Origin of the sequence: Kitasatospora sp. NPDC008050 (assembly GCF_042957465.1) — a bacterium.
GTDB lineage: Bacteria > Actinomycetota > Actinomycetes > Streptomycetales > Streptomycetaceae > Kitasatospora.
Genome location: NZ_JBIBIJ010000001.1, coordinates 1 through 457,371, shown reverse-complemented (window position 1 = coordinate 457,371; position 457,371 = coordinate 1). Strand labels below are relative to the sequence as shown.

Annotated in this window: 379 protein-coding genes, 1 tRNA gene, 5 pseudogenes and 4 riboswitches (1 of these 389 only partly in view); of the genes and pseudogenes, 216 read left to right on the top strand and 169 right to left on the bottom strand. The window is 72.7% G+C overall.

The window, feature by feature from the left end:
* Positions 1 to 1,015, top strand: the 3' portion of a protein-coding gene (locus tag ACFZB9_RS01925) for a glycosyltransferase family 2 protein (RefSeq protein WP_391442911.1). Its footprint begins 368 nt before the window's first position; 1,015 of the gene's 1,383 nt are visible here — the last part of the coding sequence; its start codon lies off the left edge, out of view; its stop codon occupies positions 1,013 to 1,015.
* A 28-nt stretch (positions 1,016 to 1,043) separates the two neighbouring features.
* Here ACFZB9_RS01925 and ACFZB9_RS01920 read toward each other — a convergent pair whose 3' ends face one another.
* Positions 1,044 to 1,865 (bottom strand): beta-glucanase, encoded by an 822-nt coding sequence (locus tag ACFZB9_RS01920; protein WP_391442910.1) that lies wholly within the window; start codon positions 1,863 to 1,865, stop codon positions 1,044 to 1,046.
* A gap of 204 nt (positions 1,866 to 2,069) precedes the next feature.
* On the opposite strand from ACFZB9_RS01920, the gene ACFZB9_RS01915 reads away from it, so the two are divergent.
* A complete protein-coding gene (locus tag ACFZB9_RS01915; protein WP_391442908.1) occupies positions 2,070 to 5,096 on the top strand; it encodes a bifunctional [glutamine synthetase] adenylyltransferase/[glutamine synthetase]-adenylyl-L-tyrosine phosphorylase in 3,027 nt (1,008 codons plus the stop codon).
* 70 nt (positions 5,097 to 5,166) lie between these two features.
* On the opposite strand, the gene ACFZB9_RS01910 is transcribed toward ACFZB9_RS01915, so the two are convergent.
* Positions 5,167 to 6,126, bottom strand: coding sequence for a phosphatase PAP2 family protein (locus ACFZB9_RS01910; RefSeq protein WP_391442906.1), 960 nt, complete (start codon positions 6,124 to 6,126; stop codon positions 5,167 to 5,169).
* A gap of 335 nt (positions 6,127 to 6,461) precedes the next feature.
* Here ACFZB9_RS01910 and ACFZB9_RS01905 point away from each other — a divergent pair, with 335 nt between their 5' ends.
* A complete protein-coding gene (locus ACFZB9_RS01905) occupies positions 6,462 to 6,800 on the top strand; it encodes a P-II family nitrogen regulator (RefSeq protein ID WP_391442904.1) in 339 nt (112 codons plus the stop codon).
* Between the two features lie 17 nt (positions 6,801 to 6,817).
* Here the strand turns inward: ACFZB9_RS01905 and ACFZB9_RS01900 are convergent, their stop codons facing one another.
* Positions 6,818 to 7,561 carry an SDR family oxidoreductase gene (locus ACFZB9_RS01900; RefSeq protein WP_391442902.1) on the bottom strand — a complete coding sequence of 248 codons (744 nt, stop codon included), beginning with the start codon at positions 7,559 to 7,561 and terminating at the stop codon, positions 6,818 to 6,820.
* Between the two features lie 186 nt (positions 7,562 to 7,747).
* On the opposite strand from ACFZB9_RS01900, the gene ACFZB9_RS01895 reads away from it, so the two are divergent.
* The 5 genes from ACFZB9_RS01895 (at position 7,748) to ACFZB9_RS01875 (ending at position 13,453) form a co-directional block, all read left to right on the top strand.
* Positions 7,748 to 9,025 (top strand): ROK family protein, encoded by a 1,278-nt coding sequence (locus ACFZB9_RS01895; RefSeq protein ID WP_391442901.1) that lies wholly within the window; start codon positions 7,748 to 7,750, stop codon positions 9,023 to 9,025.
* Complete coding sequence (locus ACFZB9_RS01890) at positions 9,022 to 10,164, top strand: enolase C-terminal domain-like protein (RefSeq protein ID WP_391442900.1); 1,143 nt, start codon at positions 9,022 to 9,024, stop codon at positions 10,162 to 10,164. The genes ACFZB9_RS01895 and ACFZB9_RS01890 overlap by 4 nt, the downstream gene beginning before the upstream one ends.
* Before the next feature lie 347 nt (positions 10,165 to 10,511).
* A complete protein-coding gene (locus ACFZB9_RS01885) occupies positions 10,512 to 11,603 on the top strand; it encodes an alpha/beta hydrolase (RefSeq protein WP_391442898.1) in 1,092 nt (363 codons plus the stop codon).
* Between the two features lie 230 nt (positions 11,604 to 11,833).
* Positions 11,834 to 12,553, top strand: coding sequence for a hemerythrin domain-containing protein (locus ACFZB9_RS01880; RefSeq protein ID WP_391442897.1), 720 nt, complete (start codon positions 11,834 to 11,836; stop codon positions 12,551 to 12,553).
* Positions 12,554 to 12,820: 267 nt separating this feature from the next.
* Entirely contained in the window at positions 12,821 to 13,453 is a 633-nt protein-coding gene (locus tag ACFZB9_RS01875) for a hypothetical protein (protein ID WP_391442895.1), read from the top strand.
* Between the two features lie 109 nt (positions 13,454 to 13,562).
* Here ACFZB9_RS01875 and ACFZB9_RS01870 read toward each other — a convergent pair whose 3' ends face one another.
* Positions 13,563 to 14,120, bottom strand: a complete 558-nt coding sequence (locus ACFZB9_RS01870) for a DUF1697 domain-containing protein (protein ID WP_391442894.1) — start codon at positions 14,118 to 14,120, stop codon at positions 13,563 to 13,565.
* Positions 14,121 to 14,190: 70 nt separating this feature from the next.
* Positions 14,191 to 14,574: an ArsC/Spx/MgsR family protein gene (locus ACFZB9_RS01865; RefSeq protein ID WP_391442892.1), complete on the bottom strand. Its 384-nt coding sequence runs from the start codon at positions 14,572 to 14,574 to the stop codon at positions 14,191 to 14,193.
* 59 nt (positions 14,575 to 14,633) lie between these two features.
* On the opposite strand from ACFZB9_RS01865, the gene ACFZB9_RS01860 reads away from it, so the two are divergent.
* On the top strand, positions 14,634 to 15,863 hold the full coding sequence (locus ACFZB9_RS01860) for a cytochrome P450 (RefSeq protein ID WP_391442891.1): 1,230 nt from the start codon (positions 14,634 to 14,636) through the stop codon (positions 15,861 to 15,863).
* 121 nt (positions 15,864 to 15,984) lie between these two features.
* A complete protein-coding gene (locus tag ACFZB9_RS01855) occupies positions 15,985 to 17,208 on the top strand; it encodes a PP2C family protein-serine/threonine phosphatase (RefSeq protein WP_391442889.1) in 1,224 nt (407 codons plus the stop codon).
* A 162-nt stretch (positions 17,209 to 17,370) separates the two neighbouring features.
* Here the strand turns inward: ACFZB9_RS01855 and glnA are convergent, their stop codons facing one another.
* The gene (gene glnA, locus ACFZB9_RS01850) at positions 17,371 to 18,786 is read right to left on the bottom strand and encodes a type I glutamate--ammonia ligase (protein WP_391442888.1); all 1,416 of its coding nucleotides are present in this window, start codon (positions 18,784 to 18,786) and stop codon (positions 17,371 to 17,373) included.
* Between the two features lie 305 nt (positions 18,787 to 19,091).
* Between glnA and ACFZB9_RS01845 the strand changes: the two genes are divergently transcribed.
* Positions 19,092 to 19,559 (top strand): RDD family protein, encoded by a 468-nt coding sequence (locus ACFZB9_RS01845; RefSeq protein ID WP_391442886.1) that lies wholly within the window; start codon positions 19,092 to 19,094, stop codon positions 19,557 to 19,559.
* A 189-nt stretch (positions 19,560 to 19,748) separates the two neighbouring features.
* Here the strand turns inward: ACFZB9_RS01845 and ACFZB9_RS01840 are convergent, their stop codons facing one another.
* From ACFZB9_RS01840 to ACFZB9_RS01820, 5 genes are all read right to left on the bottom strand, one after another.
* Complete coding sequence (locus ACFZB9_RS01840) at positions 19,749 to 20,441, bottom strand: DUF4191 domain-containing protein (RefSeq protein WP_391442885.1); 693 nt, start codon at positions 20,439 to 20,441, stop codon at positions 19,749 to 19,751.
* Positions 20,442 to 20,667: 226 nt separating this feature from the next.
* The gene (locus tag ACFZB9_RS01835; RefSeq protein WP_391442884.1) at positions 20,668 to 20,829 is read right to left on the bottom strand and encodes a hypothetical protein; all 162 of its coding nucleotides are present in this window, start codon (positions 20,827 to 20,829) and stop codon (positions 20,668 to 20,670) included.
* Positions 20,830 to 21,012: 183 nt separating this feature from the next.
* Positions 21,013 to 21,966, bottom strand: coding sequence for a lipoyl synthase (gene lipA / locus ACFZB9_RS01830; RefSeq protein ID WP_391442883.1), 954 nt, complete (start codon positions 21,964 to 21,966; stop codon positions 21,013 to 21,015).
* 173 nt (positions 21,967 to 22,139) lie between these two features.
* Positions 22,140 to 22,910, bottom strand: coding sequence for a lipoyl(octanoyl) transferase LipB (lipB, locus tag ACFZB9_RS01825; protein ID WP_391443313.1), 771 nt, complete (start codon positions 22,908 to 22,910; stop codon positions 22,140 to 22,142).
* Between the two features lie 189 nt (positions 22,911 to 23,099).
* Positions 23,100 to 25,076 (bottom strand): helix-turn-helix domain-containing protein, encoded by a 1,977-nt coding sequence (locus ACFZB9_RS01820; RefSeq protein WP_391442881.1) that lies wholly within the window; start codon positions 25,074 to 25,076, stop codon positions 23,100 to 23,102.
* Between the two features lie 300 nt (positions 25,077 to 25,376).
* Here ACFZB9_RS01820 and ACFZB9_RS01815 point away from each other — a divergent pair, with 300 nt between their 5' ends.
* A complete protein-coding gene (locus tag ACFZB9_RS01815; protein ID WP_391442880.1) occupies positions 25,377 to 27,368 on the top strand; it encodes a regulator in 1,992 nt (663 codons plus the stop codon).
* A 216-nt stretch (positions 27,369 to 27,584) separates the two neighbouring features.
* Here the strand turns inward: ACFZB9_RS01815 and ACFZB9_RS01810 are convergent, their stop codons facing one another.
* Complete coding sequence (locus tag ACFZB9_RS01810; protein ID WP_391442878.1) at positions 27,585 to 28,913, bottom strand: NAD(P)/FAD-dependent oxidoreductase; 1,329 nt, start codon at positions 28,911 to 28,913, stop codon at positions 27,585 to 27,587.
* Positions 28,914 to 29,278: 365 nt separating this feature from the next.
* Here ACFZB9_RS01810 and ACFZB9_RS01805 point away from each other — a divergent pair, with 365 nt between their 5' ends.
* A complete protein-coding gene (locus ACFZB9_RS01805; RefSeq protein ID WP_391442876.1) occupies positions 29,279 to 30,649 on the top strand; it encodes an LAETG motif-containing sortase-dependent surface protein in 1,371 nt (456 codons plus the stop codon).
* Between the two features lie 99 nt (positions 30,650 to 30,748).
* On the opposite strand, the gene ACFZB9_RS01800 is transcribed toward ACFZB9_RS01805, so the two are convergent.
* Positions 30,749 to 31,654: a TIGR01777 family oxidoreductase gene (locus ACFZB9_RS01800; protein ID WP_391442875.1), complete on the bottom strand. Its 906-nt coding sequence runs from the start codon at positions 31,652 to 31,654 to the stop codon at positions 30,749 to 30,751.
* 107 nt (positions 31,655 to 31,761) lie between these two features.
* On the opposite strand from ACFZB9_RS01800, the gene ACFZB9_RS01795 reads away from it, so the two are divergent.
* Positions 31,762 to 33,177: a DUF2510 domain-containing protein gene (locus ACFZB9_RS01795; protein WP_391442874.1), complete on the top strand. Its 1,416-nt coding sequence runs from the start codon at positions 31,762 to 31,764 to the stop codon at positions 33,175 to 33,177.
* A 105-nt stretch (positions 33,178 to 33,282) separates the two neighbouring features.
* Here ACFZB9_RS01795 and ACFZB9_RS01790 read toward each other — a convergent pair whose 3' ends face one another.
* The 7 genes and pseudogenes from ACFZB9_RS01790 to cobU all read right to left on the bottom strand — a co-directional run.
* Positions 33,283 to 33,798 carry a DUF4240 domain-containing protein gene (locus ACFZB9_RS01790; RefSeq protein ID WP_391443312.1) on the bottom strand — a complete coding sequence of 172 codons (516 nt, stop codon included), beginning with the start codon at positions 33,796 to 33,798 and terminating at the stop codon, positions 33,283 to 33,285.
* A gap of 189 nt (positions 33,799 to 33,987) precedes the next feature.
* Complete coding sequence (gene sucB, locus ACFZB9_RS01785; RefSeq protein ID WP_391442873.1) at positions 33,988 to 35,772, bottom strand: 2-oxoglutarate dehydrogenase, E2 component, dihydrolipoamide succinyltransferase; 1,785 nt, start codon at positions 35,770 to 35,772, stop codon at positions 33,988 to 33,990.
* 68 nt (positions 35,773 to 35,840) lie between these two features.
* Positions 35,841 to 37,229: a dihydrolipoyl dehydrogenase gene (gene lpdA / locus ACFZB9_RS01780; protein ID WP_327069521.1), complete on the bottom strand. Its 1,389-nt coding sequence runs from the start codon at positions 37,227 to 37,229 to the stop codon at positions 35,841 to 35,843.
* A 472-nt stretch (positions 37,230 to 37,701) separates the two neighbouring features.
* Positions 37,702 to 39,195: a leucyl aminopeptidase gene (locus ACFZB9_RS01775; protein ID WP_391442872.1), complete on the bottom strand. Its 1,494-nt coding sequence runs from the start codon at positions 39,193 to 39,195 to the stop codon at positions 37,702 to 37,704.
* A 237-nt stretch (positions 39,196 to 39,432) separates the two neighbouring features.
* A complete protein-coding gene (locus ACFZB9_RS01770) occupies positions 39,433 to 40,209 on the bottom strand; it encodes an adenosylcobinamide-GDP ribazoletransferase (RefSeq protein ID WP_391443311.1) in 777 nt (258 codons plus the stop codon).
* Positions 40,206 to 41,318 (bottom strand): nicotinate-nucleotide--dimethylbenzimidazole phosphoribosyltransferase, encoded by a 1,113-nt coding sequence (locus tag ACFZB9_RS01765; RefSeq protein WP_391442870.1) that lies wholly within the window; start codon positions 41,316 to 41,318, stop codon positions 40,206 to 40,208. The genes ACFZB9_RS01770 and ACFZB9_RS01765 overlap by 4 nt, the downstream gene beginning before the upstream one ends.
* A gap of 25 nt (positions 41,319 to 41,343) precedes the next feature.
* Positions 41,344 to 41,913: pseudogene (cobU, locus tag ACFZB9_RS01760) on the bottom strand (bifunctional adenosylcobinamide kinase/adenosylcobinamide-phosphate guanylyltransferase); the annotation flags it as partial.
* 257 nt (positions 41,914 to 42,170) lie between these two features.
* Here cobU and ACFZB9_RS01755 point away from each other — a divergent pair.
* Positions 42,171 to 42,371, top strand: a complete 201-nt coding sequence (locus ACFZB9_RS01755) for a hypothetical protein (protein ID WP_391442869.1) — start codon at positions 42,171 to 42,173, stop codon at positions 42,369 to 42,371.
* A gap of 135 nt (positions 42,372 to 42,506) precedes the next feature.
* Here the strand turns inward: ACFZB9_RS01755 and ACFZB9_RS01750 are convergent, their stop codons facing one another.
* Positions 42,507 to 43,223, bottom strand: a complete 717-nt coding sequence (locus ACFZB9_RS01750) for a class I SAM-dependent methyltransferase (protein WP_391442868.1) — start codon at positions 43,221 to 43,223, stop codon at positions 42,507 to 42,509.
* Between the two features lie 311 nt (positions 43,224 to 43,534).
* A complete protein-coding gene (locus tag ACFZB9_RS01745; RefSeq protein WP_391442867.1) occupies positions 43,535 to 44,134 on the bottom strand; it encodes a DUF3043 domain-containing protein in 600 nt (199 codons plus the stop codon).
* Between the two features lie 250 nt (positions 44,135 to 44,384).
* Here ACFZB9_RS01745 and ACFZB9_RS01740 point away from each other — a divergent pair, with 250 nt between their 5' ends.
* Positions 44,385 to 45,194: a PspA/IM30 family protein gene (locus ACFZB9_RS01740; RefSeq protein ID WP_327069527.1), complete on the top strand. Its 810-nt coding sequence runs from the start codon at positions 44,385 to 44,387 to the stop codon at positions 45,192 to 45,194.
* A gap of 34 nt (positions 45,195 to 45,228) precedes the next feature.
* On the top strand, positions 45,229 to 45,522 hold the full coding sequence (locus tag ACFZB9_RS01735; protein ID WP_391442865.1) for a hypothetical protein: 294 nt from the start codon (positions 45,229 to 45,231) through the stop codon (positions 45,520 to 45,522).
* A gap of 159 nt (positions 45,523 to 45,681) precedes the next feature.
* Here the strand turns inward: ACFZB9_RS01735 and nadA are convergent, their stop codons facing one another.
* A complete protein-coding gene (gene nadA / locus ACFZB9_RS01730) occupies positions 45,682 to 46,863 on the bottom strand; it encodes a quinolinate synthase NadA (protein ID WP_391442864.1) in 1,182 nt (393 codons plus the stop codon).
* A 220-nt stretch (positions 46,864 to 47,083) separates the two neighbouring features.
* On the opposite strand from nadA, the gene ACFZB9_RS01725 reads away from it, so the two are divergent.
* The 3 genes from ACFZB9_RS01725 to ACFZB9_RS01715 all read left to right on the top strand — a co-directional run bounded on the left by ACFZB9_RS01725 (position 47,084) and on the right by ACFZB9_RS01715 (position 50,133).
* Complete coding sequence (locus ACFZB9_RS01725; RefSeq protein ID WP_391442862.1) at positions 47,084 to 48,013, top strand: NADP-dependent oxidoreductase; 930 nt, start codon at positions 47,084 to 47,086, stop codon at positions 48,011 to 48,013.
* Positions 48,014 to 48,130: 117 nt separating this feature from the next.
* On the top strand, positions 48,131 to 48,601 hold the full coding sequence (locus ACFZB9_RS01720; protein ID WP_391442861.1) for an Lrp/AsnC family transcriptional regulator: 471 nt from the start codon (positions 48,131 to 48,133) through the stop codon (positions 48,599 to 48,601).
* A 161-nt stretch (positions 48,602 to 48,762) separates the two neighbouring features.
* Positions 48,763 to 50,133 carry a pyridoxal phosphate-dependent decarboxylase family protein gene (locus ACFZB9_RS01715; RefSeq protein ID WP_391442860.1) on the top strand — a complete coding sequence of 457 codons (1,371 nt, stop codon included), beginning with the start codon at positions 48,763 to 48,765 and terminating at the stop codon, positions 50,131 to 50,133.
* Between the two features lie 15 nt (positions 50,134 to 50,148).
* Here ACFZB9_RS01715 and ACFZB9_RS01710 read toward each other — a convergent pair whose 3' ends face one another.
* Positions 50,149 to 51,030 carry a GNAT family N-acetyltransferase gene (locus ACFZB9_RS01710; RefSeq protein WP_391442859.1) on the bottom strand — a complete coding sequence of 294 codons (882 nt, stop codon included), beginning with the start codon at positions 51,028 to 51,030 and terminating at the stop codon, positions 50,149 to 50,151.
* A gap of 237 nt (positions 51,031 to 51,267) precedes the next feature.
* Between ACFZB9_RS01710 and erpA the strand changes: the two genes are divergently transcribed.
* Positions 51,268 to 51,621 (top strand): iron-sulfur cluster insertion protein ErpA, encoded by a 354-nt coding sequence (gene erpA / locus ACFZB9_RS01705; protein WP_035850108.1) that lies wholly within the window; start codon positions 51,268 to 51,270, stop codon positions 51,619 to 51,621.
* An 80-nt stretch (positions 51,622 to 51,701) separates the two neighbouring features.
* On the opposite strand, the gene ACFZB9_RS01700 is transcribed toward erpA, so the two are convergent.
* Positions 51,702 to 52,427, bottom strand: a complete 726-nt coding sequence (locus ACFZB9_RS01700; protein WP_391442857.1) for a hypothetical protein — start codon at positions 52,425 to 52,427, stop codon at positions 51,702 to 51,704.
* Positions 52,428 to 52,553: 126 nt separating this feature from the next.
* Positions 52,554 to 52,772 (bottom strand): hypothetical protein, encoded by a 219-nt coding sequence (locus ACFZB9_RS01695; RefSeq protein WP_391442855.1) that lies wholly within the window; start codon positions 52,770 to 52,772, stop codon positions 52,554 to 52,556.
* 235 nt (positions 52,773 to 53,007) lie between these two features.
* Here ACFZB9_RS01695 and ACFZB9_RS01690 point away from each other — a divergent pair, with 235 nt between their 5' ends.
* Entirely contained in the window at positions 53,008 to 53,982 is a 975-nt protein-coding gene (locus tag ACFZB9_RS01690) for a carbohydrate kinase family protein (protein ID WP_391442853.1), read from the top strand.
* A 27-nt stretch (positions 53,983 to 54,009) separates the two neighbouring features.
* On the opposite strand, the gene ACFZB9_RS01685 is transcribed toward ACFZB9_RS01690, so the two are convergent.
* Positions 54,010 to 55,425, bottom strand: coding sequence for a cysteine desulfurase/sulfurtransferase TusA family protein (locus ACFZB9_RS01685; RefSeq protein WP_391442851.1), 1,416 nt, complete (start codon positions 55,423 to 55,425; stop codon positions 54,010 to 54,012).
* A 351-nt stretch (positions 55,426 to 55,776) separates the two neighbouring features.
* On the opposite strand from ACFZB9_RS01685, the gene ACFZB9_RS01680 reads away from it, so the two are divergent.
* From ACFZB9_RS01680 to ACFZB9_RS01665, 4 genes are all read left to right on the top strand, one after another.
* Entirely contained in the window at positions 55,777 to 56,631 is an 855-nt protein-coding gene (locus ACFZB9_RS01680) for a cytochrome c oxidase subunit II (protein WP_391442849.1), read from the top strand.
* Positions 56,628 to 58,409, top strand: coding sequence for a cytochrome c oxidase subunit I (ctaD, locus tag ACFZB9_RS01675; RefSeq protein ID WP_391442847.1), 1,782 nt, complete (start codon positions 56,628 to 56,630; stop codon positions 58,407 to 58,409). Before ACFZB9_RS01680 ends, ctaD begins: the two co-directional genes overlap by 4 nt.
* Positions 58,409 to 58,825 carry a cytochrome c oxidase subunit 4 gene (locus ACFZB9_RS01670; protein WP_391442845.1) on the top strand — a complete coding sequence of 139 codons (417 nt, stop codon included), beginning with the start codon at positions 58,409 to 58,411 and terminating at the stop codon, positions 58,823 to 58,825. Before ctaD ends, ACFZB9_RS01670 begins: the two co-directional genes overlap by 1 nt.
* Before the next feature lie 280 nt (positions 58,826 to 59,105).
* The gene (locus ACFZB9_RS01665; protein WP_391442843.1) at positions 59,106 to 60,329 is read left to right on the top strand and encodes an Ig-like domain-containing protein; all 1,224 of its coding nucleotides are present in this window, start codon (positions 59,106 to 59,108) and stop codon (positions 60,327 to 60,329) included.
* Positions 60,330 to 60,377: 48 nt separating this feature from the next.
* Here ACFZB9_RS01665 and ACFZB9_RS01660 read toward each other — a convergent pair whose 3' ends face one another.
* The 5 genes from ACFZB9_RS01660 to ACFZB9_RS01640 form a co-directional block, all read right to left on the bottom strand.
* The gene (locus ACFZB9_RS01660) at positions 60,378 to 60,764 is read right to left on the bottom strand and encodes a GntR family transcriptional regulator (RefSeq protein ID WP_391442841.1); all 387 of its coding nucleotides are present in this window, start codon (positions 60,762 to 60,764) and stop codon (positions 60,378 to 60,380) included.
* A gap of 128 nt (positions 60,765 to 60,892) precedes the next feature.
* Complete coding sequence (locus tag ACFZB9_RS01655) at positions 60,893 to 62,548, bottom strand: cytochrome bc complex cytochrome b subunit (protein ID WP_391442839.1); 1,656 nt, start codon at positions 62,546 to 62,548, stop codon at positions 60,893 to 60,895.
* Positions 62,545 to 63,627 (bottom strand): Rieske 2Fe-2S domain-containing protein, encoded by a 1,083-nt coding sequence (locus ACFZB9_RS01650; protein ID WP_391442837.1) that lies wholly within the window; start codon positions 63,625 to 63,627, stop codon positions 62,545 to 62,547. The genes ACFZB9_RS01655 and ACFZB9_RS01650 overlap by 4 nt, the downstream gene beginning before the upstream one ends.
* An 8-nt stretch (positions 63,628 to 63,635) precedes the next feature.
* Positions 63,636 to 64,445, bottom strand: a complete 810-nt coding sequence (locus tag ACFZB9_RS01645) for a c-type cytochrome (protein WP_327069544.1) — start codon at positions 64,443 to 64,445, stop codon at positions 63,636 to 63,638.
* Positions 64,446 to 64,583: 138 nt separating this feature from the next.
* Positions 64,584 to 65,204, bottom strand: coding sequence for a heme-copper oxidase subunit III (locus tag ACFZB9_RS01640; protein WP_327069545.1), 621 nt, complete (start codon positions 65,202 to 65,204; stop codon positions 64,584 to 64,586).
* 466 nt (positions 65,205 to 65,670) lie between these two features.
* Here ACFZB9_RS01640 and ACFZB9_RS01635 point away from each other — a divergent pair, with 466 nt between their 5' ends.
* From ACFZB9_RS01635 to ACFZB9_RS01625, 3 genes are all read left to right on the top strand, one after another.
* Positions 65,671 to 66,096 carry a hypothetical protein gene (locus ACFZB9_RS01635; protein WP_391442836.1) on the top strand — a complete coding sequence of 142 codons (426 nt, stop codon included), beginning with the start codon at positions 65,671 to 65,673 and terminating at the stop codon, positions 66,094 to 66,096.
* A gap of 153 nt (positions 66,097 to 66,249) precedes the next feature.
* Positions 66,250 to 67,323 carry an anthranilate phosphoribosyltransferase gene (gene trpD, locus ACFZB9_RS01630; protein ID WP_391442834.1) on the top strand — a complete coding sequence of 358 codons (1,074 nt, stop codon included), beginning with the start codon at positions 66,250 to 66,252 and terminating at the stop codon, positions 67,321 to 67,323.
* Positions 67,324 to 67,436: 113 nt separating this feature from the next.
* Positions 67,437 to 67,556: riboswitch (SAM riboswitch) on the top strand.
* Between the two features lie 50 nt (positions 67,557 to 67,606).
* A complete protein-coding gene (locus ACFZB9_RS01625) occupies positions 67,607 to 68,977 on the top strand; it encodes an aminotransferase class V-fold PLP-dependent enzyme (protein ID WP_391442832.1) in 1,371 nt (456 codons plus the stop codon).
* Positions 68,978 to 68,986: 9 nt separating this feature from the next.
* Here ACFZB9_RS01625 and ACFZB9_RS01620 read toward each other — a convergent pair whose 3' ends face one another.
* Positions 68,987 to 69,268 (bottom strand): Lrp/AsnC ligand binding domain-containing protein, encoded by a 282-nt coding sequence (locus ACFZB9_RS01620; RefSeq protein WP_327069549.1) that lies wholly within the window; start codon positions 69,266 to 69,268, stop codon positions 68,987 to 68,989.
* On the bottom strand, positions 69,265 to 70,089 hold the full coding sequence (locus tag ACFZB9_RS01615) for a rhomboid family intramembrane serine protease (protein ID WP_391442830.1): 825 nt from the start codon (positions 70,087 to 70,089) through the stop codon (positions 69,265 to 69,267). The genes ACFZB9_RS01620 and ACFZB9_RS01615 overlap by 4 nt, the downstream gene beginning before the upstream one ends.
* Before the next feature lie 198 nt (positions 70,090 to 70,287).
* Between ACFZB9_RS01615 and ACFZB9_RS01610 the strand changes: the two genes are divergently transcribed.
* The 6 genes from ACFZB9_RS01610 (at position 70,288) to ACFZB9_RS01585 (ending at position 77,465) form a co-directional block, all read left to right on the top strand.
* Positions 70,288 to 70,533, top strand: a complete 246-nt coding sequence (locus ACFZB9_RS01610) for a hypothetical protein (protein WP_391442828.1) — start codon at positions 70,288 to 70,290, stop codon at positions 70,531 to 70,533.
* 143 nt (positions 70,534 to 70,676) lie between these two features.
* Positions 70,677 to 72,191 carry an NYN domain-containing protein gene (locus tag ACFZB9_RS01605; protein WP_391442826.1) on the top strand — a complete coding sequence of 505 codons (1,515 nt, stop codon included), beginning with the start codon at positions 70,677 to 70,679 and terminating at the stop codon, positions 72,189 to 72,191.
* 181 nt (positions 72,192 to 72,372) lie between these two features.
* Positions 72,373 to 73,407 carry an NlpC/P60 family protein gene (locus ACFZB9_RS01600; protein WP_391442824.1) on the top strand — a complete coding sequence of 345 codons (1,035 nt, stop codon included), beginning with the start codon at positions 72,373 to 72,375 and terminating at the stop codon, positions 73,405 to 73,407.
* A gap of 287 nt (positions 73,408 to 73,694) precedes the next feature.
* Positions 73,695 to 73,845, top strand: a riboswitch (cyclic di-AMP (ydaO/yuaA leader).
* A 3-nt stretch (positions 73,846 to 73,848) separates the two neighbouring features.
* Entirely contained in the window at positions 73,849 to 74,997 is a 1,149-nt protein-coding gene (locus ACFZB9_RS01595) for an NlpC/P60 family protein (protein ID WP_391442822.1), read from the top strand.
* A 243-nt stretch (positions 74,998 to 75,240) separates the two neighbouring features.
* The gene (locus ACFZB9_RS01590) at positions 75,241 to 76,281 is read left to right on the top strand and encodes an NlpC/P60 family protein (protein WP_391442821.1); all 1,041 of its coding nucleotides are present in this window, start codon (positions 75,241 to 75,243) and stop codon (positions 76,279 to 76,281) included.
* Between the two features lie 83 nt (positions 76,282 to 76,364).
* Positions 76,365 to 77,465, top strand: a complete 1,101-nt coding sequence (locus ACFZB9_RS01585; protein WP_391442819.1) for a hypothetical protein — start codon at positions 76,365 to 76,367, stop codon at positions 77,463 to 77,465.
* Positions 77,466 to 77,493: 28 nt separating this feature from the next.
* Here ACFZB9_RS01585 and ACFZB9_RS01580 read toward each other — a convergent pair whose 3' ends face one another.
* The gene (locus ACFZB9_RS01580; protein WP_391442818.1) at positions 77,494 to 78,888 is read right to left on the bottom strand and encodes a glycosyltransferase 87 family protein; all 1,395 of its coding nucleotides are present in this window, start codon (positions 78,886 to 78,888) and stop codon (positions 77,494 to 77,496) included.
* Positions 78,889 to 79,161: 273 nt separating this feature from the next.
* Here ACFZB9_RS01580 and ACFZB9_RS01575 point away from each other — a divergent pair, with 273 nt between their 5' ends.
* Entirely contained in the window at positions 79,162 to 80,319 is a 1,158-nt protein-coding gene (locus ACFZB9_RS01575) for a glycosyltransferase family 4 protein (protein WP_391442817.1), read from the top strand.
* A gap of 23 nt (positions 80,320 to 80,342) precedes the next feature.
* Here the strand turns inward: ACFZB9_RS01575 and ACFZB9_RS01570 are convergent, their stop codons facing one another.
* Positions 80,343 to 82,133: an AMP-dependent synthetase/ligase gene (locus tag ACFZB9_RS01570; protein WP_391442816.1), complete on the bottom strand. Its 1,791-nt coding sequence runs from the start codon at positions 82,131 to 82,133 to the stop codon at positions 80,343 to 80,345.
* Positions 82,134 to 82,406: 273 nt separating this feature from the next.
* Here ACFZB9_RS01570 and ACFZB9_RS01565 point away from each other — a divergent pair, with 273 nt between their 5' ends.
* The 6 genes from ACFZB9_RS01565 (at position 82,407) to ACFZB9_RS01540 (ending at position 89,179) form a co-directional block, all read left to right on the top strand.
* On the top strand, positions 82,407 to 82,877 hold the full coding sequence (locus tag ACFZB9_RS01565) for an SRPBCC family protein (RefSeq protein ID WP_391442815.1): 471 nt from the start codon (positions 82,407 to 82,409) through the stop codon (positions 82,875 to 82,877).
* A gap of 7 nt (positions 82,878 to 82,884) precedes the next feature.
* A complete protein-coding gene (locus tag ACFZB9_RS01560) occupies positions 82,885 to 84,057 on the top strand; it encodes an ArsA family ATPase (RefSeq protein ID WP_391442814.1) in 1,173 nt (390 codons plus the stop codon).
* A gap of 78 nt (positions 84,058 to 84,135) precedes the next feature.
* Positions 84,136 to 84,405 (top strand): DUF5304 family protein, encoded by a 270-nt coding sequence (locus tag ACFZB9_RS01555; RefSeq protein ID WP_391442813.1) that lies wholly within the window; start codon positions 84,136 to 84,138, stop codon positions 84,403 to 84,405.
* A 187-nt stretch (positions 84,406 to 84,592) separates the two neighbouring features.
* Entirely contained in the window at positions 84,593 to 85,537 is a 945-nt protein-coding gene (locus tag ACFZB9_RS01550) for an ROK family glucokinase (protein ID WP_391442811.1), read from the top strand.
* Positions 85,538 to 85,599: 62 nt separating this feature from the next.
* Entirely contained in the window at positions 85,600 to 86,349 is a 750-nt protein-coding gene (locus ACFZB9_RS01545; protein WP_391442810.1) for an endonuclease/exonuclease/phosphatase family protein, read from the top strand.
* 283 nt (positions 86,350 to 86,632) lie between these two features.
* On the top strand, positions 86,633 to 89,179 hold the full coding sequence (locus ACFZB9_RS01540; RefSeq protein ID WP_391442808.1) for a collagenase: 2,547 nt from the start codon (positions 86,633 to 86,635) through the stop codon (positions 89,177 to 89,179).
* A gap of 108 nt (positions 89,180 to 89,287) precedes the next feature.
* On the opposite strand, the gene ACFZB9_RS01535 is transcribed toward ACFZB9_RS01540, so the two are convergent.
* Entirely contained in the window at positions 89,288 to 89,881 is a 594-nt protein-coding gene (locus tag ACFZB9_RS01535; protein ID WP_391442806.1) for a hypothetical protein, read from the bottom strand.
* A 26-nt stretch (positions 89,882 to 89,907) separates the two neighbouring features.
* Positions 89,908 to 90,690, bottom strand: a complete 783-nt coding sequence (locus ACFZB9_RS01530; protein WP_391442804.1) for an alpha/beta hydrolase — start codon at positions 90,688 to 90,690, stop codon at positions 89,908 to 89,910.
* 187 nt (positions 90,691 to 90,877) lie between these two features.
* Here ACFZB9_RS01530 and ACFZB9_RS01525 point away from each other — a divergent pair, with 187 nt between their 5' ends.
* From ACFZB9_RS01525 to ACFZB9_RS01515, 3 genes are read left to right on the top strand one after another with little or no spacing between them, the layout of a single operon-like run.
* Positions 90,878 to 91,738, top strand: a complete 861-nt coding sequence (locus tag ACFZB9_RS01525) for a lysophospholipid acyltransferase family protein (protein ID WP_391443310.1) — start codon at positions 90,878 to 90,880, stop codon at positions 91,736 to 91,738.
* A gap of 31 nt (positions 91,739 to 91,769) precedes the next feature.
* Positions 91,770 to 92,975, top strand: a complete 1,206-nt coding sequence (gene macS, locus ACFZB9_RS01520) for a MacS family sensor histidine kinase (RefSeq protein WP_391442803.1) — start codon at positions 91,770 to 91,772, stop codon at positions 92,973 to 92,975.
* Positions 92,975 to 93,649, top strand: a complete 675-nt coding sequence (locus ACFZB9_RS01515; protein WP_391442801.1) for a response regulator — start codon at positions 92,975 to 92,977, stop codon at positions 93,647 to 93,649. Before macS ends, ACFZB9_RS01515 begins: the two co-directional genes overlap by 1 nt.
* A gap of 15 nt (positions 93,650 to 93,664) precedes the next feature.
* On the opposite strand, the gene ACFZB9_RS01510 is transcribed toward ACFZB9_RS01515, so the two are convergent.
* Together ACFZB9_RS01510 and ACFZB9_RS01505 are read right to left on the bottom strand one after the other, a co-directional pair.
* Positions 93,665 to 94,321, bottom strand: coding sequence for an NADPH-dependent F420 reductase (locus ACFZB9_RS01510; RefSeq protein ID WP_391442799.1), 657 nt, complete (start codon positions 94,319 to 94,321; stop codon positions 93,665 to 93,667).
* A gap of 91 nt (positions 94,322 to 94,412) precedes the next feature.
* Positions 94,413 to 96,356 (bottom strand): anthranilate synthase family protein, encoded by a 1,944-nt coding sequence (locus ACFZB9_RS01505; RefSeq protein ID WP_391442798.1) that lies wholly within the window; start codon positions 96,354 to 96,356, stop codon positions 94,413 to 94,415.
* 298 nt (positions 96,357 to 96,654) lie between these two features.
* Between ACFZB9_RS01505 and ACFZB9_RS01500 the strand changes: the two genes are divergently transcribed.
* Together ACFZB9_RS01500 and ACFZB9_RS01495 are read left to right on the top strand one after the other, a co-directional pair.
* Positions 96,655 to 97,989 carry a class II 3-deoxy-7-phosphoheptulonate synthase gene (locus tag ACFZB9_RS01500; protein ID WP_391442796.1) on the top strand — a complete coding sequence of 445 codons (1,335 nt, stop codon included), beginning with the start codon at positions 96,655 to 96,657 and terminating at the stop codon, positions 97,987 to 97,989.
* Between the two features lie 181 nt (positions 97,990 to 98,170).
* Entirely contained in the window at positions 98,171 to 98,473 is a 303-nt protein-coding gene (locus ACFZB9_RS01495; RefSeq protein WP_391442795.1) for a bacterioferritin-associated ferredoxin, read from the top strand.
* Positions 98,474 to 98,503: 30 nt separating this feature from the next.
* Here the strand turns inward: ACFZB9_RS01495 and bfr are convergent, their stop codons facing one another.
* Positions 98,504 to 98,983, bottom strand: coding sequence for a bacterioferritin (bfr, locus tag ACFZB9_RS01490; RefSeq protein ID WP_391442793.1), 480 nt, complete (start codon positions 98,981 to 98,983; stop codon positions 98,504 to 98,506).
* Between the two features lie 197 nt (positions 98,984 to 99,180).
* Here bfr and ACFZB9_RS01485 point away from each other — a divergent pair, with 197 nt between their 5' ends.
* Positions 99,181 to 99,840 (top strand): sulfite oxidase-like oxidoreductase, encoded by a 660-nt coding sequence (locus ACFZB9_RS01485; protein WP_391442792.1) that lies wholly within the window; start codon positions 99,181 to 99,183, stop codon positions 99,838 to 99,840.
* A gap of 35 nt (positions 99,841 to 99,875) precedes the next feature.
* On the opposite strand, the gene pknB is transcribed toward ACFZB9_RS01485, so the two are convergent.
* From pknB to thiO, 4 genes are all read right to left on the bottom strand, one after another.
* On the bottom strand, positions 99,876 to 101,831 hold the full coding sequence (gene pknB / locus ACFZB9_RS01480) for a Stk1 family PASTA domain-containing Ser/Thr kinase (RefSeq protein WP_391442790.1): 1,956 nt from the start codon (positions 101,829 to 101,831) through the stop codon (positions 99,876 to 99,878).
* Positions 101,832 to 101,910: 79 nt separating this feature from the next.
* The gene (locus ACFZB9_RS01475; RefSeq protein ID WP_391442789.1) at positions 101,911 to 102,720 is read right to left on the bottom strand and encodes a thiazole synthase; all 810 of its coding nucleotides are present in this window, start codon (positions 102,718 to 102,720) and stop codon (positions 101,911 to 101,913) included.
* A gap of 6 nt (positions 102,721 to 102,726) precedes the next feature.
* On the bottom strand, positions 102,727 to 102,936 hold the full coding sequence (thiS, locus tag ACFZB9_RS01470; protein WP_391442787.1) for a sulfur carrier protein ThiS: 210 nt from the start codon (positions 102,934 to 102,936) through the stop codon (positions 102,727 to 102,729).
* Complete coding sequence (thiO, locus tag ACFZB9_RS01465; protein WP_391442785.1) at positions 102,933 to 104,120, bottom strand: glycine oxidase ThiO; 1,188 nt, start codon at positions 104,118 to 104,120, stop codon at positions 102,933 to 102,935. Before thiO ends, thiS begins: the two co-directional genes overlap by 4 nt.
* Positions 104,116 to 104,228, bottom strand: a riboswitch (TPP riboswitch). (Overlaps the previous gene by 5 nt.)
* 81 nt (positions 104,229 to 104,309) lie before the next feature.
* On the opposite strand from thiO, the gene ACFZB9_RS01460 reads away from it, so the two are divergent.
* The 3 genes from ACFZB9_RS01460 to thiE all read left to right on the top strand — a co-directional run bounded on the left by ACFZB9_RS01460 (position 104,310) and on the right by thiE (position 106,580).
* Positions 104,310 to 105,503 (top strand): NAD(P)/FAD-dependent oxidoreductase, encoded by a 1,194-nt coding sequence (locus tag ACFZB9_RS01460; RefSeq protein ID WP_391442783.1) that lies wholly within the window; start codon positions 104,310 to 104,312, stop codon positions 105,501 to 105,503.
* Between the two features lie 67 nt (positions 105,504 to 105,570).
* A complete protein-coding gene (locus ACFZB9_RS01455) occupies positions 105,571 to 105,927 on the top strand; it encodes an Rv2175c family DNA-binding protein (protein ID WP_391443309.1) in 357 nt (118 codons plus the stop codon).
* Positions 105,924 to 106,580 (top strand): thiamine phosphate synthase, encoded by a 657-nt coding sequence (thiE, locus tag ACFZB9_RS01450; RefSeq protein ID WP_391442782.1) that lies wholly within the window; start codon positions 105,924 to 105,926, stop codon positions 106,578 to 106,580. Before ACFZB9_RS01455 ends, thiE begins: the two co-directional genes overlap by 4 nt.
* 35 nt (positions 106,581 to 106,615) lie before the next feature.
* On the opposite strand, the gene ACFZB9_RS01445 is transcribed toward thiE, so the two are convergent.
* Positions 106,616 to 107,743: a polyprenyl synthetase family protein gene (locus ACFZB9_RS01445; protein ID WP_391442780.1), complete on the bottom strand. Its 1,128-nt coding sequence runs from the start codon at positions 107,741 to 107,743 to the stop codon at positions 106,616 to 106,618.
* 175 nt (positions 107,744 to 107,918) lie between these two features.
* Between ACFZB9_RS01445 and metF the strand changes: the two genes are divergently transcribed.
* Positions 107,919 to 108,833, top strand: coding sequence for a methylenetetrahydrofolate reductase [NAD(P)H] (gene metF / locus ACFZB9_RS01440; RefSeq protein ID WP_391442778.1), 915 nt, complete (start codon positions 107,919 to 107,921; stop codon positions 108,831 to 108,833).
* Between the two features lie 94 nt (positions 108,834 to 108,927).
* Positions 108,928 to 109,854 (top strand): hypothetical protein, encoded by a 927-nt coding sequence (locus tag ACFZB9_RS01435; protein ID WP_391442777.1) that lies wholly within the window; start codon positions 108,928 to 108,930, stop codon positions 109,852 to 109,854.
* Between the two features lie 64 nt (positions 109,855 to 109,918).
* Here ACFZB9_RS01435 and ACFZB9_RS01430 read toward each other — a convergent pair whose 3' ends face one another.
* Entirely contained in the window at positions 109,919 to 111,313 is a 1,395-nt protein-coding gene (locus tag ACFZB9_RS01430) for a phytoene desaturase family protein (protein ID WP_391442775.1), read from the bottom strand.
* Positions 111,314 to 111,324: 11 nt separating this feature from the next.
* The gene (locus tag ACFZB9_RS01425; RefSeq protein WP_391442773.1) at positions 111,325 to 112,104 is read right to left on the bottom strand and encodes an alpha/beta fold hydrolase; all 780 of its coding nucleotides are present in this window, start codon (positions 112,102 to 112,104) and stop codon (positions 111,325 to 111,327) included.
* A gap of 56 nt (positions 112,105 to 112,160) precedes the next feature.
* Between ACFZB9_RS01425 and ACFZB9_RS01420 the strand changes: the two genes are divergently transcribed.
* The 4 genes from ACFZB9_RS01420 to ACFZB9_RS01405 all read left to right on the top strand — a co-directional run bounded on the left by ACFZB9_RS01420 (position 112,161) and on the right by ACFZB9_RS01405 (position 114,747).
* Entirely contained in the window at positions 112,161 to 112,688 is a 528-nt protein-coding gene (locus ACFZB9_RS01420) for a PadR family transcriptional regulator (RefSeq protein WP_391442771.1), read from the top strand.
* A 139-nt stretch (positions 112,689 to 112,827) separates the two neighbouring features.
* Positions 112,828 to 113,328, top strand: a complete 501-nt coding sequence (locus ACFZB9_RS01415; RefSeq protein WP_391442769.1) for an SAV_6107 family HEPN domain-containing protein — start codon at positions 112,828 to 112,830, stop codon at positions 113,326 to 113,328.
* A gap of 28 nt (positions 113,329 to 113,356) precedes the next feature.
* On the top strand, positions 113,357 to 114,109 hold the full coding sequence (locus tag ACFZB9_RS01410; protein ID WP_391442768.1) for a methyltransferase domain-containing protein: 753 nt from the start codon (positions 113,357 to 113,359) through the stop codon (positions 114,107 to 114,109).
* Positions 114,110 to 114,351: 242 nt separating this feature from the next.
* Positions 114,352 to 114,747, top strand: coding sequence for a DUF3040 domain-containing protein (locus ACFZB9_RS01405; protein ID WP_391442766.1), 396 nt, complete (start codon positions 114,352 to 114,354; stop codon positions 114,745 to 114,747).
* Between the two features lie 177 nt (positions 114,748 to 114,924).
* Here the strand turns inward: ACFZB9_RS01405 and ACFZB9_RS01400 are convergent, their stop codons facing one another.
* The 4 genes from ACFZB9_RS01400 to ACFZB9_RS01385 all read right to left on the bottom strand — a co-directional run bounded on the left by ACFZB9_RS01400 (position 114,925) and on the right by ACFZB9_RS01385 (position 120,522).
* Positions 114,925 to 117,351, bottom strand: coding sequence for a transglutaminaseTgpA domain-containing protein (locus ACFZB9_RS01400; protein ID WP_391442765.1), 2,427 nt, complete (start codon positions 117,349 to 117,351; stop codon positions 114,925 to 114,927).
* A complete protein-coding gene (locus tag ACFZB9_RS01395) occupies positions 117,348 to 118,679 on the bottom strand; it encodes a DUF58 domain-containing protein (RefSeq protein WP_391442763.1) in 1,332 nt (443 codons plus the stop codon). Before ACFZB9_RS01395 ends, ACFZB9_RS01400 begins: the two co-directional genes overlap by 4 nt.
* Before the next feature lies 1 nt (position 118,680).
* Positions 118,681 to 119,742 (bottom strand): AAA family ATPase, encoded by a 1,062-nt coding sequence (locus tag ACFZB9_RS01390; protein WP_391442761.1) that lies wholly within the window; start codon positions 119,740 to 119,742, stop codon positions 118,681 to 118,683.
* Positions 119,743 to 119,979: 237 nt separating this feature from the next.
* Positions 119,980 to 120,522: a beta-class carbonic anhydrase gene (locus ACFZB9_RS01385; RefSeq protein ID WP_391442760.1), complete on the bottom strand. Its 543-nt coding sequence runs from the start codon at positions 120,520 to 120,522 to the stop codon at positions 119,980 to 119,982.
* 345 nt (positions 120,523 to 120,867) lie between these two features.
* Here ACFZB9_RS01385 and rsmH point away from each other — a divergent pair, with 345 nt between their 5' ends.
* The 15 genes from rsmH (at position 120,868) to ACFZB9_RS01310 (ending at position 138,703) form a co-directional block, all read left to right on the top strand.
* Positions 120,868 to 121,842 (top strand): 16S rRNA (cytosine(1402)-N(4))-methyltransferase RsmH, encoded by a 975-nt coding sequence (gene rsmH, locus ACFZB9_RS01380; RefSeq protein WP_391442758.1) that lies wholly within the window; start codon positions 120,868 to 120,870, stop codon positions 121,840 to 121,842.
* Positions 121,843 to 121,914: 72 nt separating this feature from the next.
* A complete protein-coding gene (locus ACFZB9_RS01375) occupies positions 121,915 to 122,520 on the top strand; it encodes a cell division protein FtsL (protein ID WP_391442757.1) in 606 nt (201 codons plus the stop codon).
* Complete coding sequence (locus ACFZB9_RS01370; RefSeq protein WP_391442756.1) at positions 122,517 to 124,631, top strand: peptidoglycan D,D-transpeptidase FtsI family protein; 2,115 nt, start codon at positions 122,517 to 122,519, stop codon at positions 124,629 to 124,631. The genes ACFZB9_RS01375 and ACFZB9_RS01370 overlap by 4 nt, the downstream gene beginning before the upstream one ends.
* 4 nt (positions 124,632 to 124,635) lie before the next feature.
* Positions 124,636 to 126,312, top strand: coding sequence for a UDP-N-acetylmuramoyl-L-alanyl-D-glutamate--2,6-diaminopimelate ligase (locus tag ACFZB9_RS01365; RefSeq protein WP_391442754.1), 1,677 nt, complete (start codon positions 124,636 to 124,638; stop codon positions 126,310 to 126,312).
* Positions 126,309 to 127,712 carry a UDP-N-acetylmuramoyl-tripeptide--D-alanyl-D-alanine ligase gene (gene murF, locus ACFZB9_RS01360; RefSeq protein ID WP_391442752.1) on the top strand — a complete coding sequence of 468 codons (1,404 nt, stop codon included), beginning with the start codon at positions 126,309 to 126,311 and terminating at the stop codon, positions 127,710 to 127,712. The genes ACFZB9_RS01365 and murF overlap by 4 nt, the downstream gene beginning before the upstream one ends.
* Complete coding sequence (mraY, locus tag ACFZB9_RS01355; protein WP_391442751.1) at positions 127,709 to 128,770, top strand: phospho-N-acetylmuramoyl-pentapeptide-transferase; 1,062 nt, start codon at positions 127,709 to 127,711, stop codon at positions 128,768 to 128,770. The genes murF and mraY overlap by 4 nt, the downstream gene beginning before the upstream one ends.
* Positions 128,755 to 130,239, top strand: a complete 1,485-nt coding sequence (gene murD, locus ACFZB9_RS01350) for a UDP-N-acetylmuramoyl-L-alanine--D-glutamate ligase (protein WP_391442749.1) — start codon at positions 128,755 to 128,757, stop codon at positions 130,237 to 130,239. The genes mraY and murD overlap by 16 nt, the downstream gene beginning before the upstream one ends.
* A 29-nt stretch (positions 130,240 to 130,268) precedes the next feature.
* Entirely contained in the window at positions 130,269 to 131,678 is a 1,410-nt protein-coding gene (gene ftsW / locus ACFZB9_RS01345; RefSeq protein WP_391442747.1) for a putative lipid II flippase FtsW, read from the top strand.
* A 6-nt stretch (positions 131,679 to 131,684) separates the two neighbouring features.
* Positions 131,685 to 132,791, top strand: coding sequence for an undecaprenyldiphospho-muramoylpentapeptide beta-N-acetylglucosaminyltransferase (gene murG, locus ACFZB9_RS01340; protein WP_391442745.1), 1,107 nt, complete (start codon positions 131,685 to 131,687; stop codon positions 132,789 to 132,791).
* A complete protein-coding gene (locus ACFZB9_RS01335) occupies positions 132,784 to 133,569 on the top strand; it encodes a cell division protein FtsQ/DivIB (RefSeq protein ID WP_391442744.1) in 786 nt (261 codons plus the stop codon). Before murG ends, ACFZB9_RS01335 begins: the two co-directional genes overlap by 8 nt.
* Positions 133,570 to 134,050: 481 nt before the next feature.
* Positions 134,051 to 135,241: a cell division protein FtsZ gene (ftsZ, locus tag ACFZB9_RS01330; protein WP_391442743.1), complete on the top strand. Its 1,191-nt coding sequence runs from the start codon at positions 134,051 to 134,053 to the stop codon at positions 135,239 to 135,241.
* Positions 135,242 to 135,314: 73 nt separating this feature from the next.
* Entirely contained in the window at positions 135,315 to 136,085 is a 771-nt protein-coding gene (locus tag ACFZB9_RS01325) for a YggS family pyridoxal phosphate-dependent enzyme (RefSeq protein ID WP_391442741.1), read from the top strand.
* A gap of 255 nt (positions 136,086 to 136,340) precedes the next feature.
* Positions 136,341 to 136,943 carry a cell division protein SepF gene (locus ACFZB9_RS01320; RefSeq protein ID WP_184942333.1) on the top strand — a complete coding sequence of 201 codons (603 nt, stop codon included), beginning with the start codon at positions 136,341 to 136,343 and terminating at the stop codon, positions 136,941 to 136,943.
* Positions 136,944 to 137,040: 97 nt separating this feature from the next.
* Complete coding sequence (locus ACFZB9_RS01315; RefSeq protein WP_110665401.1) at positions 137,041 to 137,331, top strand: YggT family protein; 291 nt, start codon at positions 137,041 to 137,043, stop codon at positions 137,329 to 137,331.
* Positions 137,332 to 137,380: 49 nt separating this feature from the next.
* Positions 137,381 to 138,703 (top strand): DivIVA domain-containing protein, encoded by a 1,323-nt coding sequence (locus ACFZB9_RS01310; protein ID WP_391442740.1) that lies wholly within the window; start codon positions 137,381 to 137,383, stop codon positions 138,701 to 138,703.
* A gap of 198 nt (positions 138,704 to 138,901) precedes the next feature.
* Here the strand turns inward: ACFZB9_RS01310 and ileS are convergent, their stop codons facing one another.
* Complete coding sequence (ileS, locus tag ACFZB9_RS01305) at positions 138,902 to 142,030, bottom strand: isoleucine--tRNA ligase (protein WP_391442739.1); 3,129 nt, start codon at positions 142,028 to 142,030, stop codon at positions 138,902 to 138,904.
* Positions 142,031 to 142,628: 598 nt separating this feature from the next.
* Here ileS and ACFZB9_RS01300 point away from each other — a divergent pair.
* The 5 genes from ACFZB9_RS01300 to ACFZB9_RS01280 all read left to right on the top strand — a co-directional run bounded on the left by ACFZB9_RS01300 (position 142,629) and on the right by ACFZB9_RS01280 (position 145,922).
* Positions 142,629 to 143,153 (top strand): TraR/DksA family transcriptional regulator, encoded by a 525-nt coding sequence (locus tag ACFZB9_RS01300; RefSeq protein WP_391442738.1) that lies wholly within the window; start codon positions 142,629 to 142,631, stop codon positions 143,151 to 143,153.
* Between the two features lie 52 nt (positions 143,154 to 143,205).
* Complete coding sequence (lspA, locus tag ACFZB9_RS01295) at positions 143,206 to 143,889, top strand: signal peptidase II (RefSeq protein ID WP_391442737.1); 684 nt, start codon at positions 143,206 to 143,208, stop codon at positions 143,887 to 143,889.
* 66 nt (positions 143,890 to 143,955) lie between these two features.
* The gene (locus ACFZB9_RS01290; protein WP_391442736.1) at positions 143,956 to 144,894 is read left to right on the top strand and encodes an RluA family pseudouridine synthase; all 939 of its coding nucleotides are present in this window, start codon (positions 143,956 to 143,958) and stop codon (positions 144,892 to 144,894) included.
* Entirely contained in the window at positions 144,884 to 145,366 is a 483-nt protein-coding gene (locus tag ACFZB9_RS01285; protein ID WP_391442734.1) for a GNAT family N-acetyltransferase, read from the top strand. Before ACFZB9_RS01290 ends, ACFZB9_RS01285 begins: the two co-directional genes overlap by 11 nt.
* Positions 145,367 to 145,418: 52 nt before the next feature.
* Positions 145,419 to 145,922 carry an LURP-one-related/scramblase family protein gene (locus ACFZB9_RS01280; protein ID WP_391442732.1) on the top strand — a complete coding sequence of 168 codons (504 nt, stop codon included), beginning with the start codon at positions 145,419 to 145,421 and terminating at the stop codon, positions 145,920 to 145,922.
* Positions 145,923 to 145,940: 18 nt separating this feature from the next.
* Here the strand turns inward: ACFZB9_RS01280 and ACFZB9_RS01275 are convergent, their stop codons facing one another.
* Positions 145,941 to 146,942 (bottom strand): mechanosensitive ion channel family protein, encoded by a 1,002-nt coding sequence (locus ACFZB9_RS01275; RefSeq protein WP_391442731.1) that lies wholly within the window; start codon positions 146,940 to 146,942, stop codon positions 145,941 to 145,943.
* 109 nt (positions 146,943 to 147,051) lie between these two features.
* On the opposite strand from ACFZB9_RS01275, the gene ACFZB9_RS01270 reads away from it, so the two are divergent.
* The 3 genes from ACFZB9_RS01270 to ACFZB9_RS01260 are packed head-to-tail and all read left to right on the top strand — an operon-like array spanning position 147,052 to position 151,317.
* On the top strand, positions 147,052 to 149,820 hold the full coding sequence (locus tag ACFZB9_RS01270; protein ID WP_391442730.1) for an alpha/beta fold hydrolase: 2,769 nt from the start codon (positions 147,052 to 147,054) through the stop codon (positions 149,818 to 149,820).
* The gene (locus tag ACFZB9_RS01265) at positions 149,817 to 150,671 is read left to right on the top strand and encodes an ABC transporter permease (RefSeq protein ID WP_391442728.1); all 855 of its coding nucleotides are present in this window, start codon (positions 149,817 to 149,819) and stop codon (positions 150,669 to 150,671) included. The genes ACFZB9_RS01270 and ACFZB9_RS01265 overlap by 4 nt, the downstream gene beginning before the upstream one ends.
* Positions 150,672 to 150,717: 46 nt before the next feature.
* A complete protein-coding gene (locus ACFZB9_RS01260) occupies positions 150,718 to 151,317 on the top strand; it encodes a dienelactone hydrolase family protein (RefSeq protein WP_391442727.1) in 600 nt (199 codons plus the stop codon).
* 7 nt (positions 151,318 to 151,324) lie between these two features.
* Here the strand turns inward: ACFZB9_RS01260 and ACFZB9_RS01255 are convergent, their stop codons facing one another.
* From ACFZB9_RS01255 to ACFZB9_RS01245, 3 genes are all read right to left on the bottom strand, one after another.
* Positions 151,325 to 151,939, bottom strand: a complete 615-nt coding sequence (locus tag ACFZB9_RS01255; RefSeq protein ID WP_391442725.1) for a hypothetical protein — start codon at positions 151,937 to 151,939, stop codon at positions 151,325 to 151,327.
* Positions 151,940 to 152,116: 177 nt separating this feature from the next.
* On the bottom strand, positions 152,117 to 155,665 hold the full coding sequence (gene dnaE / locus ACFZB9_RS01250; RefSeq protein ID WP_391442724.1) for a DNA polymerase III subunit alpha: 3,549 nt from the start codon (positions 155,663 to 155,665) through the stop codon (positions 152,117 to 152,119).
* Between the two features lie 149 nt (positions 155,666 to 155,814).
* Positions 155,815 to 155,964 (bottom strand): hypothetical protein, encoded by a 150-nt coding sequence (locus ACFZB9_RS01245; RefSeq protein WP_391442722.1) that lies wholly within the window; start codon positions 155,962 to 155,964, stop codon positions 155,815 to 155,817.
* Positions 155,965 to 155,975: 11 nt separating this feature from the next.
* On the opposite strand from ACFZB9_RS01245, the gene ACFZB9_RS01240 reads away from it, so the two are divergent.
* Positions 155,976 to 156,428, top strand: a complete 453-nt coding sequence (locus ACFZB9_RS01240; protein WP_391443308.1) for a Scr1 family TA system antitoxin-like transcriptional regulator — start codon at positions 155,976 to 155,978, stop codon at positions 156,426 to 156,428.
* On the opposite strand, the gene ACFZB9_RS01235 is transcribed toward ACFZB9_RS01240, so the two are convergent.
* Together ACFZB9_RS01235 and ACFZB9_RS01230 are read right to left on the bottom strand one after the other, a co-directional pair.
* Positions 156,415 to 157,146: an RDD family protein gene (locus tag ACFZB9_RS01235; RefSeq protein WP_391442721.1), complete on the bottom strand. Its 732-nt coding sequence runs from the start codon at positions 157,144 to 157,146 to the stop codon at positions 156,415 to 156,417. The genes ACFZB9_RS01240 and ACFZB9_RS01235 overlap by 14 nt on opposite strands.
* Before the next feature lie 75 nt (positions 157,147 to 157,221).
* Positions 157,222 to 158,130, bottom strand: coding sequence for a LysR family transcriptional regulator (locus ACFZB9_RS01230; RefSeq protein ID WP_391442718.1), 909 nt, complete (start codon positions 158,128 to 158,130; stop codon positions 157,222 to 157,224).
* Between the two features lie 71 nt (positions 158,131 to 158,201).
* On the opposite strand from ACFZB9_RS01230, the gene ACFZB9_RS01225 reads away from it, so the two are divergent.
* The 6 genes from ACFZB9_RS01225 to ACFZB9_RS01200 all read left to right on the top strand — a co-directional run bounded on the left by ACFZB9_RS01225 (position 158,202) and on the right by ACFZB9_RS01200 (position 164,797).
* On the top strand, positions 158,202 to 159,104 hold the full coding sequence (locus ACFZB9_RS01225; protein ID WP_391442717.1) for a dihydrodipicolinate synthase family protein: 903 nt from the start codon (positions 158,202 to 158,204) through the stop codon (positions 159,102 to 159,104).
* A gap of 88 nt (positions 159,105 to 159,192) precedes the next feature.
* Positions 159,193 to 160,218, top strand: a complete 1,026-nt coding sequence (locus ACFZB9_RS01220; protein WP_391442715.1) for an aspartate-semialdehyde dehydrogenase — start codon at positions 159,193 to 159,195, stop codon at positions 160,216 to 160,218.
* A gap of 349 nt (positions 160,219 to 160,567) precedes the next feature.
* Positions 160,568 to 161,761, top strand: coding sequence for an NYN domain-containing protein (locus tag ACFZB9_RS01215; protein ID WP_391442713.1), 1,194 nt, complete (start codon positions 160,568 to 160,570; stop codon positions 161,759 to 161,761).
* 82 nt (positions 161,762 to 161,843) lie between these two features.
* On the top strand, positions 161,844 to 162,797 hold the full coding sequence (locus ACFZB9_RS01210; protein WP_391442711.1) for an ABC transporter ATP-binding protein: 954 nt from the start codon (positions 161,844 to 161,846) through the stop codon (positions 162,795 to 162,797).
* Positions 162,794 to 163,600, top strand: a complete 807-nt coding sequence (locus ACFZB9_RS01205; RefSeq protein ID WP_391442710.1) for an ABC transporter permease — start codon at positions 162,794 to 162,796, stop codon at positions 163,598 to 163,600. The genes ACFZB9_RS01210 and ACFZB9_RS01205 overlap by 4 nt, the downstream gene beginning before the upstream one ends.
* A gap of 36 nt (positions 163,601 to 163,636) precedes the next feature.
* Entirely contained in the window at positions 163,637 to 164,797 is a 1,161-nt protein-coding gene (locus tag ACFZB9_RS01200) for a hypothetical protein (RefSeq protein ID WP_391442708.1), read from the top strand.
* Here the strand turns inward: ACFZB9_RS01200 and ybaK are convergent.
* The gene (gene ybaK / locus ACFZB9_RS01195; RefSeq protein ID WP_391442706.1) at positions 164,750 to 165,244 is read right to left on the bottom strand and encodes a Cys-tRNA(Pro) deacylase; all 495 of its coding nucleotides are present in this window, start codon (positions 165,242 to 165,244) and stop codon (positions 164,750 to 164,752) included. The two genes, ACFZB9_RS01200 and ybaK, sit on opposite strands and share 48 nt — an antisense overlap.
* A gap of 81 nt (positions 165,245 to 165,325) precedes the next feature.
* Positions 165,326 to 166,054, bottom strand: a complete 729-nt coding sequence (locus tag ACFZB9_RS01190) for an LON peptidase substrate-binding domain-containing protein (protein ID WP_391442705.1) — start codon at positions 166,052 to 166,054, stop codon at positions 165,326 to 165,328.
* 191 nt (positions 166,055 to 166,245) lie between these two features.
* Here ACFZB9_RS01190 and ACFZB9_RS01185 point away from each other — a divergent pair, with 191 nt between their 5' ends.
* Complete coding sequence (locus ACFZB9_RS01185) at positions 166,246 to 167,598, top strand: alpha/beta hydrolase family protein (protein ID WP_391442703.1); 1,353 nt, start codon at positions 166,246 to 166,248, stop codon at positions 167,596 to 167,598.
* A 261-nt stretch (positions 167,599 to 167,859) separates the two neighbouring features.
* On the opposite strand, the gene ACFZB9_RS01180 is transcribed toward ACFZB9_RS01185, so the two are convergent.
* Positions 167,860 to 168,090 carry a hypothetical protein gene (locus ACFZB9_RS01180; protein ID WP_391442702.1) on the bottom strand — a complete coding sequence of 77 codons (231 nt, stop codon included), beginning with the start codon at positions 168,088 to 168,090 and terminating at the stop codon, positions 167,860 to 167,862.
* Between the two features lie 206 nt (positions 168,091 to 168,296).
* On the bottom strand, positions 168,297 to 168,530 hold the full coding sequence (locus tag ACFZB9_RS01175) for a hypothetical protein (protein ID WP_391442700.1): 234 nt from the start codon (positions 168,528 to 168,530) through the stop codon (positions 168,297 to 168,299).
* A gap of 333 nt (positions 168,531 to 168,863) precedes the next feature.
* On the opposite strand from ACFZB9_RS01175, the gene ACFZB9_RS01170 reads away from it, so the two are divergent.
* From ACFZB9_RS01170 to ACFZB9_RS01150, 5 genes are all read left to right on the top strand, one after another.
* Positions 168,864 to 169,724, top strand: coding sequence for a helix-turn-helix domain-containing protein (locus ACFZB9_RS01170; RefSeq protein WP_391442698.1), 861 nt, complete (start codon positions 168,864 to 168,866; stop codon positions 169,722 to 169,724).
* Between the two features lie 7 nt (positions 169,725 to 169,731).
* The gene (locus tag ACFZB9_RS01165; protein ID WP_391442697.1) at positions 169,732 to 170,082 is read left to right on the top strand and encodes a DUF397 domain-containing protein; all 351 of its coding nucleotides are present in this window, start codon (positions 169,732 to 169,734) and stop codon (positions 170,080 to 170,082) included.
* Positions 170,083 to 170,207: 125 nt separating this feature from the next.
* Positions 170,208 to 170,525: a hypothetical protein gene (locus ACFZB9_RS01160; protein WP_391442695.1), complete on the top strand. Its 318-nt coding sequence runs from the start codon at positions 170,208 to 170,210 to the stop codon at positions 170,523 to 170,525.
* Positions 170,526 to 170,960: 435 nt separating this feature from the next.
* On the top strand, positions 170,961 to 172,958 hold the full coding sequence (locus tag ACFZB9_RS01155) for a serine/threonine-protein kinase (protein WP_391442693.1): 1,998 nt from the start codon (positions 170,961 to 170,963) through the stop codon (positions 172,956 to 172,958).
* A gap of 455 nt (positions 172,959 to 173,413) precedes the next feature.
* The gene (locus ACFZB9_RS01150) at positions 173,414 to 173,635 is read left to right on the top strand and encodes a DUF397 domain-containing protein (protein ID WP_391442691.1); all 222 of its coding nucleotides are present in this window, start codon (positions 173,414 to 173,416) and stop codon (positions 173,633 to 173,635) included.
* Between the two features lie 49 nt (positions 173,636 to 173,684).
* Here the strand turns inward: ACFZB9_RS01150 and ACFZB9_RS01145 are convergent, their stop codons facing one another.
* The 4 genes from ACFZB9_RS01145 to ACFZB9_RS01130 form a co-directional block, all read right to left on the bottom strand.
* Positions 173,685 to 173,831 carry a hypothetical protein gene (locus tag ACFZB9_RS01145; RefSeq protein ID WP_391442690.1) on the bottom strand — a complete coding sequence of 49 codons (147 nt, stop codon included), beginning with the start codon at positions 173,829 to 173,831 and terminating at the stop codon, positions 173,685 to 173,687.
* Between the two features lie 2 nt (positions 173,832 to 173,833).
* On the bottom strand, positions 173,834 to 175,213 hold the full coding sequence (locus ACFZB9_RS01140; protein ID WP_391442688.1) for a diaminobutyrate--2-oxoglutarate transaminase family protein: 1,380 nt from the start codon (positions 175,211 to 175,213) through the stop codon (positions 173,834 to 173,836).
* Between the two features lie 52 nt (positions 175,214 to 175,265).
* A complete protein-coding gene (locus ACFZB9_RS01135; protein ID WP_391442686.1) occupies positions 175,266 to 179,306 on the bottom strand; it encodes a Pls/PosA family non-ribosomal peptide synthetase in 4,041 nt (1,346 codons plus the stop codon).
* Positions 179,307 to 180,058: 752 nt separating this feature from the next.
* Entirely contained in the window at positions 180,059 to 181,924 is a 1,866-nt protein-coding gene (locus ACFZB9_RS01130; RefSeq protein ID WP_391442684.1) for an oxidoreductase, read from the bottom strand.
* A 95-nt stretch (positions 181,925 to 182,019) separates the two neighbouring features.
* Here ACFZB9_RS01130 and hisD point away from each other — a divergent pair, with 95 nt between their 5' ends.
* The 8 genes from hisD to hisF are packed head-to-tail and all read left to right on the top strand — an operon-like array spanning position 182,020 to position 187,773.
* On the top strand, positions 182,020 to 183,327 hold the full coding sequence (gene hisD, locus ACFZB9_RS01125) for a histidinol dehydrogenase (RefSeq protein WP_391442682.1): 1,308 nt from the start codon (positions 182,020 to 182,022) through the stop codon (positions 183,325 to 183,327).
* Positions 183,324 to 184,421, top strand: a complete 1,098-nt coding sequence (locus ACFZB9_RS01120) for a histidinol-phosphate transaminase (RefSeq protein ID WP_391442681.1) — start codon at positions 183,324 to 183,326, stop codon at positions 184,419 to 184,421. The genes hisD and ACFZB9_RS01120 overlap by 4 nt, the downstream gene beginning before the upstream one ends.
* A gap of 6 nt (positions 184,422 to 184,427) precedes the next feature.
* The gene (gene hisB / locus ACFZB9_RS01115; RefSeq protein ID WP_391442679.1) at positions 184,428 to 185,021 is read left to right on the top strand and encodes an imidazoleglycerol-phosphate dehydratase HisB; all 594 of its coding nucleotides are present in this window, start codon (positions 184,428 to 184,430) and stop codon (positions 185,019 to 185,021) included.
* The gene (locus tag ACFZB9_RS01110) at positions 185,018 to 185,167 is read left to right on the top strand and encodes a hypothetical protein (protein WP_327069634.1); all 150 of its coding nucleotides are present in this window, start codon (positions 185,018 to 185,020) and stop codon (positions 185,165 to 185,167) included. The genes hisB and ACFZB9_RS01110 overlap by 4 nt, the downstream gene beginning before the upstream one ends.
* Before the next feature lie 24 nt (positions 185,168 to 185,191).
* Positions 185,192 to 185,827 (top strand): imidazole glycerol phosphate synthase subunit HisH, encoded by a 636-nt coding sequence (gene hisH / locus ACFZB9_RS01105; protein ID WP_391442677.1) that lies wholly within the window; start codon positions 185,192 to 185,194, stop codon positions 185,825 to 185,827.
* 31 nt (positions 185,828 to 185,858) lie between these two features.
* Positions 185,859 to 186,581: a bifunctional 1-(5-phosphoribosyl)-5-((5-phosphoribosylamino)methylideneamino)imidazole-4-carboxamide isomerase/phosphoribosylanthranilate isomerase PriA gene (gene priA / locus ACFZB9_RS01100; RefSeq protein ID WP_391442675.1), complete on the top strand. Its 723-nt coding sequence runs from the start codon at positions 185,859 to 185,861 to the stop codon at positions 186,579 to 186,581.
* Complete coding sequence (locus ACFZB9_RS01095) at positions 186,578 to 187,006, top strand: RidA family protein (protein ID WP_391442674.1); 429 nt, start codon at positions 186,578 to 186,580, stop codon at positions 187,004 to 187,006. Before priA ends, ACFZB9_RS01095 begins: the two co-directional genes overlap by 4 nt.
* Positions 187,003 to 187,773 (top strand): imidazole glycerol phosphate synthase subunit HisF, encoded by a 771-nt coding sequence (gene hisF / locus ACFZB9_RS01090; protein ID WP_391442672.1) that lies wholly within the window; start codon positions 187,003 to 187,005, stop codon positions 187,771 to 187,773. Before ACFZB9_RS01095 ends, hisF begins: the two co-directional genes overlap by 4 nt.
* A gap of 27 nt (positions 187,774 to 187,800) precedes the next feature.
* Here hisF and ACFZB9_RS01085 read toward each other — a convergent pair whose 3' ends face one another.
* Entirely contained in the window at positions 187,801 to 188,340 is a 540-nt protein-coding gene (locus tag ACFZB9_RS01085; RefSeq protein ID WP_391442671.1) for a hypothetical protein, read from the bottom strand.
* A gap of 97 nt (positions 188,341 to 188,437) precedes the next feature.
* Between ACFZB9_RS01085 and hisI the strand changes: the two genes are divergently transcribed.
* The 17 genes from hisI to ACFZB9_RS01000 all read left to right on the top strand — a co-directional run bounded on the left by hisI (position 188,438) and on the right by ACFZB9_RS01000 (position 206,995).
* Positions 188,438 to 188,821: a phosphoribosyl-AMP cyclohydrolase gene (gene hisI, locus ACFZB9_RS01080; protein ID WP_391442669.1), complete on the top strand. Its 384-nt coding sequence runs from the start codon at positions 188,438 to 188,440 to the stop codon at positions 188,819 to 188,821.
* 57 nt (positions 188,822 to 188,878) lie between these two features.
* Positions 188,879 to 190,396, top strand: a complete 1,518-nt coding sequence (locus ACFZB9_RS01075; RefSeq protein WP_391443307.1) for an anthranilate synthase component I — start codon at positions 188,879 to 188,881, stop codon at positions 190,394 to 190,396.
* Between the two features lie 49 nt (positions 190,397 to 190,445).
* Positions 190,446 to 190,991 (top strand): Uma2 family endonuclease, encoded by a 546-nt coding sequence (locus ACFZB9_RS01070; RefSeq protein WP_391442667.1) that lies wholly within the window; start codon positions 190,446 to 190,448, stop codon positions 190,989 to 190,991.
* Between the two features lie 47 nt (positions 190,992 to 191,038).
* Complete coding sequence (locus ACFZB9_RS01065; RefSeq protein WP_391442665.1) at positions 191,039 to 191,686, top strand: TIGR02234 family membrane protein; 648 nt, start codon at positions 191,039 to 191,041, stop codon at positions 191,684 to 191,686.
* A 198-nt stretch (positions 191,687 to 191,884) separates the two neighbouring features.
* A complete protein-coding gene (locus tag ACFZB9_RS01060) occupies positions 191,885 to 192,178 on the top strand; it encodes an HGxxPAAW family protein (protein ID WP_391442664.1) in 294 nt (97 codons plus the stop codon).
* A gap of 199 nt (positions 192,179 to 192,377) precedes the next feature.
* Complete coding sequence (locus ACFZB9_RS01055) at positions 192,378 to 192,815, top strand: DUF2752 domain-containing protein (RefSeq protein ID WP_391442663.1); 438 nt, start codon at positions 192,378 to 192,380, stop codon at positions 192,813 to 192,815.
* Between the two features lie 269 nt (positions 192,816 to 193,084).
* The gene (gene trpC / locus ACFZB9_RS01050) at positions 193,085 to 193,894 is read left to right on the top strand and encodes an indole-3-glycerol phosphate synthase TrpC (protein ID WP_391442662.1); all 810 of its coding nucleotides are present in this window, start codon (positions 193,085 to 193,087) and stop codon (positions 193,892 to 193,894) included.
* 103 nt (positions 193,895 to 193,997) lie between these two features.
* Positions 193,998 to 194,186 (top strand): tryptophan biosynthesis modulator TrpM, encoded by a 189-nt coding sequence (gene trpM / locus ACFZB9_RS01045; RefSeq protein WP_391442661.1) that lies wholly within the window; start codon positions 193,998 to 194,000, stop codon positions 194,184 to 194,186.
* 64 nt (positions 194,187 to 194,250) lie between these two features.
* Complete coding sequence (gene trpB, locus ACFZB9_RS01040) at positions 194,251 to 195,489, top strand: tryptophan synthase subunit beta (protein ID WP_391442659.1); 1,239 nt, start codon at positions 194,251 to 194,253, stop codon at positions 195,487 to 195,489.
* Between the two features lie 2 nt (positions 195,490 to 195,491).
* Positions 195,492 to 196,304, top strand: coding sequence for a tryptophan synthase subunit alpha (gene trpA, locus ACFZB9_RS01035; protein ID WP_391442657.1), 813 nt, complete (start codon positions 195,492 to 195,494; stop codon positions 196,302 to 196,304).
* Between the two features lie 225 nt (positions 196,305 to 196,529).
* The gene (locus ACFZB9_RS01030) at positions 196,530 to 196,718 is read left to right on the top strand and encodes a hypothetical protein (protein ID WP_391442656.1); all 189 of its coding nucleotides are present in this window, start codon (positions 196,530 to 196,532) and stop codon (positions 196,716 to 196,718) included.
* Positions 196,719 to 196,844: 126 nt separating this feature from the next.
* On the top strand, positions 196,845 to 197,336 hold the full coding sequence (locus ACFZB9_RS01025) for a MauE/DoxX family redox-associated membrane protein (RefSeq protein ID WP_391442655.1): 492 nt from the start codon (positions 196,845 to 196,847) through the stop codon (positions 197,334 to 197,336).
* A gap of 114 nt (positions 197,337 to 197,450) precedes the next feature.
* The gene (locus ACFZB9_RS01020) at positions 197,451 to 198,323 is read left to right on the top strand and encodes a DsbA family protein (protein ID WP_391442653.1); all 873 of its coding nucleotides are present in this window, start codon (positions 197,451 to 197,453) and stop codon (positions 198,321 to 198,323) included.
* A 141-nt stretch (positions 198,324 to 198,464) separates the two neighbouring features.
* Entirely contained in the window at positions 198,465 to 199,448 is a 984-nt protein-coding gene (gene lgt, locus ACFZB9_RS01015; protein ID WP_391442652.1) for a prolipoprotein diacylglyceryl transferase, read from the top strand.
* Between the two features lie 233 nt (positions 199,449 to 199,681).
* Positions 199,682 to 200,425 (top strand): VIT1/CCC1 transporter family protein, encoded by a 744-nt coding sequence (locus tag ACFZB9_RS01010; RefSeq protein ID WP_391442651.1) that lies wholly within the window; start codon positions 199,682 to 199,684, stop codon positions 200,423 to 200,425.
* Between the two features lie 437 nt (positions 200,426 to 200,862).
* A complete protein-coding gene (gene gltB, locus ACFZB9_RS01005) occupies positions 200,863 to 205,542 on the top strand; it encodes a glutamate synthase large subunit (protein WP_391443306.1) in 4,680 nt (1,559 codons plus the stop codon).
* Positions 205,535 to 206,995: a glutamate synthase subunit beta gene (locus ACFZB9_RS01000; protein WP_391442650.1), complete on the top strand. Its 1,461-nt coding sequence runs from the start codon at positions 205,535 to 205,537 to the stop codon at positions 206,993 to 206,995. The genes gltB and ACFZB9_RS01000 overlap by 8 nt, the downstream gene beginning before the upstream one ends.
* A 178-nt stretch (positions 206,996 to 207,173) precedes the next feature.
* Here ACFZB9_RS01000 and ACFZB9_RS00995 read toward each other — a convergent pair whose 3' ends face one another.
* Complete coding sequence (locus ACFZB9_RS00995; protein ID WP_391442648.1) at positions 207,174 to 208,193, bottom strand: hypothetical protein; 1,020 nt, start codon at positions 208,191 to 208,193, stop codon at positions 207,174 to 207,176.
* Between the two features lie 146 nt (positions 208,194 to 208,339).
* Here ACFZB9_RS00995 and ACFZB9_RS00990 point away from each other — a divergent pair, with 146 nt between their 5' ends.
* The 3 genes from ACFZB9_RS00990 to ACFZB9_RS00980 all read left to right on the top strand — a co-directional run bounded on the left by ACFZB9_RS00990 (position 208,340) and on the right by ACFZB9_RS00980 (position 211,151).
* The gene (locus ACFZB9_RS00990) at positions 208,340 to 209,212 is read left to right on the top strand and encodes a helix-turn-helix domain-containing protein (RefSeq protein ID WP_391442647.1); all 873 of its coding nucleotides are present in this window, start codon (positions 208,340 to 208,342) and stop codon (positions 209,210 to 209,212) included.
* Positions 209,213 to 209,256: 44 nt separating this feature from the next.
* A complete protein-coding gene (locus ACFZB9_RS00985) occupies positions 209,257 to 210,714 on the top strand; it encodes an aldehyde dehydrogenase family protein (protein WP_391442645.1) in 1,458 nt (485 codons plus the stop codon).
* 128 nt (positions 210,715 to 210,842) lie between these two features.
* Positions 210,843 to 211,151, top strand: a complete 309-nt coding sequence (locus ACFZB9_RS00980; RefSeq protein ID WP_391442644.1) for a hypothetical protein — start codon at positions 210,843 to 210,845, stop codon at positions 211,149 to 211,151.
* Positions 211,152 to 211,224: 73 nt separating this feature from the next.
* Here the strand turns inward: ACFZB9_RS00980 and ACFZB9_RS00975 are convergent, their stop codons facing one another.
* Genes ACFZB9_RS00975 through ACFZB9_RS00965 form a run of 3 tightly spaced genes read right to left on the bottom strand, consistent with a single transcriptional unit; the run spans position 211,225 to position 214,614 of the window.
* A complete protein-coding gene (locus ACFZB9_RS00975) occupies positions 211,225 to 211,764 on the bottom strand; it encodes a hypothetical protein (RefSeq protein WP_391442643.1) in 540 nt (179 codons plus the stop codon).
* Complete coding sequence (locus tag ACFZB9_RS00970; protein ID WP_391442641.1) at positions 211,751 to 213,463, bottom strand: substrate-binding domain-containing protein; 1,713 nt, start codon at positions 213,461 to 213,463, stop codon at positions 211,751 to 211,753. The genes ACFZB9_RS00975 and ACFZB9_RS00970 overlap by 14 nt, the downstream gene beginning before the upstream one ends.
* A gap of 20 nt (positions 213,464 to 213,483) precedes the next feature.
* Positions 213,484 to 214,614, bottom strand: coding sequence for a hypothetical protein (locus ACFZB9_RS00965; protein WP_391442638.1), 1,131 nt, complete (start codon positions 214,612 to 214,614; stop codon positions 213,484 to 213,486).
* A 296-nt stretch (positions 214,615 to 214,910) separates the two neighbouring features.
* Here ACFZB9_RS00965 and pyk point away from each other — a divergent pair, with 296 nt between their 5' ends.
* The 3 genes from pyk to ACFZB9_RS00950 all read left to right on the top strand — a co-directional run bounded on the left by pyk (position 214,911) and on the right by ACFZB9_RS00950 (position 218,715).
* Positions 214,911 to 216,338 (top strand): pyruvate kinase, encoded by a 1,428-nt coding sequence (gene pyk, locus ACFZB9_RS00960; protein WP_391442637.1) that lies wholly within the window; start codon positions 214,911 to 214,913, stop codon positions 216,336 to 216,338.
* Between the two features lie 168 nt (positions 216,339 to 216,506).
* Positions 216,507 to 217,679 (top strand): damage-control phosphatase ARMT1 family protein, encoded by a 1,173-nt coding sequence (locus ACFZB9_RS00955; protein WP_391442635.1) that lies wholly within the window; start codon positions 216,507 to 216,509, stop codon positions 217,677 to 217,679.
* Positions 217,680 to 217,755: 76 nt separating this feature from the next.
* A complete protein-coding gene (locus tag ACFZB9_RS00950; RefSeq protein ID WP_391442633.1) occupies positions 217,756 to 218,715 on the top strand; it encodes a polysaccharide lyase family 7 protein in 960 nt (319 codons plus the stop codon).
* 20 nt (positions 218,716 to 218,735) lie between these two features.
* Here the strand turns inward: ACFZB9_RS00950 and ACFZB9_RS00945 are convergent, their stop codons facing one another.
* Positions 218,736 to 219,359 carry a hypothetical protein gene (locus ACFZB9_RS00945; protein WP_391442632.1) on the bottom strand — a complete coding sequence of 208 codons (624 nt, stop codon included), beginning with the start codon at positions 219,357 to 219,359 and terminating at the stop codon, positions 218,736 to 218,738.
* A gap of 260 nt (positions 219,360 to 219,619) precedes the next feature.
* A tRNA-Leu gene (locus ACFZB9_RS00940) sits at positions 219,620 to 219,692 on the bottom strand.
* Between the two features lie 98 nt (positions 219,693 to 219,790).
* Between ACFZB9_RS00940 and ACFZB9_RS00935 the strand changes: the two genes are divergently transcribed.
* Positions 219,791 to 220,444, top strand: coding sequence for an ANTAR domain-containing response regulator (locus ACFZB9_RS00935; RefSeq protein WP_391442630.1), 654 nt, complete (start codon positions 219,791 to 219,793; stop codon positions 220,442 to 220,444).
* 78 nt (positions 220,445 to 220,522) lie between these two features.
* On the opposite strand, the gene ACFZB9_RS00930 is transcribed toward ACFZB9_RS00935, so the two are convergent.
* The 6 genes from ACFZB9_RS00930 to ACFZB9_RS00905 form a co-directional block, all read right to left on the bottom strand.
* Positions 220,523 to 221,242, bottom strand: coding sequence for an ABC transporter ATP-binding protein (locus ACFZB9_RS00930; RefSeq protein WP_391442629.1), 720 nt, complete (start codon positions 221,240 to 221,242; stop codon positions 220,523 to 220,525).
* Positions 221,239 to 222,132: an ABC transporter ATP-binding protein gene (locus ACFZB9_RS00925; RefSeq protein WP_391442627.1), complete on the bottom strand. Its 894-nt coding sequence runs from the start codon at positions 222,130 to 222,132 to the stop codon at positions 221,239 to 221,241. The genes ACFZB9_RS00930 and ACFZB9_RS00925 overlap by 4 nt, the downstream gene beginning before the upstream one ends.
* 3 nt (positions 222,133 to 222,135) lie before the next feature.
* Positions 222,136 to 223,911 (bottom strand): branched-chain amino acid ABC transporter permease, encoded by a 1,776-nt coding sequence (locus tag ACFZB9_RS00920; RefSeq protein ID WP_391442626.1) that lies wholly within the window; start codon positions 223,909 to 223,911, stop codon positions 222,136 to 222,138.
* A 19-nt stretch (positions 223,912 to 223,930) separates the two neighbouring features.
* Positions 223,931 to 224,860, bottom strand: coding sequence for a branched-chain amino acid ABC transporter permease (locus ACFZB9_RS00915; RefSeq protein WP_391443305.1), 930 nt, complete (start codon positions 224,858 to 224,860; stop codon positions 223,931 to 223,933).
* A gap of 161 nt (positions 224,861 to 225,021) precedes the next feature.
* Entirely contained in the window at positions 225,022 to 226,245 is a 1,224-nt protein-coding gene (locus ACFZB9_RS00910) for a branched-chain amino acid ABC transporter substrate-binding protein (protein WP_391442624.1), read from the bottom strand.
* A gap of 640 nt (positions 226,246 to 226,885) precedes the next feature.
* Positions 226,886 to 227,380, bottom strand: a complete 495-nt coding sequence (locus ACFZB9_RS00905; RefSeq protein WP_391442623.1) for a PaaI family thioesterase — start codon at positions 227,378 to 227,380, stop codon at positions 226,886 to 226,888.
* Between the two features lie 241 nt (positions 227,381 to 227,621).
* Between ACFZB9_RS00905 and polA the strand changes: the two genes are divergently transcribed.
* On the top strand, positions 227,622 to 230,321 hold the full coding sequence (polA, locus tag ACFZB9_RS00900) for a DNA polymerase I (RefSeq protein ID WP_391443304.1): 2,700 nt from the start codon (positions 227,622 to 227,624) through the stop codon (positions 230,319 to 230,321).
* Positions 230,322 to 230,506: 185 nt separating this feature from the next.
* Here polA and hrpB read toward each other — a convergent pair whose 3' ends face one another.
* A complete protein-coding gene (hrpB, locus tag ACFZB9_RS00895; protein WP_391443303.1) occupies positions 230,507 to 233,032 on the bottom strand; it encodes an ATP-dependent helicase HrpB in 2,526 nt (841 codons plus the stop codon).
* Positions 233,033 to 233,114: 82 nt separating this feature from the next.
* Complete coding sequence (locus tag ACFZB9_RS00890) at positions 233,115 to 233,999, bottom strand: class I SAM-dependent methyltransferase (RefSeq protein ID WP_391443302.1); 885 nt, start codon at positions 233,997 to 233,999, stop codon at positions 233,115 to 233,117.
* A 440-nt stretch (positions 234,000 to 234,439) separates the two neighbouring features.
* Here ACFZB9_RS00890 and rpsA point away from each other — a divergent pair, with 440 nt between their 5' ends.
* Both rpsA and ACFZB9_RS00880 read left to right on the top strand, forming a co-directional pair.
* Positions 234,440 to 235,930 (top strand): 30S ribosomal protein S1, encoded by a 1,491-nt coding sequence (gene rpsA, locus ACFZB9_RS00885; protein WP_391442621.1) that lies wholly within the window; start codon positions 234,440 to 234,442, stop codon positions 235,928 to 235,930.
* Positions 235,931 to 236,201: 271 nt separating this feature from the next.
* Positions 236,202 to 238,418, top strand: coding sequence for an MMPL family transporter (locus ACFZB9_RS00880; RefSeq protein ID WP_391442620.1), 2,217 nt, complete (start codon positions 236,202 to 236,204; stop codon positions 238,416 to 238,418).
* On the opposite strand, the gene ACFZB9_RS00875 is transcribed toward ACFZB9_RS00880, so the two are convergent.
* Complete coding sequence (locus ACFZB9_RS00875; protein WP_391442618.1) at positions 238,408 to 238,611, bottom strand: hypothetical protein; 204 nt, start codon at positions 238,609 to 238,611, stop codon at positions 238,408 to 238,410. The genes ACFZB9_RS00880 and ACFZB9_RS00875 overlap by 11 nt on opposite strands.
* Positions 238,612 to 238,688: 77 nt before the next feature.
* Entirely contained in the window at positions 238,689 to 239,108 is a 420-nt protein-coding gene (locus ACFZB9_RS00870) for a MarR family winged helix-turn-helix transcriptional regulator (protein WP_391442617.1), read from the bottom strand.
* Positions 239,109 to 239,170: 62 nt separating this feature from the next.
* Between ACFZB9_RS00870 and ACFZB9_RS00865 the strand changes: the two genes are divergently transcribed.
* The gene (locus tag ACFZB9_RS00865) at positions 239,171 to 239,821 is read left to right on the top strand and encodes an MBL fold metallo-hydrolase (RefSeq protein WP_391442613.1); all 651 of its coding nucleotides are present in this window, start codon (positions 239,171 to 239,173) and stop codon (positions 239,819 to 239,821) included.
* Between the two features lie 9 nt (positions 239,822 to 239,830).
* Positions 239,831 to 240,427 (top strand): dephospho-CoA kinase, encoded by a 597-nt coding sequence (gene coaE / locus ACFZB9_RS00860; protein ID WP_391442612.1) that lies wholly within the window; start codon positions 239,831 to 239,833, stop codon positions 240,425 to 240,427.
* Here coaE and ACFZB9_RS00855 read toward each other — a convergent pair.
* From ACFZB9_RS00855 to soxR (ACFZB9_RS00845), 3 genes are all read right to left on the bottom strand, one after another.
* Complete coding sequence (locus tag ACFZB9_RS00855) at positions 240,387 to 240,788, bottom strand: VOC family protein (RefSeq protein WP_391442610.1); 402 nt, start codon at positions 240,786 to 240,788, stop codon at positions 240,387 to 240,389. The genes coaE and ACFZB9_RS00855 overlap by 41 nt on opposite strands.
* 81 nt (positions 240,789 to 240,869) lie before the next feature.
* Positions 240,870 to 241,721 (bottom strand): SAM-dependent methyltransferase, encoded by an 852-nt coding sequence (locus tag ACFZB9_RS00850; RefSeq protein ID WP_391442609.1) that lies wholly within the window; start codon positions 241,719 to 241,721, stop codon positions 240,870 to 240,872.
* Between the two features lie 52 nt (positions 241,722 to 241,773).
* The gene (soxR, locus tag ACFZB9_RS00845) at positions 241,774 to 242,262 is read right to left on the bottom strand and encodes a redox-sensitive transcriptional activator SoxR (RefSeq protein ID WP_391442607.1); all 489 of its coding nucleotides are present in this window, start codon (positions 242,260 to 242,262) and stop codon (positions 241,774 to 241,776) included.
* Positions 242,263 to 242,317: 55 nt separating this feature from the next.
* Between soxR (ACFZB9_RS00845) and ACFZB9_RS00840 the strand changes: the two genes are divergently transcribed.
* Positions 242,318 to 242,998 carry a transketolase gene (locus tag ACFZB9_RS00840; protein ID WP_391442605.1) on the top strand — a complete coding sequence of 227 codons (681 nt, stop codon included), beginning with the start codon at positions 242,318 to 242,320 and terminating at the stop codon, positions 242,996 to 242,998.
* Between the two features lie 33 nt (positions 242,999 to 243,031).
* On the top strand, positions 243,032 to 243,925 hold the full coding sequence (locus tag ACFZB9_RS00835; RefSeq protein ID WP_391442604.1) for a transketolase family protein: 894 nt from the start codon (positions 243,032 to 243,034) through the stop codon (positions 243,923 to 243,925).
* On the opposite strand, the gene treZ is transcribed toward ACFZB9_RS00835, so the two are convergent.
* The 3 genes from treZ to glgX form a co-directional block, all read right to left on the bottom strand.
* Complete coding sequence (gene treZ, locus ACFZB9_RS00830) at positions 243,903 to 245,615, bottom strand: malto-oligosyltrehalose trehalohydrolase (RefSeq protein ID WP_391442602.1); 1,713 nt, start codon at positions 245,613 to 245,615, stop codon at positions 243,903 to 243,905. The two genes, ACFZB9_RS00835 and treZ, sit on opposite strands and share 23 nt — an antisense overlap.
* Positions 245,612 to 247,870 (bottom strand): malto-oligosyltrehalose synthase, encoded by a 2,259-nt coding sequence (gene treY, locus ACFZB9_RS00825; RefSeq protein WP_391442601.1) that lies wholly within the window; start codon positions 247,868 to 247,870, stop codon positions 245,612 to 245,614. Before treY ends, treZ begins: the two co-directional genes overlap by 4 nt.
* A 66-nt stretch (positions 247,871 to 247,936) precedes the next feature.
* On the bottom strand, positions 247,937 to 250,042 hold the full coding sequence (glgX, locus tag ACFZB9_RS00820) for a glycogen debranching protein GlgX (RefSeq protein WP_391442599.1): 2,106 nt from the start codon (positions 250,040 to 250,042) through the stop codon (positions 247,937 to 247,939).
* A 358-nt stretch (positions 250,043 to 250,400) separates the two neighbouring features.
* On the opposite strand from glgX, the gene ACFZB9_RS00815 reads away from it, so the two are divergent.
* The 4 genes from ACFZB9_RS00815 to ACFZB9_RS00800 all read left to right on the top strand — a co-directional run bounded on the left by ACFZB9_RS00815 (position 250,401) and on the right by ACFZB9_RS00800 (position 256,187).
* Complete coding sequence (locus ACFZB9_RS00815; protein WP_391442598.1) at positions 250,401 to 251,666, top strand: SAV2148 family HEPN domain-containing protein; 1,266 nt, start codon at positions 250,401 to 250,403, stop codon at positions 251,664 to 251,666.
* A gap of 147 nt (positions 251,667 to 251,813) precedes the next feature.
* The gene (efeU, locus tag ACFZB9_RS00810) at positions 251,814 to 253,925 is read left to right on the top strand and encodes an iron uptake transporter permease EfeU (protein WP_391442596.1); all 2,112 of its coding nucleotides are present in this window, start codon (positions 251,814 to 251,816) and stop codon (positions 253,923 to 253,925) included.
* Positions 253,925 to 255,259 carry an iron uptake transporter deferrochelatase/peroxidase subunit gene (efeB, locus tag ACFZB9_RS00805; protein ID WP_391442594.1) on the top strand — a complete coding sequence of 445 codons (1,335 nt, stop codon included), beginning with the start codon at positions 253,925 to 253,927 and terminating at the stop codon, positions 255,257 to 255,259. The genes efeU and efeB overlap by 1 nt, the downstream gene beginning before the upstream one ends.
* A gap of 124 nt (positions 255,260 to 255,383) precedes the next feature.
* Positions 255,384 to 256,187: an exonuclease domain-containing protein gene (locus ACFZB9_RS00800; protein WP_391442593.1), complete on the top strand. Its 804-nt coding sequence runs from the start codon at positions 255,384 to 255,386 to the stop codon at positions 256,185 to 256,187.
* A 33-nt stretch (positions 256,188 to 256,220) separates the two neighbouring features.
* On the opposite strand, the gene ACFZB9_RS00795 is transcribed toward ACFZB9_RS00800, so the two are convergent.
* From ACFZB9_RS00795 to ACFZB9_RS00785, 3 genes are all read right to left on the bottom strand, one after another.
* Positions 256,221 to 257,246 (bottom strand): polysaccharide deacetylase family protein, encoded by a 1,026-nt coding sequence (locus ACFZB9_RS00795; protein ID WP_391442592.1) that lies wholly within the window; start codon positions 257,244 to 257,246, stop codon positions 256,221 to 256,223.
* A 177-nt stretch (positions 257,247 to 257,423) separates the two neighbouring features.
* The gene (locus ACFZB9_RS00790) at positions 257,424 to 258,359 is read right to left on the bottom strand and encodes a phosphotransferase enzyme family protein (RefSeq protein ID WP_391442590.1); all 936 of its coding nucleotides are present in this window, start codon (positions 258,357 to 258,359) and stop codon (positions 257,424 to 257,426) included.
* Between the two features lie 68 nt (positions 258,360 to 258,427).
* On the bottom strand, positions 258,428 to 260,716 hold the full coding sequence (locus tag ACFZB9_RS00785; RefSeq protein ID WP_391442589.1) for an MMPL family transporter: 2,289 nt from the start codon (positions 260,714 to 260,716) through the stop codon (positions 258,428 to 258,430).
* Positions 260,717 to 261,224: 508 nt separating this feature from the next.
* Between ACFZB9_RS00785 and ACFZB9_RS00780 the strand changes: the two genes are divergently transcribed.
* The 4 genes from ACFZB9_RS00780 (at position 261,225) to ACFZB9_RS00765 (ending at position 266,273) form a co-directional block, all read left to right on the top strand.
* Positions 261,225 to 263,390 (top strand): MMPL family transporter, encoded by a 2,166-nt coding sequence (locus tag ACFZB9_RS00780; protein ID WP_391442588.1) that lies wholly within the window; start codon positions 261,225 to 261,227, stop codon positions 263,388 to 263,390.
* A gap of 328 nt (positions 263,391 to 263,718) precedes the next feature.
* The gene (locus ACFZB9_RS00775) at positions 263,719 to 263,922 is read left to right on the top strand and encodes a cold-shock protein (RefSeq protein ID WP_184934859.1); all 204 of its coding nucleotides are present in this window, start codon (positions 263,719 to 263,721) and stop codon (positions 263,920 to 263,922) included.
* A gap of 161 nt (positions 263,923 to 264,083) precedes the next feature.
* Positions 264,084 to 265,787 carry a DEAD/DEAH box helicase gene (locus tag ACFZB9_RS00770; RefSeq protein WP_391442586.1) on the top strand — a complete coding sequence of 568 codons (1,704 nt, stop codon included), beginning with the start codon at positions 264,084 to 264,086 and terminating at the stop codon, positions 265,785 to 265,787.
* A gap of 111 nt (positions 265,788 to 265,898) precedes the next feature.
* On the top strand, positions 265,899 to 266,273 hold the full coding sequence (locus ACFZB9_RS00765) for an MmcQ/YjbR family DNA-binding protein (protein ID WP_391443301.1): 375 nt from the start codon (positions 265,899 to 265,901) through the stop codon (positions 266,271 to 266,273).
* Here the strand turns inward: ACFZB9_RS00765 and ACFZB9_RS00760 are convergent.
* On the bottom strand, positions 266,259 to 267,941 hold the full coding sequence (locus ACFZB9_RS00760; protein ID WP_391442584.1) for a carboxylesterase/lipase family protein: 1,683 nt from the start codon (positions 267,939 to 267,941) through the stop codon (positions 266,259 to 266,261). The two genes, ACFZB9_RS00765 and ACFZB9_RS00760, sit on opposite strands and share 15 nt — an antisense overlap.
* 226 nt (positions 267,942 to 268,167) lie before the next feature.
* On the opposite strand from ACFZB9_RS00760, the gene ACFZB9_RS00755 reads away from it, so the two are divergent.
* Positions 268,168 to 269,841 carry a serine/threonine-protein kinase gene (locus ACFZB9_RS00755; protein ID WP_391442583.1) on the top strand — a complete coding sequence of 558 codons (1,674 nt, stop codon included), beginning with the start codon at positions 268,168 to 268,170 and terminating at the stop codon, positions 269,839 to 269,841.
* A gap of 48 nt (positions 269,842 to 269,889) precedes the next feature.
* On the opposite strand, the gene ACFZB9_RS00750 is transcribed toward ACFZB9_RS00755, so the two are convergent.
* Positions 269,890 to 270,564 carry a PhzF family phenazine biosynthesis protein gene (locus ACFZB9_RS00750; protein ID WP_391442581.1) on the bottom strand — a complete coding sequence of 225 codons (675 nt, stop codon included), beginning with the start codon at positions 270,562 to 270,564 and terminating at the stop codon, positions 269,890 to 269,892.
* A gap of 115 nt (positions 270,565 to 270,679) precedes the next feature.
* Here ACFZB9_RS00750 and ACFZB9_RS00745 point away from each other — a divergent pair, with 115 nt between their 5' ends.
* A complete protein-coding gene (locus ACFZB9_RS00745; protein ID WP_391442580.1) occupies positions 270,680 to 272,233 on the top strand; it encodes an MDR family MFS transporter in 1,554 nt (517 codons plus the stop codon).
* A gap of 2 nt (positions 272,234 to 272,235) precedes the next feature.
* Here ACFZB9_RS00745 and ACFZB9_RS00740 read toward each other — a convergent pair whose 3' ends face one another.
* The 11 genes from ACFZB9_RS00740 to ACFZB9_RS00690 all read right to left on the bottom strand — a co-directional run bounded on the left by ACFZB9_RS00740 (position 272,236) and on the right by ACFZB9_RS00690 (position 282,236).
* Positions 272,236 to 272,976 (bottom strand): sirohydrochlorin chelatase, encoded by a 741-nt coding sequence (locus ACFZB9_RS00740; protein WP_391442578.1) that lies wholly within the window; start codon positions 272,974 to 272,976, stop codon positions 272,236 to 272,238.
* 25 nt (positions 272,977 to 273,001) lie between these two features.
* Positions 273,002 to 273,979, bottom strand: coding sequence for an ABC transporter permease (locus tag ACFZB9_RS00735; protein ID WP_391442576.1), 978 nt, complete (start codon positions 273,977 to 273,979; stop codon positions 273,002 to 273,004).
* On the bottom strand, positions 273,966 to 274,769 hold the full coding sequence (locus ACFZB9_RS00730; protein ID WP_391442575.1) for an ABC transporter ATP-binding protein: 804 nt from the start codon (positions 274,767 to 274,769) through the stop codon (positions 273,966 to 273,968). The genes ACFZB9_RS00735 and ACFZB9_RS00730 overlap by 14 nt, the downstream gene beginning before the upstream one ends.
* 155 nt (positions 274,770 to 274,924) lie before the next feature.
* Positions 274,925 to 276,082: an aliphatic sulfonate ABC transporter substrate-binding protein gene (locus tag ACFZB9_RS00725; RefSeq protein WP_391442573.1), complete on the bottom strand. Its 1,158-nt coding sequence runs from the start codon at positions 276,080 to 276,082 to the stop codon at positions 274,925 to 274,927.
* A gap of 235 nt (positions 276,083 to 276,317) precedes the next feature.
* Positions 276,318 to 277,685 carry a sulfate adenylyltransferase subunit 1 gene (locus tag ACFZB9_RS00720; protein ID WP_391442572.1) on the bottom strand — a complete coding sequence of 456 codons (1,368 nt, stop codon included), beginning with the start codon at positions 277,683 to 277,685 and terminating at the stop codon, positions 276,318 to 276,320.
* Positions 277,685 to 278,623, bottom strand: coding sequence for a sulfate adenylyltransferase subunit CysD (gene cysD, locus ACFZB9_RS00715; RefSeq protein WP_391442570.1), 939 nt, complete (start codon positions 278,621 to 278,623; stop codon positions 277,685 to 277,687). The genes ACFZB9_RS00720 and cysD overlap by 1 nt, the downstream gene beginning before the upstream one ends.
* Positions 278,620 to 279,204, bottom strand: a complete 585-nt coding sequence (cysC, locus tag ACFZB9_RS00710) for an adenylyl-sulfate kinase (RefSeq protein ID WP_391443300.1) — start codon at positions 279,202 to 279,204, stop codon at positions 278,620 to 278,622. Before cysC ends, cysD begins: the two co-directional genes overlap by 4 nt.
* A 79-nt stretch (positions 279,205 to 279,283) precedes the next feature.
* Complete coding sequence (locus tag ACFZB9_RS00705; RefSeq protein WP_391442568.1) at positions 279,284 to 280,003, bottom strand: phosphoadenylyl-sulfate reductase; 720 nt, start codon at positions 280,001 to 280,003, stop codon at positions 279,284 to 279,286.
* Positions 279,987 to 280,166 (bottom strand): hypothetical protein, encoded by a 180-nt coding sequence (locus tag ACFZB9_RS00700; protein ID WP_391442567.1) that lies wholly within the window; start codon positions 280,164 to 280,166, stop codon positions 279,987 to 279,989. The genes ACFZB9_RS00705 and ACFZB9_RS00700 overlap by 17 nt, the downstream gene beginning before the upstream one ends.
* A gap of 64 nt (positions 280,167 to 280,230) precedes the next feature.
* The gene (locus ACFZB9_RS00695; protein ID WP_391442566.1) at positions 280,231 to 281,955 is read right to left on the bottom strand and encodes a nitrite/sulfite reductase; all 1,725 of its coding nucleotides are present in this window, start codon (positions 281,953 to 281,955) and stop codon (positions 280,231 to 280,233) included.
* Between the two features lie 197 nt (positions 281,956 to 282,152).
* On the bottom strand, positions 282,153 to 282,236 hold the full coding sequence (locus ACFZB9_RS00690) for a putative leader peptide (protein WP_329492070.1): 84 nt from the start codon (positions 282,234 to 282,236) through the stop codon (positions 282,153 to 282,155).
* Positions 282,237 to 282,444: 208 nt separating this feature from the next.
* On the opposite strand from ACFZB9_RS00690, the gene ACFZB9_RS00685 reads away from it, so the two are divergent.
* From ACFZB9_RS00685 to ACFZB9_RS00675, 3 genes are all read left to right on the top strand, one after another.
* Positions 282,445 to 283,839, top strand: a complete 1,395-nt coding sequence (locus ACFZB9_RS00685; RefSeq protein ID WP_391442565.1) for a YhjD/YihY/BrkB family envelope integrity protein — start codon at positions 282,445 to 282,447, stop codon at positions 283,837 to 283,839.
* A 280-nt stretch (positions 283,840 to 284,119) separates the two neighbouring features.
* Positions 284,120 to 285,298, top strand: coding sequence for a ribosome small subunit-dependent GTPase A (rsgA, locus tag ACFZB9_RS00680; protein ID WP_391442564.1), 1,179 nt, complete (start codon positions 284,120 to 284,122; stop codon positions 285,296 to 285,298).
* Positions 285,299 to 285,441: 143 nt separating this feature from the next.
* A complete protein-coding gene (locus ACFZB9_RS00675) occupies positions 285,442 to 286,992 on the top strand; it encodes a DNA-3-methyladenine glycosylase 2 family protein (RefSeq protein ID WP_391442563.1) in 1,551 nt (516 codons plus the stop codon).
* 49 nt (positions 286,993 to 287,041) lie between these two features.
* On the opposite strand, the gene ACFZB9_RS00670 is transcribed toward ACFZB9_RS00675, so the two are convergent.
* The 4 genes from ACFZB9_RS00670 to ACFZB9_RS00655 all read right to left on the bottom strand — a co-directional run bounded on the left by ACFZB9_RS00670 (position 287,042) and on the right by ACFZB9_RS00655 (position 290,043).
* Positions 287,042 to 287,650: a MarR family winged helix-turn-helix transcriptional regulator gene (locus tag ACFZB9_RS00670; RefSeq protein ID WP_391442562.1), complete on the bottom strand. Its 609-nt coding sequence runs from the start codon at positions 287,648 to 287,650 to the stop codon at positions 287,042 to 287,044.
* Between the two features lie 156 nt (positions 287,651 to 287,806).
* Positions 287,807 to 288,409, bottom strand: a complete 603-nt coding sequence (locus ACFZB9_RS00665) for a DUF305 domain-containing protein (RefSeq protein WP_391443299.1) — start codon at positions 288,407 to 288,409, stop codon at positions 287,807 to 287,809.
* Between the two features lie 155 nt (positions 288,410 to 288,564).
* Positions 288,565 to 289,305 (bottom strand): DUF3105 domain-containing protein, encoded by a 741-nt coding sequence (locus ACFZB9_RS00660; protein ID WP_391442561.1) that lies wholly within the window; start codon positions 289,303 to 289,305, stop codon positions 288,565 to 288,567.
* A 177-nt stretch (positions 289,306 to 289,482) separates the two neighbouring features.
* Complete coding sequence (locus ACFZB9_RS00655) at positions 289,483 to 290,043, bottom strand: hypothetical protein (protein WP_391442560.1); 561 nt, start codon at positions 290,041 to 290,043, stop codon at positions 289,483 to 289,485.
* 220 nt (positions 290,044 to 290,263) lie between these two features.
* Here ACFZB9_RS00655 and ACFZB9_RS00650 point away from each other — a divergent pair, with 220 nt between their 5' ends.
* Positions 290,264 to 291,544, top strand: a complete 1,281-nt coding sequence (locus ACFZB9_RS00650) for a hypothetical protein (RefSeq protein ID WP_391442559.1) — start codon at positions 290,264 to 290,266, stop codon at positions 291,542 to 291,544.
* Positions 291,545 to 291,614: 70 nt separating this feature from the next.
* Here the strand turns inward: ACFZB9_RS00650 and ACFZB9_RS00645 are convergent, their stop codons facing one another.
* Genes ACFZB9_RS00645 through ACFZB9_RS00620 form a run of 6 tightly spaced genes read right to left on the bottom strand, consistent with a single transcriptional unit; the run spans position 291,615 to position 296,605 of the window.
* Positions 291,615 to 292,721 carry an HAD-IIIC family phosphatase gene (locus ACFZB9_RS00645; RefSeq protein ID WP_391442558.1) on the bottom strand — a complete coding sequence of 369 codons (1,107 nt, stop codon included), beginning with the start codon at positions 292,719 to 292,721 and terminating at the stop codon, positions 291,615 to 291,617.
* 49 nt (positions 292,722 to 292,770) lie between these two features.
* On the bottom strand, positions 292,771 to 293,748 hold the full coding sequence (locus tag ACFZB9_RS00640; protein ID WP_391442556.1) for a 3-oxoacyl-[acyl-carrier-protein] synthase III C-terminal domain-containing protein: 978 nt from the start codon (positions 293,746 to 293,748) through the stop codon (positions 292,771 to 292,773).
* A complete protein-coding gene (locus ACFZB9_RS00635; RefSeq protein WP_391443298.1) occupies positions 293,745 to 294,824 on the bottom strand; it encodes an acyl-CoA dehydrogenase family protein in 1,080 nt (359 codons plus the stop codon). Before ACFZB9_RS00635 ends, ACFZB9_RS00640 begins: the two co-directional genes overlap by 4 nt.
* A gap of 13 nt (positions 294,825 to 294,837) precedes the next feature.
* Positions 294,838 to 295,119: an acyl carrier protein gene (locus tag ACFZB9_RS00630; RefSeq protein WP_391442554.1), complete on the bottom strand. Its 282-nt coding sequence runs from the start codon at positions 295,117 to 295,119 to the stop codon at positions 294,838 to 294,840.
* A gap of 11 nt (positions 295,120 to 295,130) precedes the next feature.
* The gene (locus ACFZB9_RS00625) at positions 295,131 to 295,796 is read right to left on the bottom strand and encodes an O-methyltransferase (RefSeq protein WP_391442551.1); all 666 of its coding nucleotides are present in this window, start codon (positions 295,794 to 295,796) and stop codon (positions 295,131 to 295,133) included.
* Entirely contained in the window at positions 295,796 to 296,605 is an 810-nt protein-coding gene (locus ACFZB9_RS00620) for a 3-hydroxyacyl-CoA dehydrogenase family protein (protein WP_391443297.1), read from the bottom strand. Before ACFZB9_RS00620 ends, ACFZB9_RS00625 begins: the two co-directional genes overlap by 1 nt.
* A gap of 1,005 nt (positions 296,606 to 297,610) precedes the next feature.
* Between ACFZB9_RS00620 and ACFZB9_RS00615 the strand changes: the two genes are divergently transcribed.
* Genes ACFZB9_RS00615 through fabD form a run of 5 tightly spaced genes read left to right on the top strand, consistent with a single transcriptional unit; the run spans position 297,611 to position 333,232 of the window.
* Positions 297,611 to 311,524 (top strand): SDR family NAD(P)-dependent oxidoreductase, encoded by a 13,914-nt coding sequence (locus ACFZB9_RS00615; RefSeq protein WP_391442549.1) that lies wholly within the window; start codon positions 297,611 to 297,613, stop codon positions 311,522 to 311,524.
* On the top strand, positions 311,521 to 320,385 hold the full coding sequence (locus ACFZB9_RS00610; RefSeq protein ID WP_391442548.1) for an SDR family NAD(P)-dependent oxidoreductase: 8,865 nt from the start codon (positions 311,521 to 311,523) through the stop codon (positions 320,383 to 320,385). The genes ACFZB9_RS00615 and ACFZB9_RS00610 overlap by 4 nt, the downstream gene beginning before the upstream one ends.
* A gap of 16 nt (positions 320,386 to 320,401) precedes the next feature.
* Complete coding sequence (locus ACFZB9_RS00605) at positions 320,402 to 324,016, top strand: beta-ketoacyl synthase N-terminal-like domain-containing protein (RefSeq protein WP_391442546.1); 3,615 nt, start codon at positions 320,402 to 320,404, stop codon at positions 324,014 to 324,016.
* A 40-nt stretch (positions 324,017 to 324,056) separates the two neighbouring features.
* Positions 324,057 to 329,966 carry an amino acid adenylation domain-containing protein gene (locus ACFZB9_RS00600; RefSeq protein WP_391442544.1) on the top strand — a complete coding sequence of 1,970 codons (5,910 nt, stop codon included), beginning with the start codon at positions 324,057 to 324,059 and terminating at the stop codon, positions 329,964 to 329,966.
* Positions 329,963 to 333,232: an ACP S-malonyltransferase gene (fabD, locus tag ACFZB9_RS00595; protein WP_391442543.1), complete on the top strand. Its 3,270-nt coding sequence runs from the start codon at positions 329,963 to 329,965 to the stop codon at positions 333,230 to 333,232. The genes ACFZB9_RS00600 and fabD overlap by 4 nt, the downstream gene beginning before the upstream one ends.
* A 7-nt stretch (positions 333,233 to 333,239) precedes the next feature.
* On the opposite strand, the gene ACFZB9_RS00590 is transcribed toward fabD, so the two are convergent.
* Positions 333,240 to 333,857 (bottom strand): TetR/AcrR family transcriptional regulator, encoded by a 618-nt coding sequence (locus ACFZB9_RS00590; RefSeq protein WP_391442541.1) that lies wholly within the window; start codon positions 333,855 to 333,857, stop codon positions 333,240 to 333,242.
* 129 nt (positions 333,858 to 333,986) lie between these two features.
* Between ACFZB9_RS00590 and ACFZB9_RS00585 the strand changes: the two genes are divergently transcribed.
* Entirely contained in the window at positions 333,987 to 334,631 is a 645-nt protein-coding gene (locus tag ACFZB9_RS00585; RefSeq protein ID WP_391442539.1) for a peptidoglycan recognition family protein, read from the top strand.
* Between the two features lie 187 nt (positions 334,632 to 334,818).
* Here the strand turns inward: ACFZB9_RS00585 and ACFZB9_RS00580 are convergent, their stop codons facing one another.
* On the bottom strand, positions 334,819 to 335,358 hold the full coding sequence (locus tag ACFZB9_RS00580) for a flavoprotein (RefSeq protein WP_329584274.1): 540 nt from the start codon (positions 335,356 to 335,358) through the stop codon (positions 334,819 to 334,821).
* Between the two features lie 86 nt (positions 335,359 to 335,444).
* Here ACFZB9_RS00580 and ACFZB9_RS00575 point away from each other — a divergent pair, with 86 nt between their 5' ends.
* The 9 genes from ACFZB9_RS00575 to ACFZB9_RS00535 all read left to right on the top strand — a co-directional run bounded on the left by ACFZB9_RS00575 (position 335,445) and on the right by ACFZB9_RS00535 (position 340,597).
* Positions 335,445 to 336,212, top strand: coding sequence for a helix-turn-helix domain-containing protein (locus ACFZB9_RS00575; RefSeq protein WP_391442538.1), 768 nt, complete (start codon positions 335,445 to 335,447; stop codon positions 336,210 to 336,212).
* The gene (locus ACFZB9_RS00570) at positions 336,103 to 336,369 is read left to right on the top strand and encodes a hypothetical protein (protein ID WP_391442536.1); all 267 of its coding nucleotides are present in this window, start codon (positions 336,103 to 336,105) and stop codon (positions 336,367 to 336,369) included. Before ACFZB9_RS00575 ends, ACFZB9_RS00570 begins: the two co-directional genes overlap by 110 nt.
* On the top strand, positions 336,350 to 336,865 hold the full coding sequence (locus ACFZB9_RS00565; RefSeq protein ID WP_391442534.1) for a DUF6879 family protein: 516 nt from the start codon (positions 336,350 to 336,352) through the stop codon (positions 336,863 to 336,865). The genes ACFZB9_RS00570 and ACFZB9_RS00565 overlap by 20 nt, the downstream gene beginning before the upstream one ends.
* Before the next feature lie 27 nt (positions 336,866 to 336,892).
* On the top strand, positions 336,893 to 337,744 hold the full coding sequence (locus ACFZB9_RS00560; protein WP_391442532.1) for a helix-turn-helix domain-containing protein: 852 nt from the start codon (positions 336,893 to 336,895) through the stop codon (positions 337,742 to 337,744).
* A gap of 62 nt (positions 337,745 to 337,806) precedes the next feature.
* Positions 337,807 to 338,010, top strand: a complete 204-nt coding sequence (locus ACFZB9_RS00555) for a hypothetical protein (RefSeq protein ID WP_391442530.1) — start codon at positions 337,807 to 337,809, stop codon at positions 338,008 to 338,010.
* A complete protein-coding gene (locus ACFZB9_RS00550) occupies positions 338,010 to 338,927 on the top strand; it encodes a hypothetical protein (protein WP_391442529.1) in 918 nt (305 codons plus the stop codon). Before ACFZB9_RS00555 ends, ACFZB9_RS00550 begins: the two co-directional genes overlap by 1 nt.
* 146 nt (positions 338,928 to 339,073) lie before the next feature.
* Positions 339,074 to 339,316 carry a DUF397 domain-containing protein gene (locus ACFZB9_RS00545; RefSeq protein ID WP_391442527.1) on the top strand — a complete coding sequence of 81 codons (243 nt, stop codon included), beginning with the start codon at positions 339,074 to 339,076 and terminating at the stop codon, positions 339,314 to 339,316.
* Positions 339,317 to 339,401: 85 nt separating this feature from the next.
* Positions 339,402 to 340,247, top strand: coding sequence for a JmjC domain-containing protein (locus ACFZB9_RS00540; protein ID WP_391442526.1), 846 nt, complete (start codon positions 339,402 to 339,404; stop codon positions 340,245 to 340,247).
* 116 nt (positions 340,248 to 340,363) lie between these two features.
* Positions 340,364 to 340,597, top strand: a complete 234-nt coding sequence (locus ACFZB9_RS00535) for a hypothetical protein (RefSeq protein WP_391442524.1) — start codon at positions 340,364 to 340,366, stop codon at positions 340,595 to 340,597.
* A gap of 142 nt (positions 340,598 to 340,739) precedes the next feature.
* On the opposite strand, the gene ACFZB9_RS00530 is transcribed toward ACFZB9_RS00535, so the two are convergent.
* The 3 genes from ACFZB9_RS00530 to ureA are packed head-to-tail and all read right to left on the bottom strand — an operon-like array spanning position 340,740 to position 344,240.
* A complete protein-coding gene (locus ACFZB9_RS00530) occupies positions 340,740 to 341,777 on the bottom strand; it encodes an agmatine/peptidylarginine deiminase (protein ID WP_391442523.1) in 1,038 nt (345 codons plus the stop codon).
* 28 nt (positions 341,778 to 341,805) lie between these two features.
* The gene (locus ACFZB9_RS00525; protein WP_391442522.1) at positions 341,806 to 343,533 is read right to left on the bottom strand and encodes an urease subunit alpha; all 1,728 of its coding nucleotides are present in this window, start codon (positions 343,531 to 343,533) and stop codon (positions 341,806 to 341,808) included.
* Positions 343,530 to 344,240, bottom strand: a complete 711-nt coding sequence (gene ureA / locus ACFZB9_RS00520) for an urease subunit gamma (RefSeq protein WP_391442520.1) — start codon at positions 344,238 to 344,240, stop codon at positions 343,530 to 343,532. Before ureA ends, ACFZB9_RS00525 begins: the two co-directional genes overlap by 4 nt.
* Positions 344,241 to 344,442: 202 nt before the next feature.
* On the opposite strand from ureA, the gene ACFZB9_RS00515 reads away from it, so the two are divergent.
* The 3 genes from ACFZB9_RS00515 to ACFZB9_RS00505 all read left to right on the top strand — a co-directional run bounded on the left by ACFZB9_RS00515 (position 344,443) and on the right by ACFZB9_RS00505 (position 348,126).
* Positions 344,443 to 345,048, top strand: coding sequence for a carbonic anhydrase (locus ACFZB9_RS00515; RefSeq protein ID WP_391442518.1), 606 nt, complete (start codon positions 344,443 to 344,445; stop codon positions 345,046 to 345,048).
* 229 nt (positions 345,049 to 345,277) lie between these two features.
* Positions 345,278 to 345,733, top strand: a complete 456-nt coding sequence (locus ACFZB9_RS00510) for an ATP-binding protein (protein ID WP_391442517.1) — start codon at positions 345,278 to 345,280, stop codon at positions 345,731 to 345,733.
* A gap of 185 nt (positions 345,734 to 345,918) precedes the next feature.
* On the top strand, positions 345,919 to 348,126 hold the full coding sequence (locus ACFZB9_RS00505; RefSeq protein WP_391442515.1) for a SpoIIE family protein phosphatase: 2,208 nt from the start codon (positions 345,919 to 345,921) through the stop codon (positions 348,124 to 348,126).
* Positions 348,127 to 348,168: 42 nt separating this feature from the next.
* On the opposite strand, the gene ACFZB9_RS00500 is transcribed toward ACFZB9_RS00505, so the two are convergent.
* From ACFZB9_RS00500 to ACFZB9_RS00480, 5 genes are all read right to left on the bottom strand, one after another.
* Complete coding sequence (locus ACFZB9_RS00500) at positions 348,169 to 349,191, bottom strand: DUF2637 domain-containing protein (RefSeq protein WP_391442514.1); 1,023 nt, start codon at positions 349,189 to 349,191, stop codon at positions 348,169 to 348,171.
* Between the two features lie 186 nt (positions 349,192 to 349,377).
* The gene (locus ACFZB9_RS00495; protein WP_391442512.1) at positions 349,378 to 350,259 is read right to left on the bottom strand and encodes a (2Fe-2S)-binding protein; all 882 of its coding nucleotides are present in this window, start codon (positions 350,257 to 350,259) and stop codon (positions 349,378 to 349,380) included.
* 119 nt (positions 350,260 to 350,378) lie between these two features.
* Positions 350,379 to 351,473, bottom strand: coding sequence for a hypothetical protein (locus ACFZB9_RS00490; protein WP_391442511.1), 1,095 nt, complete (start codon positions 351,471 to 351,473; stop codon positions 350,379 to 350,381).
* A 215-nt stretch (positions 351,474 to 351,688) separates the two neighbouring features.
* Positions 351,689 to 352,699: a hypothetical protein gene (locus tag ACFZB9_RS00485; RefSeq protein ID WP_391442509.1), complete on the bottom strand. Its 1,011-nt coding sequence runs from the start codon at positions 352,697 to 352,699 to the stop codon at positions 351,689 to 351,691.
* Positions 352,700 to 352,816: 117 nt separating this feature from the next.
* On the bottom strand, positions 352,817 to 353,494 hold the full coding sequence (locus tag ACFZB9_RS00480) for an NTP transferase domain-containing protein (protein ID WP_391442508.1): 678 nt from the start codon (positions 353,492 to 353,494) through the stop codon (positions 352,817 to 352,819).
* A 130-nt stretch (positions 353,495 to 353,624) separates the two neighbouring features.
* Between ACFZB9_RS00480 and moaA the strand changes: the two genes are divergently transcribed.
* From moaA to ACFZB9_RS00465, 3 genes are all read left to right on the top strand, one after another.
* The gene (moaA, locus tag ACFZB9_RS00475) at positions 353,625 to 354,638 is read left to right on the top strand and encodes a GTP 3',8-cyclase MoaA (RefSeq protein WP_391442506.1); all 1,014 of its coding nucleotides are present in this window, start codon (positions 353,625 to 353,627) and stop codon (positions 354,636 to 354,638) included.
* A 50-nt stretch (positions 354,639 to 354,688) separates the two neighbouring features.
* A complete protein-coding gene (locus ACFZB9_RS00470) occupies positions 354,689 to 356,350 on the top strand; it encodes an alpha/beta hydrolase (protein ID WP_391442505.1) in 1,662 nt (553 codons plus the stop codon).
* A 147-nt stretch (positions 356,351 to 356,497) separates the two neighbouring features.
* Positions 356,498 to 358,630: a prolyl oligopeptidase family serine peptidase gene (locus ACFZB9_RS00465; protein ID WP_391442503.1), complete on the top strand. Its 2,133-nt coding sequence runs from the start codon at positions 356,498 to 356,500 to the stop codon at positions 358,628 to 358,630.
* 7 nt (positions 358,631 to 358,637) lie between these two features.
* Here the strand turns inward: ACFZB9_RS00465 and ACFZB9_RS00460 are convergent, their stop codons facing one another.
* Positions 358,638 to 359,795 (bottom strand): alpha/beta hydrolase, encoded by a 1,158-nt coding sequence (locus tag ACFZB9_RS00460; protein ID WP_391442501.1) that lies wholly within the window; start codon positions 359,793 to 359,795, stop codon positions 358,638 to 358,640.
* 221 nt (positions 359,796 to 360,016) lie between these two features.
* On the opposite strand from ACFZB9_RS00460, the gene ACFZB9_RS00455 reads away from it, so the two are divergent.
* Positions 360,017 to 361,003 (top strand): hypothetical protein, encoded by a 987-nt coding sequence (locus ACFZB9_RS00455; protein WP_391442500.1) that lies wholly within the window; start codon positions 360,017 to 360,019, stop codon positions 361,001 to 361,003.
* Positions 361,004 to 361,043: 40 nt separating this feature from the next.
* On the opposite strand, the gene ACFZB9_RS00450 is transcribed toward ACFZB9_RS00455, so the two are convergent.
* On the bottom strand, positions 361,044 to 363,119 hold the full coding sequence (locus ACFZB9_RS00450) for a CocE/NonD family hydrolase (RefSeq protein WP_391442498.1): 2,076 nt from the start codon (positions 363,117 to 363,119) through the stop codon (positions 361,044 to 361,046).
* A 260-nt stretch (positions 363,120 to 363,379) separates the two neighbouring features.
* Between ACFZB9_RS00450 and ACFZB9_RS00445 the strand changes: the two genes are divergently transcribed.
* The 4 genes from ACFZB9_RS00445 to ACFZB9_RS00430 all read left to right on the top strand — a co-directional run bounded on the left by ACFZB9_RS00445 (position 363,380) and on the right by ACFZB9_RS00430 (position 368,759).
* Complete coding sequence (locus ACFZB9_RS00445) at positions 363,380 to 365,035, top strand: FAD-binding dehydrogenase (protein WP_391442496.1); 1,656 nt, start codon at positions 363,380 to 363,382, stop codon at positions 365,033 to 365,035.
* Positions 365,036 to 365,161: 126 nt separating this feature from the next.
* Positions 365,162 to 366,829, top strand: a complete 1,668-nt coding sequence (locus ACFZB9_RS00440; protein ID WP_391443296.1) for a fibronectin type III domain-containing protein — start codon at positions 365,162 to 365,164, stop codon at positions 366,827 to 366,829.
* A gap of 197 nt (positions 366,830 to 367,026) precedes the next feature.
* The gene (locus ACFZB9_RS00435; RefSeq protein ID WP_391442494.1) at positions 367,027 to 368,115 is read left to right on the top strand and encodes an S-(hydroxymethyl)mycothiol dehydrogenase; all 1,089 of its coding nucleotides are present in this window, start codon (positions 367,027 to 367,029) and stop codon (positions 368,113 to 368,115) included.
* Positions 368,115 to 368,759: an MBL fold metallo-hydrolase gene (locus ACFZB9_RS00430; RefSeq protein WP_391442492.1), complete on the top strand. Its 645-nt coding sequence runs from the start codon at positions 368,115 to 368,117 to the stop codon at positions 368,757 to 368,759. Before ACFZB9_RS00435 ends, ACFZB9_RS00430 begins: the two co-directional genes overlap by 1 nt.
* A 25-nt stretch (positions 368,760 to 368,784) precedes the next feature.
* Here the strand turns inward: ACFZB9_RS00430 and ACFZB9_RS00425 are convergent, their stop codons facing one another.
* Positions 368,785 to 369,261, bottom strand: coding sequence for a peroxiredoxin (locus tag ACFZB9_RS00425; protein ID WP_391442491.1), 477 nt, complete (start codon positions 369,259 to 369,261; stop codon positions 368,785 to 368,787).
* Between the two features lie 75 nt (positions 369,262 to 369,336).
* On the opposite strand from ACFZB9_RS00425, the gene ACFZB9_RS00420 reads away from it, so the two are divergent.
* The gene (locus ACFZB9_RS00420; RefSeq protein WP_391442489.1) at positions 369,337 to 369,894 is read left to right on the top strand and encodes a TetR/AcrR family transcriptional regulator; all 558 of its coding nucleotides are present in this window, start codon (positions 369,337 to 369,339) and stop codon (positions 369,892 to 369,894) included.
* A gap of 416 nt (positions 369,895 to 370,310) precedes the next feature.
* Here ACFZB9_RS00420 and ACFZB9_RS00415 read toward each other — a convergent pair whose 3' ends face one another.
* From ACFZB9_RS00415 to ACFZB9_RS00405, 3 genes are all read right to left on the bottom strand, one after another.
* Positions 370,311 to 370,643, bottom strand: coding sequence for a YnfA family protein (locus tag ACFZB9_RS00415; RefSeq protein WP_391442488.1), 333 nt, complete (start codon positions 370,641 to 370,643; stop codon positions 370,311 to 370,313).
* A gap of 83 nt (positions 370,644 to 370,726) precedes the next feature.
* Positions 370,727 to 373,042, bottom strand: a complete 2,316-nt coding sequence (locus tag ACFZB9_RS00410; RefSeq protein ID WP_391442486.1) for a germacradienol/geosmin synthase — start codon at positions 373,040 to 373,042, stop codon at positions 370,727 to 370,729.
* A 176-nt stretch (positions 373,043 to 373,218) separates the two neighbouring features.
* Positions 373,219 to 374,430 carry a pyridoxal phosphate-dependent aminotransferase gene (locus ACFZB9_RS00405; RefSeq protein ID WP_391442484.1) on the bottom strand — a complete coding sequence of 404 codons (1,212 nt, stop codon included), beginning with the start codon at positions 374,428 to 374,430 and terminating at the stop codon, positions 373,219 to 373,221.
* A gap of 91 nt (positions 374,431 to 374,521) precedes the next feature.
* Here ACFZB9_RS00405 and ACFZB9_RS00400 point away from each other — a divergent pair.
* The 3 genes and pseudogenes from ACFZB9_RS00400 to ACFZB9_RS00390 form a co-directional block, all read left to right on the top strand.
* Positions 374,522 to 374,872 (top strand): annotated as a pseudogene (locus ACFZB9_RS00400) (winged helix-turn-helix transcriptional regulator); the annotation flags it as partial.
* 119 nt (positions 374,873 to 374,991) lie between these two features.
* Positions 374,992 to 375,459: a GNAT family N-acetyltransferase gene (locus ACFZB9_RS00395; RefSeq protein ID WP_391442483.1), complete on the top strand. Its 468-nt coding sequence runs from the start codon at positions 374,992 to 374,994 to the stop codon at positions 375,457 to 375,459.
* 77 nt (positions 375,460 to 375,536) lie between these two features.
* The gene (locus ACFZB9_RS00390) at positions 375,537 to 376,331 is read left to right on the top strand and encodes an SGNH/GDSL hydrolase family protein (RefSeq protein WP_391442481.1); all 795 of its coding nucleotides are present in this window, start codon (positions 375,537 to 375,539) and stop codon (positions 376,329 to 376,331) included.
* 22 nt (positions 376,332 to 376,353) lie between these two features.
* Here the strand turns inward: ACFZB9_RS00390 and ACFZB9_RS00385 are convergent, their stop codons facing one another.
* Positions 376,354 to 377,250: a hypothetical protein gene (locus ACFZB9_RS00385; RefSeq protein WP_391442480.1), complete on the bottom strand. Its 897-nt coding sequence runs from the start codon at positions 377,248 to 377,250 to the stop codon at positions 376,354 to 376,356.
* Positions 377,251 to 377,369: 119 nt separating this feature from the next.
* Between ACFZB9_RS00385 and ACFZB9_RS00380 the strand changes: the two genes are divergently transcribed.
* Positions 377,370 to 379,049: an AMP-binding protein gene (locus ACFZB9_RS00380; protein WP_391442478.1), complete on the top strand. Its 1,680-nt coding sequence runs from the start codon at positions 377,370 to 377,372 to the stop codon at positions 379,047 to 379,049.
* A 51-nt stretch (positions 379,050 to 379,100) separates the two neighbouring features.
* Positions 379,101 to 381,578, top strand: a complete 2,478-nt coding sequence (locus ACFZB9_RS00375; RefSeq protein ID WP_391442476.1) for a Tex family protein — start codon at positions 379,101 to 379,103, stop codon at positions 381,576 to 381,578.
* Between the two features lie 51 nt (positions 381,579 to 381,629).
* Here the strand turns inward: ACFZB9_RS00375 and ACFZB9_RS00370 are convergent, their stop codons facing one another.
* On the bottom strand, positions 381,630 to 382,190 hold the full coding sequence (locus ACFZB9_RS00370; protein ID WP_391442475.1) for an NUDIX hydrolase: 561 nt from the start codon (positions 382,188 to 382,190) through the stop codon (positions 381,630 to 381,632).
* Positions 382,191 to 382,289: 99 nt separating this feature from the next.
* Between ACFZB9_RS00370 and ACFZB9_RS00365 the strand changes: the two genes are divergently transcribed.
* A complete protein-coding gene (locus ACFZB9_RS00365) occupies positions 382,290 to 383,927 on the top strand; it encodes an isovaleryl-CoA dehydrogenase (RefSeq protein WP_391442473.1) in 1,638 nt (545 codons plus the stop codon).
* Positions 383,928 to 384,001: 74 nt separating this feature from the next.
* On the opposite strand, the gene ACFZB9_RS00360 is transcribed toward ACFZB9_RS00365, so the two are convergent.
* The 4 genes from ACFZB9_RS00360 to ACFZB9_RS00345 form a co-directional block, all read right to left on the bottom strand.
* A complete protein-coding gene (locus ACFZB9_RS00360; protein WP_391442472.1) occupies positions 384,002 to 385,525 on the bottom strand; it encodes a carbohydrate binding domain-containing protein in 1,524 nt (507 codons plus the stop codon).
* Between the two features lie 165 nt (positions 385,526 to 385,690).
* Positions 385,691 to 386,293 carry a GNAT family N-acetyltransferase gene (locus ACFZB9_RS00355; protein ID WP_391442470.1) on the bottom strand — a complete coding sequence of 201 codons (603 nt, stop codon included), beginning with the start codon at positions 386,291 to 386,293 and terminating at the stop codon, positions 385,691 to 385,693.
* A 68-nt stretch (positions 386,294 to 386,361) separates the two neighbouring features.
* A complete protein-coding gene (locus tag ACFZB9_RS00350) occupies positions 386,362 to 387,018 on the bottom strand; it encodes a nitroreductase family protein (RefSeq protein ID WP_391442469.1) in 657 nt (218 codons plus the stop codon).
* A 29-nt stretch (positions 387,019 to 387,047) separates the two neighbouring features.
* Entirely contained in the window at positions 387,048 to 388,685 is a 1,638-nt protein-coding gene (locus ACFZB9_RS00345) for an ABC-F family ATP-binding cassette domain-containing protein (RefSeq protein ID WP_391442467.1), read from the bottom strand.
* A gap of 326 nt (positions 388,686 to 389,011) precedes the next feature.
* Here ACFZB9_RS00345 and ACFZB9_RS00340 point away from each other — a divergent pair, with 326 nt between their 5' ends.
* The gene (locus tag ACFZB9_RS00340; RefSeq protein WP_391442465.1) at positions 389,012 to 390,622 is read left to right on the top strand and encodes an ABC-F family ATP-binding cassette domain-containing protein; all 1,611 of its coding nucleotides are present in this window, start codon (positions 389,012 to 389,014) and stop codon (positions 390,620 to 390,622) included.
* 64 nt (positions 390,623 to 390,686) lie between these two features.
* On the opposite strand, the gene ACFZB9_RS00335 is transcribed toward ACFZB9_RS00340, so the two are convergent.
* Positions 390,687 to 391,496 (bottom strand): hypothetical protein, encoded by an 810-nt coding sequence (locus ACFZB9_RS00335; RefSeq protein WP_391442464.1) that lies wholly within the window; start codon positions 391,494 to 391,496, stop codon positions 390,687 to 390,689.
* Between the two features lie 66 nt (positions 391,497 to 391,562).
* The gene (locus ACFZB9_RS00330) at positions 391,563 to 392,102 is read right to left on the bottom strand and encodes a SigE family RNA polymerase sigma factor (protein WP_391442462.1); all 540 of its coding nucleotides are present in this window, start codon (positions 392,100 to 392,102) and stop codon (positions 391,563 to 391,565) included.
* Positions 392,103 to 392,202: 100 nt separating this feature from the next.
* Between ACFZB9_RS00330 and ACFZB9_RS00325 the strand changes: the two genes are divergently transcribed.
* Positions 392,203 to 392,430, top strand: coding sequence for a hypothetical protein (locus ACFZB9_RS00325; protein ID WP_184934788.1), 228 nt, complete (start codon positions 392,203 to 392,205; stop codon positions 392,428 to 392,430).
* Positions 392,430 to 392,801, top strand: a complete 372-nt coding sequence (locus tag ACFZB9_RS00320) for a toxin Doc (protein ID WP_327069764.1) — start codon at positions 392,430 to 392,432, stop codon at positions 392,799 to 392,801. Before ACFZB9_RS00325 ends, ACFZB9_RS00320 begins: the two co-directional genes overlap by 1 nt.
* Positions 392,802 to 392,913: 112 nt before the next feature.
* Here ACFZB9_RS00320 and ACFZB9_RS00315 read toward each other — a convergent pair whose 3' ends face one another.
* Positions 392,914 to 393,600, bottom strand: a complete 687-nt coding sequence (locus ACFZB9_RS00315) for a Pr6Pr family membrane protein (protein WP_391442461.1) — start codon at positions 393,598 to 393,600, stop codon at positions 392,914 to 392,916.
* 336 nt (positions 393,601 to 393,936) lie between these two features.
* On the opposite strand from ACFZB9_RS00315, the gene ACFZB9_RS00310 reads away from it, so the two are divergent.
* The 4 genes from ACFZB9_RS00310 (at position 393,937) to ACFZB9_RS00295 (ending at position 399,254) form a co-directional block, all read left to right on the top strand.
* Positions 393,937 to 395,136 (top strand): CaiB/BaiF CoA transferase family protein, encoded by a 1,200-nt coding sequence (locus ACFZB9_RS00310; RefSeq protein ID WP_391442460.1) that lies wholly within the window; start codon positions 393,937 to 393,939, stop codon positions 395,134 to 395,136.
* A complete protein-coding gene (locus ACFZB9_RS00305) occupies positions 395,133 to 396,344 on the top strand; it encodes an acetyl-CoA C-acetyltransferase (RefSeq protein ID WP_391442459.1) in 1,212 nt (403 codons plus the stop codon). The genes ACFZB9_RS00310 and ACFZB9_RS00305 overlap by 4 nt, the downstream gene beginning before the upstream one ends.
* A 32-nt stretch (positions 396,345 to 396,376) precedes the next feature.
* Positions 396,377 to 398,545 carry a 3-hydroxyacyl-CoA dehydrogenase NAD-binding domain-containing protein gene (locus tag ACFZB9_RS00300; RefSeq protein ID WP_391442458.1) on the top strand — a complete coding sequence of 723 codons (2,169 nt, stop codon included), beginning with the start codon at positions 396,377 to 396,379 and terminating at the stop codon, positions 398,543 to 398,545.
* 238 nt (positions 398,546 to 398,783) lie between these two features.
* Entirely contained in the window at positions 398,784 to 399,254 is a 471-nt protein-coding gene (locus ACFZB9_RS00295; RefSeq protein WP_391442457.1) for a calmodulin-binding protein, read from the top strand.
* Between the two features lie 110 nt (positions 399,255 to 399,364).
* On the opposite strand, the gene ACFZB9_RS00290 is transcribed toward ACFZB9_RS00295, so the two are convergent.
* Positions 399,365 to 402,349 carry a lantibiotic dehydratase gene (locus ACFZB9_RS00290; RefSeq protein WP_391442456.1) on the bottom strand — a complete coding sequence of 995 codons (2,985 nt, stop codon included), beginning with the start codon at positions 402,347 to 402,349 and terminating at the stop codon, positions 399,365 to 399,367.
* A 133-nt stretch (positions 402,350 to 402,482) separates the two neighbouring features.
* A complete protein-coding gene (locus ACFZB9_RS00285; RefSeq protein ID WP_391442455.1) occupies positions 402,483 to 402,680 on the bottom strand; it encodes a thiazolylpeptide-type bacteriocin in 198 nt (65 codons plus the stop codon).
* A gap of 494 nt (positions 402,681 to 403,174) precedes the next feature.
* On the opposite strand from ACFZB9_RS00285, the pseudogene ACFZB9_RS00280 reads away from it, so the two are divergent.
* Positions 403,175 to 403,303, top strand: a pseudogene (locus tag ACFZB9_RS00280) (serine/threonine protein kinase); the annotation flags it as partial.
* A gap of 126 nt (positions 403,304 to 403,429) precedes the next feature.
* On the opposite strand, the gene ACFZB9_RS00275 reads toward ACFZB9_RS00280, so the two are convergent.
* The gene (locus tag ACFZB9_RS00275; RefSeq protein ID WP_391442454.1) at positions 403,430 to 403,792 is read right to left on the bottom strand and encodes a hypothetical protein; all 363 of its coding nucleotides are present in this window, start codon (positions 403,790 to 403,792) and stop codon (positions 403,430 to 403,432) included.
* 254 nt (positions 403,793 to 404,046) lie between these two features.
* Here ACFZB9_RS00275 and ACFZB9_RS00270 point away from each other — a divergent pair, with 254 nt between their 5' ends.
* Positions 404,047 to 405,570, top strand: coding sequence for an alpha/beta hydrolase (locus ACFZB9_RS00270; RefSeq protein WP_391442453.1), 1,524 nt, complete (start codon positions 404,047 to 404,049; stop codon positions 405,568 to 405,570).
* A 70-nt stretch (positions 405,571 to 405,640) separates the two neighbouring features.
* Here the strand turns inward: ACFZB9_RS00270 and ACFZB9_RS00265 are convergent, their stop codons facing one another.
* From ACFZB9_RS00265 to ACFZB9_RS00245, 5 genes are all read right to left on the bottom strand, one after another.
* The gene (locus tag ACFZB9_RS00265) at positions 405,641 to 406,015 is read right to left on the bottom strand and encodes a GNAT family N-acetyltransferase (protein WP_391442451.1); all 375 of its coding nucleotides are present in this window, start codon (positions 406,013 to 406,015) and stop codon (positions 405,641 to 405,643) included.
* 149 nt (positions 406,016 to 406,164) lie between these two features.
* The gene (locus ACFZB9_RS00260) at positions 406,165 to 407,043 is read right to left on the bottom strand and encodes a HEAT repeat domain-containing protein (RefSeq protein WP_391442450.1); all 879 of its coding nucleotides are present in this window, start codon (positions 407,041 to 407,043) and stop codon (positions 406,165 to 406,167) included.
* A 122-nt stretch (positions 407,044 to 407,165) separates the two neighbouring features.
* Positions 407,166 to 407,744 (bottom strand): hypothetical protein, encoded by a 579-nt coding sequence (locus ACFZB9_RS00255; protein WP_391442448.1) that lies wholly within the window; start codon positions 407,742 to 407,744, stop codon positions 407,166 to 407,168.
* Between the two features lie 352 nt (positions 407,745 to 408,096).
* Positions 408,097 to 409,017: a DUF2797 domain-containing protein gene (locus tag ACFZB9_RS00250; RefSeq protein ID WP_391442447.1), complete on the bottom strand. Its 921-nt coding sequence runs from the start codon at positions 409,015 to 409,017 to the stop codon at positions 408,097 to 408,099.
* Entirely contained in the window at positions 409,014 to 409,406 is a 393-nt protein-coding gene (locus tag ACFZB9_RS00245; protein ID WP_391442446.1) for a MerR family transcriptional regulator, read from the bottom strand. The genes ACFZB9_RS00250 and ACFZB9_RS00245 overlap by 4 nt, the downstream gene beginning before the upstream one ends.
* A gap of 251 nt (positions 409,407 to 409,657) precedes the next feature.
* Between ACFZB9_RS00245 and ACFZB9_RS00240 the strand changes: the two genes are divergently transcribed.
* From ACFZB9_RS00240 to ACFZB9_RS00220, 5 genes and pseudogenes are all read left to right on the top strand, one after another.
* Positions 409,658 to 409,900 (top strand): hypothetical protein, encoded by a 243-nt coding sequence (locus ACFZB9_RS00240; RefSeq protein ID WP_391442444.1) that lies wholly within the window; start codon positions 409,658 to 409,660, stop codon positions 409,898 to 409,900.
* A 5-nt stretch (positions 409,901 to 409,905) separates the two neighbouring features.
* Entirely contained in the window at positions 409,906 to 410,418 is a 513-nt protein-coding gene (locus tag ACFZB9_RS00235; protein ID WP_391442442.1) for a DUF6879 family protein, read from the top strand.
* Positions 410,419 to 410,427: 9 nt separating this feature from the next.
* Positions 410,428 to 410,778: pseudogene (locus ACFZB9_RS00230) on the top strand (helix-turn-helix domain-containing protein); the annotation flags it as partial.
* A gap of 538 nt (positions 410,779 to 411,316) precedes the next feature.
* Positions 411,317 to 411,751 (top strand): VOC family protein, encoded by a 435-nt coding sequence (locus tag ACFZB9_RS00225; RefSeq protein ID WP_391442440.1) that lies wholly within the window; start codon positions 411,317 to 411,319, stop codon positions 411,749 to 411,751.
* A 76-nt stretch (positions 411,752 to 411,827) separates the two neighbouring features.
* Positions 411,828 to 412,157 carry a VOC family protein gene (locus ACFZB9_RS00220; protein ID WP_391442439.1) on the top strand — a complete coding sequence of 110 codons (330 nt, stop codon included), beginning with the start codon at positions 411,828 to 411,830 and terminating at the stop codon, positions 412,155 to 412,157.
* An 81-nt stretch (positions 412,158 to 412,238) separates the two neighbouring features.
* Here the strand turns inward: ACFZB9_RS00220 and ACFZB9_RS00215 are convergent, their stop codons facing one another.
* Positions 412,239 to 413,192 carry a zinc-binding dehydrogenase gene (locus tag ACFZB9_RS00215; RefSeq protein ID WP_391442437.1) on the bottom strand — a complete coding sequence of 318 codons (954 nt, stop codon included), beginning with the start codon at positions 413,190 to 413,192 and terminating at the stop codon, positions 412,239 to 412,241.
* Between the two features lie 252 nt (positions 413,193 to 413,444).
* Between ACFZB9_RS00215 and soxR (ACFZB9_RS00210) the strand changes: the two genes are divergently transcribed.
* Complete coding sequence (soxR, locus tag ACFZB9_RS00210; RefSeq protein ID WP_391442436.1) at positions 413,445 to 413,930, top strand: redox-sensitive transcriptional activator SoxR; 486 nt, start codon at positions 413,445 to 413,447, stop codon at positions 413,928 to 413,930.
* Between the two features lie 233 nt (positions 413,931 to 414,163).
* On the opposite strand, the gene ACFZB9_RS00205 is transcribed toward soxR (ACFZB9_RS00210), so the two are convergent.
* On the bottom strand, positions 414,164 to 414,619 hold the full coding sequence (locus tag ACFZB9_RS00205; RefSeq protein WP_391442434.1) for an ATP-binding protein: 456 nt from the start codon (positions 414,617 to 414,619) through the stop codon (positions 414,164 to 414,166).
* A 272-nt stretch (positions 414,620 to 414,891) separates the two neighbouring features.
* On the opposite strand from ACFZB9_RS00205, the gene ACFZB9_RS00200 reads away from it, so the two are divergent.
* From ACFZB9_RS00200 to ACFZB9_RS00190, 3 genes are read left to right on the top strand one after another with little or no spacing between them, the layout of a single operon-like run.
* Entirely contained in the window at positions 414,892 to 415,743 is an 852-nt protein-coding gene (locus ACFZB9_RS00200; RefSeq protein ID WP_391442432.1) for a Scr1 family TA system antitoxin-like transcriptional regulator, read from the top strand.
* Between the two features lie 8 nt (positions 415,744 to 415,751).
* The gene (locus ACFZB9_RS00195) at positions 415,752 to 415,943 is read left to right on the top strand and encodes a hypothetical protein (protein WP_391442430.1); all 192 of its coding nucleotides are present in this window, start codon (positions 415,752 to 415,754) and stop codon (positions 415,941 to 415,943) included.
* A gap of 53 nt (positions 415,944 to 415,996) precedes the next feature.
* Complete coding sequence (locus ACFZB9_RS00190; RefSeq protein WP_391442429.1) at positions 415,997 to 416,188, top strand: hypothetical protein; 192 nt, start codon at positions 415,997 to 415,999, stop codon at positions 416,186 to 416,188.
* A 15-nt stretch (positions 416,189 to 416,203) separates the two neighbouring features.
* Here the strand turns inward: ACFZB9_RS00190 and ACFZB9_RS00185 are convergent, their stop codons facing one another.
* Complete coding sequence (locus tag ACFZB9_RS00185) at positions 416,204 to 417,301, bottom strand: RICIN domain-containing protein (RefSeq protein ID WP_391442428.1); 1,098 nt, start codon at positions 417,299 to 417,301, stop codon at positions 416,204 to 416,206.
* A 183-nt stretch (positions 417,302 to 417,484) separates the two neighbouring features.
* Here ACFZB9_RS00185 and ACFZB9_RS00180 point away from each other — a divergent pair, with 183 nt between their 5' ends.
* The 3 genes from ACFZB9_RS00180 to ACFZB9_RS00170 all read left to right on the top strand — a co-directional run bounded on the left by ACFZB9_RS00180 (position 417,485) and on the right by ACFZB9_RS00170 (position 421,257).
* Positions 417,485 to 418,450 carry a LuxR C-terminal-related transcriptional regulator gene (locus tag ACFZB9_RS00180; protein ID WP_391442426.1) on the top strand — a complete coding sequence of 322 codons (966 nt, stop codon included), beginning with the start codon at positions 417,485 to 417,487 and terminating at the stop codon, positions 418,448 to 418,450.
* 191 nt (positions 418,451 to 418,641) lie between these two features.
* Positions 418,642 to 419,556: an AraC family transcriptional regulator gene (locus ACFZB9_RS00175; RefSeq protein ID WP_391443295.1), complete on the top strand. Its 915-nt coding sequence runs from the start codon at positions 418,642 to 418,644 to the stop codon at positions 419,554 to 419,556.
* Between the two features lie 414 nt (positions 419,557 to 419,970).
* Positions 419,971 to 421,257: an NAD(P)/FAD-dependent oxidoreductase gene (locus ACFZB9_RS00170; RefSeq protein WP_391442424.1), complete on the top strand. Its 1,287-nt coding sequence runs from the start codon at positions 419,971 to 419,973 to the stop codon at positions 421,255 to 421,257.
* On the opposite strand, the gene ACFZB9_RS00165 is transcribed toward ACFZB9_RS00170, so the two are convergent.
* The 4 genes from ACFZB9_RS00165 to ACFZB9_RS00150 all read right to left on the bottom strand — a co-directional run bounded on the left by ACFZB9_RS00165 (position 421,236) and on the right by ACFZB9_RS00150 (position 426,873).
* Positions 421,236 to 423,242 carry a serine/threonine-protein kinase gene (locus ACFZB9_RS00165; protein ID WP_391442422.1) on the bottom strand — a complete coding sequence of 669 codons (2,007 nt, stop codon included), beginning with the start codon at positions 423,240 to 423,242 and terminating at the stop codon, positions 421,236 to 421,238. The genes ACFZB9_RS00170 and ACFZB9_RS00165 overlap by 22 nt on opposite strands.
* A 49-nt stretch (positions 423,243 to 423,291) precedes the next feature.
* Complete coding sequence (locus ACFZB9_RS00160) at positions 423,292 to 424,317, bottom strand: CU044_5270 family protein (RefSeq protein WP_391442420.1); 1,026 nt, start codon at positions 424,315 to 424,317, stop codon at positions 423,292 to 423,294.
* The gene (locus tag ACFZB9_RS00155; protein ID WP_391442419.1) at positions 424,317 to 424,937 is read right to left on the bottom strand and encodes an RNA polymerase sigma factor; all 621 of its coding nucleotides are present in this window, start codon (positions 424,935 to 424,937) and stop codon (positions 424,317 to 424,319) included. Before ACFZB9_RS00155 ends, ACFZB9_RS00160 begins: the two co-directional genes overlap by 1 nt.
* A gap of 175 nt (positions 424,938 to 425,112) precedes the next feature.
* Complete coding sequence (locus tag ACFZB9_RS00150; protein ID WP_391442417.1) at positions 425,113 to 426,873, bottom strand: hypothetical protein; 1,761 nt, start codon at positions 426,871 to 426,873, stop codon at positions 425,113 to 425,115.
* A gap of 350 nt (positions 426,874 to 427,223) precedes the next feature.
* On the opposite strand from ACFZB9_RS00150, the gene ACFZB9_RS00145 reads away from it, so the two are divergent.
* Positions 427,224 to 427,514, top strand: a complete 291-nt coding sequence (locus ACFZB9_RS00145; protein ID WP_391442415.1) for a hypothetical protein — start codon at positions 427,224 to 427,226, stop codon at positions 427,512 to 427,514.
* A gap of 43 nt (positions 427,515 to 427,557) precedes the next feature.
* Here the strand turns inward: ACFZB9_RS00145 and ACFZB9_RS00140 are convergent, their stop codons facing one another.
* The 5 genes from ACFZB9_RS00140 to ACFZB9_RS00120 form a co-directional block, all read right to left on the bottom strand.
* The gene (locus ACFZB9_RS00140) at positions 427,558 to 428,274 is read right to left on the bottom strand and encodes a MerR family transcriptional regulator (RefSeq protein WP_391442413.1); all 717 of its coding nucleotides are present in this window, start codon (positions 428,272 to 428,274) and stop codon (positions 427,558 to 427,560) included.
* A 120-nt stretch (positions 428,275 to 428,394) separates the two neighbouring features.
* Positions 428,395 to 429,453 carry an isopenicillin N synthase family dioxygenase gene (locus ACFZB9_RS00135; protein ID WP_391442412.1) on the bottom strand — a complete coding sequence of 353 codons (1,059 nt, stop codon included), beginning with the start codon at positions 429,451 to 429,453 and terminating at the stop codon, positions 428,395 to 428,397.
* Positions 429,454 to 429,874: 421 nt separating this feature from the next.
* Positions 429,875 to 430,237: a thioredoxin family protein gene (locus tag ACFZB9_RS00130; RefSeq protein WP_391442410.1), complete on the bottom strand. Its 363-nt coding sequence runs from the start codon at positions 430,235 to 430,237 to the stop codon at positions 429,875 to 429,877.
* 28 nt (positions 430,238 to 430,265) lie between these two features.
* Positions 430,266 to 431,705 (bottom strand): dihydrolipoyl dehydrogenase family protein, encoded by a 1,440-nt coding sequence (locus ACFZB9_RS00125; protein WP_391442408.1) that lies wholly within the window; start codon positions 431,703 to 431,705, stop codon positions 430,266 to 430,268.
* A 105-nt stretch (positions 431,706 to 431,810) separates the two neighbouring features.
* Positions 431,811 to 432,728 carry a YbhN family protein gene (locus ACFZB9_RS00120; protein WP_391442406.1) on the bottom strand — a complete coding sequence of 306 codons (918 nt, stop codon included), beginning with the start codon at positions 432,726 to 432,728 and terminating at the stop codon, positions 431,811 to 431,813.
* Positions 432,729 to 433,024: 296 nt separating this feature from the next.
* On the opposite strand from ACFZB9_RS00120, the gene ACFZB9_RS00115 reads away from it, so the two are divergent.
* From ACFZB9_RS00115 to ACFZB9_RS00100, 4 genes are all read left to right on the top strand, one after another.
* A complete protein-coding gene (locus tag ACFZB9_RS00115) occupies positions 433,025 to 433,684 on the top strand; it encodes a hypothetical protein (protein ID WP_391442405.1) in 660 nt (219 codons plus the stop codon).
* Between the two features lie 119 nt (positions 433,685 to 433,803).
* A complete protein-coding gene (locus ACFZB9_RS00110) occupies positions 433,804 to 434,628 on the top strand; it encodes a DsbA family protein (protein ID WP_391442403.1) in 825 nt (274 codons plus the stop codon).
* Positions 434,629 to 434,654: 26 nt separating this feature from the next.
* Positions 434,655 to 435,251 (top strand): vitamin K epoxide reductase family protein, encoded by a 597-nt coding sequence (locus ACFZB9_RS00105; protein WP_391442402.1) that lies wholly within the window; start codon positions 434,655 to 434,657, stop codon positions 435,249 to 435,251.
* Between the two features lie 144 nt (positions 435,252 to 435,395).
* Entirely contained in the window at positions 435,396 to 436,178 is a 783-nt protein-coding gene (locus tag ACFZB9_RS00100) for a DUF4232 domain-containing protein (protein ID WP_391442400.1), read from the top strand.
* Here the strand turns inward: ACFZB9_RS00100 and ACFZB9_RS00095 are convergent.
* Positions 436,168 to 437,100, bottom strand: a complete 933-nt coding sequence (locus ACFZB9_RS00095; RefSeq protein WP_391442398.1) for an EamA family transporter — start codon at positions 437,098 to 437,100, stop codon at positions 436,168 to 436,170. The two genes, ACFZB9_RS00100 and ACFZB9_RS00095, sit on opposite strands and share 11 nt — an antisense overlap.
* 45 nt (positions 437,101 to 437,145) lie before the next feature.
* On the opposite strand from ACFZB9_RS00095, the gene ACFZB9_RS00090 reads away from it, so the two are divergent.
* The 4 genes from ACFZB9_RS00090 to ACFZB9_RS00075 all read left to right on the top strand — a co-directional run bounded on the left by ACFZB9_RS00090 (position 437,146) and on the right by ACFZB9_RS00075 (position 439,875).
* Positions 437,146 to 437,700, top strand: coding sequence for a MarR family winged helix-turn-helix transcriptional regulator (locus tag ACFZB9_RS00090; RefSeq protein WP_391442396.1), 555 nt, complete (start codon positions 437,146 to 437,148; stop codon positions 437,698 to 437,700).
* Between the two features lie 116 nt (positions 437,701 to 437,816).
* On the top strand, positions 437,817 to 438,428 hold the full coding sequence (locus tag ACFZB9_RS00085; protein WP_391442395.1) for a hypothetical protein: 612 nt from the start codon (positions 437,817 to 437,819) through the stop codon (positions 438,426 to 438,428).
* 65 nt (positions 438,429 to 438,493) lie between these two features.
* Positions 438,494 to 439,033, top strand: coding sequence for a sigma-70 family RNA polymerase sigma factor (locus ACFZB9_RS00080; RefSeq protein ID WP_391442393.1), 540 nt, complete (start codon positions 438,494 to 438,496; stop codon positions 439,031 to 439,033).
* A complete protein-coding gene (locus ACFZB9_RS00075; protein WP_391442392.1) occupies positions 439,030 to 439,875 on the top strand; it encodes a zf-HC2 domain-containing protein in 846 nt (281 codons plus the stop codon). Before ACFZB9_RS00080 ends, ACFZB9_RS00075 begins: the two co-directional genes overlap by 4 nt.
* Before the next feature lie 36 nt (positions 439,876 to 439,911).
* Here ACFZB9_RS00075 and cobN read toward each other — a convergent pair whose 3' ends face one another.
* The gene (gene cobN, locus ACFZB9_RS00070) at positions 439,912 to 443,538 is read right to left on the bottom strand and encodes a cobaltochelatase subunit CobN (RefSeq protein WP_391442390.1); all 3,627 of its coding nucleotides are present in this window, start codon (positions 443,536 to 443,538) and stop codon (positions 439,912 to 439,914) included.
* Positions 443,539 to 443,665: 127 nt separating this feature from the next.
* Positions 443,666 to 443,742, bottom strand: a riboswitch (cobalamin riboswitch).
* Positions 443,743 to 444,065: 323 nt separating this feature from the next.
* Between cobN and ACFZB9_RS00065 the strand changes: the two genes are divergently transcribed.
* On the top strand, positions 444,066 to 444,740 hold the full coding sequence (locus ACFZB9_RS00065; protein ID WP_391442388.1) for a hypothetical protein: 675 nt from the start codon (positions 444,066 to 444,068) through the stop codon (positions 444,738 to 444,740).
* Positions 444,741 to 444,967: 227 nt separating this feature from the next.
* A pseudogene (locus tag ACFZB9_RS00060) lies at positions 444,968 to 445,486 on the top strand (SDR family NAD(P)-dependent oxidoreductase).
* Between the two features lie 40 nt (positions 445,487 to 445,526).
* On the opposite strand, the gene ACFZB9_RS00055 reads toward ACFZB9_RS00060, so the two are convergent.
* Complete coding sequence (locus ACFZB9_RS00055; protein ID WP_391442387.1) at positions 445,527 to 446,144, bottom strand: DinB family protein; 618 nt, start codon at positions 446,142 to 446,144, stop codon at positions 445,527 to 445,529.
* Between the two features lie 154 nt (positions 446,145 to 446,298).
* Here ACFZB9_RS00055 and ACFZB9_RS00050 point away from each other — a divergent pair, with 154 nt between their 5' ends.
* The 4 genes from ACFZB9_RS00050 (at position 446,299) to ACFZB9_RS00035 (ending at position 450,836) form a co-directional block, all read left to right on the top strand.
* On the top strand, positions 446,299 to 447,186 hold the full coding sequence (locus tag ACFZB9_RS00050; RefSeq protein WP_391442385.1) for a patatin-like phospholipase family protein: 888 nt from the start codon (positions 446,299 to 446,301) through the stop codon (positions 447,184 to 447,186).
* Between the two features lie 85 nt (positions 447,187 to 447,271).
* On the top strand, positions 447,272 to 448,618 hold the full coding sequence (locus tag ACFZB9_RS00045) for a hypothetical protein (protein ID WP_391442384.1): 1,347 nt from the start codon (positions 447,272 to 447,274) through the stop codon (positions 448,616 to 448,618).
* Positions 448,615 to 449,241: a precorrin-8X methylmutase gene (locus ACFZB9_RS00040; protein ID WP_391442382.1), complete on the top strand. Its 627-nt coding sequence runs from the start codon at positions 448,615 to 448,617 to the stop codon at positions 449,239 to 449,241. The genes ACFZB9_RS00045 and ACFZB9_RS00040 overlap by 4 nt, the downstream gene beginning before the upstream one ends.
* Positions 449,238 to 450,836 (top strand): precorrin-2 C(20)-methyltransferase, encoded by a 1,599-nt coding sequence (locus ACFZB9_RS00035; RefSeq protein ID WP_391442380.1) that lies wholly within the window; start codon positions 449,238 to 449,240, stop codon positions 450,834 to 450,836. The genes ACFZB9_RS00040 and ACFZB9_RS00035 overlap by 4 nt, the downstream gene beginning before the upstream one ends.
* 112 nt (positions 450,837 to 450,948) lie before the next feature.
* Here the strand turns inward: ACFZB9_RS00035 and ACFZB9_RS00030 are convergent, their stop codons facing one another.
* The 4 genes from ACFZB9_RS00030 to cbiE all read right to left on the bottom strand — a co-directional run bounded on the left by ACFZB9_RS00030 (position 450,949) and on the right by cbiE (position 454,822).
* Positions 450,949 to 451,950, bottom strand: coding sequence for an SDR family NAD(P)-dependent oxidoreductase (locus ACFZB9_RS00030; RefSeq protein ID WP_391442379.1), 1,002 nt, complete (start codon positions 451,948 to 451,950; stop codon positions 450,949 to 450,951).
* 84 nt (positions 451,951 to 452,034) lie between these two features.
* Positions 452,035 to 452,802: a cobalt-precorrin-6A reductase gene (locus tag ACFZB9_RS00025; RefSeq protein WP_391442377.1), complete on the bottom strand. Its 768-nt coding sequence runs from the start codon at positions 452,800 to 452,802 to the stop codon at positions 452,035 to 452,037.
* Positions 452,803 to 452,813: 11 nt separating this feature from the next.
* Positions 452,814 to 453,569: a precorrin-4 C(11)-methyltransferase gene (cobM, locus tag ACFZB9_RS00020; RefSeq protein WP_391442376.1), complete on the bottom strand. Its 756-nt coding sequence runs from the start codon at positions 453,567 to 453,569 to the stop codon at positions 452,814 to 452,816.
* Positions 453,566 to 454,822, bottom strand: coding sequence for a precorrin-6y C5,15-methyltransferase (decarboxylating) subunit CbiE (gene cbiE / locus ACFZB9_RS00015; RefSeq protein WP_391442374.1), 1,257 nt, complete (start codon positions 454,820 to 454,822; stop codon positions 453,566 to 453,568). Before cbiE ends, cobM begins: the two co-directional genes overlap by 4 nt.
* Positions 454,823 to 455,133: 311 nt before the next feature.
* On the opposite strand from cbiE, the gene ACFZB9_RS00010 reads away from it, so the two are divergent.
* Entirely contained in the window at positions 455,134 to 456,117 is a 984-nt protein-coding gene (locus ACFZB9_RS00010) for a DMT family transporter (protein ID WP_391442372.1), read from the top strand.
* A gap of 6 nt (positions 456,118 to 456,123) precedes the next feature.
* On the opposite strand, the gene ACFZB9_RS00005 is transcribed toward ACFZB9_RS00010, so the two are convergent.
* A complete protein-coding gene (locus ACFZB9_RS00005; RefSeq protein ID WP_391442370.1) occupies positions 456,124 to 457,035 on the bottom strand; it encodes a GNAT family N-acetyltransferase in 912 nt (303 codons plus the stop codon).
* Positions 457,036 to 457,371 lie beyond the last annotated feature (336 nt).

Here is a 457,371-nt window from a genome sequence, read left to right as displayed (position 1 = left end):
CACCGCCTACCGCGCGCTGTGCGCGTGGCTGCCCGAGGACGCCGCGCCCGAGCGGGTCGTCGTCGGGGTGTTCGACGCGGACGGCACCCCGGGGCCGGGCTGCCTGGAGATCATCTCCGCCGACCACCTCTTCGGCGACCCCGAGGTCGCGGCGGTGCAGATCGAGGTGCGGATGGCCAACCGGGACGAGCGCCGGCCGCTGCCCCACCCCTATCTGGTGCGCAACCTGCTGGCGCGCACCCTGGTCCGGATGCAGGACCTGGAGTTCCGCACCGCGATCCCGGCCGTGCAGCTCAGCCGCCGGATGACCCGCACGGTGGCGATGGGCGGCAACGGGCAGTTCACCCGCCTCTCCGCGCTGAAGGGGATCGCCCTCCAGGGGAACCGGGGGGACGAGGGCGGCCCCTGGGGCGGCTCGCTGCTGGAGGACTACGAGCTCGGCCTGCAGCTGACCCTGGCCGGTTGGCGCACCGCGTTCACCCGGGACACCTGGGTGGACCAGGAGGGCCTGTGGAACGTGCGGCAGCTGCTGGCCCAGCGGGCCCGCTGGAGCCAGGGCGCCATGCAGTGCATGCGCTACCTGCCGCAGATCTGGGACTCCCGGAAGCTGACCACGATGGGCGTCCTGGAGATCACCTACTGCCTCCTGCAGCCTTGGCTGCAACTGTTCGGCAGCGTGGTCTTCCCGGCGCTGGCGGTGCTGCTGGCGGTGCGCTTCGTCCGGCACCCGGAGGCGCTCGGCGTGTTCCTGTCGAGCGGTGGCGGCTACGGTCTGCTGCTGGCCTATCTGGTGCTGAGCGTGGTCCAGTTCACCATCTGGGGCCCGCTCTACTGGTTCAAGTGCGAGCGGGCGGCGGGCCTGTGGCGCTGCCTGGGCTGGGGCGTGGCCTACTCCTGCTACATCTGGCTCTACTGCCTGTGCACCTGGCGGGCGGCAGGACGGTTCGCCAAGGGCCGCAACGGCTGGGTCAAGACCCGGCGCAACGCCGAGCTGCGCTCCGCTCCCCAGGCCTGACGGCAGGTCAGGACCGGCTGGAGGGCGGTCAGGAGTCGGGCAGGCCGGCCGGGGCCGGGCGGTAGATGGTCAGCGAGTCGACGCTGAAGGAGATCGGCGTCGAGGTGGTGGGGGCCGGGTGGTAGACGCCGTTGTTGACGGAGAGGCTGAGCACCGGGTAGGCCGCGAAGTCCGTGCCGACCCCGCTGTGGTCGCAGTAGGCGACGGCGAGGCGGTCGAGGCTGGGGCCGACGTACCAGGTGGTGTTGTCGGCGCCCAGCCGGGCGCCGATGTAGAGCCAGCCGTCGGCGGACACCGTGGCGTTGGTGTAGCGGCCGGTGCCGCTGTGGACCTGGTTGACGAACTCCAGCGTGCTCGGGTGGTCGGCCTGCCACTCGAAGACGTCGACCTCGTTCTGCCCGTCCCGCCAGCTCCACAGCGCGGGCCAGGCGCCCGAATCGGCGGCGGGCAGCTGGACATGGGCCATGATCAGGTCGCCGGTGCGCATCTCGGTGCCGTCGCCGCCGGTGTCGCAGGAGTCGCCGGTGGTCAGCAGGCCGGTGTCCCAGTTGCCGTCGGGACGCGGGGAGGCGGTGATGGTCAGGTGGCCGCCGCCGGCGCTGAGCGCGGACTCGCTGAGATGGTCGAGCTTGAAGTCGTGCTGGTTGTCCACGCAGTCCTGGTAGGCGCCGGTCTGCCAGCCCCAGGTGTGGCCCGGGCCCACGTCCAGGGTGTGGAAGTCGTCCTGGAAGGCGATGGTGGCGGCCGCGAACGCTGCTGCGGTACCGACGGCGGGAGGGGCGGCGGTGGCGGTCGAGACGGTCAGGGCGATGGCCGATATCAGGCCGAGCGGCAGGCTGATCAGGCGCATGGACACTCCTCGGGAGCGGCGGCGGGCCCGGACGGTCCGCGCTGTCCACCCTCCACCGTCGTCGGTGTGGCGCGCAGCGCGCCTTGGGCCGTCCGGGTGGAGCGGACCGGGCCTGCGGCGGTTGTGCGTCGGGGGGCCGCGGCGGGGAATGACTGGGAGAAGCACCTAGGCTAAATGCTGATCATATGAGCGACGAGGAGTGCGATGACCTCCGGTGGGAGCCGCGTCAGCAGGCCCGAGAACCGACTGGTCCGCCGGGGGTTCACCGACCCCGAGGCGGCCGTGCGCAGGCTGTCCGCCCCGGCTCTGCACGGGCTGGCCGATGATCCGATCCTGCTCGACGGGCTCGGTGCCACCGCCGACCCCGACCTCGCCCTGCTCGGTCTGGCCCGGCTGCTCGAATCGCTCGGCGAGAGCCAGCGGCACACCCTGCGCGACACCCTGACCACCTCCAAGCCGCTGCGCGACCGGCTGCTCGGCGTGCTCGGCGCCTCGGCCGCGCTCGGCGACCACCTGGCCACCCACCCGCGGGACTGGCACGCCCTGGTCACCTTCGAACAGCGCGACATGCACCCCGGCACCAACGACTTCCGGCGCGAGCTGGAGCAGCGGGTGCGGGCCGCCGAGGGGGAGCCGGCCGATGCGCTGCGCGCCGCCTACCGCCGCTGCCTGCTGACCATCGCCGCGCGCGACCTGACCGCCACCACCGACCTGGTGCAGACCGCCGCCGAGCTCGCCGACCTGGCCGGCGCCACGCTGCGCACCGCGTTGATGATCGCCGTCGAGCAGGAGCCGGCCGCCGCCGACGCCTGCCGGCTGGCCGTGATCGGCATGGGCAAGTGCGGTGGCCGGGAGCTCAACTACGTCTCCGACGTGGACGTCATCTTCGTCGCCGAGGCCCGCGAGGGGGTCGACGAGCACCTCGCGCTGAGCGCCGCCAACCGCTTGGCCGCCGCCATGATGCGGCTCTGCTCGGACACCACCCGGGAGGGCACCATCTGGCCGGTGGACGCCAATCTGCGTCCCGAGGGCCGCAACGGACCGCTGGTGCGCACCCTGGCCAGCCACCTCGCCTACTACCAGCGGTGGGCCAAGACCTGGGAGTTCCAGGCGCTGCTGAAGGCCCGCCCGGTGGCCGGTGACGCCGAGCTGGGCGAGGCGTACGTGGCGGCGCTGGCACCGCTGGTCTGGCAGGCGGCCGAGCGGGAGAACTTCGTCGCGGACGTGCAGCAGATGCGCCGCCGGGTGGTGGAGGCGATCCCGGCCACCGAGCTGGACCGCCAGCTCAAGCTCGGCCCCGGCGGGCTGCGCGACGTGGAGTTCTCGGTCCAGCTGCTCCAGCTGGTGCACGGCCGCACCGACCCCGGGCTGCACAGCGGCAACACCCTGGAGGCGCTGGCCGCGCTGTCGGCGGGCGGTTACGTCGGGCGGGCGGACGCCGCCTCGCTGGATGCCGCCTACCGGTTCCTGCGCGAGCTGGAGCACCGGATCCAGCTGCACCGGCTGCGGCGCACCCACCTGATGCCCAAGGACCCGGCCGACCTGCGCCGGCTGGCCCGCTCGATGGCCACGATGATCAACGGCGACACCCGCGCCGACCCGGTGGCGGCACTGGAGCGCGAGTGGAAGCGGCACGCCCTGGAGGTGCGCCGGCTGCACGAGAAGCTCTTCTACCGCCCGCTGCTGGCGGCCGTGGCCGACCTGTCGGCCGGTGAGGCGCTCACCCCGGGCACCCCGGCGATGAGCCAGGAGTCGGCCGAGGAGCGGCTCAAGGCGCTGGGCTTCGCCGACCCGCCGGCCGCCCGGCGCCACCTGACGGCGCTGGCCAGCGGGGTGAGCCGGAAGGCCGCCATCCAGCGCACCCTGCTGCCGGTGCTGCTGGCCTGGTTCGCCGACTCCGCCGACCCGGACGCCGGGCTGCTGGGCTTCCGCCAGGTCTCCGACGCGCTCGGCCGCACCCCCTGGTACCTGCGCCTGCTGCGGGACGAGAGCGCGGCGGCCCAGCAGCTGGCCCGGATCCTGTCGGCCGGGCGGCTGGCCCCCGACCTGCTGCTGCGCGCGCCCGAGGCAGTGGCCATGCTGGGCGATCCGCAGGGGCTGGTGCCGCGTGGGCGGGCCGCGCTGGAGCAGGAGGCGCGGGCGGCGGTCGGCCGGGCGCCGAGCGCGGCGGCGGGGGTGGCGGCGGCCCGTTCGGTGCGCCGCCGGGAGCTGTTCCGCACCTCGGCGGCCGACCTGCTCGGGCGCTTCGGCGACGATCCGGGCGAGGCCCTGGACGCCGCCGCCAATGCGCTCACCGACCTCAACGCGGCCACCCTCGCCGGGGCGCTGGCCGCCTGTACGGCGGGGTGGGAGCAGGCGCACGGCGAGGCGTTCCCGGCCCGGCTCGCGGTGATCGCGATGGGCCGGTTCGGCGGCCGGGAGCTGGGCTACGGCTCGGACGCCGACGTGCTCTTCGTGCACGAGGCGCTGCCCGACACCCGGCACGACGCCACCGCCGCCGCCCGCGCGGTCTGCAACGAGCTGCGCACCCTGCTGGCCGCGCCCTCCACCGAGCCGCCGCTGCTGGTCGACGCCGACCTGCGCCCCGAGGGCCGGCAGGGGCCGCTGACCCGCACGCTGGGCTCCTACGCGGCGTACTACGCGCGCTGGTCGCACGTCTGGGAGAGCCAGGCGCTGCTGCGGGCCGAGCCGGTGGCCGGGGACGCGGAGCTGGGGGAGCGGTTCCGGGAGCTGATCGACCCGCTGCGCTATCCGCTGGGCGGGGTGCCGGAGCGGGATCTGCTGGAGATCCGGCGGATCAAGGCGCGGATCGAGAGCGAGCGGCTGCCGCGCGGGGCCGACCCGACCACCCACACCAAGATCGGCCGCGGTGGACTCGCGGACGTCGAGTGGACGGTGCAGCTCCTGCAGCTCCAGCACGGCCACGAGCTGCCCGGGCTGCGCACCACCAGGACGCGCGCGGCGCTGCTCGCGGCCGCCCGGGCGGGCCTGCTGGCGGGGGAGGACGCCGAGGTGCTGGACACCGCCTGGGTGCTGGCCTCGCGGGTGCGCGGCGCGGTGATGCTGGTCCGCGGGCGCCCCGGGGACAGCTTTCCGAACGAGCCGCGCGAACTCGCGCAGGTGGCCCGCTACCTGGGGTACGGGGCCGGTCACAGCGGGGAGTTGATGGACGACTACCGGCGGGCCACCCGGCGGGCCAGGACCGTGGTGGAGCGCCTCTTCTACGGCTGAGCGCCCGCCACGGGTGGTCCGTGACGGGCGCTCGACGTGTGTCCCGAGGTGTGTGGCGTGACCGGCTGGGCTAGCCGTGTCCCGCACCGACCGGGGTGGGCCGCTGTTCGGGCACCGCCGGTTTGCTCTGCCAGGAGGCAGGGATCTGCGGGAACTGGTAGGCCCAGCGGTGGTACACCAGCCGGGTGCCGACGAACCCTATGGCCAGGCAGAGCAGGCCGCCGACCGCGTCCATCCAGTAGTGGTTGGCGGTGGAGATGATCACCGTCAGGGTGCACAGCGGATAGATCACGCCCAGTGCCCGCACCCACTTGCGCTCGGCCAGGAAGAAGATGGTCAGCCCGCACCACTCCGACCAGCCGATGTGCATCGAGGGCATCGCGGCGAACTGGTTGGTGGCGCTGGCCGCCGCCCCCGAGGCCAGCGAGCCCCAGGTGTGGTGGACGGTGACGGTGTCGATGAAGCCGAAACCGGCCAGCCGCGGCGGGGCCAGCGGGAAGAAGTAGAAGCCGACCAGCGCGATGCCGGTGGTGATGAAGAGCACCGTGCGGGCGGCCGCGTAGCGGCCCGGATGGCAGCGGTAGAGCCAGACCAGCACGGCGATGGTGATCACGAAGTGCAAGGTGGCGTAGTAGTAGTTCATCCCGACGATCAGCCAGCTGACCGAGTTGACGCCGTGGTTGATCGAGCGCTCGACGGCGATGCCGAGGAACTGCTCGGTGTGCCAGACCCAGTCGGCGTGCTGCTGCGCGACGGCTGCCTGGGTCGGGAAGGCGTTGCGCACGAGCGAGTACAGCCAGTAGCTGACGCCGATCAGCGCGAGCTCGAACCAGAGCCGGGGCCGGGTGGGGATGCGCCGCTGCGCGACGATCCGACTGCGCAGCGTCTTTGCGGTGGGGAGGGCGGTACTGCCACCGGCTCCGTCCGTCGCCTCGTCGGCCGTTCGGCCGGTGGCTCGGACGGAACCGCCGCTACGGAGCTGAGCGGCTTCGTCGCCGCCCTGCGTCTGCTTGTCGGTCGGTTCCCCCATGGACGAGAAGTCTGCCAGACGTTCCGTGGTCGTCCGATCATCCTCTGGTCGTGGATTCTTCACCGGCTGTCCTCCCACAGTGCGAGGCGGCTGCCCCCGACCGGGGTGGGGGAGGCGGCACGGTACGCGCGATCGAGGCGCATCGGAGGGACACACATGAGTTCCATTGTTACGCGTTCGCAATACCAGGTGCGAGGCGGGGTCGCAGGGCTGTCGTCTTCCAGGTGTGGCACAGCCCGCCGAACTGCTGCGCCGCGGCCCGCTGTCAGGTGAAAGCGCTGGTCACAGGCCAGGTTGACGTACCGGCGGCAGCTCGATCGCTACCATCACGCGATATGAAGCTGATCACCGCCGTCCTCAAGCCCTACAAGCTGGACGACGTCAAGACCGCGCTGCACGACCTCGGGGTGCGGGGCCTGACCGTCACCGAGGTCAGCGGCTACGGCCGGCAGCACGGGCACACCGAGGTGTACCGGGGCGCGGAGTACCGGGTCGACCTGGTTCCCAAGGTGCGGCTCGAGGTGGTGGTGGCCGACGACGACGCCGAGCCGGTCGTCGAGGCGCTGGTGGCGGCCGCCCGGACCGGGAAGATCGGCGACGGCAAGGTCTGGATGGTCCCGGTGGACACCCTGGTGCGGGTGCGCACCGGCGAACGCGGGCCGGACGCGCTCTGAGCCGGGGCCCCGGGCGCTCAGCCGCGCCCGATGTAGGGCATGGCCGTGGCCAGCACGGTGGCGAACTGGATGTTGGCCTCCAGCGGCAGCTCGGCCATCTGCCGCACGGTGCGGGCCACGTCCGCCACGTCCATGGTGGGCTCGGGTGCGATCCGGCCGTCGGCCTGGCGGACCCCGTGGCCCATGGCGGCGGTCATGTCGGTGGCGGCGTTGCCGATGTCGATCTGCCCGCAGGCGATCCGGTACGGCCGTCCGTCCAGTGAGAGCGACTTGGTCAGCCCGGTGACCGCGTGCTTGCTGGCGGTGTAGGCGATGCTGTGCGGGCGCGGCACGTGGGCGGAGATCGAGCCGTTGTTGATGATCCGCCCGCCTTGCGGCCGCTGCCCCTTCAGCTGCCGGAAGGCGGCCTGGGCGCAGAGGAAGGTCCCGGTCAGGTTGAGGTCGATCACCGCGCGCCAGTCCTCGACCGAGAGGTCCTCGACGGGGACGGCCGCACCGAAGCTGCCGGCGTTGTTGAAGAGCAGGTCGAGCCGCCCGAAGCGCTCGGCCACCTCGGCGAAGAGCGCGGTCACCGCGGCCGGGTCGGTGACGTCGGTCGGGATCACGGCGGCCGGCACCCCGGCCAGTTCGGCGGTCTCGTGCAGTGGTTCGGCCCGCCGTCCGGCGAGCGCCAGCCGCCAGCCGGCCGCGGCGAGTTCGCGTGCGACGGCCCGGCCCACGCCGGTGCCGGCCCCGGTGACGACGGCGATCTGCTGTGGCATGCGGAACTCCCTGGGCTGGTGGTGAGCCGATGATCGCCGACCGGGTGCGGCGCTGTCATTGGTAGGAGCGCACCGAAGAGCGTGCCGCGGGTGGCGGGGGTCTTGTCAGGAGCGCCGGGGGTCACTAAGTTTCGGAAAATAACTAAGAGTGAGGGACGATAGGGTGCCGGGGAGGAGGCGATCACCGTGACGATCCGCAGGGGGACCACCCGCAGCGAGCAGCCCCAGGGCCTGATCACCCCAGGACAGCGCGCCGAGTACATGCGGCAGGGCAACGCCTCCGCCGTACTGCGCGCCGTCCTCGCCTACGGCCCGGTCTCCCGGGCCGAGATCGCCCGGCACACCGGGCTGTCCGCGCCCAGCGTCACCAAGCTCACCAGCACCCTGATCGAGGCCGGGCTGCTCGGCGAACTCGCCCCGGTGGAGCCCACCCAGGGCCGCCCCCGGGTGCCGCTGCGGGTCGACCCCGAGCGCACTGTGGCGCTCGGCGTGCACATCGGCCTGCTGCGCACCACCTTCGGCCTGGTCGGCCTGGACGGCCGGGTGCTGGTCGAGCGCGAGCTCGCGCACGCCGGCCAGGGCGAGCCGACCCCGCGCCGGATCGCCGAGCGGGCCGCCGAGGGCGTGCGGGCCTTCCTGGACGAGCGGCTGGACGGGCGCCGGCTGGTCGGCACCGGGGTCAGCATCGGCGGCTGGGTGGACGGCGCGCGCGGCCAGGTGGTCGAGCACGGGCCGCTCGGCTGGCGGGAGGTGGCGCTGCTCGACGAGCTGACCGGCAAGCTGCCCGGGCCGCTGGTGCTGGAGCAGACGGTGCGCGCCATCGCCCGCGCCGAGCTGTGGTTCGGCGCCGGCCGCGAGGTGGACGACTTCGCGCTGGTCTTCATCGGCAATGTGCTCGGCGCGGCGATCGTGGTGGACCGCACCGTGCACCGCGGCCCCGGTGCCGCGGCCGGTGGCATCGAGCACCTGCTCGCCACCGACGAGCCGGGCGTGCGCTGCCCGCGGTGCGGCACCGGCTGCCTGAGCGCGGCCGCCGGCGACCTCACGCTCGTCGCCGAGGCGCGCTCGGCCGGCCTGCTCGGCCCCGCCGTGCACGGCGGGACCGGCGGCTCGCTCGATCTGGAACGCCTGGTGGCCGCCGCCCGCCCGGCCGGCTCCGGCAGCGGGGACGTGCGCGCGCAGGAGCTGCTGCGCCGCCGGGCCCGGCGGGCCGGACGGGCCATCGCCACCCTGGTCGACCTGCTCAACCCGAGCCGGGTGGTGCTGGCCGGCGGGATCCTGGTGGCCGAGGAGTACCTGGACGACCTGCGGGCCGAGGTGGCCGAGCGCAGCCACCGCGGTGCCGAGGTGGCCGCCGACATCGTGCCCGCCGTCTTCGGCGCCAGGACCCTGGTGCGGTCCTCCGCGGTGCCGGTGCTGGAGCGGGTCATCACCGAACCGTTCACCTCCCTGGGGCTGCTGTGACCACGAGCGTCGCACCGGGTACCACCCTCACCCAGTACGCCGAGCTGTACCGCTGCGCGGTCACCGGGCGGACCGACTGGCTGCTGCTGCGGCTCACCGACCAGGACGGGGCGACCGGCTGGGGCGAGTGCTCCGACGCCGGGCCGCGGGCCGCGGTGCTGCGCGTGCTGGCCGGCCGCGCGGGCGGTGGCGGTGGCGGTGCCGACACGGTCGGCGAGTTCACCCGCCGCACGGTGCTCGGCGCGCTCCGCCAGGCGCTGGCCGACCAGGCCGCCCGCCGCGCCGGCCAGCCGCTGTGGCGCTGGCTGGCGGGCGCCGGGGCCGCGGAGCCGTCCGCCACCGCGCCGTCCGCGGGGGTGCCGCTGGTCGCGGACCTCAACCGCGCCCCCGGCGGCCGTGCCCCGCGCGAGCTGGCCGACACGGCCGCTGCCGCGGTACGGGCGGGCTTCACCGCCGTCGAGCTCGCGCCCTTCGATGCTCCCGGCGGCGACCGGCTGGCCGACCTCGGGCTGGCCCGGGTGCGGGCGGTGCGGTCCGCGGTCGGGCCCGGGGTGGCGGTCCTGGTGGACTGCCGCGAGCGCCTCTCGCTGGCCGAACTCACCCCGCTGCTCGACCCGTTCGCCGAGCTGGGGGTCGGCTGGCTGGCGGACGGCGTGGGGATCGGGCGCCCCGCGGAGCTGGCCGAGCTGCGCCGCCGCACCGGCCTCGCACTGGCCGGCGGCCGGACCGCCGCCTCGGTGGGAGAACTGGCCGCGGTGGACGGCCTGTTGGACGTGCTCCGCCCGGACGTCAAGCACGCCGGCGGCCCGGCCGCCGTGCTCGCGCTGGCCGCGGCAGCGGGCCGGGCCCGGGTGTCGCTGCACAACCCGGCGGGGCCGGTGGCCGCCCTGCACAGCGCCCACCTGGCCGCACTGCTGCGCGCCGAGTCGCTCGGGTTCGCGTTCGGCGAGGTGGACTGGCGCGCCGAACTGCTCGGTGGCGCCGAGCGGATCGGCGAGGGCCGCCTGGTCCTGCCGTCGGGGCCGGGTCTGGGTGCGGAGCCCGACCTGCGCCACCGGGCGGTGCTGCCGCTGTGGCGTGGCACCGTGGCGGTGGCCGAGTCCTGCTGTCCGCCGGTTCCGTCCAGGTCGGCTCCGTAACGGCGGGTTCCGTGGCGGCCGGCTCCGGCGATGCGGGTTCCGTCGAGCGGGTGACGCCGCGTCCCACCGCCCACTCCCCGGTGGGTCGAAGGCGCTCCCCTCGGCCGACACTGCCGCGGTGCCCCCGGCACCGTCCGGGCGTCCGCCATCCAGCCGATCGACCCCCGCCGATCGGCGGATCTTTGCCAAATCGGCCTCGGTTGTCGGGTGCTGGCCCGCCCGGTCGCAACCATGGGCGACGCGGTGCACGTCGTAGGATCGACAACACCGCGTGCCGATCTCCGCCCAGGTCGCCGCCGCCCGGGGCCACTCGTCCGGGTGTCACCCACCACCCGGAAAGTCCGACCTTGCAGCCGCCGCTCGCCCGTCCACGTGTCGTTCTGTCCTCTGCCGTCGCCCTGGTCCTGGCGGGCGCGCTTGCCGCGTGCGGGCCCGGTGGCGGCAAGCCGACGGCCAAGGCCGCGCCGGTCGCCGCCGACGTGACGCCCTCGCCCGGTGCCTCCGGCGGCGCTTCGGGAGCAGCCGCGGGTGCCGCTTCGCCGGGCGGCTCGCCGTCCGCTCCGGCCTCGCCGAGCGGCTCGCCGGCCGGGGACTCGGCCAAGGTGCAGATGCCCACCGGCCCGGTGACCCAGCTGAGCAAGGCACGGGACACCGCGGCCGGGCCGATCATGATGACCACGCTGGCCGGCAAGAAGTCCGGGGTGACCGGCAAGGTGTGGGTCTGGCTCCCGCCGGAGTACAACGACCCCAAGTACGCGAACTACGGGTTCCCGGTACTCACCCTCTACGCGGGCGGCCAGAGCAACGGCTACAACACCTGGACCGACGACCAGCTGCCGATCCAGGTGGAGGACGAGCAACTGGTCAAGCAGGGCAAGGCGCACCCGTTCATCATGGTGATGCCGGTGCAGAACCTGGTCTCCGACGAGAAGCAGACCCTGGACTGCAGCGACATCCCCGGTCAGCCGAAGATGGGCACCTGGATGTCCCAGGACGTCCCCGACTTCGTGCGCGCCAACTTCCGCACCCTCAAGAGCCGTGACGGCTGGGGCCTGATGGGCGCCTCCACCGGCGCGTTCTGCAGCGCCAAGATGGCGCTGCAGCACCCGGACCTCTACAAGGCCGCGGTGCCGATCGACGGCTACTTCAACCCGGACTCCTCGTTCTGGAAGGGCCACGAGGCCGAGCGGCTGGCCAACAGCCCCGACGTGCTGGTCGGCCAGAGCAAGGCGGACGTGCGGATGCTGGCCACGGCCGGTGGCGCCACGCCGGACGAGGTCAAGCTGGTCAAAGCCTGGGCGGCGAAGGCCGCCCCGCCCACCAGGATCGACTACTACGAGCAGCCCGGTGGCAAGCACCTCACCTCGCACTTCAAGAAGATGATCCCCGACACCCTGCAGTGGCTCACCCAGAACCTCCAGGGGCCGACCGCGGCCTGATCCCCGCCGCGGCGGGCGACGAGACGGGCGGTGCCGACGAGCTGTCGGCGCCGCCCCGCTTTTTCTGCCACAACCCCTCTGACCTGCGCAGCAACCCGGTGTTGATTCGCCTCTGATCGACTGTGAGCACGCTGGAACCGCAACGTCGCGCCTCCCGCTCACATCTGCTCCGGGGAAGCGGCGCCGTCTGGTCCCGGAACCCTCGCCATGACAGTCCTGAAAAGAGTGCCATGCAGCCGCATCTGCTTGTCGTCCCCGCCGCGCGCGGCTCCCATGAGGTGGTGCCGGCCGTGCGCCCGGTCCGTTTCGCCGGTCTGCGCCTGGTCCATGCGGCCCTGCGCCGCGATCTCGCCCGGCTGCCCACCGCGCTGCGGCTGCTGCAGCCCGATGACGAGGTGGGGGCGGCGGCCCTGCAGCGGCACTGGGACTTCCTGACCGCGATGCTCACCTGCCACCACGAGCAGGAGGACGTCCGGCTCTGGCCGATGCTGCGCCGCTTCGCCCCCGAGCTGCGGCTGCTGGTCAACTGGCTGGAGGACGACCACCACAACCTGGACCACTCCTTCACCCGCACCACCACCCTGATGCGGGTGGCCACCCGGGATCCGGCCAGCGCCTGGCCGGTGGCCTACGCAGTGGAGGAGCTGGCCGCGCGGCTGGAGACCCACCTGCGGATCGAGGAGGAGCAGGTGCTGCCGGAGATGGCCAAGCTGCTCCCGACGCACTCCCGGGTCGGCACCCTGGGCGAGCTGCTCGACCTGCTGCGGATGGCCGACGGCCCGGGTACGCCGGACGCCCTGGCCTGGCTGCTGGAGGGGGTCGCGCCGGAGCAGATCGAGGCGCTGCTGGCCGAGTGCGACGACCTGACGGCCCGCCAGTGGCCGCACTGGCAGGCGGTCTACGCGCGATGCGTGGCGGAGCTGTGGGGGACCTCGCCGGTGGGGGAGTGAGGCCGGCGCTGGCGGTGACGTTCGGGGCGGGCGGTGGTCTTCGGTGCGGGCGGTGACGTTCGGGGTAGGTAGCGGCCTTCGCCGCGGATGGTGACTTTTGGTGCGGGTCGTCCCGCCGGGGCGGTGTTGTCCAGGCGCTGATCTGGCCGGTGCGGCGCAGTAGTTGGGCCACTTTCGGACTATCCGCGATGGCGGCCCGTCACTGTGGGTGCCCAAGGTGGGGGAAGGCCGTTCAGGCCCCGACTCCTTGGAAGGAAGCCCATCTCCATGTACAGCAAGTGGACCACGGTCCTGCTCAGCACGGCGCTGGCCGGCGCCATCGCCACCACCACCGGCATCGCGGTCAGCAGCGCGAGCCCGCTGGCCGCCGACCGCCGCCATCCGATGATCAATCCGGCGGTGGCGCCCGACGCGGCCGGGACCATGGCCGCGATGGGCGCGCTCGGCAGCGTGCTCCAGACGGTGAACGAGCTGGTCACCGTGAGCACCCCGGGCTCCGGCACGGCGACCGAGGAGCCCGCGCTGCAGGGCAAGTTGGGGCAGCTGGGGATGGCCGCGGAGCGGCTCAAGTCGGTGCTGCCGGTGGCGGCCGGCGCCCCGGCGCGGCCCTCGGGATCGGTTGCTCCGTCGGGGGCCGCCGTTCCGTCCGGCGCTGCTGAGCCGTCCGTGCCCTCGGTGCCGGCCGGGGTGTTCCCGGGCGGGCCGATCCAGCGCGTGGCCGCGTCGCTCCCGGCGGCCGCCGCCGAGGACCAGCTCGCCGCCCTGCAGAAGGACGCCGCCGCGCTGGTCGCCCTCGCCAAGCAGGGCGACCAGGGCGCCGTCCGTGCCGCGCTGGCGCCGCTGTCCGCCGACACGCTCGCCCTGAGCTCCGCCACCGTCGCGCGCCTGGCCGCCGGCTGAGCCGCCGGCCGGCACCCGTGGGCCCGCCGCCCGAGTGGCGGGCTCACGGACTGCTGTCCCGGCCAACTGTGCTCCGGGGAAGCCGCGTTGGAGCGAGACGCCGCTTCGGTCAGTCCTTCCGCGCCGCAGCGAGGATCTTGACGGCGGTGTGGAAGAAGCGGCTGGTGCCGTGGCCCTGATAGCCCTTGCCGAAGACCGTCGCCGGGTTGGACGCCGAGCGTCCGGGCAGGTGCTGGGCGACCACGAAGGCCTCGCCGGGAGTCGCCCCGATCACCTCCAGGTCACCCTTGGGGGAGCGCAGCGGCAGGGTGAGGCCGGCGGGCAGCGGTTCGGAGAGGAAGACCACGCAGAGCCGGACCTCCGGGGTGATCTCCACCTCCTGGAACGGGTCCAGGGCCAGCGTGTCCGCCAGCTCGTCCACCGTGCGCAGCATGACGGGTACCTGGTACCCGAGGGACTCGCTCAGGTGCGCCTCGATCCGGCCGGTCAGCGCGGCGCGGTCCACCGCGGCGTCCGCCGTGAAGAAGACGTTGCCGCTCTGGATGTACGTCCGTACGCCGGTCAGGCCGAGGTCGCCGAAGAGCGCGCGCAGTCGCTCCATCCTGACGGTGCGACCGCCCACGTTGACGGCGCGGAGGAAGGCGATGAAGGTCATCTGGTCTGCCACCCGGCCAGTGTGGCGCATCCGGCCGCCCGTGGCGCCCGCACCGCGCCTCGGGACCGGCCGGCACCGCGCCTTACGGCTGCTCGGGCCGCTCGGGCTGCTTGGGCAGCACCGACTGGAGTGCCTCCGGGGTGCGCGCGATCACGGCGTGTCCGTCGTCGGCGGTGATGATCGGGCGCTGCAGCAGGACCGGGTGCTCCGCGAGCGCCGCCAGCCACCGCTGCCGGTCCGCGGCCGCGCGCTCCCACTGGCGCATGCCCAGTTCCTTGGCCACCGCCTCGTCCAGCCGCGTGATGTCCCACGGCTCCAGGCCCAGCCGCCCGAGCACCGCCGTCAGCTCGGCCACCGAGGGCGGGTCCTCCAGGTAGCGCCGTACGGTGTACTTCAGTTGAGCCGCTTCCAGCGCGGTCAGCGCGCTGCGGCACTTGCCGCAGCGGGGGTTGATCCAGATCTCCATGCCCCCAGCGTATGTGGCCACGGGAACTCGGCCGACCCGCCGCCCGGTTGATACCGGGTATGGACGCCTTGGACGGTACGGAGATCATCGATGCTCTGCTGACCCCAGCGGGCTCCGCCGACCCCTATCCCCTCTATGCCCGCGCGCACCGGCTCGGTCCGGTCAGCCGGGTCCGGGACGACATGCTGCTCGCCAACGGGTACCGCACGGTGCACCAGTTGCTGCGCGACTCCGCCTTCGGCGTGACCGACGCCCGGGCCCGCCACGAGTTCGACCCGCTCTTCCACGAGCACTCCTCCAGGCTGCTGCTCAGCCGGTCCGTCCTGGAGAGCAACGCGCCCGACCACGCCCGGATGCGTTCGCTGATCGCCTCCGTCTTCACCGCCCGCCGGGTTGCCGCGCTGGCGCCGGCGGTGCGGGCCGCCGTCGACCGGCTGCTGACCGAACTCGCCGAACTCGGGGCGGACGGCGCCCCGGTCGACTTCATGGACACCTTCGCCTTCCGGCTGCCGGTCGGGGTGATCTGCGAGCTGCTCGGTGTGCCCGAGCGGGACCGCTACCGGTTCCGGGCCCTGGCCGGCGCCCTCGCGGCGATCCTGGAGCCGATGGTCAGCACCGAGGAGCTGGCCACCGCGGATGCCGCCGCTGACGAACTGATCGACTATTTCGGCGAGTTGGCCGCACGACGGCGCGCCGAGCCGCGACCGGACCTGGTCAGCGCGCTGGTCCGGGTCGCCGACGGCGCCGACGGGCGGCTCGACGACCAGGAGCTGCTGGCCAACCTGCTCGTGCTGCTGGTGGCCGGCTTCGAGACCACCACCAACCTGCTCGGCAACGGGCTGGCGCTGGCCTTCGAGCACCCCTGGGCGGCGGACGGGCTGCGCAGCGGTCGGATCAGCTCGGCCGGCTACGTCGAGGAGGTGCTGCGCTACGACTCCCCGGTGCAGCTCACCACCCGGTTGCCACTGGCCGAGGGGCTGAGCGTGGCGGGGGTGCCGGTGCCGCCCGCCGGCGGGGTCTTCCTGCTGATCGGCGCGGCCAACCGGGACCCGGCCCGCTACGACCGCCCCGACCTGTTCGACCCGACCCGCCAGGACAGCCAGGCACTCTCCTTCGGCGGCGGCCCGCACTACTGCCTGGGAGCCCAGCTGGCCCGGCTGGAGGCGACCTGCGCGCTGCCCGCCCTGCTCAACCGGTTCCCCCGGCTGGCCCTGACGGGGGAACCGGTGCGCCGCTCGCGCCTGGTGCTGCGCGGCTACCAGGAGCTGGCGGTCGCGGTGCGGGGCTGACGCCAGCAGCAACCGGGACTTTGGTCCCGAGGCGGCGGGCCGAAGGGCCTCCGGCGCCGGAGCGGTGGGTGGGCGACGATGGAAGCTCACCCACGTTCCCGAGCGGCCGAGGAGGTCTGCCGTGCCCGCGAGGTCCGCCGTGCCCGCCGAGGCCGCCGCCCCCGCGAGACCAGGCGCGCCCGCCAAGGCCGTCCGGTCCGCGCCCGCCGGGGCGCGCGACCCGCTCGGAGCCCGGCTGCGCGCGAGCTTCGCCGGCCCCGCCCCCGCAGACCACCAGGCGGACCTGGCGCCGTACTGGGTCCGCTGGCTGCCCACCCTGCTGATCCTCATCGACCTGAGCATCGAGGTCGCCTTCCCACAGGCCACGGCGGCGGGGTTCCTGCTCACCGGTCTGCCCGTGCTGGTCGCCTTCGGCTTCGGGGCGCTGGCCACCGCCGCCTCCGGCGTCGGCGCGCTGGTGCTCCAACTGGTGCTCGCGGCCCGGGTGGGCCACCTGTACGAGCACCACCACCTCTGGGTCTACCTCTCCACCCTGCTGGCCGCGCTGGCCGGTGTGATGCTCGCCCACCAGCGCACCCGGCAGGCCCGCCACCTGGTGCGCGCCCGCACCGTGAGCGAGGCGCTGCAGCGCACCGTGCTGCACCCGGTGCCCGAACAGGTCGGCTCGCTGCGCACGGCCGGGCACTACCGGGCCGCGCAGGCCGAGGTGGCGATCGGTGGCGACCTCTACGAGCTGTGCGACACACCGTTCGGCACCCGGGTGCTGCTCGGCGACGTCCGGGGCAAGGGCCTGGAGGCCGTGCGCACGGTGGCCGACCTGCTCGGTGCCTTCCGCGCCACCGCGCACGAGACCGCCGAACTGGCCGAACTCGCCGCGCTGCTGGACCGCCAGGTCCGCCGCGTCGCGCTGGAACGCGAGGACGAGGAGCTCTTCGTCACCGCCGTCCTGCTGGAACACCAGCCGGGCGCCGAGTCGGTCCAGCTGATCAACCGCGGCCACCTGGACCCGGTGGTGCTGGCCGGCGGCACCGTGCAGACCGTGCACTGCCGCCAGGACCTCCCGCTCGGCCTCGGCCACCTGCGCACCCAGCACCCCACGCCGCCCACCTCGGTCCCGCTCACGGCCGGCCAGACCCTGCTGCTGCACACCGACGGCGTCACCGAGGCCCGCGACCGGGCCGGCAACTTCTACCCCCTCACCGAGCGCCTCGCCACCCGCTTCGCCACCCGCGCCTGCGTCACCCCCGAACAACTCGTCAACTTCGTCGGCGCCGACGTCCACACCCACGGCGGCCCGGCCACCGACGACCTGGCCCTGCTCGCCCTGAGCCCGATGGGGCACTGACCGGCCGCCGGCCCAGGCCAAGACGATCGAGGCTCTGGAGGCTGCTGCCTTCGCTGCATCCTCACGTTTCCGGCCTGGGAAAACACCGAGCCCCCGAGGCTCTCCGGGGAGAGCCTCGGGGGCGCTGCCCGCCGTCGTCAATGCAGCACTCTGCTCGGTGTCCTACAGGTCGAAGTACAGCTCGAACTCGTGCGGGTGGGGCCGCAGGGCGATCGGGGCGATCTCGTTGGTGCGCTTGTAGTCGATCCAGGTCTCGATCAGGTCGGGCGTGAAGACGCCGCCTGCGAGCAGGTACTCGTGGTCCTCTTCGAGGGCCTCCAGTACTGCGGGGAGGGAGGCGGGGACCTGCGGGACGCCCGCGTGCTCGTCGGGGGCGAGCTCGTAGAGGTCCTTGTCGACCGGCTGGAGCGGCTCGATCTTGTTCTTGATGCCGTCCAGGCCCGCCATCAGCATCGCGGAGAAGGCGAGGTAGGGGTTGGAGGACGGGTCGGGCGCGCGGAACTCGATGCGCTTGGCCTTGGCGTTGGAGCCGGTGATCGGGATCCGGATCGCGGCCGAGCGGTTGCGCTGCGAGTAGACCAGGTTGACCGGGGCCTCGAAGCCGGGGACCAGGCGGTGGTAGGAGTTCACCGAGGGGTTGGTGAAAGCCAGCAGCGACGGGGCGTGCTTCAGCAGGCCGCCGATGTAGTAGCGGGCGGTGTCGGACAGGCCCGCGTAGCCCTGCTCGTCGTAGAAGAGCGGCGAGCCGTCGGTCCAGAGCGACTGGTGCACGTGCATGCCGGAGCCGTTGTCACCGAAGATCGGCTTGGGCATGAAGGTGGCCGTCTTGCCGTTCCGCCAGGCCACGTTCTTGATGATGTACTTGAACAGCATCAGGTCGTCGGCCGCGTGCAGCAGGGTGTTGAACCTGTAGTTGATCTCGGCCTGGCCGGCGGTGCCCACCTCGTGGTGCTGACGCTCCACCTGCAGGCCGGAGTTGGCGAGTTCCAGGGACATCTCGGCGCGCAGGTCGGCGAAGTGGTCGACCGGCGGGGTCGGGAAGTAGCCGCCCTTGTACTTGACCTTGTAGCCGCGGTTGCCGCCCTCCTCGATCCGGCCGCTGTTCCAGGCGCCGGCCTCGGAGTCGATGTAGTAGTACGAGGCGTTCGCGCTGGTCTCGAAGCGGGCCTCGTCGAAGACGTAGAACTCGGCCTCGGGGCCGAAGAAGGCGGTGTCGGCGATGCCGGAGGAGGCGAGGTAGGCCTCGGCCTTCTTGGCCACGTTGCGCGGGTCGCGGCTGTAGGCCTCGCCGGTGATCGGGTCCTGGATGAAGAAGTTGATGTTGAGGTGCTTGTCCTTGCGGAACGGGTCGAGCCGTGCCGTGGCCAGGTCGGGCACCAGCGCCATGTCCGACTCGTGGATCGCCTGGAAGCCGCGGATCGAGGAGCCGTCGAACATCAGGGTCTCGGCGGGGTCGAAGGTGGCCGCGGGGACGGCGAAGTGCTGCATCACGCCTGGCAGGTCGCAGAACCGCACATCCACGAACTTGATGTCGTTCTCGGCGATGTAGGACTTGACCTCATCGGCATTCTGGAACATGACTGTCCTCCTCTGCCCGGCCGCGCTGACCGGGACCAGACCTGCACGGACCAGTCGTCCCAACCGGCCGTGGTGCGGCTCACCATAGGAACCGGCCGTTTCCTCACGGTGACCCAATCGTTTCACCCATGTTAACCAGCGGCCCCGAACGGGCGGCAAAGTCACTCGGGTGGGGGCAAAAGGGGCTCCCGGCAGCGCCGTTCTCCACAAGTGGTCTGGACCACTTGAAATGGGCCCGCCACGCGGATTCACTCGCAGGGGGAGTCGGCGCCGATCCGCCCGGTAAGCCCGGCTACTGTGGGTTCGTGGACAGTAGAGAAGCACTGGGATCGTGGTTGGACGGCCCGAAGGCCGCCGCCGAGCGGATGGGCGCCGACTTCGGCTACCGCGGTGAGCGGCTGGGCCGCCCGCGCTCGGGTCCCGGCTCGATGGCGGGCCCGCTGCGGCGGATCGGCGCGCTCTGCGTGGACGGCTGGATCGCCAGCCTGATCGCCTACGGCACGCTGGCCCACGGCGACCCGGCCAAGGCCAACCTGCTGAGCCTGCCGCTCTTCTTCGCGATGAGCGCGCTGCTGCTCTCCACCACCGGGACCAGTATCGGCAAGCGGCTGTTCGGTCTGCGGGTGGTGCGGTTGGACGGCGGACGGGCGAGCATCCCGCAGGCGCTGCTGCGCACCGTGCTGCTCTGCCTGGTGGTGCCCGCGGCGGTCTGGGACCGCGACCAGCGCGGCCTGCACGACAAGGCGGTCGGAACGGTCGAGGTCCGGATCTGACGCCGAGATCAGTACAAGATCGGCAAGGCCACGTACCAGGTCAGCCAAGTACCAGGTCAGCAAGGCCAGTACAAGGTCAGCCAGTACAAGGTCAGCAGGAGCAAAGGGAAAGGCCCCGCCAAGGAGGCGGGGCCTTTTTCGTGGGTGTGCCCGGCCGGCGGTGGCCGGGGCGGGCGAGGTGGTGGGGGCTCAGCGAGCCTGGCCGCCGCCCTTGGGCATCCGGGCGCCCTTGGGCATCGGGCCCTTGGGGATCGGCGCCTTCGACAGCAGGTCGCCCAGCGCGCGCAGCCGGTCGTTGGTCTCGGTGACCTGAGCGGGGGTGATCGAGCGCGGCAGCCGCATCAAGTGGACCTGCAGCTTCTTCAGCGGCACCTCGCCCGGGCCGTCGCCGACCATGATGTCGTGCACCGGCACATCGGCCACCACACGGGCCATCTTCTTCTTCTCGGCGGCGAGCAGCGGGCGCACCCGGTTCGGGTTGCCCTCACCGATCAGCGCGATACCGGGCCGGCCGACCGCGCGGTAGACCGCGTCCTGGTTGCGGGTGACGGCAACCGGGGTCGGGTTGGCGCTCCAGCCGCGTCGGATGTTGTTCAGCACGGCCGCCGCAGCGCCCGGCTGGCCCTCCATCTGACCGAAGGCCGCCCGCTCGGCCCGTCGGCCGAACACGATGGCCGAGGCCAGGAAGGCCACGATGAAGCCCAGGATCCCCAGGTAGATGGGGTGACCGACCAGGAAACCGATGGCGAGGAACACGCCGAAGGTGAGGAGGCCAACGCCCCCGATGATCAGGCCGATCTTGGTGTCGACCTTCTTGGTCATGATGTACGCCTGGCGGATCTGCTTGAGTCGCCCAGGTGTCTCGGATGTTTCCCTCGCCATGATGGTCATGGTACGTGGCGTGGACATCGGATATCGAAGCCCGGTACCGATTCGGTCCAACCGAGCAGGAAATCGTTACGGGCTGCCACCTGTCGCCCGCCTCGGGTCACGCACCGACGGCACCCTCCGGCCTCGCCGCGCGAGCCGGCACCGGGTGAGATCTCACCCCGCGAGCCGCCCCCTGCGAGCCGCCTCCCCGCGAGCCGCCCCCCGCGAGCCGTGGTGGCTACCGCGCCGCCGGCAGGCCGGCCTGTGCCGCCGCGCGGTCCGCCGCGTGGCGCCGGTTCTCGCAGACCGCGCTCCAGGCGTTGCGCCGGGCCTGCCGGCGGCCGGGCGCGAGCAGCAGGCTCTCCGCGAGCCTGATCGCCGTGCCGATGGTGGTACGCATCCGAGCCCCTCCCCTTGCCGAGCCCGCGCTGAGCCCGAGCCGAGCCCCAGTCTCGGCCACCGCTGTTACCGGCCGATGACTCACCGGTCAACCCCGCATGAAAGTCCCGCCCGGAACGCCGGTGGGGCCCGGAGCGTGCTCCGAGCCCCACCGTGTGCCAGGCAGCGTGCCGGGCAGCACCCGTCAGACGGCCGTGCGCGCGCGGTGCTCCAGCGCCTGCCGGTACAGCCGGCCCGCGCGGTAGGAGGAGCGCACCAGCGGCCCGGACATCACGCCGGCGAAGCCGAGCTCCTCGGCCTCCTCCTGCAGCTCCACGAACTCCTGCGGCTTGACCCAGCGCTCCACGGGGTGGTGGCGCACCGAGGGGCGCAGGTACTGGGTGATGGTGATCAGCTCGCAGCCCGCGCCGACCAGGTCGGCCAGCGCCTGGCTGACCTCCTCGCGGGTCTCGCCCATGCCCAGGATCAGGTTGGACTTGGTCACCAGGCCGGCGGCCCGCGCCTGCGTGATGACGTCCAGCGAGCGCTCGTAGCGGAACGCCGGGCGGATCCGCTTGAAGATCCGTGGCACCGTCTCGACGTTGTGCGCCAGCACCTCGGGACGCGAGGAGAAGACCTCGGCGAGCTGCTCGGGCACCGCGTTGAAGTCCGGGATCAGCAGCTCGACGCCGGTGCGCCCGGCGGCCCGCTCGGCGGTCATCGCGTGCACCTGGCGGACCGTCTCGGCGTACAGCCAGGCGCCGCCGTCGGCCAGGTCGTCGCGGGCGACGCCGGTGATGGTGGCGTAGTTCAGGTCCATGGTGACGATCGACTCGGCCACGCGGCGCGGCTCGTCACGGTCGAACTCGGCGGGCTTACCGGTGTCGATCTGGCAGAAGTCGCAGCGCCGGGTGCACTGGTCCCCGCCGATCAGGAAGGTCGCCTCACGGTCCTCCCAGCACTCGAAGATGTTGGGGCAGCCGGCCTCCTGGCAGACCGTGTGCAGCCCCTCCTTCTTCACCAGCGACTGGAGGGCGTTGTACTCCGGGCCCATCTTCGCCCGGGTCTTGATCCACTCGGGCTTCCGCTCGATGGGGGTCTCGCTGTTGCGGACCTCCAGGCGGAGAAGCTTCCTGCCGTCGGGCGCGACAGCGGACACGTGCGGCTCCTATGAACGAAGTGGACGGGAGTACCCACCAGGGTACGCCTCTGCTTGTGCGGTCTGTGCTGGGCCTGCGCCCCGCATTCGCAGGGCAACAGCGCTCGGCACCGGGAGATTCCCGAGCGCCTCGGTGGGCACCCGGCGGGCGGCGCGGCGCGGGGCCGGCCGTCTCAGCGGGCCAGCGCGGGCTCGGGCAGCGCGGCGAAGACCTCGGCCAGCCGCCGCTCCACCACCGGTGCCATCTCGGTCACGGTCACCTCGCGGCCCAGCTCGGTGGAGAGCGAGCCGACGCCCGCGTCCCGGATGCCGCACGGGATGATCCGGTCGAACCAGGTCATGTCCGGGTTGCAGTTGAGCGCGAACCCGTGCATCGTCACGCCGCGCGCCACCCGGACCCCGATCGCGGCGAGCTTGCGGTCGTCCCCGCGCTGCCCGGCGTTGGAGGGCGCGTACTCGGGGCCGGCCAGTCGCGGGTCGATGCCCAGCGGCAGGCCCAGGCGCAGGGTCAGCTTGCCTATGTCGATCACCTTGGCCGGGTCCACGGCGGCGTCCGGCAGTTCCTGGCCCAGCACCCACACCCCGCTGCGGCCCTCCACCCGGCTGCTCCCGACGCCGAGGTCGGCACAGGCCAGGATCAGCGCCTCCTCCAGGCGGCGGACGTAGGCGACCACGTCCATCGGCTCCGGCAGCTTGACGATGGGGTAGCCGACCAGCTGCCCGGGGCCGTGCCAGGTGCCCTCGCCGCCCCGGTTGACCTGCACCACCGGGGTGTCGTCCAGCGGCAGGTCCTCGGGCTTGGTGCGCTTGCCGGCGGTGAAGACCGGCGGGTGTTCGAGCAGCAGCACGGTGTCGGGGATCTCGTCGGCCAGTCGCAGGGCGTGCAGCCGCTGCTGCTCCTCCCAGGCTTCCTGGTACGGCACCGCGCCCTCGCCGATGCGCATCCGGACGAACCGCACGTTCTCGCTCACCGCTGCTCCTTGCCCAGGCGTTCGCGACCGACCGCGACCCAACCTCGCCACTGTACGCCCGCTCGATCTGATGTCCGAGAGGGGTTGCGGGGCGCCTGGACGACCCTCCAGGCGGGCCCTCCCGGACGGCTGGGTGGCAGGGCTCCGTGGCAGGCGCCCGCCTCAGGTCAGCAGGTGCAGGCGCAGCGCCAGCTGCAGCTCCAGCGCCCGCTCCGGCTCCTGCCAGTCGGCCCCGAGCAGCTGCCCCACCCGCTCCAGCCGCTGGACCACCGTGTTCACGTGGACGTGCAGCTCGTCCTTGGCCCGGGTCAGGCTGCCGCCGCAGGCGAAGTAGGACCGCAGGGTGTGCACCAGCTCGGTGCCCCGTCGTGCGTCGTAGGCCAGCAGCGGGCCCAGCGCGCGGGTGACGAAGCCGGTCACCTGGTGCCCGTCGCCGAGCAGCACGCCCAGGAAGCCCAGCGACTCGACCGAGGCCCCCTGCCCGGCCCGGCCCAGCACCCGCAGCGCGCGTACGCAGCGCCGGCCCTCGGCGTAGGCGGCGGCCAGCGCCGGTGGGTCGGCGGCGGGCCGGCCCGTGCCCACCGTCACGGGTCCGCCCGCCAGCCCGGCCAACCGCTCGGCGGCCTCCCGGGCCGCCTGCTCGGGCGGCCCGGCGGCGTCCTGCGGGAGCAGCAGCACCACGGCCTCGCCGTGTTCGGCGCTCACCCCGCGGGCGCCGCCGCGGCCGCGCAGCCCGAACAGGTACCGCGCGGCGGCGCCGGCGAGCCGGGCCCGCCCCTGCGGTTCGGCCTCGGCCACCAGCAGCAGGTGGCCGCGGGTGAGGTCCACCCCGAGGCGGCGCCCGCGGGCCAGCAGCCCGGCCCGGTCGCGCTCGGGGGCGGTCAGCAGGTCGGTGAGCAGTTCGCCGCGGACCCGGTTCTCAGTCTCGGCGACCGAGCGGCGCAGCAGCAGGAGCAGCGCGGTCACCACCCCCGCCCGTTCGAACAGCCGCCGGTCGGGATCGTCCAGCGCAGCCGGCCCGCGCAGCACCAGGCTGCCCAGCGGCTCCTGCCCGGCCGGCACCGCGTGCACCCAGCTGTCGCCGTGTCGCACTGCCCGTCCCTCGGCGCGCGAGCGCTCCACGGCCTCGGCCAGCCGGCGCGGCGCGCCCTGACGGCCCGACAGTGGGTGGCCCTCGGCGTCGTGGACCGCGACCTCGCCGCCCAGCAGGGCGGCCACCTCGGCGGTCAGCTCCGCCAGGTCGGCGCCGCGCAGCACCAGGTCGGTGAGCCGGTCATGGGCCTGCTCGGCACGCTGGACGGCGGCCGCGTGCGCCTGGATGACGGTGCTCGCGGTGTTCAACTCGGCCTTGGCAGCGCTCAGTTCGGCCAGCGCCGTGCGGGTGCCGGCCAGCGCGTCCGCGGTGTCCAGGGCGACCGCGGCGTGCGCGGCCAGTGAGCGGAGCAGGGCCACCTGGTCGGGGGCGAAGACGCGCGGGGCGCGGTCGGCGGCGAACAGTACCCCGATCACCTTGCCGCCATCCGCGCCCAGCAGCAGCGGCACTCCGAGGATCGCCACCAGGCCCTCCTCCAGCACCCCGGCGTCGACCCGGTCGGTGTGCCGGAACCGCTCGTCGGTGCGGTAGTCGCCGGTCGCGTACGGCCGGGCCCACTGCGCGACCAGGCCGCCCAGGCCGTCGCCGAGGCCCGGTCGCAGTCCCTGGAAGAGCGGCGAGACCGAGCCGTCGGTGACCCGCATGCAGGTGTCGCCGGCCACCGGGTCGAACAGCGTCAGGTAGGCGGTGTCGGCGTCCAGCAGCAGTCGGGCCCGGCGGACGATCGCGCGCAGCACCGCGTCCAGGTCGCGGGAGGCGGCCAGGTCGGTGGCGGTCTCGAAGAGCGCGGTCAACTCGGCTTCAAGGGACTGATTCTGACGCAGCGTCCGGTGCACCAGCAGTGCCTGCCGGGTGCCCTCCGCCAGTTCGGCGAGCACGGCGGGGGAGGCGCCCAGGCGGCGGGCCTCGGCGAGCACCTCGGGGAAGTCCTCGGCGGCGGCCCCCGCGGCGAGCAGGTCGAGCAGCTGTCGCAGCGCGGGGGCGGCGGCGTCGACGGCGGTGCCGACAGCGGGTGGGTCGCCGGGGTCGTCCATGGTGCCCGACATGCTGTCAGATCTCGGCGCCGGCCGGGAAGGCCGTGGCATGTGCCGCGTCGCCATAGCCGTCGGTGCGGGAGTAGCGGTGAAAGCCATGGTGGCCGGGCGCGCCGGGGGCGTGCGCGGTCCAAACCCCCAGCGCCGCACCTTCCTCAGAACGGACGCGTGCTCTTCACCCGTTCGGAGGATTGCCCGCCCAGATCCACCCATAGCGCCCGAATGCTCGCTACATTCACGCCGATTCCCGACAGGGGCGTCGCGCACGGCACCGGGGGGCCGGACCGCGGCGTCCGAGAGGTGTTGACTGACATGTCCCAACGGCCTGCAACCGACAGCCCGGCCTACGATCCGCTCGACCCGCTGGCCCCGCACGAACGGCGTGGCGAGCCGGACCGTTCCGGCGCGCCCGCCCTGCCCTCGCAACGCCAGGACGGCTCGCCGCTCGCCGACCGCCGCGCGCTCCGGCCGGACGACCAGCACAACCAGCAGCATGACCAGCACGCGCTGGACGGCCAGCACCGCCAGCACGATCTGGACGGCGAGGACGGCGAGGACGCACTGCACGAACCGCGCCCGCTGGACGGCCGGCACGGCCTGGACGACGACCTCCAGCACCGCCCTGACGACCTCCAGCACCGCCCTGACGACCACCCGCTGGGCCCGGCCGAACTCCACCACAGCCCGCCGGGCGAGGCCCAGACCCGTGCCGAGTCCGCCCGCGCCCAGAACCCGCTGCTCGCCGCGCTGATCGAGGAGGCCGGCTTCTCGCACGCGGGACTGGCCCGCCGGGTCGACCAGTTGGGCCTGGAGCACGGCCTCGACCTGCGCTACGACAAGACCTCGGTGACCCGCTGGCTGCGCGGCCAGCAGCCGAGGGGCGCCACGCCCGCCCTGATCGCGGAGGTCTTCACCCGGCGCCTGGGCCGACGGCTGTCCGCCCAGGACATCGGCCTGGACGCCTGCGCCCCGGTCTACGCGGGCCTGGAGTTCGCCGAGACCCCGCAGGAGGCCGTGGACATCGTCGCCAGCATGTGGCGCAAGGACACCGGGCCGCAGTCCGAGCTGCGCCGGATCGCCTTCACCCCGGCCGGCCTGGTGGTCCCCAGCCGGGACTGGCTGATCGGCCGCAGCGACGAGCAGGTGGCCCGGGACGGCTCGGCGGGCATCTACGTCGCCGGACCGGACGGCCCGCTGGCCCGGCTCGACCCGGCGGTGGATCACGCCGATCCGCCGCCCCGCGGGGCCGGACCCACCGCGGGCCGGGTCACCCCGGCCGGGCGGGTGCCCTCGCAGGCCCGGCGACCGCTGGTCTCCAGCACCCGGACGGCGGCCCTGCCGGCCCAGGCCGGGACAGCCCCGGGCGAGGCGAGCACGCGGGTGGCCCGCGCGGGTCTGCGGGTCGGCCGCGGCGACATCGCCGCCGTCCGGGCGGTCGGCGACCTGTTCCGCGCGCTGGACAACGCCTACGGCGGCGGCCACGCCCGTCAGGCGCTGGTGCGCTACCTGGAGAGCGAGGCCGAGCCGATGCTGCGCGGCCGCTACGGCGAGCAGATCGGCCGGGCGCTGTTCGCGGCCGTCGCCGACCTGACCAGACTGGCCGGCTGGACGTCCTTCGACATCGCCGCGCACGGTCTGGCGCAGCGCTACTTCGTCCAGGCGCTGCGGCTCTCCCAGGCGGCCGGCGACCGGGTGCTCGGCGGCCATGTGCTGATCACCATGAGCCAGCAGGCGGTCCACCTCGGCCATGGCCGGGAGGCGGTCCAGCTGGCCAGGGTGGCGCAGCAGGGCGTCGGCACCGCGGCCCCGGCGACCATCCAGTCGCTGATGCACGCCGCCGAGGCGCGCGGGCACGGGGTGCTGGGCGATGCCCGCTCCTGCACCACGGCGCTGGTCCGCTCCGAGCGGGCCCTGGCGCTCGCCCGCAGCGGCGACGACCTGCCCAGCTGGGCCCGCTACTTCGACGAGGCCCAGCTGGCCGACGAGTTTGCCCACTGCTACCGGGACCTCCAGCAGTGGCGCCCGGCCGCCCAGCACGCCGAGAAGTCGCTGCGGCTGCGCGGCGCCGCCTACGCGCGCAGCCGGGTCTTCTGCCGGATCGTGCTGGCCGCCGCCCGGCTCGGGATGGGCGACCTGGACGAGTCCTGCGCCCTGGCCACCGAGGGGCTGCGCGCGGCGGGGGAGATGCGCTCGGCCCGCACGGTGGAGTACCTGCGCGACTTCCACCGCCGGCTGGCCCCCTACCGCGGCAGCCCGGCAGCCCGCGCCTTCGAGGAGTCGGCCCGGCAGGCGGGGGTGATCTGAGTAGCCCTCAGCCGCCGGGCGCGGCGAGCTGCCGCCGGGCCGGCCGCACCGCCGCCCCCTGCTCCGGCAAGGCGGCGGTGCGGCTCTCGGCGGTCAGGTCCGTCGCTCGGTCGACCTGGCCGGACTGCCCCGGCCGGGCAGCCCGAGTCGGGCAGCCCAGGTCAGGCGGTCGAGCCCAGGCCGTCCAGGTCAGGCGGTCGGCCCGGGCCGTCGAGCTCAGGCCGCCCGGGCCTGGCTGACCTCGGCCGGCCGGGACACGTCCAGGTCGCGCAGCACCGCCTCGGCGGCCCGCCGCCCCGACACCAGTGCGCCCTGTGCGCTGCTGGTGTCCCGGTGGTCCCCGCAGACGTAGAGCCCGGCCAGCACCCGCACCGGGCGGCGCAGGTTGTGCGGCGGCGGCATCGCCGGTACCGCGTCCGGCAGGTGGCGCACGCTCAGGAACTCCCACTCGCGCGTCGACACCCCGTACAACTCGGTCAGCCGCGCGCGTACCGCCGGTTCCAGTGCGGCGGGCCCGCCGGTGCCGAAGGCGCGGCGGCCGAGCACGGTGGTGGCCACCAGCGCGCGGCCCGCCGGGGCGTAGGACTCGTGCACCTGGCTGAGCACCAGCGAGTGCGAGATGGGTGCGGGGCCGTGCGTGCGGTCGCCGTCCAGCAGCAGCACCGCCTCGTTCAGTGGTGTCTCGGCGGTGGTGTGGTAATAGGTCGTCACCGGGTGGAAGTCGGGTAACCGCAGGCCCGGCAGCAGGTCCGTGGCCGACCGCGCGTCGGTGGCCAGCACCACAGCGCGGGCGCCGAGGCGGCCGTGCTCCTCGGTCCACACCCCGTCCGCACCGACCGCCGCCACCCGCACGCCCAGTCGTACCGTGTCGGTCGGCAGGGTGGCGGCCAGCTGGTCAGGGACGGCCGCGGTGCCGGCGGCGGGCAGCGCGAGGTGGCCGCGGGCGTAGCCGCGCAGCACCAGGTCGGCGATCCGGCTGCTGGTGCCGAGTGCCGGGTCGCTGAGCAGTGCGGTGAGCAGCGGGCGCAGAAAGCCGTCCACCATCTTGAGTGGCAGCCCGCGCTCTGCCAGCGCGCGGGCGGTACTGGTCTCGGGGCGGGCCAGCAGCCGGTGGGCCGGGGTGGCGGCCAGGCGGCTGAGCGCCGAGCCCAGCCGGGCCTTCTCCAGCGGGCTGCCGAGTGGTGAGCGGATGGTGGCCTGCCGGGCAGTGGGCAGGTGCGGGTCGCCGACCCGGCAGCGGCGGCCGCCGCTGTGCACCAGCACCCCGGGGGCCAGCGGGCGCAGCTCCAGCCCCTCCAGGTCGAGCCGGCGCACCAGCTCGGGGAAGCCGGTGTTGAGCAGTTGACCGCCGTGGTCCAGCCGGTAGCCGTCCAGTTGGTGGCCGGCCATCCGGCCGCCGATCCGCTCGGTCGCCTCCAGCACCTGGACGTCCAGTCCGGCGGAGGTCAGCGACCGGGCGGTGGCCAGGCCGGCCAGCCCCGCACCGACCACGATCACATCGGGATCGTCGGCGCGGGTGCGGCGGGTGATGTCCTGTGGCGTCACGAGCGAGCTCCCTCCCTGGTCCCGGAGCTCCGGCCGGCGGACGGCTGCGGGGTGCCGGGACGGTTCCACGGGGTGATGCCCCGTCAGGAGCGTGATCAGGCAAGGGCATTGGCCCGGATCGATGGGCTCCGCCCTGCGCCGGTAGCACGCCTGGGGGCATGTGCGGGCGCCGTGCGCCGTAGCGTGCGCCCCCTCGCGCCGAAGAGCGCGCCGTCGCGAGCTCCGGTGCCACACGGCTCGCGGCGAGGCGGTGAATCGGAGTAGTGCATCCACTCGAACCAGCTACCCCGCGGCTTCGCTTGCCACGATGCGCTCACTGGCGGGCGTACACAGTTGATCAGGTTTTCCGATCAACTGGGAGTGACATGCGAACACGCATCACCAGCCTCGCCCTGTCCGGACTCACGTCGGTCGCACTTGTCTGGGGTGCCAGCACCGTCGCCGAGGCCGCAACCGTCCCGGACCACGGCGCGGCCAGCGACACCATGGGCGCGGAGGGCGCCTGGATCGACAGCGTCCTGCAGATGGCCATGGACGGGCAGCAGGGCGCCACCACCAAGGTCATGTACCCGGGTCGGCAGGCCGACTCCGGTGATGACCGGTTCGCAGCCGCTTCGCAGCCGGACGCGTCGGCTCCGGACGCGGGGACGCCGGAGGCCATGCGTCCGGGCGTCGGCGCTGCCGCCCCGGACGTGATCGCCACTACCGGCCCGGCGGACGCGGCCGACCCGGCGGCCATGGCGCCGGACGTGAACACCGCCGCCGGCCCGGCGGACGCGAGCAACCCCCAGCAGCCGGCCGGGCAGGACCCGGCCCGCGGTGGGAAGCCGCAGACGCCGGGCGGTGTCGGGCCTGAGCACGGCGAGAGCTGGCTTCCCACCATGCCGTGGGGCGAGCTCGGGCATGGCGACCACGGCGTGCTCCCCGGGCTGGGTGAGCACGGCGACCACGGTGCGAAGCCGGGCTGGGACGAGCACGGCGACCACGGTGAGCACGGCGAGCATGGTGAGCACGGCGACCACGGTGAGCACGGTGCGAAGCCGGGCTGGGACGAGCACGGCGACCACGGTGAGCACGGCGAGCATGGTGAGCACGGCGACCATGATGTGAAGCCGGGCGAGGACGAGCACGGCGACCATGGTGAGCACGGCGACCACGGCGACCACGGCGACCACGGCGGTCAGCCCGGTGGCCAGGGCCAGGGCCAGGGCCAAGGTCAGGGGCAGGGCCAGGGTCAAGGTCAGAGCCAGGGGCAGGGCAACCAGCAGGGCCAGGGTCTGACCGGCACCCAGACGGACACCAACACCAACACCAGCAGCACCACCGGCACCCAGACGGACACCAACAGCAACACCGGTACCCAGACGGACAGCCACACCGACACCCAGACCCAGGGCCAGTCCACGAACGTCAACCTCGCGCTGACCCTGCAGAACAACCAGACCAACAACCAAGCGCAGCAGAACAAGCAGGACGTCGAACAGGCGTTGCAGAACAAGCAGGACACGCACAACGTGACCATCGTGAAGCTCTACGAGTTCGAGGTGGCGCCGCACAGCGGCGGCAGCGGAAAGGCCGAGCACCACGGGCACGGCGCCTCGTACCCGACGGCCCGCCCGCACGGTCACCACGAGCTGGCCCAGACGGGTTCGGAGACCCCGATGCTGGCCGCCGCCGCTCTCGCGCTCCTCGCGGCGGGCGCTGCAGCGCTGCACATCAGCCGGAAGCGGTCCTGACAGGCCCGTTCCAGGCGGAGCCGAGGTGGGCTCCTGAGCGTCCGTCAGTGGGCCCCACCGGGTGGCACGCCGGTGGGGCCCACGCGCGCGGTCACCGGCTCAGAGCGCGGCCCGCACCGCCTGGTCCACCTCCGGGTGGGCGAAGACGAACCCCGCCGCCAGCAGCTTGGCCGGGAGCACCCGGTGGCTGCCCACCACCTCCACCGCCATCTCGCCCAGGGCCAGCCGCAGCGCGAACTCCGGTACCGGGAAAGGCGTCGGGCGCCGCAGCACTCGGCCCAGCGAGGCGGTGAGCTCGGTGTTGGTCACCGGTTCCGGCGCGGTCAGGTTGACCGGGCCGGTCAGCTCCGGGCGGTCGATCAGGAACCGCAGCGCGGCGACCTGGTCGGCCAGCGAGATGAAGCTCCAGTACTGCTGCCCGGAGCCCAGCCGGCCGCCGAGCCCCAGCTTGAAGAGCGGGAACAGCCGCCCGCCGGCACCGCCGGCCGCGCTGAGCACCAGCCCGGTGCGCGGGTGCACCACCCGGATCCCGGCCTCGGCGGCGGGCTGTGCGGCGCCCTCCCAGTCCATGCAGACCCGGGCCAGGAAGTCGTCCCCGGCGGGCGTCGTCTCGTCGATCGGCCGGGCCCCGGTCTGCCCGTAGTACCCGACGGCCGAGCCGCTGACCAGCACGGCGGGCGGGGTGTCCAGGGTCGGCAGCACGGTGGCCAGGGTGCGGGTGCCGAGCACCCGGCTGTCGTGGATCTCCTGCTTGTAGGCCGGCGTCCAGCGGTGGTCGGCCACCCCGGCTCCCGCCAGGTGCACCACGGCCTCGGTGCCCGCCAGGCCGGCCCGGTCCAGCTCGCCGCGCGCCGGGTTCCAGCCGATCGCCACCGAGCCGTCGGGCCGCGGGCCCAGCGCCTGGCGGTGGCGCACCAGCCGCACCACCTGGTGGCCATCGGCCAGCAGCGAGCGGACGAGGGCGGAGCCGATCAGGCCCGAGGAACCGGTGACAGCGATACGCATGCCGCCATCCTGGCAGGGCCCGGCCGCCGGGCGGACCGCGACCCGCCTGTGCGCCGCTGGTCGGGGCACCGCTGACGTGGGTTCACCGGGCCCGATACGGTACGGCGGTGAGCAACTTCACCCCTCCCGGCTGGTACCCCGACCCGGAGTCCGCCGCAGGCGCGGACGGCGCGCGCGAGCGCTTCTGGGACGGCGCGGTGTGGACCGCCCGTACCCGGCCGCTGCCGCCCTCGGGTGCGCCGTTCGCCGCGGCTCCGCACGGGAGCCGGGACGGGGCCGCTCCACCACCGGACGCCCCGCCGCCGGCCGTCGCGTCCCTTCCTGTCGCGCCCGTCCCCGCCGCGCCCGTCCCCGCCGCCGCGCCACCGGCGGCGGCCCCGCCGTACCCCGCTGCGCCGCACACCGCCCCGCCGATCGCGGCCGCCCCGCCGTCGGCAGCCGTGCCGCAGGCCCCGCAGCCGGCTCCCCAGCCCTCCGCCCACCCGGTCGTCGCCGGCCCCGCCGAGCCGCCCAGCTCGCTCTCCGACGCCTCCCCGGCCTACGGCCACCCGGCCATCCCCGACCCGGCCGAGGTCCTCGGCTACGGCTACCCCGTGCCGGTGCAGGCGCCGGCCCAGGCCCCGGCGCCGCTGCCGCCCGGCCCCGCCACGGTGCCGCCGCCCTACGGCTACCAGCCGCCCGGCTACCCGGCACCGCCGCCCGCGCGCAAGCGCACGGGGCTGATCGTCGGAGTGCTGGCGGGGGCGCTGACCCTGGTGGTGCTCACGGCCGGGATCTCGATCTCGCTCGTCAGGAGCCCCGGCCGGAGCGAGCACGCCTCGGCGGCGGTGCCGCCCGGCGCCGGGACCGGCCGCGGTCCGCTGCCGAGCGGCACCGGCCCGGCCGGCAACGGTGCCTCGCTGCGCCCCACCGGCCCCGCCACCGCGCCCGCGGACCCGCCGTCGGCCGGCGTCGGCGCCCTCCCGCCGGGCACGGCCTCCCCGGGCGCCCTCCCGCCGGATGCCTCCCCGGTCTCCCCGGCCTCGCCCGGCGCCGGCCTGGTGCCGGACGCCGCGCACAGCTGGAGCGTTCCGCTGCCCCAGGGCTGGTCCGTCGCCCAGCACGACGCCTCCACCACCCTCCTGCTGGTCACCGGCCCCTATCAGTGCGCCACCCCGGGCGGCTGCGTGCGCGGCAACTTCGAGATCGACAGCAGGGCGGCGAGCGGCCCGGACGCGCAGACGGTGGCCCGCCAGACCATGTCGGACTACGCGCCGCAGCTCTTCGGCCGGCTCAGCTCGCACCAGGAGCTGGCCAGCGGCCCGGTCACGGTGGCCGGGCAGAGCGGCTTCGCGGTCCGCTGGCACGTGCTGCCCGAACAGGCCGGGCCCGGCTACCTGCTGCTGATCGCCCTGCCGGCCCCCGGCGGCGGCTTCACCACCATGGTGGGCTCGGTGGACGACGACCCGCAGGCCCCGGGCCCTGCCGTGCTGGACCAGATCGCCACCGGCATCCAGCCGGCCACCGCCCCGAACGCCACCTGACAGCGGAAATCCGGGCGTCGCGACGCCCGGACTCTCTTCCCGCGGGGGCACCTCCCGGCCGCTGCCCCTGGGCCGCCGGCCGGCAGCACGATGGCCCGATCGGCCTCAATCCCCGTAGATCTCCCACAACTTGGGGAATCGTTTCGCCATCTCCGCGCCGTCGGCGAAGTCGAACCGCGGCCCTTCGGGCAGCCGGGGCTGGTTGTTGCCCAGGTCCGGCAGCGGCAGCCCGGTCAGCTGCTCGTGTGCCTCGTCGGCGGCGTAGCCGAACTCCTCGGCGTCGCCGTCCTCCTCCTCGTCGAAGTCGGGCACCAGCTCCGCCAGGTCGTCCGGGTGGTACAGGGCCCCCTCGAACACCTCCCGGCCCTGCGCGATCAGCCAGCAGCGGAAGTAGTCGAAGGCGTCCTCCGACGCGCCGCCGAGCATCAGGTAGGCGGCCCCCCACAGCTCCCGGGTGTACGCGCGCTGGAACCGCGCCTCGAACAGCCGCGCGAAGTCGATCACCTCATCCGGTGTCAGCTGCGCGAGCCGCTCCACCAGCAGGTCGGCCTGATCGTCCGGATCGCCCTCGGCGGCGTCGCGGCACTCGTCGATGATCTGCCAGAAGTCCGTCTCGTACATCACCGCTCCAGCATCCCTGTTCTACGTGGCAAACGCACACCATCCGCGCCCGCGCCACTCGCGCCACGCCCCCGGTTCGGGTGAACGGGAGGTGGCGGGCCGTGCCGTGGTGTGCTCGGAAATGCCGTCGGCCGGCCCGCCCCGAGCGGGGCGGGCCGGCCGACGTTCACCGCTGATGGCAAGCCGGGGCTACAGGCCGAGCTCGACCTCGAACTCGCCGGACTCCAGGATCTCCTTGACGGCCACCAGGTAGCGGGCGGCGTCGGCGCCGTCCACCAGGCGGTGGTCGTAGGAGAGCGACAGGTAGGTCATGTCGCGGACGGCGATGACGGTGCCCTCCTCGGTCTCGATGACCACGGGGCGCTTGACCGTCGCGCCGATGCCCAGGATGGCGACCTGGTTCGGCGGCACGATGACGGTGTCGAACAGCGCACCGCGCGAGCCGGTGTTGCTGATCGTGAAGGTGGCGCCGGACAGCTCGTCCGGGGTGATCTTGTTGCCGCGCACCTTGCTGGCCAGCTCGGCGGTCTTCTTGGAGATACCGGCCAGGTTGAGGTCGCCCGCACCCTTGATGACCGGGGTCATCAGGCCCTTCTCGGAGTCCACCGCGATACCGATGTTCTCGGTGTCGAAGTAGGTGATGGTGCCCTCGGCCTCGTTGATCCGGGCGTTGATCGAGGGGTGGCTCTTCAGGGCCTGGGCGGCGGCCTTGACGAAGAACGGCATCGGGGACAGCTTCACGCCCTCGCGGGCGAGGAAGGCGTCCTTGGCCTTGCCGCGCAGCTTCATGACCTTGGTGACGTCCACCTCGACCACGCTGGTCAGCTGGGCCTGCTCGTGCAGGGCCTTCAGCATGTTGTCGCCGATGACCTTGCGCATCCGGGTCATCTTGACCGTCTGGCCACGCAGCGGCGAGGCGGCGACCGGCGCGGCGGCCTTCGGGGCGGCAGCGACGGCCGGGGCAGCGGCGGCGGCAGCAGCGGCCTCGGCGGCGGCGACCACGTCCTGCTTGCGGATCCGACCGCCGACGCCGGTGCCGGCGACGGTGGAGAGCGCGACGCCGTGCTCGGCGGCGAGCTTGCGGACCAGCGGGGTGACGTAGGCGTCACCGGCGTCGGCGGCCGGGGCGGCGGCAACCGGGGCCGGCGCGGCGGCGACCGGCGCGGGGGCCGGAGCCGGAGCGGCCGGGGCAGCGGCGACCGGAGCCGGAGCGGCAACCGGGGCCGGAGCAGCCGGGGCCGGGGCGGCGACCGGAGCCGGCGCGGGGGCCGGGGCAGCGGGGGCGGCCGGTGCGGCGGGGGCGGCAACCGGGGCCGGGGCGGCCGGGGCAGCCGGAGCGGCCGCGACCGCACCCGCCGCGCCGATCAGCGCGAGCTGGGCGCCGACCTCGGCGGTCTCGTCCTCGCCGACCAGGATCTTCACCACGACGCCGGCGACCGGCGAGGGGATCTCGGTGTCGACCTTGTCGGTGGAGACCTCGAGCAGCGGCTCGTCCACCTCGACGGTGTCACCCTCGGCCTTGAGCCAGCGGGTGACGGTGCCCTCGGTGACCGACTCGCCCAGGGCGGGGAGCAGCACCGGGGTGGCGTCGCCGGCGGGCGCGGCCGGGGCGGCGGCGACCGGCGCGGGGGCCGGGGCAGCGGGGGCGGCAACCGGGGCCGGCGCGGCCGGAGCCTCGGCGACCGGGGCCGGAGCAGCGGCGGCGGCCGGGGCGGCAGCCGCGACCGGGGCGCCCGAGCCGTCGTCGATGATCGCCAGCTCGGCGCCCACCTCGACCGTCTCGTCCTCGGCGACCTTGATCGACGCGAGGATGCCGGAGGCCGGCGCGGGGATCTCGGTGTCGACCTTGTCGGTCGACACCTCGAGCAGCGGCTCGTCGGCCTCCACTCGCTCGCCCTCGGCCTTCAGCCAGCGGGTGACAGTACCTTCGGACACGCTCTCGCCCAGCGCGGGCAGCGTTACTGAGACCGCCATGGTTTCAGCGACTCCTATCAAGTCTTGCGTTCAGGAAGTTCAGGGAATGTAAGGACGGGCCCAGACGATCAGTCGTGCGCGTGCAGCGGCTTGCCGGCCAGGGCCAGGTGGGCCTCGCCCAGCGCCTCGGACTGGGTCGGGTGGGCGTGGATGAGCTGCGCGACCTCGGCGGGCAGCGCCTCCCAGTTGTAGATGAGCTGGGCCTCGCCCACCTGCTCACCCATGCGGGCGCCGACCATGTGGACACCCACCACGGCGCCGTCCTTGACCTGGACGAGCTTGATCTCGCCGGCGGTCTTGAGGATCTTGCTCTTGCCGTTGCCGGCCAGGTTGTACTTGAGCGTGACGACCTTGTCCTTGCCGTACAGCTCCACGGCCTTGGCCTCGGAGATGCCGACCGAGGCGACCTCGGGGTTGGAGTAGGTGACCCGCGGCACGCCGTCGTAGTCGATCGGCACGGCCTTGAGGCCCGCCAGCCGCTCGGCGACCAGGATGCCCTCGGCGAAGCCGACGTGCGCCAGCTGCAGGGTCGGGGCCAGGTCGCCGACGGCCGAGATGGTGGGCACGTTGGTGCGCATGTACTCGTCGACCAGGACGTAGCCGCGGTCCATCGCGACCCCGGCCTCCTCGTAACCGAGGCCCGCCGAGACGGGGCCGCGGCCGATGGCGACGAGCAGCAGGTCGGCGTCGATCTGCTTGCCGTTCTCGGTGGAGACGCGCACACCGGTCTCGGTGTACTCCACGCCCGAGAAGCGGGCCTTGAGCTCGAACTTGATGCCACGCTTGCGGAAGGCCCGCTCCAGCAGCTTGGAGGAGTTCTCGTCCTCCAGCGGCACCAGGTGCGGCAGGGCCTCGACGATGGTGACGTCGACGCCGAAGGACTTCCAGACCGAGGCGAACTCGACACCGATCACGCCGCCGCCGAGGATGACGGCCGACTTCGGGATCCGGTCGAGCTTGAGGGCGTGGTCCGAGGAGATCACCCGGTCGCCGTCGATGGCCAGGCCCGGCAGCGACTTCGGCACGGAGCCGGTGGCGAGCACGATGTGGCGGCCCTCGACCCGCTGGCCGTTGACATCCACCGAGGTCGGCGAGGAGAGCCGGCCCTCGCCCTGGATGAAGTGCACCTTGCGGGAGGCGACCAGACCCTGCAGGCCCTTGTACAGGCCGGCGATCACGTCGTCCTTGTACTTGTGGACGCCGTTGATGTCGATGCCCTGGAAGGTCGCCAGCACGCCGAACTCGGCGGCTTCCTTCGTCTCGTCCGCGATCTCGGCGGCGTGCAGCAGCGCCTTGGTGGGGATGCAACCCCGGTGCAGGCAGGTACCGCCCAGCTCGCCCTTCTCGATCAGGGCCACGCTCAGACCCAGCTGAGCGGCGCGGAGCGCCGCGGCGTAACCGCCGCTTCCGCCTCCGAGAATGACTACGTCGAAAACGGTGCTGGCGTCGTTCGCCACGTCACGTCCTCCATGCCATGGGGTGTGGATCCGTCCGGGCCGGTGCTGGTCCGGTGTGCGGGAAGCCCTTGTGGGGCGCCCAGTCGTGCCGGAAATACATCTTCGCACTTGTTCACGGCAGCTGGTGTCCGGGTCCACCCTGCGGGGGGTGTGCGACCGCCTCCGGAGGGCTGCCAAGACCCGTTGCCGGCCCTGTCGGCCCAGGTCAACGCGGCCTTGCCGCGGCCTGATCGGACGCTCACGCCGATCTGTCGGGGTTGGGATTCCGCTTCGTGGAACAAAGTTTCGCCGGAGGCGAACAGCGGTCGAATGCGCAGGTCGACGGCCTGCGCCTGCTACTGATCGGTAACCGGGTGGAAAAGTCGATACAGCGACAAGCCGGTCGGTGGAGCGGTGTGCCCGACGGGCCGGAAAGGCCGATGGGGCCCGGTGTCCAGTGACACCGGGCCCCATCGGCCGATCAGCGTGGCGATCAGCGCTGCGCGGTCTCCTGCGCGTACTGCACCAGGGTGCGCACGGCGCTGCCGGTGCCGCCCTTGGGGGTGTAGCCGTACGGCGCGGCCTCGTGGAACGCCGGGCCGGCGATGTCCAGGTGGGCCCAGTCGATGCCGTCGGCCACGAACTCCTGCAGGAAGATGCCGGCCGTCAGGCCGCCACCCATCCGCTCGCCCATGTTGGCCAGGTCGGCCACCGGGGAGTCCATGCCCTTGCGCAGCTCGGCCGGCAGCGGCATCGGCCAGGACTGCTCGCCCGCGCGCCCGGCGACGGCGTGCAGCTGGTCGCGGAGGCCGTCCGAGTTGGCCATCACACCGAAGGTGCGGGTGCCCAGCGCCATCACCATGGCGCCGGTCAGGGTGGCCACGTCGACGATCGCGTCCGGGCTCTCCTCGCCGGCCCGCACGATCGCGTCGGCCAGCACCAGGCGGCCCTCGGCGTCGGTGTTGAGCACCTCGACGGTCTTGCCGCCGTACATCCGCAGCACGTCGCCGGGGCGGGTGGCCGAGCCCGAGGGCATGTTCTCGGCCAGCGCCAGCCAGCCGGTGACATTGACGGCCAGGCCCAGGCGCTTGGCGGCGACCACGGCGGCGAACACGGCGGCGGCGCCGGACATGTCGCACTTCATGGTCTCGTTGTGGCCGGCCGGCTTGAGCGAGATGCCGCCCGAGTCGTAGGTGATGCCCTTGCCGATGAAGGCCAGCGTGGCCTTGGCCTTCGGGTGGGTGTAGGCCAGCTTGACCAGGCGGGGCGGGTTGACCGAGCCGGTGCCGACGCCCAGGATGCCGCCGAAGCCGCCCTTGGCCAGCGCCTTCTCGTCGAGCACCTCGACCTTGATGCCGTGCTCCTTGCCGGCCGCCTGCGCGATGGCGGCGAAGGCCTTGGGGTGCAGGTCGTTCGGCGGGGTGTTGATCAGGTCGCGGGCCCGGTTCATCTCCTCGCCGAGCACGGTGGCGCGCTCCAGGGCGGCCTTGGCGTCCTTGCTGCCCTTGCGGGTGGTCAGCACGATCAGCTCGCCGACCGGCTCCTTGCCGCCGCCGTTGGTGCGGTAGGCGGTGAAGTCGTAGGCGCCCAGCAGGCCGCCCAGAGCCACGGCCTCGACCTGCTCGGCCGACTCGGCCGGCAGCGCCAGGCCCGCCTTCTTGGCGCCGGCCAGGGTGCGCGCGGCAACGCCGGCGGCCCGGCGAAGCGCCTCCTCGGGGTAGCCGTCCTCGGTCGCCTGGCCCAGGCCGACGGCCAGCACGAAGCCGGCCTTGAGGCCGGCCGGAGCGGCCAGCTTCACCGTCTCACCCTCGGCACCGGTGGCGCCCAGGGTGGTCAGGACGTCGGCCAGCTTGCCGTCGAAGGCCTCGACCAGCGCCTCGGCGCCGGCGGCGACGACCAGGCCCTTGGGGCCCTTCGCTACGCCGATGACCACGGCATCCGCGCGCAGCGCGGCGGCGGAGGAGGTGCTCACAGACAATGCAGTCACGTATTTGCGTCCTGTTCTTTCGCGGTCCACGGCCGGATTTATGCGGTATGGCAACAGCCCCAGCATGCTCCGCCGTGACGGCGCAGGGCTACAGTGCTCACCGCATGGTAGTCCGCATGGTGGGATGCCGCCGCGCCCGGGCGTCCGTGGGATTTCGGGACGGAATCCGGGACGGATTCCGTGCGGGTTCACCGGGGTTGAGTACGGATGGACCTGCCGTCGGGGTTCGCGCCGGGCTCACGGTCCCAGGGCGAGCACCAGCAGCGCGGCCAGCGCCGCCGTCTCCACCAGTGCGCCGAGCACGTCCCCGGTGATCCCGCCGAACCGGCGCAGGCAGCGCCGCAGCAGTGCGGCGGCGGCGAGTTGACCGAGCGTCAGGGCCAGGGCGTAGCGCGGGTGGGTGCCCAGCAGGGCCAGTCCCGCGGCGCTGAGCAGGGTGGCGGCCAGCGCCGCCGGCAGCGGCACGGTGGCGGCCACCATCGCGCCCAGGCCGCCGGGCCGGGCGGCGGGGACCGAACGCAGGCAGCCCCAGCCGAGCGCGCACCGCCCGGCCACCGCGGCGGTCAGGACGGCGAGCGCGCCGCGCCCTTCGGAGTGGGCGAACTGCCCGCTCAGGGCGGCGATCTGACCGAGCATCAGCAGAACGAGGCTGAGTACGCCGAACGGGCCGATGTCGGACTGCTTCATGATCCGCAGCGCCTCCTCGGCGGGCTTGCCGCTGCCCAGCCCGTCGGCCACGTCCGCCAGCCCGTCCAGATGCAGCCCGCGGGTCAGCCCGGCCAGCGCGGCGACGGCGGCCACCGCGCCGAGCAGCGGCCCACCGCGCCAGCAGACCAGCGCACCCAGCCCGCCGGCCAGCGCGCCCAGCACCAGTCCGACCAGCGGTGCGGCGATCATCGCCCGGCCGCCCGCCTCCCGGTCCCAGCGCGCCACCCGCACCCGCAGCACGGACAGCGTCCCGAAGGCGAACCGCAGACCGGGCAGGCGAAGCGCGCGAGTTTCGGCGCCGCTCAGAGCCGGCCCAGCAGCTCGGCGGCGGTGGGCAGCCTGGCCGGCTCCACGGGCGCGGCCGGGGCGGGCACGAAGGACTCCTCGGCGAGCGCGTCGGAGGCGGCCTGCAGCAGCGGCAGGGCCAGCAGGGCGCCGACGCCCTCGCCCATGGTGACCTGGTGGTCGTGCAGCGGGGTCAGGGTGAGCCGGTCGTAGGCCTTGGCCAGCGCGGGTTCACCGGTCAGCAGCGCGGCCCGCCACCACTCCGGGGCACGGAAGGAGATCCGCTGCGCGATCAGCGCGCAGGCAGCCGAGACGACGCCGTCGAGCAGCACCGGCAGCCGGCGCACGGCGGCCTGCAGCAGGAACCCGGTCATCGCCGCGAAGTCGGCGCCGCCGGTGGCCGCGAGAAGTCCCAACTGGTCGCCGAGCACCGGGCGGGCGCGCCGCAGCGAGTCGCGGATCGCGGCGCACTTGACCATCCAGGTCCGGTCGTCGATGCCCGAGCCGCGGCCGCAGACCGCGGCGGCGTCGGTCCCGCAGAGCGCGCCGATCAGCACGGCCGCCACCGTGGTCGAGCCGACCCCGAGGTCACCGAGCAGCACCAGGTCGGTGCCGAGGTCGGCCTCTTCGTCGGCGATCGCCATGCCGATCCGGAACGCCTGGGCCGCCTCTTCGGCGCTCAGCGCGTCCTCGACGTCGATCCGACCCGAGCCGCGCCGCACCCGGTAGCGGCTGACCTCGAAGCCGAACTCCTCGGTGTCCGCGTCCACCGCCAGGTCGATGACCCGCAGCCCGGCGCCGTACCGGCGGGCCAGCCGGGCCACCGGCGCGCTGCCGTCCAGTACCGCGTGCACCCGCCGCACGGTGCCGCCCTCGGCGGGCAGCTCGGAGAGCCCGAGCGAGGCGATGCCGTGATCGGCGGCGAAGAGCAGCACCTTGGGCGCGTTCAACGCGCGTACCCGGGTGCCACCCTGGACCGAGGCGAGCCAGCTGCCCAGCTCTTCCAACTGGCCCAGACCGCCGCGCGGCTTGTCCAACGCCAGCCAGCGATCCTCGGCCGCGCGCCGGGCAACGTCGTCGGGGCGCTCCACGAGCGAGGCGAAGGAATCGAGATCCACAGTGGTGTCCATCGTGCGGAACCATACCAACCGGGGGTCAGCCTGTCCGGGGTGCGGCGCCCTGGGCTTCGGCCTTGATGGTCATCACCTGTCCGGCCACCACCAGCAGCACCTGGTCCGAGGCCTCGGCCACCGCCATGTTCAGCCGTCCCAGGGCATCGCGGAAGCGGCGCCCGGCGGCGGTGGCCGGCACCACGCCCAGCCCCACCTCGTTGCTCACCGCCACCACCCGGCGCGCGGTGTGCCGCACCGCCTCGGCCAGTTCGGCGCACCGCCGCTCCACCGCGCGGGCGGCTCCCTGCTCCCAGGCTGCGTCGTCCCAGGCGTTCTCCTGGTCCATCACGGTGGTCAGCCAGAGCCCCAGGCAGTCGATCAGCACGGGTGCCGGGTCGCTGTCGTCGGCCAGCACCGGCACCAGGTCGACGGTCTCGGCGGTGCGCCAGCCCGCCGGGCGCCGCTCGCGGTGCACGGCGATCCGCTGCGCCCAGTCGGGGTCGTCGTCCCGGTGGCCGCCGGTGGCCAGGTACAGCACGTCGGGCTGGTCGAGCAGCAGCGCCTCGGCCCGGGTGGACTTGCCGGAGCGCGCGCCGCCGAGGATCAGGGTGCGAGTCATGCGGCCCATCCTGGCTCAGACCGACCGGCACATGGTGGGGGGGTGAAGGAGCGCCCGCCGCGTCAGCGGCTGATGTTCGCAGCGGGCCGAGTCCGGGCGGCGCGACACCGCCCGGCATGTGCCGGTCGGTCTTGAGGGGTTGAGCGGTGGTGCGGCGGGCAGCCTGACCCCTGCGCGGTAGCCTGCGCGGACATGCGGATCGAGCGTCGGCCGGCCAGCGCCGGCGGGCAGCGGAAGTGAAGGAGCCGGGCATGGTGTGGACGTGGCGGTACGAGGCGACGGACGGTGCGGTCATCACGCCGGCCGGCGGCGTCGAGGAGTTCTCCAGCCAGGGCGACGCCGAGTCGTGGATCGGCGAGGAGTGGAAGCGGCTGCTGGCGGACGGCGTCGAGCGGGTGGTCCTGCTGGAGGACGACCAGGAGATCTACCCGATGAGCCTGAACGAGGCCTGACGGTCGCCCGTCGCTCCCGTCGCTCCCGTCGCTCCCGTCGCTCCCGTCGCTCCCGTCGCTCCCGTCGCTCCCGTCGCTCCCGTCGCTCCCGTCGCGCCGGGAGCCCCGCGGTGACCCGCTCGGCCGCCAGGTCGGCTACTTGGTCCCGACCAGGTGCAGCAGCGAGGCGACCTGGCGGTACGGGTCCTCGCGCCCGGCCCGGTCCTCGGCCTCCAGCAGCTGGCCGAGCTGGCGCCCGTCGACCGGCGCGGCGTGGTCGGGCATGGCGTCACTGAAGACCCGCACGCCGTACCAGTGCCGCAGCGGCACCGCGACCTCGCGCAGCGTGGTGACCAGGTCGCACAGCCGGTCGGCCCGGGCGGTCAGGCCCAGCCGGTTGGTGTAGTGGTCGGAGTCGAAGGCCTGCAGTGCCGCCCGCCAGTCGCCGGTGAGCCCGGCCCGCATGGCCAGCGCGTCCCGGTTGCGGGCCAGTAGCGAGAGCAGGCCGCCGGGGGCGAGCATCCGGGCCAGCGAGGCGATCAGCGGATCCGGGTCGGGCAGGTACATCAACACGCCGTGGCAGAGCACCACGTCGAAGCTGCCGGGCCCGAACCAGCGCCCGCAGTGGTGGCCGTCGCCGCTGAGCAGCCGGACCCGCTCGCGGACCTCCGGCGGCTCGGCGGCCAGCATCGCCTGGGCGGCGCCGAGCGTGACCGGATCCGCGTCCAGCCCGGTGACCAGGTGGCCGGCCTGAGCCAGCCGCAGCGCCTGGGTGCCCTGCCCGCAGCCGACGTCCAGCACCCGCAGTGGGGCCAGCCGGGCGCGCTCGCCGAAGTGCGCGGCGAGCTGCTCGGCCAGCTGGCGGGCCACCATCTCCTGGCGGACCAGGTTGTGCAGGCCGCCCTGGCGTTCCAGCCAGGCTCCCGCCCCGCCGGCGAACGAACCGCTGCGGGCCGGCAGCCCGTGGTGGTTGCCGTACGGCCCGGGGCCGCCGACCTGAGCGCCGCTCTGAGGGCCGGCCTGAGTGCCGCTCTGCGTGTCCGCCTGGGTGCCGCCGTAGCCGTACCCCGCGTGCTGCGGGGTCCGGTCGTGCTGGCCCCCCAGCTGGCCGGGCAGCGCGTACAGACCAGATCCTGACGCGCTCTGTGCGGCAGGGGCCCAGTTGTACGGCAGCGGCTCGGCGGTCAGGGGTGCTCGCCTCGCTTCACCTGCGGCTTGGGCAGCCGCAGTCGGCGCATCTGCAGGTTGCGCATCAGGCCGTAGCCGACCGCGCCGCGGTGGCTCTCGTCCGGGAACCGGTTGGCCAGCGACTTGCGCAGCCCCAGGCCCAGGCGCAGGAAGTCGACGATGACCAGCACCAGGAACAGGGCGAAGAGCAGCGTGGAGAGCAGCTGCAGGGCCGGCACGCGCAGCACGCTGAGCACCAGGATCACCACGGCGAACGGCAGGAAGAACTCGGCCAGCGACCAGCGCGAGTCCATGTAGTCGCGGGTGAAGCGGCGCACCGGGCCCTTGTCACGGGCCGGCAGCGCGCGCTCGTCGCCGTTGAGCAGCGCCATCCGCTGCTTCTCGCGGTCGGAGCGCTGCCGCTCGCGGGCCTGCTTGGCGGCCTCCTTGCGGTCCTTGGGGACCGTCACCCGGGTGCGCCGGTTGGCCTCGGCAGCACTGCGCTTGGGCGTCGGGCGGCCCTTGGGGGCCTGCGGGTCGCGGCCTGCGGGCGCGTCGTCCTGCTCGGCCAGCACGGTGGCGGAGGAGGCGGAATCGTCTGAACGGCGTCGGAACACACGACAAGCGTACGTGCTGACCTCCCGATCACCCCCATCCCCCGAGGCATCTCACGGGGCCCTGTCAGGGAGGGGCTCCGGAGATCCACCTGGGGGAGGAGGCCGCGGCGCCGCGGTCGTAGCACTCTTGTTGCAGGTAGGTGTACTGCGGTGGTGACCCCGCTGCACATACACTCGCAGTAGATTTCGGTACGAGATAGAAACCGCAGGCCGGAGAAGGGGGCACCCGAGGCCCATGAGCGACGGAATCATGAAGCGTATGGGGCTGATCTTCAAGTCCAAGGCCAACAAGGCCTTGGACCGTGCAGAAGATCCGCGCGAGACGCTCGACTACTCGTACCAGAAGCAGCTTGAACTGCTGCAGAAGGTGCGCAGGGGCGTGGCGGACGTCGCCACCTCGCGCAAGCGCCTGGAGCTGCAGCTGACGCAGCTCCAGCAGCAGTCCGCGAAGTACGAGGACCAGGGCCGCAAGGCGCTCTCCCTCGGCCGTGAGGACCTCGCGCGCGAGGCGCTCACCCGCAAGTCCGCGATGCAGTCGCAGATCAACGATCTGGAGGTGCAGTACCAGCAGCTCCAGGCCGAGGAGGAGAAGCTCACGCTCGCCTCCCAGCGGCTGCAGGCCAAGGTGGACGCCTTCCGCACCAAGAAGGAGACCATCAAGGCCACCTACACCGCCGCCCAGGCGCAGACCCGGATCGCGGAGTCCTTCTCCGGGATCTCGGAGGAGATGGGCGACGTGGGCCTGGCGATCCAGCGGGCCGAGGACAAGACCGCGCAGATGCAGGCCCGTGCCGGTGCGATCGACGAGCTGCTCGCCTCGGGCGCGCTGGACGACTCCAGCGGTCTGGGCCGCAAGGACGACATCGAGGCCGAGCTGGAGCGGGTGGCCGGCGGCAGCGACGTCGAACTGGAGCTGGCCCGGATGAAGGCCGAGCTCGGCGGTGGACCCTCCTCGGGCCCGGCCGCGATCGAGCAGGGCAACGGTGGTGGCGCGCAGCAGCACGGTGGCGGCCAGGCGCAGCAGGACACCCCGCCGCCGAGCATCAACTACCACAAGTAAGTCGGCCGCTTCGACAGCAGGGAGAGACGCCAGCATGATCATGAGGATCATGGGTGAGGGCCAGTTCCGGGTGGCGGACGAGCACCTGAACCGGCTGAACCAGCTCGACGACGAGCTGCTCACCGCTCTGGAATCGGGGAACGAGGCGGCTTTCCGGACCAGCCTGGGCAGCCTGCTCAGCGCGGTCCGCGAGGTCGGCTCTCCGCTGCCGGACGACTCGCTGGAGCCGTCCGAGCTGATCCTGCCGGACGAGGGCGCCTCGCTGGACCAGGTCCGTGAGCTGCTGCGGTCCGAGGGCGATGGACTGATTCCGGGTCTGCCGGAGTAGGGACGAACGGCTGAGGGGCGGCACCCACCAACAGGTGGGCGCCGCCCCTCAGCCGTATCCGCCGGCCGTATCCGCCGGCCGTATCCGCCGGCCGTATCCGCCGGCCGTATCCGCCGGGTGGCGGTGGGCCCGGGGCGCACGCCCCGGGCCCACTCGGCGCTACGGCAGGGCCAGCATCCGGTCCAGCGCGGCCTTGGCGTACTTCTCGGTCTCCGGGTCGACCGTGATCACGTTCGGCACCCGGCCCTCGACCAGCGACTCCAGCGCCCAGACCAGGTGCGGCAGGTCGATCCGGTTCATCGTGGAGCAGAAGCAGACCGAGCGGTCCAGGAAGACGATCTCCTTGTCCGGGTGCGCCTTGGCCAGCCGGCGGACCAGGTTGAGCTCGGTGCCGATCGCCCACTTGGAGCCGGGCTCGGCGGCCTCCAGGGCCTTGATGATGTACTCGGTCGAGCCCACCTCGTCGGCGGCCGCGACCACCTCGTGGCGGCACTCGGGGTGCACCAGCACGTTCACGCCCGGGATCCGCTCGCGGACCTCCTCGACCGACTCCACGGTGAACCGGCCGTGCACCGAGCAGTGGCCGCGCCACAGGATCATCTTGGCGTCCCGCAGCTGCTCGACGGTCAGCCCGCCGTTCGGCTTGTGCGGGTTGTAGAGCACGCAGTCGTCCAGCGAGAAGCCCATGTCCCGCACCGCGGTGTTGCGCCCCAGGTGCTGGTCCGGCAGGAAGAGGACCTTGCTCCCCTGCTCGAACGCCCACTCCAGCGCGCGCTTGGCGTTGGAGGAGGTGCAGATGGTGCCGCCGTGCCGGCCGGTGAAGGCCTTGATGTCGGCGGAGGAGTTCATGTACGAGACCGGGACGGTGACGTCGGCTATGCCGGCGTCGGTCAGCACGTCCCAGCACTCGGCGACCTGCTCGGCGGTGGCCATGTCGGCCATCGAGCAGCCGGCCGCGAGGTCGGGCAGGATGACCCGCTGGGCGTCGCCGGTGAGGATGTCGGCGGACTCGGCCATGAAGTGCACGCCGCAGAAGACGATGTACTCGGCCTCCGGGCGGGCGGCGGCGTCCCGGGCGAGCTTGAAGGAGTCGCCGGTGACGTCGGCGAACTCGATGACCTCGTCCCGCTGGTAGTGGTGCCCCAGGATGAACACCCGGTTGCCGAGCTTCGCCTTGGCGGCGCGGGCGCGCTCCACCAGGTCGGGGTCGGAGGCAGGCGGCAGGTCGCCGGGGCACTCCACGCCGCGCTCGCTGTTCGGGTCGGCCTGGCGGCCGAGCAGCAGCAGGGCGAGCGGCGTGGCGGTCGGCTCGGCGAACGTGGTGTCAACGGTGGTGGTCACGGGCGGGTGCCCTCCTGATGCGGCCGGACGCTCCCAGCCTTCTCGTCTATCTGACGTTATCTATGATAACCCGTTCGCGTCAGTCTGACGATGGCCATCATGTCAATGTGACACGAACGACTCGACGCGATGTCCGACTCCACTCGGCCCAGCGTGTGGACCTGACGCAACGTCGGCGAGGGGCTGCCGAACCGGCGGGGGCGCGTGATTTCTTGGGGGCATGAAGGCAATCGCGATCAACAGGTACGGCGGCCCCGAGGTCGTCGAGTACGTCGAGCTGCCCGATCCCAAGGTGGCTCCCGACACGGTCCTGGTCCGGGTCCGGGCCGCGGGGGTGAACCCGGTCGACTGGCAGGTCCGCGAGGGCCGCCTGGACGCCGTGGTGGACGCGCACTTCCCGCTGATCATGGGCTGGGACGTGGCCGGCGTGGTCGAGCAGGTGGGCGCCGCCGTCACCGAGTACCAGGTCGGCGACGAGGTGATGGGCTACGTCCGCAAGGACGCCATCCAGCACGGCACCTACGCCGAGCTGGTCGCGGCCCCGGTGCGGACCCTGGCGCCCAAGCCCGCCGTGCTCAGCTGGGCGCAGGCCGCCGGACTGCCGCTGGCCGGGCTGACCGCCTACCAGGGCCTGGTCCACGCGCTGGCGATCGGCACCGGCGACACCCTGCTGATCCACGCGGCGGCCGGCGGGGTCGGCGGCCTGGCCACCCAGATCGCGGTGGCCCGTGGCGCCCGGGTGATCGGCACGGCGAGCGCGCACAACCACGACTACCTGCGCTCGCTGGGCGCCGAGCCGGTGAGCTACGGAGAGGGCCTGGTGGAGCGGGTGCGGGCGCTGGCACCCGACGGCGTGGACGCGGCCTTCGCACTGGTCGGCGGCGGTGAGCCGCTGGACTCCTCCCGCGCGCTGGTCAAGGACCCGGCCAGGATCGTCTCGATCGTCGACCCCCGGGTGCTGGCCATCGGCGGCCGTCTGGTCTTCGTGCGCCCGGACGCCGCGGACCTCGCGGCCCTGGGCGAGCTGGTGCGGAGCGGCCGGCTGACCGTCACCGTCGCCTCGACCTTCCCGCTGGCCCAGGCCGCCTCGGCGCAGCTACTGAGCGCCGAGGGGCGGACCCGGGGCAAGATCGTGCTGCTGGTTTCTTGATCGTGGCGGTGGACTGATCACCGGGGTCCGGGAGAATGGGCGGTAGCCGCACCCGTCGGCACCCCCATCCGGCGGCACCCCACCTGTCGGTTACCGAGCCTGGAGACCCCGCACCGCATGAGCGAGCAGAGCGACCGATTCAGAGCGTCCGGGGGCGTCGTGCTCGACGAGACCGATCGCCTGCTCCTGGCCCACCTGGGCCGGGACGGACGGGCCTCGTACGCCGAGATCGGTCTGCTCGCCAACCTCTCCGCCACCGCGGTGCGCCGCCGGATCGACCGGCTGCGCTCGCGCGGGGTGGTGCGCGGCTTCACCGTGGTGCTCGACCCCGAGGTGCTCGGCTGGCAGACCGAGGCCTTCGTGGAGATCTACTGCCGCGAGCGCACCGCGCCCGAGGAGATCCTGGCCAGTCTGCGCCAGTTCGCCGAGGTGGTCGCGGCCTGGACGGTCACCGGCGACCCGGACGCGCTGGTCCATCTGCGTGCCGCCGACACCCGGCACCTGGAGGCCGTGATCGAACGGATCCGGCGCGAGCCCGGCGTGCAGCGCAGCCGCAGCTCGGTGGTGCTGTCGCAGCTGATCGGCTAGCCGGGGCCGACGCAGGAATCCTGCGCGACCCGGCTCGAACACGCTCGAAAGCTGCCTGAACCGGCGCATTCGGACGCGCGGACGATCCGTCCCGCTGCCTAGGCTGATCTTCAGATCTGAGCCGAAGATCAGAGCCGTGTCAGAGCCCCGAGGAGCACCCCGTGTCCGCAGCCGTCCCGCACCGCATGCACCAGCCCGACAACGACCTGGTCGACCTGGTCTTCGGCTACATGCGCGAGCGCCTGCAGTACGACCCGGTGCCGCTGGACCACCCCGGCGACGGCGAGCAGCTCCGGGCCCACCTGGCCGGCCTGCTGAACGAGCGGGGCAACGCCCCCGCCGACGTGCTCAAGCTCTACGACCACGAGCTGTCCCGCGCGGTGATCTCGGCCGACAGCCCGCGCTACCTCTCCTTCATCCCGTGCGCGCCGACCAAGGCCGCACTGCTCTTCGACATGGTGGTCTCCTGCGCCTCGCTGCAGGGCATCTCCTGGCTGGAGGCGGCCGGCGCGATCGCCGCCGAGAACCAGGTGCTGCGCCTGATAGCCGACCGGGCCGGGCTGCCGCTGACGGCCGGCGGCACCTTCGTCTCGGGCGGCTCGGCAGGCAACCTCTCCGCCCTGGTGGTGGCCCGCGACGCGGCCCGCCGCAGGCTGGGGGTGGGTCCGGAGGCCCGGCTGCGGGTCGCCGTGGCCGACCAGGTGCACTCCTCGGTCAAGAACACCTTCAACATCATCGGCGTCGAGGCCTTCAAGGTCCCCACCGTGGACCGCCGCTTCACCGGCGAGGCGCTGCGCGCCGCCCTGGCGGCCGACCCGAACCCGGAGACGGTGATCGCGGTGGTCGGCACCGCCGGCACCACCAACGAGGGCATCATCGACGACCTGCAGGGCCTGTCCGAGGTCACCCGCGAGCGGGGCCTGTGGTTCCACGTGGACGGCGCCTACGGCGGCGCGGGCCTGTTCGCCCCCTCGGTGCGCGAGCGCTACAACGGCATCGAGCACGCCGACTCCTTCGTGGTCGACCCGCACAAGTGGCTCTTCGCGCCCTTCGACTGTGCCGCGCTGATCTACCGCGAGCCGCGGCTGGCCAAGGCCGTGCACACCCAGGACGCCGGCTACCTGGACGTGCTGCACCACGAGGGCGACGAGTGGAACCCCACCGACTACGCCTACCACCTGACCCGCCGGGCCCGCGGCCTGCCGCTCTGGTTCTCGCTCGCGGTGCACGGCACCCAGGCCTACACCGACGCGATCGAGGCCGGCCTCACCCTGGCCCGGGAGACTGCGGAAACGATTCGCCGCACCGAGCACCTGGAACTGCTGCACGACCCGCAGCTGTCCGCCGTCTGCTTCCGCCGCACCGGCTGGACCGAGCAGGACTACTACACCTGGTCGCACCAGCTGCTCGCGGACCAGATCGGCTTCGTCACCCCGACCGGCTGGGACGGCGAGACGGTCGCCCGGTTCGCCTTCCTGCACCCGGGCACCACCATGGAGATGGTCCAGGAGATCCTCGACACGATGGCCTAGCACCGGGCCCCACACTCAGAGGAAGGCCCCGCCGGGCAGGTAGGGCACCGGTGGCCGCATCCCGCGCAGCGCGAGGTAGCCGCGGTTCGTCAGGCTCAGCCCCAGCTCCAGACCGACGTCCACCGCCCACTCCTGCTCGGCGGTGAGGAATCCCACCGTGGCCTCGGTGTCCTCGGGCACCCGGGCCAGCGCCTCGCGCAGCAGCCGCACCGCCAGCCGCTTGGACGTGGCCGCCAGCAGTTTGACGCTGCCGCCCAGCCGGTAGCAGTAGCCGCTGCCGAACACGGTGTCGGCGACCAGCAGTTCGTCGTAGTGCGCGAGCATCAGCTGGTGGTCCGGGCCGTGGGCCGCGCCGCGCAGCCGGCGGTCGATCGAGTCCAGCAGTTCCCGGTGGGTCGCGTTGCCCGGGTGCACCGGGATGCTGCCGGCGTCCAGCAGGCCCGCCCGGTCCACCGGGCCGGTCAGCCGCATGGTCGGGTGCAGGCTGAAGCCGGCCTTGCGGTAGCGGCGGGCGGCGGCCGGGTCGCCGGAGACGGTGATCATGCCGCGCAGGCAGGCCCGGCCGTGCTCGGCGGCCCGTTCCAGCAGCAGCCGGCCCACCCCCTTGCCCTGGTACTCGGGCAGCACCGCGGTCAGCGCGAGGATCCAGATGCCCTCGCGGCGCATCGAGAGCGCGAAGCCGATCGCCCGCCCGTCCTGCTCGGCCAGCCAGCAGCCCTGCGGGTCGGTCTCGGCCAGGTGCCTGGTCCGGGCCTGGTGCAGGGTGATCTCGGCCAGGGTCGGCAGCCGCCCGGCCGCGGCTCCCGCGACGCCGCGCAGCGCGGCGAAGGCCTCGGTCGCGATCAGTCGGACGGTCTCGGCGTCCGCGCGGGTGTCGCGGATCTGACGCAGGATCATCCGTCCATCTTCCTGGTTCGCGGCGGGTGTCCGGGGCCGCTTCCGGCCATCCCGACCAGCACGGTCCGGGTTTCGCGCGGCCGAGCGATCGGTGACCGCCGCGGGCGCGGTGTGCGAGCATGGATGGACGGAGCACGGATCACCGTCCGCGTGATCGGATCCACTGCCCGGAATCAATCCGGGCGGCCGCTGGTTGGCACTGGCGGCAGTATGTCGTCATAGACCGGGAGTAAGCAGATGACCGTCCAGGACGAGACCACCGTCGAGAGTGGTCTGCTCCTTACCGATGCCGCTGCGGCCAAGGTGAAGGGCCTGCTGGATCAGGAAGGCCGCGACGACCTCGCGCTCCGCGTCGCCGTGCAGCCCGGTGGCTGCTCCGGCCTGCGGTACCAGCTCTTCTTCGATGAGCGCTCGCTCGACGGCGACGTCGTCAAGGACTTCAACGGCGTCAAGGTCGTCACCGACCGGATGAGCGCGCCCTACCTCGGCGGTGCCACGGTGGACTTCGTGGACACGATCGAGAAGCAGGGTTTCACCATCGACAACCCGAACGCCACCGGCTCCTGCGCCTGCGGCGACTCGTTCAGCTAAGGCTTGTCGACGACGGCGGCGGCCCCGGAATCCTCCGGGGCCGCCGCCGTCGTCGTGTCCGGGCCGGTGGGCCGCCGCGGTCAGTTGCCGGCGCTGACCGGGCCGCCGTTGGGCACCGACTCCAGCGGCACGTCCGCCCCGGTGGCGGAGACCACCTTGCGGCCCTGCAGCGGCTGGGCGAGGTCGGTGGTCACCGACTGCTGCTTGACCAGGTCCGGGCAGATCTGCCCGGCCGGCGGCTTCTGGGTGATCACCACCTGCACGGTGACCTGGCCGGCCTTGCTCTCGTCCGCCTTCAGGCCGTACTTGTCGCAGACCCCGCCGAAGAAGAAGACCGTCAGCTGGTTGCCCTTGGTCAGGTAGTTGGCCGGCTTCAGCTGCGCCTGCGGGTCCACCGGCAGGGGGGTGGTGGCCGGCGGGGTGGCGCCGCTCGGGGCGGTCGGCTGGCTCTGACCGGGGGCCGGGGAGCTCGGCGCCGGCTTGATGGGCGCGCTGCTCGTCCCGCCGCCGGCGGGGGCGCTGGGCTGGGCCGAACCGGGCGCCGGGGTCGCACTGGTGCCGGCCGAGCCGCTGGGGGAGGGGGAGGCGCCGGCGGAGCTGCTGGGCGAACCGGTCGCCGACGAGCCGGCGCTGCTGCTGGCGGCGGTGTTCTTGGTGCTGCCGTCGCTGTTGCAGGCACTGACCGTCGCGGCGAGCGAGAGCAGCAGAGCGGCGGCTGCCAGAGTCCGCCGCCGACGCCCGAGCGGCCCGTTCGAGCGGGGCGCCGCGCGGTGGTGGAGCTGCTCGGCGGTGGTGTTCTCGTCCATGGTGCGACGTCCTCCAGAGGTCTGCGGATCCCTACGGCAGCGATGGCTGCGCGGATGTGACGTGGCACGGCGGGATCCGGTTCCCACGTGATGACGCGGACCGGTCAGGACGGGTGGGCGAGCGGCTCAGACCCCGTACTCGGCCATCCCCGCGACCAGCGCGCGGGTGCGGGCGGGCACCGTGATCGGGCCGCTCGGCGCGTTGCCGGGCTGGTCGCCGCCGGCCAGCAGCGGCCAGAAGGTGCCGAGCCGGCGGGAGGAGTCCACCAGCGCGTCGAGGGTGTCGGTGTCCGCCTCGCCGAGGAGGACACCAGGGAGCTGGACGGGGGAGTGGCTGGGCAACATCCGTGACTTCCGATCCACAGGGGTGCACCGAATCGCGGCCGCGGCCCGGTCGCGCGCGGCCGGGAGGCTATGACCAGCCTCACGCTCGCGACCCTAGGCCGCCGGCGCGAATCGGGCCATACCTACCCACAGGTAGTCCCTCGGACGGGAGAGTGGCCATTACGACCTTTGACCGTGCCACCGCCGGGTACCGTATGGGGGTTCACCTGCTGCCCCCTTACCGAGGAGCCCAGTCGTGCGCATCGCCGTCGCCGGTTCGATCGCCACCGACCATCTGATGACCTTCCCGGGTCGAATCACGGATCAGCTGGTCGCCGACCGTCTGCACGCGGTATCGCTCTCCTTCCTGGTCGACACGCTGGACATCCGTCGCGGCGGGGTCGCCCCGAACATCACCTTCGGCATGGGCGTGCTCGGACTGCGCCCGGTGCTGGTGGGCGCGGCCGGCGCGGACTTCGAGGAGTACCGGTCCTGGCTTGAGCGGCACAACGTGGACACCGAGTCGGTGCACATCTCGCAGACGCGGCACACCGCCCGTTTCATGTGCACCACGGACGAGGACCACAACCAGATCGCCTCGTTCTACACCGGCGCGATGGCCGAGGCCCGCAACATCGAGCTGAAGCCGACGGCGGACCGGGTCGGCGGCCTGGACCTGGTGCTGATCGGCGCGGACGACCCGCAGGCGATGGTCCGCCACACCCAGGAGTGCCGCACCCGCGGCTACGCCTTCGCCGCCGACCCCTCGCAGCAGCTGGCCCGGCTGGACGGTGACGACATCCGCGAGATCGTGGACGGCGCCGCCTACCTGTTCACCAACGAGTACGAGGCCGGCCTGATCGAGTCGAAGACCGGCTGGTCGGCCGCCGAGGTGCTGGACCGGGTCGGCATCCGGGTCACCACGCTGGGCAGCAAGGGCGTGCGGATCGACCGCAAGGGCGAGCCGTCGCTGACCGTGGGGTGCGTCCCCGAGCTGAAGAAGGCCGACCCGACCGGCGTCGGCGACGGCTTCCGGGCCGGCTTCCTGGCGGGCCTGTCCTGGGACCTGGGCCTGGAGCGGGCCGCCCAGATCGGCTGCGCGCTGGCCACCCTGGTGATCGAGACCATCGGCACCCAGGAGTACGAGCTGCGCACCGGCCACTTCCTGGAGCGTTTCGCCGCCGCCTACGGCGAGTCGGCCGCGGCCGAGGTGCGCGCCAAGCTCGCCTGAGGCCCTGGACACCCGGGCGGCGGCGGGTCAGCCGACCCGCCGCACCCGATAGGCGAAGCCCCGGTCCGCCCCGTAGGCGCTGGCCGGGGCTTCGCCTTCGTAGGTCTGTTCGCGCATCTCGCACCAGGCGGGGATGTCGAGTCGGGCGGCCTCGTCGTCGGCGAGCACCACCACCAGGCCGCCGGGCGGCACCTCGCCGATCCGCTTGGCCAGCTCGATCACCGGCAGTGGGCAGCGCTTGCCCAGCGCGTCGATGACCAGCTCCGCGGGCGCGTCGGCGGCCGGCGCCGCCAGCTCCAGCCCCAGCGGCGCCCGTACGGCGGCCACCACCTCGGGCAGCACCGTGAGGAAGCGGTCCACCTGGGCCTCGGTCGTCCCGGTCGGCAGCGAGAGGCGCACGTTGCCCTCGGTCAGCACGCCCATCGCGGCCAGCACGTGACTGGGGGTCAAGGTGCTGGAGGTGCAGGAGGAGCCCGAGGAGACCGCGATGCCGGCCCGGTCCAGCTCGGTCAGCAGCACCTCGCCGTCCACGTAGAGGCAGGAGAAGGTGACCAGGTGCGGCAGCCGGAGCACCGGATCGCCGACCACCTCGACCTCCGGCACCAGCTGCGGCACCCGGGACCTGATCCGCTCCACCAGCGCGTGCAGCCGGGCGTTCTCGGCCGCGGCCTCGGCCCGCACCGCGCGCAGCGCCGCGGCGGCCGCCACGATGGCCGGCACGTTGACGTAGCCCGGCACCCGGCCGCCCTCGCGCTCGTCGGCGGGCAGCGCGGAGTTGAACCTGACGCCCTTGCGCACGGCGAGCACCCCGACCCCGGCCGGCCCGCCCCACTTGTGCGCACTGGCCGTCAGCAGCGACCAGCCCGCGGGTGCCGGCAGCCGCCCGATGCTCTGCGCGGCGTCCACCAGCAGCGGCACCCCGCCCGGCGTCCCGCGGAGCAGTTCGGCCACCTCGGCCACCGGCTGCACCGTGCCGACCTCGTGATTGGCCGACTGCAGCACCGCCAGCGCGGTGTCCGGCCGCACCGCGGCGGCGAACCGATCGGCGCCCGCCCGCCCGCCGCGGTCCACCGGGACCACCGAAACCTCGCCGCCCTCGGCCAGGTGCGATTCGGCGGTGTGCAGCACGCTGGAGTGCTCCACCGCCGAGTGCACCAGGTGACGGCCCGTCCGGCGCCGCCCGCGCAGCGCGCCGAGCATGCCCAACTGCACCGCCTGGGTCCCGCTGCTGGTGAAGGAGACCTCGTCGGGGCGGGCGCCGATCAGCTCGGCCACCGTCTCCCGGGCGGCGTCCAGCAGCAGTCGGGCCTGCCGGCCGGAGCGGTGGAGCCGGGCCGGATCGCCCCAGCCCTCGTCCAGCGCGGCGGCCAGTGCCTGCCGGGCCACGGGGTGCAGCGGGGCGGTGGAGGCCACATCGAAATACAGGGGCTCGGTCGACGGCATGCCCGACACCGTACCGGGGCCTCACACCCCGTCAGCCGATCACCCCGCAGCGCGGCATTTTGTCCGCTTCGTCCGCTCCCGACGGACCGTCACCCGGTCGTCGCATGGCCATCCCCCGATCGGGTGTACGGGGCCCGAAAGTCCACCATGACCTGCGAGTCCACGCCTATCGGGGCTGATCGGGTAGCGGGGCGGCGCGTTACCGGGACCTGCTCGTCAGGTGCGCATAAGGCTGGAGTAGGGTTTGGCCCGCATAAGCATTCAAACCGTGCCCGTGGACGGGTCGCCGGGGAGCCTCACAGTACTCCCGGGGGCGGCGCGATCGCGGGCGAGACTTCGGGAAGGCGCTACGTGAGTCCCAACGGCTCCGACCGCTCGCCGCGGCGCACGATGCGGCGGAAGCTGCCTCAGGCGCTGGCACTGGGCCTCGTCATCGCGACCGCTACCGGCTGCTCGGCCAATGACCTGCCCAGGCTTGGCCTCCCCAGCCCTGTGACCACGACTGGACATCTTGTCCTTCAGATGTGGCAGGGGTCCTGGATCGCGGCGCTGGTGGTCGGCGTACTGATGTGGGGTCTGATCATCTGGAGTGTGATCTTCCACCGCCGCAGCCGCACCGGCATCGAGATCCCTCCGCAGACCCGGTACAACGTGCCCATCGAGGCGCTCTACACCGCGGTCCCCATCGTCATCGTCTCGGTCCTCTTCTACTTCGTCGCGCGCGACGAGGCGAAGCTGACCGAGGTCTCCGCCAAGCCGCAGCACTTCGTCAACGTGGTGGGCTTCCAGTGGAGCTGGGCGTTCAACTACGAGAACACCGAGAACCCGGACCCGAATAGCCAGACCGCCGCGTACGACGTGGGCACCCCCAGCCAGATCCCCACGCTGTGGCTGCCGGTCGACGAGTCGGTCCAGTTCCGGTTGACCTCCCGTGACGTGATCCACGACTTCTGGCCCGTCAACTTCATGATGAAGATGGACGTCGTGCCGGGCGTGGTGAACAAGTTCGAGGTCACGCCCACGGTCATCGGCGAGTACGACGGCAAGTGTGCGGAACTCTGCGGTGTGGACCACTCCCGGATGCTCTTCAAGGTGAAGGTCGTCAGTCACGACGACTACGTGAACCACCTGCAGCAGCTGCGGGCCAGCGGCCAGGCCGGCGCGGTGCCTTCGGGCATCACGAGCATGGGAAGTGAAACGAAGTGACGATCCTCAACGAACCCGCCGCGGCCGGCGGGGCACCTGGGGGCACCGCCAGGGCCGACGCGGCCCCGCGCACCCGCAAGCCGGGCGCCACCATCATCAAGTGGCTGACCACCACCGACCACAAGACGATCGGGACGCTGTACCTCGGTACCTCGTTCGCGTTCTTCCTGATCGGTGGCATCCTGGCGCTCGTCATGCGCGCCCAGCTGGCGCAGCCGGACGGCAAGATCCTGTCGAACGAGCAGTTCAACCAGGCGTTCACGATGCACGGCACGATCATGCTGCTGATGTTCGCGACGCCGCTGTTCGCCGGTTTCACCAACTGGATCATGCCGCTGCAGATCGGCGCACCGGACGTCGCCTTCCCGCGACTGAACATGTTCGCCTACTGGCTGTACCTGTTCGGCTCGACCATCGCGGTCGGTGGCTTCCTCACCCCGCAGGGCGCGGCCGACTTCGGCTGGTTCGCCTACTCGCCGCTGTCGGACGCGGTCCGCTCGCCGGGCGTCGGCGCCGACATGTGGATCATGGGTCTGGCCTTCTCCGGCTTCGGCACGATCCTCGGTGCGGTCAACTTCATCACCACCGTCATCTGCATGCGCGCCCCTGGCATGACGATGTTCCGGATGTCCATCTTCGTGTGGAACGTCCTGCTCACCTCGGTGCTGGTGCTGCTGGCCTTCCCGGTGCTCGCCGCCGCGCTCTTCGCGCTGGAGGTGGACCGTAAATTCGGGGCGCATATCTTCGATCCGAACAACGGTGGAGCACTGCTCTGGCAACACCTCTTCTGGTTCTTCGGCCACCCAGAGGTGTACATCATCGCGCTGCCGTTCTTCGGCATCATCTCGGAGATCATCCCGGTCTTCTCCCGCAAGCCGATGTTCGGCTACTCGGGTCTGATCGCGGCCACCATCGGTATCGCCGGTCTCTCCGTGACGGTGTGGGCCCACCACATGTACGTCACCGGGCAGGTCCTGCTGCCGTTCTTCTCCTTCATGACCTTCCTGATCGCGGTCCCCACCGGTGTGAAGTTCTTCAACTGGGTCGGCACCATGTGGAAGGGCTCGCTGAGCTTCGAGACCCCGATGCTCTGGACGGTCGGCTTCCTGGTCACCTTCCTCTTCGGTGGTCTGACCGGTGTGCTGCTCGCCTCCCCGCCGATCGACTTCCACGTCTCGGACTCGTACTTCGTCGTCGCCCACTTCCACTACGTGGTCTTCGGCACCGTCGTCTTCGCGATGTTCGCCGGCTTCCACTTCTGGTGGCCGAAGATGACCGGCAAGATGCTGGACGAGCGCCTCGGCAAGATCACCTTCTGGACGCTGTTCATCGGCTTCCACACCACCTTCCTGGTGCAGCACTGGCTGGGTGCCGAGGGTATGCCGCGTCGCTACGCCACCTACCTGGCGTCGGACGGCTTCACCACGCTGAACGTCGTCTCGTCCATCGGCTCGTTCCTGCTGGGCATGTCGATCCTGCCGTTCCTCTACAACGTCTGGAAGACCGCCAAGTACGGCGAGAAGGTCGACGTCGACGACCCGTGGGGCTACGGCCGCTCGCTGGAGTGGGCCACCTCCTGCCCGCCGCCGCGGCACAACTTCCTCACCCTGCCGCGGATCCGTTCCGAATCCCCGGCGTTCGACCTGCACCACCCGGACATCGCCGCGCTGGACTACCTGGAGCTGCACGGCCACCTGGCCAAGCACCTGGAGGGCGTCGTCCCGGCCGAGTACGACAACCCGCAGCTGAGCAAGGGCAAGAAGGAGGGCGACGCCTGATGAAGGAGCAGGGCAAGATCTTCGCGGGCTTCGCCGCCTTCATCCTGGTCATGGCCGTGACCTACGGCCTGTGGACCACGCACAGCTCCCACGGCACGGAGGCCGCCGGTACCACCGCGCTCTTCCTGGCCTTCGGCCTGTGCGCCTTCATCGCCTTCTACCTGGGCTTCACCGCCCGCCGGGTGGACCTGGGCGCCGGTGACAACCCCGAGGCCGAGGTCTCGGACGACGCCGGTGAGATGGGCTTCTTCGCCCCGCACAGCTGGCAGCCGCTGTCGCTGGCCATCGGTGGCGCGCTCGCGTTCTGCGGCGTCATCTTCGGCTGGTGGCTGATGTTCTGGGCCGCTCCGATGATCGTGATCGGCCTGTTCGGCTGGGTCTTCGAGTTCTACCGCGGCGAGAACCAGAACCAGTAGGTTCCACCTTCTCGGCAAGCGCACGGCGGGCCCCCTCCCTCGGAGGGGGCCCGCCGTGTTTTCGTCCCCGCGGTGACCGGGCGCCTCTTCTGTTGGTCCGGGCGGGTGCTGCCGTCACCCGCGCGGGCTCAGTGGGGTGCGGGCGGGCCGTTCAGGTGCGGTGATGTTCCTACCATCTGATGCATCATCCGAACCCCAGGAGGCTCCGGTGGCCGGCAGATGTGCGGTAGGGGGGCACAGCCCGAAGGTCAGGTTCGCTGGCCGGGCGACCCTCTGGTTGTTGGCTGTCACCCCCCTGGTGCTCGGCCCGCTCGCGGCCTGCTCGGGCGGCGGCTCGGCGACCGGCGGCGGCCCGCCACGGGTGGTCGACGCCGCCCAGCTGGTCCACAGCTCGGCCGGGGCGGGCGCCGAGCCGGGCAAACCGTTCACGGTCAGTGCGGACAGCGGGGACAAGGTCACCGACGTCACGCTCAGCGGCCCGGACGGGCGCGTGCTGGCCGGGGCGCTGGACCCTGACGGACGCGCCTGGCACAGCGCCACCCCGCTGGCGCCCGCCACCCACTACACGGCGCGGATCGCCGCCGTGGACGCGGACGGCGGCCGCGGCGAGACCACCCAGGACTTCACCACCAAGGCCGCCGACCGGCTGCTCAACGCGACGCTCGGCCCCGACCTCGGCCGGGACGTCTACGGCGTCGGCGAGCCGCTCACCGTGAAGCTCTCCGAGGAGGTCAAGGACCCGGCCGCCCGGCGGAAGGTGGAGAGCGCGCTGACCGTGGTCTCCGACCCGGCGGTGACCGGCGGCTGGTACTGGGTCGACAGCAAGAACTTGCACTTCCGGCCGAAGGACTACTGGCCGGCCAACACCAAGGTCAAGCTGACCTATGACGCCGACGGCCAGCAGATCGACGGCGGGCTGTACGGCGGCCCCACCGCCGCCGTCTCGTTCAGCACCGGCGACCGGGTGGAGGCGGTGGTCGACGCGGCCAGCGACGAGCTCACCTTCAAGCGCAACGGCGAGGTGGTCAACACCATGCCGGTGACCACCGGCAAGCCGGGCTTCGACACCCGCAACGGCATCAAGGTGGTGCTCGGCCAGGAGCGCGAGGTGCAGATGAGCAGCGAGACCATCGGCATCGCCAAGGGCAGCAGCGAGGCCTACGACCTCAAGGTCGAGTGGGCCACCCGGGTGACCTGGAGCGGTGAGTACGTGCACGCGGCGCCCTGGTCGGTGGCCTCGCAGGGTGTGGAGAACGTCAGCCACGGCTGCACCGGCATGAGCACCGACAACGCCCGGTGGTTCTACAACGAGGTCCGGGTGGGCGACATCGTCGAGGTGATCAACAGCAGGGGCCACGACATGGAGCCGTTCGGCAACGGCTTCGGCGACTGGAACCTCAGCTGGGAGGACTGGCTGAAGGGCAGCGCGATGGGCCGGCCGCTGAACACCGTGGCGACGCCCCCGGTCCCGCGGGCGGCGGCCACCCTGCGCCCGCAGGTCTGAGCCGCCGCCGTCCACGGGCGGTCTCCCCGAGGGGGATGTCCCTCAGGGTCACCGGCCCGTGGACGACACCGCCCCGTAGACGAGGTCCAGCGCGCCGTGCACGGCCGCCTGGGCCTCGTCCCGTGTGACGCCCAGGCGGTGGGCCCGGGCCGCGTACTCGGCGGCCGCGTCGGCGGCCAGCCGGTGCGCGGTGTCCCCGGCGGCGGCCACCAGGGTGCCGCGGCGACCGTGCGTCTCCACCACGCCGTCCGCCTCCAGCTCCCGGTAGGCGCGGGCCACCGTGTTGGCGGCCAGGCCCAGCTGCTCGGCCAGCGCGCGCACGGTGGGCAGCCGCAGACCGGCCGGCAGCACACCGGTCCTGGCCTGCTCGGCGATCTGCGCGCGCAGCTGCTCGTAGGGCGGCGTGGCGACGGCGTGGTCGATGCTCACCTGCACGGGGCTGGTCTCCTCGGCTCTCCTGGGCTGATGGTGCGTCACCCATTGTGCCGCCCCCACGCCAAGGGCCCCGCCCGGCAGTGCCGGGCGGGGCCCTCAGGTGGCTGACGCGTTGTCAGAGCAGGGGATCAGTGGTGGCCGTGGCCGCTGGTGATCTCCTTGTGCTCCTCGGGAGTCGGCTTGGGGATCTGGTTGCCCTCGCCGAAGTAGCCCTCGGAGAGCTTGGCGCGGGTCTTGGTCACCATGCCGACCTTGCGGGCGACACCGTTCTCGTCGACCTCGGCCGGCAGCTCGACCGGCTCGTACTGCTCGTGCGAGGTGAGCGTGTGGAGCGTGCCCTGCGGGAGCTGGGCGTGCACCTCGATGAACTCACCGTGCGGCAGCCGCTTGATGACGCCGGTCTCGCGACCGTGCAGCACCTTCTCCTTGTCCCGGCGCTGCAGGCCCAGGCACCAGCGCTTGGTCACGAAGAAGACCACCACCGGGACGACGAACGAACCGATCCGCACGAAGTACGTGATGTCGTTCAGCGACAGGTGGAAGTGCGTGGCGATCAGGTCGTTGCCACCGCCGGAGAGCAGCACCAGGTAGAGGCTGATCCAGGCGGCACCCAGCGCGGTACGCACGGGGGCGTTGCGCGGGCGGTCCAGGATGTGGTGCTCGCGCTTGTCGCCGGTGATCCAGCCCTCGATGAAGGGGTAGGCGGCGATGGCGGCCAGCACCAGCGGGAAGAGCATCAGCGGGATGAAGACGCCCAGGTTCAGGGTGTGACCCCAGGCCCGGATCTCCCAACCCGGCATGACGCGGATCAGACCCTCGGCGAAGCCCATGTACCAGTCGGGCTGGGCGTCGGTGGAGACCTGGTCCGGACGGTACGGGCCGTAGGCCCAGACCGGGTTGACCGAGGCGATCGCGGACATCGCCGCGATGATGCCGAAGACCAGGAAGAAGAAACCGCCGGCCTTGGCCATGTAGACCGGCATGAGCGGCATGCCGACCACGTTCTTCTCGGTCTTGCCCGGGCCCGCCCACTGGGTGTGCTTGTGGTAGAAGACCAGGATCAGGTGCGCCACCAGCAGCCCGAGCATGATGCCCGGGATCAGCAGCACGTGGATCGTGAAGAACCGCGGCACGATGTCGGTCCCCGGGAACTCCCCGCCGAACAGGAAGAAGGAGATGTAGGTACCGACCAGCGGGACGGCCAGGATGGCGCCCTCCATGAACCGGATACCGGTGCCGGAGAGCAGGTCGTCGGGGAGCGAGTACCCGAGGAAGCCGTCGAAGAAGCCCAGGAAGAGCAGCAGGAAGCCGAACAGCCAGTTGATCTCGCGGGGCTTGCGGAACGCGCCGGTGAAGAAGACGCGCATCATGTGCACGAACATCGCGGCGACGAACACGATCGCGGCCCAGTGGTGGATCTGCCGGATCAGCAGACCGCCGCGGACCTCGAAGCTGATGTCCAGGGTGGAGGCGTAGGCCTCCGACACCTTGATGCCGTTCAACGGGGCGTAGGACCCGTTGTAGATGACCTCGCCCATGCTGGGCTTGAAGAAGAGCGTCAGGTAGACGCCCGTCAGGATGATGATGACGAAGGTGTAGAGGCAGATCTCACCGAGCATGAAGGACCAGTGGTCCGGGAAGATCTTCCGCAGGTTGGCCTTGGCCAGGGAGTAGATCCCGAGCCGGCCGTCCACCCAGTCGGCTGCGGCTTCCGCCTTGTTGGCGGGCTTGTCGCGCGTGCTGGCCGGTGCGGCCTGCTTCGCGCTGGTCGACGCGGAACTCATTCGCTGCGCTCCCAGAAGCTCGGACCGACGGGGTGCTGGAAGCCGCCGGGGGCCACCAGGTAGCCGGAGGCATCGGTGACGATCTTCAGCTGCGGCAGGGGGTGCCCGGCCGGGCCGAAGATAACGCGCGCGCCGTCCGACAGGTCGAAGGTCGACTGGTGGCAGGGGCAGAGCGCGTGGTGGGTCTGCTGCTCGTACAGCGAGATCGGGCAACCGACGTGGGTGCAGATCTTGGAGTAGGCGAGCACGCCCTCGAAGCCCAGGTCGCGCGAGTCGGCGTCCTTGATGTCGTTCGGCTGGATGCGGATCAGCATCAGCGCGTCCTTGGCGATGGCCTGCTGGAAGTCCTCGTCGGACTCCTGCAGACCGGCCGGACGGGACGCGGACGGGCCGGGCTTGGCGAACGTCAGCGAGCCGACCACGATGTCTTCGGCCTTCATCGGCTCGTTGGTGTTCATGTTGACCAGCCGGATCGGGGTGTTCGGCGTGGCCTCGTTCCAACCCGTGACGTCGAGCTTCTTCTCGGGCAGCGGGCCGAGGTCGCGCAGCAGCATCACGCCGGAGAGCGGGACCAGGGCCATCGAGCCGATCAGGGTGTTGCGGATCATCTTGCGGCGGCCGAAGCCGGACTCGGCGGCGCCGGTCTTGAACTGCTCGATGACGTCCGCGCGGGTCTCGTCGTCGGCCTCGATCGCGTGGCGCTCGGCCGGCAGCTCGACGTCCGACATCAGGGTGCGGGCCCAGTGGACCGCGCCCGCGCCGATGCAGAAGAGCGCCACACCCAGGGTCATGCCGAGCGCGAAGTTCAGCGCGCTGACGTGGCCCAGCGGGAAGATGTAGACGATCCGGTCGGCGTTGATGCTGACGTAGCTGGCGATGAAACCGACGGTCGCCAGCATCGAGACGATGAAGAGCAGCGACACCTGGCGCTCGGCCCGCTTGGCGGCCCGCTCGTCGATGTCGGTCCGCCGCGGCTCGTGGGGCGGCAGCCCCGGGTCCGCGAACGGGTTGTCGGCAACGGCGGCTTCGCCGTGCCCTTCGCCGGCGCCGTGCGCCTGCGGCAGCTTGTCGTCTGACATGTCGTGGCTCATGACTTCTTGGCCTTGGTGGTGTGAGCGGCGACCCAGATCGCGATGGCGATCAGGACACCGAGACCGAAGATCCAGCCGAACAGGCCCTCGGTCACCGGACCGAGGCTGCCGAGCGAGAGACCACCGGGGTTGGGCGCCTCGTTCGCCTGGTAGCGGACGAAGGCCACGATCTCCTGCTTCTGCTTCTCCGGCATGGTGGTGTCGGGGAAGGAGGGCATGTTCTGCGGGCCGGTCTGCATGGCCTCGTAGATGTGCTTCGGGTCGACGTTCTCCAGCGAGGGCGCGAACTTGCCCTGCGTCAGGGCACCGCCGGCACCGGCGAAGTTGTGGCACTGCGAGCAGTTCGTCCGGAACAGCTCGCCACCCTTGGAGATAGCGTCCGTCTCGGTCGAGGTGTACTGGTCCTTGGTCGGCGTCACCGGGCCGGGGCCCAGGGAGGCGACGAAGGCGGCCATCGCGTCGATGTCGCTCTGGCTGTAGATGTTCTTCTTCTTCGGGATCTGCGCGCCCGGCTGCTGGGCGGGCATCCGGCCGGTGCCGACCTGGAAGTCGACGGCGGCGGAACCCACGCCCACCAGGCTCGGGCCGGTGCTGCTGCCCTCGCCGTTGAGGCCGTGGCACGAGGAGCAGCCCACGGCGAAGAGCCGCTTGCCCTCATCGATCGCGAGCGACTGCGCGGAGCTGTCGGCCTGCGCGTTCTCGGCGGGCGCGAACTCGGCGTACAGCCCCCCGATGGCCGCGAGGGCGAAGAGTAGGACGACCAGCGCCGCCAGTGGGTGGCGCCGTCGTGCGGAGAGCTTTTTCACGAGATAACCCCGGTGTCAGGATCTGGTCGACTGGTGGAGGGGCCCGGTGCCGGTAGGCATCGGCAAGGGCGGGCACGGGCAAAGGACCCGGAGCCGGTGAGGGCGCGGGGTCCGGCCGGCGGCCAGCGACCTGATCGGTTACTTGATCAGGTAGATGGTCGCGAAGAGGCCGATCCAGACCACGTCGACGAAGTGCCAGTAGTACGACACGACGATCGCTGCGGTGGCCTGCTCATGCGTGAACCGCTTGGCGGCGTAGGTCCGCCCCAGCACCAGCAGGAAGGCGATCAGACCGCCCGTCACGTGGAGCCCGTGGAAGCCGGTGGTCAGGTAGAACACCGAACCGTAGGGGTCGGAGGAGAGCGAGATGCCGTCCTTCTTCACCAGGTTGGTGTACTCGTAGATCTGACCCCCGATGAAGATCGCCCCCATCATGAAGGTGATCGAGAACCACGTGCGGAGCTTCTTGACGTCACCGCGCTCGGCAGCGAACACGCCGAGCTGGCAGGTGAGCGAGGAGAGCACCAGGATCGTGGTGTTCACGGAGGAGAAGGGGACGTTGAGGGCATGCGCCTTCTCGGCCCAGAAGTCTGGTCCCTTCACGGATCGAGCCGTGAAGTACATCGCGAAGAGGGCCGCGAAGAACATCAGCTCGGAACTCAGCCAGACGATGGTTCCGACACTGGTCATGTTCGGTCGGTTGACCGATCCATGAGCGTGCCCGGTTTCTGTTGCTGTTGCTGTCGCCACGACCGACATTATGTCGGTCCCTTATTCCGTCTTCACGCCGGGGGGTCTCCCTCGGAGTGTCCGGTGCGTGCGGTATGCCCGGATGGCTGCGCCGTCGGCGGTGCGTACCCGGTGCGCGCCGGTTGACGAGGGGTTTCGTCGTGCCGATGGTGATTTTCTGACGGCGCGTTGGGCCGGACCACCCGGGTGCCACGCGTGTCCTGACGACCAGCGGGGCGTCGGTGCCGTACCGCTGTGGGCCGTCCGGGTGGACTGTACCGCCGAGGGTGACGCCGTCTCGCCCGGGTGGGTGACGGCCTGCCACCCGCTCGGCGGGCCGCTCACTCGGGCGTGCCGCCCGGCCCGGTCGAGTCCGGCCGGCGCCGCCCTCGGGCCGGATCCGGAAGAGATCGCGCCAGTCGCGCCCCGATGGGGGTGATCGGGAGTAGCATCCGGTGGTGACTGGACGTGGTCTGGATCACATGGGAGCAGGTCGATGGCGACGCACACGAGTGACGAGACGCTCACCGTTCTCGTCTACAGCGATGACCGCAACACCCGCGCGCAGGTCACCTCGGCGCTCGGCCGGCGGCCGGCCGCCGATCTGCCGGAGGTCGAGTACCTGGAGTGCGCCACGGTCCCCGCCGTGCTGCGCGCGTTGGAGAAGGGCGGCGTGGACCTCTGCCTCTTCGACGGCGAGGCGGTGCCGGCCGGCGGACTGGGCCTGGCCCGCCAGGTGAAGGACGAGATCTACGGCTGCCCGCCGGTGCTGGTGCTGATCGGCCGCCCGCAGGACACCTGGCTGGCGGCCTGGAGCCGGGCGGACGCGGCGATCTCGCAGCCGGTCGACCCGGTGGCGCTGGCCGAGGCGGTGGCCACCCTGCTGCGCGCCCGGCTGGGCGCGCGCAGCCTCGCGCGCTAGGAGAGTCCGCCCCCTGGACAGCGGGCGTCCCGAGCGGGCGGCCGGTGTCCCAGAGGGAGAGAAGGGCCGTCGCGGGTGCCGCGGCGGCCCTTCGCCGGTCGATAGGCTGGCTGCATCCCTGTAACGAGCACCGGATGCGAGCTGGAGTCGGCCATGGTGAATGTGAACCCTGCGAACGGCGGTCAGGACCCCGCGCAGGTGGTCCGCACCTGGCCGGACCTGCTGAACGCGCTGCTGACCGGCCAGGACCTGAGCCAGGCGGACGCCGCCTGGGCGATGGACCGGATCATGAGCGGCGAGGCCAGCCCCGCCCAGGTGGCCGGGTTCGTGGTGGCGCTGCGGGCCAAGGGCGAGACGGTGGCCGAGGTCTCCGGTCTGGTCGAGGCGATGTACGCGCACGCCGAGCCGCTGCGCATCCCCGGCCCCGCGGTGGACATCGTCGGCACCGGCGGCGACCGGGCCAAGACCGTCAACATCTCCACCATGTCGGCCATCGTCGCGGCGGCGGCCGGCGCCAAGGTGGTCAAGCACGGCAACCGGGCGGCCTCGTCGGCCAGCGGCTCCTCCGACGTGCTGGAGCGGCTCGGGATCCGGCTGGACCTGAGCGCCCGGCGGGTGGCCGAGGTGGCCGAGGAGGTCGGCCTCACCTTCTGCTTCGCGGCCACCTTCCACCCGGCGATGCGGCACGCCGCCCCGGCCCGCCGTGACCTCGGGGTGGCCACCGCCTTCAACATCCTGGGACCGCTGACCAACCCGGCCCACGTCACCGCGCACGCGGTCGGCTGTTTCGACACCCGGCTGGCCGGCCTGATCGCCGGGGTGCTGGCCGAGCGCGGCTCGACCGCACTGGTGTTCCGCGGTGACGACGGGCTCGACGAGCTGACCGTCTGCGCCACCTCGCGGGTCTGGGTGGTGCGCGAGGGGCGGGTCACCGAGACCGTCCTCGACCCGCGCGAGCTGGGCATCGAACTGGTCGGCATCGAGGCGCTGCGCGGGGCGGACGCCGAGTACAACGCGGCGGTGGCGCGCCGGGTGCTGGCCGGCGAGCAGGGGCCGGTGCGCGATGCCGTGGTGCTCAACGCGGCGGCCGCGCTGGTCGCGCTGGAGCTGACCGAGGCGCCGCTGGTCGAGCAGCTGGCCGCGGCGATGCTGCGTACCACCGCAGCCATCGACTCGGGTGCCGCGCAGCACACCCTCAAGCGCTGGGCGGAGGCCACCGCGCACTGACCCATCGTCGGTTTTTTGAGACCCGCAGGCCGCTGGCCTGCGGGTCTCATGCGTGTCCAGATGTCGGAACGGTGTTTGACCGCGCTTCGAGCGCTGATCTAAAGTCTTCGTCAGGTCATGAGTGACAGCGCGACAAGCCCCAGCTTGCTGTCCGGCAACCCTCCGTCCGTGGCGGGGTGCCCTGGGTGAAGACCAGGCCAGACGGCGACAGGTCCGTGTGGCAAGCGCGGACCACCGGCATATTCGCACTCCCGGGGTCCTGACCCTGAAGGAGTGCATCCTCATGCCGGCTTCTCTCGACCTCTGCGCCCCCCTCGCCGTGCTCGGCGCCGACGTCCAGGTCCCGCTCGTCTCCGGCGAGAAGGTGGGCTACGCCGCGCTCGACTACGCCGCCAGCTCGCCCGCGCTGCAGCGGGTCTGGGACGAGGTGGCCGCCTACGCCCCCTACTACGGCAGCGTGCACCGCGGCGCCGGGTACCTCTCGCAGCTCTCCACCGACCTGTTCGAGCAGAGCCGGCGCACCGTCGCGGACTTCCTGGACCTGCGCGAGGACGACCAGGTGGTCTTCACCCGGGCCACCACCGACTCGCTCAACCTGCTGGCGGGCGCGGTGCCGGCCGGCACCCGGGTGTTCGCCTTCGAGACCGAGCACCACGCCTCGCTGCTGCCCTGGCGCCAGGCCGGCCTGACGGTCAGCTACCTGCGCGCCCCGGACTCGCCCGAGCAGGCCGTCGCCGCGCTGGCCGAGGCGCTGGCCGCGGACACCGCCGGCGAGCACCGCCTGTTCTGCGTCACCGGCGCCTCCAACGTCACCGGCGAGCTGTGGCCGGTGGCCGAGCTGACCCGGGTGGCGCACCAGCACGGCGCCCGGGTGGTGCTGGACGCCGCACAGCTGGCCCCGCACCACCGGGTGTCGGTGCGCGAGCTGGACGTCGACTGGGTCGCCTTCTCCGGCCACAAGCTCTACGCCCCGTTCGGTGCGGGGGTGCTGGCCGGGCGCAGCGACTGGCTGGACGCGGCCGAGCCCTACCTGGCGGGCGGCGGCGCGAGCCGTACGGTGGCCCGTGAGGTGGACGGCTCGGTGGCGGTCGAGTGGCACCAGGGTCCGGCCCGGCACGAGGCCGGCTCTCCCAACGTGATCGGCGCCTACGCCATCGCCGCGGCCTGCCGGGCGCTGTCCGAGGCCGGCTTCGAGGCGCTGCAGGCCCGCGAGCAGTACCTGATCGGCCGGCTGACGGCCGGCCTGGCGGAGATCCCCGAGGTCAGGGTGCTCAGCCTGTTCGGCCCGCAGGCGGCGCGGGTCGGCGTGCTCTCCTTCGTCGTGCAGGGCTGGAACAGCTCGCACTTCTCGGCGGCGCTGTCGGCCGAGTACGGCATCGGGGTGCGCGACGGACTGTTCTGTGCGCACCCGCTGGTGCGCACGCTGCTGGGGGGCGGGGCAGGCGGACCTGGTTCGGTCTCCGAGTGCGGGGCGCCCGAGCCCTCGCTGCCCGGTGAGCGCAGCCTGAACGCGATCCGGGTCAGCTTCGGCGCCGGGACGCCCGAGGAGCACATCGACCGCTTCCTGGCCGCCGTGCGCGAGCTGGTCAGCGACGGCGCCCGCTGGAACTACCGCAACGAGGGCGGGCGCTGCGTCGCCGACACCCGGCGCTGAGCGGTGCGGTCAGCCGTCCAGGCCGAGCGCGAAGGCGGCCTCCAGGTCGTGCTGCGAGTAGGTGCGGAAGGCGATCTGGGTCTCGGTGTGCGCGACCCCGGGCACCTTGTTGAGGCGTCCGGGGATCACCTCGGCCAGATCGTCGTGCCGGCGCACCCGCACCATGGCCACCAGGTCGTAGCCGCCGGTCACCGAGTAGACCTCGCTGACCCCGTCGATCGCGGCGATCGCCTCGGCGATCTCGGGGATCCGGTCGACGCTGGTCTTGATGAGCACGATGGCGGTGATCACGGCAGGGCTCCTGGGCTGGGGGTCCCCCCGGAGGAAGGCTGGGGGAGCGTGTGGTCAGGGTATCCGGCGCGCCTGCCGGCCACCCACAAGGCCAGGAACCCGGCGCTGAAGCCGATCACATGGGCCAGGTAGGCGACCCCGGGCCCGGCCTGGTGCACCGACCACCACTGGACGGCGAACCAGAGGCCGAGCACCAGCCAGGCCGGGAAGCGCAGCGGCAGGAAGAAGAGCAGCGGGACCAGGGCGGTCACCCGGGCGCGCGGGTACAGCCGCAGGTAGCCGCCGAGCACCCCGGCGATCGCCCCCGAGGCGCCGACCAGCGGGCGCAGCGACTCGGTGCCGTGCCCGCAGGCGGCCGCGTAGCCGTAGGCGGCCAGTGCGCCGATCGCCAGATAGAAGAGGAGGAAGCGCGTTCGGCCCAGCCGCTCCTCGACATCGGCGCCGAAGACGTAGAGGAAGAGCATGTTGCCCAGCAGGTGCAGCCACCCGCCGTGGACGAAGAGCGAGCTGAGCGCGGAGAGCGCCGGGATCTTGTGCGGGGTGGCCAGCAGCGGGCAGCCGCTCACCGGCGCGGTCAGCGTGGCCAGCCGGTCCTGGGTCAGCGGACGGTTGCTCAGCAGCTCGGCGGGGATCGCGCCCCAGCGCTGCTGGTAGTGCTGCGCCGCGCAGGTCCGGGCGGCCGCGCCGGTGCCGTACCGCGGGTTGACGCCGCTGGGGCCGGCCAGGAAGACCAGGCAGTTCAGCGCGATGAGCAGACAGGTGACGACCGGGACCGGACTGCCGGCGGGGTGCTGGGCCCAGGCGGGCCGGGGGAACGGCATGCGGCGATGCATTCCGCGCCGGGCGCTCGGCGACACCCGCGCTGTACGGCGAGCGGGTGACCGCCCGTGCGGGCGTTCGAGGGTCGGCGGTGCTGGTCGGAAGGGGTATCCGGTGCCCGCGGCCGCAGGGCCAGGCCCTAGGCTTGAGGCCCGGTCGGGCATCGGCCCGACCAGGCCGCAGCCGAGAGGACCCAGCTCATGCCCGTCCCCGCGCCCACCGCCGAGACTCGCTGGCGCTGCACGCTCTGCGGCAACCTGACCCGGTTCGACGTGACCCGGTCCTCCAGGGTGGTCGAGTACCTGCACCTGGACCTGGCCGGCGAGGCGACCGTGGAGGAGCGCGAGGTGCTCAGCGAGAGCCTGGAGTCGATCCGCTGCCGCTGGTGCAACGCGGTCGACCAGGTCGAGCTGGTGGCCCGCCCGGGCGCCGAGAGCGCGGGCTGAGCCGGTCCCCACCAGGGGCTGCTGAAAAATCACCGCCGCGCACGCGACAATTGCATCGAGCGGTGAGTCACCGGGCGGTGAGTCAGGGTGTGCCGGCACAGGGCCGGGGCAGCCGCACAGACAGGATCGGAGCCGAGGACGCGATGGACGCAGCCAGCCAGGCCGCCGAGTCGCAGGGGCCCGTGCCCGCTGGCGGCGAACCGGCGGAGCCGACGGCCGACCTCGGCACCGAGCCGGCAACCGGTGCCGCCCGGCCGGAGCCGGCCCCGGAGGCCGTGGCCTCGGCGGAGCCCGGGGCGCAGGCAGCGCCCGGGGTGGAGGTGGAGCCCGGGGTGGAGACGGGGCCGGCCGAGCAGCTGGACCGCCCGCTGCCCGAGGGTGTGCGTCGGCGGGTGATCGGGCTGGCCGCGGACGCGCTCGGCGGACTGCCGCCCACCGACCTGCCGCCCACCCTGCGCCCGTACGCGAAGTTCACCCCCGCCCGGCGGGCCAAGTACGCCGGCACCGCGCTGGCCGCCGCACTGGAGGCCGAGCCGGTCTTCCGGCTGCGGATAGCGGACCGGCTGCGGCTGGGGCAGCCCGACCTGGTCAAGGCACTGGAGACCGGCCAGGTGCCGGGCGCCGCCGAGCCGCTGGACGTGGCGGCCGCGGCCTACCTGCTGCGCACCAGTGGCTGGACCAGGCTGGTCGCCGAGGCCGGCGAGCAGGCCGAGCGGGCCGGCGCACAGGACGCGGTGGCGGAGGCGGCCCGGCTGGTGGAGAAGCTCCAGGAGGAGCTGGCCGCCACCCGCGCGGCGGCCCGGGCCGATCTGGAGCGTCAGCGCGCGGACTCCGAGGGCATCCGCAAGGAGGTGGAGTCGCTGCGCAAGAAGGTGCGCACGCTGGAGAGCGACACCCGTCGAGCGCAGGCCGAGACCCGCAAGCTGCAGGCCGAGCTGGCCGCCGCCGCGGCCGCGGCCGGTACCGAGCGCGGGGCGGCCGAGAGCGAGAACCGGCGTCTGCGCCACCGGGTCGCCGAGTTGGAGAGCGCGCTGGAGACCGGCCGCCGCTCGGCCCGTGAGGGGCGCAGCGTGGAGGACATGCGGCTGCGGCTGCTGCTCGACACGGTGCTGCAGTCGGCGCAGGGCCTGCAGCGCGAGCTGGCGCTGCCGATCACCACGCTGCACCCGGCGGACCTGGTGGACGCGGTGGTGCCGAGTTCGGCCTCGCCGCACGACGTGGCCCGGCGCGGGCTGGCCGAGGACGATCCGGCGCTGCTGGACCAGCTGCTGGCCATCCCGCAGGTCCACCTGGTGGTGGACGGCTACAACGTGACCAAGACCGGCTACCCGACGCTGCCGCTGGAGAAGCAGCGGCTGCGCCTGCTGGGCGGCCTGGCGATGCTCGCCCAGCGCACCCAGGCCGAGGTGACCTGTGTCTTCGACGGGCAGGACCTGGACGTGCCGGTGATCATGGCGCCGCCGCGCGGTGTCCGGGTGCGGTTCAGCAGGACCGGGCAGACGGCGGACGAGCTGATCCGCCAGTTGGTGCGGGCCGAGCCGCAGGGGCGGCCGGTGGTGGTGGTCTCGACGGACCGCGAGGTGGCGGACGGCGTGCGCAAGGCCGGTGCGCGCCCGGTGGCCTCGGTACTGCTGCTGAACCGTCTCTCCCGCGGCTGATCAGCCGTCAGTCGGTCAAGGCCGATCATGTGAATGTTGCGTGAGGGCCTTGCGGGCGAGGGCAGTTCGTGACAGCAGGGGAGTGGCGCAGGGAAGTGATGTTCACTAGGGTCTGGCGTCAAACCTATTTTTCCGGTCACTCATCCGATCGGGTGAGGCCGGCAGAAGAAGGAGCGGTCCCTTGGCGTCCCATCGCCGTCCCAAGCAGTCGAGCCGCGCGCGGATCACCGTGCTCACCGCCGCTGCGGCGACCGCGGTCGCGCTCTCCTCGCAGACCGGGGCCTGGGCAGACCCCAAGCCGTCCATCCAGGACGTCAAGGCGCAGATCGACGACCTGAACAACCAGCAGGAGGCCGCCGCCGAGAAGTACGACGGCGCCAAGGAGCGCGGCGACCAGCTGCGCCAGCAGGCCTCCCAGCTGCAGGACGAGGTGGCCCGCACGCAGGACCAGCTGACCCAACTGCAGTCCGGGCTCGCGACGGTGGCGGGCGAGCAGTACCGCACCGGCGGGATCGACCCCACCGTGCAGCTGATGCTCAACTCCAACCCGCAGAACTACCTGGACCAGGCGTCCAGCATGCAGGTGGCGACCAGCACCGAGACGGACGCGCTCAAGTCGCTCCAGGGCGAGCAGCGCAAGCTGGACCAGGAGAAGAAGGAAGCCTCCGACACGCTGGCCCAGCTGGACGGCGCCACCCAGCAGTTGAACCAGGCCAAGGCGGATGTGCAGAGCAAGCTGGCCGCCGCGCAGAAGCTGCTCAACTCGCTGAGCGCCGCGGACCGGGCCTCGCTGGCCGCCGCCGACCGCGCCTCGCGCGGCAGCGCCCGCACCGACCTCGGCTCGCTCGACCTCCCGCCGGCCGCCGGCTACGCCGGCCAGGCGGTGCAGGCGGCGCTCAGCCGGCTCGGCGACTCCTACGTCTGGGGTGCCACCGGCTCCAGCACCTTCGACTGCTCGGGGCTGATGCAGTGGGCCTACGCGCAGGCCGGCGTCTCGCTGCCGCGCACCTCGCAGGAGCAGGCCACGGTGGGCACCGCGGTGCCGAGCCTGTCCCAGGCGCAGCCGGGCGACCTGATCATCTTCGGTGGCGACCGGCACCACGTGGGCATGTACATCGGCAGCGGCAAGATGGTGCACGCGCCGCACACCGGTGACGTGGTGCGGATCGCCGACCCCAACTCGATGGGTGAGTCGTACATCATCCGCCGGGTCTGACCCGCCGTCGCCCCGGCGCGCGCCGACTGCCTCTGAGCCCCCGTCACCCGTGTGGTGTGACGGGGGCCACTTGTTTGTATCCGGCATGATCACGCGCGGGTGATCTCCTTAGCACCCAGAGTCAAAGTTGGGCAGTTTTTCTGACAAGGATTTGAACGGATCACAGAGTTGTTACTAGGGTCGCTCATCAGACCGCCGCGATGGTGATCACCCGACCGGGGTGGCAGCGGAGGTTACCGCCGAGTCTGGAAAGCAGCACGGGCAGTTGACTGCCCGACGGGGACCCCCTCACCGGGGAGCTGCGGACCGGAGCCGGGGAACCACGTTCCTCGGGGTGAATCGGCGCCAGGTCGGCCGTCAGGCCGGTGAGGCGTCGTAGGGCATCTCTTCCAGCCCGAACCCGTCAGCTCACCCGGTAGGCGGTCGGAGGAAGAAGGATTCGTGGCGTCCCATCGTCGTCCCAAGCCCGTCGGCCGTACCCGTGCGTCGATTCTGACCGCGGCTGCCGCGACCGCCGTGGCGCTCTCCGCGCAGGGGGCGGCGCATGCCGACCCGGCGCCCTCGCTCGACCAGGTCAAGTCCCAGGTCGACGCCCTGAACAACCAGGCGGAGCAGGCCTCCCAGCAGTACGACGGCGCGCAGGCCAAGCAGCAGACCCTGCAGAAGCAGGTCAGTGACCTGCAGGATCAGGTGGCGCGGCAGCAGGACCAGGTGACCAACCTGCAGTCCGGGCTGGCCTCGGTGGCCGCCGACCAGTACGCCAACAACGGCATCTCGCCGACCGTGCAGCTGATGCTCTCCAGCAAGCCGGACGGCTTCCTGAGCCAGGCCAGCTCGCTCAACCAGATGAGCAGCACCGAGACCGAGACGCTGAAGCAGCTTCAGGAGCAGCAGCGCAAGCTCGACCAGGACAAGGCCGAGGCGCAGAGCAAGCTCTCCGAGCTGGACACCACCACGCAGCAGCTGAAGAGCGCCAAGGACGACGTCCAGGCCAAGTTGCAGCAGGCCCAGAACCTGCTCAACACGCTGACCGAGCAGCAGCGCCAGGCGATGGCCGCGGCCGAGGCCAAGGCTGCCGCAGACGCCAAGGCGGCGGCCGACCAGGCCGCCGCGCAGGCCAAGGCCGCCGCTGCCGCCAAGGCCCAGGCCGACGCGCAGTCCGCCTCGCGCGGCTCCTCCCGCACCGACCTGGGGAGCACCGGCTCCACGGCCGCCCCCAGCACCCCGAGTGCCGGCAGCTCGGCCGCGCAGGCCGCGATCGCCGCCGCCGTCGGCAAGCTGGGCTCGCCGTACGTCTACGGTGCCGCCGGGCCGAGCTCCTTCGACTGCTCGGGTCTGATGCAGTGGGCCTACGCGCAGGCCGGCGTCTCGCTGCCGCGCACCTCGCAGGAGCAGGCCTCGGCCGGCACCAACGAGGGCACCGACATCGCCAACGCCCAGCCCGGCGACCTGCTCGTCTTCTACAGCGACATGCACCACGTGGGCATGTACGTCGGCGGCGGCCAGATGATCCACGCCCCGCACACCGGCGCCGTGGTCCGCTACGAGTCGGCCACGGTGATGCCGATCGCGGCGATCATCCGCCCCTGACGCATGATCGCGGCGATCATCCGCCCCTGACGCACCGTCGTCCCCGAAGGCCCGGTCTCCTCCTGGAGGCCGGGCCTTCGGCGTTCGGCAGCCGTTCTGATGTCCGATTGGGGATCAAATATTCGTATCGGCAGGGGTTTGGACTCCTCTGTCCCGACTCGCTAACGTCTGCGCTCGGACCTCAGCTCCTGCGGGCCTCACCGGAGGCTCCAGGGGCTCCCTCGGCGATAGGAGTCGTCAGCGATGGCGAGCACACCCCCGTCGGGCACCGCGCGGCGCTTCGCCCGGGTGGTGGCGGTCACCGCTGCCGCGACCACGGTGCTGGCGATGACGGCCAGCGCACACGGTGCCCCGGGCGGACCGGACAAGAAGGACGTCAAGGCACAGGTCGACCAGCTCTACGCGGAGGCGGAGCAGGCCTCGGAGAAGTCCAACGCCGCGGAGGAGGCCGCCCAGCGGCTGCAGGCCGAGGCCGGCACCCTGCAGCAGGAGGTGGCCCGCGGACAGGAGACCCTGAACAGGATGCGCCTGGACCTGGCCACCGTCGCGGGCGCCGAGTACCGCTCCGGCGGGATGGACCCCACCGTGCAGCTGATGCTCTCCAGCGACCCGGCCGGCTACCTGGCCAAGGCCCGCACCCTGGCCCAGGCCGGCGAGCAGCGCGCCGCCACCCTGCACGAGGTGCAGGAGCAGCAGCGCCGGCTGGACCAGCGCCGGGAGGAGGCGACCGGCAAGCTGGCCGAGCTGGAGAGCGTGCGCACCTCGCTGGCCGCGGCCAAGCAGCAGGTGCAGCAGCGGTTGAAGAGCGCGCAGGCGCTGCTGGGCAGCCTCACCGCCGCCGAGCGGGCGCAACTGCAGGCGCAGGACGACCGGGAGGCGCACGAGCGGGCGGCCCGGGCCGCGGAGCGGGTCGACCTGGGCACCCAGCCGCCCTCCTCGGACCGGGCGGCGGCCGCGCTGGCGGCGGCGCTGAGCAAGCTCGGCTCCCCTTACGTGTACGGATCCACCGGGCCCGGCGCGTTCGACTGCTCGGGTCTGATGTACTGGAGCTGGCGGCAGGCCGGAGTGACCCTGCCGCGCACCTCGCAGGCGCAGGCGTTCGGGGGGCAGCGGATCAGCCTGTCCGAGGCGCAACCGGGAGACTTGGTGATCTTCTTCCACGACATGCACCACGTCGGCATGTACGCCGGTGGCGGCACCGTGATCCACGCGCCCTACCCCGGCGCCCGGGTGCGCTACGAGAGCGTCGCCGCGATGCCGGTCGCGGCGGTGGTGCGGCCCTGACCGCGCAGGAGCCGGCCGCCGCGCCCCACCCCGCCGAGCCCGTCACGGGCGGCGGGGTCTCGCGCCGTACCGCGCTGCTGCTGGTGGGCGGCGCGCTGGTGCAGCTCTCGGTGCCCAGGCCCGCGCCCGCCCGGGCGGTCACGCCCGCGGTGCTGTCGGCCCAGCGGCTGGCGCCGGTGCTGTCCGCGCACGCCCAGGCGCTGCGCACCGGCGAGCTGGCGCCGCTGCAACTGGCCCAGCTGGACTACCGGGCGACCTCCTGGGACGCGGACACGGTGAACGCCGAACTCTCCTACCGGCTGGCGGGCTTCGACGACTACCCGGCGGTGCTGCAGCGCCGGGTCACGCTGCTCGACGGCGCGGTGAGCGGTGAGAGCGCGGCGCCCGGCAGCGCCGTCGCGCCCTGGGACCTGGGCGATCCGACGCCGGTGCGCGGTGCCCGCTGCGTGGTGCTGGGGCCCGCGGCGGCGGGCGAGCTGACCTTGCTGGCCACGCTGGCCGACCAGGCGGTGACCGCCGTCAGCGCGGTCTGGGGCGGCGGCTGGGCGGGCCGACTGGTATTGCAACTTCCCACCACCGAAGCCCAGTTCACCCAGCTGCTCGGCGTCGATCCGCGAACCTACTCGGACATAGCCGCGGTCACCGTCGCGGCGGCCGGCGCTCCGCTGCACACGCCGGCGGACCGGGTGCTGGTCAACCCCGACGGGTTCCGCCAACTGAGCGCCTTCGGCCGGCAGGCCGTGCTCACCCACGAGTGCACCCACGTGGCCACCAGGGCGGACACCCACCCGTGGACGCCGCTCTGGCTCTCCGAGGGCGTGGCCGACTACACCGGCTACCTGAACACCGGCCACACCGCCCGGCAGATCGCCCCCGAGCTCACCGAGGACGTGGCGGCCGGCAGACTGCCCACCGCGCTGCCCGCCGACACCGACTTCTCGGCCGGCTCCGCCGGTATCGCACAGGCCTACGAGCTCTCCTGGCTGGCCTGCGACCTGATCGCCACCGAGTACGGCCCGCAGACCCTGGTCGACGTCTACCGGGCGGTGGGCGCGGCGGGTCCCGGGGCGGGCCGCGAGCAGCAGCTGGACCGGGTGCTCGGCGAGCACCTCGGCTACGGGCTGGCGGAGTTCACCAAGCGGTGGATCGCCGAGGTGCTGCGCCAGGTCGGGCCGGACAACTGACCCGGGGCCCTCGTGCGGGCCGTGGCGGTCAGCCGCTCTGGACGTCGTCCAGCAGGCTCTGCTCGTAGGCGATCCCCGGGCGCACCGGGTAGCCGCGCTCCGGCTCGGCCGCGGGCCCGGGCCGGGTTGCCGCGGGCGCCGCCGGAGCCTGGGTGGAGCGCCACAGCCGGCGGCAGGAGACGATGGTGGCGGCCAGCAGCAGCAGGTTGCGGGCGCTGATGATGGTCACACCGATGCCGGAGCTGGTGACGACCTGTCCGAAGTTCAGCGGGAACTCCAGGGTGGTCAGCACCGTCGTGATCAGGATCATCACGGCCACCGGGCGCTGGCTGCTGCCCCGCACGGTCAGGCAGACCGCGGCCAGGCCGACCAGCCAGACCATGTACTGCGGGCTGATCACCCGGCTGGACACGGTGAAGATCAGCAGGGCCGCGAGCGCCGCGTCGTAGGTGGTGGACGGCTGCCAGCGCCGGGCCCGCAGCCGCCAGTAGAGCAGCCAGGCGAAGCCCGCCACGGTGCCGCCGAGCGCGATCTTGGAGATCACGTCGACGCCGGTGCCGATGAACTCCACCGAGCCGTAGTGCATCATCGTCTTGCCCTGCCAGTCGCCGAACAGCTTGGCGAAGTGCAGCGGCAGCGCGGCCAGTGACTCCACCTCGATGCCGCGGTCGGCCTGGAAGGTGAGGAACTCGAAGGCCCCGTTCATCCCCGCGGCCAGCAGGAAGGCCAGCGTGCCCATCGCCGCGACCGCCGACGTCCAGGAGCGCCGGGTGCGCCGGCCGCGCGGGGTGCCGGCCAGCCCGAGCAGCGGCCAGAGCTTCATCAGCCCGCCGATGCCCAGCAGGATGCCGCCCAGCACCGGTCGGCGCAGGATCACCAGCAGGCCGGCCACCGCCAGCGCGGTGACCAGGATGTCGTAGCGGCAGTACACGGTCGGGCCCAGCAGCGGCACCCCGACCACCCAGACCCAGGCACCGGCCAGGCTGCGCCCGCGGCGCAGCCCGTAGCGCACCAGCATGCCGATCGCCACGGTGTCGAAGATCCCGCACAGCACGAAGAAGGAGACCAGGTACGACCAGGGGAAGAGGCCGGGGGCCAGGATCACCAGCGCCGCGCCGGGCGGGTACTGCCAGGTCACGTCGTCCATCGGGAAGGTGCCGGTCTGCAGCACCCCGTACCAGGCGTGGTAGATCACCGAGACGTCGGTGGTCACGTCCAGGCCGAACTTGAGGACGCCGCTGACCACCAGGATCAGCAGGACCCTGGTGGTCAGCCAGGTGGCGCCGATGCCCCACAGCGCGCCGCGCGCGGGTGCGGCCGGGGTGACGGCAGTGGCGCCCGGTGCGGGGGGCGCGGCGAGCGCGAGACCCCCGCTGCCACCGCTGGCGACCTCGTCCGCCGGGCCGTCCTGGGCCAACTCCACTGTGCTCCCTCGTTCTCTGCGCGCGACTGCGTTCGTCGCGCGCGGCTGCCCGCACCCGAGCCGGCGCCGATCCGCGCGCACCGGTGCGTTCCGGGCGGGGCCGGCTCCGACTAGGACAGACTCAGGAGGGAAACGGTTCCGGGCCGTCCGTCCGTTCCCGGCGGTCTGCCCGACCCCGCTTCGTTCGTTCCCGCCGAGTCGGCATGGTGACCTATGGTACGGATCACCGAGCGGTGAACCGAGCACCCCCCGACCGAGCGAGCCGTGGACAGTATGCCGAAAACCCTTGTCGTCACCAACGACTTTCCCCCGCGCCCAGGCGGAATTCAGGCCTTTGTCCACAACATGGCGGTGCGCCGGCCGGCGGGCAGCATTGTGGTGTACGCCTCATCCTGGCGCGACGGCAGCGAGGTGGCGCGCTTCGACGCCGAGCAGCCGTTCCCGGTGATCCGCGACCGCAGCACCATGCTGCTGCCCACCCCCCGGGTCACCCGGCGGGCGGCCGAGCTGCTGCGCGCCGAGGGCTGCGACACCGTCTGGTTCGGGGCGGCCGCTCCGCTGGGCCTGATGGCGCCCGCGCTGCGCCGTGCAGGGGCGGGCCGGCTGCTCGGCATGACGCACGGCCACGAGGCCGCCTGGGCCCAACTGCCCGGCTCCCGACAGCTGCTGCGGCGGATCGGCGAGGGCACCGACACGCTCACCTACCTCGGCGAGTACACCCGCTCGCGGATCGCCCGGGCAGTGGGCCCGGGCCCGGCCGCGCGGATGGCGCAGCTGCCGCCGGGGGTGGACGAGAAGACCTTCCACCCCGACTCGGGCGGCGCCGTGGTGCGCGCCCGGCTCGGGCTGACGGACCGCCCGGTGGTGGTCTGCGTCTCCCGGCTGGTGGCGCGCAAGGGGCAGGACACGCTGATCCGCGCGCTGCCGCTGATCCTGGCCGCCGAGCCGGACACCGTGCTGCTGATCGTCGGCGGCGGACCCTACCTGGCGGACCTGCGCAAGCTGGCCGAGGAGACCGGGGTGGCCGACTCGGTCCGCTTCACCGGCGAGGTGCCCTGGGCCGAGCTGCCGGCCCACTACGGCGCGGGCGACGTCTTCGCGATGCCCTGCCGCACCAGGCGCGGGGGACTGGACGTGGAGGGGCTCGGGATCGTCTACCTGGAGGCCTCCGCCACCGGGCTGCCGGTGGTGGCGGGCGACTCCGGCGGGGCGCCGGACGCGGTGCTGGAGGGCGAGACGGGCTACGTGGTGCCCGGCGGCTCGCCGGAGCCGACCGCCGAGCGGATCGTGCGGCTGCTGGCCGACGAGGAGCTGCGCCGGCGGCTGGGCCGGGCGGGGCGGCGCTGGGTGGAGCAGGCCTGGCGCTGGGACCTGCTCGCCCAGCGCCTGGGCGGTCTGCTGGAGGGCCGGACCGTGTCCGACAAGCCGTAGGGCTGGTCGGACACGCACTGGCGTCAGCGCTGGTAGAGCGCCTCGATCTCGCCCGCGAAGTCCTTCAGCACCACGTTGCGCTTGAGCTTGAGCGAGGGCGTCAGGTAGCCGTTGGCCTCGGAGAACTCGGTGTCCAGGATCCGGAACTTCTTCACCGCCTCGGCGTGCGAGACGGCCTTGTTGCCCTCGTCCACCGCCTCCTGGACGGCGGCCAGCAGGGCCGGGTCCTGGAGCAGCTCGGCCGGGGTGGCGGGCCCGCGGCCGTTCAGCTCCAGCCACCGGGGCAGGAACTCCTGGTCGATGGTGACCAGGCAGCCGATGAACGGCTTGCGGTCGCCGACCACCATCACCTCGCCGATCAGCGGGTGGGCCCGGATGCGGTCCTCGATCACGGCGGGGGCGACGTTCTTGCCGCCGGCCGTGACGATGATCTCCTTCTTGCGGCCGGTGATGGTCAGGTAGCCGTCCTCGTCCAGCGAACCCAGGTCACCGGTGGCGAACCAGCCGTCCCGCAGCGCCTCCTCGGTGGCCGCCGGGTTGTTCCAGTAGCCGGTGAAGATCTGCGGGCCCTTCAGCAGCACCTCGCCGTCCTCGGCGATCCGCACCGCGGAGCCGGGCAGCGGCTGACCGACCGTGCCGATCTTCGGCTTGTCGTCCGGATTGAAGGCGGTGGCCGCGCAGGTCTCGGTCAGGCCGTAGCCCTCCAGCACGGTGAAGCCGATGCCCCGGTAGAAGTGGCCCAGGCGCTCGCCCAGCGGCGCGCCGCCGGAGATCGCGTGGGTGGCCCGGCCGCCGAGGGCGGCGCGCAGCTTGCTGTAGACCAGCTTGTCGAAGACCGCGTGCTTGAGCCGCAGCAGCAGGCCGGGCCCGCCCAGCTCCTGCGCGCGGCTGTAGGCGATGGCCACGTCGGCCGCCTGGTCGAAGATCTTGCCCTTGCCGTCCGCCTGGGCCTTGGCCCGCGCGGTGTTGTAGACCTTCTCGAAGACCCGCGGCACGCCCAGGATCAGGGTCGGACGGAAGGTGGCGAGCTCGGCGGTGACGTCCTTGATGTCCGAGACGTGGCCCAGCTTGATCGGCGCGATGGCGGCGGCGATCTCGGCGATCCGGCCCAGCACGTGGGCCAGCGGCAGGAAGAGCAGCACCGAGCTCTCGCCGGTGCGGAACAGCTCCGGCATCCGGGCGGTCACGTTGCCCAGCTCGGCCATGAAGTTGCCGTGGGTCAGTTGACAGCCTTTCGGGCGACCCGTGGTGCCCGAGGTGTAGACGATGGTGGCGATCGTGTCGGGGGTCGGGATCGAGCGGCGCTCGGTCACCGTCGCGTCCGACACCTCGGCGCCCGCCGTGTTCAGCTCGGCGATCCCGCCGCGCTCGATCTGCCAGCTGTGCCGCAGTTCGGGCAGCCGGTCACGGACCGACTCGACCACGGCGGCGTGGCTGTCGGTCTCGGTGACGACCGCGACGGCGCCCGAGTCGCCGAGGATCCACTGCACCTGCTCGGCGGAGGAGGTCTCGTAGACCGGCACGGTGATCGCGCCGGCGCTCCAGATCGCGAAGTCGAGCAGGGTCCACTCGTAGCGGGTGCGCGACATCACGCCGACCCGGTCGCCCGGCTGCACACCGGAGGCGATCAGCCCTTTGGCCGCCCGGTGGACCTCGGCGAGGAAGGCGGCGGCGGTGACGTCCTGCCAGTGACCGTCCAGCTTCCGGCTGAGCACCGCGACCTGCGCGTGGTCCGCGGCGTTCTGGTGGACCAGGTCGGAGAGGTTGCCACCGCTCGGGACCTGGTATCGGGCCGGAAGGCTGAAGTCGAGCACTACTGCTCCTCGTCTGCGACGCTGCGGGACGGCAGGACGTTACTGCCCGGTAGCCTGATTCGGGTAGGGGGGTCAGCCGCGGTGTTCGAAGTGTCACACCCCAAGGGGAGGCACTGATCGTTGCGCTTCGCACCTTACGGCAGCACTCGGGTGACCCGCCGGTAGCCCTCCGCGGGCCCCTTGCCCGTGCCCCACGGGCTCGGGGGCGGCGACGGCCGCGATAGCCTTCGGTGGCACCTGACCAGTGGCACGGGACAACGCGGAGGCCCACCGATGGCGGAACACACCAGGTCGAGCATCGTCGTCGAGGCGACAGCGGCCGAGGTGATGGCGGTGATCGCCGACTTCGAGGCCTATCCGCTGTGGACGGGTGAGGTCAAGGAGATCGAGGTGCTCGGCCGCACCGAGGAGGGCCGCGCGACCCAGGTCCGGCTGCTGCTCGACGCCGGTGCGATCCGCGACGAGCACGTGCTCGCCTACACCTGGGAGGGGGACCGCGAGGTCTCCTGGACCCTGGTGAAGAGCCAGATGCTGCGCTCGCTGGACGGCTCCTACTCGCTCGCGCCGGCCGCCGGCGGCACCGAGGTCACCTACCAGCTCGCGGTGGACGTCAAGATCCCGATGCTGGGCATGATCAAGCGCAAGGCCGAGAAGGTGATCATCGACCGGGCCCTCGCCGGCCTGAAGAAGCGGGTGGAGAGCCGGCCCGAGGGCCGGACCGGCCCCGCCGCTGACGCGAGCTGACCGCGCCATGACCCGCACGGTGCTGGTCACCGGTGACGCCACCGCGGTGCCCGCGGTGGCCGCCGCCACCGCGCTGCACGCCGCCGGTCGCGGCCTGCGCACCCTGCTGCTGGCCACCGACGACCCGCACCGCGCGGTCGACGAGGTGCTCGGCGCGCGCCTCGGTACCGAGGCGGCGGAGGTCGACGACCGGCTGTGGGCCGCGCGGATCGAGGAGCAGCAGGCGTTCCGCCAGGCGATGGGCGCTCTGGACGGCAAGCTGCGCACCGGCTTCGACCTGCTCGGCGTCGAGCCGCTGGAGCCGGACGAGCTGACCGCACTGCCCGGCACCCGTCAGCTCGCCCTGCTGCGCGCCCTGCGGGTGCCCGAGGACGCCTACGACCTGGTGGTGGCCGCCGCCCCGCCGCCCGCCGAGCTGACCATGGCGCTCGCGCTGCCCGAGCAGCTGGACCGCTACCTGACCCGCCTGCTGCCCGAGCAGCGCCAGGCCGCCCGGGCGCTGCGCCCGCTGCTGGCCGCGGTGGCCGGGGTGCCGATGCCCGCGGACTGGCTGTACTCCGCGCGGGCCTGGGTGGGCGGCGAGCTGGCCGCCACCCGCAAGGTGATCGAGTCGGGCCGCACCTCGGTGCGCCTGGCGGTGGACGCCGGCTCCTGCTCGGTGCCCGCGCTGCGCCGGGCCGCCGCCGGGATGGCGCTGTTCGGGCACCGGCTGGACGCCGTGGTCGCGCACCGCGCGCTGCCCGCCGCCGCGCTGGACTCCGCGGACCCCTGGCTGGCCGGGCAGGCCCGGCGCGAACGGGAGCGGCTGGCCGCGATCGGCCTGGACGTCCCGCTGCTGGTCGCCGACCAACTGGCCGCGGACCTGCCGGCGGTGGCCGAGCAGCTGTACGGCGCCGGGGCGGGCCCCGAGCCGGGCGAGCGCTGGCCGTGGACCGCCGAGGACCGGCTGGCCGAGGACGGCGTGCTGCTCTGGCGGCTGGCCGCACCCGGCGCGGAGCGCGCCGACCTGGAGCTGATGCGGCGCGGCGACGAGCTGGTGATCGGGCTCGGCGCCTACCGGCGGATCCTGCCGCTGCCCGGCGCCCTGCGCCGCTGCACGGTGGCGGGGGCGGCGCTGCGCGCCGGCGAGTTGACGTTGCGCTTCGCCCCCGACCCGGACCTCTGGCCGACCGGGCGGTAGGACCCGGTAGCGTCTGAAGGGACCGAGCGGGCGCGCTCCCTGGTGCGGCCGCGGCACCGGCACCGGGAGGCGCACGTCATGAACAATTCAGATCCTGTCGACAACGAGACCCCGCAGGACGACGGCAGTCCGCTGATCGACGAGGTGCGCAAGCTCGCCGCCACCGTGGGGGAGCAGGCCGAGCGCGTCTTCGGCCGGGTGAAGGCGGAGAACCCCGAGGTCTTCGAGCACCTGGCCGCCGCCGGCGCCGAGTTGCTGGCCGCCTACCGCGCCGCCGTGGCCGGTCACGAGCGCCGCTGGTCGTCCCCCGAGCCGTCCGACTCCGAGCGGATCGACCTGGACGAGTAGCGCTCACCGGCCATCACCCAGGGGAGTTTCGAGGCTACGCAGGGGCTTGAATCGTACGACTTTTGAAGCCTAGCGGCGGGGCTTCCGCAACCTTGTCTTCGGATAATGTATGGCCAGGTGTGTACGGGAGCACGGCCGGGCGGGTACCGTTCCGCCCATCGGGCACGAGCGAATGACTGAGGGACACATGGCTCTGACCATCGGCGTCGATGTCGGCGGCACCAAGATCGCGGCCGGCGTGGTCGACGAGAACGGCGAGATCCTGGCCCGGACCCGGGTTCCCACCCCGGCCGACCCGCAGTGGGCGGTCGATGCCATCGCCCAGGCCGTGCGCGAGCTCAAGGAGCAGTACCCCGAGGTCAGCGCGGTGGGCGTGGGCGCCCCCGGCTTCGTCGACCGCGACCGCTCCACGGTGATCTTCGCGCCCAACATCGCGTGGGAGAACGAGCCGCTGCGGGGCCGGATCGAGGAGCTCACCGGTCTCGACACGGTGGTGGAGAACGACGCCAACTGCGCGGCCTGGGCCGAGTTCCGCTTCGGCGCGGCCGCCGAGCACACCGACATGGTGCTGATCACCGTGGGCACCGGCATCGGCGGCGGCATCGTGCTGGACGGGCGGCTGCACCGCGGCCGGTTCGGCGTGGCCGGCGAGATCGGGCACCTGAACATGGTGCCGGACGGCCTGCTCTGCGGCTGCGGCGGCAAGGGCTGCTGGGAGCAGTACGGCTCCGGGCGGGCGCTGCGCCGCTACGGCCGGGAGCGGGCGGCGGCCGACCCGGTGCGCGGCAAGCGGATGCTGGAACTCAATGACGGGGTGGCCGAGACCATCCGCGGCATCCACATCACCGAGGCCGCCGAGGACGGCGACCCGCTGGCCCTGGAGTGCTACGGCGAGCTGGCCGACTGGCTGGGCCGGGGCATGGCCGACCTGGCGGCGCTCTTCGACCCGGGCGTCTTCGTGCTCGGCGGCGGCGTCTCGGACTCCGGGCGACTGCTGCTCGACCCGGTGGCCAAGGACTTCGAGAAGTACCTGACGGGCGGGGTGCACCGGCCGCGGGCCGAGGTCGTGCTGGCCTCGATGGGCTCCTCGGCGGGCATCGTGGGCGCGGGCGACCTGGCGCGTACGGCGTAGGCCGACCCGAGTTCTGAGTACACGTCAGGTACCACCGGCTCCGCCTCGGCGGAGCCGGTAGCGTGTCGGGGGTGACCCTCGACCTGCCGCGCTCCGGCCCCCAGCCCGACGGTGCCGAACTGGTCCGTGTGCTCAGCTACAACGTCCGCTCGCAGCGCGACGACCGCCGGGCGCTGGCCCGGATGATCCGCGCCTGCGAGCCCGACCTGGTCTGCGTGCAGGAGTCGCCGCGCTACTGGCGCCCCGAGGGCCAGGCGGCCTGGCTGGCCAGGAACACCGGGACGGTGGTGCTCTCCGGCGGTGGGCGCACGGCGGCCGGGCCGCTGCTGCTGGGGCGCACGAGCGTCGATGTGCTCAGCCGCCACGACCGGCTGCTGCCCAAGCACCGCGGGATGCACGCACGCGGCTTCGCGACCGCGGTGGTGCGGATCGGGGGCGCGGTGCCGTTCGCGCTGACCAGCTGCCACCTGAGCTTCATCGGACCGGAGCGGGTGCAGCAGTTCGAGCTGTTGCACGAGCAGGCGGCGGTCAGCCCGTACTCGGTGATCGCCGGGGACTTCAACGAGCACCCCGAGGACGCGGGCTGGCGGCGGCTGGCCGAGGCGTACCAGGACGGCTGGGCCACCAGCCCGTGGGGCGGGGAGTACACCTCGCGGCCCGGGGATCCGCTGCAGCGGCTGGATGCCGTCTTCGCCTCGCCCGGGATCGAGGTGCTCTCCTGCGGGGTGCCGCCGCTGCCGGTCGCCGAGTTGCTGGCGGCCACCGACCACCTGCCGGTGGTGGCGGTGCTGCGGGTGCCCGCCGGCTCCTGACGCTCCCCGCTCCCGGTGCCCCGCCGGGTTGACGGGGCAGCGCCAGCTGTTCCCAGGAAGTTCTCCGGATGTCTTCACGGGCCATGTGATGTATGCAATGGTACATGTCACACGTTGGCCGTGTGCATGCTCAACGGCCCCAACCTGCCCGGGCGCCCGTCCCACCCCACGACGCCGGCGCCCATCGAGCAGGGCTGACGCATCGTCATACTCCGCGCCTGCCACGGTCCCCGCCGTATGCCGCGCCCCCGGGCGCGGCCCCCCACACCGGGAGAACCCTCACGTGAGAGCCACGCTGGTCGGGAAGAACCTGCCCCGACTCCTGATATCCGCCCTGGCGTTGACCGCCACCCTCGGGCTGGCCGGCACCCAGGGCCAGGCCTACGCGGCGCCGGGCGCCGCCGCCAAGTCCTCGCCCCCCAAGTCCTCAACCCCCAAGCCCGCAGGCCCCAGTGGGGCCGCCGCCCGCCCCGGCCTCGCCCCGCAGCCGGCCGCCGGCGCCACCGCGGCGGACGACGCGCACCAGGTCAGCGCCAAGGACCGTCCGCCGCTGCCCGCCGACAACTCCGCACTCCACCAGGACCACAGCAGGCCCAGCCGCCCGTTGTCCCGCGCGGCGACCGCCTGCGACCCGGCCGCGATCAGCGCCAACACCGGTGACGCGCTGGTCCAGGCCGTGGAGTCGGCCGGTTCCGACTGCGTCAACACCTTCTTCACCCTCACCGGCTCCCAGGCCCACCAAGCCTTCCAGGAGTCGCAGATGACCGCCGTCGCCAACGCGCTGGCCACCGCCGCGCCGAGCTACCCGGGCGACGACAGCACCCACCTGCTGGAGCTGGTGCTCTATCTGCGCGCCGGCTACTACGTGCAGTGGAACGACGCCGCCGGCGTGGGCAGTTACGGCAGCACGCTGCAGAGCGCGATCCAGTCCGCGCTGGACGCCTTCTTCGCCGCCCCGCACAGCCAGGACGTCACGGACGCCAACGGCGCGGTGCTCGCGGAGACCGTCACGCTGATCGACAGCGCCGGCCAGAACGCCCGCTACCTGCCGGTCGAGAAGCGTCTGCTGGCCGGCTACACCCCCGCGTACAACAGCTCGTACACCATGGTGAACGCCGTCAACAACGTCTACACCGTGCTCTTCCGCGGCCACCAGAACGCCGACTTCGTCGCCGCGACCGAGGCCGACCCGAGCATCCTGAACACCCTCGACACCTTCGCGAGCGGCAACCTCGCGCTGCTCGGCGGCCCGCAGAGCTTCCTCGCCGCCAACGCCGGCACCGAGTTGGCCCGCTTCCTGCAGGACGCCACGCTGCTGCCGACGGTGCGCCCGCTGGTCAAGGGCCTGCTCGCCGACTCGGCGATGACCGGTGCGACGGCCCCGCTGTGGGTCGGCGTCGCCACCCAGGCCGACCAGTACGACCAGGGCAACTGCTCCGACTACAACACCTGCGACCTGGCCAACCGGCTCAAGGCCGCGGTGCTGACGATCCAGTACACCTGCAGCCCGTTCATCAAGATCGAGGCCCAGGCGCTGACCGGCGACGAGCTGAGCGCCACCTGCGACAGCCTCATCGGCGAGACCGCGTTCTTCCACAACCTGGTCAAGGACCCGGGCCCGCTGCCCGGCGACCTCAACACCACGCTCACGCTGGACGTCTTCCACTCCACCGCCGACTACCAGACCTACGCCGGCGAGATCTTCGGCATGAGCACCGACAACGGCGGGATGTACATGGAGGGCAACCCCACCGACCCCGCCAACGTGCCCCGGTTCGTCGCCTACGAGGCCGACTGGCTGCGTCCGACCTTCCAGATCTGGAACCTCAACCACGAGTTCACCCACTACCTGGACGGCCGCTTCGACACCGCCGGCGACTTCACGGCGGCCACCTCGACGCCCGACACCATCTGGTGGATCGAGGGCCTGGCCGAATACGACTCCTACACCTACCGCGGCCTGGCCGACACCGACGCGATCACCGACGCGGCCACGGCCGCCTACCCGCTGAGCACCATCTTCGCCAACACCTACAACAGCGGCGAGGACCGGATCTACCCGTGGGGCTACCTCTCGGTGCGCTACATGCTGGAGCGCCACCGCGCCGACGTGGACAGTCTGCTCGGCTTCTACCGGTCCGGTGACTACCAGGGCGCGCTGAACCTCCTCACCGGCATCGGCACCAGTTACGACGCCGACTGGCACAACTGGCTCGCCGCCTGCGCCGCGGGGGCCTGCGCCGCCGGCATCCCGCAGCCGCCGACCGCCGCCTTCACCAGCACCACCGACGGCCTCTCGGCGGCCTTCACCGACACCTCCACCGCGCCCGCCGCCACCATCACCGCCCGCAGCTGGGACTTCGGCGACGGCACCAGCTCCACCGACGCCGACCCGACGAAGACCTACGCCGCCCCGGGCACCTACACCGTGCACCTGACCGTGCTGGACAGCCAGGGCGCCTCGGCCGCCACCACCGCGACCGTCACGGTGGCCGCCGCGACGGACTGCGCCACCCCCGACACCCGTGAGCTCGGCCAGAACTGCGGCCGCGGCAACCTCGCCGGCCCGGCCGGCGACTACAGCTACCTCTACGTCGACGTCCCGGCCGGTACCCAGCAGCTCACCGTCACCGCGAGCGGCGGCACCGGCGACGCCAACCTCTACTTCGACAGCAGCACCTGGGCCACCCAGGCCAACGCCACCGCCCACACCACCGGCCAGGGCACCGGCCACACCCTCACCATCAGTGCCCCGCAGGCCGGTTGGAACTACATCAGCCTCTACGGCACGACCGACTTCGCCGGTGTCACGGTGACCACCAGCTTCTGATCACCGGCTTCTGACCACCGGCTTCTGACCACCGGCTTCTGATCCTCCGTCAACACCGAAGGCGCCCCCGGACCCAGGTCCGGGGGCGCCTTTCAGCGGATCAGCGGATCAGACGACGGCACCGCCGTGCGGGTCGTGCGGCTCGTCCGGGTCACGGTCCTTCATCCGGACGATCAGTGTGGTGAAGCCGCCGAGGAAGGCGGTCAGGCCGACCCAGGCGGGCCAGCCGGCCACCTCGCGCCAGACCAGGGCGTCGAAGAGCAGCAGCGCGGGGCCGCCGAGCACGGCGATCCAGGCGAACTTGGCGGTGGTGTCGCCGGTGGGCAGCGGCGGGGGCTCCGGCGGCACGAAGTGGTCCTCGTCGGGGTCCTCGGCGGCGTCCCAGTCACGCGGGCCGAGCCGTGTGGGGTCGAGCCTCGCGGGATCGAGGGCCGCGGGGTCGGATGCGCGGGGGCGCGACTGCGGGGTGCCGAGGCCGGTGTCGCCGCGGGCGGTCAGGTCGTTCCGGGCGCGCAGGTTCTCGATCTCGGGCCAGTCCGGCCGGGTGAGATCCACCGGGTCGTCGAACTGCGCCACCAGCTGGGCGAAGATCGCGTCGTGCTCGGCCTGGCTGCTGGGGGCGGGGGTGGGCGCGGGGCGCTGCTCGCTCTCCTGGGGGCGGTCCTCGTCGTCGCCCGCCGTGTTGTTCTCGTGCTCGTGCACTGCCGGCCCTTCAGTCCTGGTGGCCCTCAGCCCCGCTGGTCGGTGGCGTCGGTGGCCTGCGGGACCCCGGCCAGACGACGGACGAACCCGAGGGACTCCTCGAAGATCAGTTCGGCGTCGTAGTCCAGGGTCGCGACGTGGAAGCTGCGCTCGCACAGCCGCTCCGTCACATCGACCGAGGATATCCGGGCCAGCACCAGAGCGGAGTTCGCCGGGGAGACCACGTGGTCCTGCGGACTGTGCAGCAGCAGCACGGGTTGACCGACCCGCGGCAGCTCCTGCTGGACGGTGTGCCACAGCCGGCTCAGCGACCAGGCGGCGTGCAGCGGGAAGCGGTCGTAGCCGATCTCGACGGCGCCCGGCAGCGCGATGTCGCCGACGATCCCCGGCCGGCTCGGCACCAGGTGGCGCAGCACCGGCAGCAGCGGGGTGGCCGGGTTGTCGGCGCGCACCGAAGGGTTGACCAGGACCAGCCCGGCCACCTGCTCCTGGTGCTCGGCGGCCAGGTGCAGGGCGAGGCCACCGCCCATCGAGAGGCCGAAGACGAAGACCCGTTCGCACTCCCGCGCCAGCTCGCCGAAGGCCCGGTCCAGTTCGGCGTACCAGTCCTCCCAGCGGGTCACCGCGAGATCCTGCCACCGGGTGCCGTGACCGGGCAGCAGCGGGACCGAGACGGTCAGGCCGGCCTCGGCCAGGTACTCCGCCCAGGGGCGCATCGCCTGTGGGGAGCCCGTGAACCCGTGACAGAGCAGCACACCGATCGGGCCACCGCGGTGGTGGTAGGGCTCGGCACCGGGCAGCGGCGGCATCCGTGGGACTCCTTCGACTTCGACGGGGCAGACGAGGCAGCGGCGCCGCCATCGTTGCACGGGGTCGGCGGGGCGTACAGACCCTCTCGGCTCCACGCCGTCACCCCGGCCGTGCGTCGAGGACCCCTTTGGGGCATTAGGATCGACCGGTCTGCAATACAGGAGGTCCGGGTTGTTCTACCGACTGATGAAGATGATCGTCGCACCGATGCTGCGGATCTTCTTCCGGCCGTGGATGGAAGGTGCGGAGAACATCCCAGACGAGGGCCCGGCGATCATCGCGAGCAACCACCTCTCGTTCTCGGACTCTTTCTTCCTGCCTGCCTTGATGAAGCGTCGGGTGACCTTCATCGCCAAGGCGGAGTACTTCAACACCCCTGGCCTCAAGGGAAAGCTGACGGCCGCCTTCTTCAAGGGCGTCGGCCAGCTCCCGGTGGACCGCTCCGGGGTGCGCGGGGCCGGCGAAGCGGCGATCCGCAGCGCGATCGCCGTGATCGACCGCGGTGAGCTGTTCGGCGTCTACCCCGAGGGCACCCGGTCGCCCGACGGCAAGCTCTACCGGGGCAAGGTCGGCGGCCTCGCCCGGGTCGCACTGCAGACCGGTGCGCCGGTCATCCCGGTGGCGATGATCGACACCGAGAAGGTGCAGCCGCCCGGCCAGGTGATCCCCAGCTTCGGCATCCGCCCCGGCATCCGGATCGGCCGCCCGCTGGACTTCTCCCGCTACCAGGGCATGGAGAACGACCGCTTCATCCTGCGCTCGGTCACCGACGAGGTGATGTACGAGATCATGCGGCTCTCCGGCCAGGAGTACGTGGACATCTACGCGACCGCCGCCAAGCGGCAGATCGCCGAGGAGAAGAAGCGCGCGGACGCCGAGCGCCGGGCCGAGCAGCGCGCGGAGCGGGCTGCGGAGAAGGCCGCCGAGAAGGAGAAGCAGGCCGCCGAGAAGGCGGAGTCGGCCCAACAGGAGTCGGCCCAGCAGGAGTCGGCCCAACAGGAGTCGGCCCAGCAGGAGTCGGGCGAGAAGGAGCCGGGCGACTCCTAGGTCCGTGGTCCCGCGTTCGCCAGGGGGAGCGATGGCGGTTCAGCACAGCGGCCCGAGCGGGGCGGTGGCGGCCGGCGGCATGTCGGTCGAGCTGCCGCTCTGGCGTGCGATCAGCTGGTACCGGGTGCTCGCCATGGTCTACGCGCTGATCCGCTACGACCTCGCCTACCTGCACTACCGCCACCCGGTGGCCGGCTGGATCTATCTGGGCGCCCTGGTGCTCTGGACGCTGGCCACCTCGCGCGCCTTCGGCAACCCGGCCCGCTGCCCCTGGCCGATGCTCGGCTTCGACCTGGTGATGTCCGTCACCGGGGTGGTGCTGAGCGGGGCGATCGACACCCCGGCGCGGATCGCGGCCGGCGCGGTCACGGTGCCGACCATCTGGGCGGCCGGGACGGTGCTCGGCTTCGCCGCCAAGGGCGGCTGGCGACTCGCGGCCGTGGCGGGCCTGCTGGTCGGCGGCGCGAACTTCGTCGGGCACGGCGGCCTGACCCTGGAGAACGTGCACAACTGTGTGCTGTTGCTGCTGACCGGCTGCGCGATCGGCTATGTGATCGAGCTGGCCAGGGCGAGCGAGGCCACCCTCGGCGAGGCGCTGCGGGTGGAGGCGGCGAACCGGGAGCGGGAGCGGCTCTCCCGCGACATCCACGACGGGGTGCTCCAGGTGCTCGCCCTGGTACAGCGTCAGGCGGGCGAGGCGGCCGGCAACGGCGGCCGGGGCCTCGATCCGGTGGAGCTCGGCCGGCTCGCGGGGGAGCAGGAGCGGGCGCTGCGGGCCCTGATGACGGGGGCTTCGAGCACCGCGCCGCATCCGTCCGGGCCCGCCGGGGCGCCCGGGCCGTCCGCCGAACAGGACGTGCGGGTGCTGCTCGCCCCGTACGAGGACGAGCGGGTCACCCTGGCCACCCCCGGCACCCCGGTGCTGCTGCCCGGGCCGCGGGCCGAGCAGTTGGCGGCCGCGGTGGGCGCCGCCGTGGACAACGTCCACCGGCACGCGGGGTCGGCGGCCCGGGCCTGGATCCTGCTGGAGGACGAGCCGGACGCGGTGACCGTGTCGATCCGTGACGACGGCCCCGGGTTCCCGGCCGGGCGGCTGGCCCGGGCCAGGCTCGACGGGCGGCTCGGGGTGGCCCAGTCCATCGAGGGCCGGCTGCGCGACCTCGGCGGCACGGCGGAGTTCAGCTCGGAGCCCGGGGCGGGCGTCGAGGTCGAGTTGCGGGTCCCGAGGGAGGACTGATGGAGCAGCGGCTGCGGGTGATGGTGGTCGACGATCATCCGATGTGGCGCGAGGCGGTGGCCAGGGATCTGGCCGACGCGGGCTTCGAGGTGGTCGCCACCGCCGGCGACGGCGCGCAGGCGGTGCGCCGGGCCGCCGCCGCCCGTCCGCAGGTGCTGCTGCTCGACCTCCACCTGCCGCTGCTGTCCGGGGTGGAGGTCTGCCGCCAGGTGCTGGCACGCGATCCGGCGGTGCGGGTGCTGGTGCTCTCGGCCAGCGGCGAGCAGGCCGACGTGCTGGAGGCGGTGAAGTCCGGCGCGACCGGGTACCTGGTGAAGTCGGCGGGCCGCGAGGAGCTGCTGGCCGCGGTGCGCGGCACGGCGGCCGGCGAGGCGGTCTTCACCCCCGGGCTGGCCGGGCTGGTGCTCGGCGAGTTCCGGCGGTTGGCCGCCGAGCCGCCCGCCCGGCCGAGCGCGGGGCAGCCGCCGGTGCCGCACCTGACGGCCCGGGAGACCGAGGTACTGCGGATGGTGGCCAAGGGATTGTCGTACCGTCAGATCGCCGAGCGGCTGACGCTCTCGCACCGCACGGTGCAGAACCACGTGCAGAACACCCTCGGCAAGCTCCAGCTGCACAACCGGGTCGAGCTGGTCCGCTACGCGATCGAGCAGGGCCTGGACGAGGAGCTCGGCTGATCGCGTGCGGGTTGCTCAGTCGCCCACCTGGAGGTGGTAGTTGAAGTCGGTGTGCCCGTAGTGGCGCATCAGGTTCAGCCAGAACGGCATCAGCATCTCCATCCCGCGCGCGGCCTGGATCCGGCCCAGGTCCACGATGTCGGCCGCGGGCCAGCCGAAGGACTCCAGCAGGGCGGTGACCTCCTGCTTGGCGGCGGGGTCGTCGCCCGCGACGAAGAGGTTGTGCCGGCCCGGCACCCGTCCGGGGCTGACCATCACCGGTGCGGCCAGCGTGTTGAGCGTCTTGACCACCCGGGAGCGCGGGTAGGCCCGCTGGATCCGCTCGCCCACGCTGTCGCTGTTCACCGGGTCGAGGGTGACCTCGCCGTCGGCGGCGAAGACCAGCGGGTTGGAGACGTCCACCACGATCTTGTCGGCCAGCGCCTCGGCCCCGGCCGCGGCCAGTGCGTCGAGCGAGACCGTGCCGGGGGTCGCGTTGATCACCAGCTCGCCGAACCCGGCGGCCTCGGCGAAGGTGCCGCTGTGCCCGTGCGGCCCCACCGCCTGCGCCCAGGCGAGGCCCGCGGGGTTGGAGGTGCTCCGGGAGCCGAGGGTGATCTCGTGCCCGAGGGTGAGCAACTTGTCGGCGAGGGTCTGCCCGACGGTGCCGGTGCCGAGGATTCCGATGCGCATGCGGTCATTGTGGCGTGCGTCACCCCGCCCCGGCGGCAGGCACGGCGAACGGCCGGCGGGCACGTGCCCGCCGGCCGTCGGTCGCCGGGCTTCAGCCGACCACCGGCACCGCCGCGCGCAGCAGCTGCGCCACGACGGTCACGCCGTCCATGGTCAGCACCGACTCCGGGTGGAACTGCAGGCTCGCGAAGCCGGGGCCGCGCAGCGCGTGGACGTCGCCGGTGAGCGGGTCGCGCGCCACCTCGATGCCCGCCAGCGCGAGGCGCTCCGCGTCCGCGGGGGAGCAGTGCGCGGTGAAGGTGTTGTAGAAGCCGACCGTCTGCGGGGTGCCGAACAGGTCGATGGTCTCCTGCGCGCCCTGGTAGACCGTGGCTTTGCGGTGCAGCGGCAGGCCGAGTTCGGCGCCGAGCAACTGGTGGCTGAGGCAGACCGCGAGCAGCGGGGCCGCGCGTCGTCCGGCCCGGGCGGCGGCCAGCGCCTCGGCGGCGATCGGGCGCAGCACGGCCATCTTCGGGTCGGCGAGGTCGGCCGGGTCGCCCGGGCCGGGGCCGAGCACCAGCGGTCCGCGGTGCGCGGCGACCCGCTCGGCCAGCTGGGGGCTGTCGTAGCGCAGCACCGAGACCTGGTGGCCGATCGCGCGCAGCAGGTGGGCCAGCATCGCGGTGAAGGTGTCCTCGCCGTCCACCACCAGGGTCGGCTCGGGCTGATCGGGCGTCACCTGCTGCTGCATCCGCAGCCAGAACGGCGCCAGGTCGGCGCGACGGCCGTTCAGCGCGGTCTGCACCCGGTGGTTCTCGCCCAGCCGTGGCCAGTCGCGCCTGGCCGGCCCGGCGGCGGTGGGGCGGGCGCCGATCGCGGCCAGCACACCGGCCGCCTTGGCGTGGGTCTCGGCCACCTCCGAGACGGGGTCGGAGTGGCGCACCAGGGTGGCGCCGACCCGGACCACCAGGCGGCCGGTGGCCGGGTCGATGTCGGCGGTGCGGATGCAGATCGGCGAGTCCAGCTGCTGCCCGCCACTGGCCGAGCGGCCGATCAGGGCCAGCGCGCCGGAGTAGTAGCCGCGCCCGCTGCGCTCGTAGCGGCGGATCACCCGGGTGGCGTTCTGCACGGGGCTGCCGGTGACGGTGGCCGCGAACATCGTCTCCTTGAGCACCTCGCGCACGTCCAGCGAGGTGCGCCCGCGCAGCTCGTACTCGGTGTGCGCGAGGTGGGCCATCTCCTTCAGCCGCGGGCCGAGCACCTGGCCGCCCAGGTCGCCGACCGTGCACATCATCTTGAGTTCCTCGTCGACCACCATGGTGAGCTCCTCCAGCTCCTTGGGGTCGTGCAGGAAGGCGAGCAGCGAATCCAGGCTCGGCCCCTCGGCCGGGTAGCGGTAGGTGCCGGAGATCGGGTTCATCACCACGGTGCCGCCGCTCTGCCGCACGTGGACCTCGGGCGAGGCGCCGACCAGCACGCGGTCGCCGGTGTGCACCAGATAGGTCCAGTACGCGCCGCGCTCCTGGTCGAGCAGGCGGTGGAAGAGGCTGAGCGCGAGCCCGGTGGAGAAGTCGGCCAGGGTGCCGTGGAAGTCGCGGCGGATGACGAAGTTGGCGCCCTCGCCGCCGCCGATCTCCTCCCGGATCACCTGCCGGACGATCTCGGCGTACTGCTCGTCGTCGATGTCGAAACCGCCGCCGGTGAGCCGCACGGGCAGCCGCGGCAGCGCGGCCAGCACCTCGCCGAGCGGCAGCTGGTACTGCTCGGCCACCCGCAGCGCCTGCAGCGGGGTGCCGTCCTGGTGCGCCTCGAAGCCGCGCTCGCGGATCTGCTGGTAGGGGACCAGCGCGAGCAGGTCGTGCCGCGGCCGGCCGTCGGCGGGGGCTCCGGTGGGCAGCGGCAGCTGGGCGAGCGTGTCGTAGCAGCCGACCTCGCCGAGCACCAGCTCCACGGTGTCGGGGGCCAGCCGCGGGGTGCGGCGGTGCAGCAGGGCGAAGGCGGGGGCGTCCGGGGCGGTCAGACGGTCGAGCAGCGCGGCGGCGGTGGCACGGGTCACGGTCGGCTTCTTTCCGGAGGAAGGGGCGGGGCTGGTCCGCTCTGCCGGGAAGGCCGTCCGAGAATGCGACGACGGCCGCCCCGAGTGGGGCGGCCGTCGTGTCGTCTAGAGACGCGCGAGCTGTGGGCCGACCCGGGGGTTGGCCCACCACCAGGAAGAGGTGCGTGGCGCGTGCATGGATATGACAGTAGCTGATCGGCTGACGGGGTGAGCAGGACTACCCGGAAATGTCCGCCGGGTGTCTCATCCACTGGAAGGTGGGCACAAATCGGTTGTCACACCCCGTAGCCTTGACACCGTGACCGTGACAAATCACCACTCCTGGCAATCCCTGCCCGCGGCGCAGCAGCCTGACTGGCCGGACCCGCAGGCGCTGCGCACCGCTCTGGCGGACCTCGCCTCGTATCCGCCGCTCGTCTTCGCCGGCGAGTGCGACCAGCTGCGCGCCCGGCTCGGTGCCGTTGCGCGTGGTGAGGCGTTCCTCCTCCAGGGCGGCGACTGCGCCGAGGCCTTCGACGGCGTCTCGGCGGACCACATCCGCAACAAGCTGAAGACCCTGCTGCAGATGGCGGCCGTGCTGACGTACGCCGCCTCGGTGCCGGTGGTCAAGGTGGGCCGGATCGCCGGCCAGTACTCCAAGCCGCGCTCCAAGCCGACCGAGACCCGCGACGGCGTGACCCTGCCGGTCTACCGGGGCGACTCGGTGAACGGCTTCGAGTTCACCCCCGAGTCCCGCCGCCCGGACCCCGAGCGTCTGAAGCGGATGTACAACGCCTCGGCCGCCACCCTCAACCTGGTGCGTGCCTTCACCACCGGTGGCTACGCCGACCTGCGCCAGGTGCACGCCTGGAACCAGGACTTCGTGCGCAACTCGCCGGCCGGCCAGCGCTACGAGCGCCTGGCCAAGGAGATCGACAACGCGCTGAACTTCATGCAGGCCTGCGGGGTCGCGCCGGAGGAGTTCAAGACCGTCGAGTTCTTCTCCTCGCACGAGGCGCTGGTGCTCGACTACGAGACGGCGCTGACCCGGGTCGACTCGCGCACCGGCGATCTGTACGACGTCTCGGGCCACATGGTCTGGATCGGCGAGCGGACCCGCCAGCTGGACGGGGCGCACATCGAGTTCGCCTCCCGGATCCGCAACCCGATCGGCGTCAAGCTCGGCCCGACCACCTCGGTCGACGAGGCGCTGACCCTGATCGAGCGGCTCGACCCGGAGCGCGAGCCGGGCCGGCTCACCTTCATCACCCGGATGGGCGCGGGCAAGATCCGCGATCACCTGCCCGCCCTGGTGGAGAAGGTCACCGCCTCCGGCGCGCAGCCGGTGTGGATCTGCGACCCGATGCACGGCAACACCTTCGAGGCCGAGACCGGGCACAAGACCCGCCGGTTCGACGACGTGCTCGACGAGGTCAAGGGCTTCTTCGAGGTGCACCGCGGGCTGGGCACCCACCCGGGCGGCATCCACGTGGAGCTGACCGGCGACGACGTGACCGAGTGCGTCGGCGGCGGTGACGAGGTGCTGGTGGACGACCTGCACCAGCGCTACGAGACGGCCTGCGACCCCCGGCTGAACCGCAGCCAGTCGCTGGACCTGGCGTTCCTGGTCGCGGAGATGTACCGCGGGCAGTGAACGCAGGCCGCCGGCGCCTGCGCCGGTGACCGCGGAATGTGACGAAGGCCCTGCCTCTCCCGGAGAGGCAGGGCCTTCTGCGTGCCCGATGAGGCAGGTAAGGTAAGGCTTAGCTCAAAGGCCGCAGACCTCAGAGGCCGCAGACCAAGGCTCCAGGCCACCGACCCCGGGAGAGACCGCGATGTACGTGTGCATGTGCCATGCGGTCACCGAGGACCAGGTCAAGCGGGCCATCGACGGCGGCGCCAACTCCCCGCGCCAGATAGCCCAGGGCTGCAAGGCCGGGACCGACTGCGGGTCCTGCGTGCGCCGGATCCAGGCGATGCTCGGCGAGCACGGCGGCCGCCCGTGCCCGACGGCCAGGCTGGCCGCCAAGCTCGGTCTGGCCGATCCCGAGGCCGACCTGCCCGCCAACCGTCCCCTTGAGGGCCGCCCGCTCGAGCCCGCGCTGTCCCGGCCGCTCGATCTGCGCCGCACCGCCTGAGCCGAGCCGAGGCGCCTGGGCCGAGCCGGGTCAGCTCTCCGGCTGCTCGATCAGCTGCGCGATGTAGAGCGCCTCGCCGAGCTTCTCCACCAGTTCGAGCTGGGTGTCCAGGTAGTCGATGTGGTGTTCCTCGTCGGCCAGGATGTCCTCGAAGATGTTGGCCGAGGTGACGTCGTTCTTGGCCCGCATCACCACGATGCCCCGGCGCAGCCGGTCGATCGCCTCGACCTCCACCTGCCGGTCCGCCTCGAACATCTCCTTCACGGTCTGGCCGATCCGCACGTGGAAGAGCCGCTGGTAGTTGGGCAGGCCGTCCAGGAAGAGGATCCGGTCGGTGAGGAGCTCGGCGTGCTTCATCTCGTCGAAGGACTCGTGGCGGGTGTACTTCGCGAGCTTCGTCCAGCCGAAGTTCTCCTGCATCTTGGCGTGCAGGAAGTACTGGTTGATGGCCGTCAGCTCGGCGGTGAGCTGCTCGTTGAGGAACTCGATGACCTCGGGGTCGCCCTTCATGGCGGTGCCTTCCTGCGCTGCGGGAACCAGGTGGACGCATCCTGGCAGCACTGTGGGCGATATTTCCAGTAAGTTCACACTCACTCGGTTCTGTGGCGGATTTTCCGATTTGCCCGCTAATGAACCGTTCAGAGGGGCGCTCGATGCCCTCAAGGGGCGCGCGTTCTCGGGCGCCCGCCGTCTGTCACCATGGAGCCATGGGTCAGCCGGAACAAGAACGATCTCTGCGTGAACGTTCTCCACACGAACGATCGCCGCAGGCCGATCCCCGGCTTCCCCCCGGTCAGCGCGCGCAGCGCGGCTGGCCCGTCCTGCACTACGGTCCGGTGCCCCGGTTCAAGCCGCTGAGCTGGGACTTCCAGGTGTTCGGAGCGACCGCCTCGGCCGAGAAGACCAGGTGGGACCACGAGGGCTTCCACTGCCTGCCGCGCAGCACGGTGCGCGCCGACTTCCACTGCGTGACGAAGTTCTCCATGCTCGACAGCGAGTGGAGCGGGGTGGCCGCCGCCACCGTCCTCGACCTCGCGCCGCCGGCCCCGGACGTCACCCATGTGATGGTCTGGGCCGAGTACGGCTACAGCGCCAACCTCTCACTGGAGCAGTTCGCCGACCCGCTCACCGTCTTCGCCACCCACCACGACGGCGAGCCGCTGACCGTCGAGCACGGCTTCCCGGTGCGCCTGATCGTCCCTGGGCTCTACGCCTGGAAGGGCCCCAAGTGGGTGCGCGCGGTGGAGTACATGCGGGCCGACCGCCGCGGCTTCTGGGAGGAGCGCGGCTACCACAACCGCGCCGACCCGTGGCGTGAGCAGCGCTACTCCTACCAGGAGGAGCCCGGGGACGGCCCGCTGCGCTGAGCGGCAGCAGCCGTCCCCGACCGGCAGCCGCCCCGCTAGAAGGTGATCGTCACCGTCGAGCCCTTGGGCAGCATGGTGCCGGCCGCCGGACTCTGCCCCGAGACGCTGCTCAGCCCGAAGAAGTTCAGCCCGCTGCTCTTCACCTTGAACCCGGCACCGGTCAGCGCCTTGGTGGCGTCCGACTGGCTCATCCCGGTGACCGACGGCACCGCCACCGGCTGCGGCCCCTCGGACAGCGTCAGCGTCACCGTGCTGCCGGGCGCGGCCGTACCGGTGAGGTCCTGGCTGACCACCGAGCCGCTGGGCACGGTGTCCGAGTAGGCCTGGTCGGTGGCCAGTGCCACCTTGAAGCCCGCCCCGGTCAGCGTGGACTGCGCGTTGGACACCGGCTGCCCGGTGGTGTCGGGCACCGCCACCGGTGCCGCACCCTTGCTGACCACCAGTGCCACCGGTGCGTCGACCGCCAGCTGCTGTCCGGCGGCCGGCGAGGTGGAGATCACCGCGCCCTGCGGCACGGTCGGGCTGTAGTCCTGCGTGGTGCTGCCGGGCGTCAGCCGGGCGGCGGTGAGCTGCTGCTGCGCCTGGTCCAGCGGCTTGCCGGTGACGTCGGGCACCGCGATCCGCTCCGGCCCCTTGGACAGGGTGACCCGCACCGCGTCGCTCTTGCGGGCCCGCTGGCCCACCCCGGGATCCGTGCTGATCACCTGGCCGGCCGGCACCGTCTCGCTGAACGCCTGGCCGAAGCCGGCGCGCAGGCCCGCGCCGTCCAGGGTGCTGGTGGCCTGCGCCTGGGTCTGGCCGAGCACGCTGGGCACCGTCGCGTAGACGGCGCCGGACAGGAAGTAGCTGATCGCCGCGACCACCAGCAGCACCGCACCGAGCACCGAGCCCCAGACCAGCGAGCGCTTGGTGCGCCGCGACCGGGTGCGCTTGGCCCGGCGCGGCGGGGGCGGCTCGTTGTACGGACGGGGCTGGACGAAGAGCCCGGGCGGCGGGGCGGCCATCACACTGGTGTGCTCGGGACCGGTGACCGGCGCCGCGGGCCTGAGCACCGAGGTCGCCTCGCCCGGGGCGAAGCGCGGCGCGGGCCGGCTGGCGGCGGGCGGTTCGGCGTCCAGCTGGGCCGGGGTCAGAGCGCGGCGCACCCGCTGCACCGCGGCCAGCAGCTCGACCGCGTCCCACGGCCTGGCCTGCGGGTCGCGCGCGGTGGCGGCCGCCACCAACGCGTCCAGTCCGGGCGCCAGCCCGGGCACGGCGTGCGAGGGCGGCGGCACGTCCTCGTGCAGGTGACGGTAGATCACCTGCATCGGGTTGTCGCCGACGTAGGGCTTACTGCCGGTCAGCAGCTCGTAGAGCATGATGCCGGCCGCGTAGACGTCCACCCGCTGGTCGGTGGCGCCCTGGGGCTGGATCTGTTCGGGGGCCAGATAGGAGACGGTGCCCATGATCACACCGGGGGTGGTGGTGTCGGTCACCGCCGCGTCCGCCCCGGAGAGCAGCCGCACCAGGCCGAAGTCCGCGACCTTGACCAGGCCGCCGTCCGTGATCAGCACGTTCTCCGGCTTGACGTCCCGGTGCACCAGCCCGGCCCGGTGCGCGGCACCGAGCGCGGCCAGCACCGGCTCCAGCACGTCGAGCGCGGCCCGCACCGAGAGCGCCCCGCGGTCGCGCAGCACGTCGCGCAGGGTGCGCCCGGGCACGTACTCCATGGCCAGGAAGACCGCGTTGCCGTCGGCGCCCTGGTCGAAGACGTTGACCACGTTCGGGTGCGAGAGCCGGGCGACCGCCTTGGCCTCGCGGATGAAGCGGTCGGTGAACTCGCCGTCGCCGGCCAGCGCCTGGTGCATCACCTTGAGGGCGAGCACCCGGTCGAGCCGGGTGTCGGTGCCCCGGTAGACGGTGGCCATGCCACCCACCGCGATGCGCTCCTCGACCCGGTACCGGTTGTCCAGCAGGACTCCCACCAGGGGGTCGTTCAACGTCGTGTCCACCCCAGGAGTCTAGGGGCGGTCAGAACACGGTTGGGTGACCCTGGTGTCCTGGTTCGTCATCAGTACCGGCGACGGCCCGTCAGAAGGCGGGCCGCTCACGGTGGTCCGGGTGCTGCGCCAGGTCGGCGCGGCCGGCCATCGCGGAGGAGGCCTCGGCGTGGAAGCGGCGCGGGATCCGGCCCGCCCGGTGGGCCAGGCGCCCGGCCTCGGTGGCGCGGCGCATCGCGTCCGCCATCAGCACCGGGTCCTGCGCCCGGGTCACGGCGGAGGCCAGCATCACCGCCGAGCAGCCCAGTTCCATCGCCAGCGCCACGTCCGAGGCGGTGCCCGCGCCGGCGTCCAGGATCACCGGCACGCCCGCGCTCTCCACGATCAGCTGGAAGTTGTGCGGGTTGCGGATGCCCAGCCCCGAGCCGATCGGCGAGCCCAGCGGCATGATCGCCGCGCAGCCGACGTCCTCCAGCTTGCGGGCGAGCACCGGGTCGTCGTTGGTGTAGGGGAGCACAGTGAAGCCGTCGTCCACCAGCGTCTCGGCGGCGTCCAGCAGTTCGATCGGGTCGGGCAGCAGGGTCCGCTCGTCGGCGATCACCTCCAGCTTCACCCAGTCGGTGCCCAGCGCCTCGCGGGCCAGCCGGGCGGTCAGCACCGCCTCGCCGGCGGTGAAGCAGCCGGCCGTGTTGGGCAGCACCCGGATGCCGTTGCGCACCAGCACGTCGAGCACCGAGCCCTGGGTGTCCGCCTTGACCCGGCGCATCGCCACCGTGGTCAGCTCGGTCCCGGAGACCCGCAGCGCCTGCTCCAGCACCTCCAGGCTGGGCGCGCCGCCGGTGCCCATGATCAGCCGGGAGGTGAAGGTGGTGTCGCCGATCGTCAGAAGGTCGTCAGCCATCGCTGCTCAGCCCCCCTGCACGGCGGTGAGGATCTCGACCCGGTCGCCGGCCGCGAGCCGGGTGTCGGTCCAGCAGCCGCGCGGCACCACGGTCTCGTTGAGGGCCGCCGCCACGCCCGAGGGCGCCTTGGAGAGCTGGGCCACCAGCTCGGCCAGCGTGGCCGAGTCGGCCACCTCGCGCGGCTCGCCGTTGACGGTGAGGGGGATCTGGGTCATCGGGTACTCCCGGCAAGGGTCGGAACGGCGGCGAAGCGGGCGGGGGAGAAGGGGGCGGCGAGCTCCGGCAGGACCCCGGTGGCCAGGTACGCGGCGAGCAGGTCGCCGGTGACCGGGGTGAGCAGCACCCCGTTGCGGTAGTGGCCGGTGGCGGCCAGCAGGCCCGGCAGCGCGGTGGGGCCGAGCAGCGGGGCGTTGTCGGGGGAGCCGGGGCGCAGGCCGGCGCTGCTCTCCACCAGCGGCAGTTCGGTGATGCCGGGGACCAGCTCGTGCGCGTCGCGCAGCAGCTCGTAGACGCCGCCGGCGGTGACCGTGGTGTCGTAGCCCTGCTCCTCGGTGGTGGCCCCGATCACCAGCTCGCCGTTCGCGCGCGGCACCAGGTAGAGGTGGCCGCCGCGGACCATCGCGCGCACGTTGCGGGACAGGAACGGGGCGTAGGCCCCGGGGATCCGCAGCCGCAGGATCTGGCCCTTGACCGGACGGATCGCGGGCAGCACGCCCGGCGGCAGTCCGGGCAGCTGGTGGCTGCGCGAGCCGGCCGCCAGCACCAGCCGGTCGGCCCGCAGCTCGCCGCCGGTGCTCAGCCGCACGCCGCGGGCGCGGTCGGCCTCGACCAGCAGCTCGCGCGCCTCGGCCCGGTGCAGCCGCACGCCGGCCCGCTCGCAGGCGGTCACCAGGGCCGCGGCCAGCCGCCGCCCGTCCACCTGGTGGTCGCCGGCCACGTGCAGACCGGCCCGGACCCCGGGGGCCAGCATCGGTTCGAGCCGACGGGCCTCACGGCCGGTCAGCCAGCTCGACGTGAGGCCCAGCCGGTGGTGGAAGGCGTGCAGCTCGCTCAGCTCGGCCTTGTCGTCGGCGTCCAGCGCGACGGCCAGCGTGCCGGTGGCCCGGTAGCCGGTGTCCTGCCCGGTGGCCGCCGTCAACTCGGCGGTGAACTCGGCGTATCGGCTGTTGGAGGCCATGCCCAGGCGCAGCAGCGGCTCCTCGCCGTACTGCAGCTCGGTGACCGGGGCCAGCATGCCGGCCGCCACCTGTACGGCGCCGCCACCGGGGGCCGGGTCGACCAGCGCCACCCGCAGTCCGCGCTGCGCGGTGCGCCAGGCGACCGCCAGGCCGATGATCCCGCCGCCGATCACCAGCACGTCGGTGTCGGTTCGGGCGTCTGTCGAAAGATCGCGTGCCAAGAGAACCGGTTCTCCCTTCGCCGGAATGACCCGGATCAGGTTCGGACGGTCGCAGGCCGCCGCAGCCCGCCTCTCAGCCCGGTGCACCGGGCTCCCGTGAGGATGCACCCACCATAACGCCGGGGGTCGCGGGGACTGAAGGCACCGATTGCTGGGTGGCCGGCGGATCTGCTGAGTAGAGTTCGCCAGGTGGCGGAGCTGAAGAGCACGGATCGGGTGGTCGTGGTCGGCGCGGGGGTGGCGGCCGCACAGTGTGCGGTGGCGCTGCGGGAGGGGGGTTGGCACGGACCGCTGAGTCTGGTCGGCGCGGAGCCGCACCACCCCTACGACCGGCCGCCGCTCTCCAAGGACGTCCTGCTCGCGAAGGCCGATCGGACGGCCCTCGACCTGGACTGGGAAGCGCTCGACGTCCAGCTGCTGACCGGTCGCCGGGCCACCTCGCTGGCCGCGGGGCGCCTGGGCACCGACGCGGGTGAGCTGCCCTACGACCGTCTGGTGCTCGCCACCGGGGCCATCCCGATCCGGCTGCCCGGCGCAGCCGCGGCCCGGGTGCTGCGCACCATCGACGACTCCCTCGCGCTGCGTGCGGCCCTGCGCCCCGGAGCACACCTGGTGCTGGTCGGCGCGGGCTGGATCGGCGCCGAGACCGCCACCGCGGCCCGTCGGCTGGGCTGCCGGGTGACGGTGCTGGAGGCCGCCGGCGCCCCGCTGCCGGGCGCGCTGCCCGCCGAGCTGACCGAGCCGATGCGGCAGTGGTACGCGCAGGCCGGCGTCGAGCTGCGGCTGGGCGCCCGGGTGGACCGGATCGAGCCGGGCGCCGTGCACCTGGCCGACGGCGAGCTGGTGGTGGCCGACGAGGTGGTGGTCGGCGTCGGCGCCCGCCCGGACACCGCCTGGCTGGCCGGCTCCGGCGTCGAACTGGACGCCGGCGGCGCGGTGTCGGCGGACGCCTCGCTGCGCACCACGCTGCCCGGCGTCTGGGCGGCGGGCGACTGCGTCAGCTACCCCTCGGCCCGCTACGGCGAGCGCGTCTGGGTCCAGCACTGGGACCACGCGCTGCACTCGGGCCGGGCGGTGGCGGCCGCGCTGCTGGGCGGCGAGGTCGCCTACGACCCGGTGCCGTACTTCTGGTCCGAGCAGTTCGGGCGGATGGTGCAGTACGTCGGACGGCACTCCGCCGGCGACCGGCTGCTGTGGCGTGGCTCACCCGAGGACGCGCAGTGGAGCGTGCTCTGGCTGCGCGAGGAGCGGCCGGTGGCGGTGCTCACCGTGGACCGCCCGCGTGACCTGGCCCAGGCCCGGCGGCTGATCGACCAGGGTGCGGTGCTGGATCCGGTGCTGGCCGCGGACCCGGCGCTGCCGCTCAAGTCGGCGGTCCGCTGACACCTCCCTGACGGGGCGGTGGGTGCGCGGTGCCGTCCAAAGATGGCAGGCTGGTGCCGTGAGCGACATGGAAACCAAGATCGAATCCCTGGTCCACGACTGGGTGTACCTGCCCGACATCTCCGAGCGCTGGGGGGTGCTGGTCACCGAGGTCCGCCAGATGGTCAAGGACCACAAGCTGATCGCGGTCCGCCGCGGCCCCAACCGGTCGCTGCAGGTCCCCGCGGACTTCATCACGGACGACGGCCTGGTCAAGCACCTGCCCGGGACCCTGACCGTGCTGCGGGACTGCAGGTTCACCGACGAGGAGATCCTGGAGTGGCTCTTCACCGAGGACCCCTCGCTGCCCGGCAGCCCGATCCAGGCGCTGCGGGAGAACCGCGGTACCGAGGTGAAGCGGCGCGCCCAGGCGATGTCGCTGTGACCCCTGGCGCCCCGCCGCGGGAGCGGCTGGCCGACGCCCGGCTCTACCTCTGCACCGATGCCCGCCGCGAGCAGGGTGACCTGGAGCAGTTCCTGGACACCGTGCTGGCGAACGGCGTGGACATCGTCCAGCTCCGTGACAAGGGCCTGGAAGCCAGGCAGGAGCTGGAGCTGCTGGAGGTCTTCGCCGCCGCGGCCGAGCGGCACGGCAAGCTCTTCGCGGTGAACGACCGGGCGGATGTGGCGCACGCCGCCCGTCCCCAGGTGCTGCACCTGGGACAGGACGACCTGCCGGTGCCGGCCGCCCGGGCGATCCTCGGACCGGACGTGCTGATCGGCCGCTCCTGCCACGCCGAGGCCGAGGTGGCCCGGGCGATCGCCGAGCCGGGGGTGGACTACTTCTGCACCGGTCCGCTCTGGCCGACCCCGACCAAGCCGGGCCGCCACGCACCGGGCCTCGGCCTGGTGGAGTACGCGGCCGCCCAGTCGACCGACCGGCCCTGGTTCGCCATCGGCGGGATCGACCTGGGCAACCTGGACCAGGTGCTGGCCGCGGGCGCCCGCCGGGTGGTGGTGGTCCGCGCGATCACCGCCGCCGAGGACCCGGGCGCCGCGGCCGCCGAGCTGGCCCGCCGGGTCCGCGAGGCGGGCTGACGGCCACTCGGTGGCGCGCGGTCGGTAGGGCGCGGTCAGTAACGGCGTACGGTGGCGGCCCGGGCGAGCGCGAGCAGCGTCTCCCGGGCCGCCTCGTCCTTCACCGGCGCGGCGGCCAGCGCGGCCAGCGAGCGCTCCATCAGCTCCTCGATCCGCTGCTCCACCTGTGCGGGCGCGCCGCTGTCGGCCACCAGCGCGCTCAGCTCGGCGATCTCGGCGGCCGTCAGGTCCGCCGCCCCCAGCCGCTGGTCCAGCCGGGCCGCCTCGGCCCGCGGCAGCGCGCGCAGCGCGAGCGCGACCAGCAGGGTGCGCTTGCCCTCGCGCAGGTCGTCACCGGCCGGCTTGCCGGTCACGGCGGGGTCGCCGAAGACGCCGAGCAGGTCGTCGCGCAGCTGGAAGGCCTCACCCAGCGGCAGCCCGAAGTCGCCGTACGCGGCGACCAGTTCCTCGCTCGCCCCGGCGAGCCGGGCGCCCACCTGGAGCGGCCGCTCGATGGTGTACTTGGCCGACTTGAAGTGGAGCACCGTGGTGGCCCGGGTCAGCGCCAGCTCGTCGGTCGAGTCGCCGGCCACCGGCTCCAGCACGTCCAGGTACTGACCGGCCATCACCTCGGTGCGCATCAGGTCGAAGACCGGCTTGGCGGCCAGCACCGCCGACGCGTCCAGGCCGCAGCGCACGAAGAGCTGGTCGCACCAGATCAGCAGCAGGTCGCCGAGCAGCAGCGCGGCCGCCGCCCCGTACTGCTCGCGGTCGCCGCGCCAGCCCTGCTCGCGGTGCAGCGCCTCGAAGCGGCGGTGCATCGAGGGCAGGCCGCGCCGGGTGTCGCTGCGGTCCATCAGGTCGTCGTGCACCAGGGCGCTGGCCTGCAGCAGCTCCAGTGCGGCGGCCGCGTTGGCGATCCCGCTGGTGCCGTCGCCCGCGCCGTTCGTGCCGTCCTCGCCGCCGGCGCCGCGCCAGCCCCAGTAACAGAAGGCCGGGCGCAGCCGCTTGCCGCCGTCCAGCAGGAAGTCCCGCAGTGCGTCGGCGGCCGCCACCAGGTCCGGGGAGATCGAGCTCAGCAGCGCGTGCTGCTCGGTCATGAACCGGCTGAGCGCGGCGTCCACCTGGGTGCGGGCACCGGCCTGGTCGAGCGGTCGCGCGGGCGTGGGGCTGGGCGAGGTCACGAGGCACTCCGGAGTCACGTGGGTGGAGATCAGACTAGCCGGGCCGCCGGACGGTGCGGCGCAGCAGCTGTCACCGGGTACCGGAGCCGGCCGCCCGCCCCAGCGGGCGGACAGATTGTCTCAAGTGTTGAGCAATACTTGTCCGCCTCGCCGCTGCGACGGCTACTCTGCGAGCATGGCACTCGGCACTCCGTCCACCAGAACCGACCGCGCGCTCACGGTCCGCGAACTCCTGGCGGCTGGGAAGCGTTCGTACTCCTTCGAGTTCATGCCCCCACGCAGTGAGACGGCCGAGCACAAGCTCTGGGCCGCGATCCGCCGCCTGGAGGGCCTCAACCCGAACTTCGTCTGTATGACGTACGGCGCCGGGGGCTCCTCGCGGGGACGCACCGTCAACATGGTCGGCCGGATCGCCACCGAGACGACGCTGACGCCGGTCGCCCACCTGACCGCCGTCGACCACTCGGTGGCCGAGCTGCGCAACATCATCGGCCAGTACGCCGACCAGGGCGTGCGCAACGTGCTCGCGGTGCGCGGCGACCCGCCCGGCGACCCGAGCGCCGAGTGGGTGCGCCACCCGCAGGGCGTCACCTACGCCTACCAGCTGGTCGAACTGATCAAGTCGATCGGCGACTTCTGCGTGGGCGTGGCCGCCTTCCCGCAGATGCACCCGCGCTCCAGCGACTGGGACCAGGACATCCGGCACTTCGTGGCCAAGATGCGGGCCGGTGCCGACTACGCGATCACCCAGATGTTCTTCGAGGTCGAGGACTACCTGCGGCTGCGCGACAAGGTGGTGGCGGCCGGCTGCGAGGCGCCGATCATCCCGGAGATCATGCCGGTGACCAACGTCAAGCAGCTGGAGCGGTTCCCGCAGCTGAGCGGTTCGGCCTTCCCCGCGGAGCTGGACGCCCGGCTGCGCGCGGTGGCCGACGACCCGGTGGCGCTGCGCGAGGTGGGCATGGAGCACGCCACCGCGATGTCCGAGCGGCTGCTCGCCGAGGGCGCGCCGGGCCTGCACTTCATCACTCTCAACGGCTCGACGGCCACCCTGCAGATCTACCAGAACCTGGGCCTGCACCGGGGTTGACGGCCGTGGTGGCGGGGATGTGGGGCGGCGGCGGTCGAACAGGTACAGTCGCCGCACACGCGCGCCGCGCGCCGGGCTGTGCTGGAGGACGCTGATGGGCATCGGGATGCTGGCGTTGTATGCGGCGCTCGCCGTGGTCGCGCTCTGGCTGGTGGCCGAGCTGCTGCTGCAGAACCGTGCGCCGCTGCACTGGCGGGGTCTCGCGCTCGGCGGATTCCTGCTGGTGGCGGCCGGGATGGCGATCCACTCGGTGCCGGTGATCGCGGTGGGAGCCCTGGGCTTCGCCGGCGGGCAGGCGATGGTGACCCTCTCCGTCAAGCGCGGTTACGCCAAGGGCTGGTCGCTGCGGGCCGCCGACGGCTCGCTCCCCGGACCGCTCGCCAAGGTGCCGCTGCTCAGCGCGGCCACCGGGGGTGCGGCGGCGGTCGCCGCCGCGGCGGTGGCGCAGAAGAAGGTCGGCGAGGTCGGCCCGATCGAGGAGTCCGAGCAGCGGGTGCTGCCGGAGCCGGTGCTGCCGCAGGCGGCCGAGGACGGCGACTACGGCGTCTACGAGACCGTCTACGAGCCGTCGGCCGGCCCGGTCCCCGACCCGATGGCGCTTGGCACGGGCGGCCAGTTCACCGATGGCCAGTTCACCGGTGGTCAGTACGCGCAGGGCCAGTTCGTCGACGGTCAGTTCGCGGGTGGCCAGTTCGCCGAGGGCCAGTTCGCGCAGGGCCAGCCGATGGGTGGCCAGCCGATGGCGCAGGAGCAGCTGATGACGCCCGGTCAGCAGCAGCCCGGGTACGGCTACGCCGAGCAGCCGCAGTTCGACCCGCAGTACGGCTACCAGCAGCAGGAGTACGCGGCCTACTACCAGGAGCAGCAGCAGCCCTACGCGCCGTACGAGCCGCAGTGGCAGCAGCAGCCCTACGACCCGAGCCAGTACCAGCCCGAGTACACCGTGCCGCAGCAGCACATCCCGCAGCAGCAGTCGTACGAGTACTACCAGCAGCAGCCGCAGCCCGAGGCCTGGCAGTAGCACCGCGCGGGCCGTCCGCCCGTCCGTCCGCTCCGGCCGCTCGCTCGCTCCGGCCGGCAGCCCGTCAGGCGGGCCCGATCAGCCCCGCCACCACGCAGGCCGACATGCCGGCCCGGGCCAGCCCGCCACCCGGGTGCGCGGCCCCGCCGAGCAGGTAGTGCCCGTCCTGTCCGGTGCTGTTGGCCGGCTGGAGGAAGGCCCCGCCGGCGCCCGCGAGTGCCGGGCGCGGCACGGCGCCGCCCGGGGCCAGCGTCTCCCGCTCGGTGTCCGCCGGGGTCCGCACCACCCGCCAGAGCACCCGCTCGCCGAGGCCGAGCCCGGCCGCGTCCGCGTGGGCGATCAGCTGGTCGGCGAAGCGGTCGGCGACGCCCGGGGCGGTCCAGTCCAGCCGCGCCTGGGAGGGGACGGTCACGGTCAGGGTGACCGCCTCGTGCTCCTCGTCCGGGCGGCCCGACGGATCGTCAGGACGCAGTACCTGCACGGTGGGACGCTCGGGCAGGCTGGGCCCGCTGCCGAATACGGCCGCCAGCTCCGCGCTCCGGTCGGCGGCGTGCACCACGGTGCGCTGCGCGGTGCCGGGCGGGCGGGCACCGCGCAGCGCGAGCAGCACGCTGACCCGTCCCGGCAGTGCGGCCTCGGTGGGCGCCGGGCGCAGCACCAGGTCGGCCTCGGGCGGGTCCTGGCCGACGCGGGTGTCGAAGCGGAACTCCACCCCGCGCTGCTCGCACCGCCGGTACACCGCCTCGGCCAGGGCCCGCAGTCCGCCCCGCACCGACCAGACGCCGAAGGTCTGCTCCATGTACGGGATCACGGTGGCGCCGGCCGGGGCGGTGCGCGGGTCGAAGCCGAACCGCAGCGCGTACTCGGTGAGCAGCGCGGTCAGCGCCGGGTGCCCGCCCAGCTCGCGGGCGGCGATCTGGTCCAGGGTCGGCGCCGGGCCGCCGGGCCGCAGCCGGGCCAGGCCGCGGCGCGGGGCGGCGGGGTAGGGGTCGGTGCCGAGCGCGCCGGGGTCGGCGGGCAGCGGCTCCTCCAGCAGCGGGCGGCGGGTGGCCTCCCAGACGGTGCGGCCGCGGTTCATCACCGCGCCCCAGCGCTCACCCGCCCCCGCGCCGAGCGCCGTGTCCAGCGCCTGCGCGACGCCGCCGCGGGAGGCGTTGGGCAGGGCCAGCGCGGTGCCGTCGGCGAACAGGTGCCGGCTCTCGGGGTCCACCGGGGCCAGCTCGACCAGCTGCTCCAGCGGTTCCCGGCCGGTCTTGAGCGCCAGGTCGCGGTAGACGGCGGGCAGCGTCAGCAGCGTCGGTCCGGTGTCGAAGGCGAAACCCTCGCGCTGGTACCGGCCGAGCATCCCGCCGTAGGTCCCGGCCGCCTCGCAGACCGTCACCCGGTGCCCGACGGTGGCCAGCCGGGCCGCCGCCGCCAGTCCGCTGATGCCCGCTCCGATGATGACGATCCGTGCCATGACGCGTGATCCTAATCGGCATCGGCCGGCTGCTGCGCCAGTGCCCGGGCCACGGCGCGGGCGAAGGCGTCCGGGTTGTCCAGCATCACGTTGTGCCCCGCCTCGGGGATCGCGAAGTGGCGCACCCCCGGGCCCGGCAGGTGCGCGGTGCCGTCCGCGGCGGGGTACACGAAGGCGCGTGGGATCGGCAGCTCCAGCAGCAGCTCGCGCATGGTCGGGCTGGTGCCCCGGGCCAGGTGCACCGCGCTGCGGTACAGCGCGGTGCGCCCGGCCAGCCGCATGGTGGACCACCAGTGCGGACCGACCGCCTCGCGCACCTCGCGCCAGCCGCCGGCCAGGAACTCCGCCTCCTGGTAGGCGGCGATCCCGCGGCTGCCGCCGCGCCCGGGCCCGGGCGGGATCGGGTCGAGGTTGGCGTCCACCAGGACCAGCGCCGCCACCAGCTCGGGGTGCCGGTGCGCCAGCACGATCGCCACCGCTCCGCCCATGCTGTGCCCGATCACCTCCGCGCCGCCGACCCGGGCCGCGCGCAGTGCCGCCGCGACGGCGTCGGCATGGGCCTCCAGCGTGTACGGGAAGTCGGTGGGCCGATCGCTGAGGCCGAAGCCCAGCAGGTCGAGCAGGAGCGAGCGGCGCCCGGCGAGCAGCGGGTGGGCGGCGCCGGCCGCGAAGTACGCGGGGGAGCTGGCGCCCAGGCCGTGCAGGTAGACGCGGGTCGGTGCGTCGGCGGCGCCGGGCAGTTCGACCCAGCGGATCAGGTCGCCGGCGGGGGTGACGGGGGCAGCGTGCACAGAAACCATCCTCGATATCTAGGTACCTCGAAGCCGAGGTATGACATCGTAGCCCCATGCTGAAGCTGGCGATCCTCGGATTTCTCTACGAGCAGCCGTTGCACGGCTACGAACTGCGCCGTCACCTGGCGGCGCTGGCCGGTCACGTCCGGCCGATCAGCGACGGCACGCTCTACCCGGCGATCAAGAAACTGGAGGCGGCGGGCCTGCTGCGCCGCGAGACCGAGCCCGGCAGTGCCGCCGCGCCCCGGCACACCCTGCACCTGACCGAGGCCGGCCGGGCCGAGCTGCTGGCCGCCCTGCGGGTGCCGGACGAACTGGACATCAGCGACGAGAACCGCTGGTTCACCCTGCTCGCCTTCCTGCGCCACCTGGACGGCGAACCGGGCGCCCAGCGGGCCGTGCTGGAGCGCCGGCTGGCCTTCCTGCGGACCCCGGCCAGCTTCTTCTACGACGGTGAGCGCCCGATCGGTGCCGAGGAGCTGGCCGACCCGTTCCGCCAGGGCATGCTGCTGATCGCCCGGGCCACCACCAGGGCCGAACTGGCCTGGCTGGAGAGCACCCTGGCCGCGCTGCCGGCCTGACCGGCGCCGGGCCGGCGGTGGACCTGCCGGTACCGGGCGGGCCTGCGATCGTGCCGGGCGGGATTGTCAGTGCCGGGCGCGAGCATGGCGGTGGACGGGTCGACCGGCCCGCACCACCCGCTGGACCGGGGGAGAGACCATGACCGTCGCCGACCTCCATGGGGACACGTCCCGGCCACCGGCCGTGGGCGAGCTCCCGCTGCGCTCCGTTGACGTGCACCCGGTGCTGCTCAAGGCCGGTGCCCCGCCCGCCGCCCGCGACCTGCTCGCCCAGGCCCACCGCACGCTGCTCGCGGCCGCCGCTTCCCAGGACCCGCTGGAGCGCTACGCCACCGCGCACCTGGCCGCCCTGCGCACCACCGCGGCGGTGCTCGCGGTGCGCGGCCGCCCGGAGAAGAACCCGCGTCGCCGAAAAGCCATCCGCAGTGCCTGGGAGGTGCTGCCCGAGGTGGCCCCCGAGCTCGCCGAGTGGGCGCTCTACTTCGCCGCCGGTGCCGCCAAGCGGGCGGCCGCCGAGGCCGGGGTGCCCGGCGCGGCCTCGGCGCGCGACGCCGACGACCTGATCCGCAATGCCGCGCTCTTCGTCCGCTTGGTCGAGCGGGTCCTGCAGCTGGGAGGCAATAGGATCGAAGGCGACTGAGCCGCCGGCCTCCTGAAGGAGACGACCCTTGTACCCGACGCGTCCTCGCAGCGCCCTGCGCACCGCCGTGGTCTGGGAGGTGGTCAGGGCGGCGCTGGAGCGCCGCGCCACCGAGCTGGACCAGCCGGTGCTGGACGTGTTGGACACCGGCGGCGGGACGGGCAACTTCGCCGTCCCGGTGGCCCGGCTCGGCCACCGGGTCACCGTGGTGGATCCCAGCCCCGACGCGCTCTTCGCCCTCGAACGCCGGGCGGCCGAGGCCGGGGTGACCGACCTGGTGCGCGCGGTGCAGGGCGACACCCAGACGCTGCCCGAGGTGATCGCCCCGGCCTCGGTGGACGCGGTGCTCTGCCACGGCGTCCTGGAGGTGGTCGACGACCCCGCGGAGGCGCTCGGCCACCTGACCGCCACCCTGCACAAGGGCGGCCTGGTCAGCCTGCTGGCCGCCAACCGCAACGGCGCGGTGCTCGCCCGGGCGCTGGCCGGCCACTTCGACGAGGCCCGCACCGTGCTGGACGCCCCCGACGGCCGCTGGGGCGCCGGCGACCCGATGCCGCGCCGCTTCACCGCCGATGAGCTGCACCGGCTGGCCGCCGACAGCGGCCTGCGGGTGGCCTCGGTGCACGGCGTGCGGGTCTTCGCCGACCTGGTGCCCGGCGTCCTGGTGGACACCGAGCCCGGCGCCATGGAGGCGCTGCTCAAGCTGGAGGAGGCCGCGGCCCAGCAGCCCGCCTTCCACGCCGTCGCCACCCAGCTGCACCTGCTCGCCCACCTCGGCTGAGCCCACCCGCCCCTTGGTTCACCTGGGCGGGCACTCGGCGGCCGCCACATGCGTTTCCCTGGTGGTGGGGAGGGGCGGATGTGGCGGACACGACCGGTCGCCGCCCACCCCGGAACCCGTCGACGGACCGTATGATCTGGGTAAAGCCAGAACGCATGACGGCCTGACGCATGGGGCATATGGACCACAACAAGGCCAGGTGGCGGACCGGTCGCCCCGCGACCGACGAGTAGGAGGACTCCGTGCCGCTCTCGGAGCACGAGCAGCGACTGCTCGATCAGATGGAGCGAGCGCTGTACGCCGAAGATCCCAAGTTCGCGACGGCGCTTGAGGGAACCGGGCTGCGCACACACACCCGCCGGCGGGTGTACCTGGCCGCGGCGGGATTTGTGGTCGGAGTGGCCCTCCTGATGGGAGGCATGATCATTCAGCCGCAGCAGATCTGGCTGAGCGTGATCGGCTTCCTGGTGATGCTCGGCTGCGCGCTGGTCGCGGTGGCCGGCTGGCGCAAGAACCCCGTGGTCGGGCCGGGCCCCGGCGGCCTGCGGGCGGCTCCGCCGGTCCGGCGCAAGGCCAGCGTGATGGACCGGATGGAGCAGCGCTGGCAGCGCCGTCGGGACGAGCACGACGGCCTCTAGGCACGATCGACCGAAGGAGGCCGGGCGCACGGAGCCCGGCGCGGGAAGTCAATCGAACGAAGCACAGTGGGCGGGTGATCCTCTCGGATCGCCCGCCCACTGTGCTGTCCGGCCTCAGCCGGTCGGCCCCGGAGGCCGCCCGGCCCTGGGGCCGGGCGGCCGATCCTGCCGGACGCCCTAACCCTGGTCCCGCCGACGGCGCCGCAGCCGGCTCAGCGGTCGGCCGAGCGCGCCGGCCAGCCGCCGCCGCGCGGCCTGCCCGCGCAGCCGCGCCGACAGCATGCGGTCCGACAGCCGCCAGACCAGCCGCGCCGCCGAGGGCGGCAGCAGGGCCGCGCGCAGCCGCTGCCCGCGGCCGGCCGAGGCCCGCAGGCGCTGGTGCACCGTGCGGACGTCGGATCCCAGTGCGGGCTGCGGCCCGGCCTCGCGGGCGTACAGCACCTGTTCGGTGGCCAGCGCCACCCGGCCCACCGCGGCCCGGCCCGGCTCGTCCAGGTCGGCCGCCAGGCTGATCCGCTCCCCGGTGTGCCGCGGGCTGTGCGCCTGGTCGGGCGGGATGCCCAGGTCCCAGGCGGTGTCGATCAGCTCCGCCCAGGCCGCCAGCACCTGCTCGTCGGTGAGCTGCCCACCGGGGCCGCCCGGCCCGCGCCGGCCGCCGCCCAGCCGGCGCCGGCGCAGCCGGGCCCGCCAGAGCATCGGCGACAGCAGCAGGAGCAGCACGGCCGCACCGGCCGCGATCAGCCCCAGCACCTGCCCGGACAGGCCACCGGAGGCGGGCGCCGCCACCGTCGGCAGCTGCTGCGGCTCCTGCTGGCCGCAGCCGCCCTGCCGGCGGCCCGGCGCCCCGCAGCTGGAGTCGGCCGAGGGCGCCGACTGCGCGGGGGCGTCGGCCCGGGCGGAGGGCTGCTCGGTGGGCGCGTTCTGGCTCGGCGCGACCTGCGGCCCGCTGTAGTCCGGCGCCACCCCACGGCTCGGGGTGGGCTCGAACCGCATCCACCCGGCGCCGGAGAAGTACAGCTCGGGCCAGGCGTGGTAGTCCTTGGAGCCCACCACGTAGTTCCCGTTGCCCTGGTCGGCGCCGGGCGCGAAGCCCACCGCGACCCGGGCCGGGATGCCCAGGGTGCGGGCCATCGCGGCCATGGTGGCCGCGAAGTGCACGCAGAAGCCCTTGCGGTCCTGCAGGAAGGTGGCGATCGCGGTCGGCCCGGTGCCCGGGTCCACCGAGGAGCTGTAGACGAACCCACCGGTGGTGGTGAACCAGTCCTGCAGCGCCACCGCCTTGTCGTAGTCCGAGCTCCTGCCGTTGGTGACCTGCAGGGCCAGCTGCTTGACCACGGCCGGCAGGTTGGCCGGCAGCTTGGTGTAGTGATCGGTGATCGAGCCGGGCGCCGGCGGCGCCGCGCGCAGCTGGTCGGCGGTCGGCATGACGTCCAGCGAGGTCACCGTGTAGTTCAGGCCGGTGGCCTTCTGCCCCCGGTCGCCGATCACCGCGCCGACGTCCGGCTCGAAGCGCCAGTTGCCCGACACGTCGACCCGGCTGATCGGGTAGGGGGCCGGCAGCCAGTCGGTGCTCAGGCTGCTGGAGATCTGGATCTGGGTGTCCATCGGGCTGGTCGCCACGTCGCTTCCGAGCCCGGTGGGCCGCGGCATGGTGCTGGGCACCGTTTCGGCCGACTGGTTGCCCGGCTTCCACTCGACGCCGTTGAACTCGTCCAGCGCGGTGATCCGCAGGTAGGCGGTGGCCAGCGCCGGGTCGTCGCCGTGGTACTGGATCAGCTCCTGGTTGTCCGGCCGGCGCAGCCCGTCGGTCAGCGAGACCACCGGGTTGAGCGCGTTGATGCTGCCGTTGCCCGAGCCGGAGCCGCCGTCGCCGAAGCCGCCGTTGACCAGGCTGAGGTCCCAGTTGGGTGCCAGCACCGGCAGCAGCAGTGCGCAGGCCAGCGCGATCACGCCGATCCGGTGGCCGCCGGTGGGCAGCCCGTCGCGGCTCTCGGGGGCGCCGGCGCCGCGGAAGACCCGGCCCCAGCGGGAGAGCCGGTCGCGGCCCTCGGCGAAGAGCAGCATCAGGTAGCCGCCGCCGGCCGCCAGGAACCAGAGCCAGCTGGCGCCGCCCGCGGAGCCGGCCAGCCCGGTGCCCACCGAGTAGAGGGCCAGCAGCGGCAGGCCGGCCGGCGCCGCCTTGCGGTAGGTGACCGCCAGCGCGTCCACCGCGACCGCCACCAGGGCGACCGCGGCGATCAGCAGGAACCGCAGGCCCGCGGTGGCCGGGGCCGGGATGGCGTAGGAGCTGATGTCGTTGCCGGCGGCGGTCAGCAGATTGTTGAAGGCCGACAGGGTGCCCGGGCCCGGCAGCACCCCGGCGGTGAAGCTTCCGCCCACCGAGCCGAGCAGCAGCAGGTAGCAGACCACCACCAGCTGGGCCAGCACGATCAGTGGGCGGGCCGTCGCCAGTCGGCGCAGCCCGGCGCCGACCAGGGCGACCACCACGATCAGCAGACCGGCGGACTGCACCCAGCCGGAGGGCCGCAGCAGCGGGGTCAGGCCGAGCATCGCCAGCCCGGTGGCCAGCGCCGCGTACAAGGTCAGTCTCGCGCGCGTGGTCACGCGCCCACCCCCTTCGAGCGCCGGCCGCTGCCGGCCTGGGCCTGATGCCGGTCCGCCAGTCGCCACAGTTCGGGCACCGAGTCCCCGGCCCGGACGGGCAGCACGGTCCAGCCGGCCTCGCGCAGCAGCCGCAGCTGCCGGTCGTTCTCCTCGGCCTCGGCGTCCGGGAAGAGCTGACGCAGGCCGGCCCAGGTCCCGGTGTCCAGCACGAAGGCGATCGCCGCCCCCGTGCGGCGCCGCAGTCGGCCGAGTTCGGCCAGCTGTTCGTCCTCCAGCTCGCCGAGGATCGCCACCAGCAGCCCCTCGCCGCCCAGCCGCAGCACCTCCTCGGCGCGGGCCAGCCCGCTGCCGTGGGAGTGCTCCAGCACGGCCAGCGAGTCCAGCAGCAGGCCGACCGACTCGCTGACCGAGCCGCTGCCCCCGGAGCTGATCGCGGGGACCTGGATACCGCTGTCGGTCAGCAGCCGGGTCCGGTAGCCGCGCTCCATCAGGTGGTTGCCGACCGAGGCCGCGCAGCTGACCGCCCACTCGAAGGAGGAGGCGGGGCCGCTGCCCCGGTGCCCGGTCGCGCGGGTGTCGAGCAGCACGGTGGCGCGGGCGCGCAGCGGCTGCTCCTCCCGGCGCACCATCAGCTCGCCGTACTTGGCGGTGGACTTCCAGTGCACCCGGCGCAGGTCGTCGCCGTGCCGGTACTCGCGCGGCACGGTGTCGTCGTCGCCGGCCAGCGCCACCGCACGGGACATGCTGTCGCCGTAGCCGGCCCACTCGCCGGACAGCCGCACCGGCGGCAGCACCTGCACCTGGGGGACCACGGTGAGGGTGTCGGAGGCCGTGAAGGCCCGGGTCAGCTCGACCATCCCGAACGGGTCGCTCAGCCGCAGCTGGAGCGGGCCCAGCGGGTAGCGGCCGCGCAGGTCGGAGCGGACCCGGTAGGAGACCTCGCGGTAGCCGCGCGGCTCGACCCGGTCCAGCACGAAGCGCGGACGCGGGCCGAGCACGTAGGGCACCCTGTCCTCCAGCATCAGCAGGCCGGTGGGGGTGCGCGAGATGTTGTCCACCCGCAGGTGCACCCGCGCCTCCTGGCCGGCCGTCGCCCGGTGCGGGGTGAGCCGGCGGCCGCTGGCCACCCGGTAGCGGGTGCGCAGCATCAGCAGGGCGGCCGCCAGTGGCAGCGCGGCCAGCAGCATCCCGACCCGCAGCAGCGCGCTCTGGCCCAGCAGGTAGGAACAGGCCACCGCGGTCACCCCGGCGGCGAGGAAGGAGCGGCCGCGGGTGGTCAGGCCACGCAGCCCGGCGCGGAAGCCGGACGGTTCACCTGCTGGAGCCACCTCAGGACCGCCGACCGAGACCGCCGGCGCCCGGACCCTGCGGGTGCGGGATCGGCACCCGGGCGACCAGCTCGGCGACGATCTGCTCGGCGCTGCGCCGGCTCAACTGGGCCTCGGCGGTGGGCAGCAGGCGGTGCGCCAGGATCGGCACGGCCAGCGCCTGCAGGTCGTCGGGGAGCACGTACTCGCGTCCGGCCAGCGCGGCCGCGGCGCGGGCGGCCCGGATCAGGTGCAGGGTGGCCCGGGGGGAGGCGCCCAGGCGCAGCTCGGGCGACTGGCGGGTGGCGGTGACCAGCTCGACCGCGTAGCGGCGGATGCTCTCGGCCACGTGCACGGTGCGGACCAGGTCGATCAGCTTGAGGATGTCGTCGGCGTGCGCGACCGGCTGCAGGTCCTCCAGCGGGGAGCTGCCGCCGTGCGAGTCCAGCATCGCCAGCTCGGCCTCGGGGCTCGGGTAGCCGATCGAGATCCGGGCCATGAAGCGGTCCCGCTGGGCCTCGGGCAGCGGGTAGGTGCCCTCCATCTCCACCGGGTTCTGGGTGGCCACCACCATGAACGGCAGCGGCAGCTCGTAGGTGGTGCCGTCGATGGTGACCTGCCGCTCGGCCATCGACTCCAGCAGTGCCGACTGGGTCTTGGGCGAGGCCCGGTTGATCTCGTCACCGACCACGATCTGCGCGAAGATCGCGCCGGGCCGGAACTCGAAGTCCATCCGCTGCTGGTCGAAGACGTTGGTGCCGGTGACGTCCGAGGGCAGCAGGTCGGGGGTGAACTGGATGCGGCGCACCGTACAGTCCACCGACCGGGCCAGCGCCTTGGCCAGCATGGTCTTGCCCACGCCCGGCACGTCCTCCAGCAGCAGGTGCCCCTCGGCCAGCATCACGGTCAGCGCCAGGCGCACCGCTTCCGGCTTGCCCTCGATCACACTCTCGACCGAGGAGCGGACCCGCTCGATGACCGCGCTCAACTCGGGCAGGCCCACCGATCCCATCGGGACCGCCGCCGCAGACCGCGGGGTGACCCCGTGCCTGTCGAGACCGGCCTGCTCGTTGTAGGTCGTCACCCGTTCGCTCCTCGCCCCTGCTCACGCCGGTCCGTTGACCCGGAGCCGGCCCCACCCGGTCAGACGCGGCCAGGGCCCGGTTCGGATCACGGTCCGATCGAAGCTCGGGGTTGGGCTCGCGGGCGGACCGTCTCCGGTGGTCGAGATGCCGGTCCGCAGCCGCATTCTTCCCTGAGCGGCGACCAGAAGTCACCCGATGGGGGCGAGGGCGAGGGCGTGGGCGGGTCGGAGCGGGAGTCAGTGCACCTCGCGCAGCAGACCGGTGTGCACGTCGAAGACGAAGCCGCGGACATCGTCCGTGTACGGCAGGAACGGCGAGGTGCGCACCCGCTGCATGGACTGGCGCACATCGCCGTCCAGGTCGACGAAGGACTCCACGGCCCACTGCGGGCGCTGGCCCACCTCCAGCTCCAGCTCGTGGCGGAAGTCCTCGGTCAGGCCGAGCAGGCCGCAGCCGGTGTGGTGGATCAGTGCGACCGATTGGGTGCCGAGGGCACGCTGGCTGATGGTCAGCGAGCGGATGGTGTCGTCGGTCACCACGCCGCCGGCGTTGCGGATCACATGGGCGTCGCCGAGTTCGAGGCCGAGTGCGGCGAACAGGTCGAGGCGCGCGTCCATGCAGGCCACCACGGTGACCTTCCGCACCGGACGGGCGTCCATGCCGCCGTCCCTGAACCCTTCCGCGTAGCCGCGGTTGGCGGTGACGAAGCGATCGATGATCGTCTCAGTGGCCGAGGCAGTGGGGCCGGTGGGGGAGATACCGTCTGGGGTCACTGTCATAGGTACGACGTTAGTAGGAATCGGGTGGGTGTGGTGAGCCCGATTTCCGATCCGTCGGCCGGTGTGACGCAGCGCATAGGGGTGCGCGTGGCGCAAGGCGACGCCAGAGGCTCGGACGGTAGTCTGACGGTCCGTACGCGGCCCGCGGCCTCCTCCCGCTCCGTGCCACCTGACGCACCTTCCCCGGCGCCGGGCGGTAGCGCCTTCCCCCCAGCGAGCGGGCGGGGACCCCGGGCGGCGTCCGGGAGCGCCGGTGTTGTGGGCGAGAATGGGGCGGATCACGGCTCCCGGCGCCCGCAGGCGGCTGACGGGCGGCACCCGCACCGAGGAAAGGCGCCCCCGCGCATGGCCACTGGCACACCGGAACCCAAGCACGTCCCGGTCATGCTGCAACGCTGCATGGACGCGCTGGCCCCGGCGATCAGCGCACCCGGTGCGGTGGTGGTGGACGCCACCCTGGGTCTGGGCGGGCACAGCGAGGCGCTGCTGCGTCAGTTCCCCGAGGTCCGGCTGGTCGCGGTGGACCGCGACCCGGTGGCGCTGCGGCTGTCCGGCGAGCGGCTGGCGCCGTTCGGCGAGCGGGCCACCCTGGTGCACGCGGTCTACGACGAGATCCCCGAGGTGCTGGCCGATCTCGGCATCGCCGAGGTCCAGGGCCAGCTCTTCGACCTCGGCGTCTCCTCGATGCAGCTGGACGAGGCCGAGCGCGGCTTCGCCTACGCCCAGGACGCCCCGCTGGACATGCGGATGGACCAGAGCCGCGGACTGAGCGCGGCCGAGGTGCTCAACACCTACACCCACGGGCAACTGGCCCGGATCCTCAAGGTCTACGGCGAGGAGCGGTTCGCCGGGAAGATCGCCTCGGTGATCCTGCGGGAGCGCGAGAAGGAACCGTTCAGCAACAGCGCGCGTCTGGTGGAGTTGGTGCGCAACGCGATCCCGGCGGCGACCCGGCGCACCGGCGGCAACCCGGCCAAGCGGACCTTCCAGGCGCTGCGGATCGAGGTCAACGGCGAGCTGGAGGTGCTCGACCGGGCCATCCCGAACGCGCTCGGGGTGCTGGCGCTCGGCGGGCGGATCGCCGTGATGTCCTACCAGTCGCTGGAGGACCGCCTGGTCAAGCAGTACTTCGCGGCCGGTGCCACCAGCACCGCGCCACCCGGGCTGCCGTTCATCCCCGAGGAGCACCAGCCCTGGCTCAAGCTGATCACCCGCGGTGCCGAACTGGCCACCGAGGCGGAGATCGAGGAGAACCGGCGCGCCGCGCCCGTGCGGCTGCGGGTGGCGGAGAGGATCCGGAGTACGAAGACCCGGGGCTAGGTCCTGACCGGACCCAAGGCCGTACGGGGGGCGATGACGGGCGAGGGCGTGAAGGTGAACCGGGAGAACAGGGTGCAGGCGGACCAGCGGAGCAGGCTGCTGCCCGGGCAGCCGGGACGGGCCCGGATCACCGTGCGGCCCGGGCGCCCGGCGCGCGGCGGGCGCGGGCGGATGCCGTTCGCGGTGCTGATGGTGCTGCTGCTGGCCTCCGGGCTGCTCGGACTGCTGATGCTGAACACGGCGCTCAACGAGGGCTCCTTCGAGCTGACGAAGCTGCAGAAGCAGACCACCACCCTGACCGACCAGCAGCAGAGCCTGCAGCAGCAGATCGACCACGCCGGGGCCCCCGACGCGCTGGAGCGCAGCGCCCGCCAGCTCGGCATGGTGCCCGGCGGGGACCCGGCCTTCCTGCAGGACGACGGCAAGGTGCTCGGCAGCCCCGGGCCCGCCAAGGACAGCCCGCCGGTCAAGCGCACCGGCGTCGACCTGTGGCCGGCCGCCGGCCCCGCCGCGCCCGCCCCGGCCGCCGCCCCGGCTCCCGCGGGCGGGTCCGTCGATCCGGCGGCAGGTGCCGAGGGCTCGCTGCGGGTCGACCCCGTCAGCCCCGCGCCGAGCCAGAGCCCCGGTGCGAGCCCGTCCGCAACCCCCAGCCCGAGCCCGAGCGGAAGCCCCCGATGACCACCCCACGCCGCCCCGGCAACCCAGGCGAGCGCCGTGAGCGGCCCGCCGCCCCCCAGCAGCGCCGCACCGGTGAACGGCCGCGCGGGCCCCGCGACCAGCCGCCGAAGGCCGCCGCCAAGCCGTCGGGCGCGGCCAGGGCCGCCGGGCGGCCGCCCACCCGGCGTCCGGCTCCCGCCAAGCGCCCCGCAGCGGCCCGCCGCCCTGCCGCCCGCCCGCCGGCGCGCCGGCTCAGGCTGGCCGACCCCAAGCGCCGGCTGCGGGTGGTCACCATCGCGCTGGCCGTGGTCTTCTCGATCTTCGCCGGGCGCCTGGTGCAGATCCAGCTGGTCGACTCCAGCGCGCTGGCCGCCGACGCCAGCACCTACCGCTACGTGGAGGTCACCCTCCCCGCGAACCGCGGCTCGATAACGACCGCCGACGGCGTGGCGCTGGCCACCACGGTGGACGCCTACGACATCACCGCGGACCCGACCATGTTCACCCCCGAGGCGCTGCACATCCCCGACGGCCCCGAGCAGGCCGCGGACCTGCTGGCGCCGATCCTGAACATGCCCCGGGACAAGGTGATCGCCAAGCTGCGCACGCCCAAGACCAAGGGCATCACGGTGGCCCCCCAGCAGAGCCCGCAGACCCGCAACCAGATCACGGACCTGCAGACCGCGCTCACCAAGAAGGTCGACACCAAGGCCTGCCGGGCGCAGAAGCAGCAGGCCGCCAAGCCGGTCGGCCAGGGCGGCCGCAGCAGCATCGACGACGCCTGCGCCAATCCGCTGGTGGGGATCTTCTCGAAGGAGACCTCCAGCCGGGTCTACCCGGCCGACGGCCTGGCGTCCAACCTGGTCGGCTTCGTCAACAGCGAGGGCACCGGGGCCGGCGGCCTGGAGCTGCAGTACCAGAAGCTGCTGGCCGGACAGGCCGGTCACCGCACCTCGGCGGTCTCCGGCGGCCAGCCGATCCCCACCGGCAGCGGCACCACCCAGCAGGACGCGGTGCCCGGCAGCGATGTGCGCCTGACCATCAACCAGGACATCCAGTGGGCCGCCCAGCGGGCCATCACCGACCAGGTGAGCACGGCCGGCGCGGAAAAGGGCTATGTGATCGTCCAGGACGTGAAGAGCGGTCAGGTCCTGGCCATGGCCACCTCGCCCGGCTTCAATCCCAACGACCTGAGCACCGCCACCGCCGACCAGCTCGGCAACCCGGCCCTGCAGGACGCCTACGAACCGGGCAGCACCGCGAAGCTGATGACCATGTCCGCCGTGCTGGACACCGGCAGCGCCACCTGGGACAGCCACGTGACCGTCCCCGGCACCCTGCAGCGCGCCGACCGGGTCTTCCACGACGACGTCGACCACGACACCTGGTACCTGACCCTGGCCGGGGTGCTCGCCAAGTCCTCCAACATCGGCACCATCGAGGCCGCCGAGCACCTGGGCAAGGACCAGCAGCAGTCGAACCAGATCCTCGGCGGCTACCTGCAGAAGTTCGGCATCGGGCAGCCCAGCGGCCTCGGCTTCCCCGGGGAGACCCGCGGGATCCTGGCGAACCCGGCCGACTGGAAGGGCTCGCAGCAGTACACCATCCCGTTCGGCCAGGGCCTGTCCGTCAACGCGCTGCAGGCCACCTCGGTCTTCTCCACCATCGCCAACGGCGGCGTCCGGGTGGCGCCCAGCCTGGTGGCCGGGGTGACCGGCCCGGACGGCCGCTACACCCCCGCCGCCGCGCCCGCGCAGACCCGGGTGGTCAAGCCGGAGACGGCCAAGACGGTGAGCGAGATGCTGGAGTCGGTGGTCACCGACGAGCAGGGCACCGGCAACGCCGCCCAGATCCCCGGCTACCGGGTGGCCGGCAAGACCGGCACCGCCAACCGGGTGGACCCCAAGACCGGCAAGTACAACGGTTACACCGCCTCCTTCATCGGCTTCGCGCCCGCCGATGCGCCCCGGGTCACGGTCTCCTGCGTGATCCAGAACCCGGTCAACGGGCACTTCGGCGGTCAGCTCTGCGGTCCGGTCTTCAAGCAGGTGATGGAGTTCACCCTCAAGACCCTCCAGGTGCCGCCGAGCGGCAGCGCGGCGCCCAACCTGCCCGTCGACTGGAAGCCCTGAAATCATGGCCACATCTGTGAACCACCTCACATCCAGCGGCCCGGTCCAGGGGGCTGACCGAGGCTCACTTGGCTTCCGGAGCCCTGGGGCCGATAGCCTGCCCGCCGTGCCGAAATCAGACCAAACCCGTGTGAGCCCACCCCGCCCGAGTGCGGCGGTGCCCGTCCCGCTCGCCGAGATCGCCGAACTGCTGGGCGTCGCGGCGGTCGAGGGCGAGCCGGCCACCGGCATCACCCACGACTCGCGCGCGGTGCGACCGGGCGACCTCTACGTCGCCTTCGCCGGGGCCAACCACCACGGTGCCGCCTTCGCGGCCCAGGCCGCGGCGGCCGGAGCCGTCGCCCTCCTCACCGACCCGGCGGGCGCCGAGCAGGCCGCGACGGCCCTGACGGGCGACCTGGCCGTGCCGGTCCTCGTGGTGGCCAGCCCCCGCGAGTTCATGGGCGCGCTGGCCGCCCGGATCTACGGCGACCCCTCGCAGGCGCTGCTGACCATCGGCATCACCGGCACCAACGGCAAGACCACCACCTCGTACCTGATCGAGGGCGGCCTCAAGGGCGCCGCCCGCACCCCGGGGGTGATCGGCACGGTGGAGATGCGGGTCGGCAGCGAGCGGATCAAGAGCGAGCGCACCACCCCCGAGGCCACCGACCTGCACGCGATCCTCGCCGTGATGCGCGAGCGCGGGGCCGACGCGGTGGTGATGGAGGTCTCCAGCCACGCGCTGGTCTTCGGCCGGGCCGACGGCGTCGGCTACGACGTGGCCGTCTTCAACAACCTGACCCCGGAGCACCTCGACTTCCACCCGGACATGGAGGACTACTACCGGGCCAAGGCGCGGCTCTTCGAGGCCGGCCGCAGCCGGGCCGGGGTGGTCAACCTGGACGACGCCTACGGTCGCCGGCTGGCCGCCGAGGCCGCCATCCCGGTCAGCAGCTTCTCCGCCACCGGCGCCGCCGAGGCCGACTGGCGCGCGGTGGACGTGCAGCTGGGCCCGATCGGCTCGACCTTCCGGGTGCTGGGCCCCGACGGCCAGGCGGCCGACGCCGCCGTGCCGCTGCCCGGGCCGTTCAACGTGGCCAACGCGCTGGCCGCGATCACCGCGCTGGTCACCGCCGGGCTGCCGCTGGCCGAGGTGGTGGCCGGGGTGGCCGCGGTGCCGGGCGTGCCGGGCCGCCTGGAGCGGGTGGACGCCGGGCAGGACTTCGTCGCCGTGGTCGACTACGCGCACAAGCCGGACGCGCTCGACGCGGTGCTGGCCTCGCTGCGCGAGGTCACCAAGGGCCGGCTGCACGTGGTGGTGGGCTGCGGCGGCGACCGCGACCCCTTCAAGCGCGCCCCGATGGGCAGGAGCGCCGCCCTGCTCGCCGACACCGCCGTGCTGACCAGCGACAACCCGCGCTCCGAGGACGCGCTGGCGATCCTGGCCAGCATGCTGGTCGGCGCGCTGGAGGTCCCCGAGGCCGAGCGCGGCGAGGTCCTGCTGGTGCCGGACCGGGCGGCGGCGATCGCCGCCGCGGTGGCCCGCGCGCACGCCGGGGACACCATCCTGGTGGCCGGCAAGGGCCACGAGCTGGGTCAGTACGTCAAGGGCGAGGTCCGCCCGTTCGACGACCGGGAGGTGCTGCGCGAGGCCATTGTGCGCAGCCACCCCCAGTCCCGAGGAGTGGAGCAGCCGTGATCGCACTGACCCTGGCCGAGGTGGCCGCCGCGACCGGCGGTGAACTGGCCGACGGGGCCGACCCGCAGGCGCTGGTGACCGGACCGCTGGCGATCGACTCCCGCAAGGCGGCGCCCGGCGGCCTGTTCGCCGCCTTCCGCGGCGAGCGGGTGGACGGACACGACTACGCCGCGGCGGCCGTCGCGGCCGGCGCGGTGGCGGTGCTCGCCGAGCGCCCGCTGGGCGTACCCGCGGTGCTCGTCGCCGACGTGCAGGTGGCGATGGGCCGGCTCGCCCAGGCGGTGGCCGACCGGGCCGGCGCCGCGGTGGTGGCGCTGACCGGCTCGGCCGGCAAGACCAGCACCAAGGACCTGATCGCCCAGCTGCTGACCAGGATCGGCCCGACGGTCTTCACCGAGGGCTCGCTCAACAACGAACTCGGCTTCCCGATGACCGCGACCCGGGTCGAGGCGGACACCCGCCACCTGGTGCTGGAGATGGGCGCCCGGCACAAGGGCGACATCGCCTACCTGTGCTCGCTGGCCCGTCCCTCGATCGGCCTGGTCCTCAACGTCGGCAGCGCGCACCTGGGGGAGTTCGGCTCCAAGGAGGGCATCGCCGAGGCCAAGGGCGAACTGGTCGAGGCGCTGGCCGAGGACGGCGTCGCGGTGCTGAACGCGGACGACCCGCTGGTGCGGGCGATGGCCTCGCGCACCCGGGCCAGGGTGGTCACCTTCGGCGAGACCCCGGGCGCCGACGTCCGGGCACAGGACGTTCGCCTGGACTCCACCGGGCGGCCATCGTTCACGCTGAGCACCCTGGCCGGTTCCGCGCGCGTACAACTGCGCCTGTACGGTGAGCACCACGTCTCGAACGCCCTCGCCGCCGCCGCGGTGGCGATGGAGCTCGGACTGTCCGTCGACGACACCGCCGCTGCCCTGGGCGAGGCGGGTGCGCTGTCCCGCTGGCGCATGGAGGTCGTCGACCGGGCCGATGGGGTCACCGTCGTGAACGACGCGTACAACGCGAACCCGGAGTCGATGCGGGCCGCGCTGCGCACGCTCGCCACGATGGGCGGCCGCGGCCCGGAGCGCCGCCGCACCTGGGCGGTGCTCGGGGAGATGCGGGAGCTCGGCGAGGAGAGCCTCGACGAGCACGACGCCATCGGGCGGCTCGCGGTCCGACTCGACGTCACCAAGCTGGTGGCGGTGGGCGGACGGGAGGCGGCCTGCATGGAACTGGGCGCGAGGAACGAAGGTTCGTGGGGTGAGGAGTCGGTGCTGGTGTCCGACGCGGACGCGGCGGTCGAGCTGCTGCGCGGTCAGCTGCGGCCAGGGGACGTGGTGCTGGTGAAGGCCAGTCGATCGGTGGGCCTGGAGCGGGTCGCACAGGCCCTGTTGGCGGACGGTGCCGCTCAGTGAAGCAGATTCTCTACTCCGGACTGATCGGCCTGGTGCTGTCGCTGTTCGGCACCCCGGCACTGATCCGGCTGCTGGCCCGGCACGGTTACGGCCAGATGATCCGTGACGACGGCCCCAAGGCGCACCACAGCAAGCGCGGTACGCCGACCATGGGCGGTATCGCGTTCATCCTGGCGACCCTGATCGCCTACGCGCTGACCAAGGTGATCACCGGCGACCAGCCGCGCGCCTCGGGCCTGTTGGTGCTCTTCCTGATGTCGGGTCTGGGCCTGGTCGGCTTCCTGGACGACTACATCAAGGTGGTCAAGCAGCGCTCGCTGGGTCTGCGGGCCAAGGCGAAGCTGCTCGGGCAGTCCTTCGTGGGTCTGGCCTTCGCGATCCTGTCGCTGCAGTTCCACGACCCGCGCGGGCTGACCCCGGCCTCCACCAGCCTCTCCTTCATCCAGGACTTCAGCTGGTCGATCGGCCCCGTGCTGTTCGTCATGTGGGCGTACTTCATGATCGCCGGCATGTCGAACGGCGTGAACCTGACGGACGGTCTGGACGGCCTGGCCACCGGCGCCTCCGTGATGGTCTTCGGCGCCTACGTCTTCATCGGCGTCTGGCAGTACGGCCAGTCCTGCGACCGGTTCGTGACCGCGACCGCCAACTGCTTCGAGGTCCGCGACCCGCTGGACCTGGCGGTGGTGGCCTCGGCGCTGATGGGTTCCTGCTTCGGCTTCCTGTGGTGGAACACCTCGCCGGCCAAGATCTTCATGGGCGACACCGGTTCGCTGGCCCTCGGCGGCGCGCTGGCGGGTCTGGCGATCTGCTCGCGCACCGAGCTGCTGCTGCCGCTGCTCGGCGGCCTCTTCGTGATCATCACCCTGTCGGTGATCATCCAGGTCGGCTCGTTCCGGCTGACCGGCAAGCGCGTCTTCAAAATGGCACCACTACAGCACCACTTCGAGCTCAAGGGCTGGAGCGAAGTGCTGATCGTGGTCCGGTTCTGGATCATCCAGGGCCTGTGCGTGGCGGTTGGCCTCGGCATCTTCTACGCGGGATGGGTGAGCGGTTGAGCACGACACCGAACTGGGCGGGGCTGCCGGTCACGGTCGCGGGCCTGGGTGTCTCCGGGATCAGCGCGGCCCGGGTCCTGCGTGAGCTGGGCGCCGAGGTCACCGTGGTGGACGGCGGCGACAGCCCCGCGCTGCGCGCCCGGGCGGCCGAGCTGACGGCCCCTTACACCTCCGGCTTCCAGGTGCGGCTCGGCGACGGCGACACGCTGCCCGAGGGCACCCGACTGGTCGTCACCTCGCCCGGCTGGCCGCCGAGCAGCCCGCTGTTCGCGGCCGCCGACGCGGCCGGTGTGCCGGTCTGGGGCGACGTCGAGCTGGCCTGGCGGCTGCGCAGGCCGCTGCCCGCCACCGGCGAGCCGGCCCCCTGGCTGGCCGTCACCGGCACCAACGGCAAGACCACCACGGTCCAGATGCTGGCCTCGATCCTGACCGCGGCCGGCAAGCACACCGCCGCCGTCGGCAACGTCGGGGTCTCGGTGCTGGACGCCGTCCTCGCGGGCTTCGACGACTCCGCCGCCGGCAGCGGGGAGCAGCCGTACGACGTGCTCGCCGTCGAGCTGTCCAGCTACCAGCTGCACTGGGCGCCCTCGCTGCGCCCGCACTCGTCGGCCGTGCTCAACCTGGCGCCCGACCACCTGGACTGGCACGGCTCGATGGCGGCCTACGGCGCCGACAAGGGCCGGATCTACCAGGGCAACCAGGTCGCCTGCGTCTACAACCTGGCCGACCCCGCCACCGAGGAGCTGGTCCGCGAGGCCGACGTCGAGGAGGGCTGCCGGGCGATCGGCTTCGGCCTCGACGCCCCCGCGATCTCCCAGTTCGGTGTGGTGGACGGCCTGCTGGTGGACCGGGCGTTCGTCCCGGACCGGGCCAAGAACGCGGCCGAGATCGGCTCGGTCGGCGACGTCGAGCCGCCGGCCCCGCACAACATCGCCAACGCCCTGGCGGCCGCCGCCCTGGCCCGCGCCTACGGCGTGGACGCCAAGGCGGTGCGCGAAGGCCTGCGGGCCTTTCGGCCGGACGCGCACCGGATCGCCTTCGTCGCCGAGGTCGACGGGGTGCGCTGGATCGACGACTCCAAGGCCACCAACCCCCACGCCGCCGCCGCCTCGCTGGCGGCCTACGAGCCGATCGTGTGGATCGCCGGCGGCCTGGCCAAGGGCGCGACCTTCGACGAGCTGGCCAAGGGCGCGGCCGCCCGGCTGCGCGCCGCGGTGCTGATCGGCGAGGACCGTGCGCTGATCCGCGCGGCGCTGGCGCGACACGCCCCGGATGTACCAGTGATCGAGGCGGCCGAAGGCCAGACTGGCGCGGTGGCGATGGCGGAGGTGGTGCGCACCGCCCGGGGCCTCGCCCGATCGGGCGATACCGTGCTCCTTGCGCCGGCCTGCGCCTCGATGGACATGTTCACCAACTACGGCGAGCGGGGCGACCTGTTCGCCGAGGCGGTGCGGGGGCTGACGGACTGACGATACGAACCGGGAGAGGGGCAGGCGCCGTGGCGGGTCAGGGCAAGGCGGCCACCCGGCCGCCGCGCGGCGGGGCCGCCCCGCCGGAGCGCGGCGCCGCCTCCTCGACCGGCAGCGGCGGCCCCGGCCCGGCGCTGATCTCGGCGACCAGCACGATCTTCAAGACCGAGGGCCTGACCGGGCGCCTTCGCGCGCTGCGCGATCGGCTGCGCTGGACCCTGGGCCGTCCGCTGACGCCCTACTACCTGATCCTCGGCGCGGCCTCGCTGCTGCTGGTGCTCGGCCTGGTGATGGTCTTCTCCTCCTCCAACATCACCGCCATCCACCAGGGCCTGCCCGGCCTCTTCTACTTCCGCAAGCAGCTGGTCGCGGTGGTGCTCGGGACGGTGCTGCTGATCGCCGCCGCCAAGGTGCCGGTGGCCGTGCACCGGGTGCTGGCCTATCCGGTGCTGCTCGCCTCGATCGGCGCCATGGTGCTGGTGGCCATCCCCGGCATCGGGATGAAGGTCAACGGCAACCGGAACTGGCTCAACTTCGGCTTCTTCCAGGTCCAGCCCTCGGAGTTCGCCAAGCTCGCGCTGCTGCTCTGGGGGGCCGACCTGCTGGCCCGCAAGCAGAAGGCCGGCACCCTCACCCAGTGGAAGCACCTGCTGGTCCCGCTGGTGCCGGGCGCCCTGGTGCTGCTCATGCTGATCATGCTCGGCGGCGACATGGGCACCTCGATGATCCTGGTGGCGATGGTCTTCGCGCTGCTGTGGATGGTCGGCGCCCCGCTGCGGCTCTTCGTCGCGACCCTCGGCGTCGCCGTGGTGGCCTGCACCGCGCTGATCATCACCGTGCCGCACCGGCTCGACCGGCTGGCCTGCATCGGCACCACCAAGCCCTCGCTCGACCATGACTGCTTCCAGGCGCTGCACGGCCTGTACGCCTTCGGACTGGGCGGTACCTTCGGCACCGGGCTGGGCGCCGGCTACGAGAAGTGGGGCCAGCTCCCGGAGGCGCACACCGACTTCATCTTCGCCGCGACCGGCGAGGAACTCGGTCTGGTGGGGACGCTGTCGGTGATCGGTCTCTTTGCGGCACTAGGGTATGCGGGTATCCGAGTGGCCATCGGCACGAAGGACCCCTTCGTCAGGTATGCCGCGGGAGCCGCCACCACGTGGATCATGGCGCAGGCCATGATCAACCTGGGGTCGGCACTGGGACTGCTGCCCATCGCGGGCGTACCCCTCCCGCTGTTCTCCTACGGCGGGTCCGCCATGCTGTCGGCCATGTGCGCCCTGGGGATGCTGCTCTGCTTCGCACGCAGTGTCCCGGGGGCCAAGGCGGCGCTTGCCGCCCGGAGCTCGAAGTCCCGGTTCAGGACAGGTCTGCGCCGGGTGCTGCCACGACGAACCACAGCGCGCCCGGCCGCCAGGCCGCCGCGCAGGGAGCGGTGATTTTCGGTGCATGTCGTACTCGCCGGCGGGGGTACCGCAGGACACATCGAGCCGGCCATGGCGCTCGCGGACGCGCTGCGCAGGCACGACCCGAGCATCGGCATCACCGCGCTCGGTACCGAGCGCGGCCTGGAGACCCGCCTGGTGCCCGAGCGCGGCTACCAGCTGGAGCTGATCCCGGCCGTCCCGCTGCCGCGCAAGCCCACCCCTGAGCTGATCACCGTGCCGGGCCGGCTGCGGGGCACCGTCCGGGCCGCCCAGGAGATCATCGAGCGGGTCAAGGCGGACGCCGTGGTCGGCTTCGGCGGCTACGTCGCGATGCCCGCCTACCTGGCGGCCAAGCGGGCCGGGGTGCCGATCGTGGTGCACGAGGCCAATGCCCGTCCGGGCCTGGCCAACAAGATCGGCGCCCGGTACAGCGACTTCGTCGCGGTCTCCACCCCGGACAGCAAGCTGCGCGACTCGCGCTACATCGGCATCCCGCTGCGCCGCACCATCGCCACCCTGGACCGCAACGCGGTGCGCCCCGAGGCCCGGCACTACTTCGGCCTCGACCAGCGGCTGCCCACCCTGCTGGTCTCCGGCGGCTCGCAGGGTGCGCGCCGGCTGAACGAGACCATCCAGGCGATCGCGCCGCGGTTGCAGCAGTACGGCGTCCAGGTGCTGCACGCGGTGGGCCCGAAGAACGAACTGCCGCGGATCGACGACATCCCCGGCATGCCGCCCTACCGGGCGGTGCCCTACCTGGACCGGATGGATCTGGCCTACGCCGCCGCCGACCTGATGCTCTGCCGGGCCGGCGCGATGACGGTGGCCGAGCTGGCCGCGGTGGGCCTGCCGGCCTGCTTCGTGCCACTGCCGATCGGCAACGGGGAGCAGCGGCTGAACGCTCAGCCGATGGTCAAGGCGGGCGGTGGCCTGCTGGTGGACGACGCCGAGCTGACCCCGGACTGGGTGCTGGGCAACGTCCTGCCGGTGCTCACCGACCCGCAGCGGCTGTGGGACATGAGCCGGGCGGCCGCCGAGTTCGGCCGCCGGGACGCGGACGACCTGCTGGTCGGCATGGTGTACGAGGCGATCGACGCGGCCCGGGGTGGCCGGCGTCGTGGCTGACCGCCTCACCGCCGCGCCGAGCGACGAGGAGTTGGCCGCGGAGGACGAGGAGGACGAGCCCCCCGCGCTGCGGCTGTCGCGGCGCGGGGTCCTGGTGCTCAGCGGGCTCGGGGCCGCGGTCCTGAGTCTGCTGGCCTGGCTGGTCTTCTACTCCTCGGTGCTGGACGTCCGTTCGGTGGCGATCCAGGGATTGCAGGGCGACCAGCTGACGGTCGACGAGGTGCGCTCGGCGATAGGGCCGGTCCAGCACGGGCCGCTGGCCCGGGTCGACCTGGACGCGGTGCAGCGCCGGGTCCAGGCGATCCCGCGGGTGGCCAAGGCGGAGGTCTGGCGGGGCTGGCCGCACACTCTGCGGGTGAAGGTGATCGAGCGTCAACCGGTCGCGGCTGTCAAGAGTTCTGACGGAAAGTTCACTCAGATGGATGCATCTGGGGTGAGTTTCGCCACCGAACCGACGCCGCCACCCGGTGTTCCGGTGGTCGAACTCCAGCTCAGTCAGCCGGCCCAGGACGCCGCCGGGGTCTTTCCGACCAGCCGGCTGGTCCAGGGCGCGGTCAGGGTGGCCACCGTGCTGCCGCCCGATGTGGCCAAGCAGAGCCCGGCACTACTGGTTCGTTCGTATGACGACATCGAGTTGCGGCTACCCGGGGGTGCCACCGTGCGGTGGGGGAGTCCCGACCGGGGGCAGCGCAAGGCGACGGTGCTGCTCGCGCTGATGAAGCAGAAGGCGGGGACCTATGACGTCAGTGCCCCGGATGCCCCGGCGATCTCGAGCTGAACGGAAATCCGGTAGGTTCTGTACTCCTCGGGGTTGTCGGGATCTTGACCGGTCGATTCGTCACTATTGACGATCCATCGGTGATTCCCCGACCCTGGGTGGTCGACCCCGGTGCTGACTGCCGGGTGATGATCACATAGGCTCAAAAGAAAAAAGGGAAGCTCGGCGTGTTCGTTGAACACGGGCCCGCCCGGCACTTAGTGTCCTGTGTCACCAGGCTGTTCACTACGGTGATCTGACGCGGTGGCGATCTGACGCAGCGATCATCTGCAGTCGGGGATCTGATGCGTCTTCAGGATCTGACGCAGGCACAGCATGAACCCTCAACGTCAAGTTTAGGGTTCGGGTCGGCGGTCCGCATTTTCGGACAATCAGTCAGGAATCGGGCTCCCCCCACCCATCGACATCCGTCGGCATCGTGGTTCGTGCAATGTCACGACCAGGAGGCCGGCCCGGACATCCGAGGCGAGAGGCCTTCGACGTGGCAGCACCGCAGAACTACCTCGCAGTCATCAAGGTCGTCGGTATCGGCGGCGGCGGTGTCAACGCCATCAACCGGATGATCGAGGTCGGTCTCAAGGGCGTCGAGTTCATCGCGATCAACACCGATGCGCAGGCTCTCCTGATGAGCGACGCCGACGTCAAGCTCGACGTGGGCCGCGAGCTCACCCGGGGTCTGGGCGCCGGCGCCAACCCCGAGGTCGGCCGCAAGGCCGCCGAGGACCACCGCGAGGAGATCGAGGAGGTCCTCAAGGGGGCCGACATGGTCTTCGTCACGGCCGGCGAGGGCGGCGGCACCGGTACCGGCGGTGCGCCGGTGGTGGCCAACATCGCCCGCTCGCTGGGCGCGCTGACCATCGGTGTGGTCACCCGGCCGTTCACCTTCGAGGGCCGGCGTCGCGCCAACCAGGCCGAGGACGGCATCGCCGGGCTGCGCGAGGAGGTCGACACCCTCATCGTGATCCCCAACGACCGGCTGCTGTCGATCTCCGACCGCCAGGTCAGCGTGCTGGACGCGTTCCGCTCGGCCGACCAGGTGCTGCTCTCCGGTGTGCAGGGCATCACCGACCTGATCACCACCCCGGGCCTGATCAACCTCGACTTCGCCGACGTGAAGTCGGTCATGTCGGACGCCGGTTCGGCCCTGATGGGGATCGGCTCGGCCCGCGGCGAGGACCGCGCCAAGGCGGCGGCCGTGATGGCCATCTCCTCCCCGCTGCTGGAGGCCTCGATCGACGGCGCCCGCGGGGTGCTGCTCTCCATCTCCGGCGGCTCCGACCTCGGTCTCTTCGAGATCAACGAGTCGGCCCAGCTGGTCAGCGAGGCGGCGCACCCCGAGGCCAACATCATCTTCGGTGCCGTGATCGACGACGCGCTCGGCGACGAGGTGCGGGTCACCGTGATCGCGGCCGGCTTCGACGGCGGCCAGCCGCCGGCCATCGTGCGCGACCCGGTGGTGAAGGCGACTCCGCCCGCCCCGACCGAGCGTCCGAGCGCCCGGCCCTATGGACAGATGGGCTCGGTGACGGGCCGTTCGTCGGAGGAGGGCGGCTCGGCGTCGAAGACCGAGACCACGGTGGCCCCGCCGGTGCCGCCGCAGGTCCAGCCGGTGCGCTCGCCCTACGTGGAGAGCCCGGCCGAGGAGCTGGACGTTCCGGACTTCCTGAAGTAATTCGTGCAGGGCTCGATGCCCACTCCGGCCTGACGGCTGGGGTGGGCATCGTCGCGTGTGATAGGCAGTGAATATGACGAACCAGCAGCCCGCCGAGTTCCCGGCGCCCGACCGCATTGAGCAGCTCAGGAGCGGTCTGGCGGCCGTGGAGCAGCGGATCGAGGCCGCCTGTGCGGCGGCCGGACGAGCGCGCTCCGAGGTCTCCCTGATCGTGGTCACCAAGACCTACCCGGCCTCGGACACCCGACTGCTGGCCTCCCTCGGCGTCCGCGAGGTGGCCGAGAACCGCGACCAGGACGCCGCCCCCAAGGCGGCCGAGTGCGCTGATCTGCCGCTGACCTGGCACTTCGTCGGACAGTTGCAGACGAACAAGGTGCGCTCGGTGGTGCGCTACGCACACCATGTTCACTCGGTCGACCGGGAGCGGCTGGTCACGGCGCTGGCTGACGCGGTGTCGAAGGCCGAACGGCCGCCGCTGGGCTGTCTGGTGCAGGTGGCCCTGGAGAAGGAGAAGGCCGCCGCGGAGGCCGGTGAGCCGAGCGAGGGCCGGGCCGGGGTCGCCCCCGAGGACGTGCTGGCGCTGGCCGATCGGATCGCCGACACGCCCGGACTGCGCCTTGACGGTGTGATGACTGTCGCTCCGCTGACGGGAACTCTGGCCGCAGACCCGGCCGCGGCGTTCGCGCGACTGGCGGAAATTGCAACCGCCGTACGCGCGGCCCATCCTGCTGCCACGATGGTCTCGGCAGGGATGAGCGGTGACCTTGAGCAGGCGATCGCGGCCGGAGCGACACATGTACGCGTCGGTACGGCGGTGCTCGGTGCGCGGTCACGGCTCGGGTAACGTCACCGGGTAGTAGATCAGACTGCAGGACAAATCAGGACAAATCACCGATTCGTCCTGAGGGTGCCAATCAATCGTGGATCGTATGTCCGCGGCCACGCACACACTCTGACAGAACATCGGCTCACCGTAACCGGGATCTGACAGATAGTGAGCGGACCGCGGGCCCGGGAAACCCACCGTACTTCACGGGGACGGATTTCGCGGGCCCGGCCGGTGACGAAGCCGATCCACCACAGAGCGGAGGACAGGAGCATGGCCGGCGCAATGCGCAAGATGGCGGTCTACCTCGGCCTCGTGGAGGACGAGACGTACGACGGTCAGGGTTACGACCCGGACGACGACTACGACACGGACCCCGAGCCCATCCGGACCGGGCGGACCGAGGACATCCCGCGGCCCGCCGCCGCCCCACCGGCGCAAGTCGCCTCGATCGCGCCCCAGCCGGTGCCGGCCGCAGTGCCGATCCGGCAGGAGCCGCCGCGGATGGCACCCGTGTCGTCCATCACACCCGAACGTCGTCAGAATCTGGAGAAGAGTGCGCCGGTGATCATGCCCAAGGTCGTGAACGAGCGGGAGCCGTACCGCATCACCACGCTGCACCCGAGGACCTACAACGAGGCCCGTACCATCGGGGAACAGTTCCGTGGCGGCACCCCGGTGATCATGAATCTGACCGAGATGGACGACACCGACGCGAAGCGCCTCGTAGACTTCGCCGCTGGACTCGTCTTCGGTCTGCACGGCAGTATCGAGCGCGTGACGCAGAAGGTGTTCCTGCTGTCTCCTGCTAACGTCGATGTCACGGCGGAGGACAAGGCACGAATCGCCGAGGGTGGGTTCTTCAACCAGAGCTGACCCGGCCACGACGTCATGTGTGGACCTGATGGACAGTGAGTGACCTAGCAGTCTCATAAGCAGGCAGAGTCGGAAGAAACTGGGAGAGGGATACCCGATGGGGATCGTGGGGGCGGTGCTCTACTACGCACTGACCGTCTTCCTGGTGATTCTGCTGTTCCGCCTGGTCATGGACTGGGTCTTCCAGTTCGCCCGCTCGTGGCGTCCCGGCAAGGCCATGGTGGTGGTCCTGGAGGCCACGTACACTGTCACGGATCCGCCACTCAAGCTTCTTCGGCGGTTCATTCCGCCGTTGCGTCTCGGGGGCGTGGCGCTCGACCTGTCCTTCTTCGTACTGATGATCATTGTGTATGTCCTGATCTCGCTCGTGCAGCGTCTGCCGTGGTGAGCGATGCGGCAGGATGCCAGTGTGCCGACGATCACGTTGAGGTGAAGAGATGCCGTTGACCCCCGAGGACGTTCGGAACAAGCAGTTCACGACCGTCCGGCTGCGCGAAGGCTACGACGAGGACGAGGTCGATGCCTTCCTCGACGAGGTCGAAGCCGAGCTGACCCGCCTGCTGCGCGAGAACGAGGACCTGCGGGCCAAGTTGGCCGCTGCGACCCGGGCTGCCGCGCAGAACCAGGCGAACATGCGCAAGGAGCAGCCGCAGGACGCTCCGCGTCAGGGCGGTCCGGTGCCCGCCGCCATATCCGGCCCGCCGGTCCCCGGCCAGCAGGGTCCCGGTCAGCAGCAGCAGCCGCCGCAGCAGCAGATGGGCCAGCAGCCGCTGGGTCTGCCGTCCGGCGCGCCGCAGTTGCCGCCCGGCCAGGGCGCCCCGATGCAGCAGCAGGTCCCCGGCCAGCAGCAGATGCAGCAGCAGCAGATGCAGCCGCAGCAGCAGATGGGCCAGCAGCAGATGGGCACCATGGGCGGCCAGCAGCAGCTGGTGCAGCCGATGGGCGGTCAGATGCTGCAGCCGATGGGCGGCCAGATGCCGCAGCAGATGGGCCAGCAGCAGATGGGCACCATGGGTGGCCAGCAGCAGCTCGCCCCGATGGGCGGCCCGCTCGGCCAGCAGCTCGGTGGGCCGCTCGGCGCGCCGATGCAGCAGCAGGGCCCCGGTGGCGACAGTGCGGCCCGCGTGCTCGCGCTCGCCCAGCAGACCGCCGACCAGGCGATCTCCGAGGCCCGGTCCGAGGCCAACAAGATCGTCGGCGAGGCTCGCAGCCGCGCCGAGGGTCTGGAGCGCGACGCCCGTGCCAAGGCCGACGCGCTGGAGCGGGACGCGCAGGAGAAGCACCGTGTCGCGATGGGCTCGCTGGAGTCGGCCCGCGCCACACTGGAGCGCAAGGTCGAGGACCTGCGTGCCTTCGAGCGCGAGTACCGCACCCGCCTGAAGTCCTACCTGGAGACCCAGCTTCGTCAGCTGGAGTCGCAGGCCGACGACTCGCTCGCCCCGCCGCGGATCCCGGCCACCGCTTCGCTGCCGCCGGCCGCGTCGTCGATGGCCTCCACGGGCGCCCCCTCCTTCGGCGGCGGTCAGCCCTCCTTCGGCGGTAACCCGTCGTTCGGCGGCAACCAGTCCTTCGGTGGCGGCTCCGGTGCCCCGTCGTTCGGCGGTCAGCCCTCGGCCAACGGTGCCCCGCAGATGGCTCCGGCCGGCATGACCCAGCCGATGGCCGCGGTCCGTCCGCAGCCGCCGCAGCCCATGCAGCCGATGCAGCAGGCCCCCGCTCCGATGCGTGGCTTCCTGATCGACGAGGACGGCGACAACTAGTCCGCTGCTTGTACCGAGGCGCGTGCCCCGGGCTCCTGCGCTGAGCCCGGTGTGCGCGCCTCGGTCGTTTCCCGAGCAGGGTCCTGATGTGCGAAGGCGCCCGGCCACTTCTGTGGTCGGGCGCCTTCGCACAGGGGTTTTCGCGCATGACTTCGGGGGCTCACCCGCCTGGGCGGGTGAGCCCCCGAAGCGCTACCGCTACGCCTTGCGCAGCTGGAAGGTCAGGCCGAGGCCCTCGTCGGTGAAGTCCTGCGACTGCCAGTCGGCCTCGCCGGTGGCGAAGTCGGTGGCCAGGACCTCCTCGGCGACCAGAGCGCCGTGCTCGGTGACGGCCGCCACCGTCTCGGCGTCGGCCGACTGCCAGCGCAGCACGATCCGGTCGGCGACGTCCAGACCGGAGTTCTTGCGGGCCTCCTGGATCTGGCGGATGGCGTCGCGGGCGATGCCCAGGCGCTTGAGCTCGGGGGTGATCGCCAGGTCGAGGGCGACGGTGGCGCCGGACTCGTTGGCGACGGCCCAGCCCTCGCGCGGGGTCTCGGTGATGATCACCTCATCGGGCGAGAGGCTGATCGGCTCCCCGTCCAGCAGCACCGAGGTGGTGCCGCCGGCCCGCAACTCGGCGGCCAGCACGGCGGCGTCGGCGGCGGCGACCGCCTTGGCCACCTCCTGGACGCCCTTGCCGAAGCGCTTGCCCAGCGCCCGGAAGTTCGCCTTCGCGGTGGTGTCGACCAGCGAACCGCCGACGGCCGCGAGCGACTCCAGGGTGGCGACGTTGAGCTCCTCGGCGATCTGCGCACGCAGATCGGCGGGCAGCTCCTCCCAGCCCTGGGCCGCGATCAGCGCGCGGGAGAGCGGCTGACGGGTCTTCACCCCGGACTCCGCCCGGGTGGCGCGGCCCAGTTCGACGAGCCGGCGGACCAGCGCCATGTGCCGGGACAGGGCGGGGTCGATCAGCGACTCGTCCGCCACCGGCCAGCTGCTCAGGTGCACCGAGGCCGGGGCCTCGGGGTCGACCGGGACCACCAGGTCCTGCCAGACCCGCTCGGTGATGAACGGGGTGAGCGGCGCCATCAGCCGGGTCACCGTCTCCAGCGCCTCGTGCAGAGTGGCGAGCGCGGCGGCGTCGCCCTGCCAGAAGCGGCGGCGGCCGCGGCGCACGTACCAGTTGGACAGGTCGTCGACGAAGCCGGAGAGCAGCTTGCCGGCGCGCTGGGTGTCGTAGGTCTCAAGGGCCGCGTCCGTCTCGCGGACCAGGGTGTTCAGCTCGGAGAGCACCCAGCGGTCCAGCTGCGGGCGGTCCGCCGGAGCGGGGTCGCTCGCGCCGGGCGCCCAGTTCGCGGTCCGCGCGTACAGGGCCTGGAAGGCGACGGTGTTCCAGTAGGTGAGCAGCGTCTTGCGCACCACTTCCTGGATCGTGCCGTGGCCGACCCGGCGGGCCGACCAGGGCGAGCCGCCGGCCGCCATGAACCAGCGCACCGCGTCGGCGCCGTGCTGGTCCATCAGCGGGATCGGCTGCAGGATGTTGCCCAGGTGCTTGGACATCTTGCGGCCGTCCTCGGCCAGGATGTGGCCCAGGCACACCACGTTCTCGTAGGCCGACTTGTCGAAGACCAGGGTGCCGACGGCCATCAGCGTGTAGAACCAGCCGCGGGTCTGGTCGATCGCCTCGGAGATGAACTGCGCCGGGTAGCGGCTCTCGAACAGCTCCTTGTTCTGGTACGGGTAGCCGTACTGCGCGAACGGCATCGACCCCGAGTCGTACCAGGCGTCGATCACCTCGGGCACCCGGGTGGCCTGCCCGCCGCAGTCGCGGCAGTCGAAGGTCACCGCGTCGATGAACGGGCGGTGCGGGTCGAGCCCGCTCTGGTCGGTGCCGGTCAGCTCGGTGAGCTCCGCCAGCGACCCGACGCAGGTCAGGTGGCCCTCCTCGCAGCGCCAGATGGGCAGCGGGGTGCCCCAGTAGCGGTTGCGGGACAGCGCCCAGTCGATGTTGTTGTTCAGCCAGTCGCCGAAGCGGCCGTGCTTGACCGTCTCCGGGAACCAGTTGGTGGCCTCGTTCTCACGGATCATCGCGTCCTTGACGGCGGTGGTCCGGATGTACCAGGACGGCTGCGCGTAGTAGAGCAGCGCGGTGTGGCAGCGCCAGCAGTGCGGGTAGCTGTGCTCGTAGGGCAGGTGGCGGAAGAGCAGGCCGCGCTCCTTGAGGTCGGCGACCAGCGCCTCGTCCGCCTTCTTGAAGAAGACGCCGCCCACCAGCGGCACGTCCGGGGCGAAGGTGCCGTCGGTCTCCACCGGGTTGACCACCGGCAGGCCGTACTTGCGGCAGGTCGCCAGGTCGTCCGCGCCGAAGGCGGGGGACTGGTGGACGATGCCGGTGCCGTCCTCGGTGGTCACGTAGTCGGCGTTCAGGACGTAGTGCGCGTCCTCGATCTCGATCAGGTCGAACGGGCGCCGGTAGGCCCAGCGCTCCATCTCGGCACCGGTGAACGACTGCCCGGTGACCTCCCAGCCCTCGCCGAGCGCCTTGCCGACCAGCGGCTCGGCCACCACCAGCTGCTCGGTGCCGTCGGTGGCCACCACGTAGGTGACCTCCGGGTGCACCGCGGCGGCGGTGTTGGAGACCAGCGTCCACGGGGTGGTGGTCCACACCAGCAGCGCGGCCTGGCCGGCCAGCGGGCCGCTGGTCAGCGGGAAGCGGACGAAGACCGAGGGGTCGACCACGGTCTCGTAGCCCTGGGCCAGCTCGTGGTCCGAGAGGCCGGTGCCGCAGCGCGGGCACCAGGGGGCGACGCGGTGGTCCTGGACCAGTCGGCCCTTGTCGAAGATCTGCTTGAGCGACCACCAGACCGACTGGACGTAGGAGGGGTCCATGGTCCGGTAGGCCTCGTCGAGGTCGACCCAGTAGCCCATCCGCTCGGTGAGCTTGCTGAACTCGTCGGTGTGCCGGGTGACCGACTCGCGGCACTTGGCGTTGAACTCGGCGATGCCGTACCGCTCGATGTCCGGCTTGCCGGAGAAGCCCAGCTCCTTCTCGACGGCCAGCTCCACCGGCAGGCCGTGGCAGTCCCAGCCGGCCTTGCGGGCGACGTGGTAGCCCTTCATGGTCCGGTAGCGCGGGAAGACGTCCTTGAAGACGCGGGCCTCGATGTGGTGCGCGCCCGGCATGCCGTTGGCGGTCGGCGGGCCCTCGTAGAAGACCCACTCGGGGCGGCCCTCGGACTGCTCCAGGCTGCGCTGGAAGATCTTCTGGTCACGCCAGAAGCTCAGGATGCCGTGTTCGAGGACGGGCAGGTCGACCTGGGCGGGGACGGGGTTGTATGTGCTCACTGCGCCTCCGGCGGATGCGTGGACGGGCATTCCGACGGAGGGACGAGGCGGCCAGCGCCCCGCGGTACCACCCTCCTTGGCCGCCGGAAACACTCGACGGCCCACTCCTTGGGCTTGCGGCCGGGTCTACTGGGCCCCACACGGGGCCGTTCTTCCGGCGGCTCCGGGGTGATCTTCCCGCCGCGCACACCCCCGGGCTCACACCGTCCCCGGGTCGCTCATGGCTGCGTACGTCGGTACTCGTCCCATCTGCGCCTTGCCGGCCCAGTCTATAGGGCCGGGGCAAGGCGGTTTCGCCAGCGCGCGGGGAAACGGTTAGCCGGTGACGATCTGGGCACAACTTTGTCAATGCCCAGGCACGGCTTTCATCGGGCTTCGGGCCCGGCGGCTGCCCGAGTGGGATCGATTCACGGCATCGGTATGTCCCGTTGTGACCGGATTCGATCAGGATTATCGTTCCGGCACCAGAGGCCGACGGGAACCGTCGGCCGGAGTCATTCGTAGATGGGGTCGAGCCATGGCTGAGAAGGCAACGGGCGCGGGCACCGCCACCAGGCGGACTCGGAAGGCCGTGGCAGGCGACCAAGGGGAGGGTTCCGTGACCACGACACGGCGGAAGACCAGCACCACCACCGGGCGCGGCGCGGCCACCAGCCGTAACCACACCCCCGTCGCCACCGGAGCCCGGGCCACGGTCCCGGCGCCGGCCGGAGCCGAGTCCGTCGACCCGGCTGAGCTGCCGGTCCGCTCGGGCGAGGACCCGTGGACGGCGGCCGAGGTCGCCGAGGTGCACGCCGAGCTGAATGCCGAGCTCACCCGGCTGCGCGACGAGATCGAGACCGCCGAGGCGGCGATCACCGGCCTGATGCGCGACTCCAACGACGGGGCGGGCGACGACCAGGTGGACGCCGGCACCAAGAACATCAGCCGGGAGAGCGAACTCGCCCTCGCCAACAACGCCCGCGACATGCTCGACCAGACCGAGCGCGCGCTGGTCCGGCTGGAGGGCGTGGGCTTCGGCGTCTGCGAGTCCTGCAGCAAGGCGGTGGGCAAGGCCAGGCTGCAGGCCTTCCCCCGGGCGACCCTCTGCGTGGCCTGCAAGGCGAAGCAGGAGCGGCGCTGACGGTCCGTCGCCGGGGTCGTTCGGGCCGGGGTCGAGCCGCCGCGCGCACCGCGTGGCGTACGCTCGACCCCGTAACGTCGGCCCCTTTTTCTCGGTAGCGGAGCGGATCATCACTACCCCAGGTTCCCCCCAGACCCAGGACGAGCCCACCGAGCCCGCCGACACCGCTGAAGCGTCGACCGGCACGCCGAGCGGCCCGGCCGGTGCGAGCGCCCTGGCCGAGGCGCGCGCCGCGGTGCGCCGGCGCCGGCTCGTCCTGCTCTTCTCGGTGGCGCTGCTCGCCTACCTGATCGATCTGAGCAGCAAGCTGCTGGTGGTGGCCAGGCTGGAGGGCCACGACCCGATCCAGGTGATCGGTGACGTGGTGACCTTCCAGGTGATCCGCAACGCCGGCGCCGCCTTCGGGATGGGCCAGACCATGACCGTGGTCTTCACGCTGATCGCCGCCGCCGTGATCGTGGTGATCTGGCGGATCTCGCGCCGGCTCTACAGCCTGCCCTGGGCGATCGCGCTGGGCCTGCTGCTCGGCGGAGCGCTGGGCAACCTGACCGACCGGCTGTTCCGCTCCCCGGGGGTGCTGCGCGGCCACGTGGTCGACTTCATCTCGGTGCAGCACTTCGCGGTCTTCAACCTGGCCGACTCCGCGATCGTCTGCGGCGGGATCCTGGTGGTGCTGCTCTCCTTCCGCGGCAGCAACCCGGACGGTTCCAACCACAACACCGCCAAGGGGGAGTGACCCCGCCGCGGGGCGTGCTGCGGCGGGCAGCGGGAGCGGGTGGCCGGTTGCGGCATACTCGTACGGGTGAGCACCGCAGCGCAGATCCGCACGCTTCCCGTACCCGACGGCCTTGAGGGCGAGCGTCTCGACGCCGCCCTCGCCCGCATGTTCGGCCTCTCGCGGACCAAGGCCGCCGAGCTGGCCGCCGAGGGCAAGGTCCGGATCGACGGTGCCACCGCCGGCAAGTCGGACCGGGTGATGGCCGGCAGCTGGCTGGAGGTCGAGATCCCGGCGCCCGCCGCCCCGGTGCAGATCGTCGCCGAGCACGTCGAGGGCATGCGGATCGTCCACGACGACCAGGACATCGTGCTGGTCGACAAGCCGGTCGGGGTCGCCGCGCACCCGAGCCCGGGCTGGACCGGCCCGACCGTGATCGGCCACCTGGCAGCAGCCGGCTACCGGATCTCCACCTCGGGGGCCGCCGAGCGCCAGGGCGTCGTGCACCGCCTGGACGTCGGCACCTCGGGGCTGATGGTGGTCGCCAAGTCGGAGCGCGCCTACACCGACCTCAAGCGCCAGTTCCACGACCGGATCACCTCGAAGACCTACCACACGCTGGTCCAGGGCCACCCCGATCCGCTCAGCGGCACCGTCGACGCCCCGATCGGGCGCCACCCCAGCTCGGACTGGAAGTGGGCGGTGACCCGCGAGGGCAAGCCCTCGATCACCCACTACGACCTGATCGAGGCCTACCGGGCCGCCTCCCTGCTGACGGTCAAGCTGGAGACCGGCCGCACCCACCAGATCCGGGTGCACATGTCGGCGCTGCGGCACCCGTGCGTGGGTGACCTGACGTACGGCGCCGACCCCTCGCTCGCCAAGCGCCTGGGGCTGACCCGCCAGTGGCTGCATGCCGTCGCGCTCGGCTTCGAGCACCCGGCCGACGGCGAGTGGGTGCAGTTCGAGAGCGAGTACCCCGAGGACCTGCGCAAGGCGCTGGAGATCATCTCCGATGAGAGCTGAGCCGGGCGGAGCCGAGCCGGTGGACATCCGGGTGGTCCGCGGCGAGCGGGAGTTCGAGCTGGCCAAGGCCGTGCGGCACGAGGTCTTCGTGGTCGAGCAGGGCATCGCGCCCGAGCTGGAGTACGACGAGCTGGACGCCACCTCGACCCACCTGCTCGCGCTCGACCCGGCCGGCGCGCCGGTCGGCACCGCCCGGCTGATCAGCGGCGAGCCGGCGCTGGAGCTGACCGGCGTCGCGGGCCGGGTGCTGCTCGGCCGCCTCGCGGTCAGCGCGCGGGCCCGCGGCACCGGCCTGGGCGCGGCCCTGGTCGGCGCGGTCGAGCGGGCCGGGATCGAGCTGGGGGCCACCGAGTGCGAGCTGCACGCCCAGGTCCAGGCGCTCGGCTTCTACCAGCGCCTCGGCTACACCGCCGAGGGGCCGGTCTACGACGACGCGGGAATACCGCACCGCACCATGGTCAAGGCTTTCTGAGGCTTCTCGCACTACGCTCTGGGCGGCACACCACCAACGTGACGGGGGACCGATGCGCTATCTGATCCGCGACCGGATGTTCGCCTTCCACGAGGAAGCCTGGATCGAGACCGAGCACCGCGAGAAGCTCTACCGGGTCAACAAGAAGCTCTTCCGGCTGCGCAGCACCTTCCACTTCGTGGACACCCGGGGCACGGTGGTGGCCACCATCGTGCGCAAGGCCCTGACCTGGCACCACACCATCCTGATCAAGCACGAGGGTGAGGTGGTGGCCAAGATCAGCAAGCGGTTCCTCAAGCTGTTCGGCGACCGCTTCAAGGTCCGGCTGCGGGACGGGCGGCAGCTGAAGATAGTGGGCAACCTCTGGGACCGGGAGTTCGACATCCGGCACGAGGGCACCACGCTGGCGCACATCTCCCGGCGCTGGTTCAGCATCCGCGACGCCTATGCCGTGGATGTGCTGAGCCCGCAGGACGCCGTGCTGCTGATCGTCCTGGCGGTCTGCGTGGACCACACCCTGCAGGACCTCAAGGGCGAGAAGATCACGAATCTCTGAGGCCCGCTCAGGGCGGGTTCAGTCGGTGCGCACCCGCGGCAGAGCCTGCGGGTGCTCCTCGCGCAGGAAGCCGAGCAGGTCCTCGCGGACCTCGCAGCGCAGCAGGAAGGTGTCCTCCGGGGTGCGGGCGGTCATGGTGGCCCGCACCACGATGGTGCTGGGGGTGGTGTCGACGACCCGCAGTGCCCACTCGGTGCCGTCCCACAGCGGGGAGCGGGCCAGCAGCTCGCCCAGCCGCTCGCGCAGTGCCGGTACCGGGGTGGTGTGGTCCAGGTGCAGCAGCACCACCGCGAGCAGGCCCGGGTCCTTGCGGGTCCAGTTCTCGAAGGGCTTGCTGACGAAGTAGGAGACCGGCACGATCAGCCGCCGGTAGTCCCACAGCCGCACCACCAGGTAGGTGAGGGTGATCTCCTCCACCGTGCCCTGCTGGGTCTCCACCACCACGGTGTCGCCGATCCGGACGGTGTCGCCGAAGGCGATCTGCAGGCCCGCGAAGAAGTTGCCCAGCGTGTTCTGCGCCGCGATGCCCGCCACCACGCCGATGATGCCGGCCGAGGCCAGCAGGCTGGTGCCGATGGTGCGCATCTCGGCGAAGGTCAGCAGCATCACGGCCGCGGTGACGGCCACGATCACCGCGCCGACCGCCCGGCGCAGCATGTTGAGCTGGGTGCGCACCCGCTGCAGCCGGGACGGATCGCCGGCCACCGCTTCGTAGCGGATCTGCACCGCGGCCAGCGCCGCCGCCATGACCCGCTCGGTCAGCCAGCCCAGCGCGGCGAGCAGGATGAGCAGCAGCGCGTGGCGCAGGCCCTCGTCGGTCAACGGGTCGACGGGGCGGGCGGCCAGCAGCAGCGCGGGCGCCACCACCAGTTGGAGCGGGATCCGGCAGCGGCGCAGCAGGGACCAGAGGCGGTCCTCGGGGTGTCGGGCACTGACCCGCTGCAGCGTCTGGTCGACCAGCCAGCCGACCACCAGGGTGATGGCGACGGTGGCGAGCAGGGTGAGCAGGGGCTGCAGCACGGCACACACGATACGCGGACGAGTCGGGCAAATCGCCGCAGCTCGACCGGTTCCTGACCGGCCCCCTCCCGGCGGACCCTCTCAGAGACCGCGGATAGGATCGCTGTCCATGAAGCTCCCTGGCCCCTGGCGGCGTTGGCGCGCACGTGGCAGGCCGACCCGCCGTCGGCTGCTGGCCTGGGGGCTGGTGCTGGCCGTGCTGGTCGGCCTGGGGACGGCGGCCGCGGTGACGGGCGCCCCGGCCGCGGTGCACCAGGAGGACCGTTTCCTCTCGATGCCCGAGGCGCCGGGCAGCTCCCAGCAGGTCTCCATCGACACCTCCTTCTTCACCACCGGCAGCAGCCCGCGCCCCGCGGTGCTGCTCGCCCACGGGTTCGGCGGCAGCAAGGACGACGAGGCGGGCGAGGCGCGCAAGCTGGCCCGGGCCGGCTACGCGGTGCTCACCTGGTCCTCGCGCGGCTTCGGGCACTCCACCGGGCAGATCGGCCTGGACTCGCCCGACGGCGAGGTGCAGGACGTCAAGCACCTGGTGGACTGGCTGACCCAGCGGCCCGAGGTGCTCAAGGACAAGCCCGGCGATCCGGTGGTCGGCATCACCGGCGCCTCCTACGGCGGTGCGATCGCACTGCTGGCGGCGGCCGCCGATCCCCGGATCAAGGCCATCGCTCCCCGGATCACCTGGTGGAACCTGGCGGACGCGCTCTTCCCGCAGAACGTCCAGGGCGGCAGCGCGGCCGACGGGGTGTTCAAGAAGCTGTGGGCCGGCATCTTCTTCACCGACGGATCCGCCGGTGACCTGACCGCCTCCACCACCGGCAAGCCGGCGCCCGCGGTCAGCAGTCCGGGCCCGGTGGGCTGCGGCCGCTTCACCGCCGACCTGTGCGCGATGTACAACCGGGTGGCCAGCGCCGGCCGGCCCGATGCCCAGGCCGTTGCCCTGCTGGAGAAGTCGAGCCCGTCGACTTTCGCATCCCAGATCAAGGTGCCCACGCTGGTGGTCCAGGGCGAGCAGGACTCGCTCTTCCCGCTGGACCAGGGCGATGCGATGGCCAAGGCGATCGCCGCCAACGGCGCCCCGGTCTCGGTCGACTGGTTCGCCGGCGGCCACGACGGCGGCACCGAGACCAGCGACCGGGTGGACGACCGGGTGATCGCCTGGTTCGACACGTACCTGAAGCACCAGGACACCAACACCGGCCCGGCCTTCCGGGTCACCAGGACCGGGGGCGTGGACTCCACCGGCTTCCAGGCCGTGCTGCGCGGCGCCGACGCCAACCGGTACCCGGGCCTGGGCGGCACCGCCAGCACCGCCGTGCAGCTGAGCGGCGGTCAGCAGACCATCGCCAACCCGCCCGGCGGCGCGCCGCCGGCGATCTCCACCGTGCCGGGGCTGGGCGCGCTCGCCCAGGCCTCGCAGCTGGGCGTCGGACTCTCACTCGACTTCCCGGGGCAGTCCGCGACCTTCGACTCCGCCCCGCTGGCCGACGGGATCCAGCTGACCGGCAGACCCACCGTCAAGATCACCGTGCACGCCGACCAGCCGGACGCGGTGCTCTTCGCCAAGCTCTACGACGTCGCCCCGGACGGCAGCCAGACCCTGCCGCAGCAGCTCGCCGCCCCGTTGCGGGTCACCGGCGCCGACGCGCCCGGCGGCAGGACGGTGACCGTCGGCCTGCCCGCCGTCGACCACTCCTTCGCCGCCGGCCACCGGCTGCGCCTGGTGCTCGCCAGCACCGACCTGGCCTACGCCTCACCGAACGCGCCCGCCACCTACCAGGTGGCGGCGGCAGGCCCGCTGACCGTCCCCACCGACAGCGCCCTGCACACCGAGGCGGCCCCGCTGCCGGCCCGCGTCTGGCAGCTGCCGCTGCTCGCGCTGGTGGTGGCCGCCGGCCTGCTGCTGACGATGCGCCGGCGCCGCGCGGTGCCGCCGCCGGACCCGGCGCTCGCGCTGATCCCGCTGCGGATCACCGGGCTGAGCAAGCGCTACAAGGGCGCCGCCGACCGCTACGCCGTGCGCGACCTGGGCTTCACCGTCGAGCCGGGCCAGGTGCTCGGCCTGCTCGGGCCCAACGGCGCCGGCAAGACCACCACGCTGCGGATGCTGATGGGCCTGATCCGCCCGGACGAGGGCGAGATCAGGATCTTCGGCCACGCCGTGCGCCCCGGCGCCCCGGTGCTCTCCCGGGTCGGCGCCTTCGTGGAGGGTGCCGGGTTCCTGCCGCACCTGAGCGGACGGGCCAACCTGGAGCTGTACTGGCAGGCCACCGGGCGCCCCGCCGAGGACGCGCACCTGGCCGAGGCGCTGGAGATCGCCGACCTGGGCGAGGCGCTGGAGCGCGCGGTGCGCACCTACTCGCAGGGCATGCGCCAGCGCCTGGCGATCGCCCAGGCCATGCTCGGCCTGCCGGACCTGCTGATCCTGGACGAGCCGACCAACGGGCTCGACCCGCCGCAGATCCGCGAGATGCGCGAGGTGATGATCCGCTACGCGGCCACCGGACGCACCGTGATCGTCTCCAGCCACCTGCTCGCCGAGGTCGAGCAGAGCTGCACCCACCTGGTGGTGATGGACCGCGGCCGGCTGGTCAGCACCGGCGCGGTGGCGGAGATCATCGGTGGCGGCGAGCTGCTGCTGGTCGGCACCCCCGCCTCGTACGGCGCCGCCGAGCTGGCGGCAGCGGCCGATAAGGCCGCCGCGCTGCCCGGCGTCGGCTCGGCGGAGGTCGCAGGCCACGGACTGCTGGTCCGGCTGGACGGCCTGACCGCGCACCAGCTGGTTGCCGAGCTGGTCCGCTTGGACGTCCCGGTGGAGCGGGCCGGTCCGCACCGCCGCCTGGAGGACGCGTTCCTGTCGATGATCGGAGGCCCGGCGTGAGCAGCACCCTGGCGGACCGGGCGCCCGGCTACCGCCCCCAGCGCACCCTGCCGCTGCGGGTGGAGGCGCTTCGCCAGCTGCGCCGCCGCCGCACCCTGGTGATCGCGGCGGTGCTCTTCGCGCTGCCGTTCATCGTGCTGGCCGCCTTCCAGATCGGCGGCACCCCGAGCCGGCCCGACCAGGTCACCTTCGTCTCGCTGGCCACCGCCTCCGGGCCCAACTTCGCGGCCACCCTGCTCTTCATGGGCACCGGCTTCGTGCTGGTGATCCCGGTCGCGCTGTTCTGCGGGGACACGGTGGCCGCCGAGGCCGGTTGGTCCTCGCTGCGCTACCTGCTGGCCGCGCCGGTGCCGCGGGCCCGGCTGCTGGCCCGCAAGCTCACCGTCGGGCTGCTCTTCTCGGCCGCCGCCATCGTGCTGCTGCCGTTGGTCGGCCTCGGGGTCGGCACCGCCGCCTACGGCTGGGGCGACCTCAAGCTGCCCGCCGGCGGCAGCCTGCCCGCCGCCGAGGCGCTGCCCCGCCTGGCCATCGCGGTCGGCTTCGTGATCCTCAGCGAGGTGGTGGTCGGCGCGCTCGCCTTCTTCCTCTCCACCGCCTCCGACGCCCCGCTCGGCGCGGTCGGCGGCGCCGTCTTCCTCAGCATCATCACCGGGGTGCTGGACGCGATCACCGCGCTCGGCGGGCTGCGCGAGTGGCTGCCCGCGCACTGGCAGTACGCCTGGGCGGACGCGCTGCAGCCGCAGCTGGAGTGGGGCGGGATGCTCCAGGGCGTCTCGCTCTCGCTCTCCTACGCGGCCGTGCTGCTGGCGCTGGCCTTCCGGGGGTTCGCGCGCAAGGACATCGTCTCGTAGGGGAGGATGGGCGGGTACCGCCTCGAACGATGTACGGAGTCCCCCCGTGGCCCAGATCCTGCTCCTCCACTCCGCTTACGGGCTGCGCCCCGCCGTGCACGCCGCCGCCGACCGGCTGCGTGCGGCCGGACACCAGGTGCACGTGCCGGACCTGTACGACGGCAAGGTCTTCGACACCGTCGAGGAGGGCATGGCCTACCGCGAGGAGCTCGGCAACGACGAGCTGCTGCGCCGGGCGGTCGGCGCAGCAGCCCCGCTGCTCGCCACGGCCGGGACCAAGCTGGTCTACGCCGGCTTCTCGCTCGGCGGCGGGCTGGCCCAGAACCTGGCGCTGGCCGACGAGCACTCGCTCGGCCTGCTGCTCCTGCACGGCACCTCCGACCTGCGCGAGGACGCCGCCACCGGGATCCTGGTGCAGCTGCACATCGCCGAGCCCGACCCGTTCGAGACCGAGGACTGGCTGAACACCTGGTACCTGGGCATGCGCCGGGCCGGGGCCGAGGTGGAGGTGCACCGCTACCGCGGTGCGGGGCACCTGTTCACCGACCCCGAGCTGCCGGACTACGACGCCGAGGCGGCCGAGACCGCCTGGGCGGCCTCGCTCGACTTCCTGACCGAGCTGGACGAGCTGACCGGGCAGAACTGACGATCCGTCAGGCGGTCGGCGGGGCCTGCGGCGGCTGCGGCGGATAGCCGTAGGTGATCGGCTGGACGGGTTGCTGGGCGGGCGGTGCCATCGGCGCCGGGTAGCCGGCGACCGGCTGGGACGGGATCGGCGCGCCGTAGCCGGGGGCGCCCTGGGCGGGGAACGGGGCCGGGTAGCCGCCCGGGTAGCCGACCGGGGCCGCCACCGCGGCCGTCCCCGCCGGGCGCCGGGTGACCGCCACCGCCAGCACGAAGACCAGCGCGAGCACCACCTGGACGATGACGTCCAGGTTGAGCAGCAGGTTGGAGCCCGGTGAGCGGAAGGCGTGCGAGAGGTACTGGTTGCCGGTCAGCTGCGCGATCTCCGTCAGCACCGAGCTGTAGGCGCTCACCAGCAGCACCGCGACGCCGGCCGGGCGCACCCAGGCAGCGCCGGCGAAGGCGCCGATGACCAGCGCGATCAGTGCGAGCACGAACGCGGTGTCGGTGGCGGAGAAGTTGATCGCGGCGTCCCGCACGAAGTGGTCGTAGTTGATCCCGAACGCGGTCGGCAGGTAGGCCACGCCCTGCTTGCTGAGGTCGAAGCCCAGGATCGCCAGCTCCAGCAGTACGTCGACGATCATCAGTGCCGCCAACCCGGGCAGTACCGCCGGGCGCGATCCGCCCGGTGCCGGTTGCGGGGTCGGAAAGCCTCCGACGGGCGGCGCGTAACTCATGGTGTCCCCTCCGGACGGCGGGGCCATGGCGTCTCCACGGCTCCCGGTGCGCGCTGAGAGTAGCGCGCACCGGTAACCACCGGGTCAGGCGCTCCAGGCGGCCGGGCCGAGGAGCGTCTTCACCTCGCTGGCGAAGGCGGTGTCGGGGTTGACCAGGAAGCCGAGCTCGTAGAGGACGTCGCGCTGGCGGCTGGTGGTGAGCAGCCGGACCGGTACGTCGCCGGGGTGCGCCTGGAGCGTGAGCTTGAGCTCGCGCACCATGTTGGCCGTCACCTTCGGGTAGGGCACGGTGAGCTGCACCGGGGGCTTGCCGCCGTGCTCGGCCGCGGAGATGTCCAGGCTGACGATCTCCTGGCCGAAGATGCTCAGCGCGCCGTCACGCTCGTTGAGCCGGCCGCGCACCGAGATGACGTTGTCCTCGATCATCTGGTCGGCCATCAGGTTGTAGGTGGCCGGGAAGAAGAGGACCTCGACCGAGCCGTCGCGGTCGGCCAGGGTGATGATCGCCCAGGCGTTGCCCGCCTTGTTGATCCGCCGGTCCACCCCGGTGATCAGCCCGGAGAGCCGGACCTCGCCCTCGGTGCGGCCGGAGCCCATCAGTTCGGCGATCGAGACGTCGCGGTTGCGGGCCAGGATGTGCTCGGCGCCGTCCAGCGGGTGGCTGGAGACGTACAGGCCGAGCATCTCGCGCTCCAGGCTGAGCAGCTGGCGGCGCGGCCACTCGCGGTCGGTGAGCTCGAAGTCCAGGCCGATGGTGGGCGTGTCGGAGTCGGTGTCGAGTGCGCCGAACAGGTCGTCCTGGCCGATCGCCTGCTGCTTCTTGACCCCGGTGACGGCGTCGATGGCCTGCTCGTGCACGGCGCAGAGCGACTGGCGGGTGTGGTTCAGCGAGTCGAAGGCGCCGGCCTTGATCAGCGAGTCGATGGTGCGCTTGTTGCAGGCGACCAGCTCGGCCTTGTCCAGGAAGTCGGCGAAGGAGGAGTACTTCCCCTTCTCCTTGCGGGTCTTGATCATCGACTCGATGACCGGGACGCCGACGTTGCGCACGGCCTTGAGGCCGAAGCGGACGTCGGTGCCGACGGCGGTGAAGTCGACCACGGACTCGTTGACGTCGGGGGAGAGGATCTTGATGCCCATCGACCGGCACTCGGCCAGGTAGACGGCCATCTTGTCCTTGTCGTCCGCGACCGAGGTGAGCAGGGCGGCCATGTACTCGGCGGGGTAGTTCGCCTTCAGGTAGGCGGTCTGGTACGAGACCAGGCCGTAGGCGGCCGAGTGCGATTTGTTGAACGCGTAGCCGGCGAACGGGACCAGCACGTCCCAGACCGCCTGGATGGCCTCGTCGGAGTAGCCGCGCTCCTTGCAGCCGGCGTGGAACGGGACGAACTCCTTTTCGAGGACCTCCTTCTTCTTCTTGCCCATCGCGCGGCGGAGCAGGTCGGCCTGTCCGAGGCTGTAGCCGGCCAGCACCTGCGCGGCTCGCTGCACCTGCTCCTGGTAGACGATCAGGCCGTAGGTGGGGCCGAGGACCTCGGAGAGCGGTGCCTCCAGCTCCGGGTGGATCGGGATGATCTCCTGCTGGGCGTTCTTGCGCAGCGCGTAGTTGGTGTGCGAGTTCATGCCCATCGGGCCGGGCCGGTACAGCGCCGAGACGGCGGAGATGTCGGCGAACTCGGTGGGCTTCATCAGCTTGAGCAGCGCGCGCATGGGGCCGCCATCGAGCTGGAAGACGCCCAGCGTGTCGCCGCGGGCGAGCAGTTCGTAGGTCGTCGGGTCGTCGATCGGGATGTTCTCGATGTCGACGTCGATGCCGCGGTTGGACTTCACGATCTTGATGCAGTGGTCGATGATGCCCAGGTTCCGCAGACCCAGGAAGTCCATCTTGATCAGACCCATGGCTTCGCACGACGGGTAGTCGAAGCCGGTGATGATCACGCCGTCCTTGTCCCGCTTGTGCAGCGGGATCAGTTCGAGCAGTGGCGTCGAGGAGAGGATGACGGCGGCGGCGTGCACACCGGTGCCGCGGATCAGGCCCTCGATGCCGATACCGGTGTCGATGATCTTCTTGACGTCCGGCTCGTTGGCGTACATCGTGCGGATCTCGGTGCCCTCGTTGTACCGAGGGTGCTTCTCGTTGAAGAGATCCGCCAGTGGCACGCCCTTGCCCATCACGTCCGGCGGCATCGCCTTGGTGATCCGGTCGCCCATCGCGAAGGGGTAGCCCAGGATGCGGCTGGAGTCCTTGACGGCGGCCTTGGCCTTGATGGTGCCGAAGGTGTTCACCTGGGCCGTGTAGGCCTCGCCGTACTTCTCGGTGACGTAGCGCACCATCTGGTCGCGCTGGCGGTCGTCGAAGTCGATGTCGACGTCCGGGGGGTTGATGCGCTCGGGGTTCAGGAACCGCTCGAAGAGGAGATCGTGCTCCAGCGGGTCCAGCTGGGTGATGCCGGTCAGGTAGGAGACCATCGAGCCGGCCGCCGAGCCACGGCCGGGACCGACGGGAATGCCGTTGTCGCGACCGTACTGGCAGATGTCGGCGACCACGAGGAAGTAGGCGTCGAACCCCATCGGGGTGATGACGCCCATCTCCAGCTCGATCCGGTCCAGCACCTCCTGGCTCGGGTTGTCGCCGTAACGCCTGTGGAGGCCGGCCTGGATCTTCTGGCGCAGGTAGGAGGCCTGGGTCTCGCCCTCGGGCACGTCGAACTGCGGCATCCGGTCGACGTAGTCGAAGACCTCGCCGTACGGCTGGATCCGCTCGGCGATGGCGAGCGTGTTGTCGCAGGCCTCCGGCAGTTCGCTGAACAGCTCGCGCATCTCGGCGGGCGTCTTGATGTAGTAGCCGGAGCCGCCGAACTTCAGCCGGTTCGGGTCGTCCTTGTTCTTGCCGGTGCCCACACAGAGCAGGTTGTCGTGGGCGTCGGCCTGGTCCTCGGTGACGTAGTGCGAGTCGTTGGTCGCCAGCAGCGGCAGGCCGAGCTGCTTGCCCAGCCGCAGCAGATCGGCCCGGATGTCCAGCTCGATGTTGAGGCCGTGGTCCATCAGCTCAAGGAAGAAGTTCTCCTTGCCGAAGATGTCCCGGTAGGTGGAGGCGGCCTCGATCGCCTCCTCGTACTGGCCGAGCCGCAGTCGGGTCTGGATCTCGCCCGACGGGCAGCCGGTGCTGGCGATGATCCCCTTGGCGTGCTGGGCCAGGAGCTCGCGGTCCATCCGGGGCTTGGTGTAGTAGCCCTCCATCGACGCGAGCGAGGAGAGCTTGAAGAGGCTCCGCAGCCCGTCGGCGTTCTCCGCCCACATCGTCATGTGGGTGAAGCGGCCACCACCGGAGACGTCCTTGCCGCCCTCGCCGTCCGTGTTGGCCGGCCGCTTGCCGCCCGGCGACCAGAACACCTGCTTCTTGTGGAAGCGCGACTCGGGGGCGAGGTACGCCTCGATGCCGATGATCGGCTTGACCGAGCTGCCCTTGGACTTCTGGAAGAACTCGTAGGCCCCGAACATGTTGCCGTGGTCACTCATCGCGATGGCCGGCATGCCCTGCCGCTCGACCTCGGCGAACAGCTTGCTGTTCTTCGCCGCCCCGTCGAGCATCGAGAACTCAGTGTGAACGTGCAGGTGCACAAAGCCATCGGGCACAGGGGTCTCCAGTCATTCACCGCCGGGGAACATCCACCCTAATGGGGTGGCGAGGGGAAGCACGCCGCGCTGGAGGTGCCCGTGGGGGAGCCGGGACGTCCCTCCCCAGCTCAGCGGCGAGATCACGGGCTCCTCACGCGTGCGCGCGGTCAGCCGGCTCGGCGTGCCGCTGTCAGGACCCGGGCGGTGGTCTCACGCTCGTCCAGCTTGAGCAGCGCTCCGATCAGGTACGGGCGCATCTGGCGGACGGCCTCCCGGGGATCCGAGGTGACCGCGACCGGCTGGATCTCCTCGCGCATCGCGGGGTCCACTGAGCAAACCCAATCCGCCGCTACTGGATGTCGTCGTGCTGCAGTCGGCCTTGGTGGCGCGGGTCGGCGGGGCGCGGACGATGCGGGGGCAGCTGACGCGGCTGCGGGAGGCGGCAGACGATCCGCACATCATGTTGCGGGTCGTGCCGCTCGATGCGGGGGCGGCCAGCGCGATGGGAGCCATGTTCAGCATCATGGACTTCTCCGGAGCCCAATCGCCGCCGGCGGTCTACATCGAGGGCGATGTGGGGGCTCGACTCGCCCGGGATGCGGGAGTCGTCTCCTGGTCTCGGCGCCGGTTCAACGCGGTGCCCGTGACGGTGAGTTCGATCATCTCGCCGACTTCAGCGCCTTCGACCGCTGGCCAGCCCCGAAGGGGCGAGGCCCGGTGCCCGCAGTGTACGCAGCAGGGCACCGGACCTCGTTGTTGTCGCGGCCTCAGCCCTCCTTGACCACCACGGTCTTGCCGGCCTTGTCGTGGAAGCACTGCTGCAGGGGCTTGTCCCAGAGCAGCGAGAGCACGTTGACCAGCGCGAACAGCGTGCCGATGCAGATGACGGCCTGGGGCAGGCCGTAGACGGCGGAGCGGGCCCAGAGCTCGTTGTCGCTGGGCCGCCCGCCGTGGGCGGCGGAGACGACCCGGAGCTTCATGACCTTCTTGCCGATGCTCTGCTGCTGCTGGCTGAGCATCATCGCGCCCTCGTAGACGAAGACCAGCAGGGCGACGACGATGTCGGACACGATGCTGCCGAAGCCGAGCACGGCCTCCACCAGCAGGAACGGGATCAGCAGCACGCCGAGGTCGATCAGGCGGGCCAGGAAGCGGTCGCCGGGGCCGGCCAGGGTGCGGGTGCCGGGCGGCGGCGGGCCGTAGGGGTTGGTCGGGCCGAGCCACGGCGGCAGCTGGCCGGGCTGCTGGTAGCCGCCGGGCGGGGGCGGGTAGCCGAAGCCGGGCTGCTGGCCCTGGCCGCCGGGCGGCGGGGCGCCGTAGCCGCCCTGGGGCGGCTGCGGGTCGTACGGGCCCTGCGGGACGCCGTAGCCCGGCTGTGCCGGGGGCTGCTGGCCGTAGGGATCCTGCGACCCGTACGGGTTCTGCTGCCCAGGCGGCGGCTGCTGGCCGCGCGGGTCCTGGTCGGAGGGGTAGCCGTAGCCCGGAGGTTGATTGGTCATCTGCCCGCTCGTTTCGTGGAGGCTTACCCTCAAAGGTTCTAGCGGTCCTGACAATCCTTTAGGAAGACTTTGAGATCAACTGTTACGTGAACTGCGGAGGTTGCCGGGCAGCGCGGCACGGACCGCCGCCCCGAAGGCCGCGACGGCCGGGTGGCCGCCCGCGCCCTGCCGGAAGGCGACGGTGGTGCGCCGCGACATCGGCAGCCGGTACAGCCGCACGGCCGGCGGCGGCGCCAGCAGGCCCAGCTCCGGGACCAGGGCCACCCCCTGACCGGCGGCGACCAGGGCGAGCACGGTGTCGAAGTCGTCGGCGCGGTGCCGGATCCGCGGCGTGAAGCCCGCTGCCTGGCAGGCCCGGATCGTCATCGCATGGCAGAGCGTGCCGTGGGTGGCGAGGATCCACGGGGCGCCGGCATGGGCGGCCAGCGTGCCGGCACCGGGCCCGTCACCGGGCTCGGCGGTGGCCAGGTACATCGCCTCGGCGAAGAGCGGCTCGCTCGCGATGCCGGGCTCGGCGGGCGCGGGGACGAAGTCGTAGTCGTGCACCAGGGCGACGTCCAGCTCGCCGGCGCGCAGCAGGTCGGCCACGCCTGCCGGGTCGACCTCGGCGACCATCGGCTCCAGCTCCGGCCACCGCTCGGCGAGCAGCACCAGGGCCGGCGGGATCACCACCCGGGCGGCGGACGGGAAGGTGCCGATCCGCAGCGGTCCGGCCGGTCCGCGCCGGGCCCCGGCCAGCTCGGCGCCGGCCTGCTCCAGCACCGCCAGTACCGTCTCGGCGTGCCGGACCAGGCCGTGCGCGGCGGGGGTGAGCGCCACCCGCCGCCCGGTGCGCTCCAGCAGTGCCACCCCGGCCTCCCGCTCCAGCGCGGTGAGCTGCTGGGAGACGGCCGAGGGGCTGAAGGCCAGCGCCTCGGCGACGGCGGCGATGGTGCCGCGGTGGGCCAGTTCCCGCAGCAGCCGCAGGCGGCGGACATCGAGCATCAGCACAGCTTACGGTTTGCGATGGAAAAGCGAACTGGACCCGCACAGTGGCCGGGCCGCAGGCTCAAGGCATGGATCAAGAGCTGCGCGGGATCCTCGTCCCGCTGATCACCCCGTTCACCGATGCCGACACGGTCGCCCTGGACGCGCTGGAGGCGCTGGCGCACGAGGTCCTGGACGAGGGCGCGGCCGGCCTGGTCGCGCTCGGCACCACCGGCGAGCCGGCCGCCCTGGACCCGGGCGAGCGGGCCGCCGTCCTCGACGTCTGCACCCGGGTCGCCCGCGAGCGCCGGGTGCCGTTGGTGGTCGGCGCGGGCGGCGGCGGTACCCGGCAGAGCCTCGATGCGCTGGCCGGGCTGGGCGGCCGCCCCGAGGTGGTCGCCGCGCTGACCACCGTGCCGGCCTTCGTGCGCCCCGGCCCGGCGGGGGTGCTGGCGCACTTCGAGCGACTCGCGGCACAGAGCCCGGTGCCGCTGATCGTTTATCACATCCCCTATCGCACCGGTCAGCAGCTGGACGCCCAGGCGCTCGGCGCGATCGCCCGGCTGCCCGGCATCGTGGGTGTGAAGTACGCCACCGGCGCGCTGGACGCGCCGGCCGTGGCGCTGCTGGCCGACCCGCCGCCCGGCTTCGCGGTGCTGCCCGGCGACGACACCTTCCTGTCACCGATGCTGGCGCTCGGCGCGAGCGGCGGGATCCTGTCCTCGGCGCATCTGGCCACCCGGCACTTCGTCGAGTTGACCGAAGCGTGGGCGGCCGGGGACGCGGCGCGGGCGCGGGAGTTGGGCCACCGGCTGGCCGGGCTCTCGGCGGCGGTCTTCGCCGAGCCCAACCCGGTGGTGGTCAAGGGGGTGCTGCACGCCCAGGGGCGGATTCCGAGCGCGGCGGTGCGGCTGCCGCTGCTGCCCGCGAGTCCGGTTTCGGTGGCCGCCGTGCTGGAACTGCTGGATCGGCTGTCGGTGTCCATCCGGTGAACGGTGTCCACGTGGTGAATACCGTGCGGGGATATTTCGGCGAGCAGGCAAGATGAAGCTGAGCAGCACATCGGAGGAGGACGTACGGATGAAGATCGGCATTGTGGGCGCCACCGGCCAGGTCGGCGGTGTGGTCCGGGAGATCCTGGCGGAGCGCTCGTTCCCGGTCGAGCAGCTGCGGCTGTTCGCCTCGGCGCGCTCGGCCGGTAGGACGCTGCCCTGGCAGGGTGGTGAGGTCACCGTCGAGGACGCGGCCACCGCCGACTACACGGGCCTGGACATCGTGATCTTCTCCGCCGGTGGGGCCAGCTCCAAGGAGCTGGCCCCCAAGGTGGCCGCGGCCGGCGCCGTGGTGATCGACAACTCCTCCGCCTGGCGGCGTGACCCCGAGGTCCCGCTGGTGGTGGCCGAGGTCAACCCGGACGCGATCGCCGACCGCCCCAAGGGCATCATCGCCAACCCGAACTGCACCACGATGGCCGCCATGCCGGTGCTGCGCCCGCTGCACCAGGAGGCCGAACTGACCGCCCTGGTGGTGGCCACCTACCAGGCCGTCTCGGGCAGCGGCCTGGCCGGTGTCGCCGAGCTGCAGGAGCAGGCCCGCAAGGTCGTGGACGGCGCCGCGGCGCTCACCCACGGCGGTTCGAACGTCGACTTCCCCGAGCCGCAGGTCTACAAGCGCCCGATTGCGTTCAACGTGCTCCCGCTGGCCGGCTCGATCGTGGACGACGGTCTGAACGAGACCGACGAGGAGCAGAAGCTGCGCCACGAGAGCCGCAAGATCCTCGGCATCCCCGAGCTCAAGGTCTCCGGCACCTGCGTCCGGGTGCCGGTCTTCACCGGCCACTCGCTCCAGGTCAACGCCCGCTTCGCGCGCCCGATCAGCCCCGAGCGGGTCACCGAGCTGCTGGCCCAGGCGCCGGGCGTGGCGCTGAGCGACATTCCCACCCCGCTGCAGGCGGCCGGCCAGGACCCGAGCTTCGTGGGCCGGATCCGGCGGGACGAGACGGCGGAGAACGGCATCTCGCTCTTCCTGTCCAACGACAACCTGCGCAAGGGCGCGGCGCTCAACGCCGTGCAGATCGCCGAGCTGGTCGCCGCCGAGCTGGGCTGACCACGACTGGGCCGACCGGGCTTGGGCCGACCGGGCTTGGGCCGCCCACGATTGGGCCGCCCACGACTGGGCCGACCGGGCGAACCCGGACCGTGGGGCTCCTGACGTGATGTCAGGAGCCCCACGGCTTTTCCGCCCAGGCCCGGTCAACTGGGCCGAACGGAGTCACCGTGCCGTTCACAACCCCCGGCCGGCCTACCGGGAAGCCCGCGCAGCCGGGTGATTCACGACGCCTTCGGGGGGTAATGGAGACCGCAACGGTCCGGCAGGGTGCCCAGGTGAGCCTCGCTCGGGCAGACTGCACGAACTGCCCGTGCTCAGCGGCAGAGCACAGGAAGAGGGGTACCTCATGGACCGCTGTGTCGTCCTGGTGGATGCGGGATACCTGCTGGGGGCCGCCGCCAGCCTGCTGGCCGGGGAGCCCGCCCGCTCCCGGGTGACGGTCGATCACACCGCGCTGATCGCCTCGCTGCGCGACCGGGCCGAGGAGGAGACCGGCCTGCCGCTGCTGCGGATCTACTGGTTCGACGCGGCCCCCGAACGCCGCCCGATGCCCGAGCACCGCCGGCTGCGGGTGCTGCCCAGGGTCACCGTGCGGCTCGGCGCGCTCACCCGGGCCGAGGGCCGCTGGGTGCAGAAGGGCGTGGACGCCGCGATGCACGCCGAACTCTCCGAGCTGGCCCGCAACCGGGCCTGCGCGGACGTGGTGCTGGTCACCGGCGACGGCGACCTGCTGCCCGGCATGATGTCGGCCAAGGAGCACGGCGTGGCCGTCCACCTGTGGGCGCTGCAGGCCGCCGACGGCGACTTCAACCAGTCCGAGGACCTGGTCGGCGAGGCCGACGAGCGCCGGGTGCTGGACCGCGAGTGGATCACCCGCTCGGTGCGGCTGCGCGAACCCGCGGTGGCCTTCCCGCCCGCCGGGCCGCGCCCGGAGATCGCCAAGATCCTGGCCGCCCCGCCGACCGCCCGCCCCGCAGCGGCCGAGAACCCCGAGCAGCCGGCCACCCCGGCCGCGATGCCGCCCGCCGCACTCAAGGTCGTCCCCACCCCCAAGGACCTGGCCGGCCGCACCGCCCAGGCGCACCATCACCAGCAGCCGCCCGCCGGGGCCGGCAACGGCCCGGTGCTGCGCTGGTCATCCGACCGGGGCTGGGTGGACCGGCCGCCCGCCGAGGCGCCCACCGCCGCCGACGCGCTGCCCACCCTGGCCCAGCTGACCACCGCCGAGCAGCGCTGGGCCGACCGCGAGGAGGACATCACCGCGATCGGCGGTGACCCGCACGAGGTCGGCCAGGTCTTCGCCCGCCGCTGGACCGACCGGCTGGGCGACCGCGAACGGCTCACCCCGATCTGGGCCGACTACCCGCGCATCCCGCACCGGGTGGACGGCGAGCTGCTGCGCTACGCGGCCCGGTTCGGCCTGCTCGCACACAAGGACGACCAGATCGACGAGCACGACCGGTACGCGATCCGGGCCGGCTTCTGGAAGGAGCTGGCGGCCCGGGTGCCGGGCGGCGAGCTGATCGTGGTGGACGACTGATCGGGGGAGTCCGAGGCTGGGGGTGGCGTCGAACGGGCCCCTGGTCCGGAATCCTCATGATCGGCGCGTAGAGTCTTCGCTCGTGAGTGACGCCCCACTGCCCTGCTGCTCCGTCCGGGGCCTCACCAAGCGCCACGGTGAGATCCGGGCCAATGACGGGGTCGACCTGGAGATCCGCCAGGGCGAGATCTTCGGCCTGCTCGGCCCCAACGGCGCCGGCAAGTCCACCCTGGTGCGCCAGCTCACCGGGCTGCTGCGGCCGGACGCCGGCAGCGTCGAGATCCTCGGCCACGACGTGGTCCGCCACCCCGAACGGGCGGCCCGGCTGCTCGGCTACCTCGGCCAGGAATCCACCGCACTGGACGAGCTGACGGTGGCGCTGGCCGCCGAGACCACCGGCCGGCTGCGCGGCCTGAGCCGCGCCGCCGCCCGCTCGGCGAGCGCCGAGGTGCTCGACGAACTGGGCCTGACGCCGCTGGCCGCCCGCCCGCTGGCCAAGCTCTCCGGCGGGCAGCGCCGGCTGGCCTGCTTCGCGACCACCCTGGTCGGCGAGCGCCCGCTGCTGGTCCTGGACGAGCCCACCACCGGCATGGACCCGGTGGCCCGCCGGGCCGTCTGGTCGGCCGTGGACCGCCGCCGGGCCGAGCGCGGCACCACCGTGCTGCTCGTCACCCACAACGTCATCGAGGCCGAGACGGTGCTCGACCGGGTCGCCGTGCTGGACGAGGGCCGGGTGATCGCCTGCGACACCCCCGGCGGTCTCAAGGCGCTGGTCGACGGCGATGTCCGGCTCGACCTGGTCTGGCGGGGCGAGCCGCCGCTGGAGGTGTCCGCGGTCGCCCGGCTGGCCGAGCGCGCGGAACGCACCGGGCGGCGCTGGACCGTGCGGACCACACCGGAGGAGGCCAGGGAGCTGGTCGCCGCCGTCACCACCGGGCCGGCCTTCGCCGCCCTGGACGACTTCACCCTGGCCACCCCGAGCCTGGAGGACGTCTACCTCCGGCTCGGCGGCCGCCATCAAGGACTGGCGAAGTGACCGTACTCACCCCCACCCCCGCGCCGGCCACCACCCGCGCCGCCGCTCCGCTGGCGCCCGCGGCCCGGCTGCTGCCCGCGCTCGCGGCGGTCTACCGGGCCCAGCTGGCCCGCGCCAAGGTGGCCCGGATCCCACTGATGTTCGTCGCCAGCTTCCAGTCGATCGGCATCCTGGTGATGATGCGCGGGGTGGTCGACAGCGGTGACAACCCCTCGGCGCGCGCGGTGGTGGCGGGCTCCAGCGTGCTGGTGGTCGCCTTCGTGGCGCTCAACCTGCTCGCCCAGTACTTCGGTCGGCTGCGTGCCACCGGCGGCCTGGACCACTACGCGACGCTGCCGGTCCCGGCCGCCTCCGTGGTGCTCGGCGCGGCGGCGGCCTACGCCTCCTTCACGCTGCCGGGGGCGCTGGTCACGGCGGGCTTCGGCGCGGTGCTCTTCGGGCTCTCGCCGGCGCACCTGTGGGTGCTGCTGGTGGTGGTCCCGCTGGCCGGCGCCGCGCTCTCCGGCATCGGCGCGGCGCTCGGCCTGCTCGCCCCCAAGCAGGAGCTGGCCACCATGGCCGGCCAGCTCGGCATGTCCGCCGCGCTGCTGCTCGGCGTGCTGCCCGCCTCGCACCTGCCGGCGGCGGTGCGGGCGCTGCGCGCCCTGCTCCCGTCCACCTACGGGGTGGACGCCTTCGCCGCCACCTTCGCGCGCCGGCCCGACTGGGCGCTGGTGCTGGCCGACCTGGCCGTCTGCGCGGGGGTCGGCGTGCTCTCGCTGGCAATCGCGACATGGTCCTACCGCCGCGCCACGACCCGCTAGCCGGATCTGGGCACTCGGCGTGAAACGATGGGTGACGTGACCGTACCGAACACGCCTCCGGGTGCCCCTCAGGGCGGCAACCCGCTGGGAATCTCCGAGGACCTGCCGCAGGGGGCCGACCAGGACGCGTCCGGCGGCCTGCCGAAGGGCGCCGGGGGGCCACCGAAGGGCGCCGGTGACACAGCTCAGGGCGTCTCGCCGGCTGGTCCGGGGGCTGACACCGCCGAGGGCAGTGCTGCTCCGGGTGGTGCTGCGCTGGGCGGTGCTGCTCCGGGCGGTGTTGCCGAGGGCGCTGCTCAGGGAGGCGACGTGCTGGAGGCGACGGCCCCGCAGCCGTCCACCCGCTGGACCCGGCTGCTCGGCGAGCTCCGGGTCGGCGCTCCGATCCTCGGCGCCTGCCTGGTGCTCGGTGTCCTGCTCGGGGCGCTCTGGTACTGGCTGGCGCCCGAGGTACCGCTCGTGGTGCACGGCCAGAGCGTGCTGTACGTGGACCCGGAGGGCGAGCAGCGGGCCGGCGCGGACGGCACCTTCGTCCTGCTCGGCCTGGCCTTCGGCCTGATCACCTCGGTGGGCTCGTTCCTCTACACCCGGCAGCGCGGCGGCGGCATCGTGGTCGCGGTGATGCTGGGGGTGGGCGGCCTGGCCGGCTCGCTGATCGCCTGGCCGCTGGGCATCGAGCTCGGCCCCACCAAGGACCTGATCGGCCACGCCAAGCAGGTCGGCGACGGGCACACCTTCAACGAGGCGCTCCAGCTGAGCGCGCACGGGGCGCTGCTGGCCTGGCCGTTCGCCGCGCTGCTGGCGCTGCTGGCGCTCACCGCAGCCTTCGGCAAGCGCGAGCAGGACCCGCCGCCGTACTGGGCCGGTCCGGTGCTGCCCTCGGCGGGCGGGCCGGTGGACGAGCTCAAGCCGCCGGCGGGCGCCGAGGGTGAGGGTTCTTCGGCCGGTGAGGCCGCCGCATCCGGGGACGCCGGTGCTTCGGGGAGCCCGGACGCTCCGTCGGGGCCGGGGCCCGTGGTCGGTGCCCAGGCGGTCGGCGGCCAGAGCGTGGGCGGTCAGAGTGTGGGCGGCCAGGCCGTGGGTGGTCAGGGTGTGGGCAGCCAGGCCGTGGCCGGGACGAGCGTCGGCAGCCAGGCGGTGGGCGGGCAGTCAGCCCCGGCCGATCTCGGCGCTGACAGCACCCGTCAGCCGCAGTAGGTCGGCGGGCGCCAGCTCGACCTCCAGACCGCGCCGGCCCGCCGACACGTAGATCGTGTCGTGGGCCAGCGCGCTCGCGTCCAGCACCGTGGGCAGCGCCTTGCGCTGTCCCAGCGGCGAGATCCCGCCGCGCACGTACCCGCTGCTGCGCTCGGCTGCCGCCGGGTCGGCCATCGCCGCGCGCTTGCCGCCCACGGCGGTGGCCAGCGCCTTGAGGTCCAGCTGCCCGGCCACCGGCACCACGCCGACCGTCAGGGCACCGTCCACCTCGGCCACCAGTGTCTTGAAGACCCGCAGCGGGTCCACGCCCAGCGCCTGGGCCGCCTCGCCGCCGTAGGAGGCGGCGGCCTGGTCGTGCTCGTAGGCGTGCAGGGTGAACGGCACGCCCGCGGCCTCCAGGGTGACGGTGGCGGGGGTGCCGCCCTTGCTCTTCTTCGCCTTCGCCATCGCCGCTCCTGGATTCTCGGTTCGGTGCCTCGGTTCGGGGCCTCGGTTCGGGGCCTCGGTTCGGGGCCTCGGCTCGGGGTCTCAGTTCGGGCTGAAGGCCTGGCGGGTCAGCTCGACCGCCGGCACCGAGGGCAGCCAGGCCAGCAGCGCGGTCTCCCGGCGCAGCAGCTCCAGTTCGGTGCTCAGCCGGGTCGCGGTGTCGGGGCAGGCCAGCAGCTGCTGCTTGACCGGCACCTCCAGCACCGAGGCGGCCGCCACCAGGTAGGAGAGCACCTGCGGGTCGTCGGGCAGCTCCTGCTCACCGGTCAGGCTGGCCTGCCGGGCACCGGCCAGCCGCTTCTGGTAGGCCCGGAACGCCCGCTCCACGCCGCCGGCCAGCGCGCCGGCCCCGGAGCCCTGCTCCTCGTCGATCAGCTCGCAGCTGCCCACCAGGTACGGGCCGCCGGTCTCCACCTCGCGCAGCCGGAACCGGGTGGTGCCGGTGACCAGCAGCTCGTAGCGGCCGTCCGGCTGCGGGGTGATCGAGGCGACGTCGGCCACGCAGCCGATGTGGTGCAGCGCCTCCAGCGGATCGCCGCTCGCCGTGCCGAGGCCGCCCAGCGGTCCGGCCGGTTTGTCGCTCTCGGTGACCGGGGCGACCTCGCGGCCGTCCTTGATCGCCAGCACGCCGAACCGCCGCGGCTGGTCGTCCGGTGCGGCCAGCAGATCGGCGACCAGGCGGCGGTAGCGCTCCTCGAACACGTGCAGGGGGAGCACCAGTCCGGGGTAGAGCACGGCATTCAGCGGGAAGATCGGCAGCCGTTCTGTCACGGCGCACAGCGTAGCCGCCCGCGGTGTCAGCCCGACGCGCGGAGGCCGCCGCGCTGCTCCGCCAAGTCGTCACTCGTGCTGGCACCACCTCCGCCCGGGGTGTTGCCACGCTGTTTCCGGTCGGGCGACTGCGAAAGTCTTGGTCCAGCGGCGGAACGGCTCCGTCGCCTACCAGACAAGGGAGTTGCGCCATGTCCGCCATGATCGAAGCCGTCACCGGAACCCCCCGGCGTCGTCGGCCGCGCAGCGGGCTGGTGCTCGCCGCGGCCCTGCTGACCACCATGGGCGTGGTCGGCACGGCCGGTGCCGCCTCGGCGCAGCCCGGGACGGGCGGGCCGGCCACCGTGGCGGCGGCCGGTCCGACGCAGCAGGCCCGGGTCGCACTGCCCGCGCCCAGCGGCCCGCACCAGGTCGGCACGGTCTCGCTGCACCTGACGGACACCTCGCGGCCCGACCCGTGGGTCGCCACGCAGCCCTACCGCGAGCTGATGGTCAGCATCCGCTACCCGGCCCGGGACGCCGACCGCTACCCGCTCGCGCCGCAGCTGACGGCGGGCGAGGCGGCGGCCTTCCCCGGTCAGTACCTGAACGCCAACGGGGTGCCGCTCGACCAGGTCGACTGGTCGGCCACCCTCACCCACGCCCACCAGGGCGCGCCGGTGGACCGGCGCGGCGGTCCGCTCCCGGTGGTGCTCTACTCGCCGGGGGCCGGCGATCCCCGCTCGCTGAACAGCACCCTGGCCGACGACCTCGCCTCGCGCGGCTACGTCGTGGTGACCATCGACCACACCTACGAGGCGCCGGCCGTGGAGTTCCCCGGCCACCGGGTGGTCACCAGCGTCCTGCTGGACCAGTTCGGCCAGGTCGGGAACGACCCGGCGAAGATCACCGCCCTGCTGAAGAAGGTGGTCGGGGTGCGGGTGGCCGACACCCGCTTCGTCCTGGACCAGCTGGACGCACTGGCCGCCGGACAGAACCCGGACGCCGACCACCAGCAGCTGCCCAAGGGGCTGGCCGGCGCGCTGGACCCGAACCGGATCGGCATGTTCGGCCAGTCCGGCGGCGGCTTCACGGCGACCCAGGCGATGCACGACGACCCGCGGATCAAGGCCGCCGCCGACCTGGACGGCCTACTCGGCTACGTCGGGGACAACAACGACCCCGCCAACCCCTCCACGGCCGCCACCGACGGGGTGGACCGCCCGATGCTGCTGATGGGCAGCCAGGGCGACGACATCCACACCAATCCGTCCTGGGACGCCCTGTGGAACCACAGCACCGGCTGGCACCGCGACCTGACCCTGTGCGGCTCCACCGAGACGACCTACACGGACAAGGAGTCGATGCTGCCGCAGATCGTCCGCCAGCTGAACCTCCCGCCGGTCACCGTCACCAAGGCCCTCGGCACCATCGCGCCCACCCGCGCCGTCGCCGAGCAGCGGGCGTACCTGGCGTCGTTCTTCGACCGCTGGCTGCGGGGCACGGACGACCACCTGCTCGACGGGCCGTCGGCGGCGCACCCGGACGTGGAGTTCGTTCAGTAGCTCGGTGGTGACGGCTCCCCATCCACCGGACGGGGGAGCCGAGTTGGACCCTGCGCAGGATTCGGGCGGGCGGTGCGGCGGACAGTATGGGGGCCATGGTCACCTCTGGGACAGCGTCAGCCGGAGCAAGAGTGGTCGTGCCGAATTGCTGGGCTTGCGCAGTGCCACGCGTGATGCAGGGCCCGTTGGCGGGGCGGGGCGGGGCGGGGCGGTCGCGCCGCGGAACCGGGACTGGGCCCGGTGGTATCCGGGGTGTGCGGCTCAGGTGTGGTGCTGCCTGACGCGGTACTCGGCGAGGGATTCGGAGGGCTGGCGGCGCCTGCGGAGGGGGTCGCAGCGGCGGCAGACGCAGTCCGGCCAGACATCGGTGAGGGGGCGGGTGTAGGGCTCACCGGCGGAGATCGTGCTGGTGGAGAGGAGGAAACGCCGGCCGGTGGGGGTGATCCGGTAGACCCGCAGGGACATGGCGCTGGGGTTCTCGTTCTGCTGCATGGTGGTTCAGTTCCTCTCGCACACCGGGCAGTTCGGCCAGCCGAGCGGGCAGGGCCGACCTTCCCGGGACGGGGTGGTTCGGGGGGCGCGCGTGAGTGGTGGGGTGCGCGGCGGGTGCTCCGCGCGCCGGGGCGGGGCCGAAGTCCAGCGGGTCCACCAGGAGGGGCGGCGCGCTGGGGGCGCGCCGCTGATGGGTCGGGTGGGGATCAAGGCTTGTGCTGGGCGCGGGCGTTCAGGCCGTCGCGGAGCAGGTCGGTGATCGAGACCACCAGCTCGGGGCGGGCCCGGCCGAGGGTGACCAGGACATCGCCGGTGATGGTGGGCCAGTCCACCCCGACGGAGGGGAGGAGGAGCCCGGCCTCGGCGAGGACGGTGTTCAACCCTCGTGCGGCGGCAGAGGCTTGCTGCTCAGGGTGGTCGGGGGAGGGGGTGGGGGTCATGGTGTCGTCTCCCTGCGCGGTCCGTATGGACTGCTGTTGCTGGGTGAGCTCATGTTGAGGTACTTCGAGGCGCGGCGCCCTGGGGCCCGATCTGCCTGATCGAATGCGGCGCGCGGGGGTGCCCAGGTTGAGCTTGATCACGATGAGCAATCGCCTCATCACGAGTTGTAGCCCTAGGATGAAGCACAGAAACTTCTGAGTGCAACTTCTGCTTGAAAAGTCAGACAGAAACTTCTGAATCTTCCTACCTGGGAGGGACTCGTGGGGAGTTCGCTTCCGCCTACCCCGCGTTCTGGGGCAAGATTGCCTCGCAGGCTGAGGGGAGGGGTGCGGGTGGCACAGCCCAAGAGTCACGTTCAGCAGCGGCGGCGGATCGGCCGCATCCTGCGGGAACTGCGTGAAGCTTCCGGCCTGACCATCGAGCAGGCGGGCAGCGCCATCGGCCGTTCTGACAGTACGATCAGTCGGATCGAGAACGGTCTGCGCGACGCTCACAAGCTTGAGCTGGCCGGGCTGCTGGACACCTACGGTGCGCCGGACGAGACGCGGGTCATGCTCACCGCGTTGGCTCGGGAGGCTCCGGACGGTGGGGTCTGGACGGCGCACGAGGCCACTTTTCCGCCCGACTTGGAGACGTATCTCGGGTTGGAACAGGCTGCGCGGTCCCTTCGGGTGTTCGCCCTCAGTATCGTCCACAGCTTGCTGCGGACCGCGGACACCATGCATGCGATCATCCGCGCGGGCCTGCCGACTGCCGGCGAGGGCGAGATCGCGAAACTCGTTGCTGCTCACCTGGCGCGACAGGACGTGTTGCAACGGCGGCCGGATCCCCTTGACCTCCAGGTTGTCCTCGATGAGGCCAGCCTCCGGCGCCCGGCAGGTGGAGCAGAGGTGACGCGTGGCCAGATCGACCAGCTGATCCACTTTGCTGAAGAGGTGCCGAACGTGACCCTGCACGTGCTGCCATTCGCCAAGGGCTCGCACGGATCGCTCGCGGGTGGGTTCACGCTGATTGACTTCCCTGACCCGCACGAGCCCGAGGTGGTCTACTGCGACACACCTGGCGGGAATCTCTACCTGCAGAAACCGCATGACACGCGCCGCTTCAGCCAACTCTACGGTCGGCTGCTGGGGGTCGCGCTCGACCCAGCCGACACGGGACGATTCCTGCGAACCGTCCGCCAGGAGATGTGAGTTCGTCATGACAGCCCGACCTGACACGAGCACTGCCCGCTGGTTCAAGGCGAAGGCGAGTGAGACCGCGCAGGGATGCTTCGAGGTTGCGTTCCTCGACAGCGCGGTCGCGCTTCGCGACAGCAAGCATCCCGAGCTTCCCGCACAGGTCTATCCGACCCACGTGTGGATGAGTTGGCTTGCCCGCTTGCGAGACAGCCAGTATGTCGGTCACCGCATCGAACTCGCCTTCATAGAGGACGAAGTGACCGTGAGTGATGCTGCTGACCCTGCCGGACAGGTGCACGTCTTCTCTCGGCACGAGTTCGACTGCTTCCTCAGCGGCGTCAGGGGCCGGGAGTTCGATCTCATCCGTTGATGTAGCTTCTCAGACGGCGTGACCAATTCTCAGGATTAGTGGCCACTGGGTGGCCACTGCGACGCATAGGTGACCACAAGACCTGTGCGCCTGTGTGGCGTACGGCTCGCCTGTCCCTCGTGTGGGTGACAGACGAGCCGTCTTCCATACCCGCCGCAGCCCTCCCGTACATAGTCCGCCAGCGAACCCTGGCAGACCTGGCCGCCGAGATCGGCACCTCAGCCCGCTACCTCGGCCAGCGGGCCAGGAAGATGGGAATCCCCATCCGGACCTGGTCGGACACTCCGTCCATCCGGGACCGCCGGTTCGAGCTTTACCACCTTCGTTCCGCACAGGCCATGCTCGCCGCCGGCAATTACAGCGTCCGCATGATCGCCAAAGAACTGGGCTTCAGCGACCGCACCCTCCACTGCCACTTCCGCACAGCGGCCCGACAGGGATGACGTCCAGCAGGAGCAGCGACGCCAGGACCCGCAGACCCCTATGCCCGGCCGCTGCCGCGGCGCGTGTCCGGTCCAGGCCGCCGGTGAAGGTCGGTCCTGAGGGCCGGAGTAGCAGTTGCCCACCCTGGCGACCGCCGCCAGCGGTGATATGACGAGACATCAGAAGCGATGAGAGTGAGAAGTCCGTTGAGCGGACCGTGAACGTCTCTCGCCCGTGTGCCCGATTTCGTCTGATCACCGGCACGGCGGCACCGCATGTAGATGCATCTGCCCAGGCAGGGTGGACCGGCCACCAATGACCGCCGGTCGTTGCGCCGCCAGGCCTGGTCAACCTTCCTCTGTTGCTTGACCCTTGCCAACGACTGCGTGGCAAAGGCCCGTTCGCGTTCGCTAATCCGACCGCGGATTCAGCAACCGGGAGACATCGGGGGATGCATGAGGCTCGACCCAGAGCCGGGAACGGTCATCGCGGATCGCTACCGTCTGGTCAAGGTGCTCGGAGCCGGCGGGGCGGGACGGGTCTGGTTGGCACAGGACCTGGAGCTCCGCGACATGTTCGTAGCTTTGAAGGAGGTTCGACTCCCGTTCGCTCCGAGCGAGGCCCTGTACCGCCGTCATCTCGAACGGTCGCAGCGAGAAGCCCGCAACGCCCAGAAGCTGCGCGACCACCCGAACATCGTGACCGTCCACGACTTCCTGATTGTGCACGAAGTTCCTTGGATCGTCATGCAGTTCATCAGCGGTCGCTCTCTCCACGATACGCTGGCCGACGGACCGCTACCGGTAGGCACCGTCAAACGCATCGCCGCCGCGTTACTCGATGCGCTCGAAGCCGCGCACGACGAGAAGATCGTACACCGGGACGTCAAGCCCGCCAACATCATGTTCGCCGAGGACGGGGCGGTGCTGCTCACCGACTTCGGCATCGCACACTTCCAACCCGACAACGGCCTGACGACCACGGGCGTGATCATCGGGTCGGCCGAGTACATAGCGCCTGAACGGGCCCGTGGCGAGGAGGGTGGACCGGAGAGCGACCTGTTCTCGCTCGGGGTGACCCTCTATCACGCGCTCGAAGGAGTCTCACCGTTCCGGCGGGACAGTCCCCTCGGATCACTCCACGCGGTGGTTGGCGACGAGGCCCCGCCACCACGGCGCGCCGAGTGGATGGGACCGCTGATCACCCAGCTGATGGCCAAGAACCCGGCAGATCGGCCAACCATCGCCAAGGCGCGCGGCCTGCTCAACGAGCCGACCACGGTCGTCCTGCCGCCATCTGCTCCTACCGCCGTCATGCCGAAGCCAACGCCCGGATCCTCGCCGCGATCCGCACCTGCGGCGAGGTCGAAGCCGAAGCCCAAAAAGGTGACGCCAAATCAAAATCAATCCATGGCCGCCGCTGTCCTCGTCCTGGCCCTCATCGCCGGCGTCGTCGCGCTCTACCACGGCAACCGGGGCTTCGCCACGTACGTGACCGACAGCTTCGGGCTGTCCGATGACGCTACCTCCGCGCAGGAGGGCGACTGTCTGCACCAGGACCCCAAGCGCGGTTGGGTCAAGGTGCCTTGCTTCTCGGCATCCGCCGACCGCAAGGTGCTCGGGCAGACCTCCGCTGCTGCCCCGGGAGACCCCTGCACTGCCGTCACGGGATGGGACAGCCTCACCGACAGTGCCATCCAGGCCGGCCCTGCTGGGCGGCAAGTCCAGCTCTGCACCGCGCCCTTGGACCAGAACACTGGCCAAGGCCCCACGCCATCCCCGGCTCCCGCCACCCCCACCACCCCCACCACCCTCACCACCCCCACCACCCCCACCTCAGACACCCCGTACACGCCATTCACCTACGCTCCGCCGAGCTACAGCAAGCCCACCCCTCACTTCGACCCGCACTCGCTCGACAACGCGCAGGCCGATCAAACCCCGCTGGCCAGTGACGCCTTGCTGCCGAAATCTTTCACCGATTCGAAAGGCGTGGTCTACACCATGACCAGCGGCGGGCTGCAGAGCTGCCTGACCAGTCATGAGAGCCAGGACGTACAGACCGTGTTGCGCAACGGCAGTTGCACGAACCAGGTCGTAGGGACCTACACCGACTCGCAGGCACGCATCCTGGTGGACGTCCTTGTGGAGCCGATGGCAGACACTCCGACTGCCACTGCGGGCCACAACACCCTCACCAGCGCAACCAGCGATGCCTGGGGCATCTGGTGTCCACGAACCGGTGCCGGCTCCAAACTCTGCGACGGCAACGTGAACACCAGCCGAGCCACCCAATCCGGCTACATCACCAACCATCACCGCTACCTGATCCACTCCTGGGCCTTCTATATCAGCTTGACCACCGACGGGAGCGTCGAGCCCTGGACGGATGCCGCCGCCAGCGCCGCAGTCGACGCTGCGGGCCCGCAGAACTACCAGGGCAACCAGTACTGAGCTTGGCGTTTACCGACCTCGGCGCTTCAAGGTGATGACGGTTGGAGATTCGAGGGGGAGTCCGGTCCCGGTGAAGAAGCCGTCGAGGCTGTCAGCGCGGCACTGCAGTCGGTTGAGTCGGTCGAGGGCGCTGGCGAGACAGGCGGCGTCGGTGCTGCGGGCGTGGGCCGGTCCGACGCTCGGGGTGGGCATGCTGGGCCCGGCCTGAGCGTCGGTTTTTCGGGCCGTGTGATCTGCGGCAGGGATCGCTACCAGCTAGTACTCCAGCAGTGTCGCCAGGCACCGACTCCCAGGCAAGTTGGCCACCCAAAGTGGAAGATCCTGCTCACCAGCCACCCTGCGGCTCTGAGTCTCCGCAGGTCACCTGGGGCCAATTGGCCATGGAACGTGGGAACCTACAGCTGAGTGGCGCCGTCGCCGTAGTGCACGACGGGCGAGAAGAGGGACACAATCAAATGAGCAACTTTCCCAACTCCTCTGCTCTGCCGGTGGTCTGGCAGAAGTCGAGCTGGAGCAACGAGGAGGACGCCTGCGTGGAGTGCGCCGCCGTTTCCGGTGCCATCGCCGTACGGGACAGCAAGGACCCGGCTGGTCCTGCCCTCCGGTTCTCGCGGGAGGCTTGGGTCGCGTTCGCCGGTGCGGTGGGTGGTGACGGGCTCGGGGTGGGCGGCTGCTGAATTGAATGTGGGCTGGTGGTCCCGGCGGGGCCACCAGCCCAGAGGGCTCTCAGTGGCAGGTGGCCGGCAGGCCGGGGCGGGAGAGCTCGCCGGTCCGCTCTTCCTGGCGCAGGTCCTCGACGCCAAGATCGGCGCACTCCTGGCGCAGCGCGCGCAGGGTGGGCGGGCCGCCGTACTTGTGCACGATCAGACTCATGCTCAGACCTCCTGGTGAGTGGCTTTCGCGGAGCGGATCGCGGCGAGCAGGATCGAACAGGCGGTCTCCACGGTGGCCGCCGTGACGTTGAGCGGGGGCATCAGCCGCACCACGCCGTCCTCGCGGCCGCCGACCTCCACGATCAGCCCGCGGCGCAGCGCGGCGCTCTGGACGGCCGCGGCGAGCGCGCCCGCGGGCCGACCGGTTGCGGGGTCGGCGAACTCGATGCCCCAGATCAGCCCGCGCCCACGCAGGTCGAGCACCCAGGGGTCGTCCAGCAGCGACTTGAGCAGGTCCGCGATCTGTTCGCCGCGCCGGGTGACGTTGCCCAGGATGTCGTCCCGCCGCACGATGCGGGCGGCCGCCACCCCGGCGGCGAAGGCCAGTTGGTTGCCGCGGAAGGTCCCGGTGTGGGCGCCGGGCGCCCAGGTGTCGAGCGCGGCGTCGTACAGGATGAGCGCGACCGGGGTGCCGATACCGCTCAGCGCCTTGGAGGCGATGATGACATCCGGTTCGATGCCGTACTCCTCGAAGGCGAACCAGGTCCCGGTGCGTCCGCAGCCGGTCTGCACCTCGTCGACCACCAGCGGGATGCCGAGCTCGCGGGTGAGCGTGCGGACCCGGCGGACGAAGTCGGTGGTGGCGGGGATGATGCCGCCCTCGCCCTGGATCATCTCCATCACCACGGCGGCGGGCAGCGGCACCCCGCCGTTGCCGTCGGTCAGCGCCCGCTCCAGGTAGGTGACGCAGTTGGTGGCGCAGCTGTCGGGGGTCAGACCGAGGGGGCAGCGGGCGCAGTAGGAGTACGGGAAGAAGTGGACGCCGGGCACGCCGTTGGCGATCGGCCGCTTCTGCGAGACCAGCCCGGTGAGCGCCATCGCCGCGTGGCTGCTGCCGTGGAAGCCGCCCTGGAAGGTGATGACGTCGCCGCGGCCGGTCGCGGTCTTGCACAGCTTGAGCGCGGCGTCGACGGCGTTGGCGCCGGTGGGCCCGCAGAAGTGGATTTTCATCCGATCGCGCATCGGTTCCGGCAGCAGGGCCAGTTGGGCCTCGACGAAGGCCTCCCGGATGGGGGTGGGGAAGTCGAGTCCGTGGGTGAGCACGCCGAGCTGCGCCGTGACGGCGGCCACCAGCTCGGGGTGGTTGTGGCCGAGCGAGAGCACGCCGGCGCCGGCCAGGAAGTCGATGAAGACGTTGCCGTCCACGTCCCGCACCAGGCTGCCGGCGGCCTGCTCGATGGCGATGGGCAGGCGCCGGGGGTAGCTGCGGGCGTTGGACTCGTAGCCCTGCTGGCGGGCCAGGAACTCGGCGGAGCGGGGGCCCGGCAGGTCGCCGGTCACCTGGGGGGTGGTCAGGGCGTCGAGCTGGTGGAACGAGGTCATGGAGGTCTCCCGGAAGAGGTGGGTGGGTGGCGGCGGAGCGCAGTGGAACGGTTCAGCAGCGGCGGGCGGGGATGCCGCGCCAGCGGGTGCCGGGCGGCAGCTGCTCGCCCTTCATGACCAGCGACAGCGCGTCCAGGCAGGTGCCGTCGCCGACCTCGGCGTCGTACAGCACCACGCAGCGCGGACCCACCGAACTCGCTTGCCCGACCCGGACCTTGGACATCTTCATGATCCGGTCCTCGAACAGGTGGGTCTGCAGTGAGGTGACCTCGCCGACGGCCGCGTCATCGCCGACCTCGACCAGGTCGAACTCGGTGAGGTAGGTCGTGTTGAGCCAGACCCGCCGCCCGATCCGGGCGCCGAACAGCCGCATCACCCAGGGCGCCAGCGGGCTGCCGGTGAGGAAGTTCAGCAGGGCGGGCACCACCAGGTTCTCGAACAGGCCGGTGATCAGCTCGGTGCGCCGCACCCAGATGCCCCACAGCGGCTCCACCCGGGGCCGGTAGCGGCCGATGACCAGCCACTTGAGCAGCACCACCAGCAGGGTGGCGAACAGGCCGGCGCCCAGCAGCAGGGCGGGGCCCAGCAGCAGGACCAGCAGGGGGGAGCCGTTGCGGGCCAGCGCGATGCCCGCGTACAGGGCGCCGAGCGCGCCGACGGCCGCGAGGGTCGAGGGGAGCGTGACGCGCAGGTACTCGATGGCCAGGCGGGCGGCGATCAGCCCGGGGCTGGGGTCGTAGGTGTACTTGGGCGGGAAGCTCTGGCTCTCCTCGCGGCGCGGCAGGAAGATCGCTGGTGAGCCGAGCCAGGTGGTCTCCGGGTCGACCGGCTTGGCCGGTGCCACCGAGTGCACGCCCAGCAGGCTGTTGTCGCCCATCCGGCAGGAGCCCGGCAGCAGCGCGCCGTTGCCCACGAAGCTGCGCTTGCCGATCTCGGCGGGCGCCAGCGCGATCCGGCCGCGGTGGAAGACCGCGGGGGCCACCACGCTGACGTCCGCGACGAAGCTCTCCTCGCCGATGATCAGCATGTCCGGGTCGACGAAGCTGATCGTCGCCACCTCGGAGCGGCGGCCGGTGCGGGCGCCGAGCAGGCGCAGGAACGGCACCAGGTAGAGCGTGGAGTAGAGCGAGTGGGTCAGCGTCAGACTGGTGGTCAGCAGGCCGTCGCCGATCCACTTGCGCACCCCGAAGCCGCTGCGCTCGGCGTGGATGCCGGCCCGCACCCGGGGCAGTACCGCCCGCTTGACCAGGACCACCAGGGTGCAGGTGACCAGCACGAAGACCGGTCCACCCGCCAGGGTGGAGAGCAGCGCCCAGCCGAGGCCGTCCTGCCAGGCCACCCAGCCGATCAGCGCCGATCCGGCGGCCGCGACGAGCAGCGGGACCAGGACGAGCAGCAGCGCGCCGCCGACGTAGCCGGCCAGCACCCGCAGCGGCCAGGGCCCTTCGTCGGGCTGCTCCGCCATGGCCTGGAGCACCGGCGGGGCGGCCTCCTGCGCGGTGGCCGGTGCGCCGGACCAGTGCTCGCCGGCCGGCACCTCGTGGTCGGCCCAGAGCAGCGACTGCTCGCCGACCGAGGCACCCGCGCCGAGCACGGCACCGGGCAGCACCACGCTGTTGGTCCCCAGGCAGCTGCCGTCACCGAGCTTGACGGGTGCCAGCCGCAGCCAGCCGCCCTCGACCGTGTAGGACTGCACCCGGGCGCCGTAGCCCACGCTGACGTGGTCGCCGAGTTCGACGAACCGGGGCAGGCCGAACGGTGTCGAGACGTGGCAGCCGCGCCCGACCCGCGCGCCGAGCAGCCGCAGGAACGGCGGCAGCAGGGGCGAGCCGGCCAGCAGCGCGACCGGCGAGGTCGCCATCACCTTGGTGAAGAGCCAGAACCGCAGGTAGGTCACGCCCCAGAGCGGATACCAGCCCGGCCGCACCCCGGCCAGTAGCAGCCGGCAGCCCAGCACCGGGAAGAGCAGCAGGTCCAGCAGCGTCCAGCCGATCTCCAGCGGCACGAACGCACCGACTCCCAGGTGCGCGAGGCGGCTCAGCGGGCCGATGACGGCCAGCCCCGGCAGCGGTTCGTGCCAGGCGGCCAGCAGGCGGTAGAGCAGCACCAGGGCGGGTAGTCCGAAGACCATCAACCAACCATACAGCAGGGCGAGTTGGGCACTTCCGCAGAGCGCCACCCGGAGCGTGGAGCGACGGCGCGGCGGTGGACCCTGCACGCGGTCCGGCTGCGGTGCGGCGGCCCTGGTCCGGTCGACGAAGCCGGCCAGCGCCCGCACCGTGGGGTTGCCGTACAGGTCGGCGATGGCCAGGTGGGCCAGCTCCGGCAGCCGGCGCAGCCGCGACATCAGCCGGGCCGCGGCCATCGAGTGGCCGCCCAGGTCGAGGAAGAAGTCGTCCTCCACGGAGAGCCGGGTCAGCCCCAGCACCTCCTGCCAGGCCTCGGCGAGGCGGCGCTCGGTGGCGGTTGCGGCGGCCGCGTGCGGGCGGGAACGTCTGGCCAGCGGCGGTGAGGTGGGCGCGGGCAGCGCGGCCCGGTCGACCTTGTCCGCCGCCAGCAGCGGGAAGGCGGGCAGCACCTCGACGAAGGAGGGGATCATGTACTCGGGCAGCCGGCCACGCAGCGTGGTGTGCAGGCGCTCGCGCAGCTCCTCGCCGTCCGCGGCCGTGCCGCCGGTCAGGGTGAGGTAGCCGATCAGGTCCTGCACCACGCCGTCGTGTTCGCGCGGCACGACCACCGCGTTCTCGACGGCGGCGTCCTCGCGGAGCACCTCCTCGATCTCGGCCAGCTCGATCCGGTAGCCGCGGATCTTGACCTGGGTGTCGATCCGGCCCAGGAACTCGATCTCCCCGGTCGGGGTGCGTCTGCCCAGGTCGCCGGTGCGGTAGATGCGCGGGCTCTGTTCGCGGTCGTGCGCCACCGGGTTGGTGACGAACTTCTCGGCGGTCAGTTCGGGCCGGTTGAGGTAGCCGATCGCCACCCCGGGGCCGCCGATGCAGATCTCCCCGCTCTCGCCCTCCGGCACCGGGCGCAGCTTCTCGTCGAGCAGGTAGACCCGGTAACTGGGCAGCGGCGTGCCGATGGTGACCGGGCGGCGCGGCGACAGTTCGCCGCAGGTGGCGCTGACCGTCGACTCGGTGGGCCCGTAGACGTTCAGGAACCGCCGGCCCGGCTTGGACCAGCGTCTGACCAGGTCGGGCGGGCAGGCCTCGCCGCTGACCAGCAGGCTGCGCAGCGAGGAGACCTCGGCCTCGATGGTGGTCAGCAGGGTCGGCACGCAGCAGAGCACGGTGATCGCCTGCTCGACCAGGAAGGCGGCCAGCCCCTCGCCCACCCGCCGGTCGTCGGTCGGCCCCGCCACCAGGGTGGCGCCCACCACCCAGGCGGGCCAGATCTCCTCGACCGAGAAGTCGAAGGCGAGCGAGAGCCCCTGGTAGACCCGGTCCTCCTCGCGCACCTGGTAGATCGGCGCGACGGACTGCAGGAAGTTGACGATGTTGGCGTGCGAGACGGCCACGCCCTTGGGCCGTCCGGTGGTCCCCGAGGTGTAGATGACGTAGCAGACCGCCGAGGGGTCGATCCCGACGGCCGGCCTGTCCGCCGACTGCACGATCAACTGGTCGGTGAGCTCGTCGAGTTCGAGAATCCGGCCGGGCAGGTCGTGGGTCCGGTGGCGCATCGACGAGGTGGTCACCAGGTCGCACAGTCCGGCGTCCTGCGCGATGAAGGCCACCCGGTCGGCGGGGAACGAGGGATCCAGCGGCACATACGCCGCACCGGACTTCAGCACCGCGAGCAAGGTGATGTAGGCCTCGGGGGAGCGCTCCAGCAGAATTCCGACACTCGCGCCGGGGCCGGCCCCGCGCGCTCGCAGCAGCCGGGCCAACTGGTTGGCCCGCCGGTCGAGTTCGGCATAGCTGAGGTGGACGGCGCCGCAGCTGACGGCCGTATTGTCCGGCACCCGGTCGCAGGTCCGCTCGAAGTACCGGGCGAGCCACGGGACCGACGGCAGAATCCAGTGGCCGGCGGGCTCCGAAACGTCCGGGCCGCCTCGTGGCGAGCTGTGCTGCGAGGGCGATTCAACTCTCGGCATGATTCCTCCTGTCCGCAGGAGAGTAGCGGTGGTTGCAACAGCCGTTGATTAACGCCCGACGCCCACCAATGGGCATTCGAGGGATCATCGGAATAACTCTGACGGTGGGAAGCGCAAAGCGCCGAAAGGGCTTTCGGCGCGGCGTGGTAAAACCGTGGCAAATCTCTGGATCGGCCACCGGCCGGCTCGCGCGACCTGCGCACGGCCCGGCGATCGACGCGTCACCGCCCGTCGATCCGCTCAATCCCCCGTGCCGGTGCGGCGCTTGGCACAGTCGGCGGTTTCTCCGCCGATGTGCGACCGACAACATGGCACTCCGTCCGCGAGGCGGACGCCCCCCATTCACCTTTCGGCGATTTAACACGTCGGACACTATGCCGGTCCGCGCAACTGAGGCAAGGATGACCGGGGGCACTCAGGAATTTCTCATTTAGCGTCCCGCTGTCTCGTGTGGCGCCCCTGGAAGCGGCGGCCGACCGGCCCGTCGAAAGACCGGCGGATAAGGGTGGCCAGCGCGTTTGTTCGATCACACGGGGACTTTTTCCGAACACCGGGGAGAGGCGAGGGGGAATCTTTGATTCCGAGCGCGACCGCATTCCCGTCGAGGGTCGGCGGCAAAGGGTCGGGACGCTTTCGCGGCCGGGGCGCGGGGGTTGCGAACGAGGGGACGGCAAGGGTGTGCCGCACCGGAGGGCCAGGGGTCGATCAGCGGTCGTGCCGGGCCAGTGCGCTCGTGCACGCCTTCGCGTGGCTCAGCCGCGCTGCAGGACCCGGGTCGCACCGGTGACGGCCGTGGTGGCCAGCAGCCAGCCGGTCAGCACCAGCGCCGCGCTCAGCCACTGGCTGAAGCCGGCCGGGGCCCAGCCGTCCTGGCCCAGGTTGACGATCGGCAGCACCAGGCTGGCCGAGTAGAGCGCCGGGTTCCAGTGCGGGTGCTCGTCGAGCTTGACCGGCGCGGGCTGATGGCCGGCGAACCACAGGGCGCCCAGCGCCCAGGCGGCCACCAGCCACAGGGCCGCGCGGCCCGGGCGGTAGCCGTAGCCGACGGTGATGTCCTGGAACCAGCACCAGGCCCGCCCCGGCAGCGGCAGGCCCTGGCGACGGCGGCGCTGCTTGGCGTACTGCACCTCGCGGGCGTCCTCGTCCAGGCCGTCGCGGCGCAGCGCGGCCGCCAGCTGCTCGTAGGGCTCGGGGTGGTAGGTGTCCAGCGCGTGGTCCAGCCAGGCGATCCGCTGTTCGACGGTGAACGTGGAGTCCTCCGGCGGGCGCAGCGACTCGTAGGCGAAGCCGGTCAGCCGGACCCTGCCGTTGCGCGGCCAGGCCTGCGGGATGTCCACCAGATTGCCGACCCGGGCCCGGGAGAGGGCGACGGTGCCGGTGGGCGGGGTCGGGCAGGTGAAGCGCAGCTCCGGGGTCTGGATCCGGCGCAGCGACAGCTCCTGGCCGTGGCCGAGGTGGAACTCGGCGTTGGAGATCAGGCAGGCGCTCTCGAACCGGGCGTCGTCCAGGCGCACCCCGCCGAAGGCGCGGAACGGCATGCTCCGGCTGCCGGCCGGCTCCACCTGGCCGAAGCCCTGGCCGTACATGCTGCCCGGGTCGCTGCCCAGGGCGAGCGGCGCCTCGGCTGCGTTCTCGGGCTCGGCCGCGTTCTCGGGCTCGGCTGTGCTCTCGGACTCGGCCGCCGCCGAGCGCGGCGCGGGCAGGTCCGGCACCTCGGGCGCGTCCGGGACGGCAGGGACGTCCGGGAAGGCCGACTCCCCGCCCAGCCGGGCGCCCGGGTCGCTGCTCTGCGGGTCGCGGTAGTACGGCCCCGGATCCCGGCTCTGCAGGCTGTAGCTCAGCGGTGCCTGCGCCTGCCAGTGCGCGTCCACCCGCGACCTGACCACCTGCGCGGGCAGCCAGCCGGACAGGTAGCAGGTGCTGCCCACGCTGATCCGGGCCGCGTTCAGGCAGTTGCTCTGCCCCGGCCGGCCGTGCAGCTGGGCGCCGCGCAGCGAGAGCCGGCCGCCGACCTTGGCGGTGCGCAGGCTCAGATCGCCGTAGGTGACCAGCCGGTCCGCCTCGAAGTCCTGGTGCACCGCGAGGCCGTCGGCGGAGAACGCGCGGCCGTTCTGGTCGCCGCCGACCACCAGGTGGTTGACGATCAGGTCGGTGCCGATCTGGGCGTCGGTCAGCCGGATCCCGGAGGCCACCGCGCAGCGGGCCAGCACCAGGTCCCCGGTGGTGATCAGCCGTGAGGCGTCCAGCCGGGGCAGCCAGCAGCCGTCGAAACGGATGGTGCCGCCCTGCGCCTCGGAGAGCAGCACGCCGGTGTCGAAGCGGCAGCCGCGCAGCTCGATGAAGTCCTCGATCCGGCCGCCCGCCAGGTCGAGGCGCCCGGTGATCAGCGCGCCGGTGAGCTTGAGGCCGCGCACCGTGCCGGGGACGGCGGCGGGGCCGTTGAGCAGCAGCAGGGCGAGGACGGTGGCTCGTACTGTTCGCTCCGGACCCCAGTCGGCGGGCGCGCCCGGGTCGTCGGCGGCCCGGTCGTGCACGGACAGGTCACAGACCGCGCCGCGCCGGAAGTCCTCCCACAGCCGCTGCTCCACCGGATTCCAGTCCGCCGGCGCCTCGCTCATGCCCAGCTCCCCCCATGCCGCTGACAGTCTCAGCGTTCGTATCACGGACTGAAATGCGGGACCACCTATTCCGGCCACTCCTTACACTTGGGCCTGTGATCTCTCGAATCGACCTGCGCGGCGCCACCGGCGACCCGCGCGACCTGCTGCCCCGTGCCGAGTTCGACGTGGAAGCCGCCCTGGAGAAGGTGCGGCCGATCTGCGAGGACGTACGCCATCGCGGGGTCGCGGCGCTGGTCGAGCTCACCGAGCGTTTCGACGGGGTCCGGCTCACCCGCACCCGGGTGCCCGAGGCGGAGATCACCGCCGCGCTGGAAACGCTGGACCCGAAGGTGCGCGCGGCCCTGGAGGAGTCGATCCGCCGGGCCCGCCTGGTCCACCGCGAGCAGCGCCGCACCGACCACACCACCCAGGTGGTGCCGGGCGGCACGGTCAGCGAGCGCTGGGTGCCGGTGGACCGGGTCGGCCTCTACGTGCCGGGCGGCCTGGCCGTCTACCCGTCCTCCGTTGTGATGAATGTGGTCCCCGCCCAGGAGGCCGGTGTCCCGGGCATCGCGGTCACCTCGCCGCCGCAGAAGGACTGCGGGGGCAAGGTGCACCCGGCGATCCTGGCCGCCTGCGCGCTGCTGGGCGTCACCGAGGTGTACGCGGTCGGCGGCGCCCAGGCGATCGCGATGTTCGCCTACGGCACCGCCGAGTGCCCGCCCGTGAATCTGGTCACAGGCCCGGGCAACATCTACGTGGCCGCCGCCAAGCGCCTGCTCAAGGGCCGGATCGGGATCGATGCCGAGGCCGGGCCGACCGAGATCGCCATCCTGGCCGACGACAGCGCGGTGCCCGCCGAGGTGGCCGCCGACCTGATCAGCCAGGCCGAGCACGACCCGATGGCCGCCTCCGTGCTGGTCACCGACTCGCTCGCGCTGGCCGACGCGGTCGAGGCCGAGCTGGCGGAGCAGGTGGCGAAGACCAAGCACCGCGAGCGGGTCGCCCAGGCGCTGGCCGGGCGGCAGTCCGGCATCGTGCTGGTGGACGGCCTGGAGCAGGGGCTGGCCGTGGTCAACGCCTACGCCGCCGAGCACCTGGAGATCCAGACCCGGGACGCCGCCGCGGTGGCCGCCCGGGTGCGCAACGCCGGCGCGATCTTCGTCGGCCGCTTCGCCCCGGTCTCGCTGGGCGACTACGCGGCCGGCTCCAACCACGTGCTGCCCACCGGCGGCTGCGCCTGCCACTCCTCGGGCCTGTCCGTGCAGTCCTTCCTGCGCGGCATCCACGTGATCGACTACAGCCGCGAGGCGCTGGCGGAGATCGCCGAGCACGTGGTCAACCTCGCCAACGCCGAGGACCTGCCCGGGCACGGTGACGCCATTCGTGCTCGCTTCGACTGGACGGTGCCGAACTCTTGAAGATCGACGACCTCCCCGTCCGCGACGAGCTGCGCGGACAGTCGCCCTACGGCGCCCCGCAGCTGGACGTCCCGGTCCAGCTGAACACCAACGAGAACCCCTACCAGCTGCCCGAGCCGCTGGTGGCCCGGATCGCCGAGCGGGTGGCCGCGGCGGCCCGCGACCTCAACCGCTACCCGGACCGCGACGCCGTCGAGCTGCGCACCGAGCTGGCCCGCTACCTGACCCGCACCACCGGGTTCGAGCGCGGCCTGGAGCAGGTCTGGGCGGCCAACGGCTCCAACGAGATCATCCAGCAGCTGCTGCAGACCTTCGGCGGCCCGGGCCGCAGCGCGCTCGGCTTCGAGCCGTCCTACCAGATGCACGAGCTGATCTCGCGCGGCACCGGCACCCGGTGGATCGCCGGCCCGCGCCGGGCCGACTTCACCATCGACGTCGAGAACGCGGTCACGGCGCTGGCCGAGCACCGCCCCGACGTGCTCTTCATCTGCTCGCCGAACAACCCGACCGGCACCGCCGTCGAGCGCGAGACGGTGCTCGCGCTGTACGAGGCCGCGCAGGCGGTCAAGCCGACCCTGGTGATCGTGGACGAGGCGTACGTCGAGTTCTCGCACCGCGCCTCGCTGCTGCCGCTGCTGGACGGGCGGCCGCTGCTGGTGATCACCCGCACCATGTCCAAGGCGTTCGGCGCGGCGGGCCTGCGGCTGGGCTACCTGGCCGCGGACCGGGCGGTGGTGGACGCCGTCCAACTGGTCCGGCTGCCCTACCACCTGTCCGCCGTCACCCAGGCGACCGCGCTGGCCTGCCTGGAGCACACCGACACGCTGCTCGGCTACGTCGAGAAGCTCAAGGCCGAGCGCGACCGGGTGGTCGAGGCGCTGCGCGCGATGGGTCTTGCGGTGACCGACTCGGACTCGAACTTCATCCAGTTCGGGACCTTCGAGGACCCGCAGGCCGTCTGGCAGGCGGTGCTCGACCAGGGCGTGCTGGTCCGCAACAACGGCGTACCAGGGCGGCTTCGCGTCACCGCCGGCACTCCCGCCGAGAACGACGCCTTCCTGGCCGCCGTGGCCACCGTGATCAAGGAGCTGTAACCGGACATGTCCCGTATCGGGCGCGTGGAGCGCACCACGAAGGAGACCACGGTCCTGGTCGAGATCGATCTCGACGGCACCGGCCAGACCGACATCTCCACGGGCGTCGGGTTCTACGACCACATGCTCGACCAGCTGGGCCGGCACGGCCTGTTCGACCTCACCGTGAAGACCGAGGGCGATCTGCACATCGACACCCACCACACCATCGAGGACACCGCCCTCGCGCTGGGCGCCGCCTTCAAGCAGGCGCTCGGCGACAAGGTGGGCATCTACCGGTTCGGCAACTGCACCGTCCCGCTGGACGAGTCGCTGGCCCAGGTGACCGTGGACCTCTCGGGCCGCCCCTACCTGGTGCACACCGAGCCCCAGAACATGGCGCCGATGATCGGCAGCTACGACGTCACCATGACCCGGCACATCCTGGAGTCCTTCGTGGCCCAGGCGCAGATAGCCCTGCACGTGCACGTCCCCTACGGCCGCAACGCCCACCACATCGTGGAGTGCCAGTTCAAGGCGCTGGCCCGGGCGCTGCGCTACGCCGCGGAGTTCGATCCGCGCGCGGCCGGCATCCTCCCCTCGACGAAGGGCGCGCTGTGAACAAGGCGACGATCCTGATCGTCGTCGGCCTGTTCCTGGGCGGCGGCGTGTACTCGTTCTGGAAGCAGAAGCTCCCCAAGGGCGTCGTCTTCCTGCTCGCCATCAGCTCGGCGTTCTGCCTGGCCGCCGGCGTCATGCGCCTCTAGTCCCGGACCACGGAAAGAATTCACATGGGCAAGAACGTCGTGGTCCTCGACTACGGATCGGGAAACCTGCGGTCCGCGCAGCGGGCCGTGGAGCGCACCGGCGCCACCGTCACGGTGACCTCCGACTTCCAGCAGGCGCTGGACGCGGACGGTCTGCTGGTGCCGGGCGTGGGTGCCTTCGAAGCCTGCATGCGCGGGCTCAAGGCGGTGCGCGGCGAGCAGATCATCGGACGCCGGCTGGCCGGCGGCCGCCCGGTGCTGGGCATCTGCGTGGGCATGCAGATCCTCTTCGAGCGCGGGGTCGAGCACGGGGTCGAGACGGCGGGCTGTGACGAGTGGCCCGGTACCGTCGAGCCGCTGGACGCGCCGGTCGTCCCGCACATGGGCTGGAACACCGTCTCCTGGCCCGAGCGCAGCCGGCTCTTCGCCGGGATGGATCCCGAGGCCCGGTTCTACTTCGTGCACTCCTACGGGGTGCGGCGCTGGGAGCTGGAGATCACCAACGAGAAGATCCACGCTCCGCTGGTCAGCTGGACCACCCACGGTCAGCCGTTCGTCGCAGCCGTCGAGAACGGTCCGCTCTGGGCCACCCAGTTCCACCCCGAGAAGTCCGGCGACGCCGGCGCCGAGTTGCTCACCAACTGGGTCAACACTCTCTGAAGCCCCTTTGAAGCCAGGAAAGTTGTACACGATGAGCCGCCTCGAACTCCTCCCCGCCGTCGACGTCCGCGACGGCCAGGCCGTGCGCCTGGTCAAGGGCGCCTCCGGCACCGAGACCTCCTTCGGCGAGCCGCTGGCCGCCGCGCTGGCCTGGCAGCAGGCCGGCGCCGAGTGGCTGCATCTGGTCGACCTCGACGCCGCCTTCGGCACCGGCAGCAACCGTGAGCTGCTGCGCGAGGTGACCGGGCGCCTGGACATCAAGGTCGAGCTGTCCGGCGGGATCCGCGACGACGAGTCGCTGGCCGCGGCCCTCGCCACCGGCTGCACCCGGGTCAACCTCGGTACCGCCGCGCTGGAGTCCCCCGAGTGGGTGGCCAAGGTGATCGCCGAGCACGGCGACAAGATCGCGGTGGGCCTGGACGTGGTCGGCACCACGCTGCGCGGGCGCGGCTGGACCAGGGACGGCGGCGACCTCTTCGAGGTGCTGGCCCGCCTGGACGCCGAGGGCTGCGCGCGCTACGTGGTCACCGACGTCAACCGGGACGGCACCCTGACCGGCCCCAACCTCCAGCTGCTGCGCGACGTCTGCGCCCGCACCGACCGTCCGGTGGTCGCCTCCGGCGGCGTCTCCTCGCTGGACGACCTGCGCGCGATCGCCACCCTGGTGCCCGAGGGTGTCGAGGGTTCGATTGTGGGCAAGGCCCTCTACGAGCAGAAGTTCACCCTCGAAGAGGCCTTGGAGGCTGTCTCGTGACAGATCGTCAGATCGTTCGCGGCCGGGTGTCGGGTTTCTCGCCCTGGGAGGAGCAGTTCGGCTTCTCCCGCGCGGTGGCGGCCGGCGACCAGGTGCACGTCTCCGGCTGCACCGCCCTGGTGAACGGCCGGATCGAGCACGACGACCCGTACAACCAGGCCCTCACCGCCTTCGGCGCGGCGCTCGACGCGCTGACCGCCTACGGTCTGACGGCGGACGACGTGGTCCGCACCCGGGTGTTCCTCACCCATGTCCGCGACGCCGACGAGGTGGGCCGGGCGCACAAGCAGCTCTTCGACGCCGTCCGGCCGGCCGCCACCATGCTGGTGGTGGCCGGGCTGATCGACTCCCGGATGATGGTCGAGGTCGAACTCGACGCCTACCGCGCCGGGTTGGGCAAGACTCTGGAAGGCAGTACCCCGTGACCCTGGCCGTACGAGTGATCCCCTGCCTGGACGTGGACGCGGGCCGGGTGGTCAAGGGCGTCAACTTCCAGAACCTGCGCGACGCGGGCGACCCGGTCGAGCTGGCCCGCGCCTACGACGCCCAGGGCGCCGACGAGTTGACCTTCCTGGACATCACCGCCTCGTCCGGCGACCGGGAGACCACCTACGACGTGGTGCGCCGCACCGCCGAGCAGGTCTTCATCCCGCTCACCGTGGGCGGCGGCATCCGGGCCGTCGAGGACGTGGACAAGCTGCTGCGGGCCGGCGCCGACAAGGTCGGCGTCAACACCGCGGCGATCGCCCGCCCGGAGCTGATCCGCGAGATCGCCGAGCGGTTCGGCCGCCAGGTGCTGGTCCTGTCGGTGGACGCCCGCCGGGCCCAGGACGGTGCCGGGACTCCGTCCGGCTACGAGGTGACCACCCACGGCGGGCGCCGCGGCACCGGCCTGGACGCCGTCGAATGGGCCGAGCGCGCCGCCGAGTTGGGCGCCGGTGAGATCCTGCTCAACTCGATGGACGCGGACGGCACCAAGGACGGCTACGACCTGGCGATGATCCGCGCGGTGCGCGAGCGGGTGGCCGTCCCGGTGATCGCCTCCGGCGGCGCGGGCAAGCTCGCCGATTTCGCCCCGGCGGTCGAGGCCGGGGCGGACGCGGTGCTGGCCGCCTCCGTCTTCCACTTCGGCGACCTGCGGATCGGCGACGTGAAGAGCGCGCTGCGCGAAGCGGGCCACCCGGTGCGCTGAGGCCCGCCGGGCCTGCGTGCTGACGGGTCAGCTCTTGAGCGGGCCCGTCAGCTTCGGGCCGCCCTCGTGCTGGGAGACCGTCAGCAGGCAGGTCACCTCGCGGAAGCCCTGGGTGTAGTAGGCCAGCGAGAGGCCCAGCGGGAAGCTGTAGTAGGTTCCGCCACCCTGCGCGGCCTTCCAACTGTCCACCGAGGGCTGGCAGGCCGTCAGCATCGCCATGGCGATCTGGCTCTCCTTGGTCAGCCCGTCCGGCAGCTTCGGGTTGGCGATCGCCTCCGCGTCGTGCGGCTGGTCGCAGGGGCGCGGCTGGGCGGTGGTGATCACCGGGCTCAACTGCGGGTGGTCCAGGCAGCTGCCGACCGCGAACCACGGATACGGCAGCGCCTTGCTCGGGCTCGGGGAGGGCGAGGGGGACGGGGAGGCCGACGGCGAGGGGCTGGGCGGCGGCGCGGCCGCCCGGTGCCCGGGCGCGGGCCAGAGCAGCGCCGCCGTCACCGCACCCGCGGTGAGCAGCAGCACGACGGCGAGTGCGAGCAGTGGTCCGGTGCGGCGTGCGGACTGGGTCATGGGCACCAGAATCCCGCACCGCGGCCCGCCCCGGTGGGCCTTTGCGGTAGATCGCGGGCAGTCCCCGCGCCCGGCCCGGGCCTGCCACAATGTCCGCATGTCCTCCGTAACGCCGTCCGTCCCCGCCACCCCCGGCAGCACTGCCCTCGACCCGGCCATCGCCGCCCGCCTCAAGCGCACCGAGGACGGGCTACTGCCCGCCGTCGCGCAGCAGTTCGACACCGGTGAGGTGCTGATGCTCGGCTGGATGGACGACGAGGCACTGCACCGCACCCTGACCACCGGGCGCTGCACCTACTGGAGCCGCAGCCGCCACGAGTACTGGGTCAAGGGCGACACCTCGGGCCACCTGCAGCACGTCAAGTCGGTGGCGCTGGACTGCGACGGGGACACCCTGCTGGTCCAGGTCGACCAGGTCGGCGCCGCGTGCCACACCGGGGCCAGGACCTGCTTCGACGAGGACGTCCTGCTGCCCCGCTGAGCGCCCCGCCCGCCGCGCCCCCGCCCGCCCACCTCCAAGAGATCGGTGCCCGACCCCATGGAACTCGACGCCTTCCGCAAGCTCGCTGCCGACACCCGGGTCATCCCGGTCACCCGCCGGCTCCTGGCGGACGGCCTCACGCCGATCGGCCTCTACCGCTCGCTGGCGGCCGAGCGGCCCGGCACCTTCCTGCTGGAGTCGGCCGAGCAGGGCCGCAGTTGGTCGCGCTACTCCTTCGTCGGCGTGCGCAGCGCGGCCACCCTGACCGCCGGCCCCGACGGCGAGGCCCGCTGGCTGGGCACCCCGCCGGTCGGCATCCCGCGCGACGGCGACCCGCTGGAGGTGCTGCGCGCCGCGCTGACCGCCCTGCACACCCCGCGGCCGGCCGACGACGGCCTGCCGCCGCTCACCGGCGGCCTGGTCGGCTACCTCGGCTACGACATCGTGCGCCGCCTGGAGAAGCTGCCCGACCTCAACCCGGACGACCTCCACCTGCCCGAGCTGACCATGATGCTCGCCACCGATCTCGCGGTCCTCGACCACGTGGACGGCAGCGTGCTGCTGATCGCCAACGCGGTCAACCACAACGACCTGGCCAGCGGCGTCGACGAGGCCTACGCGGACGCGGTGGCCCGGCTGGACGCGATGGAGGCCGAGCTGGGCAAGCCGGTCGAGCCGGGCCTGGCCACCGTCACCCCCACCGCGGCTGACGCCGTGTCGGCGTTCGGCGGCGCGCCCTACCAAGCGGCGGTGGAGCAGATCAAGGAGCGGATCCGGGCCGGCGAGGCGTTCCAGGTGGTCCCCTCCCAGCGCTTCGAGGCGCCCTGCCCGGCCTCCGCCCTCGACGTCTACCGCGTGCTGCGCACCACCAACCCCAGCCCGTACATGTACCTGTTCCGCTTCCCCGGCCCGGACGGCGACGCCGAGGGCGGCTTCGACGTGGTCGGCTCCAGCCCCGAGGCGCTGGTCAAGGTGACGCAGGGTCAGGCGATGGTGCACCCGATTGCCGGCACCCGGCACCGCGGCAGCACCCCGCAGGAGGACGCCGAGCTGGCCGCCGAGCTGCTCGCCGACCCCAAGGAGCGCGCCGAGCACCTGATGCTGGTCGACCTGGGCCGCAACGACCTGGGCCGGGTCTGCACCCCGGGCAGCGTCGAGGTGGTCGACTTCATGTCGGTGGAGCGCTACAGCCACGTGATGCACATCGTCTCCACCGTCACGGGCGAGGTCGCCGACGGCCGCACCGCCTTCGACGTGCTCACCGCCTGCTTCCCGGCCGGCACCCTCTCCGGTGCCCCCAAGCCCCGCGCGATGCGGATCATCGAGGAGCTCGAACCCACCCGCCGCGGCTTGTACGGCGGCTGCGTCGGCTACCTCGACTTCGCCGGCGACGCCGACACCGCGATCGCGATCCGCACCGCTGTCCTGCGCGACCACATCGCCTACGTCCAGGCGGGCGCGGGCGTCGTCGCCGACTCCGACCCGGTGAGCGAGGACACCGAGTGCCGCAACAAGGCCGCCGCCGTCCTGCGCGCCGTCGCCACGGCGAACACGCTGCGGGCGCCGGTATCGTGAGGAGCGCTGGGTCGTTGTATCTCATCGGGAGGTGGCGAGGGTGACCGCGATGGCAACCGAGAGCGCCTGGGATGTGCTGGAGTCGGCCAACCTGCCGCGCGGCTACCGGGTGGAGATCACGGACGGGAAGATCATCATGACGCCACAGGGGGAGGAGCAGTGGAAGGTCATCCTCAGCGCGGCCCCGCAGATCCAGGCGCAGCTCGCGGACCGGGGCGACATCCTCTCGGATGTGATGGTCGACTTCCCGTCCAGCCAGTACGGATACGCCCCTGATCTGGCGATCGTCGCTCCCGAGGCGGAGCACAACAGCCGTGGCCGTTACGAGTGGCACGACCTCGAAGCGGTCCTGGAGGTCGTCTCCAAGTCCAGCCAGGACAACGACTTCGTCAAGAAGGTCACGCTCTACGCCGAATGTGGCATCCCGCTCTACGTCGTGATCGACCCCTCCTCCGCGCTCTGCACGATCCACAGCTCCCCGCAGCCCGAGGGCGTCTACGCGTCGAGTGAGCCCGTCCCGTTCGGGGAGAACCTGGTGCTGCCGCTCGAAGGCCGCGAGATCGTGATCGACACGACGGGTTTCCCGCGCGGCTGATGGCACCCGGTGCGGGGGTGTGAGGGGAGCCGGGGGATAGTGGACGGATGACCGCCACACCGTCACCCGTCCCCGCCTCTGCCGCCGTCCCGGCCGCTCCCGCTCCCGCTCCCGCTCCCGCCCGTACCGCCGCGGACCGGCGCAGTCTGCTGCTGATGCTGCTGCTCACCCTGGCCGGGGCGGTGCTGGTGCTGGTGGCGGTCGGGCGGACCTGGAGCGAGGGGCAGGTCAAGGGGCTGGCGGTGAGTGCGACCGGCAGTGACGTCTCGGGGCTGCCGGGGGCGCTGGCGCTGGTCGGGCTGGCCTCGGCGGTGGCGATCTTCGCGGTGCGCGGGGTCGGGCGCTACCTGGTCGGCGCGCTGGTGATCCTGGCCGGTCTGGGCGCGGCCGCCGCGGCGGGGACGGGCGCGGTGGACAGCGGCGCGGTGGACGCCGAGGCGGCCAAGAAGCTGGGGCTGCTCGGCACCACGGCCGAGCAGGTCAGCCACACCGCCTGGCCGTGGGTGGCGCTGCTCGGCGGCCTGCTGCTGGCCGCCGCGGGAGGGCTCACCGTGCTGCGCGGGCGGGCGTGGCCGAGCATGGGCACCCGCTACGACGCCCCGGTCGCCAAGGCGCAGGCCCCCGCCGGCGGCGCCCGCACTCCCGCCGACCTGTGGAAGGCGCTGGACCGCGGCGAGGACCCGACCCTCGGCTGAGAAACCGCGCCACGAGGCGGCCCGCTACCCGTCCCTCCGCGGGTCAACCGTGACCGTCCTCACCCGGACCCGGCTTTGGGGCTCGTGGAGGCGTCCGCAACAATGGAGGGTGACAATCGGCCGTGGCCGGTTTGGGGGCGCCTTCGCGCCGACCCGGCCGCCGGTCCCGGTAGAGCCGCAGAACCAAGGAGTACCCAGATGTCGTCGCAAGCCCACGGACACACCCCCGCGGCCTGGACCGGTTCGGCCATCATCTTCGTCGGTTTCTGCGTCAGCGGTGCCGCGATGATCATGGCGTCGGTGCCGATCTTCTGGGCCGGGATCGCGGTCATCCTCATCGGCGGTGTGGTCGGCAAGGCGATGTCGATGGCCGGCTTGGGCAAGACTCCGGACCTCGCCGTGGCGAAGGTGCTGGCCGACGCGCGCCGCGGTGTCACGGCCAAGCCGGAGGCCACCGAGGCCGCCGCGACCGTCACCGCCGCCGCGCACTGACTCCGTAGCGGTATCCAGCGTGCCCCCGGACCGGGGCGCCGGGGCTCCAGCAGCCCGGCGCCCCGGTCCGCGTGCGTGGTGGCCCCGGGCGGCCCCGCGCGCAGCCGGCGGGGCGCGCGGGACGGGTCGTGCGCCCCGTGCCGCAGCCGCCCGCGCGGCGTGGCGCGTCGACCACCCGAACGGGGGCAGAATCAGCACCGTGACCGCCCCCAGCACCACAGCCGGCCCGTCCGCGCTGCGCCGCCTGGCCCGTCCGCTCGCCGCCCTCGGTGCCGTCGCGCTGCCCGGCCTCTACGTCTCGGCGGTGGACCCGAACGCCCCGGGCCACTACCCGACCTGCCCGTTCCTCCAGGCCACCGGCTGGTGGTGCCCGGGCTGCGGCGGCCTGCGCTGTGTGCACGCACTCAGCCGGGGCGACCTGACCACCGCCTGCCACGACAACCTGCTCGCCGTCGCGCTCTTCGGTGTGCTCGGCGTGCTCTGGGCGGGCTGGTTCTGGTCCGCGCTGACCGGTGGGCGCCCGCCGCGGATCGAGCTGAGCCGCTCCCGGCTGATCGGCCTGGGCGTGCTGGTGCTCGCTTTCACGGTCATCCGCAACCTGCCCGGCGGCGCCGGGCTCGCACCCCCGCTGGTCTGAGCCGCACCCACCGGCCGCCGCTCCCTCGCACGGGGGCGTGATCAGATCCACACCCGCCCCCGCGCGGCCCCGCCGCGGCCGTCCGGCCACCGACACCACCCGCCCCACCTGCCCGGAAACCGGTCCGCTCCGCGAGACGCGCGCCGGGCGGATGCTTCCCGCGCCCCCCGGTGCCGATACCATCGAAGTGCCGGCGGGGGCGTGTGGAGCCGAACGGAACCCGCGTCACCGCTTGGAACATCCGGCTAGACACTGATGGGGGCGCCCGCGTGAGCGTGCTCGACGAGATCATCGACGGGGTCCGTGCGGACCTCGCGGAGCGGCAGGCCCGGGTCTCCCTGGACGAGCTCAAGGAGCTGGCCGCCAAGGCGCCGGACGCCAAGGACGGCGTGGCCGCCCTGCGCGGCGACGGCGTGCGGGTGATCTGCGAGGTCAAGCGCTCCAGCCCGTCCAAGGGTGCGCTGGCCGCGATCGCCGACCCGGCCTCGCTGGCGGTCGACTACGCCGCCGGCGGTGCGGCCGCGATCAGCGTGCTCACCGAGCAGCGCCGCTTCGGCGGCTCGCTGGCCGACCTGGACGCGGTCCGGGCGGCGGTGGACACCCCGCTGCTGCGCAAGGACTTCATCGTCACCGCCTACCAGCTCTGGGAGGCCCGCGCGCACGGCGCCGACCTCGCGCTGCTGATCGTGGCCGCCCTCGACCAGCCGGCGCTGGTCTCGCTGATCGAGCGGGCCGAGTCGATCGGGCTGACCCCGCTGGTCGAGGTGCACGACGAGGAGGAGATCGCCCGCGCGGTGGACGCCGGCGCGAAGATCATCGGCGTCAACGCGCGCAACCTCAAGACGCTCGAGGTGAACCGCGACACCTTCGCCAACGTGGCGCACGCGATTCCGGCCCACATCGTCAAGGTGGCCGAGTCCGGCGTCCGCGGCCCGCACGACCTGATCGCCTACGCGAACGAGGGCGCGGACGCGGTGCTGGTCGGCGAGTCGCTGGTGACCGGCAGGGACCCGAAGGCGGCCGTCGCCGACCTGGTCGCCGCCGGTGCCCACCCGGCGCTGCGCCACGGCCGGAGCTGACCGGCACCTGATGGCCATCGCCACCCGCCTGCTGCCCGATGAGTCGGGCTGGGCCTCGACTCCGCGCAAGGCGGGTGCCGCTCCTGTTCCGCGGAACCGGTCGATGGTGCTTGGACTCGGTCGTGACCCCCACCTTCCGCCGCGCCTCGGCGGCGCCCTCGAGAAGGGCTGCCGCCCGCGCGGCTGCCGCGCGCCCGCACGCCGGGTGCTGGGGCGCCGGGTGCGCTATGTGATCGGCTGCGAGCCCGGGCAGGTGCCCGGGCGCCGATGGCGTCGGACGGCACAGGCTTGAGTCCGGTCCGTCCGTCCGCCCGTCGCCCAGTGCGCCAGGCGTGCCCATCACCTCAGGATTGCGCATGTCCGAAAATCTGACCGACCCCCAGGTTCCCGACCCCCAGGTTCCCGACGCCCGGGGCTACTTCGGCGCCTATGGCGGCCGCTTCATCCCGGAGGCGCTGGTCGCCGCCGTCGAGCAGGTCGCCGAGGAGTACGCGAAGGCCAAGCAGGACCCGGCCTTCACCGCCGAGCTCGACCTGCTGCTCAAGGACTACACCGGGCGGCCCAGCCCGCTCACCGACGTGCACCGGTTCTCCGCCGAGGCCGGCGGGGCCCGGGTGCTGCTCAAGCGCGAGGACCTCAACCACACCGGCTCGCACAAGATCAACAACGTCCTCGGCCAGGCCCTGCTCACCCGCCGGATGGGCAAGACCAGGATCATCGCCGAGACCGGCGCGGGACAGCACGGCGTGGCCACCGCCACCGCCTGCGCGCTCTTCGGCTTCGACTGCACCATCTACATGGGCGAGGTCGACACCGAGCGCCAGGCGCTCAACGTGGCCCGGATGCGGATGCTCGGCGCCGAGGTGGTGGCCGTCAAGTCCGGCAGCCGCACGCTGAAGGACGCGATCAACGAGGCCTTCCGCGACTGGGTCGCCAACGTCGACTCCACCCACTACCTGTTCGGCACGGTGGCGGGCCCGCACCCGTTCCCGGCCATGGTCCGCGACTTCCACCGGGTGATCGGCGTCGAGGCCCGCGCCCAGGTGCTGGAGCGCACCGGCCGGCTGCCGGACGCCGTGGTCGCCTGCGTGGGCGGCGGATCCAACGCGATCGGGATCTTCCACGAGTTCATCCCGGACGCCGGGGTGCGCCTGATCGGCTGCGAAGCGGCCGGTGAGGGCATCGAGACCCCGCGCCACGCGGCCACCCTGACCAAGGGCGAGCCCGGCGTGCTGCACGGTGCGCGCAGCTACGTGCTCCAGGACGAGGACGGCCAGACGATCGAGAGCCACTCGATCTCGGCGGGCCTGGACTACCCCGGCATCGGCCCCGAGCACGCGTTCCTGAAGGACTCCGGACGGGCCGAGTACCGCCCGGTCACCGACGACGAGGCGATGCAGGCGCTGCGCCTGCTGTCGCGCACCGAGGGCATCATCCCGGCCATCGAGAGCGCCCACGCGCTGGCCGGCGCGCTGGTGCTGGGCCGCGAGCTGGGCCCGGACGCCACCCTCCTGGTCAACCTCTCCGGTCGCGGCGACAAGGACATGCACACTGCCGCGCAGTACTTCGGCCTCTACGACAGCGAGGGCAAGTGACCATGGGCGCCTCCAAGTTGAGCACCGTGCTGGCCGCTGCCAAGGCCGCCGACCGGGCCGCGCTGATCGGCTACCTGCCGGCCGGATTCCCCACCGTCGACGGCGGGATCAAGGCGGTCAACGCCCTGGTCGAGGGCGGCTGCGACATCGTCGAGGTCGGCCTGCCGCACTCCGACCCGGTGCTGGACGGGCCGACCATCCAGACCGCCGACGACATCGCGCTGCGCGGGGGCGTGCGGATCAAGGACGTGCTGCGCACCGTCCAGGAGGTGGCCGACACCCACCCCGCGGCGGCGGTGCTGGTGATGACCTACTGGAACCCGGTGGAGCGCTACGGCGTCGCCCGGTTCGCCGCCGATCTGGCCGCCGCCGGGGGAGCGGGCGTGATCCTGCCCGACCTGCCGGTGGAGGAGTCCGCCCAGTGGCGCGCGGCGGCGGGTGAGCACGGGCTGGACACGGTCTTCGTGGTCGCTCCGAGCAGTCGCGACCGGCGGCTGGCCGAGGTCACCGCGGCCGGCAGCGGCTTCGTCTACGCGGCCGCCGTGATGGGCGTGACCGGCTCCCGGGCGCAGGTCGGCGAGCTGGCCGAGGACCTGGTCGCCCGCACCCGGGCCGTGACCGGCCTGCCGGTCTGCGTGGGCCTGGGGGTCTCCACGGCGGCGCAGGCCGCCCAGGTGGCGGGCTTCGCCGACGGCGTGATCGTCGGTTCGGCCTTCGTGCAGCGGATCCTGGACGCCGACGGGGACGAGGCGGCCGGCCTGGCGGCCGTCCGCGAGCTCGCGGCCGATCTCGCCGAGGGCGTGCGCAAGCGCTGAAACCGGAGTGCCTGACGGCCCGTCATCCCTAGTGGGTGGCGGGCCGTCGGCGTTCCCCGGCCCGTACGGTCGGCATTCCTCGGCCCGTACGGGTGAATCGACGGGGCCTGACGTGTCATCGGGTTTCTCGGGCCGTTGCACCGGATGCGACGTGGGGAATGGTTCGGGTCGCTGCCCTTCGTGTACTTCTCAACCATCCGGGATCGACGAGAGGGAGGTGCCGCCGTGGTCGCCCCGCATCGTGGTGTGCTGCTCAGGGCCGTCGCCGCCGCCCTGGTGCTGGCCGCGGCGTTCGGCGGGGAACACGCGGTGGGCCACGCACTGGCCAAGCGTGGCGCCGAGCTGGCGGCCCGGCAGAACGGTACCGGCGGGGCGCCGCAGAACCCCGGCGGGGTCACCAAAAGGGACAGATGACCTATCCTCACCCATTCGGGTGAATGGGGCGAGATTGGAGTAAGCGGCGGAAATCGCCTACGGTTCATCAGGAACTCCGGCGGGCGCGGTGCCCCCGTGGCGGACGTCTGATGAGGGGGTGGCCGGATGGCCGGGAGCGAGCAGGTCGCGGGGCGGCGGTTCGCGGTGGCGGCCCCGTGGATCAGCACGGTGGTCCGGTTGGGGCTCGCGGTGGTCTGGGCCTGGGCGGGGCTGGCGAAGATCTCCGATCCGGCGGTGGCGGCCCAGGCGGTGCGCGCCTACCGGATCCTGCCCGAGGGGCTGGTCAAGCCGGTCGGCTACGGGCTGCCGTTCCTGGAGATCGGGCTGGCGCTGCTGCTGGTGATCGGCCTCGGGGTGCGGATCGCCGCGGTGATCTCGGTGATCCTGCTGCTGACCTTCATCGCCGCCATCGCCTCCACCTGGGCCCGCGGCATCGCCATCGACTGCGGCTGCTTCGGCGGCGGCGGAGCGGTGGCCGCCTCGCAGACCCAGTACCTGCAGGAGATCCTGCGCGACATCGGCTTCCTGCTGCTGGCGCTCTGGCTGGTCGTCAAGCCGCGCTCCAGGGTGTCGGTGGACTCCTGGCTCTCCGTCTGAGTCCGCCGCTCCCGCCGGAGTTCACCGTCTGAGCAGCTTGGCCGATCCGGCCGATCCGGCCGGTACCCCCGCCGGCACCCCGACTGGCACCAAATCCCCTGGAAGCAAAAGAACATGAGTGAGAAGAACCGAGAAGGCAAGCGCACGGCCCGCGAGCGGATGCGCGATGAGCGGGTCGCCCAGGAGGCCAAGGACGCCCGCAAGAAGAAGCTGATCGTGCTCGGCTCGGTGCTCGCGGTCCTGGCGCTGGGGGCGGGCATCGGCGTGGTGGTGCAGAACGGCCGGTCCAGCTCCTCGACCCCGAAGGCCGCGCCGGCCGGCGCGATCGGCAACAAGAACCTGGTGATCCCCGACGGCCCGGCCAACGCGCCCTCCACGCTGACCGTCTACGAGGACCCCAGGTGCCCGGCCTGCGGCGCCTTCGAGCGTGAATTCGCGCCCACCGTCGACCAGTTGCAGGACCAGGGCAAGCTCTTCGGCAACTACCACATCGTCTCGTTCATCGACCGGCACGACAGCGGCAAGGGATCCAAGAACGGCGCCAACGCGCTGGCCTGCGCCCAGGACTCGGGCTACTTCCGGGCCTACCACGACGTGCTCTACCGCAACCAGCCGGACGAGACGGTGGACAGCTGGAAGGACAAGTCCAAGCTGATCGAGCTGGCCAAGCAGGTCCCCGGACTGGACTCGCCGACCTTCGAAGCCTGCGTCAACACCAACAAGTTCGGCAGCTGGGTCTCGGCGGTGGAGGAGGACTTCGACAAGTCCGGCTACAGCTCCACCCCCACCGTGCTGCTCAACGGCAAGCCGATCTACCCGAAGAACGGCAACGACGAGATCACCCCGGACAACCTGGTCAAGTGGGTGAACGAGGCCAACCAGGGCAAGCAGCTGGGCGCCACCGGCAGCGCCTCGGCCAGCCCCGCGCCGACCAGCACGGCCGCCGAGACCGACCCCAACCAGCCGCCGGCCAGCCCCGGCAGCTGAGGCCGGCCCCGGCGGCTGAGGCCGGATCGCCGCGCTCCGCACTCCCCGCCGACCCCCGGGGTGCGGGGCTCGGCTGTTTCCGAACCGGTACCCCTGTCGGTGCCGGTCCGGCGGTCACGAGACGGTAGCGTCGGAGGCGTCATGGAACTCGCTTACATCCCGAGCCCGTCGCGGGGCGTCATCCACCTCGGACCGATCCCGCTTCGCGCGTACGCCTTCTGCATCATCATCGGTGTCGCCGTCGCCGTCTGGCTCGGCAGCAAGCGCTGGGTCGCCCGTGGTGGCGCCAAGCACACGGTCGGTGACATCGCGGTCTGGGCGGTGCCGTTCGGCCTGGTCGGCGGCCGCCTCTACCACGTGATCACCGATCACCAGCTCTACTTCGACCCGGGTCAGAACCCCTGGAACGCCTTCAAGATCTGGGAGGGCGGCCTCGGCATCTGGGGCGCCATCGCGCTGGGCGCGGTCGGGGCCTGGATCGGCTGCCGCCGCCGCGGGGTGCCGCTGCCGGCCTACGCGGACGCCATCGCGCCCGGCATCGCGCTGGCCCAGGCCTGCGGCCGCTGGGGCAACTGGTTCAACCAGGAGCTCTATGGCAAGGCCACCACGCTGCCCTGGGGCCTGCACATCCACAAGGTCAACCCGGACGGCACGGTGACCGACGGGATCTTCCAGCCGACCTTCCTGTACGAGTCGATCTGGTGCGTCGGCGTGGCCTTCCTGGTCCTGTGGGCCGACCGCAGGTACAGGCTGGGTCATGGCCGGGCCTTCGCGCTCTACGTCGCGGCCTACACGGTGGGCCGGGCCTGGATCGAGTACCTGCGGATCGACGAGGCGCACCACATCCTGGGCCTGCGGCTCAACGACTGGGTCTCGATCGTCGTCTTCCTGGGCGCGGTGGCCTACCTGGTGATCGTCGGCCGGAAGCGGCCCGGGCGGGAGGCGCCCGACTCGATCGACCCCGCCGCCCTGCCGGTGGCTCAGCCGGTGACGCCGGCGGTGCCCGTCGAGGGCGAGCCGTCGGCGGACGAGCAGCCGCAGACGGATCTGCCCGAGGACGCGAGCGGTCCCGATGCGGCCGACGGCGGTGCCCAGGCGTCCGAGGAGAAGCACCCGGCGCCCTGACCACATCCCGACCCCACGGGCCCCGCAGTGCACGCACTGCGGGGCCCGTTCTGCTGCCCGGCTGACAAAACCGCAGGTCAGCGAGGTAAGCCAGGGCTTGCTTGCTGGAAAACGTCAGATCATCGGGCTACGTTCGAGGCGTGAGAAGCCCTGGTGGCGGCACCGGTCTCGCGGCTTTCGCCGTGCCCGGACGCGCCTGACAGGGGGGAGCAGCAACAGGAGGGCGCACCACCATGTCCGTGACCATCACCAAGCCCGTCGTCGAGGAGCCCGCCCAGCCCAGGGTGCCGGCCGAGGGCCATCACCGCGACGTCAACGGCGGCTGGCTGCGCCCGGCGGTCTTCGGCGCGATGGACGGACTGGTCTCCAACTTCGCGCTGATGACCGGCGTGGTCGGCGGTGCGGCGGCCAACAGCACGGTGGTCCTCACCGGCCTCGCGGGTCTGGCGGCCGGTGCCTGCTCGATGGCGGCGGGGGAGTACACCTCGGTGGCCTCGCAGCGCGAGCTGGTGCTGGCGGAGATCGAGGCCGAGCGGATCGAGCTGCGCCGCAACCCGGAGGGCGAACTGGCCGAGCTGGCGCAGGTCTACATCGCCCGCGGGGTCGAGCCCGCGCTCGCCCGCGAGGTGGCCCGGCAGCTGACCCGCGACCCGGAGCAGGCGCTGGAGGTGCACGCCCGCGAGGAGCTGGGCCTGGATCCGCACGACCTGCCCAGCCCGCTGGTGGCCGCCGTCTCCTCGTTCGGCTGCTTCGCGCTCGGCGCCCTGCTGCCGTTGCTGCCCTACCTGCTGGGCGCCACCTCGCTGCTGCCGGCGCTGATCCTGGCCGTGCTCGGCCTGTTCCTGTGCGGCGCGGTGGTGGCCCGGGTGACGGCCCGCAGCTGGTGGTTCAGCGGGCTGCGCCAGCTGGTGCTGGGTGGCACGGCGGCCGGCGTGACCTACCTGCTGGGTGCGCTGATCGGCGGCCACGTGGGCTGACCGTGTGTGGAAAATCACTCAGGGATCCGCATAGTCATGCAGGAATCCCTGTTGCGAGGCGCTGGCGACCATCGGTCCAGCGCCTCGCGTCGTTCTCGCGGAGTGGAATCGCAGGCGGACTGTCGTGCGGCGGTGGCCGGTGGGATGTCGGCCCTGTTTCAGGGACGGGACGCCGGGGCACACTGGTGAGGCACGCAGCCGTGGGGAAGCCGATTCCCGGGCGCGTGACTACTGGCCGGTAACGGCCCCTGAGCTGGGACTGTGTCCGCCATATGGACGCAAGATTCCACTTTCCGGGATTTACCGCATCATGTAACCTGCACGAAATCGCAGAGGGCCAACGTCGTCCCTGTTGCACCACCGCTCCCCTGGCCATCGGCCGGGTGGATGCCCCTCATGCCAAGACGACGACGGGAGAGCCGATGCTGTCTGCATCCATGCACTCCGCCAACGAGCCCCAGGGCAGCAGCCGCTCCCCGTATGCGCTCGTTCCGGATGCGCGACCTGCAGCTCAGGGCCTGTACGACCCACGAAACGAGCACGACGCCTGCGGCGTCGGCTTCGTCGCCACGCTGACCGGCATCGCCGACCACACCATCGTCGACCAGGCACTGACCGTCCTGCGCAACCTGGAGCACCGCGGCGCCACCGGCGCCGAGCCGGACTCCGGTGACGGCGCGGGCATCCTGACCCAGATCCCGGACGCCTTCCTGCGCGCCCGCACCGCCTTCGAGCTGCCGGCCGCCGGCGCGTACGCGGTGGGCATCGCCTTCCTGCCGGACGAGGACGCCGCCGACGCCGCCGCGGTGGCCCAGATCGAGCAGATCGCCGACGAGGAGGGCCTGACCGTCCTCGGCTGGCGCGAAGTCCCCACCGCGCCGGACCTGTTGGGCGCCACCGCCCGCTCGGTGATGCCACGTTTCCGGCAGCTCTTCCTCGCGGCAGCGAGCAATGAACAGAGTCTCGCGGCAGCGAGCAATGAAGAGAGTCTCGCGGCAGCGAGCAATGAACAGAGCCTGAGCGGTGACGGCAAGGCCGGTCTCGCGCTGGACCGGGTCGCCTTCGTGGTGCGCAAGCGTGCCGAGCGCGAGGCCGGGGTGTACTTCCCCTCGCTCTCCGCCCGCACCATCGTCTACAAGGGCATGCTCACCACCGGGCAGCTGGAGCCGTTCTTCCCCGACCTGTCGGACCGGCTCTACGCCTCCGCGATCGGCCTGATCCACTCGCGCTTCTCCACCAACACCTTCCCGAGCTGGCCGCTCGCCCACCCGTACCGGTTCGTCGCGCACAACGGTGAGATCAACACCGTCCGGGGCAACCGGAACTGGATGCAGGCCCGGGAGTCGCAGCTGGCCACCGACCTGCTCCCGGCCAACCGCAACGGGCGGGACCTCAGCCGGATCTTCCCGGTCTGCACCCCCGAGCACTCCGACTCGGCCTCGTTCGACGAGGTCCTGGAGCTGCTCCACCTCGGCGGCCGCTCGCTGCCGCACTCGGTGCTGATGATGATCCCGGAGGCCTGGGAGAACCACGCCACCATGGACCCGGCCCGGCGCGCCTTCTACCAGTACCACTCCAACCTGATGGAGCCCTGGGACGGCCCGGCCTGCGTCACCTTCACCGACGGCAGCCAGATCGGCGCCGTGCTGGACCGCAACGGTCTGCGCCCGGCCCGGTACTGGATCACCGAGGACGGCCTGGTGGTGCTCTCCTCCGAGGTCGGCGTGCTCGACCTGCCGCAGGAGAAGGTGGTCGAGAAGGGCCGGCTCCAGCCGGGCCGGATGTTCCTGATCGACACCGAGCAGCACCGGATCGTCACCGACGAGGAGATCAAGTCCGAGCTCGCCGCCGAGCACCCCTACGCGGAGTGGGTGGCGGGCGGGCAGATCCAGCTCTCCAAGCTGCCCGAGCGCGAGCACATCGCGCACACCCACGCCTCGGTGACGCGCCGTCAGCAGACCTTCGGCTACACCGAGGAGGAGCTGCGGGTCATCCTGGCGCCGATGGCCAGGACCGGTGGCGAGGCGCTCGGATCGATGGGCACCGACACGCCGATCGCCGCGCTCTCCGAGAAGCCCCGGCTGCTCTTCGACTACTTCATCCAGCTCTTCGCCCAGGTCACCAACCCGCCGCTGGACGCGATCCGGGAGGAGCTGGTCACCTCCCTGCTGAGCAACCTCGGCCCCGAGGGCAACCTGCTGGCCACCGACGCCGCCGCCTGCCGCTCGGTCGGCATGCCGTTCCCGGTGATCGACAACGACGAGCTGGCCAAGCTGATCCACATCAACGCCGACGGCGACCAGCCGGGCCTGAAGGCGGTCACGCTCTCCGGCCTCTACAAGGTCTCCGGCGGCGGCGAGGCGCTGGCCGCGCGCCTGTCGGCCATCGCGGCCGAGGCGGACGCGGCGATCGCCGACGGCGCCCGGATCCTGGTGCTCTCCGACCGTCACTCGGACGCCGAGCACGCGCCGATCCCCTCGCTGCTGCTCACCTCCGCGGTCCACCACCACCTGATCCGCACCAAGCAGCGCACCCGGATCTCGCTGCTGGTGGAGGCCGGCGACGTCCGTGAGGTGCACCACGTGGCGCTGCTGATCGGCTACGGCGCCAGCGCGATCAACCCCTACCTGGCCATGGAGTCGGTCGAGGACCTGGTCGCCCAGGGCACCTTCCTGAGCGGCATCGAGCCCGAGAAGGCGATCCGCAACCTGATCAAGGCGCTCGGCAAGGGCGTGCTCAAGGTGATGTCCAAGATGGGCATCTCCACGGTCGCCTCCTACCGCGGCGCCCAGGTGTTCGAGGTGATCGGCCTCTCCCAGGAGACGGTGGACGCCTACTTCACCGGCACCACCAGCAAGCTCGGCGGCATCTCGCTGGGTGAGATCGCCCGCGAGGTGGCCGCCCGGCACGCCAAGGCCTACCCGGCCTCCGGGATCGCCGCCGCGCACCGCGCGCTGGAGATCGGCGGCGAGTACCAGTGGCGACGCGAGGGCGAGCCGCACCTGTTCGACCCGGACACCGTCTTCCGCCTGCAGCACTCCACCCGCAGCCGGCGCTACGACATCTTCAAGCAGTACACCGAGCGGGTGAACGAGCAGTCGACGCGGCTGATGACGCTGCGCGGCCTGTTCAAGCTGGACGGCCAGGGCCGCACGCCCATCCCGCTGGAGGAGGTCGAGCCGGTCTCCGAGATCGTCAAGCGCTTCTCCACCGGCGCGATGTCCTACGGCTCCATCTCGATGGAGGCGCACGAGACGCTGGCCATCGCGATGAACCAGCTCGGCGGCAAGTCCAACACCGGTGAGGGCGGCGAGGATCCGGAGCGTCTGTACGACCCGGCCCGCCGCTCGGCGATCAAGCAGGTCGCCTCCGGCCGGTTCGGCGTCACCTCCGAGTACCTGGTCAACGCCGACGACATCCAGATCAAGATGGCCCAGGGCGCCAAGCCCGGCGAGGGCGGCCAGCTGCCCGGCCACAAGGTCTACCCGTGGGTGGCCAAGACCCGGCACTCCACCCCCGGCGTCGGCCTGATCTCGCCGCCGCCGCACCACGACATCTACTCGATCGAGGATCTGGCCCAGCTGATCCACGACCTGAAGAACGCCAACCCGGCCGCCCGCATCCACGTGAAGCTGGTCTCCGAGGTCGGCGTGGGCACGGTGGCGGCCGGCGTCTCCAAGGCGCACGCGGACGTGGTGCTGGTCTCCGGCCACGACGGCGGCACCGGCGCCTCGCCGCTCACCTCGCTCAAGCACGCGGGCGGCCCCTGGGAGCTCGGCCTGGCCGAGACCCAGCAGACCCTGCTGCTCAACGGCCTGCGCGACCGGATCGTGGTGCAGACCGACGGCCAGCTCAAGACCGGCCGCGACGTGGTGATCGCCGCACTGCTCGGCGCCGAGGAGTTCGGCTTCGCCACCGCTCCGCTGGTGGTCTCCGGCTGCATCATGATGCGGGTCTGCCACCTGGACACCTGCCCGGTCGGCGTCGCCACGCAGAACCCGGTGCTGCGCGAGCGCTTCTCCGGCAAGCCCGAATTCGTGGTCAACTTCTTCGAGTTCATCGCCGAGGAGGTCCGCGAGATCCTCGCCGAGCTGGGCTTGCGCTCGATCGAGGAGGCGGTCGGCCACGCCGAGCACATCGACGCCACCGCCGCCGTCGACCACTGGAAGGCCGCCGGGCTGGACCTGGCCCCGCTGCTGCACGTCCCCGAGCTGCCCGAGGGCGCGGCCCTGCACCGCACCACCGCGCAGGACCACGCACTGGACAAGGCGCTCGACAACCAGCTGATCGAGCTGGCCCAGGACGCCCTGGAGCGCGGCGAGGCGGTCCGGATCCAGCTGCCGATCCGCAACGTCAACCGCACGGTCGGCACCATGCTGGGTCACCAGGTGACCAAGCGCTACCGCGGCGAGGGCCTGCCGGAGGGGACCATCGACGTCACCTTCACCGGCAGCGCGGGCCAGTCGTTCGGCGCCTTCGTGCCGCGCGGCATCACGCTGCGGCTGGAGGGCGACGCCAACGACTACGTCGGCAAGGGACTGTCCGGCGGCGTGCTGGTGGTCCGCCCGGCCCGCGACGCGGCCGCCATCGGCGCCGACGCGCAGGCCCACGTGATCGCCGGCAACACCATCGGCTACGGCGCCACCAGCGGCCGGATCCACCTGCGCGGCAAGGCCGGTGAGCGGTTCGCGGTGCGCAACTCCGGCGCCACCCTGGTGGTGGAGGGCGTGGGCGACCACGGCCTGGAGTACATGACCGGCGGCCGGGTGGTGATCCTCGGCGCCACCGGGCGCAACCTGGCCGCGGGCATGTCCGGCGGTATCGGCTACGTCCTGGACCTGCGTCCGGCCAACGTCAACGGCGGCATGGTCGGCATCGAGGCCCCCGACGCGGCGGACCGCGACTGGCTGCGCGAGACCGTGCAGCAGCACTACGAGGAGACCGGCTCGACGATCGCCGCCGAGCTGCTGGCCGACTGGGGCAGCGGGGTCTCCCGCTTCTCCAAGATCATGCCCACCGACTACAAGGCAGTGCTCGCCGCCAAGGACGCCGCGCAGCGCGATGGACTCTCCGAGTCCGAGACCACTCGCAAGATGATGGAGGCGGCACATGGCTGACCCCAAGGGCTTCCTGACCACCCCGAAGCAGCTCGCCGAACGCCGTCCGGTGGACGTGCGACTGCGGGACTGGAACGAGGTCTACGTCGAGCGCAGCCTGCTGCCGGTCATCAGCAAGCAGGCCGGGCGCTGCATGGACTGCGGCATCCCGTTCTGCCACAACGGCTGCCCGCTGGGGAACCTGATCCCCGAGTGGAACGACCTCGCCTTCCGGGACGACTGGTCCGGTGCGATCGAGCGGCTGCACGCGACCAACAACTTCCCGGAGTTCACCGGGCGGCTGTGCCCGGCGCCGTGCGAGTCGGCCTGTGTGCTGGGGATCAACCAGGACGCGGTGACCATCAAGAACGTCGAGGTCACCATCATCGACAAGGCCTGGGACAACGGCGGGGTCCGCCCGCAGGCCCCCGAGCGGCTCTCCGGCAAGACGGTGGCCGTGGTCGGCTCGGGCCCGGCCGGGCTCGCCGCCGCCCAGCAGCTCACCCGGGCCGGGCACACGGTCGTCGTCTACGAGCGGGCCGACCGGATCGGCGGCCTGCTGCGGTACGGCATCCCCGAGTTCAAGATGGAGAAGCGCCACATCAACCGCCGCATCGAGCAGATGCGCGCGGAGGGCACCCGGTTCCGCACCGGCGTGGAGGTCGGCACCGACCTCACCGGCCAGCAGCTGCGCGAGCGCTTCGACGCGGTCGTGGTCGCCGCCGGCGCCACCACCGCGCGCGACCTGCCGGTGCCGGGCCGTGAGCTCAAGGGCATCCACCAGGCGATGGAGTACCTGCCGCTGGCCAACAAGGTCCAGGAGGGCGACTACGTCGAGGCCCCGATCAGCGCCAAGGGCAAGCACGTCATCGTGATCGGCGGCGGCGACACCGGCGCCGACTGCCTGGGCACCGCGCTGCGCCAGGGGGCGGCCTCGGTCACCCAGCTGGAGATCATGCCGCGCCCCGGCGACGAGCGCCCCGGCCACCAGCCGTGGCCGACCATGCCGATGACCTACAAGGTCACCTCCGCGCACGAGGAGGGCGGCGAGCGCGTGTACTCTGTGAACACCACGCACTTCACGGGCGATGCGGACGGCAACGTGGCCGAACTGCATCTGGTGGAGGTGGAGTTCAAGGACGGCCGATTCGAGCCGGTGCCCGGCACCGAGCGGGCCGTCCCGGCGCAGCTGGTCACCCTGGCCATGGGCTTCACCGGGACGGACGTGAAGAACGGCCTCGTCGAGCAACTGGGCGTCGAGCTGGACGCGCGAGGCAACGTGGCCCGCGACGGCAGGTTCGCCACCAACGTGGAGGGTGTCTACGTCTGCGGTGACGCGGGCCGTGGTCAGTCGTTGATCGTGTGGGCGATCGCCGAGGGCCGCTCGGCGGCCGCCGCGGTCGACGCCCACCTCGGCGGCAAGAGCCCGCTGCCCGCCCCGATCCGCCCCACCGACCGCCCCCTGGTGGTCTGACCACCCCCGAAGCCATACCGGGAAAACCCTCCCGCACACCGCCCGCTCCTTCGAGCGGGCCGCACAACCCGCTGACCCGTCAGAGCCGCCGGTCCCTCAGCGGAGCACTAACGACGGCGCCTGCCCACTCCCCGACCAGTTGGGGGCAGGTGCCGTCGGGTGCTGTCCGGGGCGGTTTTCACGGGGTGGCCGGGCTGATCGGGCCGCCGGGTTGGATCGGGCCGCCGGGTTGGATCGGGGTGCGGGGCAGGGGGAGGCCGGTGGCCGCGTCCAGGACGGCGCGGGTGCCCAGGGGGTGGGTCAGGTGGAAGGTGACCGGGCCGAGGGAGGCGTACAGCGGGCAGGGGTCGCTGCCGGTGTGGGCCTGGTCGCGGCCGATCAGGACGACCACCGAGTCCGTCTCGTAGACCTCGCCGGGCAGCGGCTGCCGGCAGCCGCCGCCCTCCTGGTGGGCGGTGAGGGTGCGGCCGTCGGGTGAGAGGCCGGTCCACCGGCTCACGGGGGTCAGACCGGGGACGGATGGGCTGGTGGGCAGCGGGGTGGCTACTGCGGGGTAGCTGAACGGGGCCTGGTAGCCCGCGATGGTGAGCTGCCAGACGGGGATGGTCGCCGCGCCCCGGCTGGTGTCGATCTCGCGGGTGCCGGGCGCGACGGCCGTGACGACGAGCCAGCCGGGGCACTGGTGGCTCGGGCAGCCGGGGTTTCCCCCGCTGGGGCGGGTGGGCGGCGCTGGGCAGGACCCGTCGGGCACCGGGCAGCTCGCGGCCGGCGGCGGCTCCTTGATCAGCCGGCCGACCGGTACCAGTGGCAGTGTCAGCGTCGAACCGTCCGTCCAGCGCACCGTGCCGGTCTCGGGGGAGTACGGCAGGGTGGCGCGCAGGTCCAGCTTGTCGGCCTGGTAGGCGCTCGCGTCGGCCGCGCTGTGGAAGCCGTCCGGCGGCAGCCAGACGTTCGGTACGTCCAGCGGGTCGTAGTCGTGGTCCGAGCCGTGGTCCGAGTCGTGGTCCGAGTGCAGCGCCGTGGGCGAGTCGGCCCAGGAGCGGGCCACCGCCTCGGCCCGCGCCAGCGCCGGCCCGCTCGGGTTCGCGGATGTCGGGGTCAGGGATGCCTGGGGTTGGACGGCGGTGGCGCAGCCGGCCAGGACAGCGGTGGCCAGCAGCAGCGCGGCGGGCGCCGAACGGGAGACGTGCCAGGTCATCGCGGACTCAACTCCTTCGGGAAAGCTGACGGTTCGTCGGGACCGCGGTTGGACGTCTGGGTGAACTCACAGGTTCCAGGCCGTGCTTTGTATCCGTGCGACATGGCAGACTGCGGCGCGGAAAGGGCACGTGGGAGGAGAGGGCGATGAGCGCGGGCACCGGTCAGACCGGCGGCGGGGTGACGGTGCGCCGGCTGCTGCTGGGCTCCCAATTGCGCCGGCTGCGCGAGGCCCAGGGTGTCAGCCGGGAGGACGCGGGCTACGAGATCCGCGCCTCCGAGTCCAAGATCGGGCGGATGGAACTGGGCCGGGTCAGCTTCAAGGAGCGCGACGTCGCCGACCTGCTCACCCTCTACGGCGTCGGCGACCCCGAGCAGCGCGCCGAGTTGCTCTCGATGGTCCGCGCCGCCAACGCCACGCCCTGGTGGCACGCCTACGCCGACGTGGTGCCCGGCTGGTTCCAGACCTACCTGGGCTTCGAGGAGGCGGCCGGCACCATCTCCAGCTATGAGGTGCAGTTCGTCCCCGGTTTGCTGCAGACCGAGGAGTACGCCCGCGCGGTGATCCGGCTCGGCGCGCAGAACGCCCCGCAGGAGGAGATCGAGCGCCGGGTCGCGGTGCGGCTGCGCCGCCAGCGGCTGCTGGCCGGGGAGAGCGGTCCGCGACTGGTCGCCGTGATCGACGAGGCCGCGCTGCGCCGACCGTGCGGCGGGCCCGAGGTGATGCGCGGCCAACTGGTCCGGCTGCTGGAGCTGGCCGAGCTGCCGCGGCTCGAACTCCAGGTGATGCCGCTGGGCTTCGACGGGCTGGCCGCCGAGAGCGGGGCCTTCTCACTGCTCGGCTTCGACGAGCCCGACCTGGCGGAGGTCGTCTACCTGGAGCAGTTCACCACCGCGCTCTACCTGGACCGGCCGCGCGAGGTGGCCGAATACGCGGACACCCTGGAGCGGTTGCGGGCCGACAGCCTGAGCCCTGAGCGCAGTCGCGCGCTTTTGGGCACTTTGCTACAAGAAGCCTGACGTGTCAGTAGGATGACCCCCAGTCAGCCTTGAAGGGGAGTCAGGTGTCTCACTTTTCGGACCTCGCCCTGCAGTACATCGACGGCCAGTGGCGCCCGGGCAGCGGGTCCTGGGACATCGTGGACATCAACCCGTACAACGGCGAGAAGCTCGCGGTGATCACGGTCGCCACCGTGGCGGAGGTCGACGAGGCCTACCGGGCCGCCGAGCGGGCCCAGCGCGCGTGGGCCGAGACCAACCCCTACGCCCGTCGCCTGGTCTTCGAACGCGCCCTGCGGATCGTCGAGGAGCGCGAGCAGGAGATCACCGAGACGATCATCGCGGAGCTCGGCGGCACCCACCTCAAGGCCGCCTTCGAGCTCTCGCTGACCAAGGACATGCTGCGCGAGGCGATGCAGCTGGCGCTGCGCGCCGAGGGCCGCATCCTGCCCTCGGCGGTGGACGGCAAGGAGAACCGCGTCTACCGGCTGCCGGTCGGCGTGGTCGGCGTGATCAGCCCCTTCAACTTCCCGCTCTTCCTGTCGATGAAGCCGGTCGCGCCCGCCCTGGCGCTCGGCAACGCGGTGGTCCTCAAGCCGCACCAGGACGCCCCGATCGTCGGCGGCACCCTGCTCGCCAAGATCTTCGAGGAGGCCGGGCTGCCGGCCGGCCTGCTCAACGTGGTGATCACCGACATCGCCGAGATCGGCGACGCGCTGATCGAGCACCCCGTCCCCAAGGCGATCTCGTTCACCGGCTCCGACCGGGTCGGACGGCACGTGGCCACCGTGGCCGCCTCGCACTTCAAGCGCTCGGTGCTGGAACTCGGCGGCAACAGTGCGCTGATCGTGCTGGACGACGCCGACGTCGACTACGCGGTGGACGCCGCCGTGTTCAGCCGCTTCGCCCACCAGGGCCAGGTCTGCATGGCGGCCAACCGGATCCTGGTGGACCGCGCCGTGCTGGCCGAGTTCACCGAGAAGTTCGTCGCCAAGGTCGGCTCGCTCACCGTCGGTGACCCCAAGGACCCCGCCACCCAGATCGGCCCGCTGATCAACACCACCCAGGCCGACGCGCTCACCGCGCAGGTCGACCAGGCGCTCGCCGACGGTGCGACGGCGCTGCTGCGCGGCACCACGGTGGGCACCCTGATGTCCCCGGCGGTGCTCACCGACGTGGCCCCCAACGCGCCCATCCTGCAGCGCGAGCTGTTCGGCCCCGTCGTGCTGCTGGTCCCCTTCGACGGCGAGGAGGAGGCGGTGGCGCTCGCCAACAACACGCCCTTCGGCCTCAGCGGCGCGGTGCACACCGGTGACCTGGAGCGCGGCGTGCGGGTCGCCAAGCGGATCGAGACCGGCATGATCCACGTCAACGACGGGACCATCCACGACGAGGCGATCGTGCCCTTCGGCGGCGAGAAGAACTCGGGGCTCGGGCGGCTGAACGGCGAGTCCACGGTGGAGGCCTTCACCACGCTGAAGTGGATCTCGATCCAGCACGGGCGCAGCCGCTTCCCGTTCTGAGGGCTGACGGCTGCCGGGCTCCCGGGCTCCCGGGCTGACGGCTCCCGTTCTGAGGGCTGCCGGGTCGGCCGGGTGAAAGCTGGCGAACCTGGACATACCATCACAGAAAGACGGATGGGAGGCCAGGCATGACCAAGCGACCGACGGGCAAGACGAACAAGCTCCGTCGCGGCACCCAGGAGCTGCTGGCGAGCCGCGGCATGGTGTCCGGTGCGGGCGCCAAGCCCCGCCCGTTCGGCCCGGTCCTGCACACCGGGACGAACGGCGGCGGCGGTGCCATGGGCTACGGCACGTACGCGGCGCTGGCCGGCGAGACACCCTTCAGCCACGGCGGACGGCGGATCCCGGAGGAGCGGGCCCACGCCGGGGCACAGCCCGGCCACGCCGAGCTCAAGGGCCACCGCCACCGCGGCGCGGAGCGGCACTCGGCGCACTGACGCCGGCACGCATACGCGCACTGACGCGCGGCCGACCTGAGCCGGTACCCCGCACGGGCGGGGTACCGGCTCCTCACGCTTGTGCGGCGGGCTCTTGGAGCCGCTCCCGCACCGCCTCCAGCCGCTCGGTGAAGCGGCCCTCGGGCGGCGGGTCGGCCGGTTCCAGACGGGCCCAGCAGCGGTCGCGCTCGTAGTGCTCCAGCGCGGTCACCGTGGCGTCCAGCAGCTCGCGCACCTCGTCGGCCGTGTGACGGGCGGCGGTGGGCGTGGCGGTGGGGGCGCCGAGGCGGCCGGCCAGCTGTTCCAGCAGCTGGTCCGCCTGGGCGGCGCTCGCCGCCGGCCAGCGGGACAGCGCCACCCGCTCGCGCTGGGCGGCCAGCTCGTCCAGCAGCGGTGGCGGTGGCGGTGGCGGTGGCGGTGGCGGTGGCGGTGTGATCATCAGCGTGGCCAGCGCCCCCGCCGCGTACAGCCCGCCGACCACCGCCACCCCGACCGGGCCGAGCCCGTCCACCAGCGAGACCACCAGGCCCAGCACGGCCCCGCCGCTGCCCACGTAGTGCGCCCGGTTGCCGAACCAGGCCGGCAGCGCGCGGCGCCGGTCACTGGTAGCCACGGATCTCCTCGAACACCCCGTCCAGCGAGCCACCCGTCAGCGCGTCGAACAGCTTGCCGCCGGTGAGGTCGGCGATCCCCTGCAACTGCTGCTCGGCGCCCTCGCCGAACAGGATCGGGAAGACCGGCACCGCCTGGCCCGGGGCCGGCAGCTTCTTGTAGAACGCCGTGAAGTCGTCCGCCGAGGCGCCCTCGTTGCTCTCGCCGTCCGTCATCAGCACGATCGAGGTGAACCGGTCGTCCTGCTCGGCCGCCTGCTGCTGGGCGAGGAGCTGGTACGCCTGCTCCAGCGTGCTGTAGATCGCGGTGCCGCCCTCGGCCGTCAGGCTCTGCACGTCGGTGTTGATCGCCGCCAGCGCCGCCTGCGGGGCGTCGGCCGGGATCTGGTGGGTGTGCTGCCACTTCACGTCGTCCGCGAAGGAGATCAGCGTGACCTCCTCGCGCTCCCGGAACCCGTTCGCCACCAGGTTGCCGCCGGCGCCCGTCAGCCGGCCCAGCGCCTGCTGCAGCGCGGCCAGCCGGGATCCCCGCATCGAGCCCGAGGTGTCCAGCACGTACACCGTCCGGGAGGGCCGGCGCAGCTGGTTCTGGTAGGCCGCCAGCAGCGCGTCCGCCACCGCCCGGCTGCCGGGGAAGGGCAGTTCGGGCCGCCGGTCGGCGCTCAGCCCGGGCCCCGGTGCCACTCCCGGTACCACCGGGCGCCGCTCCGTGACGTCCGACAGCTCGCGCTGGATCTCCGGGTGCAGCAGCTCGGTGGTCAGCCGGGAGAAGGCGTCCGCGGCGGCAGTACCGGCCGAACTCAGCAGGGTCAGCGGGTAGTCGGCCGACACCACGCCGTCGGTCGGGCGGATCACCGTCAGCTGCCCGGTGGACGGCAGGGTACGGTTCAGCGAGAGCAGCACCGACTCGTAGTTCACCAGTGCGCCCACCGTCCCCCAGCCTCCGGCCGGGGGTGTCCCCGGGCCCGAACCGCCCTGCGCCGTGCGCTGGTAGGCCTGGGCCAGCCAGCCCGAGGAGCCCGAGGTCAGTTTCTGCCCGGCGAAGAAGGCGTGCAGGGCCGGGGCGGCCTTGGCCACGTCGTCCTGGGTCAGCGCCGCCTGGGCTCCCGAGAACGCCGAGGCCAGGGCGATCAGTGCGGACAGGCCCGAGTTGGACTGCGAGGGGTCCGCCATGCCGAAGGTCAGCTTGCCCGCCGCCACCGCCGCGCCCACCTGCGACCAGGTGGTCTGCGCCGGATCCCAGCCCAGCGAGGCGAGCACCGAGGAGCGGACCCCGAGCGCCACCGGGGAGACCATCACCGAGGTGTCCGAGAGGAGCTTGCCGGCCGCGTTCCGGTCCAGCCGCAGGTAGCGGTTGGAGGCGAACCAGATCGCGTCGTAGGTCCCGTCGGCCTTGCCGGCGGCGACCGTCTGGGCGCCGTCCAGGGTGCCGGTGTAGCTGAGCTGGACGGTGACGCCGGTGGCCTTGCGCACGTCGTCCAGCACCGGCTGCATGTCCTGCAGTTCGCTGCCCGCCAGCACCCGCAGCGTGTACGGGGCGCCGGTGGGCGGCGGTGCGGTGGGGCTGGGCGTCGGGCCGCCGGCAGTGCTCTGCGCCGGGCCCGGCTGCGGCTTCCTGCCCCCGCTCCCGCCGCTGTCACAGCCGGTCGCCGCGGCCGCCAGACCCAGCGCGAGCGCGCCGACCAGCCGGCGGCGGGTCATCCTCGAAGGTCCTGGGCTCATCAGTTGCCACTTCCTGCCGAGGAGGCCGCCGCCACGATCTTCTGCAGGATGTCCGTGGTCGGTGGCGGTGGTTGGGAGCCGAGCGAGGTCAGGTCGGAGAGGAAGCCCTGGCCGTGGCCCTTGGCCTTGAGCGCCGCCACCATCTGCTGCGGGTCGGCGGTGGGCCGGAACCCGTACTGGGCCTCCAGGCCGATCAGGGTGGGGTCGTTCAGCAGGGCCTGGGCGAGCGCGTCCGCCTTCGGCGTCAACTCCACCACGGTGTGGTCACTCGTGATGCCGATATCCGGATAGAGCACCACCATGTCGCCGGGCAGCTTCCCGTTCATCGCCTGCTCGGCCACCTCGGACTCGTAGGTCCAGCTCAGCGGCTTGCCGGTGCCGGCGACGAAGTCCCGGAACAGCTGGTCGCTGCTGGCGAGCAGGGCGCCCTGATTGGCCATCAGATAGCGCAGAAGCGGTGCCGTCCGGTCGATTCCGGTCTGATCCGACACCACCTGGTCGCCGTTGGCGAGGTAGGACATCACCGCCAGGTAGAGCGAGGCGGAGGAGGAGGTGTTCGGGTCGGTGGTGGCGATGTAGATCTTCCCGGCCAGGTCGGGCGGCGGGGTGGCGCCCTTCAGGTCGCCCCAGCCCAAGTGCTGCTGGACGTCGGTCAGGTACTGGGCCATGTGGAAGGTCCAGACGCCGTTGCCGTCCACCGACGCCAGGCCCGCGCCGCGCAGGAACTGGGCGGTCTGCTGATGGGCGAGCACCACCAGCGGGGAGTAGAACGGCCGCACCGGGTTGGTGGTGATCGGCGTGGTGATCGCTTTGGCGGCCACCGAACTGGCCGGGATGACGAAATCGTACGCCGAGCCGGACGGCTTGCTCTTGGCCTCCTCGGCCATCTGCCAGGAGCCCGAGGTGCGCACCGAGACCGCCAGGCCCTTGGCCCGCAGGGCCTGTTGGACCGCGCTGGAGGTGAAGAAGTCGCTCTTCTCGGAGCCGATCAGGCCGTTGAGCGCGCCGGCGCCGGCTGTGGCCGGCGGTTGCGGGCCGGGCTTCGGTGACCGGTGCTGCTGCTGGATCAGGACCAGGACGCCGATCACCAGCCCCAGTGCCACGATGAGCCCCAACAGCCGTCGCCTCATGGCGCCCCTCCCCGTTCCCCGTGATTCCCCCAGTGGGCGGCCGCCCGCCGCAAGCTCGGGTGCAGAGCCTCCCGCCGGGGGCCGAGCGCCGGCTTTCGCCTCGGTGAACCAGGGGTGAACAGGCCTTCACAGATCGGCATCTGTGGCACCTTCGGCACGGCGGCCGTTGATCGACTCCGATTTCGATCAAGCAAGGTCGCATTGCGTCGAAAAGTTCAACGAAGCTTCTGGTAGTGGACATGTGACGGTCCGTCGGAGCGTCGTTGTTACGCACCGGTAGTGCATACGCTCGGACCATGCGCCGAGCAAAAATCGTCTGTACCCTCGGGCCGGCCACCGACTCGTACGACCAGATCAAGTCCCTGGTCGACGCCGGCATGGACATCGCCCGCTTCAACCTGAGCCACGGCTCCCAGGCCGAACACGAGGAACGGTACCGCCGGGTCCGCAAGGCCGCCGACGAGACCGGCCGCAGCGTCGGCATCCTGGTCGACCTTCAAGGCCCGAAGATCCGCCTGGGCACCTTCGCCGAAGGCCCTGTACTCCTCGAACGCGGCGACGAGTTCACCATCACGGTGGACAAGGTCCCCGGCGACAAGGAGATCTGCGGCACCACCTACCCCGGGCTCGCGGGCGACGTCGCGCGCGGGGAGCGGATCCTGATCGACGACGGCCGGGTCTGCCTCGAAGTCACCCGCGTGGAGGGGCCGCGCGTCCACTGCATCGTCATCGAAGGCGGCCTGGTCTCCGACCACAAGGGCCTCAACCTGCCCGGAGTCGCCGTCTCCGTGCCCGCGCTCAGCGACAAGGACGTCGCCGACCTGCGCTGGGCCCTGCGAGTGGGCGCCGACCTGATCGCGCTCTCGTTCGTCCGCAGCGGCAGGGACATCGAGGACGTGCACACCGTCATGCGCGAGGAGGGCCGCTTCCTCCCCGTCATCGCCAAGATCGAGAAGCCCCAGGCGGTGGACGGCCTGGAGGGCATCGTCAGCGCCTTCGACGGCATCATGGTCGCCCGCGGCGACCTGGGCGTCGAACTGCCGCTGGAGCAGGTGCCGTTGGTCCAGAAGCGCGCGATCAAGCTGGCCAAGCGCAACGCCAAGCCGGTCATCGTCGCCACCCAGATGCTCGACTCGATGATCCACGCCTCCCGCCCCACCCGGGCCGAGGCCTCCGATGTCGCCAACGCCATCCTCGACCAGGCCGACGCGGTGATGCTCTCCGGCGAGACCTCGGTGGGCAAGTACCCCATCGAGACGGTCAAGACCATGGGCCGCATCGTCGAGGCCGTCGAGGAGGAGGTGCTGGCCGCCGGCCTGCCCCCGCTGACCGAGCGCAGCAAACCCCGCACCCAGGGCGGCGCGGTGGCCCGGGCCGCCGCCGAGATCGGCGACTTCCTGGGCGCCAAGTACCTGATCGCCTTCACCCAGAGCGGCGACACCGCCCGCCGGCTGACCCGCTACCGCTCCCCGATCCCGGTCCTGGCCTTCACCTACGAGCCCGCCGTGCGCAGCCAGTTGGCGCTCACCTGGGGCGTGGAGACCTTCCTGGGCCCGTTCGTGCCGACCACCGACGAGATGGTCGCCCAGGTGGACAGCGCACTGCTGAGCCTGGGGCGGTGCGAGCGCGGGGACATCGTCATCATCACGGCCGGGTCGCCGCCCGGGCTGGCGGGCTCGACCAACCTGGTGCGGGTGCACCACGTGGGGGAGCTGGACAACTGACGGGCGGGTGGGGGCGCCCGCGGGCTGCGGGCGCCCCCACGAGGGCTCGCGCGCACAGGCTCGCGCACGAGGGCTCGCGTACAAGGGCGGCCGCGGCGCTGACCAGGCTGGTAGCGTCCTGCCGGCGGGACCTGATGACGCCCGACGAGGAGAAGGACGAGCCCGAGCATGCCCACCGCACCCGTGATCCTGAGCGGCGTTCCCGGCTCCTTCGCCTGGGGCGTCTTCCACGAGCGGCACCCGAAGCTGATCCGGCAGGTGCTCGACGCGCTGCCGTACGGGCCGACCCAGCGGGCGGCCGTCGAGGACCTCCTCGCCGAGAGCACCAGCGGCGTGCTGCAGCCGCTCGGCCCGGACGCCCATGACCACCAGCAGTGGCTGGCGTGGGGCGAGGGCCGGTTCGGGCGACCGTGGGGCGAGGCGCCGTTCCTGTGGGCCGAGAGCTACTTCTACCGCAGGCTGCTCGAAGCCACCGGCTACTTCCGGCCCGGGACCTGGCAGGGCATCGACCCCTTCGCGCCGTTCAAGAACGCCGAACTGGCCGGCCCCGCCGTCGACGCCGAGCTGGCGGCTCTCGGCGACCTGCCCGCCCTGTCCGCCGAGAAGCGAGCCGAGGTGCTGCTCGCGTCGGCGCTCTGGGGCAACCGGGCGGACCTCAGCTTCCAGATCACCGCCCCGGCCGGCGACGACACCCGACCGTCCGCCCTGATCGCGGACGACAGCCCGCTCCTGTGGTCCACGCTCGCCGCCGCGAGCACCCCGAGGGTCTGCGTCATCGCGGACAACGCCGGGCGAGAGCTGCTCCCCGACCTGGTCCTGGTCGACCACCTCCTGACGAGCGGGCTTGCCACCGAGGCCGTCCTCTACGTCAAGCCGTTCCCCTACTACGTGTCGGACGCGACGACGGCCGACGTCCTCGCGACCGTCCGCCGCCTTCGCGCCGCACCGGGGCAGGAGGCGGAAGCGACCGGCCGTCGACTCTGGCAGGCGATGAACAACGGCACCTTGACGGTCCGCACCCACCCGTTCTTCTGCGCGCCGCTGCCGTTCCACGCCATGCCCGCCGACCTCAGGGCCGAGCTCGCCGGCGCCACGCTGACGATCGTGAAGGGCGACCTCAACTACCGCCGCCTGGTGGGGGACCAGCTCTGGGACCCCACGGCCCCCTTCGCCGAGCGGGCCGGCCACTTCCCGACCCCGGTGGCGGCGCTGCGCACGCTGAAGTCCGACGTCGTCGTCGGCCTCGACGGGGCGGTGGTCGCGAGGCTGGACGCGACGGGGGAGCACTGGCGAACCAGCGGCACGTACGGCCTCGTTCAGGTCGCGCGGAACCTCCCCTGAGGAGAGCGTGAACCGGGCGCCGCCCCGGTACGTCATGACGGGCGCAGAGACCGATCGCACCCGGAAGGACCCCCTCATGGCGGACACCCACCGCGCCGCAGCCCGCACCCTGGCCGGCGGGACGGCGGCGGCACTGGCCGGCGCCCTCCTGCTGAGCGGCTGCGGTGCTCCAGGCGGCCATCACCGGACCACCGCGACGACGCCCCCCGGCGCCTCGGCCCGCGTTGCCGCCGCGGCTCCGGTCAGCGCCGCGCCGGGCGCCTGCACGACGGCCGCGCCCGCGCCGGGCGGCAGCGCGGCCGGAGGGTCTGCGTCCGGCACCGGCCCGGCCGTCACCCCCGTCGACCTGAGCGCCTGGCAACTGGTGCTGCCCATCGCGAAGCCCGGCGATCCGAACGTGGCCGAGCAACTGACTCCCGCCCGGCTCACCGACCCCTACCTCACCCAGGGCCCGGGCGGCAGCCTGGCCTTCTGGGCACCCGCGGGCGGCGCCACCACCGCGCACTCGCTGCACTCCCGCACCGAGCTGGCCGCGCTCGGGAGGTTCACCCTCGGCACCGCCTGCCACCGCCTGAGCGAGACCCTGTCCGTCGGCCAACTGCCGGACGTGTCACACGAGATCACCATCGGACAGATCCACGGCACGGATACCGACGAGGCCGCGCCCTTCGCCATGCTGGCCGTCCAGGGCGACAGCGTCGGGGTGACGCTGGAGACGGTGCCCAAGAACGACGGATCGGTCGGGCCTGCGCCGACCGGCGAGAAGATCCTGAAGTACCACCTGCTCAGCGGAGTCCGGCTGGGGACGCCGTTCGGCTACACCATGACCGACAACGGCAACGGCACCCTCACCTTCACCGGCGACTGCGCCGGCACCCCCGGCTGCCAGGCCGCACCCCCGGTCACCGCCCCCGTCCCCCCGGCCTGGGCCGGCCACCCGGTGCGCTTCATGGCCGGCGACTACGAGCAGGACGACGCCGCCACCTCGCATTCGGGGGGCGGGCGGCTCACGGTCTTCGGGGTCGGTCTGAGCTGAGGGCGTGGGTGGGGGGTGGGTCAGTACTTCGGGCCGATGTGCTGGTCGAGCAGGGCGACGGAGGCGCGGCGGGCGATGGAGATGTTGACGGCGCCGGTGGGGCGGCGGGCGGCCTTCCACTGGACGCCGACGGCGTCGAGGGTGTCGGTGAAAATGCGCAGGATGTCGGCCGAGGTGTTGGTGAAGAAGTACCGGGGGTACTCGTACCTCTTGCCGCTTCGGGTGGTCCAGTTGACGATCCGGCAGCCGTCGGAGTGAATCAGTCCGCGCAGCAGCTCCCAGGGGTGGGCGTCCACGATCGCCTGCTGCCAGGGCACGAGCACGATGGGGCGCTCGTGCTTCTTGCCGGGGCCGTGCTGGGGGAAGAGGCAGGACCAGTGCTTGCTCGTGCTGACCACGGAAGTGCAGCCGGGCGCGGGCACTCGGAGCACGCCGTTGCCGGGCATCACCGCGCGCATCGCCCGCTCGCACCGGTCGATGAGTCCGGGCCAGGCGTTGCCGCACGCGATCCGCAGCGCGTGGACGGATCGGCGGCCCTCGCTGAGGCAGCCGTCGCCGAGGTAGAGCCCGAGGAGATAGGTGTAGGCAGACGGTGGCCGGTCGTCGGCCAGGCCGCCCGATGCGACCGGGCACTCGGCGGTCATCCGGGGGCTCGGGGCGGTGCCGTTGAGGGTCCACTGCCGGAGGGAGTGCCGCGAGATGCCGGTGGCTCGGCTGACTTCACTGAATGTCAGGCCTGAGCGGTGCAGGGCGACGGCACGTGAGCGAGTGGCCTGGTCGTACATGAGACCGAGGATCGGCGGCATTATGCCGATTGATGCCAAAAGGCCGAGAAAGATCACCCGAATGTACGAAGATCGCCAGCTGTTCGAATATCCTGATAACCTTCGAATTGAAGGAAAAGTGCCCCGGGTGGGATTCGAACCCACGCTGTCGGTGGTTTGAGCACCGTGCCTCTCCCGCTGGGCTACCGGGGCGCCCGTTGAATCGAAGGTTCCCCTCGACCCTGCGAATCTCAAACATACAGGGTCTAGGTACCCTCGTGCATGCACCCCCCGCCGGAACGAGGAGTCCCGTGAGCACCGCCGACGAGCAGCCCCAGGCGCTTGAGACCGACTCGCCCCAGATCACCCGAATTGTCATCGCCGAGGACGAGGCGCTCATCCGTCTCGACCTGAAGGAGATGCTCGAGGAGGAGGGCTACACCGTGGTCGGTGAGGCCGGGGACGGGGCGACGGCGCTCAGGTTGGCCGAGGAGTTGCGGCCCGACCTGGTCATCCTCGATGTCAAGATGCCGATCCTCGACGGGCTGTCCGCCGCCGAGCAGATCCACGAGGCGCACATCGCCCCGGTGCTGATGCTGACCGCCTTCTCGCAGCGGGAGTTGGTGGACCGGGCGCGGGATGCCGGGGCGATGGCGTACATCGTCAAGCCGTTCTCCAAGAGTGACCTGGTGCCGGCGATCGAGATGGCGGTCTCGCGGTACACCGAGATGCGCACCCTGGAGCAGGAGATCGCCGACCTCACCCAGCGGCTGGAGACGCGCAAGCTGGTGGACCGGGCGAAGAGCGTGCTGCAGACGAAGTTCGGGCTGAACGAGCCGGCTGCCTTCCGCTGGATCCAGAAGACCTCGATGGACCGCCGGATGACCATGGCCGCCGTGGCGGAGGCCGTGATCGAGGAGGGCGTGGCGCAGGACAAGAAGAAGGCCGACGCCGCCGGGGAGTAGCCGGGGAGCAGGCGCACGGCGAGGGCCGGCCACGGGAGCGTGGCCGGCCCTTGGCGTGCCCGGGCGCAGTCCTCGCTCTCAGTCCTCGCCGAGGTAGGACTTGCGCACCGACTCGTCGCGCAGCAGTTCCGCGCCCGTCCCGGTGAGGACGATCCGCCCGGTCTGCATGACGTAGCCGCGGTCGGAGAGCGAGAGGGCGGCCTGGGCGTTCTGCTCGACGAGCAGGATCGTGGTGCCGGCGGCCTTCAGCTCGATGATGGTCGCCATGATCTTCTGCATCATGATCGGCGAGAGGCCCATCGACGGCTCGTCCAGCATCAGCAGCTTGGGCCGGGACATCAGGGCCCGCCCCATCGCCAGCATCTGCTGCTCGCCGCCGGAGAGGGTGCCGGCGGCCTGCTTGCGGCGTTCGCCGAGGATCGGGAAGAGCGTGTAGGCGCGCTCGACGTCCTGGGTGATGCCGGCCTGGTCCTTGCGCAGGAAGGCGCCGAGGAGCAGGTTCTCCTCGATGGTCATCCGGGGGAAGATGTGCCGGCCCTCGGGGGAGTGGGCCAGGCCCAGGGCGACGATGCGGTGGGCGGGGACGGTCGTGAGGTCCTGGCCGTCGAAGGTGATGCTGCCGGCGGTGGGGCGCAGCAGGCCGGAGAGGGTGCGCAGGGTGGTGGTCTTGCCGGCGCCGTTGGTGCCGATCAGGGTGGTGACCTCGCCGGCGGCGACGGTGAAGCTGATGCCCTTGACGGCCTCGATCTTGCCGTAGGCGACCCGGAGGTCCTTCACGTCCAGCAGGGCGTTGCTCATGCGGGGTTCTCCGTGTTCTCCGTACCATCCGTGGCCTCGGGTGCGCCGGCGGCCTCGGGGGCGGCCTCGGGTGCGCCGGCGGCCTCGGGGGCTGCCTGGGCGGCGGCCGGGGCCTGCAGCGGTTCACCCAGGTAGGCCGTGATCACCCGCTCGTCGTTCTGGACGAGTTCCCGGTTCCCTTCGACGATCTTCTGCCCCTGGACCAGCACCGCGGTGCGGTCGCACAGGTTGAAGATGAAGCGCATGTCGTGCTCGATGACCAGGATCGCCACGCCCCGGTCGCGGATCGCGAAGACGAGTTCCTCGGCGGCCCGGGTCTCCTGGGGGTTCATGCCGGCGGTGGGTTCGTCGAGCAGCAGCAGGCCGGGTTCGCTGGCCAGCGCGCGGGCGATCTCCAGCTTGCGCTGTTCGCCGTAGGGGAGGTTGCGGGCCAGGTGTTCGGCCTTGTCGGCGAGGCCGGTGAACTCCAGCAGGGCCATCGCCTTCTCCCGGCTGTCGGCTTCGGCGCGCCGGTAGCCGGGGCCGCGCAGCAGCGCGGAGATGAGGCCCTCCTTGGTGCGGCTGTGCCGGCCGACCAGGACGTTCTCCAGCACGGTCATGTTGGCGAAGAGCCGGATGTTCTGGAAGGTGCGGGCTATGCCGGCCTGGGTGACCAGGTGGGGCTTGGGCGGCAGCACCTTGTCGCGGTAGGTGACGGTGCCTTCGGTCGGCACGTAGAGGCCGGTGAGGCAGTTGAAGAAGGTGGTCTTGCCGGCGCCGTTGGGGCCGATCAGGCCGATGATCTCGCCCTCGCCGACGGTGAGGTCGACGTTGTTGACGGCGGTCAGGCCGCCGAAGCGCATGGTGACGCCGCGCGCGTCCAGCAGGGTGGTCGTGGTGGTGGTGCTCATCGGTCACGCCCCTGCCTGGTCGAGGTTGAGACTGACGGTGCCCGGCCCGCCGCCCTGTGCGGGCAGCTCAGTGGCCGTCTCGTCGTCCTGGTGGAACTCGCGCTGCCGGCGGCGGTTGGCGATGATGCCCTCCGGGCGGAAGCGCATCAGCAGGATCAACGCGACGCCGAAGGCCAGCAGTTGGTAGTTCTGCAGGAAGGAGAGCTTCTCCGGGATGAGGTAGAGCAGCGAGGCGCCGAGCAGTGGTCCGCTGACGGTGCCCATGCCGCCGAGGACCACCGCGGCCAGCAGGAAGGCGGAGTTGGGCGGGGTGGAGCCGGCGAAGACGTAGGGGTCGGGGACCACGCTGTAGGTGACGTGGGCGCTGACGGTGCCGGCCAGGCCCGCGAGTGCGGCGCCGAGGGCGAAGGCGGTGAGCTTGGTGCGGAAGCCGTTGATGCCCATCGCCTCGGCGGCGGTCTCGTCCTCGCGGATGGCGATCCAGGCGCGTCCGATGCGGGAGTTGCCGGCCCGGCTGAAGACGGCGATGACGATCAGGGTGACGATCAGCATCAGGAGGAAGTAGTTGGCGAACCGCCCGATGGTGAAGGGGCCGAGATCGTGGGCGGTGCCGAGGTCGAAGCCGAAGACGCTGATGTCGGGGATGGCGGGGATGCCGTTGGGGCCGTTGGTGATCTTCGGGCCGGAGGTGCCGTCGAGGTTCTGCACGGTGATGTGGAAGATCTCACCGAAGCCGATGGTGACGATGGCCAGGTAGTCGCCGCGCAGTCGCAGGGTGGGGGCGCCGATCAGCACGCCGAACACCAGCGAGACCGCGGCGCCGATCAGGGCGGCGGCCCAGAAGGGGACTTCGGCGTTGTGGAAGGGCGAGTAGGGCGAGCCGGAGACGAGGGCGGCGGTGTAGGCGCCGACGCCCAGGAAGGCGACGTAGCCGAGGTCGAGCAGGCCGGTGAGGCCGACCACGATGTTGAGGCCGAGTGCGACGGTGGCGAAGATCAGGATGTTGACGCCGACGTTGGCGTCGTGGTCGTTGTTCTGGGTCAGCGGGAAGAGCGCGGCGGCCACGAAGCCGGCGGTCAGGGCGAACGGGCGCTGGCGCTGGAGCAGGGTGGCCAGGTGCTCGAAGAGGCCGGACTTGAGGTAGGCGGCGGCGCTGAAGGCGACGGCGATCAGGAAGCCCTCGAAGAGTTCGCCGTAGGAGGTGTCGATGCCGTAGGTGAAGACGGCCAGGCCCAGGGCGGCGAGCAGGGTGACCTGGAGGCGTTCGACCCAGGCGGGTGCGGGGGCTGGGGCGGCGCTGGTGGTCCGGCGGTCCTCGGGCAGGGCGAGCGCGCCGTAGACGGCGGGCAGCACGGCGATGCCCGCGATCCAGCCGCCGGTGGTCAGGTTGGCCAGGCCTCCGAGTTCGGCGGCGATCGCGATCAGGGTGAACCAGGTGGTGGCGAGGGTGGCCAGGGCGAGCCAGCGCAGTGGCACGGTGTGGCCGCGTGGCGCGAGGGAGCGCAGCAGCGGGACGTCGTAGGCGCCGAGCACCTGCAGGAGCAGCAGGGCGGCGGTGGTGATGGTGAGCACCTGCAGGCCGCCGGGGTAGCCGGTGACGGTGAGGTCGCCGGGGAAGCGGGCGGTCCAGGTCCAGGAGAGGAACGCGGAGGCGATGGCGAACAGGCCGCCGGCGGCGATCAGGGCGCGGGCCGCGGGGGCGGGGACGGTGCCTTCGAGCCGGGTGAGCGCGGCGGTGGCGGTGCGGCGCAGGGCGGCCGTGGTGGGGCTGGTGGTCATCTCTGCTTCTCCTTCGGCCTCAGGCTCGGTCCGCGACGCGTTCGCCGAGTAGTCCCTGTGGGCGCAGCAGCAGGACCAGGATGAGCAGGACGAAGGCCCAGACGGAGGCCCAGCTGCCGCCGCCGAGTTGCTGCATGCCGGGGATGTTGGAGATGTAGGCGGTGGCCAGGGCTTCGGCGAGGCCGAGGACCAGTCCGCCGAGCATGGCGCCGTAGATGTTGCCGATGCCGCCGAGGACGGCGGCGGTGAACGCCTTGAGGCCGGCCTCGAAGCCCATGCTGTAGTCGACTTCGCCGTAGCGCAGGCCGTAGCAGACGGCGGCGACGGCGGCGAACAGGGCGCCGATGCCGAAGGCGGCGGCGATGATCTTGTTGGTGTCGATGCCCATCAGCTGGGCGGTGTTCGGGTCCTGGGCGGTGGCCTGCATGGCGCGTCCGGTGCGCGAGCGCTGCACGAACAGCGCCAGGATGATCATGCACAGCGGGGCGGCGACGACGGTGAACAGGTCGCCGGCCTGGATCCGGATGCTGCCCAGGTGCCAGGGCCCGGCGGCCAGTTGGGGAAAGGTGCGGGGGCTGGTGGCCTTGGGGTAGAGGTTGTGCACGGCCTGCTGGAGGGCGAGCGAGAGGCCGATCGCGGCGATCAGCGGGGCCAGCCGTGGGGCGTTGCGCAGCGGCCGGTAGGCGAACCGCTCGGCGCCCAGGGCGATCAGCACGGAGGTCAGTGCGCCGCCGATGAGCATCAGCGGCAGGGCGAGCCAGAGGCTGGTGCCGTGCGGCAGCACCAGGTAGACGGTGAGCGCGCCGAAGCCGCCGGTCATGAAGATCTCGCCGTGGGCGAAGTTGATGAGCTGCACGATGCCGTAGACCATCGTGTATCCGATGGCGATGAGCCCGTAAGTGGAGCCTAGGAACAGGCCGTTGGCGAGTTGTTGCGGCAGGGTGTGCACCGCAGCCTCCAGGTCGCTGTGCTGACGTCGCATGGGTGCGCGCGGGCCGCGGGGTCTGCGGCGGCCGCACGGATGGGGGTCCCCGGCCGGAGGCCTGGGGAGGGAGCGGGGCCGCGCGCGGGTGGGCGGCGGCCCCGTGACGGTGGTGGTGCCGGGCGGGATCAGCCGTTGTAGGTACCGGTCTTGACCGAGACCCACTTGCCGCCGGTGACCTGGTAGACCGTCAGCTGCTTGTTGGTGGTGTCGCCGTACTGGTCGAAGGAGACGTGGCCGGCGATGCCGTCGAAGTCGACCTTCTGCACGGCGTCGACCACCTTGGACCGGGTGTCCGAGCTGATCTTGCCGCCGTTGGCGGACAGCACGCTGCCGACCGACTTGATGATCGCGGTGGCCGCGTCGTACGAGTAACCGCCGTAGGAGCCGTAGTCACCGGGGTAGTTGGCGGACTTGTACTTGGCGATGAAGTCCTTGGCGGTGGCCAGGGTGTCGACCGGGACGCCGACGGCGGTGGCGTAGTCGCCCTCGGCGGCCTGGCCCGCGGTGGAGATGTAGGTGGTGGCGTACATGCCGTCGCCGCCCATCAGCGGGATGTTGGCGCCGGCCGCCTTGAGCTGCTTGGTGAGCAGCGAGGACTCGTCGTACTGGCCGCCGTAGTAGAGCAGGTCGGCGCCGGAGGACTTGATCTTGGTGACCAGCGTCGAGAAGTCCTTGTCACCGGTGTTGACGTGGTCGGTACCGGCGATCGAGCCGCCGTCCTTCTGGAAGGAGTCCTTGAAGATGGAGGCCAGACCCGCGCCGTAGGTCTGCTTGTCGTCGACCACGAAGGCCTTCTTCTTGCCGATGCCGCTCGCGTACTGGGCGGCGAAGGCGCCCTGCAGGGCGTCGGTGGTGGCGGTGCGGAAGTAGGTCTTGTACGGGCGCACCTTCTGCCCGCTGGCCCAGTTGGGGCCCTGGGTGAGCTGCGGGTTGGTGTTGGAGGGCGAGATCTCGACCAGGTTGGCGGCCGAGAAGACCTGCTGCATGGACTGCGCCACACCGGAGTTGAGCGGTCCCACGACGCCGAGCACGCTGCTGTCGGCGACCAGCGCGGTGGCGTTCTGCTGACCGGTGGCGGGCTGCGCCTGGTCGTCCAGCGCCTTGACGGCGAAGGTGACGCCGGGCACCAGGTGGTTGGCGTTGGCGTCGTCCACGGCGATCTTCACGCCGTACTCGATGCCGAGGCCGGTGTTGGAGTTCTCGCCGGACAGCGGGGCGTCGACGCCGATGGTGACGGTCAGGCCGGAGGCGGTGCTGCTGCCGCTGCTGCCGCCGCGCGAGCCGCAGGCCGTGACGGTGAGGGCTCCGGTGAGGGCAATGCTCAGCACGAGCAGTGAACGATGACGCACGAGGGTCCCCTTCTGGTCTGAAAGGCAGCGGGCCGAGGGCGGCCGGCGGCCGGTTCGCGCACTGGGGCAGCCCGAACTGGTGGCCCGATCCGGTGGCGCGGTGACTGGCGGTGACTCTAGAGCGAGGGGCGCGGTGGTGGCAGGGGTGTGCGCCTGCTGTGATTCTCTTGTTATGAGTGAGGCATGCGGTTGTCTCACATCATGGGCATTTGAGGTTTTCGGCTCTGCTGCCGAGCTCCGGAGGGTGGCGGAATTCCGCGCCAAGTCACGTGAAATCTCGTGGTGATGGGCAACCCGTTCGCTGAGCGGACGTCAATGTCCGAGCTGGCCGATCCGGGCGCTCTTGTCCGGAATTCGGACTGGACGCAGTGTCGGCGAGCGCGTCACGTGGTGCTTGGTCAAGACGCCGTAGGCAGGTCGGGCCGCCTGTGTATTACCCAGCGTTACAAACGAGGGTGGCGGCCGCCCGGCGCGGTCGATCGGTGGTCGGCCCGTGGCCGGCCTGACCCAGGCCCCCGGACGGCCGCTGACATGGCTGCGCCCCCTCGTAGGCCATGGACCTGCCCAGCGGGGGCGGCGGCCAAACGAGGGGGCGCGTCAGCTCTTGGGTGCTTCTCGGGCGCTTCTCGGGCTCTCGGGTCTAGAGGTCGCGCAGGGCGCAGGTCAGGCGGCAGCTGGTGAGCCGGCGGCCGGTGTCGTCGGTGACCGCGATCTCGTAGGTCGCGGCGGTGCGGCCCTTGAAGACGGCGGTGGCAACCCCCGTGACCAGCCCGGAGGTGGCCGAGCGGTGGTGGGTGACGTTGAGGTCCACGCCCACCGCGTACCGGCCGGGGCCGGCGTGCAGCATCGCGCCTATCGAGCCGAGCGTCTCGGCCAGCGCGGCCGAGGCGCCGCCGTGCAGCAGGCCGTACGGCTGCTGGTTGCCCTCCACCGGCATGGTCCCCACCACCCGGTCCCCGGAGGCCTCCACCACCCGGATGCCCATCTTGTCGCCGAGGGTGCCGCCGGAGAAGGTGCTGGGCTCCACGCCGAGCTTGGCGAAGTGGTCCAGCACGTCCTGCGGAACGTCCAGCACCAGCGGTGCCCGGGTGGCGGGCGCCTGGGCGGGGCTGTCGGTCGGGGCTTGCTCGGTCATCGGTCTCTCTCCTGCATCGCCGGGGGTGATCGCCTCTCGTGATCGCCTTTCGTGATCGTACGGCCGGGGCCCGGCCGGGCGCCGGTGAGCCCGGTCGTGGCTGGTCGGTGTTGTCGGCGGGGCGCCCTAGGATCGGGGGCGGCAGTGAAACCGGCAAGGAACGGACGTTGACGTGGCTACGCGCAGTGCGGTGCAGAACGCGGGCGGTACTGGCGCATCAGCCGGGGCCCGGCCCCGGCTGATGCTGCTCGACGGCCATTCGCTGGCCTACCGGGCGTTCTACGCGCTGCCGGTGGAGAACTTCAACACCTCCACCGGGCAGCCCACCAACGCCGTCTACGGCTTCGCCTCGATGGTCGCCAACACCGTGCGTGACGAGGCCCCCAGCCACCTCGCGGTGGCCTTCGACGTCTCCCGCAAGACCTTCCGCTCCGAGGCGTTCCCCGACTACAAGGCCAACCGCGCCAAGACCCCCGACGAGTTCCGCAGCCAGATCGGCCTGATCGGCGAACTGCTGGACGCGATGAAGGTCACCCGGCTCTCGCTGGAGGGCTTCGAGGCCGACGACATCATCGCCACCCTGGCCACCGCCGCCGAGGCGGACGGCTTCGAGGTGCTGATCGTCACCGGCGACCGGGACGCCCTCCAGCTGGTCACCGAGCACATCACCGTGCTCTACCCCACCAAGGGCGTCTCCGAACTGACCCGCTACACCCCCGAGAAGGTCGCCGAGAAGTACGGGGTGACGCCCCGTCAGTACCCGGACCTGGCCGCGCTGCGCGGCGACCCGTCGGACAACCTGCCCGGCATCCCCGGCGTCGGCGAGAAGACCGCCGCCAAGTGGGTCAACCAGTTCGGCTCCTTCGACGATCTGGTGTCCAGGGCCGATGAGGTCAAGGGCAAGATCGGCGAGAAGCTGCGCGAGCACCTCGACTCGGTCAAGCGCAACCGGGTCCTCACCGAGCTGGTCCGCGACGTCGAACTGCCGCTGGGCGTGGCCGAGCTGGGCCGCGAGCCGTTCGACCGCGAGGCGGTCGGGCAACTGATGGAGTCGCTGGAGTTCCGCAACACCAACTTCCGCGACCGGGTCTTCGCGCTCGATGTGGGCACCGCAGCGGCGGCCGAGGAGGCGGTGGCCGCCCCCGGCATCGAGGTGGCGGGCGAACTGCTCACCGAGGCGGGCGCGTTGGCCGGCTGGCTGGCCGAGCACGCGGCCGGCCCCGCCCAGGTCGCGCTGGCGGCCGTCTACCAGTGGGCGCTGGGCAGCGGCGAGGTGCAGGAGGTGGCGCTGGCCACCGCCGAGTCCGCCGCCTGGTTCGACCCCAGCCAGCTGGCCGAGGAGGACGAACGCGCCTTCGCCGCCTGGCTCGCCGACCCCGAGCGCCCCAAGGCGCTGCACATCGCCAAGCAGGTGCTGCGCGCCTTCGCCGAGCGGGGCTGGGGGATCGAGGGCATTGCCGCCGACACCGCGCTCGCCGCCTACCTGGAGAAGCCCGGCCGGCGCACCTTCACCCTGGAGGTGCTCGCCGAGGAGTACCTGGGCCGTTCGCTGGCGCCGGTGGAGGTGGCCGAGAGCGGCCAACTCGCCTTCGACGCCCCGGAGGAGACCGCTGACGTCGACGGGGGCACCGCCGGTGCCCGCGCGCTGATGGTCCAGGCCCGCACCGTGCTCGACCTCGCCACCCTCTTCGAGGCGCGGCTGGCCGAGGCCGGCGCGGTGGAGCTGGTGCGCGACATGGAGCTGCCGATCGCCGCGCTGCTGGCCCGGATGGAGCGCACCGGCATCGCCGCCGACCGCGCCTGGCTCCAGTCGCTGGAGCAGCAGTTCGCCGCCGAGATCCAGCGCGTGGTGGAGGAGGCGCACCGCGCGGCCGGCCGCGAGTTCAACCTCGGCTCGCCCAAGCAGCTGCAGGAGATCCTCTTCGGCGAGCTGGCGCTGCCCAAGACCAAGAAGATCAAGACCGGTTACACCACCGACGCCGACGCGCTGACCTGGCTGGCCGGCCAGACCGACAACGAGCTGCCGGTCATCCTGCTGCGCCACCGCGACCAGGCCAAGCTGCGCACCACGGTCGAGGGCCTGCTCAAGACGGTCTCGCCGCAGGGCCGCATCCACACCACCTTCAACCAGATGGTCGCCGCCACCGGCCGCCTCTCCTCGCAGGACCCGAACCTGCAGAACATCCCGGTGCGCACCGAGGAGGGCCGCCTGATCCGGCGGGCCTTCGTGGTCGGCGAGGGGTACGAGTCGCTGCTGACGGCCGACTACTCGCAGATCGAACTGCGCATCATGGCCCACCTGTCCGAGGACGCGGCGCTGATCGAGGCCTTCGCCAGCGGTGAGGACCTGCACACCACGGTCGCCTCCTCGGTCTTCAGCGTGGCCCCCGAAGCCGTCGACGCCGAGATGCGCCGCAAGATCAAGGCGATGTCCTACGGCCTGGCCTACGGCCTGTCCGCCTTCGGGCTCTCCCAGCAGCTGGGCATCAAGCCGGCCGAGGCCCAGGGCCTGATGGACACCTACTTCGAGCGCTTCGGCGGCATCCGCACCTACCTGCACCGGGTGGTCGAGGAGGCCCGCGCGACCGGCTACACCGAGACCCTGCTCGGCCGCCGCCGCTACCTGCCCGACCTCACCAGTGACAACCGCCAGCGCCGCGAGATGGCCGAGCGGATGGCGCTCAACGCCCCCGTGCAGGGCTCCGCCGCCGACATCGTCAAGATCGCGATGCTCCGGGTCGACGCCGAGCTGGCCAAGGCGGAGCTGCGCTCGCGGATGCTGCTCCAGGTGCACGACGAAATCGTGCTCGAACTGGCGCCGGGCGAACGCGAGCCGGTCGAGGCCATCGTGCGCGAGCAGATGGCCGGCGCCTACGACCTGCGCGCCCCCCTGGACGTCTCGGTCGGCGTCGGCCCCAACTGGGAGGCGGCGGCGCACTAGAGCCTGTCGTCAAACCCCCTTCTGCTCGGCGAGGCCCGCGTGATGATCATCTCGCCGGAGAACTCGACCTTGATGTTCTTCGGCGCGATCCTGCGGGCTTCCTCGATCAGGTCGAGATGGTGCGCGTACCTCTGTCCTCCAGAGCTGACTCGCCCCAGCGTAGAGGGCCGACTCCTTGACCAGGGTTACTTGCGCGGGTTCGTGCGCTTGGTCGGTTGGGCGGTGCTGGGGTCCTCGGGCCAGGGGTGACGGGGGTAGCGGCCGCGCAGGTCGGCGCGGACGGCGCGGTAGCCCTCGCGCCAGAACGAGGCGAGGTCGCCGGTGACCGCGGCGGGGCGGCCGGCGGGGGAGAGCAGGTGGATGGTGAGCGGGACCCGGCCGCCGGCCAGTGCGGGGGCCGCGGGCCAGCCGAAGAGCTCCTGGAGCTTGACGGCCAGCACCGGCCGCTCGGTCGCGTAGTCCACCCGGATCCGCGAGCCGCTGGGGACGGTGATCCGCTCGGGGGCCAGCTCGTCCAGCCGGCCCGCCTCGCCGGTGGCCCAGGGCAGCAGGCGCTGCAGGGCCGAGGTGGTGTCCAGGCGTTCCAGGTCGGCCCGGCGCCTGGCGCGGGAGAGCTCGGGTTCCAGCCACTGCTCGGCGGCGGCCAGCAGCGCCTGGTCGCCGACGTCGGGCCAGGGCGCGCCGAGCGCGTGGTGCAGGAAGGCGAGCCGGGCGCGCAGCGAGCGCGCGCCCTCCGGCCAGCGCAGCAGCTCGGTGACGCCCTCGCGGGCCAGGCCGTCGAGCAGCGCGGCCCGCAGCAGCGCCGGGTCGGGGGCGCGCAGCGCGGCCTCGTCGAGTTCGAGTGCGCCCAGGGCGGTGAGCCGGCGTGCGGTCAGGTCGCCGCGCCGGCTGCCGGGCGGGGTCGCCCAGCGCACCTCGTCCCGCTCGGTGAGCAGGTGGGCGGCGGCGGTGCGCGCGGTGTCCTCGTCGATCGGCACGGCCCGCTGGACGCGGGCCGAGGGGGCACCCGCGGGCCGGTCGGCGACCGCGATGGCCAGCCAGGGCGCGCCGCCGAGCGCCGAGCCGGGGGCGGTCTCGGCGGCCGTGCCGGAGGCCATCAGGAAGGCCCCGCCGCGGGCCCGTGCCACCCGCTCCGGGTGGGCGAGCGCGACCACCAGGCCGGTGGCGGCCGCATCCGGCAGCGCGCCGTCGGGTGCCTTCGCCTGGGCGCCCGGCAGTTGGGCGCGCAGCCGGCGGACCTCCTGGCGCCAGCGGCCCGCGTAGGGGTCGGTGGCCTCCCGCACCGCGCGCCACACCGCCATCAGGTCGTCCCCGAGCGCGCGGGGAGGCTCCTCGGAGAGCAGCGCGACCAGTTCAGCCGCCCGCCGCGCCCCCACCAGCGGCGCGCCGTCCAGCAGCGCGCGGGCCAGCCGCGGGTGCAGCCCGGTGCGCGCGAAGCGGCGCCCGCGCTCGGTGGCGCGCCCGTCCGCCGTCACCGCGCCCAGCGCGAGCAGCGTCTGCCGGGCCGCCGCCAGCGCCCCCGCCGGCGGCGGGTCGGGCAGCGCGAGTCCGTGCGCGTCCGGGTCGCCCCAGCAGGCGGCCTGCAGCGCGAATCCGGTCAGGTCGGCGAGCGCGATCTCTGGTGTGGGGAAGCGCGGGGCCCGGGCGTCGGCCACCTCGGCCCAGCAGCGGTACACCGTCCCCGGCGCCTCGCGCCCGGCCCGTCCCGCGCGCTGGCGCCCGGCGGCGAGCGAGGCCCGCACGGTGACCAGGCTGCCGAGCCCGCGGGCGTGGTCGGTGCGCGGCTCCCGGGCCAGTCCGCTGTCCACCACGATCCGCACGCCCGGCACGGTCAGCGAGGACTCGGCCACCGAGGTGGCCAGGATGACCCGGCGGCGCGTCCCGGCCATCAGCGCCGCGTCCTGCACGGCCGCCGGCGCCTGCCCGTGCAGCTGGAGCACGTCCACGCCGTCCAGGCCGGTGAGCCGCCCGGCCACCCGCGCGATCTCGCCGACCCCGGGCAGGAAGCAGAGCAGGTCGCCGCGGTGCTCGGCCAGCGCCCGGCGCACCACCGCGGCCACGTGCTCCAGCAGGGCGGGGTCGGTGCGTGTGCCCTGCGACGGTCGCACGGCGTGCGGTGGCGGTGCCCACACCACCTCGACGGGGTGCGCGCTGCCGTGCGCTTCCACCACTGGGCCGTCGTCCAGCAGCCGCGCCCAGGCCGCGGTGTCCGAGGTCGCCGAGGCGACTACCACCGCCAGCTCGGGCCGCAGCGTGGCGCGCACGTCCAGCAGGAAGGCGAGCGCGGTGTCCGCGTCCAGGTGCCGCTCGTGGCACTCGTCCAGCAGGACCAGGTCCACCCCGGGCAGCTCCGGATCGCGCTGCAGCCGTTGCAGCAGCACGCCCGTGGTGACCACCTCGACCACCGTCGCGGGGCCCACCACGCGCTCGCCGCGGATGGTGTGGCCGACCCTGTCGCCCACCTTCTCGCCCAGCAGATGGGCCATCCGCCGGGCCGCCGCCCGCACCGCGAGCCGCCGGGGCTCGGCCACCAGCACGCTGCGGCGAGGGCCGGCGGAGTCCAGCAGCCCGGCCAGCGCGAGCGGCACCAGGGTGGTCTTGCCGGTGCCGGGTGGCGCCGCCAGCACGGCCACGCCCCGTTCGTCGAGGGCGGCGGCCAGGGCGGGCAGGGCGGTACGGACCGGGAGGTCGAGAGTCACGGGTGCAAGTATTCAGCCCCGGGGCCTCAGGAAGATCGCCGCCTCAGCAGGACCGCTGCCTCACGAGGACCGCTGCCTCACGAGGACCGCTGCCTCACGAGGACCGCTCGCTCACGAAGACCGCCGTCCCCGGCAGGTGCTTGCCGCGCAGCGGGCTCCAGCCGCCCCACTCCTGCCGCAGCTCGGCCGGCCACTCCGGCTCCACCAGGTCGAGCAGCGTGAACCCGGCGGCCACCAGCTCGCGCACCCGGTCGCCGAGCGTGCGGTGGTGCTCGACGTAGCTGGCCTGCCCCTGCTCGTCCTGCTCGACGTAGGGCGTGCGGTCGAAGTAGGAGGCGGTCGCGGTCAGCCCTTCCACCCCGGGCTCGTCGGGGAACGCCCAGCGGATCGGGTGGGTGACCGAGAAGACCCAGCGCCCGCCGGGGCGCAGCACCCGGTGCACCTCGCGCATCAGCGCCGCGGTGTCCGCGCTGAACGGCACCGCCCCGTACGCCGAGCAGGCCAGGTCGAAGGAGCCGTCCGCGAACGGCAGCACCGCCGCGTCCGCCTGCACCAGGGCGACGGGCCGATCCCCGCGCGACAGGTCGATCCGCCGCGAGTGCTGCAACTGCCGGTGCGAGATGTCGAGCGCCACCGGCCGGGCGCCCTGCGCCCGCAGCCAGCGCGAGCACTGCGCGGCGCCCGCCCCGATCTCCAGCACCTCGCGGCCGGCGAGTTCGGCGGTGGGGCCGAGCAGCTGGGCCCGGGCCTCGTCCAGGCCCTCGGGGCACCAGACGAAGCGGTCGTCGCCGAGGAAGGCGCCGTGCTCGTCCTGGTACTCGTCGGCGTTGCGGTCCCACCAGTGGCGGCTGGCCCGGCTGCTCTCCTCGGCCGGGGCCGGGCGGCGCAGCGCGAAGTCCTCGTCGGCGGATTCCTCGGGGGCTGCCTCGGCGGCCGGGTTGCCAGGGGTGACGGCGGCAGGGGCGGTGTCGGGGATCATCATGCGCCTCGCGTAGGGTGGGGGATGCGGAAAGCGCCGCTGCATGTGACCACCCCTTCTCGGGGCCGGGAGCAGGCGGTGGCATCCGGGGAGCGGGCCCTGTCGACTGCCACTCCGCACGCGAGCAAGCTGGCTCGCGTGAGGTGCGCAGTTGGAGGATATGGCCTGATCCATACCAGACCGGCCGGTCTCGCCTTCTTCGGCGTTGACCATGGCTGACTGTCCCCGTATGCTACAAGTTGCGCTGCGGGCCTGCGCGCCTCGGACGGAGCAGGTCGCGCTCGCGTCTGTCGAAGACCCCACGGTCGCAAGACGGACCCCTCCTGAATTACCAGGACGGTGGGCCGTGTTCTGGGCTGTCCGGCTTTCGGTGGGAGCGATACGGGCCCTCCGCGTGGCATTACCTACGACTTCATGTCCGTACCGGAGCCCTTTTCCTAATGACGAGCCCCACCGACACCTCTGTCAGCACCACCCCGCAGGTTGCGGTCAACGACATCGGCGACGCGGAAGCCTTCCTCGCGGCGATCGACGAGACCATCAAGTACTTCAACGATGGCGACATCGTTGAGGGCATCATCGTGAAGGTCGACCGTGACGAGGTGCTCCTCGACATCGGTTACAAGACCGAGGGTGTCATCCCCTCCCGCGAGCTCTCGATCAAGCACGACGTTGACCCGCACGAGGTCGTCAAGGTCGGCGACGAGATCGAGGCCCTGGTTCTCCAGAAGGAGGACAAGGAGGGTCGTCTGATCCTGTCCAAGAAGCGTGCGCAGTACGAGCGCGCCTGGGGCACGATCGAGAAGATCAAGGAAGAGGACGGGATCGTCACCGGTACCGTCATCGAGGTCGTCAAGGGTGGTCTCATCCTCGACATCGGCCTCCGTGGCTTCCTCCCGGCCTCGCTGGTCGAGATGCGCCGCGTTCGCGACCTCCAGCCCTACGTGGGCAAGGAGCTCGAGGCCAAGATCATCGAGCTGGACAAGAACCGCAACAACGTGGTCCTGTCCCGCCGTGCCTGGCTGGAGCAGACCCAGAGCGAGGTCCGCCAGACCTTCCTCACCACCCTGCAGAAGGGCCAGGTGCGCTCCGGCGTCGTCTCCTCGATCGTCAACTTCGGTGCCTTCGTGGACCTGGGCGGCGTCGACGGTCTCGTCCACGTCTCCGAGCTGTCCTGGAAGCACATCGACCACCCGTCCGAGGTTGTCGAGGTCGGCCAGGAGGTCACCGTCGAGGTTCTCGACGTTGACATGGACCGCGAGCGCGTCTCCCTGTCGCTGAAGGCGACCCAGGAGGACCCGTGGCAGCAGTTCGCCCGGACGCACCAGATCGGCCAGGTCGTCCCGGGTAAGGTCACCAAGCTGGTTCCGTTCGGTGCGTTCGTCCGCGTGGACGAGGGCATCGAGGGTCTGGTCCACATCTCCGAGCTGGCCGAGCGCCACGTGGAGATCCCGGAGCAGGTCGTCCAGGTCGGCGACGAGATCTTCGTCAAGGTCATCGACATCGACCTCGAGCGCCGCCGCATCAGCCTCTCGCTGAAGCAGGCCAACGAGTCGCTCGGTGCCGACCCGGCCTCGGTCGAGTTCGACCCGACCCTGTACGGCATGGCTGCCTCGTACGACGACGCCGGCAACTACATCTACCCCGAGGGCTTCGACCCCGAGGCGAATGACTGGCTGGCCGGCTTCGACAAGCAGCGCGAGGAGTGGGAGCGCCAGTACGCCGAGGCGCAGGCCCGCTTCGAGCAGCACCAGGCCCAGGTCATCAAGAGCCGCGAGGCCGACGCCGAGGCCGCTGCCGAGGGTGGCGACGCTGTTGCCGCCGCCGCCGGTGGCAACTACACCTCCTCCAGCGACGAGGGCTCCGGCGCTCTCGCCTCGGACGAGGCGCTGGCCGCCCTGCGCGAGAAGCTGGCCGGCGGCCAGAGCTGATCGCACCAGGGCAGCTCGGCTGAGCTGAACTGAGAGTGGGCCCCCACCCGGGAGACCGGGTGGGGGCCCACTTGTCGTTCACGGGCTGTCGTTCACGGGCTGTGGTTCACGGGCCGGTCGCCCGGTGTTCATCGGGTGACCGGCGCCGCGCAGTGCGCTGATGTGACAAGGCGCTCATGCCAACCTTATGGGTCTTTTAGGACACAACACCTAGCGTGGGACGAGTTGCCCGACGGGCTTCCCCGCTCTCGCACGCTAGGCCTCCCGCTTGATGCGCTCCTTCGCCGCACCAACCTCAGCACCTGCCGCCGCTCCCGGCCGGCTCGCCGTGCTCGGCCGTTTCTGCCACCGCCACCGGCGCTGGGTGCTCGCCTTCTGGGTGGCCGTGCTCGCACTCGGCGTCCTGATCGGCGGCCGGGTCTTCGAGGGCTCCGTCACCAACACCTCCTCCGACGGCTACGAGTCGACCAGGGGCGCCGCCGTGGTGGCCGCCGCCGACCCGTCGGCGGGGACGGTCACCGCCGTGGTCGATGGCGCACCGGTGGACACCCCGGCGGTGCGCGACGCCGTCACCGCCGCCGCCCAGGACCTGGCGAAGCTGCCCGGTGTGCTCTCGGTCTCCGACGCCTACCAGGGCGGCCGGCAGGCGCTGCGGTCGGCCGACGGCTCGGCGAGCCTGGTGGACGTCAGGCTCGCCGCCGACTCCACCGTCAAGCAGCAGCAGGCGGTCGGCCAGCAGCTGGCGAACCTGAAGGTGCCGGGCGCCCAGGTGACCGTCGGCGGTGATCTGGTGCTCCAGCACGAGGTCAAGGCGCAGACCCAGTCCGACACCAAGTTCGGCGAGATCGTCACCCTGCCGCTGACCCTGATCGTCATGGTGCTGGTCTTCGGCGGGCTCGCCGCGGCCAGCCTGCCGGTGATCGGCGCCGTCGCCTCGGTGGGCGGCGCGCTGCTCGCGATGTTCGGCTTCAGCCAGATCATGGACATCGACACCACGGTGCTGCCGATCGCCACCGTGCTCGGCCTGGGCCTGTCGATCGACTACGCGCTGCTGATGGTCAACCGGTTCCGCGAGGAGCGCGGGCGCGGCGCGGAGCAGGCCGCCGCCGTGGAGCGGACGGCCGCGACGGCCGGGCGCACGGTGGCCTTCTCGGGGCTGACGGTGGCGGTCGCGCTCAGCGGGCTCTTCGTCTTCACCAGCCCGGTCTTCCGGGCGGTGGCCGCGGCGGGGGTCAGCGTGGTGGTGATCGCGGTGCTCGCCGCGCTCACCCTGGTCCCCGCGCTGCTCGGCTTCGCCGGGCACCGGATCAAGCCGCCCAAGCACTCCGAGCCCGACGAGGGCTTCTTCGCCCGCACCGTGCGCCGGGTGCAGCGCCGGGCGGTGCCGGTCGCGCTGATCTGCGTCGCGCTGCTGACGGCGGCCGGGGCGCCGTTCCTGCACGCCGACATGCGCAGCACCGGCGCCGCCGTGCTGCCGACCAGCTCGGCGGGCCGGCAGGTCAGCGACACCATCGCGCAGCGTTTCCCGCAGGTGGCGCCCGCCCCGGTGACGGTGGTGGTGCAGGGCGGTGAGCAGAGTGCCGCGCACTACGCCGACACCGTGGTCGCCAAGCTGCCCGAGGTCGCCGGGGTGCGCGCGGTGCAGCCGGCGGGCCCGGACCTGAGCACCGTCGAGGTGCTGGTGCACGGCGATCCGCAGGGCGGTGCGGCCAAGTCGGTGGTGAACGAGCTGCGCGCCGACCGCGGCGGGCTGACCACCTATGTGACGGGCGACGCGGCGAGCGTGGTCGACTTCCAGCACGAGCTGCTGGCCCGCGGGCCCTGGGCGCTGGGGCTGGTGGCCGTCGGCACCCTGGTGTTGCTCTTCCTGATGACCGGCTCGGTGGTGATGCCGGTCAAGGCGCTGCTGATGAACCTGCTCTCGCTGGGCTGTTCGCTGGGCGCGCTGACCATGGTGTTCCAGTTCGGCTGGTTCAGCGGGCTGCTCGGCTTCACCCCGACCGGGGGCCTGGAGACCTTCATCCCGGTGCTGGTCTTCGCCTTCGCCTTCGGGCTCTCGATGGACTACGAGGTCTTCCTGCTGGCCCGGATCAAGGAGCTGCGCGACCAGGGCTACAACTGCAAGGAGGCCGTGCAGCTGGGCCTGCAGCGCAGTGGGCGGATCATCACCTCGGCGGCGCTGCTGATGGTGATCGTCTTCGCCGGTTTCGCGGCCGGGCAGATGCTGATGGTCAAGCAGATGGGCATCGCGCTGGCGGTGGCCGTGGCGGTGGACGCGACGCTGGTGCGCTGTCTGCTGGTGCCGGCCGCGATGTCGCTCTTCGGCGAGTTCAACTGGTGGGCGCCGGCGCCCTTGCGCCGGCTGTACAACCGGTTCGGGCTGCGCGAGCACGTGGCGCTGCCGCCGCTCGCGGTCCCCGCCGCGGCGGCGGTGCCGGGCCCGCGCACCCCGCGGGCAGTGGCGGAGGAGCCGGTGCCTACTCGTTGACGCAGGCGTTGCCGAAGCCGGAGTTGCCGATGCCGCCGAGGTTGGCGGAGTCGCAGGCCGCGGCGCTGCCGGCGCCGGCGAGGATCAGACCGCACAGGGTGACGGTCAGCAGCGGCAGCGCGCGGCGCTTCGACAGCAGGCTGGGGGCGGGCGCCGGTCGGGCGGGCAGGGCGTCGGTGCGCAGGGAGGTCACGCGAGGGTCCTTAGGGCTGGGCGGGACGGATCTGCCCAGCACAACGACGGCCGGTCCGCAAAGGTGACTGCCGCGCCTCAGCCGATCCGGCGCAGCAGCTCGACCGCCTGGCGCAGCACGTGCCGCTCCGGCTCGGTCAGCTCGCGCTCGATCGCCTCGGCCAGGCGCTGCTCGCGGCGGCGGCGCTGATCGTGCAGCGTCTCGACGCCGGCCTCGGTGGCGCTCAGCACCAGCTTGCGCCCGTCGCTGGGGTGCGGCTGCTGGCGGACCAGGCCGGCCTGGAGCAGCAGGGTGACGGTGCGGGCCATCGACTGGTGGCGCACCCGCTGGCGGTCGGCCAGTTCGGCGGTGGTGTGCGGGCCCTCGCGGACCAGCCAGCCCAGCGCGCCGATCTGGTTCTGCGGCAGCGCCGTGTCGGCCCGCACCAGGCGCACCAGGTCGCCGACGGCGGCGCGCAGGTCGGCGGCGAGCTGGAGCGAGGCGGGATCGGTGCTCATGGGGCAACCATACCCAAAATTTGTACAGCAGAGCTGTGCAGCATTGCTGTACTGTTTTTCCCATGCGACTCACCAAATTCGGACATGCCTGCGTCCGCATCGAGCAGGACGGCACCACGCTGGTGATCGACCCGGGCGCGTTCACCGAGCCCGAGGCCGTCCAGGGCGCCGACGCGCTGCTGATCACCCACGAGCACTTCGACCACTTCACCGAGGACCAGGTGCGCGCCGCCCTCGCGGCCAACCCCGCCCTGCGGATCTGGACCAACCGCGCGGTCGCCGACCAGCTGGCCGGCCTCGGCACCGCCGTGCGCGTGGTCGGCGCCGGTGACGCGTTCGAAGTCGGCGGGATCGACGTCTCGGTGCACGGCGAGTGGCATGCCGTGATCCACCCCGACATTGCGCCGGTCGGCAACATCGGCTTCCTGCTGGACGGCCGGGTCTTCCACCCCGGCGACGCGCTGACCGTCCCCGAGCACCCGGTGCAGACGCTGCTGCTGCCGATGGCCGGGCCGTGGAACAAGGTCGGCGAACTGATCGACTACGTCCGGGAGGTGAAGCCGGCCCAGGTGCTGGGCATCCACGACGCGGTGCTCAGCGAGATCGGGCTCGGGATCGGCGAGCGCTGGCTGGGCGCGGAGCACGGCCCGGGGACGGGGGCGCCCTACCGGTACCTGCCGTCCGGTGGCGGCCTGGAGCTGGACGCTGTGTAGTCTGCCGCCATGCGGAAGATCGGACTGACCGGCGGTATCGGGGCGGGCAAGAGCGCGGTCGCCAAGCTGCTGGTCGCCCATGGGGCGGTGCTGGTCGACTCCGACCGGATCGCCCGCGAGGTGGTGGCCCCGGGCACGCCCGGACTCGCCGCCGTGGTCGCCGAGTTCGGCTCCGGCGTGCTCGGCCCGGACGGCGCGCTGGACCGCCCCGCGCTCGGCGCCGTGGTCTTCGCCGACCCCGAGCGGCTGGCGGCGTTGAACGCGATCGTCCACCCGCTGGTGCGGGCCCGCTCGGCCGAGCTGGAGGCGGCGGCCGAGCCGGACGCCGTGGTGGTGCACGATGTGCCGCTGCTCGCGGAGAACGGGTTGCAGGGGCTGTTCGACCAGGTCGTCGTGGTGGACGCCGACGAGCAGGTCCGGCTGGCGCGCCTGGTCGAGCTGCGCGGCATGGCCGAGCAGGAGGCCAGGGCGCGGATGGCCGCTCAGGCCACCCGCGAGCAGCGGCTGGCCGTCGCCGACCTGGTGGTGGAGAACAACGGCACCGAGGCCGAACTCGCCGAGCGGGTCACGGCGCTGTGGCAGCGCCTGACGTCGACGGCTGGATGAGGTCCCAGCGGTTGCCGTAGAGGTCGGCGAAGACCGCCACCGTGCCGTAGGGCTCGGTGCGCGGCTCCTCCAGGAAACGCACGCCGGCGGCCAGCATCCGCCGGTGGTCGCCCGCGAAGTCGGCGGTCTGCAGGAACCAGCCCACCCGGCCCCCGGTCTGGTCGCCGACCCGGGCCAGCTGCTCGGGCCTGCCCGGCCGGGCGAGCAGCAGGCCCGCGCCGCCGTCCCTGGGCCCCACCACCACCCAGCGTCCGCCGTCGGCGCGCGGGCTGTCCTCGCGCAGCTCGAAGCCGAGCGCCCGGACGTAGAAGTCGATGGCCTCGTCGTAGTCGCGGACCAGCAGAGCGGTGTGCGTGATCATCCGGCCACCCTAGGGCTTGTCTGACAGTTCGCGTCGCGCGCCCGGCGGGAATTGTCAGACAAGCCCTGAGCCTGGCCACGGCTACCGCTTGCGGCCGATCGCGGCCCAGATGCCGGTGTGCGCGTCGGTCTGCGCGGGCGGCTGGTCGGGGCGCCACTGGGCGACGGTGACCAGGCCGGGCTCCAGCAGTTCGAGGCCCTCGAAGAACCGGGCCACCTGCTCCTTGTCGCGCAGGGTCAGCTGGGCGGAGGCGCTGCGGTACACCGCCGGGCCGTGGCCGCGCTCGTCCTGCGGCAGGAAGTCGGCGGTGCCGTGCGAGAGCGCCAGGTAGCTGCCGGGCGGCAGCGCCTCGACCAGCTCGCGCACGATCGCGTGCGGGTCGTCCGCGTCGTCGACGAAGTGCAGGATCGCGAAGAGCAGCAGCGCCACCGGCTCGCCCGGCGCCAGCAGCCGCTGGACGGCCGGGTCCTTGAGGATCTGCGCCGGTTCGCGCAGGTCGGCCTGGACCACGGTGGTGCTGCCCGCCGCGCTGCCGGAGAGCAGCGCGCGGCTGTGCACCAGCACGATCGGATCGTTGTCCAGGTACACCACCTGGGACTCCGGGTGGACCTGCTGCGCCATCTCGTGGGTGTTGCCGGCCGTCGGGATCCCGGTGCCGACGTCGATGAACCGCCGCACCCCGAGTCCGGCCAGCTCCCGTACCGCCCGCTGCAGGAAGGCCCGGTTGGCCCGGGCGGCGATCCGCACCATCGGGCTGGACGACAGCAGGTGTTCGGCGGCGGCCCGGTCGGCGGGGAAGTTGTCCTTGCCGCCGAGGTAGTAGTCGTACATCCGTGCGGGGTGCGGTATCTCCGGGTGCAGCTCCGCCGGCGGTGGCGTGTCGTCCGCCCAGGACATCCAGCTCCGATCGACACCCAGCTGATCGTCGGTCATCACTGTTCTCCCGGTTCCAGGTTGCCGCCCCGCGGTGGCGCTCCGGGAGAGCCTAAGGCCTGTGGTGGCCCGGTGACATGGACTTCTCCCGACCGAATGAGGATTGCAGCCGGCGGGCGCCCGGGCCCTCGGCGCCCTGGATGTCGTGCGGGTTGTACAGGGCGCACTTGCCCAGCGAGAGGCAGCCGCAGCCGATGCAGCCGGTGAGGTGGTCGCGCAGGCGTTGCAGGTCGGCGATCTGGTGGTCGATCCGGGTCTGCCAGGCGGCGGCGACCGGAGCCCACTCGGCGGCGCTGGGGGAGCGGTCGACCGGGAGGCCGGCCATCGCCTCGCGGGCCTCGTCCAGGGAGAGGCCGACGGTTTGGGCCGCGCGCACGAAGGCCACCCGGCGCAGCATCTGACGGGGGAACAGCCGACGCCCGCCGGCCGTGCGCTCGGCGTGGATCAGGCCCAGCTCTTCGTAGTAGCGCAGCGCGCTGGGCGCCAGTCCGCTGCGGGCGGAGAGTTCGCCGATGGTCATCCGGGGCTGCTGGGTGGTCATGGCCGCCATTCTAGGGCTTGACCTCAAGTCGACTTGAGGTTGCAGGCTGGTCCCCATGATCGCCACCTACGAGGACCTCCCCGGCCTGCTGGGCCGGATGACCGGAGCCGAGAAGCACGGCCCGGCGGCCACCTCCACCCTGGACGCGCTCTGGGTGCTGTACGAGCGGGTGCTGCGCGTCGACCCCGAGCGGCCCGAGGACCCGGCGCGGGACCGCTTCCTGCTCTCCAAGGGCCACGGCCCGATGGCGTACTACGCGGTGCTGGCGGCCAAGGGATTCCTGCCGGTCGAGTGGCTGGACGGCTTCGGCGGCTACCACTCGCCGCTCGGCCACCACCCGGACCGGCTGCTGGTCCCCGGCGTCGAGATCGCCTCCGGCTCGCTCGGCCACGGCCTGCCGCTGGCAGTGGGCACCGCCCTCGGTCTGCGGGCGCAGGGCCTGACCGACCCGGCCGTCTGGACGCTGATCGGGGACGCCGAGTTCGACGAGGGCAGCAATCACGAGGCGCTGGCCTACGCCGGGGCGGTCGGGCTGGATCGGCTGCACGCCATCGTGATCGACAACACCTCGGCCACCCACGGCTGGCAGGGCGGGATCGCCTCCCGCTTCGAGGCGGCCGGCTGGTCGGCGGTGACCGTGGCCGGCCACGACCACGCCGCGCTGTACCAGGCCTTCACCACCGAGCACCCGGGCCGGCCGCACGCCGTGATCGCCCGGGTCGAGCCCAAGAACTGACGCACGACCAGGAACCCGACGGGGAGAAGAACGATGGACACCATGCGCGACCGCTTTGCCACCGTGGCGGGCGAGCTGCTCGACCAGGACCCCCGCACCGCCCTGGTGCTCGCCGACATCGGCGCGACCGCGCTCGCCGGGGTCGCCGCCGCCCACCCCGACCGGGTGCTCAACGTGGGCATCCGTGAGCAGCTGCTGATCGGGGTGACCGCGGGCCTGGCGCTGACCGGGATGCGCCCGATCGCCCACACCTTCGCCAGCTTCCTGGTCGAACGGCCCTTCGAGCAGATCAAGCTGGACCTCAACCACCAGGGCGTGGGCGCGGTGCTGGTCAGCGCGATGGGCTCGTACGACTGGCCGGCCGGCGGGCGCACCCACATGGCGTCGGGCGACGTGGCGCTGCTCGACACGCTGCCCGACTGGACGGTGCACGTGCCCGGACACCCAGACGAGGCCGAGACGCTGCTGCGGCACGCGGTGGCCGACGGCGACCGCAACGTCTACCTGCGGCTCTCCGCGCACCGGAACAGCGAGGCCAGGCCGGTGGTGCCGGGCCGGTTCCTGACCCTGCGCCAGGGCGCGGCGGCCACCGTGGTGGCGGTCGGCCCGATGCTGGACGCGGTGCTGGCCGCCACCGAGGGGCTGGACGTCACGGTGCTCTACGCCACCTCGGTGCGGCCCTTCGACGCGGCCGCGCTGCGCGCCGCGGGCCCGACCGACGTGGTGCTGGTCGAGCCCTACCTCGCCGGGACCTCGGGTGGCGAGGTGAACCGGGCGCTGGCCGACCTGCCGCACCGGGTGCTCGGCCTCGGCGTGCCGCGCGAGGAGCACCGGCACTACGGGACCATCGAGGAGCACCTGGCGGCCTACGGTCTGGACGCGCCCGGACTGCGGGCGAGGATCGTCAGCTTCCTGCCCCGCGGGTGACGGCCCCACGGGTGATGGCACAGGAGCGCGGCCCCAGCCGGCCGGCGCCCCGCTCGCCCCAGTGGGCCACCGGCTCGCCGGCCGGCAGCTCGCCCGGCTTGTCGCCGAAGTTCACCGCGATCCTGAAGGCGCCCCGGTGCACGGTCAGTTGGCCCTGCGCCTCGTCGAACTCCACCTCGACCGCGCTCAGATCGGGATCCACCAGCTCCGGATGCTCGCGCCGCAGTCGGATCAACTGCCGGTACCAGGCGAGCAGTTCGGCGTGCCGCCCGGCGCGAGGCTCGGTCCAGTCCAGGGTGGAGCGCAGCACGGTGGCGGGCTCCTGCGGATCGGGTACCTGATCGGCGGCCCAGCCGTAGGCGGCGAACTCCCGCCGCCGTCCCTGGCGCACCGCCTCCGCGAGCTGCGGATCGGTGTGGTCGGTGAAGTACTGCCACGGGGTCGCGGCTCCCCACTCCTCGCCCATGAAGAGCATCGGGGTGAACGGCGAGGTGAACACCAGCGTTGCGGTCAGGGCGAGTTGGTCCACCGTCAGGCGATCTCCCCGGGCCCGGTTGCCGATCTGGTCGTGGGTCTGCGCATAGCCGAGCAGCCGGTGCCCGCCGGACGCCGTGGGAAAGGGGCGGCCGTGGTGACGGCCGCGGAAGGAGGACCAGGTGCCGTCGTGGAACCAGCCGCGGGTCAGCGTCCTGGCCAGCGCCGCCAGCGGGGCCCGGCCGAAGTCGGCGTAGTAGCCCTGGGTCTCCCCGGTCGCCGCGGCGTGCAGCGCATGGTGGAAGTCGTCGCTCCACTGGGCGTTCAGCCCGTAGCCGCCCAGCCCGACGGGGTCGGTCACCCGGGGGTTGTTCAGGTCGGACTCGCCGATCAGGAAGAGCGGCCGCCGCTCGGCGACCGCCAGCCGCTGGACGGCGGTGGCCAGTTCCTCCAGGAAGTGCACCGCGCGGTCGTCCACCAGCGCGTGCACCGCGTCCAGCCGCAGGCCGTCGATCCGGTAGTCGCGCAGCCAGGCCAGCGCGCTGCCGATCAGATAGGCGCGCACCTCGTCGGAGCCGGGCGCGTCCAGGTTGACCGCCGCGCCCCACGGGGTCTGGTGCCGCTCGGTGAAGTACGGGCCGAAGGCGGGCAGGTGGTTGCCGGAGGGGCCGAGGTGGTTGTGCACCACGTCCAGGATCACGCCCAGGCCCTTGCGGTGCGCGGCGTCCACGAAGCGCTTGAGGCCCTCGGGGCCGCCGTAGGGCTCGTGCACCGCCCAGGGCGCCACCCCGTCGTAGCCCCAGCCGTGCCGGCCGGGGAACGGGCAGACCGGCAGCAACTGCACGAAGTCCACGCCCAGTTCGACCAGGTGGTCCAGCCTCTGCTCGGCGCCGGCGAAGGTGCCGGCCGGGGTGAAGGTGCCCACGTGCAGCTCGTAGAGGACCGCGCCGGGCAGCGCCCGCCCGTGCCAGCCGCTGTCCGACCAGCGGAAGGCCGCGTGGTCGACCAGCCGGCTCGGGCCGTCCGGGCCGCAGGGCTGGCGGGCCGAGCGCGGGTCGGGCAGGGTGGGCCCGCCGTCGAGTGCGAAGCCGTAGTCCCGGCCGGCCCGGGCCTCGCCGCGCCACCAGCCGCCCGGTTCGGCGGCCAGCGGCGTCCGCACGCCGTCCACCTCCACCTCGGCCCGACCGGCCGCCGGAGCCCAGACCTGGTACCTCACGATGCCTCCTTGGCCAGTAGCGCGATGGTGTCGACGGTGCCGGTGAACGGCCGGTCGGTCAGCAGGTCCCGCCAGCGCCCGGCCAGTTCGAGGGTGGCCGGCTCGCCGCGCCGGGCCAGCGCGTACGGCAGCCGGGTGGCGACCACGGTCAGGTCGGGCCCGCGCTGGTAGGCGATCAGGTGCTCGCCGGCCGCCAGCGGGCGGTAGCGGCCCAGCGGGCGGCTCAGGTGCAGGGCGGTGCGGGTCAGCTCCAGCTTCTGGCGCGCGAAGTCGGTCAGGGCGCTGTCCGGGAGGGTGAAGTCGACCGGGGCGCGGTTGTCGGGGTCGACCAGGGTGTACAGCGGGCGCTCGGAGCCCTGGTAGAGGTCGGGCACGCCCGGCATGGTCAGGTGCAGCAGCGCGGCCGACAGGCTGTTGCGCTGCGCGTACGGCGTCAGGAAGGCGACGAACGCCTCGATGCGCGCGGTGAGTTCGGGGTTGCTCAGGACGGTCTCGGCGTACTGGCCGACGGCCGCTTCGTAGTCGGCGTGCTGCGCGGTCCAGCTGGTGGCCAGCTTGGCCTCGCGGACCGACTTGAGCAGCACCGCGCGCAGCCGGTCCAGGTCGATCGGCCAGGCGGCCACCAGGGTCTGCCAGAGCAGCCACTCGACGTTGCGGTCCACCGGACTGCCCACCGGACCGCCGTCCGGACCGCCTGCCAGCGCCGACCACTCACGGCACTCGGCCGCCCACCGCTCCGGCAGCTCGGCCAGCACCGCGAGCCGGGCCCGGGCATCCGCGCTGCGCTTGGTGTCGTGGGTGGACAGGGCGGTCATGGTCAGCGGCCAGTGGCGCTGGATGGACTCGCACCAGCGGTGGAAGTCGGCCGGTTCGACGCCCGGGTGGCCGGGGTCGCCGCCGACCTCGTTCAGTGAGAGCAGCGGGTACCAGCGGTAGAAGGCGGTGTCCTCCACGCCCTTGGCCGCCACCGCCGAGGCGGTCTGGGCGAAGCGGCTGCGGAACTCGTCCTTCAGCGGGCCCGAGCCCAGGTGGCCCTGGGTCAGCAGCTCGACGAACTCCTTGGTGGACTCCGGTGTGGCCACCGTCCGGTCGGCGGGGCAGAGGTAGGGCCGGTAGACCGTGTAGTGGGTGAACAGGTCGCCCAGCGCGGCCCGCACCGCGAGCGGGGCGTGGTCGGCCAGCGCCGGCTCGGCGGCGCAGATCCGCCCGGCCAGCCGGACCAGGCGGTTCACCTCGGCGGCCAGTTCGCCGTTCGGGCCGGTCATCTCGGCGCGGCCGAGCCGGGCCTGCTCGGCGGCCGAGGAGTCGAGGCCGGTGTACTCGGCGTACAGCTCGGTCAGCCGGCGCACCCCGGCCCCGTCGGTCAGCACGCCGTCGATGTGCCGCAGCGCGTCGTAGCCGGTGGTGCCCGCGCAGGGCCAGTCGCCGGGCAGCCGCTCGTGCCCGGTGAGGATCTTCTCCACCACCGTGTAGGCGCGGCCGCTGGTCTCGGCCAGCCGGCGCAGGTAGGCGCGCGGGTCGGCCAGGCCGTCCGGGTGGTCCACCCGGAAGCCGTCCAGCACCCCCTCCTCGCGCAGCCGCAGCAGCACCCCGTGGGTGGCCCGGAACACCTCCGGGTCCTCCACCCGCAGCGCGATCAGCTCGTTGATGCTGAAGAACCGGCGGTAGTTGAGCTCGGTGCCGGCCAGCCGCCACCAGGCCAGCCGGTAGTGCTGGCGGGAGAGCAGCTGGGCGAGCGGCAGGCGCTCGGTGCCCGGGCGCAGCGGGAAGACGTGGTCGTAGTAGCGCAGGGTGTCCTGATCCACCTTCAGCTGGTCGAGCACCGCACCGAGTCGCTCGCCCAGCACCGGCAGCAGGATCCGGCCGTCGTGCGCGGTCCAGTCGATGTCGAACCAGTGCGCGTAGGCCGACTCGGGACCGTCCCGCAGCACCTGCCAGAGCGGGGCGTTCAGCCGTTCGGGGACCGGCAGCGCCATGTGGTTGGGGACCACGTCGGCGATCAGCCGCAGCCCGTGCTCGTGGGCCGCGGCGGCGAGGGCGCGCGGGGCGCCCCCGCCGCCGAGCTGTTCGCTGATCCGGGTGTGGTCGACCGTGTCGTACCCGTGGGTGGAGCCGGGTGTCGCCTCCAGCAGAGGGGACAGGTGCAGGTGGGAGATGCCGAGCCCGGCCAGGTACGGCAGGGCCGCGGCGGCGTCCGCGAGCGTGAACGAGGGCTGCAGCTGGAGCCGGTAGCTCGCTGTAGGGGGTGTGATCACACCCCATGCCTACCCGGTCGCCCGGGGCCGCACGACCCGCTACTGGCACCCGGGCGGGCGCGCTCGTCAGGCGGGCCGCTGAAGCACCAGCAGGGAGCGGTCGGCGAGCCAGAGCCCGTCGCCCTCCTTCACCCCAAGTCCGGCCCCCGGGGTCGGGAGTGTCGCGAGGGTGGTGTCGACCACCACCTGCCACTGCTCGCCGTGCTCCCGGGGGACGGTGAACTGCAGCGACTCGTGGTGCGCGTTGAACATCAGCAGGAACGAGTCGTCGGTGATCCGCCCGCCGCGCCGGTCCGGCTCGGAGATCGCCGCGCCGTTCAGAAAGACCGTCAGCGACTTGGCGTAGCTGGCGCTCCAGTCCTGATCGGTCATCTCCTCGCCGCCGGGGGTGAACCAGGCGATGTCGGTCAGGTCGTCGTGGGCGGCGGCCACCGGGCGGCCGCGGAAGAACCGCCGACGGCGGAAGACCGGGTGGTTGCGGCGCAGCCAGACCATGCCCTGGGTGAACTCCAGCAGCTCGCCGTCGCCGGGCCAGTTGACCCAGGACAGCTCGGAGTCCTGGCAGTAGGCGTTGTTGTTGCCCAGCTGGGTGCGGCCGAGCTCGTCGCCGTGCGAGAGCATCGGCACGCCCTGGGAGAGCAGCAGGGTGGCGATGAAGTTGCGCTGCTGGCGGTCGCGCAGCTCCAGCACCTGGGCGTTGCCGGTCGGGCCCTCCACACCGCAGTTCCAGGAGCGGTTGAAGGACTCGCCGTCCCGGTTGTGCTCGCCGTTGGCCTCGTTGTGCTTCTCGTTGTACGAGACCAGGTCGCGCAGGGTGAAGCCGTCGTGGCAGGTGATGAAGTTGATCGAGGCGATCGGGCGCCGCCCGTCGTGCTGGTAGAGGTCGGAGGAGCCGGTCAGCCGGGAGCCGAACTCGGCCAGCGTGGCGTTCTCGCCGCGCCACAGGTCGCGCACGGTGTCCCGGTACATGCCGTTCCACTCGGTCCACAGCGGGGGGAAGTTGCCCACCTGGTAGCCGCCCTCGCCGACGTCCCAGGGCTCGGCGATCAGCTTGCTCTGCGAGACGACCGGGTCCTGCTGGACCAGGTCGAAGAACGAGGAGAGCCGGTCCACCTCGTGGAACTGCCGGGCCAGGGTGGCCGCGAGGTCGAACCGGAAGCCGTCCACGTGCATCTCGGTGACCCAGTAGCGCAGCGAGTCCATGATCAGCTGGAGCACGTGCGGGCTGCGCATCAGCAGGCTGTTGCCGGTGCCGGTGGTGTCGGTGTAGTACCGGCGGTCGGCGGCGAGCCGGTAGTACGAGGCGTTGTCCAGGCCGCGCATGGAGAGGGTGGGGCCCAGGTGGTTGCCCTCGGCGGTGTGGTTGTAGACCACGTCGAGGATCACCTCGATCCCGGCCGCGTGCAGCGCCTTGACCATCGACTTGAACTCCTGCACCTGCTGGCCGCGGTCGCCCACCGAGGAGTAGGAGCCGTGCGGGGCGAAGAAGCCGATGGTGTTGTAACCCCAGTAGTTGGACAGTCCGATGTCGCGCAGCCGGTGGTCGCGGACGAACTGGTGCACCGGCATCAGCTCGATCGCCGTGATGCCGAGCTTGGCCAGGTGCTCGATCAGCGCCGGGTGGGCGAGCGCGGCGTAGGTGCCGCGGATCTCCTCGGGGATGCCCGGGTGCCGCTGGGTGAGGCCCTTGACGTGTGCCTCGTAGATCACCGACCGGTGGTAGTCGGTGCGCGGGGGGCGGTCGTTGCCCCAGTCGAAGTACGGGTTGATCACCACCGAGTGCATGGTGTGCGGGCCCGAGTCCAGGTCGTTGCGGCGCTCGGGCGCGCCGAAGTGGTAGCCGTAGACCGACTCGTCCCAGTCGATCGTGCCGCTCATCGCCTTGGCGTACGGGTCGAGCAGCAGCTTGGCGCCGTTGTGCCGTTGGCCGCGCACGGGCTCGTACGGTCCGTGGACCCGGAAACCGTACCGCTGACCGGGCTGGATGCCGGGCAGGTAGGCGTGCCGGACGAACGCGTCGGTCTCGCGCAGCTCGATGGTGGTCTCGGTGTCGTCCGGGCCGAGCAGGCACAGCTCGATCCGGTCCGCGCTCTCGGAGAACACCGCGAAGTTGGTGCCCACCCCGTCGTAGGTGGCACCCAGGGGGTACGGTTGCCCCGGCCAGACCTGCATAAGCCTCAACTTCCCTGGTGTCAAGGGGATCTGATGCTCCCTCGGGACGTTGGCGCACCGCTGGATGCGGTATGCCCCGTGGCGCGCGTCACATGTCGGTGCGCCGCTCGGCGTGACGCACGGCACACTGCCGGTCGACGCACTGTCATGGCCATCGTTGCCGCTCCCGTGGTGTTCTGACGCTCTTTCGGCTTCCTTTCGCCCGAACGGGTGTCCGGCGCGCTCGTATCAGCTGTTCGGGATGGTCCGGCCAGTGGTGTGCGTTCGAGTTGCGGAAGGGCAACGGGCTGCCTGGCGGGGCGCCCTGGCAGTACCCTTGATCGTCACAGGGCCGGGTGCCGAGAGGTGAGGTAATCAGATGGTCTTTCCCGCCGACGAATGGCCCGAAGGGTCCAGTGGGGCGGCGGGTACCGGGGTCCGGGCAGAGGCGCCGACCGCGGTCCTGGGCCCTCCCGGCGGCGGCCGCCTGACCCCCGCTCAGCTGGGCGTCGAGGCCGTCGAGCCGGCCTGGGACGGCGAGCGCTGGCAGCACGCCTACCAGCGGGTACGGCTGACCGGCCGGGCCTACGTCTGGCTCAATCTCGTCGAGCAGCGGCTGCGCGCCCTCCTGGACGACCTGCTGCGCCCCGTCTACGAGCCCGCCCACGGCGCCGACTGGGTGACCGCCGCGGCCGGCCCGGCCGGCGAGGAGTGGGTGCGCCGGGCCGCCGCCGTGCGCGAGGTCAGCCGGCGCAAGGGCTACCTGCTCGATCCGGTCGACGACGACCCGCTGGTCTTCCTGACCCTGCCCCAGCTGCGCGAGCTGATGGTGCAGCACTGGCCGTGCTTCGAGCCGTACCTGGACGACCGCCGCGAGATCGAGCTGACCCTGGACGAGCTGGAGGTCGCCCGGCACGTGGTCTCGCGCAACCGCAGCCTCACCGCCACCGTGCTGGCCCAGACCGAGCGGGCCGCGGCCCGGGTGCTCGGCCTGCTGGACGGACGCCCCGCCGCCGGGGCCGGGCTGCCGTCCGACGTCATCGAGGAGCTGGTGGCCGGGCGCTACGCCGATGTCGCCGCGGTGCACGCCGACCGGATCCTGCTCCAGCGCGACCTGCCGGTGGAGGACCTGTTGGAGGGGGCCCGGCGGCTGGACGCGCTCGGCATCGCGCTGGGCATGCTCTGCCAGAACTTCACCGGCAAGCGGCTGGCCAGGCTGGCCGCCGACGGCTGCCGGATCCGGCTGCTCTTCCTCAATCCGGCCAGCAGCGCGGTGCGCCGCCGGGAGCGTGAACTGGGCCTGGGGCGGGGGGAGCTGTCCCGCTCGATCGAGACCAACATCATGCACGTGCGACGGGTCCGGGCCCGGCTGCGCGACCAGGGTGCCTTCGAGATCCGGGTCTTCGACGAGACTCCTAGGTTCACCGCCTATCTGGTGGAGGGCGCCCGCCCGCCCGGGGCGCGGCGGCGCGGCGGCGACCTCGGCGTGGTCCAGCCCTACCTGCGCCGGGCCCGCGGGATCGAGTCGCCGGCCCTGGTGCTGCGCGCGGCCCGGCCCGGCGGCGAGGAGGGCGAGCCCGGGCTGCTGGAGGTCTACCGGGAGGAGTTCGAAGGGGTCTGGACCGACTCACGCCCGGTCAGCTGAGGCCGACTCGGATCCGTGCGTTCCCCGCGTGGCGTCGCAGAGGATCCGCCCCTGGCATCGACGTTCTCATCCACTCTGGCTAAGGTATGCCTAAGCTAAGCGGGCCGTGCTTAGCGGCACCGCCATGCCTAGGAGAGTTCACCGCCCATGTGGGACGACGCGTTTCCAAGCTTTCTGATCGGGCTCAGAGAGGGCCTTGAGGCCGGCCTGATCGTCTCGATCCTGGTTGCCACCCTGGTCCGTTCGGGCCAGAAGGCCCGGCTGCCCCAGGTGTGGACCGGCGTGCTGGCCGCCATCGCGCTCGCCCTCAGCTTCGGCGCGGTGCTCACCTTCACCGCCGCCAACCTCTCCGGCAGCGCGCAGGAAGCTTTCGGCGGCACTTTGAGCCTGATCGCGGTGGCCTTCGTCACCGCGATGGTCTTCTGGATGCGGCGCTCGGCCCGCAACCTCTCCTCGGAGATCCGCGAGAAGGTCGCCTCCGCGCTCACCATGGGCGGCGGCGTGCTGGTGCTGACCAGCTTCCTGGCCGTCGGCCGGGAGGGCCTGGAGACCTCGCTCTTCCTGTGGACCACCGCCCGCTCCGCCGGTGAGGCCACCGGGCCCGCGATCGGCGCGGGGGTCGGCCTGGTGCTGGCCGCCGGGCTCTGCTGGGGGCTGTACCGCCGGGTGCTGAAGATCAACCTGACCAGGTTCTTCACCTACACCGGGATGGTGCTGATCGTCATCGCGGCCGGCGTGCTCAGCTACGGGCTGCGCGACCTGCAGGAGGGCGGCGTGCTGCCCGGCTCGACCGCGTACGCCTTCGACCTGAGCGGCTCGCTGGACGGCGGGTCCTGGTACGCGACGCTGATGCAGGGCGTGTTCAACATCACCGTCACGATGACCTGGCTCCAGGTGGCCGCGTACGTGATCTACCTCGCGCTGGTGATGACGCTCTTCGTGCGCGGTGTGCGGGCGAGCGCGCCCAAGCCGGTGGCCGCTGCCGAGAAGGCTCCGGAGCCGGCAACGGAGAAGGCTGCCGAGCCCGACACCGAGCCCGGGACCGAGGCTGAGACCGAGACCAAGCCCGAGACCGAGCCGCGGCCCGCCGGTTCCCGCAACCGCTGGCTGCTCCCCGCCGCGCTGGTGGCCGTCCCGGCCGTGGTGGCCGGCGTGGTGATCGCGGTCAGCGGCGGCAAGCCCGCCGCGGCCGGCACCGTCACCGTCTCGGACGCGCAGAGCGACTGCGGCAAGGGCTTCAGCACCCCGCAGCCGGGCCAGCAGACCTTCCAGATGCACAACGCCGGCAGCAAGACCTCCGAGGTCTACCTGGTCAACCCGGCCACCAACGCCGTGTACGGCGAGATCGAGGGCCTGGCCCCGGGCACCACCCGCCCGCTGACCGCCACCATCGGCAGCGGCGACCTCGCCTGGCGCTGCGTGCCCAGCAGCGGCGACGCGGTCACCTCGGCGACCTTCCACGTCACTGGCGGACAGAGCGTCAACGCGGTGCTGCCGGTCTCCGAGGACGACCTCAAGGGCCCGCTCGACCAGTACAAGTCCTACGTCAACTCGGGCCTGGCCACGCTGCTGACCCAGACCCAGAAGCTCCAGGCCGACATGCACGCCGGCGACCTGAACGCCGCCAAGGCCGACTGGCTCACCGCGCACCTGCAGTACTCCTCGCTGGGCGCCGCCTACGGCACCTTCGCCGACTTCGACAAGAAGATCAACGGCCGGGCCGACGGCCTGCCGGACGGCGTCGCCGACAAGGACTTCTCCGGCTTCCACCGCCTGGAGTACGGCCTGTGGCACGGTCAGAGCGCCGCCGACCTCACCCCGGTCGCCGACCAGCTGGTCACCGACGTGGACGGCCTCGGCAAGGCCTTCCCCACCCAGGACTTCGACCCCACGGACCTGCCGCTGCGCACCCACGAGATCCTGGAGAACACCCTCCAGTTCGAGCTGACCGCCGACACCGACGAGGGCAGCGGCACCAACCTGGCCACCGCCCAGGCCAACCTGGCCGGCACCCAGGAGCTGCTGAACGTCCTGACGCCGCTGATCCAGCAGCGCAGCCCGCAGCTGCTCGGCACTGTCAACGCCGACCTCAAGCGCTTCGGTGACCTGCTCGCCGGTGCCCACCACCAGGACGGCAGCTGGACCCCGGTCGAGCAGCTCGACCCCTCGGTCCGCACGCAGCTCAACGGCGCCACCGGCCAGCTGCTCGAAGACCTCGCCCCCATTCCCGACCTTCTTGAGATCAGGAAGTCCGCCTGATGACCAGCCAGCCCAGAACCGGGTCCTGCCCCTTCCCGCACGAGGCGCTCGCCGCCGCCGAGGCCGCCCGGGCCGCCGAGGCAGCCGGCTGCCCGGCCGCCCCCGCGCGCCGCAGCTTCCTGGGCGCGGCGCTCGGCGTCGGCGCGGCCGGTGCCGCGCTGGCCGGCGGGGCGCTCGCGCTGGGTGGCGCCGGGCGGGCGCAGGCCGCCGACGCCACGGGCGCGAACGCGCTGGTGCCGTTCCACGGCGAGCACCAGGCCGGCGTGCTGACCGCGCAGCAGACCGCCGCGATGTTCGTCTCCTTCGACGTCATAGCCCCCGACCGCAAGGCGCTGGAAGACCTCTTCCACACCCTCACCGACCGGATCAGGTTCCTCACCGCCGGCGGCACCCCGCCCAGCCTGGGCGTCGGCGCGCCGCCCTCCGACAACGGCATCCTGGGCCCGACGGTGCCCAGCGACGGCCTGTCGGTGACGGTCGGGGTCGGCGCCACGCTCTTCGACGGCCGCTACGGTCTGGCCAAGGTCAAGCCGGTCAAGCTGAACCCGATGAAGACCTTCCCCAACGACAACCTGCAGGCCGCCGAGCTGCACGGCGACCTGTCGCTGCAGATCTGCGCCAACAGCCAGGACACCGTGCTGCACGCGCTGCGCGACATCGCCAAGCACACCCGCGGCGCGATGCAGATCAAGTGGCGGATCGACGGCTTCCAGAACGCCCCGCGGCCGGCCGGCGCGCAGCGCAACCTGCTCGGCTTCAAGGACGGCATCGTCAACCCCGACGTCACCTCGGGGCGCGAGATGGACAAGCTGGTCTGGATCAAGGACGGCGGCGGCGAGCCGGCCTGGGCCACCGGCGGCAGCTACCAGGTGATCCGGATCATCCGGATGCTGGTCGAGTTCTGGGACCGGGTCTCGCTCGCCGAGCAGGAGAAGATGTTCGGCCGCCGCAAGGACACCGGCGCTCCGCTGGACGGGGCCAAGGAGACCGACATCCCCGACTACGCCAAGGATCCGCAGGGCAACGCGATCCCGCTGGACGCCCACATCCGGCTGGCCAACCCGCGGACCGACCAGACCGACGACTCGCGCATCCTGCGCCGCGGCTACAACTACGACCGCGGCGTGGACAAGGTCGGCAACCTGGACATGGGCCTGGCCTTCTGCTGCTACCAGCAGGACGTGGTGCGCCAGTTCGAGGCGACCCAGACCCGGCTGATCGACGAGCCGCTGGTGGACTACATCTCGCCGACCGGCGGTGGCTACTTCTTCGTGCTGCCGGGCGTGCGGGACACCAACGACTGGCTCGGCCGCGCGATGTTCGCCGCGGCCTGACCCACCCCGCGGCGCTCCCCTGGCCGCCTCCCTCGCCGCCCGTCCACGGCCCCGCAGGCCGTGGACGGGCGGCGTTGTCACAGGCGGCGGCCATCATGGGGACGTCAAGACCGAGAGGTCCGAGGTGACACCCCGACGGAAGGCGCTGCTGATGGGCGAGCTGGGCAATACGGCGGCACGCGCCGCTGGGGCGGTGCGCACGGCCGCGACGGTGCGCTGGTGGCAGGGCCCGCTGATCGGGTTCGACCTGGAGACCACCGGCACCGAGCCGGCCGAGTCACGGATCGTCACCGCCGCGCTGGTGGAGACGGTCGGCGGCCTGCCGGTGCGGACCACGCGCTGGCTGCTCGACCCCGGGGTGCCGATACCCGAGCAGGCCCGGGCGATCCACGGGATCAGCGACGAACAGGCCCGCACCCGGGGCCGCCCGGCGGGCACCGCGGTGGAGGAGATCGCCGCCGCGCTCTGCGAACGGTTGGCGCAGGGCACGCCGGTGGTGGCCTTCAACGCCCCCTTCGACCTGTCGCTGCTCGACGCCGAGCTGCGCCGCCACGGCCGGCTGGGCCTGGCCGAGCGGCTCGCCGGGCGGGCCGGGCAGGCCCTGGTCGCCCCGGTGCTGGACGCGCTGGTGATCGACCGCGCGGTGGACCGCTACCGCAAGGGCTCGCGCGGCCTGCAGCGGGTCTGCGAGGTCTACGGGGTGGAGCTGCTGGACGCCCACGAGGCCGCCAGCGATGCGCTGGCGGCGGTCCGGGTGGCCGTCGCGCTGGGCGAGCGCTACCCGGCGCAGGTGGGGGAGTTGAGCCTGGCCGCGCTGCACGAGCAGCAGGTGCACTGGTACCGGGAGTGGGCCGAGGGCCTGCAGGCCTGGCTGCGCAAGGGCAAGGACCCGCAGGCCGTGGTCGACGCCCGCTGGCCCATCCGCTGAGCGGGCGCGCCGGCGCGCGGAGCTGACGCCAGGTCAGCTCGCGGGGAAGTCGAAGGTGTAGCCCTGCTGCACCAGCCAGGGGAGCAACTGCTGGAGGGCGGCCACGGTCTGGCTGCGGTCGCCGCCGCCGTCGTGCATCAGGATGATGCCGCCGGGGTGCAGCTCCTTCTTGACGTTGGCGATGATCGCGGGGACGCCGGGCCTGGACCAGTCGCGGGTGTCGACCGTCCAGCCCAGCGGGCGCAGGCCGGCCTGGACGGCTATCTGGCGGTTGTCGGCGCTGAAGTCGCCGCCCGGGGCGCGGAACCAGCCGACCTGGGTGCCCGGGCCGCCGGCCGCGGTGATCATGTCCTTGGCCGCGTCGATCTCGTAGACCTGCTTGTCGTGCGAGAGCGTGTGCATCGGCTGCGGGTGGTGCACGGTGTGGTCGCACAGGCGGTGGCCGCCGGCCAGGATCTGCTTGACCAGGGTGGGGTTGGCGGTGGCCTGCGGGCCGATCTCGCAGAACGTCGCCTTGGCGTGGTACTGGGCGAGCAGCGCCAGGACCTGGCCGGTGGCCTTGCCGGGGCCGTCGTCGAAGGTGAGCGCGACGGTGCGGCCGCCGGAGGCGGTCGAGTAGGCGATCGAGGAGCCGGGGGCGTCCTTCGCGGGCACCGGCGCGCCCGCGGTGGTGGCCGGGGCCGGCGAGGCGGGGGTGCTCGGTGCGAGGGTGCGGGCGGAGCCGCTGGGGGTGCCCGTGGCACCCGGGGTGCTGGGGGAGCTGGGGGAGCTGGGAGTGCCCGTGGCGCCCGGGGTGCTCGCAGTGCCCGTGCTGCTCGGAGCCGCCGGCACGCTCGGGGTGCCCGGGGTGCCCGTGTTGGTCGCAGCCGCCGGGGCGCTGGGGGAGGTGCTCGTCCCGGGAGTGGCACTCAGCGTCACGCTCGCGCTCGGATGCGCCCGATCCGCCGAGGTCGTGCTCGATGAACTCCCGCACGCACAGGCCAGTGCGAGGGTGAGGATCGCGGCGCAGCCGCCGGCGGCGCGGCGGAGCAGGGTGCGGTGGGTGCCGAGAACGGGCATGCGGCAACTCCTGACGTGGTACCAGCCGCCCCCGGGTGGTCGCGGCTGCTCCCTACGACGATGGCCGCCAAACAGGCAGTTCCGAAATGATGAAAGTATCTTGAGACAATTCTCACCGGAGCCTGAGAGCCCGATCCAGTACCCCGCGAGCCCCCTGACAGCCGGCTCCGGCCCGGCTCAGAACGCGAACCAGCGCACTCCCGCGTCCCCCTCCCGCAGCGAGGCCACCCGGCGCCGGAACTCCGCCAGCGCCGCCGGGTTGCCCGGCACCTGCTGCGCCACCCACGCCGCGCTCGCCGTCTCCCGGGCCCCGCGCAGCACCGCGCAGCCCTCCCAGTCCCGCACGTCCCAGCCGTAGGCGCCGGTGAAGGCGAGGTACTCCGGCTCCGGCACGCCGTAGCGGTCGCAGCTGAGGGCCAGTGTCACCAGGTCGTGCTCGCGCAGGTCGTCGGCCACGTTCTCCAGGTCCAGCAGCACCGGCCCCTCGGGGCCGACGTGGACGTTGCGCGGCAGCGCGTCGCCGTGGATCACACCGGGCGGCAGCGCCGGGGTCAGCGTCTCGATGGCGGCGGCCAGCTCGGCGCGGCGGTCGAGCAGGAACGCGGTGTCCTGCGGGTCCAGCAGACCCTCGGCGGCGTGCAGCCAGTGCTCCACCGGGGCCAACAGGTCCCGGCGCGGCAGCCGTTCGGCCGGCTGCGCCAGGGCGGCGGATGCGGGCAGGTCGTGCAGCGCGCGCAGCAGTGGCGCGAGGTCGGCCGTGCCCGCCGGGCGCACCGCCGGGGCCAGCTGCTGCCAGAAGGTGACCGGGTGCCCGTCGACGGTCACCACCGCCTCGCGCTGCGCCGCCACCTGGGCGTCGGCGGGCCGCACCACCGGGATGCCCGCGCCGTCCAGCCGCCGGGCGACGGCCAGTTCGCGCGCCGCCCGGTCTCGCAGGGCGGGCGCCCGGCCCACCTTGGCCACCAGTGCCAGGTCGTCGAGCCCGAAGACGGCGTTCTCCCCGAGTGCCAGCAGGCGCCCGGTGCCACCCGCGATGCCCGCGGCGGTGCGGGCCCGGGCGAGCAGGGTGCGGGCCCGCGCCTGGGTGAAGGGGGACGACGAGAGGGAAACCATGGCCGAAACCTACCGGTCGACCCCGGGCACGGAGGTCGACCGGCAGGCCGTCGGCGGTGGTTCGCGGGTCAGACCGTGACCCGCCGGTGCCGCGGGCCGTGCACCGCCGTGTCCGGCACCGCCGCGTCCTCCACCACCGCGTTCTCCGCCACCGCGGCGGGCAGCGGCGGCGCCGGCTCGGTGTGCGACAGGTCCGGCAGCCAGGACAGCCAGCGCGGCAGGTACCAGTTGCGCTCGCCCAGCAGGCTCATCACCGAGGGCAGCAGCACCCCGCGGATCACCGTCGCGTCCACCAGGACCGCGACCGCCAGACCCACGCCCATCTGCTTCATCGACTGCATCGACAGCGTCCCGAAGACCGCGAAGACCGCGACCATGATGATCGCCGCGCTGCTGACCACCCCGGCCGTCGAGCGGATGCCGTGGGAGACCGCCGCCCGGGTCGGCAGGCCCCGGTCGTGCGCCTCCTTGATCCGGGAGACCACGAAGACGTGGTAGTCCATGCTCAGCCCGAAGAGGATCACGAAGAGGAAGAGCGGCACCCAGGACTCCACCGCGCCCACCCCGGCCGTGCCGAGCAGCCAGGCGCCCACGCCGTGCTGGAAGACCAGGGTCAGCACCCCGTACGCGGTGCCCACCGAGAGCAGGTTGAGCAGCACCGCGGTGATCGCGATCCCCAGCGAGCGGAACGAGGCGAGCATCAGCAGGAAGGCGAAGACCACCACGAAGGCGAAGACCGGGAGCATGCTGCCGGTCATCTGCTGGTTGAAGTCGTACGAGCCGGCGGTCTGGCCGGTCACCGGTGCCTGGGTACCGGGGACCTTGAGCAGCGTGTTCGGCACCACGTCGTGGCGCAGCGTCTGCAGCGCGGCGGTGCTGGCCGCGTCGTTGCCGCTGCCGTTGAGCGGAACGTCGATGGTGGCGACGTTCTGCGCGGCGTACCGGGTGATCTCGATCGGGCCGTGCATCCGGCCGGTGGCCAGCGCCCGGGTCCGGAAGTCGGCCAGCGCCTGCGTCATCGCGGGGGAGGAGAGGTCGGTGGCCTTGACCACCACGGTGGCCGGGGAGGGGCTGCCGGGGAAGGCGGCCTCGATCTGCTGGGAGGTGCGCACCAGCGCGTTGCCCTTGGGCAGCATCTGCTGGAAGGTGAGGTTGGCGGTGTGCATGGTCACCAGCGGGGCCGCCAGTGCGAGCAGCAGGCCGCCGGCCAGCACGGTGGCCACCAGCGGGAAGCGCAGCACCGGGGTCAGCACGGCGTTCCAGATCCGGCTGCCGCCGCTCGGGTCCTTGGCCTTGAGGTGGCGCAGCAGCGGCACCCGGCCCTTCTCCACCCGGTCGCCGAGCATCGACAGCAGCGCGGGGAGCACGGTGAGCGAGCCGAGCACGGCGGTGACCACCACCACGATCGTCGCGTAGGACATCGCCTGGAAGTCGGCGATCCCGGTGAGGAACATGCCGGCCATCGCGACCACCACGGTGACTCCGGAGACCAGCACCGCCCGGCCCGAGGTGGCGGCGGCCACCGCCAGCGCGTCGGCCGCGCTGCGCCCGGCGGCCCGTTCCTCGCGCTCACGGCGCAGGTAGAAGAGGCAGTAGTCGACCCCGACGGCCAGGCCCACCAGCAGCATCACCGAGCCGGCGTCGTCGCTGGTGTGCAGGAAGGAACTGCTCAGCGCGACCAGCCCACCGGCCGCGACGAAGGCGGTCAGCGCCAGCCCGACCGGCAGCACGGCGGCGACCACCGCGCCGAAGGCGATCAGCAGGATGCCCAGGGCGAGCGGGACGGCCGTCCACTCGGCGCTGGCGAAGTCGTTCCTGAACTGGTCGGCGAACCACTTGTTCGAGCTCGCGTCGCCGAACTCCGCGACGGTGAAGGAGCGGTCGCCGCGCTGGACGGCGGCCACCGCGTCGAGCGGCGCGGTCACGTTCGCGGTGGCCTGGTCGCTGTCGCCGACCACGGTGAACTGGACCAGGGCGGAATGCCGGTCGGCGGAGATCGCCCTGGTGTCGTAGGGCGAGCGCAGGTCGGTAGTCCGGCCGGCGGCCGTGACCGCGGCGACCACCTGGCCGACCTTGGCCCGGAAGGCCGGGTCGTCGGCGGTCAGCGTGGCGCTCTGCACCAGGACGGTCTCGCCGGCCGGGGGCTTGAGCCCGGCCTGGTCGAGGATCCGGGCGGCCTGGGCCACCTGGCCCGGCATGGACTCGGCATCGGTGACCTTGTGGCTGCCTGCCGCACCGCCGAGGTAGGCGGCCAGCACGACGAAGAGCAGCCAGCCGAAGACGGCGGTCTTGCGATGGCGGGCGCTCCAGGCGCCCATGGCGGCGGCGAAGCCGGTTCTCTTCCGGCCTGCGGGCATGGCTGACACGGGCGTGGCTGACACGGGTGTACTCCCCCTGGGACGCGGCGGTGCGGACCGCCGGCGTGGGCGCCCGGGGCTGCTCCGGGCTTGCAACTGACCCTAGGGATCGGGGCGTTGCCGGTTAATCCGGCCAGCAGGCCGAGCGACCCTGGGAATGGCCTCAGGGTCGGGGGTGGGGTTTACCCCACCATGCCCTCCGACCTGGGTACGGGCTGAACTCCACCCTGAGGGGGAGGGATCTCCACCCGGGGGACGAGGCATCGGCGGGGGGTGACCCGTCAGGATGGTGCGGGGCAGTTGGAAGGCCCTGAGGGGGTATTCAGCCGAGGGTGTCGGTCCACGGGGGGCTGCTAACCGGCCGGCTAGTAAGTTCTCGTATGATGCTTCCTCCAGCAACTTACCTGCCGACCGGCTAAGGACCGACGAGGTCTCAGCCGTCTCAGCCGTCGCCCAACGTCCCGTCCCCCGAGGGCTGCGGTGAACCATGCCAGGAGGCATCGCAAGCATGTTCCACCGAATCGGACAATTCGTCGTCAAGCGCGCCTGGTGGGTGATAGTCGCCTGGCTCGTCGCTGCCGTCGCGATCTCCGTGACAGCCCCCAAGTTGGCCTCCTCGGACGACGAGAGCGACTTCCTGCCGCGCCACTACGAGTCGATCGTGGCCGCGAACCTGCAGGGGACGGCCTTCCCGTCGGCGTTCACCCCGAGCGCGATGCTGCTCTTCGAGCGCACCGACGGCGGCCAGCTGACCGCGGACGACAAGGCCGCGATGACCAAGGTCACCGACGGGCTGACGGCAGAGCACATCCAGTACGTGCAGACCATCGTCCCGGTCAACGACAAGTCGATCTCGCAGGACGGCAAGTACGCGCTCTCCCTGATCGGCTACGACAAGAACGCGCCGCAGTCGACCAACGACACGACGAAGAAGCTGCGCGACGACGCCAAGACGCTGGCCGGTAGCAGCAACCTGAAGGTCCAGCTCGGTGGCCAGGCGGCGCAGGGCCTCGACCAGGCGGACTCCTCCAACACCGCCGACGCGTTGATCTTCCTGGGCAGCTTCCTGCTGATCGTGGTGATCCTGGCGTTCATCTTCCGCAGTGCGATCATCTCGATCCTGCCACTGCTGTTGATCATGGCCGTGATCATGCCGACCAGTAACGCGCTGATCGCGGATGCGACCAAGCTGTTCGGCCTCAAGGCCAACAGCACCATGTCGGCCATCCTGATCGTGGTGCTGCTCGGCGTCGGCACCGACTACTTCCTCTTCCTGATGTTCCGCTACCGAGAGCGGCTGCGGGCCGGTGAGCCGCGCAAGCAGGCCATGGTCAGCGCGATCGGCCGGGTCGGTGAGGCGATCGCCTCCGCGGCCGGTGCGGTCACCGTCGCCTTCGCGGTGCTGATCCTCTCCAGCCTCGGGCTCTTCAAGGCGATCGGCCCGGCCCTGGCCATCGCCGTCGTCACCACCGCGATCGCCTCCATCACCCTGGTGCCGGCCGTGCTGTCGGTGATCCCGGAGAAGGCGCTCTTCTGGCCCGGCAAGAAGTGGCGCGAGGAGAAGCCGGGGGCCCGGTTCGCCGCGCTCGGCCGGATCACCCAGCGCCGTCCCGGCATGGTCGCCGCGGTCTCCGGCGGCATCCTCATCCTGCTGACCCTCTGCTCGCTCGGCTACAAGGGCACCTTCGACCTGGCCAGCGGCTCGATGCCGAAGACCGCCGAGTCGATGGTGGTCCAGAACGCCGTGATGTCGGAGTTCTCGGCCGGTGCCTCCGACCCCTCGCAGGTCTTCGTCACCTCCACCAACGGTGCCCAGCTCGACAAGTCGACCTTCCCGGCCTACGCGGAAGCGCTCAAGGGGGTCAAGGGCGTTGCCGATGTCGGCCAGCAGCCCTTGCTGAGCAAGGACGGCATGACCGCCGACTTCACCGTGACGCTCAAGGACAACCCGGCCTCCAACGCGGCCATCGACACCATGGGCGGGCTGCGCTCCACCGCGCACTCCTCGGCGCCCGCGGGCACCAAGGCCCTGGTCGGCGGCCAGACGGCGGTCGAGGCGGACATCAACGCCGCCATGGACCACGACTACAAGACGGTCTTCCCGATCGCCGCGGTGCTGATCATGATCATCCTCGGCCTGCTGCTGCGCAGCGTGGTGGCCCCGTGGTACCTGATGGCCTCCGTCGGCCTGGGCTTCGGCGCCACCCTGGGCGCCACCAGCATGGTGTTCCAGAAGTTCGACCACCAGTCCGGCCTGATGTTCATGCTGCCGATCTTCATCTACCTCTTCGTGGTGGCGATCGGTACCGACTACAACATCCTGATGATCGCCCGCCTGCGGGAGGAGGCCCGCGAGGGCCGCAGCCCGCGCGAGGCGGCCTACGAGGCGATCAAGCACGGCGGTCCGACCGTCGCCTCGGCCGGCTCGATCCTGGCGGCCTCCTTCGCCACCTTCATGCTGGCGGGCAACGTGCTCTTCAGTGAGATCGGCTTCTCGATCGCCTTCGGTATCGCGCTGTCGGCCTTCGTGATGGCGATGTTCTTCACCCCGGCGCTGACCGCGCTGCTGGGCCGCAAGGCCTGGTGGCCCGGTCACCAGGAGCCGGGGGCGCACCCCGCCCCGGCCGCGGCGGGCCACCCCTACCCGGACGCGGAGCTGTCCGGCCGGCGCTGACCGGGCCGGCCCGCTGAGCTGGGCACACGCACCATCGGACGGGCCGTTCCCGGGGAGATCCCCGGGGGCGGCCCGTCCGCCGTGCGGGGCGCCGCTCCCGGGGTGCGGGCAGCCTGATGCAGGCGGAAAATAACCCGATCATCTGCGGTGCTCCCGTGCTACAGTCGAGTCAGTTGCAGTTTTGGTTCCCATGAACGTTTGTGTGCGCCTGCTGGTTCAACCAACAGGCGCATTTGTTTTGTCCGGTGTCATCTCCGGATGGGGATCGCGGCTACGCGAGGTCCACGTGGTGTGGGCCTCGTTGCCCCAGTATTTAGAGGAGACGGTTATGGCTACCGGCACCGTGAAGTGGTTCAACAGCGAAAAGGGTTTCGGCTTCATCGAGCAGGAGGGTGGCGGCCCGGACGTCTTCGCCCACTACTCCAACATCAACGCCAACGGCTTCCGCGAGCTCGTCGAGGGCCAGCACGTTGAGTTCGACGTCACCCAGGGCCAGAAGGGCCCGCAGGCCGAGAACATCCGCGTCATCTGACGTTTCCGGCACTGCTGGATTCGCACGACGCAGCGAAGGCCCGTACCGCACGGTGCGGGCCTTCGCCCATGTCGCCCAACGGCCGGGGCGGCGCACTCCACTCCTGGCGGCCGACCCCACGGGTCACTCTTCGACGGTGACCGCTAGGACGGAGTACACGTATGACCGATCAGTCACGCCCCACCGGTGGCCGTGGCCGCGCCCGCTCGCAGGGCGCAGGCAACAGCCGCTCGCAGGGCTCCGGCAGCACCGGCGGCTTCAGTGACGCCCAGGCGCGCGCCGGCCGCAGCTCCGGCGGGCTGCGCGGCCAGTCCCAGGGCCGCAGCCGCGGCCAGGGCCGCCCGCGCACCACGGCGCCCGCCGCGCCCGCCGACTTCACGGTGGTCGTCGGCACCCCCGCCCGCCCGCCGGCGGCGACCTTCGCCGAGCTGGAGATGCCCAAGGCGCTGCTCTCCTCGCTGACCCGCGAGGGCGTCACCGAGCCCTTCCCGATCCAGTCCGCGACCCTGCCGGACGCGCTGGCCGGCCGCGACGTGCTCGGCCGTGGCCGCACCGGCTCCGGCAAGACGCTCGCCTTCGGCCTGTCGGTGCTGGCCCGCACCAGCGGCAAGCGCGCGGACGCCCGCAAGCCGCTGGCCCTGGTGCTGGTGCCCACCCGCGAGCTGGCCCAGCAGGTCACCGACGCGCTCACCCCCTACGCGACCGCCGTCAACCTGCGGATCGCCACCGTGGTCGGCGGCATGTCGATCACCCGCCAGGCGAACGCGCTGCGGCGCGGCGCCGAGCTGCTGGTGGCCACCCCGGGCCGGCTGGACGACCTGATCAACCGCCAGGACGTCCGCCTGGACGAGGTGCAGATCACCGTCCTGGACGAGGCCGACCAGATGGCCGACATGGGCTTCCTGCCGCAGGTGACCAAGCTCCTGGAGCAGGTCGCCGAGGGCGGGCAGCGGATGCTCTTCTCCGCCACCCTGGACAAGAACGTCGACCGCCTGGTGCAGCGCTTCCTGACCGACCCGGTCACCCACTCGGTGGACCCCTCGGCCGGCGCGGTCACCACCATGGAGCACCACGTGCTCCAGCTGGAGGCGGCCGACAAGGTCTCCGCCACCGCGCACATCGCCTCCCGCGAGGGCCGGGTGATCATGTTCGTGCACACCAAGCACGGTGCCGACCGCCTCGCCAAGCAGCTGCTGGCCAGCGGCGTGCGGGCGGCCGCGCTGCACGGCGGCAAGTCGCAGCCGCAGCGCAACCGCACCCTGGACCAGTTCCGCGACGGCCACGTCACCGCGCTGATCGCCACCAACGTCGCCGCCCGCGGCATCCACATCGACGGCCTCGACCTGGTCGTGAACGTGGACCCGCCGATCGACCACAAGGACTACCTGCACCGCGGCGGCCGCACCGCCCGGGCCGGCGAGTCCGGCACCGTGGTCACCCTGGTGCTGCCCGAGCAGCGCCGGGACATGACCCGCCTGATGTCCACCGCCGGCATCCGTCCGGTCACCACCAAGGTGCGCCCCGGCGACGCCGAGCTGGCCCGGATCACCGGCGCCCGCACGCCCTCGGGCATCGCGGTGGCGCTGGCCCCGCCGGTCACGGCCGAGCCCGCCCCGGCCGCCGGCACCGCCAAGCGCCGCTCCTCCGGCCCGCGCTCCAGCCGGCCGACCGATGTGGACATCAACGGCAACCCCAAGCGCCGTCGCCCCAAGCAGCGGATGGGCACCGGCACCGGCGCGGCCTCCGGCGGCGGTCGCACCGCGGCCGGCTTCTCGGGCAAGGCCTCCTCGGGGGCCACCCCGGGCAGCGGCTCGAAGAGCGGCTCCAACTACGGGACCGGTCGCCAGCGCCGCGCCGCGCGCTGACCCCTGCGCGGTTGTTCGGCCACGCGCCATTCGGCTACGCGCCATTCGGCCACGCGCCGTCGACAGCCTCACCGGGCTGTCGGCGGCGCGTAGCAGTATGTCCCCATGACGATGACGCCTGACCGGCTCCGCGCCGCCTGCCTGGGTTTCAACGGGGCCGAGGAGCTGTTCCCGTTCGGCCCCGAGACCTCCGTCTTCAAGGTGGGCGGGAAGATCTTCGCGATCAGCGCGCTGGACGCCGAGCCGCTGCGGGTGAGCCTCAAGTGCGAGCCCGAGATCGCCGTCCAGCTGCGGGCCTCCTACCCGGCGATCACCGGCGGCTGGCACCTCAACAAGCGTCACTGGAACACCGTGCTGCTCGACGGCTCGGTGCCGGACGCGCTGGTCGGCGAGATGATCGAGGACTCCTACGACCTGATCGTCGCCCGCCTGCCGCGCCGTCAGCAGCTCGCCCTGGACTGGTCCGGCCTGTCAGCTCACCGGTGACCGGGTCCAGCTCTCCAAGCTCCAGGCCGGGAACGCGTAGTCGTTCCACAACTCCCGCTCCTGCTCCTGCGGGGCGTTCTGCACACGCGGCTCGAGATCCCAGATCCGGGTGGCCCGCACCGCCGGTGTGTAGGACGGCCAGCCGGGCGCGCCGGTGCGCGCGAAGGAGGTCCAGGAGTCCATCATGTCATCGGAGAGCCTGGTGAGTTGGGGCCGCTGCGCGGCCACGGTGGCGGCGCCGCGCGGGATGCTGCCGAGGTCGAGGTTGCCGAAGACGAACGGCAGCTCCAGGGTGTGCATCGCGCCGAGGTTCTGCGCCGCGGGCAGCCCCGCGACGTACGGGACATGCCAGTTGAACTGGTAGACGTAGGTGGGCCGCCAGCGCGACTGGGCCTCGGCCAACCGCAGGGTGGGGACCCGCTCGGTCTGGTCGGTGATCATCGCGTTGACCACCCGCCCCTCGGACAGCCCCGGGCGGTCGGCGGCGTAGGCGGCGTACATCTGCTGTTTGCGGTCGGCCAGTTCGGCGGGGAAGCTGTGGTAGGCGCTGAGCGGGAGGTCCAGCACCTGCGGCTCGAACAGCGCCCAGTAGTCGGTCTCGTTCTCGTTGGTGCCGGCCATGATCTCGACGTGCCGGGCGCTGCCGGCCGCGATCCGGTCGACCACCGGGCCGGGGATCAGCCGGCCGTCGATGGACGGGCCGAAGAAGACCGCGTCGGCCAGCCCCGGGATCCCCTGCTGGGCCTTCTCCTGGAGCTGCAGCACCTGGGCGGTGCTCATCGCGGCCAACTGCGCGACCCCGGTGATGTTTCCGGCGGCCAGGATGTGCTTGGCGGCGTCCTCGGCGTAGTCCTGGGTGTGCACCAGGTAGCCAGGGCCGCTCTCCAGGACGGCCCGCCGGAAGAGCCGCTCCGGGTGGTCGCCCGCGAGCATCGCGTCGATCGAGATCGCTCCCTCGGACTCGCCGAAGACGGTGACGTCGCCCGCGTCGCCCCCGAACGAGGCGATGTGCTGCCGCACCCAGGTCAGCGCCGCGATCTGGTCGCGCAGCCCGTTGTTGCCCGAGCCGGCGTACCGCGGGTCCAGGCCGCCGAGTTCGGTCCAGCCCAGGATGCCGAGCCGGTAGTCCAGGTCGACCACGATCGCGTTGCCGCGGGCGGCCAGCTCGGCCCCGTTGAACACCGGATCGCCGGCGGAGCCGAGTTCGGCGGCGCCGCCGTGGATGAAGACCATGACGGGCTTGTGCGCGCCACCTGTGCGCGGCTGCCAGACGTTGCTGTAGAGGCAGTCCTCCACCCCCTGGTCGATCACGCTGAGATCCTGCGGGCAGCCGGGCCTGGCGGCGGTGGCCTGCAGCGTCCCGTGCCATGGCGCCGCCGGCACCGGCGGTTCGAAGCGCAACGCACCGGTGGGCGGGGCGGCGTACGGCACGCCGAGGTAGGAGCAGACGCCGCCCTGGGGCAGGCCCTGCACCCGGCCCACCGAGGTGGTGGTGCGGCAGTCGGCGGTGTCGCTACTGCCGGTGCCGCCGGCGGCCGTCACGGCACCGGCCGGGCCCGCCGTGCCGAGGACCGTGCCGAGCAGCAGGCCCAAGGCGGCCGCCCCGGCAGCCAGCAGCCTCGGTGTCGTGCGGAACGTCCTTGTACGGAACGTCCTTGTGCGGAACACGAAGCACTCCCTTCCGCGCCGCCGCGCAGCCGGGCGGCGCCGTGCCGAATCACGCGTGCCTCCAGCATCGGGGGAGCGGGGCCCGGCGGTCGTCAACACACGGGTGGACACGGCCACTCCACCCACGCTCAACCCCTGGGTGGAGAGCGAGGTGACCGGGCGTCAGGTGCGCTCGGCCGGTGCCTTGTGGCGGGCACGGTCGGTCCGGTCTCCTACGATGGCGCGCATGACTACAGGGGGGCCGGACGGACGGCTCATCGACGACCGCTTCGAACTGTTGCAACGCCTCGGCGGCGGCGGGATGGGCCTGGTCTGGCGGGCGCGTGACAACGCCCTGCACCGTGAGGTCGCGCTCAAGGAGGTCCGCCCGCCGGACCCCGGGACGGCGGCCGCCGATCCGGCCGAGGCGCGCGAGACCCGGGCGCGGGTGCTGCGCGAGGCGCGGGCGCTGGCCCGGCTCCAGCACCCGAACGTGGTGATCATCCACCACATCGTCGACACCGACGAGCACCCGCACCCCTGGCTCGTCATGGAGCTGGTCACCGGCGGCAGCCTCGCCGACCGGCTGGAGCGGGGGCCGCTGACGGTCCTGGAGGCGGCCAGGCTCGGGCTGGGCGTGCTCGGCGCCCTGCGCGCGGCGCACGCCGTCGGCATCCAGCACCGGGACGTCAAGCCCGGCAACGTGCTGTTGCGCTCGGACGGCACCCCCGTGCTCACCGACTTCGGCATCGCCGCCATGTCCGGTGCCACCACGGTGACCAGTACCGGGATGCTGATCGGCTCACCGGAGTTCATGGCGCCCGAGCGGATCCGTGGCGAGGAGGGCAACCCCTCCTCCGACCTGTGGTCGCTGGGCATGATGCTCTACGTCGCCGTCGAGGGCCACCACCCGCTGCGCCGGTCCAGCGCGATCGCCACCCTCGCCGCGGTGCTCGACGAACCGCTGCCGGCTCCGGTGCGGGCCGGGGCCCTGGGCCCGCTGCTGGCGGCGCTGCTGGCCAGGGATCCGGCCGTCCGTCCGGACGCGGCGCAGCTCGACGAGGCGTTGGCGCGGCTGGTGGCCGAGGCCGAGCGGGGGGCGCCGCCGAGCGATCCGCCGGCCGGTCCACCGGCCGACCGGGCGACCGCGGTGCTGACGCCGCCGAGGGCGCCGGTCGCGGACCGGGTGCCGACCCCGGCGGCAGCTGATCGGGCGGCAGCGGATCGGGCGGTCGGCGGGCGACGGGGCGGCCTGATAGCCCTGGCCGTCGCCCTGGTGGCCGTCGCCGCCGTCCTCGGATGGACGATGAGACCCGGCAGCCAGGCGGACGGCCACCGCGCGGGCGGTGCGCAAACGACCGCCGGCGCGCCGGCCGGCCGGCCTGCCGCGAGTTCGCCGGTGAGCAACTCGCCCGCGGCGAGCCCGCCGGCAGCCGGCCAGTCGGCGAGCGCCACACCCACCTCGGCCCCGGTCGGCGTGCCGAAGGGGTTCTCCCCGGCCGACGTGCGCGCCACGATCGCGGCGATGAGCCCGACCATGGGCGGCACCAAGGTCTTCAGCCTGACCATCTACCCGGACTACGCGAACGCCGACGTCCCGGTCGCCGCGAACCCGCAGTTGTACGACCAGGTCGAGTACCGCGATGGCAAGTCCACCCGCTCACCGGGCGGCACCGAGCCCTCGGTCGTCAAGCCGGTGGACCTTCAGGGCTTCGACTGGGACAAACTCCCGGTGCTGTTCCAGCAGGCCCAGGCGACCCTGAAGGTCCCGGCGCCGAACGAGCCCTACCTGACCGTCAGCGCCGACATCATCACCGGCGCCCCGACGCTCGACCTCTACCTGACCAACACCTATGGCGGCGGCTACCTGGAGATCGGCCCGGCGGGGAACGTGCTCAGGACCTACCCGCTGGGTGGCTGACCGGCCGGCAACCGTCGAGATCAGCCGCATGGCCGTCCGGCCCGGGAGTTACAGCGTCCGGACGCTCTCCAGGACCACCCGGCCGCCGACCTCGATCGTGTGGTCGTCGTGCGGCCGGGTCAGGATCTGCGAGCCGACGCCCTGCCGGATGTCGAGCGCGCGGCCGAGCTCCGAGGTCAGCACGAGCGCGGCGGCGCCGGTCGCCTCGTCCTCGGCGATGGTGTCGCCGCGGCGCGGGAAGGCGCGGGCCCGCACCTGGCCCGCGGTCTCGTCCTGCCAGGCCCAGGCGTAGAGCCAGCCGGTGCCCTGCGGCGGGGCGGGCAGCGCGTCGACCTCCGCCACCGAGCCGTAGCGCTGGGTGTTCCGCCCGGCCGCCCACTCGGCCCGGGCCCGGATCCAGCTGAACTCCCCGTCCTGGCGCAGCGGGACCTCCCCGGCCGGCGGGCGCAGCACGGCCGGCGCGAGGCCCTCGCGGCACAGCAGCCAGCCCGTCCCGACCAGCGGGTGCCCGGCGAAGAGCAGGCGGACGCTCGGCGTGTAGATGTCGACCCGCCCCTGCGCCGCGTCGTCGACGAAGACCGTCTCGCTGAAGCCGAGTTCGGCCGCGAGCGCCTGCCGCGCCGACTCGCCGGGCACCGCGCCGCCGTCCCGGACGACGCCCAGCGCGTTGCCCGCGCTGCCGCCGGCGCCGCAGAAGACCCGCAGGATGTGGAGTTCCGTCATACGAAGATCCAATCACTCCACCCCCGGCCACCGCCAGCAGGGCCGAAGTCGTTCGCCGAGGTCGAGGACTGGGTACCGTGAGAGGAGGTACCGGCTCCATCTGAGGAGCGTGTCGATGAGCGACACCAAGGCCGTTTCCCCCGAGACCGATCAGCAGCCCGTGAGCCAGCGGACCATCTACCTCGCCATGATCGGGCTGATGCTCGGGATGCTGATGGCGATGCTCGACAATCTGATCGTCAGTACCGCGCTGCCCACCATCGTCGGCGACCTGGGCGGGCTGGCCCGGCTCTCCTGGGTGGTCACCGCCTATGCGCTGGGCGCCGCCGTCACCACCCCGTTCTGGGGCAAGCTGGGTGACCTGCACGGCCGCAAGAGCATGTTCATGGTCGCCATCGTGGTCTTCCTGGGCGGCTCCGCGCTGGCCGGGCTCTCGCGGAACATGGACCAGCTGATCGGGTTCCGGGCCCTGCAGGGGCTGGGCGCCGGCGGCCTGATGGTCGGCGCGATGGCCACCCTCGGCGACCTGGTGCCACCGCGCCGACGCGGCCGCTACATGGGCATGATCGGCGCGATGATGCCGATCGCCTTCGTCGGCGGCCCGCTGCTCGGCGGCTTCCTGACCCAGAGCCTCAGCTGGCGCTGGTGCTTCTACGTGAACCTGCCGCTGGGCCTGGTGGCGCTGCTGGTCACCGGGTTCGGCATGCGGCTGCCGCGCCGCCGGCTCAAGGCCCGGCTGGACTACCTGGGCGGGGCGCTGCTGACGGTCGGCGTGGTGGCGATCACCCTGGTGGCGAGCTGGGGCGGCGGCCAGTACGCCTGGGGTTCGGCGCCGATCCTGGGGCTGACCGCCCTCTCGGCGGTGGCGCTGGCAGCGTTCGTCGTCTCGCAGCAGCGGGTCGCCGAGCCGATCCTGCCGCCGCGGATGTTCCGGGACCGCAACTTCACCCTCGCCCAGGTGCTCAGCTTCCTGGTCGGCGCGGCGATGTTCGGCGCGGTCAACTTCCTTCCGCAGTACATGCAGTACGTCCAGGGGGCGTCGCCCACCGCCAGCGGCCTGCTGTTGCTGCCGCTGATGTTCGGCATGCTCGCGGTGATGCTGACGGTGGCTCAGATCACCACCAGGACCGGGAAGTACCGGGTGTTCGTGATCACCGGCGGGGCGGTGCTGACGGCCGGCATGCTGGTCCTGCTGCTGCTCCGGGTGGACACCGGCGTGCTGGTCAGCTCGCTGCTCACGGTGGTGGTGGGGATCGGGCTCGGCTTCCTGATGCAGAACACCATGCTGATCACCCAGAACAGCGTGGCGCCACGGGACATGGGGGCGGCGAGCGGTTCGGTGACCCTGTTCCGCACCATCGGCGGTTCGCTGGGGATCGCGCTGCTCGGCTCGCTCTACACCCGCGGGCTGGACCACCAGCTCACCGGGCGGCTCGGCGCGCAGGGGCACGCGCTGATCTCGGCGCACCTCCCGCCCGCCGCGCTCAAGGCGCTGCCGGGCCCGGCCCGGGCGGCGTTCGAACAGGGGGTGACGCACGGGCTGTACGGGGTGTTCGTCGGCGGCGCGGTGCTGTCGGCGGTGGTCTTCCTGCTCGCCTGGCTGATCCGTGAGGTGCCGCTGCGCGGATCGGTGGAGCCCGCGCCGGACGGCCCCGTGCTCGACGGCTGACCTCAGGCGGCGAGGGCCCGCACCGCGGACGACGCCTGGGCGTAGCGGCGCAGCAGCAGCTGGGCCACCTCCGGTGCGGCGCCCAGCACCGGGGCCAGCAGGTCGGCCCCGGCCTGTTCGGCGGCGGCCGCGATCCGGTCCGGCAGCAGCCCGGGGGCCAGCAGGTAGGGTGCGACGGCCGTTCGGCGCAGGCCCCGGGCGCGCAGCTCGGCCAGCGCGTCCGGCACCCGGGGGCCGCCGGCCGAGGCGTAGGCGACGGTGACCGCGCCCCAGCCGCGCTCGCGCTGCCAGCGGGCGGCCAGCGCCCGGGTGGTGGCGTCGGCTGCCGGATCCGAGGAGCCGGCGGCGGCCAGCACCAGGCCGGTGCGGGCGCGGTCGGTGGCCGAGGCGAGGTCCAGGCCCGCCTCGGCCAGCCGGCGCTCCAGGGCGGCCAGCAGCAGCGGGTCGGGCCCCAGCACCTCCGCCACCGGGCCGCTCGCCCGGGCCGTCCGCAGCGCGGCCGGGATGTCGTGCTTGGCGTGGAAGGCCCGGTTGAGCAGCAGCGGCACCGCCACCGCCGGTGCCCCGGCCAGCCGCTGGACCACCTGCGGCAGCCGTGGCGCACAGTGGTCGAGGTAGGCGGTGGCGACGGACAGGCCGGGCCGCAGGAAGCGCACCTGCCGCACCAGCGCGTCGACCGTCGCGGCGTGCCGCGGGTCGCGGCTGCCGTGGGCGATCAGCAACAGGGCTGGGGAGAGCGGCATCTGACGTTCTTTCAGGAATGGAGGGTCAGCGGGCGTTCTGCATCAGGCCGCGGGTGCGCAGCACCCGGCGCTCCAGCGGGGTGAAGATCAGCAGGTCGATCGCGACGCCGACCACCAGGATCAGGATGATCCCGAGCATCACCCCGGACATGTCCGAGGCGTCGCGCTGGTTCTCCAGGTACCGCCCCAGGCCCAGACCCAGGTCCGGCGAGCTGGCGATCAGCTCGGCGGCCATCAGTGAGCGCCAGGAGAAGGCCCAGCCCTGCTTGAGGCCGGCCAGGTAGCCCGGCAGCGCCGCCGGCAGCAGGACGTGCCGGGCGCCGCTGAGCCCGCGGGCGCCCAGGGTGCGGCCGGCCCGCAGGAAGAGCGGCGGCACCTGGTCGATGCCCGAGATCAGGCCGTTGGCTATCGAGGGGACCGCGCCGAGCAGGATCACCGCGTACATCGCCTGGTCGTTGATGCCCAGCCAGATCACCGCGGCCGGCACCCAGGCCACCGAGGGCAGCGACTGCAGGCCGGAGAGGATCGGGCCCACGGCGGCCCGCAGGAACTTGACCTGCGCCACCGCCAGCCCGATCGGCGTGCCGATCACCACGGCCATCGCGAAGCCGGAGATGCCGCGCCAGACACTGGTCCAGATGATCGAGAAGAGGGTGCCCTGGTACCAGAGGTCGGTCAGGCTGTGCCAGACGTCCAGCGGGCTGGGCAGGTTGTAGGAGGCGGTGACGTGCAGGTCGTAGGTCAGCTGCCAGGCGCCGATCACCAGCAGCGCGCCGAGCACCGGCGGCAGCAGCTTCTCGCGCAGCAGCTGGCCGAGCGAGGGGCGCTGGATCTGGACGGAGTCCAGCGCGTCCAGACCGGCCTCGACGCCGGCCAGGTCCGCATGGGTCTGGCCCTGCGGCTGCGGCCCGGGCCGGCGGCCGGCCTCGGCGGGGGCCGTGTCCGGGGCCGTGTCCGGGGCCTCGGCCGAGGCCGGGATCGAGGTGGTCTCAGTGCTGGCCATGGCGGCGGATCTCCCCACGCAGGTGCTCGGTGATCTCGACGGACAGGTCCGCGACGGCGGCGGACTCGATGCGGCGCGGCTGCGGCAGGTCGATCCGCCACTCGCGGGCCACCCGGCCCGGGCGCGAGGAGAGCAGCACCACCCGCTGGGCCAGTCGCACCGCCTCGCGCACGTTGTGGGTGACGAACAGGACGGTGAGCCGGCGCTCCTGCCAGATGCGGGTGATCTCCTCGTGCAGCACGTCGCGGGTGATCGCGTCCAGTGCGGCGAACGGCTCGTCCATCAGCAGCACGCTGCTGCCCTGGGCCAGCGCGCGGGCCAGCGCGACCCGCTGGCGCATGCCGCCGGACAGCTCGTGCACCCGCTTGCCGTAGGAGCCGGCGAGGCGGACCAGTTCGAGCAGCCGTTCGGCCTCCGGCCTGCGCTCGGCGCGCGGCACGCCGTTGAGGCGCAGCGCGAGTTCGATGTTCCGGCCGGCGGTCAGCCACGGGAAGAGCGCGTGCTCCTGGAACATCAGGGCCGGGCGGCCGCCGGGCACCTCGATCTGTCCCGCGGTCGGCCTGTCCAGGCCGGCGACCAGGTTGAGCAGGGTGGACTTGCCACAGCCGGAGGCGCCGAGCAGGCAGAGGAACTCGCCCGGGGCGACGTCGAGGGTGATGTCGTCCAGCACCGCGACGGCGGCGCCGGGACGACCGAAGGACTTGTGCACGCCGGCGATCCGCACCGCGGGCGTACCGTCCGCGTCGGCGCCGACACGGGTGTCGTTCGAAGTGGTCAGTGCCTGGCTCATCTGCGGGCACCTCCTGGCATGAGTGGGGCGAGCGGAGAAGGCTGCTGGAGCCGGGTTCCGCCCCGGCCCGGCCCGGTGACTGGGCATCGACTGGGCGGGGCCGGGGACGGAGCCCGGAGTCTGGTGCGGTACTGGAGGACCTGCCTGACGGAGCGTCAGGAACCGTTACCGAGGCCCGCGTCGGAGACCGTGGGCTTTCCGGCCGCGGTAAGCGCCTGGTTGAGCGGGGTGAGGTCGTAGATCCCGCTGATGTCCGGCTTCTTGAGCAGGCCCGCGGTCACCGCGTGGTCCGCCTCCGCCTGCAGGGTGTTGGCCAGCGGGTCGTCCAGGAAGTCGATGCTCTTCCAGGCCGGGTCGAGGATGCCGGCGGGCAGCGAGTTGCCGCCGGCCGCCTTGATCGCGTCGTTGGCGTCCTGCTCGGCCTTGGTCGGGTTGGCCTTGATGAAGGCGTTGGTGTTCACCGAGCCGCGCAGCACGGCCTCCACCACGTCCGGGTGGGCCTTGAGGAACTTCTGCGAGACGATGATGTTGGTGATCACGAACTGTCCGTTCGGCCACAGCGACTTCTCGTCCAGCAGCACCTTCGCCCCCTTCGCCACCAGAGTGGAGGCGGTCGGCTCGGGCACCCAGGCGCCGTCGATCGAGCCGGAGGCGTAGGCGTCCGGGGTGACCTTGTTGTCCGTGCGCACCACCGAGACGTCGCCGGCGCCGGTCTGCGGGTCCTCCTTGTAGCCCTTGCTCGCCAGGTAGTTGAGCAGCGCCACGTCCTGGGTGTTGCCCAGCTGCGGGGTGGCGATCTTCTTGCCCTTGAGGTCGTCCAGCGTCTTGATCTTGTTCGGGTTGACCACCAGCTCGACGCCGCCCGAGGCCGAGCCGCCGATGATCTTCAGTGACTGGCTCTTGGACTGCACGTAGCCGTTGATCGCGGGGGAGGGGCCGATCCAGCCGATGTCGATCGAGCCGGCGTTCAGCGCCTCGATCTCCGCCGGGCCCGCGTTGAAGACCTGGGTCTTGATCTGGGTCGAGCCCAACTCCTTCTGGAACAGCCCCTCCTGGAGGCCGACCAGGGCGGTGCCGTGGGTCAGGTTGGCGAAGTAGCCGATCTTCACCGAGTCGGCGGTGAGCTTGGGGCCGCCCGAAGCGGCCGCAGCCGGCGCCGGGGCCGCGTTGGTCTTGTCGGACTTGGAGCCGTAGCTGCAGGCGGTCAGCAGGCTGACGGCGGTCAGGCCGGCCAGGGCCATCGCGGCGACGCGTCTGGCGCGACCGGGGTTCGGGCGGGGCAGGCTATGGCGGTTGGGCTGCGGAAGAGTCATCGAAGCGTCCTTCGGCTGGAACGGTCAAGGCAGGGTGGTGCGTTGGCACGCCGGGCCGGGTGGGCGGTGGTGCGCCGGTTCGCGCACCGCCCTCGCCGTCAGGCCCGGTGACGGAGCCGTCGTCAGAGGCCCCGTCCGCACGCACATCGCGTGATGCCGCCGCGGCCGCTGCCACGGGCGCCGCTACCGATGCGGCCGCCTTCCTTGTCCATACCGGAGAACGCCTCGCCGGCCATCAGACCCAGTCCTCCTCGGCCGCCGGAGCCGTCTGCGCCGTCCGGTCCGCCGCGCCCGCGAAGGACTCGCCGGCCATGCCGGCGGTCAGGGTGCTGCCGTCGGCCGGGTCGATCAGCAGGAACGAGCCGGTCAGCCGGTTGTCGGCGTAGCGGTCCAGGGCCAGCGGCTCGGCGGTGCGCAGGAGCACGTGGCCGATGTCGTTGACGTTCAACTCCTGGCTGTCGCCGCGTTGTTCGAGGGTGTCGATGTCGATGCGGTAGCTGATCTCCTTGACCAGTGCGCGTACGGTGCGGGTGGTGTGCTTGAGCAGCACCTTGTCGCCGGCGCGCAGTGGGCGTTCGTGGAGGTGGCAGACGGTGGCCTCGACGTCCTTGGTGGGTTCGGGGGCGGGGCCGGTGGCGATCAGGTCGCCGCGGGAGATGTCGATGTCCTCGGTGAGGCGCACGGTGATCGACTGCGGTGCCCGGGCGGTGTCGGTCTCGGTGCCGAGTGCGTCGATGCCCGCGATGGTGGTGGTGTGGCCGGAGGGCAGCACGGTGACGGTGTCGCCGGTGCGCAGCACGCCGGAGGCCAGCTGGCCGGCGTAGCCGCGGTAGTCGTGGTGTTCGGGGGCCACGCCTGGGGCGGCCTGCGGGCGGATCACGTACTGGATGGGGAAGCGGGCGGGTTCGGCGCCGGGGTCGCTGGTGACCTGCACGGTCTCCAGGTGTTCGAGCAGGGTGGGGCCGCCGTACCAGTCCATGTGGGCGGAGGGTTCGACGACGTTGTCGCCGGCCAGGGCGGAGATCGGCACGGCGACGATGTCGCCGATGCCGAGGGAGGCGGCGTAGGCGGTGAACTCGGCGGCGATGGCGGCGAAGACGGGCTCGGCGTAGTCGACCAGGTCCATCTTGTTGACCGCGAGGACGACGTGCGGCACGCGCAGCAGGGCGGCGACGGCCGCGTGGCGGCGGGTCTGCTCGACGACGCCGTTGCGGGCGTCGACCAGCACCACGGCGAGTTCGGCGGTGGAGGCGCCGGTGACCATGTTGCGGGTGTACTGCACGTGGCCGGGGGTGTCGGCCAGGATGAAGCGGCGCTTGGGGGTGGCGAAGTAGCGGTAGGCGACGTCGATGGTGATGCCCTGCTCGCGCTCGGCGCGCAGGCCGTCGGTGAGCAGCGCCAGGTCGGGGGCCTGCTGGCCGCGCTTGCGCGAGGCGTGCTCGACGGCTTCGAGCTGGTCGGTGAGCACGGACTTGGAGTCGTGCAGCAGGCGGCCGACCAGGGTGGACTTGCCGTCGTCGACGGAGCCGGCGGTGGCGAAGCGCAGCAGGGAGGTGGCTGCGTTGTGTGCCGCGGTGGTGTGGTCGGTGGTGGTGGTGCTCATTAGAAGTACCCCTCGCGCTTGCGGTCTTCCATCGCGGCTTCGGAGAGTTTGTCGTCGGCCCGGGTGGCTCCGCGCTCGGTGAGGCGGCTGGCGGCGATCTCGGTGATCACCTGTTCGATGGTGGCGGCCTGGGAGTCGACGGCGCCGGTGCAGGACATGTCGCCCACGGTGCGGTAGCGGATCAGGCGGCGCTGGACGTTCTCGCCGTCCTTGGGGCCGCCCCAGTCGCCGGCGGTCAGCCACATGCCGTCGCGGGCGAAGACCTCGCGCTCGTGGGCGTAGTAGATCTCCGGCAGGTCGATGCTCTCGCGTTCGATGTACTGCCAGACGTCCAGTTCGGTCCAGTTGGAGAGCGGGAAGACGCGCACGTGCTCGCCCACCGCGTGGCGGCCGTTGTAGAGCGACCAGAGTTCGGGGCGCTGGCGGCGCGGGTCCCAGGCGCCGAACTCGTCGCGCAGGGAGAAGACGCGCTCCTTGGCGCGGGCCTTCTCCTCGTCGCGGCGGCCGCCGCCGAAGACGGCGTCGAACTTGCCGGTCTCGATGGCGTCGAGCAGTGGGACGGTCTGCAGCGGGTTGCGGGTGCCGTCGGGGCGTTCGCGCAGCCGGCCCTCGTCGATGAACTGCTGGACGCTGGCGACGTGCAGGCGCAGGTTGTGCTCGGCCACCACGCGGTCGCGGTAGGCGATGACCTCGGGGAAGTTGTGGCCGGTGTCCACGTGCAGCAGCGAGAAGGGGATCGGCGCGGGGGCGAAGGCCTTGAGTGCCAGGTGCAGCATGACGATGGAGTCCTTGCCGCCGGAGAAGAGGATCACCGGCCGCTCGAACTCGCCCGCCACCTCGCGGAAGATGTGCACCGACTCCGCTTCCAGCACATCCAGGTGGGAGAGTGCGAAGGGGTCCTTCGCGGTGTCGAGCGGACTCCGGGTCGCGGTCGTCATGCCAGGCCCCTCGTAGTCAGGAAGGTGTGCAGTTCGGCGGCCGACTCGGCGACCGTGCGGTCCTCGGTGTGCAGGCGCAACTCCGGTGCGGTGGGCGCCTGGTAGGGGTCGTCCACGCCGGTCAGCCCGGTGAGCGTGCCGGCCGCCTGCTGGGCGTACAGGCCCTTGACGTCGCGCTCCGAGCAGACCTCGACCGAGGTGGCGACGTGCACCTCCAGGAAGGCGGTGCCCCGCTCGGCGTGGCGCTCGCGCACCGCGGCGCGCGAGTCGGCGTAGGGGGCGATCACCGGGGCGAGCACCTTGACGCCGTTGGCGGCCAGTTTCTCGGCGACGAAGCCGATCCGGGTGACGTTGGTGTGCCGGTCCTCGCGGGAGAAGCCCAGGCCCTTGGAGAGGAACTCGCGGATCTCGTCCCCGTCCAGCACCTCCACCCGGTGCCCCTCGGCCCGCAGCCGCTCGGCCAGTGCGAAGGCCAGCGTGGTCTTACCGGCGCTGGGCAGCCCGGTCAGCCACACCGTGGCGCCGCGCTCACAGGGGGCGGCCGCGGGGGCCGCCTCTGCGGCTTCCCCGGCGGCAGCCAAGGTGTCGGCTGTGCTCACGTTTCGCTCCAAAATTAAGTAACGAGTGGTCAAAAAAAAGTACGTCGGTCCAGCAGCGGGCTCAGAGGTGGATACCGCACTCGACCTTGCCGGAACCGGCCCAGCGACCGGCCCGGGCGTCCTCGCCCTCACCGGGCTTGCGGGTGCAGGAGAGCGGTGCGCAGCCGACCGAGGTGTAGCCCTCCCAGAGCAGCGGGTTGAGCAGCACCCCGTTGGCCTGGACGTAGGCGTCCACGTCCTGCTGGGTCCAGCGGGCGATCGGGGCGATCTTCACCTTGCGGCGCTTGGCGTCCCAGGCCACCACCGGGGTGTTCGCCCGGGACGGCGACTCGTCACGGCGCAGCCCGGTGGCCCAGGCGTCGTAGCCCGTCAGCCCGCGCTGCAGCGGCTCGACCTTGCGCAGCGAGCAGCACAGGTCCGGGTCCCGGTCGTGCAGGTCGGGTCCGTACTCGGCGTCCTGCTCGGCCACCGTGCGGCGCGGCGTCAGGGTGATCACGTTGAGCGCCATGGTGGCGGCCACCGCGTCCCGGGTGCCGATGGTCTCGGGGAAGTGGTAGCCGGTGTCCAGGAAGAGCACGTCGATGCCGGGCAGCGCGCTGGAGGCCAGGTGGGCCACCACCGCGTCCTCCATCGAGGAGGTGATGCAGAGCCGGTGCCCGAAGGTGTCGGCGGCCCAGCGCAGGATCTCCTGCGGGGTGGCCTCCTCCAGCTCGCGGGCGGCCGTGGTGGCCAGCGCCTCCAGATCGCGGGGGGCGGCGGGTGTCTCAGGGTTGGCGCTCATCTACGGATACCCCGTTCGTAGCTGACAGCAGGCCGAGGAACTTCAGTTGGAAAGCGCGGCGGCAGGAGGCGCATTCCCAGGCGCCGTGACCGCCGGTCTCCGACGGGCGGAGGTCCTCGTCACCGCAGTAGGGGCAGTAGAAGGGTGCGGCGCGCTCACTCATGCGGCCACCTCGCTGCGCTCGGCGGTCGCTTCGCGAGCCACGCGCCTCTCAATGGTTCGCTCGCTCACGTCAGCTGCTCCTCGCCGGCCCGGGCGGTCCACTGGGCGAACCGCTCGCCCTCGTGGCGCTCGGCCTGGAAGCGGGTCAGCAGCCGTTCCACGTAGTCGGGCAGCTCGTCGGAGGTGACCTTCAGACCGCGCACCTTGCGGCCGAAGCCGGCCTCCAGGCCGAGCGCGCCGCCCAGGTGGACCTGGTAGCCCTCCACCTGGTTGCCGTCCGCGTCGGTCACCAGCTGGCCCTTGAGACCGATGTCCGCCACCTGGATACGGGCGCAGGCGTTCGGGCAGCCGTTGATGTTGATGGTGAGCGGCTCGGCGAACTGGGGCAGCCGCTGCTCCAGCTCGTCGATCAGGGTGCGCCCGCGCTCCTTGGTCTCGACGATGGCGAGCTTGCAGTACTCGATGCCGGTGCAGGCCATGGTGCCGCGCCGGAACGGCGACGGGGTGACCCGCAGGTCCAGCGCCTCCAGGCCGGCCACCAGCGACTCGACCTGGTCCTCGGCGATGTCCAGCACCACCATCTTCTGCTCGGCGGTGGTGCGCAGCCGGTCCGAGCCGTGCGCGGCGGCGAGTTCGGCGACCTTGCCGAGCAGCGCGCCGTCCACCCGGCCCACCCGCGGCGCGAAGCCGACGTAGTGGCGGCCGTCCTTCTGCCGGTGCACGCCGACGTGGTCGCGCCAGGTGCCGCTCGGCTCCTCGGGCGCGGGGCCGTCGACCAGCTGGTACTTGAGGTACTCGTCCTCCAGCACCTGGCGGAACTTGGCCACGCCCCAGTCGGCGACCAGGAACTTCAGCCGGGCGCGGTTGCGCAGCCGGCGGTAGCCGTAGTCGCGGAAGATGCCGATCACGCCGCCGTAGACGTCGGCGACCTCGTCCAGCGGGACCCAGGCGCCCAGGCGCACGCCCAGCTTGGGGTTGGTCGACAGGCCGCCGCCGACCCACAGGTCGAAGCCCGGGCCGTGCTCGGGGTGCACCACGCCGACGAAGGCGACGTCGTTGATCTCGTGCGCCACGTCCAGCAGCGGCGAGCCGGAGACGGCCGACTTGAACTTGCGCGGCAGGTTGGAGAAGTCGGGGTTGCCGATGAAGCGGCGCTGGATCTCCTCGATGGCGGGGGTGCCGTCGATGATCTCGTCCTCGGCGATGCCGGCCACCGGCGAGCCGAGGATCACCCGCGGGGTGTCGCCGCAGGCCTCGGTGGTGGACAGGCCCACCGCCTCCAGCTTCTGCCAGATCGCCGGGACGTCCTCGATGCGGATCCAGTGGAACTGGATGTTCTGCCGGTCGGTCAGGTCGGCCGTGCCGCGGGCGTACTGCTGGGAGACCTCGGAGACCGCCTTGAGCTGGGCCACCGTCAGGCGGCCGCCGTCGATCCGCACGCGCAGCATGAAGTACTCGGCGTCCAGCTCGTGCGGGTCCAGGATCGCGGTCTTGCCGCCGTCGATCCCCTCCTTGCGCTGGGTGTAGAGGCCCCACCAGCGCATCCGGCCGCGCAGGTCGGACGGGTCGATCGAGTCGAAGCCCCCATGGGCGTAGATCGTCTCAATACGTGTCCGCACATTGAGACCGTCGTCGTCCTTCTTGAACTGCTCATTGGCGTTCAGCGGGGTGTAGTGCCCCATGCCCCACTGGCCCTCGCCACGGTGGCGGGTCACCTTGCGGGCAGCGCCGACGCGCGGCGCGACGGCGCCGGCGGACTGGGGCTCGACCGGGTCGGGAGTGGTGGCCATAACAGACGTCCTTCGGGCAGGTGGTACTGACGAGGCCGCGCCGGCTCAGGCCTCGGACCTGCACGCACCCACGTTGACCTGCGAGTTCGCAGCAGGAGGTGGGGGTGGTGATCGTGGCTCTGAGCGCTCGCGCAGTCGGGGCGGCAAGAGGAGCGGCAGGGTGGCGCCGGGTGCGGTGGCGGCGGCTGGGGTGGAGCTCAGATCACCGGACAGATGGCGCTGGACACGCGAAGGAGATCGACGTGGAGTCGACCTACCAGGGTGGTTCCGGCGCTAGGCATGGCAAGAGATTCGCACGCCGAGCGAGGCCCGGTCCACTGGTGTCCAAAAGATGGACGAGTTTGTTCCGTATCGCGAGATGCGCCGGAGAGTCGCATGGCCCGGCGGTTGCCGCCGTGGGTGACTGCGCATGGCCCGTCCGGGACGACGGACGGCCCGTTCGAGGCGAGGGGGGCCGCAGGCTCCGGGCCGCCCGATACCGTATGCGGTGTGCAAGCACCAGGTGGGACCAGTAGAGCGGGGGCCGAGCGACCCTCCCGACGACGGGGCAAGGGCGCCCGCCGGGCGGCACGGCGCTCGAACTGGCAGGCCACGGCCTGGGCGCTGATCAAGGACACCACCAACACCTGCGTCGAGTACCGGGTCACCGGGCTGGCCGCCGAGGCGGCCTTCTTCACCCTGCTGTCGATCCCGCCGCTGCTGCTCTGCCTGGCCGGCACCCTCGGCTACCTGGACGACCTGCTCGGCGCCGGCACCATCCAGAAGCTCCAGCAGGACATCCTGACGGCGGCCGGCACGGTGCTCTCGCCCGCCTCGATCAACCAGACCGTCAAACCGCTGCTGCTCAACGTCTTCTCCAAGGGCCGCCCCGACCTGATCTCGATCGGCTTCCTCTTCTCGCTCTGGTCCGGCTCCCGGGCGCTGTACATCTTCATCGACACCATCACCGTGATGTACGGCCTGGACGGCAAGCGCGGGATCGTCAAGACCCGGGCCATGTCGCTGGGCCTGTACCTCGGCGCCCTGGTGATCGGCTCCCTGGTGCTGCCGCTGCTGGTGGCCGGACCGGGGCTGGTGATGTCGGCGGTACCGAGCATCTCCGGACTGGTCAACGCGCTCTACTGGCCGGTGGCGATCGTGCTGCTGATCGTCTTCCTGACCACGCTCTACCACCTGGCGGTCCCGGCCAGCACGCCCTGGCGCGAGGACATCCCCGGCGCGCTGGTCGCGCTCGGCATGCTGGTGATCTGCAGCCTGCTGCTGCGCCTGTACCTGGTCCACTCGGTCGAGGGCGGCCAGACCATCTACGGCTCGCTGGCCGCGCCGATCGCGGTGCTGCTGTGGATCTTCGTGCTGGCCCTCGCGGTGCTGATCGGCGCGGCGATGAACGCGGCGATAGACCGTCGCTGGCCCAGCGTGGAGACCGCCGACGCGCGGGCCGAGAACGAGCGGGCCAGCGAGCAGCACGCCGCCGCCGTGGTCCGCGAGATCAGCGCCCGCCGGGCCGCCGAACGGGCCCAGCGGGCCCGGGCACTGGGCCTTGCCGAGGGCATCGAGGAGGAGGACGAGGGCGGCGAGGCGGACGAGGAGGCCCCCTCGGAGTACCCCGAGCGGTGGGCCGACTTCCTGGCGCCGGAGAACGTCCGGGGACGGCTCGGGCCCTCGCGCCGGCACAACCGGCGCGTCCAGCCGCCCCCGCCGGACACCGACCGCCCCGCGCCGCGGCACACCGCCCCGCACCGGCCGGCCGAGCCGCTGCCGGGCACGCCGGCCGAGCGGCCCGCGGAGCCGTGGGCGGCGGACGGGCGGTTCCCGGGGGAGCTGGGGCCGGTGGACTCGGCGCTGCCGAGCTACCCGCCGCGGCCGCCGTGGGACGGGTCCTGAGTCTCTCGGGGCTCTCTTCTCGGACGGTCCAGGAGGACGCGGAAAAAACAGGTGCGGGCGGGTGGCGGCGTGCTCTAGGCTGCCACCGCACGTGGTCGTCCACGTGATTGTCAGGCCGTGTGACGGCCCTGGAAGCAGAAGCAGGAGGCGGGCCCCGATGACTGTCACCGCGCTCACGGCTGCCCCGCGCAGCACTCGTACTCCGCTCTCCCTCCCGGCTGCCGGCTGACGATCGTTCAGCCCCCGGGACCATGCTTTCCTCCCGAAGGGCTTCACCGCGTTGTTCGACGCTCACGCGTTCTCCGTTTCCTCCTCTTCTTCGCTCCCCTCGCCTTCCCTCTCCACCTCCTCTCCCTCCTCTTCCTCCGCGCCTGACCCGGCGGCGTCCCCGCTGGCCGGCTACGGCTGGACGGCCGAGCTGGACGAGCTCTTCGCCCCGTTCGCCGAAGCGGGCCTGATCCCGGGTCGGCTGGCCCGGGTCGACCGTGGCCTGGCCGACGTCGTCATCGCCGATCCCGAGAGCGGTGAGCCGCGCACCGTGCGCGCCGACACCCGCGCGGTGGGCAGCGCCGAGACCATCGAGAACCCGTGCACCGGGGACTGGGTGGCGCTCGACCTCGCGGCCTCCGCCACCGGGGCAGGGCCCCGGGCCACCGTCGGCGCCCTGCTGCCGCGCGGCACCGCGATCATCCGCAAGAGCGCCGGCAAGGCCTCCGAGGGCCAGGTGCTGGCGGCCAATGTCGACACCGTGCTGATTGCGGTCTCGCTGGCCAGTGATCCCGACCTCGGCCGGGTCGAGCGCTTCGTCGCGCTGGCGTGGGAGAGCGGCGCACAGCCGCTGATCGCGCTCACCAAGGCCGACCTGGTGCACGACGCCGAGTTCATCCGCGAGGACGTCGAGCGGGCCGCGCCCGGCGTCACCGTCCTGGTGGTCAGCGCCGGGACCGGCGCCGGCCTGGACGTGCTGCGCGCCTGCATCGGCACCACGACGGCACTGATCGGCCAGTCCGGCGCCGGCAAGTCCACCCTGACCAACGCGCTGGCGGGCGCGGAGGTGATGGCCGTTCAGCAGACCAGGGACGCCGACCAGAAGGGCCGGCACACCACGACCACCCGCGAGCTGTTCCCGCTGCCCGGCGGCGGCGTGCTGATCGACACCCCCGGCCTGCGTGGCGTGGGCCTCTACGGTGGCGAGGGCCTGGACCAGGCGTTCGCCGAGATCGCCGCACTGGCCGAGGAGTGCCGCTTCGACGACTGCTCGCACCGCACGGAGCCCGGCTGCGCGGTCCGGGCCGCGCTCGCCGACGGCACGCTGCCGGAGCGCCGGATGGACAGCTACCTCAAGCTGCAGCGCGAGAACGAGTGGATCGCCTCGCGCACCGACGCCCGGCTCGCAGCCGAGCGGGCACGGGTCTGGAAGCTGCGCACCAAGAGCGCCCGCGACCACATCCGCCCGTGACGGCAGCTGCCGGTGACCGCAGCCGTCCGTGACCGCAGCCGCCGGTGACCGCTTCGGGCCGGCCGGTGCACCCGGCCGGCCCGGCCGACGGTCATGTCCGATTCCCGCCAGTCCGGTGTCCCGTCGCGGCGCACACTGGTCCTGTGATCGATGACGAGACGCGGTACCGAGCGGTGGACAGTCGGGACGCCCGCTTCGACGGGGTGTTCTTCACGGCGGTGACGAGCACCGGCATCTACTGCCGGCCGAGCTGCCCGGCGGTCACTCCCAAGCGGGTCAACTGCACCTTCTACCCCACCGCCGCCGCCGCGCAGGGCGCCGGCTTCCGGGCCTGCCGGCGCTGCCGTCCCGACTCGGTGCCGGGCTCGCCGGAGTGGAACCACCGCGCCGACCTGGTCGGCCGCGCGATGCGGCTGATCGGCGACGGCGTGGTGGACCGCGAGGGCGTGGCCGGCCTGGCCGAGCGGCTCGGCTACAGCGCCCGGCAGCTCCAGCGCCAGCTGACCGCCGAGCTGGGCGCCGGCCCGATCGCGCTGGCCCGCGCCCAGCGCGCGCAGGCGGCCCGGCTGTTGCTGCAGACCACCCGGCTGCCGGTCACCGAGGTCGCGTTCGCGGCGGGCTTCGCCTCGGTGCGGCAGTTCAACGACACCGTGCGGGAGGTCTACGACCGCACGCCGAGCGGCCTGCGGGCCGAGGCGCGCGGCACCGGGAGCGCCACCGGCCCGGATGCGGCGGTGGCCGGCGCGCTGAGCCTGCGGCTCGCCTACCGGGGGTCGATCGACACCGGGCACCTGATGGACTTCCTCGCGCTGCGCGCCGTCCCCGGCGTGGAGGAAGTGGTCACCGGCGCCCGGGGCGTGCGCACCTACCGCCGCACGCTGCGCCTGCCGCACGGGCAGGCGATCGCCGAGGTCGACTCCCTGCCGCTCCCCGGCCCGACCGGGGGTGCGGGGCGGGCCGACCGCGGCTGGCTGGACTGCCGGCTGCGGCTGACCGACCTGCGCGACCTGACCACCGCCGTGCACCGGCTGCGCGCCCTCTTCGACCTGGACGCCGACCCGCAGGCGGTCGCCGAGCAGCTCGGCGCGGATCCCGTGCTCGGCCGGCTGGTCGCCCGGCGCCCCGGACTGCGCTCACCCGGCCACGTCGACCCGCACGAGCTGGCGGTGCGCGCGGTGCTCGGCCAGCAGGTCACCGTGGCCGCCGCCCGCACCCTGGCCGGCCGGCTGGCCGCCCGCTACGGCACCCCGCTCGCCGTGAGCGCCTCGCGGCCGGACGCGCGGGGAGAGCCGAACGGCGGGCTCAGCGTGCTCTTCCCCGAGGCGGGCGCGCTGGCCGACGCCGACCCGGCCGACCTCGCGATGCCGGCCTCCCGGCAGCAGGCGCTGCGCGGCCTGTGCGCGGCGCTCGCCGACGGCACCGTGCGGCTGGACCCCGGCGTGGACCGCGAGCAGGCCGCCGAACAGCTGCTCGCGCTGCGCGGCATCGGCCCGTGGACGGTGGGCTACCTGCGGATGCGGGCGCTGGGTGACCCGGACGTCTTCCTGCCCGGTGACCTCGGCGTGCGGCACGGCCTGGTCCGGCTCGGCGTACCCGGCGACCCCAAGTCGGCCGCGGCGGCGGCGCTCGCCTGGTCGCCGTGGCGCTCGTACGCGGTGCACCAGCTGTGGGCGACCGCGTCGGACGATCGGTAGGCCTGGTCGGAGAAGCCCCAGCGCTCGGTCGGACAAGCCACAGGCGTGGTCAGACGAGCCCCAGCGCCTTGGCCAGGTGATCCAGGCCGGGGAGCGCCGCCATGACCGCGTCGTGCTCCTCGGGGGAGAGCGTGGCCAGTGCGCCCGCGATGCGGCGCTCGTGTGCGCGCTGCCAGTCGGCGAGCTGCTGGTGGCCGGCCGCGGTGAGCGCGATCCGGGCGGTACGGCGGTCGCCGGGGTCGGCCTGGCGGTCCACGAAGCCGGCGTCCAACAGCTTGCCGACCAGGCCGCTGACGGTGTTCGGCGCCAGCTTCTGACGGGCCGCCAGCTCGCCGACCCGCAGCGGTGCGGCCGCCAGCGTCTGCAGCAGCTCGACCTGCGCCATGGGCAGCGACTCCCACGGGTAGTCGGTCCTGATGCTGCTGCGCAGCGCGCGGCGCAGCCGGGTGACGACGTCCGTCAGCCGCTGCGCGCGCTCGATGGCCAGCGCCTCCTCCAGCGCCGAGCCGAGCTGCCGGGCGGCGTCCTGGTCCTGGGCGGGAGCGGATCCGCCGGTGCGGCCGGGACCGCCGGTGGGGTCGGGACCGCCGGTGGGGTCGGCCGGATCAGCCTGATCAGCCGGGTCGGTCGGCGGCAGGGGGCGGGGCGCGGCGGACATGGGCGACAGCGTAGCGGTTCGCCGCAGCCGATTCCGCGTCGGACCGGCCCGGACGGGGCCCCGCGCGCCCCGTCCGGACACGCCTGCGCCCGCCGGTCCGGGCCGTCTCCGTGGAGACCTCCCGGGCCGGCGGGCGCAGTCCTGGCCCGGCTCGCGCTACGACGGCAGCGGCTTGGCGCCGCGCTCCGCGAGCATGTTCGTCATCAGCTGGATCTCCGAGGTCTGCGAGGCCACCATCGAGTCCGCCAGCCGCTTCTCCGCCGCGTTCTGCGCCACAGCGGCGTAGGCCTGCGCCATCGCGATGCCGCCCGTGTGGTGGTTGAGCATCAGCTGCAGGTAGAAGATCTCCGCCGCGGTGCCGCTGAGCTGCCGGAGCTGGTCCAGCTGCGTGTTGGTCGCCATCCCGGGCATCAGCGAGCCGTCGTGCGCCTGGTAGGGCGCCATCTTCATCCAGGCCATCGGCGGGGCCGAGGAGGCCTGGGTCAGCCCCCACTGGTCGAGGTAGCCCATCATCATGCCCCGCTGGTTCGCCTGGGTGTTGATGATGTCGAAGGCCAGCCCGCGCACCTCGGCGTTGTCGGTCCGGTCCCGGATGATGAACGACATGTCGATCGCCTGCTGATGGTGCGTCGACATGTCGCGCGCGAACCCGGCCTCGGGCGAGTCGGTGGCCGGCGCGGACACCGACGAGCCGGAGGCCGAGGAGCCGCTGGCGACCAGCGCCGGGACGCCCAGGCAGAGCGCCACGGCCGCCGCCAGCGCGGCCGGCCACCAGAGCGTGCGCCGCCGCTCGGGCGCGGTGACGGCACCGAGGGCGCCGGTGTCCGCCGGCTCGTCCAGCTCGTCCGTCTCGTCGAACCCGGGCAGGTCGTCGTCGTCGGCCGGCGGCTCGGCGCCGCTCTGCGCGGCGGCCACTACATCGCCCCGTCGCTGCACGACGCGCCGGGCTCCTGGGTCTGCGGGCCCTGGACGTACTTGGTGAAGAACTCGTTCACCCGCGGGTCCTTGGCGCTGTCCAGCACGAGCTGGGTGCCCCAGGCGGAGAGGGTGATGGTGCCCTTCTCGGTCGGGTACGGGCTCATCATCGAGTACGGGGTGACCTTGACCTTGTCCGACAGCGTCTTGATGTCGTCCGCGGTGGCCTTGTCGTTGTAGGTGACCCAGACCGCGCCGTGCTCCAGCGAGTGCACCGCGTTCTCGTTCTGCACCGGCTTGTCGTAGATGTTGCCCATGCAGGTCAGCCAGACCGGGTTGTGGTCGCCGCCGACCGGCGGGGTCTGCGGGTAGTTGACCGTCCCCTGCACGTGGTTGCGGGTCAGGCCGGTCCAGGTCTGCACGCCCTGTATCGGCGCCTTCGCGGCGGCGACCTGCTTGTCGTGCTTCTTGTTGGCGTCGATGACGACGTAGCTGCCGACGCCGACGGTGCCCGCGATCAGCACACCGGCCACCGAGAAGGCGATGACCTTCATCCGCTTCTCGCGCCGCTGCTCCTCCGCCCGCAGCTGGGCGATGCGTTCGCGGCGGTCGGCCTGCTTGCCGCCCTTGGCCTTCGCCGAGCGGTTGGTCACCAGCGGCTCGTCCGACTTGGCGGCGCCGGTGCCCTTGGCGCCCGGGCCGTCGTTGGTCTGCTTGGAGGCGGAACCCACGGAGATCATCCTTGTCCCCGCCGGCGGTGTGTGCGCACGGCGGAATGAGGTGTAACAGGGAGGGGTGGAGACCGCGGGCCGGGCGAAGGGCGGACACCGTCGGACGGGGACCGTCGAGCGGAGAGCTGCGAACGGGGACCGTCGGAGTACGGGGTGCGCCCGGGGCCGGGCCGGCGGGGGTTCCGCCTAGGTCCGGTTGACCTGAAGCAGGTGGAGATCGGGGGTGGTCGTCGGCCACGGTTCGGTGTCCGCCGGGCGGACCACCGGGGCCGGGGCGAGCGTCACCAGCAGGGGCGGATCGGCCTTGCCGGGGTGCGGCGGCGCGTTCGGCAGCTGTGCGTCCTGGCCACTGAACGGGTGGCTGGAGCAGCCGTCGCCGGGCCGGCGATCGGGGTCGCTGACCATGCACAGGATCGGCTGGAGGGGCTGCTGCGGTGCCGCGTGGGCCTTGCTGGTGCGCGCCTTGCCGGGGTGGGACGGATCGGCCCGGCCGGCGTCGACGGTGGCCGGGGTCGCGTCCGACGGTGTCGCGTCCGCCGGGGTCGCGTCCGAGGGTGTCGCCGACACGGTGTGGACGGGCGCCGGGGTGGGCAACGGCGTCGCGGCGTGCACCGGGCCCGCGCAGGGCAGCGCGACCAGCAGGGCCACCAGGAGGCCGACCAGCGGCAGGACCCATGACACGCCGACCGGGCGGCCGGCGAAAGCGGCGCTCCCCGGCTTCGGTCGGACAGGTCCTGGCGCGGTCATGCGCACATATTAATCAGCCAGATGGGTGGTGGGGTCCCCCTTATGGGTCGCTTCTTTTGGCCGAAACCGTGCCGGATCGGGTGTTTCCCCGGCGGAAGCGTGATCGTCGCCTTCGTGGGGAAAGCCCGGACAGCGGCCGACGCCGTGGGCAGAATGACCAGGTGGCCCACCCCCGCAGCTGACCCGCACGCACGCTCGCCAAGCGACGAGGAGCCGGAAGATGACCAACCAGGGCGCCCCAGCACAGCGCCGCCCGGAGGACGGGGACGCGCGGGACGGTTGGTGGGCCCACGTCTACGAGGGGCCGGCCGGCCGACTTCCCGATACCCCGCAGGCGGCGGGCGGGGACAGCAGCGTGGACGACTGGTTCGACTCGATCGCCTCGGCGGTGGGCCTGATCGGGTCGCAGCGCTCGGCGGAGGCGGAGGCGGAACCGCCGGCGGCACCAGCACCGGAACCGGAACCGGAGCTTGCCCCCGAGGCCGAGGCCGAGGCCGAGGCCGAACCCGAGCCGAAGCCCGCGCCCGCCAAACCGGACCTCACCAAGCCCGCGCGTCCCGCTGCTTCCACACCTGCCCCGGCCCCTGCGCCTGCCCCGGCTTCCGCCCCCGCCCCCGCGCCGCACGTCGGCTCTCGCCCGCCGACCTACGGCCCCGAGCCCACCGTGCTGCCCGCCGCGCTCCCCGAGCGCGCGTGCGCCGTCGTCCCCGACACCGTCCTCGACGGCGCCCAGTACCCGGGCTTCACCCTGCGCGCCGCCTCCGTACGCGGCGACTCCGCCCGCTACCGCGGCGAGCCGCGCGGGGACGCGCTCCTGGTGACCCGCTTCGGTGAGGCGCCGGACGGCCTGGTGCTCGCCGTCCTCGGCAGCCGGGCCCGGCCCCGGGTCGACCCGCGCGTCGACCCCGCCACCGAGGCCGACCCGGCCCAGCCGCTGCCCGACACCATCCAGCAGGCCTGCGCCCACCTGGCCGAGGCGATCGGCCGCTCGTGTGGCGAACTCGCCGCCGACCTGCGCGAGGGCGCCCGCGACCGGCTGCGCTACGGGCTCCAGCGCCTGACCGCGCGCGCCGCCGCCGGCCTGCGTGCGGTGGCGCCGGACGCCGGGGCGCTGCACTGCCTGCTGATCTCCCTCGATCCGGCGGCCACCCACCGGGCCGCCTTCGGCCTGGGCCCCGGCGGCCTCTACCTGCTGCGCGCCGGGCACTGGATCGACGCCTACGCCGCCCGCTTGCTGCACCACCCGGACGGCCCGGCCGCCGTGCCCGAGCCGCGCCCGTTCCGGTTCCGCCTGGTCCCGGTGACGCCCGGCGACATCCTGCTGCTCTGTTCGCCGGGCCTGGCCGAGCCGATCGCCGAGGAGCCGGCCGTCGCCCACTTCCTGGCCACCCACTGGTCGCACCCGCACCCGCCGGGCACGGTCGACTTCCTGCGCCAGGTCCAGGTCCGCGCCAAGGGCTACGCGGACGACCGCACGGCCGCCGCCCTCTGGTCCGACTGACCGGTGATCAGCCCGCGGTGGCGGCGGCCTGCTTCAGCACCGCCGCCACCGTTCGCACCTGCGGGCACGGTCAGCGCTCGGCGGGCAGCCACTGCGCCAGGTCGTCCGCAGCGGCGAACAGGCGCGGTGCCAGGACCGTGAGGTGGGGCGGCGGATCCTGACGGGTGGGTTCGAGATGGAGGGTCTGGACGCCGTCGGCGCTCTCCCCGGCCGGTGCCGACGGCTCGGCCGGCTCCTGGAAGCCCGCGAAGCGGTAGGCGACCTCCATCATCCGGTTGCGCTCGGTGCGCCGGAACCCCGCGGTCAGCGCCACCGCGGCGCGGGCCGCCTCGTCGGTGAGCCAGCGCAGCAGCGCGGCTCCCACCCCGAACGAGACCACCCGGCAGGAGGTGGCCAGGAGCTTGATGTGCCATGCTCCGGGGCGCCGTTCGAGCAGGATCACGCCGATCGCGCCCTGCGGGCCGAACCGGTCGGTGAGCGAGGCGATCAGCACCTCGTGCTGGTCGTCGGCCACCAGCGACCGCAGTGCCTGGTCCGAGTAGTGGACCCCGGTGGCGTTCATCTGGCTGGTGCGCAGGGTCAGTTCCTCGACCCGGGTGATCTCCTCGTCGCCGGCGCGCTCGATCCGCAGCCGCAGGGCGAGCGAGGACAGGAACGCCTCGTCGCTGCCGGTGTGTTCGGCGCGTTCGGCCTCCCGCAGCCGGCTCGCCTGGTACATCTGGCGGCGACGGCGGGCGTCGGTGGTGACCACGGCCGGGCTGAACTCCGGCAGCGCCAGCAGGGACTGCGCCTGCTCCGCCGGGTAGCAGCGGACCTCGGGATGGTGGAAGGCGACCTCCGCCCGCTCGGCCGGCTGGTCGTCGACGAACGCGATCGCCGACAGCGCGAAGTTCAGCTGATCGGCGATGGTGCGCACGGAGGCGGACTTCGCGCCCCAGCCGATCTGCGGCAGCACGAAGTACTCGGCCAGCCCGAGCTTCTCCAGGCGCTCCCAGGCGACGTCGTGGTCGTTGCGGCTGGCGACCGACTGCAGGATGCCCCGCGAGTCCAGCCCGACGATGACCTCGCGGATGGCGTTGGGCACCTCGACGACGTCGCCCTCCAGGACGGTGCCGCGCCACAGGGTGTTGTCCAGGTCCCAGACCAGGCACTTGACGGTGCTGTGCTGTTCCGTCACTTGTTCGCTCCTCCTGTTGTCCCGGTTGCCGAGGGTGTTCCGGCCGTGCTCACACTTCCCACAGCGTCACGGTCCAGGCGGCCACCGGGCTGTTGCTGAGCACGAGAATGTGCTGCCCGGGTGCCACCTCCCCGGTGGCCAGCAGACGGTCCAGGTTGAGGACCACGTCCATCGGGCCCAGGTGGCCCAGCCGGGTCAGGTGCTCCGCGCAGACCGGGTGGATCGGCAGGCCCAGCGTGACCCGGTAGAAGTCGTAGGCGCTGGCGGTGACGTTCTGCATCAGGGTGGCGGCCACGTCGCCCTTGGCGAGCCCGGCGTCCGCGAGGACCTCGTCGACCAGGCGGCTGAGCCGGGTGCGGCTGTGCATGGCCAGTTCGAAGGAGTAGCGGTCGTTGTCGGCGCACTCCTCGCGCCACTGCGACCACGGCCGGTGCTTGTACTCCACCTTGAACAGGTCGTGGAAGGAGCTGTCGGTCTCCATCCGGTGCGCCTTGAGAACCGGCCGGCCACCCTTGACCAGGGTCATCGCGAACGCCCCGTCCCCGATCACGGTCACCGGTCGGCGGACCCGGTCGGCGGCGGTGGGCCGGCTGCCGTAGGTGATCAGCACGCTCTGCCGCGCGGGGTCGCCGAGCAGCAGGTCCCGGCCCAGGCCCCAGGCGGCGGAGGAGCCGGCGCAGCCCAGGCCGTCGATGGTGAACGGGAAGGTGCCGTTCAGGCCGGCCAGGTGCGCGGTCTTCCCCGCGTCCGAACCGATCAGGACGTCCGGCGCCCGCGATCCGATGTGCAGCAGCAGGTCGGGGACGGTCGACTGGGTGGCCATGAGCTCCCGGCAGGCCCGGGCGGCGAGTTCGGTCGGCTCGGTGTCGGGGAAGACGCCGACCTCCTCGATGCCCGCCTGCCCGGCGAACTTCAGCTCCTCCTCGCTGAGGTGGGCCAGCTCGGGAAGGTCCGCGACGGGCACCCGTTCCGGTGGCAGCAGGCAGTAGATCGCGCCGATTCCAATGGCCGCGGTCGCGGTCGTCATCGTTCCCTCTCCAACGCTTGTTCGGCGAGAATGAGCTGGCAGATCTCGTCACTGCCCTCGATGATCTGCATCAACTTGGCGTCCCGGTAGGCCCGGGCCACCGGTTCGCCGTCCACCGAACCGGCGGAGGCGAGGACCTGCACCGCGGTGGCGGCGGCCTGCGCCGCGTGGCCGGCACAGGCGTGCTTGGCGAGCACCGAGGCGCCGGTGAGCTCGGGGGAACGGGCGTCCCAGCAGTCGGCGGCGTGCTCGCACAGCCTGGTCGCGCTCTGCTCCGCGACCACCAGCTCGGAGATGTGACGGGCGATCAGCTGGTGCTGGGCCAGGGGCTTGCCGAACTGCTCGCGGCTGCGGGCGTGCGCGACGGCGGCCCGCAGGCAGCTGCGGATGATGCCGACGCAGCCCCAGGCGACCGACATCCGGCCGTAGCTGAGCGCGATCGTGGTGAGCAGGCCGAGCGGCTGGCTGGTACCCGCGAGCACGCGCGCCGCCGGCAGGCGGACGTCGTCGAGGATCACATCGGCGTGCCCGGCGGCGCGGCAGCCGAGCGGCTGGGCGACGGGTCGTACGGTCACGCCGGGCGTGCGGGTCGGCACCAGCACGGCCGCGGCGCCGTCGCGGTAGCGGCCGAACACCAGCACCAGGTCGGCGTAGGCAGCGGCTGTGGACCACACCTTGTGCCCGCGGACCACCACGCTGTCGCCGTCGTCGGTGATCGTGGTGCTGATCGCGGACAGGTCGCTGCCGGCCTGCGGTTCGCTGAACGCCACCGCGGCGAGCTGCCCCCGGGTGAGGCGGGTCAGCTCCTCGGAGCGCTGCTGCCGGGTGCCGAACCGCTGGATGGTCCACGCGGCCATCCCCTGCGAGGTCATCACACTCCGCAGCGAACTGCACAGGGCCCCGGTGTGGGCGGTGAGTTCACCGTTCTGGCGGCCGGACATGCCGCGCCCGCCGAACTCGGCGGGAACCTCGGCGCACAGCAGGCCCTCGGCGCCGAGCCCGCGCAGCACCTCCAGCGGTATGGCACCTGCCAGATCCCAGCCGGCGGCCCGGTCGCCCACCGCCGCGCCGATCATGGCGGCCGGGTCGTCACTCACCGGTGCCGGTCCCGGCGAGCCGCAGCACGAGCGCGGTCATGCTCGTCACGGTACGGAAGTTGTCCAGCCTGAGGTCCGGCCCCTCGACGGTGATGCCGAAGGCCCCCTCGACATGCATCACCAGTTCCATCGCGAACATCGAGGAGACCGCCCCGGAGGCGAACAGGTCGGTGTCGGTCTCCCAGCTGAGCTTGGTCCGCTCCTCCAGGAACCGCTTCAGTTCGGCCTCGACGTCCTCCGCCGCGAACTGACGGGCCGTGCTGGACTCGCTCATCTGGTTTCCTCTCAGGGCTTCTTGTGGACGAGGGTGAGGCCGTCCGCGACGGCGAGCATGGAGATCTCCACGCGATCGTCGTCACGCAGCCGGGTGTTCAGCTCGCGAATGGCCAGGGTGTCGGGGTCCTGCGCGGCCGGATCGACGACCTTGCCGAAGAAGAGCGTGTTGTCCAGCACCAGCAGCCCGCCCGGGCGCACCAGCGTCAGGCACTGCTCGTAGTAGCGGGGGTAGCCGGCCTTGTCGGCGTCGATGAAGGCCATGTCGAAGCTGCCCGCGCCGCCCTGGTCGACGAGCCGTTCAAGGGTCTCGCCCGCGTCCGCGAGCCGCAGGTCGATCCGGTCGGCGACTTCGGCCCGCTGCCAGTAGCGCGCGGCGATCCGGGTCCAGCGCTCACTGATGTCGCAGGTGACCAGGGTGCCCCCGGGCGGCAGGGCGCGTGCCATGCACAGGCTGCTGTAGCCCGTGAAGGTGCCGACCTCCAGCACCTTCGACGCGCCGGTCAGCCGGACCAGCAGGGCGAGCAGCTGTGCCTCCTCGGGGAGCACCAGCATCGCCTGCAGCATGGGCATCCCGGCGGTCTCGGCGCGCAGGTCGCGCAGCACGTCGTCGTCGCGCAGCGACATCTGCCGGATGTACTGCTGGAGTTCCTCGGTCGAACCGAGCTGATCAGCCATCAGATCGCACCCGGGTAGCTGTAGAAGCCGCGGCCGCTCTTGCGTCCGTGCTCGCCGTCGCGCACCTTGCGCAGCAGCAGTTCGCACGGCCGGCACCCTTCGTCGCCGGTCCGCTGGTGCAGGACCCACAGGGAGTCGACCAGGTTGTCCAGACCGATCAGGTCGGCGGTGCGCAGCGGCCCGGTGCGGTGTCCGAGGCAGTCCTGCATCAGGGTGTCGACGTCCTCGGCGGTGGCCCGGCCCTCCTCGACGACCCGGGCCGCGTCGTTGATCATGCGGTGCAGCACCCGGCTGGTGACGAACCCGGGGCCGTCGCCCACGAAGACGGGTCGTCGGCCGAGCGCCTCCAGCAGGCGGGCCACCGTGTCCATGGCCGGGTCGCCGGTGCGCGGGCCGCGGATCACCTCGACCGTCCGGATCAGGTACGAGGGGTTCATGAAGTGCACGCCGACCAGGTTCTGAGGGCGCGGCAGCTGTGCGGCGAGCTCTTCCACCGGGATGGAGGAGGTGTTGGTGACGAGGGCCGCACCCGCTCCCACGACCGCGTCGGCCTCGGCCAGCACCTTCGCCTTCAGGGCCGCGTCCTCGGTGATCGCCTCGATCACCACCTCGGCGCCCCGGCAGTCGGCCACGACGCCGCTGATCGTCAATTCCCCGTGCGCGACGTCGGGCTGGGCTCCCAGGAGCTGGGCGGTCCGCAGCTCCCGGGTGACCCGGGCCCGGGCCCCGGCCCGCTTCTGCGGATCGGTGTCGATCAGGAGTACCGGCACACCGTGGCTCACGGCCAGGGCCGTGATGCTGGTGCCCATGACGCCGGCTCCCAGCACGGCCAGCCGGGGAGCCGGCTCTTCCTTACTCACCACATACCTCCGCTGACTCGCGGTTGACACCGACGGACGGCTCGTTCGGATACCTGTGGAGACCCGGGACCGGGACTCCGGTTCGTGCACGCGCAGGGGGGGATTGGTGCTTGGCTCAGCAACTGGAGCAGTTCGCCGGTGGATCTCGTCGGAGGCGGTTCAATTGCCCCGTCCGACACCGGCATCGGGGTTAGGGATCACGGCACCCGGCGGATCGCCCCGACTCATCTGGATCAGCCCCCGGTCGCACACGGATCTTCAGAGTGCGCCATTCTGGAAGCACTCTCCGGTTCTACTGTGCTATGGCTCTCAAAGGCTCGGCTGCCCCCTGCCTCGATCCACCAGCGCGGGACTCTAGCACGGTGGTTCTCGGCAGCGCCAGGGTGATTCGTGTGAGTACCGCCGGAAGTGCCCGGAGTGCCGGGCCGACACCTTGATCTCCCGTCAGATGGCGGATGGCGGTCCGGCGCGACGTGTTCCACGGGCGAGTTCGCCGGTCCGGCGGCCCGGTGCCGTGGCTTGTGGCAGGCCTGGTGGCAGGGTCCATGATGGACCGAGTGCCCCCCATCGATCGTGATCCAACACCCTTGCCGCGTCTTGTTGCCGGATGTTAGGTTGCCGGAGGTGAAGCAAGCTGATGGGGGATCGGCCGCCTCGGGCGGCCTTGGACAGTGATGCTGACAGGGGGGCTCGCAGAGCTATCTGCTCGTCTTACGAGAGTTCATTCGCCGAGGGTTTGATCCGCGTAGCCAAAGAAGGTCGGCATTTCGGTGTCCGCGTATGAGTGCAACGTGTTGATGAATCCGTAGACGCACTTCATGCGCCCGCTCACACCCGGCATTTCCAGGCCGGGTCCTGACGAATTCACCCGTGCTGTCCCGCTGCGCCGGGCAGTGCTTTGGGCTGTCCGCCGTATCCCGTTCGAGAAATGACCTTGACGACGAGACGAAGGTTATGGACGACAAGTGTGCTCTTCCGCTGAATCCGCCCGTACCGGAACAGGCGGCTCTGCCGGCCGCTACGGCTGGTGCGGAACGTCCGGACAGGCAACTCTTCGTCCTGTCCGCCAGAACCGAGGGCGCACTGCGGGAGCAGGCGCGGCGGTTGGCCGTGTTCATCCGCGAGGAAGGGCCCGCGGCGGTGGATGTCGCGTTCACCCTGCGCGTCGGCCGTGAGGCGATGCGGCACCGGCTGGCCTTCGTCGCCGGTGACCGCGCCGAGTTGCTGGACCGGCTCGACGCCTGCGCCGAAGGCCACTTCGGGAACGGGGTGCACCTCGGCGGCGCGGAGCGGCCCGCCGCGGGGTCGCGCGGCGCGGCCTGGCACGACTACCTGCGCGCGCTCTGCGCCGAGCGGGATCTGGAGGCGCTCGCCCAACTGTGGGCCGAGGGCGCGGACATCGACTGGTCCGGGTTGCCCTCCGCACGCCGGGTCGGGCTGCCGACCTACCCCTTCGAACGGGCCCGGCACTGGGTCGGTGCCCCCGACGGGACCAACGGGACCGCCCTGCCGGACCGGGGCCTCCCGGCCTCCGATGGCTCCGCCTTCGTCAAGCAGCTGACCGGGGCCGAGTTCTACCTCGCCGACCACGTGGTCGGCGAGGAGTGCGTGCTGCCCGGTGTGGTGTACCTGGAACTGGCACGGCTGGCGGCGGAACGCGCCCGGGGCGCCGGTCAGGTGTGGCGGATCGACGATGTCGTCTGGGCCGCGCCGGTCGCCCTGAGGCCCGGTCAGCGCTACGACCTGCGCGTGACGGTGGACCCTGCGGGGGAGTTCGACATCGCCGGAGCGCACCCGCACGCGCGCGGCCGGGTGGTGTTCGGCCAGGACGGCCCGCAGGAGGGCGCGGATCCCGGGCGGGTCGATCTGGCCGCCGCGCGCGGCAGGTGCGACCGGACCAGGTCCCGGCGCGAGTGTTACGACTACTTCGACACGCTGGGTTTCCACTACGGTCCGAGCTTCCGGGTGATCGAGGAACTGGCCCTCGGGGACCGCGAGGTGGTGGCCCGGCTGCGCCGGCCCGAGGTCGGGGAGCACCGCTTCCACCCCTCGCTGCTGGACGGCGCGCTGCAGGCCGCCGGCTGGCTGGTGTCCGGCTCGGTGGCACACCTGCCCTACTCGATCGGATCCATCCGGCTGGCCGGCGAGCTCGCCGACACCTGCTACGCGCACGCCGTGCTGGTGGAGAGCGGCGCCGAGGGGCAGGTCTTCGACATCAGCCTGACCGCCGAGGACGGCACCGTGCTCGCGCGCATCGAGCGGTTCACGCTGCGCGCGGCGGGGCGCTCCCAGCCGCGGGTGCACGCCTTCGAGCCGGTGCGCCGGGAGGTCGCGGCCACGGCCCGCGGTGCAGCGCTCCCCGCGGTCGGGCTGCTGGCCGTGCTGGACACCGGTGACGGCCGGGCGATCGCACTGCGCGACGAACTGCTCGCCCTGGCGCCGGGGTTGCCGGTCCAGGTCGGCGACCCCGGCACGGCTTCGCACGTCGTCGCGCTGGCCGCGGCCGGCGGGGTCGACGAGGCCGTGCGCAGTGGCTTCCACACCGCCCTGGAGGTCTGCCGGGCCCGGATCGCGGACCGGGGCGGACCGCTGCGCTACCTGTACGTCCACGGCGAGGAGGCCGGTGCGGCCGGTGCGGTGCACGCCGCGATGGACGGTTTTGCCCGCTCGATCGGGCAGGAGCACCCGGGGATCCGGATGACCGTGCTCGCCCGGACCGGCTCGCAGTCCACGTCCGGCGCCGGGCCGGCCCGGCTGGTGCTCGCCGAACTCGACAGCCCCGAGCCGGAGTTGCGCGTCGAAGGCGCGCGCCGCACGGTCCGTGCCTGGCAGCCCCTGGAGTTGCCCGCAGTCGGCCCGACCTCGCCGCTGGCCCGGGACGGTGCGCACCTGGTCACCGGCGGCACCGGCAAGCTGGGCCGGCTGGTCGCCGAGCGTATCGCCCGCCACCCCGGCGCCGGGATCGTGCTGGTCAGCCGCTCGCAGCCGGACGCGGAACTGCCGCAGGGCTGGGTGCATCTGCGGGCCGACGTCGGCGTCCGCGAGGATGTCGAGCACGTGGTGAGCGAGGCCCGGCGCAGGTTCGGGCGGATCGCCGGGGTCGTGCACGCGGCGGGCACGCTGCGGGACTCGCTGGTGCTGCGCAAGAGCGCGGCGGACGCCGAGGCGGTGATCGCGCCCAAGGTGCGCGGCCTGGTCCTGCTGGACGAGGCGACCCGGGAGGACGACCTCGACTACTTCATCGGGTTCGGCTCGACCGCCGCGGTGTTCGGCAACGTCGGGCAGAGCGACTACGCCTTCGCCAACAGCTTCCTCTCGCACTACCTGGAGCAGCGCCGCCAACAGCGCCGTCCCGGCCGCACGCTGGCGGTGGACTGGTCGCTGTGGCGCGACGGCGCGATGACCATCTCCGCCCAGGCGCGGCAGGCGATGCGGCGCGAGTTCGGCATGGAACCGCTGCCGTCCGGGGCCGCGCTCGACGCGCTGGAAGGCGCGCTGGCCAGTGGGGTCTCCCACGTCCTGCTGACCGCGGGCGACCAGGAGCGGATCGCCGCGGCACTGGACCGCGGGCCCGTCGCCGAGCACGAGCACGAGCAGCGGCAGTCCGGTGACCCCGCCCCGGTGCGGCCGGACGGCGCCGCCGAGCAGCTGCGGGCCGCCACCGAGGAGTTCCTGCGCGCACTGCTGGCCGTCGAGTTGAAGATGCCGGCCGAGGACATCGACGTGGACGAGGCCTTCGACCACTACGGCATCGACTCGCTGCTGGTGATGAGCCTCACGCGGGAGCTGGAGAAGCACTTCGGCCCGCTGTCCAAGACCCTGTTCTTCGAGTACCTGACCGTCGGTGAGCTGGCCGGTTTCCTGATCGAGCAGCACGGCGACGCGCTGCGCGGCCTGACCGGCCGCGGACGTCAGGACGGGGCGCAGCGGTCCACGGGCGAGCAGGCCGCACCGGCACCCGCTCCCGCATCCGCCCCGGCCCCCGCCCCGGCGTCTCCCGCTCCCGCTCCCGGGGCGGACGAGATCGTGATCGTCGGGGTGGCCGGTCGCTACCCGCAGGCCGACGACCTCTGGCAGTTCTGGTCGAACCTGTCCCAGGGCCGGGACTGTGTCGAGGAGGTCCCGAAGGACCGCTGGGACCACGACCGGTTCTACGACCCGGACCGGGAGGTGTCCGGCAAGGCCTACGCCAAGTGGGGCGGCTGGCTCTCCGACATCGACTCGTTCGACCCGATGTTCTTCCGCATGTCCCAGGTGGAGGCGGAGCACATCGACCCGCAGGAGCGGATCTTCCTGCAGACGGTGTGGCACCTGCTGGAGGACGCCGGCACCTCCCGCGCGGCGCTCTCCCGCGGCCGCACCGGGGTCTTCGTCGGGCTGATGTACGGCCATTACCAGCTGTACGGAGTGGAGGAGGCGCTGCGCGGGACCGGCACCGCGACCTCCTCCTCGTACGCCTCGGTGGCGAACCGGGTCTCGTACTTCTTCGACTTCGACGGGCCGAGCATCGCCCTGGACACCATGTGCTCGTCCTCGCTGACCGCGGTCCACCTCGCCTGTCAGGCGATCCGCAACGGGGACTGCGACGCCGCGGTCGCCGGCGGTGTCAACATCTCCAGCCACCCGCTGAAGTACCTCCAGCTGTCCAAGGGCGGGTTCCTGTCCACCGACGGCAGGTGCCGCAGCTTCGGCGAGGGCGGCGATGGCTACGTGCCCGCCGAGGGAGCCGGTGCGGTGCTGCTGAAGCGCCGTTCGGCGGCCGAGGCGGACGGCGATCGCATCCTCGCGGTGATCAGGTCCACCGCGGTGAACCACGGCGGGGCCGGCAAGGGCTTCAGCGTGCCCAATCCCAGGGCGCAAGGGGTGCTGATCGGTGAGGCGCTGTCCCGGGCCGGCCTGACCCCCGCGGAGCTGGACTACCTGGAGGCGCACGGCACCGGCACCTCGCTCGGCGACCCGATCGAGATCACCGGACTGGTCCGCGCCTTCCAGGGCCATGACCTGGACGGCGTGCGCATCCCGATCGGATCGGTCAAGTCGAACATCGGGCATGCGGAGTCGGCCGCGGGGATCGCGGCGATCACCAAGGTGCTGCTCCAGCTGCGGCACCAGGAGCTGGTGCCCTCGCTGCACGCCGAGCGGCTGAACCCCCATCTCGACCTGGCCGCCACCCCCTTCCGGCTGCAGCGCGAGCGGGCCCCGTGGCCGGCGCGGCTCGACGCCGCTGGCCGCCCGCTGCCGCGCACCGCCGGGATCAGCGCGTTCGGAGCGGGCGGCGGCAACGCCCACGTGATCCTGGAGGAGTACGTGTCGTCCCCTGAACCCGTTGCGGAGCAGGCCCCCTACGTCTGTGTGCTCTCCGCCCGTGACGAGGAGCGGCTGCGCGACCTCACCACGCAGCTGGCCGACCACCTGCGCGGTGACGGCCGCGAGGCGCACCCTGCGGCGATCGCCCGCACCCTGCAGACCCGCGAGCCCATGGCGCAGCGGCTGGCCGTGGTCTTCGACGGCGTCGACGGGCTGTTGGCCGACCTGGAGCGGTACCTGGCCGGGGAGGAGTCCCCGCGGGTGCGGACCGGCCGGGCCGCCCGTTCGGCCGCACCGGCCACGGATGCCGCCGTGCACGAGCTGGCCGCCGCCTGGGTGCGCGGCGCGGCGGTCGAGTGGCCCGGCGGCGGACCGCGGATCGCGTTGCCGGGCTATCCGTTCGCCCGTGACCGCTGCCGGCTGGCCGCCGCCGACTCGGTGGGTGCGCTCTCGCCCGCCTCCTCGTCCGAGCCGTCGCCCGCTTCGCCCGATTCGCCGCCCGATTCGCCGTCCGAGTCGCCGTCCGAGCCGTCGCCTGCGTCGCTCGCGTCGCTGTCCGAGTCGTCGCCCGTGCCCGCCGTCGGTACCGACCTGGTCGGCGAGGTGCTGCTGTCCACCGACACCCCGGTCATCGCCGGTCACCAGGTGCAGGGCCGCTCGCTGCTGCCCGCACTGGCGTACTTCGACCTCATCGCCGCCGTGTTCCGCGACCACGGCCACGACGTCGGCGAACTCGTCTTCCGCGATCTCACCGCGCTGCGACCGCTGGATGTGACCGAGGGACCGTTGGCGGTGGCGATCCGGTGCACGGCCACCGGTGCCGGCCGCTGGCAGGTGACGATCGGCGACGGCCGGCCCTATGCGAAGGCCGAGGTCGCGCTGACGCAGCCCGGGTCCTTCCGGGAACGGCTGGACGGCCCCGCGTCCGGCACGCCCCAGCCGCTCGACGGGATCTACCGGCGCGACGGCGGCAACGGCCAGCAGTACAGCGGTGCGGCACGGGCAGCCGGCCGGCTCTGGACCGATCCCGAGCAGCTGGTCGCCGAACTCACCGCGCCGCCCGGCGACCACCTGCTCCACCCGGCCCTGCTGCTCGGCGGCGCGGTCGCGGCCGGGGCCCTGCTCGACACCGGCGGCCAGGCGTTCCTGCCGCTGCACGTGGCCGCCTTCCGCGCGGCCGGCCCGCTGACCGGGCACTGCACCGCGCGGGTGCGCCGCTCGGCGGTGGTGCGGCGTGGCGAGGTGGTCCGGCTCTCGGTGGACTTCTTCGACGAGGCCGGCCGCCAGGTGGCCGAGCTGTCCGGGCTCTCCAGCAAGGCGGTCGGGCCGCTGGCCGCCGACCGGCCGGCCGCCGCTGTCCGCCCGGGTGCCGCGCCCGCCGGCTCCGCGGCCGCCCCGGCCGCGATCGGCCGGGCGCAGGAGGGCCTGCGGCGCCTGCTGGCCAGGCGGCTGAACCGTGCCCCGGAGTCGATACCGCTCGACTCCGGCTACTACGACCTCGGCATCGACTCGGTCCAGGTGCTGGAGCTGGTCGACGAGTTGGAGGCGGCGGTGGGCCGGGAGCTGGACCCGACGCTGCTGTTCGAATTCACCACGATCCGCGGACTGGCCGCCCACCTGGCCGAGCGGTATCCGCAGGCGTTCGGTGCGTCCGATGCCGCCGATGCCTCCGGTGAGTCCGGTGAGTCCGGTGCGCCTGGTGCCGCCGACGCGTCCGGCTCCGCCGAGGCGGACCGCCCCGGGCGGTCGAGCGCACTGAGCCGGCTCATCGCGGATACCAGCATCCCGCCGGCCCCGGCCGCGACCGGTCTGTCCGCGGACGAGCTGGACCGTCTGATCGCCGCACGGGTGCTGGCTCGGCTGCGCGAGTGCGGCGCCTTCCAGGACGGTGCCGCGCAGTCGCTGACCGCGCTGGCCCACCGGCTGTCGGTCCAGGACAAGTACCGGCGCTGGCTCACGGAGGCCGCCCGGATGCTCGCCGCCGCGGGCCTGGCCCGGCTGCACGGCGACATGCTCGAACTGGCTGGCGAGCAGCCGTCGGCGGACCCGGGCCTGTCGTGGGCGGCGGTGGCCGAGCGCTTCGCGGCAGACCCCTACTGGAGCGCGCAGCTCTCCCTGGTGGGGGAGTGCGTCGACCGGCTCCCGGAGATCCTCTCCGGAGCGCTGCCCGCCACCGATGTGCTCTTCCCCGGGGGTTCGCTGGCCAAGCTCTCCGCGGTGTACCAGGGCAACGCGGTGGCCGACCGGCTCAACGAGGTGGTGGCCGAGGTGGCGGCGGCGGCGGTCCGCGACCGGCTGGCCGGGACCGCCGGCACCGTCAAGGTGGCCGAGGTCGGCGCCGGGACCGGTGGCACGACGGCCGTCCTGCTGCCCTGGCTGGACGAGCACGCCGACCGCGTCGAGTACTGGTTCACCGACCTGTCCCCGGCCTTCCTGGACCAGGCGGAGCGCCGGTTCGGGACGGGGCGCGAGTACCTGCGCTACGGCCGCTGGGACGTGGAGCAGCAGACCGCCGGTCAGGCGCTCACCGGCGGGCAGTGCGATGTGATCGTGGCGACCAACGTGCTGCACGCCACCCGGGACATCCGGCTGGTCCTGCGCAACCTGGCCGCGGCGCTGCGCCCGGGCGGGGTCCTGGTGATCAACGAGGTCACCCGCAAGTCCGCCGCGCTGACCCTGACCTTCGGCCTGCTCGACGGCTGGTGGCGCTACGACGACGAGGACGTCCGGATCCCCGGCGCCCCGATCCTCTCCGGCCCCAGCTGGGCGCAGGTGCTCGGGGAGAGCGGTTACCCGCAGGTGTGGCGTCCGGTGGCGGCGCCGGACGCGTTCGGCGAGGTGTTCGTCGCCCGGCGGTGGACCGATGTTCCGGCACCGGCCGGCACCCGGCTGCTGGGCCGGCGCTGGGAGCCCGCGGCGGTCACCGTGGGTCAGCGTCCCTCGGCGGTCGCGGTGTTCGGTGCGGGGCCGGCGGCGCGCCGGCTGGCCGAGGCCCTGCCGCACGCGCGGCTGGTCGGGTCCGTCGCGGACCTGGACGACCGGTTCGACGCGCTGGTCGACCTCGGTGGCCCGGAGCTCGACACGTGGCTGCCGGTGGTGCAGCGGATGGCCGCCCGCGCGGCGCTGCTGCTCGGCGTGGGAGCGGGCGACGCCCGGGCCGGGCTCTACCGGATGCTGCAGAGCGAGTACGCCCGCGTCCGCTCCCGCTACCTGGAGATCGACCCCGCCGACCCGGACCTGGCGGACCTGGTCGCGCGTGAGCTGGCCGATGCGGGCGACGACAGCGAGGTCAGCTACCTGGCCGGGGTGCGGCAGCGGGCCGTGCTCACCGACCTGCCGGTCGGCGTCGGCGGCCCGGTCGGGTTCCCGGCCGACGAGGTCCTGCTGATCACCGGTGGCACCAGGGGGATCGGCCTTGCCCTGGCCCGGCACGCCGTCGACCAGTGGGGCGCCCGCACCCTCGTGCTGACCGGCCGCGAGCAGCTGCCGCCGCGCGAGGAGTGGCACCGCCACAGCGCGGACACCCCGCTGGGCCAGAAGCTGCTCGGGCTGCGGGAGTTGGAGCGCGACGGCGTCCGGGTGCGGGTGCTGTCGCTGCCGCTGGGGGAGGACCCCGCCGCCGTGCCTGCGGCACTCGACGCGGTGCGGCGGGAGTACGGGCCGATCGGTGGCGTCCTGCACGCCGCCGGGCTGGTCGACCGGGAGAACCTCGCCTTCGTGCGCAAGCCGGTCGAGGCGGTGCGTGCGGTGCTGGCGCCCAAGGCGGCCGGTCTCGACGCGCTGGTCGGGGCCGTGGCCGGCGATCCGCTGCGATTCTTCGTCCTGTTCTCCTCGGTCGCCTCGTCCGTCGCGGCCGCGGCCGTCGGCCAGAGCGACTACGCGATGGCCAATGCACACCTGGACGCCGTGGCCCGCGCCAGGCCGCACGGGCTGCCCCTGGTCAGCGTGGGCTGGCCCAGCTGGCGGGGCACCGGGATGGGCACCGAGCAGCCCGGTCCCGGCTACCGGGCCACCGGCCTCGGCGCACTCTCCGAGGCCGAGGGGCTGCGGCTGCTCGACCACGTCCTGTCCACGGGGGCCGGACCGGTGGTGCTGCCGGCGATCGTCCCGCCGCAGTGGACCCCCGAGGCCCTGCGCAACCGCAGGCCGGGCTCCGTGGCGGCAGCACCGGCCCCGCAGATGCAGACCGCACCGTCGCGGCACCCCCTGGAGGAGCTCCCCGTGGCACAGCCCGCCCTGGCGCAGGCCGAATCCTGGCTGCTCGACCTGCTGGCCGAACAGCTGGGCTTCGACCGTGGCCGGCTCGCGGCCGACGTCCCGATCAGTGACTACGGGACCGACTCGATCATGATGGTGCAGATCCTGCGGCTGGTGGGCGGTCGCCTGGGCGTCGAGCTCGACCCGTCGGCCCTGCTCGACCAGCCCACCGTGTCGGCCTTCGCCGGCTGGCTGGCGGACCAGCACGGACCCGAGCTGGCAGCGGTGTTCGGCGCCGCGCGCGATACGTCGGCGGCTCCGGCCGTGACCCTGCCCGCCACGACCGTGACCCTGCCCGCCGCGAGCGCAACCCTGCCCGCCGCGACCGCGCCGCGCCGTGGCGCCACGGCGGACGAGCCGTTCGCCGTCGCGATCGTCGGCATGTCCGGCCGGTTCCCCGGCGCCGAGGACCTGGACGCCTACTGGCGGCTGCTCAGTGAGGGCCGCTCGGCGATCGCCGAGGTCCCTGCCCGGCACTGGGGCCGCGCGACCGGCTACAGCGCGGGGCTGATCGAGCGGGACGGGTTCGATCCCGGCTACTTCCACCTCTCCGACGCCGACGCCGCGGCCATGGACCCGCAGGCACTGCTGCTGCTGGAGGAGACGCTGTTCGCGTTCGCGGACGCCGGCTACCCGGCCGCCGACCTCAAGGGACGGGACATCGGCGTCTACGTCGGCGGCCGCACCCGGCACGACCCCGCCGAGCACGTGCTGGCGCGCAGCCGCAATCCGGTGGTCGCGGTCGGCCAGAACTACCTGGCCGCCAACCTGTCGCACCACTTCGACCTGCGCGGCCCGAGCATGGTCGTGGACACCGCCTGTTCCTCCGCCCTGGTCGCGCTCTCCCAGGCGGTCCAGGCCCTGCGGGCGGGCGACGCCGAGGCCGCCGTGGTGGCCGGGGTCAGCCTGCTGCCCGACGCGGGCGGTCACCGGCTGTTCGATCAGCGCGGACTGCTCAACCAGGAGCCGGAGTTCCACGTCTTCGACCGGCGGGCCCGCGGGTTCACCCCGGCCGAGGGCGTCGGTGTCCTGCTGCTCAAGCCGCTGGCCGCCGCCGAGGCCGACGGTGACCGGGTGCATGCGGTGGTCAGGGCGGTGGCGGTCAACAACGACGGCCGCACCGCGGGACCGGCGACACCGAACCCGGCCGCGCAGCAGCGCGTCATGGCCGGTGCGCTGGCCCGGGCCGGGACCGACGCCGCCGACGTGACCTACATCGAGACCAACGCGGCCGGCTCGGCCATCCCGGACCTGATCGAGCTCAAGGCGATCCAGGCCGTCTACCGCAACGGCTCCGACACGCCGTGCATCCTCGGCTCGGTCAAGCCGAACATCGGCCACCCGCAGTGCGCCGAGGGGATCGCGGGCGTCATCAAGACCGTCCTCATGCTGCGCAACCGCCGGATCGTGCCGTTCCTCAGCGGCCAGCAGCCACTGGAGCACTTCGATCTCGGTGCGACGCCGCTCAGGTTCGAGCGCGCCCTCGTCCCGTGGCCCGACGCCCCGCTGGTCGCCGCCGTCTCCAGTTTCGCGGACGGTGGCACCAACGCCCATGCCATCCTGGCCGCCTGGGACGGCAGCGGCACCCGGCGGCCGCTGGAGCGACCGCGGCTGAAGCGGCGGCGGCTGCCGTCCGCCGGCGCCGAGCGGTTCGCGATCGTCGGCCTGGCCGGGCACTACCCCGGTGCGAGCGACCTGACGGCCTTCTGGGAGAACCTCAAGGCCGGCCGCGACAGCGTCGGCGAGGTGCCGCCCGGGCGCTGGCCGACTCCCGCCGGGGAGCGCGTGTCGCGCTGGGGCGGGTTCATCGAGGACGTCGACCGCTTCGACGCCGACTTCTTCCGGATCTCCCGCCCCGAGGCGGAGATCACCGACCCGCAGGAGCGGTGGTTCCTGCGCACCTGCTGGGAGGCGATCGAGGACGCCGGCTACACGCCGGCAACGCTCGCCGCCGCCAAGGGCCCCGACCGGCGCCGCGCGGTCGGGGTGTTCGCCGGAGCCATGCACAAGGACTACACGCTGGTGGCGGCCCAGGCCCCCGCCGCGGTCCCGCTGAGTCTCAATCAGGGGCAGATCGCCAACCGGGTCTCCTTCGCCTGCGACTTCCACGGTCCGAGCATGACGGTGGACACGCTCTGCTCCTCCTCGCTGACCGCGCTGCACCTCGCGGTGGAGAGCCTGCGCCGCCGCGAGTGCGAGGTGGCGATCGCGGGCGGGGTCAACCTGTCGCTGCATCCCGGCAAGTACCGCACCTACGGCATGGTCGGCATGCACTCCTCGGACGGCCGCTGCCGCTCCTTCGGACAGGGTGGCGACGGCTACGTGTCCGCGGAGGGGGTCGGCGCGGTGGTGCTCAAGCCGCTGGCCGCCGCCGAGGCCGACGGCGACCACATCTACGCCGTCATCGCCGCCACCGCGGTCAACCACGTCGGCGCCACCAGCGGGTTCAGCGTGCCCGGTCCGGTCGGCCAGGCCGCCGTGATCAGCGCCGCGCTGGCCGCGGCGGGCGTGGACGCGCGCTCGGTCGGCTACGTCGAGGCGCACGGCACCGGCACCGCACTGGGCGACCCGATCGAGCTGAAGGGGCTGACCACCGCCTTCGCCAGGGACACCGGTGACACCGGGTTCTGCGCGCTGGGCTCGGTGAAGTCCAACATCGGGCACGCGGAGTCCGCGGCGGGGATCGCCGGCCTGACCAAGGCGGTGCTGCAACTGCACCACCGGACCCTGGTGCCCTCGCTGCACGCGGACACCGTCAACCCGCTGCTCGACCTCGACCGCACGCCGTTCCGGCTGCAGCGCGAGACCGGTTTCTGGCCGGCGCCGCCGCAGGGACCGCGGCTGGCGGGCCTGAGCTCCTTCGGTGCCACCGGCGCCAACGCGCACGTCGTGCTGGAGGAGTACGTGCCCGCCGGGCCGGCCCCCGCCGGTGCCGCCGAAGGACCGGTCCTGGTCCCGCTCTCCGCCCGCACCGAGGACCAGCTGCGGCAGGTGGCCGCGCGGCTGCGGGATCGCCTCGCCGGACAGAGCGCCGGCCACGTCCTGCGCGAGGTCGCCCACACGCTGCGGACCGGCCGGGTCGAGTGGGGGGTGCGGGTCGCCGTCGTGGCGCATGACCTCGCCGAACTGGTGGACCTCCTCGATGAGTTCGCCGCATCCGGGGTCCGCCCGCAGCTGCCCCCGACGGAGCTCGGCCAGCAGGCCCGGCACTGGGCCGAGGGCGGCACGCTCGACCGGGCGGCCCACGACGGGCCGGATCGCCCCCGCCGGATCAGCCTGCCGACCTACCCGTTCGCCGGGGAGCGGCACTGGATCCCCGGCGCCGGCGAGGAGTCCCGGGACGCCGCGCTCCCGGCCGCCTTGCCGTCGATCGCCGTGCCGCCGGCCGCCGTGTCGTCGGCTGCCGTGCCGCCGGCCGCCGTACCGGTGCCGCCGGTGGCGGGACTGCTGACCGCGCCGCACTGGGTACGGTCGGCCGCGGTGCCGGGCCCGGCAGCCGGGCGGGCGGCAGCCAGGGTGCTGATCGTGGCGCGGCGCACGGGCGTTCCGCTCGCCGCCGCCCTGGCGGAGCACTACCGGCGCTCCGGTGCCGTCGACGTGGTCGAGTGCCCGCTCGGCGGTCCCTACCCGCTGGACGGTCCGGCCCCCGACCGGGTGCACCTGGTGGCCGGCGCGGCGCCCGTCGGGCCGCAGGCCGAGGCCGAGCACGAACTCGCGCTGCTGCGCCTCGTCAAGGCGCTTGCGCAGGTCGGGAGCGCCCGGCGCACGGACCTGTTCGTCGTCACGCAGGACACCCAGGCGGTCAGCGGCGAGCCGAGCGGGTGGCACGGCGCGGGTCTGGCCGGGCTGGCCTACTTCGCGGCGCGCGACTCGGGCCGGTTCGCCGTCCGCAACCTGGACGTCTCCGGCGCCGACCTGACCACCCCGGACTCCCTGGCACAGCTGGCCGCCCTGGTCGCCGCCGAGCCCCCGGCCCCGGGCGGTGAGCTGGTCGCGCTGCGCGGCGGGCACCGGTACCGGGTGGAGGTCCGCCCGGTCGACCTGCAGGCGCCGGCGGACCGGGCGCTGCCGGGGATCCGCAGGGGCGGCAAGTACGTGGTGGTCGGCGGCAGCGGTTCGGTCGGCCGGGTCGTCAGCCGTCATCTGCTCGACCAGCATGCCGCCGAGGTGATCTGCATCGGGCGCAGGCCGCAGAGCGACCCGGCGGTGCGCGAGGCGCTGGCGGACGGCCGGGTCGGCTATCTGCGGGCCGATGTCACCGATCCGGTGCAGGCGCGGCAGGTGATGGCCGAGGCGAAGGCCGCACTCGGGCAGATCCACGGCGTGCTGTTCGCCGGTGCCACCGCGATCACCGACGTCTCCGGCGCCCTCGGCGCCCTCGGTGAGGACGAGTTCCGCGAGCACTTCGACATCAAGTCCGCCGGTGGCCGGCACGTGTACGAGGCGGTGGCCCAGGAGCCGCTGGACTTCCTGTGCTACTTCTCCTCGGCCCAGGCCTTCGCCTTCGGCGGAGCCGGCACCCACGCCGCCTACGCCGCCGGGATCACCTTCGCCGACGCGTTCGCCCGGGCCGTCGGGCGGACCTCGGCTTTCCCGGTCGGCATCGTCAACTGGGGTGCCTGGCGGGCCTCGTTCGGCGAGGCGGCCGGGGACTTCCCGATGCTGGGCTTCCTGGACGACGAGGAAGGCGCTGCCTGCTTCACCACCGCCGTCCAGCTGCTGCGCGGGGGGCGCCACCGGCAGGTGGTCTGCATGCGGGCCGCCGCCGCGCGTCCGGCTCCCGCCGTGAGCCCCGCCGCCGTGAGCCCCACCGCCGTGAGCCCCACCGCCGTGAGCCCCGCCGTCACCGCGGCCGCTCCGGCCCCGGCCCCGGCCAGGGACGCCGACCGGCCGCGCGCCATCCGAAGGCTGCTGGTCGAACGCCTCGCCAGGACACTGCGGGTGTCGGCGGCGGACCTGTCACCCTCGGTGGCCTTCTCCGACCTGGGCGTCGACTCGATCACCGGCTCCACCTTCGCCACCCAGATCGGCGAGGAGCTGGGCGTCGAGCTGAACGCCGCCGCGCTGTACGACTTCACGTCCATCGAGCGGCTGGCCGACCATCTGCTCGACCTGACCGAGGCGCCGGAGCCGGCCGGCCCGGTCGCTCAGCCCCCGGCGGCGCAGCCGCCGGAGCCCGCTCAGCCACCCGCACCGGACGATCTGATCGCGCTGCTGGAGGCACGTTTCGCGGCCGGGGAACTCTCCGCCGCCGAGGTGCTCGACCTGCTCGACGCCGAGTTGGCCACGAAGGAGCCACGATGAGTACCGCAGAGTTCCGGGACATCCTCGACCGGTACGCCACCGGGGCGGTGGGTGCCGAGCAGGCGCGCGCCATGCTCGCGGCCCGGCGCCCGGAGCCGGCCCCTGGTGCCGCGGCTGCGTCCGGGCAGCAGACGGATCCGCAGGCCGGCCACCCGGTGCCCGAGGACGGCACCCGGACGCTGGACATCGCGGTGGTCGGCATGGCCGGCCAGTTCCCCGGAGCGGTGGACGTCCGCGAGTTCTGGCGCAACCTCACCGAGGGCCGGGTGGCCTATGGCGAGCTGACCCCGGACGACATCGGTCCGCAGGAGGGCGACGGGTACCGCTGGGGCGGGATCCTGACCGAGCGCGACAGCTTCGACCCCGAGTTCTTCGGGATCAGGCCGCACGAGGCCGATCTGATGAGCCATCACCAGCGGCTGCTGCTGCAGGAGAGCTGGCACGCGCTGGAGGACGCCGCGCTCGACCCGAGGACGCTGGCCGGCTCGCGTACCGGTCTGTTCATCGGGGCCGAACCGACCAGCTACCCGCACGAGTCGTTCACGGGTGCCTCCGACGCCCTGGTGGCCTCGCGCCTGTCCTACTTCCTCGATCTGCGCGGAGCCGCGCTGGTGGTCAACACCGCCTGCTCGTCCTCGCTGGCCGCCCTGCACCTGGCCTGCCGGAGCCTGCGGTCGGGGGAGTCCTCGCTGGCGCTGGTCGGTGGCGCGAACGCCGGTCTGGACGCGCGCGGGCTCGACCTGCTGGTCAAGAGCGGCGCGATGTCGCCCAGCGGGCTGTGCCGCACCTTCGACGCGGACGCCGACGGCACGGTCTACACCGAGGCGGTGGCGGTCGTGGTGCTCAAGCGGCTGGCCGACGCGGTGGCCGACGGCGACCACGTGTACGGGGTCGTGCGGGCGACCGGGATGAACCAGGACGGCGCCAGCAACGGCATCACCGCGCCGAACGGCGTCGCGCAGGAGGAGCTGGTCCTCGACACCTACCGGGAGTTCGGCATCGCCGCCGAGCGGGTCGGATACGTCGAGGCCCACGGGACCGGCACCCCGCTCGGCGATCCGGTGGAGGCCAACGCGCTGGTACGCGCGTTCCGGCGGCTGACCGAGGAGCGGGGCTTCTGCGCCCTGGGCAGCGCCAAGGCCCACATCGGCCACACCGGCGCGGCCGCCGGGGTGGTGGGACTGATCAAGGTGCTGCTGACCATGCGGCACGGCCGGCTGGTGGGCATGCCGACCCACAGCCGTCTCAACCCGCTGATCGGCCTGCAGGATTCGGCCTTCGTGCTGGACTCCACGGTCCGGCCCTGGCAGCACCTGCCCGGCGTCCCGCTGATGGCCGCGGTGAGCTCCTTCGGACACAGCGGCACCAACGTGCACGTGGTGGTCGAGCAGTACCTGCCGGCCCTGGAGGCGGCGGCCGGGCGGGACGAGGACGGTCCGCAGGTGGTCCCGCTGTCCGCGCGCGATGCCGAGCGGCTGCGCGAATACGCGGGCGTGCTGGCGCGGTTCCTCGACCCGGAGCCCGGCCCCGCGGCCCCGCCCGGCCCGGCACCCGTGCGGCCCGGGGAGGTCTGCGCCATGGTGGCGGACGTCCTGGGCGTGGCGGCGGCCGAGATCGAACCGGACGGGCGACTGGACTCCTACGGCGTGCGGCCGCAGCAGTTCGCCCGGATCGGCGAAGCGCTGGACGCCGCCTTCGGTGTGCGGCTCGATGCCGGGCTCCTGCACGGGGGCAGCACGGCCGCGGAGCTGGCACAGCTGGTGGCGAACGCGGGCGGCAGCCCGGCCCGGACCGACCGCCCGGACCCCGCCGTCGATCCTGCGCCACGGCCGCTGCTGGCCGACGTGGCCCGCACCCTGCAGCTGGGCCGCACGCACCTGGCGGCACGCGCCGTGCTGGTGGTGCACGACATGGCGGAACTCGTCGCGGGGCTGCGCGCGGTGGCGCAGGGGAGCGGACTGCCGCAGAACGGCCGGCTGGGACACGCGGACGACCGCGGCGAGATCGTCCGGCTCTTCGAGGACGACGAGGACCTGCGGGAGGCGGTCGCCAGGTGGCTGGAGCGCGGCAAGCTCGCCCAGGTCGCCGAGCTGTGGGTGCGCGGCGGTCCGATCGAGTGGCGCGCGGCGCGGCGTGACGGCGTGGGGCGCAGGGTGCCGCTGCCCGGCTACCCGTTCGCCAGGCACCGCCACGGCCTGCAGGCCGTGCCGCCCACCGCGCAGCCGCAGCACGGGCTGGTGCACGAGCTGGTGGGCGAGCCGGCGGCCGGACCGCGGCCCGAACCGGTGCCCGAGGCGCCGGCCGGTCCGGCGCACGAGGCGTCGGTGGCGCCGGCGGCCGACCTCGCCCCCGACGAGCTGGCGCCGGCCATGGCGCGGCGGCTCGCCCTGCTGGCCGCGGAGATGATCGGGGCGGTGGGAAGCCTCGTCGACGCCGAGGAACAGCTGGACCGCTACGGGATCGACTCGATCACCCGCACCCGGATGAACCACGTGCTGGGCGAGGCGTTCCCGGCGGCCTCCCGGACGTTGTTCTTCGAGTTCGCCAAGGTCGAGGGGGTGGCCGACCACCTGGCCGAGCAGTTCCCCGAGGAGTGCCGGGCCTACCTGGGACGGGAGTCCACGCGGCAGCGGTCCGTGCGGCCGCCGGCCACCGCCGTGGCTGCCGCGCCTGCTGAGCCCGCCGCGCCCGCCGTGTCTGCTGCGCCCGCCGCGCCTGCTGAGCCCGCCGTGTCCGCCGTGTCCGCCGAGCCCGTCGTGCCTGCCGGATCCGCCGTGGCGGCGCAGGCTGCCGAGGCCGCGGAGGACGGCATCGCGATCATCGGGATGAGCGGCCGCTTTCCGGACGCCCCCGACCTGCGCCGCTACTGGGAGTTGCTGCTGGACGGCCGCTCGGCCGTCACCGAGATCCCGGCGCGCCGCTGGGACTGGCGCGAGCACTACGACCCGCGGCCCGAGGGCGCGGACGTGGTGCGCAAGAGCCCTTCCAAGTGGGGCGCCTTCCTGGACGGCTTCGACGAGTTCGACCCGTCGCTGTTCAAGTTCACCGACCAGGAGGCGCGCAACACCGATCCGCAGGTGCGGCTCTTCCTGCAGGAGTGCTGGAAGGCACTGGAGGACGCGGGCTACGCACCCTCGAAGCTGCCGCTGTCGCAGCGCCGGCGGATCGGGGTCTTCGCGGGCGGGGCCAAGCACGGCTTCACCCGCCACGGCTCGGAGGGCCGCCTGGAGATGCCGCGCACCTCCTTCGGCGACATGGTGAACCGGGTCTCGTTCCAGTTCGACCTCGGTGGACCGAGCAAGGCGGTGGACACCGCCTGCTCCTCGGCGCTGGTGGCGCTGCACGAGGCGGTCGAGAGCCTGCGGACCGGCCGCTGCGACCTGGCCCTGGCCGGCGCGGTCAACCTCTACCTGCACCCTTCGACCTATGTCGAACTCGCCACGGTGGGGCTGCTGTCGGACCGGTCCGACTGCGCGTCCTTCGGTGCCGAGGCCAGCGGGATCGTGCCCGGTGAGGGCGTCGGAGCGGTGCTGCTGAAGCCGTTGCGGCAGGCACTGGCCGACGGCGACCCGGTGCGGGCGGTCATCCGCGGCAGCGCCGTCAACCACAACGGACGGACCATCGGTTTCACCAGTCCGAGCGCCCAGCGGCAGGCCGACGTGATCCGTGAGGCGCTGCGCGACGGTGGTGTGGACCCGCGGACCGTCAGCTACGTGGAAGCCACCGCGAACGGCTCGGAGATCGGTGACGCGGTCGAGATGACGGCGCTCACCCAGGCCTTCGGCGACCGGACCGGCGTGGCCGGGCGGTTCGGTCTGGGGTCCGTCAAGCCCAACATCGGGCACGGCGAGGCGTCGGCCGGCATGGCGCAGCTGTTCAAGGTCGTGCTGGCACTGCAGCACCGCACCCTGCCGCCGACCAGGCTGCCGGCGGAGTTCAACCCCGCCATCGACTTCGACCGCCTGCCCTTCGAGCTCAGCGGTTCCGCCGTGGACTGGGACCGTGTGGCGCTGGACGGCTCCCCGGTGCCGCGCCGCGCGGGCATCACCGGCATCGGCGGCGGCGGTACCAACGCCCACGTCGTGATCGAGGAGGCGCCCGAGCCCCCGGCTGTCCGCACGGCCGCCGCGGGACCGGCGGTCTTCGTGCTGTCGGCGCACACCGAGGAGCGGCTCGGCGCCTACGTCGACGCGTGGATCGAGTTCCTGCGCGGTGGCGCCCGGGTCGATCTCGCGGACATCGCCTACACCCTGCAGGTCGGACGGGTGGACCTGAGCCACCGTCTGGCCGTCGTCGCCGCCGGCACCGAGGAGCTGATCGGCCGCCTCACGCGCTGGCGCCGGGGCCGCCCCGACGCCGCGGTGGTCTCGGCCACCGCCGCACGGGTGGCCGGTGCGGAGCTGGACGCCGCACTGCGCGAGCGCGACCTGGGCCGGGTGGCCGCACTGTGGGCGCGCGGAGCCGTGGTCGACTGGTCCGGGCTGCACGGCGCGAACGCGCCCCGCCGGGTGCCGGGTCTGCCCACCTACCCGTTCGAACGCCAGGTCTGCTGGATCGACGTTTCCGTTCCGGCCGGCCCGGCCGCCACTGTCGCCACCGCTGCCGCCGCCCCGGTCGGCGCACCCGCCCTGCCGGGCACCACGCAGGAGCCGGCCGGCCATCCGCTGCTGACCTCGGCCGTGCCGCTCGCCGACGGCGGGACGGTGTTCGGTGGCCGGGCAGCCCTGGCCACCGACCCCTGGATCGCCGATCACGCGGTGTCCGGCACGGTGCTCTTCCCGGGCACCGGGTTCGTCGACATGGTGCTGCACGCCGGCCTGGAGCTGGGCTGCGCGGAACTGGAGGAGCTGACCCTGCAGGCACCGCTGGTCATGCCGGCCCACGGCGGTGTGCAGCTGCAGGTGCTGGTCCAGGCCCCCGACGCCACGGGCCGCCGCGCGGTCGAGGTGCACTCGCGGGCCGAGGCCGAGGCAGGCGCCGCGCAGCAGCCGTGGACGCGGCATGCCGCCGGGCTGCTCGGCGCCGACGGCACGCCGGCCGGATTCGAGCTGGCCAGTTGGCCGCCGCCCGGCGCGCAGCCCGTACCGGTGGACGACTACTACCAGGCGATGGCCGATGCCGGATACGCCTACGGCCCGGCGTTCCGCGGACTGCGCGCCGTCTGGCGGCGTGATGCGGAGGTGTTCGCCGAGGCGGTGCTGGCGGACACGCCGGCGGGCGGCTACGGCCTGCATCCCGCCCTGCTCGACTCGGCCCTGCACGCCATGGGCTTCGGCGGCTTCGTGCGCAGCGGTGGCGGGATGCTGCCGTTCTCCTGGTCCGGGGTCCGGCTGTTCGCCCGCGGAGCCGGTGCGGTGCGCGTGCGGCTGACGGCGGCCGGGACCGACGCGGTCGCGGCCCGGATCGCCGACGCCACGGGGCGGCCGCTGGCCGAGCTGGACTCGCTGGTGCTGCGCCCGATCGCGCCGAGGCCGTCGGCCGCCGGCCCGGCGGCGCTCCCGGACGAGCTGCTGCGGGTGGGCTGGACCGCACTGCCGGTCACCGGCCGGGGCGCCGCCGGCTGGACCCTGCCCGGGCCGGACGACCTGGGCCTGGGAGAGGTGCTGCGCCGGGCGGGCGCCGAGGTGGGTGACGCAGGCGGTACGGCGCTGGTGTCGCTGTCCGCCGCCGGAGCTGATCCGGACCTCGCGGGCGCGATCCGCACGGCCACCGCGCGCGTGCTCGCCCTGGTGCAGGGCTGGCTGGCCGACGAGGCCCAGGCCGCGGCGCGGCTGGTGGTGGTGACGCGCGGCGCGGTGTCCGTCCGGGCCGGCGAGGACGTGGCGGACCTGGTGCACGCTCCGGTCTGGGGTCTGCTGCGGACGGCCCAGGCCGAGAACCCGGACCGGCTGCTGCTGCTCGATCTGGACGACGACCGGGCCTCGCTCGCCGCACTGCCGGCGGCCGTGGCGACCGCGCTGGCGGACGGCGAGTCGCAGCTCGCGCTCCGCGCGGGAGAGGCCCTGGTGCCGCGGCTGCTCCCGCTCGGCTCGAACGGCACGCTGGTGCCCCCGGCGGACGGCAGCGCTTGGCGGCTGGACACCACCGGTGCGGGCACCCTGGAGAACCTGGCCCTGCTGCCCTGGCCCGCCGCGCAGGCACCGCTGACGCCCGGTCAGCTGCGGGTCGAGGTGCGCGCCGCAGGGCTGAACTTCCGCGATGTGCTGGGCGCGCTCGGCATGTACCCCGGGGAGCTGACGCTGGGCGCGGAGGGCGCCGGCGTGGTCACCGAGGTGTCCGCCGGGGAGCACGGTTTCGCGGTCGGCGACCGGGTGATGGGCCTGTTCCCGAGCGGTCTGGGCCCGGTCTGCGTGGCCGACGCCCAGACGGTCGTGCGGATGCCCGCCGGCTGGTCCTTCGAAGAGGCGGCCTCGGTCCCGGTCGCCTTCGTGACGGCCTACTACGGGCTGGTCGACATCGCGGGGCTGGGCGACGGGGAGTCGGTGCTCGTGCACGCGGCCGCCGGCGGAGTCGGGATGGCCGCGGTGCAGCTGGCCCGGCACCTGGGGGCGCGGGTGTTCGCCACCGCGAGCCAGGGCAAGTGGGAGGCGGTCCGGGCGCTGGGGGTGGCCGAGGAGCACCTCGCCTCGTCCCGCGACCTGGACTTCGAGCAGAAGGTCCTCGCCGCCACCGACGGTGGTGGTGTGGACGTGGTGCTGAACTCGCTGGCCCGTGAGTTCGTCGATGCCTCGCTGCGGCTGCTGCCGCGCGGGGGCCGGTTCGTGGAGATGGGCAAGACGGATGTCCGCGACGCCGCGCAGGTGGCGACCGCGCACTTCGCCGTGCGCTACTGGGCGTTCGACGTGGTCGACGCGGGACCGCAGCGGATCGGCGAGATCCTCGCCGAGATCGTCGCTCTCTTCGAACAGGGTGTCCTCGACCTGCTGCCCCGGCGCGACTGGGACCTGCGCAACGCACCGGAGGCCTTCCGGTTCATGAGCCAGGCCCGCCACGTCGGGAAGATCGTACTGACGGTGCCCCGGCGGCCCGACCCGTCGCACACCGTGCTGATCACCGGCGGGACCGGCACCCTCGGCGGCCTGCTGGCCAGGCATCTGGTGACCGAGCGCGGTGCCCGGCAGCTGGTCCTGCTCAGCCGGCGGGGACCGGATGCCCCCGGTGCGGCCGAGCTGACCGCCGACCTGACCGCCGCCGGTGCGAACGTCACCGTGGTGGCCTGCGACGCCGCCGACCGCGACCAGCTGGCGCAGGTGCTCGCCGCGATCCCGGCCGGGCATCCGCTCGGCACGGTCGTCCACACCGCCGGCGCCCTCGACGACGGGATGTTCGACGCGCTGACCGGGGAGCGGCTCGCCCGGGTGCTGCGGCCGAAGGCCGATGCGGCGCTCAACCTGCACGAGCTGACCCGCGGGCTGGACCTGGCCGAGTTCGTGCTCTTCTCCGGCGCGGCCGGTGTGCTCGGCAACCCCGGCCAGGCCAACTACTCCGCGGCCAGCTCCCTGCTGGACGCACTCGCCCAGCACCGCCGGGCGAACGGGCTGCCGGGCGTCTCACTGGCCTGGGGCTACTGGGAGCAGGCGACCGGCCTCACCAAGCACCTCACCGAGGGCGACACGGGTCGGATGACCCGCGGCGGCCTGCTCGGGCTCACCTCCGCACGGGGGCTCGCGCTCTTCGATGTCGCGCGCGGCGCCGACGAGGCGCTCCAGGTGCCGATGCGGACGGATCCGGCCGCGCTGCGGGCGCAGGCGGACGCGGGCCTGGGGCACCCCCTGCACCGGGCCCTGGTCCGGAGCGTGCCGCGGCAGGCGAGCGTCGGGGCGCAGACCGGCGAGCCGGCGACCGGTGGGCTGGAGGGCCTCACCGGGCTGCCCGAGGACGAGCAGCACGCGGTGCTGCTCGACCTGGTGCGCCGCGAGGTGGCCGCCGTACTGGCGGTGGAGCCGGCCGACCTCGGACCCGAGGCCGGGTTCGTCGAGCTGGGCCTGGACTCGCTCACCGCGGTGGAACTGCGCAACCGCCTGGGCCGGGCCACCGGCCTGCGCCTGCCGGTCACCCTGGTCTTCGACCACCACGCCCCCGTCGCCCTCGCCGGCTATCTGCGTGAGCGGATCACCGCCGGGAAGGCGGGCGCGCGGCCGGCCACCGGCCCGGCGGGCGGTGACCGGCCGGTCACCGGACCGGCGGCCACCGAGGTCGCGCAACCCGCGCAGGAGATCCGCCGGCTGCTGGAGGACCAGGAGCTGGATCAGCTCGGCGCCGTCCTGCAGTTCGGCTGCCGCAGCGGGGAGGAGCTCATCGGCCTGGCGGCGAGCCACCAGGACCTCCTCGTGCACGGCGTGACCGGGGACAAGGAACTGGCCGAACGCGTGGAGCGCGCGATCGGTGAGCGCGGTCTGACGGACCGGGCCGAACTCTTCCTCGTGGACGGCCCGCTGGAACCCTTCCCCGGCCAGTACGACCTGGCCTTCGGTGCCGACGGCTGCTTCCGGGTCGAGAACAAGCAGGCGCTGTGGGCGAATCTCGACGCGGCCGTGGTGGACGGCGGCCAGGTGCTCCTCGCGGACTTCCTGTGCACGCTGAGCGGCGACCTGGTCGATGCCGGGGCCGGCCTCAGCATTCCCACCGCGGGCACCTGGTCCGAGGTGTTCGCCCGCAACCGCTTCGTGGTCGAGGAACTGATCCCCTACGACCTTCCGGACCAAGACCCCGACCTGGCCGAGCCGCTGCGCCGGGGCTGGATCCGCCACCACCTCTTCCGGTTGCGCAAGGTCACCGCGACCGCGGCGGAGGAGCGGCTCCGGCTCAACCGGACCCACCTGGCCCAGACCACCGCACATCCGCGCACCGAGCGCAGCTGAAGGAGATTCCACGTCAATGTCGTCCGACGTCAAGCAGACACTGTCGCAGCTCGCCGCCCGGATCCTGCACGCCTCCCCTGAGCAGGTGGCCACCGAGTCCTTCGCGGACCTGGGCCTGGACCTGACCAGGGCCGTGGAACTGGCCGAGGAGATCAACGCCCGGTTCGGCACCGCCCTGGCGACCAGCGCGGTCGCCGGGGCCGGTGACGCCGGCCGGCTCGCCGAGCGCATCGAGGCCGAACTCGCCCGGCAGGCACCGCAGGAGGCGGTGGCCGTGATCGGGATGCACTGCCGCACCGCCGGCGCCTCCTCCCCCGAGGAACTGTGGGAGGTGATCAGCCAGGGCCGGGACTGCACCGGTGCGGTGGACGATCCGGTCGCGCTCTCGCTCTTCCACGAGCACTTCCCGAAGGCGGCGGTGCCGAGCTACGGCGCCATGTCCGGGGCCGACCGCTTCGACCCGGCCTTCTTCCGGATCTCGCCGCGGGAGGCCGCCGCGATGGACGCGGCCCAGCGGGTCCTGCTGGAGTCCTGCTACCACGCGCTGGAGGACGCCGCCCTGGACCCGGCGGCACTGCGCGGTCAGGCGGTGGCGACCATCGTCGGCAGCACCGGGCTCGCCCCGCAACGGGAGTACTCCGCGCACGCGCTGATGGGCGCCGACACCAGCATCATGGCGGCCCGCCTGGCCTACCACCTCGACCTGGCCGGGCCCGCGATGACCGTGGACACCGCCTGTTCGTCCTCGCTCGTCGCGCTGGACGTCGCCCGGCGACTGCTGCTCGACGGTGAGGCGGACCTCGCCCTGGCCGGCGGCGTCTACGTGGTCAACCACCCGGGGACCTTCGTCACCATGGAGGCGCTCGGCACCGTCTCGCCCAACCGGGCCTGCCGGCCCTTCGACGCCGAGGCCGACGGCATGCTGGTCGGCGACGGCGTCGGTGTGCTGGTCCTCAAGCGGCTCTCCGACGCGGTGCGGGACAACGACCGGATCCTCGGGGTCGTCCGGGGCAGCGGGACCAACCAGGACGGCCGCACCTCGGGGATCACCTCGCCCAGCTCCGCCGCGCAGAGCGCGCTGCTGCGCGAGGTCTACCGCCGCAGCGGTGTCGACATGGACCGCCTGCGCTACATCGAGGCGCACGGCACCGGGACCAGCCTGGGCGACCCGATCGAGGTGCACGGCCTGGCCGAGGCGTTCGAACAGTTCACCGACCGCAGGCAGTTCTGCGCGATCGGTTCGGTCAAGGGCAACATCGGCCACACCATGGGGGCCGCGGGTGTGCTGGGCGTGATCAAGGTGCTGCTGTGCCTGCGCCACCACAAGCTCCCGCCGGCCGCCAACTTCAGCAGCGCCAACAAGGACGCCGACCTCGACGACAGCGCGGTCTACGTCAACCGTGAGCTGACCGACTGGACCACGCAGGCGGACGCCCCCCGGCTGGCCGGGGTCAGCTCCTTCGGCTACAGCGGGACCAATGCGCACGTGATCATCGAGGAGTACACCGCCCCCGCCCGCCGCGGCCGGGCGCTGCCACGGCGACGTCGCCAGCTCGTCCCGCTCTCCGCCCGGACCGACGCCCAGCTGCGGGCGAAGGCCGCGGCGCTGGCGGCACGGCTGGGGGAGACGGCGGCCGGCGACGAGGACCTGCAGGACGTGGCCTACACGCTCCAGGTGGGCCGTGAAGCCTTCGCGGAGCGGCTCGCGGTGTCCGCCGACACGATGGGCGAACTGGTCGAGCGGCTGCAGGACTTCGCGGACGGCGCCGACGGCGTCGCCGGCACCCACCGCGGGCAGGTGGCGGAGGCCCAGCCGGGCGGGCGGCCCCGTCCGGTGGCCGGGCGCGACGTGGACGAGATCGCGGCGGCCTGGAGCACCGGCTCCACCGTCGACTGGCCGCGCCTGCACACCGGCAGTGCCCCCCGCCGGATCGCGCTGCCGGCGCACCCCTTCGAGCGGGAGGTCTTCCCGCACGCCTGGGCGGACGGTGACCCCGCCGCCGGGGCCCCGGCCGGGCCGGGGCCGGCCGCCGGAGCCGTCGGAGCCGTCCCCTCGGTCCTGCCGCTCCTCGACGCGGCGGCCGAGGAGCACCTGCGCGCCGTCCCGACCGCGGACAGCCTCCAGAACGCGCTGCACTCCGATGTGATGGTGCGTGAACTGGCCTCGGTCTGCCGCCGGACACTGTTCGCCTCGCTGCGCCGGATGGAGGTCTTCGCGGAGCCCGGCGAGCGGCACAGCACACCGGAGCTGATGCAGCGGCTCGGCGTCGTGGACGGCTACGCGCGGCTGTTCGACGCGCTGCTCGGCATCCTCACCGACGAGGGCTACCTGCGTGCCCAGGACGGTGAACTCGTCACCACCGAACGGGTCACCGAACCCGGCGTGCTGCGCTGGGAGCCGGAGCAGCTGGCGGCCGTCACCGAGCAGGTGACCGCCGAGTACCCGGAGATGGACGGGTACGCCCGGCTCCTGATGGCCTGCCTGGAGGAGCTCCCGGACATCCTCACCGGTCGGCGCAAGGCCCACGAAGTCCTCTTCCCCGACGGCTCGTTCGACGCGGTGGAGGCCGTCTACCACAGCGATCAGGACACCAACGGCCTGGTGGCCCGGCTGGTCGCCGAGTACGTCCGGGCCCGGCTCGACGGCGACCCCCAGGCCTCCGTCTCCGTGCTGGAGATCGGTGCCGGTACCGGCGGGACGACCGCCGCGGTGCTGCCCGCGCTCGACGCCGCCGAGCAGCGGCTGCGGTACGTCTACACCGACATCTCGCGCAGCTTCACCTCCTACGGACGCAACCGCTACGGCAAGGACCACCCCTTCCTGAGCTTCGAGCAGCTGGACATCGAGTCCTCGCCGGTCGAGCAGGGGTTCACGGCCGGCGGCTACGACCTCGTGCTGGCCTGCAACGTGGTGCACGCGACCCGGCGGATCGACGACTCGCTGGCCCACGTCCGGCAGTTGCTGCGGCCGGGCGGCGTGCTGATCCTGCTGGAGACCACCCGGGTCCAGGAGTTCTTCACCCTCACCTTCGGCCTCATGTCCGGCTGGTGGGCGTTCGAGGACACCCGCCGGCTGCCGGGCTCGCCGCTGCTGAGCGTCGGCATGTGGCGCCAGGCGCTGGAGTCAGGCGGGTTCCACAAGGTGCGCAGCCTGTCGCTGCTGCCGGTGCGCGAGGACCAGGCCCACCAGGCCGTCGTCCTGGCGGAGCTGGAGGGTGCCGCCCCCGGCCCGGCCGTCACCGGGCCGGTGACAGCGAAGCCGGCCGCCGCCGGGGCCGCCCCGGCCCAGGCAGCACCCGCGGTGGCCGCGGACCCGGCGAACGCGCCGGCCGACGACGCGGAACCCGCCGAGAGCACCGGCTCGCTGGAGGACCTGGTCCGCGCCGCCTGGCGGGAGGTCCTGGGCGTCACCTCGGTGCGGCCGCAGGACGACTTCCAGGAGCTGGGCGGTGACTCCATCCTGGCCACCCAGATCATCTCGCGGATCAAGAGCGGCTTCCCGATCGAGCTCGACCTCGGTGAGCTGTTCCAGGCCCGCACGCTCGCGGACATGGTGGGGATGCTCGAAGCCGAGCTGATCGACCGCATCGACGACCTGCCCGAAGAGACGATCAGCAGCCTGCTTGCGTGAGTTGCGGAACACCCGGACGAAACAGAGGAGCTCTCCCGCCATGTCCCCCGAAGACCTCGCCAACACGCGCAAGGCACAACTGTCCCCGGCGAAGCGGGCGCTGCTGGAGCGGCTGAGCGGCGCGTCTCGCGGGGCGCGCGCCAACGGCATCCCGCGCCGCCCCGCCGGTGACCGGCCGCCGCTCTCCTTCGCCCAGCGCCGGCTGTGGTTCCTCGACCAGATGGTGCCCGACAGCCCGGCCTACAACGTCCCGATGAGCTTCCGGCTGCGCGGGCCGCTGCGGCGCGAGGTGCTGGAACGCGCGGTCGGCGAGGTGGTGCGCCGGCACGAGTCGCTGCGCACCGTGCTGCCGAGTGAGGGGGGTGAACCCTGGCAGCAGATCCTGGAGCACATGACCGTCCCGGTCGCCCTGGTCGACCTCACCGCGGACCCGACCCGGCTCGACGCGCTGGTCTACGAGGAGGGGCGCCGGCCGTTCGACCTGGCCACCGGGCCGCTGCTGCGGGTCACCCTGTACCAGCTGGAGCCCGAGCTGTTCGTGGTGCTGCTCAACGCCCACCACATCGTCGTCGACGGCTGGTCGCTCGGTCTGTTCTGGCAGGAGCTGCTGACCCTCTACCACGCCTTCGAGGCCGGGCGCCCGTCGCCGCTGGACGAACTGCCGATCCAGTACGCGGACTTCGCCGCCTGGCAGCGCGACCACCTCAGCGGTGACCGGCTGGAGCAGCAGCTCGGCTACTGGCGTGAACAACTGGGCACCGGGACCGAGCCGTTGGAGCTGCCCTTCGACCGGCCCCGTCCACCGGTGCAGGCCTTCGAAGGACGGGACCTGCGACTGGTCTTCCCGGCCTCGCTCCGCGGCGCGCTCACCACACTGTGCAAGCAGGAGGGGGTCAACCTCTTCTCCGTGCTGCTCGGTGCGCTGAACGTCCTGCTGCACCGGTACACGGGCCAGGAGGACATCGCGGTCGGCTCGCCGGTCACCAACCGGACCCGGCTGGACATCGAGCAGCTGATCGGACTGTTCGTCAACACCTTGGTCTACAAGACCAGGCTGAGTGGTGAGCCGGACTTCCGTGAGGTACTGCGCCGGGTGCAGGACGTGGTGAACGGTGCGCACCAGTACCAGGAGGTTCCCTTCGAGGCGGTCGTGGAGGCGCTGCAGCCGGAGCGGTACCTCAGCCAGAACCCGCTGTTCCAGGTGAGCTTCAGCTTCCTGCCGGCCCGCGAGCTGAGCACGGGCGAGGCGCTGACCGTCGAGGCCATCGAGGGAATCCGCATCGACACCGCCAAGTTCGACCTCTGGGTGAGCGTGGTCGACCGCGAACGCGACCTCCTGGTCGAGGTGGAGTACAACTCCGCGGTCTTCGACGAGGCGACCGTCCAGCGGCTGCTCGACGGGTATCGCGTGGTGCTGGAGGCGGTGGCCGCCGACCCGGGACTCGGCATCGGTGAACTGCCCGTCATGCCGACCGCCGACCGCGACCGGCTCGAGCTGGAGTGGAGCGGGTCGGCGGCTTCGCTTCCTGCGGCGCCGAGCGGCGCGCTGCTGCACGAACTCTTCCAGGAACAGGCGGCGCAGGCACCTGGCGCGACAGCCGTCAGCCACGGCGCGGACCACGTTTCGTACCGCGAGCTCGACGGTCGGGCGAACGCACTCGCGTTCCGGCTGCGCCGACTGGGCGCCCGCCCCGGCATGGTGATCGGACTGTGTGCCGAGCGGTCCGTGGACCTGGTGGTCGGGATCCTGGGGATCCTGAAGTCCGGTGCCGCCTATCTGCCCATCGATGCCGGCTATCCGCCGGAGCGTGTCAGCTATCTGCTGACCGACAGTGCCGCGCCGATCCTGGTGGTCCAGCCCCACCTGGTCGACGGTCTGCCCGAGCACGCGGCGGATCTGGTCGTCCTCGACGAGGCGAGCGACGACCGCGTTCCGGAGCGGTCGGCAGGTGCCGGCCCGACCGATCCGGCCTACGTCATCTACACCTCCGGCTCCACCGGTCTGCCGAAGGGCGTGCTGGTCAGCCACGCGAATGTGGTGCGCCTCTTCTCCGCCACCGAGGAGTGGTTCGGCTTCGGACGGGCGGACACCTGGACGCTGTTCCACGCCTTCACCTTCGACTTCTCGGTGTGGGAAATCTGGGGAGCGCTCGCGCACGGTGGGCGTCTGGTTGTCGTGCCGCACTGGGTGAGCCGCTCCCCGGAGAGCTTCTACGAGTTGCTCCGTGACGAGCGGGTCACGGTGCTCAACCAGACACCGCTGGCCTTCCGCCACCTGGCGGAGGTGGAACGGGGCAGTCTCTGCCTGCGGTGGGTCGTCTTCGGCGGCGAGGCACTGGACGTGCGCGCACTGCGTGGATGGTTCGACCGACACGGGGACAGCTCGCCCCGGCTGGTGAACATGTACGGGATCACCGAGACCACCGTGCACGTGACCCACCGCCCGCTGAGCCGCGCGGACCTCGACTCCGCCACGGCACACAGCCCGATCGGACGTCCCATCCCCGATCTGCGGGTCCGGGTACTGGACCGTTACGGACAGCCGACGCCGGTCGGCGTCCGGGGCGAGCTGTACGTCGGCGGTGAGGGCGTGACCCTGGGGTACCTGAACCGTCCGGAGCTGACGGAGCAACGCTTCCTGCCCGGGCCCGACGGCTCGCGCTGGTACCGGAGCGGGGACCTGGTGCGCTGGACGGCCGATGGGGAGCTGGAGTACCAGGGCCGCGCGGACGACCAGGTGAAGATCCGTGGCCACCGGATCGAACTGGGCGAGATCGAGGCGGCTCTGGCCGGGCACCCGAAGGTCGGGGAGGCAGTGGTCCTCGCGCGCGAGGAGGCCGGGACCCCGGGGAACCGGCGGTTGGTCGCCTACGTCGTGCCGGGCGACCACCGGGACGAGGCGGACGACCCGCGCGGCGAGGAGCCCGCAACGGCCCCGGCAGCACGTGGGACGGAGTGGGAGGCCGTCTTCGACCGTGTCTACGCGAAGGAGGCGCCGGACTCCGCCGACTTCAGGATCAGCGGCTGGGACAGCAGTTACGACGGCTCCCAGCTGCCGGCGCAGGAGATGCGCGAGTGGGTGGACACCACGGTGGAGCGGATCCTCGCCCTGGAACCCCGCCGGGTCCTGGAGATCGGCTGCGGTACCGGCCTGCTGCTCGCCCGGGTCGCTCCGCACTGCGAGGTCTACCACGGCTCCGACATCTCCGCGGTAGCGCTGGACCACGTGCGCAGCGGACTGCTGGACCACCGGACGGACCTGTCCCACGTCCAGCTGCACCACGGCGGCGCGGACGACTTCTCCGCCTTCCAGGACAAGCAGTTCGACCTGGTGGTCATCAACTCCGTGGCCCAGTACTTCCCGGACGCGGGCTATCTGCGGGACGTCCTGGGCAAGGCGCTGCGGTGCGTGGACGACGAGGGCACCGTGTTCGTGGGCGACCTGCGCAACCTCGCGCTGCTGGAGGCCTTCCACACCGAGGTGGAGCTGCACCAGTCCGGGGTCGAGCCGGGCGACGAGCGCCTCGGCGCGCGGGTGCGCCAGCGCATCGCCCAGGACCAGGAGCTGGTGCTGCACCCCGACTTCTTCCGGGCCGTGCAGCAGGAGGAGCCCCGCCTGACCCGGCTGCGGACCCAGCTCCGGCGCGGGGTGTACCAGAACGAGATGACCCGGTACCGCTACGACGCGTTCCTGCACGTCGGTGGAGCCCCTGCGGCCCCGGTCGTCCCCGGTGATCCGATCGCCTGGTCGTCGGGGCTGGACGCACTCCAGGAGGCCGAGGACCGGCTGCGCGCCGAGCCGGGGCGGGCACTGGCGGTGGTCGGACTCCCGAACGCCCGACTGGCCGCGGGTGCCGCCGACGGAATCGAGCCGGAGCAGTGGTGGCGACTGGCCGAACGGATCGGCTGCACGGCGACCGTCGACTGGATGCCGGACCGCACGGACGGCAGCTACTCGGTGCTGTTGAGCCCGAAGGGCGACGACTGCTCCTGGGTCGCCTGCGAGACGACCGGGCCGGTGAGGCAGTGGCAGGAGTATGCCACCGACCCGGTGTTCAACCAGTGGTCGCGGGCGCTGGTGCCCGAACTCCGCAAGTACCTCAAGGACCAGTTGCCGGACTACATGCTGCCCGCTGCCTACGTCGCCCTGAAGAAGTACCCGGTCAACGCCAACGGAAAGCTCGACCGCGCCGCCCTGCCGGAGCCGGTGATCGAGGCGTCCGTGGCGCCCGGCGACACCGTCGGGGCCCGGACACCGACCGAGCGGATCATCGCCGAGCTCTGGACCGAGGTCCTCGGCGTGGAGTCGATCGGAGTCGGCCACAACTTCTTCGAGCTGGGCGGCGACTCCATCCACAGCATCCATGTGGTCGCCAGGGCCCGTGACCGCGGCCTGGAGCTGTCTCCGCAGATGATCTTCCAGTACGGCACGCTGGAGGAACTGGCGGCGGCGGTCGACAGCGGGCCGGGAGCCGCAGTCCGTGCGGCGGGCGAGTCCGGCGACGGGGATGCGCTCGCGGGGCCGGCAGAGCTACGAGCGGACCCGGACATCGAGGACGTGTACCCGGTGGCTCCGTTCCAGGAGTGGGCGTTGCGCCGGTTGCGCTCCCCGGAGCCGGGAATGTTCCAGGTCCATCGGCTCACCGCGGTGCCGCGGGGCGCGACCGACACCGAGCACTTCCGCCAGATCCTCCGGGCGCAGGCCCAGGCGTACCCGGCACTGCGGACCTCTTTCCGGTGGACCGGACCGGACGAGGCCGTCCAGGTGGTCCACCGTGAACCGGCAGTCGAGTTGGAGTTCGCCGACTGGAAGGACCTCTCCCCGGCCGAGCAGGACGCGGCTCTGGAGCGCCACCTCACCGCGGACCGGGAGCGAGGTATCGAGCCCGAGAAGCCGGGCGCGATCAGGTTCTTCGTCGCCGATGTGGACGACCGGACCTGCGTGATCGTGGTCAGTCTCAGCTACCTCTGCCTGGACGGCTGGAGCTTCGACATCATCGCCAACCAGCTCGACACCGGCCTGCCGGCACTCGCCGCAGGGAAGCCGTTCGAGATCGAACCGGCCCTGCCGTTCCACGAGTTCGTGGCGGCGGTGCGCGGGATGGACCAGCACGAGGCCGAGCGGTACTGGTCACGCACGCTCGGCGATCTCCCGGGACCGACGCGGCTCTCCGCGCAGCTGGCCGGGAACGCCGTCGGTACCGAGAAGGGATTCGGGCGGCAGTGGGTGTCACTGCCCGACGAGCTGGCATCCCGTCTGCGGGAGGTGGCCCGCAGCCACCGGCTGACGCTCAACGTGCTGTTCCAGGCCGGCTGGGCGGCCACGATCGCGGCCTTCGTCGCGGACGGGAACGAGCAGGCCGATCTGACCCACGGGGTGCTGTTCACGGGGCGTTCCGCCGGGCCGCAGGGAGTGGGCGACATGGTCGCCCCCACCCTGAACATCCTGCCGCTGCGCACTCGGCTGGACGCTGCCGAGCAGGTCCCGGCCTACCTCGGCCGGGTCAAGGACGAGCTGATCGCCATGAGCCGCTACGAGAACACCCCGATGCACCGGGCCCTGGCCTGGGCCGGACAGCCGCAGGACGCGCTGCCCACGGAGAGTTACGTGGTCTTCCAGAACGTCGGACTGGACAACTCCGAGCGTTTCAGCGCCGCGTACTACATCTCCCGGATGGGGTTCCCGCTGCGCCTCGACGTGTTCCCGACCGAGACGGTCAAGCTGCACATGTCGTACTACCGGGACCGGTTCACGGACGCGTCGATCGGTGGGCTGATCGGCTCCTTCCTGTCCGTGCTGGAGGTGCTCGCGAGTCAGGAGGAGCACAGCGTTCGGGACCTGATGGCGGCGGCCCGGGGGCGGCGGCCCGCGCCGGCCGACCTCCAGGGCTTCCGCGAGGGCGAGTTCGTGGTCAGGGACATCTGCGCGCTCCAGGACGACGATCGGTGACAGCTCGCACCGTGTTCATGTTCTCCGGGCAGGGGTCGCAGTACCACGGCATGGGCCGCGACCTCTACCGGGCGGAGCCGGTGTTCCGCGAGACGCTCGACCGGCTCGACGCCACGGCGGCGGCGGAGCTCGGGCAGTCGGTGCTGGCCAGGATGTACGACCGGCACCGCGGCCCGGCCGAGCCGTTCGAGGACATCGAGTTCACCCATCCCGCGATCTTCATGGTGGAGCTCGGCCTCGCGCGGACCCTGATCCACCACGGCATCGAGCCCGACCTGCTGCTCGGCGCGAGCCTCGGTGAGCTGGCCGCGGCCGCGCTGGCGGACGTCGTGGACCCGCAGGCCTGCCTGCGGCTGCTGATCCGCCAGGCCGTGGGGCTGCGGGCGCTGCCGCGCGGCGGCATGCTCGCGGTCCTGGGCGACGTCGCGCTGCACCGGGACATCCCGCTGCTGCGCGAGCACACCGAGGTGGCCGCCCGCAACTATCCGGGCCACTTCGTGATCGCCGGCGCCGAGGCGGCGATCACCGAGGCCGAGGGCCTGCTGCGGGCGCGCGACGTGGCCTGCCACCGGGTCCCCGTCCGGTACGGCTTCCACTCGGCGCTGCTGGACGCGGCCGAGCCGGCGTTCCGCGCGGCCCTGGCCGAGGTCGCGCTGGGGCCGCCGCGGATCCCCGTGGTGTCCTGCGCCGCCGCCGGTGAGGTCGCCGAGGTGACGGCGGACCACCTGTGGCGGGCCGCCAGGGAGCCCATCGAGTTCGCCGCCACGCTGGCCGGGCTGGAGGAACGGGGGCCCTACCGGTACATCGACCTCGGACCCTCCGGCACCCTGCACAACTTCGTGCGGGCCGGCCTGCCCGCCGGCTCGCGTTCGGTCTCCCACCCGTTGCTCACCGCACTGGGTGCGGGCCCCCGGGCGCTGGCGGCGCTGCGCTCCGCCCTCGCCCCGGGCCCCCGCCCGGGCACCACCTCCCAGGACGGCACCATGAAGGTCTACGGATTCCCCGGTCAGGGCAGCCAGGTCAGGGGGATGGGCAAGGAGCTGTTCGAGGAGTTCCCCGGGCAGACCGCCCTCGCCGACGCCGTACTCGGCTACTCGATCAGGGAGTTGTGTACCGAGGACCCCCGGCGGGAGCTGCGGCTGACCCGGTTCACCCAGCCCGCGCTCTACGTGGTCGGTGCGCTGAGCTGGCTGCGGAGACTGCGTGCGGACCCCGAGCCGCCGCACTACCTGGTGGGTCACAGCCTGGGCGAGTACGTGGCGCTGTTCGCGGCGGGGGCCTTCGACTTCGAGACCGGGCTGCGGCTGGTCAGCCGGCGCGGCGAGCTGATGAGCCGCGCCGAGGGCGGCCGGATGGCCGCCGTGCTGGGCTGTGATCTGGGCAGCCTGGAGCGGGCGCTGGACGAGCACGGTCTCGACGGCCTCGACATCGCCAACCACAATGCGCCCGGCCAGTTCGTCCTCGCCGGGCCCGCCGACCAACTCGACCGGGCCAGGCCGGTGTTCGAGGGACTCGGCGCGCACTTCCTGCCGCTGAACGTCAGCGCCCCCTTCCACTCGCGCTACCTGCGCGGGACGGCCGAGGAGTTCGCCCGCTACCTGGACGGCTTCACGCTGCGCGATCCGGCGCTGCCCGTGATCGCCAACGCGGATGCCCGGCCGTACCGTCCCGGTGAGGTGCGGCGGATGCTGGCCCGGCAGATCTGTTCGCCGGTGCGCTGGACCGAGACGGTCCGGTACCTGATGGGCAAGGGCGAGTTCACCTTCGAGGAACTGGGGCCCGGGTCGGTGCTGGGCAAACTGGTCGCCACGACCAGGGCCGAGGCACAGCCGCTGTCCGTCGCGGAGCCGCTGCCCGGCGCTCAGCCGCTCTCCGGCGCGCAGCCCGGGCCGCCGCCGGCCGTCCCGGTCTCCGCGCCGGCTCCTGCCGTCACCGCCCCCGTCCCCGTCACCGCCCCTGTCCCCGTCACCGTCCCCGCGTCGGCCCCCGACCTCGCCGGGCCGCAGTCGCTCGGCGCGGCGGCGTTCCGGGAACGCTACGGCCTGCGCCACGCCTGCATCGCCGGTGCGATGTACGGCGGGGTCTCCGGGCCGGAGCTGCTGGTACGGCTGGCGAAGTCCGGCGGGATGGGCTTCCTCGGCACCGGCGGGCTCCCGCTGGAGGAGGTGGCGAGCGCCCTCGACGCGCTGCGCCGCGAGCTGGGCACCGACCTGCCCTACGGTGCCAACCTGCTCCATCAGTACGCCGATCCGCAACGGGAATCGGCACTGGTCGAGCTCTTCCTGCGCGCGGGTGTGCGGACGGTCGAGGCCTCGGGCTTCGAGCGGATCACGCCCGCCCTGGTCAGGTACCGGCTGGGCGGCGGCCGGGTGCTCGCCAAGGTGTCGGGCACCGAGATGGCGGCCGCCTTCCTCGATCCCGCACCACCGGCGCTCGTCCGGCAGCTGGTCGAGGAGGGACAGGTGAGCGCGCAGGATGCCGAGCGTTTCGCGCGGGTCCCGATGGCCGACGACCTGTGCGTGGAGGTCGGGGCCGGCTGGTACGACGCGCCCGGCACCCTGGCCACCGTGCTGCCCGCCGTGCTCCGCCTGCGCGATGCCCGCGGCGGCGCCGGCCCGCGGATCCACGTGGGCGCGGCCGGTGGGATCGGCACCCCGGAGGCGGCCGCAGCGGCGTTCGTCCTGGGGGCGGACTACCTGCTCACCGGATCGATCAACCAGTGCACACCGCAGGCGGCCACCAGCGAGGCGGTCAAGGACCTGCTGCAGGAGCTCGACGTGCACGACACCGCGCTCGCCCCCGCCGCCGAGGGGTTCGAGCGGGGGATGCGGGCCCAGGTGGCCGCACGCGGGGTGCTCCTCCCGGCGAAGGCGGGCACGCTGCACGAGCTGTGGCGCCGCCACGGCTCCTTCGACGAGATCGAGCCGGCGACCCGCCACCGGATCGAGACGAAGTTCCTGCACGGGACGTTCCAGGAGGCCGCCGCGGGCTCCGGTACCGATGCCAAGCGGCAGCTGGCCGCGGGCTTCCGCTGCTACCTCGACCGCGGTTTCGACCTGGCGCGGCGGGGCGTCCCCGACCGTCAGGCCGACTACCTGGTCTACTGCGGCCCGGCGATGGGAGCGTTCAACTCCTGGGTGGCCGGCACCGCACTGGAGCCCTGGCGCTCGCGCGATGTCGACACGATCACGGCCCACCTGATGTCCGGGACCGCCGCGCTGCTGGCCCGGTTCGCCGCACCGGGAAACGCCGGACAGCAGGGCTGAGGGACCGTCACAGTGTGGTGGCGGCGGCCGGTTTCAGCAGCGCCGCCGCCACCGCCCGGACCTGGGCCGCCGAGCTCTCCCGCGCCACCCCCGGCAGCCCGATCGCCAGCGGCACCGAGAACCCGTCCAGCACCGCGCGCAGCTGCGCCGCCCGCTCCTCGGCCGGACCGGGCCGGAACTCCCCGCGGGCCACCCCGTCCTCGATCAGCGCCGCCAGGTCCGCCTGCCACGGCGCCTCGATCGCCAGCTGCCCCTGCCGGATCTCCTCGCTCGCCGGCGAGCGCCCCCACACCTCGACCCACAGGATCCAGCGCGGATCGCCGGGCCCGTCGGCCAGATACAGCTGCGCGTACGCCGCGAACCGCTGCCAGGCGCTCAGCCCCGGCTGCCCCAGCGCCGCCCGCCGCCGCTCACCCAGCTGATCCTCGCTCCAGCGCAGCGTCTCCAGCAGCAGCTGGTCCTTGCTGCCGAAGTAGTAGAGCAGGTGCCCGGCACTCATCCCCAGCTGCTTGCCGAGGCCCGCCATGGTCAGCTTCGCCAGCCCGTGCTCGGCGATCGCCGCCATCGCCACCGCCAGCACCTCCTCCCGCGGCCGCGCGGGCCGCCGGGTCCGGGGCTCTGCCATGCTGCGGGCTCCTTGGGGCTGGGGTCGGGGGTGGGTGGGGCGCTCATCAGCCTAAGGGGCGAGGTCAGCGGGGCCGGGGATTCCCAAGGGATGGTGGCATGCCCTCCGGGGTCTCGCTAACCTGGTCGTATGCAGCTGGTCACCCGCGCCGAGTGGGGTGCGCAACCGCCCAAGGCCGACTGGACGTACGTGGCGAGGACCCAAGGCGTGAAGGTCCACTACGAGGGTGAGCCGGTCCCGGCCGATCTGGTGGACCATCACGAGTGGTGCGCGGGGCGGGTGCGCGCCATTCAGGCGGCGCACCTGGCCGACCCCACCGAGGGGTGGATCGACATCGCCTACAACGCCGTGGTCTGCCCGCACTCCGTGGTCTTCGAGGGTCGTGGTCCGCACCACGAGACGGGTGCCAACGGCAACCAGCCGCTCAACCTCGCGCATTACGCGGTCTGCGCCATGCTCGGCGACTCCGGGCTCACCGAGCCGAACGACGCGTTGCTGACCGGCTTGTGCGACGCCATCGAGTGGTTGCGGCTGGAGGGCGGCGCCGGGCCGGAGGTCAAGGGGCACCGGGACGGCTACCCCACCCAGTGCCCGGGCGACCCGCTCTACGCGTGGATCCGGGCCGGTGCCCCCCGGCCCGCCCGGGGCGGCCACACCCCGCCGCCGGGCGCCGCCGGCCCCTCCCGCCCCGGTGGGCGCCGTGGCACCCCGGGCCCCCGCAAGGGCAGCCGCCCGCCCCGCCCGCCGCAGGCCCCGCCGGGGGCTGCGGGCTGAGCCGGCGTCAGACCCGGGGCTGCTGCTGGGTGATGCAGTGGATGCCGCCGCCTGTCGACCTCTCGGCCGCTTGACCTGCTGGTTCTATGCAGCATCAAGATCGGCTGGGAGCTGAGTTGGAGATCCACTTCTCGCCTTCTCCACCGCTCCTGCAGGGAACCTGCAATGCGACGTTCCATCGCAGGTGTCAGGTCACATTCCTGACGGTCGCCAGCGCCGCGCCCCACGGATACGCGGCAGGGTTGCCCTGGCCAGGGATGTTCGGCACGAAGCCGCCCGGGCCGAGGAGCACACGCACACCAGCCCCGCGGAGCACGGCAACACTGTGTTCGAACTGCGGATGCGCGAGGAACGCTGAGTTCACGCAGGGCATCGTGACCAGCGGGATCCCCTTGCCGATGGCCTCAGCCGCGAAGCCAACGATGAAGCTGCTCGTCAGGCCGAGTGCCCACGAGTTCAGGGTGTTGAAGGTGGCTGGCGCCAGCAGGGCGGCCGTGGCGGGAGGCCAGACATCGGGCTCGCCCGGGCGTCGGTGGCGGCTGCGTACAGGGTGACCAGTGAGGCGCTCCAGCTCGGCGAGCTCGCCAGTCAGCCAGTCGGCCGCCGTTGGCGTCAATCCCAGGCACACACGCCACCCATCGGTCTGGGCCTGTTCGATAACTGGTGCGAGGTTGAGCACGGGCGGTGCTGCGGACCCCAGCAGATAGAGCACTCGATCAGTCGGCATGCCGCTGACAGTACGAGATCCGGATCACAGTGACCACGTTCGGGGGTATCGTCATTGCGCTCGGTAGTCAGACCAGGGGATCCGCCATGGCCAATCCAGATCCTGACAGCGTGGGCGCCCGCATCGCCGCGTTCCGCAAAGTCCGCCACCTCACCCAGCGAGGCCTCGCTGACAGGGCGAACATCAGCTACAGCCTCATGTTCAAGATCGAGCAGGGCGACAAACCCGCAAGCCCTCCAGTCCTCGCGGCGCTTGCACGGGCGCTCTCGGTGTCGGTCGCGGACCTCACCGGCCAGCCGTACGTGGACGCGCTCTGCCAAGACCGGCTCGACGGGTTGATCCAGCCCATTCGCGAGGCCCTGGACCTGTTTGACCTCGGTGCCGACGATGACCTGTCCATCCGCTCGATCCAGGAGCTGGTGGCAGATGCGGATCGCATGTGCGGCCTGATCCGCGGCGGACAAGCCCACGGACCCAGGTCCAGCCGCGGGCGGGATCCCGGTCCTGGCGCCACCGGATGCGGGCCACCCAGCCGCTCGGCATACGCCGCCACTCAGTCAGGAGCGCGGGCTGCCAGCAACCTTCGACCGCGACGATCACGATCTGCCAGGCCTCTGCCGCCGGGGCGTTCGTCACAGGCGATGGAAGAACGGGGTCCCACACGCCAATGCGCCCTTGACGCCTCCGTGTTGCTGGGGAAGGGTCATGCAAAGCCGCGCAACCGAGTTGGCACCGGAGGGCACCATGACGCTACGTTTCTTGGGGATCTGGCCGAACACGCCGTCCGATCAGTCCCCGACGATCTGGGTGGAGGAGGAGACGGGCGACCTCATCATCCAGTCGTGGAAGGCTGACGAAGAGATCGTGAGGCAGGCCCAGGAGGTCGGCTCCGTTCCCGGCCACACCACGGATATCCCGGAGCACGAGACGGTCATCAGGCTGCCGGCCAACATGCTCCAGTTCATCCCCCGTCCTGATGGAGAGACTGCACGTGGCAACACCGGTTCGTAGGGCGCTGGCCGCAGCTCAGCGCTCGGCCGTGCACTTGGAGATGCGCGACTCCTACATGCTCGACGACCCGGAGTTCATCGCCTGGCAGCAGGGCAAGCGCCTGGACCCGGAGGACCGGGATTCGTGGTGGCACGGCTGGCACGACGCAGTATCTGAAGCTGCCGAGCGGGGCGTGGTGATCCGGCGGGCGCGGATCGTCTCCGAGCCAGTTCACGCCTACATTCACTACGAGTACGACCTGACATTCGGCAACATCGCGGCTGGCGAGCAGGTCCGCTGGCTGCCGAGGCGGAACACCGGGGATCTCGCCCTGCCGGGGCTCGATTTCTGGGTGTTCGACAACCAAGTGGTGCACTTTCACCACTTCACTGGGGACGGCCAACTGGCGGAGCACGGCGAGGAAGTCCTGACCGACTCCGCGCTCGCGAAGCACTGCGCCTCGGCATTCGAGGCAGTGTGGGACCGCGCCATCCCGCACGGGCAGTACACGGTCTGACCCGACGACCCACCAGGCAGCCGGATCATGCCCTCCTCCCCGTCCTCAAGCGCCCAGGCCGCCCGCAAGGCCATTGCGGACCGTCTGCGCGAGCTCATGCTGGACGCGGGCCTGAAGGGTATTGAGCTGGCTGCCCGGTGCGGGTGGACCCCTGCAAAGACCTCCCGCATCATCAACGCGAAGACCCCGCCGTCGGACGCCGACATCCGGGCCTGGTGCTCCGCATGCGGCGCGGAAGACCAGGCAGACGATCTGATTGCCAAGAGCCGCCAAGCCGGCTCCATGTATATCGAGTGGCGCCGGATGGAGCGCTCCGGCCTACGCCAGGCCCAGGAATCGGTACGGCCGCTGTACGAACGCACCCGAGCATTCCGGACCTACGCGCCATGGGTACTGCCCGGGATCCTTCAGACGCGCGCCTATACGACTGCGATCCTGGCCGCTATCCGCGACCGTCGCGGCCTCGTCGACGACGTTGCTGCCGCGGTGGATGAACGGATGGACCGTCAGCACATCCTCTACGAAGGGCATCACCAGTTCGCCGTGCTGATCGAGGAGAGTGTCCTGCGTAATGGCCTCGGCGGCCGTCCAGTGATGCTCGAACAGCTTCGCCACCTGCTAGCCGTCGGGCGACTACCCAATGTCAGCATGGGGGTGCTACCGATGCGCCCTGACCGGGACAAGGCGTGGCCGGTTGAGGGGTTCTGGATCTATGACCAGGTGCAGGTCAACGTGGAGCTGGTCTCCGGATACCTGACAATCACTCAACCCAGCGAGATCGCTATGTACGCTTCCGTGTTCGCTGAGCTGTCCGAGATGGCGGTGCGCGGGGCTCCGGCCAGTGCGTTGATCACAGCTGCGATCAATGGCCTCGGGTGAATCCGTGTAATTCGGTGCAACGTCGTTGAGTGATCTCTCGGTCACTCCCTACGGTCGTCGGCATGGCAGATCTCGCGGCTCCGCCGCAGCCCGCCGCCGGGCTGCCGCACGCGGACACACCCCCGACCTATGACCAGTTGCACGAGCGCGCGTGCATCACCTGCGGCTCGGCCGCGCCGCCGCTCGTTCCGGCCGGCTATCGCACGGTCGGCGGTCTCACCTGGGCCGTGGTGGCGTGCGCCGACCACGGCGCCGAGGAGTCGTGATGGCCGCCGCCGTGACCGACCCGCGGCACACCGACCTGTACGTCAGCGCGACCACCTTCCTCAGCGAGTACCGCCTGCACCCGGACCCCGAGACGTACCTGGCGCACGGGTACGTGGACCTGTGCCTCGCGGCGTGGCCGGGGGCCCGCGGCGCTCAGCTCAACCTCGCGACTCGCTGGGCGCTGTGGACCTGGCTCGCGGACGATCTGCTGGACGACGGCCTGCGCTCCGCCGATCGGGACGAGATTCACGCGCTCTACCGTGATCTGCTGGCCGCGCCCATCGACGGCGCGCGACTCACCACCGGCCACCCGCTCGCGCTCGCGCTGACCGAACTGTGCCGGGCCACCTGCGCGATGATGACGGCGCAGTGGTGGGAGCGCTACCGGCGCCACCTCTTCGCGTGGCTGGGCGCCGCAGCGGACAAGCTCACCGACTTCCTCCAGCCGCACCGGACTCCGACCTTGCGCGAGTACCTCGCGCTCCGTCCGACCGATGGCGGCATGGTGCTCGCCGCGATGTGGTGCGAGCTGGCCGAGCAGTGCGTCACGCCCGACTGGAACGATCCGTTGGTCCGCAGCCTGGTCGCCGCGTTCTCGTCGGTCGGCTTCCTCACCAACGACCTCGCCGCCCCCGACATGGACACCTTCACGGCGATCGCCGCCCTGGCCGCCAGCCAGGGCCTCCCACCGACCGAGGCCCGGCAGGAGGCACTGGCGCTGCTGGCGGCAGAAGAACGCCGGTTCTGGTGGCTGTACACCGCTGTCCGGGACGACGAACTCGACCCCGCCACGGTCCAGTTCGCCCGGTCGCTCGACCGGTTCCGCTACGCCCTGACCGCCTGGACCAGGGCCAGCTCCCGCTACGCGCCGGAGGCCGGCGGGCAACTGCCCGTACCCGGGGCCATGCCCCGCTGACAGCGGCCTGACCAGCGAGCAGACTCCCGGGCCAGCCCCGCTGTGCCCCGCCGTAGTACCCCTGCTCGCCGGGCCGTAGACCCCGCCAGGCCACAGCTCCGGGTCGCCGACCGGCGCCCCGGCAACCTCTGCACGAGGAGAAGCACATGAGCAGTGCGATCACCGTTGAGGGATACGACCCGGCCGGCGCGCCGGGCCTGGAGTGGATCAAGAGCAGCATGTGTCGGCCGACCCAGCTCGACGACTGCATCGGCCTCGCGGCCGACGGCGACCGGGTCCGCATCGGCATCACCACGGACCCGAACCAGATCCCGCTCACCGCCACCCGCGACGAGCTCAGCGCCTTCGTGCGCGGCGCCCAGGCCGGCGACTTCGACCACCTGATCTGACCCACCACCGCTGCGGGCTCCCCGTGTTCCTCCTCGGACCGGGGGGAGCCCGCCCCGCCCACACACCCATCCCAGGGGGCTGTAGATGTCCACCCTCGCCCGTCTCGTTGGTGAGCCGCAGGAGTTCACTGCCGGTTGGCCCGTCGAGCCGACCGTCTACCAGCGCGACGCCACCGACCTGGCCGAGCTGTTCACCCACGACGACGCTCGCCGCATCGTCACCGATCCGGCCCTGCGGCCGATCGGCATGGGCATGGTCACCAGCGGAACGGCGCTGACCAGCGCCCCGGACGCCGACCACCCGAGGGACACGCTGGTCCTCAACGGCCTGCACCTGTCGTGGCCGCCGCTGCGCGACGCCGCCCGGCTCCTGTCGGCCGAGCTGGGGCACCCGGTCACCGCCAACGTGTACCGCACCCCGGCCGACGCGACCGGGTACGGGCCGCACTGGGACACCCATCACGTGTTCCTCGCCCAGGTCGACGGCATGAAGGTCTGGCGCCTGCACCCGCCCGTGTTCACGGACCCGCTCGAACGGCATCCCTGGACCCGGGTCGGCCTCACCCAGGAGCAGCTCGACCAGATCCACCGCGTTGCGCGCACCGTGACCCTGACAGCAGGCCAGGTGCTGTACATCCCTCGCGGCTGGATCCACTTCGGCCACACCGAGGACCAGCAGTCCATCCACATCACCCTCGGTGTGCAGCTCCTGACACGGCACTGGGTTCTCCAGCAGCTCGCCGACCAGGCCGCCGAGCATCCCGAGATGCGTGCCGCCCTCCCGCCGAACCTCAGCGCGCTGCACGTCGAAGACATCGTGGGCGACACCACCAGTACGCTCCAGGCATGGCTGGCCGGCCTCGATCCGGCGCAGGCCGGCGGCCCGATCCACATCAGCCAGCAACTGGCCGTCTACGGGGTGACCCGCTGACCGGGGCACGCTCCTCGGCCGGCTGGGGGCGCCACCGCCGCAAGTGCGGCGGGTGCCAGGCACCAGGCCCGCGCTTCCGTGACCACGAGACCGGGAGCGACTGGTGCGAGGCATGCATGCGCACCGTCGTCCTCGCTGAGAAGTGCTTCTGGTGCAAGATGGCCCTGCCCGCGCTACGCGACCTGGACACCGAATACGCCTGGTGCGTCGGATGCGCCTCAGCCACCGTGTACAAGGGCGACCCGATCGACTACTACGAGGAACTCACGCCGGAGGCGGCCGCCTACTCACAACTCCTGGCCAGGAGGTCGTTCAGCCGCCGTGACCGAAGCGCCGACGGGCCGGACTGACGAGCTGATACGGGAGCAAGTAGAGGGGACTGTCGGAGGGTGCCGCCCGCTGGGCGGCACCCTCTCACGACTTCCACTCCATCGCTCATCCCGGCTTGTGCATCCGCATCCCCGCGGGTCGTTCCCCTGACCTCGTACCTTCTCATACCCTCGGCTGCTGCTGGGTGATGCAGTGGATGCCACCGCCGTTGGCGAAGATCTCGCGGGCGTCGACCAGTTCGATGGTGCGGCCGGGGTAGGCCTCGCCGAGGAGGTCGGCCGCCTCCTGGTCGCGGGGGTCGTCGAAGGCGCACAGGATGACGGCGCCGTTGGCCACGTAGTGGTTGATGTAGGAGTAGTCGACCGGTTCGCCGTCCTCGTCGAGCAGCACGGTGGGAGCGGGCAGTTCGATGACCTCCAGGCGGCGGCCGCGGGCGTCGGTGGCGGCGCGCAGGATGGCGACCAGCTGCTGGCAGACGGCGTGGTCCGGGTGCGCGGGGTCGGGCTGGACGTGGGCGACCACGACGCCGGGACGCACGAAGGAGGCGACGATGTCGATGTGGCCGCGGGTGCCGAACTCGTCGTAGTCGCGGGTCAGTCCGCGCGGCAGCCAGATCGCCTTGGTGGTGCCGAGGTGGGCGTGCAGCTCGGCCTCCACCTCCTCCTTCGTCCAGTCGGCGTTGCGGCCCTCGCCGAGCTGGACGGTCTCGGTGACGAGCACGGTGCCCTCGCCGTCCACGTGGATGCCGCCGCCCTCGTTGATCAGGCGGGAGGCGAAGCGCTGAGCACGCGTCAGTTCGCTGATGTGCCCGGCGATGTGCTGGTCGTGCTCCCAGCTGGCCCAGGACTGGGCGCCCCAGCCGTTGAAGATCCAGTCGGCGGTGGCCAGCGAACCCCGGCCGTCGGTCAGGAAGCTGGGGCCGATGTCGCGCATCCAGGCGTCGTCCAGCGGGCGTTCGACGATCTCGACCTGCTCGGTGACGTACTCGCGGGCGGTGGCGCTCTCGCCGAGGTTGGCCACCAGGGTCACCGGCTCGTAGCGGACGATGGTGTTGGCCACCTGGGCCCAGGCGAGCCGGGCGGCGTGCAGGCCCTCGGGGGTGTCGAAGGTCTGGTTGGCGGTGGGGAAGGCCATCCAGGTGCGCTCGTGCGGGTGCCATTCGGCGGGCATCGAGTAGCCGAGCGAGGCGGGGGTGGTCATGGTGGGGGTCCTCGGGGGTGGGGGAGGGTCAGAGGAAGTAGAGGCGGCTGAGCGAGACGCTCTCGGCGGGCTCGGAGCGCAGCGGTTCGCCGTTCAGGGAGACGAGCCCGGTGCCGGCGTCCACGCTGACCTGGCCGGTGCGGGCGTTGCGCACCAGGTCGCGCGGGCCGATGCCGCGGGTGCCGCGCACGCCCACCCGCCGTCGCCGGGTGGGGAGTTGGTCGGCGGCCTGGTCCAGGTAGGCGCCGTCGGCGGCGGCCTGGGCGACGAAGGCCACCGAGAGGTCGGCGGCGGTGGCACCGTGCGCGCCGAACTGCGGGCCCAGCACGAGGGGTTCGCAGCGGTCGGTGGAGGCGTTCGGGTCGCCCACCACGCCGTAGGCGGGGAAGCCGGACTTGAGGACCAGCTGCGGCTTGGCGCCGAAGTGGTCGGGGCGCCAGAGCACGATGTCGGCCAGCTTGCCGATCTCGATCGAGCCGACCTCGTGGGAAAGCCCGTGGGCGATGGCGGGGTTGATGGTGAGCTTGGCGATGTAGCGCAGCACCCGCTCGTTGTCGTCGCCGCCGTCGTGGGTGCCGTAGCCGCCGTCGGGGCCGTCCAGCGGGCCGCGTTCGGCCTTCATCTTGCCGGCCATGGCGAAGGTGCGCCGCACGGTCTCACCGGCTCGGCCCATGCCCTGGGCGTCGGAGGAGGTGATGCCGATCATGCCCAGGTCGTGCAGCACGCTCTCGGCGCCCATGGTGCCCGCCCGGATCCGGTCGCGGGCCATCGCCGCGTCGCCGGGCAGGTCGAGCTTGAGGTCGTGGGCCGAGACGATCATGCCGGAGGCCTCGGCGAGCGCGTCGCGGCCGAACGGCAGGGTGGGGTTGGTGGAGGAGCCGATCACATTGCCGACGCCGGCCATCTTCAGCACGTTGGGGACGTGCCCGCCGCCGCAGCCCTCGATGTGGAAGGCGTGGATGGTGCGGCCCGCCAGCACCGCGAGGGTGTCCTCCACCGACAGGCACTCGTTCAACCCGTCGGTGTGCAGAGCTACTTGGACGTCGTACTCTTCGGCGACCCGCAGCGCGGTGTCCAGCGCGCGGGTGTGCGCGCCCATGTCCTCGTGCACCTTGAAGCCGCTTGCGCCGCCCTCGGCCAGTGCCTCCACCAGCGGGCCTTCGTCCGAGGACGAACCCCGGCCCAGGAAGCCGATGTTGACCGGCCAGGCGTCGAAGGAGTTGAAGGCGTGCCGCAGCGCCCAGGGGGAGTTGACGCCCACGCCCCAGACCGGGCCGAACTCCTGGCCGATGATGGTGGTCACGCCGGAGGCCAGTGAGGCCTCCATGATCCGCGGCGAGAGCAGGTGGACGTGGGTGTCGATGGCGCCGGCGGTGGCGATCAGGCCCTCGCCGGAGACGATCGTGGTGCCGGTGCCGACCACCACCTCGACGCCGTCCATGGTGTCGGGGTTGCCGGCCCGGCCGATCGCGGCGATCCGGCCGGCGATCAGGCCGATCGAGGTCTTGACGATGCCCTGGATCGCGTCGATCACCAGCACGTTGCTGATCACCACGTCACAGGTGTCGCGGACGGTGGCCGCCTTCAGGTGCAGGCCGTCGCGGGCGGTCTTGCCGAAACCGGCCAGGAACTCCTCGCCCGGCGCCTGGGAGTCGGACTCCACCCGCACGATCAGCCCGGAGTCGCCGAGCCTGATCCGGTCGCCGGCCCGCGGCCCGTGCACGGAGATGTAGTCGTGCGGGGAGATGGACGTCACGACTCGACCTCCTGGTCGTCGGCGTTGATCAGGTAGCCGGTGGCGCGGGCCTTGGCCAGCGCGGCCTCGCGGGCGCCGGGGGCGTCCAGCGGGCCGTCCACCAGGCCGGCGAAGCCGATCGCCACCCGCCCGCCCGCGATCGGCACCAGGCCGACCTCGACCACGGCGCCCGGGTCGAAGCGGACCGAGGAGCCGGCCGGGACGGCGAGCCGGGTGCCGTAGGCGGCCGCGCGGTCGAAGGCCAGGCGCGGGTTGACCTCGAAGAAGTGGTAGTGCGAGGTGACCGAGATCGGCACCGTGGAGGTGTTGTGGACGGTGACCACCACGGTCTCCTCGATCGGGTCGTAGCCCTCGCCGGGCCCGGGCAGGGCCGCGCCCGGGCCGTCCTCGCCGAGCGAACCGGCGCCCTGGAAGGGGTCGTTGACCACGGCGAGCCGGGTGCCGTCGTCGAACACGGCCTCCACCTGGATCACCGTGACCACATCGGGCACCCCGGGCAGCACGTCCGCGGCGCTCAGCACGGTGCGGCCCGCCTCGATCGCCTCGGCCAGCCGCTTGCCGTCGCGGGCGGCCTCGCAGACGGTGTCGGCGATCAGTGCGGTGGCCTCGGGCACGTTCAGCCGGCAGCCCCGGGCACGCCGGGCGCGGGCCAGTTCGGCGGCTGTGAAGATCAGCAGCCGGTCCCGTTCGGTGGGGGTGAGTCGCACGGTGCCTCGCTCGCGGTAGCCGGAGTTAGAACGGCGTTCAAATGTGTGCTGGCCATTGAACCCCGATCGGGTCGCACTGTCCAGCCTCACCCGACGTGCGGGGTTCTGCGCGTGGTGCTGCTCGTCGGGGTGACCGGGCGGCGGGCGGCTCGTTTGCCGGGATGGGTCGGGCGGAATCGGGGCAGGCAGGCGCGCGCACGCGGTGGCCCGGCTGCGCGAGGGGAACGCGCGCTGGGCGGGCGGCGGGGCCCGGCGTCCCGACGCGTCGACCGGGTACCGGGAGGAACTGGCGGGCCGCCAGGCGCCGTTCGCGGTGGTCTTCGGCTGCATCGACTCCCGGGTCCCGCCCGAGCTGGTCTTCGACCAGGGGCTCGGTGACCTGCTGGCGGTCAGGACCGTCGCACACACGCTCGACCGGTTGGTCTGCGCCAGTCTGGAGTACGGTCCGGCCGAGCTGGCCACCTCGCTGCTGCTGGTGCTCGGGCACCAGTGGTGCGGTGCGGTGACCGCCGCCGTCCAGGCGCTGCGCGACGGCGTGCCGCTGCCGGGGCACCTGGCGGCGGTGGCGCGGGATCTGCGGGCGCCCTACCGGGCCGTGCTGGAGCGCGGCACCGTGCGCGACGGCGCGAGCGACTCGCCCGAGCAGCGGGCGGCGCTGATCGAGGCCGTGATCAGGGAGCAGATCCGGCAGACGGTGGACCGGCTGCGGGCGGACGAACTGTTCGCCCCGGCCCTGGCCGCCGGGCGGCTGGCGGTCTGTGGCGGGTACTACGCGCTGGACACCGGAGCGGTGGCCCTCGACGCCTGAGTGGTCTGGCCTGAGCGGTCGGGCCCGAGCGGTTGTGCCCGCGAGACCGGCTGGGCGGCCCCGGTCGGGGCCCGGCGCCAGCGCCGCCGGACGGCGGATGTTGACAGAGTGTCAGCAGCTCGCGCGCCGTGAGCCCCCCGTGTACTCCAGTCGACGTTTCGTGCACCGTTGCGACCGCGGGTGCGCGGGACTCACGATAGAGCTGAGCACTGCTGGGGGGACGGAACTGATGGAGAGTCAGCAAAGGTTCGGCATCGGCGCCGAGCTGCCCGACGACGACCGCGAGCCCGAGTGTGCGCCCGGGCACGGCCTGCACGCCGTGCTCGACCCCGCCGACCTCGCGGCCATCGCCCCGCTGCGCGCCGCCCTGCGCGCCGCGCTCGGCCACTGGGGCGTACCCGAACTGGCCGACACCGCCGAGCTGCTGGCCTCGGAGCTGCTGGCCAACGCGCTCCAGCACACCGGCGGCGGCGCGGTGCTGGACGCCCGGCTCGGCACCGACCGGCGGCTGCGGGTCGAGGTCCGGGACGGCGGCGCCCAGCTGCCCCGGCCGCGCCGGGCGCCCGAGACCGCCACCAGCGGGCGCGGGCTGCTGCTCGTCGAGGTGCTGGCGGACGGCTGGGGCGTGCGCCGACACGCCGACGGCAAGATCACCTGGTTCGAGCTGGCGCCCGCACACCCGTAGCCCGCCACGGCCCGAGGCCGCCCGGCGAGCGCAGGCCGACCCGGGGCGCGCTGCGGAGTGTTATTGCCGCGTGGTCGAACATTCGACAGGATAGTGAGAATGTGTGTCCGGACCTGGACCCCGCACCGGGGCGGTCCGCGGAACACACCCACCGAACCGACGGACCCGGCAGGGGCAGGAGAACCATGGCGACTGAGCCCGAGCCACAGGGGACCGCGCGTCTTCCGCTCGGCCCGCAGGCCCAGGGCGGCCGGCGTGCCGGCGCAGGTGGCACCAGCGTGGTGGCGGGGCGGCTGGCCGCCGCGGTCCCGGCCGTGCAGAGCCTGCCCAACCGCACCGGTGACGCCATGCCGGACTGGCTGGAACCGGCGATGGCCGCCAACGGCATCGGCTCCTTCGACTGGGACATCCGCCGCGACGTGATCGAGGCCGACCACCGCGCCTGCGCGATCATCGGCGTCAACGGCACCACCTTCGACCTCAGCTCCGAGGCCTTCCTCGCGCTGCTGCACCCCGAGGACGCGCCGGTGGTGCGCCGCCGGGTCGAGCGCGCGGTGGCCGAGCTGGGCCAGTGCGGCGCCTACTACCGCACCGTCTTCCCCGGCGGCGAGCTGCACGCGGTGCGGTTCCGCGGCCGGGTGCTGGCGGACGCCTTCGGGCGCCCCTCGCGGATGGTCGGCTTCGTCTGGGACGCCACCGCCGAGCTGCACAAGCGGGCCGACGCCGGGCGCCGGGCCGCGCTGCGCGAGGACCGCTCGCGGTTCATCAAGGAGGCGGCCCGGGCACTGTCCGAGGCGGTCACCGTGCGGGACGTGGCCCGGGTCTTCACCGAGCTGCCGCTGCCGGGCCTGCCGCCGGACGGCCTGGTGCTGGCCGCCCTGGAGGCCGGACGGCTGCGGATCCTGGGCGCCAGCGGCTACCGCCGGGAGTCCGTGGCCCTCTACGACCGGATGCCGCTGGAGCCGTTCCAGCCCGCCGCCGAGGCGATCCGCCGTCGGCTGCCGGTCTTCCTGGGCAGCCGCGAGGAGTACCAGGAGCGGTTCGCCGAGGCCTGGCCGCGCGCCAAGGACACCGGGCGCAGCGCCTGGGCCTTCCTGCCGCTGGTGGCCAGCGGGCGGCCGATCGGCCTCTGCGTGGTCAGCTTCGACGACGCCCGCGAGCTCGACGCCGACGAGCGCACCCTGCTCTCCACCCTGGGCGGCCTGGTCGCCCAGTCGCTGGCCCGGGCCCGGCTGCACGACGCCGAGCACGAGCTGGCGGCGGGCCTGCAGCGGGTGATGCTGCCGCGCACCGTGCCGGCCGTGCCCGGGGTGACCACCGCCGTGCGCTACCTGCCGGCCGGCTCGGGCCTGCAGATCGGCGGCGACTGGTACGACGTGGTGCCGCTGCCGGGCGGCCACGTCGGCCTGGTGATCGGCGACGTGCAGGGCCACGACGTGCACGCGGCCGGCATCATGGGGCAGTTGCGGATCGCGCTGCGCGCCTACGCGGCCGAGGGACACCCGCCGGCCGCCGTGATGGCCCGCGCCTCGCGCTTCCTGGCCGACCTGGACACCGACCACTTCGCCACCTGCACCTATGCCGAGGTGAACGTCGACTACGGCGTGGTCTACGCGGTGCGGGCGGGCCACCTGGACCCGGTGGTCCGCCGCGCCGACGGCAGCAGCACCGTGCAGAGCGTGGTCGGCGGCCTGCCGCTGGGGATCGGTGCCGCGCAGGAGTACCAGGTCACCCGGTTCAGCCTGGACCCGGGCGAGACGGTGGTGCTCTGCACCGACGGCCTGGTCGAGTCGCGCGAGATGGACCTGGACACCGGTATGGCCCGGCTCTGCGAGGCGGTGGCCGGCGACCTGCCGCCGCTGGAGCAGGACGGCGTGGACCCGATCGAGGAGCTGGCCGACCGGATCGCCGCCCGGGCCGCGGACTCCGCCGAGCGGGAGGACGACATAGCGCTGCTCCTGCTGCGCTGGGACGGCCCCGAGGGCGGGCTGGCCGCGCAGCAGCTGCGCCGCCGGATCGGTCAGGCGGACCTGGCCAGAGTCGCCGAGCTGCGCGGCGAACTGCGCGACGCGCTGCGCCGCTGGGGCGTGCCGGAGCTGATCGACACCGCCGAGCTGCTCGCCTCCGAGCTGGTCACCAACGCGATCCGGCACACCGACCGGGACGCGATGTTCACCGCCCGGCTCTACCGCGAGGACCGCCGCGAGCCGCGGCTGCGGATCGAGGTGGAGGACGAGTCGGACCTGTGGCCCAAGCGCCGTACCCCCGGCGAGCAGGCCTCCTCGGGGCGCGGACTGATGCTGGTCGAGGCGCTGGCCGACGCCTGGGGCGTGGAACCACGCGGCTCGGGCAAGCGGATGTGGTTCGAGCTGTCGGCGGGCGAGGCGGCCTGACCTCGGGCCGGGCCGCCCCGCCCGCCTGCTGGGTGGGCCCGCTCAGCCGAACTGCCGCTCCAGGTCCTTGAGCTTCTGCTCCAGCGAGTCGAGCCGGGGCAGCGTCATGGTCTCGTCGTCCGCGGTCAGGTCGATGGTCCGCCGCCCTGGTCCGGCGGGCAGGCCGGGCGGGGGCGCGGCGGCGGCCACGGCGGGCGGCTCCGCGAGGCCCGCCGCTATCGCGGGCTCCGCGCCGCCGGGCTCCAGCTGGGGGGCCGTGGCGGCGCCCCTGGCCCGGCCCCAGCCACCGTGCGAGCGGTTGATCGCCCGGATCTCGGCCCGCTCACGCCGGCTGGCCAGCCGCTGGCGCTCGCGGTTGACCACGGCCTCGCGTTTGGTGTCGCGCACCTCCTCGACCGCCTCGTCCAGGCTGCGCACCCCTTCGAGCAGCATCAGCGACCAGGCCGCGTAGGTCTCCAGGGGGGCCCGCAGCCAGCGCACGATCCGGATCTGCGGCAGTGGCCTGGGCACCAGGCCCTGCTCCCGCAGGGCGGCCCGCCTGGTCTGCTTCAGCGCCCGGTCGAAGAGCACCGCCGCCGACAGCGACATCCCGGCGAAGAACTGCGGGGCGCCCGCGTGCCCGAAGCCGCGCGGCGCGTGCACCCAGTTGAACCAGGCGGAGGCGCCGGCGAAGAGCCAGACCAGTAGCCGCGAGCCGAGCGCCGCGTCACCGTGGCTGGCCTCCCGGACGGCGAGCACCGAGCAGAACATCGCGGCGCCGTCCAGGCCGAACGGGACCAGGAACTCCCAGCCGCCCGACAGGCCCAGGTTCTGGGTGCCGAAGCCGACCAGTCCGTGGAAGGAGAGCGCGGCCGCCACGGCCGCGCAGCAGAAGAGCAGGGTGTAGGAGGCGCCGCCGTAGAGCGACTCCTTGCGCCGCCGCCGCTCCTCGGTGCGCTCCCAGGAGTCCGCGCCGCGCGCGGCGGCGGTCCCCCGGCTGCGCAGGAAGGCCACCAGGATCGCCCCCGGCAGCAGGACGGCGACGGCGACGACGGCCCAGCCCAGTGGTATGTCCGGCATTTTCATGGTCTGAGCCAGCCTCGCTCTCTCGGTGGTCGGGTGGCGCGGCGCCACCCGAGAGGACGCCCATCATGGCGGATGCCCGGCGTTCGTACGGGCGGTTTGGGCGCAAATACACTGGAGAGAGCGTGAACTGACGTTTCGTCAGGATGATGGTATGACCGACGCGCCAGGCGGCGGTCCGAGGGTGGCTCAGCCGCAGGCGCGTGGACAGCCGGTGCAGAGGTTCTCGGGGCGCAGGGTGTAGTAGAGGCAGCAGCTGACCCTGGTGCGGGTGGGCAGCGCGGTGCCTCCCGGGTGCTGCGGTGCCGTGAGGCGGAACGCGGCGGCGCCGGTGAAGGGCGCGCCGTCCGCGCCCTCGGCAGGTGTCGCGCCCTCGGCGGGCGCCTCCGGCAGCAGTGCCGTCAGCGCGGCCACCGCCCGGGCCTCCTCGCCCAGCAGGCCGGCCGCGTACCAGAGCCCCTCCACCAGCTCGTCGGTCACCAGCCCCCAGAGCGTGCGCGGCCCGCGCCGCAGCAGCGGGCGCAACGCGGTCAGCAGCGGGCCCAGCTGCGCGGCGACGGTGGCGCGCAGGGTGGCGCGCAGGGCCGCCTGGTCGGCCACCACCCGGGCGCCGGGCAGCGCTGCCGCCGGGTCACCGGGCAGGCAGGCGAAGGCGAGCGGCGCGGCGCTCGGCAGCAGCGCCAGCTCGGCCGGACCCCAGCCGCCGGCCGGCCGGCGGCTGGCCAGCTGCTCGACGGGCAGCAGCGGCACCCGGTGCTCCAGCAGCCAGGGCAGCGTGAAGACCAGGCAGAGCGGCCAGGTGTAGCGGTGCAGCCAGAAGCCGGCCGCGACGTCCGCGCGCGGCGCCGTGCCGAACCGGGCCCGGCCGTGCCGGGCCTCGGCGGCGACCAGGCGGGCGCGCAGGGCCGGGTCGTCGAGCAGCTGACGGGTGGTCACCCAGCCGTCGTGGGCCCGGGCCTCGGTGTGGTGGTGGATCCGCAGTTCGGGGAAGACCTGGGCGAAGGCGGTGTAGGCGCCGGCGAAGGGGGGAGTCGGGTGTCGCCCGGGGCTGAGGTCGGTGCACTCGGTCACGGCGTGCCCCATCGGATCGGCCGGGTGACCGCGCGCGGCCCCGGGTGAGCTGGGCCCGGACGCGTGAGGTGCGCGCGGACGGTCTCCGCGCGCACCTCACCCATCAGGTTAGGCTCACCTTAGCTGACGGGGCGTCGACTGTCCCGCTCTCCGCGTCCGTCCGGGGGATCGGGCGGGGGCCCGGCCGGGGGCTCGGACCACAGGGAGTCGGAACGGGCGCCCGGCGGCGCCGGAGCACTGCCGCCCGCCCTGGCACCCGGCACGCCCGGGCGCGCGCTCGGTGGTGCCCCGCGCGGCGCGCCCGGCGGCCCGCTGGGCGTCAGGGCCGCGCCGTCCTCGCCGAGCCGGCCCACCAGCCAGACCGGCACGCCCCCCAGCGACTGCACCAGGCGCCCGGCCTCCGCCCGCAGCCGCTGCGCCTCCTCCGGCTCCGCGACCTCGGCCAGCGCCGCCAGCGCCGGCGCCACCCCCACCATGAAGCCCAGCTCCTCGCGCAGCCGCAGGGAGGCGGTGAACCCCTCACGGGCCCGGACCCGGTCACCGCCGGCCAGCGCGAGCGCGGCCAGGTGGCGCCAGGTGGAGGAGGCCAGGAGCGAGTCCCCGCGGGCCAACGCCCCGTCGTGGGCCCGGCGGTAGGCGATCCAGGCGGCCGTCCGGTCGCGCAGCAGGTTCTCGGCGACCAGCCCGCGCCGGAAGTCCAGCAGCGGTCGGCCCGGCGCGCCCGCGGGCAGCAGCGCCGAGGTGCGGCCGAGCGCGGCCTGGGCCTCGTCCAGACGGTCGCGCGGACCGAGCACGCTGCCCAGATAGGCCAGGAAGCCGCGTGCGCAGGCGGCCGCGGCGCGCTGCTCGGTGCTGGTCACCCCCGCCTCGGCCAGCCGTAACGCGGACTCCGCCTCCTCCCAGTGGTCGGCGGTGAACAGGCACTGCTCGATGAGCAGTTCGGCGCGGACCAGGGCGGTCCGCGGGTCCCGCTCGGCACCCTGGCCGAGCAGTTCGGCGGCCTCCTGCCAGCAGGCGCGCGAGCGCAGCCGCCAGACGGTGCCGCTGGTGATCTCGTCGAGGTGGCCGTCCGTACCCGGATGGAGCCCACCGCCGTGCGGTGGCACTCCTGGTGGACCGGCCAGTCGTGGTGGCCCGCCACCGTGGTCGGCATCCGCCGGCCGGCCACGTGTCCCCCCGCTCAGCGGGGCCGTTCCGTGCTCCGACAACGCCACCTCCTTGTGTGCGGTGCCCCACGGCCATGCGGTGCTCCTGGGCCTGTCCGGCGGATCCTGTCCGGCAGGATCCGCCGGACAGGCCCAGGCGACCAGGGCCGTGGAGCACCGCAATTCAACACGCGAGGGAGCTTGTGCACCAGATCACGAGCGTGACGTATTTCGGCGTCCCCGAGCGCCCGGCCGGGCCCCGCGGGGCAGGTGGGAACGGTGGGTCAGGAGGTCCAGCCGGTCTCCAGCAGCGCCTCGGCCGCGCCGTTCACCGGCTGCGGGACACCGCCGTCGTCCAGCAGGAAGAGCGCCACCAGCAGCTGCTCGCCGCGCACGGTGGCCTGGTGCGAGTAGCCGGCCGTGGTGAACATCGCGGCGGCCATCTCCTCGGCGTGCAGGGTCTGCAGCCACAGGCACTCCACCGCGCGCATGTCGGCCTGCTCCGGCCAGCTGTCCACCTGGGCCACCAGGCGGTCGCCGAGCAGCGTGACCGACTCCCGCTCCTGGCCCTCGGTCAGCTCCAACTCGCCGAAGCCGAGCCACTCCAGGTAGCGGGCGGCGGCCAGCACCGCGTCCTGCCCGGTCCGGATGGGCTGCGGGCGGAACGGCGGCCGGTTCTGCCAGCGGCCGCCCTGCGGCACCGAGGGCGGCACGGCCGGTGCGCCGGGACCGGGGTGTGCGTCGGAGCGCGGTATCCGGTGCGAGCCGCCCGGTACTCCCGGCGAGCCGGGGTGGTCCGCGTAGAGCGCGCCGTCGCCCTGCCACGCGCCGGGTGCGGGGACCTGCGGGCGCACCCCGAGCGGACGCGAGCCCTGCGGGCCACTGGCCCCGGGCTGCGGCGCGCGGTCCACCGGCAGGCGCACGGTGGCACCGCAGTTGCAGCTGAACTCCGGCTGCGGCCACTGGTCGGAGCGCCCGCAGTTCGGGCAGCGCATGCTCAGCCAGGAGTCCTCCCAGGAGCGGAACCGCACCTGCACCGGCACCCCGCCGCGCAGCAGCGGCACCTTCAGCGCGGCCCCGCACGGACAGGGCAGCGTGGGCGGCTCGTAGACGTGCTCGCGGCGGCAGGCCGGGCAGCGGATCGCCCGCGCGCCGGGCGTGCTGGTCGCCGCCTCGGGCACCTGGGCAGCGGCGTACGGCTCGTCGCCCGGGTACGGACCGTGGCCGCCGTGCGGCCCACCGCCCTCCCGTGGATCGCGGCCGGTGAAGTCGTCGGGCAGCGGAAGTCCGGACAAGGCACACACCGTCCGTTCGGGTCGAGTGGGCGGGGGCGCTTCCGGTGCTCCCCGTGGCCCATGCTTCCCGATCCGGCCGTGCGGCGGCAGCAATTGCCCGTAATGATCAGGGATTTTTCAGGGTGAACCCGGGCCAACGGGCCATGCCCGTGGGCCGTCGCGGTGCTGTCCGGCCGACCAGCGGGCCAGATCGGCGGGGGTGTCCAGATCGTCGGGGACGGCGATGTCGCCGCACTCGACCAGCTGGAGTTCGGCTTGGCGGCGGGTCAGCAGCGCGCGGGCGCCGGCGTCGCCCTGGGCGCCGGCGGCGGCCTCGGCGAGGTGGTCGGCGCCGATCAGCACCGGGTGGCCGCGGCGTCCCGCGTAGCCGGCGGCGGCCAGGGCGGCGCCGGACCGGTGGGCGGCGAGCAGGCGGGCGACGGCGGCGGGGGTGACGCCGGGGGTGTCGACGAGGAAGACCAGCACGCCCGGGCAGTGCGGGGGCAGGGCGGCCAGGCCCGCGCGCAGCGAGCCGCCCATGCCCTCGGCCCAGTCGGGGTTGGCGACCACGGTGCAGCCGGTCAGGTCGGCCTCGGCCAGCACCTGCGCGCGGGCGGCGCCGAGCACCACCAGGACGGGGGCGCAGCCGCCCTCGCGCACCACGCGCACGGCGTGTTCGACCAGCGGGCGGCCGCGGAAGGGCAGCAGCGCCTTGGGCCGTCCGCCGAGCCGGCGCCCGCCGCCCGCGGCCAGCACCAGCGCGGCGACGGACGGGGGCGAGGACGGGGGCTGGGCGGGGGCGACGGCCGGAGTCATGGCACCAGGATGGCGGCCGGCGGACCGCCGCGGCCCTGTGTGATCACACAAGGAGGGGGTGCCGGCCTTGGTGGGAAGCCGGGCAATGCACCCCTGGATCTTTGCCGCCCGTCCGCTTCTACTGGCCGTTATGCACACCGCACCTGCCCCGCTGGTCGACCGCTTCGGCCGGGTCCACACCGATCTGCGGGTCTCCCTGACCGACCGCTGCAACCTGCGCTGCACCTACTGCATGCCGGCCGAGGGCCTCGCCTGGCTGCCCCGGGCCGAGGTGCTGACGGACGAGGAGATCGTCCGCCTGGTGCGGGTGGGGGTCGAGCGGCTGGGGATCGGCTCGGTGCGGCTGACCGGCGGCGAGCCGCTGCTGCGGCGGGGGCTGCCGGGGCTGGTGGCCCGGCTGACCGCGCTCGGCGTCGAGCTGTCGCTGACCACCAACGGGATCGGACTGGCCAGGATGGCCGGGGAGTTGCGGGCGGCCGGGCTGCGGCGGGTCAACGTCAGTCTGGACACGCTGCGGCGCGAGCGCTACCAGGAGATCACCCGGCGCGACCGGATCGCGGACGTCTTCGCGGGGCTGGCCGCCGCGCGGGAGGCCGGCCTGGCGCCGGTCAAGATCAATACCGTCCCGGTGCGCGGGGTCAACGACGAGGAGCTGCTCGACCTGGTCGGGTTCGCCGCCGCGCACGGCTATCTGATCCGCTTCATCGAATCGATGCCGCTGGACGCCCAGGGCGCCTGGGACCGGTCGGCGATGATCACCGCGGACGAACTGCTCGGGGTGCTCGGCAGCCGCTGGGAGCTGGTCCCGGTGGCGCGCGAGCCGCTGGCCGCCGGGCGCGGCACCCCGCCGGCCGAGGAGTGGCGGATCGCCGGGACGGACACGGTGGTCGGGGTGATCGCCTCGGTCACCCGGCCGTTCTGCGGCACCTGCGACCGGGTGCGGCTGACCGCCGACGGGCAGCTGCGCAACTGCCTCTTCGCGACCGAGGAGTCCGATCTGCGCGCGCTGCTGCGCGGCGGGGCGGGGGACGCGGAGATCGAGCGGGCCTGGCGGGGCGCCATCGGGCGCAAGGGGCCCGGGCACGAGATCAACTCCGCCGGGTTCCGCCGGCCCGAGCGGCCGATGTCGGCGATCGGCGGCTGAGCAGCGGGTATCGGGATGCTTGTGTGACGAGAAGATGATATTTCTCTGCGGTGAACACCACTTTGGCGCGCCTGTCGCGCCGCATCCTTCCCGCCGTGCTGGGGGTCACCGTGATCGCCGGCTGCGGCGGGTCCGGGGGCTCGCCGGTCGCGAAGGGGACGCCGCCGTCCGCCGCACCGGCCTCTCCCGCCACCGCCGCCTCGGCCAGTGCCCCGCCGTCGCCGTCCGCAAGCCCCACGCCGACGCCCAAGCCGACGGGTGACGCCGACCCGGCGCTCAAGCCGTTCTACGGGCAACAGATCGCCTGGAGCAGCTGCCCGGACGACCCGGCGCAGAAGAACGTCGACATGTCGGCTTTCCAGTGCGGCACCGCGCACGTCCCGCTGGACTACACCAACCCGGGTGCGGACACCATCGACCTGGCGCTGATGCGCAAGCAGGCGATCCACCAGGACCAGCGGCTCGGCTCGCTCTTCCTCAACCCGGGCGGCCCCGGTGGCTCCGGGCTCGACCTGCTCACCAACGCGGCCACCAGCTCCTTCGGGAACCTGAACAACCGCTACGACCTGATCGGCTTCGACCCGCGCGGCGTCGGCAAGTCCACCGCCGTGCACTGCCTGGACGACACCGCCCGTGACCAGCTCGACGCCCAGGACCACGCCGGGCCGACCAGCGTCAAGGACCTCGGGGCCGCCTGCGAGGCCAAGTCCGGCAAGCTGCTGCCGTTCGTCGGGACGGTCAACGCGGCCCGCGACCTGGACGTGCTGCGCGGGGCGGTGGGCGACCAGAAGCTCAACTACCTGGGCTTCTCCTACGGCACCTCCCTCGGCACCTACTACGCCAACCAGTTCCCGGACCGCACCGGGCGCCTGGTGCTGGACGGCGCGATGGACCCGAGCGTCAGCAACCTGGACAGCAGCGTCGCCCAGATGGTCGGCTTCGAGAGCGTCTTCGAGCACTTCGCCGCCGACTGCGTGAACCAGTCCGGGTGCCCGCTCGGCAGTGACCCCAACACCGCCGCGAAGAAGGCCGCCGACTTCCTGGACGGCCTTCAGGCGCACCCGCTGACCTCCGCCACCAGCGGCCGCACGCTCACCCAGGCGCTGGGCTGGACCGGCACCATGGACATGCTCTACGGGGACGCCAAGTCCTGGGGGTACCTGCGGATCGGGCTGAGCAACGCCATGAAGGCGCACAGCCCCGATGCGCTGATCGCGTTCGCCGACGACTACAACAGCCGGGACCAGCAGGGCCACTACAGCAACCAGGCGGACGCCAACCAGGCGATCAACTGCGCGGACGACGGCTCGACGCCCCCCACCGACGACCAGCTCCAGCAGGCCCTGCAGCAGTTGCACACCAAGGCGCCCTACCTGACCAACCACATGACGGTCGACGACGTGCGGGCGTCGATGGACTGTGCCGACTGGCCGGTGCACGGGCCCACGCCGCCGCAGGTGCTCAAGGCCACCGGCAGCGCCCCGATCCTGGTGGTCGGCTCCACCGGCGACGACGCCACCCCCTACGCCTGGGCTCAGCACCTGGCGAGCAGCCTGGCCAACGCCACCCTGCTCACCCGGGACGGGGACGGCCACACCGGCTACGACAAGAGCAGCTGCATCAAGTCGGATGTGGACGCCTTCCTGATCGACGGCACGATGCCGGCGGCGGGGACGCACTGCGCCACCAACCCGCCCACCAGCAGCAGCTGACGATTCGTCAAGTAGCGTCATTGACGCCCGCGCTGACCGCGTGCCTATGATGGCGCGCGGTCAGCCGGCTTTTGCCCAGGGGGCGGCGCGGGGCGAGGGCGGCGCGGGGGGATCGTCCTGCCGTCCACCAACCCTGCTGGGGGGAACGTGCGTTCCTCGTCCGATCCGCTCCCGCCCGGTGATCCGCCGCCGCCCCTGGTGTACCCGGTCGCGCCGCGCGGGGAGACGGTCGAGCGGCTGGGCGAGCGGGCGGTCGCCGATCCCTACCGTCTGCTGGAGGACGCCGCGCACCCCGACACCCGGCGCTGGTCGGCCGCGCAGCACGACCTGTTCCGCCGCGTCGCCCAGCGGTGGGCGGGGGGCGGCGCGTTCCAGGCCGCGCTGGAGCGGCTGACCGCCTTCGAGCGGCTGGGGGTGCCGCGGTTCGCGGGCGGCCGCGCCTTCCACACCGTGCGTGGCCCGGACGCCGGGCAGCCCGTGCTGGTGGTCGAGGAGGCGGGCCGGCGCCGGGTGCTGGTCGACCCGGGCGGGCGCGGCCTGCTCGGCGGCTGGTCGCCGGATCCCACCGGGCGGCTGATCGCCTACCAGGGCGGCGAGTACCCGGGTGGTGGCTGTGGGGGCGGCGGGGGTGGTGAGGGCCCGGGCGTCGGGGCGGGCGGGCCGCGGTACACGCTGCGGATCCTGGAGGTGGCCACCGGGCGGCTGGTGGACGCGCCGATCGACGGCTGCCGGTACGGCACGGTCGCCTGGGCGGCCGACGGAAGCGCCTTCTACTACAGCCGCGGCAGCCAGCACGGCGGCGAACTGCTCCACCTGCACCGGCTCGGACAGCCGGTGGACCAGGAGGTGTTCGGCGCCGGTCTGCCGGCGGGCAGCCAACTGGACGCCACCACAGGCGCTTCGGGCCGCAGGCTGGTGGTGGCCGGCGCCGGCGGGCCGACCGGCGCCGGCCACCGGCTCTGGGCCGCCGACCTGCGCCAAGGCCCCCTGGAAGAACCGGAGTTGCGCGAGCTGGTGATCGACGGCCGCGGTGCGGGGCTGCCCTGGCCGGCCGCCGACGGCACGCTCTACCTGCTCACCGAGGACCAGGCGCCGCACGGACGGCTGCTCGCCGCGACCCCCGGCGCCCCGGTGCGGACCCTGCTGACCGGGGACGAGCACGCCCACCTGGCCGCCTTCGCGGTCCTCGACGGCGCCGCACTCCCGGTGCCCCAGCTGCTCGCCCTGCGGTCGAGCGGCAGCCGGACCCAGCTCACCCGTCACCGACTGGACTCCGGCGCGCTGTTGGGCACCGTCGAGCTGCCGGGGCCGGGCGCGGTGGCCGAGCTGGCCGGTGCCGCGGACGGCCGGGAGGCCTACTTCGGCTACGCCGACCCGCGCACCCCGCAGACCGTGCACCGCTACGAGGCCGGCCAGGACCGCTGCTCGGTCTGGCGCGGCTGCGGCCTGTCCGGCGTCCCCGAGGTCCAGGTGACCGAGCTCGGCTACCCCGCCGCCGACGGGTCCCCGGTGCGGCTGCTGCTGACCCGCCCGGCCGCCGCCCCCGCCGGGCCGCTTCCCACCATCCTGCAGGGCCGCGGTGCCTTCGGTGAGCCGCGGCTGGCCGGCTACCACGCCGCGGCGCTGGCCTGGGCCGAGCGGGGCGGACAGTTCGCGGTGGCCTGTGTGCGCGGCGGCGGCGAGGAGGGCGAGGACTGGCACCGGGCGGGGATGCGCGAGCAGAAGCAGCAGGGCATCGACGACTTCACCGCGGCCGCGCAGTACCTGCTGGAGACCGGGCGGTGCACCCCCGGGCGCCTCGGCGCGCTCGGCCGGGGCGCGGCCGGCGGTCTGCTGGTGGGCGCGGCGCTGACCCAACGGCCCGAGCTGTTCGGGGCGGTGGCCGTCTCGGCGGCGCTGCTGGACATGGCCCGCTACCAGCTGAGCGGCCACGGCCCGGACTGGACCGAGGAGTTCGGCTCCCGGGAGGAGCCGCGGGAGCTGGACTGGCTGCTCGGCTACTCGCCGTACCACCATGTGCGCCCCGGCACGGCCTACCCCGCCGTGCTGCTGACGGCCTTCGAGGCGGACGAGCGGGTGGACGCGCTGCACGCCCGCAAGATGTGCGCCGCCCTGCAGCAGGCGAGCAGCTCGGGGCGCCCGGTGCTGTTGCGCCAGGCGGCCGGTCCGGGCCCGGGCCCGCGGGCCCGCGGCGGCCGGTCGGCCCAGGTGGCCGAACTGCTGGCGTTCTTCGCGGAGTTCCTGGAGCTGCCGGCGGCCGGCGGGTCACCGCTGTCCTGACGGAGCGTCAGGCGCCGGCCGGGGCGCTCGGGGTGCTCGGGGTGCTGGTCGAGGGCGGCAGCTGCGCCCACTGCCGGCCGAGCCAGGCCAGTGCCGGCGGGATCTCGCGGCCCCAGGTGTGGAAGTTGTGGCCGCCGCTGTTCAGCGTGATGGTGGAGAGCTTGGTCGGCGCCTTGAAGGCGGCCACCATCTGCTGGGTGGCCTGGTAGTTGTCCTCGTTCGGGCTGGTGGCCAGCAGTAGCGAGACCGGTGCCGCGGGGGTGTTCTTCAGCCGCCAGAGCAGGTCGTTCTCCTGCTTGAGCTGCTCGCTGCCGCCGAACAGGTCACCGGTGGTCGGGTCGGTGCTGACGCTGTAGTCGGAGGAGAGCGCGATCGCCGCGCCGTAGGCGTCCGGCTTGCGCAGCGCGAACTTCAGCGCGCAGTAGCCGCCGGTGGAGTCGCCCATCGCGGCGTGCGCGCCGGCCTGCGGGTCGATCCGGTAGCCGGTGGCCAGCGCCTTGGGCAGGTCGTCGGTGAAGAAGGTCTCCACCTGGGGGCCGTGCGGGACGTCCATGCACTCGGTGTCCCGGTTGGCGATGGGGGAGGGGCGCATCATCACCAGGACGGTGGGCGGCAGCTCCTTGGCGTTGATCGCCTTGAGCGTGCTGGCCGGGTACTGCATCAGCGAGATCAGCTTCTCGGCCGAACCGGGGTAGCCGGAGAGCACCAGCGCCATCGGGAACTGCTTGTTGGCATAGGCGGGCTGGAAGTACTGCGGCGGCAGGTAGACGTAGGCCTGGTTGGTCAGCCCGGAGCGGGCGCCGGTCAGCTCGACCTTCTGGATCACCCCGGAGCGGTCCTCGGCCGAGCCCTGCGAGGAGTAGAACTTCTGCTCGCCGGTCACCGAGAGCCCGTTGCTCGGCTTGTGGTCCACCACGGTGCCGGGACCGCCGGCGGTGCCGAGCAGGTCGGTCCAGGTGGTGTAGAAACCGAAGTAGGAGTTGGCCACCAGCGCCATCGCGACCAGCACCAGCGCCTGGGTGCCGAGGAAGGCGCCGAGCCGTCCGAGCAGCGCCTTGACGCCCCTGCCGCCGAGCTTGGGCCAGAGCCAGATGGTGACGACGAAGGCCGCCACGGCCAGGATCGAGGCGATGATCTGCAGGGGGATTCCGGTCAGCGCGAGCACCCGGCGATCCTATGGGACGGCGCGCGCGGACGTCGGCGGCCCCCTGGACCGTGCCCGATCGGCACCGGTCCGGGCGCCCGATCGGTACCCGGTCAGGGCACCCGGTCGACACCGGCCGGGCCGCCGCGCAGCTCTGCTGCCAGCGGCATTGACCCGGTCAGTCCGGTTTTGAGACGCTGTGCGGCGCACCCGCACGCCAGGGCCATTTGGGGGGCTTCACCTTGCACGGTTCAGCACGCACCACCAGCACCGCTGAGCACAGTCTCGTCCGTCGGCCGCTGCGCCACGCCGCGGTCCTCACCGGTGCACTGCTCCTGGTCACCGCCTGCAGCTCGACCCATTCGAGCAACACCGCGAACAGCGACGGTGGGACCGACTCGATCGGCACCATGGCGCCCAGCAGTCCGACGCCCTACACCGTCCCGTACGCGATCACCCTGAACTCCGCCATCGGCCCGGTCAACGACGCGCTCGCCAAGCTGACCCAGGCCGGCAGCGTGGACGACCTGAACGGCGACCTGGCCACCGCCCAGCAGGCCGCGAGCACCGCCTCGCAGTCCCTGTCGGGCGCCAACCCGCCGCCCAGCGTCTCGGACGCCAACCGCCAGCTCTCGGTGGCGCTGGACACGCTGGCCACCAACCTCGGCACGGTGCAGACCGACATCGGCGACGACAAGGTCTGCGCCACCTCCTCCGCGCTGGCCGAGACCGGCGCCGCGCAGGGCCTCAAGGACGTGCCCACCGCGCTGCAGTCGCTGGCCACCGGCGGCTACACCACCACCTTCAACGTGCCGCAGACCCCGCAGCAGCAGCAACGCGCCCTGAGTAACGGCGCGTTGGTGCGCCAGGGGGCGAACGACGGCAGTGGCGAGCTGACCGTGGACAACAGCGGCGGCACGGTGGACGCCGTGCTGACCCTGGTCAAGGGCGGCCAGTCGGCCTACTCCTTCTACGTGGTCAAGGGCCAGACCGCGAAGATGACCGGGATCGAGGACGGCACGTACGACATGTACTTCGCCGGCGGCTTCGACTGGGACGACGCGAGCAAGAAGTTCACCGAGAACTGCGACTACACCAAGTTCGACGACAGCACCGACTTCACCACCACCAGCAGCACGTATTCCACGGTCAAGATCACCCTGCAGCCGGTGGTGGGCGGCAACGCCAGCACCTCCACGGTGCCGCCCGGGACCTACCCGATGCCGTAGGGCCGCACCGGCCGCACCGATCTCGCGGGCCTCGCGGGCCTCAGCCCGCCGTGCGCGGGATCCGCTGCTCCCAGTCCCGCTCGAAGAGCACCGCGCCGCCCTCCCAGGCGGTCAGGTGGCTGCGCGTCGTGAACGCCTCGGCGTCGCAGCCGATCTCCGAGCGGGTCTGCACGGTCACGTCCCAGCCGTCCTCGGGCCGCTCCAGGCGGATCGTCCAGGCGGCCCGGGCGGCGGCGCCGAGCGGGTCGTCCTCGCGGATCCGGTAGGTCTCCAGCGCCTGCTCGGTGCAGATCAGGCCGTCGGGGTAGGCGCGCGAGCCCTGGTGGCTCGGGTCCACCTCCAGGCGCCACTCGCCGGCCGCCACGTCCTGCACCACCAGCCGCTCGGGCCGCGGGTCGCTCGCGGTGGTGTGGTGCACTCCCGGCGCGGCGGACTGCTCGGGCTCGGCGAAGGCGATCGGCGCCCGCCCCACGTCGGCGGCCAGGTGGCGCACCGGCAGCATCAGGGTGCTGTGGCCCGGGTCGACCTCGAAGCCGGCGGCCGCGGGCTGCGGCCAGACCCACGGCCAGTACGCCGAGGAGAGCGCGAGCCGGATCCGGTGGCCGGGCGGGAAGGCGTGCGCGATCCCGGAGAGTTCGAGGACCACCTCGGCCACCGCGCCCGGCTCCCAGGGGAGCACCTGCTCGCGCCCGTTGCGGGCGGTGAGGTTTTGCACGCCGAGGGTGACCAGGGCGGCGGCGCCGTCCGGGGCCACGTCGCAGAGCCGGGCCACCACCTGCCCGCGGGTCGCCGGGCAGCGCAGCCGCAGCTGGAGCGAGGGGCGGCCGAGGATCTCCAGCCGCTCGGCCAGCGGCGCGGTGTCGAAGCAGACCGAGCGGCCGTCCTCCGCGCGCTGGTCGGGCGGCAGGTCGGCGGTGGCGCCGACCGGGCGGTAGCGTCCGGCGTCGATCCCGGTGTGCTGCGGTGAACGGACCGGCACGAAGCGCTCGCCCTCGGGGGTGCCCGCGGTGCGCAGCGTGTCGGCCAGGCCGTAGTGGATCTCCCGTACGTCGTCGGAGGGCCACTGGTCCTCGCCGATCCAGCGTCCGGCGGGCTCGCCGGCTCCGGATCCGGCTCCGGGCGGCCCGGGGACGGGTGGCCCGGGGGTGGTCGGTTCGGGGGCGGCCGGCTCGGGCATCCAGCTGCGCAGCCGGGGCTCGGCCATGATCCCGGTGTCCTGGTCCTTGAGCCACTGGTCCCACCAGCGCAGCGTCTCCTGGAGGAAGCCGATCGCCGGGCCCGGCGGCAGGCCGCGGTCGGGGTACTGGTGCGGCCAGGGGCCGATCAGCCCGCGCACCGGCGCCCGCAGGTGCTCGACCAGGCGCAGCACGGTGTCCCGGTGCGGGTCGGCCCAGCCGCCCACCGCCAGCACGGCGGCCCGGATCGCGTCGTACCGCTCGCCGACGCTGCCCTGGCGCCAGTAGTCGTCGCGGGTCTGGTGGCTCAGCCAGGGGGTGCTGTACGGCTCCAGCGCGGCCAGCCGGGTCAGCCAGAGCCGCCGCCACTCCTCGCCGACGTAGCGGGGGTCCGGCGGGCGGGCGGCGAGTGCGAGCAGGCCGGCCGACCGGGCGTGCAGGTCCGCGCCGTGCACCGAACCGCCGAGGTAGCGCGCGTCGTTGTCGTAGCGGTCGTCGGTGGCGCAGACGGCGACCACGGCGCGCAGCGGTTCGGGGGCCAGCGCGGCCAGTTGCAGCGCGCCGGTGCCGCCCCAGCCGATCCCGAACGCGCCGATCCGGCCGGTGCACCAGGGCTGCGCGGCCAGCCACTCGATCACCGCGACGCCGTCGGCCAGCTCCTGGGCGTCGTGCTCGCCACCGGGCAGGCCGCCGGAGTTTCCGTGGCCGCGGATGTCCACCCGCACGCTCGCGTAGCCGTGGCCGGCGTACCAGGGGTGGCGCTCGGCGTCGCGCGGGGCGGTCCAGTCGGTCAGCCGGTAGGGCAGGTACTCCAGCAGCGCGGGCACCGGCTCGTCGGTGACGGGGCGCCAGATGCGGGCGTAGAGCTCGACCTCGCCCGCCACCGGGATCCGCAGGTCCTCGCGGGTGATCCGGTACGGGTACGCGTCGGGGTGTCGCATGCGGTCCTCCCGGGGGGGCGGTGACTGGTCGCGGCGGCCGGCCGTGGCGACTGGCCGCGGTGACTGGCTGCGGTGACTGGCTGCCGTGACTGGCTGCGGTGCTGAAGACCGACACTAGCGGACATATCGGTCCATTCCACGGTCAATCGGCAGCCGAGGGACCGTCAGGGTGGCCGTCGACGCGGCCGTTGACGGGGGCGAAGCGCAGGCACGAGGATCTCTGGCAGGGCCCGGGACCGGCCGCGTGAAGGAGAACCCCCATGGCACTGGACGCCGACGTCATCGTGATCGGAGCCGGCCTGGCGGGCCTGGCTGCCACCGCCGAACTCGCCGACGCGGGGCGCACGGTGATCCTGCTCGACCAGGAGCCGGCCGCCTCCCTCGGCGGCCAGGCGCACTGGTCCTTCGGCGGCCTGTTCCTGGTCGACTCGCCCGAGCAGCGCCGGCTGCGGATCCGCGACTCCTACGAACTGGCCTGGCAGGACTGGCTCGGCACGGCCGGCTTCGACCGGCCCGAGGACAACTGGCCGCGCCAGTGGGCCAAGGCCTATCTGGACTTCGCCGCGGGCGAGAAGCGCGCCTGGCTGCACGCGCAGGGGGTGCGGTTCTTCCCCGTGGTCGGCTGGGCGGAGCGCGGCGGGCTGCTGGCCAGCGGCCCGGGCAACTCGGTGCCGCGCTTCCACATCACCTGGGGCACCGGCCCGGGCCTGGTCGAGCCGTTCGCCCGCCGGGTGCGGGCCGCCGTCGCCAAGGGGCTGGTGCGCACGTGCTTCCGGCACCGGGTCACCGAGCTGGCGAGCACCGCGGGCGTCACCGACACGGTGCGCGGCGAGGTGCTGGTGCCCAGTGAGGTGGCGCGCGGGGTGGCCAGCTCACGCGCGGTGGCCGGCGCCTTCGAGCTGCGCGCGCAGGCGGTGGTGATCGCCTCCGGCGGCATCGGCGGCAACCACGAACTGGTCCGCAAGGCCTGGCCGGCCCGGCTCGGCACCCCGCCCGCGCGCCTGCTCAGCGGCGTGCCGGCGCACGTCGACGGGCTGATGCAGCAGGTGGCCGGCGCGGCCGGCGGGCACCTGGTCAACGGCGACCGGATGTGGCACTACACCGAGGGCATCGAGAACTGGAACCCGATCTGGGCCAGGCACGGCATCCGGATCCTGCCCGGGCCCTCCTCGCTCTGGCTGGACGCGCGCGGCAACCGGCTGCCGGTGCCGCTCTTCCCCGGCTTCGACACCCTCGGCACCCTGGAGCACATCCGCGGCACCGGCTACGACCACACCTGGTTCGTGCTCACCCAGAAGATCATCGAGAAGGAGTTCGCGCTCTCCGGCTCCGAGCAGAACCCGGACCTGACGGGCCGCAGCCCCCGCCAGGTGCTCGCCCGCGCGCTGCCCGGCGCGCCGGGGCCGGTGGAGGCGTTCAAGAAGTACGGGGCGGACTTCGTGGTCGCCGAGCGGCTCGGCGACCTGGTGCACGGGATGAACCGGAAGGCCGGCGGGGAACTGATCGACGAGGCCGCGCTGCGCCGCGAGATCGAGGCGCGCGACCGCGAGATCGCCAACCCCTTCGGCAAGGACCTCCAGGTGACCGCGATCCACGGCGCCCGCCGCTACCTCGGCGACAAGCTGGTGCGCACCGCCGCCCCGCACCGGCTGCTCGACCCCAAGGCGGGCCCGCTGATCGCGGTGCGGCTGCACGTGCTCACCCGCAAGTCACTCGGCGGCCTTGCGACCGACCTGTCCGCCCGGGTGCTGCGCGCCGACGGCTCGGTACTGCAGGGCGTCTACGCGGCCGGCGAGGTAGCCGGCTTCGGCGGCGGCGGAATGCACGGCTACCGCTCCCTGGAGGGCACCTTCCTCGGCGGCTGCCTGTTCAGCGGCCGCACCGCGGGCCGCGCCGCGGCCGAGGCGACGGCGTAGCGCATGGCCTGAGCACACGTCAGTGACGCAGGGGCCACCGACTCGTCGGTAACTGTTCATCGAACGTCCGAGCGGCGTACCTCAAGGGCTGGCAAAGTCCCCCACATGGAGACGGATATTCCGAACATGGGCGTGCCGCAGCAGCTCGCCGCCCGGATGAGCATGGCCGAGCAGCACGAGTACCTGCGGGGCAAGCTCTCCCGGCGCCGGGTGCTGCGCGGCAGTGCGGTGGCGGTCGGGGCGCTGGCCGTGGGGGGCGTGCTCGGTTCCGGCAACGCCTATGCGGCGCCGAAGACCACGCCGACGCTGGTCGGTGACGCGGCCTCGGCCGTGGACGGCTCGAAGGTGATCCCGGTCGGCCGGCACCTGCAGTTCGGCGCCGAGCCGGACACCCAGTTCCGGATCTCCTGGCAGGTCCCGCTGCCGGTCAAGAAGCCGTTCGTGCGCTACGGCCGCACCCCCTGGGAGCTGAGCGAGAAGATCGACGCGGAGATCCGCTCGCTGCACACCCCGGCGCTGGTCCCCGGCCAGAGCCCGCTGGACCAGTACTACGTGCACGTGGCGCTGGAGGACCTGGATCCCGACACCACGTACTACTACGCGGTCGGCCACAAGGGTTTCGACCCGGCCAGTCAGCAGGCGATCTCCTCGCTCGGCACCTTCCGCACCGCCGCCTCGCGCGACGACCGCTGGGGCAAGGTCTACGAGCCGTTCACCTTCACCGCCTTCGGTGACCAGGGTGTCAGCGCCCACGCGGTCAACAACGACAACGTGATCCTGGCGCAGAACCCCAAGTTCCACCTGCACGCCGGCGACATCTGCTACGCCGACCCGGACGGCCAGGGCCTGGACGCCGACAAGGCCGACTTCAACGCCAAGACCTGGGACGCCTTCCTGGTGCAGACCGAGGCCGTGGCCGCCAAGATCCCGTGGATGGTCGCCTACGGCAACCACGACATGGAGGCCTGGTACTCGCACAACGGCTACGGCGGCGAGGACGCCCGCTGGTTCCTGCCGGACAACGGGCCGGACCCGCGCAAGGCGCCCGGCGTGTACGCCTTCCGCTACAGCAACGTCGGTGTCATCTCGCTGGACGCCAACGACGTGTCCTACGAGATCCCGGCCAACCTGGGCCTGACCGCCGGCCGGCAGACCAAGTGGCTGGAGCGCCAGCTCAAGGACTTCCGCAACGACGAGACGATCGACTTCGTCGTGGTCTTCTTCCACCACTGCGCCTTCTCCACCACCACCTCGCACGCCTCCGAGGGCGGGGTCCGCGAGGCCTGGGTGCCGCTGTTCGAGAAGTACCGGGTCGACCTGGTGATCAACGGTCACAACCACGTGTACGAGCGCACCGACGCGATCCTCGGCAACAAGGTCTCCAAGGCGATCCCGAGCGGTGCCACGCTGGAGCCGGAGAAGGACGGCGTGGTCTACGTGACCGCGGGCGCCGCAGGGCGCAGCCTCTACAGCTTCGGCGCGCCGCAGACCTACGAGGGCCACGAGAACCGGGTCGACGAGGTGAAGACCTTCTACAACGCCAAGGGCCAGCAGAAGGTCACCGAGACCGTCGAGTGGTCGCGGGTGCGCTACCTCGGCTACTCCTTCATCAAGGTCGACGTCACCCCGGCGCACCTGGGCCAGAAGTCCTCGATGAAGGTCACCGCGCTGACCGAGACCGGCCAGCAGATCGACCACTACACGATCGTGCGCACCGTCGGCGAGGGCTGGGACAGCGAATCGGACGATGACGGCCAGGGCGGTGGCTGGGGCTGGAGCGCGGGCGACCGCTGACGGCTTCACCAGGCCGCAGTCGGACAGAGGTCGGGCCGCGGGTTTTCGAGGCCAACGCCCAAGCGGAGCGCCGAGGCACCGGCTCTCCGCGCGACGCCGGCTGACGGAACGGGCGTCGCGGGCGGCCCCTCGGGAGACAATGATCTCCCGAGGGGCCGTTCGGCTTTCTCGGGGACGACACGAAAGGGGCAGGCCGGATGTCACAGCAGGTCAGGGGCGTCATCGCCCGGGGCAAGGGCGAAGCGGTGGAGGTGGCGACGATTGTCGTGCCCGACCCCGGACCTGGCGAGGCGGTGGTCAAGGTCCAGGCGTGCGGCGTCTGCCACACCGACCTGCACTACCGGGAGGGCGGGATCAACGACGAGTTCCCGTTCCTGCTCGGGCACGAGGCGGCGGGCGTGGTGGAGAGCGTCGGCGCCGGGGTCACCGAGGTGGCGCCGGGCGATTTCGTGATCCTCAACTGGCGGGCCGTCTGCGGGCAGTGCCGGGCCTGTCGGCGCGGGCGGCCGCAGTACTGCTTCGCCACCCACAACGCCAAGCAGAAGATGACGCTGCTGGACGGCACCGAGCTGAGCCCCGCGCTGGGGATCGGCGCCTTCGCGGAGAAGACGCTGGTGGCGGCCGGGCAGTGCACCAAGGTCGACCCGGCGGCCTCGCCGGCCGCGGCCGGGCTGCTGGGCTGTGGCGTGATGGCCGGGCTGGGCGCGGCGATCAACACCGGCGGGGTGACCCGCGGCGACAGCGTCGCGGTGATCGGCTGCGGCGGGGTCGGCAACGCCGCCGTGCTGGGGGCCAAGCTGGCCGGAGCGGCGAAGATCATCGCGGTGGACCTGGACCCGCGCAAGCTGGAGCGCGCCAAGGGCCTGGGCGCCACCCACACGGTGAACGCCTCGGACGGCACCGATGTGGTGGAGGCGGTGCGCGCGCTGACCGGTGGTCACGGCGCGGACGTGGTGGTCGAGGCGGTGGGCCGACCGGAGACCTACCGGCAGGCCTTCTACGCCCGGGACCTGGCCGGCACCGTGGTGCTGGTCGGCGTCCCGACGCCGGAGATGAAGCTGGAGCTGCCGCTGCTGGACGTCTTCGGGCGCGGCGGCGCGCTCAAGTCGTCCTGGTACGGGGACTGCCTGCCCTCGCGGGACTTCCCGATGCTGATCGACCTCTACCTGCAGGGCCGGCTCGACCTGGACGCGTTCGTCACCGAGACGATCACGCTGGACGAGGTCGAGCAGGCGTTCGCCACCATGCGCGACGGCGACGTGCTCCGCTCGGTGGTGGTGTTCTGATGCAGATGCTGCCCCCCGAACCCGAGATCGAGCACCTCGTCACGGCCGGCACTTTCGAACTGGACGGTGGCAGCTGGGAGGTGGAGAACAACGTCTGGATCGTCGCCAACGACCGGGACGCCGTGGTGATCGACCCGGCGCACGACGCCCCGGCGATCGCGGCCGCGGTCGGCGACCGGCGGGTGGTGGCGATCATCTGCACCCACGCGCACAACGACCACGTGAACGCGGCGCCCGAGCTGGCGGAGCTGACCGGTGCGCCGATCCTGCTGCACCCGGACGACCTGCCGCTGTGGAAGCAGGCCCACCCGGGCGACCACCCGGACGAGGAACTGACGGACGGTCAGCGGATCACCGTGGGCGGGCTCTACCTGCACATCCGGCACACGCCCGGGCACAGCCCCGGCGGGGTGAGCGTCTATGTGCCCGCGCTGGACGCGGTGTTCACCGGGGACACGCTCTTCCAGGGCGGACCCGGGGCGACCGGGCGGTCGTTCTCCGACTTCCCGACCATCATCCGCTCGATCCGCGAGCGGCTGCTGGTGCTGCCCCCGCAGACCGTGGTGTACACCGGCCACGGGCCGACCACCACGATCGGCGAGGAGGCCCCGCACCTGGACGAGTGGGTGGCCCGGGGTCACTGACCTCCACCGCACCAGGGCGACACCCTCACAGCGCGGCGAGCTGCGCGGTGAGGGTGTCGCTGTGCTGGAAGGTCAGACCGGCCAGTGCGACGTGCTTCCAGCGCACCGTGCCGTCGGCGTCCAGGATGAAGACCGAGCGGCGCAGGCCCAGGCCGGGCACCGCGATGCCGAAGGCCTTGGCCACCGCGCGGTCGGTGTCGGCGAGCAGCGGGAAGGCGAGGCGGTGCTTGCGGGCGAAGGCCTCGTGGCTGTCCAGGTCCTGCGGGCTGATGCCCCAGACGGTGGCGCCCAGGTCCTTGAAGCGGTCGAGGTCGGAGGTGTAGGAGCAGAGCTGCTTCGTGCAGACCGCGGTGTCGTCGCCGGGGTAGAAGACCAGCACCAGCGGGCTGCCCTGGGCCTCGGCGAGGCGGTAGTCGCGGCGTTCGGCGGAGCCTTCGGTGAGGAGCAGGCCGGGCAGGGTGAAGTCGGGGGCAGGGGTGCCGACCTCGGGGGACTTGGCCATGGTGGGTCCTTAGCGCTCGCGAAGGGGCGGACAGAACGTTCGTTCTTCCTCGCTGATAGTAGTACGGTCAGTGATGTGAGTACACCTTCCGCCGCCCGCCAACGAGTCCTCGACACCGCTACCCGGCTGTTCTACGCCGAGGGGATCCACGCGGTCGGCGTGGACCGGATCGTCACCGAGGCCGAGGTGACCCGCGCCACCTTCTACCGGCACTTCCCGGGCAAGGAGGAGCTGGTCCGGGCGTACATCCAGGGCTGGGACGAGGGCATCCGGGCCGAGGTGGCGGCCGGGCTCGGCGGCGGGCTGACGGCCGACCAGCTGCTCGGGCTGCTGGTGGAGCGGCTGGGACAGGAGATGTGCGGCCCGGGCTTCCGTGGCTGCCCGTTCATCAACGCCGCCGCCGAGTACCCCGATCCGCGGCACCCCGTCTCCCGGGCGATCGCCGACCACCGCGGCTGGCTGCGCGAGTTGATCACCCGCCTGCTCGGCGAGGCCGGGCTGAGCGAGCCCGAACGGCGGGCGGACGTGCTGATCCTGCTGCGGGACGGTGCGATGGTGGGCGGCGCGCTGGGCGACCCGGCGACGACCGCGGCGAGCCTGGCGGCGGCGGTGGCGCAACTGCTGGAGGTCTGACGGAACGCCGTATCCGCTGCCGCGAGTTCGGCGGTTCGGATCGCGGCTCAGGGCACCGCGCTGACCCCCAGCGACATCGACGCTCTTGCGACCTCGGCGGCGAACCAGGCGTCCGACGGGTTCACGCAGGGCGGCCTGACCGCGACCGTGATCAATGGCTGAGCGTCGATTCCCGCGTCCCCGGGTCATGGTGGCGGCAGGGCTTGCCGGGGTCGTGGTACTGGCGGGCTTGTTCTCCTGGTGGTCGCGGCCCATGCTCGAATTGCCTCGGAGCGCCTGCTGGTCAGCGCTGAACCAGGACGACTCAAACCGCTGACAGGGGCGCGCAAGGAAGCTGTTCTCCACCACCCGTGCAGCAATGGCGTTCGGTTTCCGGCGGGCGACCCAGTGGTAGCGGGGTCCTGAGCCGAGAGGTGTCAGCGGCGCGGGCCGTACATGATCACGCCCACGCCGACCAGGCAGATGAGGGCGCCGGCCACGTCGTAGCGGGTCGGGCGGAAGCCGTCCACCACGACGCCCCAGATCAGCGAGCCGGCCACGAAGACACCGCCGTAGGCGGCGAGCACCCGGCCGAAGTGGCTGTCCGGCTGGAAGGCGGCGACGAAGCCGTAGCCGCCGAGCGCCAGGATCCCGAGGCCCGCCAGCCACCAGGGCCGGGACTCCCGCACGCTCTGCCAGATCAGCCAGCAGCCCCCGATCTCGGCCAGGGCGGCCAGGACGAACAGGGCGGCGGAACGCAGAACGGTCATGCCGGTCAGCCTACGGGCCGCTGGGCGCGCGGCGGCCGCTGCCTCGGGGAAGGCAGCGGCCGCGGCGGGGTGCGGTCCCGCGGTCAGCGGCTGACAGCCGCCGCGAGCTCACGGGCGATGCGGGCGGCGGAGGTGCCGAGGCCGCCGGCGGCGGGCGGGGCGAATCCGCGGGTGGGTGCGCCGGGTGCGGGTGCGGGTGCGGTGGCCGGTGCGGCCGGTGTGGCCGGCGGAGCGGACATCCGCTGGAGGTAGGCGGTCGGCTGGTACTCCAGCTCCTCCTCGCGGTAGCGGCCGACGTTGGTGTGCCAGTTGAGGATCCCGGAGAGCCAGTTCCGCAGCCCCTGCGCGAAGTCCTCCAGCGCCTGGCGGCCCGCCGCGTCGAGCTGGAAGTCCTCGTAGAGGATCGGCATCTCGTTGGCCGCGATGTGCTGGAACTGGTCCAGCCGGGAGGACATCAGGTCATGGACGATGCCCAGCGCCTGGTCCCGGTCGCAGCCGAAGAAGTTCTGCACCACCAGGACGCCGTTGTGCACCTCGCCCTCGAACTGGACCTCCTTCTGGTAGGAGAAGACGTCGTTCATCAGACAGGCGTAGTCGGAGGCCGAGCTGACCAGCGCCTTGAGCGTGCCGGAGCGCCAGACCTGCTCCGGCACCGCCTCCTCGGTGCTGAACCTGGCCAGGTTGCTGGTCAGTTGGCTGCCGAAGGTGAAGCGGCGCATCTCGATGTAGTCCACCGGGTCCGGGACCCGGTGCTGCGCCATGTTGCCGATCTCCCAGACCCAGGAGTCGAGCATCTCCTCGATGCTGCCGCGCAGGGTCTGCCGCTGAGGGGCGGTGAGCGGGGTGGCGGTGCGCTGCCAGAGGTCGGCCAGGCCGCGCTGCAGGGCGGTGGTCGGCAGCGGGCCGCGGTCGGGCGAGTCCAGCGGCATGTAGGGCTTGAGCCCGTCGGCGCAGGCCTTGGCGCCCAGCGGGCTCGGCGGGTAGGCGAAGGCCATCGGGAACCAGTCGTCCGCGTAGGTGCCCCAGGCCAGCCAGTCGGCGTTGAGTTCGAGCGCGCTCTGCGGGATGTCCGGTGCGATGCCGGCCCCGCACAGGGGGACGTCGGCGTTGCGCATCGAGCGCTCGGTCCAGCCGCCGGAGTCCGGCAGGCCGGGGGTCGGCTCGGTGAAGCGCATCTCCCGGCACCAGGCGTAGTCGTGCTCGCGGGCCGCCTCCAGGTGCGGGTTGATCCGCAGCGGGAAGGGCATCGGGAACTCGGGCAGCGGGGTCCGGCCGACCTGCTGGTACGGCACATGGCTGAACTGCCGCAGCCCGCCCGGCAGGTCGACGTACCGGCGCAAGGAGGCGGCCGAGGTGCCGAGGCCCACCGGGATCGCGGAGAACGTGCTGCCGGGAGCGTCGGCGCCGGCCCGGTCGTTCATGTAGCGGCTGGAGCGCATGTGCCACTCGTGGCCGCCGGACTGCCAGTCCTGCAGGCCCTTGAGATAGCCGGCGACCTTCGCCACCTCGTCCGGCGTCAGCGCGAACTCGGTGAAGAGCAGCGGGAGTTCGGTCAGGGCGGTGTTCTCGAACTGGTGCAGCCGGCTGGTCAGGATCTGGTTGACCGCATCGGCCGCCTGCTGGGTGGTGTAGCCGAGGAAGCGCTCCAGGACCAGGATGCCGTTGCTCAGCTCGCCCTCGTCCTGGACCTCGCGCTGGTAGGAGAAGAGGTCGTTGCGCAGGTGCACGCCGTCCGAGAAGGTGTCGCGCAGCACCCGCAGCGGGCGGCTGCCGGCTACCCGGGCGGGCACCTCGGCCTGCGCCGCGAACTCGACCAGGCCGGCCGACCAGGGCGCGCCGCCGACCTTGCGGCGCATCTCGATGTACTCGACCGGGTTGGCGACCCGGCCCTCGTTGATGTTGGAGAGCTCCCAGATCGACTCGTTCAGCAGATGCTCGGTGCTCTCCCGGAACCGGGCCCGCCAGCCGAGCGACATGTGCGGCACGGTGCGCGCCCACAGGTCGGCCAGGCCCGCCTCGACCGGGTTGGTCGGCTCGGGGAACCCGTCGCCGAGGTCCATCGGCATGAAGGCGGGCAGCCGGTCCAGGTAGGCCTGGCCGCCGGCCCGGTCGAGCGAGCGCTTGAAGGTCTCCAGGAAGTGGTCGTCGAAGAAGAAGACCCAGACGTACCAGTCGGTGACCAGGTCGAGCGCGGCGCTGTCGCAGTCCGGGTGGGTGTAGGCGCAGAGCAGCCCGTAGTCGTGGTCCTCCAGGTCCTTCAAGTCCCAGATGCCGGAGCCCTCCAGCATGCCCATCTCGCGTGCCCAGCCCCGGGTGTGCTCCCGGGCGCCCTCCAGGTGCGGATTGAGGGTGGCCGGGTGCGGCAGATAGAAGTCGGGCAGCGTGAACGGTTTCGCCATGGGATCCCCCTACCAGGAATTCGTACCGTCGATCATCGTCAAGTCTGGGCTCGCACCCAGTCTCTGGAGTGGTTCGACGGTCCGAAAGACGCGTGTGGCAGTGCGGGGAGGCGCGCGATTTCGGCCGTGCCTTGATCTTTCGAGTGAAGACGGCACGGCTTGCCGGCAGGCGCGGACTACTGCCGGTATGTGGTCAGGAACCGCCCGATCCGGCTGATCGCCGTCTCCAGGTCGTCCGCCCGGGGCAGCGTGACGAAGCGGAAGTGGTCGGGGCGGGGCCAGTTGAAGCCGGTGCCCTGGACGATGTGGATCTTCTCGCGGAGCAGCAGGTCGAGTACGAAGCGCTCGTCGTCCTTGATCTTGTGCACCGCCGGGTCCAGCTTGGCGAAGGCGTAGAGCGCGCCCTTGGGCTTGACGCAGCTGACCCCGGGCAACTCGTTGAGCGCGCGCCAGGTGACGTCGCGCTGCTCGGTCAGCCGGCCGGTCGGCAGCGTGAGGTCGTGGATCGACTGGTGGCCGCCGAGCGCGGCCTGCACCGCGTACTGGGCCGGCACGTTGGGGCACAGCCGCATGCCGGCCAGCATGGTGAGCCCCTCCAGGTAGTCCTTCGCATGCGGCTTGGGTCCGGAGACCACCAGCCAGCCGCTGCGGAAACCGGCCACCCGGTAGGCCTTGGAGAGGCCGTTGAAGGTGAGGGTGAGCACGTCGTCGGCGAGCGCGGCCAGGCAGTGGTGCTCGACCCCGTCGTAGAGGATCTTGTCGTAGATCTCGTCGGCCAGCACCATCAGGCCGTGCCGGCGGGCCAGGTCCAGGATCCCCTCCAGCAGCTCCTTGGGGTAGACCGCGCCGGTGGGGTTGTTGGGGTTGATCACCACGATCGCCTTGGTCCGCGTGGTGATCTTGGCGGCGATGTCGTCGAGGTCCGGGTACCACTCGGCCTCCTCGTCGCACAGGTAGTGCACCGCCTTGCCGCCGGCCAGGCGCACCACCGCGGTCCACAGCGGGAAGTCGGGGGCCGGCACGAGCACCTCGTCGCCGTCGTCCACCAGCGCCGTCACGGCCATCTGGATCAGCTCGGAGGCGCCGTTGCCGAGGAAGACGTCGTTCACGTCCACGCCGGTGACGCCGCGCTGCTGGTAGTACTGCACCACGGCCCGGCGGGCCGGCAGGATGCCGCGCGAGTCGCTGTAGCCGTGCGCGTTGGGGAGGTTGCGGATGATGTCCTGCAGGATCTCCTCGGGCGCCTCGAAGCCGAAGGGGGCCGGGTTGCCGGTGTTCAGCCGCAGCACGCTGTGCCCGGCCTCCTCCAGCGCGTTCGCCTGGTCGACCACCGGGCCGCGGATCTCGTAGCACACTCCCGCGAGCTTGCTGGACTGCCGAAACTCCATCTGGTGCCTCCCGGCGTGGGCCGCCAACGTGGTCGCTTTGTTCTACCAAGTAAGCACTTGGAAAGTCCAACCTATTGGCTATGCTGATGCCATGTCACGCCGAAGCTACGACCAGTACTGCGCTGTCGCCCGGGCCCTGGACGCGGTGGGGGAGCGCTGGAGCCTCCTGATCGTCCGTGAACTCCTCGGCGGCCCGCGCCGGTACACCGACCTGCACGCCGACCTGCCCGGGGTCAGCACGGACATCCTGGCCACCCGGCTCAAGCAGCTGGAGGGCGAGGGCCTGGTGATCCGGCGCAGGCTGGAGCGGCCGGCCAACGCGGCGGTGTACGAGCTGACCGAGCGCGGCCGCCAGCTGCGCCAGGTGGTCGACGCGCTGGGCAGCTGGGGCCTGCCGGCCCTGGGCGAGCAGCGGCCGACGGACGCGGTGCGCGGGCACTGGGTCACCAGCGCCTGAGCCTCGGCGCCGACCCCGCCCGGGTGGCGCCCCGGCCGGGCGGTACCCCGCCCGGGCGGAAAACCGGTTGCCGATCGAGGACTTGGCGTTCATCGTTGCCGGTTGTGACGATCAAGGACCTCGAACTGCGCCGCGCCACCGAGCACGACGCCGACGCCGCGGCAGAGCTCTACCTCTCCTCCTTCGCCGCGGCGCTGCCCACCGTGCGGCTCGCGCACAGCCCCGAGGAGGTGCGCGGCTGGTTCCGCCACGTGGTGGTGCCGCAGCTGGAGACCTGGGTGGCGCGGACGCCCGAGGGCGAGCCGGCCGGGCTGCTGGTGCTGGATGGCGGCTCGCTGGAGCAGCTCTACCTGGCGCCGCACTGGCGCGGCCGGGGTCTGGGCGACCGCCTGGTCGAGCTGGCCAAGAGCCTGCGCCCGGCGGGCCTGGAGCTCTGGACCTTCCAGGTCAACGGCCCGGCCCAGCGGTTCTACCAGCGGCACGGCTTCGTCGAGGCCGAGCGCACCGACGGCAGCCGCAACGAGGAGCGCGAGCCGGACCTGCGCTACGTCTGGACGCCGCCCGTCGCCTGATCCTGACTGCTGGGGCCTGTCCGGCGGATCTTGCCGGGCAACATCCGCCGGAGAGGCCCCGGTAGCATCGGGGGGCCATGGACCAGGAACCCGCCTTCGCCCGCTTCACCAGCTACGTCGCCGTCGGTGACTCCTTCACCGAGGGCATGTGCGACGAGCTGCGCCCCGACGGCCACTACCGGGGCTGGGCCGACCGGCTCGCGGCTTGCCTGGCGGCCGAGGTCGCGCCGGCCGGCTTCCGGTACGCGAACCTGGCCGTGCGCGGCAAGCTGATCGGCCAGATCCGCGACGAGCAGCTGGCGCCGGCCGTCGCGGCGGGGGCCGAGCTGGTCACCCTGGCCGGCGGGCTCAACGACGTGCTGCGGCCGGGCTGCGAGATCGAGGCGGTGCGGGCGCAGCTGGGCGAGGCGGCCGGGCGACTGCTGGCCACCGGCGCCACGGTGGTGCTCTTCACCAGCACCGATCCGACCCGGCGGATGGCGGGCAGCGCCCGACTGCTCCCCGCCATCCGGGAACTACGCGACTTCGTCGAGGAGTTGGGCGACCACCCGCGGGTCGCGGTGGTGGACCTGTTCGCCGCGACCTGCTTCGACGACCGGCGGCTGTGGGCCGAGGACCGGCTGCACCTGTCGGCCGAGGGGCACCGCCGGGTCGCCGAGGCGGTCCGCCAGGCGCTCGGCCGCCCGCCGGCCTTCGACTGGCGCGCCCCGCTGCCGCCCGCCGCGCCCGCCGGCCGTGCCGCCCGGATCCGCGGCGACCTGCGCTGGCTGCGGATCCACGTACTGCCGTGGCTGGGACGGCGGTTGACCGGCCGCTCCTCGGGCGACGGCCGGCCGCCGAAGCAGCCGGAGCTGGCGCCCTACCAGGGGTGATCTCCAGGCCCTGGGGCCCGGGTCAGCCGCTGATCACGCAGCCGCCGCCGTTGTTGCTCCACAGCGGTTGCATCGGGAAGGTGCCGGTGGGCAGCGTGACGTTCTGGAAGTTGCTCTCGCACAGGTCGCCGATCTCCTCGCCGGAGGGGTCCAGCCAACCGCTGGACGGCTGCGGGTCGGTGATCGACTCGGCGTACTCGTGGCCCTCGACGATGCTGAAGGCGGACAGCTTGTCGCCGAGGAGGTTGTTCGGGCAGCGGCTGCCGGCCGGGGCGTCCAGCTGGTAGGGCATGTTGGTGTAGGAGACGCTGCCGGTGTAGTCGTGCCAGGCGCAGAAGCCCGAACCGGGCCAGCCGTCCGGTGAGGTCCCGCTCGGGCTCATCACCACGATCTGTGCGTCCGGGTTGCCGGCCACGCCGAAGTGCCCGGCGGCGCTGTCCGCCTCGGCGGCGATGTCCTGCTGCTGGGAGGAGGCGGGGGCGGGGGAGCCGTCGTCCACCCAACTGCCGCCGAACACCGGGCCGGTGAAGGCGGGACCGCTGCCGGAGGAGTCGGGGTACTGCGAGGTGATGGTGGACCAGTGGTCCTGGCCGGTGCCCAGCCCGTTGAACAGGTTGGTCATGTACTGCTGCACGCCGTTGCCGTCGCTGTCCCACTGGCTGCCCCAGAAGTCCAGGTAGACCACCGGGCTGTGCTGGACCGGGCCGCCGTTGTAGGTGACCTGGTCGCTGCCCGGGCGGTGGCGGGCCGGGGTGGCGTGCGCGGCGGGGGCGGCGGCGGAGTAGGTGCCGGGGCGGGTGGGGTGCGGGGCGGCGTTGGCGCCGGGGGCGTCGGCGAGGGCGGGGATCAGACCGAGCAGGAGGACGGCGCCGGAGGCGGTGAGGAGGCGCCGGAGCCGCTGGTGAGGGGTGAGTCTCATGCCCAGATGGTGGGTGCGCGGCCGGGGACCGGAAAGTCCATGGGATCGACGTATACACGCCAAGACGGGAACCCGACGGAGCCCTATGATCGGCCGCACCCGCCTTCCGAGGAGCAGCCGTGACCAGCCCCACCGCCACCGAACGCTACCGCGCAGCCCGTGACCTGCTGCTGCGTCAGGAGGACTTCGACTGGCCCGTGTTCGAGGGCCGCTTCAACTGGGCCATCGACTGGTTCGACGCGATCGCCCGGGGCAACGACCGCACCGCGCTGTGGATCGTCCAGGAGGACGGCACGGAGGCGAAGTACAGCTTCGCCGAGCTGGCGCACCGCTCCGACCAGCTCGCCCACCACCTGGCCGGGCTCGGCGTGGCGGCCGGGGACCGGGTGCTGCTGATGCTCGGCAACCAGGTCGAGCTGTGGGAGGCGATGCTCGCGGTGATGAAGCTCGGCGCGGTGATCATGCCGACCACCACCGCGCTGGGGACCGCCGACCTGGCCGACCGGATCGGGCGCGGTGGCGCCCGGCACGTGGTGGCCAACGCCCGCGACACCGCGAAGTTCACCGGCACCGGGTACACCCGGATCGTGGTGGGCGGCGCCGCCGACGGCTGGGCGCCCTTCGAGGCCGGCTACCAGCTCGCCGACCCCGCGCCGTTCACCGCCACCACCGCGCCCGGGGACCCGCTGCTGGTCTACTTCACCTCCGGCACCACCAGCCTGCCCAAGATGGTCGAGCACACCCAGGTCTCCTACCCGGTCGGCCACCTGACCACGATGGCCTGGGCCGGCCTGCGCCCGGGCGACGTGCATCTGAACATCAGCTCGCCGGGCTGGGCCAAGCACGCCTGGAGCTGCTTCTTCGCGCCGTGGATCGCGCAGGCGACGGTCTTCGTCCACAACTACACCCGGTTCGACGCCACCCGCCTGCTCGACCAGCTGCGCCGGGCCGAGGTCACCACCTTCTGCGCCCCGCCGACGGTCTGGCGGATGCTCATCCAGGCCGAGCTGGGCCAGCGCCCGCCGGCGCTGCGCGAGCTGATCGCGGCCGGCGAGCCGCTCAACCCGGAGGTGATCGCGCAGATCGAGCGGCGCTGGGGGCTGACCATCCGGGACGGCTTCGGGCAGACCGAGACCACCCTGCTGGTGGGCAACACGCCCGGGCTGCCGGTCAAGCCCGGGTCGATGGGCCGCCCGCTGCCGGGGGTGGCGGTGGTGCTCGTCGACCCGGTCAGCGGCAAGCCGGCCGAGGAGGGCGAGATCTGCCTGGACCTGGCGAGGCGCCCGGTCAACCTGATGACCGGCTACCTGGCCGACCCCGAGCGCAACGCCGCGGTGACGGCGGGCGGTTACTACCACACCGGCGATGTCGCGAGCCGGGACGCGGACGGCTACCTCAGCTACATCGGCCGCACCGACGACGTCTTCAAGGCCTCCGACTACAAGGTCTCGCCGTTCGAGCTGGAGAGCGTGCTGATCGAGCACCCGGCGGTGGCCGAGGCGGCCGTGGTCCCCGCGCCCGACGCCACCCGGCTCGCGGTGCCCAAGGCCTATGTGGCGCTGGCGCCCGGCTGGGCGGCGGACCGCGCGACGGCGCTGTCGATCCTGGCCTACGCGCGCGAGCACCTGGCGCCCTATCTGCGGGTGCGCCGGCTGGAGTTCTACGAGCTGCCGAAGACCATCTCCGGCAAGATCCGCCGGGTCGAGCTGCGGGCCAGGGAGGAGGAGGCCTTCGAGGGGCACGGCGGTGCGTTGTCGCGGGAGTGGCGTGAGGAGCAGTTCCCCGAGCTGCGCAGCTGACAGAATGCGGGGCGTACCCGCAAGGCAACTCATGAGAAGGTGACCGGCTTCGTGACCACGCCAGCCGAGCAGGCAGCACAGGCAGCAGCGGCGGCCGAACAGGCCGTCGGGCGGCGGATCGCCGAGGAACTCGGGGTCCGCGAAGGGCAGGTGAGGGCGGCCGTCGAGCTGCTCGACGGCGGCTCGACCGTGCCGTTCATCGCCCGCTACCGCAAGGAGGTCACCGGCGAGCTCGACGACGCCCAGCTGCGCACGCTGGAGGAGCGGCTGCGCTACCTGCGCGAGCTGGAGGAGCGCCGGTCCGCGGTGCTGGAGTCGATCGAGGCGCAGGGCAAGCTGGACGACGCGCTGCGCGCGCAGATCCTGGCCGCCGACGCCAAGGCCCGCCTGGAGGACATCTACCTGCCCTACAAGCCCAAGCGGCGCACCAAGGCGCAGATCGCCCGCGAGGCCGGCCTGGAACCGCTGGCCGAGCAGCTGCTCGCCGACCCCTCGCTCGACCCGGCCGCGCTGGCCGGTACGTTCCTGAACGAGCAGGTCGCCGATGCGCCCGCCGCGCTGGAGGGCGCCCGCTCGATCCTGGTGGAGCGCTTCGCCGAGGACGCCGACCTGATCGGCTCGCTGCGCGAGCGGATGTGGGGCCGCGGCCGGCTGGTGGCCACCATGCGGGCCGGCAAGGAGCAGGACGGCGCCAAGTTCGCCGACTACTTCGACTTCGCCGAGCCGTTCACCAAGCTGCCCTCGCACCGGATCCTGGCGATGCTGCGCGGCGAGAAGGAGGAGGTGCTCGACCTCGACCTGTCGCCCTTCGACGGGGACGAGGCGGGCGACCTGCCCGGCGCCAGCGACTACGAGCAGCGGATCGCCGCCCGGTTCGGCGTCGCCGACCACGGCCGCCCGGCCGACAAGTGGCTCGGCGACACCGTCCGCTGGGCCTGGCGCACCCGGATCCTGGTCCGGCTCGGCCTGGACCTGCGCACCCGGCTGCGTCAGGAGGCCGAGGACGAGGCGGTCAAGGTGTTCGCCGCCAACCTGCGCGACCTGCTGCTGGCCGCGCCGGCCGGCACCCGGGCCACCATGGGCCTGGACCCGGGCTTCCGCACCGGTGTCAAGGTCGCCTTGGTGGACGACACCGGCAAGGTGGTCGCGCACGACACGATCTACCCGCACCAGCCGGCCAACAAGTGGGACGCCGCGATCGCCACCCTGGCCCAGCTCGCCGCGAAGCACCGGGTGGACCTGATCGCGATCGGCAACGGCACCGCCTCGCGGGAGACCGACAAGCTCGCCGAGGACCTGATCACGCGGCACCCGGAGCTGAAGCTCACCAAGGCGATGGTCTCCGAGGCCGGCGCCTCGGTCTACTCCGCCTCGGCCTTCGCCTCGCAGGAGCTGCCGGAGCTCAACGTCTCGATCCGCGGCGCGGTCTCGATCGCCCGCCGGCTCCAGGACCCGCTGGCCGAGCTGGTCAAGATCGACCCCAAGTCGATCGGGGTCGGCCAGTACCAGCACGACCTGAGCGAGGTGAAGCTCTCCCGTTCGCTGGACGCGGTGGTCGAGGACTGTGTGAACGCGGTGGGCGTGGACGTCAACACCGCCTCCGCGCCGCTGCTCACCCGGGTCTCCGGGGTGACCGGCACGCTGGCCGAGAACATCGTGGCGCACCGCGACGCCAACGGCCCGTTCCGCACCCGCAAGGCGCTCAAGGACGTGGCGCGGCTGGGCCCCAAGGCCTTCGAGCAGTGCGCGGGCTTCCTGCGGATCCCGGGCGGTGACGACCCGCTGGACGCCTCCGCGGTGCACCCGGAGGCCTACCCGGTGGTGCGCCGGATCCTGGCGGCGACCGGCGGCACGCTGGCGGAGCTGGTCGGCAACGGCACGGCGCTGCGGGCGCTGCGCCCCGGCGACTTCGCGGACGAGACCTTCGGCATCCCGACCGTCACCGACATCCTGGGCGAGCTGGACAAGCCCGGGCGCGACCCGCGGCCGGCCTTCCGCACGGCCACCTTCCGGGAGGGCGTCGACAAGATCGGCGACCTGGAGGTGGGCATGGTGCTGGAGGGCGTGGTCACCAATGTGGCCGCCTTCGGTGCCTTCGTGGACGTGGGCGTGCACCAGGACGGCCTGGTGCACGTCTCGGCGCTCTCCACCAGGTTCGTCAAGGACCCGCGCGAGGTGGTCAAGTCCGGTGACGTGGTGCGCTGCAAGGTCGTCTCGGTGGACGTGCAGCGCAAGCGGATCGGGCTGACCCTGCGGCTGGACGACGAGGCGGCGCGGCCGGCCCGCGGCCAGGGCGGCGGTGAGGGCCAGCACCGTGGTGAGGGTCAGCGCGGCGAGGGCCAGCGCGGCGAGGGTCAGCGTGCGGCCCAGCGCGGCGGGCAGAGCGGTGACGGCGGTGGTCAGCGTGAGCGCGGCCAGCGGCCGCCGCGGCAGGACCGGCGCGGCGGCGAGCAGCGCGGCGGTGGCGCGGCGCCCGTGGTGAACAGCGCGATGGCGGACGCGCTGCGGCGCGCGGGGCTGGGCAAGTAGGACCAGCCGGGCGTGAGAGGTCGAACTCCTCGACTTCTCACGCCCGTTCCGTCAGTGCCGTGCGGCCCGCAGTTCGGCCGCCAGCGCCACCAGTTCGCCCCGCCAGCGCTCGCCCTCGCCGGACAGCAGTGCCACCGCCTCGGCCACCGGCACGGCGCGCACCTCCTCCACCACCTCGCCGTCCGCCGGGTTGGTCGGCGCGCCGTCCACCGTCACCTCGGCCCAGCCCCAGAGCCAGAACTTGCGCGGGTGCGGCTGCCACGGGCGGTAGGGCAGGGCCCGGTCCGTGACCGCCTCGTGGGCGCCCACCCAGACCGGCTCGCCGAGCACCCGGGCGCCGGCCTCCTCGACCAACTCGCGGGCCAGGCAGGCCTCGACGGATTCGGCCGGCTCCCGGGTGCCGCCGGGCAGGAACCAGTGGCCGCGGCTGTCGCGGCAGAGCACCACCGACTCGCCGGTGAACCCGATCAGGTGAATGTTGGTGATCAGCTCGTCCGGCGGCTGCGCCATCGCGAACCGCGCGTCGATGCCGCCCCACTCCCAGCGCTGGGGCGCGAACAGCGCGGGAAAGCGGTCCTCGGGCGGGCTGCTGAGATCGGTGATCGGTGTCATCGCGTGATCGTAGTCGTCGCCCCTGACGGACGGGCGACGCGCGAGGGCGGAACCCCTACTCTGGTGCTGTCCAACTTACTCGCGAGTAGGGAGCAGGCCGTGCCGCACACCCACGAGGTCACCAACCAGGTTCCGCCGCCCTACGGTCACAACCTCGCCGAGGACCCCGCGCTGCTCGCCGCCCTGCACCGGTCCGGTGCCGGCTGGGCCGAGGCCGAGCTGCGTGAACTGGGCACGCTGGCCGGCACCGAGCAGGCCGCGCAGTGGGGCCGCCTGGCCAACGAGAACGAGCCGGTGCTGCGCACCCACGACCGCTACGGCCACCGGATCGACGAGGTCGAGTTCCACCCGGCCTGGCACCAGCTGATGACCGTCGCGGTCGAGCACGGCCTGCACGCCGCCCCCTGGCGCGACCCGCGCCCGGGCGCGCACACCGCCCGCGCCGCCAAGTTCTACCTGTGGAGCCAGGTGGAGGCCGGCCACGGCTGCCCGATCTCGATGACCTACGCCGCCGTCCCGGCGCTGCGCGCCACCCCCGAGCTGGCCCAGTGGCTGGAGCCGCTGCTCGCCGCCAACGTCTACGACTTCGGGCTGCGCGAGCCGTCCGGCAAGCGCGGTCTGATCGCCGGCATGTCGATGACCGAGAAGCAGGGCGGCTCGGACGTGCGGGCCAACACCACCGTCGCCCTGCCCGCCGGTGACGGCACCTACCACCTGACCGGCCACAAGTGGTTCACCTCGGCACCGATGTCCGACGTGTTCCTGACCCTCGCTCAGGCACCGGGCGGCCTGAGCTGCTTCGTGCTGCCGCGGGTGCTGCCGGACGGCACCCGCAACGCGCTGCGGATCCAGCGGCTCAAGGACAAGCTGGGCAACCGCTCCAACGCCTCCGCCGAGCTGGAGTACGAGGAGGCGGTGGGCTGGCTGGTCGGCGAGGAGGGCCGCGGGGTGCGGACCATCATCGAGATGGTCAACATGACCCGGCTGGACTGCACGCTGGGCGCGGCCGCCGGGATGCGGCTGGGCGTGCAGCGGGCGGTGCAGCACGCCACCCACCGGCGGGCGTTCGGCGCCGAGCTGATCGACCAGCCGCTGATGCGCAATGTGCTGGCCGATCTGGCCCTGGAGTCGGAGGCGGCCACCACGGTGGCGCTACGGCTGGCCGAGGCCACCGACCGGGCGTCGGCCGGTGACGAGGGCGAGGCGCACTTCAAGCGCCTGGCGCTGGCGGTCACCAAGTACTGGGTCTGCAAGCGCGGTCCGGCGCACGCGGCCGAGGCGCTGGAGTGCCTGGGCGGCAACGGCTACGTGGAGGAGTCCGGGATGCCCCGGCTCTACCGGGAGGCGCCGCTGGTCTCGATCTGGGAGGGCTCGGGCAACGTCGCCGCGCTGGACGCGCTGCGCGCGATGGCCCGCAGCCCGCAGGCGGTGGAGGCCTACTTCGCCGAACTCGACGCGGTGGCCGGCGCCGACCGTCGGCTGGACGCGGCGGTGGCCGGGCTGCGCAAGGAGATCGGTGACCCGGGCGAGATCGAGTTCCGCACCCGCCGGCTGGTCGAGGCGATGGCGCTCGCGCTGCAGGGCGCGCTGCTGGTGCGGCACGGTGACCCGGCGGTGGCGGACGCCTTCTGCGCCTCGCGGCTGGGCGGCGACCACGGCAACGCCTTCGGCACGCTGCCCACCGGGGTGGACACCGCGGCGCTGATCGGGCGGGCGCGGATGGTGCCGGCGTCCTGAGCCGGTTCTGACGCCGAGCGGCGGGTGGGCGCCCCGTGTCGCCCACCCGCCGTCCCGTTCTCAGCCGGTGATCCTCAGCCGGTGTACTTCGCGAAGATCTTCGAGAAGTCGTACGGCTGCTGCGGCACGTTGGTGCACTTGTAGAGCGCGCCACCGGTGCAGGCGTTGGCGTCCCGGCTCAGCTCCCAGAAGGCCAGTTCGCCCAGGTGGTGCTGCTGGGCGAAGGTGACCACCTGTTGGGCCGCGGCCAGGTCGAAGACGTTGTGGTCGTCGTTCTCGCCGATCATCGGGGTGAGCCCGACGCTCGCCCAGAGCTGGGCGTCGGTCCTGCCCGGGTAGAGCGCCGCCAGCTGGTCGTGGGTGCTCTGCGCGGCCTGCACGGCGGCGTCACCGTAGTTGACGCCCGAGCGGCCGTAGTCCATCGCCATCACATTGACCAGGTCCAGGTTCACCCCGGCGCTGATCGCGGACTTGACCACGGCCAGGCCGTCCGAGGTCAGGCCCTCGGGCAGCACCGGGAGGGTGAGCGAGATCTTCAGGCCGGGGTGGGCCTGCTGGAGCCGGGCGAGCGCGGCCGAGCGGCGGTCGTTGGCGGCGGTGTCCGAGACCGCGGCGCCCTCGATGTCGAAGTCGACGTACTTCAGGTTGTAAGCGCTGACCACGGCGTCGTACTCGGCGAAGAGCGCGTCCACCGTGGGGCAGGCGGCGGCCAGTTCGGTGCCGGAGGCGCCGCCGAAGGAGACCTTGACGTCACCGCCGGATGCCCGGATCGCGTCGATCTGGTCCTTGGCCCAGGCCGCCCGGGGGTCGTAGGCGTTGAACCAACTGGCCTTGCAGCCCACGCTGGTGACGAAGGCGAGGGTGAAGGACTTGATCCCGCTGCCGGCCGAGTCGGCGGTCAGCGAGGGGGTCGGCCAGGCGCCCATGTCGACGTACGGGGCCAGCGGCATCGGCACGTTCGGCGCCGGGGTGCTGGAGCCGGTGGGTGCCGGGGTGGGAGTCGGGGTCGGCGTCGGCGTGGGGCTGGGCGTGGGCGTCGGGGTCGGCGTGGGCGTGGGGGCCGGGGCGGTGCCCGGGCCGGTGAGCTGAACGTCGTCCGCCAGGTAGGAGCCCTGCCCGTACCAGCCGTGCAGGTAGACCGTCACGCTGGTGGTGCTCGGCCCGGTGGTGAAGTTCGCGTTCAGTTGGCTCCAGCCGGAGGGGCTGGAGGTCCAGGCCGCCGGGTCGGTCACGCCCGCGCCCGTCGCGCCGAGGTAGACGTAGCCGCCCTGCACCCAGGCGCTCAGCGCATAGCTGGTGTTGGGCTGGACGGCCACGCTCTGGCCGCACTGCGCGGTGTCGCTCGCGCTCGCCGCGCCCTGCAGCGCCCCGCTGCCGGTGTGGGTCGGGCCGGCGACCACCGAGCCGGTGCCGGCCGAGCAGGTCCACGGTCCCAGGCCGCTCTCGAAGCCGGGGTCGGCCAGCAGGTTGCCGTCGCCGGCGGCCCAGGCACCTGCTGCCAGGGTGGTCAGGCCGCCGGTGGCCAGCAGGGCGGCGCAGCCGAGCGAGAGGAGTTTGACCCGGCGCGGGGTGGTCTGGCGGTGGAGCGCGCGTGGCATGGGGGACCTTCCGGGCAGGGCGGACCGCCGCCCGGCGCGCTGGTGGGGGTGCGCGGGCGGGGTCGCGGTGAGGCGGTTCTGCCACAAGATGGACTAGACCAACTGTGCACGTCAAGGAGTTGACGCGGCGTTACGGCTGGCTTAAGGCTGCGCTGCCCCGTCGGCTCAGCAGTGCGGCCGCTGCTGGATCCAGATCAGCTTGCGCCCGGTCTCCGACGGGGCCGTGGGCGGGGCCTCGGCGATCCGGTCGAGCCGGTAGCCGAGCTTGCGCGGGACGGCGGCGCTGGCCGCGTTCGCCTCGTCGCAGTGGATCTCCACCCGCTCGATCCCCGGGAGCCCGAGCGCGGCCTCGGTCAGCGCGGCGGCGCCGTTGGTGGCCAGCGAGCGGCCCGTGTGATCCTGGTCGATCCAGTAGCCGATCTCGATGGCGCCCGGGCCCACTCGCCGGTGCAGGCCGAACATGCCCAGCACGCTGCCGGGCTGGTCGCTGCGCTCCAGCACGTAGAGGAAGTCCGAGCCGTCCTGCCACAGTTGCCAGCCGAGCCGGGTCATCTCCTCGGTGCGGGCCAGCGACGGCGCGATGGTCGCCCAGGGCATCCAGGGCTGCAGATAGCTGAGGTTGCGGGTCACCGCCGCGTTGACCTGGGGAGCGTGCTCGATGGTGCGGCGGCGCAGGGCGAAGCCGTCGGGCAGTTCCAGCCACTCGGGCGGGCGGCTGGTGGTCGGCGGCGCGGCGGCGGTGGAGGGGTCACCGGCGGTCTGGTTCATGACACGCATCATGGCAGCCCGTGCGCGCCGCCGACCAGCGAAAAAGCGACCGCGGGGCGGCCGGTGCCTCAGAGCCGGACCAGCACCTCGTCCAGCTCCTTGCGGTGCAGATCGGGCACCTGGGCCCGCTCGGCGGGGTAGCCGACCGGGATCACGTACGCGGCGCGCTCCTCGGCGGGCCGCTCGCAGATCTCGTTGAGGAACTTCATCGGGCTCGGGGTGTGCGTCAGGGTGGCCAGGCCCGCCTGGTGCAGGGTGGCCAGCAGCAGGCCGACCGCGATCCCCACCGACTCCTTGGTGTAGTACGGCCGGGGCGAGCTGGGCCCCTTGTGCACCTCGAAGACCACGATCACCGCCGGCGCGTCCGTGAGGAACGGCTTGTGCCAGTCGGTGCCGATCGGCGCCAGCGCCGCCAGCCACTCCGCGGAGGCCCGGTGGTCGTAGAACTCGCGCTCCTCCGCCTCGGCGGCCTCGCGCAGCCGCGCCTTGCGGTCCGGGTCGGTGATCACCACGAACCGCCAGGGCTGCACGTGCGCGCCGCTGGGCGCGGTCGCGGCGGTGCGGATCGCCCAGTCCAGCACCCCGTCGGGCAGCGGGCGGCGGTCGTAGTCGCGGACGGTCCGGCGCTGGGCCATCACGTCGTGGAAGTCCCGGGCACGCGCCTGGGCCTCGTGGGCCGGCACATGCCTCGGGTGCAGGGGGACGGTGGGGTAGGAGGTCGTCATACGAGCTGTATGGGAGTCCCGCCGGTGGTCTAAACCTCCGTGACCTTCCCGTCGGTCACCACGAGCCGGCGGTTGACCGAGACCGTCTCCAGCATCCGCCGGTCGTGGGTGACCAGCAGCAGGGTGCCGGTGTAGGAGGCCAGCGCCGACTCCAACTGCTCGATGGCGGCCAGGTCCAGGTGGTTGGTCGGCTCGTCCAGCACCAGCAGGTTGACCCCGCGCGCCTGCAACAGGGCCAGCGCGGCGCGGGTGCGCTCGCCGGGGGAGAGGGTGTCGGCCGGGCGCAGCACATGCGCCGCCTTCAGCCCGAACTTGGCCAGCAGGGTGCGGACGTCGGCCGGCGACTGCTCGGGGACGGCCGCCTCGAAGGCGTCCAGCAGGGTCTCGGTGCCGAAGAACAGGCCGCGTGCCTGGTCCACCTCGCCGATCACCACGCCCGAGCCCAACGAGGCCTGGCCCGAGTCGAGTTCGAGCCGCCCGAGGAGGGCGGCCAGCAGCGTGGACTTGCCCGCGCCGTTCGCGCCGGTGATCGCCACCCGGTCCGCCCAGTCGATCTGCAGGTCCACCGGGCCGAAGCCGAACTCCCCGCGCCGCAGGCAGGCCTGACGCAGCGTCGCCACCACCGCGCCGGAGCGCGGGGCGACGGCGATCTCCATCCGCAGCTCCCACTCCTTGCGCGGCTCCTCCACCGTCTCCAGCCGCTCGATCATCCGCTGCGTCTGCTTGGCCTTGGCGGCCTGCTTCTCCGAGGACGAGGTCGCCGCCGCCTTGCGGATCTTGTCGCTGTCCGGGCTCTTCTTCAGCGCGTTGCGCACGCCCTTGTCCGCCCAGCCCTTCTGCATCCGCGCGCGGGCCTCCAGGCCGGCCTTGGTGTCGGCGTACTCGTCGTAGTCCTCGCGGGCGTGCTGGCGGGCCCGGGCGCGCTCCTCCAGGTAGGAGTCGTAGCCGCCGCCGTAGAGGTTGACCTGCTGCTGGGCCAGGTCCAGCTCCAGCACCCGGGTCACCGTGCGGGCCAGGAACTCGCGGTCGTGGCTGATCAGCACGGTGCCGGCGCGCAGCCCGGTGACGAAGGCCTCCAGCCGGTCCAGCCCGTCCAGGTCGAGGTCGTTGGTCGGCTCGTCGAGCAGGAAGACGTCGTAGCGGGAGAGCAGCAGCGAGGCCAGGCCCGCCCGGGCCGCCTGGCCGCCGGAGAGCGAGGCCATCTGCGACTCCAGGCCGATCCGCAGGCCGAGCGAGTCGGCGACCTGCTCGGCGCGCTCCTCCAGGTCGGCGCCGCCCAGGTCCAGCCAGCGGTCCAGCGCCTCGGCGTAGGCGTCGTCGGCGCCGGGGCGGCCCTCCACCAGGCCCTCGGTGGCCGCGTCCAGCGCGGCCTGGGCGGCGGTGACCCCGGTGCGCCGGGCCAGGAAGGCGCCGACCGTCTCGCCCGCGCGCCGCTCCGGCTCCTGCGGCAGGTGGCCGACGTTGGCGCTGCGCGGGCTGAGGGTGATCGAGCCGCTCTCGGGGCGGTCCAGGCCGGCCAGCAGGCGCAGCAGGGTCGACTTGCCGGCCCCGTTGACGCCGACCAGCCCGGTCACCTCGCCGGGGGCGACGACCAGGTCGAGCCCGGTGAACAGGGTGCGCTCGCCGTGGCCGGCGGCAAGGTCCTTGGTTACGAGAGTGGCACTCATGATGCCCCCGATCCTAGACGGCCGGGGCGCGGTCCCCGAATAATGCGTTGCCCGCCGGGCGGGGCCGTCGTAGCGTGATGGCCGTTGGTCCACCGGCATCCGCCGGTTCACCGGAACAGGAGAAGGCCGTTGCTCTACTGAGGTCATGAGACACCGCTCCCGCGCTGAGTCCTCGCGCGGTTGATGGAGTGTGCTCGGCCTCGGTTCGGAGCCGTCCCTCCCAGTCCTCGGCTGGGGGTGCCCCCACGCCGTCCGCCCTTCCAGCCCTCCCGCGGTGTCTCTCGTGTTGCCCTTCCCCCTACACGAGCAACCCGCAGGAGGCCCCCATGGCATCAGCGACCACCGCGATCCTCTGCACCGACCTCAGCTTCGAGTGGCCCGACGGCAAGCCCGTTCTGGACCGCTTCCACCTCGCCGTCGGCCCCGGCCGCACCGGCCTGATCGGCCTCAACGGGGCCGGCAAGTCGACCCTGCTGCGGCTGATGGCGGGCCTGCTCACGCCGACCGGCGGCAGCGTGCGGGTGGGCGGCGAGATCGGCTACCTGCCGCAGGATCTGGCCCTGGACACCCAGCTCCGCGTCGACGAGGCACTGGGCGTGCGCGAGCGCCGTGAGGCGCTGCACGCGATCGAGTCCGGGGACGTCGACGAGCGCCACTTCACCGTGCTCGGCGACGACTGGGAGGTCGAGGAGCGGGCGCGGGCCACCCTGGACAGGCTCGGGCTCGCCCGGCTCGACCTGGACCGCAGCACCGGCGAACTCTCCGGCGGCGAGGCGGTGCTGCTGCGCCTGGCGGCGCTGCTGCTGGCCCGCCCCGCCGTGCTGCTGCTGGACGAGCCGACCAACAACCTGGACGGCGTGGCCCGCGCCCGTCTCTACGAGGCGGTGGCGAGCTGGCCGGGCGTGCTGGTGATCGTCAGCCACGACCGCGAGCTGCTCCGGCACGTGGACCAGATCGCCGATCTGCGGGACGGCGAAGTCACCTGGTACGGCGGCAACTTCGCGGACTACGAGCGGGCGCTGGCGGTCGAGCAGGAGGCGGCCGAGCGGCTGGTGCGCAACGCCGAGGCGGATGTCACCCGGCAGCAGCGGGACCTGGTGGAGGCCAACGTCCGCCTGGCCCGCAGCGCCAGCTACGGCAAGAAGCGCTCCATCACCCGCAACGATCCGAAGATCCTCGCCGGTGCGTTCAAGCGCAAGGCCGAGAACACCGCGGGCCGGGTGCGCGGCATGCACACCGAGCGGCTGGCCGACGCCCGCGAGCGGCTGACCGCCGCCGAGGAGGCGGTGCGCGACGACGCCGAGATCCGGATCGACCTGCCGCGCACCGAGGTCCCGGCCGGGCGCACCGTGCTGACCATGGAGAACGTGCGGCTCGCCTTCGGCCACCAGGTCGAGCTGGACCTGCGCGGTCCGGAGCGGATCGCGCTGGTCGGCCGCAACGGGGCCGGCAAGTCGACCCTGCTGCGCACCATCGCCGGTGAACTGCCGCCGCTGGAGGGTGAGATCACCCGTCCGGTGCCGATCAGGTACCTGCCGCAGCGGCTCGACCTGCTGGACGACGCGCTCAGCGTGGCGGAGAACGTCAAGGTCCTGGCCCCCGGCCACACGGACAACCAGATCCGGGCCCGGCTGGCCCGCTTCCTGTTCCGCGGCGGGCGGGCCGACCAGCAGGCGGGCACGCTCTCCGGCGGCGAGCGGTTCCGCGCGACGCTGGCGGCGCTGCTGCTGGCCGACCCGGCACCGCAGCTGCTGCTGCTCGACGAGCCGAGCAACAACCTCGACCTGGCGAGCATGCGCCAGCTCACCGACGCGCTGGAGTCCTACCAGGGCGCGCTGGTGGTGGTCAGCCACGACCTGCCGTTCCTGCGCGGGCTCGGGCTCACCAGGTGGCTGCGGCTGGAGGAGGACGGTCTGCGACGGGTGGACCCGATGTGAGGCGCGTGCCGCCCTCCCGTCCCCGGTGCGGGAGGGCGGCCGGTCACGGCGCGGGCCCGCCCGTTCAGGAGGCGGCGGGAATCGAGGCCATCACCGGCAGCCAGACCGGGTCCTCGGCGAGGGCGGACAGCTGCGCCCCGGTGAGCAGCGGGGCGTTGGGGTAGGGCTCGGTGTCGCCGGATCCCAGGCCCGGGACGTTGCCCGACTCGACCGTCAGCGTGAGCCCGTCGGAGCGCTGCAGGGTGGCGTTCCAGACCTGCCTGCCGCCGCCGCTGTCCGGCAGCCAGACCACCAGGTCGGAGCCGTCGGGCAGCGGGGTGTCGGTGCAGTGGGCGACGCTCCCGGTGGTCCCGCAGCCGGCGCCGCCGCGCGTGCGTGGCCCCCCGTGGGTGATGGTGAGCGAGACGGTGCCCTTGCCACTGCTGTTGCTGATGGTGAAGCCGGCCAGCACACCCGGATCGGGCGAGCTGAGGTCCTCGCTCACCGGGTGGCTGAGCTGGTAGCCGGCGGACAGCTTGCCCTTGAGCAGCTGAAGCACCTGGGAGCTGGGGACCGGGTTCGCGGCCGCCGCCGCGGGGCGGCTGGGGCTCGGGGTGGCGGCGGGCGGCGGGGTGCTGGCGGTGCCGTGCGTGGCCGCCGTCGGGCCGGTCGCCACGCTGGTGCCCACCGGGCCGCCCGTCGGGCGCAGTTGCAGGGCCACGACACCCGCGCCCGCCAGGACGACGACGCAGGCGGCGCTCGTGAGCACCGTGCGCCGGCGCTTGCGGCGCTGCCCGCGCTGGGCGGCGCCGGTCGCCAGCAGCTCCAGCCGCGGGGGCGGCGAGGCCTCGACGGCCTCCCGCAGGGCAAGGCCCAGGTCATCTTCAAAAGGCATGGCGGAAGCCTGCTTTCGGATCCGAGGTCGAGAAAGACAAGAGGTGGACCGAGGCGGTCGGCCGGCTCAGCGCGGCTGCGCCTGCAGCCGCTCGGCGAAGCTGTCGCCGAGCCGGGTGCGCAGCTTGGCCAGCGCGCGGTGGCTGCGCGAGCGCACGGCGGTGGAGCTCAGGTTCAGGATGGTCGCGGTCTCCTCGATGCTGCGGTCCTCCCAGAACCGCAGCACCACCACCGCGCGGTCCGGCGCGGAGAGTTCCCGCAACGCGCGCAGCAGGGTCAGCCGGGTGGTGGGGTCGGCGTCCGTGACGGCGACCTCGGGGAACTCGAAGGTCGCCTGCTCGCGGCTGCTGCGCCGGCGGCGCATCGACAGGAAGGTGTTGACGAGCACGGTCTGCGCGTAGCCGGCCGGGTTCTCCACCACGGACAGGCGCTTCCAGCGCACGAACATCCGGCTCAGCGCCTCCTGCACCAGGTCCTCGGCGAGGTGCCGGTCGCCACCGGTGAGCAGGTAGGCCGTCTGGTAGAGCTGCCCGCCTCGGGCCGTGGCGAACTCCAGGAAGTCGAGCGGCCCTGGCGGCGCCTGATCGGTCGTCGGTGAGTGGTCCATGCCTTCCTAACGCTCTGTGCCGAAGGCGATGTTGCAGGGGAATCCGGGCAATCCTGACGACCGGGCCCGGTGCCGGTACCGCTCCGGTACCCTGAGCGGCATGCCGGCTCTCAATATCGAGTACACCGAGGCCGAACTGGCCGCGATCCGTGAGGCCGCTGCGGCCGACGGCAAGACCGTGAAGGCGTATGTGCACGACCTGAGCGTGCGCGAGCAGCAGCGTCGGACCTTCGTCAACCACGCCGTGGCGTTCTGGAACGCGCACCTGGAGGAGTTCGACGCGGCCTTCCCCGAGGACACGCCCGCCGCCCGGCGCAGTGCGGCGTGATGATCCTGCACGTCGACATCCGCTGGCTCCTCGACGTCCAGGAGCAGGCCTCGCCCGAGGACCTCAGCGTGCGCGACTACTCCGCGCTGCAGGCCGCCGTGGCCCGGCACCGGGTGAACACCGCCCAGCTCGGCCATGACGCCGACCCGGCCTGGTGCGCGGCCACCCTGATGCACACCATCGTGCTGCTGCGCCCGCTGCCGGTGCGCAACAACCTCTACGCCTGCATGGCGACCGCCGCCTACATGCACGCGGCCAAGGAGGGCATCGACCCGCCCTACGGCGCCCTGGTCGAGCTGGCCCGCGACGTGGCCGACGCCAAGGCCGACGTCTTCGCGGCGGCCGACCGGATCCGGGAGTGGCGGATCTAGTGCCGCGTCAGGCAACTTTTGTGCGACGGGGCGAAGGTTGCCTGACGCGGCACTAGGTGTACTGACCACGGAGGTTGGTGACAGGGCCAGGACCGCTCCTTGGATCCGTTGGTCAGACCTTCGCCGGCTCGGGCTCGACCGCGGCGGGACGGTCGAGGGAGGAGGGCCGCAGCCTGGCGCGCACCGCGGTGCCGAGCCGGTCCAGGCCGACCACCAGGGCCGCCAGCACGATGAACTCCACCGTCAGCTGGGCGATCTGCCCCCAGACGTAGCCGTAGCCGTGCCCGCTCGGGTCGAAGAAGAAGTACGGGTACTTGTTCGGGAAGTCGGGGAAGAGCGCGGCCCGGGCCATCGTCAGGGCCGCGTAGGTCAGCGGGAAACTGAGCCACAGCGGCATGTCGCGCCAGTGCGAGGCGTTGCGCGGGCGGGCGCAGAGCCAGTCGAGCAGCACCATCACGGGCGTGGTGTAGTGCAGCAGGAACGAGGACCAGTTCTGCAGCCGGTCGGGCCCCGAGGTCAGACCGGGCAGCGGGTTGGCACCGTGGTTCAGCAGGATGTGCGCGACCAGGCCGGTGATCACGATGTAGAGCGTGGCCGCGCCGCGCAGCCGGGGCGCGGGGGCGTCGGCCGTGCCGCGCTTGGTCATCCAGTAGACGGCGCCGGCGAAGTAGCCGAAGACCAGCACGTTGCTCTCGACGGTGAAGTACACCAGCGAGCTGGTTCCCAGGATCAGCCCGAACCCGCTGGACAGGACGATGGCCAGGCGCCACCAGAGCGTGGGTCGGGTCCAGATGTGCATGTCGTTCACCGGATCTGTCGTGCGGGTGGGGGTCGACGTACTCTACCGGGCAGTAGGCGCGGGACAAGCGGCATACCGGGTCATTTCGGTACCACGAAGGCCGACCCGTAGGCCGCGATCACCGCCTGTGTCCGGTCGCGTGCACCGAGTCCGGCCGGCACGGCTGCTACCTGCGGCTTGACCGTCCCGGGGCTCGGAACCAGCCCGGACGCGACTCTCCGCGTTGTCCGGCCCGGTGGGCGGGGGGCTGCCCGGCCACTCTTGTTACTGGCCGGTCACCGGCATACCATCCCGAGTGTTACAGCTCCACTGTCACGCTCGCGAGGAGGCGGCCGGGTGACTGGCGACCGGGTGACTGGCGACCGGGAGGCCGATGGCCGGACCGCGGGGCCGCTGGCCGGGGTGCGGGTGGTCGAGCTGGCCGGGATCGGCCCCGGCCCGTTCGCCGCGATGCTCCTGGGCGACCTGGGCGCCGACGTGGTGCGGGTGGACCGGCCGAACGGCTCCCCGCTGACCGGCGATCCGGCGCTCGACCTGACCAACCGCAGCAAGCGCTCGGTGCTGCTCGACCTCAAGGCGCCGGACGGGCCCGGCCTGCTGCTCGACCTGGTCGAGCGCGCCGACCTGCTGATCGAGGGTTACCGCCCGGGGGTCGCCGAGCGGCTCGGCGTCGGCCCCGAGCCGTGCCTGGCCCGCAACCCCGCGCTGGTCTACGGGCGGATGACCGGCTGGGGGCAGGACGGACCGCTGGCCGCCACCGCCGGGCACGACATCGACTACACCGCGCTCACCGGCGTGCTCTCCATGATCGGACCGGCCGACGGGCCGCCCAGCATCCCGCTCAACCTGCTCGGCGACTACGCGGGCGGCTCGCTCTACCTGGTGGTCGGCCTGCTGGCCGCCCTGCAGCACGCCCGCGGCACCGGTCAGGGCCAGGTGGTGGATGCCGCGATCGTCGACGGCACGGCCCATCTGGCCACCCTCTTCTGGGGATTGCTCGCCGAGGGCCGATGGCAGGACCGCCGGGGCGGCAATCTGCTGGACGGCAGCGCGCCCTGCTACGCCCTCTACCAGGCGAGTGACGGCGGCCACTTCGCGGTCGGCGCGCTGGAGCCGCAGTTCTACGCCGAGTTCGCCCGGCTGCTCGGCCTTTGCCCCGAGGCACCCGGTCAGTACGACACCGCCCGCTGGCCCGAGTTGCGCGCGCTGATCGCCACCCGCTTCGCCAGTCGCACCACCGCCGAGTGGACCGCCGTCTTCGACGGCACCGACGCCTGCGTGACACCGGTGCTGACGATGCGTCAAGCTGTGCGGCATCCCCATCTGGAGGCCCGCGGCACCTACCCGACCCTGGACGGGGTGACCCAACCCGCCCCCGCCCCGCGCTTCTCGGCCACCCCCGCCGAGCTGCGCCGCCCACCGGCCCGGCCCGGCGCGGACACGGCCGAGGTGGCCCGTGACTGGGGCCTGCCCGGTCTGGCTCCCGGCACCGGCGCCGGTCCTACCAACTCCCCTGAGAGGCAGCAGCAATCGTGAGTACCGAGGCGTACGTCTACGAGGCGATCCGCACCCCGCGCGGGCGTGGCAAGAAGGGCTCCCTGCACGGCACCAAGCCGATCGACCTGGTGGTCGGTCTGATCCGGGAACTGCGCGCCCGGCTGCCCGAGTTGGACCCGGCGGCGATCGACGACGTGGTGCTCGGCGTGGTCAGCCCGATCGGCGACCAAGGCTCCGACATCGCCCGGATCGCCGCGATCGCCGCCGGGCTGCCGGACACGGTGGCCGGGGTCCAGGAGAACCGCTTCTGCGCCTCGGGCCTGGAGTCGGTCAACCTGGCCGCCGCCAAGGTCCGTTCGGGCTGGGAGGACCTGGTGCTCGCGGGCGGCGTGGAGTCGATGTCGCGGGTCCCGATGGGCTCCGACGGCGGCGCCTGGGCGATGGACCCGATGACCAACTTCGAGGCCTCCTTCGTCCCGCAGGGCATCGGCGCCGACCTGATCGCCACCATCGAGGGCTTCACCCGCGCCGACGTGGACGCCTTCGCCGCCGAGTCGCAGGCCCGCGCCGCCAAGGCCCAGGCGGACGGCCTCTTCGACCGCTCGGTGGTCCCGGTGCGCGACCGCAACGGCCTGATCGTGCTGGAGCGCGACGAGTACCTGCGCCCGAGCACCACCGTGGAGACGCTGGCCGGCCTCAAGCCCGCCTTCGCGGGCGTCGGCGAGGCGGGCGGCTTCGACGCGGTGGCGCTGCAGAAGTACCACTGGGTGGAGCGGATCGACCACGTGCACACCGCCGGCAACTCCTCCGGCATCGTGGACGGCGCCTCGCTGGTGGCCATCGGCTCGCCGGAGATCGGCGAGCGCTACGGGCTGCGCCCGCGGGCCCGGATCGTCGCGGCCGCCGTCTCCGGCTCCGAGCCGACCATCATGCTCACCGGCCCGGCGCCGGCCACCCGCAAGGCGCTGGCCAAGGCCGGGCTGACCGCCGCGGACATCGACCTGGTCGAGATCAACGAGGCGTTCTCGGCGGTCGCGCTGCGCTTCATCCGCGAACTCGGCTTCTCGCACGAGCAGGTGAACGTCAACGGCGGCGCCATCGCGCTCGGCCACCCGCTGGGCGCCACCGGCGCGATGCTGCTCGGCACGCTGATCGACGAGCTGGAGCGGCGTGAACTGCGCTACGGCCTGGTCACCCTGTGCGTGGGTGGCGGCATGGGCGTGGCCACCATCGTCGAGCGCATCTGACCCCCCTTCCTGGATTCCTGGAGACAATTCCCATGAGCGAGCTGACCGTTATCCGCTGGGAGCAGGATCAGGAGGGCGTGGTCACCCTCGTCCTGGACGATCCCAACCAGTCCGTCAACACCATGAACGCCGCCTTCACCGCGGACTTCGAGGCCGCGGTGGACCGCCTGGCGGCCTTCGAGGGCCTGCGCGGCGTGATCATCACCTCCGCCAAGAAGACCTTCTTCGCCGGCGGCGACCTGCGGATGCTCTCGGCGGTCGACGCCGAGCGCGCCGGGGAGTTCTTCGAGGGCTCGCTGCGGCTCAAGCGCGCCCTGCGGACCCTGGAGACCCTCGGCAAGCCGGTGGTCGCCGCGATCAACGGCAGCGCGCTGGGCGGCGGTCTGGAGCTGGCGCTGGCCTGCCACCACCGGATCGCGCTCACCGCGCCGGGCAGCAAGCTCGGTTTCCCCGAGGTGACGCTCGGTCTGCTGCCGGGCGGCGGCGGGGTGGTCCGCACCGTGCGGCTGCTCGGGCTGGCGGACGCGTTGCTCAAGTGGCTGCTGACCGGCCGCCAGTACCGTCCGGCAGCCGCCGTGGAAGCCGGCCTGGTGCACGAACTCGCGTCCGACAAGGATGAGTTGCTGTCCAAGGCGCGGGCCTTCATCGCCGCCCACGAGAGCGCCGAGCAGCCCTGGGACGTCAAGGGCTACAAGATCCCTGGCGGCACCCCCGCCACCCCGGCGCTGGCGGCCCAACTGCCCGCCTACCCCGCCAACCTGCGCAAGCAGCTGAACGGCGCCCCCTACCCGGCCCCGCGCAACATCCTGGCGGCCGCGGTCGAGGGCAGCCAGGTGGACGTGGACACCGCCTTCGTCATCGAGGCCCGGTACTTCACCGAGCTGGTCAGCGGGCAGACCGCCAAGAACATGATCCAGGCCCTCTTCTTCGACATGCAGGCCGTCAACTCCGGCTCCTCGCGCCCGGCTTCGATCCCCGAGCGGCCGGTGCGCAAGGTCGCGGTGCTCGGCGCCGGCATGATGGGCGCGGGCATCGCCTACTCCTGCGCCAAGGCCGGGCTCGAGGTCCTGCTCAAGGATGTCAGCATCGAGGCGGCCGAGCGCGGCAAGGCCTACTCGGCCGGCCTGCTGGACAAGGCCGTGGCACGCGGCCGCAGCACCGCCGAGCAGCGCGCCGAACTGCTGGCCCGGATCACCCCGACCGCCACGGCCGCCGACCTGGCCGACTGCGACGCGGTGATCGAGGCGGTCTTCGAGAACGTCGAGCTCAAGCAGCAGGTCTTCCAGGAGATCCAGGGCGTGGTGGCGGGCGACGCGCTGCTCTGCACCAACACCTCCACACTGCCGATCAGCGTGCTGGCCAAGGGTGTTGACCGGGACGTCGACTTCATCGGCCTGCACTTCTTCTCGCCGGTCGACAAGATGCCGCTGGTGGAGATCATCAAGGGCGAGCGGACCGGCGAGGAGGCGGTGGCCCGCGCCTTCGACCTGGTGCGCCGGATCGGCAAGACCCCGATCGTGGTGAACGACTCGCGCGGCTTCTTCACCTCCCGGGTGATCGGCCAGTTCATCAACGAGGGTGTGGCGATGCTGGGCGAGGGCGTCGACCCCTCCTCCATCGAGCAGGCCGCCGCCCAGGCCGGCTACCCCGCCAAGGTGCTCTCGCTGCTGGACGAGCTGACCCTGACCCTGCCGCGCAAGATCCGCGGCGAGGCCCGCCGGGCCGTGGAGGAGGCGGGCGGGGTGTGGCAGCCGCACCCTGCCGACACGGTGATGGACCGGATGCTGGACGAGTTCGGCCGCCCCGGCCGCAGCGGTGGCGCCGGCTTCTACGACTACGACGCGGACGGCCGCCGCACCGGCCTCTGGCCCGGCCTGCGCGAGCACTTCACCCGCCCGCAGGTGCAGGTGCCGTTCGAGGACCTCAAGGAGCGGATGCTCTTCGCCGAGGCGATCGATTCGGTGCGCTGCCTGGAGGAGTCCGTGCTGAGCTCGGTCGCGGACGCGAACGTCGGCTCGATCCTGGGCATCGGCTTCCCGGCCTGGACCGGCGGGGTGCTCCAGTACATCAACGGCTACCCGGGCGGCCCGGCGGGATTCGCCACCCGGGCCCGGGAGTTGGCCGCTGCCTATGGTGAGCGGTTCACGCCGCCGGCCCGGCTGGAGCAGCTGGTGGCCGAGGGCGGGACGTTCAAGGACTAGCGCCCGTCTTCGAACTCCCGACCCACCCGGGGCCCCTGGCCCGACCTCTTCGCAGGTCGGGCCGGGGGCCCTTGCTTTCGATCGCCCGTCAAACATCCCTATGGGGCAGGCTTTACGAGTCCATGGCCGCCCAATGGGGCAGCTTTGGGAGAGTAGAGACCATTCCGTTAGCCGCCCGATTACGGTTCGTTGCGGACGGGTCGTGGACGCGGCCCGCCAGACACCGGAGGTGCTCAACATGCGACGTGTCCTCACCAAGGTCGGTAGTCTCGCGGCGGTTTCGATGCTCGCGGTGGCGTTGGCCCAGCCCGCCCAGGCGGCGCAGCCCACCGCGTCGGTGCGCCCCGCGGACGCCACCGCGCCGGCCTACTTCGAGTTCACCGACAGCTCGGACACCATGGTGATCCAGCTCACCGACCCGGCCAAGATCCAGGAGGCCCGGAATATCCTGAGCGGCGCGCAGACCGACCCGACCCACATCATGGGGACGATCGTGAAGAGCCCCGCCCCCTACAACCAGCCCTGGAACTTCACGCTCGACCCGAACTCGATCACCTTCTTCAGCATGGCGATGGAGGCCTGCGACGGGAACATCGCCTTCGCCAACGCCAACCTGGACCAGGTGGGCGGCTCGCTCTTCCCGCACTCCACCTTCTGCCCCTGGCACTCCCAGCTGACCCGCGAGATCCCGGCGCCGTCGGGCAGCTGACCGGGCGGGGCGAGAGCCCGCGGGACCGGGCCGGTGCCGGGCGGGTGAGCGGCCCCCGGCACCGGCTCGGCCCAGGGTGCGTTCCGGAGCAGCACTGCCGCTACCGGCGGTCAGCCGGGCCGTTCCGCGCGGTAGGTCTCCAGGACGAGTTCCACCGCCTGGTAGGGGCGGCTGCGCCCGCCGGGCGCGGGCAGCGCCTCCTCCAGCACGACCCCGCCCGAGTGGCGCGCCAGCCACCGCGCGAGCACCTGCAGGTGCAGCGCGTTGCCGAGGTCGATGAACTGCGGTTTGCGCTGCCGCAGGTAGGTGAGCAGGTCCTCGGCCGGCCGGCCCTGCGGCGTGGCCGCGTCCGGGCGCAGGAAGAGCTGTTCGGGCAGGCCCAGCAGGGTCCGCCAGCGGGCCGTGGCGGCCACCGGCAGCCCGCCGTCGGTGGCGAGTTCGGCGCGCATCGCCTGGAGCACGCCGGCCGGCAGGTACCAGCGGCGCCGACGCAGCACGAGGTGACGGTGCCGCAGCCGGGGCGTGCGGAACACCACACCGCCGGGAACCGCCAGCGAGTACCGGGGCACGAGGGACCGCAACCGGACCCCGCCCTGCGGATGGTCCGCGAGCAGGGGGGCGATCCGCTGCGGCAGCATGACCGGGGCGAGGAAGCCGCCGTACAGGACGTCCAGCAACTCGCCGGTCGCCCGCAGCCGCAGGCGCAGCTGGTCGCTGTCCCGGTCGTGGACGAGGTCCAGCTCCGCCTCCGCGAGGGAGGACCAGCGGCGGTCCGGGCCGATCTCGTCGGGCACCAGCAGCGGGTGCAGGTTGGCGTTGAAGCCGCCGACCGGGCGGATCTGAGCGGCCCGCGCGTGCTCCGGCAGCCCGCGCCGGATCTGCCGGGCGACCTCCGCGGCGGCCGAAGGCTCCATCGCGTCCAGGAAGCGGCTGGTGAACCGGCCCCAGCCGCCGTACGCGTGGTTGACGCAGAGCAGGCCGTCGGCGGGGTCGCGCTGGAGGAAGAACGAGTAGCTGGCCGGGCGGGCGACCACCCAGGACGGGAGGCGGCCGCCGAGGTCCCGGAGCAGGTCCGCGGGCAGGACGACATCGGTGTCGGCGCGGCCCGGGTCGTCGGCGCGGCGGTCGGCCGTACCGTCGTCGGGGTGGGACTGCCGCATCCGGTCGGTCAGGGAGCGACGCAGTGCGGCCAGTTCGGCGTAGCCGCTGGGGAGTTCGGCTGCGTGCTCGTGCTCGTGCCTGTGCTGGTGCCCGTGCTCGTGTGCGCCTTCGCGCTGGTCCGCTGGGGGGAGTGTGGCCAGGCGGCCGGCCTCGGCCCAGGCGGCGTCGATGTCCGGGCCGAACTCCCACGGGTGGCGGCAGACCCCGCCGATCCCGTAGCGGGCCACGAAGCGGTCGCGGGCGATCCGCCGCATCACCAGGCCCGTGTCGAAGAGCTCGGCCAGGGCGGTCACTTCGCCCAGCGCCTCGTGGTCGGCGCGGCCGAGGAGGCCGCCCAGCCGCAGCGGACGGCGCGCCACCACGTCCTCGGCGAGGACGTTCAACGGTGCGCTGTGCTCCGGGACCGGCCGCCCCGCACAGGCCAGCAGGTCGCTCCAGCGGTCGGCGAGGTCGGCGAGCAGGGCCGGCCGCAGCCCGGCCGGGGCAGCGGCGAACTCCCGGGTGCGCTCGGCGATCGCCTCGACGCGGTCGGCGAGCCCGGCGTCCTCGGGGGCGGTGCGCAGCCAGGCGGCGATCTGCGCCAGCGGGTCGGGGTCCTGGGGGGCCACCGGATCGCTGGGGACCAGCAGGCCGGAGTCGGTGAGCCGTCGCAGGTAGCCGACGGCCGCCCCCACGGCGGTCCTGGTCGCCGCCGCCCTGCCCGGCTCGCGGTCACCGGGGTCCGGCGCTCCGCTCAGCCGGTCCGCCAACTCCCGCAGCGGGTACGGGGTTGCGCAGAGCGAGTCGAGGAGCGCCAGCGGGCCGCCGGACGGCAGCCGGACCTCCTCCTCCCGGGTGATCAGATAGCGGCCTCCGCCGAACACCACGGTGCCGCGGGAGTAGCCGGCCTGGCCCTCGGCGATCCGCGCGGTGCTGGCCATCCGGTGCGGCAGCCCGGCGCGGCGGCGCGGATCGTCCAGCAGGGCCTGGCACAGCGCGCTCACCAGGGTCCGGCTGGCCTGGACCGTCGAGGCGGGTTCGGTGGCGAGCAGGTCGGCCTCGCCCCAAGCGGATGCGGATGCGGATGCGGATGCGGGGGCGGGGGTGGGTTCGGATGCGGTTTCGGGGGCGGATGCGGGGGATTGGCCGCCGTGCTCGGGGCCGGGGTCGGGCGCGGCGAGGAGGCCCCAGCCGACGGCGGTGAACCAGGACAGCGGGCTGGTCCTCGTGCCGGCGCGCAGCGCGTAACGGAGCACGTTCGGCTCCTCCTTGCGGGCCCTGCGGTCGGACACGGCGTCGCCCGAACCCGTCCGGGTGACCGCCCGCAGCAGGTCGGAGCTGGTGAGGGCGACCGCACGCAGCAGGGCGGGTTCGCGGCACAGCGCCGACAGCGACGCGCGCTCGGCAGCCAGCGCGGCTTCGGCCGACGTGGCCAACTCGTCGAGCAGCAAGGCCCGTTGCTTTCGCAGCCTCAGCCAGGATGCGAGCTGCGGCAGTCGGTCGGGCAGGTCGCCAAGGCGGTCCAGCAGTTCGGCGCGTGGTTCGCGCCCGTTGTGCAGCGCGCGGCGCAGCGGCAGGACGGTGTCGTGGTGGAACGCCTGCGGGTGGCCGCCCCGGCTGGCGTACAGGGCGTCGCCCAACGCCGGTTGCAGCACCGCCGTTTCGGAGACCACCGCGGTCAGCCGGGCCAGCAGGTCGCGGAAGGCGGCCGCGGGGTGGGTCTGGGCGGGCTGCCGCACCGGGTTGGCCCGCGCCAGCGCATAAGTCGCCGACTGCACGCGGTAGTCGGCGGTGCTGGTGGCGGTGATGGCGGTGATGGCGGGGGTGGTAGCGGTGGCGGTGATGGCGGTGATGGCGGGGGTGGTAGTGGTGGCGGTGATGGCGGTGATGGCGGTGATGGCGGGGGTGGTAGCGGTGGCGGTGCTGGCGGCGTCGGGCTCTGCGGAATGCGGCATCGGTGCTGTCCCGTCGACGTTGCGGGCCCGGTGGGGCCGCGTGCGGCGCCCTGCGCGGGCCGCACGAGGTGCCGTGCGGCCCGCGAGGGTCATCGACCTTGTGTGCCTTGGGTGCCTTGGATGGTCGGGGTGGTCAGCTCGCCGCAGGCGGCTGGGACACGACCGGCGGGATGATGGCGCAGGAGGACGAGGACTCGCAGGAACACGCGCCCTGGGACGCACCGGTCTCCGGCAGCGCGGCGGTGTCGCGCAGCGAGGTGACGGTGAGGCTGCTGAGGTCCAGGTCGAAATCCTGGAGGTCGAAGCTCGGTTGTGTGGTGGTGTCGGACATGACGGTCTCCCTGGATGGACGTTGACGGGGTGCACCTGGGGTGGAGCCGAGCGGTCCGCGGACGGGGACGGCTGTCGTCCTGCGAACCGGATGTCGCGGTGGTGACTGAGCGAGCACAGGCTACTGCGTGACATTAGCTGGTGTGAATGGTCTCTCTCGGCCTGGCAGCGGAGGACTGTCTCAGAGCGCGCCGCCGCCGCTCGCCCCAGCCCTTGCGCAGGCGGCCGGGGTGAGTGCCGCAGAGGGCTGACGCCACATCAATTCCCGCAGGTCACGGCAGGTTTCCGAAGCTCTCCCGGCAACGGCCCGAGCGCCGACCGGAGTCGCTCGGATGTCCTCGCGGGCGATCTGGCCATGGGACGGAACGGCGGTGCGGCGTCAGCGCGATGTCAGGGCGCCCACGAACGGATCGCGGGCCGGACCCCTGTTCCCGGAGCCTGCGGGGTGGGGAACAAGGATGTCCCGGAGGGCAGCCGACAGGGGGTAGCGGGGTCCTGGAGCGCATCGGACCGTATGCGGTGGAGCGCGAACTGGGCGCGGGCGGGATGGGCACCGTGTATCTGGCCCGGTCCCGCGGCGGTCGTGCCGTCGCCGTCAAGGTGGCGCGATCCGAGCCGGCCGCCGTCCTCGACCACTGCCTCTCGGGCCCACACCGAACGGGAGCCGCCGGCCGGACCGGATGACGGGCGTCCATTCCCGCCGCGCCGGCTCCCAGCTGCCTCGGCTCGGGTGGCCCGTCGGCGGATCGGTCACGTCCAGTCGTCCGTGCCGCCCACGCGGTCGATCAGGGTCAGCCCTGGGTCGTCCGCCTCGGCGGACAGGCGGTCGTAGCTGCCCTCGAACATCGGTGCACAGAGCTGCGACATCCACGGGAGCCGGTAGCGGTGGACGAAGGGGGCCTGGTCGGGATGGTTCACCAGGATGCGGTGGCGCAGGAAGCCGGTCCGGTGCCGGACTTCGCTCTGCTCGTCCAGCACCGTGGACCAGTCGCCGATGCGCAGGACCCACCGGCCGTCGACGCTACGGAGGTCCGCGGGCGTCCTGCCCAGCAGTCCTGACCAGAAGGCCGGCTCCGGCTCTAGCTCCGGCTCCGCGAAGGCTGTGCTCTCCAACTGCCTGTCCCCGTTCGGTGGCGAGGGGCGCGCGCCGCTGGTCCGCGCCCCGGTGATCATGCCAGCGTGCCCAGCATTCTGGCGCAGCGTGGGCACCCACCACAAGGGCTGGTCCTAGACCTCAGGCGGTACGTCACCATTCGCTCATACGCCGCAAGTTGGACGGACGGCCCATACCGGCGACGGACACGGCATCCTGCCGTGCATAAGAGGCTGGAGGCAATCAACTCACCTCTTCTCCGTAAAGGACTGGCATGGTCGTGCGAAACGGGCGGGCGGCATCCCTCTGGGCTGTCGGCGTCGTGGCCACCCTGATCTCGGCGCTCACCCCTGCGGCGGCCTTCGCCGCCTCCGAGGATGCCGCGACCAGGGATCCGCTGCGGCAGTACGAGCAGCAGAAGCTCGGCTGGCAGCGCTGCGACCCGGGGAGCCCCGCCACCTTCCAGTGCGCGACGCTCAAGGTGCCGCTGGATTACGGCGATCCCGGTGGCCGGACGATCGGCCTCGCGATATCCCGGATCAAGGCGGGCAGCGCGAAGGAGCGCCACGGCGCCCTGCTGATCAACCCCGGTGGCCCTGGCGGTGCGGGCCTGGACATGCCCCAGTCCGTCGGCTCGTTGCTGCCCGCCGAGGTGCAGAGGCAGTACGACCTCATCGGGTTCGATCCGCGGGGCATCGGGCAGAGCTCCCCGCTCGGCTGCGGGCTGACCGACGACGAACTGAACTGGGAACACCCGTACGCGGAGCGGACCTTCGCGAGCAATGTGGCGTGGGCCCGCACGGTGGCCGACAAGTGCCAGGCCAAGGAGGGTGACACGCTGCCGTTCATCACCACCCGCAACACCGCGCGCGACCTGGACGTCATCCGGGCGGTGCTGGGCGAGAAGACGATCTCCTACCTGGGGTACTCCTACGGCACCTACCTCGGCGCCGTCTACACGCAGATGTTCCCGCAGCGGGCCGACCGGGTCGTGCTGGACAGCTCGGTGGACCCCACGAAGGTCTGGCGGGGCACGTTCCAGGGGTGGGCGAAGGAGGCCGAGGCCGCGTTCACGAGGTGGACCGAATGGGCCGCCGAGCGCGACGCCACCTACCGGCTGGGTGCCACCCCGGCCGAGGTCCGCACGACCTTCTGGGATCTGGTCGCCCAGGCCAACCAGACGCCCATCCCCACCGAGGGGGCGCCGCTCAGCGGTGACGACCTCCGCCTCGGGTACGACGCGCTCTTCCACGTCGAGACCGTCACCCCCTGGATCGCCGCGCTGAAGGCGGCCGCCGCGGGCGGAAAGCCCGCCCCGGCCACCCCGACCCAGCAGACCCCGCACCCCGGTCCGCCCGCGTTCACCCGTGGCGTTCCCGCGGACAACGCCGGTGTCGCCGCCTGGGCCATCTTCTGTGGTGACACCGGTAGTTGGCCGCGCGACCCGGAGCAGTACCGGCGCGACGCGATCCGCGACAAGGCCCGGTACCCGCTGTACGGCGATGCCGGATCCAACATCCAGCCGTGCGCCTTCTGGAAGGCGGCGGGCAGCGAGCCCACCACGGTGGTGAACAACGACCACAGCGTGCTCATCCTGCAGAACCGGTGGGACCCCCAGACGCCGCTCGCCATGGCGCAGGGCATGCGCCGGGCCCTGCACGGCGCCCGGCTGGTCACGGTCGCCGGCGGCGAGGGGCACGGCGTCCTCGGCGTCACCAAGTCCTGTGCGGACGCCAGCGCCACGGCGTATCTGACCACGGGCCGGCTCCCGGCCAAGGACCTGACCTGCTCCAACTAGCGCGTCCGGATGCGACGTTCGTAGCGGGCGAGTTCGCCGGTCAGCCGGGTCCTGACGAAGCCGGCGTTCGTCAGGACCCGTCCGGAGGCGGGGTTGCCCGGCCGGTGCGGTCCTCGGCGAGGAACAGCCGTACGGCGGCGGTGGCGTAGCCGTTTCCCCAGCTGTCCTCGCGCAGGATGTAGCTGAGGTGGCCGGTGTCGTGGCCGGTGCCGTGGCCGATGCGGAGTCTGACGATGCCGAGCAGGTCCGCGTCCACCTCGATGCCGCACACGCGCTGGGTGCCGGTGCCGGTGCCGGTGCCGGTGCAGGTGACGGCGTCGCGAACGTAGGTGCGGGCCTGGTCGCCGGTCATCTGGCCGAACCACATGTCCGCCACCGCGCGGCCGCTGTAGATGCGTTGCACCGCCTCGGCGTCGTCCGCCGTCAGTGCGCGCAGCCGCAGCACCCTGCTCAGCCGAGGATGAGCCGGAAGATCTGGTTGTAGATGAAGAAGCTGCCGGGCTGGCCGGGGATCGGCTGCAGGTTGAACACGTCGCTGAACTGCATGGGCTGAACTCGGCCAGGAGGCGCGGGGACCGGTAGGCGGGACGCGAGCTAATCCGTGGTCAGCTCGTCCGGAGCCCCCTCCGCCTCCGCCTCCGCCTCCGCCTCCGTCGCCTCGACCTCGATCTCGGCCCCGGCCATCGTCGCCACCGCCTCGCGGACGTCCGGGTGCGGGTCGCCGGCGAGGCCGGCCAGCAGCTCCGCCACCCCGGGGGTGCTCCAGTGGCCGACCGCCCAGACCAGGTCCTCCCGCACCTCGGGGTCGGGATGCGCGGCGAGGCGGGCCAGTTGGGCGAGCGGGCCACGCCGGCGCATGGCGAACCAGTGCAACGCTTCGCGCAGCACGGCCGGTTCGCCGGGGTCGCCCGCCGCTGCGATCCTGGCGAGCAGCACCCGGACCGGTGGTGGCGGGCCGTCCAGCGGATGCGGTAGCCGTTCGAGCAGCCGCCGGGATCCGTAGCCGCCGCGCACCCGGCAGCCGTAACAGGTGCAGGGGCGCACGCCGTGCGCATCCGGCACGTACCGCCACCCCGTCACCTGCGAGACGGCGCGCACCCGGTGCACCTCGCGGGGCCGGATCGCCCGGGGCACGAACACCTCCCACCCGCGCGGGTCCTCCAGCGCCGCGATCCGCCGCACCGCCTCTGCCGCGCGGACGGCGTCCTGGGCCTCACGCACCCGGTCCCCGTACCGGCCGACCAGCACCCGCTGCTCGTCGTCCAGCCGCACCTGCACGCCCACCAGCCCGCCGCCCTGGCTGCCGAAGCGCGCCAGCTCACGGGTCCACTGATGGGTCAGGGTGTACGACGCCAACACCGGGAAGCAGTACGCACCACGCGCGCCGCCCTGCCCATGGCTGACCGCGCGGATCCCGGACCGCCGGATGCGCGGCACGTTCGCCGCCGATGTCAAGTGCACGAACATGGCCATGGGGTGGGATGGTAGGTGATCGACTTCGGAGTCGCGACGGCTTATTCCGAGTGGGGTCGGAAGGCGCCGCGTCCCGCGCGGTGCCCTCCGACCCATGGCGACCTATGACGGATCCGGTCGGGTCAGGCGGCGATCAGGTACCAGCCGCCGAGGCCGCTGCACATGCTTGCGTTGGGCGCACCCTGGCGGAAGCCGGCCGGGACGGGCTGGTAGGGGCACATCCACAGTCCGGCGCGGGCCACTTGCATGTACCACGAGCCGATGTTGCCGCAACCGGAGTCCATGTGGCCGGTGTTCACGTAGCCGGGGGGAATCGGCGAGGTGGCGCAGGTCCACTGGGCAGCGCGGACCACTTGCAGGAACCAGGAGTCGATGCCGCTGCAGCCGACGGCGTTGTGCTGGGTGATCACGTAGCCGGGCGGGATCGGCGAGGTGGCGCAGGTCCAGATCCCGTCCTGCACGGGCTGCATGTACCAGGCGCCGGCCTGGTTGCACGCGGCCGGCTGGCGCTGGGTGAGCACCCAACCCGCCGGTATGGGCGTGCCGGGACAGACCCACCCGGGGGACACGTGCGGGGCGGCGGCAGCCGGCGCCGCCAGGGGCGCCGCACTGGCCGTACCGGCGGCCGTGCCGGTGATGACGGCCAGCAGCAGCGCGACCACCCCCACCGCCGCGGCGAGCCGGCTCCGGGCCGGCGCCAACCATGAACGACCTTGCAGGTGAGGATACTTGAGGTTCACTTCACACACCGGTCCAATCGAAACGGATCGACGAAGCGCCGGACGACAGCCGTGCGGCGCCGGGACTGTGCAGATGACATGACCTACTTGGCTGGAAAGCGATATGACGGTCCGTCAGATATCGCCCTCGTGCCACTAGAGTGCCATTGGATCGTTCCAACTGTCCAGCGCAAGGACACAGCGACGTGGTGGTGCATGCGCACGGTGATCCCTCTGGCCAGGAGGGGTCGAAACCGGCTCCGATCGTAAGGACCACCGCTGTGGCAGGCCGCACCGACCTGACCACGACGCCGGCGTGCCCTGCCCTGGAGGCTCAGAAGAGGGAGGCCTGGTCGTTCGGGGAGTCCGGGTTGCCGGGGGTGGTGAGGGGTTCGAGAGGGGCGGTGAGGGTGGCGCCGGGTTCGGCGCGGCCGAGTGCCCAGCCGGCCAGCAGGCGGGTGTCCAGCAGCACCAGGCCGGGGGACGTGTGGAGGTAGAGGTCGGTGCCGATCCGGCAGCCGATCTGCCCGGCGATCACCTGGCCGGGGGCGGGCGGCAGTATCGCGGCGACCGGCCGCAGGCCGGTGGCGGGCAGGCCGTAGGCGGGGGTGTGGTCGGTGATCTGCGGTTCGGTGCGGGTCTGTCCCTCGGGCCAGGACAGGGACTTGACGCGTTCGACGGTGGCGAGCAGGTCGGCGCGGCGTTCGGCGGCGGTGCCGGGGTGGGCGCGGGCCGCTCGTTTGCGGGAGGTGCTCACCCGGTCGGGCAGGCCCAGGGCCTGGCCGAGCAGGTTCTCCACCCGGCGGGCGGCGATCAGGGTGCCGCTGGAGATGAACGCGGAGGCCAGCGCGCCCTGTTCGAGCAGCCGGGCCTGGCCGCGCTCGACGGCGGTGATGCCGACTTTGACGGTGCTGCCGTGGTGCGCGAGGTAGACCGCGAACGGGCGCGGGTCGTGCAGCCGGGTGTCGGCGGCGATGGAGTCGGCGCGGTCGGCCGTCTGGCAGGCCGGACACTGCGCGCTGCGGGAAGCCGGGGGGAGCGGCGAGGCGGTCGGGCAGTCGTGGCGGCGCCCCGCGCGGCGCAGTCCGGTGCAGCGCCGGTCGGCCCCGGTGGTGAAGGCGAGGCCGGCGCCGAGGTTCAGCGCACTCGCCCTCCGGGCGCCGTCGCCAGGGGTCGACCACTCCAGCGCCGCCGTCCCCGCGCTCCAGGCCAGCCCGGTGGCCCGCCAGACGGCCGGCGACACGTCGCCGGTCACTTGGCTCCGCACGGGTGGGCGCGGGCTTCGCCCTGCTGGTCTTGGTGGGCCCGGGCCGTGGCCATCAGCCGGTCGAGCGTGTCCCTGGTCCGCGTGATGTCGGCGATGTGCGCGGTGAGCCGCCGGCGCTCCGCCGCCATCCGCTCCAGCGCGAGGGCGGAGTGCTCCTCACTGGGTGCGTCCACGCAGGGCAGCAGCTCGATGATGGTCCGGCTGGACAGGCCTGCGGCGTACAACCGCTGGATGAACGCCACCCGTTCGACGTCGCTGTCCGTGTAGTGCCGCTGCCCGCTGGCGCTGCGGATGCTGGCGAGCAGCCCCTGCTCCTCGTAGTAGCGCACGGACCGGACGCTGACTCCGGCCCGCGACGCGAGTTCCCCGATCCGCACCGAATCCTCCCCGCTGAGGTCTGCGTCACAGACGCTTGCCTCTGACGTCAATGTGAGGTTCCAGCGTAGCTGCCAGGTCCGAGGCACGGGCACGGCGGACCACGAAGGAGCCCTGACATGACGACCCCTTTTCACCAGTTACCGGTTGGGCGGCCTCGCCCTGCCCAACCGGATGGCCCTCCTGACGCTGAGCACTCGTGAGCGTGAGGCTCGTGCACAGCGGTGCAACCCACTCGACAGCGGGAGTGAGCATGGCCCTCAAGTTCCTCGGAATCATTCCGAACACTCCGGACGCGGACTCGCCGACGATCTGGTTGGACGAGGACACTGGAGACCTGTTGATCCAGTCCTATCGCGCCAGCGAAGAAGAGGTGAAGGCGTGTCAGGAGATCGGTTCGATCCCTGGCCACTCCACGGACGTGCCCGACCACGAGACGATCATCAGGCTTCCCAAGACCATGCTCCAGTTCATCCCCAAGCCCGACGGTGAGTAGGACCGATGACGAACCCGGTACTTGATGGCCTTGCCGGGGCCAAGGGTTCCGCCGTGCATCTTGAGATGCGCGACGCTTACCAACCCAGCGACCCTGAGTTCATCGCATGGCAGCAGGGTAAGCGCCTCGATCCGGCTGACCGGTCGTCGTGGTGGCGCCCGTTCCTGGACGTGGTCGCCGACACGACGGCACGCGGTGTCGTGATGCGGCGTGCCCGGATCGTCTCCGAACCCGTCACCGACTACATCCGGTACGAGTACGACGTGACGTTCCCGAACGTCGCCGCAGGCGAGCAGGTTCGTTGGCTTCCCCGACGCAAGGCGGCCGACATCGCGCTTCCTGGCACCGACCTGTGGCTGTTCGATGGAATGTCAGTGCTGTTCACCTACTTCTCCGGTGTCGGCGAGGTGGTTGACCGTGCATGGCGCACTGAGCCGGCCGTGGTGGGACTGGTGAGGTCCGCGTTCGAAGCGGTGTGGGAGCGAGCCACTCAGCACGAGGAGTACCGGCTTCGCTGATCCCCGACCATGGCCCTTTCTCCCTCTTCAAGTGCCCAGCAGGCCCGGCAAGTTCTGGCGAATCGACTCGCAGAGCTGTGCCGGGATGCTGGGCTGACCGGACTCGGCATCGCCCGTCTCTGCGGCTGGCATCCGTCGAAGTCGTCCCGGATCATGAACGCCCGAACGCCCCCGTCCGCCGACGACATCCGGGCGTGGTGCCAGGCGTGCGGAGCGGAAGACCAGACCGAAGACCTGATTGCCTCGCTGAGGACCGTAGAGGACATGTGGGTTGGCTGGCGGCGCATGGAGCAGTCCGGGCTCAAGCAGGCGCAGGAAGCGCGTCTGCCGCTGTACAAGCGCATGCGACGTTTCCCGAGCTGCGTGCCGGCGCAGGCTTCAGGTGGCGCCGTGCCGGCGGAGGCCGGCGACGACGGTCTTGCCGCGGGGGAGGCGGGGGGCGACGGCCCAGACGTCGCCGAGTGAGTCGACGAGGAGCAGGCCGCGGCCGCCGCGGGCTCTGGGGCTGGGGGAGATGAGGACGGGCTGGTTCGGGCCGGGGTCGGAGACGGCGAGCCAGTGGTGGCCGTCGGCGGTCCAGTATGAGCTCGACGAGTTCGTCCTCGTCGGCGCGGGCGCCGTGGCGGATGGCGTTGGTGACGAGCTCGGAGGTCAGGAGGCGCAGATCGTATCGCCCCGGTGGGCGAGGCTACGTACTACCAGGGTGGCGACGCGGGGTACTTGACGTATCCGGCGTACCAGTAGGCGGGTTGACGCCGGGCGGCGGTGCCGGTGTGACAACAGGGCTTTCTGGGGCGCTTGTTGCGGTGGGCTGGGTCGCGGGAGAGGAGGCCGGTGCTGTCGGGGGTTTGGTGGGGGCGCTGGTGGAGCTCGGTGGACGGACCCTATGCTCGGTGGCATGACAATCCAGCGGATGGACCACGTGGGCATCGTTGTCGAGGATCTCTCGGCCGCGACGGCGTTCTTCGTCGGGCTCGGGCTTGAGGTGCAGCGTGAGGGGTCGGTCGAGGGCGGCTGGGTGGAGCGCGTCGTGGGGCTCGAAGGCGTCAGGGCGGACTTCGCGATCGTGCAGACGCCGGACGGCCACGGGCGGCTCGAACTGACGAAGTACCACGCGCCGGAAGGCCCGGGAGGCGATGGCGGTGCGCCGGCGAACACGCCGGGCATCCGCCATGTCGCGTTCGCCGTCGTGGACATCGATGCCGTCGTGGCCGGCCTGGCAGCCCGCGGCGCACACCTCGTCGGTGGGCTGGAACGCTACAAGGACTATCGGATGTGCTACGTCCGCGGTCCGGAGGGGATCGTCGTCGAGCTGTCGGAGCGGATCGGCTGAGGCTCAGTCCGGCGGCGGGCCGCCGGTCCTTGCGGTGAACGGTCGTTCCTATGATCGACGGTATGAACCTCTGACGATGGTCGAGTTCCCCACCACCTCGGCTCCGGAATCCGCGGAGTTCTTCGGATCCGTTTTCGGCTGGGCGGCGACACCCTACGGCCCGGAGTACACCGACGTGGACTGCGGTGGCGGAGTCGGTCTCGGCTTCCAGCAGGACCGCTCGGAGGCCCCGGCCGGGCCGCTCGCCGTGATCCAGGTGAACGACCTGGGGGCGACGCGTCTCGCGGTGCTCCAGACCGGCGGTACCGTCACGGTCGAGGCCTTCGACTTCCCCGGCGGCAGGCGCTTCCATTTCCGGGAGCCGGGTGGCAACGAGCTTGCCGCATGGACCCCGACGGACCACTGAACCACCGTGAAACGTGCTGACGAGCCAGGTCGTTGGCAACGGACCGGATCGAACACCCGCTCGCGCCTGCTGCGGGGGTGGTCAGATCAGGAGCAGGGTCTTGCCCAGGGTGCTTCGGCTCTCGATCGCAGCGTGTGCGTCCGCGGCGCGCTCCAGCGGGAAGGTCTGTCCGATGATCGGCCGGACCCGGCCCGCGACCGCCTCCGCCATCACCTGTTCGGCCCACGGGCGCATCCGCGACCGGAACCCGTACAGCTGCTCGATTCCGATCACCTCGACTCCGCGCCGTCGCGCTTCCACCGGTTCGATCGCTGTCAGCTGACCGCTGGAGGCGCCGTGTACGGAGAATCGGCCATGGCGGGCCGTCAGCTCGAACGCGGCCCGGCCGATCTCCCCGCCCACACCGTCGAACACGACGTCGACTCCCGCGCCGCCGGTAGCCTGGAGGACCTGCTCGGTCCAGTCCGGTGCGGAGTAGTCGACCGCGGCCTCGGCCCCCAGGCTGCGGATCAGGTCGAGCTTCCGCGCTCCGCGGGCGATCCCGATGACCCTGGCCCCGGCTGCCCGCGCCAACTGGACCAGCAGGTTGCCGACACCGCCGGCCGCCGCCTCGACCAGCACCCACTCCCCGGAGGCGATCCGGGCCCCCTCGACCAGGCCTGTCGCGGTGCTGCCGTCCGTGTGCAAGGCGGCGGCCTCGCGCAAGCCCAGCCCTTCGGGTACCGGGATCAGGCTCTCCGCATCGGCGGCCGCCCGCTCGGCGAAGGCACCCGTCGCCCCGGCGTCCGCCAGAACGAGCCGACCGGTCCAGCTCGGATCCGTCCCCTCCCCGATCGCGCTCACCCGGCCGGCGACCATGCCGCCCGGCACGTACGGCAGGTCGGGTTTGGCGTGCCACTGGTCGACGCCACGGCGAATCTGTGTCTCGACGAACGTGATGCCCGCAACGGACACCTCGACCATCACCTGTCCCGGTCCGACGACCGGCTCTGCTGCCTCGCCCGGAACCAGAACCTCCGGGCCCCCGAAACGCACTGCCTGCACTGTCCGCACGCTGATCACTCTCCTGTCCGGGTGACGACGACTCCGACGCCACGGATTCTTCAACCTCAACCGAGATTGAGGTCAACCGTCGTCCGCGAGGGTCGCGAGGCGGCCCGGACGCTGCGTCCGGCAACAGGCCGGGTCGGCGTCGGTGACGTTCCTGGCCCCATGGCCCCCATGGCCCCAAGGAAGAAGCTCAAGCCAACTTGAGGTCAGGCGCCGGAGCATGGGACGATTCCGCGCATGGTCATCCCGGTCGCGGAACTCACTGTGGGGGAACTCGCTGCTCGCAGTGGCGTCGCGGTGTCCGCCCTGCACTTCTACGAGGCCAAGGGCCTGATCTCCAGCCGCCGGACGGCCGGTAACGCGCGCCGGTACCGGCGTGATGCGCTGCGAAGGGTGGCGTTCGTCAGAGCTTCGCAGAACCTGGGCATCCCGCTCGCCGAGATCGGTGCGGCGCTCGCCTCACTGCCCCAGGAACGCACACCCACCAAAGCGGACTGGGCACGCCTGTCGGCGACTTGGCGCGAACGACTGAGTACCCAGATCGAGCAACTCCAGCGGTTGCGCGACAACCTCGACGGCTGCATCGGCTGCGGCTGCCTGTCATTGCGGACCTGCCGCCTGTCGAACCCCGGCGATGAACTCGGCCGCAACGGCCCCGGCCCCCGCCGTCTGCTGGGAGAGGCGCGCCAAGGCGGGCAATGCCCGGACCGTGCACCTGTCTGAGAGCGCGGTGCGTGACGGAAGGCGCCCGCTACGGCGCCCTCGGCGAGTAGGTGCCGCCGCTGCCCGCTGCCCGCTGCCCGCTGCCCGCTGCCCGCTGCGCCGGAGGAGGTCCGCCGTCCGGCGCTGCGGGCGTTGACGGTGGGTCTGTTGCGCGGACCGGCCGCGCTGCCGGGGCTGCGGGACTTCGCGCAGCGCACCGGCGCGGTCTGAGTGGCGGAGTTGGCCCGGTCCGGTCAGGGGTTGGTGTGCCGGCGGATGCCGGCGACGACGGTCTTGCCGCGGGGGAGGCGGGGGACGACGGCCCAGACGTCGCTGAGCGAGTCGACGAGGAGCAGACCGCGGCCGCCGCAGGTTCTGGGGCTGGGGGAGACGAGGACGGGCTGGTTCGGGCCGGGGTCGGAGACGGCGAGCCAGTGGTGGCCGTCGGCGGTCCAGTAGATGAGCTCGACGAGTTCGTCCTCGTCGGCGCGGGCGCCGTGGCGGATCGCATTGGTGACGAGCTCGGAGGTCAGGAGGCGCAGCTCGTACGAGAGTTGGGGTGGGGTGCGGAGGGGGAGCGCGGCAGCGAGCGCGCGCCGGGCCTGGGGCACGGACGCCAGGTCGGCCGGGAAGCGCCAGTGCGTGGGGATGGCGGGGATGAAGGGGAGGGGACGCGCGGTGGCGGCGGCCGGGAGCGGGATAACAGACATGGCTGACTCCTCGCGGGTGTGCGGTGGTTGAGCGATGGTGAAGCGGCCGCGCCGGTGGCTTGCCTCCCTGGGCGCGAGCATGCCTGTTCCAGGGATGGTGGGCATGCTCGCGCGGTGCACTTCCGGTCATAGCCGTATGTGACTTGCGTGCTACTTGAAGCTAGCGCGAGGAGTGGCAAAGTGCCACTGGATCGCCAGTAATTGCCACGAACGAGTTGGATCCAGGTGGCAGAGCGCGGCAGACTGACCTCGACTCAGCCTGAGAGGACCGCATGCCCACCCGACCTGTTCCTACTGAGCGTCAGAAGCGTCTCGGTGCCGAGCTGCGAAAGCTCCGCATCGCTGCGGGCGTGAGCACTGAGTACGCGGCGGGGCTACTCGGCCTGGATCGCACGAAGATCTCCAACATGGAGTCAGGCGTCAGGGTGATCAGCCCTGAGCGCGTGCGGACGTTGGCCAGTAACTACGCCTGCGCTGACCCTGCCTATGTCGAAGCACTCGTCGCCCTGGCGGACCACCGTAACCGAGGGTGGTGGGAGGAGTATCGGGGCACGTTGCCATCAGGCATGCTCGACATCGCCGAGCTCGAATGGCATGCGGTGCGTTTGCAGACGGTGCAGACCGTTCATGTGCCAGGTCTCCTGCACACTGAGGACTATGCTCGGGCCATCTTCGCTTCGGTGCTACCACCGCTGTCGCGGCTGGAGGTCGAGTTGCGAGTGGAGCTCCGTATGGCACGCCAACGTGTCCTCCGGCGACCGGATCCGCTCTCGTATGTGGGATACGTGCACGAGGCTGCGCTGCGGATGCAGTTCGGCGGGCGTCAGGTGATGAAGTCCCAGCTTGAGCATCTATGCAGCGAATCGGAGCGGGAGAGCGTCAGTCTCCGCGTCCTGCCGGTCGAGTGCGGTTCGTTCCCCGGAGCGGGCCATGCCCTGCTCTACGCGGAGGGCTCTGTGCCTCGGCTGGACACAGTGCAGCTTGATTCGGCGCACGGGCCGGAGTTCATGGATGCCGAAGCCCAACTTGCCAAGTACCGTGCACACCTGGAGTGGATGGCTCTGGCGGCCCTGCCGGCCGAGCGGTCGCGGGATTTCATACACGATATTGCTCAGAAACTTTAGGGGAAACAATGTCTGACATTACTTGGGAAGAGCCGTTCTGCGGTGAGGGCAACAACTGCTTCCGTCTCGGCACCGATGCTGACGGCAACGGCTACGTCGCCGTGGTCGGCCAGGAGGACAGCCCCATCACCGACTCCCTCTCCGCCCTCCGCACCCTCATCCTGGACATCAAGGCGGGCAAGGCCGACCATCTCCTGTAGCGAGTAGGGGCAGCGCGTCCGCGCTGCCCCACACGCCATCCTTGGGAGACCCGATGCCTGAGATCACTTGGGAAGACCCGTTCTGCCAGGACTGCAGCAACTGCTTCCGCCTCGGCACCGACGCCGACGGCAACGGCTACATCGCCGTGGCCGGCCAGGAGGATCACCCCCTCACCGACTCCCTCTCGGCCCTGCGCGCCCTCATCCTCGACATCAAGGCGGGCAAGGCCGACCATCTCCTCTAGCTCCTCCAGCGATCCTCAGGAGCACGAGGTGAACGTCGGGCTGGTGTTCGCGACATAGATCGTGGCGCCGCCGCTGGGGTCGTCCGCGAGCGGCACGGTGATGGTGTCGTCGGCCGTCCACGGGATGCCGCGCGCGTCGAAGGTCCAGGTGCCGGTCACCTTCTTCGCCAGCTCCGACAGCGTCACCCACCCGTACTGCTGCTGCGGCACGGTCACGGTGACGCTGTTGTTGACCGTGGTCGAGCCGTTCCAGATGTGACTGGCGGTCAGGTCCTCCTTGATCATGCCCTGCAGCACGCCCACCTTGGCCGGGGTCCCCGCAGTGAGCTGCGTCCCCATGTCGACCCCGATGGTGTTGGACCAGCCGCTCATCTGCTGGACGCCGAAGACCTGCGCGACCGTGCTGCTCGTGTTGTTGAACCAGACCGAGGAGACGCACTGCTTCGGCAGCGGAGCCGCCGCCGCCTCGCTCTTCTCCGCCCAGGAGCAGCTGGACGGGTCCTGCTGGCACTGCTTGGCGCCGTGGTCGACGGCCAGGTTCAACGCCGCCTCCGGCGCACCCGTCGACCACTCCTGGTTGGCCGTGCCGTTGCAGGCGTACTGGTCGGTCCAGGCATCGTCGTACTGGGCGCCGAGCAGCAGGTCGAGGCAGGTGTTGTCGCCCTGGTGGCGGATCATGAAGGCGTCGGTCGCCCCGGCGACCGGCTGGAAGTACCAGTTCTGGCTGGCCTGGCCCCCGCAGCTCTGCTGGCGCAGCGCCGGCACCAGGACGGCGAGGTCGATGCACTTGCCGGTGTCGTTGTTCACGATGCTGAAGGACGAGTCCGACGGGTTGACGTTCAGGTGCCAGGACTCGTGGTAGCCGGGCGCCGAGTTGGTGACGATGTAGGCCCCGTCATCCATGTTCCCGTTCTGCACGTCGAGTTGGCGTCCGTTGCTCAGGGACTTGAACGACAGGCACTGGAGCTGGGCGGCGCAGCCGCTGTCCGCGTGGGCCTTGGCCGTCGAGAACGGGGAGGCCGTGATCCCCAGGGCGATGCAACAGGTGATCAGGATCGCCGCTATCGCTCGCAGGTAGGGCACCGAGTGGCTCGGGGCCGGGGTTGACGTCACAGGTCGCTTCCTCTCTGTTCTTCCGCTCGGCACTGGGCGTTCGGATGTCGACACTCTCAGTGCCGATGCGCCGAGTGCCAGAGCGGACCGCGGCGCACATGAGCCATGGGCCCATGTGCGCCATGTGCGCGGTACGCTTCCGCTGTCGACAGGCTCGACATGAACACGGCAAATGGGGGTGACGTGGACACTCTGTTCGATCCCGACTCCGACCACGGGCGGGTCTACCGCTCGCTCATCGGCCTGCCACGGGCGTCGCCCGGCGAGCTGGCGGCGCGGGCGGGCCTGAGCGAGGCCGCCGTCCGGGCGGCGCTGGAGGAACTCGCGGCCGACGACGCCGTGGTGACGGTCGACCCGCAGTCCCGGGCCTGGGACGCGCTGCCGCCCGCGCAGGTCGTCGGGGCGATGCTCGAACGCGACGCCGCCCGCCGGGCCAACCTGCGGCAGGCCGGCGCGGAGCTGGAACGGCTCTACCGCTTCGCCCGCAGGGACGCCGGCCACTACGGCGCGCTGGAGGTCGTCGAGGGCGCCGATCGCGTCCTGGCGGCCGTCCGGCAGCTCCAGCGGTCCGCCCGCCACGAGGTGCGGGTCATCGACATGCCGCCGTACTCCGGCACGCCCGACTACTACCCCGACCAGGAGGCGCTGCAGCGCGAGCGGATGGCCGCCGGGGTCGTCTACCGGGTCATCTACCACGGAACCGCGTTCGACGACCCGATCGCCGGCCCCAACCTGGCGCGCATGATCGAAGCCGGCGAGCAGGCCCGGACCTTGGACGATCCGCCCATGAAACTCGCCATCGGCGACCGCGAGTCGGCCGTCGTGACGCTCGACGCCGACGACCACTGCGGCGTGGTCGCGCTGGTGATCCGCCCCTCCAGCCTCTTCCGGGCCCTGTCGAACGTCTTCGACGGCCTGTGGCGGCTCGCCGTTCCCATGTCGACGGCGGGCATCGGCACCGGGATCGACGCCCGGGACCGGCAGATCCTCACCCTGATGGCCGGTGGCGCCACCGACGACGCCATCGCCAGACGGCTGGGACTGGGCCGCCGCACCGTCGTGCGCCGGGTCTCCGCCCTGCTGGCCAGGCTGGGCGCCACCACCCGCTTCCAGGCCGGCGTTCAGGCCGCTCGGCGCGGCTGGCTCTGAGCCGGCCGCCGGGGTGCGGCCGGGCCCTGGAAACCTGGTCAGGGTGTCACGCGACGGCTAGGCTGCAGCGTCCGTCGTGGTCATCGGTGCAGGTCAGAGGAGTGAGTGTGGGGACAGGGCTGGTCGACACCCGTGCGACCGGACCGGCCGGGGCAGCTGGAGTGGTGTTCGCGGGCGGGGACGTTTCCGCGATGCAGGCGGCGGTCAGTCAGCACTTCACCACCCACAGGTTGAGACTCCGGCCCGATCGTTCGGTCGGTCTCCGGGCCAGCTTCCGCTGCCTCAGCCAGGGTGCCGTGGCCATGTACGAGATCGGCTACGGCGTCGAGGTCGCGATCGAGCCGGGTGAGCTGCCCGACTTCTACGTCCAGGTCCCCCTGGCCGGGAGCGGCACCGTCGCGATCGACGGCAGACAGCTCCGCTCGCCCCTGAGCATGGCCGGTCCCGGGCAGCGGCTGTCGATGGCCTGGAGCGCGGACACGCTGGCCCGGGTGGTGATCATCCGCCGTGACGCGATCGAACAGGCGCTCGCCGCCCGCCTCGGTGAGGTGCCGTCCGGGCCGCCCCGTTTCGAGTCGGTGCTCGCCGACGACGGCGCCACCGGTGCGTGGCTGCGCGGCCTCTCGGGATTCGCGGACTGGGCCGAGGCCGGTCTGCTCGACCGGTCGCCGCTCGGGCAGGGCCACTTCGAGCAGGTGCTGGTCCACGGCCTGCTGGACGCCCAGCCGCATTCGTTCTCCGAGGCGCTCGCCGACCGCGGCGTCGGCATCCTGCCGAGCGCGCTGCGCCGCGCCACGGCCTACTGCGCCGAGCACGCCCACGAGCCGATCGCGGTGGCGGACATGGCACAGGCCGCCCGGGTCAGCCCGCAGAGCCTGCGCGCGGGCTTCCGCACCCACCTGCAGACCACCCCCCTCGCCCATCTCCGCCGGGTCCGCCTCGATCTGGCCCACCGTGACCTGCTGGCGATCGCCGACGGACGCGACACCGGGACGGTGACGGACGTGGCGCTCCGCTGGGGCTTCACCCACCTGGGGCGGTTCTCCCAGACCTATCGCCACTGCTACGGAGTGACGCCCTCCCAGACGCTCCGCCGCTCGGCCTGACCATCTGCCGCTGATCCCAGGCTAGTTGGCGGACCCAGGGGTCCCCACAGCGGCGGCTGCGGCGAGGAGCCCGGCGAGGGCGCTCGTGGGACCGGACGTCTTCCGTGTGCTGCGCATGTGACTGTTCCTCGGGTGTTGGTGCTGAGGACGGCGGCGCCCGCGGTACGGACGCGAGCCTCGCCAAGGATCACCAATCGTGCGGGGGCGGGGCTATCCGAAAACGTCCGGAGATCCACAGCGGGAACGGATAGCGGATCCCGCCTCGGTGCGGCAGGGCGCCTGAGGGAGGCCACCGCGGCCCGATCGGACAGCACCCCGAGTCCACAACTCTTGACAACTGCTCATGTTCCTGACAGCACTGACACTGCACCACTCCCACGATCGGCACCACCCCCCGAAGGGAGCGATCAGCACATGACCAAGCCTGAGAGCACGGGACACGACTACGACGTCGTCATCAGCGGAGCCAGCCTCGCCGGCAGTGCCGCGGCGATCCTGCTCGCTCGACGCGGCGTCCGCGTCGCCTTGCTGGAACGCCGCTCGGACCCCGAAGCGTACAAGGTGCTCTGCACCCACTCCCTCACGGCCAACGCCTACCCGGTGCTGGACGAACTCGGCCTCATACCCGCTCTTGAGGAGGCGGGAGCTGTCCGCAACGAGTCCCGCCTGTACACCCGTTGGGGATGGATCGAGCCGAGGGCAGCGCCGGCGGGCCCCGAGCTGCCGTACGCCTACAACATCCGGCGCAGCGTCCTCGACCCGTTGATCAGGTCCCGCGCGGCGCAGACCCCTGGCGTCGATCTGCTCCTCGGCCACCAGGTGACCGGGCTGGTCCGGGAAGCCGGACGAACCTCGGGGGTGCGCGCCTCGACGCCACAGGGCGAGCGTGAGATCCGGGCCCGCCTGGTGGTCGGCGCCGACGGCAAGGACTCGGCCGTGGCGAAGTTCGCCGGGGTGTCCGCCCGGCAGTACGAGAACGCGCGGTTCGGCTATCTCGCGCACTTCCGCAATCTTCCGCTGCACGGCGGAATCGGCAGCGTCTGGTTCCTCGAACCCGACATGGCGTACGCGTTTCCCAACGACGACGGGGTGACGGTCGTCGCGGTGCTGCCGGACAAGAAGTGGCTGCCGGCCTTCCGGGAGGACCTGGAGGGCAGCTTCTTCGCCTACGTCCGCGCCCTGCCCGAGGCACCGCCCATCGACTCCGCCGAACGCGTCACGAAGTTCATCGGCACCGTCAACTACCCGCTCCACAGCCGCAAGCCGACCGCACCGGGCGTCGCGCTCATCGGCGACGCGGCCCTGACCGCCGACCCCCTGTGGGGCGTGGGATGCGGGTGGGCCCTGCAGTCCGCGCAATGGCTGGCCGAGGCGATCGGCTCGGCCGCGACCGGTCAAGGTGACCTCGACAGGTCGCTCGCGGCGTACGGACGCCGACACCGGCGCCGGTTGCGCGGCCACCAGTACCTGGCCGCCGACTTCGCCAAGTCCCGCCCGTTCAACCCCGGGGAGCGGCTGATGTTTTCGGCGGCAGCGCGCGATGAATCGATGGCGCGGCACACGTATCTGTTCGCATCCCGCCTGATCGGCCCGCTGCGCTTCTTGAACCCCGTGGCACTGGCCAAGGCCTCGGCCGTCAACATCAAGCACCGCGGGGCGGCTGGGTCACCCGGTGGAGGTCAGTGGCGCGGCGGTGCCTGAGGCTCCCCGTCCCCACCCCCGCGGTGGGCCGCCAGTCCCTCCTCGATCGCGCGGGCCAGCTCCTCCTGTCCCGCGTACCGGGCCTTCTGGCCGGTCTCCGCCCAGGAACCGTCCGTCCGCACCACCAGCACCGGCTGCCGGGCGAGCGTCTGCCCGTCGCCCGCCGGGGGCAGCAGGACGACCCTCAGCTCGGCCGCCCGCATGGTGTCCCCGACGCGACCCGGCGGCACCTCCAGGCACAGGTGGTAGTCGCTCGACCCGTTGCCCGGGAGGTCGATCGGGTACTCGAACGTCCCCGGGCCCACCGGCTCGCCGCGTGCGGTCAGGTCCTCCAGGACCGGTGACACCTGCTTGAGGAACCGCAGCCGAACGACCGCCGGCATCCTGATCCGCAGTGCGAGGTTGCGTGCGAAGGCCTGCCGGGTGCTGTCGATGATCGACGCCAACTCGCGGGCGAGGACGCCCTCTGGCGCCGCCGGCTCGGCCACGATGCCCAGCGTCCCGCTCAGCGCGCTGGTGACCGACCTGAGCTGTCCCACCGACCAGTTGCTGCCGATCCCGCGCGCGTGGCAGGCGAAGCGCCCGGCCGAGGAGGTGAGCGCCGCCGCCAGCTCCTGCGGCCGCTCCGCCGCCGCGTCCACATCCGTCAGCAGGATCGCTGTGCGCACCGTGTCGGCGTGGGCGGCGAACAGCCGATCGGCGAGCCGGAGCCAACGCCCGAAGGCCGCCGCCGCCATCGGCTCCAACCGCTCCAGCGCGGCGCGCGCCTCGGCCTTCGTCGCGGCGGTCGCCCGGACCAGGCGCATGCTGTCCGGATACAGCATCCGGGCGTACTGCGAGCCGGCCACCACCGCGAAGGCGACGCCCTCGTCCAGGCCCTCGATCGCCTCGGCGACGCTGCGCCTGACGGCCCGGAAATCGGCCTCGGGCAGGGCACTTGAGAGCCCGAGCAGCAGGACGAGCGAGCGCGGCGCCGCGCTCGCCGGGTCCGGCGCATCCGCGTCCGTCCCGCGCACTGTCAGGATGGCGTTGGCCTCCACGGCCTCCGGCAGCAGGTACTCGTTCTGGAACACCTCCAGCTCGATCCCCGAGCCAACCGGCACCTCCGGGAGAGCAGGGGCGACCGGGAGAGCCGCGAGGGCCGCACCGCCGCCCCCCGGCTGTCCCACCCGCCTGAGCTGCTCCGCGACCGCCCCCGCGTCCCTGGGCCGCGCCGCCGGGTCCTTGCTGAGCAGCGCCGAGACGATCCGCTGGAGCGCGTCCGGCACCCCCGCCCGGCGCTCGGACAACAGCGGTGGCGGCGTCTGGAGGTGGGCCACCAGCACCGCCGGGTAGCTCCCGAGCGAGCTGAACGGCGGTTGCCCGGTGAGCAGCGCGAACAGCACGCAGCCCAGCGCGTAGAGGTCCGCCCGTCCGTCGACCCGCCGCCCCTCGCACTGTTCCGGGGCCATGTAGGCGGGGGTGCCGATCAGGTTGCCGGTCCGGGTGAGGTCGGAGTCGGCCCGGATGTACCCCGCGATTCCGAAGTCGCAGACCTTGACCCGGCCGCCCTCGACCAGCATGAGGTTGGCGGGCTTGATGTCCCGGTGGACGATGTCCTTCCGGTGCGCGTACGCCAGCGCGTCGGCGACCTGGGCGGCCAGGTCCACCGCCTGCTCGACGGGCATCGGGGACGTCTGCTCCTTGAGCAGCGCGCCCAGGTCCCGCCCGTCGAGCAGTTCCATCACCAGGTAGAGCTGCCCGTCGTGGGCGCCGATGGCGAAGACCTGGGTGATGCCCGGATGCTGGAACCGTGCGGTGACCTTCGCCTCGCGGCGGAACCGCTCCAGGAGTTCGTCGTCGACGCCCACCTGTCGGGAGAGGAACTTGATCGCGACCGGGCGGTCGAGTTCGGGGTCATGGGCTCGCCAGACCTCGCCCATCCCGCCCAGCCCGAGCCGCTGCTCCAGCCGGTACCGGCCGTCGACGGACATCCCAGCAGACATCCCGGCAGCGTACCGTGGCCTGCCTGCGTCAGGCCCGGGACGTGGGTCGTCACTGCGCGGGGCGCACGCCGACCTGGTCGACGTAGGCCTGCTGCAGCACCGACTCCTGGCTGATGACGGTGCCCTTCGGGCCGACCTGGGAGTCCGAGGTGGTCTCCCAGTTGAGCCCGAGGTAGTGCAGGCTGTCCTTGTCGAAGACCCACAGGTTCTGCGCCCCGCCGTCCACCACGCCCACGCCGATGCCGTGCCGGCCTGTGGCGTCCGTGACGTCGTCCACCAGCGTGACGCCCGGGATCTTCTGAGCCGCCTTGTAGATCGTGGCGGCGACCTGCGGCGGGGCGAAGTCCAGCATGCCGGTGAGGGCCTTGAAGGCCGCCTGGTTCGGCGGGTTCTTCTCGCCCTTGGTGGCGTCGTGGACGACCTTCAGCAGAGCGTCGGGGTCGGCGGGCAGGGCGCGCAGGAACTGCACGGTGGGGTTTTCGACCGAACCGGCGTCCGGGCGCAGGGGACTGCTGCTGTTCGCACCGTCACCCGTGGAGATCAGCCCGGTCCTGCTGCCGTCGACCGATTCCCAGATCTCCTGGGTGTGCGGCTGCGCGTACTGGTACGTGTTCCCGCCGTCCGGCATCGCCTGGAACCCGAGCGAGCCGATCACCCGCTTGACGTAGACGAAGTCGCCGCCGTTGGTGGCCGGCATGGCGGCGGCGACCGTGGCAACCTGGTCGAGCGCCTGCACGGCGTTGGCGGGCACCGCCCGGACCGCGCCCGGGGTGCCCTGCGACGCGCTCGGCCCTGCGGTCCCGGTGCTCGCCTTGGCGTTGTCGGGCCCCGGGCCGCCGCCGGTGGGCAGTACCAGGGCCAGCGCCAGGCCGCCCGCGAGGACCGGCAGCGCCGCCCAGCCGAGTCGGCGGACCGGCGCCCCTGTCGTGCTGACAGTCTCGTTGGTCCCGTTGGTCTCGTTGGTCTCGCGCATCAGGTACTCCCTCAACTGCTGTCGGCGGCCGGTGGAGAGCACGGGGGTCGACGGGGTGGGAAACCGGTTCCGCAGCTCCGTCAGATCATCGTTCTGGTTCATCAGGCGTTCTCCTGGATCGGCCGGACCGCGATTGCGCGGCCACCTCGTACCTGTCCGCCCAAGGGCTGGGGTTCCCGACGCATTTCCTCATCTGCCAATCCACGCAGTCGAGTTCGCGCTCTGGACAGCCGCGAGCGAACGGTGCCGACCGGGATGCCCAGCGCCTCGGCAGCCTCCGCGTAGCCCAGTCCGGACCAGACGCAGAGGGTGAAGACCTCCCGTTCGGCGCGCCGCAGCCGAGCCAGTGCGCGGTGCGCGGCGGCCAGCCGGTCACCGTCGTCCAGTCGGCCGACCAGCTCGTCGGCGAAGTCCGGGACGTCCTCGCGGGCAGGCAGCCGGTTCAGCGCCGCCCGGTGCCGGCGGGCGGCTCGGGTGGTGTTGCGCAGCACGTTGGTGGCGATTCCGAACAGCCAGGGCCGCACACTCTCGCCCTCCTCGTGCAGCTTGGCGCGCAGCCGCCAGGCCTCCAGGAAGGTCAGCGAGACCACGTCCTCAGCCGCCGTCGAATCCCCCAGCACGCGGTTCGCGTAGCGATGGATCGCCTGTGCCTGTTCGTCGAAGAGCTCCCCGAAGGCGCTCTGGTCTCCGGCGCGCAGCCGTGATCGCAGTGTCAGTTCCACACCCCTGTCTGTCCGCTCAGCACTCCCGGTTCCCAGGAGAGACCATGTTCCCGACCGAGGAGCGGCGGGACCGCACCCGAAGGTACAGCCCCGCCTCGCCCTGCCCCGCCTCGCCCTGCCCGCCCCGCCTCGCCCTGACGAGGTCAGTGTCCGGCCCGGGCAGGCTGCCGCTACGTCAGGCCCAGGTCCTCTCCTCCAGCGAGCCGTTCGTGCCGGTCGCGAACAGGTCGATCATGTTGGGGCCGGGGGAGAGCGCTGCGGTGTTGCCGGCCAGTGCGCCGCCCTGGGACGCCCAGGCGCCCCAGCTGCCGTTGCTGTAGAGGCTGTTCCAGATCGCGCCGTCCTTGCCGCGGACGTAGACCTCGATCTCGCCGGAGTTCGGCTGCCACAGGGAGGCCGCCGGCGAGCTGCCGGGTGCGATGCCGGCGGGCAGGGCCGGCAGGTCCGGCGACCAGCTGGTCCAGCCGGCGGCCGGGGTCCAGTACTTGTGCCAGATGTTGTTGTTGGTGCCGAGGCCGAAGAGATCGATGCGGCCGTTGTCGGGGGAGGTCGCCGCCGGGTCGGAGATGATCTTCGCGCCGAGGCTCTCCCACTTGCTCCAGCCGTTGCTGTAGTCCAGGTGCCAGATCGCGTTGTCCTTGCCGCGCACGAACAGGTCGAGCCGGCCGGTGCCCCAGGAGGTCACGGTCGGCGTGGCGCCGGCGGCCAGCCCGGGCGGCGGGGCGGCGAAGTCGGTGGTCCAGTTGCCCCAGCCGCCCGGGTTGTTCCAGGAGCGGTGCCAGATGTTGCCGTCGGTGCCCACGCCGAACAGGTCGAGCCGGGAGGAGTCCCAGGAGACGGCGGCGGGGTTGGAGACGAAGCTTCCGCCCATCGACTCCCAGGGGTACCAGCCCGCGCCGGTGGTGTCGTACGGCTGGTGCCAGATGGCCCCGTCCTTGCCCCGGACGAACAGGTCGAGGCGCCTGGGGCCCCACGAGGAGACCACCGGGGAGGCTCCGGCGGCGATCCCCGGAGTCGGCGCGTTGTGCTGCTGCCAGTTGGACCAGGAGCCCGAACCCATGGCGCAGCCACCGGAGTTGTTGCTCCACAGCGGCTGCATGGCGAAGCTGTTGCCGGAGAGATTGGTGTTCCCGATGTTGACCCAGGCGCACTTGTCGGCGATCTCCGCGCCGGCGCTGTCCCGCCAGCCGTTGATCAGCGGGTCGGTGATGGTCTCGGCCATCTCGTGCCCCGCGACGATGCTGACGCCGTCCAGGGTGCCGGCGGCGCCGTTGGCGCTGCCCGCTCCGCAGGAGCCGGCCGCGTCCGGCATGTACGGCAGGTCGGTGTAGGTGATGCTGGGCAGCGCCGCGACCGCGCCGTGGTAGCCGCAGTAGCTGCTGCCGAAGCCCGCCGTCGAGTGGCCGGTCGGAGTCGCCACGATGATCTGGGTGTTCAGCGAGGTGCCGGCGCCGAAGTGCTGCGCGGCGCTGACCGCCTCGGCCTGGAGCTGCGCGTCGGTCGGCACGGCCGGGACGGGGGTCGGGTCCGACCAGGTGCCGGCCAGCATGTCGGGGGAGGAGGAAGCGCCGTACTGGTCGAGGGTGGCCAGCCAGGGCGAGGCGCCGACCGAGGAGTAGAACCGGTTGAGGTAGGGCTGCACGCCCGCCGGGTCCGAGGTCCAGCCCCAGTAGTCGACGTAGATCCGGGGTGCGGTCTGGACCGGGCCGTTGCCGCTGTTCACCAGCGGGCCGCCGCCGTTCGCCGTGGGCTCCGGTCCGGAGGGGTTGCCCGCGTCGTCCGTGGCCGCCAGGTGCGGGCGGACGGCGGCGGCCGGGGCAGCCGCCACCGGACCGGCGGACGGCGCCACGGGTGCCCCGGGCGCAGCGGGAGCCGCAGTTGCCGCGGTGGCCGACGGCACCAGGCCGAGGACCGGCAGCGCCGCTGCGAGAGCCATCGCCAGCGCCGTCGATGTTCTTGATATCACTGGTAGTTCACCATTCTTGCCACTGCCGACGGCAGCGGCCGGTTCGGACGAGGTGGAGGTACCGAGTGGAGCGAAGGACACCTTCCGGTGGCAGGACTGGGCTCCGGCCACCGGAAGGTGGTCCCGTAGCCTCTACGGCTGAGACCGCGCACCGGGCTCAACCGAATGGGGGACCTGCTGAGGCGGCATCAGGGGAGCGACGTGAGCTGAGATGGACGGAAACCATTGACTGGTCCAGACCAGTTCAATAGCCTCGTCCTGCCCCGCTTCGGTGGGCTCGTGCTCCGTTCCTTTCCCTCCCCCACGAAAGGCTCCACGGCATGACCATGACCATGACCCGACGCATCCGCACCGCGGCCGCCCTCGCGCTGGCCGTCGGCGCCGGTCTCGCGACCGCCGGTACCGCCACCGCCGCGACCGCCGCCCCGGCGGTCACCCCGCCCGGCTACACCCTGCACGCCACGTACTACTACCAGGACCAGTGCACCTACGCCGGCAACCAGGGTGTCGCCAACCACCAGTGGACGTCGTTCTACTGCACCTGGACGCCGTTCAACCCGCCGTTCACCGGCTCCGGCATCATGGGCGAGGCCGACCTCTACGTCAACTGACCTCAGGCACAGCCAAGTTCGCGGTCAGGCCGAGGGCCGTGGTTCAGCGGCCCTCGGCCAACTGCTCGGCCAGCGATCGGTGGAAGGCCGTCACCAGGGCCTGGGTCAGCATCGGTTCGATCTGCCCGGTCAGCTCGCGCATCCGGTCGACCTCGGCCTCGGCCGGCTCGCTCTCCCGGAACGGCTTCCACACCGTCTCCCGGAAGAGACGGTGCAACTCCCGTGCGGTGGCCTGGCTGTGCAGGCGGACCACCGCACGGGTCGCGACGATGGTCTCCAGCGGTATCGGCAGGTCCAACAGCCGCGCTCCCAGCGGCAGCAGCCCGGGCTCGACCCGGAACACCCCCGCCCGCTCGGTGCGTTGCAGCGCACCCATCGCCACCAGCCGGTCCAGGTCGTCCTCGGTCAGCTCCCGCCCCACGCGGCGGCAGAGCTGCCCGACCTCGGCCTCCTCGGTGCTCTCCGGCGTCCACGCGGCCACCAGGGCCCGGTGAATCGCCAGGTCCAGCGAGCCGATGTCCGGGGTGAGTTGGGCCAGGTACCGCTCGATCGCGGCGAGCGTCAGGCCCTGCCGCTGCAACTCCTCGATCAGCTCCAGCCGGTCCAGGTGCTCGGGCCCGTAGAACCCCACCCGCCGAGGCCCGAGTTCGGGCGGCGGCAGCAGCCCCCGCCCGCTGTAGAAGCGCACCGTCCGCACCGTGACCCCGGCCCGCGCGGCGAGTTCGTCCACGGTCAGACGAAGGGGCACAGTGGCAGGCATCGGGGCTCCCGGTTCGACAGTCCTGCTGTGACAGTAGCAGTGCGGCAGTGCCCGGAAGCGGCGAACGGGCGCCGGCCCCGCCCGAAGGGGCAGGGCCGGCGCCCGTTCAGCGACGGCGGCTCAGAGGTTCGGGTGGTGGCGGCGGGCGACCTCGGGGTGGGCGCGCAGGTAGCCCTTCAGCTCGTTGCGGCCGAACTCGGCGTAGAGCGGGTTGGCCGGGTCCGTGGTGGCGCCGGGGGCGTGGTGCGCGTGCGGGAAGTCCAGCGGTTCGATGTGGGCGTCCAGGCGCGGGTTGTAGAAGAACGGCACCGAGTAGCGCTCCCGGCCGCCGGGCGGGCTGACCACCCGGTGGTTGGTGGCCTTCAGGTAGCCGTCGGTGGCCACCTCCAGCAACTCGCCGAGGTTGACCACGAAGGCGCCGGGCATCGGCGGCACGTCCAGGAAGGCGCCGTCGGGCATCTCCACCTGGAGGCCGGCCACGCCGTCGGTCAGCAGCAGGGTGAGGAAGCCGTAGTCCTTGTGCGCGCCGACCCCCTGCCCGGTGCCGTTGGGGGCGCTGCCGGGGTAGCGGACCAGCTTGAGGCGCAGGTGCGGCCGGTTGGCGAAGGCGGGGTCGTAGAACTCGGCCTTGGCGCCGATCGCGGTCAGCAGCTCGTGCAGCAGCAGCCGGGCGACCCCGCTCAGCCGCTCGATCCAGGCGAGCGAGGCGGTGCGCAGCTCGGGCAGCGCGTCCGGCCACTGGTTGGGGCCCTCCAGCCACCAGTAGTCCGGCTCGCCGGGGCCGGGGCGGTGCTCGGTCAGCTCGTTGCCGATGTCGAGCTGGTCGCGCCAGTCGCTGCGGCCGCCGGTGCGTTCGTCGCCGATCCGGGTGTAACCGCGGAAGTGCGGGGAGTTGAGGTTGCTGATCGCCAGCCGCTCGGCCTCGGGGAGGGCGAAGAAGGCGTGCATGGCGTCGGTCAGCTCGGCGGTCTCGCGCTCGGTGACGCCGTGGCCGACCAGGTGGAAGAAGCCGACCTCGGTGGCCGCGTGGAGGAGGTCCGCGTGGAGCGCGGCCCGCTGCTCCGGGGTGCCCGAGGCGGCCGAGAGGTCGATCACCGGGAGACCGGCGGCGGGGGCACCGGCGGGGACGGTGGCGGCGGGGGTGGGGGATATGGAGCTGGAGCTGTGCTGCTGCGACATGAGGGTGACATCCGCTGGTTCGGCCCGGCGGTCCCGGCGGTGGCCGGGTGGATCGGGGAGGCGGCGGATGATGGCGCCACGCCCCCGGTGCCGGGGTCCTGGAGGTGAGGGAGATCGGGGGTCAGCGGTGGCCGCGACAGGACATGCTCGTGACGCGGAGCAGGTCCACGTGGCGACGCCTGACGAGAATGAGCACGTCCACCAGGGTAGATGGCTCAGGGGGGCGAGCGGGGTGTGACCTGCATGACAGGCGATTATGAGGGCGCATGCCGAAGCCCGTCGAGAGTCAGACCGGCCAAACTGACCGGCCGCAGTGACCGGCCGGAGTGACCAGCCAAAGTGACCGGCCGCAGTGACCGGACACAACGCCAACCCGGTGCCGGCGGCCCACCACCGGCCGCCGGCACCGGGCCGCTGCGCCTCAGGACTGCTCGGCCGCGATCTTCGCGTGCACCTCGGCCATGTCCAGCTTCTTCGCCTGCTGGATCACGTCCTCCAGCGCGGCCGGGGGCAGCGCGCCGGGCTGGGCGAAGATCATCACGTTCTCGCGGATGATCGCCAGGGTGGGGATCGAGGTGATGCCGAACGCGCCGGCCAGCTCCTGCTGCGCCTCGGTGTCCACCTTGCCGAAGACCAGGTCGGGGTGGTTCTGCGCGGCCTTGTCGTAGACAGGCGCGAAGCTGCGGCAGGGACCGCACCAGGCCGCCCAGAAGTCGATCAGCACGAAGGAATCCGCGGTGACGACCTCGTCGAAGTTGTCCTTGGTGAGTTCCACGGTAGTCATGCTGCGGGCAACCACCTTCGCTCCATGCCTATTCCGAGTCCCGGTAGGTCTCCAGCAGCCGCAGCCAGATCTCGCTGACCGTGGGGTACGAGGGCACCGCGTGCCAGAGCCGGTCGATCGGCACCTGGCCGACCACCGCGACGGTCGCCGCGTGCAGCAGCTCGCCCACCCCGGGACCGACGAAGGTGACGCCCAGCAGCACCTCGCGCTCCAGGTCGACCACCATCCGGGCCCGCCCCTGGTAGTCGTCGGCCGCCAGGGATGCGCCGGCCACCCGGCCCAGCTCGTAGTCGACCACCCGCACCCGGTGCCCGGCCCGCTCGGCCTGCTCGGCACTCAGGCCCACGGCCGCCACCTCCGGCTCGGTGAACACCACCTGCGGCACCGCGGTCAGGTCGGCGGTGGCCGCGTGCGCGCCCCAGGCGCCCAGCTCCAGCGGGCGCCCCAGCGCGCGGGCGGCGATCGCGGCGCCCGCGATCCGCGCCTGGTACTTGCCCTGGTGGGTGAGGAGGGCGCGGTGGTTGACGTCACCGGCCGCGTACAGCCAGTCGCCGGCCACCCCGCGCACCGCGCAGCTGTCGTCCACCGTCAGCCAGCCGCCGTCGACCAGCCCCACGCTCGCCAGGCCGAGGCCCTCGGTGCGCGGGGCCCGGCCGGTGGCGAGCAGCAGCTCCTCGGCGACGAGCGAGCCGCCGTCGTCGAGCGTGACGGTGACCTGCGCGCCGTCCCGCCGCACGGCCGTCGGCTGCACACCGGTGCGCACCACCACGCCCGCCGCGCGCAGCCCGGCCGCGACCAGCTCGCCGGCGAACGGCTCCAGGCGCGGCAGCAGTCGCGCACCGCGCACCAGCAGGGTGACCTGGGCGCCCAGCGCCTGCCAGGCCGTGGCCATCTCCACGCCGACCACGCCGCCGCCCACCACCACCAGTCGCGCGGGCACGGCCTGGGCGCTGACGGCCTCCCGGCTGGTCCACGGCCGGGCCCCGGCCAGCCCCGGCAGGTCGGCGGGCAGCACCGCGCGGCTGCCGGTGCACAGCGCCACCGCGTGCCGGGCGGTGAGCAGCCGCTCGCCGCCCTCGGGGGTGCGCACCAGCACCCGGCGCGGGCCGTCCAGGCGGCCCTCGCCGCGCACCAGCTCGGCGCCGATGCCGGTCACCCAGGCGACCTGGCCGTCGTCCTTCCAGTGGGAGGCGAAGGAGTCGCGGCGGGCCAGCACGGCGGCCACGTCCAGCTGCCCGGTGGCCGCCTCGCGCGAGCCGGCCACCGCGCGGGCGGCGCTCAGCGCGGCGGGCGGGCGCAGCAGCGCCTTGCTGGGCATGCACGCCCAGTACGAGCACTCGCCGCCGACCAGCTCGCTCTCCACCACGGCGGTGCTCAGCCCGGCGGCCGTGGTCCGGTCCGCCAGGTTCTCGCCGGTCGGCCCGGCGCCCACCACGATCACGTCATACTCGCTGGCCTCGGTGGTCATCTGCACACACTCCCTCGCGGACGGGTGACGTTCCGTCAGTCATCCTCGGGCACCGGAGGCCGGAAATGGGCACCGGAAGCCGGAAAGGGGTGCGCCGCGACCCGTTCAGACCGCCTGGCGGCGCTGCAGGATCCCGAGGGCGGCCCAGCCCGGCAGCACCGGCAGCACCACGGTGATCAGCCGGAACAGCACCACGGCCGCCGCCGCCCGGGTGCCGTCCAGTCCGCTGGTGGCCGTCAGCAGCGTCGCGGTGGCGAACTCCACGCCGCCCACGCCGGCCGGGGTCGGCGCGGTGGAGCCCAGCGCGTTGCCGAGCAGGAAGGCCACCGCCACGGTGGCGAACCGCGCGTCGCCGCCCGTCGCCCGCACGCAGGAGTAGAGGCAGGCGGCCAGTGTCATCGAGACCAGCAGCTGCCCCAGCACCCCGACGGCCAGGTGGCGCGGGTGGCGGGCCAGGTCGCGCAGCCGGGTCAGCGACCCCTCGGTCAGCGGGCGCAGCCGCCCCAGCGCCCAGCGCCGCCAGTGCGGCACGGCCAGCAGGACCAGGACGACGGTCAGCAGGACCCCCGCGCCGCCGAGCACCGCCAGCTCGCCGTCGCCGTCCGACTCCTGGTCGGGGTGGAACCCGGTGAGCCAGAGGAAGAAGGCGAGCTGGAGCAGGTGCAGCAGCAGGCCGATCAGCTGCCCGGCCCCCACGCTGGAGGCCGCCGGGCCCGGTGCCACCCCGGCGCGCAGCAGCAGCCGGGTGTTGAGCGCCATGCCGCCCAGGCCGCTGGGCGCCACCAGCTTCACGAAGGAGCCGGCCAGCTGGGCCAGGCCCGCCCGGGCGAAGCCGATCCGCTCGGGCACGAAGCCGAGGAACCCCAGGGTGGCCGCCGGATAGCTGGCCACCATCGCGAGCACGCCCAGCAGCGCCCAGCCCGGGTCGGCGCTCAGCACCGCGCCGACCGGATCGACCCTGCTCTTCGAGGCCGCGAACTCGAAGTAGAGGAGCAGCGCGAAGACCAGCGCCCCCGCCACCATGATCACTGTGCGCGGCCGGAGCCACCTCGACCTGAGCCAGGCCGGCCGGTCCGCTCCCCGCGTGCGCGATATCCCCGTTGTCACCGGGGCATGCTCGCACGGCGACCCTGGGTGGTGCCGGGGTTTCCCCGGCCCTTCCCGGCCCATGGCGGCTTCGACACAAGGGGACGGGTGGGTTCCCCGTGCCGGAAGGGACAGGTGATCAAGAGTTCCGCCGGATTCTGCGGTTTTTCTCACCCCGAGGCCCCGTTCGCACCCTCGTCGCGGTCGACCGTCGCATGACATACTCCGGAACCGTGACCACCTGCCGCCTGACCCGGACGCTGCGCGCGCTGCTCTTCGCCGCGCTGGCCGTTCCGCTGGCCGCGGCCGGCCAGGTGGTGGTGACCGGGCGGCCGTTGCCGCTGACCGTGGTCGTCGCCGCCGGTGTGGTGGTCTTCGCGGTGGCCGCGGTGCTGGCCGGGGCCGATCGCGGCTTCTTCCAGATCGCCGCAGTGATGCTGCCGGTCGAGCTGATGCTCAACACCACCTTCAACCTGGGCCAGGACACCTGTGGCTCACCGAGGGCCGCCCAACACGTGGGCGGCGGCCACGGCCTGGACCTGATGGTCTGCGGCGGCGGCTCGGTGGGCGGCGGCGGGGGAGCACTGTCGCTCGCCCCGACCGTGCTGGAACTGGTGCTGCTGACCGTGCAGGCGGTGGTCACCATGGTCGCCGCGCTCTGCCTGCGACTGGCCGACGCCGCCCTGGTGCGGCTGCCCGAACTGCTCGGCGCGCTGGCCCGGCTGGCGCCGGACGCGCTGCGCGCCCTGCTGCTGCTCGCCCCCGTCCCGGCCCGGCCCGCCCCCGGATCACCGCTGCCCGAGCCCCGCCCGGAGCACGCGCCCACCGAGGACCTGCCGCTCGCCACGTCCCGTCACCGCGGACCGCCGGCGTCCTTCGCACTCGCCTGCTGAGCCCGTCCTCCCGCCTCGCGGGGGCCGTCGGCCAGTGGTGTGTGCGCCGTCGACGCCCACTCCCCGCTTCAAGCGTCCCCGAGAGCCGTATGCCCGGGTGACGCGGACAGGACCTCCCCATGAGCAGCAAGTCGAACGGTAAGCAGAGCAACGACCAGAAGAGCGCCGCGCGCCGCGAGCGGCTGGCCGAGGCGCGGGCGCGCGAGCTGCGCGCCGAGAAGATCCGGCGCCGGATCGTCATCGGCGCCTCGATGGCCGTGGTGATCGCGCTGGCCGGCGGGGTGGCGATCGCCGTCAACAGCGGCAGTGGCCACGGCACCTCCGCCTCCTCCGGCAGCAGCGCCCCGCTGGTGGTGCCCGCCAACACCAGCGGCACGGACGGGACCGTGGTGACCTACGGCAAGGCCGACGCCGCGCACACCCTGGACGTCTACGAGGACTTCCGCTGCCCGATCTGCAAGAAGTTCGAGACCTCCGACGGCCCGACCGTGCAGCAGCTGGCCGACAGCGGCACGTACAAGATCCAGTACCACATGGCCGCTTTCCTGGACAACAACCTCGGCGGCAAGGGCTCGATCACCGCGCTGGCGGCGGCCGGTGCGGCGCTGAACCAGAGCGTGGACGACTTCAAGAAGTTCCACGACGAGCTCTACGCGAACCAGCCCAGCGAGGAGACCGACGGCTACGGCAGCGTCAACACGATCCTCGATGTCGCGGCCAAGGTGCCGGGCCTGAAGACCGACGCCTTCGTCAAGGCGGTCCAGGACGGCACCTACCTGCCGTGGGCGCAGAAGGTGGCCGACGCCTTCAACAGCAGCGGTGTCCAGGGGACCCCGACCATGAAGCTGGACGGCAAGGCGCTCACGCTCTTCGACAACGCGGGCAACCCGATCAGCGCCGACCAGTACACCACGCTCATCCAGCAGGGCACAGGTACCAAGTGACCACCGCCGCCGAGGAGAGAGGGCCAGTGGCCGAGTACCGGCCCGGACGCGCGTTCACCTGGCTGCTGGCGATCGCCGGCGCGCTGGGACTGTACGGATCGTCGGTGCTCACGATCGACAAGATCCGGCTGCTGGAGAACCCGAACTACGTACCCAGCTGCAACATCAACCCGATCATCAGCTGTGGTTCGGTGATGCGCACCCACCAGGCGGCGATCTTCGGGTTCCCCAACTCGCTGTTGGGGCTGGTGGGTTTCGGCGTGGTGCTGACCATCGCCGCCGCCGTGCTGGCGGGGGCCCGGTTCCGGCCGTGGTTCTGGCTCGGCCTGCAGTTCGTGTCGCTGCTGGCCGTGGTGCTGATCACCTGGCTGATGACCCAGACGCTCTACGTGATCGGCGCGCTCTGCCCGTACTGCATGGTGGTCTGGGTGGTGACCATCGCGATCTTCTGGTACACCACACTCTTCAACCTGCGCAGCGGAGTCATCCCGGTCGGTGACCGGATGAAGCCGGTGGTACGGGAGTTGCACCGGTACCACTGGGTGGTTCCGGTGCTCTGGTACGCCGTGATCGCACTGCTGATCCTGAACAGGTTCTGGTACTACTGGAAGACCCTCATCTGAGGCGGGAATTGCGGGCGGCCCCGTCACGGGGCCGCCCGGGTTCTGCCACAGGCGTGTATCAACGCGGATAGCGGACAGGCGTGTCGGGCACAGTGAGCGTGTCAACCCAGTTGACCCCGACTGACTCGGCGAAGGAGCACCACGATGTCCCGCAGGCTTGCTCGGACCTCTCTCGCCGCCGCAACTCTGGTGGCCGCGGCGGCAACTCTCACCCTGGCCGGCTGTTCGTCGTCCGCCACCTCCGCCAACCCGCCCGCCGGGACCACGGCCGGGACCACCGCCGGCGGCACCGCCTCCTCGAGCGGGAGCGGCAGCGGCAGCGGTGGCGCGTCCGGGAGTTCGGCGCCCGTCACGTCGGCGCCCGTCACCTCCGCGCCGGGCACGTCCGCGCCGGGTGCCTCCTCAGGCGGAGCAGCAACCTCCGGTGGCGGCACGAGCACCACCGGCGGGCCCACCGCCACCTCCCCGGGGACCACCACCGCCTCGCTCGGCTCGCCCGGCCCGGCCGGCCCCGGCGGCTGCACCAGCTCCGAACTGACCGTGGCGCAGAGCGATCCGGGCGTGGGAGCGGGCCAGTACTACGCGAACCTGGTCTTCACCAACACCTCCGGCCACAGCTGCACGCTGACCGGCTTCCCCGGGGTCTCCTACGTGGCCGCCGACGGCCAGCAGTCCGGCAACCCCGCGACCCGCACCGGCGATTCGTACCGCACCGTGACGCTGGCCCCGCACGGCACCGCGAAGGCCACCCTGCACGACGCCAACGGCATGGCCGGCTACGACCCGGGCCAGTGCCAGCTCACCAGCGTCAAGGGCCTGCGGATCTACCCGCCCGGCGAGAAGGCGGCGCTCTTCCTGCCCTGGGACACCCAGCACTGCGCCGGTGCGAGCATCCACTCGCTGACCATCGGGCCGCTCACCACCTGAGCCGCGAGCCACCGGCCCGGGACGGGCCCGGTATCCGGCTCCGTATCCGGCGGTGCGGCTGGGCGCCGTTCCGCCGGGGGCGGACCTGGGCGAGCACCAGGGCGGCCACGATCACCAGGGCGCCCAGGAGTTGGGCGATGGTCAGGCTCTGCCCGAGGGCCAGCCAGCCCACCAGGGTGGCGACCAGCGGGGAGAGCAGCACCAGGAAGGCCACCTGGGTCGGGGCCAGCGAGCGGATGCCGCGGAACCACAGCGCATAGGTGAACGCGCCGCCCACCAGCGTCAGATAGCCGTAGCCGACCAGGTTGCGGCCGGTGAGCCCGTCCGGCGGCAGGCCCTCGGTGAGCAGCGCGAGCGGCACCAGGAGCAGCCCGCCCGCGATCAGTTGCCACCCGACGCCGGCCAGCGGTGCGGGGGAGGACCAGCGCTTGCTCAGCACCACGCCGGTGGCCATCGCCACCGTGTTGCCGAGCGCTGCCAGCAGCCCCCAGCCGTCCAACTGCGCGTTGGCGCGCAGGACCAGCAGGCTCACCCCGGCCACGCCCGCGAGCCCGGTCAGCAGTGTTCTGGTCGACAGCCGCTCACCGAGCAGGCCGCTGGAGAGCGCGGCGACCAGCAGGGGTTGCAGGGCGCCGATGGTGGCGGCCACGCCGCCGGGCAGCCGGTAGGCCGCGACGAAGAGCAGGGCGAAGGACGCGCCGATGTTGAGCGTCCCGAGCACGAGTGAGCGCCACCACCAACTGCCGTGGGGCAACCGGCGGGTGATCACGAGCAGCAGCAGACCCGCGGGCAGCGCGCGGGCCGCCCCGGCGAGCAGCGGGCGGTCGGGCGGCAGGAACTGGGTGGTCACGTAGTAGGTGGTCCCCCACAGGGCGGGGGCCAGCGCGGTCAGCAGGACCGTGCCCGCTCGATTCCTTAGCACTAAGATAAAGTATCTCAGCGCTAAGAGAATTGCTAGCCTGTTTCCATGACAGACGCCTCGGCCCCGAACGGTGACCCGCACGACCGGCCCTGCGACCAGGTGGACCGGATCCTCGCCCAGTGGGCCGCGCAGCGACCCGACCTCGACGTCTCGCCGATGGCCGTGCTGGGCCGGCTCAAGCGCCTGGCCCGCCTGGTCGAGGGCGAGCAGCGCCGTACCTTCGCCGCGCACGGGCTGGACGCCGCCGCCTTCGACGTGCTGGCCACCCTGCGCCGCAGCGATCCGCCGCACCTGCTGACCCCCGCCGAGCTGATGCGCTCGGCGATGGTCACCTCCGGTGCGATCAGCCAGCGCCTGGAGCGGCTGGAGGAGCGCGGCCTGGTCAGCCGGCGGCCCAGCACCACGGACGGACGGGTGGTGCACGTCGCGCTCACCGCGGCCGGACGCGAGCTGATCGACCGGGCGCTGCCCGACCACCTGGCCACCGAGCAGCGCCTGCTGGCCGCCCTCGACGGCGGCGAACGGGCCGGGCTGGCGCAGACCCTGCGGGCCGTGCTGCTCGCCCTGGGGGACGGCGAGGGCGACCCGCGCACCGGGTGAGGCAACCCGGCCATCGGCCGTTGAACGGCGGCGGCGCGGGCTGCGTACCCCCGGGTGGAGCGGTCGCCCGGCCGCCCTGTGGGAGGTCCCGCCGCCCAGCGCTCAGGAGGGCCGCCATGCCGAACAGCCGCCGCGTCGGGGTGCTGACCGCCGCCGGCGCCGCCGTCCTCGCCTTCGCCAGCGCCTGTGGTTCGACCGCCGCCTCCTCGGGCACCGCCTCGCCCGGTATGACCTCCAGCGGCACCACCCAGGCGCCCGCCGCCACCGCGCCGGCCACACCGCCACCGGGCACGCCCGCGAACGCGGCGGTCAAGGTCACCACGGTCAGCGGGCTCGGCCAGATCGTCACCGACAGCAACGGCTTCACGCTCTACCGCTTCGACCAGGACAGCGCGAACCCGTCCAAGGCCACCTGCACCGGCTCCTGCGCCACCCTGTGGCCGGGCGCCGCCGCGCCGAGCCAACTGACCGGCAACGGCGTCAGCCCCGCGCTGATCGGCACGGTCACCCGCGCCGACGGCACCGAGCAGCTCACCCTGAACGGCTGGCCGCTCTACCGCTACGCGCCGGACACCAAGGCCGGCGAGGCCAAGGGCGAGGGCGTCGACAGCAGCTGGTGGGCGGTGAACCCCAGCGGTGGTGAGGCCAAGCCCGCCACCCCCACCAATTCCAACGCGCCCGACATGCCCTCCAACGGTGTCACCAACAACACCGGCAACGGCTACTGAGTGCGGCCGGTGAGCACGGAGCGCTGCTACTCGACCCGGAGGCACGGGTGCGCCAGGATGGCCTTGTGACCGAGAAGCCCCGGGGCGGCGGCGCCGTCGGCCCGGACGAGGAGCTGATCCGGGCCCTCTACCGGGAGCACGCGGGCCCGCTCTTCGGTTTCGTGCTGCAGCTGGTCGGCGGGGACCGGCAGCGCGCGGAGGACGTGGTCCAGGAGACCTTGGTGCGGGCCTGGCGCAACGCCGACCGGCTGGAGATCGAGGCCGGTTCGGTGCGCCCCTGGCTGGTCACGGTGGCCCGCCGGATCGTCATCGACGGGCACCGGCGCAGCGCCGCCCGCCCGCCGGAGACCGACGCGGGAGCACTGGAGCTGCTCCCCGCCGAGGACGAACTCGACCGCGCGCTGCGGATGATGGCGATCACCGACGCGCTCGGCGCACTCACCCGGGCGCACCGGGAGGTCATCGTGGAGGCCTACCTCAAGGGGCGCGGCATCGCCGAGGTGGCCGCGGACCTGGGCATCCCGGAGGGGACGGTGCGGTCGCGGATCTTCTACGCGCTGCGCTCGCTGAGGATCGCCCTGGAGGAACGAGGGGTGACGTCGTGACCGCGCCCCCGGCCCGCTGGGGCCCGCAGGAAGGGCGGGACCGGCACCTCGATGCCGGCGCCTATGTGCTCGGCCTGCTCGGAGAGTTGGAGCAGGCCCGGTTCGAGGAGCACCTGGCGCACTGCCCGCGGTGCACCGAGGAGATCGCGCACCTGGGCGGACTGGCACCGCTGCTCGCGGAGTTCAGGGCCGACGGCGCGACCCTCGTCGAGCCGGTCGTCGAGCCGGTCGTCGACCCGCTCGCCGAACCGGACGCGGAGCCGGTCGGGGCCGGGCCGGCCGCAGCGCGTACGGGCCGGGCCGGGCCGCACGGATCGCGGGTGGCCGGCCCGGGCCCGCGGCTGCTCGACGCGGTGCTCGCCGAGGTGGCCGCCGCCACCTCGGCCCGGCAGCACGGCCGGGTGCGCCGGCGCGTCCTGGTGGCGGTGGGCGCCGCCGCACTGGCGCTCGGCGGTGTGGCGGTTGGCATCACCGTGCTGGACCCGGGCGCGGCGGTCACCGCGCCGGCCGTCGCCACGGCCGACCACAGTGCCACCGCGGCGAACGGGATCAGCGCCACCGTCGGGGTGACGGGGCAGCGCTGGGGCAGCGCGGTCGCCCTCCGGCTGGCCGGCGTGAACGGCCCGCGCAGCTGCGCGCTGGTGGCCGTCTCCACCCAGGGCGGGCACCAGACGGTCAGCAGCTGGACCGTCCCCGCCGCCGGCTACGGCACACCGGCCGCCCCGGAGTTGCGGATCTCCGGCGGCACCGGCTACCAGCCGGGCGAGATCGGCCACTTCGAGCTGCGCGATCTGACGGACGGTCAACTGCTGCTGACGATCCCGGTGCTGCCGGGTGGCTGACCGGGAGGACTCCCCGGTCGGCCACCCACCGGGTGCTCAGGCCTCGCCGCCCTCCTCCAGGTCGCCCTCCGCCTCCAGGAAGGCCGCCTGCAGCTCGGCCAGCAGCGCCGGGTCGGGCGCCGCCCACAGCCCGCGCTCGGCCGCCTCCAGCAGCCGCTCGCTGATCCCGTGCAGCGCCCAGGGGTTGGCCGAGGTGAGGAACTCGCGGTTGACCGGGTCGAGTACGTACTCCTGGGTCAGCCGCTCGTACATCCAGTCCGCCACCACGCCGGTGGTCGCGTCGTAGCCGAACAGGTAGTCGACGGTGGCGGCCATCTCGAAGGCGCCCTTGTAGCCGTGCCGCCGCATCGCCTCCAGCCAGCGCGGGTTGACCACCCGGGCCCGGAAGACGCGCGCCGCCTCCTCGGTCAGGGTGCGGGTCTTCACCGTCTCCGGACGGGTCGAGTCGCCGATGTAGGCGGCCGGCGCCCGGCCGGTCAGCGCGCGCACGGTGGCCACCATGCCGCCGTGGTACTGGAAGTAGTCGTCCGAGTCGGCGATGTCGTGCTCGCGGGTGTCGGTGTTCTTCGCCGCGACGGTGATCCGCTTGTAGGCGGTCTCCATCTCCTCGCGGGCCGGGCGCCCGCCCAGGTCGCGGCCGTAGGCGTAGCCGCCCCAGACCGTGTAGACCTCGGCGAGGTCGGCGTCGGTGCGCCAGTCCCGGCTGTCGATCAGCTGCAGCAGCCCGGCGCCGTAGGTGCCCGGGCGGGAGCCGAACACCCGGATGGTGGCCCGGCGTTCGTCCCCGTGCGCGGCCAGGTCGGCCTGCACGTGGGCGCGGACGAAGTTGTCCTCGTCGGCCTCCTGCTGGGCGGCCGCCAGGCGCACCGCGTCGTCCAGCAGCGCGACCACGTGCGGGAAGGCGTCGCGGAAGAAGCCCGAGATGCGCAGCGTCACATCGACGCGCGGGCGGCCGAGTTCGGCCAGCGGGATCGGTTCCAGGCCGGTGACCCGGCGCGAGGCGTCGTCCCAGACCGGCCGGATGCCCAGCAGGGCGAAGGCCTCGGCGATGTCGTCACCGGCGGTGCGCATCGCGCTGGTGCCCCAGAGCGAGAGGCCGACCGAGGGCGGGCAGGCGCCGTCGTTGTCGGCCTGGTAGCGCTCGATCAGCGAGGCCGCCAGTGCCTGCCCGGTCTCCCAGGCCAGCCGGCTGGGCACCGCCTTGGGGTCCACCGAGTAGAAGTTGCGCCCGGTCGGCAGCACGTTGACCAGCCCGCGCAGCGGCGAACCGGACGGCCCGGCCGGCACGAAGCCGCCCTTCAGGGCGTGCACCACGGCGTCCAACTCGTCGGTGGTGGCGGCCAGGCGCGGCACCACCTGGTGTGCGCCGAAGGTCAGCACCTCGGCGACGGCGGCGGGCAGCCCCGCGGCCACCCGCTCGACGGCCGCCGGATCCCAGTCGGCCGCCTCCATCGCCTCGACCAGCTCGCGCGCCTTGGCCTCGGCGGCATCGGTGGCGCCCAGCGTCAGCGCCGCCTCGTCCAGTCCGAGCGCCTCCCGCAGGCCGGGCAACGCCGAGACGCCGCCCCAGATCTGACGGGCCCTCAGAATTGAGAGCACCAGGTTGACCCGGTCCTCGCCGCTGGGTGCCTGGCCCAGCACGTGCAGGCCGTCACGGATCTGGGCGTCCTTCACCTCGCAGAGCCAGCCGTCGACATGGAGCAGGAAGTCGTCGAATCCGTCGTCCTCGGGCCGCTCGTCCAGGCCCAGGTCGTGGTCGAGGCGGGCCGCCTGGATCAGCGTCCAGATCTGGGCGCGGACGGCCGGCAGCTTGGCCGGGTCCATCGCGGCGATGTTGGCGTGCTCGTCCAGCAGCTGCTCCAGGCGGGCGATGTCGCCGTAGGAGTCGGCGCGGGCCATCGGCGGCACCAGGTGGTCGACCAGGGTGGCGTGCGCGCGGCGCTTGGCCTGGGTGCCCTCGCCCGGGTCGTTGACCAGGAACGGGTAGATCAGCGGCAGGTCGCCGAGGGCCGCGTCCGGGCCGCAGTCGGCCGACAGCGCGGCCGTCTTGCCCGGCAGCCACTCCAGGTTGCCGTGCTTGCCCAGGTGCACCAGGGCGTCGGCGCCGAAGCCGCCGTCGTTCCGGTCGGCCGCGATCCAGCGGTAGGCGGCCAGGTAGTGGTGGCTCGGCGGCAGGTCCGGGTCGTGGTAGATCGCCACCGGGTTGGCGCCGAAGCCGCGCGGCGGCTGCACCAGCACCAGCAGGTTGCCGGCCCGCAGACCCGCCAGCACGATGTCGCCGTCCGGGTTCCGGCTGCGGTCCACATACAGCTCGCCGGGTGCCGGGCCCCAGTGCTCCTCGACCTGGGCGCGCAGGCCCGCGGGCAGCGTGGCGTACCAGCGGCGGTAGTCGGCGGCCGGGATCCGCACCGGGTTGCGGGCCAACTGGTCCTCGGTGAGCCAGTCCTGGTCGTAGCCGCCGGCCTCGATCAGCGCCTTGATCAGCGCGTCGCCCTCGTGCTCGCCCTCGACCGGCTCCATGCCCGGCAGGCCCTCGCCCAGGTCCCAGCCCTCCGCGCGCAGCCGGCGCAGCAGCCGGGCCGCGCTGGCCGGGGTGTCCAGGCCCACCGCGTTGCCCACCCGGGCATGCTTGGTCGGGTAGGCGGACAGCACCAGCGCCAACCGCCGCTCGGCGGCCGGGATGTGGCGCAGCCGCGCGTGGCGGACCGCGATCCCGGCCACCCGGGCGCAGCGCTCGGGGTCGGCGACGTAGACCGTCAGACCGTCCTCGTCCAGCTCCTTGAAGGAGAACGGCACGGTGATCAGCCGCCCGTCGAACTCCGGCACGGCGACCTGAGTGGCGGTGTCCAGCGGCGAGAGGCCGTCGTCGCTGCCCGCCCAGGTCTCCCGCGACCAGGTCAGGCAGAGCGCCTGCAGGATCGGCCGGTCGAGCGCGGCCAGCGCGCCCGCGTCCCAGGCCTCCTCGTCGCCGCCCGCCGAGGCGTCGGCGGGCCGGGTGCCGCCGGCGGCCAGCACGGTGGTCACGATCGCGTCGGCCTGGCCGAGTTCGGCCAGCAGCTCGGCGGGCGCGCCGCGCAGCGAGGAGCAGTACAGCGGCTTGGCCTGCCCGCCCGCGTCCTCGATCGCGCCGCACAGGGCGTCCACGAAACCGGTGTTGCCGCTCATGTGGTGCGCGCGGTAGTAGAGGACGGCCACCGTCGGTCCCCCGGAGGCAGTCGCGGTGCGGCGGGGCGTGCGAGCCAGCGGGCCCCAGTCGGGCGCGGAGGCCGGCGCCGCGAAGCCGTGGCCGGTGAGCAGCACGGTGTCGGAGAGGAAGGCGCCCAGCTCCGCCAGGTTGGCCGCGCCGCCGTGCGCGAGGTAGGCGTGCGCCTCGGCGGCCAGCCCGGCCGGCACGGTGGAGAGCTCCATCAGCTGCGCGTCCGGTGCCTGCTCACCGCTGAGCACGATCACCGGGCGCGGGCCGGCCAGCAGCGTGGTGAGGCCCTCCTCCCAGGCGCGGCGGCCGCCGAGCAGGCGCACCACCACGAGGTCGGTGCCCTCCAGCAGCGCCGGCAGGTCGTCGGGGCCGAGCCGGGCCGGGTTGCCCAGCCGGTAGCCGACCGGGCCGTTGCTGGCGCGGGCGGAGAGCAGATCGGTGTCGGAGGTCGACAGGAGCAGGATCACGCGGCGGCCCTCCCGCGGTGGTGGGCGGAAGCGGGCATGACGGTGCGCATTCGGCAGCCTTCCTCGGGGTCCGCGCCCCGTGGGGGATCCCCCGGCCCCAGACCGGGAGAGGTGGGCGGGACGGCAGGAGTTCCTGGCTCCCACGAGCGGTGGTGGCTCGTGGTCACAGTGGCGGGACCGCACCGGCGTCGCACCGGTTTCCTCCCCTGGGGACCCATCGGTGAGGCCCCTGTGCCGTCGCTGGCGTGCACCGGCCTGACGGCCGGTCCGGCGTCATCCTAACGGGCGAGGTCAGGCGCGGTCAGGGGCCGTGGTGCGGGGGAGGCGCAAATCGGTGGCGCCGGCGGACAGCGGACGGGTCCGACGGCTGACGGGCTTTCAGGACTGTTTCCGGCCAAGTTGATGATGTGTCCATTCTGTGATGATCGGCTGAGTTGGTTCCCACTAGGGTCACTTCAGCTCCACAGTCCGGCGCCGCGCGGCCGTCGTGCGGCGCCAGGTGGACCTGTTGATTGGACTGGTGCGAAGTGAACAGCAAGTATCGCCGGTTGTTGAGCCGTTCGTCGGTGGCCGCTGTCCGGAGCCGGCTCGCCGGGGTGGTGGGCGTGGTCGCACTGATGGCGGCCGTCCTCACCGGCACCGCCGCCGTCGGCACCGCCGGCGCCGCCCCCGTCGCCGCGTCCGTCACCCTGTCCGCCCACGCGCCGGCCGCCGCACCCGCTGCCGCGCCCGCCCACCCCGCCGCCGCGCGGCCCGCGACAGGCGGCTGGACCTGCGCCGGGACGCCCATCCCGAAGGGCTACGTGCTGGTCGGCTTCAACCGCAGCGGCTGCAACGGGGCCGGCTCCTGGGACCAGCAGCCGGTGCGCGACGGCATCTGGACCTGTTCCGGTTCGCCGATCGTGTCCGGGTACGTCATCAGCAACTACCTCTCCTCCGGCTGCAGCGGCATCGGCGCCTGGTACCACCAGCTCGCCAAGAACGGCCTGTGGACCTGTGCGGGCTCGCCGATCGTCTCCGGCTACGTCACCACCAACTACAACCGCAGCGGCTGCAACGGCATCGGCGCCTGGGTCCAGATGACCGCCCGCGCCGGCCTGTGGACCTGCCCCGGCTCGCCGGTGCCGGCCGGCTTCCGCAGCACCAGCTTCAATGCGGGCGGCTGCGGCGGCCAGGGGGCGTGGCTCCTCCAGCGCGTCTGATCCGACCGCTTCCACCGAAGGGCACTGCGCGTAACGCGCAGTGCCCTTCGGCCTGTTCTGGCCTGTTCCGGCCTGTTTCCGCCTGTTCGGGCCTGCCACGTGACCGGCCACCGGACCCGCGAACGCGACGTCCGATTGCCGCCGGACCGTTCGGTGACGACGCACGAGGATCGAGGTGTCAGCGAATGCCGGCGGACCCATGACGACGAAGAGACGAGCGGAACATGATGGCAGTGCTCGATGGCAAGGCGGCCCTGGTGACCGGCGGCAGCCGGGGCATCGGCGCGGCGGTGGCGCTGCGGCTGGCCGAGGAGGGCGCCGACGTGGCGCTGACCTACCGGAGCAACGGGGAGCAGGCGGCGCAGGTCGTCGACCGGATCAAGGCGCTGGGGCGCCGGGCGCTGGCCCTTGCGGCCGACAGCGTGGACCCGTAAGCCGCACGGGCGGCGTTCGGCGGCGGCTCGCTGTACGCGATGAGCAAGACCGCGCTGACCGGCCTGACCACCTCGCTGGCCCGCGAACTCGGCCCGCGGGGGATCACCGTCAACCTGATCCACCCCGGGCCGATCGACACGGACATGAACCCGGACGAGGGGCCGGGCGCCGAACTGCAGAAGGGCTTCACGGCCCTGGGCCGCTACGGGCGGCCCGCCGACGTGGCCGCGATGGTCGCCCACCTCGCGGGCGAGGGCGGGCGGTACGTCACCGGCGCGGCCCTCGCGGTGGACGGCGGCTTCACGGCCTGAGTCGCGGTGGGTCGGCGGCCGGTGCCGTCCGCCCGCCCGGTCACGGCTGGGCGCGGTGCAGGTCCCGGAGCAAGGCGATCTCGGCGCCGTGGTGCAGCAGTTCCTGGTTGACCCACCAGACGACGTCGATGAACGCCTCCTCCGGGTCGCCGCCGTGCGGGTAGCTGCACCGGCCCACGGTGTCGAGCGCGGCGTCGTCGGCACCGGCCACGGCCGCCCGCCAGGCCGTGGCGCCGGTGTCGAAGGCGGCGATCGCGCCGGCGGCGTCCGCGGCGGCCCGGAAGCCGGCGTTGGTCAGGCGGTGGGTGCCGGCCGTGTGGTCCGCGCGCAGGGTCAGCATCTCGGTGAGGTGGTTCAGCCGCCAGGCGATGGTGGTGAACGGCGGCGGGACGGGGTGCGGGGAGGGCGCGGAGTCGCGGCCCCAGTCACCGGTACCGAGCAGCAGCGCCGCGCTCGCGCCGGGGCCGTCCGCCCGCCGCCGCACCGACCAGCAGTTCGGCACCGGCTCCCAGAAGTACTCCTCGTCGGTCATCACCGTGACCGGGACGTCCACGCCGTTGCCGCTGTTCACGGTCGGACCGGCCAGCCGTCCGCCGAGGCGCTCGCGGGCGAAGTCGAACTCCTCCAGCAGGGTGACGAGACGTGCGGGGGTGGTCATCGAACGCTCCCGGGTGAGTGATCTGCCGTGGCACAGTGCGGGGTTGAGCCTGCCACAGCGGGTGCACGGGGCGCGCGCGGATTTCTGACCGCCCCCGGCGCGGATTCCTGCCCGGCCCCGGTTAGCATCGCGACACCGACGAAGGGGGAGAACCGTGGACACGTTCAACCGCGCCCTGGTCCTGGGCAGTGGCGGCCGGGCCGGCACGGCCTGGCTGGCCGGACTGGCCTGCGGACTGCGGGGCGCCGGGATCGACCTCGGGGAGGCCGACCTGACGGTTGGCACCTCGGCCGGGGCGATCGTCGGTGCCCTGCTCGCCGCCGGCCAGGACCCGGGACGGCTCGCGGACCCGGTGCGGCTCGTGGACCCCGTCCGGCCGGTGGACGGCTCCCGCCCCGCCGGCCCGCCCCCGCGCCCCGGCGCCGACCCCGCTCTGGTGGCGGCGGTCTTCGCCGTGCTCGGGGAGCCGGGCCTCCCGCCGGAGGAGGCGCGCCGGCAGGTCGGCCGGCTCGTGCTGGAGCACACCGACCCCGAGGCCGAGCAGGCGCTGGTCGCCCAGCGGGCCACGCTGATCGGGGCGGAGCACTGGCCGGAGCGCGGGCTGCTGATCACGGGCGTGGACGCCGGCACCGGCGAGCCCGTGGTGTGGGGCCGCGCCAGCGGCGTGCCGCTGGCCCGCGCGGTGGCCGCGAGCAGCGCGTTCCCCGGCTTCGCGGCACCGGTCGCGATCGACGGCCGGTGGTACATCGACGGCGCCCTGCGCAGCGGGACCAACGCCGACCTCGCCGTGGGGGCGCGGACGCTGGTGGTCCTCGAGCCGATGGCGCACACCTACCCGCGCGAGGCGCTCCAGCGTGAGCTGGCGGCCGTTGGGGCGCGCACGGTGGTGACGGTGGGGCCCGACGCGGCCTCGGTCCGCGCCCTCGGGAACCCGGCCGACACCACCACCTGGGGCCCGTCCTACCAGGCCGGCCTGCGTCAGGCCGCCGACACCGCCGAGCAGCTGCGCGAGGCCTGGACGGCCGCGGTGGACCCGGACTGACCGTCAGCGCGGCGGCGGGTTGGAGAGATGGATCACGCCGATTGCGGGGCATACCTACGGTCGGATCATCGGTATGCTCGCGCCCATGTCTCCCGCACCCGCCGCCTCCGAGCCTGCCCCCGTCCGGGCTGGTCGGGGACGTGACGACGCCTGCCCGGGGGCGCTGCGACTGCACCAGGCCGACGACGGGGCGCTCGCGCGAGTCCGGGTGCCCGGCGGACTGCTGTCGGCGGATCAGGCCCTGGCCCTGGCGCGGGCGGCCGAGGAGCTCGGGGACGGCGCGCTGGAGACCACCTCACGCGGCAACGTCCAACTGCGCGGGCTCCACCCCGACGCGGGCGCGGAACTCGCGGCCCGGCTCGGCGCGGTCGACCTGCTGCCGTCGCTGCCGCACGACCGGATCCGCAACATCGTCGCCTCCCCGCTGGCGGGCCTGGACGGCGCGGGCCCGGCGCTGCGCGGCTGGGTCCACGAGCTGGACGCACTGCTCTGCGGCAGCGACCTGGCCCGGCAGTTGTCGGGCCGGTTTCTGTTCGCGCTGGACGACGGGCGCGGTGACGTCGCCTCGCTCGACGCCGATGTGACCTTGATCGCACGCGCCGCCGACCGGGACACCACCACCGACCAGGACGGCCAGGCGATGCCGGGCGCGCTGCTGCGCCTCGGCCGCGCCGACTGGTGCGCCGAGGTGCCGCACGGACCGCGCGCCGCGCTCGCGGCGGCCGAGGCGTTCGTGGCACTGGCGGACGGTGCCTGGCGGGTGCGTGAGGCGGACCCGGACGGTGCGGCGCTGGCCGACCGGCTCGGGCTGCGGCGCCGCCCGCTGCCCGAGCTGACCGGCACTCGCCCCACCGTCGGCGCATTCGCCGGTGCCGGTGCCGGTGCCGGCTCTGCCGCCGGTCGCGGCGGGCTGGTGCTGGGCCTGCGCTTCGGGCGGGCCGGCGCCCGGCAGTGGCGGGCGCTGGCGGCAGCCGGCGACGAACTGCGGGTCACCCCCTGGCGCGGCGTGGTGCTGCCCGGGGCCGGGCCCGCGCTGCTGCCGGAGCTGGCGGCGCTCGGCCTGCGCACCGATCCGGCCACGCCCTGGGAGCGGGCCACCGCCTGCACCGGCGCGCCGGGTTGCGCCAAGTCGCTGGCGGACGTGCGCGCCGACGCCGCGGCGGCGCTGGACCTGCCGCCCGCCCCGCCTGCTGCCGACCTGCCACCCGCCGCCGACCCGCTGCCCGCCCCGCCCGCCGCCCGCCCGACGCTGCCCGTCCACTGGTCCGGCTGCGCGCGCCGCTGCGGCCACCCGGTCGGCCACTGGGTGGACGTCCTGGCCACCGGCCCGACCAGCTACCGCATCACCGACAGCCAACAGCCCGACGGCGCCACCGAAGTGACGACCCAACAGATGGCGGCGGCCGTCGCCGCCGCCAGGAGGACCACGTGATCGAGTACGAGAAGGACGGCGCGGCGATCTACCGCGAGTCCTTTGCCACCATCCGCGCCGAGGCGGACCTGGCGGGGCTGCCCGCCGACGTCTCGCAGGTCGCGGTGCGGATGATCCACGCCTGCGGGATGACCGACCTGGTCGCCGACCTGCTGTGGACCCCGAACGTGGTCGCCTCGGCCCGGGCCGCGCTGCGGGCCGGCGCGCCGATCCTGTGCGACGTCTCGATGGTGGCCAGCGGGGTGACCCGCAAGCGGCTGCCCGCCGACAACGAGGTCGTCTGCACGCTCTCCGACCCCTCCGTACCGGCGCTCGCGGCCGAACTCGGCACCACCCGCAGCGCCGCCGCGATGGAGCTGTGGCGGGACAAGCTGGCGGGCTCGGTGGTGGCCGTCGGCAACGCGCCGACCTCGCTCTTCCGGCTGCTGGAGATGATCGAGGCGGGCGCGCCGCGCCCGGCCGCCGTGATCGGCGTGCCGGTCGGCTTCATCGGAGCCGCCGAGTCGAAGCAGGCGCTGGCCGACCACCCCTCGGGCCTGGAGCACCTGGTGGTGCGCGGCCGTCGCGGCGGCAGCGCGATAGCCGCAGCCGCACTCAACGCGATTGCGAGCGAAGTGGAATGACGGAGCATCAGAACATCACCGTAGGACGGCTCTACGGCGTCGGCCTCGGTCCCGGCGACCCGGACCTGATGACGGTGCGGGCCGTCGAGCTCATCAGCAAGGCCGACGTGGTGGCGTACCACAGCGCCCGGCACGGCCGTTCGATCGCCCGCTCGATCGCCGCCCGCCACCTGCGCGCGGACCAGCTGGAGGAGCCGCTGGTCTACCCGGTCACCACCGGGACCACCGACCACCCGGGCGGCTACCGGGGCGCGTTGGACGAGTTCTACGCCGAGGCCGCCGAGCGGCTGGCCGCGCACCTGGACGCCGGGCGGACCGTGGTGGTGCTCGCCGAGGGCGACCCGATGTTCTACGGCTCGTACATGCACATGCACAAGCGGCTCGCGCACCGCTACCCGACCGAGGTGGTGCCCGGGGTGACCTCGGTCAGCGCGGCGGCGGCCCGTTTGGGGCGGCCGCTGGTGGAGGCCGAGGAGGTGCTGACGATCCTGCCGGGCACGCTGCCCGAGGAGGAGCTGACGGCCCGCCTGGCCGCCACCGACTCGGCCGTGGTGATGAAGCTCGGCCGCACCTTCCCGACCGTGCGCCGGGCGCTGGAGCGCTCCGGGCGGCTGGCCGAGGCGCAGTTCGTCGAGCGCGCCACCATGGCGGGGGAGCGCACCGCACCGCTGGCCGAGGTGGACCCGGAGTCGGTGCCGTACTTCTCGCTCGCGGTGCTGCCCAGCCGGATCGGCCTGCCGCAGGCCCCGGAGCCGGAGTCCGCCGAGTCCGGCGCGGCAGGCGAGTCCGGCGTGGCCGGCGCGGCCGGTGCGGCCGCGGAGCCCGGGAGCTTTGACCCGGTCGCCGGGGGCTCGGTGGTCGTGGTCGGCCTCGGCCCGGCCGGGCCGCTCTGGCTCACCCCCGAGGCGCGCGGCGAACTGGCCGCCGCCGACGAGCTGGTGGGCTACACCACCTACCTGGACCGGGTCCCGGTCCGGGCCGGTCAGCGCCGGCACGGCTCGGACAACAAGGTGGAGGCCGAGCGGGCCGAGTTCGCGCTCGACCTGGCCCGGCGCGGCCGCCGGGTCGCGGTGGTCTCCTCCGGTGACCCGGGCGTCTTCGCGATGGCCACCGCCGTGCTGGAGGCGGCCTGCGCGGACCCGTACCGCGAGGTGCCGGTGCGGATCGTGCCCGGTATGACGGCCGCGCACGCCGCCGCCTCGCGCGCGGGCGCGCCGCTGGGCCACGACTACGCGGTGGTCTCGCTCTCCGACCGGCTCAAGCCCTGGTCCGTGGTGGCGGAGCGACTGCGCGCGGCGGCCGGCGCCGACCTGGTGCTCGCGCTCTACAACCCCGGTTCGCGCAGCCGCACCACCCAGGTCGGGCTGGCCCGCGACCTCCTGCTCGAACACCGGGCGCCGGACACCCCGGTGGTGATGGCCCGGGACGTGGGCGGTCCGACCGAGCGGGTGCGCACCGTCAAGCTGGCCGATCTCGACCCGGCCGAGGTGGACATGCGGACGATCCTGCTGATCGGCTCCTCGCAGACCCAGGCGGTGCGCCGGGGCGACGGCACCGAGGTGGTCTGGACCCCGCGCCGCTACCCGGAGCGCTGACCGGCAGCACCGGCAGCGCTGGGTTCCACGGCCTCCCCAGGGCCACCCCGACTCCCTCGGCCCCATCCGGCCGGGGGAGTCGGCGTACCGCCAGGTTTACCCGCAACCCGGTTCAGGTGGGGAACCCCACCCCCGTCAGCTGCTCCGAGGCCCGCCACAGCTGGGCCGCCGTGGTCAGGTCCGTCGCCCGCCGGGGCAGCCGCGCGCGGGCCGGCAGGCCGGTCAACTCGCCCAGCCCGTCCGGGCCGTAGTACCCGCCGCCGACCGCCCGCTCGCTGGTCGCGGCCACCAGCAGCGGCAGCGCCCCGCGGGCCGGTTCCTGGGAGAAGCCGGGCACGCTCATCGCCATCGCGGTGAGGTTGACGCCACCCGGCGCCCGGTCGAGCACCGGACCGCGGTACGCCAGGTTGGTGCGGCAGGCGCCGGGGTGCGCGGCGGTGCTGCGGATGCCCCAGCCGGCTCGCGCGCTGAGGCGGTCCAGCTCCTGCGCGAAGAGCAGGCAGGCCAGCTTGGAGCGGCCGTAGGCGGAGTACGCGTGGTAGCGGCGCTCGCTGTTGAGGTTCGTCAGGTCGATCCGGGCGCCCCAGGCGGTCAGGCTGCCGACGCTGACCACCCGGGGCGCGGCGGCCCCGCGCAGCAGCGGCAACAGGCGCCCGGTGAGCGCGAAGTGGCCCAGGTAGTTGGTGCCGAACTGCAGCTCGAAGCCGTCCTTGGTGGTGTGCCGGGACGGCACGCCCATCACGCCGGCGTTGTTGACCAGCAGGTCGACCGGCCGGCTGCGCTCCAGCAGGACGTCGGCGAAGGAGGCGACCGAGTCCAGGCTCGCCAGGTCCAGCGCGGCCACCGTGACCGACCCACCGCTGCCCGCTCCGCCTGACCCGCTGGCCCCGCCTGACCCGCCCACCCCGCCCGCGCTGCCGGTCTCCGCCCTGATCCGCTCGGCGGCCCGCTCGCCCCTGTCACCGTCGCGGACCGCCAGCAGCACGTCCGCGCCCGCCAGGGCCAGGCGCCGCGCGGTCTCGAAGCCGATGCCGCTGTTCGCCCCGGTCACCACGGCCAGGCGGCCGCGCTGGTCGGGTACCGCGACCGCGATCTCCTTGCTCCGACGGCCCATCACCGGCTCCTCTCGACTCTCCTCGCCACGGGCAGTTCCCGTGCGGCGTCGGCCCAGCCGTCGGCGCTCGCCGCGCTCCAGCCGTCACTCGGGTCCGATCGGGCCGACGGTATCGCAGCCCAGCCCCAACTCACCCAGAGCTCCGGCCACATCAGGCACCGTGGGGACGCCGTCCGGGAGCCCCGGGCGGCGCACGATCAGCACCGGCAGGCCCAACTCGCGTGCCACCGCCAGCTTGGGCGCGGTGGCCGCACCGCCGCTGTCCTTGGTCACCAGCACGTCGATCCGGTGCTCGCGGAAGACCGCGCGCTCGTCGTCCAGGTGGAACGGTCCGCGGCTGAGCAGCACCGTCAGGTCCGCCGGCAGCGGCGGGTCGGGCGGCTCGACCGAGCGGGCCACCAGGTGCACGTCCTCGACCCGGGCGAAGGCGGCCAGGCCCTGGCGTCCGGTGGTCAGCAGCGCCCGCCGGCCCAGCGCCGGCAGTGCGGCGGCGGCCTGCTCCAGCGAGTCGACCAGATGCCAGCGGTCGCCCGGCACCGGCAGCCAGCCGGGACGCCGCAGCGCCAGCAGCCGGACACCGGCGGTGGCCGCCGCCCGGGCGGCGTTGCGGCTGATCCCCTGGGCGAACGGGTGGGTGGCGTCCACCAGGGTGTCCACCCGGTGCTCGCGCAGCCAGTCGGCCAGCCCGTCCGCCCCGCCGAAGCCGCCCACCCGCACCTCGCCCGGCGGCAGCCTCGGCTCGCTCACCCGTCCGGCCAGCGAGCTGGTCACCCGGACGCCGGGCGCCTTGGCCAACTCCTCGGCGAGCCGGCGTCCTTCGGTGGTGCCGCCCAGGATCAGGATGTGTCGCACGGGCCGACTCTCTACGGAAGCTGGCAGGACCGGTCGCGCCGGGCCGAGTACAGGTGGCTGTCCGGGAACTGCTCGGCGCCCAGCGTGCGGCCGACCATGATCACCGCGGTCCGGAGCACCCCGGCCGCGTGCACCTGCTCGGCGATCGAGTCCAGGGTGCCGCGCAGCACCAGTTCGTCCGGGCGGCTGGCCATCGCCACCACCGCCACCGGGCAGTCGGCGCCGTAGTGCGGCAGCAGCTCGGCCACCACCCGGTCGACGTACCGGGCCGCCAGGTGCAGCACCAGCAGCGCGCCGCTGCGCCCGAGGGTGGCCAGGTCCTCGCCCGCGGGCATCGGGGTGGCCTGCTGGGCGATCCGGGTCAGGATCACCGTCTGGCCCACCGTCGGAACGGTCAACTCCCGCTTCAGCGCTGCCGCCGCGGCGGCGAAGGCGGGCACGCCCGGGACCACCTCGTACGGCACGCCGGCCGCATCCAGCCGGCGCATCTGCTCGGCCACCGCGCTGAACACCGACGGGTCGCCGGAGTGCAGCCGGGCCACGTCATGGCCGTCCCGGTGCGCGGCGAGCAACTCGGCCGTGATCTCGTCCAGGTTGAGCCGGGCGGTGTCCACCAGGCGGGCCCCGGGCGGGCATTCCGCCAGCAGCTCGACCGGCACCAGGCTGCCCGCGTACAGGCAGACCTGGCAGCTCGCCAGCCTCCGGGCCCCGCGCACGGTGATCAGGTCGGCGGCGCCGGGGCCGGCACCGATGAAGTAGACGGTCACAGCGCCTCACTCTCTCCAGGTTCTACGGGCTTGCGGACGGACCACTGGGTCACCGGCATCGCCTGCCGCCACCCGGTGAAGCCGCCGACCGGCACCGCGTGCGCCACCGCGAGCCGCAGCAACTCCCCGCCGTGGCGCCGGTACCACTCGGTCAGCAGGGCCTCGGACTCCAGCGTCACGGTGTTGGCGACCAGCCGCCCGCCCGGGCCCAGCGCCGCCCAGCAGGCTGCCAGCAGACCGGGCGCGGTCAGCCCGCCGCCGATGAACACCACGTCGGGCCGCGGCAGTTCGGCCAGCGCCGTCGGCGCGGCGCCGGTCACCACGCGCAGCCGCGGCACCCCGAGGGCGGCCGCGTTGCGGGTGATCCGGGCGGCCCGCACCGGGTCCCGCTCCACGCTGACGGCCTGGCAGGAGCGGTGCGCGCGCAGCCATTCGATCGCGATGCTGCCCGAGCCGCCGCCGATGTCCCAGAGCAGCTCGCCGGGGGCCGGGGCCAGCGTGGCCAGCGTCGCCGCGCGGACATGACGCTTCGTCAGCTGTCCGTCGCTCTCGTACAGTTCGTCCGCCAGGCCGGGCACCAGGGCGGGCCGCCGGCGCTCCTGCCGATCGGCTCGGCAGTGCACGGCGACGATGTTCAGCGGGTCGCCGGGCGGCTGCGCCCAGTCCTCGGCCGTCCCGGAAACGGTCCGCTCGCCCGGGCCGCCCAGCTGCTCCAGCACGTGCAGCTCGCTCGGCCCGAAGCCGTGTTCGCGCAGCAGCGCCGCCACGGTGGCCGGGGTGCTCGCGTTCGGGCTCAGCACCAGCAGTCGCTGACCGTCGAAGAGCGCGCCGACCAGCGTGGCGGTGTCCCGCCCGACCAGGCTGACGGTGCCGGTCTCCTCCAGCGCCCAGCCGAGCCGCGCACAGGCGTAGGAGACGGAGGAGGGATGCGGCAGCACCCGCAGCCGCTCGGCGCCCAGCACCTCGCCCAGGGTGCGCCCGATCCCGAAGAACATCGGATCGCCGCTGGCCAGCACGGCCACCCGCCGCCCGGCGTGCGCCGCGAAGAGGCCCGGTACGGACGGGCGCAGCGGCGAGGGCCAGGCGATGCGCTCGGCGGTCACCGCGGCGGGCAGCAGGTCCAGCTGCCGCGGCCCGCCGATCACCACCTCGGCCGCCGCCAGCGCCTCGCGCGAGAGCTCCACGAGCCCGTCCCAGCCGTCCGCCCCGATGCCCACGACCGTCACCGGCGGCTCAGACAGGGCGCTGCTCAACGGGGTCTCCTCCGATGGTGTGGACGGCGTGCACGGCGTGCACCACCGGCGCACCGGGGAAGCCTACCGGGCCCCCACAAGGGCCCCACTCCCTGGCCACCAGGGCCTTCCCGCCCGCGAGTAGGGTGGACCCCATGCCGACGACCGCTGTTCTGCCACCTCCCGCCGCCTAGGCGGGCGGCAAGGCCACGGAAGACCCACCAGGGGTGCGCCCCTGGGCCGGTCGGTGCTGCCCGCAGACGGGATCACGCGACCAGTTCACGTCTTCGGTGGGAGAAGCACCCGTGTCCGCATCCACAGCCACTCACCTCGTGTCCCGGCCCTTGTCCGCCGGGCGGGGTCTGCTCTACCTGCTGCTCTCGGCCGCCTCCTGGGGCACCGCCGGGGCCGCCGCCGCCCTGCTCTACGGCTCCAGCGGCCTCGGCCCGGTGGCGCTCACCTTCTGGCGCTCGGCCGGCGGCTCCGCGCTGCTGCTCGTGGCGCTCGCCGTCCGCCGCCGTGGACCCGCCGGTCGGCCTTCGAGCCGTCCTCGCACCCCCCACGCCCGGCGCGACATCGCCGTCAACGGCCTCGGCCTGACCCTCTTCCAGATCGCCTACTTCGAGGCGGTGCACGGCACCGGCCTGGCCGTGGGCACCGTGGTCACCCTCGGCGCCGCACCCGTCCTGGTCGCCCTCGGCGCCCGGCTGCTACTGCGCGAACCGCTCGGCGCAGCGGGCGCGGCGGCCGTGCTCGGCGCACTGGCCGGGCTCGCGGTGCTCCTGCTGGGCGGCACCTCGGGCGGCGCCACCGCCGTGCGGGCGGGCGGTGTGGCCTGGGCGCTGCTCTCGGCCGCGGGCTACGCCTGCATCACCCTCTACGGCCGCCGCAGTTCCGCCCGCGCCGCCGGCCGGACCGACGCGCTGACCACCACGCTCCACTCGTTCCTGGTCTGCGCGGTTCTGCTGCTCCCGTTCGCCGCCGCCGAGGGCCTGTGGCCCAACCCGCACGGCCTCGGCCGCACGCTGCTGGTGCTGCTCTACCTGGCCGCCGTGCCCACCGCACTCGGCTACGCGCTCTACTTCACCGGCGTCACCGTGGTCCGGGCCACCACCGCCGCCGTGATCGCCCTGATCGAGCCGGTCAGCGCCACCGCCCTCGCCGTCACCACCCTCGGCGAGCACCTCTCGCTCGCCACGGCAGCCGGCTCGGCGGTGCTCCTCCTTGCCGTAACCGCCCTGGCCATCACCGAAACCCGCCTCGCCGTCCGCAGCCGGGGGGCGGTGCAAGCTGCCGAGCTGATCGCGGGCCGGTAGGGGCTTTCAGCTGGACGGGACCTGCCGATGCGGCAGGTCCCGGTTGAGCTCCCGGAAGCCGACGCCGTAGTACAGCGCCTTCGGGGCCGGCCTCGTCGGCGAGGTCGAGCAGGCGACGAGCATCCGGGCCGCGCCCGCCGCCCGGGCCCGGTGCATCCCGTGGAGCAGCAGCGCCCGGCCGAGGCCCTGCCGGCGGAAGTCCCGGTGCGTGCCCACGGGTTCGAACTCGGCGGTCCGGTTCTTCTCGTCGTGCCACATGATCGTGGAGGCGGCCATCGTGCCGTCGGGGGCCTCGATCAGGAGGTGGAAGTCCGCACGGTAGGGGAGGGTCACGCGCACACCCTCGTAGCTCTGCTCGGTGTAGCGGGACCCGTCCCAGGCGTCGCGGTGCCCCTGCACCACCGCGGCCGGGCCGACCTCGTCGGCGGTGCGGAACCGGAACCCGTCGGGGAGGGCGGGGACGTCTTCGAGGTCGTCGAGCGACCGCATGTTGAGCTGCGTCTTGAGCAGGCCGCTCTCGGCGCTCCGGTCCACCTCGTACCCGTGCGCCGCGAGCCGCGCCAGCACGTTGGTGTCGGTGCCGCACGGCGTCGTCACGTGCGGGAGCCCGGGGGACTCGGCGCCGAACCAGCCGAGGACGTCGTCCAGGACCTCCGGCCGCCCGGGATGCACCAACTGCACCAGCTGCGCGGACTTGCCGAGCTGGATCCACCCCCACCCGACGACCTGGTCCCCGTCGTACCAGAACCGATGCCGCCAGTCGGCGGCCTTGGCGTGGTGATCCTTGCCGTAGCTCCAGGCCAGCTCGCCGACGGTGGTCTCGGCGTGCATCAGCGCCGGATCGATCGCGAAGACCTCCTGCGCGAGCCCCTGCATGAGGCGGACGTCGTGCGGGGTGAACTCTGACGCCACAGTCATGAAGGACAGGGTCCCACCGCCGCCCCGGATCGGCTAAGGGATTTCGGGCGATGACCAGTTGAGCTTTGCCCCGGTCGCTGTGTGGCCGTGGGGGGGGCCCGGCGCCCCCCCCCCCCCCGCGGCGCCCCCCCCCCCCGCCCCCGCGGCCCCCGCCCCCCCCCCCGGGGCCCGCGGGGGGGGGGACCCGCCCCCCCCCCCCCCCCCGCCCCCGCGGGGGGGGTGGGGGGGGGCGTCGGGGGGGGGGGGGCGGGGGGGGGGGGGGGGGCCGCGCCCCCCCCCCCCCCCCCCCCCCCCCCGCCCCCCCCCACGCCGCCGTGCCAGGTCGGCGCACGACCG

Excerpts from the sequence above, each read along its gene's own strand:
- ACFZB9_RS00750 (WP_391442581.1), bottom strand. The coding sequence starts at position 270,564 with ATGACGGAACTCCACATCCTGCGGGTCTTCTGCGGCGCCGGCGGCAGC.
- ACFZB9_RS00970 (WP_391442641.1), bottom strand. The coding sequence starts at position 213,463 with ATGACCCGCCGCCGGCTGGTCGGCGCGCTCGCGCTGGGTCTGGCGGCC.
- ACFZB9_RS00655 (WP_391442560.1), bottom strand. The coding sequence starts at position 290,043 with ATGACCGCGCCAGGACCTGTCCGACCGAAGCCGGGGAGCGCCGCTTTC.
- ACFZB9_RS01140 (WP_391442688.1), bottom strand. The coding sequence starts at position 175,213 with ATGACCTCGTTCCACCAGCTCGACGCCCTGACCACCCCCCAGGTGACC.
- ACFZB9_RS00730 (WP_391442575.1), bottom strand. The coding sequence starts at position 274,769 with ATGAGCCAGGCACTGACCACTTCGAACGACACCCGTGTCGGCGCCGAC.
- ACFZB9_RS00650 (WP_391442559.1), top strand. The coding sequence starts at position 290,264 with ATGACCAACCAGGGCGCCCCAGCACAGCGCCGCCCGGAGGACGGGGAC.
- ACFZB9_RS00170 (WP_391442424.1), top strand. The coding sequence starts at position 419,971 with ATGACCAAGCCTGAGAGCACGGGACACGACTACGACGTCGTCATCAGC.
- ACFZB9_RS01310 (WP_391442740.1), top strand. The coding sequence starts at position 137,381 with ATGCCGTTGACCCCCGAGGACGTTCGGAACAAGCAGTTCACGACCGTC.
- ACFZB9_RS00445 (WP_391442496.1), top strand. The coding sequence starts at position 363,380 with ATGGCACTGGACGCCGACGTCATCGTGATCGGAGCCGGCCTGGCGGGC.
- ACFZB9_RS01370 (WP_391442756.1), top strand. The coding sequence starts at position 122,517 with ATGACCACCCCACGCCGCCCCGGCAACCCAGGCGAGCGCCGTGAGCGG.
- ACFZB9_RS00435 (WP_391442494.1), top strand. The coding sequence starts at position 367,027 with ATGTCACAGCAGGTCAGGGGCGTCATCGCCCGGGGCAAGGGCGAAGCG.
- rsmH (WP_391442758.1), top strand. The coding sequence starts at position 120,868 with ATGGCCACTGGCACACCGGAACCCAAGCACGTCCCGGTCATGCTGCAA.
- ACFZB9_RS01655 (WP_391442839.1), bottom strand. The coding sequence starts at position 62,548 with ATGAGTTCCGCGTCGACCAGCGCGAAGCAGGCCGCACCGGCCAGCACG.
- ACFZB9_RS01385 (WP_391442760.1), bottom strand. The coding sequence starts at position 120,522 with ATGACAGTGACCCCAGACGGTATCTCCCCCACCGGCCCCACTGCCTCG.
- ACFZB9_RS01860 (WP_391442891.1), top strand. The coding sequence starts at position 14,634 with ATGGACGCCTTGGACGGTACGGAGATCATCGATGCTCTGCTGACCCCA.
- ACFZB9_RS00850 (WP_391442609.1), bottom strand. The coding sequence starts at position 241,721 with ATGACCGACGATCAGCTGGGTGTCGATCGGAGCTGGATGTCCTGGGCG.
- ACFZB9_RS01185 (WP_391442703.1), top strand. The coding sequence starts at position 166,246 with ATGTCCGCCATGATCGAAGCCGTCACCGGAACCCCCCGGCGTCGTCGG.
- ACFZB9_RS00345 (WP_391442467.1), bottom strand. The coding sequence starts at position 388,685 with ATGAGTGCCACTCTCGTAACCAAGGACCTTGCCGCCGGCCACGGCGAG.
- ACFZB9_RS00410 (WP_391442486.1), bottom strand. The coding sequence starts at position 373,042 with ATGGCGAAACCGTTCACGCTGCCCGACTTCTATCTGCCGCACCCGGCC.
- ACFZB9_RS01625 (WP_391442832.1), top strand. The coding sequence starts at position 67,607 with ATGCCGGCTTCTCTCGACCTCTGCGCCCCCCTCGCCGTGCTCGGCGCC.
- ACFZB9_RS00440 (WP_391443296.1), top strand. The coding sequence starts at position 365,162 with ATGGGCGTGCCGCAGCAGCTCGCCGCCCGGATGAGCATGGCCGAGCAG.
- ACFZB9_RS00980 (WP_391442644.1), top strand. The coding sequence starts at position 210,843 with ATGACCAAGCGACCGACGGGCAAGACGAACAAGCTCCGTCGCGGCACC.
- ACFZB9_RS01555 (WP_391442813.1), top strand. The coding sequence starts at position 84,136 with ATGAACAATTCAGATCCTGTCGACAACGAGACCCCGCAGGACGACGGC.
- ACFZB9_RS00815 (WP_391442598.1), top strand. The coding sequence starts at position 250,401 with ATGGTCTTTCCCGCCGACGAATGGCCCGAAGGGTCCAGTGGGGCGGCG.
- efeU (WP_391442596.1), top strand. The coding sequence starts at position 251,814 with ATGTGGGACGACGCGTTTCCAAGCTTTCTGATCGGGCTCAGAGAGGGC.
- ACFZB9_RS01750 (WP_391442868.1), bottom strand. The coding sequence starts at position 43,223 with ATGGTGGCCCGCCAGCTGGCCGAGCAGCTCGCCGCGCACTTCGGCGAG.
- ACFZB9_RS00865 (WP_391442613.1), top strand. The coding sequence starts at position 239,171 with ATGCGACTCACCAAATTCGGACATGCCTGCGTCCGCATCGAGCAGGAC.
- ACFZB9_RS00145 (WP_391442415.1), top strand. The coding sequence starts at position 427,224 with ATGACCATGACCATGACCCGACGCATCCGCACCGCGGCCGCCCTCGCG.
- ACFZB9_RS01735 (WP_391442865.1), top strand. The coding sequence starts at position 45,229 with ATGATCATGAGGATCATGGGTGAGGGCCAGTTCCGGGTGGCGGACGAG.
- ACFZB9_RS01905 (WP_391442904.1), top strand. The coding sequence starts at position 6,462 with ATGAAGCTGATCACCGCCGTCCTCAAGCCCTACAAGCTGGACGACGTC.
- lgt (WP_391442652.1), top strand. The coding sequence starts at position 198,465 with ATGGAACTCGCTTACATCCCGAGCCCGTCGCGGGGCGTCATCCACCTC.
- ACFZB9_RS01530 (WP_391442804.1), bottom strand. The coding sequence starts at position 90,690 with ATGCCGCCGCTGCCCGGTGCCGAGCCCTACCACCACCGCGGTGGCCCG.
- ACFZB9_RS00165 (WP_391442422.1), bottom strand. The coding sequence starts at position 423,242 with ATGTCTGCTGGGATGTCCGTCGACGGCCGGTACCGGCTGGAGCAGCGG.
- ACFZB9_RS00510 (WP_391442517.1), top strand. The coding sequence starts at position 345,278 with ATGGAGAGTCAGCAAAGGTTCGGCATCGGCGCCGAGCTGCCCGACGAC.
- ACFZB9_RS00945 (WP_391442632.1), bottom strand. The coding sequence starts at position 219,359 with ATGACCGCCGAGTGCCCGGTCGCATCGGGCGGCCTGGCCGACGACCGG.
- ACFZB9_RS01805 (WP_391442876.1), top strand. The coding sequence starts at position 29,279 with ATGCGAACACGCATCACCAGCCTCGCCCTGTCCGGACTCACGTCGGTC.
- ACFZB9_RS01320 (WP_184942333.1), top strand. The coding sequence starts at position 136,341 with ATGGCCGGCGCAATGCGCAAGATGGCGGTCTACCTCGGCCTCGTGGAG.
- macS (WP_391442803.1), top strand. The coding sequence starts at position 91,770 with ATGGCGGTTCAGCACAGCGGCCCGAGCGGGGCGGTGGCGGCCGGCGGC.
- ACFZB9_RS01315 (WP_110665401.1), top strand. The coding sequence starts at position 137,041 with ATGGGGATCGTGGGGGCGGTGCTCTACTACGCACTGACCGTCTTCCTG.
- ACFZB9_RS00005 (WP_391442370.1), bottom strand. The coding sequence starts at position 457,035 with ATGACTGTGGCGTCAGAGTTCACCCCGCACGACGTCCGCCTCATGCAG.
- ACFZB9_RS00965 (WP_391442638.1), bottom strand. The coding sequence starts at position 214,614 with ATGAGGCGACGGCTGTTGGGGCTCATCGTGGCACTGGGGCTGGTGATC.
- rpsA (WP_391442621.1), top strand. The coding sequence starts at position 234,440 with ATGACGAGCCCCACCGACACCTCTGTCAGCACCACCCCGCAGGTTGCG.
- ACFZB9_RS01865 (WP_391442892.1), bottom strand. The coding sequence starts at position 14,574 with ATGGAGATCTGGATCAACCCCCGCTGCGGCAAGTGCCGCAGCGCGCTG.
- cysD (WP_391442570.1), bottom strand. The coding sequence starts at position 278,623 with ATGACGACCGCGACCCGGAGTCCGCTCGACACCGCGAAGGACCCCTTC.
- ACFZB9_RS00130 (WP_391442410.1), bottom strand. The coding sequence starts at position 430,237 with ATGACTACCGTGGAACTCACCAAGGACAACTTCGACGAGGTCGTCACC.
- hisI (WP_391442669.1), top strand. The coding sequence starts at position 188,438 with ATGTCCTCCGTAACGCCGTCCGTCCCCGCCACCCCCGGCAGCACTGCC.
- ACFZB9_RS01635 (WP_391442836.1), top strand. The coding sequence starts at position 65,671 with ATGGCGACGCACACGAGTGACGAGACGCTCACCGTTCTCGTCTACAGC.
- ACFZB9_RS01725 (WP_391442862.1), top strand. The coding sequence starts at position 47,084 with ATGAAGGCAATCGCGATCAACAGGTACGGCGGCCCCGAGGTCGTCGAG.
- ACFZB9_RS00120 (WP_391442406.1), bottom strand. The coding sequence starts at position 432,728 with ATGGTGGCGGGGGCGCTGGTCTTCGCGCTGCTCCTCTACTTCGAGTTC.
- ACFZB9_RS00295 (WP_391442457.1), top strand. The coding sequence starts at position 398,784 with ATGCGACGTGTCCTCACCAAGGTCGGTAGTCTCGCGGCGGTTTCGATG.
- ACFZB9_RS01235 (WP_391442721.1), bottom strand. The coding sequence starts at position 157,146 with ATGACCAATCAACCTCCGGGCTACGGCTACCCCTCCGACCAGGACCCG.
- ACFZB9_RS00610 (WP_391442548.1), top strand. The coding sequence starts at position 311,521 with ATGAGTACCGCAGAGTTCCGGGACATCCTCGACCGGTACGCCACCGGG.
- ACFZB9_RS01130 (WP_391442684.1), bottom strand. The coding sequence starts at position 181,924 with ATGAGCGAGGCGCCGGCGGACTGGAATCCGGTGGAGCAGCGGCTGTGG.
- ACFZB9_RS00755 (WP_391442583.1), top strand. The coding sequence starts at position 268,168 with ATGACTACAGGGGGGCCGGACGGACGGCTCATCGACGACCGCTTCGAA.
- ACFZB9_RS01695 (WP_391442855.1), bottom strand. The coding sequence starts at position 52,772 with ATGTTGCCCAGCCACTCCCCCGTCCAGCTCCCTGGTGTCCTCCTCGGC.
- ACFZB9_RS01435 (WP_391442777.1), top strand. The coding sequence starts at position 108,928 with ATGGGCATCGGGATGCTGGCGTTGTATGCGGCGCTCGCCGTGGTCGCG.
- ACFZB9_RS01365 (WP_391442754.1), top strand. The coding sequence starts at position 124,636 with ATGGCCACATCTGTGAACCACCTCACATCCAGCGGCCCGGTCCAGGGG.
- ACFZB9_RS00200 (WP_391442432.1), top strand. The coding sequence starts at position 414,892 with ATGCCCACCCGACCTGTTCCTACTGAGCGTCAGAAGCGTCTCGGTGCC.
- ACFZB9_RS00890 (WP_391443302.1), bottom strand. The coding sequence starts at position 233,999 with ATGATCCCCGACACCGCCCCTGCCGCCGTCACCCCTGGCAACCCGGCC.
- ACFZB9_RS00190 (WP_391442429.1), top strand. The coding sequence starts at position 415,997 with ATGCCTGAGATCACTTGGGAAGACCCGTTCTGCCAGGACTGCAGCAAC.
- ACFZB9_RS01000 (WP_391442650.1), top strand. The coding sequence starts at position 205,535 with ATGGCTGACCCCAAGGGCTTCCTGACCACCCCGAAGCAGCTCGCCGAA.
- ACFZB9_RS01565 (WP_391442815.1), top strand. The coding sequence starts at position 82,407 with ATGGCGGAACACACCAGGTCGAGCATCGTCGTCGAGGCGACAGCGGCC.
- ACFZB9_RS01605 (WP_391442826.1), top strand. The coding sequence starts at position 70,677 with ATGGACGCAGCCAGCCAGGCCGCCGAGTCGCAGGGGCCCGTGCCCGCT.
- ACFZB9_RS01910 (WP_391442906.1), bottom strand. The coding sequence starts at position 6,126 with ATGGGGGAACCGACCGACAAGCAGACGCAGGGCGGCGACGAAGCCGCT.
- polA (WP_391443304.1), top strand. The coding sequence starts at position 227,622 with ATGCTGCTCGACGGCCATTCGCTGGCCTACCGGGCGTTCTACGCGCTG.
- ACFZB9_RS00705 (WP_391442568.1), bottom strand. The coding sequence starts at position 280,003 with ATGAGCGCCAACCCTGAGACACCCGCCGCCCCCCGCGATCTGGAGGCG.
- ACFZB9_RS00630 (WP_391442554.1), bottom strand. The coding sequence starts at position 295,119 with ATGAGCGAGTCCAGCACGGCCCGTCAGTTCGCGGCGGAGGACGTCGAG.
- ACFZB9_RS01255 (WP_391442725.1), bottom strand. The coding sequence starts at position 151,939 with ATGATCGTCGACGTACTGCTGGAGCTGGCGATCCTGGGCTTCGACCTC.
- ACFZB9_RS00350 (WP_391442469.1), bottom strand. The coding sequence starts at position 387,018 with ATGACGACCTCCTACCCCACCGTCCCCCTGCACCCGAGGCATGTGCCG.
- ACFZB9_RS01740 (WP_327069527.1), top strand. The coding sequence starts at position 44,385 with ATGAAGCGTATGGGGCTGATCTTCAAGTCCAAGGCCAACAAGGCCTTG.
- thiS (WP_391442787.1), bottom strand. The coding sequence starts at position 102,936 with ATGACCCAGATCCCCCTCACCGTCAACGGCGAGCCGCGCGAGGTGGCC.
- ACFZB9_RS01815 (WP_391442880.1), top strand. The coding sequence starts at position 25,377 with ATGTCCCAACGGCCTGCAACCGACAGCCCGGCCTACGATCCGCTCGAC.
- ACFZB9_RS00795 (WP_391442592.1), bottom strand. The coding sequence starts at position 257,246 with ATGCCCGTTCTCGGCACCCACCGCACCCTGCTCCGCCGCGCCGCCGGC.
- ACFZB9_RS00110 (WP_391442403.1), top strand. The coding sequence starts at position 433,804 with ATGAGCAGCAAGTCGAACGGTAAGCAGAGCAACGACCAGAAGAGCGCC.
- ACFZB9_RS00335 (WP_391442464.1), bottom strand. The coding sequence starts at position 391,496 with ATGCCTTTTGAAGATGACCTGGGCCTTGCCCTGCGGGAGGCCGTCGAG.
- glgX (WP_391442599.1), bottom strand. The coding sequence starts at position 250,042 with ATGCAGGTCTGGCCGGGGCAACCGTACCCCCTGGGTGCCACCTACGAC.
- ACFZB9_RS00220 (WP_391442439.1), top strand. The coding sequence starts at position 411,828 with ATGGTCGAGTTCCCCACCACCTCGGCTCCGGAATCCGCGGAGTTCTTC.
- ACFZB9_RS00770 (WP_391442586.1), top strand. The coding sequence starts at position 264,084 with ATGACCGATCAGTCACGCCCCACCGGTGGCCGTGGCCGCGCCCGCTCG.
- ACFZB9_RS00225 (WP_391442440.1), top strand. The coding sequence starts at position 411,317 with ATGACAATCCAGCGGATGGACCACGTGGGCATCGTTGTCGAGGATCTC.
- ACFZB9_RS00735 (WP_391442576.1), bottom strand. The coding sequence starts at position 273,979 with ATGGCCAGCACTGAGACCACCTCGATCCCGGCCTCGGCCGAGGCCCCG.
- ACFZB9_RS00270 (WP_391442453.1), top strand. The coding sequence starts at position 404,047 with ATGGTCGTGCGAAACGGGCGGGCGGCATCCCTCTGGGCTGTCGGCGTC.
- ACFZB9_RS00635 (WP_391443298.1), bottom strand. The coding sequence starts at position 294,824 with ATGATCGGCGCGGCGGTGGGCGACCGGGCCGCCGGCTGGGATCTGGCA.
- ACFZB9_RS00570 (WP_391442536.1), top strand. The coding sequence starts at position 336,103 with ATGACGCTACGTTTCTTGGGGATCTGGCCGAACACGCCGTCCGATCAG.
- ACFZB9_RS00505 (WP_391442515.1), top strand. The coding sequence starts at position 345,919 with ATGGCGACTGAGCCCGAGCCACAGGGGACCGCGCGTCTTCCGCTCGGC.
- ACFZB9_RS01790 (WP_391443312.1), bottom strand. The coding sequence starts at position 33,798 with ATGTACGAGACGGACTTCTGGCAGATCATCGACGAGTGCCGCGACGCC.
- ACFZB9_RS00745 (WP_391442580.1), top strand. The coding sequence starts at position 270,680 with ATGAGCGACACCAAGGCCGTTTCCCCCGAGACCGATCAGCAGCCCGTG.
- ACFZB9_RS00045 (WP_391442384.1), top strand. The coding sequence starts at position 447,272 with ATGTCTCCCGCACCCGCCGCCTCCGAGCCTGCCCCCGTCCGGGCTGGT.
- ACFZB9_RS00625 (WP_391442551.1), bottom strand. The coding sequence starts at position 295,796 with ATGGCTGATCAGCTCGGTTCGACCGAGGAACTCCAGCAGTACATCCGG.
- coaE (WP_391442612.1), top strand. The coding sequence starts at position 239,831 with ATGCGGAAGATCGGACTGACCGGCGGTATCGGGGCGGGCAAGAGCGCG.
- ACFZB9_RS00285 (WP_391442455.1), bottom strand. The coding sequence starts at position 402,680 with ATGTCCGACACCACCACACAACCGAGCTTCGACCTCCAGGATTTCGAC.
- ACFZB9_RS00315 (WP_391442461.1), bottom strand. The coding sequence starts at position 393,600 with ATGCACATCTGGACCCGACCCACGCTCTGGTGGCGCCTGGCCATCGTC.
- ACFZB9_RS01430 (WP_391442775.1), bottom strand. The coding sequence starts at position 111,313 with ATGGCACGGATCGTCATCATCGGAGCGGGCATCAGCGGACTGGCGGCG.
- ACFZB9_RS00790 (WP_391442590.1), bottom strand. The coding sequence starts at position 258,359 with ATGGTTTCCCTCTCGTCGTCCCCCTTCACCCAGGCGCGGGCCCGCACC.
- ACFZB9_RS01270 (WP_391442730.1), top strand. The coding sequence starts at position 147,052 with ATGAAGCTCCCTGGCCCCTGGCGGCGTTGGCGCGCACGTGGCAGGCCG.
- ACFZB9_RS00450 (WP_391442498.1), bottom strand. The coding sequence starts at position 363,119 with ATGCGACACCCCGACGCGTACCCGTACCGGATCACCCGCGAGGACCTG.
- ACFZB9_RS00615 (WP_391442549.1), top strand. The coding sequence starts at position 297,611 with ATGGACGACAAGTGTGCTCTTCCGCTGAATCCGCCCGTACCGGAACAG.
- ACFZB9_RS01085 (WP_391442671.1), bottom strand. The coding sequence starts at position 188,340 with ATGACCCAGTCCGCACGCCGCACCGGACCACTGCTCGCACTCGCCGTC.
- ACFZB9_RS00260 (WP_391442450.1), bottom strand. The coding sequence starts at position 407,043 with ATGGCCATGTTCGTGCACTTGACATCGGCGGCGAACGTGCCGCGCATC.
- ACFZB9_RS01060 (WP_391442664.1), top strand. The coding sequence starts at position 191,885 with ATGTCGTCGCAAGCCCACGGACACACCCCCGCGGCCTGGACCGGTTCG.
- ACFZB9_RS00740 (WP_391442578.1), bottom strand. The coding sequence starts at position 272,976 with ATGCCGCTCTCCCCAGCCCTGTTGCTGATCGCCCACGGCAGCCGCGAC.
- ACFZB9_RS00995 (WP_391442648.1), bottom strand. The coding sequence starts at position 208,193 with ATGACCTGGCACGTCTCCCGTTCGGCGCCCGCCGCGCTGCTGCTGGCC.
- ACFZB9_RS00035 (WP_391442380.1), top strand. The coding sequence starts at position 449,238 with ATGACGGAGCATCAGAACATCACCGTAGGACGGCTCTACGGCGTCGGC.
- ACFZB9_RS01765 (WP_391442870.1), bottom strand. The coding sequence starts at position 41,318 with ATGGACACCACTGTGGATCTCGATTCCTTCGCCTCGCTCGTGGAGCGC.
- ACFZB9_RS00100 (WP_391442400.1), top strand. The coding sequence starts at position 435,396 with ATGTCCCGCAGGCTTGCTCGGACCTCTCTCGCCGCCGCAACTCTGGTG.
- trpA (WP_391442657.1), top strand. The coding sequence starts at position 195,492 with ATGGGCGCCTCCAAGTTGAGCACCGTGCTGGCCGCTGCCAAGGCCGCC.
- trpD (WP_391442834.1), top strand. The coding sequence starts at position 66,250 with ATGGTGAATGTGAACCCTGCGAACGGCGGTCAGGACCCCGCGCAGGTG.
- ACFZB9_RS01010 (WP_391442651.1), top strand. The coding sequence starts at position 199,682 with ATGTCCGTGACCATCACCAAGCCCGTCGTCGAGGAGCCCGCCCAGCCC.
- ACFZB9_RS01225 (WP_391442717.1), top strand. The coding sequence starts at position 158,202 with ATGGATCAAGAGCTGCGCGGGATCCTCGTCCCGCTGATCACCCCGTTC.
- efeB (WP_391442594.1), top strand. The coding sequence starts at position 253,925 with ATGACCAGCCAGCCCAGAACCGGGTCCTGCCCCTTCCCGCACGAGGCG.
- ACFZB9_RS00555 (WP_391442530.1), top strand. The coding sequence starts at position 337,807 with ATGGCAGATCTCGCGGCTCCGCCGCAGCCCGCCGCCGGGCTGCCGCAC.
- ACFZB9_RS01065 (WP_391442665.1), top strand. The coding sequence starts at position 191,039 with ATGACCGCCACACCGTCACCCGTCCCCGCCTCTGCCGCCGTCCCGGCC.
- ACFZB9_RS01485 (WP_391442792.1), top strand. The coding sequence starts at position 99,181 with ATGGGTCAGCCGGAACAAGAACGATCTCTGCGTGAACGTTCTCCACAC.
- ACFZB9_RS01915 (WP_391442908.1), top strand. The coding sequence starts at position 2,070 with ATGACCTCCGGTGGGAGCCGCGTCAGCAGGCCCGAGAACCGACTGGTC.
- ACFZB9_RS00540 (WP_391442526.1), top strand. The coding sequence starts at position 339,402 with ATGTCCACCCTCGCCCGTCTCGTTGGTGAGCCGCAGGAGTTCACTGCC.
- ACFZB9_RS01650 (WP_391442837.1), bottom strand. The coding sequence starts at position 63,627 with ATGTCAGACGACAAGCTGCCGCAGGCGCACGGCGCCGGCGAAGGGCAC.
- ACFZB9_RS00205 (WP_391442434.1), bottom strand. The coding sequence starts at position 414,619 with ATGTCTGTTATCCCGCTCCCGGCCGCCGCCACCGCGCGTCCCCTCCCC.
- ACFZB9_RS00880 (WP_391442620.1), top strand. The coding sequence starts at position 236,202 with ATGCGCTCCTTCGCCGCACCAACCTCAGCACCTGCCGCCGCTCCCGGC.
- ACFZB9_RS00140 (WP_391442413.1), bottom strand. The coding sequence starts at position 428,274 with ATGCCTGCCACTGTGCCCCTTCGTCTGACCGTGGACGAACTCGCCGCG.
- ACFZB9_RS00500 (WP_391442514.1), bottom strand. The coding sequence starts at position 349,191 with ATGAAAATGCCGGACATACCACTGGGCTGGGCCGTCGTCGCCGTCGCC.
- ACFZB9_RS01525 (WP_391443310.1), top strand. The coding sequence starts at position 90,878 with ATGAAGATGATCGTCGCACCGATGCTGCGGATCTTCTTCCGGCCGTGG.
- moaA (WP_391442506.1), top strand. The coding sequence starts at position 353,625 with ATGCACACCGCACCTGCCCCGCTGGTCGACCGCTTCGGCCGGGTCCAC.
- ACFZB9_RS01820 (WP_391442881.1), bottom strand. The coding sequence starts at position 25,076 with ATGTCGGGCACCATGGACGACCCCGGCGACCCACCCGCTGTCGGCACC.
- ACFZB9_RS00240 (WP_391442444.1), top strand. The coding sequence starts at position 409,658 with ATGGCCCTCAAGTTCCTCGGAATCATTCCGAACACTCCGGACGCGGAC.
- ACFZB9_RS01280 (WP_391442732.1), top strand. The coding sequence starts at position 145,419 with ATGCGCTATCTGATCCGCGACCGGATGTTCGCCTTCCACGAGGAAGCC.
- ACFZB9_RS00725 (WP_391442573.1), bottom strand. The coding sequence starts at position 276,082 with ATGACTCTTCCGCAGCCCAACCGCCATAGCCTGCCCCGCCCGAACCCC.
- ACFZB9_RS00925 (WP_391442627.1), bottom strand. The coding sequence starts at position 222,132 with ATGAGCACCACCACCACGACCACCCTGCTGGACGCGCGCGGCGTCACC.
- ACFZB9_RS00480 (WP_391442508.1), bottom strand. The coding sequence starts at position 353,494 with ATGACTCCGGCCGTCGCCCCCGCCCAGCCCCCGTCCTCGCCCCCGTCC.
- ACFZB9_RS01150 (WP_391442691.1), top strand. The coding sequence starts at position 173,414 with ATGAGCAACTTTCCCAACTCCTCTGCTCTGCCGGTGGTCTGGCAGAAG.
- ACFZB9_RS00175 (WP_391443295.1), top strand. The coding sequence starts at position 418,642 with ATGCAGGCGGCGGTCAGTCAGCACTTCACCACCCACAGGTTGAGACTC.
- ACFZB9_RS01640 (WP_327069545.1), bottom strand. The coding sequence starts at position 65,204 with ATGTCGGTCGTGGCGACAGCAACAGCAACAGAAACCGGGCACGCTCAT.
- ACFZB9_RS01800 (WP_391442875.1), bottom strand. The coding sequence starts at position 31,654 with ATGCGTATCGCTGTCACCGGTTCCTCGGGCCTGATCGGCTCCGCCCTC.
- ACFZB9_RS01550 (WP_391442811.1), top strand. The coding sequence starts at position 84,593 with ATGGCTCTGACCATCGGCGTCGATGTCGGCGGCACCAAGATCGCGGCC.
- ACFZB9_RS01515 (WP_391442801.1), top strand. The coding sequence starts at position 92,975 with ATGGAGCAGCGGCTGCGGGTGATGGTGGTCGACGATCATCCGATGTGG.
- ACFZB9_RS00780 (WP_391442588.1), top strand. The coding sequence starts at position 261,225 with ATGTTCCACCGAATCGGACAATTCGTCGTCAAGCGCGCCTGGTGGGTG.
- ACFZB9_RS01755 (WP_391442869.1), top strand. The coding sequence starts at position 42,171 with ATGGTGTGGACGTGGCGGTACGAGGCGACGGACGGTGCGGTCATCACG.
- ACFZB9_RS01155 (WP_391442693.1), top strand. The coding sequence starts at position 170,961 with ATGAGGCTCGACCCAGAGCCGGGAACGGTCATCGCGGATCGCTACCGT.
- ACFZB9_RS00855 (WP_391442610.1), bottom strand. The coding sequence starts at position 240,788 with ATGATCACGCACACCGCTCTGCTGGTCCGCGACTACGACGAGGCCATC.
- lipB (WP_391443313.1), bottom strand. The coding sequence starts at position 22,910 with ATGCGCATCGGCGAGGGCGCGGTGCCGTACCAGGAAGCCTGGGAGGAG.
- glnA (WP_391442888.1), bottom strand. The coding sequence starts at position 18,786 with ATGTTCCAGAATGCCGATGAGGTCAAGTCCTACATCGCCGAGAACGAC.
- ACFZB9_RS00055 (WP_391442387.1), bottom strand. The coding sequence starts at position 446,144 with ATGACCACCCCCGCACGTCTCGTCACCCTGCTGGAGGAGTTCGACTTC.
- ACFZB9_RS00430 (WP_391442492.1), top strand. The coding sequence starts at position 368,115 with ATGCAGATGCTGCCCCCCGAACCCGAGATCGAGCACCTCGTCACGGCC.
- ACFZB9_RS00950 (WP_391442633.1), top strand. The coding sequence starts at position 217,756 with ATGGCGGACACCCACCGCGCCGCAGCCCGCACCCTGGCCGGCGGGACG.
- ACFZB9_RS00605 (WP_391442546.1), top strand. The coding sequence starts at position 320,402 with ATGTCGTCCGACGTCAAGCAGACACTGTCGCAGCTCGCCGCCCGGATC.
- ACFZB9_RS01245 (WP_391442722.1), bottom strand. The coding sequence starts at position 155,964 with ATGCGCGAGGAGATCCAGCCGGTCGCGGTCACCTCGGATCCCCGGGAG.
- ACFZB9_RS01220 (WP_391442715.1), top strand. The coding sequence starts at position 159,193 with ATGAAGATCGGCATTGTGGGCGCCACCGGCCAGGTCGGCGGTGTGGTC.
- ACFZB9_RS01415 (WP_391442769.1), top strand. The coding sequence starts at position 112,828 with ATGACCGTCGCCGACCTCCATGGGGACACGTCCCGGCCACCGGCCGTG.
- ACFZB9_RS00030 (WP_391442379.1), bottom strand. The coding sequence starts at position 451,950 with ATGGGCCGTCGGAGCAAGGAGATCGCGGTCGCGGTACCCGACCAGCGC.
- ACFZB9_RS00785 (WP_391442589.1), bottom strand. The coding sequence starts at position 260,716 with ATGCCCGCAGGCCGGAAGAGAACCGGCTTCGCCGCCGCCATGGGCGCC.
- ACFZB9_RS00290 (WP_391442456.1), bottom strand. The coding sequence starts at position 402,349 with ATGCCGCATTCCGCAGAGCCCGACGCCGCCAGCACCGCCACCGCTACC.
- ACFZB9_RS00690 (WP_329492070.1), bottom strand. The coding sequence starts at position 282,236 with ATGCCTAGCGCCGGAACCACCCTGGTAGGTCGACTCCACGTCGATCTC.
- ACFZB9_RS00920 (WP_391442626.1), bottom strand. The coding sequence starts at position 223,911 with ATGACCACCAGCCCCACCACGGCCGCCCTGCGCCGCACCGCCACCGCC.
- metF (WP_391442778.1), top strand. The coding sequence starts at position 107,919 with ATGGCACTCGGCACTCCGTCCACCAGAACCGACCGCGCGCTCACGGTC.
- ACFZB9_RS01840 (WP_391442885.1), bottom strand. The coding sequence starts at position 20,441 with ATGGCGAGGGAAACATCCGAGACACCTGGGCGACTCAAGCAGATCCGC.
- ACFZB9_RS00085 (WP_391442395.1), top strand. The coding sequence starts at position 437,817 with ATGCCGAACAGCCGCCGCGTCGGGGTGCTGACCGCCGCCGGCGCCGCC.
- hisH (WP_391442677.1), top strand. The coding sequence starts at position 185,192 with ATGGGCAAGAACGTCGTGGTCCTCGACTACGGATCGGGAAACCTGCGG.
- ACFZB9_RS00330 (WP_391442462.1), bottom strand. The coding sequence starts at position 392,102 with ATGGACCACTCACCGACGACCGATCAGGCGCCGCCAGGGCCGCTCGAC.
- ACFZB9_RS00135 (WP_391442412.1), bottom strand. The coding sequence starts at position 429,453 with ATGTCGCAGCAGCACAGCTCCAGCTCCATATCCCCCACCCCCGCCGCC.
- ACFZB9_RS00840 (WP_391442605.1), top strand. The coding sequence starts at position 242,318 with ATGATCGCCACCTACGAGGACCTCCCCGGCCTGCTGGGCCGGATGACC.
- ACFZB9_RS00325 (WP_184934788.1), top strand. The coding sequence starts at position 392,203 with ATGCCGGCTCTCAATATCGAGTACACCGAGGCCGAACTGGCCGCGATC.
- ACFZB9_RS00300 (WP_391442458.1), top strand. The coding sequence starts at position 396,377 with ATGAGCGAGCTGACCGTTATCCGCTGGGAGCAGGATCAGGAGGGCGTG.
- ACFZB9_RS00195 (WP_391442430.1), top strand. The coding sequence starts at position 415,752 with ATGTCTGACATTACTTGGGAAGAGCCGTTCTGCGGTGAGGGCAACAAC.
- ACFZB9_RS00765 (WP_391443301.1), top strand. The coding sequence starts at position 265,899 with ATGACGCCTGACCGGCTCCGCGCCGCCTGCCTGGGTTTCAACGGGGCC.
- ACFZB9_RS00590 (WP_391442541.1), bottom strand. The coding sequence starts at position 333,857 with ATGGCAGAGCCCCGGACCCGGCGGCCCGCGCGGCCGCGGGAGGAGGTG.
- ACFZB9_RS00640 (WP_391442556.1), bottom strand. The coding sequence starts at position 293,748 with ATGACGACCGCGACCGCGGCCATTGGAATCGGCGCGATCTACTGCCTG.
- murD (WP_391442749.1), top strand. The coding sequence starts at position 128,755 with ATGGGTGAGCGGTTGAGCACGACACCGAACTGGGCGGGGCTGCCGGTC.
- ACFZB9_RS01875 (WP_391442895.1), top strand. The coding sequence starts at position 12,821 with ATGTACAGCAAGTGGACCACGGTCCTGCTCAGCACGGCGCTGGCCGGC.
- ACFZB9_RS01510 (WP_391442799.1), bottom strand. The coding sequence starts at position 94,321 with ATGCGCATCGGAATCCTCGGCACCGGCACCGTCGGGCAGACCCTCGCC.
- ACFZB9_RS01285 (WP_391442734.1), top strand. The coding sequence starts at position 144,884 with ATGAGAGCTGAGCCGGGCGGAGCCGAGCCGGTGGACATCCGGGTGGTC.
- ACFZB9_RS00355 (WP_391442470.1), bottom strand. The coding sequence starts at position 386,293 with ATGAACCAGACCGCCGGTGACCCCTCCACCGCCGCCGCGCCGCCGACC.
- bfr (WP_391442793.1), bottom strand. The coding sequence starts at position 98,983 with ATGAAGGGCGACCCCGAGGTCATCGAGTTCCTCAACGAGCAGCTCACC.
- ACFZB9_RS01670 (WP_391442845.1), top strand. The coding sequence starts at position 58,409 with ATGAAGGAGCAGGGCAAGATCTTCGCGGGCTTCGCCGCCTTCATCCTG.
- ACFZB9_RS00160 (WP_391442420.1), bottom strand. The coding sequence starts at position 424,317 with ATGAACCAGAACGATGATCTGACGGAGCTGCGGAACCGGTTTCCCACC.
- ACFZB9_RS01455 (WP_391443309.1), top strand. The coding sequence starts at position 105,571 with ATGGAAACCAAGATCGAATCCCTGGTCCACGACTGGGTGTACCTGCCC.
- ACFZB9_RS00090 (WP_391442396.1), top strand. The coding sequence starts at position 437,146 with ATGACAGACGCCTCGGCCCCGAACGGTGACCCGCACGACCGGCCCTGC.
- ACFZB9_RS00125 (WP_391442408.1), bottom strand. The coding sequence starts at position 431,705 with ATGACCACCGAGGCCAGCGAGTATGACGTGATCGTGGTGGGCGCCGGG.
- ACFZB9_RS01710 (WP_391442859.1), bottom strand. The coding sequence starts at position 51,030 with ATGATCCTGCGTCAGATCCGCGACACCCGCGCGGACGCCGAGACCGTC.
- ACFZB9_RS00535 (WP_391442524.1), top strand. The coding sequence starts at position 340,364 with ATGCGCACCGTCGTCCTCGCTGAGAAGTGCTTCTGGTGCAAGATGGCC.
- ACFZB9_RS00775 (WP_184934859.1), top strand. The coding sequence starts at position 263,719 with ATGGCTACCGGCACCGTGAAGTGGTTCAACAGCGAAAAGGGTTTCGGC.
- ACFZB9_RS00620 (WP_391443297.1), bottom strand. The coding sequence starts at position 296,605 with ATGGGCACCAGCATCACGGCCCTGGCCGTGAGCCACGGTGTGCCGGTA.
- ACFZB9_RS00580 (WP_329584274.1), bottom strand. The coding sequence starts at position 335,358 with ATGCCGACTGATCGAGTGCTCTATCTGCTGGGGTCCGCAGCACCGCCC.
- ACFZB9_RS00670 (WP_391442562.1), bottom strand. The coding sequence starts at position 287,650 with ATGTCCGCCGCGCCCCGCCCCCTGCCGCCGACCGACCCGGCTGATCAG.
- ACFZB9_RS00530 (WP_391442523.1), bottom strand. The coding sequence starts at position 341,777 with ATGACCACCCCCGCCTCGCTCGGCTACTCGATGCCCGCCGAATGGCAC.
- erpA (WP_035850108.1), top strand. The coding sequence starts at position 51,268 with ATGACCGTCCAGGACGAGACCACCGTCGAGAGTGGTCTGCTCCTTACC.
- ACFZB9_RS01495 (WP_391442795.1), top strand. The coding sequence starts at position 98,171 with ATGTACGTGTGCATGTGCCATGCGGTCACCGAGGACCAGGTCAAGCGG.
- ACFZB9_RS00720 (WP_391442572.1), bottom strand. The coding sequence starts at position 277,685 with ATGAGCACCACCACCACCGACCACACCACCGCGGCACACAACGCAGCC.
- priA (WP_391442675.1), top strand. The coding sequence starts at position 185,859 with ATGAGCCGCCTCGAACTCCTCCCCGCCGTCGACGTCCGCGACGGCCAG.
- ACFZB9_RS00835 (WP_391442604.1), top strand. The coding sequence starts at position 243,032 with ATGGACACCATGCGCGACCGCTTTGCCACCGTGGCGGGCGAGCTGCTC.
- ACFZB9_RS00600 (WP_391442544.1), top strand. The coding sequence starts at position 324,057 with ATGTCCCCCGAAGACCTCGCCAACACGCGCAAGGCACAACTGTCCCCG.
- ACFZB9_RS01685 (WP_391442851.1), bottom strand. The coding sequence starts at position 55,425 with ATGCCGTCGACCGAGCCCCTGTATTTCGATGTGGCCTCCACCGCCCCG.
- trpM (WP_391442661.1), top strand. The coding sequence starts at position 193,998 with ATGGTGCTTGGACTCGGTCGTGACCCCCACCTTCCGCCGCGCCTCGGC.
- ybaK (WP_391442706.1), bottom strand. The coding sequence starts at position 165,244 with ATGGCGAAGGCGAAGAAGAGCAAGGGCGGCACCCCCGCCACCGTCACC.
- ACFZB9_RS01590 (WP_391442821.1), top strand. The coding sequence starts at position 75,241 with ATGGCGAGCACACCCCCGTCGGGCACCGCGCGGCGCTTCGCCCGGGTG.
- ACFZB9_RS01700 (WP_391442857.1), bottom strand. The coding sequence starts at position 52,427 with ATGGACGAGAACACCACCGCCGAGCAGCTCCACCACCGCGCGGCGCCC.
- ACFZB9_RS01420 (WP_391442771.1), top strand. The coding sequence starts at position 112,161 with ATGCTGAAGCTGGCGATCCTCGGATTTCTCTACGAGCAGCCGTTGCAC.
- pyk (WP_391442637.1), top strand. The coding sequence starts at position 214,911 with ATGCGCCGAGCAAAAATCGTCTGTACCCTCGGGCCGGCCACCGACTCG.
- sucB (WP_391442873.1), bottom strand. The coding sequence starts at position 35,772 with ATGGCGGTCTCAGTAACGCTGCCCGCGCTGGGCGAGAGCGTGTCCGAA.
- ACFZB9_RS01610 (WP_391442828.1), top strand. The coding sequence starts at position 70,288 with ATGCCCGTCCCCGCGCCCACCGCCGAGACTCGCTGGCGCTGCACGCTC.
- ACFZB9_RS00560 (WP_391442532.1), top strand. The coding sequence starts at position 336,893 with ATGCCCTCCTCCCCGTCCTCAAGCGCCCAGGCCGCCCGCAAGGCCATT.
- ACFZB9_RS01145 (WP_391442690.1), bottom strand. The coding sequence starts at position 173,831 with ATGAGTCTGATCGTGCACAAGTACGGCGGCCCGCCCACCCTGCGCGCG.
- ACFZB9_RS00235 (WP_391442442.1), top strand. The coding sequence starts at position 409,906 with ATGACGAACCCGGTACTTGATGGCCTTGCCGGGGCCAAGGGTTCCGCC.
- ACFZB9_RS01070 (WP_391442667.1), top strand. The coding sequence starts at position 190,446 with ATGGCAACCGAGAGCGCCTGGGATGTGCTGGAGTCGGCCAACCTGCCG.
- hisB (WP_391442679.1), top strand. The coding sequence starts at position 184,428 with ATGTCCCGTATCGGGCGCGTGGAGCGCACCACGAAGGAGACCACGGTC.
- ACFZB9_RS00660 (WP_391442561.1), bottom strand. The coding sequence starts at position 289,305 with ATGATCTCCGTGGGTTCCGCCTCCAAGCAGACCAACGACGGCCCGGGC.
- ACFZB9_RS01325 (WP_391442741.1), top strand. The coding sequence starts at position 135,315 with ATGACGAACCAGCAGCCCGCCGAGTTCCCGGCGCCCGACCGCATTGAG.
- ACFZB9_RS00575 (WP_391442538.1), top strand. The coding sequence starts at position 335,445 with ATGGCCAATCCAGATCCTGACAGCGTGGGCGCCCGCATCGCCGCGTTC.
- ACFZB9_RS01880 (WP_391442897.1), top strand. The coding sequence starts at position 11,834 with ATGCAGCCGCATCTGCTTGTCGTCCCCGCCGCGCGCGGCTCCCATGAG.
- ACFZB9_RS00870 (WP_391442617.1), bottom strand. The coding sequence starts at position 239,108 with ATGAGCACCGATCCCGCCTCGCTCCAGCTCGCCGCCGACCTGCGCGCC.
- trpB (WP_391442659.1), top strand. The coding sequence starts at position 194,251 with ATGTCCGAAAATCTGACCGACCCCCAGGTTCCCGACCCCCAGGTTCCC.
- ACFZB9_RS00425 (WP_391442491.1), bottom strand. The coding sequence starts at position 369,261 with ATGGCCAAGTCCCCCGAGGTCGGCACCCCTGCCCCCGACTTCACCCTG.
- gltB (WP_391443306.1), top strand. The coding sequence starts at position 200,863 with ATGCACTCCGCCAACGAGCCCCAGGGCAGCAGCCGCTCCCCGTATGCG.
- ACFZB9_RS00905 (WP_391442623.1), bottom strand. The coding sequence starts at position 227,380 with ATGACCGAGCAAGCCCCGACCGACAGCCCCGCCCAGGCGCCCGCCACC.
- ACFZB9_RS00390 (WP_391442481.1), top strand. The coding sequence starts at position 375,537 with ATGGACCAGGAACCCGCCTTCGCCCGCTTCACCAGCTACGTCGCCGTC.
- ACFZB9_RS01475 (WP_391442789.1), bottom strand. The coding sequence starts at position 102,720 with ATGGCTGACGACCTTCTGACGATCGGCGACACCACCTTCACCTCCCGG.
- ACFZB9_RS00550 (WP_391442529.1), top strand. The coding sequence starts at position 338,010 with ATGGCCGCCGCCGTGACCGACCCGCGGCACACCGACCTGTACGTCAGC.
- ACFZB9_RS01575 (WP_391442817.1), top strand. The coding sequence starts at position 79,162 with ATGCCGAAAACCCTTGTCGTCACCAACGACTTTCCCCCGCGCCCAGGC.
- ACFZB9_RS01835 (WP_391442884.1), bottom strand. The coding sequence starts at position 20,829 with ATGCGTACCACCATCGGCACGGCGATCAGGCTCGCGGAGAGCCTGCTG.
- ACFZB9_RS00340 (WP_391442465.1), top strand. The coding sequence starts at position 389,012 with ATGGCATCAGCGACCACCGCGATCCTCTGCACCGACCTCAGCTTCGAG.
- ACFZB9_RS01720 (WP_391442861.1), top strand. The coding sequence starts at position 48,131 with ATGAGCGAGCAGAGCGACCGATTCAGAGCGTCCGGGGGCGTCGTGCTC.
- ACFZB9_RS01135 (WP_391442686.1), bottom strand. The coding sequence starts at position 179,306 with ATGCCGAGAGTTGAATCGCCCTCGCAGCACAGCTCGCCACGAGGCGGC.
- ACFZB9_RS01900 (WP_391442902.1), bottom strand. The coding sequence starts at position 7,561 with ATGCCACAGCAGATCGCCGTCGTCACCGGGGCCGGCACCGGCGTGGGC.
- ACFZB9_RS00955 (WP_391442635.1), top strand. The coding sequence starts at position 216,507 with ATGCCCACCGCACCCGTGATCCTGAGCGGCGTTCCCGGCTCCTTCGCC.
- soxR (WP_391442436.1), top strand. The coding sequence starts at position 413,445 with ATGGTCATCCCGGTCGCGGAACTCACTGTGGGGGAACTCGCTGCTCGC.
- ACFZB9_RS01230 (WP_391442718.1), bottom strand. The coding sequence starts at position 158,130 with ATGCTCGATGTCCGCCGCCTGCGGCTGCTGCGGGAACTGGCCCACCGC.
- soxR (WP_391442607.1), bottom strand. The coding sequence starts at position 242,262 with ATGACCACCCAGCAGCCCCGGATGACCATCGGCGAACTCTCCGCCCGC.
- ACFZB9_RS00695 (WP_391442566.1), bottom strand. The coding sequence starts at position 281,955 with ATGGCCACCACTCCCGACCCGGTCGAGCCCCAGTCCGCCGGCGCCGTC.
- ACFZB9_RS00150 (WP_391442417.1), bottom strand. The coding sequence starts at position 426,873 with ATGGCTCTCGCAGCGGCGCTGCCGGTCCTCGGCCTGGTGCCGTCGGCC.
- ACFZB9_RS01560 (WP_391442814.1), top strand. The coding sequence starts at position 82,885 with ATGACCCGCACGGTGCTGGTCACCGGTGACGCCACCGCGGTGCCCGCG.
- ACFZB9_RS00360 (WP_391442472.1), bottom strand. The coding sequence starts at position 385,525 with ATGCCACGCGCGCTCCACCGCCAGACCACCCCGCGCCGGGTCAAACTC.
- ACFZB9_RS00415 (WP_391442488.1), bottom strand. The coding sequence starts at position 370,643 with ATGACCGTTCTGCGTTCCGCCGCCCTGTTCGTCCTGGCCGCCCTGGCC.
- ACFZB9_RS00700 (WP_391442567.1), bottom strand. The coding sequence starts at position 280,166 with ATGAGTGAGCGCGCCGCACCCTTCTACTGCCCCTACTGCGGTGACGAG.
- ACFZB9_RS01165 (WP_391442697.1), top strand. The coding sequence starts at position 169,732 with ATGACAGCCCGACCTGACACGAGCACTGCCCGCTGGTTCAAGGCGAAG.
- ACFZB9_RS00370 (WP_391442475.1), bottom strand. The coding sequence starts at position 382,190 with ATGACACCGATCACCGATCTCAGCAGCCCGCCCGAGGACCGCTTTCCC.
- ACFZB9_RS00405 (WP_391442484.1), bottom strand. The coding sequence starts at position 374,430 with ATGGAGTTTCGGCAGTCCAGCAAGCTCGCGGGAGTGTGCTACGAGATC.
- ACFZB9_RS01175 (WP_391442700.1), bottom strand. The coding sequence starts at position 168,530 with ATGACCCCCACCCCCTCCCCCGACCACCCTGAGCAGCAAGCCTCTGCC.
- ACFZB9_RS01075 (WP_391443307.1), top strand. The coding sequence starts at position 188,879 with ATGGAACTCGACGCCTTCCGCAAGCTCGCTGCCGACACCCGGGTCATC.
- ACFZB9_RS00320 (WP_327069764.1), top strand. The coding sequence starts at position 392,430 with ATGATCCTGCACGTCGACATCCGCTGGCTCCTCGACGTCCAGGAGCAG.
- ACFZB9_RS00585 (WP_391442539.1), top strand. The coding sequence starts at position 333,987 with ATGCAGCTGGTCACCCGCGCCGAGTGGGGTGCGCAACCGCCCAAGGCC.
- ACFZB9_RS01920 (WP_391442910.1), bottom strand. The coding sequence starts at position 1,865 with ATGCGCCTGATCAGCCTGCCGCTCGGCCTGATATCGGCCATCGCCCTG.
- ACFZB9_RS01615 (WP_391442830.1), bottom strand. The coding sequence starts at position 70,089 with ATGCCGTTCCCCCGGCCCGCCTGGGCCCAGCACCCCGCCGGCAGTCCG.
- ACFZB9_RS00930 (WP_391442629.1), bottom strand. The coding sequence starts at position 221,242 with ATGAGCAACGCCCTGCTGGACGTGAAGGACCTCCGGGTCGCCTACGGC.
- ACFZB9_RS01215 (WP_391442713.1), top strand. The coding sequence starts at position 160,568 with ATGGACCGCTGTGTCGTCCTGGTGGATGCGGGATACCTGCTGGGGGCC.
- ACFZB9_RS01180 (WP_391442702.1), bottom strand. The coding sequence starts at position 168,090 with ATGCAGCAGAACGAGAACCCCAGCGCCATGTCCCTGCGGGTCTACCGG.
- ACFZB9_RS00990 (WP_391442647.1), top strand. The coding sequence starts at position 208,340 with ATGAGCGCGGGCACCGGTCAGACCGGCGGCGGGGTGACGGTGCGCCGG.
- ACFZB9_RS01025 (WP_391442655.1), top strand. The coding sequence starts at position 196,845 with ATGGCCGGGAGCGAGCAGGTCGCGGGGCGGCGGTTCGCGGTGGCGGCC.
- ACFZB9_RS01020 (WP_391442653.1), top strand. The coding sequence starts at position 197,451 with ATGAGTGAGAAGAACCGAGAAGGCAAGCGCACGGCCCGCGAGCGGATG.
- ACFZB9_RS00545 (WP_391442527.1), top strand. The coding sequence starts at position 339,074 with ATGAGCAGTGCGATCACCGTTGAGGGATACGACCCGGCCGGCGCGCCG.
- ACFZB9_RS00385 (WP_391442480.1), bottom strand. The coding sequence starts at position 377,250 with ATGAGACTCACCCCTCACCAGCGGCTCCGGCGCCTCCTCACCGCCTCC.